Source organism: Ruminococcus flavefaciens AE3010 (genome assembly GCF_000526795.1).
Lineage (GTDB): Bacteria > Bacillota > Clostridia > Oscillospirales > Ruminococcaceae > Ruminococcus > Ruminococcus flavefaciens_D.
This window is the reverse complement of the sequence record NZ_JAGT01000001.1, coordinates 1,663,775-2,017,500: the sequence shown is the minus strand read 5'-3', so window position 1 is coordinate 2,017,500 and position 353,726 is coordinate 1,663,775. Positions and strand designations below refer to the sequence as shown.

The following is a 353,726-nucleotide window of genomic DNA, read 5'->3' as shown; positions in this document are numbered from 1 at the left end:
TAATAGGGCGTCAAGTTGTATGTCATAGACCCGAAACCGGGTGACCTAGCCATGTCCAGGCTGAAGTGGAGGTAAAGCTCCATGGAGGGCCGAACCGACCCCCGTTGAAAAGGTGGCGGATGAGGTGTGGCTAGCGGAGAAATTCCAATCGAACCCGGATATAGCTGGTTCTCCCCGAAATAGCTTTAGGGCTAGCGTTGTATATGATTACCGGAGGTAAAGCACTGAATTGGCTAGGGGCCGAGAGGTTACTGAACCATATCAAACTAAGAATGCCGGATAATTAAGAGTACAGCAGTCAGACTACGTGAGATAAGTCTCGTGGTCAAAAGGGAAACAGCCCAGACCCACAGCTAAGGTCCCGAAATACGTTTAAGTGGAGAAGGATGTGGAGTTGCACAGACAACCAGGATGTTGGCTTAGAAGCAGCCACTCATTAAAAGAGTGCGTAATAGCTCACTGGTCGAGTGACTCTGCGCCGAAAATTCAACGGGGCTAAAACGTATACCGAAGCTTGGGCTGCAGTAGCAATACTGCGGGGTAGGGGAGCGTTGTGTAAGAGGCGAAGTCGTAGCGAAAGCGGCGGTGGATTTTACACAAGTGAGAATGCCGGAATGAGTAGCGAGAATTATGTGAGAATCATAATGGCCGAAAGTCTAAGGTTTCAGAAGGAAGGTTCGTCCGCTTCTGGTAAGCCGGGAGCTAAGGTGAGGCCGAAAGGCGTAACCGATGCACATACGGTAGAAATTCCGTAGCCTCCATTCATTTAAGCACAGGGACACTTTTGAAGGGTTTAGCCGAGCGTTGGTTGCCTCGGTCGTAAGGGACTGCGAATGAGCGGGAAGTAAACTTGGAAGAAGGCGAGAAAAGCTGTGTGTATAGAAGATGGAGCCCGTACCGCAAACCGACACAGGTAGACAGGAAGAAGATTCTAAGGCCAACGGGAGAAGGGTTGTTAAGGAACTCGGCAAGTTGACCCCGTAACTTAGGGAGAAGGGGTGCTCTTTAAGAGCCGCAGAGAATAGGCCCAAGCGACTGTTTAGCAAAAACACAGCTCTATGCTAAATCGAAAGATGACGTATATGGGGTGACACCTGCCCGGTGCCGGAAGGTTAAGAGGAGGAGTGCAAGCTCTGAATTGAAGCCCCGGTAAACGGCGGCCGTAACTATAACGGTCCTAAGGTAGCGAAATTCCTTGTCAGGTAAGTTCTGACCCGCACGAATGGTGTAACGATTTGGGCACTGTCTCAACAACCCGCCCGGCGAAATTGTAGTACCGGTGAAGATGCCGGTTACCCGCGACTAGACGGAAAGACCCCATGGAGCTTCACTGTAGCTTAATATTGAATTTCGGTATTTCATGTACAGGATAGGTGGGAGACTGGGAAGTAAGGGCGTCAGCCTTTATGGAGTCAACCTTGGGATACCACTCTTGAGGTGCTGGAATTCTAACCTGTGGCTCTGAATCGAGTCAGGGGACATTGTTAGGTGGGCAGTTTGACTGGGGCGGTCGCCTCCTAAAAGGTAACGGAGGCGCTCAAAGGTTCGCTCAGCATGGATGGAAACCATGCTTTTGAGTGCAAACGCAAAAGCGAGCCTAACTGCGAGACTGACGGGTCGAGCAGTAACGAAAGTTGGAGTTAGTGATCCGGCGGTATGTGAGTGGAAATGCCGTCGCTCAACGGATAAAAGCTACCCTGGGGATAACAGGCTGATCTCCCCCAAGAGTCCACATCGACGGGGAGGTTTGGCACCTCGATGTCGGCTCATCGCATCCTGGGGCTGAATTCGGTCCCAAGGGTTTGGCTGTTCGCCAATTAAAGCGGTACGCGAGCTGGGTTCAGAACGTCGTGAGACAGTTCGGTCCCTATCTGTCGTGGGCGTAGGATATTTGAAAGGAGCTGTCCCTAGTACGAGAGGACCGGGATGGACGCACCGCTGGTGCACCAGTTGTCATGCCAATGGCACAGCTGGGCAGCTAAGTGCGGAACGGATAAACGCTGAAGGCATCTAAGCGTGAAGCCGACCTTAAGATAAGATATCCCTTCGTAAGAGTAAGACCTCTCAAAGACTATGAGTTTGATAGGCTCAAAGTGTAAGCGTGGTGACACGTTCAGCTTGCGAGTACTAATCGGTCGAGGGCTTTTCCTTTTTACTTCATTCAGAGTGATCGCCTCGCATTACGCTTTATTCGTTTCAAAACTTCATATTAGTCGGTGCTTATGGCAATGAGGTCACACCCGTTCCCATTCCGAACACGGAAGTTAAGCTCATTCACGTTGACGATACTTGGCTGGTGACGGCCCGGGAAACTAAATCAGTGCCGACACAAAACAGGGACTACCTTTTGGTAGTCCCTTTAATTTTGCCCTTGTATCAATGATACAAGGGCTTTTTCATGGCTTTGAATGATAGATTATAGGCCGAAGCTGAACTCCGTTCAGAGCGGCTTCTATGGCTTGCGGGAGCATTGAGAACTCCGCCACAAGCGAAGCCGGCTTGTTTATCCAGTCGTCCTGTACCATTGGCACGAAATAGTAATTCTTTCTGTTGAAGAGCTCTCCGAGATTTTTGGCAGAGCCCATAAGGGAGTCGTTTGAGGCAATGGCAAGAACTACGGGCTTGCCGCGGCGTAGGTGTGATTTTACAGCCATTGTTACGGCGGTATCGGTAATTGAGGCGGCAAGCTTTGCGGCGGTATTGGACGTGCAGGGGGCTACTACCATTATATCTGTAAGCTCGCGGGGGCCGATTGGCTCAGCTGCCGAGACTGTTGTAATTACATCTTTTCCCGTTATGCTGCGTAGTTTTTCCATGTTTTCCTTTGCTGAGCCGAAGCGCGTGGATACAGACGCGGCGTTTTCCGACATTATGGGGAGAAGCTCTGCGCCGTATTCCATTAATATCTCAGCCTGGTCGAAGCTCTGCTGAAATGTGCAGAATGAACCTGTCATGGCGTAGCCGATACGAAGTCCTTTGAGGGTCTCACTCACTGTCATCACCCCTTTCGGCTATCATTGCGCTTATAGTTTCGGCTATTATCTCTCCAGAGGTCACGGGAGCAGTTTTACCCGGGAGCCCCTGCGCCCATATGGTTTTGATTCCCAGCTGCTGAGCTGCAGCGGGGTCTATTCCTCCCGGTTTTGAAGCAAGGTCTATGAACAGCGCAGAGGCTTCAAAACGGCTAAGCATTTCCTTGTCAAATATAAGCTTTGGTACGGTGTTGAATATCAGGTCGTATCCGCCGTTAAGCCGTTTTGTTGGTACGGAGCTGATACCGTGGAGCCGAGTCTTGGCAGCTCCCCGAGGATTATGCACAGCAGCTGTTATGTCTGCGCCGAAGCCCTTGAGTATCTCTGCAAGAGCGCAGCCTATCCTGCCCATTCCGACGATGAGTACCCTCAGACCATTGAGAGTAACAGGCAGCTCCTCAAGAGCAAGCTGTACAGCTCCCTCGGCAGTGGGGACAGCGTTTCTGAGACTGAGCTCCTCCCGGGTGAGATAGTCGTATATCTCACGGTGGGGAAGCATTCGGCGGAGCCTGTCATCGACCCTGCCAGCATAAATAACGCCGTCCTCTGTGAGAAAGCCGTCTATAGCTTCGACGGTGAGCTCAGATGAAAAGCATGGGGCATAAATATTGCCCTTTTGGTCAAGAGAGGGAACAGGCAGCACAGCAAGGTCAAAGCTGCCGCGGTCTGAGCTGTCTGCCACGGGCAGCTGCGGAACACTGTCATAGAAATAATTATCGAAGCCTGTGAGCTTTATATCGAATTCGCGGGAAAGACTTTCAGCGCAGTAGAGCTGGCGCGTGTCTCCGCCTGCAATAAGTATTTTAGGTCTTGTCATATATTACTCCAATCCGCCTGTCGGCATAAAGTGATTATCACTGATCCCTTTATTATATGTAAGAACGGGGAGAAGTGACAATATATCGATCTTGCCTAAAAAAAAGAGCAGATAATATTGTATTTTTATTAATAATATGTTATACTTGAAATGATCTATTATTTAGGAGGTATATATGAAAAAAACAAATCAGCGGTCGTATAAGATGTCAGGGGATAGATATATGCTTGTATTCCTTCTGGGATTTTTTATAATGATGATATCATTGATCCCATTTATTATAAGAGGAAAAGGTATTTTTGTCTACTATGGCGATTATAATGGACAGCAGATACCGTTTTATAATCTTGCCAATGATGCGATCAGAGACGGTCAGCTTGGCTGGAACTGGTATACAGACCTTGGAACGGATTTTATATCTTCTTATTCTTTTTATTTGTTAGGAAGTCCTTTTTTCTGGCTGACGGTTCTTTTGCCGCGTTGGGCAGTGACATATTCAATGTCTGTGCTTCTTGCGATAAAGCATGGTATAGCCACCCTTACTTCATATATATATATAAGGAGATTCGTGCGCGGTAAGACCATTGCTCTGACAGGAGCTGTATTATATGCTTTTTCGGGCTTTCAGATATTCAACATATTCTTTAATCATTTTCAGGACGTCACAGCATTCTTTCCGCTAATGCTTATAGCAATGGAGGAGAATATCAATAATCACCGAAAAGGTGTTTTTGCTCTGATCGTCGCTTTGATGGCGTTCATCAATTATTATTTCTTTTGCGGACAGATAGTTTTCCTTATCCTTTATTATCTGTTCAGAATGAAATGTCCTGATTTCCATACCTCATGGAAGAAGTTTTTCCTGCTCTGTTTTGAAGTTGTTATCGGTACAGCCATTGCAGGTGTGATATTAATGCCGTCTTTTCTTGCCGTAATAAATAATCCACGTGTTGATTCAAAGATGTATGGCACTGAGATATTGGTGTATGATGATCCTGTGACTATTCTGAGGATAATACAGGCTTTCTTTATGCCTTCTGAACCACCTGCATATCCGAATCTTTTTGATACTCAATATAAATGGGGATCTGTCGGAGGATATTTTCCACTGATCGGAATGCTTGGCATAATAACATTTATGCGTACTCACAGAAAGCACTGGGCGACCAGGTTATCATATTGTCTGATGATTTTTGCATGTGTTCCTATTTTGAACAGTTTATTTCAGGCAGCAAACAGTTATTATTATGCGCGCTGGTTCTATATGCCCATACTTATCTTTGCTATGATGAGTGCACGTACCATAGATGAAGAGGACGTGAAAATAAAGCCCGCAATAATATTTTCTTTGGTCGTGCTTGCAGCATTTATTGTTCAATCTCTTATGCCCGTCTATTTTATCGACGAAGAAACTATTCTATATTTCTCACTTCCTAATGATTTGGGTTATTTTGTTATTAGCATATGTATTGCTTTATTTAGCTTGCTTGTGGTAGGATATCTCTTTGATGTCAAGAAGCGAAGAAAGCCATATAAAAAGGCTATGCTTTGGACTACTGCTTTTTTTTGCGTAGGTGTTTTATGCAATACTATGTTTTATGGAACATTTAATAAAAATGGCTTTGATGATAATTACAAGGAATCTGTTATAGATGTAGCAGATGATGTTTATGAGAACGTTTCAGAGGATAATTTTTTTCGTATTGATATATCTAATGGCTGTGATAATTATCCTATGCTCTGGAAATTGCCGAATATAAGAGCATTTCATAGTATTGTTGAGCCATCGATTATTGAGTTTTACACATCACTTAATATTGAACGCGATGTTGCTTCAAGACCTCCTCTCAATGATTACTTTTTGAGAGAACTTCTTTCAGTAAAGTATTACTATCGTGAAAAGACTTCCAATATGCAGTATGCATCGGGAATTACAAGTAAAAATGAGCTTTCAGATAAAAAGATGGCTGAGCTTGGAACTAAGTTTGCAGATAAGTTTGGCCTTGATACTGCATATGAATTAGCTCCCAATGAAGTAAATATAACAGAGGTTCTTCCGGGATTTGAGTATGTTGGTGAAAATGCGTTCTATGAAATATATGAGAATAAGCTCTATATCCCAATGGGAATAGGCTATGATATGTACATTTCCGGGGATAAATCAGATGAAATGAAGCCTTTACAGCGTGAGGGAGTTCTTATTAAGGCTCTTGTGCTTTCTGACGATCAGATAGCCAAATATTCAGATATTCTTACTGAAATTGATACAACAGACACTGATGAGTTTGAAGGAGAGAAATATGTAGAGCTTTGCAAAGAAAAGCAGCAGAATTGCTCGGAATCCTTTAAATTTGATTCCTATGGCTTTGAATCAGAAATTGAACTTGATAAGCCACAACTTGTATTTTTCAGCGTACCGTACAGTAAGGGCTGGACAGCAGAAGTAAATGGCAAGGCAGCAGACATTGAAAGGGTAGATAATGGTCTTATGGCAGTAAGAGCTGAAAGCGGCAGAAATACTATAACATTCCATTATGAGACTCCCGGAATTAAAAATGGTATAATTATTTCTGTTTCCGCATTAGCAGTGCTTGTGCTTTATCTTCTCATATGCCGCCGTTTCCGAGGAAAGGAAAAGGAATATGGATTTGCGCACACCTATGACTATGTATCACAGGGAGACGCAAATTTCATAGATGATTACTATGATGCTGTGATTTCTGAGAGTGATAAAGCCTTTGACGTCGAAGAAGATAAAACAGAGAAAAAGAAATAAGTTTTGCATGGACGGTCAGTGGTCGTTTCTAAGTAATGCAAAAAGGCGCTTCCAATCGGAAGCGCCTTTGATATTTCTGTTATTGGATTATTCAACAGGAACGATCCAGTTGAATGTATCCTCAATCTTGCCCCACTGGATACCTGTCATTGTATCGTAGAGCATCTGTGAGATCTTACCAATCTTGTTGCCGTTGATCTCCATGACCTTGTCGTTCCACTTGAGGTGACCAACAGGTGAGATAACAGCAGCAGTACCTGTACCGAATACCTCGTCAAGCTTGCCTGCATCGTAAGCGTCAGCGATCTCCTGAATATCGATACGTCTTTCCTCAACAGGGATACCCTTGCTCTTGCAGACGTCGATAGCGGACTTTCTTGTGATACCGGGGAGGATAGAGCCCTGAAGCATAGGAGTTACTACCTTGCCGTCGATAACGAAGAAGATGTTCATAGCGCCGACTTCCTCGATGTACTTCTGCTCAACGCCGTCCAGCCAGAGGACCTGAGAGTAGTTCTGCTTGTGAGCCTCGTCCTGTCCGATAAGAGAAGCAGCGTAGTTGCCGCCTGTCTTAGCGAAGCCCATACCGCCTCTTACAGCGCGGACATACTTGCTCTCAACGTAGATGTTTACAGGGTTGAGACCGCTCTCATAGTAAGCACCTGATGGTGAGAGGATGATGATGAAGAGGTACTGAGCGCCGGGCTTAACGCCGAGGAAAGGATCAACAGCGATAATGAACGGACGGATATAGAGTGACTCGCCTTCCTTTGAAGGGACCCAGTCCTTTTCTACCTTGAGGAGCTCAAGGAGGCACTTCATAGCCAGATCCTCGGGAAGCTCAGGGATGACCAGTCTCTCATTGGACTGATTGAGTCTCTTGAAGTTTTCCTGTGGACGGAAGAGCTGTACCTTGCCGTCAGCAGTTCTGTAAGCCTTTAAGCCCTCGAATACTTCCTGACCGTAGTGGAGACACATAGCGGCAGGTGAGAGCTCGATAGGAGCATAGGGCTTGATCTCGGGATCGTGCCAGCCCTGTCCCTCATCGTAGGGCATAACGAGCATATAATCAGTAAAGATGTGACCGAAGCCGAGCTTATCGCCTGGCTGTGGCTTAGCCTTGAGGCTTGCAGCCTTTGTGAATTTGATTTCCATATTATTCAACCTTCTTTTTAATAATATTGACCTGTTAATCCGTGACCGAGAAATAATTCTTCTCGTAAATGCGCTTGCAGACGAAAATAGTCACCGCAGCGGCTGTGATAGCGAGAACTGAGGTAGATACTGAAGCTGCAAGTATGATCTTTCCTTTTTTACTCATAGAAATTACTCCTTATCTCAGATTAGAGAAATCTTTCAATAAATAATTATACCATATTTAAGTATGATTTTCCATAGGCGGAACGCAAAATCATGCACAAACTGAGCTGCTGAAATTTGTGCAGTATATCAGTCGTCAAACTCTCTTACGCGGAGCTTTGCGCCCAGCTTTTCAGCCAGCTCACGGGAAGCTTCTATCTGCTCGGGAGGGATAACGTTAACCACGGACATAATGACCTCAGCCTTGCCTGCCTTTACGCAGTCCCTTGTGAACTTCTGGAGAGCTTCAAAGGCATTGTCGAACTTAGGGCGGGTAACAGCCATGTAGTCCTTTTCTGTGGGAGCATTAAGGCTTATGGAGACGGTATCCAGTTCATAGCAGAGCTCCTTTGCGATGCTTCTGCCGTGGATAAGGTCGCCGAGACCGTTGGTGTTGATGCGCAGACGTGGGCAGTTCTCTCTGCTGCGGAGATAAGCGGCAGTTTCGAGAACGATGTCAAGGCGCTCTGTGGGCTCGCCGTAGCCGCAGAAAACTATCTCACGGTACTTTTTGAGCTTGCGTTTGTTAAGGTCTGAGATTATCTCATCGAGAGTCGGCTCATGCTCCAGCCAGAGGGGATCGGAGCCGTAAGCGCCGTCAGCGTGGTTGCGAATGCAGAATGTGCAGGCGCAGGGACATTTATTTGTAAGGTTGAGGTAGAGATTCTCGCCCACCTCATAGGAAATTGTCATTGCTTTTTTCATATTTATCCTCCTTTTGTAGGGGCGGATATTATCCGCCCAAGCTATCCTCCATTAGCCGTTAGCTTGTAGGGGCGGCGTTCCGCCGCCCACAGTAACACATTGGCTTTTGTAGGGGACGGTATCTCGACGTCCCATTAAGGGACGCCCTCACTTGCAGGGCGTCCCTCTTTTAAAAACAGTCCACTGGACTGTTTTTAAAATTCACCCTTGCGGAGCGCCTTCGGAATGTTTCGCTGTTCTCTGAAAGCTGGGAACAGCGACCAGAGGCGCTGCCTCTGGACTCCGCCAAAGGAACACAGTCCCTTTGGAATCCCGTTCATATTCTCAGCAAGTTATTGCGCAAAATTTTGATTTATCACTCAATATAAATACGTGGAACACGCTTTGAGATACCGCATACCACCTCGTATCCGATAGTACCGTACACCTGTGCAAGGTCGTCGGCTGTGATGCGGTCATTGCCGTCAGTGCCGATAAGCGTTACAATATCGCCAGACTTAGCCTCGGGGACGTCGGACACGTCCATCATGAGCTGATCCATGCAGACTCTGCCCACAATCTTACAGCGTTTGCCGTGAACCAGTATTTCGCCCTTTGAGCTGAGCAGACGTGAGTAGCCGTCGGCATAGCCTATAGTTACAGTAGCGATGCGCATTTCGCGGTCAGCAACGAATGTGCGTCCATAGCTTATGCAGTCGCCTTTCTTCACGGTCTTGACATGGGAAATGACCGCTTTCAGCTCCATAAGAGGCTCAAGTCCCTCGGGGATATCAAGGCTCACATCGGGGTGGAGACCGTAGAGTATGATACCTGCACGGGAGAGAGTACTGCGGGAGCTGTTTCTGTAGCATGTAGCCGCACTGTTCATGAAGTGGAGATGTTTCAGCTTTATGCCGCGGCTCACAAGTACGTCGTATGTATCGGTGATGAACTTCTCCTGCATATCCGTATAGGCGATATTGTCGGGAGAATCGCTGTCCGCAACGGCAAAGTGAGTGTATATGCCCTCAACGGAGAGCTTTTCTATCTTCATCATAGCTTCTATCTCAGCGGCGCAGGCTTCGGGAGTATCATGCTTCAGACCTATTCTTCCCATGCCTGTGTCTATTTTGATATGACAGCGGATAGGCTCATTGCTGTTTTTGACCAGTTCAAGAGCATATTCTGTTGACACAACGCCCTGTATGATATTGTACATGGCTATCTCATGGGCGTACTCGGGAGGAGTATATCCCAGTATGAGTATCTCCGACTTGGGAGCAAATTTCCTTACTGCGATAGCTTCGTCAAGATTGGATACAGCAAAGTAGTTGATACCGCACTGCTCGGCGAGACAGCGGACGATATGCTCGTCGCCGTGGCCGTAAGCGTCAGCCTTTACCACCGCCATTATCTCAGTCCCCGTGGAGTTGAGACCTCTTATGATATCAACATTTTTTCTGAGCTGCGGCAGAGATACCTCAGCCCATGCTCTTTTCAGATACGGCTTCATTCCGTTATCCTTCCTTTCTGTCATATGCAAAGTTAAAATTTAATTACAAGTCAAAAAACGTCTTGAAATAAAATATGATGTATGTTATAATTTTAATGTATGATATTTTTGCCGCTATGGGAAATGCTCCATGTATATCTGCGGCATCACATGTATATTTCGGGAAAGCGAGGTGTACTATGCTTTTCTCACTCGATTCTGGAGTTCCTGTGCTTCCTGCTGAGGGATTCAGCGGTGACACAGAGACTGCGGTATGCTTTACAGGACACCGCGAGACCGGTGTTATACCATACAAAAACGAGCCAATATACCAAAGTATAACTACCCGCGCTGTACAGCTCATGCTGTTTCGGTATATAGATATGGCTGTTGAGAGCGGCTACCGCAGCTTCATCAGCGGACTTGCCGTAGGTACAGACCTCTGGGCTGCAAAGTACATTCTTGCCAAGAAACGCTCCGACACAGACATAAAGCTCATAGGCGTAATGCCCTATCTTCGCCACGCCGAGCGTTTTTCCCCTTGGTACAAGGAGATACTTGCCGAGGTGGAGCGGGGTGCGGACGTGCTTCTCACTACCAATACTTCTCCTGCGGTCATTTACGGAAAAAAGGGAGCAGGCGAGAATACCTCCCCCGATGTTTACAGAGACCGTAATTACTTCATGGCAGACCATGCTTCGGCGGTCATTTCCTATTTTAACGAGGGCTCGTTCAAGTCGGGAACGTATCAGACGCTGAACTATGCCGCACGGCAGGGGAAAAAGATACGCCGCTTCGGTCTTGAGGACGTATACGCCCTTATAGATGAGTGCGGACCCGATCTGGAGAGCATACGCCGCAGGCTGGTATTCATGGAAAATGTCTTTGAAATGCCATACTAATAATTATATCACATATTCTTGGAAATGACAAGGCGCGGCGATAAATTTGCTGTGATTTTTTCTTGGACGCGAAAAAGGCAGCGGGGGCACCCCGCTTATATCACATATTCTTGGAAATGACAAGGCGCAAAGCAAATTTTATGTCTGAAGAAATGATTATTTCAACATAACGGGCATTGTTTCACACGCGTTTTTAAACATTGTTGAAAGTTGGCGATATACCGTCAGTGTTGAAATATCAGTCTGTGAAACAATGAGGACTGATATGCTGCAAATGCCTGTATTTCGCCAAATTCGGCTTGCAGAGCTGCCTGAGAAATGAACGCCTGTTCTATTTCAACAGCCTGTTGAATCCTGTGTTTAAACATGCACAGCGCATTCAGATATGTTGAAAATGTGGAAAACTCTGTGGATACACGAAGTTCCGCCAAGTATTTTTAAACTTGCATTTTTGAAAACATTTTTTATTCATTTTATGACGTATATTTTCGGGACGAGTATTATACGGTCAGTTTATATCAGTTCGGGATTTATAAAAAATAAGAGAACGATAAAATAATAACAAGTAAAAAACTGAAGGGAGTCAAACAAAATGGCTAATAAAAAAACAGGACATGTTGCATTACCGTTTCTTGCGACAATATTCATCGGACTTATCGTCGTCGGCGGTATCGCCTATGGTATTTACAGATATTTCGGCTTCGGCAAGGTGGAGCAGCCACCCGAGCCGGTACCGCGCACCAGCGGTCAGATAACTGCCGAGGACAATCATACCATGCTTCTGATACTGGACGTACCCGAGAAGCACAGTCCTCCCACATTTATGCTCATGCGTTCTCTCCCGCTGAAAAAGCGCCTGATATTCGTGGGTATCCCCTCAAACTCCATCGCTCTCGTTGACGGACAGCAGCTGAGCATACTGGACAACTACAGAAACGGCGGACCTGCTTCTGCTGAGGAATTCGTTGAAAAGGTGTTCGACATTGAAGTTGACAAGTACATGAAGTTCGATTCCGCTGCATTCCAGAAGGTCTGTGATATCTTCGGCGGCGTTACGTATTCCGTTAACGCTGACATAGCAGGCTTCAAGAATGACGGCAGCCAGCAATACCTTAACAGCGACCAGATCGAGACTTTCGTAAACTACCTTATGTTCAAGGGCGGAGAGTCCGAGCGTGCAGTTACCGCTTCTGCTGTACTTTCGGCTATGGTGAATCAGGCTGACGGAAAGCGTATCGCTGACAGCTTCGACAACAATTTCAGTATCGTCATAAATATGGTAGAGTCCGACGTTACTGCTGCCGATTATAAGGAGCGCAAGAACGGCATCAAGAACATGTTCGAGTACGGAGCAGCTATTGCAGTGCCCCTTTCACTTGACGGTACAGCCGCAGGTGAGGACTTTATCCCAAGCAGCTCCTTTATCGAGAATGTCAAGGAAAACTATTTCAAGGACTCAAAGGACAGCAAGTCCAAAAAGGGAAATAAGGAAGAGAAATGACGGGAATATTTGATACACACGCTCATTATGCGGACAGTGCCTTTGATGAGGACAGGGAGCAGGTGCTTGCGGAGCTTCCCGAAAAAGGCGTAAAGCTGGTGATGCTGGCAGCGTCGGGACTTGATGATTCTGCCGAGAATTCCCTGCTTTCTCAGAAATACGGCTATGTATACGCAGCCGCAGGAGTCCACCCCGAATCCGTGGACGAGACTACCGACGGTTATCTTGACAGCCTGCGCGAGATGATAGCAGCCAATAATAAGATAAAGGCGGTAGGTGAGATAGGTCTCGACTATCACTACGACGGCTATGACCGTGACCTGCAGATACGCTTTTTCCGCGAGCAGCTGGCATTTGCCAATGAACTGGATATGCCCGTTATTGTTCACAGCAGGGACGCCGTTGAGGACACCGTGGATATACTCAGTGAATACCGTCCCAAGGGCGTAGTTCACTGCTTCAGCGGCTCTGCGGAGACTGCAAAGGAGATACTGAAGCTGGGAATGTATATCGGCTTTACGGGAGTGCTTACCTTCAAAAATGCCAAAAAGGCGCTGAAAGCTCTGGCAGAGGTGCCTATGGACAAGCTTCTCATGGAGACAGACTGTCCCTATATGGCTCCCGAGCCCTTCAGAGGTCGGCGCTGCGACAGCTCAATGATAGCCTATACAGCAGCCAAGGCAGCCGAGATAAAAGGCGTTTCGGTGCAGGAGCTCATTGATATCACCTGCAAAAACGGTATGACCATGTACGGTATAAACTGACAGTGAAGCTGTTTTTGAATTAATAAAAGCGAAAGGAGGAAAACGAGTGTATTACTGCTGCGGAGTAACAGAAAAGGGCGTTATGCCCCATAACGAGGACGCCCTGCTCATTAAGGACAGCGTAATAGATTCGGGTTCTTCCGAGCATGAGCTTGAGGTGCCGTTCATAGCGGCGGTATCCGACGGAGTTTCGGGGGAGCGCTCAGGTGAGCTTGCTTCAAAGATGTGCCTTGAGTATATCCGCGATATGGGCTACAGCGGTGATATGAAGCTTGACGAGGAGCTCCTTGCCATACATAAAAAGCTTGCGGAATACAGCGAGTCCGATCCTGAAATGCACAATATGCAGGCTACTATCTGCGGCATTGCTGTGGACGAGGCGAATAATATACTTACATTCAATGTGGGAGATTCCCGTCTGTACCGTTACCGCGGCGGACGTATCAGGCAGATATCCCGCGACCAGTCACTGGTACAGCTCCTCATCGACGAGGGAGCTATAACCAGCGAGGAGAGAAGCACTCATGTTCACAGGAATATAATCTTCCCCGTACTGGGCAACGTCAAATCCGAACCTCAGATAGATACGGTAAAGCTTGAGGGCGGAATGGAGTACGGCGACCTGCTGCTGCTCTGCACCGACGGACTTTCGGATTATGTGTCGGTGCTGGATATTGAAGAGGTTCTGGAAATGCCCAAGCCTCTGAAAGCAAGGCTGGAGCTTCTGGTGAAAAAGGCTCTTGATAACGGCAGCAAGGATAATATAACAGTGATCGCGGCAGTCTATTATGAGTGATGACAGCTGTTACATAAATGAAAAGGGGAATGTACGTGAGCAAACTAAAAAGCTTATTTATCAGAAGAGCAGATGAGAAAAACAGCTTTAAATCCGATCTGCTGGTCTTGCTGATCTATACGGCAGGAATAATATTTGTGACCTGTTTTCATGAGCTGTGGTTCGACGAGACTCAGGCGTGGCAGATAGCAAAATGTGCTTCGTTCAAGGAGCTCTTCACATATATCCCCCATTATGAGGGACATCCGCCCATGTGGCATCTTTTTCTTTCCATATTTGCCAAAAACGGCGCTCCCGTTGACTTCACGCTGAAAGCCATAAATACTGTTTTTTGCGTCATAGCTATGGCGCTGCTGATATTCCGTTCACCGTTCCCTAAGATAGTACGGTATCTGCTTCCGTTCACGTTCTATTTCTTTTATCAGTACGGAGTGCTGAGCCGTCCCTATTCCATATCAATGATAGCTTTCTTCCTTATGGCTATTGCCTACAAGGATAGAAATGCTCACCCATGGCGGTATATTCTTGCTATGACGCTGCTTTCTCTTTCAACAGCCTTTGGATTGATGATAGCAGGAGGACTTTGCATAGTATGGACATTTGAGATAATCGCTGAGCTTATCCGTAACAAGAAGCTGAAGTTCTTCTGGAAGGATATGCGGTTCTGGTCGCTGTGCTTTATACTGGTCATAGCAGTTGCGGTCATGCTGATGATAATACCTGCGGATAATTGCTATTATATCGGTGCAGATGACGGCTTATCAGTTTTCGACAGAGTGATATTCCTGCCCTTCTATGAATACCTTGCTGCAATGCCCTTTGAGAGCTGGAGCGGCATATTATTGGGAAATTATGATATCAATTCCATTCCTGCCATTGGTATCGTGGAAATAATATGCGGACTTGCCATGTGGGTGGGACTGTCTGCCTTTGCTGTAAAGAATAAGAAGTTCTTCACATTTTTTCTTCCATATCTTATAGTTACAGTTGTCTGGGCATTTAAGTATGTTTCCATCCATCATCTTGGACTTGGAGCTCTTCTGCACATATTCTTGTTCTGGATAATGGCTGAACAGGAGGGGGGCATAGCTGTTCCCGAATTTATGAAGAAGCTGAATTCAAAGGTGACATCGCCGTCTATCAGAAAATTTGTTATCGTTGCAGGTTCTCTCATTTGTCTTGCTCCCGTAGCATACAGCGTTATTGCATCAGTACTTGACATGACCCATGAGGTCGGGCTGACCTGTGTTGCCGATATTATCAAGGAGAATCACCTTGAGGATACCAATATAATGGCAATGTGGGACGTTAAGTATGAGGGCGATGATGATGACGACGATGATGATGAGAAAATTGACAGGTATCTGTTTGCGACTCTTGAGATACCGTCGGCTCATCGTCCAATAAAAGAAAGCAGGACCTATCTTTCAGGTGCATCTGCTATGATACAGCCTTATTTTGATAAAAATATCATTATGAATTTTAATGCGGACTGTCCCGAGGATATGTATATGCACTATCAGTATAAGGAAGATTCCGAGAAGATATACAGTCTCTGGCGCGAAAAGGGACTTCCGGATTTTATAGTCGGCTACTGTCCCATAGACGATGTATATGATGAAAAAACACTTGAGGGCGTAAGGTATCTGCCTGTCAAGATGATAGACTACTGCACGGTCGGTAAGGTATGTGTAAATCATAGCTGTATTTATTTTTATATGCGTGATGACCTTTTTGATGAATATCCTCAGTTTGAATGGATAAACGATCAGACAGGCAATGTTTTTGAGAGAAAGCCGCAGAAAGCGGAATAACGGCTGATAATAAAAGGCTGCACAGATATTCTGTGCAGCCTTTTTTGCGTTCTGCGGGCGAACACTGTTCGTCCCTACAGTGGGTTCATGTTATTTGCGTTGTCAGGCATACACGGGACGTCGAGGACGCCGTCCCCTACGCTCTAAACTCTCAACTGAAAAAGGACAGCCGAAGCTGTCCCTTTTTCATCATGTGAAGTATTTAACGCCGCTTTCGAAGATCTTCTGGTCTTTTTCACCCTGAACGTTCTTGCAGATATAGCTGCCCTTACGCTCGGAGTGTCCCATTTTACCGAATACTCGTCCGTCGGGAGATGTGATTCCCTCGATAGCCTCGATAGAGGTATTGGGATTGTAGCGGATATCCATTGTGGGATTGCCGTCAAGGTCAACGTACTGAGTTGCTATCTGACCGTTGTTTGCAAGCTGCTGAATGAGACTTGCGGGAGCTACGAAGCGTCCCTCGCCGTGTGAGATAGGAACTGTATGGATATCGCCAACCTCGCAGCCATAGAGCCATGGGCTCTTGTTGGAAGCGATTCGTGTATTTACCATCATGGACTGGTGGCGGTTGATAGTATTGAATGTAAGTGTAGGAGCGTCATCAGCCATGTCGATTATCTCGCCGTATGGAACAAGTCCCAGCTTGATAAGTGCCTGGAAGCCGTTGCATATACCAAGCATAAGTCCGTCGCGGTTCTTTAAAAGGTCGTGAACTGCGTCCTTTATCTTGGGGTTGCGGAAGAATGCTGTGATGAACTTACCGCTTCCCTCGGGCTCGTCACCGCCGCTGAAGCCGCCCGGTATCATGATTATCTCGGAGCGTCTTACTGCGCTCTCAAAGTATCTTACGCTCTCCTCGATATCACCTGCGGACAGGTTGCGGATAACTACTACCTCAGCCTTAGCGCCTGCCTTCTCGAAGGCTCTTGCTGTATCATACTCGCAGTTAGTTCCGGGGAATACGGGGATAAGAACTCTCGGCTTAGCTATCTTGGTAGAAGCTGAAAGCTGTATGCGGTTTGGTGAAGAATAGGTCTGGGGAGTTGTATCCGTTGTCTTTATGCGGCAGGGGAATACAGGCTCCAGCTTGCCCTCCCATATCCTCTGGAGGTTGTCAAGGCTGATAGTATAGTCAAGGCAGAGTATCTTGTAATCGGAGATAGTCTTACCGATGATGTTCTCATCGTCCTTGGCGTCGCCCTTGAGCTCAATGATGAATGCGCCGTAGCAGGGCTTGAACAGCTCCTTGCCGCTGAGTCTTGTTGTGAACTCGAAGCCCAGCTTGTTACCGAAGCACATCTTTGCGATACCCTCGGCAAATCCGCCGTAGCCGTTTGTCCATATAGCATTTGCGCGGTCGTCCTTGATTATCTGCTCAACCTTGTCGAAGCAAGCCTTTATGCTGTCGAACTTGGGAAGTCCGTTTGCGTCGTACTCGGGAACTATGGAGATAACAGTGTTTCCTGAGCCCTTGAACTCTGTAGATACTATCTTGTCAGCCATAGCAGTTGATACCGCAAAGGAAACAAGTGTAGGCGGTACGTCGATATTCTCAAATGTACCCGACATGGAGTCCTTACCGCCGATAGAACCGCAGGCAAGCTCCAGCTGAGCCTTGAATGCGCCGAGAAGAGCTGCCATAGGCTTGCCCCAGCGTGCAGGGTCGTTCTGAGTTCTCTCAAAGTACTCCTGGAATGTGAGCCAGCACTTCTTATATGAGCCGCCTGCTGCGACTACCTTAGCGATAGACTCGATAACAGCAAGCATTGAGCCGTGGTAAGGCGACTTCTCGGAAATATCGGGGTTATAGCCCCAGCCCATGAGCGAGCAGGTGTTGGTCTCGCCTGTGAGTACAGGTATCTTGGCAGCCATAGCCTGTGAGGGAGTCATCTGGTATACTCCGCCGAATGGCATAAGTACTGTGCCTGCGCCGATCGTGGAGTCGAACTTCTCGATAAGTCCCTTCTGTGAGCATACATTGAGGTTTGACATGAGCTGAGTCCATGACTCTGCGCTGTCTGTTACGTTCTCGTCTTCAAGAAGCACAGGAGCTTCTACCTCGATGTCTGTATACTTTGGAGCACCGTTGGAGTTGAGGAACTCACGGGACAGGTCAACGATAGTGTTGCCGTTCCATACCATTTTTAGGCGGGGTTCTTCAACAACATCAGCAACGAGGGTAGCTTCAAGGTTCTCCTTGGAAGCCTCCTCCATGAATTTGTCAAGGTCTTCGGGCGCAATGACAACTGCCATTCTCTCCTGAGACTCGGAAATAGCTATCTCGGTACCGTCAAGTCCGTCGTACTTCTTGGGTACTGCATTGAGGTTGATAACGAGACCGTCAGTAAGCTCACCGATAGCAACTGAAACGCCGCCTGCACCGAAGTCGTTGCAGCGCTTTATCATCTTTGTTACCTCGGGATTGCGGAAGAGTCTCTGGAGCTTTCTCTCCTCGGGAGGATTACCCTTCTGTACCTCTGCACCGCAGTGTTCGAGAGATTCAAGTGTGTGTGACTTTGACGAGCCAGTAGCACCGCCGCAGCCGTCGCGTCCTGTCTTGCCGCCCAGAAGAATAACGATATCTCCGGGAACAGGTCTCTCTCTGCGGATATTCTCAGCAGGAGCAGCGCCCAGAACTGCGCCTATCTCCATACGCTTTGCAACGTAGCCCGGGTGGTATACCTCAGCAACATGACCTGTAGCAAGACCTATCTGGTTGCCGTATGAGCTGTAGCCGTTGGCAGCACCGAGAGTTATCTTTCTCTGTGGGAGCTTGCCTGCGATAGTGTCCTCAACTGGTACGAGAGGATTAGCCGCACCTGTTACACGCATAGCCTGATATACATATGAACGTCCAGAAAGGGGGTCTCTGATAGCGCCGCCGAGGCAGGTAGCCGCACCGCCGAAAGGCTCTATCTCTGTTGGGTGGTTGTGGGTCTCATTCTTGAACATGAGAATCCAGTCCTCGAGCTCACCGTCGATGTCCACCTTTATCTTTACGGAACAAGCATTTATCTCCTCGCTCTCGTCAAGGTCGGGGAGCTTTCCGTCTGCTTTCAGCTTCTTTGCTGCAAGGGTAGCAAGATCCATAAGGGTCATGGGCTTGTCCGTTCTGCCCAGCTCCTTGCGTACATTAACATACATATCGTATGTATCTTTTATATAAGGAGTATTTATCTTTACGTTTTCTATATTTGTGAGGAATGTGGTATGACGGCAGTGGTCAGACCAGTAGGTATCTATCATGCGGATCTCGGTGATAGTGGGGTTGCGCTTTTCCTCGTTGCGGAAATAGTCCTGACAGAACTTGATATCATCGTAGTCCATGGCAAGACCGAACTTGTCCACAAATGCGTGAAGTCCGAATGCATTGAGGTTGATGAAGCCCTCAAGCTCCTCAACAGTAGTTGGGATATCGTAATTTGTATCGAGAGTCTTTACAGTCTCCAGTGAAGCCTCGCGGCTCTCAACAGGGTTGATGATATAGGATTTCAGCTTAGCGAAGTCCTCATCACTGATGATACCCGAGATTATGTAAACTCTTGCGTTTCTCACGCGGCAGCGCTCTCCCTGACGGAGTATCTGGATACACTGCTCACAGCTGTCGGCTCTCTGGTCGAACTGTCCGGGGAGGTACTCAACAGCGAAAACGCGGTCTGTATCGCTTACCCGGGGAAGGTCGTCGTATACCACGTCAACGGCAGGCTCTGAGAAAACGGTGCTTACAGCAGCCTTGAAATCCTCCTCGCTGAGCTTATCTGCGTCGTATCTGTTGAGGATACGGACACCCGAAATGTTAAGTCTGAGTGCAGTTTTTATATCGCTGAGCACAGACTGAGCTTCTACTGCAAATTCAGGCTTTTTTTCAACGTAAATTCTGAATACGGACATAATTCAGTCTCCCTTCAAATAATTCATAGTGCGCATTGATAATTCATCATAGTAATTGAGAATTGAGAATTTAGAATTGAGAATGAATGTGTCCGCTATGCGGACTGATTTAAATAATATCGCGTAAGCGATACCATAATTCTACATTCTCCATTTTCAATTCTCCATTCAGCGAACCACCAAGCCGTTAAAATAATTACGCATTAATAAACGTCCCCGACAGGTCTGCCTAAACAGAAGTCGTGACCATACTCTTCTATTATAACACTAATTATCCGATTACGCAAACTTTTTTCTGGATTTTTTCGAGAAATTTTTATTAATGTATAGTCAGGTGCGTATCCGCGGTGAAATTCTGTAGAATTTTCACGTTCAAACAGCACTGGCACTGTCTTTCCCACCTGTGACCGCAGGTACTTTTCCCTTGTCTCGTCAGCTGCCGCGGTCATTTCGTTCCAGCGCTGTGTCTTGACGCTCTCGGGCACCTGTCCCGTCATTTTGTCCGCCCTTGTGCCCTTTCTCAGCGAATAGCGGAACACATGCACCTTTGCAAAGCCTATTTTGCGTATGAACTTAACTGACTCGGCGTGGTCTGCGTCGGTCTCCTGTGGGAATCCCACCATTACGTCCGTAGTAAAGGAGCAGTCGGGGAATATCCCGCGTATACGCTCCGTCAGAGCAAGGTACTCCGCGGCGGTGTACTTGCGGTTCATGGCTCTCAGCGTCCCCTCGCAGCCGCTTTGCAGTGACAAATGGAACTGTGGACAAAACTGGGGCAGGGCTTTCAGCCTTTGCAGCAGCTCCGCCGACATCATCTCGGGCTCTAAGGAGCCAAGCCTTATGCGCTCTATGCCTGTGGTCTCCGCGCATATCTCGGCGGCGTCAGCAAGGTCAAGCCCCCACTCTCTGCCGTAGAATGCAAGGTTTATGCCTGACAGAACTATCTCCTTGACGCCGTTTTCGGCGATAGCTCTTATCTCCTCACGAAGCACGTCCATAGGCTTGGAACGGCAGCGTCCTCTCGCAAATGGTATCATACAGTATGAACAGAACTGGTCACAGCCGTCCTGTATCTTCACGAAAGCACGAGTGTTGCTGTCAAAACGGGTGCACTGCAGGGGCTCAAACTTGTCCTCGGAGCTGTAGTCCGACAGCTCCACCACACGGGAGCGATTCTCAAGGCAGTTCCCCACAAGCTCAACAATGCGTGCACGTGACTTTGTGCCTGCGATTATATCCGCTTCGGGGAGCTTAGCCGCTTCATCGCGGTTAGCCTGCGGATAGCAGCCTGTCAGCGCTATGACGGCATCGGGCAGAGCCGCCCTTGATTTTCTCAGAGCCGTCAGTGCACGGCTGTCTCCCGAGGAAGTCACGGTGCAGGAATTGATGACCACAGCGTCAGCTTCCGATAATTCTTCGGTTATTTCATAGCCTGCCTCACGGAAAAGGGACTTCATGCACTCGGTCTCATAGTGGTTGACTTTACAGCCAAACGTTATAAAATTTATTTTATACATAATTCGTCCTCAAACTCATATATCTTGCAGTATTCATCATGTAAGATGTGCACAATTTTACGCAAAGCATTTTATGCACACTAAATATAAATATCGCTATCAATAAAAAAAATCTCTGCTTACTCAATCAATTATACCAAATTGACGAAAATGTGTCAAACTCCTTGACACTGCCTGTTTTTAATGGTATTATGTATTTGCGGAAACGGAAAAGCCGCAGAAAAAGAAATAAACGAGCAAAAACACATCAAACAGGAGGTATTAAGCATGACAAAAACAACTGTTAATCTTCAGGCAATCAACGACGTAAAGGAATTCGTCAACATCGTTATGAAGTACGACTTCGATATTGACCTTGTTTCAGGCAGATACGCTATTGACGCCAAGTCTATCATGGGTATCTTCAGCCTTGACCTCTCTAAACCCATTCAGCTCAACGCACACACAGACAATGCAGACGCATTTCTCAAAGAGATCGACAAGTTCATCGTAAAGTAAGATTTAACATAACACACAAAGCAAAAGGGGATATGTTCCATACGGAATGTATCCCTTTTTTCTATTTCAATGCATAATTCATAATGCGTAATGCGTAATTGTAAGGGCGCACAATGTGCGCCCGCAAGTCATAATTGAAATATCATGGGCGCTCGGAAAACGCCCCTACAAGCTAACGGCTAAAGGCTCGGGCGGATAATATCCGCCCCTACACTACTGTCTATCATAGTAGCTCTTGCCGCCGTTGGGGCGGAAGTAGGTCCTGATATAGCCGTCCTTGGAAAGTATGACGAACTCGTTGGTATCCTCGATATAGTACACTCCGTCGCCGTCCTCGGCTTCGGTCTTGTGGAGAGCTTCCTTATTGTTTATGACATCGCTGGCGCCCTTTTCATAGTCTGCCGCGGAGCTATAATCGAAATCGTCCTTGAACTCCGAACCGTGCTTCTCAAAGTGCTCGTTAAGGAGCTTTTTGCTGCGGAAACGGTACTCCACATATGTGCCGTCGTCAAGGTCGAATACCGCAGTTGTGGTAGTCTCGGCAGCAGCTTCGGTGGTGGTGGTCTTTTTCTGAGATTTATTCTTTTTTGTTGTAGTCTTTGTGGTCTTTGCTTTTTTAGCAGTTGTAGCTGGAGCAGTGGTGGTCTGCGTCTTTATGGTCCAGTCCTGTATCTCCACAGCAGTAGTCACGGGTTCGCTGCGGCGGCTTTCAATATAGCTTTCGTTATGGTCGGTACAGCCCATGAGCATTGAAGCTCCCAGCATAACTGCCGATACTGCGGCAAATATTCTTCTTTTTTTCATGTGAATTCTCCTTTCGCGCGGAGCCCGCGCTGCTTTGCCACGTTGGCGCTCATAAACTCGCTCACTTTTATAAAAAACGTTTATTGTACATCGCTTACAGCACAATACAGATAAATATCCTTCTACATCACATTATACAGCAACATTTTACAAATATCAAGTTACGAATAATTACAAAACAGCAAAGATCCCGAGGAATCGCTCCTCGGGATCTATTTAACTCGATGTACGAACTTCTCTTATATCATAGCTGAGTTCGTAGCTGTCGTCAGCACACTTGCTGTAAAAGCTGCTGACGATACGGCTCGCAACAAGATGTCCGCCCTCGTCATCTGCTCCGATGAGAAGAATAACTACGCGGTCGTCTCCGCAAACCGACGACATATCGCCTCGTCTCAGGCATTTGCGCACCGACTCGGCAAGTATGCCTATTGTCTGCCTGTTTTCGGCAGCTGTTTTATCACCGATGTGATCGAGCTTCATTACAAGCATCTGTGCATTCTTCTGTGTACGCTCAAGGACTCTCAGTACAAAGCGGAATATATTGGTGAAATCAACGGAGCGGACGCAGTACGCACCCGAATCGCCGTCATTTATCTCCATTATACTGTCAATATTCATCATGTGCTCGGAGTTCTCACGCAGAGAGACTGCGGAAATACCGCGAAGTCTGCGAATGAGGAGCTGACCGCTTATGGGCAGTCTTATCACATCGTCAAAGCCCATTCCCAGAAGTATCTCCTGATTCTCGCAGCTGCACTCGGAGGTCACAGCTGCCACGGGGACGTCTCTGAAGCGTTCATATGTCTGAATATCGGCGATGACCGTGCCTATGGCTCCGCCGCAGTACTCCTCGGACACAAGAAAGATATCACATTGTTTCAGTTCATTCACATCGGAAGCTATGGTGTATTCAAATTCCTCGCCTATGGTTTTTTCCCAGAATCCACACTTATTAGCGCTGTCGATGATTCCAGCCTTCATAGCTTCGCCTCCTTGTTCAAAAAAAGTTCATATCTATTATATCATACAGGGAGGAAAGTATCAAGTATTTTTTACAACAAATTTTCAGCAGAATTTTTGGCATTTAAATCATAATTTACGTTTGTAGGGGCGGATATTATCCGCCCGAAATGTAGGGGACGGCGTCTCGACGTCCCGTTTGGTAGGGACGTTTTCCGAAAAACATTAAGGGACGCCCTCTCTTGCAGGGCCCCCTAATCGGGTCCGTCCCCTCTGTCGCGCTGCGACATCTCCCCACCCCGTGGGGAGTCACCCTCTCCCGAAAACAATTCACTGGATTGTTTTCGGGATTCACCCTTGCGGTGACTCCCTGTAGTACAGGGAGATGCCCGAAGGGCAGAGGGTCGTCGCTCCTGTTAGGAGCGCCTTCGTAAAGTTTCGCTGTTCTTTAAAAGCTGGGAACAGCGACCAGAGGCGCTGCCTCTGACCTTACTGGTACGTCCCCTCTGTCGCTACGCGACATCTCCCCATCTTATGGGGAGTCACTCTGCCAAAGGAACACAGTCCCTTTGGAATCCCGTTCATATCCTCAGGAAGTTATTACGTTAAATTATTATTTATCATCATCGATAAATTCCAGTATATCTCCCGGCTGACAGCCCAGAGCCTTACAGATAGCATTCAGCGTGGAAAAGCGTATGGCGCTTACTTTTCCCGTTTTCAGCTTGGACAGATTAACGTTGCTGACTCCCACACGGTCGCTGAGCTCGTTAAGGCTCATCTTCCTGTCCGCCATTACGCGGTCAAGTCTTAAAATTATTGACATACAGGCTCACCTCATAACGTCTCGTCGGATTCTGTCTGGAGAAGCCTGCCGTAGCGCATTATCTCCGCAAAGAACAGGAAAAGAACTGCTATGAATATGGAACCTGTGCCCATAACTCCTGTTTTCAGTATCCCGAGCTCACTGAGCTGAAAAAACGTAGGGAGCATGGCTTTTACGAAAAAAACGCCTGCTATACCTCTGACAGCCCATACATTACCGCGTGTAAAAGGTCTGCCGCTTCTGAATATCCTGAAGAAAATCAGTGCAGCGAGAATAAGTATTGCGGCATATAAACAATATGATACTATATTCTTTGCGAGGATATTTTTCATGTTTTCGCAGGATTTTGTGTTATTATAATACCATACTCCTGCCGATACGCTTGAAATTGCTCCCAAAACCGATAATATCATTATCACAAGACTGCTGTTTTTTATTATTGATATATTTTTATTTATCATATTTATCTCTCCTTTGTTCTTATAAGGTCTCGTCGGACTGCTGCTGTAAGTCCTTTCCGTAGCGGAATACCAGTGAAAAGCTGTACATGATAAGGCCTGCCAGCCAGAACAGGTCTAAGCTTATCCTGCCGTTGGCAAGGTATATGAACAGTATTTTCGATATTTCTGTTGCTATGAAGTATATGCCCAGATTTCTCACGTAGTCTGCCGTTTTATTTGTGAACGGCGTCCTGTTTCTGCTCAGGGTGTACATTACCTGCAATGCCGAGACAAAGGCGCCTATTACTGACGCTATAAGGACAGCGATCGCGATCAGTCCCAGTGCTGCTTTCCAGAACGGCTGCTCCTTTGCCTGCATGATTATCTGTGTGTTTGAACCGCTGTCAGGCAGGAGGTTCAGAACATTCAGCAGCAGATATACTGCCATTGCGCATACGATAACCTTGCTTACTCTTTTTATTTTCTTGGTCAGCTTCTCGTTCTCCATAAACATTCTCCTTTGCTGTATTATTTTTCGGAGCTGTTCTCCGTCTGTGAGTACATAATACCACAGAGATTAATGTTTGTCAATGTATTTTTAACGTTTATCGTTAAATATTGTATGTTTGAACATAAACAGGCACAGCTTTGAAACTTCATCTTGTACAGTTTACACGATAAAAATTTATCGTTAAACATTAAAACACAAATGCGTCGCACATGAATTTCTGGCATTTTTCACAGTTATATTATAGACATCAGCGCCGAAATGTGATATAATAATAGTAAGATAAATCATAATTTACGTTTGTAGGGGCGGTGACTCCCTGTAGTACAGGGAGATGTCAGCGTAGCTGACAGAGGGTCGCGGCTCCTGTTGGGAGATTATCCGCCCGAAATGTAGGGGACGGCGTCTCGACGTCCCGTTTGGTAGGGACGTTTTCCGAAAAACATTAAGGGACGCCCTCTCTTGCAGGGCCCCCTAATCGGGTCCGTCCCCTCTGTCGCGCTGCGACATCTCCCCATCTTATGGGGAGTCACTCTGCCAAAGGAACACAGTCCCTTTGGAATCCCGTTCATATCCTCAGGAAGTTATTACGTTAAATTATGATTTACAAAAGGAGGAAATTCAATGAAAATGACTTTTATCGGCGCTACCCATGAAGTTACGGGCAGCTGTACTTATATAGAAGCCTGCGGCAAAAAGTTCCTCGTGGACTTCGGTATGCAGCAGGGCGAGGACATATTCGAGAACGTTCAGATACCTGTGTCTCCATCAAATATCGACTTCGTTCTCCTTACTCACGCACATATCGACCACTCTGGACTTCTTCCGCTGCTGTATTCGGGAGGCTTTCAGGGCGAGATTCACGCTACGGAGGCTACTTCAAACCTCTGCTCCGTAATGCTCCGCGACAGTGCCCACATTCAGGAATTTGAAGCGGAATGGCGAAGCCGTAAGGCTGCAAGACGAGGCGAGCCCGACTATGAGCCCCTTTACACAATGGACGACGCTATCGGAGCTATCGAGCTCTTCGTGCCTCACCATTACGAACAGGAATTTGAGGTATGTGAGGGAGTTAAGGTGCTATTCCGCGACGCAGGTCATCTTCTGGGCTCGTCAAGTATACTCCTCACCATTACCGAGGACGGCGTTACCAAGACTATTGCATTTTCAGGCGATATCGGCAACACCTATCAGCCCCTTATCCGCGACCCTCAGTACATCGAAGCTGCCGACTACGTGGTTATGGAGTCCACCTACGGAAACCGTATCCACGATCGTCCCACGGACTACACTTCATCTCTTGCAAAGGTATTGCAGGAGACCTTTGACCGCGGCGGCAGCGTTATTATCCCGTCCTTTGCAGTGGGCAGAACTCAGGAAATGCTCTACTTTATCCGCCATATCAAGTCCGAGGGACTTGTGAAAAGGCACGACGGCTTTCCTGTTTACGTGGACAGCCCCCTTGCCAACGAGGCTACGAATATATTCATCAGCAACCGCGAAAGCTGCTACGATGAGGAGGCTCTCTCCTTTGTGCGTCAGGGCATAAACCCTATCAGCTTCGATGACCTTATCAGAACTGTCAGCAGCGACGACTCCCGTGCTATCAACGATGACCCACGTCCAAAGGTCATTATCTCTGCCAGCGGTATGTGCGAGGCAGGCCGTATCAAGCACCACCTCAAGCACAACCTGTGGCGAAAAGAGAATACCATTCTCTTTGTCGGCTATCAGGCAGGAAATACTCTCGGACGTGCCCTTGTTGACGGCGCTAAGCGCGTAAAGCTCTTCGGCGAAACAGTAAAGGTAGCCGCCAAGATAACACAGCTTCCCGGTATCAGCGGTCACGCCGACCTTAACGGTCTTCTTGCGTGGGCTAAGTCAGTCTCGGGAGTACAGCGCTTCTTCATCAACCATGGTGAAGCCAGCTCCGCAGAGAGCTTCGCCCAGAGGCTCCGTGATGAGCTGGGGGCTGAGGTATACGTTCCATACAGCGGTGCGGAGTTCGATATTGCCGAGAATACTGTCACTATCGATGCCGAGCCTATCCCGATACCCAAGAAGCGCAACAGCGCAAACTTCAACATCACCTACAGCGACCTCGTTGCCGCTTCCGACCGCCTTGCAGCTCTTATCAGGGACTCCGACGGCAGGACGAATGCGGATATGCGCCAGCTCACAGAAGCTATCCACAAGCTCTGTGACGAGTGGAAATTACCGTAAATATGAAAAAAGGACAGCTTCGGCTGTCTTTTTTCTGAAATGTGCTTTTTTTGATTGATCTGAGGAGCTTTTAACAAATTTTGGCTTGTCACATTTTGAGCAGCGGTGATATAATAAATATATCATCATAATTTAAGGAGGATATTTTATGAGAATGACTAAGCTTTTAGCCGCTGCTATGGCTATAATACTTGTCGGCGGCTCGATGAATTATACACCGGATAACTCCGCAGGCAGTTTTTTTGCGGCTAACGCAGCAGCAGCTACAACCGCCGCGGACTTGAACCTTAAAGGAATTTTTTCAAAAAACGATTACTACGAATTTAAACAGGGAAGCGACAATAACTCCTTCATTTTCAGCATTGAACTGTACGATGACCGCGGAACATCTGCAAAGCTCCTTAAATTCCGTGAACAGATCAAGGAATTTGAATACGACTTCGTATTTGATGATAAAAATGTTGTCGTACAGAAGAAAGAACTCTGCAATTTAGGAGACTTCTATTCTGTTCAGGCAAAGCTGAAATTCCCCGAAAACACTCCTTTGCGCGAATACGGCTTTAAGATCGTTGTAACAAAAGCTATTGATAAAAACGGCAAAGACGTTACGTCTAAATTCGTTACATATAACGGCAAATATTCCATACTGGACAAAAACGGTAATGATACGGGAAGACCCGATCCCGAAGTTGAAATAGTAAACATGACCATGATGAGTATAAGCAGAGGAGGCGGCACCACCGCAGGCCTTGCATATAACGAAAGACTGCTGACCGACAAAGGATATTATGTAACAGGCAATATCAACGGCAAAGATCATTATTTCAAGGAATTTGACTATGACGTGGAGCTTGATGACCCCAAAGCTGTGATACTTGAAAAGAAATTGTCAGCTGAGCCGCAGAGTCAAGGCGGTTATTTCTTCTATCCGACAGTTAAGATAAAGATACCCGATGATTCAGCTGTTGGAAATCACGAATGTAAGATAACCATAAAAAAAGCCATTGATCTCAACGGCAAAGATGTTACAAATAAACTCCTCTCCAACACATTATTTTATTATTATACAGTAAAAAGCAATGAAGGCACAACGCCCGCAACAACAGGCAAGCCTTCAAAGGGCGATCCCAACAGCGACGGCAAGATTAACGCTATCGATGCTTCAGACGTCCTTAATGTCTATGCAAAGCTCGCTACAAACAAAACTCAGCCTACAAAAGACGAGCTTGCTTGCTGCGACGTTAATAACGACGGAAAGGTAAACGCTGTTGACGCTTCATATGTTCTCTCTTACTATGCGTACACACAGACAGGCAGAACAGATTCCTTTGCAGATTATATGAAAAATCATTAACATATTATCAGGGACGGCTATATGCCGTCCTTTTTTTGCAAAAATCCGCCATAATCTACTAAAAATGAATTTGTCCTACCTATTTTTATGGCTTTTGACGAATATTTCACAAACCTTAAAAATTTCGCTTTTATATATTGACTTATTTTGTCCAAAGGAGTATAATTTATATTGTATTGCAAATACTACTTATTTTATAATATATTAACTTGGAGGTTTTTAACATGAGCAGAGTTTATAACTTCAGTGCAGGTCCTGCTGTTCTTCCCGAGGAAGTTCTCAAGGAATGCGCAGAGGAAATGATGGACTACAAGGGCTGCGGTATGTCCGTAATGGAGATGTCTCACCGTTCAAAGGTTTATGATGAGATAATCAAGGAAGCAGAGAAGGATCTCCGCGACCTTATGAATATCCCCGACAACTACAAGGTCATCTTCGTACAGGGCGGCGCTTCTCTTGTTTTCGCAGGCGTTCCCATGAACCTTATGAAGAAGGGCAAGGCTGCTTATATCATCACAGGTCAGTGGGCTAAGAAGGCTGCACAGGAAGCTGAGAAGTACGGCGAGGTAGTTAAGGTAGCTTCTTCTGCTGACAAGACCTTCTCTTATATCCCTGATTGCTCAGACCTTGATATTCCCGACGATGTTGACTACGTTTACATCTGCGAGAACAACACTATCTACGGTACAAAGTTCTGGGAGCTCCCCAACACAAAGGGTCACGAGCTTGTTGCTGACGTAAGCTCATGCTTCCTCTCAGAGCCTGTTGACGTAACTAAGTACGGCGTTATCTACGGCGGCGTTCAGAAGAACGTTGGTCCTTCAGGCGTTCAGATCATCATCGTTCGTGAGGACCTCATCGCTGACGGTCCCGCACTCAAGTGCACTCCTACAATGATGGACTGGAAGATCCAGTCTGATAACGAGTCTCTCTACAACACACCTCCATGCTACGGCATCTATGTTTGCGGCAAGGTATTCAAGTGGATCAAGAAGATGGGCGGTCTCGAGGCTATGAAGGCTCACAACGAGAAGAAGGCTAAGATCCTCTATGATTTCCTCGACAGCAGCAAGATGTTCAAAGGCACAGTTGAGAAGAAGGACCGCTCACTCATGAACGTTCCTTTCATCACAGGCAATGAGGAGCTTGACAAGAAGTTCGTTGCCGAGTCAAAGGCAGCAGGCTTTGAGAACCTCAAGGGCCACAGAACTGTTGGCGGTATGAGAGCTTCTATCTACAACGCTATGCCTATCGAGGGCGTTGAGAAGCTGGTTGCTTTCATGAAGAAGTTCGAGGAAGAAAACTCCTGACATTTCAAATTCTGAATTCGGAATTGTTTCAAAGCTTTAAGCTCTAATAAATAGGAAAGAGGTTTACTGAAATGTACAAGATCCAGACATTAAACAAGATATCAGCTATCGGCACAGATATTTTTGACAAGAGCAAGTACTCAGTAGCAGACGAGGTAGCTAATCCCGACGCTATCATGGTTCGTTCGGCTAAGATGCACGACATGCAGTTCGGCGACAATCTCCTCGCTATCGCTCGTGCAGGCGCAGGCGTAAACAATATCCCTGTTGAGCGCTGCGCACAGGAGGGTATCTGCGTATTCAATACTCCGGGCGCTAACTCAAACGCTGTTAAGGAGCTTGCTATCTGCGCACTTCTCCTTGCTTCAAGAAAGATCGTTGAGGCTGCTTCATGGGCTGCTTCACTGAAGGGCACACCTGATGCTCCCAAGACTGTTGAGGGCGGCAAGTCCAAGTTCGCAGGTCCTGAGATCGCAGGCAAGACTCTCGGTATCATCGGTCTCGGCGCTATCGGCGGCAAGATCGCTAACGCTGCTGAGTCTCTCGGCATGAAGGTAATCGGCTATGACCCATTCCTTTCAGTCGGCGCTGCTCTCCACCTTGAGCCTTCTGTAAAGATCGTTACAGATATCAACGATATCTACGCTAACAGCGACTACATAACGATTCATATGCCTTACACTCCTCAGACAAAGAACACTATCGATGCTGAGCAGATCGCTATGATGAAGGACGGCGTTCGTCTTATCAACTTAGCAAGAGGCGAGCTCATCAACAGCGAGGCTGTTGTAAAGGCTATCGCTGAGGGCAAGGTAGCTAAGTACGTTACAGACTTTGCTGACGATGTAGTTCTCGGCGTTGAGGACGTTATCGTTCTCCCTCACCTCGGAGCTTCTACTCCCGAGAGCGAGGACAACTGTGCTGTTATGGCTGCCGAGGAGCTTATCGAGTACCTCGAGAACGGCAACATCAAGAACAGTGTAAACCTTCCTAACGCTTCAATGAACGCAGTAGGCACAAAGGTTTGCATTATCCACAAGAACGTTCCTACAACTATTGCTTCTATCACATCAGTAGTAGGCAACGAGGGCATCAACATCGAGAACATGGTAAACGCTTCCAAGAAGGATTTTGCTTACACAATGCTCGACGTTACAAGCGATGTACCTCCTGCAGTTGAGGGCAAGATCAACGCAGTTGACGGCGTTATCAGAGTAAGAGTTATCAGATAAGATACAATCATAAATAATTACGGCGCTTCCGTTGTTTCGGGAGCGCCGTTTCTCTTTTAAGTGAGTAGTGCGTAGTGAGTAGAAAGTAGAAAGTAGAATTGTAGGGGCGAACAGTGTTCGCCCGTGTCATGATTGATGTTATGCATTTGCGGGCGCACAGTGTGCGCCCCTACAAGCTAACAGCTAATGGCTAAAGGCTAACAGCTCGGGCGGATAATCTCCTAACAGGGGCTGATGCCCACATCAGCCCGACATAATAAGCACAAACCGCGGGGCGATGCAGGCATCGCCCCTACTACTCTCTACTTTCTACTCACTACTTACTAAAAACAAAAGCCATAATATCAGCTGAATGTGCTCAGAGATATTATGGCTTATATTTTTATATCGGTTTATGCTTACTTAACTCTTGTAAGAGTCTCTGTAGACTTTGCGTCCTTGAGTTCAAGTGTGTCGCCGTCTACCTTGAATTCAGCCTTTGCCTCTTTGCCGTCACCGCCGTCGAGGAAGCCTGAGAAGCCTGAAACTGTAAGCTTCTTGCCGCTTGTTGTGTAAGTAAAGAGATCGTTGAATACGACCTCGCTCTTAGAACCGTCAAAGTCGATAGTGATGTCAAGGTCGTCCTTATTGAAGGAAGAACCGCCCTGATTCTCCATACCCTGAACGATGCTGTCGTAGAGGATACCGCTCTTCAGAGAATACTTTCCGTCGTAGCCTGTTTTGCTCTCAAGCTTTGTGAGACCGATCATTTCATTTCCCATAACGTCAACTGTAAGAGTATCTCCGCTCTCCTTGATATAGTCCTTTGAGAGAGTAGTCTCGCTTACGACAAGTCCGTCATCGCTGAAATGGAGCAGACTTGATGTATCAAGATATACAGAGCCCTTGCCGTTGTCTGAGAAAATGATGCCGCCGCCCTCAACACCTGCGCCTGCATTGCTGAGATCGCTCATAGCCCATTTGCCTATGATCTTTTCGCCGCTCTTTGCGGAGCTTCCGCATGAAGCGAGTGCACATACTGCCAGTGAGCATACTGTTATAGATGTAATAACCTTTTTCATAAAAACCTCCATGAAAGTGAGTGCTGTACACACAAGGTGAACAGCGATATATGATGTATACGATTATCCTTCACCCCTGTCAGAGCTTTCCAAGCACTGACATTACACATTATATCACGTATGTTCCCATATTGCAAGCAATTCGGTGAAAAGTTATCGAAATGTAATCATTTCCTGCTACAATACAAGCAAAAGTAGTTCATTTGCACAGAAAAAAGCCTGCTTTTCCTTGACACAGCCGTTTATTAATGTTAGAATTAAGGCATGATAACAGGAAAGGTCGGTATATCAATGAATAAGATATGTTCTTTTGCGGCAGCTGCTGTGCTGCTGCTTTCGATACCCGCGTCTGTATATGCAGACAGCAGCATAGATATGGACTACAACAGCGACGGTGCTGTGAATATATTCGACATGGTAGAGGCTCGCAAAGGCGGAGCTTCCGCCGCAGAGCTGAAAAGACTCGGCGATTTTATTCTCGGCAAAGGTGATGCACGGCCTGCTGAGGAGGGCTATACTCTCCTGTGGAGCGATGAATTTGACGGCACTGCCCTTGATATGGAGAAGTGGTCATACGAGCTGGGCAACTGGAAGCTGGACGACAGCGGCAACTATGTCACAGGGGGCTGGGGCAACAACGAGCAGGAGTTCTACACCTCACAGAATACCACAGTCAATGACGGCGTTCTCACTATAGCCGCAAAGAAAGAGAACTGGACAGACGAGAAGCAGGGCAGCTACGAGTATACCTCCGCAAGACTCAGCACTCAGCACAAGTTCTCGGTATGCGGCGGAAAAATAGAAGTAAAGGCTCGCTGCGACTCGGGCAAGTCCCTGTGGCCTGCAATATGGATGCTCCCCGAGGACAGCGCCTACGGCGGCTGGGCTTCATCGGGTGAAATAGACATTATGGAGGGCTGGGGCAGCACCCCCGAAAAGATATGCGGTACTGTACATTTCGGCGGGGCATGGCCCAATAACAAGTACCTCACCAAGGACTACTTTTTCGCAGACGGCGACGGCACTCAGAACTGGCATACCTACAGCATAGAGTGGGAAAGCGGCGAGATACGCTGGTACGTGGACGGTAAGCTCTACAGCACTCAGACAGACTGGTATTCCGAGGGCTTTGAGTACCCTGCGCCCTTTGACCAGAACTTCTATATCATACTCAACCTTGCAGTTGGCGGAGCCTTTGACGGCATCGACGGAGTTCACGCAGACCCCAGCATTTTCGCAGACGGCAGCAAGAACTTCGATATAGACTACGTCCGCGTATACAAAAAGGACGGCAGCGATTTTGCTCCCACGGAGATGAGCTCCCTCACTCTGGATAATTACATCGAGGGCGCAGAAGCCACAGTCAGCAATAAATCTGGCTGCACCACTGTCAATATAACAAATGCGGGAGAGCTGGAATACGCAGTAATGGGACTGCTCCGCGGCAGAGAGGTCAAAGCAGGGGAAAAGCACACCCTTGAATTCGACGTGAGCTCCACAGCCGAGAGAAGCATGGTGGTCACAGTGGAGGACAGCTCCTATACTCGCTATCTTGATGAAAAGCTGACGGTTACACCCGAGAAGAAGCACTACAGCTTCGATGTGACATTCGGGCAGGATATGTCGGCGGATATAAAGTTCCAGCTTGGAAACATCGACGGAGCTTCCGCCCTCGGCGCCCATGAGGTAACACTGTACGATATAAAATGGTCATAGCAGTGTAGGGGCGGATATTATCTGCCCGCGAGTGATCAGTTATTAGTGCATAGTGATTAGATCTGCAGGGCGCCGTTTCGGCGCCCGTAGGTCACGATGAAAACTGGATTTTCCGTTTGTAGGGGATCCATTTTTGCGTTAAGTCTGGTAAAAAAACTTGAATCTTAAAATAGCTTTTCTTGTGATTGCTGTTGGATTTTGTCACAAAGTAAGGTGCGCAGCGTTATTGTTTTTTGGCTATACTTGACATTTTGACTGAAATGATTTAAAATAATTATGACAGTAAACAAATTTTTAATAAATCCATGCTGTTTTTGCTTGTGTACAATTTGTCAGTCTCATAATAGGCATTTGAGAATAAGATAAAGAAATAATCTGTTCTTTTAACGGGAGGAAAACTTATGCAGATTGATTATAAGTCAGGAAAAAATATATATGTTTATGCTGTAACTGCTTTTTTTACGGTAGTTATCATTTTTATATACAGTATGTTATGTCCATACATTTCAGATGATTGGCACTTTTTTTTCGTTTGGGATGCTTTTTACCCTCACAATAATACGCAACGTGTCCGTTCATTAGGGGATATTATTACTTCTATGCAAAACTATTATAATCTCAGCGGTGGAAGAGTGATCCCACATTTTCTTACCTATTGCTTTTTGACTGTTAACAAGAATATCTATAATGTATGCAATTCACTGATGTATCCTTTTTTATGCTGGTTTTTATATCGAATTACAAGAGAACTTTCGGGTTCAAAAAACAAATGGCTGTATCCAATCATTACATTGATGACATTTTTTTTCTGTTTCGCATTTGGCGATAATGTTCTGTGGTTATCGGGTTCGATAAACTATATGTGGATGGCAGTCCCGTTTCTTGGCTGCATAAGCTGGCTTATTTGCAGATACGATAAAGCTTCATTTTTGGAGAAAATATGTATTATTCCATTGTTCATGTTTTCGGCAGCAACAAATGAAACAACAGGTGGTATGCTTGCTGTTGCTATTATCTTGTTTATGCCTTTCTTACCCAAAAAACAATATTTCTTTTTATTTATATATTTGCTGGTATTGATCCCAGGGATCTGTTTTGTCGTTCTTGCACCGGGAAATCGTGTTCGGAGTGAGGAGATAGAACAGATCAAAATAAGTGTTCAATTTATCTTTTCAGTGTCGGAAATAAATGTATTGTATTTGAGCAAAAAGTGTATTATATTAAATTTGCTGATTTTCTTCGATATGCTGGCTTGTTACTTTGGTGATAAGACAATTTCATGGAAAAATAAGCTGCGTATATATATACCGTATCTTGTAGGATTGAGCAATGTAATTGCACTAAGTTTGGCTGGTATTTGTTCGGAAAGAGCACTCTATTTTACAGAGCTCCTCATAATTTCAACTGCAATTTGCTCCTGCGTAAGTATTTATAAACGTTTCAGCTTACTATTTCCGATCTTGCTTCACATATGTGTTATTGCCATTATGGTAGAAGGTGTTGCTTTCATATTTTTTCCGTCTTTCTCTGCTCCGCTCAGTATAGCTATCGGCGTTCTGATGATCTTAGGCTCTGCAATAGTGCTTCTTCTCATGAAAAAGAATAATGATAAGCTGAATGAAAAGATAGAGACAGTCAAGGAAAAAACAAATAAAATCTATGGAAAGTTACTGCCGACGACGATAATGGTACTTTGTGTTCTTCTTTGTTCTGATCTGTATAAATACAAAAAGTGGAGTGACGATTATCGGGTATATGAGCAGCAGCATATCAGTCTTATAAGATCAAATAAAATTGAGCTAGCATATTTACATTATCCTGATATAAACCCAAACAGGTTCGTTCCGGGAGAATCATACCTCGTTTCATCATCTTATCGCACAGACTGGATGGCAGCTTATTATGGAACAGATGCTGAAGAATCGGTAGAGGATCAATAAAGCAACTATCCGATGTTTTCAGAAATAAAGGTGGAGAAATGAAAGTCTGAACATTCTCTGTCTTTGTCATGTTGTAAAGTCCTGTTTTTTCTATGTTTACAACTCCTTTCACCCATAGGGCGGAAAGGAGCTTTTTTCAATGTGAATACGTTGAATTTCATAAAATGTTTACAATTAACGGACTAAACGTACAAATTCGGAATAATACTATTGTTAATAGCGCGGTGTCCGCGCCGCCTGACCACGTTGTCGCTCGCAAGCTTGCTGACTCTGTACGATAACGTTGATCTGCTTTCGCTTACGGCACAACATTCTCGATTCAATACTTCCTATTTTTTCTGCTCTTAGTGCAATGTTCATATTTTTGTATTGACTAATCATTGAAATTAGTATATAATAGTAAGTGAGGTTACAGGTAAGGGCTGTAACAAATAACTGATAAGGAGATATGCTATGAATAATATACTGTTCGCCGCTTCAGAGTGCGTACCTTTTATAAAAACAGGCGGTCTTGCTGATGTAGTTGGCGCACTTCCGCAGTACATCGATAAAAAGAATTACGACGTAAGAGTTATTATGCCTTACTATACCTGCATACCCGAAAAGTACAGGAGCGAGTTCAAGTACGTTCACCATTTCTATATGGATTACGGCATGAGAAGCGAGGGGGTCCATGTCGGCATAATGGAGTATGAGTACAACGGCATCACGTTCTATTTCGTGGACAACGAGTATTACTTCAAGTGCGACACTCCATATTCATCTGACCTAAAATGGGACATCGAGAGATTCACATTCTTCTGCAAGGCTGTACTGGCTATCATGCCTGTTATAGGCTTCCGTCCCGACATCATACACTGCCACGACTGGCAGGCGTCACTTATCCCAGTGTTCCTGCACACGGCTTTTGCCACAAATCCGTTTTACAGTGCCACAAAGACTGTAATGACTATACACAACCTGAAATTCCAGGGCGTATGGGATATAGAAACTTTCAGATTCAACACGGCTCTGCCCGATTATATGTTCACATCGGATAAGCTGGAGTTCCACAAGGACGCAAATATGCTAAAGGGCGGTCTGGTCTATGCGGACTACATCACTACCGTGTCCGAGACCTACGCCGAGGAGATAAAGTACCCGTTCTACGGCGAACAGCTTGACGGACTTCTCCGTGCAAGATCGGCTTCACTGAGAGGTATCCTCAACGGCATAGACTATAAGGTGTTCGACCCGTCAAACGACGATAAGATATTCGCAAGCTTCAACGCCAAGAACTTCAAGAGCAAAAAAGCCGAGAACAAGACGAAGCTCCAGGAGCAGCTGGGTCTGCCCGTGGATAAGGACAAGTACATGATATGCATAATATCACGTCTTACCGACCAGAAGGGACTTGACCTTGTGAATTACGCTATGGAGCGTATTTGCGACGAGAATACCCAGTTCGTAATAATCGGAACGGGCGACCCAAAGTACGAGAATATGTTCAGGCACTATCAGTGGAAGTACCCCGAGAGAGTTTCCGCGAATATACTCTACAACGACGACCTTGCCCATAAGCTCTATGCGGCAGCGGATACAGTTCTCATGCCGTCGCTGTTTGAGCCCTGCGGACTTACTCAGCTCATCGCGCTCCGCTACGGAACTCTGCCTATAGTACGCGAAACAGGCGGCTTAAAGGACACAGTTACTCCATATAACGAGTTCGACGGAACAGGCAACGGCTTCTCGTTCGCAAACTTCAACGGCGACGAGATGCTAAATGCGATAAACTACTCCAAGAGGGTATACTACGACTACCGCAAACAGTGGGACGCTATGGTACAGCGTGCTATGGAGCAGGACTTCTCATGGAACAGCTCCGCCCGTCAGTATGAGGGCATGTACAGCTGGATGATAAACTGGTAATAATTCTAAAACATATAGGGTGTGAGGGCGGAACTCTTTCCGCCCTTGCTTTCTTACTCAATGCATAATGCATAATTCATAATAAATGTGTCCTCCTGCGCGGACGAATTATAAATGACAAACTGTAGCGGCGCATTCCGTGCGCCCGTTAATTAACACAAAACCATAAATGACCCATTGTAGGGGCGGGCGTCCCCGACCGCCCATTGGTGAATATTTATTTTCGGGACGTCGAGGACGCCGTCCCCTACACTACTCTCTAATTTCTACTCACTACTCACTTGCGGAACGCCGAGGGCGGCTCCCCTACAAATTAAAAAGGAAGATTTGATGAATAAACTCAAAGGCGCAATATTCGATATGGACGGTCTTATGATAGACACCGAGAAGCTCTATCTCAAATTCTGGATACTGTCGGCTAAGGACTTCGGCTACGACATGAAGCCCGAGCACGTCTACGCTATCCGCAGTATGGCGAGAAAATACTCCATACCCAAGATTAAGAGCTTTCTGGGCGAGGACTGTCCTACCGAGGATATAAGGGCTCACCGAACCGAGCTTATGCGTGATTACATAAACGAACACGGTCTTGAAGTAAAAAAAGGTCTGTTTGAGCTTCTGGACTATCTAAGGGACAATGGCATAAAAATGGCTGTGGCTACGGCTACTCCGCGGAACAGAACAACGGAATATCTGCAAAAGATAGGTGCTGCTGAGTACTTCTCGGCGGTCATATGCGGAGATATGGTGGAGACAGGAAAGCCTGCTCCCGATATATACCTGACAGCTGCAAGGGAGCTTGGTATCCCGCCGCAGGAGTGCGCCGCATTCGAGGATTCGCCAAACGGTATAAAGGCGGCATACGCAGCAGGCTGCCACCCCATAATGATACCCGATATGACGCCTCCCGACGAGGAGATAAAGCCCATGCTGGCGGCGGTCTATGACAGCCTTGACATGGCGGTGGAGTATTTTGAGAGGAGCAGGGAAGTATGAGCGTTTCCGAGATATTTGAGATACCAAAGTATTATTACTTCGAGAGCGGCAATGATTTTTCGGGCAGCAAGGACGATTTTTCCTATAAGATATGCAACGGCGAGAAGCTGAAATGCATGACATGGCACGGCAGACTGTGCTCCATGAAGGCTGAGATAGAACACGAAGCGGAGTTCGACAATACACAGGAGGGCTTCGACGCCATGATAAAATGGCTGGAGGATACTTTTAGAGAGTAGAAAGTAGAGAGTAGTGAGTAGTGTAGGGGCTGCCTTTGGCAGTCCGTGCCTTATGCAATAAATATGATGAATCCATGTAGGGGCGAACATTGTTCGCCCACGTGCTTAAGGTTTCATATACGGGCGCACACTGTGCGCCCCTACAACAGGCTAACGGCTAAAAGCTAAAAGCTAAAGGCTAATGGCTAAATAAATATTGACAAAAGTATATAGTAGGATTATAATTATATTGAATAATTATATCTGCATATAACAGCATTTTAACCTATATATTTTACGGAGGAGTTATGGATATTATAATCGTAGGCTGCGGCAAGGTGGGAAGCGCTCTCGCCGAGGTCCTCAGCGATGAACACAATGTTACCATAATCGACAAAAAAGAATCTCTTGTTGAGGCTGCTTCAAACGACTTCGACGTAATGGGCATTGTAGGCAACTGCCTGCAGACTGAGGTGCTTGAGGAGGCTAATGTGGCTAAGGCGAATATCATCATTGCCGTTACAGCTTCCGACGAGGTAAACATTTTGTCATGCCTTATTGCCAAGAGAATGGGCGCACGTCACTGTATCGCCCGTGTCCGCAGTCCCGAATTTGACAAGCAGCTGGTATTCATGCGTGAGGAGCTTGGCATCAGCATGATGGTAAACCCCGACTATAACGCTGCCAATGAGATAGCAAAGGTGCTTCGCTATCCCGAGGCTATCAATATCGAGTCCTTTGCCAAGGGCAGAGTTGACCTTGCGGAGATACGTATAACCAGCGGCAGTATTCTTGACGGCGTGGCTCTCAGCCAGCTTTCAAGGCGTATGAGACTGGACGTGCTCATCTGCGCAGTTCAGCGCGGCGAGGAGCTCACTATCCCCAACGGTAATTTCGTGCTCCGTGCAGGAGATAAGATACACATGACCGCTTCTCACAGCAATATGGTCAAGTTCTTCAAGAGCATAAGTGCTGCTTACCGCGAAAAGCGCGTAAAATCCGCAGTTCTTATAGGCGGCGGACGAGTTGCCTATCATCTGGCACAGCAGCTCATCGAAATGGGCGTAAAGGTCAAGATCATCGAGATAGACCGTGACCGCTGTCTGGAGCTCTCCGACAGGCTCAACAAGGTGGATATCTCATGCGCTGACGGTACAGACCATGATATACTCGAGGAGGAGCGCGTTTACGACGCAGACGCCGTAGTCACTCTGACAGGTATCGACGAGGAGAATATACTTCTCTCACTTCTTGCCAAGAACAACGGCGTGGACAAGGTGGTCACCAAGGTAAACAGAATGTCCCTCATGCAGCTTTCGGACACTCTCGACCTTGACAGTATCATCTCGCCAAAGACTATAACAGTAAGCCAGATACTCCAGTATGTCCGTGCAAAACAGAACTCACTGGGAAACAACGTAACTACACTGTACCGACTTGTGAATGACAGACTGGAAGCTATAGAATTCGTTGTCCGCGACAAAAAGGACTACGTTGACGTTCCGCTGAAAAAGCTGAAGCTCAGGAGCGGTATCCTTATCGCAAGTATCGTAAGGGGCAACGAGCTCATTATCCCCAAGGGCGATGACTGCTTACAGGTAAACGACAGCGTTGTGGTAATAACCACTACTAAGGGTATGCACGACCTTAGCAATATCTTTGATTAAGGAGTGCACTCAGGCTAAATATGAATTACAGAATGATATCATACATTATGGGTCAGATACTGAAGGTCGTGGGACTTTTCATGCTGCTTCCCATAATTGTGGGCTTTATTTACGGGGAAGACCACGTTGTTGCTTCTTTCGGCATACCTTTCCTTATAACTATGGCGATAGGAGTTGGCTTTACTATCATAAAGCCGAAAAACAATCAGGTCTATTCTATGGAGGGCTTTGTCAGCGTTGCGGCTTCATGGATAACCATGTCCTGCATAGGCGCTCTGCCTTTCGTTATATCGGGGGAGATACCCGACTACCCAAGCGCTCTGTTCGAGACGGTTTCGGGCTTTACCACTACAGGTGCGACTATACTGGATGACGTTGAGGTAATGACGCGCTCATGCCTTTTCTGGAGAGCATTTACCCACTGGCTGGGCGGTATGGGAGTCCTCATGTTCGTGCTTGCCATAATGTCCAGCAACGATGCCCGTACAATGCACATGATGCGTGCGGAGTGCGCGGGACCCAAGGTGGGACGTCTGGTGTCGAAATCCAGCTTTTCTGCACGTATACTCTACGGAATATACATCACACTTACAGTTTCGGAGGCTATACTGCTGCTCTGCGGCGGCATGCCGCTGTATGACGCTGTTATACATGCCTGCTCTTCCGCAGGTACGGGCGGCTTCTCCATATGGGGAGACAGCATCGGTCACTACGACAGCGTATACATCGAAATGGTAGTGGCGACCTTTATCATACTCTTCGGCGTAAACTTCAACCTTTACTATTACCTCATAATAAAGAAGTTCTCAATGGCTTACAAGAATGAGGAGGTAAGGACCTATTTCGGAGTTATCATAGCTGCAACGGCTATTATCGCAATAAATGTCCACAAGCTCTATGACGGCGTGGGCGATACACTGAGGCATACCTTCTTTATGGTGGCTTCCACCATAACCTCGGCAGGCTTCTCCACTACGGATACGGCGAAATGGCCCGTATTCTCACAGACCCTGCTGCTGATGCTCATGTTCGTTGGCTCGTGTGCAGGCTCTACGGGCGGCGGCATGAAGGTATCCCGTATAATGATACTTATCAAGACAGGCATCAAGGAACTGAAATACATCACAAATCCCCGTGCGGTATCCACTGTCAAAATGGACGGCAAGCCCGTTGAAAAGGACGTGGTGCGCGGAGTAAGCAATTACTTTATACTGTTTATCATGCTCATGTGTATATCAGTCCTGCTGGTAACGCTCAACGGTTTCACCATTGAAGAATCTGCGTCTGCGGTAATAACATGTATGAACAATATCGGCTTCGGTGTGGGAAGATTCGGTCCTGCGGGAAATCTGGGCGGTCTCAACGCCTTCTCAAAGGTAGTTCTCTGCTTTGATATGCTTCTGGGACGTCTGGAGATATACCCACTTATAATGCTTTTCGTTCCGAGAAGAAGATGACGGTGATAATGCAGCGGAGCGTGGGGACGCTCCGCTGCTTATTAATATAGTGAACGTCAAAGGATATTGCCGTTTGCTGTAAAATAGTTAAAATGGGAGGAATTTAACATGAAAAAATTTGTTGCTGCGGCTGTATCGGCTGCAATATGTGTGGGAGCTGTTTCTGCTGCAAATGTGTGCGCGGTCACAGTGGATATGGGCGGTATATCTGCCTATGACAGTATAGTGGCTGCGTCGGGCAGCTGCGGAGATAACGCAACATGGAACTATACGGACGGCAAGCTCACTATCTCTGGCTCGGGAGATATGGATAACTGGGAAATGAGCCATAATACGCCGTGGTCAGGTATGAAGAAGAAGATAACCTCTGTGGAGATAAGTGACGGCATAACAAGGATAGGTGCCTGCGCATTTGCCGATATCCCGCAGCTTACGTCCATAAAGCTGCCAAACAGCTTAAAGGAGATATCAAGAGGAGCTTTTGATTCCTGTTCTCAGCTTGTAAGCATTGACGTGCCTGCATCATGCACGAAAATAGGCATGGGCGCTTTCAGGAACTGTTCTTCCCTGCAAAAGATAACCATACGCAATAGCAGCTGCGATATCAATCTCGATAAGGAGACCATAAGCAATGTGGCAGGAAACGGCACTGCAAGCTACAGCGGCGTTGTCGAGTGCGCAAGCGGCTCTACAGCAGAGGAGTTTGCCAATAAGTACGGCTACAGGACAGCTCCTATCGGCAGTGCACCTGCTGTAGATACAACAACTACCACCACTACTACAACTACAACGACAACAACAACTACTACCACAACGACCACTACAACAGCTGTGACGACTACCACTGTTACTACCACAACTCATGATCCGCAGATAGTCTACAGTATGGGCGATGTTGACAATAACGGAGCTGTAAACGCTGTTGACGCCAGCTATGTCCTAACAGAGTATGCCAATACCTCTACAGGCAAGGCAGCAAGCTTTAACGGACCTATTTTCACTATAGCAGACGTTGACAAAAACAAGGCTATAAATGCGGTAGACGCAAGCTATATCCTCTCTTATTACGCATATACTTCAACAGGCACAGGTGTGAAGAAATCCTTTGAGGACTTCATGAAGCAGAGCTGAGCCCTGAGACGAACGAAACGGAGAGGTTCAGATGAAGAGAATATTAGCCGCTGTTATGGCGGCAGTCATAAGTTTGTCGGCAGGTGTTTCCGCTCCTTGTACTGTATCTGCGGCAGTTGCTCCTCAGATGACGGTAATTGACGGCAGCAGGGTAGGAGAGTCGGGAAAATGCGGCGACAACGCTGAATGGAAATACGAAAACGGAAAGCTCACCATAACAGGCTACGGCAATATGGATAACTGGGAAATGAGCGATGATACGCCGTGGAGCAAGTTCAAAAAGCAGATAAGCTCCGCGGAGATAGACGGCAGGATAACCTCTGTCGGAGCCTGTGCCTTTGCGGATACTCCCAATCTCAGGTCCATAACTATCCCGTCGGGAGTGACGAAGATAGGAAGAGGCGCATTCGATACCTGTCCGGGACTTGGCAGCGTTGATGTGCCTGCGGCTTGTACAAGCATAGGTATGGGCGCTTTCAGGAACTGCTCGTCCCTGCAAAAGGTGACCATACGCAATAAGGACTGCGATATCAATCTTGATAAGGAGACTATCAGCAGCCGCGCAGGCAACGGCACCGCGTCCTATAACGGCGTTATAGAGGGCTACAGCGGTTCTACGGCTGAGTCCTACGCCAAAAAGTACGGTTACAGGTTCAATTCTCTGGGCAATGCTCCCTCCACGCCTGTAACGTCTGCTATGACGACTGCACCAAAGACCACCACAACTACCAAAAAGCCTACCACGACCACCACCACCACAACAACTACTACTACGACTACTAAAAAGCCTACCACCACTACCACCACAACGACCACGACCACTACATCGACAACAACGACAACTACCACGACAGCTCCTTATGTGGTAAGTGTCAGCGCAAAGCTTGATATCGGCAGCTATCCCACAAAGACTGTCTATACCGTAGGTGAGGAGCTTGACCTTGACGGCGGTATCCTCCTGCGCTCCTACAGGGAGTTCTACAGTGACGGAAGCTACAAGGATACTGTACTTGAGCCCCTAAGAATGGATCAGGCTTCGTACAGAAAAAACTTCGTGAATATCAGCAAATCGGACTTTGACAGCAGTACAGCGGGTACTAAGCCCATATCTGTATACTACTACGTGGCAGATTCCGTTGCCGATGCATATTTCAATGTGGAGGTCAAACAGCCTGTCACGACGACTACTACTACCACAACAACTACCACGACTACCACCACCTCCACTACAACTTCGACCACTACCACCACCGAGCCCTATGTTGTCAGCGTGAGCGCAAAGCTGGATATCGGCAACCTCCCATATAAGACCACCTATACCATAGGTGAGGAGCTCGACCTCGACGGCGGTACGCTCCTGCGTTCCTACAGGGAGTTCTACAGCGACGGCAGCTACAAGGACGTGGTGCTTGAGCCCCTCAGAATGGATCAGGCTTCATACAGAAGAAACCAGGTAAATATCAGCAGATCAGACTTTGACAGCAGCAAGGCAGGCTCAAAGCCGATCTCTGTAACCTACTATTATCAGGATTCTATTGCTTATGCCGAGTTCAATGTGGAGGTAAATCCACCTGTGATAACCACTTCCACTACTGTTGAGGAGATAATCACTACAACAACTACTGCCCGTGATGACAGATTCACCGCAAGAGTTGAGATAATGGAGCTCCCATACAAGGTGATATACACCGTGGGCGAGCAGCTCCAGCTGGCGGGAATGAGGGTAAATGTATATCATACCCACGGCGATGAAGAGACTCTCATAAACAAGAATGAAGAGATAATCGCTTTTCCCGAGAAGTATGAGGTAACGGATTACGACAGCACTGTAATAGGGCCTCAGCGTCTGAAGCTCCGGTATAAGGTGTATAACGAAGCTGTATCTGAGTGGGTAACGGCTTCTGCGGACTTTGATGTTATGGTCGAGGATACAACTGCTACGACTACAGTAACAACAACAACCATCACAACTACCACCACTGAGCCCCTTATTTACGAACTCGAAGTGAAAATTGTCGAGGAGCCCAAGAAGCTTGAGTACAACCAGTACGACGAAGTTATCGACCTGTACGGAATGAAGATAGACTTCTGGCGCGTCGATCAGTACGGCAACAGAGAGCAGCTCCTGGATGATTGTCTGATCGAACAGATGCCCTATGGCTATAGTTATTCTGTAATGGATCTTAATAAGGCAGACGTCGGTTTTCAGCGTATAACCGTGTTGGTCTATGCCGCTGATGCTGATAGTGTGAATTATAAAGATGTCGCCGGCTGGGATACATTCTATATCAGGTATGAGCCTGTGAGCACGACCACGACTACAACGACCAAGGTAACGACCACAGGTATTATCCCAAGAACAACGTCAACTACGGCAAAAACTGTCACAACGACTTCAAAGCCTAAAACAACCACCACAACAAAGGTGACAACGACAACGGCACCTGTTACTACCACTACCGCTCCCGTACAGCCTCCCAAGGTAAAGCTGGGCGACGTTGATAAGGACGGAAAGGTAAACGCTGTTGACGCAAGCTATATCCTCACCGAGTACGCAAGCACCTCCACAGGACATAAATCAAGCTTTGACCCTGAAAAACGGGAGGCGGCAGACGTCAACTCCGACGGAAAGGTCAATGCGGTGGACGCTTCTAACGTACTTGCCTATTATGCTTACCGCGGAAGCGGCGGCACTATCGCAGATATGAGGGAGTGGCTGAAATAATAGCTAAGTCTCAACTGAGAAATAAAGAACAATAATAGGAAAAATAACGAAAAAACAGTAAAACGGACGGCTTTTTAAGGTATCCCCTTGACAAGCCGTCCTTTTTTGGGTATAATATATCAGTGCGCAGATTCTATACCCTTTTAAGGGTGGATACGCACTATATTATATGAAAAGGAGGAAAAATATGCCTACATTTAACCAGCTCGTTCGTAAGGGCAGAAAGGACCTTGAGACAAAGTCTACAGCTCCTGCTCTCCAGAAGGGTTACAATGCAAAGAAGAAGACACAGATCGACCTCAGCTCACCTCAGAAGAGAGGCGTTTGCACAGCTGTAAGAACTGCTACACCTAAGAAGCCTAACTCAGCTATGAGAAAGATCGCCAGAGTTAAGCTCACAAACGGCTACGAAGTAACATCTTACATCCCGGGTATCGGTCACAATCTTCAGGAGCACAGCGTCGTTCTCATCAGAGGCGGACGTGTTAAGGATCTCCCCGGTGTGCGTTACCACATCATCAGAGGTACTCTCGATGCTCAGGGCGTTGCAAACCGTAATCAGGCTCGTTCCAAGTACGGTGCCAAGAAGCCTAAGCAGAAGTAAGAGACTTCTCATCAGTCAGCGGCTGACTGTATAAACAATGCCGTTCATTCATTAATATAGGATAACTACTACCGCAGGGTAATGCGGAGATCATATAGATTAGTTCGATTGATCCTCTGCATTGGCTCCTGACACACCTGTCGGCGAAGCAAAGCCCGTACAGGCAGTAACCGACAAGGTTTGAGTACCTATGAATTCATCAATCTATATGAAGGAGGGAAGCGAAAATGCCAAGAAGAGGTAAAATCGCAAAGCGTGATGTATTACAGGATCCTGTATACAATTCAAAGCTCGTTACACGTCTGATCAATAATATCATGTTAGACGGTAAGAAGGGCGTTGCGCAGAAAATAGTTTACGGTGCATTCGAGATCGTAGCTGAAAAGACAGGCAAGGATGCTCTTGAGGTGTTCGAGCAGGCTATGGAAAATATCATGCCTGAGCTCGAGGTAAAGGCTCGCCGTCTCGGTGGTGCTACTTATCAGGTTCCTATGGAGGTTCGTCCTGAGAGACGTCAGACTCTCGGTCTCCGCTGGATCACTAAGTACTCCAGAGAGAGAAACGAGAAGACTATGAAGGAAAGACTTGCCGGTGAGATACTCGACGCTCTTAACGGTACAGGCGGTGCCTGCAAGAAGCGCGACGATACACACAAGATGGCAGAGGCAAACAAGGCGTTTGCTCACTACCGCTGGTAAGCGTCTTTGTAAAAGGAGTAAATTATGTCAAGAGATTGTTCACTTGAAAATACAAGAAATATCGGCATAATGGCCCACATCGACGCAGGTAAGACCACTACCACAGAGCGTATCCTTTTCTACACAGGTGTTAACCACAAGATCGGTGAAACACACGAAGGTTCCGCTACTATGGACTGGATGGAGCAGGAGCAGGAGAGAGGTATCACAATTACTTCAGCTGCTACTACTTGCTACTGGGCAGGCCACAGACTTAACATCATCGACACCCCCGGCCACGTTGACTTTACAGTTGAGGTTGAGCGTTCACTCCGTGTACTCGACGGCTCTGTAACAGTTCTCTGCGCTAAGGGCGGCGTTGAGCCTCAGTCTGAAACCGTTTGGAGACAGGCTGATAACTATAAGGTACCCCGTATGGCTTATGTAAATAAGATGGATATTATGGGTGCCGATTTCTATCATGTTATCGACATGATGAAGGACAGACTCAAGTGTAATGCTGTTCCGATCCAACTCCCTATCGGTGCTGAGGACTCATTCAGAGGCATCATCGACCTCGTTGAGATGAAGGCTTACATTTATACAAACGATCTCGGTACAGATATCAAGGTTGAAGATATCCCTGATGATATGAAGGAGATTGCTCAGAAGTATCACGACGAAATGGTAGAGCACGTTGCCGAGCAGGACGAAGCACTCATGGAGAAATACTTTGAGGAAGGCGAGCTCTCTCAGGAAGAGATCAAGACCTGCATCAGAAAGGCTACTATTGCTAACCACATGGTACCTGTTACCTGCGGTACTTCATATAAGAACAAGGGTGTTCAGAAGCTCCTCGATGCTATCATCGACTACATGCCTTCTCCACTCGACGTTCCTGCTATCAAGGGCGTTAACCCTGATACAGATGAAGAAGAGGACAGACCTTCTTCTGACAGCGAGCCATTCTCAGCTCTCGCATTCAAGATCGCTACTGACCCATTCGTTGGTAAGCTTGCGTTCTTCCGTGTATACTCAGGTGTTGTTAATCAGGGTGATACAGTTCTCAACGCTACTAAGGACACTAAGGAGCGTTTCGGCCGTATCGTTCAGATGCACGCTAACCACAGAAAAGACCTCACTACTGTTTACTCAGGCGATATCGCTGCTGCAGTAGGTCTCAAGAATACAACCACAGGTGACACACTCTGTGATGAAAAGCATCCTATCATTCTCGAATCCATGGAATTCCCAGAGCCTGTTATCCAGCTCGCTATCGAGCCCAAGACAAAGGCAGGTCAGGAAAAGATGGGTATCGCTCTTGCAAAGCTTGCTGAAGAGGATCCTACCTTCAAGACATGGACTGACGAGGAAACAGGTCAGACTATCATCGCTGGTATGGGTGAGCTCCACCTCGACATTATCGTTGACCGTCTCCTCCGTGAGTTCAAGGTCGAGGCTAATGTAGGTGCTCCTCAGGTTGCTTACAAGGAAACTATCAAGGGCAAAGCAGACATCGACTACAAGTACAAGAAGCAGTCCGGTGGTTCAGGTCAGTACGGTCACGTTAAGATCCGTGTTGAGCCTAACGAGTCGGGTAAGGGCTACGAGTTCAAGAACGCTGTTGTCGGCGGTTCTATCCCCAAGGAGTATATCCCTGCTGTTGACGCAGGTATCCAGGGCGCTATGAAGGCAGGTATCCTTGCTGGCTATGAGGTAGTTGACGTTAAGGTAGAGCTTTACGATGGATCATACCACGAAGTTGACTCATCTGAAATGGCATTCAAGATCGCTGGTTCTATCGCGTTCAAGGAAGCTCTCAAGCAGGCTAACGCAGTTCTCATGGAGCCTGTTATGAAGGTTGCAGTCATCGTTCCTGACGATTATCTCGGAACAGTTATCGGTGACCTCAGCTCTCGCCGTGGACAGATCCAGGGACAGGAGTCAAGATCAGGTTCTATCCAGGTCGACGCTCTCGTACCTCTTTCAGAAATGTTCGGTTATACAAGCGACCTCCGTTCTAATACACAGGGTCGTGGTCAGTATACTATGGAGCCCCACAGCTATGAGGAAGTTCCAAAGAGCATCGCTGAAAAGATCATGGCTAACAGAGCTAAGAACTAATTGCATATTCCGCCCGTTTTATGCGGAATACAGTGTAAAACGGGCATAATTTACAAAATCATGTGATTCAGCTAATATTTTTTTACTGAAACACTTGAATTTACCAAAATAATCTGGTATAATAATATATACAGATTTCTGAAATCTATTCTAAGGAGGAATTTTCCAATGGCTAAGGCTAAATTTGAAAGAACTAAACCCCATGTAAACATTGGTACAATCGGACACGTTGACCACGGTAAGACAACTCTTACTGCTGCTATCACAAAGACTCTCGCTATGAAGGGTCAGGCTCAGTATGAGGCTTACGATATGATCGATAAGGCTCCAGAAGAGAGAGAGCGTGGTATCACAATCAATACAGCTCACGTTGAGTACGAGACAGACAAGCGTCACTATGCTCACGTTGACTGCCCCGGTCACGCTGACTACGTTAAGAACATGATCACAGGTGCTGCTCAGATGGACGGCGCTATCCTCGTTGTTGCTGCTTCTGATGGTCCTATGGCTCAGACAAGAGAGCACATCCTTCTCGCTCGTCAGGTTGGCGTTCCTGCAATCGTTGTATTCATGAACAAGGCTGATCAGGTTGACGACGAAGAGCTCCTCGAGCTCGTTGAGATGGACATCCGTGACCTTCTCTCAAGCTATGACTTCCCAGGCGATGATACACCTATCATCAAGGGTTCTGCTCTTAAGGCTCTCGAAGCTCCCGACGATCTTAGCGATCCTGCTTACAAGCCTATCCTCGACCTCATGGACGCTGTAGATGAGTTCATCCCAAGCCCTGAGAGAGACGATGCTAAGCCTTTCCTTATGCCTATCGAGGATACTATGACAATTTCAGGTCGTGGTACTGTTGTTACAGGTAGAGTAGAGCGTGGAAAGCTCAACGTAAACGAGCCTGTTGAGATCGTTGGTCTTTCTGACGAGAAGCTCAACACAGTTGTTACAGGTCTTGAAATGTTCAGAAAGACTCTTGACTTCTGTGAGGCTGGTGATAACGTTGGTGCTCTTCTCCGTGGTATCACAAGAGACCAGGTTGAGCGTGGACAGGTTCTTTGTAAGCCCGGCTCAATCCACCCACACACAAAGTTCAGCGGTCAGGTTTACGTACTGAAGAAGGAAGAGGGCGGCCGTCATACTCCTTTCTTCAACAACTACAGACCTCAGTTCTACTTCAGAACAACTGACGTTACTGGCGTTGTAACTCTTCCTGCTGACAAGGAAATGTGTATGCCTGGCGATAACGTTGCTATGGACGTTGAGCTCATCACTCCTATCGCTATCGAAGAGGGACTCCGTTTCGCTATCCGTGAGGGTGGTAGAACAGTTGGTTCAGGCGTTGTTACAAAGATCAACGAATAATTTCGTAATCATATAATAATAACGACTTTAGGCGGTCGTGCCACAAGGCATGGCCGCCTTTTTACATGATTTTCACTACAATATTGTAATAAGGCAGGGTAAAAGATATGGACTATATTCTTCAGACTCAGCAGCTTTGCAAGAAATACGGAAATTTTAAGGCGCTTACCGATTTTACCATCAATGTTCCAAAGGGTTCTATCTACGGTATGGTGGGAAGAAACGGCGCAGGCAAAACTACACTTATCCGTATACTTACGGGTCTAAATAATCCCACCTCGGGTGAGTTTTCACTCTTCGGAGTAAAAAATTCCGACGGAAAGATACTTGAAATGCGCAGAAAAATGGGAGCTGTTGTCGAAACTCCCTCACTTCACCCCGAAATGAGTGCTAAGGATAACCTTATCCAGCAGACAAAGGCTCTTGGTATTTCCGACGAAAAGCTTGACGGTATCCTAAAGCTTGTGGGTCTTGCAAATACAGGCAAGAAAAAAGCCAAAAACTTCTCACTGGGTATGCGTCAGAGACTGGGGATCGCATTTTCACTTGTTGGTGATCCCGAGTTCCTCGTTCTCGACGAGCCTATAAACGGACTTGACCCTCAGGGTATCATGGAGGTCCGTGAGATGATACTGAAGCTCAACCGCGAAAAGGGTATCACAATACTTATCTCCAGCCATATCCTCGACGAGCTCTCCCGTCTTGCCACACACTACGGCTTTATGGAGCAGGGACGTGTCATCAAGGAAATGAGCGCTGAGGAGCTTGAAAAGGTGAGCCGCCGTTCACTTCACGTTAATGTAAACGATACTCAGCTCCTTGCACAGGTGCTTGACGGCATGGGCGCCGAATACAGGATATATTCGCCAAATGAGGCTGATATATTCACTCCCATGCAGGTAACTCCTCTGGTTCTCGCACTTAACGAGAAAAATTGCTTTGTTAATTCCATGAACGAGCATCACGAAAGCCTCGAAAACTACTTCATGGGACTTGTAGGAGGTGTTCGTAATGGCTAATTTACTGGCTGAGGGCTACAGACGACTTTTCAAGGGCAAGAGATTTTATATCGTTCTTGCTGTTATTGTGGGCGTTGCCGCACTGATACTGACATTTGTAAAGATCTTCGATACTGAGCATACTGCAAGGGTGGACGGCATGATCTTTATGATGACGGGAACTATGCCACTTCTTATCAGTATCACTGCAGGACTTCTCATTGTACAGGATTTCCGAAACAACACCGTGAGAAACAAGATAATCATCGGTCATTCAAGAACAAAGATATATCTTGCAAATCTCATAGTATCATGTACTGTTGCGGTAATCTATCAGCTGGCATTCTGGCTTGTCACCATTGCACTTGGCGGAATATTGCTGCAATTTGAGTTTTTCCCCTCAGGTGAGATATTTGCCAATATGGGACTGGCTCTTGTTATCCAGCTGACCTTCACTGCTGTTATCGTTTTCCTGTGCAACTCCATGAGAAATATAGGCGGTTTTGTCATCTCTCTGATAATGCATGAGATAGTGCTGATGGCATCGGTCGTTATGCTTCTCATAAAAAGCGAAAAGGTGCAGAACTTTATCAGCGAGATCGTACCAAGCTTTCAGATAGAAATAGTTAAGTACGGCTATATGGAGTATCCTGAGAAGGTATACATCTCACTCATAGCCGACGCGGTCATATTCATCGCAGCTACTATCGGCGGTATACTTATCTTTAATAAGTCAGACCTTAAATAAGTATCAAAGCTCCCCTTGGGGAGCTTTTCTTTTTGACAAACTGCGGTAAAGGTGTAAAAAGCACTCGCAATCAGTAAAACAATACTATATTTCATTGCAAAATCTTGAAATATCATGTATAATGTTAATATAGAAGATTTCGGCTTTTTTCGGGAGGATATTAAAATGAACAGAACATTCAGACGAACTGCGGCTCTTGCCGTCAGTATTCTCACCGTTTTTTCAGGAGCTTCGGGCATTGCTCCCATAGGCAGACCAGCTATTAGCGCCTCTGCGGCAGGCAGTATCCCTGCATTTCCCGGAGCTGTTGGCGGCGGCAAGTATGCCACAGGCGGACGCGGCGGCGAGGTCTATCACGTTACCAATCTCAACGACAGCGGCGAGGGCTCTTTCCGTGACGCAGTTAGCAAGTCTGGGAGAATCGTAGTCTTTGATGTCAGCGGAACTATTGAATTAAAGGGCAATATCCTGTGTTCAAGCAATGTCACCGTGGCAGGTCAGACTGCTCCCGGAGGCTCGGGCATTACCCTGAAAAACTACAAAATGGGCATGTCGGGAGACAACATCATATGCCGCTATATCAGTTCACGCCCTGGACCTTATGCGTCTACTGATTCGGGCAACGACGCTTGGGGCGGCGCCAAGGGTTCAAACTCCATAATCGACCACTGCTCCATGGGCTGGACCACCGATGAACAGTGGGGACTTTACTCCAATAATACCAACTATACCGTGCAGTACTCCGTCATAGGTCCTGCGGATTCGTGGGGCGGTCATAAAAAGGGACTTCACGGCTTCGGAATAATGATGGGCAAGGGCGACCTGACCTTTGACCACAATCTCATTATCCACAATGTTTCCCGAAACTTCCGCGGCAAGGTGCCGGATCATTACACCGCAGACTTCACCAATAATATCATCTACGACTGGGGCTACCAGACCGCCTACGGAACTATCGGACACCTCAATTACGTGAATAATACGCTGAAAGCAGGCAACTCCACTACAGGGGGCTATCACTGGATGTACGTGGACAGCACCACTAAGCCCGAGAACTTCAAGGTGTACTGCTCGGGCAACCGCCTTATCAATAAGGACGGCTCGCTCCACAGCATAACAAATGACAACTGGTCGGGCGTCACCGTCAAGGACGGCATCGGCATCACCAAGAATAACCTGTACAGCGGTACATCATTTCCAATAAATATCAACGGCGAGAATGTGTCCACTGCAAATACTGCCGAGAGTGCGGCTGCGGCTTACGACCACGTTATCAGCTTTGCAGGCAACGGTATTTCTCCCGACAAGCGTACAGCCATAGACCAGCAGTGCGCTGCCGATACAAAGAACGGCACGGGACAGTGCAGCGGTACTGCCGCTTATGACAGCTCGGAGGCTAACCTCAGCAAGTACAATATCAAGTGCGGCGTGACATATACTTATCCCTCAGCCGTTACCAAAAAGGAGATAACCGACGCCGATAACGACGGTATGGACGACAGCTGGGAGCTTGCACGCGGTCTTGATCCCAATGATCCCGATGACTATGCAGGGGACTACTGCGGTCAGGGATACATGAACATCGAGTACTATATCAATGACCTTACGGTGGATTCTTTCCCCGAGGGCGTTGTGAAGCTGTCTCCCACAGACGGAAATTACACTCCTGTTCAGGTTGTATCAGCCTTTGAGAAGATAGAAGCCGATTCGTTCTCGGATAAGAAAGGCATGATCGTCGAGGAATATTCGGGAAGATCAAATAATTTAGCTCTTGTTTCTGACGGCGACTGGGTAAAGTATAGCAGAATAAACTTTGGAAGCGGAGCAAATTCTTTCAGCGGATGGATGAGCGGCTATCCTTCAAAGATCGAACTCTATCTTGACAGTATGGACGGAACTCCTGCCGCAGTCATAGATTACAGCGGCACAAAATCGCTGAATGATTATCATACATTTGAGACTGATATCAAGACAATAACAGGTACTCATGACCTGTATATGGTATTCAAGGGCGAAAGCGAATATCTTGTAAATCTGTGCTCATTCAAGTTCGGAAAAGACAGGCTGCCTCTCAACGGAAAGCTCTTCAAAAATGTTCAGGTAACGTCTCAGGCAAATCCCGATTCATGGCAGATAGGGGAAAATGCAGCTGTGGGCTCCCTCATATTCGGCGACAGGACCTTTAAGATAGCGGAGCTCCAGTCAAATCTTGAGGGAGCGGAGATACTCCTGACCTCCTGTGATGCAAAGGGCACAACGGGAGAGGCAGCAACATTCACCGCAGGCAGCGATATGTCCCTCTATGTGGGACTTGACAGTCGTGTTGAGAAAATGCCCGACTGGCTCAGCGATTACACGCTCATGAGGACGCTGTGCAAGTCCGACAACGACGTTACATTTATGATGTACAAAAAGGACGTCAAGGCGGGGGAGAAGATATCCCTCGGCAGCAACGGACAGACCTATCAGTGCGTGAATTACATCGTCATGGCGGTGGGAACTGTCGCTGAGCCGCCTGTGAGTTATGGTATCGGGGATATCAATACCGACGGCATGATAGGCGTTGCCGACCTTGTGATACTTCAGAAGCATATCCTCGGCAGGGAGATAATGACTAAGGAGCAGGCTGCACAGGCTGATATGAACGGCGACAGCACAGTGGATATATTCGATGTTGTGGAGCTGAGACGTGCTCTCGTTCTAAATCATAATTTACGTTTGTAGGGGCGGATATTATCCGCCCGAAATGTAGGGGACGGCGTCTCGACGTCCCGTTTGGTAGGGACGTTTTCCGAAAAACATTAAGGGACGCCCTCTCTTGCAGGACCCCCTAATCGGGTCCGTCCCCTCTGTCGCGCTGCGACATCTCCCCACCCCGTGGGGAGTCACCCTCTCCCGAAAACAATTCACTGGATTGTTTTCGGGATTCACCCATGCGGTGACTCCCTATAGTATAGGGAGATGCCCGAAGGGCAGAGGGTCGTCGCTCCTGTTAGGAGCGCCTTCGTAAAGTTTCGCTGTTCTTTAAAAGCTGGGAACAGCGACCAGAGGCGCTGCCTCTGGACTCTGCCAAAGGAACACAGTCCCTTTGGAATCCCGTTCATATCCTCAGGACGTTATTATGTTAAATTATGATTTATCTCGGCAAAAAGATAAAGCCCCGAAGTGCATGTGAACACTTCGGGGCAAAACTTATATATAGGTATTTGTCTTATGCTGTTATTCGCCGTTGTTTTCCGCAGGCTGCTGCTGTTCAGCAGGCGGCTCTGTCGGCTCGGGTGGATTGGTAATTGGCTCAGGCGGATTTGTGATGGGCTCGGGCGGATCTGTCGGAGCCTGTGTTGTAGGCTGCGGAGCCTGAGTTGTGACCGCTGCTGCGGTAGTTGTAGGTGCTTCCGTTGCCTGTGCAGCTGTTGTCTGCTGTACTGACGCACTTGAGGAAGCGTAATAAACCGTCAGCTTTTTGCCGCTCTTGTTATTGAATGTGGAGTTAGGTGTTACCACCTTGCCGTCCACCTGTAATTCAATGATAGTATTTGCCTTGCCGTAGTAGTTCTTGGACTCGACGAACTGGTAGTTATGGTCGTGGATACCTGCTGTATCAAGAGCGTTCTTGTACTGCTCTACGGTGAGTCCCTGATAATCGGGGATAGTAGCAGTCTCCTTGCCCTTGCTGACCTTTATCTTTATAACGTCGCCCTGAGCGATCTTCTCGCCTGCCTTAACGCTCTGTTCAAAGATAACGTCGTTATCGTAATCGTTGTTGTATTCAAAATCAGCATCGAGAACGAATTCGTCCTTGTACTTATCCTTGGACAAGGTATAGAACTGCTTGACAAGGTTCGGCATTTCCACGTTTTTGTCCTTTGAGGAATTCGTGGTGCTCTGGACGATGTTATCCGATATGGACGATGAGCGTCGGCTGCTCTGGACAGTTGTCTCATCCTCCGGGGGAACTATCAGCTTGTAGAAGATGACGCCCAGTATCATCATAATAGCTAAGAACAGGAGAGCAACGATTATTGGTACCTTTATCCTGTCAACTGTATTTACCTTTTCATAGCTGTAGCTGTCATCGCGGCGGGGCTTCTTGTATACGGGAGCGCTGCGCTCGTGAATGACGTTCTGGGGATTTTCCTGTTGATATACAGGCTGTGGAGCAGATTCATGCAGAGCGGAAGCTGCTGTATTATTGCCGATACCGCTGCCGAGAAGAACGGTGCTTGTATTGTCAAGCTCTTCCTCCTCGTCCTCAGCAGGCTGTTCAAAGAGCTTTGTAACAAGCTCGGTGATAGTCTGTATACGGTCTCTGCCGTTTAGATTCATGCCCTCCATGATGACTCTTGACACATGGCGTGGGATACGTGAATCAAGCATATGAGGCTCGTGAAGGTCGTCGTGGGTCTGTCGGCTCATTGAGTCAACGGGCATACAGCCTGTGAGAGCTCTGTAAAGGAGCGCACAGACGCCGTAAACGTCCGTCCATGAACCCTGACGGCTGCTGCTGCTTGCGGAATACTGCTCGGGAGCTGCGTAGCCCTTGAAGAGCTCGTATTCCAGACCTGCATTTGCAGTTCTGACAGCTGAAACGCAGAAGCCGAAGAGTTTCAGCTCGCCCTTGTCGTTGATATAGACTGTATCAGGGCTGATAGCGCGGTGGATTATGCCTGCGTTATGGAGAATGCCGATGGTAGTGAACAGAGGAGGGAATATCTTAGCGACCTGTTCCCAGCTGAGCTCACCTGCATTTTCCTTGAGGTAATCCAGCATCTTAACGCCTTCGATGTATTCAAAAATGGTATATGTGGTGTTGTTCTCGGCGAACATATCCAGCACAGGCGGTATATTCGGATTGCTGCGGAGTCTCGCAAGAGACTTGTTGAGCTCGGTATACTCAGCCATAAACGCCTTGTACTTGGCAAGGTTGTTGTAGTTTACGCTGATTATAGCCTTATTCTTGACACGGGTGCAGAGGTTTATAGGCATATACTCTCTTATGAGCACCTTTTTGCCTGTAGTTGTATCAGCGCCGATATAGGTCGCGCCCTCGCCGTTGTATTCCAGAAGAACACCGCAGAGGTATTTGCTATGGAGTATCGTACCTGGTGGGACATACATGGGGTTATGTTCATCTGTTTCCACGTATCCGCAGGACGGACAAACGTGCATAGAATCGTCATATTTTTCCATGCATCTGTTGCAAAACTTACTATCTCCCAAAGCAGTTCCTCCTCCTAAAAGTAGTCAATGCACAAAATAGGCATCATATCTATTTTAGCAAGAAAAACAGAAATTGTCAACTGTTTGTTGATGAATAATCTGAGATACTGTGAATTTGTATTTTTTTTGTAATAATTTCATGGGAGAATTTTCTTATTTGTAATAATTAGTGGTTAGTGAGTAGTGAATAGAAAGTAGTATGGTTTTTGTTGATATAGCTTGCTGAGAATATGAACGGGATTCCAAAGGGACTGTGTTCCTTTGGCGGAGTCCGGAGGCAGGCTTAACCAGCCCGTCCCCTCTGTCAGCTTTGCTGACATCTCCCCATTTTATGGGGAGTCACCTCTGGTCGTTGTTCACAGTTTTCAGAGAACAGCGAAATATTACGAAGGCGCTCCTAACAGGAGCGGCGCCTGTTGGGCGCCGTTCCCTACAGATAGTCATTCGTAATTCGTCCACGCAAGCGACAAAATAATTATGCATTATGAATTATGAATTAAAAAAGCCACAGTACAGTGTACCGTGGCTTTGATGTTATTAAAGATTACCGCTGTTTACCGAGAGAATCTTCATTGAGCTGTACTGGAATGTACCGTCGTCTTTTTCGATAAGCTTGTACTCAGCCTGCTTGGAAACGGTCTTTTCCATCCACTGGGGAAGCTCTGCGATATAGTCAACAGTGAGAGTATACTCGCTGCCGTTCTTGGTAATGGACTTTATCTCGGGAGCGTATGTGTGGGTGATAGTCTTTACCTTTACGTTATAAGCGCCGTCGGAGTAGTAGAATCTGGACTCCACAGGACCAACGGTAGCATGTTCAAATGCGGGGATATTTGAGCCGAAGAGCTCAACTGCGTACTTCTCCACGTCAACATCGGGGATACTTATAGTATCAAGGGTTGGATCGTACTTTGATACCTTGTTGTCGTCCATGATGACAGACCATATGGTAGCCGTGATTATCTGCTCCGATGTGAGCTGTGAGGGATCGCTGAATGGCTCTATATCCATGATAGCCGCAGGGTAGATCATCTGTGTGAAGCTGTCCTTCTTGACCTCGCCCGATGTGAAGCTCTTAGCGAAGCCTATGCCCTTTGCGATAGTAGCGATGATGCCGATCACGGCAAAGGCTGTGAGGACTACGCCAAGCAGGGTGTAAAGGCGCTTCTTCTTCGGCGTATCGGTAACCTCTGATACTGAGCTTTCAACGTGTTCGCTGCGCTGTGCAATGAGCTCAGCAGGATCCTCGTCCAGTATCTTTGCAAAGGTGGACTCGGACTTTCGTGGCTTTTCGGCAGGCGACTCAGCCTTTGGAGCTTCCTCGGCGGTCTCCTGAGCTGTTTCCTCGGCGGCTTCCTCAGCCTCGAACATGGTCTCGGCGTTGACAGCCTCCTCATATTCGTCAACTGCTGCGGGAGCTTCCTCAGCGGCGTTTATAGCCTCGTCCACAGCGTCGGGAGCTACAGCGCCCAGCTGTGATCTTCTCATGTCTATGACCTGTCTCTGCTTGTCTGGAGAGAGGGCGTCAAATCGCTCCTTCAGGTCGGGAGTAAGACCGTTGATGATGTCCTCGTCGGTGAGGACAAGCTTCTCGGCAGTCTTTGAAGTATTTATATCAGCAATAGCCTCGGCAGCGTCCTCGCGGATATTATCCAGCATATTGCCCACCGGATCGCTGTATTCCTCGGCAGTGACATTCTCGTCGGGATGATTTATGGCAGCAATAGCTGCGTCGATAAGGTCTGTAGCGGAAACTGCGCTGTCGTCGCTCTCAAAGAGCCCCTCCTCGGGAGCTGTCTCCGTTTCGTGCTCGGGCTTTTCTTCTTCCTTGCCCTTGTTTATAAGCTTCTTGAAGAAGCCCATCTTCTTGGGCTTTTCAGCTTCCTCAGCGGCTTCCTCGAGAATCTCTGCGGGAGCTTCTGCTGCTTCGCCCAGAGCTTCGATAGCTGAATCAACTTCGTTCTCGGCAGCGGAAGAGTTTGCGATTATCTCCTCAGCAAGAGAAACGGGCTCGGCTGTTCTGGTCTCGGCTTCTTCCGCAAGACGGCGCATTTCCTCGATCTGACGCTGCTTTTCAGCTTCCTCAGCCTGTTTGCGCTGCTCGGCTTCCTCTGCAAGACGTGCCTGCATTGCCATTTCCTCAGCCTTGCGCTGCTTTTCAGCCTCTATCTGAGCGATACGGCGCTGTCTTTCGGCTTCTTCCGCAAGACGTGCCTGTTCAGCAGCCTCCGCAATGCGGCGCTGGCGCTCGGCTTCCTCAGCCTCTTTTGCCAGACGTCTCTGCTCAGCCTCTTCCATAAGGCGCTGTCTCTCGGCGGCAGCCTCGGCAGCTCTTCTTGCTCTTTCAGCGGCGTGAGCCTCCTCAGCAGCGACCTCGGCAGTCCGTGCAGCCTGCTTTTCACGCTCCTGTTCTTCGCGGCGGAGCGCTTCGTAGTCGGGCAGTTCGCCTGTTATAACTATCTTCTTTTTCTTGACGGGCTTTGGCAGCTCATCCGGCATGGGAACTGTGTCAAACACCCTTGTTACCTCCGCAGAAGCTTCTGTATGCATTACCTCTGCGATAATATTAGGTACTTCCTCCTCCTCGGGCTGTGCTTCGGACACAGGCTCGGAAATGGGGATATCTCTGGACGGGGGAGCGAATTCCCATACAGCAGGCGGTGTGTCATCGTGGACAACAGGCTGTTCCTCTATATGGTGCTTTTCCTCCTCGAGAGCGTGGAGCAGGTCATCGACGGACATGTCGTCGAATTTGCTTTTTCTTGCAGCTCTCGGAGTATTATGGCTTCTTGCGGGAGTGCTTCCGCTGCTTCCGCCGCCGTCCATAAGGCTGTTGAGCATATCGTCAAGATCTTTTCTAATAGCCATTTCGACCTCCAAAAATCAAATAAAATGCTGTATTTATCTTATCTGACCGTTACCGTTTATCAGATATTTTACTGTGGTAAGTTCTGTAAGCCCCATAGGACCTCTTGCGTGGAGCTTCTGTGTAGAAATGCCTATTTCTGCTCCGAAGCCGAATTCACCGCCGTCGGTGAAGCGAGTGGAAGCGTTTACGTATACTGCTGCTGCGTCCACCTGTCTCTGGAATTTCTGAGCGTTTTCAAGGGAGCTTGTAACGATGCACTCTGAATGCTTGGTGCTGTATTTTCTGATGTGAGCGATAGCTTCGTCGATATCGTCCACAACCTTTATTGCGATGATGAAATCATTGAATTCCGTTGCGTACTCCGTTTCAGTAGCCTTTTCCACGGAATCACCGAGGATAGCTATAGTTCTGTCGCAGCCGTAGAGCTTTACATTGTGCTCCTTGAAGCGGTCTGCTATGAGGGGCAGGAACTTGTCCGCGATGTCCTTGTGTACAAGAAGGCTCTCGATAGCGTTGCATACGGAAGGGCGCTGTGTTTTGGCGTTGTCGGTTATCTCCACAGCCATATCAAGGTCTGCGGAAGCGTCAACGTAAACGTGGCAGTTGCCTGCGCCTGTTTCGATAACAGGAACTGTAGCGTTCTTGACTACAGCCTGTATGAGGTTTGCGCTTCCTCTGGGGATAATAACGTCAACGTAGCCGTTGAGGCGCATTATCTCGGTAGTTGTCTCACGGTCGGTCTTGTCAACCACCTGTATCATATCAGCAGGGAGACCTGCTTCCTCGATGGCTTTTCTCATTATGTTACCAAGGCAGATATTGGAGTTTATAGCCTCCTTGCCGCCTTTCAGTATAACAACGTTGCCTGCCTTTAAGCAAAGTGCAGCTGCGTCAACTGTAACATTGGGGCGTGACTCGAAGATAATGCCGATAACTCCGAGAGGTACTCTTGTCTTGATTATCTGTAAGCCGTTGGGACGGACGCCGCCGCCGATGACCTCGCCGATAGGGTCTGCCAGTGCGATGAGCTCGTCAACGCCCTTGGCTATACCCTCGATACGCTTCACGTCAAGCTTCAGTCTGTCCTGCTTTGCTTCGGTCATGCCGTTAGCCTTTGCAGCGGCGATATCCTTGGCATTCTCGGCGATTATAAGCTCCTTGTTTGCAAGGAGAGCTTTTGATATAGCTGCGAGAGCGTTATTTTTCTGTGAAGTTGAAGCGCCTGCCGCAGCTGCCTCGGCAGCCTTGGCTCTTTTTCCCAGTTCCTCTGTATAACTCATATTTACACCTCTTGTATGTATATTCTTGTAATGATCGAATTAGGAAAGTATTTTCTTCCCTATTTCAATTTACAGTATTATTCGGTCTTGAACCATTCCAGCTCTGCGGCAGGAATAACTGTATAGTCATCAGCCTTGTCGCTCTGACGGAGATAAACGTTCCTTATGCCTGCCTGTATGATATGCCTTGCACATATGGGACAGGGCTTTGCTCTGTGTATGGAGCCGTCCGCGGGATTAACTCCCGTCAGATACAGGTCAGCCCCCACGGTTTGCTCACGGGAGCAGTTCAGCAGGGCGTTTGCCTCTGCGTGTACAGCTCTGCACATTCCGTAGCCGTCTCCCTGATGCATATCGCGGGCTATCCTCGGACATTCGCCTCTGTCGCAGCAGTTCTCCGTTCCACGGGGAGAGCCGTTGTAGCCTGTAGAGATAACAGCGTCGTTCTTTACTATGACAGCGCCGTACTTCCTTTTGAGACAGGTGCTTCTGTAGGCGAAGACCTCGGCGCAGTTGAGATAAGTATCGACTTTTGAAACGCGCTCTGCGCCCTTTGATATGACCATGGCTGTATTCCTTACTGAGCCTTGAAAAGCGTACCTATCTCCTTGTCCTCAAAGAGATCGTAAAGCTTTTCGGGGTCTTTTCCGTTCATGATTATCATGTCGATGCCTGCATTTGTAGCTATTTTAGCGGCAGTTATCTTTGTGGACATGCCGCCTGTTCCCAGACTTGTTCCTGCGCCTCCTGCCATAGCCTCTATCTCGGGAGTTATCTTCTCAACCAGCGGTATTGGCTTGGCGTCGGGATTCGTGCGGGGGTCGTCGTCATAGAGAGAGTCGATGTCGGAGAGTATCAGCAGAAGGTCTGCACGGGACAGCTCCGCAACAAGAGCGGAAAGGGAGTCATTCTCGCCAATTTCAAGCTCCAGCTCATCTATAGCAATGGTATCGTTTTCGTTGACTATGGGGATAACGTCCATACCCACCAGCTTTTCCACGGTATTCATGAAGTTCTCGCAGTGGTTGGGGTTATTGATTATGGTCTTGGTGAGCAGAATCTGCGCCACGGTGACGCTGTATTTAGCAAACATATCGTCGTATACGTGCATGAGCTCACACTGACCGATAGCGGCAACAGCCTGCTTGGTCTTGGTGTCCTTGGGCTTTTCGGGAAGTCCAAGCTTACCTGCGCCCAGTCCAACAGCTCCCGAGGATACCATGATTATCTCACGGCCCGAGTTGTGCAGGTCGGATATAACGCGGACCAGATTGGTCATGCGGCGTATATTGAGCTTGCCCGTCTTGTGAGCCAGGGTAGAGGTACCCAGCTTTATGACGATACGCTGTTTTTCGGATATATTTCTCATAGTTCTGACTTCTTTCAGTTGACTTTGTTTCGGGGAGTGCCGCTCTGCCATGCCCTGATGTTATCGCAGACGATATCCACGAGGCGCTGTCTCGTTTCGAGAGGAGCCCATGCGGTATGTGGAGTGATAACGCAGTTTTTAGCGCCCTTTAACGGCGTGTCGGGAGACATTGGCTCCTTTACCAGTACGTCAAGGTACGCAGCGGCTATCTTTCCGTCGTTAAGTGCCTGTGCAAGGTCTGCTTCGCTGACAACTCCGCCGCGTGAGGTATTCACCAGCATAGCGGTAGGCTTCATGTGTGAGAGGAGCTCGCTGTTGATGATGCCTGCGGTCTTGTCCGTAAGAGGACAGTGGAATGTGAGCACGTCAGCCTTTTCTGCCGCTGTGAACAGGTCTGTGACCTCATAAGGGCAGTCCTTTGGCTGAGTTCTTGTGCTTATGACGATGTTCATGCCGAAAGCGGCGCCTATTTCAGCCACCTTGCGTCCGATAGAGCCGTAGCCCACGATAGCGAGAGTCTTGCCTGCAAGCTCCGAAGTGGGAACGGGGAAGTAAGAGAATGCAGGAGAGCGCTCCCATTCGCCGTTTTTTACGGCGTTATCGTAGTCTCTTACGCGGCTGAAGCGGTCGAGTATGTAAGCGAAGGTCTGCTGAGCCACGGCGTTGGTGGAGTACTGTCCCGCATTGCATACAGTTATGCCTTTCTTAGCGGCGTATTCTACGTCCACGTTATTGTAGCCCGTAGCAAAAAGACCGATATATTTTATATTGGGGCAGGCGTCCATTACCTCCTTGGTGATGAGCACCTTGTTGCAGAGCACTATGTCTGCGTCGCCGATATTAGCGGCAGTCTCCTCGGGCTTGGTGAGGGGGATTATCTTCACGTCTCCCAGCTCTTCAAGCTGAGCAGTGGGGATATCGCCGCTTATGTTTACGGTGTACCAGTCGAGAGCAGCTATTTTCACGGCTTATTTCTCCTCGCTTTTCTTGCTGTCGGAAGCAGCGGCTTCCTCAGTCTTTTTCGGCTTGCACACAAAGGTGGAGATAAGTGCTGCCAAAATGAGTATGAACTCGATCAGTCCAACTGTGTAGAAAAGAGTTTTGTTCTCGGATACCCACAGCAGCAGGGATATAGGAGGAGCGATAGCGAAAATAAGCTGAAAGGGCTTCTTCTGTACAGCAAATCTGTAAGCAAAGAAAATTATCGAGATGATAACCAGTGAAAGGTGCATTGTAAAGCCGAATGGGAATATGGAAGGATGCTCCGCATCGGAGATCTGTGCTATAGTGGAAATCATATTCAAAAGGTTCATAATTACTCCGATCTTCCGTCCGAAAAGGCGCACTGCGCAGGGGACGGATATATTAAAAGTTGCATAAGTCTGCACATTACAGTATAACACAAACAGTGGGAAATTTCAACTATTCTTTTAAAAAATACACAAAAAATTTATGGCGCATAGGTTCAGATTTTCGGCTGTTTTTAACAGAGGGGTTGAATTTGCCGCCGCTATAACGTATAATATATTAGAGTAACAAAAATGCGTTTTTACTGATTAATGATAAAGTTAAGAGTTGAGAGTTAATGTGTTTGCTTCGCTCACGCTATTTAGATAATGTCGCCGCAGGCGACACCGCAACTGTCAACTCTAAACTCTCAACTCTCAACTTAAGAAAGGTGCATTTTATGATATATATGCTTGAAGATGAGCAGGGTATCCGCGATTTCGTGCTGTATGCCCTGAGAAACAGCGGCATGGAGGCCGAGGGCTTCGAGACGCCGAGCGCTCTCCGCGAGGCAATGGCAAAGGAGCTTCCCGAGCTGCTGCTGCTGGACAGAATGCTTCCCGAGGAGGACGGACTGACCGTGCTGAAAAAGCTCCGCAGCGCTCCCGAAACACGGAAGCTCCCCGTGATAATGCTGACCGCCAAGGACACCGAGCTCGACAAGGTCGAGGGGCTGGACAGCGGCGCTGATGATTACATTGCAAAGCCCTTCGGCATGATGGAGCTCATGTCGCGCATAAAGGCGCTTCTGCGCCGTACTTCTGATATTCCGGCAGAGGCGGAAAAACTGGAGCTTTCGGGGCTTTCCATTTATCCCTCGAAGCATGAGGTCTTTGCGGACGGCGAAAAGGTAACTCTGACTCTTAAAGAGTACGACCTGCTGCTTTTCCTTGTGAAGAACAGGGGGGAGGTATTCTCCCGTGACAGGCTGCTCCGTGAGATATGGGGCTATGACTTCTCGGGCGAGAGCCGTACAGTTGACGTTCACGTCAGGACTCTCCGCTCAAAGCTGGGAGGCTGCGGAGAGCTTATACAGACTATCCGCGGCGTAGGCTACAAGGCAGGTGATGAGCCCGATGACTAAGAAAATATTCCTGAGTATCGTGACTATCTGCGGTATTTCCGTCATAGCGGTAATGCTGCTCATTACGGCACTCATAAACGACAGGACTGCGGACAGTGCTTCGGAGCAGGCAAGGAGTGAAGCGCGGCTCATAGCCTCCGCTGTGGAAAAGGGCGGCAGCGATTACCTCTTTGATACGGACTTCGGCGATGATATCCGCGTGACGTGGATAGACAGCGGCGGAAAGGTGCGATTCGACTCCGCGCAGGACGCGGATTCCCTTGAAAACCACGCCGACCGCGAGGAGATATCACAGGCTTTGCAAACAGGGGAGGGCAGCTCCTCACGCTATTCCGAGACCATAATGAAAAAGACTGTGAACCATGCGGTAAGGCTCAGTGACGGCTCTGTAATAAGAGTTTCGGGAGCTCACAGCTCCTTTGCCGCACAGCTTCTGAAGCTGATAAATCCCATACTGCTCATACTTGCGGCAGCTGCGCTGTTTTCGGCACTTTCCGCAAGCGCCGTATCACGCAATATAGTCAAGCCCATCAACGACATTGACCTTGAACACCCCGACGCGCAGAAGAACTACAAGGAGCTTGCGCCCCTGCTGGAAAAGCTGCGCACCCAGAACAGCAAGGTAAGCCGACAAATGGACGAGATACAGAGCAGGCGCGAGCAGTTCAGCCTTATGACCGAGAGCATGACCGAGGGACTTATTATCGCAGACCCCAAGCTCATGGTGCTTGCCTGCAATACTGCGGCGCTGAAGCTTCTCGGCACGGGCAGCTTCACCATGGGACAGAGCATATACGCTCTCAATAATTCCGATGTTTTCCGCCGCTGTATGCTCAACGCTCTTGGAGGCAGGCGCTCCGAGTGCATACTCCGTACAGGGGGCGGTCAGCGCGAGGTCATCGCCAGTCCTGCCAACAGCATTGATATGGTCTGCGGACTGGTGGTGTTCATCATGGACGTTACCGAAAAACAGGAGCTTGAGACCATGCGCCGCGAATTTACGTCAAATGTGTCCCATGAGCTGAAAACTCCACTGACCACTATTTATGGTACGGCGGATATGCTTGCAGGCGGTATGGTACAGCCCGAGGACGTTGCGCAGTTCGGCGGCAATATCCGCAGCGAAGCCGAAAGGCTCATAAACCTTATCAACGATATCATATCCCTTTCCAAGCTGGACGAGGATACAGCTCCTCATGAAAGCGAGAATGTGGAGCTCTACGGGCTTGCTGAGGAGATACTTGACCGCCTGAAGCTCAGTGCCGAGGAAAAGGGCGTTACAGTGTCTCTTGCAGGCGAAAGGGTGTCCCTGCTGGGCAGCAGGACCATTCTCAGCGAGGTGCTGTACAATCTCTGCGATAACGGCATAAAGTACAATGTCAGCGGCGGAAAGCTTGAAGTGAAGATATCTCACGCTCCTCAGCGCGCTATAATAACCGTCAGCGATACGGGAATAGGCATACCAAAGCAGCATATAGGGCGTATTTTCGAGCGCTTTTACCGTGTTGACAAGAGCCGCTCCCGCAAGATAAAGGGTACGGGTCTGGGACTTTCCATTGTCAAGCACGGAGTTATGTACCACAACGGAACTGTCCATGTGGACAGCGAATCGGGCAGGGGAACGGTATTTACCGTGGAGCTGCCCATTGAAAAGAAAAACAACGAGCAAGGAGATAATATATGAGCAGGACTATTACTGCTGAGGAGATAAAAGACCTTGAAGGCGCTGTGCTTGTGGATATAAGAGACAGCTCCGCCTTTGAGTACGGACATATCAGCGGAGCTGTGAATATGCCGCAGGAGCAGGTCCTCACGGCGGAGCTCCCCTGTGACAAAAAGATAGTGATATACTGCAAGAGCGGTATCATCAGCGGAGATATAGCCGACAGGCTCTGCGATAAGGGCTATGACGCATACGACCTTGCAGGAGGCTATGTGGACTGGCTTCGCAGGAAAATGGAGCAGCGTGACGTCACGGAAGCGGTAGAGCTGAGCCTGCGGAAGAAGTTCAAGAAATCCATATGGTGCAAGTTCACCAAGGCGATAAACGAGTATGAGCTGGTGCAGCCAAATGACAGGATAGCTGTCTGTATATCGGGCGGCAAGGACTCCATGCTCATGGCGAAGCTTTTTCAGGAGCTGAAACGCCACGACAAATTCCCATTTGAGGTGGTATTTCTTGTTATGGACCCGGGGTACAGTCCCGAAAACCGCAGGGTTATCGAGGAAAATGCCCGTTCAATGTCCATACCCGTCCATATTTTTGAGTCGGATATATTCGATTCTGTGTACAATATTGAGAAGAACCCCTGTTACATATGTGCGAGAATGCGCCGCGGCTATCTCTACAGCCACGCAAAGGCGCTGGGCTGCAACAAAATAGCTCTGGGACACCATTTTGACGACGTCATCGAGACGATCCTCATGGGTATGCTCTACGGCGGACAGGTGCAGACCATGATGCCCAAGCTACACAGCACCAACTTTGAGGGCATGGAGCTCATAAGGCCCCTGTATCTGGTGCGTGAAGCCGAGATAAAGCACTGGCGGGACTACAACGATCTGCACTTTATACAGTGCGCCTGTAAATTCACCGATACCTGCACTACCTGTGCGCCCGACAGCCGTTCCGTGTCAAAGCGTCTGGAGATAAAGAACCTCATTGCGGAGCTGAAAAAGGTGAATCCGCAGGTGGAGAAGAATATCTTCCGCAGCGTGGAGAACGTCAACGTGAACACTGTCATCGCCTATAAGGACAACGAGGGAGTTCACCGTTTCACCGATAATTACAGCCGTAATCTGTAGGGGCGGATATTATCCGCCCGAGCTTTTAGCCGTTAGCTATTAGCTTTAGGTTGGCGGCACCTATGAATTGGATTCTGTATGTAGGGGACGGCGGCTTCGACGTCCCTTAACGTGCGGATAGTATTCACCCCTAATGATCACTGATCACTTGAAACTAAAAATCCCGAAAGCGTAGTGCTTTCGGGATTTTTTGCTATATTAGGCTTATTACTGCCAGAATATGATGAGGTCTTCAGCTCTGTCAAGAACAGCAGGACAGTGCTGTATCATGGAGCTGCCGTTTATATCCAGACAGAGTGCCAGCGTGAACACTATGGTCGCAGCCATTGAAACGCCTGCGAGGATATATCTGCCCTTGTTTTCATGGGGCTTGCTGCAGCCGCGGAAGATTCCCAGCATTGCCACGATGAACAGCAGAGGTGTGAAGTCGAAGAGATAATGGGTAACTATTCCGCCCAGTGACATATCCAGCCATGCTGTTATGAATGAAACCGCAAGGCATATCCATATCAGCTGTCGTCTGCTGCGGTCGGGAAGCTCCTTTGACTTCTTTCCGAAAGCATAGGGCAGCATGAATGCTCCGAACATCAGAACAGGGAACATGAGAGCTCCGCAGCCTGACGAGATATAGGTATATGCAGGGTAATTCTCAAGATATACGGGAGCTGTCTCAATGAACGGGAATGAGCTCCTCAGCTTCGGCGGATGAATGAAATAGTGAATGACAGCGTCGGGGATACGGGCGAGTGAGAGCTTGTTTGCACCTGCGTTGCTGACTGTGAGCTGATATATAGCTCCGAACTGGAAAGGTGAATCAAAACGTGCGGCATTGTACTTCATGATAAGTACAGCACCTGTCATAAGCGGTATCAAAAAGCTTGCCGCAAGGGCGATGCGCCACGGTAGCTTTTCTTTTTTATCGAAAAGGATCCTCCAGAAATACGGTACGAGGATAGCTGCACAAAGAGCTATGGTCGGGCGTGAAGCCACGCACAGTGCCAGAGCAGCGCCGCTGAAGAACAGCAGCAGGGGCTTCAGCTTTTTGTTCTTGGTGGTTATGGCGGTCATTCCTGCTGAAAGGCACAGCATTATGTAGCACAGACCTGTTGCCGACGGTACTGTGTACCTGTCTATGCAGTTGGCTGTGAACCATATTCCGATAGTTGCAGCTGCCGTTGGCATTATCAGCAGGAGCAGAAGCAGGTTCGGTTTCAGCTTTAACAGCTTTATTGCTGCAAGTACAGTCAGGCACATGAACATGAGTCCCATTATGATAAAGAAGTTATTTGCCATTGCCATGGTGGGCACATAACCTGTTACCTTGTAATAGGGATAATAAAAGGTAATAACGGGAGCAGCTCCGAAATAGCAGTAATAGTGTCCTTTGTAATAGGCGTAATCCCAGAGGAAATCCACACCCTTATCGGATCTTTCACTGTCATCGTAGACGTTGTCGAGATTTTCAAGCTCGGGGGCGACCTTGGCGTTAAGATAGACCTGACCATTTAGGAATGCCTGTAAAGTTGAAGCATAGGGATCGTCCAAGTAGTCGGCATCGGAGGCGTATTCTCTCGGAGTCTGGTCGGGAGCGCTGAAAAAGTAGCCTGTGAATATGACGAGCAGCATCATTGCCGCAACAGCGATTATATGGGAATTCTTCCTGTTGTCGTAGGTCACTTCGCAGAAGCGGTATATCTTTATGGCGGCAAGGAGCATCACCAGTGTCAGCAGTGAGAAGAATCTTATATCCGAGAAAGCGTAGGCAGGCTTGCTGAGTACTCTTATATTGCGGATAGTCATTTTGCCGCCGACGCCGTCGATATTTATTCTGAGGCTTCTCAGAGTTTTATAGGGCTTGAAGCTCATGGAGAGCTTTGTATCCTGTCCGCTGATACGCTTATGCTGGAGGGTATATTCACGCAGCGAGAGATTATCGTCGGTAATGCTGAGCTTAACGTCGAAGGGCGGGATAGGTTCTTCGGCGTCGAATTCCATTTCGATATCGTTTATATCGTCGGGGAGATCATTGATCGTAAGCTTGGAATTGCCGCATTCCACAGTTATCTCCTCGTCTGCTGTTGCGCCTGCGGAGCCTGTTATTTCCATATTGCTGGGCAATAACTCTTCGTTTACGTAGACAGTGCCGAAGCTTTTGCCGTTGAATATGAACACCTCGGCTGTGAGCAGTATCAAAGCACATAATGCGCCTGTGTTGAGGAGCTTGCCAAGTTTTTCATCTGAATATCTGCCTGCAAGAAGCGCTCCGAAAGCGAGCAGGCTCGAAACAGTCATGGCAGCGGCAGAAAGACCGCTTTCGCCGTTTATCATGTTTGACGCGGTGATCGCATGCAGCAGCAGAAATATACACAGGAGCAGACAGGCTGCACCTATGAGTTTTTTTCGGAATTTTCCCGCAGTATCGGCGAATTTTTTATCGCTGCCGAATTTCTTTTCAAGTAAAGTGTCGGCTGCAAAGGCTGCACCGAAGCATATGACAGGTATAATAGCAGATAAAAGCATAAAGAGCTCTCCTTTTGACGATTTTTGAGGTATCTATTAATTAGACGTATATACACGCGAAATCTCTCACCTTTTTTGAAAAAAATCTTTATTTCAAATAAAAACAGTGACTTTATTATTATACGCTGACATGGAAGGTCAAATCAAGAGGAAATGCTGCCTGTCCGTATTTTTTTATGGAATTTCGGCAGTTTGTACATAATTTCTCAGTATAAGCTCTTTGCAGGTCTGTGCGTCTGAAAGAAAAATATACTGACCGGCCATAGTTTGTCAACAGCAGGTGTATTTAAAGCACATTATTTACCGCAATTGTTGACAAAAATAGTGTATTATGATAAACTGAAAGTATAAGGGGAGCTCTGCGTGCTCCTACGAAATGACAGGAGGTAAAAGGCAATGGACATAAAAAATCATATCAGGGCGCTTGTTACGGCAGCTGTTATGGCTGCGGCACCTATGGCTGTAAATATCTCATCGGCTTCGGCTGAGGATTATATAGTCGAGAATGCTCAGGTGCTCACCCTCTTCGGAGATGTAAACTTCGACGGCAATGTAGGTATCTCGGACGCTGTTCAGCTCAACCGCTATCTGCTGGGACGCATCAGCGAGCTTGGCAACATCAGGAACGCCGATCTTCTGGCTGACGGTGTTATCGACATTTATGACATGGTATACCTGCGAAAGCAGCTGGTGGCTGAGAACAAGCCTGCGGGCACAAAGCTCAGCATAAAGGTCGTGGATATGATGTCGGGCGAACCTCTTGATAATGCTGACATCTGGCTTAACGAGATGAACGGAGACTATCTGTATGACATCGGCGACACTATTTCTACCGGCGGCGAGGACGTGAATTATTACGGACTTCCCGATGATAAGGATTATAAGTATTTTCTTACCGTAGAGAATCTTCCTAAGGGCTACGGCGGCGGATACGGGATATGGGATCATGTAGTCATCTTCGATATCGAAGCAGGCACAGCCGAGAAAGAGCTTGTTGTAAGAGTTGCTGCCGATGATGCGGAAAAGAATGTCAAGTTCACCCATATGGACTGGTGTCAGGGAAGAGAAAATATTGGCTACGGCAACCTCTTTATCACTGACAAGGAGGGTAATTATTACTATCAGAGACAGTATACGGGAGAAATGGCGCTTCCTGACGGCGAATATCACGCTGATTTCAATTTCTTTGATTATCCCGTTGCTTTTGTTGAGCCTGACAGCGATTTCGCTAAAAGTCTCATGGAAAATTATCCCGATGCCAAGTTTGAGGATCTCTCAAAGGGCATAGACTTCTCGGTAGTGAATGGCAAGCCCGACAGAGAACTGTTCCTTAACTTCGGTCCTATGGAGGATTCGGGCAATACTATCAATGTAAGCTGCTATGACAGTCTTACAGGCAAGCCGCTTGAGGGCGTTGAGCTCTCGCTTGTTGAAGCTCCCTACAGCTACGCTAAGAAAACGACATGGACCTCCGACGGTACCACAAAGGTATTCAACGATCTCTACCGTACAGGCTACGACTGCTATAAGGTCGTGGTCGAAAGAGTTCCCGAGGGGTATATACAGAGTTCAAGAGATCAGGGTGTGGGCTTTGGTTATGTGTATAACTATTCCACTAATTTCGATTTCTATTTCACGCCCTATGACGGCGAGAAAAATCTTTCCTTCGACGTTCTGACATGGCCCGATAAGCAGCCGTATACAGGCAATTGCACATACACTGTTATGCAGGGCAATTCAGTAGTTCTTTCAGGCGTAAAGCCCGGTGAGAAGTTCGGTATCAAGGACGGAGAATATATGATCTATGCTGAATCATACGATGAAGACGAGCCCTTCCGCGGCGCATGGATCAATTCAGAGCTTGGTCAGGAGCTTGCGAAGGAAACAGATGTATTCGCTGACGGAGCTGCATTCAAGTCGGATATGGCAAAGTTCACAGTAAAGGACGGAAAGCTTGATAAGGTCATCACTCTCTATGTGGGCGCCAAGGAAAAAGGAATGTCCGATTTTGAAAGAGAAGAAATAGAAAATCAGAAACGTGAGGAAGAGGAGCGCCTACAGAAAGAAGAGGAATATCAGAAATTGCTTCTCGAGGAAGCTGAAAAAGAATAAAGCAGTTTGCGACCGCTTATAAGTACTGTTTTTCAATAACGCAGAAAAGCGCTTTCGTTTTTACGGAAGCGCTTTTTATATTCATTAGTTTGAACATTAATTTCCATGTAATAAAAAATCATTGCGGGGCTATACTACTATCACGGCATCAAATTAAATTCAAGGAGATAACAGAAATGAGCAATAACAGCAATAACAAGGGCGTAATGACTGAAAAGGGCAGAGAGGCTCTTGAAAGATTCAAGATGGAGTCTGCAAACGAGCTTGGTATCAATCTCAAGCAGGGCTACAACGGTGATCTTACTTCCCGTGAAGCAGGTTCGATCGGCGGCAGCATGGTCAATATGATGTGTCCGGAACAACAATGGAATTTTACGCGAAATGATATGAGATCAATGGGGCACAGGAGAGTGCTTACATATTCGATGCAGGTGGGAATATAGGCATATAAAAAGGAAGATGAAAACAGCTCCCGTCCGATCATGGACAGGAGCTGCTGCAATATCAATGAACTTATCTTAAAGCATCAGCTTTCAGATGCTTTCTGCTCTGACTCTTTTGTATCACTGTTATCATTTTTTTCGGAGACATTATCTATAACAGCTCCTAAAACAGTGGGCAGAACATTGGATATGATAGTGATCATGGTTGCGATCTTTTGCGCTTTTATTATACCCAGTGCATTGTTGATGAATGTATTGCTTATCACGGAAGAAGCCATTTCAAAGCTTTCTGCTGAAAGCATTACAGCAAACATAAGCCTCTGGTTTTTATTCACTGATTTTTCGTCAAAGCCTTTGCAGCCGTCAAGGAAAGTATCGGCTTCTAATATCTCAGCGGCAATTGCTTCGGGAGCTTCATCAATGCCGATCAGTGTCCCGAGGGCAGAAAAAGCGCATCCGCCCGTAATATCAGCCTTGTTGTCCTTCAGTATGTTATAAATGCTGATGACCTTATCACATTTTTCCCTGATATTTCCGTCTGTCAGTGCAAGTATCTCGCTGAGTCCCTGCACAGAATCAGGATCTGCTTTGATTTTGCAGGTTTTTCTCAGGTAATCAAAGCACTCATTCATGTCGCTGATCATCGTATCAACAGGTCTGTCTGAAAGAGCGAGGAGTATCACATAGGAAATATCCTCTGAGCCTGTGAGTATGGGGTGCTGCTTTTCCATTTGCTTCATGATCTCGTTATGCTTTTCAACGATCTCATCAGCGCTATCCTGTTTTCCCAGGTCACAAATAAGCATTGCAGCAAGGACCATGTAGGAATTGTCCCTGAACTTTCCCTTGTGCAGCTTCTTATAGACTGCCTTGACATCTTCTATGTACTGTTCGGGAGCTTCGGACAGTGCCATTTCACTGAGCAGAGCAAGCTTCACAGCATCTCTGTATTCGGAAAAAAATCCTGTATGCTTATTGAGCAGCTTGCGGCATTCAGTCAGCTTTTCAATATCAGCTTCTTTGTCGGCACCTGTAAATATCAGTCCTGCCGCTATGCTCATCATACCTTTTTCAAGCATGAACTTCTTTGAAACGGCATTGCGGTTCCTTAAAAAAAGATCACACTTATTCCTTAACCTTTCAGTCATATGCGCCTCCTTATTATTTTATCCATCTCTCAGTACTATCAATATAATAATACATATGAGACCCTGTTATGTAAAGACAGGATCATATTTACGCAGGATACGGATAAACAGTTTTATGGCAGCTCACAGCTTCATTGTACATGACCCGGGACAATCTATCACCTTATTAAGCAGCTTGGAGATTATTTCGTCCTTTTTATCTATCTGTTTTTCTCTGAATATCAGATGATCTTCAAGCATGCCGATCTGTTTCTGCAAATGGTTCAAGCGCTTTTCATAGTCAGCACGTATTTCCTCGTTCCTCACTACAAGAATGCTTATCATCTCATTTTTATCATGTATCAGTGCTTTAAGGGCAGATACATCATCAGAACTGCTGTCATCGCTGAACATATCCAGAAGTACATCTGCAAGCGGCGCAATAGTGCTCTGATACTTAAAGCTTCCGGGATCGTTGTTTTCCGAGAATATTTTCTTGATAGTTGCTTCGGAAATATAACAATTATTCTTTTCAAGCATATCCATGATCTGCGAATTGGTCAGACCATTGTCCTTTTTTACCTTGCGAAGCCTTTCGACTGTATCACGTTTCAGTTTGTTGATTTCCATTTAGTTTACTCCTTTGACGATACTGTAACTGTTATTGATACTTAGAGCCATTTTTTCTTTTTGAAGAATATCAGACTTATTATAACTATCAGGATACTTACTGCAATTACGATAGGATAGGCTGATCTATACTCCAGTTCGGGCATATATTTAAAGTTCATGCCGTACCAGCCTGCAATAAGGGTCAGCGGCATAAAAATAGAGGTTATGACTGTAAGCAGAGCCATAATGCGGTTCTGCTTTATATCAAGCTTTGACTGGTATATATCCCGTATCTGGATCGAATATTCACGGAGCGAGGCTGTAAAATCATGCAGTCTTGAAACGCGCTGTGTAAAAAGATGAAAATAGCGGGTATTATCCTCTTTAAAGAAATCGTTTTCATTTTCTTCAAGTTCCTGACTGAGCTCAAGAAGCTGTTCATAGTGAACTCTGAGGTCACGCAGATCACTTCTGATACGGCTGACTCTCAGTGAGGGATCCTTTTCTTCGCCTTCAAGAATATTGGATTCTATCGTATCAAGTTCCTTGTCAAGATTTTCGAGAGCTATCTGATCCTTAGTCACTATCTGTTCAAGGAAATCGAATATAAAGCGTTCAAGGCTGGGCATTATCCAGCGTTTGGTGCTGATGATATTGTTTATCAGCTTATTCACGAAGCCGCTGTCATCAATAAATACGATACCCTTTTCATCGAGGGCAAATGCGAAGTTTGTATTTGGCGCTGAGATGTTTTCTATGTCGGGCACAGAAAAAGTTCCTGTCAGCGAGTCGTAGTTTACCTCGGCTTTAGTAGAATGGACAGCGGAAAGATCAATATCCATTTCGATACCCATATCAAATTTATTCCTGTTTTCCAGCCATTCGGCTGATGTCAGCACAGCAACGAATTTATCGTTTTTATTTTTGAAGTCCAGCTTCTTGACTTTTTCAAGCGTGTTTTTTATATAGTAATACATAGCCACCACATATATAAGTTAGTCCCGAGCGATCTTTGTATCGCTTCGCGTGTGTATTTGATCATCATATCCTGCATTTACCATTGCCAATACAGGTTTACATTAGTAATTATGATACCATAAATAAGGGGAAATGTCAATTGAAAAGCCATAGGATCCCGAAATCAGGCTCAGGATCGCTATGGCTTTCGCTTTTTGTACGGACTGAAAAAACACGGAGTCTGCCTGATGTGACAGACAAAATCGTTATCTCTTAAAGCTCATAACGTATTGACTCGACCGCCATTGAAAGGACCTCGGAAATATACGGCTTGTCCACTTTATAATAAAAAACAGATCGGATACGCTGAGGATCGTACTCATAAGCGGATTCTATCGCTTTTCTCATATTGCGCTCGACAGCTCGGACATTCGTGCCGTGATCCTCTGCGATCCTGGGATAGAGCTCCTTTGTCAGGGATCTCAGGAGCTCGGGGGAATCCAAAGCCATAAGTATTGCTTTTATGAGAAGATGATAGCCGTTTAGATTAGGGCGTATCCCAAGCTTCTGAACAAATCTGATAACAGTTTTTTCCAGCTGAGCTGTATGCAGGTCTTTATTTTCCATAGACTGATCGGTGGGGAAAAGGTATTTCTCTTTTTCTTCTTTTTCATTGATGATAGTATTGGTCGATAGCATATTGATTCTCCTTTTTTGTTCTTTTTGCTGTGGCTTTTTCTGTTTATTATTTTTCGGTGCCCGATATCATAGATATTGACAGAAAATGCTATAAAACAGAAATTATCGTTTTTTTAAACCTATTTACTACATATGCATTATATCATAAAGGCTGTTTTTATGACAAGTTTTTTTCGGTATAATTTGAGTATATTTTGGGGCTATCCGATTATACCGAAAATATACCTCAAAAGACAAAATGCAGCATTGAATTTAAAAATATGAGCAGTTTCGATTGCAAATTTCCGTTCTTTGTATTCTATGAGAGAGACAAGTTTTTCAGCCGAAGTATCATAAAAAAACGACCGTAAGCAAAACATTTACTTACGGTCGGAGCTTTGTTATATATGATTTTATCAAGACATTATACCATTTCAGAGGTATATCCGTCATTCATATTTTTTGAAAATAAGAGTAGAGTTGTTTCCGCCGAAGCCGAATGAGTTTGAAGCCGCAGCTTTTATATCCTTCTTTATTGCTTCGTTGGGTATATAATTGAGATCAAGCTCGGGATCGGGTTCACCATAGTGTATGGTAGGCGGAAGTATGCCTGTTTCAATAGCCTTGATACAAGCAATGCCCTCAAGAGCACCGCCTGCTGCAAGAGTATGGCCTATTGCAGCCTTGATGGAAGAAACGGGGATATCGTATGCTCTCTTCCCGAATACCTTCTTTATAGCCATTGTCTCGTAAAGGTCATTGAGACTTGTTGATGTACCGTGCGCATTGATATATCCGATCTCGTCGGGTGACATTCCTGCGTCGCGGAGAGCTCGCTCCATAGCATCAGCCATGCCCTCGCCGTCTGTCTTGGGAGCTGTCATATTGTAAGCCTCACAGGTCATGCTCGCACCTGCAAGCTCACAGCGTATCCTTGCGCCTCTTGCCTTTGCGTGCTTCTCTGATTCGATAATTATGCAGCCGCTTCCCTCGCCCATGATGAAGCCGTCACGGTTCTTTGTGAAGGGGCGCGGAGTTTTTGTGGGATCACTGTCAACAGACATTGCAAGCACCTGATTGAAGCCGCTTATAACAATGTTTGAGACTGTATTTGAAAGTCCGCCTGTAATGACCATATCATACAAACCTGACTGTATGAGCTGCTTTCCGAGAGCAACAGCATAGCCTGATGAAGCGCAGGCTGTAGAGACATTGAATGTGGGACCCTGTATACCGTGCTTCATAGCAAGCATTGAAGGGATAGCGCTCGGCATACGCTTTAAAGTAGTGTTCGGCTTGATATCAAGCTCGCCGTCCTCGTAGGAGTTATCGGAAACACCGAAAATAATTGCTATCCTGTCTGCGTTGAGGGTGCTGAAATCAGCACCGCAGTCCTCGATCGCTTCGCCTGCGGCAGCAAGTCCCATTCTTGTTGCCTTTGTTGTTGCACTGAGCTGACGCTTTTTCCAGTATTTTGAAGCAACTGCCTCAAATGCGTCATCGACCTCTGCTGCTATGGTCGTATCGTGTTTATCGGTAGGGATACGTGTTATCTTTTTTACGCCGCTTTTTCCGCTTATAAGGGCGTCCCATAATTCATCGGTATTAAGACCCAGAGCACTTATGGAGCCAATACCTGTTACTACTATCTTTTCCATATTGATCCTTTCTTTACTGCGCGATGTCCGCAAGAGCATTATACAAGACGGCTCTGCTTGTACTGCTTTATGTATTCTCTGTATTTCTCGGGCTCGAATGTGCCGAAATTATCAGAAATATATTCTATGAGCGAAAGAGCCTCGGGAAGTCCCTGCTTTTTGCCAACGAAAACATCGGCATAGCCTATCTCGTAAGCCTGATCCGCAGGTATCATATCACCTGTCATAACAAGCTCATAGGCATTTTTCATGCCGCATATCTCGATATTTCTTGCAACTCCGCCAAGTGCGGGAAGTATGCCGAATGTGGATTCGGGCTGACCTATTCTCGCGCCTTTTTCAAGTATCCTGTAATGGCTGTTTACAGCGATCTCGCTGCCCGAACCGATACAGAATCCCGTTACCACGCTTACTACGGGGAAAGGCAGGCCGCGGAGAAATGTGAAATGGCTCTTCTGCAAAATATGACTTGCAGGAAGTTCATCGGAAGTATCATCGTAAGCTTCCTTTTCTGAGCGCTCGGCAAGTGCGCCTACATCTGCGCCTGAGCTGAAATGTCTGCCGCCGCCATAGATGATCATGCCCTTGATGCCGCCTTTTTCTGCTCTTTCTGCCACCTTTACCATGATCGCTTCAAAGGTGTTCAGAAAAGCAGTTGTCATCATGTTGTTGTTGGGCGCGTCCATAACGAGATGGAGTATGCCGTTTTCTTCGTTTAAACTGATATTGATGATATCACTCATTGCTGCCGCCTCCGTTCTTTACTGCCATAAGACGATAGAAAGCTCTTGACTCGCAGTCCAGCACCTCTGCCGCAGTTCCTGTTCTTGCCTTTACGAAGCAGGCAGTTATCTGATCGGCTGCCCATTTGCTCTTATCCTTGAAAAGTCTTGCTGTCCATTCGTCAATACCCTCGGCAGGGATCACCATATCGAAAAGCTCTGCAAGCTCCTCTGACGGCTCATCGTCTGCAAGGGCGGTGAGGAAGGGTGCTTTTGTGAAGAAAGCTCTGATATCATCATTGATATCACCTGATATCCTGCTGTTTTTTACGATAAGCAGACAGGGACTTCCAAGCTCGGCGTTCAAAAGCCCGCTGAGTGAGGTCATGCCGCTTACCTCCGTCGTATATTCCTTTATTTCTGTTTTTATATCATTCATGAAGATTCCCCCATACTTTTATTGATAATCTGTAACTGCTCTCATGATATAATATTTTTTCTATCCGAGAGCCTGCGCGCTTATACTCTTTTATAAAGTATATCTGCCGCCGATCACATCTTCAAGAGTATATATTTTGCACTTTCTGCTTACTCTTGAAAACTTCTTTATTGCACCATTGGCGCTTACATCAAAGAACTCCTTTACTCCCAGCTCCTCCAGCTTTTTCAGTGCAAGATCCCAGCGCATGGGTGTAAAGACGTTAAGCAGATTTTCCTTTCTGACCTCGTCCACTGTTTTCAGAACTGTCTGATCGAAGACCGAGATGAGTGGATATTCAGGTTCCTTGTAGTCAAGCCTGTTGCAGAGCGAGATGTATTCGGTCGAAAACTGCTCCATAAGAGGATGATGAAAGGCAGTGCCCGTATTCATTGTGAAAGCCTTGATAGCTCCCTCACTCAGACATAACGCGATAGCCTTTTCAACTGCCTCAGCCTTACCGCTTATCATAACGTGGAAGTCGGAATTTCCGCTTCCGATGACCAGTTCATCAGAAGTGAACTTATCGCATAAAAGCTCTTTCAGCTCATCGTAATTGAAACCGATAATGATACCCATATCGAGCTTGAAGCCTTTTTCCTGAAGTCCGCGAAACATCGAAAGATGCGACATAACGATATCATGAGCGTCCTCATGTCTTATTGAACCAAAGCATGCGCTTGCGCTTACTATGCCTGAGCTGTAGCCTGCACCGATATCGGGAATGATGCCTTTACCGATAAAATATTCATACACAACTCTGTCGCAGAGAAAAGGCACCATCCATTCGGCAGCCTTTTCGCTGTGACCCGTGTTCTTATCCATATCCATGTCAAGACCAAGTCTTGCAAAAGCTTCTTCTCTGTATGTCTCATATCTGTCCATCAGTTCGGGAGTGAACTGTGCCAGAAGTTTTTCGGGTTTTGAACCTATGCCGTTAAATAAAAATGCTCTGTTGTACATTATATCTATTGCTCCTCTTATATTTCGGGCACTGATGGGTAAATATAATGACAAAATACATGGATATTTTTGATAGCATATCGTGTCGGTCTCCCTGTATCGGGATATACACGTTCGATCAGTTCCGCCCTGTTTCTGTTTTTAAGAACCATGATCACAGATCTTTCCAATGATTTTGGAGATTTGGGAACATAAAGGTTTTATTGTCCTTATCCGTTTTGTGACCTCGGTACTACGCATGCAGCGTGCCGCGTATTTGTAAACAGTCCATATTCTATAATATCAGATATCTAAACTCTTGTCAATAACAAAAGTGCTGCGATCGATATAATACCATTGAAGCATGGAGCCGTGACGGATGTCAGGACAAATATCACGGTGATACATCTGAAATGTTTAAAAAGGGAATAATATTCCTTGTTCTATGCCATACTATATGTATGGGAGGGATCAGAATGAAGAAAGCGGACTCAACTGAGCTGACACTGAAAAAGCAAACATTGACGGCGTGGGCTAATATACTTTATAAAAAAGGCTTGATAGACGCCGCTCGTCTTGGAAGAATGACGTCAATGATCGAACGTATTGACAAAGGCAGGAAGCACTATACCATTAACAATGATCACTGATCATAGGGTGTGTCGTGAAGATACACTCTTTTTTGATATATGGACGAGGCTCGGCTTTTTGAGTTGACAGAGAGTAGTCGGTATGGTATAATAATATATAAATCAACAAGCCATAAAGGAGATACGGCATATGGATATTTATAGTGTGGCTAATCAGATGAAAATGGAACGTAAGACCATTTTTGATATGAAAATGCGCGTGACGTTCTATGCCCGAGTCTCTACGACCAGAGAGGAACAGGAAAATTCCATTGAAAACCAGATCGCATTTTTCACGGATATGATACAGAAAAATCCGAACTGGAAATATGTTGACGGATATGTTGACCGTGTACGCGGCGAGTCAGCCGAGAACCGCACAAACTTCATGTGTATGGTAGAGGACGGCAAGGCAGGTAAATTTGACCTTATCCTGACTAAAGAGGTCAGCCGTTTTGCAAGAAATACGATCGACAGTCTGACTTATACCCGTGATCTGCTCAGAGCAGGAGTCGGAGTATTCTTCCAGAATGATAACATCTGCACCATAGATACGGACAGTGAGCTCAGACTTACTATCATGTCAAGTATTGCTGCCGATGAAGTCAGGAAGCTTTCCGAGCGTGTACGCTGGGGACATAAGCGTGCCATCGAAAGCGGCAATGTTATGGGAAACAGCCGCATATTTGGCTACGACAAGCGTGACTGCAAGCTTGTTATAAACGAAGAAGAAGCAAAAATGGTAAGGCTGATCTTTGAGCTTTATTCAACAGGCGATTACAGCTCCCGTAAGCTTGAAAAAATCCTCTGGGAAAAAGGTTATCGCAGCCGAAACGGTACTCGAATCCATCATAATACCATTAACAGTATTATTCAGAATCCGAAATACAAGGGCTATTACTGCGGCAACAAGGTCAAGATAGTTGACTATCGGACCCGCGAACAGCGCTTTTTGCCTGAAGAAGAGTGGATAATGTATAAAGATGAAACAGGGGAGGTAGTTCCTGCCATCGTCAGCGAAGAGATATGGGAAAAGAGCAATGCTGTTTTCCGTGAACGCAGTACGGCTATAAAGTCGAGAGGACGTTCCTTTAAAGACAGAAGCGTGTTTACGGGCAAATTATGGTGTAAAGCACATGATAAGCCTTATTGGCGGACAAGCTACTCCAACAGTGTTTCGCAGGGAAAACCAATATATCAATGGGTATGCAGTGAGAAAAAGCGTTCGGGAGCAAAGACCTGCGCTTCGTTCTCAATAATGGAAAATGACCTGTATAAAATGCTGTCGGAGCATTTTCAGAAAATTGCAGACAATATAGATGAGTATGTTACGGATTTCATGCGTATCTATCGTGAAAGCGGACGAGATGTCAGTGTACAGCAGCAGATCAACGAAATGGCTGCTCTTTTGACAAAAGAAAAAGCCAAGCGCGAAAAGCTGCTTGACCTTTATACGGACAATTTAATTACCCGCGACGAATTTTGTGAGCGCAATGACAGTGTCAATGTCCTTATCTCACAGCTTGAGGAGGATATCCACACATTGGAGCTCAAGGCACGGGAAAAAGATGATTACGCAAAGGAAATGGAAAATATTGAAAAATATTTCCGTACAATGTACACTCACGGGCATCAGATGTCCCATGATGAGGTGGACGAAATGACGAAAGCGATCATTGACCGTATAGATGTTGTACCCATAAACGAAGATTCGATGAAGCTGGAGGTCAAGCTAAAGACCAATATATCGGCAGAGATCACCTATGAACGGAGCGAAGGACGGTTCGTTCGGCGTTCCGGACACATCAGTAAGAAGATGATCGACTCATACAAGATGCAGTAACAGCTGTATTGAGTAAAAAAGGGAACGCTGAAGCGTTCCCTTTTGCTGTATTATCTGAAAAGCAGATATGCACATATTGCAGCTGTGAAAAATCCGAATGCTGCACCGCATATAGCCTTTATAAGCGGACTGCTTATGCTGCTTTTGCGTTCTGCGGATATTTCGTCAAGGGGCTTGCCCTCCATGAAAGCCTTTATTTCCTTGTAGGTCTGGATATTGTTTGCCTTTTTCATTTTCTCGACCTTTACAGCCGTGAACATTGTTACGGCGAACAGGATACCCCATATTACTCCGCCCAGCCAGCCGAGATACTTTATCAGCGGAATAATAGAAACGGGTAATGCCAGAAACTCTGCCGCAAACAGCCATGACAATGCATTGAATTTCTTCACGTCATTTTTTTCGATTTCATTTTTCATAGATTCAACATCTCCTTTAACTAATTCGTCAAGAGAAATATTGAAAAGATTTCCAAGGATAAGAAGGCTGTGTATGTCGGGGTAGCTCTTGCCGTTTTCCCAGTTTGAAACTGTCTGGCGGCTGACGTATGCTTTTTCGGCAAGGGTCTCCTGTGACCAGTTCAGCTTTCCGCGGTACTTTTTGATCTGGTTTCCTATTTCCATTTTTTCCTCCTTGGGTTTTTTCTCTTGACTGACACCAGTATAGCATCAGCAGGGAGAAAGGTCTATAAATTTGTTTTTACATTGACCGAAAAAGCTGTCAAAAGACTTTTGCAAGCTATGTAAAAGCTCTTTTACATGGCGAAATACAGGCGTTTGCACTATATGCAAAAGGGCGGACCGCAGTCTGCCCTTTATGTTGAAAAACTTATTTATTCTTGCGTCTTACAACTACGGCTACAAGGTCGGGACCTATGTTAGATGTAACAACAGCACCTATTCTGCCGAACATCTCTGCCTTTTTGCCTGTCTTTTTGGCAAGCTCCTTCTCCACTTCCTTTGCCGCTGTGTCATCTCTGCCGTGGAGCATTATATAAGGAGTCTGAGGAGTCATATTCTTCTCGATTATCTCAACAAGCTTGGGAACGATATTCTTTTCGCCCCTTATCTTGTCAACGGTCTCGGTATTGCCGTCAGCGAACATGATAACGGGCTTCAGTCCCAGAAGCTCTCCCGCAAATGCCTTTGCTGCGGAGATACGTCCCGATTTCTTGGCGTATTTCAGAGTAAAGGGAACTGCGTATATAGCGCTTACGTTGAACCAGTCCTCCAGATATGCCACTATCTCCTCGGGCTCAGCGCCGCGGCGTACCTTCTTCGCGGCTTCCACTACGGGATAGCCGTAGAAAAGGGAATAGCACTTTGAGTCGATATTGTGGATTCGCATTTTTCCCTCGGCTTCGGGATTATTGTCAAAGAAGTCATTTTTGGCTATAACGGAGTTATTGAAGGTTCCCGAGCCCTTGGAATTGATAGATACGCTGATAATGTCTGTGTAGCCCTGCTCGAAGAGCTCCTTGTAGGTCTCCTCGAATACCGTTGGGTTTATCTGAGAATGCTTTGGTATCTCGTCTGTATGTTCAAGAAGCTCATAGAACTCCTGTGTGGACTTGTCGTATATCTCCTTGAAGCTCTCACCGTTAACGGTCAGAGTAAAGGGAATTACCTTTATGCCCAGCTCCTTTATAGTCTCTTTTGGAAGGTCGCAGCATGAATCGGTAAGTATAGCGATCTTATTCATAGTTTTGTCTCCTTTACCATTCGTATTTTGTAAGCTTTCCCTCACGGGAAAGGTCGGGGTAGTCCCACTGTCTAAGCACCTCGTATACCGCTATTGCCACGGAGTTTGAGAGGTTGAGACTGCGCAGCTCATTGCGCATGGGTATCCTTACGCAGCTGTCGGGATTATCGTGGAGAAGCTCCTCGGGAAGTCCTTTGTCCTCACGCCCGAATACAAGATAGGCGTTGTCGGGGTATTCCGCTTCACTGTGGACGTGAAGTCCCTTTGTGGTGAAGTAGAAGAAGTGACCGCCCTTATTTCTTGCGAAGAAGTCATCGAGGCTGTCATAATAGGTGATGTCCAGCTTGTCCCAGTAGTCCAGACCTGCACGTTTAAGATGCTTGTCGCTGACCTCGAAGCCCAGCGGACGGACGAGGTGGAGCCTTGCTCCCGTAACGGCGCAGGTTCGGGAGATATTCCCCGTATTCTGCGGTATCTGGGGTTCTACAAGGACGATATTCAGGTTTTGCATAAATATCCTTCTGTTTTTTTATTATTATTTCTATTCCGCCTGCGGCGGAGAAAATAGGCTTGTTTATTTGGCGTATATCGCCTTTATACAGCAGTTATTGGGAGAAAAGTCCGTTTTCAGTACTGTTTTTATATCGCTGTCGGTCATATCCTTCCAGTTATTATCAATATAAATGAAGGACCGATCTTTCTCGGATACAGTTTTGTATTTAATTTCGCCGTAGTCGGCGTCCTCTCCCTCCACAGGAGCTCCCTTGGTATAGGTGATGACTATTGCATAATCAGTAACATCTATGGGAGTATCAAGGTCTATGGTGTGATATCCGTGATAGTCAAGCTTTGCGTCCTGAGAATATAGAAGCTCCGTAAAGTCCTCGTTGTATATCTCTATCTTTATATCCTGCTCGTCAAAGTCATTATATGTACCTACTGCGGCAAGCTTTCCTGCCTTGTGGAAAACATTGGCAGTTTTCGTGCTGTCTCCTGTCTTGACATATCTGTCAGACTCATTGCCTGCGTCATAGCTGAGTACCTCGCCGTATTTATCGGTGGCGGAGTGGCTTATGGCGTATTCGAGGGGAGCACTGTAGGATATATAATAATAGCACGCTGAGCCTAAAGAACTGTTATAGGTTATCCATGCACCGTCCTCGGAAGCAGGCTCCTTGAAGTATTCCTTGGGAAAATGGTCATCGTAGCCTATAATAGTCACATCGTGGTCGAAATCGTCATCTTTTGTGTAGTTAATGGTGCGGTAGGTACCGAACCAGCCTTTTTTTCTGTCATCACTGTCAAGAATACCGATAGCGACTCCGCCTCTTTTGCGGATATTCTCCTTTATGGCTTCTCTGTCGTTTTTATCAAGAATGACAGAGCTGTCAAGAGCGAGGTCACCAAAGCCGTTTGACAGGCTTAATATCACTATCCACTGCGAACCGCCCAGTTCTTTTTCGTCTAATCCCTCTTTTACAAAGAAGCCCTCGTCTTTTTTATTTAAATAGGTGAAATCAAGAAGCTTCATGGGATCGATTGAGATATAGCTGCCGTTTTTCTTGAAATATGCAGTCTCCATACTTGCAGCCGCTGCATGGAGCCAGCAGGTGCCGTACTTCTGAGACTTCATCTCAAACTCAGTCATCTCGTCTGCGAGATTATAGTATCCGTCAGTTCCGTGAACGTAGTCGTAAACCTTTTTCGCCTTTGTTGTTGCTTCGGCAGTTGTTGTCACTTCTGTAGGAGCAGGGAGCTCTTCAAAGGGCTCGTTATTGTCGGAGCAGCTGAATACAGACAGCATACCTGCAAGTAAAAGGGATAACATAAGCAGCTTTTTCATTTTTTCTTCCTTTCATTGTATCGGAATAGTTCTGCGTTTTTTTCAGATAATAATATTGTCCGCGCTGCGGATAATAAACTATCGGAGCAACAGATATGAATATGAAGTCACTTGCTAAGGGTGCGGCTGCCGGAGCTGTGGCAGGCTTTGCCGTTTATGCCATGGCTAACGCCCGTCCCATGAAGAAAATGAGCATAAAGCGTGATGCGGGGAAGACACTAAAGGCTGCGGGAAATCTGCTTGACGACATCAAGTCGGTGATCATGTAGGCTCGCCCGAATTGCGCCTGAATCCCAGATAGCTCTCGAGGATAAGCACTGCCGCCACTGCGTCAACTACAGCCTTGCGCTTTTTGCCGCGGGTATTGGTGACATTCAGCGCATTATGGGCTGAAACTGTGGTACAGCGCTCGTCCCAGAGCTTGACGGGACAGCCTGTGAGCTTTTCCAGCTCCTCGGCGAAGAGCTTGCATTTTTCGGCTCTTTCGCCAACTGTACCGTTCATGTTCATGGGGTAGCCCACAACTATCTGTTCGGCACGCTGTTCTTTTGCGAGAGCAGCGGTTTTTTCTATACATTTTGTGAAGTCCTTTTCGGCGATGACGGTGACGGGAGAAGCTATCATTTCGCTTTTTCCGCAGACAGCGATACCCGTTCTTGCGTCGCCGAAATCAACTGACATTATTATCATTATATGTTCCTTTTTTATCTGTAGGGAACGCCGCCCTCAGCGTTCCGTTTGTTATGTAACGTGTTCCGCGGAACGGCGGGGCGCCGTTCCCTACATTTGGGCGGATAATATCCGCCCCTACTCTCTACTTTCTACTCACTACTTACTGAAATCAAAATTCAGCAAAGCTGAATTTTGATTTACCACGGCTTTACTGTGCCGATTATATCCTTGACGGAAGAAATTCCCTTGCTGTTCAGCCAGTCGTTCATTTCCTCCACTATGCGTACAGGTGCATACGGGTCTGTGAATATTGCAGCGCCGACCTGTACTGCGGAAGCTCCTGCCATCATGAGCTCTATGGCGTCACGTCCGGAGGACACGCCGCCCATGCCGATAACAGGGATATTGACTGCGTTGGCTACCTGCCATACCATGCGTACAGCAATAGGAAATACAGCAGGACCGCTCATGCCGCCTACGTTGTTGCGGAGTATGGGTCTGCCTGTGTTTATGTCTATCCTCATGCCGAGGAGGGTATTTATCAGCGATACTGCATCAGCTCCAGCGGCTTCAACAGACTTCGCTATATCAGCAATGCTTGTAACATTTGGGGAGAGCTTTACCACAAGGGGCTTCTTTGTAACTGCGCGAACTCTCTTTGTTACCTCGGCTGCCATTTCGCAGCTTGTACCGAATGCAGCTCCGCCCTGCTTTACGTTGGGGCAGGAGATATTCAGCTCTATCATATGTACATCGGTATCTTCAAGCTTTGCAGCTACCTCTGCGCACTCGTCGGGAGTTGAGCCTGCGATATTTGCAAGAACTACAAGGTCCTTTGTGAGCAGATAGGGCAGCTCGGTCTCGATGAAATGGTCGATACCCGGGTTCTGGAGTCCTACTGAGTTCAGCATACCCGAGGGAGTTTCAGCGATTCTCGGTGCAAGATTTCCTGTGCGGAGGTGAAGGGTAGTACCCTTTGTGGCGATTCCGCCCAGCTTGTCAAGAGGGAAAAGCTCCTCGTATTCGCGCCCGTAGCCGAATACTCCCGAAGCAGGGATTATAGGATTCTTGAAGTCTACGCCGCAGACCTTTACAGACATATCAGCCATTACCAGAGCACCTCCTCAGCCTTGAATACGGGACCGTCCTTGCAGACGTGAGCGAAATATTCCTCGTCATTGCGGACTGTGCGGCAGGCACAGCCAAGACAGGCTCCGATACCGCAAGCCATGCGCTCTTCGAGGGATATCTCGCAGTATATGTTTTTCTCCTTGCATATTGCCGCAATGCCTTTCAGCATGGGCATAGGACCGCAGGCATATACAGCGTCGATTCCGCCTTTTTCGGCAAGCTCGGTGAAAGGCTGAGTTACAAAGCCGTGAATACCTGCCGAGCCGTCATCGGTGCATAGAATGGTCTCAGCGCCTGTTTTGCGGAAGTCCTCCTGAAGTATAACTGCGGAAGCGTTTCTGAATCCGCTTATGGCAGCGGCTCTGTCGCCGTAAGCTTTTGCAAGGGGCAGCATGGGCGGTGTACCGATACCGCCGCCGATGAGAACGACCTTTTTGAAGTCAGGGTTAACTGTGAAGCCGTGACCGAGAGGCGCAAGAATATCGATAAGGTCGCCTGCATTTAGCTTTGCAATCTCGGCAGTACCCTCACCGCGTATCTCGAAAACGATACGGAGAGTGCCCTTTTCCTTGTCGATGCCGCAGATGGATATAGGTCTGCGGAGAGTGAAGCCCTTTGCTCTTATATGTACGAATTGTCCGGGACATGCAGCAGCAGCCACTTCCGGACATGAAATGGTGAAGCTGTATATCTCACGGGCAATAGCGGATTTTTCTTTTATAATGTATTGTCCCTGTGTGTATTTCATATTAACCTCCTTTTAAATCATAATTTACGTTTGTAGGGGCGGATATTATCCGCCCGAAATGTAGGGGACGGCGTCTCGACGTCCCGTTTGGTAGGGACGTTTTCCGAAAAACATTAAGGGACGCCCTCTCTTGCAGGGCCCCCTAATCGGGTCCGTCCCCTCTGTCGCGCTGCGACATCTCCCCATCTTATGGGGAGTCACTCTGTCAAAGTAACACAGTCCCTTTGGAATCCCGTTCATATCCTCAGGAAGTTATTACGTTAAATTATGATTTATACTATTATATCACATTGTCGGGGATTTATCAAGATATTGTTTTCGCAAAGCTTTTATTTCAAAAAGCGTGAAAAGCTGCAAAAAAGTTTGAAAATCAATAATAAAGTATGATAAATTCAAAAAAATCTCAAAAAACGATTAAAAACGTCCCAAGATTATACTTGCAGTTCATACGAACCTGTGATATAATCATATCATCACAGGAGAGGAGATAATGACTATGAGCAGACTTATCCCTGGCACTACAATGAAGTTTTCAGAGCAGGCAAGAGAATCGGCGTTTTCGCTTATTTCTCCCGTTCTTGAAGCTACAGGCGGTCTTACGCTTTCCCAGCTCTCAAAGCTCACAGGTCTGGAGGGCACTACCATTCAGAACTGGATAAAGCGCGGCTGGGTATCGGCTACCAAGGGCAAGAAATACTCCGAAAAGCAGATACTCCGCATACTGCTTATCAATATGCTCCGCAAGGCTATGAAGCTGGAGGACATTGCAAATCTTATGCGCTATATCAACGGCGACGTGGAGGATACCTCCGATGACATCATCGAGGATATACTCCTTTACGATATCCTTTGCAGGATAATCTTTACCGCAGAGGACGAGGGCGCCTTTGATACAGAGCGTATCAAGTCTCTGGTGGCAGGTGAGATCGCTGACAACAACAACGAGATCGCTGACGCGGAAAAGCTCAGAAAGGCTATGTACGTCATGGTAATGGGCTACAGAAGCGGCTGTCTCAGGACTGAAATGGAAAAGGGATTGGAAGTAATACTGGACGAGATGTAATTTTTAGGGGTAAACATTACACGATATAGGAATTATGGGAGGTTTTGGAAATGAATGTTGTAACTGCAATACTAATGAACAAGAAAAAGATCATCAAGCTTTTTGAAGTATCAAAGGCATATTCGGCAGACAGTGCCAAGTCTCTTGACGAGCTGGGTATCTTCAATCCCGATGCCACATTTGAGCTTCTGTACGACAATGTTATATCGGCAACAGAGGACGGTAAGTATTATCTTAACAGGAATTAAAGCAACAGACCTACTAAAGGAGTTGATAATATGGCAGTATTTGTCCCACCTGTATTCTTAATAAAGAAAAAGAGGATAATCAGAGCGCTGATGAAAGCCAATGCTTATTCGGAAGCCAACGCAAAGAGACTCGACGAGATAGGATTGTTCAATCCTTATAGTTTCCCGTTCGTTACTCTCAGAATGGTAAAACGCAACATCATATCAGTCACAGATGACGGAAGATATTACTTAAACAGATAATCGCATATCAAAGGAGAATCACTATGGGTGTTAATGTTAGGGAGATCAATGGAAATGCTCCCAGAAAAGCAAATTTAAAGGGCGTAAAGTGGATAGTTATAGGAGCTGTTGCTATTTTAGCAGCTGCAAATTCCTTTACTATAGTTCCCGCAGGTAATACGGGAGTCGTACTCACTCTCGGCGAGGTATCCAGTACTCCGCTGACAGAGGGCTTCCACCTGAAAGCTCCCTTTATCCAGACAGTTGAGGATATGTCAAACAAGATCCAGGTATATGAGACACCTGCTTCGGCAGTCTCAAAGGACCTCCAGACCGTTAGCAGCAGCATTGCTGTAAACTACAAGCTGGTATCGGACAAGTCGCCTGAGATGTACAAGACAGTCGGTGTTGACTATCAGACCATACTCATCACACCTGTAGTTCAGGAGTGCATGAAGTCGGCAACTGCCAAGTATAACGCAGAGCAGCTCATTACAGACCGTGAGTCTGTAAGCAACGAGGTAAAGACTGCCCTTGACAGCAAGCTCAATTCCTACGGTATCTATATAGAAAAGTTCAACATCGTGAACTTTGATTTCTCGGCTGAGTTCAACACAGCTATCGAGGCAAAGCAGGTGGCTGAGCAGAATCTGCTCAAGACCAAGACAGAGCAGGAGCAGGCTAAGGTGATCGCAAATACCGAGGCTGAAAAGAAGGTCATAGCTGCCAAGGCTGAGGCTGAGGCTATACTCAAGCAGGCACAGGCACAGGCTGACGCAAACAAGCTTCTTGAGGAGTCCCTTTCCGATAAGGTCATTGCTTACGAGCAGATCCAGAAGTGGGACGGCGTAATGCCAAAGGTAACAGGCAAGGACGGCGGACTTCTTATCGATGTCAATATTGACGACAGCGCTGCATCAAGCGCCAAGACCAACTAATCGATATTATCTTTCGGGGGGAATAAGCGCTGCTCTCGGAGCAGTAATATATGACTTCCTTCTCTGACAAAGGGTGGAGAGGGGAACTCATCTGACCAAGATAGGGATAGGAGCTCGGTCATAAAAGGAGCTCCGAAACAAAAAGTGCGGAGTCGGGGGACTGCCGCACGTTGGGGTAAACATTATTTCATATTGCGGAGCATTTCCGAAAGCTTATGTAGGGGTACATAAGCTTTTTCTTTTGAAAGGACGCGCTTTGCGCGTCCTTTCAAGTTGAGAGTTGAGAGTGTAGGGGCTGCCTTTGGGCGCACGTCCAAATAACTGTTAATTAAGGGACGTCGAGGACGCCGTCCCCTACAATGTTTTCATGTTGCTTGTACTGTTACTTGCGGGCTGCCAAAGGCAGCCCCTACAATTCCGAATTAAAAAGGACGCCCAGCGGGCGTCCTACTACTCTCTACTTTCTACTCACTACTCACTATTAAATGCCGAGGAGCTTTTCTGCGCTGCGGAAGAATATGAGCTCCTTTTCTTCATCGGTGAGGGGGAGCCTGTTTATCATGTCTATCTCATTGGCAGGCTCGTCCCACGGACAGTCACTGCCGAAGAGCACTCGCTCCGCGCCCTGCTTCTTTATTATGCGCAGAAGCTGCTCGTCACTGATAAAGCGTGATATAACGCTGACATCGAACCACAGGTTATGGAATCTTCCTGCGGTATACTTTTCAATATCGTCCCACAGATTCAGTCCGCCAAGATGTGCCGAGACTATTTTCAGCTTCGGGAACGTTCCTGCAACTGCGGCAAAGCTTTGCGGTGTGGCTTTTATTTCGTCCTTTGAGTAGGGATCCCAGCCGCCGTGGAATACGGCGATAAGTCCAAGCTCCGCTATTTTTTCGTATATGGGGAACATTCTCTCCTCATCGGGGCGGAAGTTCTGATACTCCGAGTGGAATTTTACTCCGTACAGTCCGAGAGCCTTTATGCGCTCAACTTCCGCAACAGTGTTCTCTGCGTCGGGGTGGACTGTTCCGCAGCAGTAAAGACCGTCTCCCATAACAGAAGCTGCCCAGTTGTTTATTGCCTCCTGCTGTGAGGGCTTTGTGGCTACGGGGAGCAGCATTGCACGGTCTATGCCGTTTTCTTCAAGCTTGCGGCGCAGTCCGCTGACAGTGCCGTCTGTGGCAGGCTCAATGCCGCTGGTAAGGGCAAGTCCCGCAACGGCACGTTTCGCAAGCTCATCGGTAAATGCATGGGTATGGAAATCAAAATACCTCATCGTACATCACTCCATTACGTGTTCCATAGCGTGATAGAAAATAGTTTTTACGTGGTCATCGCAAAGGGAGTAGAATATGGTCTTTCCGTCGCGGCGGGAGCTTACAAGCCGAGCCTGCTTCAGCACTCTCAGCTGGTGTGATATGGCGGACTGGGTCATACCTAAAAGCCTCGCTATATCACAGACGCACATCTCGCTCTGACAGAGCACGAAGATTATCCTAATCCTTGTGGAGTCGCCGAAGACCTTGAGAAGCTCCGCAGCTTCATAGAGCACGGCTTCATCGGGCATGACCCCTGCGACCTTTTCTACTATGTCCTTATGCACTCCGTGAGTGCCGCAAATGTGTTCGTCCATGTCGTTCTCCTTATCTCATTATCATCAGTACTGCGGCAACTGTGGCTATCGTCAGCAAAAAGCCGATAGTGCAGGTGGCGCAGGCGAATTTATCGTAGACGTATTTTTTGTTTTTTGTCAGAAATACCGTGGAGCTTCTGTCGCTGCGGTAGAGCTTGCTGCGCAGAAGACCCTCTTCGGGGAAAACATTGGGGTATTCTGTTCCGTCAATGGTGTAATATGCTACCTTGAAGCTGCCGCGGGGGCTTTTATCTATGTGTGAAAACACAGCCTTGTGCTTTTTTGTGAAGAAAAGCCGCACAAAAAAGAAGCACAGCAGCATCAGTGAGACGGTGTATATGAGTCCGAGAAGCGCCGCTCCTGCCGCAAGGAGATAAATGGTTTTAACTCCCAGAATGATGCACAGGACTACTATTATCACGATAACAAGTATGAACTCCATAAAACGCCCGCCCCCTTTGTTTTACAGCGATTTACACATATTATTATACCACATAACACAGGATTCGTCAATTGCCGAAATAAGCGGAGCATTGCTCCGCTTAATCCATTTCTTCGTGTATTATTTCCTTTAACTCACTGCTGCTTGCGGTGAAGCTTTTCAGCTGCGCAAGGAGCTGCTCTGCACGGGCAAGGCAGTCAGCGGAGGTCTTGCCGCGGAAGTACTTGTTCTCGCGGCGTGAATCGGTGAGATACCTTGCGGCAAGCTCTCCCGTGAGCCACAAAATGCCGTAATACAGTGAATCGACCTCCTCGGCTGTGAGAAGTCCGTCCAGTCCCTGCGCAAAGCCGCCTGTCATTTCGCGGACTGCGCTGAGGTCGGGAGGACCTTTACGGCAGACCGAACGCACAAGGTCTCCGTAGTCAATAGCCGAATAGCCGTACATCACCGTGTCAAGGTCGATAATAACAGCGGGACTGTCCATGATAATGTTGTCCGGCTTTGCGTCGCCGTGTATCACACGTTTTTTCAGGGAGCCCGTGAATACCTGTCCAAGTTTGCTGCGGAGACGATCAAGTTCTCGCAATATTTCGGGGGCGATACCGTTCTGTGCGGAGAGCTCCGCAAAATACCTGTCGAAATCGTGGAAGCCCTCTATGGCAGGCGTGCTGTTGAGCTTGGTCCCGTCCATTATCCGCATAAATGTGCCAAAAGCCCGTCCCGCTGCCGCGGCATCAGCCGCGGCTTCTGCGGTCGCCGTGATATAGCTGTAGATACGCCATACTTCACCGTCGGCGACCGCATAGTTTTTATCGCCGCAGGCGATAAAATGCGGGACTGCTGTGTGGTAGCAGTCAGCCTTTGCAAAAGCCGCTTCAACGCGGCTGATGTTGTCCATAACAGCTTCGGGAGCACGGAATACAGACCTGTTCAGCGACTGGAGCACGTATTTTTCACTGCCGCAGACAGAAAGAAAGGTTCGGTTTATGTGACCTGCGTTCAGCTCCGTGAGCGTATCGGCTTCGGGAAGCCCGAAAAGCGTGGGTATATTGCGGATATCCAAAGTATCACCTCTTGATTAGTGAGTAGAGAGTAGTAGGGGCGGATATTATCCGCCCAAGCTTTTAGCCATTAGCCGTTAGCCTTTAGCTTGTAGGGATGCGCATTGCGCGTCCGTCAATTATATGAAAACTCTAAATGACACACTGTAGGGGCTGCCTTTGGCAGTCCGTAAATTAAAAATGGAGAATGTAGGGGCGGCGTTCCGCCGCCCGCAAGTTAATGGTAATTGAAAAGGGCGGATAATATCCGCCCCTACGATTTGATTTGTGTTGTTTTGCCGCGTAATGTGCTGTAAGCGAAAGCAGAATATCATTTTTTTATGATAGTGAGCGAGCTCGCGAGCGACAACGTGGCAAGGGTGCAGCGTCACGCTGCTAATTCTTCAGGCTCTGCATAGGTGCAGGGATACGTCCGCCGCGGTTGATGAACTTGGCTGAGGACTTCTCGCGGATAGGCATAACGGGTCCGCTGCCGAGGAGTCCGCCGAATTCGAGGGTGTCGCCCTCCTTTTTGCCGATAGCGGGGATAAGGCGTACAGCCGTGGTCTTGGAGTTCACCATGCCGATAGCAGCTTCGTCTGCGATGATAGCGGAAATGGTCTCGGGAGCTATCTCGCCCGGAACTACTATCATGTCAAGTCCAACGGAGCATACAGCTGTCATGGCTTCAAGCTTTTCAAGGCTGAGAACGCCTGCAACTGCCGCGTCTATCATGCCTGCGTCCTCGGATACGGGGATAAATGCGCCCGAAAGTCCGCCGACTGTTGATGAAGCCATTACGCCGCCCTTCTTTACTGCGTCGTTGAGCATTGCAAGGCAGGCTGTTGTGCCGTGAGTACCGCACATCTCAAGTCCCATTTCCTCAAGGATATGAGCAACGCTGTCGCCGATAGCAGGTGTGGGAGCAAGTGAAAGGTCAACGATACCGAAGGGTACGCCAAGGAGCTCGGAGGCTCTTGCACCTACAAGCTGTCCCATACGGGTTATCTTGAATGCGGTCTTTTTGATTATGTCCGCGATCTCATTTATTGAAGCGTCAGGGTACTTTGTAAGAGCTGCGCGTACAACTCCGGGACCCGAAACGCCGACGTGTATCTCGCAGTCAGGCTCGCCTACGCCGTGGAAAGCTCCTGCCATGAAGGGATTATCCTCAACGGCATTGCAGAATACCACAAGCTTTGCAGGTCCTATGCAGTCGCGGTCAGCAGTCTTTATTGCAGCTTCCTTGACTATCTGTCCCATGAGCTTTACAGCGTCCATGTTGATACCCGACTTTGTAGAGCCGATATTTACAGATGAGCAGATGTTCTGAGTAACGTCCAGAGCCTCGGGGATAGACTTTATGAGAGCCATATCTCCTGCGCTGAAGCCCTTATGCACCAGTGCGGAATATCCGCCGATGAAGTTTACTCCGCAGGTATCGGCTGCTCTCTGGAGCGCCTTTGCAAATTTAACGGGGTCAACGTCGGGACAGGCAGCTGCCAGCATAGCGATAGGAGTTACGGAAATACGCTTGTTTACGATAGGTATGCCGTACTCTTTCTCTATCTGCTGTCCGACAGGAACGAGGTTTCCTGCCTTGGTCACTATCTTGTTGTAGACCTTTTCGCAGGCTTTGTCTATATCCGTGTCGAAACAGTCAAGGAGAGAGATACCCATAGTGATAGTACGGATATCAAGGCACTCGTCCTGTATCATGCGGATAGTTTCAAGTATATTATATACGTTAAGCATTGAACGTACTTCCTTTCATCAGACGCTGTGCATGGAGTTGAATATATCTTCGTGCATTGTATGGATAGAGAGTCCAAGCTCAGTGCCGAGGGCTGTCATTCTGTCAACGAGCTCCGAGAAATCGCCCTTTATATCGGAAATGTCCACCAGCATTATCATAGCGAACATATCCTGGAGAACGCTCTGTGTTACTTCTATAACGTTTACGTTGTACTCAGCGCAGATACCGCTTACCTTGTGGAGAATACCTACAGTATCCTTACCTATAACAGTTACAACTGCTCTCATAGTAAAAACCTCCGTTTTATTGTTATATGGGGACTTTCCCCGTGATTGATATTATTATAACACACTGCTTGTAAAAAAGCAACAGCCGCAGGAAAAATTTTTCAGTGATTAGTGAGTAGAAAGTTGAGAGTTGAGAATTGAGAGTTGAGAATGTAGGGGCGCGTTCCGCGCGCCCGTCAATAAACGAAAAATACAAATGTCCAATTGTAGGGGCTGCCTTAGAAGTGCGCCAATAAAGAAGTGCTGTAAGCGATGTACGAGTAACGACATTGATGATCGTGAGCGAGTGAAACAAGCGTCAACGTGGCTAGGCGGCGCGGGCTCCGCGCTGTAGGGGCTGCCTTAGAAGTGCGCCAATAAAGAAGTGCTGTAAGCGATGTACGAGTAACGACATTGATGATCGTGAGCGAGTGAAACAAGCGTCAACGTGGCTAGGCGGCGCGGGCTCCGCGCTGTAGGGGCTGCCTTAGAAGTGCGCCAATAAAGAAGTGCTGTAAGCGATGTACGAGTAACGACATTGATGATTGTGAGCGAGTGAAACAAGCGTCAACGTGGCTAGGCGGCGCGGGCTCCGCGCTGTAGGGGCTGCCTTTGGCGGCCCGTGTATGCCTGACGATGCAATTATCATGTGTGGCAAATTAATCGGGCGGCGGAACGCCGCCCCTACACATGATTTCGGCATAATTGCATTGTGACCTGCGGACGAAAAATGTTCGCCTTTGCTTAGTTCTAAGTTCTAAGGAAGCTTTTTTCAAAAAACAGTGGAAATTTCAATTCCGATGTGTTATAATAATAGAATATAACAAAAGGGGCTGAGACTATGAAACTAATGGACTGCCATACACATACACAGTATTCGGTGGATTCCGAGGCTGATATAAATAAATGCATTGAGCGCGCCGCGGAGCTTGGACTTGCCGCCTATGCCATTACAGACCACTGTGAGTGCAACGGCTGGTATAAAGAGGAGCACTATCCCGAGAACGAAAGGTATCTGCGCGACAGCTTTGACTATGCCGCCGACTTTGAGGGCTCTGTTTCCGCAGTTACTGCCCTGAAAGAGAAGTGGGCGGGAAAGCTCAACCTTATCTGCGGTGTGGAGTTGGGACAGATACTCCATGATACGAACGCAGCAAAAATAGTCAATGCCGACAAGAGAGTTGATTTTATCATAGGCTCGGTACATCAGGTAATGGGCGAGCGTGATTTTTACTTCATAGAATACGAAAAGCTTACAATGGACGAGATATACGACCTGCTGGAGCGTTACTTCAAGGAGGTCTACGCTGTCAGCAGAACAGAGCTTTTCGACGTTATCGGACATATCACATACTGCCTGCGCTACATGAAGCAGAGACACGGCATAGAAGCCGATATAAGCCGATATGACGACATTATCGCGGAGACCTTCCGCAGCCTTGCTCAGAACGGCAAGGGCATGGAGATAAATTCATCGGGACTGAGACAGGGCTTCGGGGACAGCTTCCCGAACCTTAAATACGTCAAGCTGTTCCGTGATATGGGCGGCGAGATACTTACATTCGGCTCTGATTCACATACAGTTGAGGACATAGGCGCCGATATCGCCGACGCCATGAAAACAGCCCGAGCCGCGGGCTTCACCCGTGGAGCTTATTTCAAAAAGAGAAAACCGTATTTCATTGATATCGAGTGACAGGAGGGAATTTTATGCTGAAAAAAAGAGCTTTTTCCTTTGCAGCGGCACTGCTTATGACTGTATCGGCGTGGAGCTGCGGAAATACTCAGCCCAAGGCTGAGCCCGAAGAGAAAACAACAGCTGCCGAGACCACCGAGCCTGCCACCGAAGCCGAGAAGGAGACCTCGGGAAAGTCTGGCGACAAAGACGGCGGCATCGACCTTACATTCGGTATGCTGGGCTATGTGAAGAAAAGCAAGAGATCCTCAGCCAATGCCAATGCGTCTACTCTTTTCAAGGCGGTAAATACCGTTCTTGTGGAAGAGGAGAAGAAATTTGCGGACAATATCATCTACTCCGTAACAGATGAGGATAACGAGCTGAACAAGGGAGTGAACAAGTATTTCACGCCCATTGAGCCTCTTGAATACATCATAGTGCCTGACGAGTATGGTCAGCCGAAGCTGATACTTTGCAGCAAGAATACCAAAAAAGACGACTATGTGGGAGCTTTCGGTGATTCAGCGGTCATAAACGATCTCAGAGAGAAGACGTGGTCGGAGGTGCTTAAAATATACGGCTTTGAAGAGGGCGGATATACCGATACAAAGCTTGAAGAGGACGATTTCGGCAATAACGGCAGCGAGAGCAGTAACTTCACAGGCTCGGTGCTTCCTGTATGGGTGAACGGCAACGGCGATGAGATCGACTATGAGAATATGAGCCGCCTTGACCTGCTGGCTCTGTCTATCGGTATGGAATATATATTGGGCGAGTCTGACAAGCCCTTCTTTTACTACGGAAGATGGGACGCAGAAGAGCCCTTTACCGCAGATGTGCCGTGGGAAGTCCCCGAGCACGGCGATATGGAGTTCACCATAGAGCTTCAGGGCTTTGAGACAGGCAGAGTGATGTGCTGGGAGATCGGCACAGCCAAGTCCCTTGTTGGAAGATATAATTTCAAGGGAGAGAGAAAATTCCTCTCCGACAGCGACTGGGACGAGATACTTGAATATATGGGATATACTCAGGGCGAATACCTTGAATACGATACTCAGGACGAAAGGGAATGATATTATGAATGACATTATCAAAATATTACAGCAGAATGCTCGTATATCAGATGCGGCGCTTGGCGAAATGCTGGGCATATCGGCGGAGGAAGCTGCCGCTCGCATCGAACAGCTGGAAAAAGACGGCATTATCAAGGGCTACAGCGTTATCGTCAACGACGACCTCTATGACAAGTCCACTGTTTACGCTACTATAGAGCTTAAAGTAACTCCACAGCGCGACTGCGGCTTTGACGACATTGCCAAGACTATCATGATGTATGACGAGGTGGAAAGCGTCAGCCTTATGTCCTCGGGAGCTTACGACCTTGCAGTTGAGGTCAAGGGCAATGACCTCAAGGACGTTGCGTTCTTTGTTTCCGAGCGCCTTGCAACTATCGACGGGATACTCTCTACTTCGACTCACTTTATACTGAAAAAATACAAGGAAAAAGGCATTTTCATCGACGGTGAAGAGCCCGACGAAAGGGGACTCGGCTGATCGTGATAGATTATGATAAAGTCCTTTCGGACAAGATCAAGAGCATAAAGCCATCGGGGATTCGTAAATTCTTCGATATCGCAGGCACTATGGACGATGTTATCTCCCTGGGTGTTGGTGAGCCTGATTTCAATACTCCGTGGGCTATCAGAAAGGCTGCTATACAGGTACTTGAGCGCAAGCACATCATCTACGGACCAAATAAGGGCCTTGCGCCCCTGAGAGGTGCTATATCTCATACTATCGAGAAAAAGCACGGCATAAAGTACGATCCCGACAGTGAGGTCATCGTTACTGTAGGCGGCTCTGAGGCTATAGACCTTGCACTGAGAGGTCTCCTTGACAACGGTGACGAGGTACTGGTGGTGGAGCCCTGCTTCGTCTGTTATGCGCCCCTTGTGGAGCTTGCAGGCGGCGTGCCTGTCTCTGTGCCCACAAGGCTTGAAAACAACTTCAAGCTCACACTCGATGACTTCAAGGACAAGGTCACAGACCGCACAAAGCTCATAATACTGCCTTTCCCCAATAATCCTACTGGAGCTGTTATGACTAAGGAGGACTTGGAGCCTATTGCAGAGTTCCTCCGCGACACCAATATAATGGTGCTCAGCGACGAGATATACTCCGAGCTGACCTACGGCATGAAGCACTTCTCAATTATCGAGCTGGAGGACATGAGAGAGCGCACTATCTATGTAAACGGCTTCTCAAAGGCTTATGCCATGACGGGCTGGAGACTGGGCTATGTGACCGCTCCCGAGCCTATAATCAGCCAGATATCCAAGATACATCAGTACGGCATCATGTGCAGCCCCTTTATCAGCCAGAATGCGGCGATAGAGGCTCTTAACTCATGCGATGCCGAGGTGGCTAAAATGGTTGATGAGTACAATGTGCGCCGCCGCTATCTGGTGGGCGAGTTCAACCGTCTGGGACTGACCTGCTTCAACCCCGAGGGCGCATTCTACGTGTTCCCATGTATCAAGAGCACAGGTCTCACCAGCGAGGAATTCTGCGAGAGACTGCTCTTCGAGGGCAAGGTGGCAGCTGTTCCCGGAAGCGCTTTCGGAGACAGCGGCGAGGGCTATATGCGTATATCCTACGCTTATTCCCTTAAACACCTTATGGAGGCTATCTCACGTATCGAGAAGTTCCTGAAAAAACTGGAGGCTGAAAAGAATGAGGGTAAAAACTGCGGCTAAGATAAATCTTGCTCTGGACGTCACGGGAAAGCTCCCCAACGGCTATCACAGCCTTGAAAGCGTGTTCCAGACCGTGGGACTTTACGATGAGGTGGATATTGAGCTGACAAACAGCGGCATTGAGCTTACATGTGAAGTCCCCGAGGAGTTCGCAAGCTCCGACCCCATACCCTGTGATGAACGCAATATTGCTTATAAAGCGGCTAAGTTCTTCTTTGAGCAGAACGGTATGGACTGCGGCTGCCGTATACATATAAAAAAGGGTATACCCTCACAGGCAGGCATGGGCGGCGGAAGCACCGACGCTGCGGCTGTGCTGTACTGTCTCGGCAGAATGACGGGCAAAAACGTCAGCAATTCCGAAAAACTTGGGGCTGACGTTCCTTTCTTCCTTACGGGAGGAACTGCCTACGTTGAGGGCATCGGTGAGAGGATAACTCCCATTGCCGATTATTCGGGACGAATACTGGTCATAGCCAAGGGAAAAGAGGGCGTTTCCACGGCTGAAGCCTACGGGAATATCAACAGCCTTGAAGCACCTCAGCACCCCGAGACAAAGAAACTGACGGAGACTATAATCTCAGCTCCCGAAACGGCTTATGAATACTTCGGCAACCTCTTCGAGCAGGCTGTTAAGCTTCCCGAGGTTGACGACATCAAGGAAATAATGACTAAAGAAGGCGCAGTGAGAGCTGTTATGACGGGCAGCGGCTCGGCGGTGTTCGGACTTTTCACTGACTGCGGTACTGCTGATAAATGCGCGGAGAAGCTGAAAGAGCAGGGCTATTTCGCCTGCGTCTGCGAGACTGTCCCCGAGAGCTTTATCGTTATCTGAACTTTGGAGGATAAGCCTTTTCTTGCAGAGTTTGCCAAGTTAGATATATAAACTGATAATAAGAAGCGAAGTTGATTCGCTTCTTTTGTTTTATTTCCATATACTCCGTCAGATCAGGTGGCTCTTAGCTGCTTCTCACTATCATCAATGAGTTTTGAAAGCGTATACAAATTTGTCAATTTGATGAAAATTCACAAAAACTATTGACAAGTCAGCAGTATTCAGTTATAATTATGATATAAATCAGAGATGTTCTCGGTTTAATTTATACTTTTGCTGAAAGGTGTTGAAAAAATCATGGGTAAATTTATCATCAAGGCTACTAAGACAGGCTTCACATTCAGCCTGAAGGCAGGCAATGGAGAGGTCATCGCTACAGGCGGAGAGGTTTACAACACTCTCGCAAGTGTCAAGAATGGTATCGCTAGCGTTGCGAAGAATGCTCCCGAGGCTAATCTCGAGGATCAGACCATAGAAGGCTTCCAGACAGTGAATAACCCTAAGTTCGAGATATATAAGGACAAGTCGGGCGAATTCAGATTCCGCCTTAAAGCAAAAAACGGCGAGATTATCGCCGCCAGCGAGGGCTATGTCAAGAAGGACAGTTGTAAGAAGGGTATCGCAAGCGTCCGCAAGAACGCTGTTGACGCTCCTGTTATAGAGCCCGAGCCTGAAAAGAAATGAAAACTGAGAATGGACTGTCGCTTCGGCGGCAGTCTTTTTATATATTGAGAATATGCAGTATTATGAAGTGCATACAAACACCCTTTAATTTTTTTGCTTCCATTGGTCTTTAATTCACAAAAATCTATTGACAGAACGGCTGAAATATTATATAATAATTATGTTGTATTTATTTGCATAATATTACTATGGCAGTATATGCAGCTTTGTTTTAAATCATTATCCGCAGCGACGATAAATAAAGATGTCACCGCGGTTTAAATATGATAACGGAACAAATTTTGGACGGGGATATAACGTCCGTCTATCTTTTGCGAGCTGTGCATCAGCTCTTCATCTATATATTTATAAATGAATAAAATAATGCGGCATTTACCGCCTTTAAGTAATAATTAAAATTATGATACAAACTTTTGATTATTTTTTACGAAAAGGAGGTAATGCACTGTATGGATCTGATAATCGCTATTGTCCTTATAATTGCTGCCCTTGCAGCAGGCGTTGGAGTGGGTTATGCTCTGTTCTACAAAAAGGGCGTCGAGGCAGGCGTTGAAAAGCGCAAGCGCGATGCAGAAGCAATCGTAGGTTCTGCTGAACAGCAGGCAGAGCGCATCGTCGAGGATGCTGAAAAGGACGCTGACAATAAGAAAAAAAGCGCCCTCATCGAAGCTAAGGACGAAATACATAAGCTCCGCACCGAGGCGGATAAGGAGATCAAGGATCGCAGAGCAGAGCTGTCACGTCAGGAAAGACGTATGCAGCAGAAAGAAGAGAATTTAGACAAGAAAACCGATAATCTCGAAAAGAAGGAGGAGACTCTCAATCAGAAGATAAAGTCAGCTGACGAAAAACTCAAGGAAGCTGATTCTATCAAGAAGAGCCAGATGGATATTCTGGAGAGGATCTCCGAATTTACAAAGGATCAGGCTAAGGAGTACATCATTTCAAAGCTGGAGGACGACCTCGTTCACGAAAAGGCTGTGAAAGTACAGGCTTACGAGCAGATCATCAAGGACGAATGTCAGGAGAAGGCAAGAAGCTATATCTCCCTCGCTATCGCCAAGGTGGCTGCGGATCAGGTCTCAGAGGCGGCTGTATCAGTCGTTCCGCTTCCAAATGACGAAATGAAGGGCCGTATCATCGGCCGTGAGGGTCGTAACATAAGAACTCTCGAAACACTGACAGGCGTCGATCTTATCATCGACGATACTCCCGAGGCTATTACGATCTCCTGCTTTGACCAGATCAGACGTGAGGTCGCAAGGATCGCCCTGGAAAAGCTTATTTCCGACGGTCGTATCCACCCCACACGTATCGAGGAAATGGTCGAGAAGGCTCGCCGCGAGGTAGAGTACCGCATCAAGCAGGAGGGTGAACGCGCTGTCATCGAGACTAACGTTCACGGCCTTAACCACGAGCTTATCAAGCTTATCGGACGTCTTAAATTCCGTACAAGCTACAGACAGAACGTGCTCGATCATTCCATTGAGGTCGCTAAGCTCTGCGGAGTTCTCGCTTCCGAGCTTGGTGTTGACGCAAATATGGCAAGACGTGCAGGACTTCTCCACGATATCGGTAAGGCTCTTACCTCCGAGATCGAGGGTTCACACGTTCAGATCGGTGTCGATGTTTGTAAAAAATACAACGAAAATCCTGTTATTATACACGCTGTCGAAGCTCACCACAACGATGTTGAGCCGAAAACAGTTATTGCCTGCATAGTTCAGGCAGCCGACGCTATCTCCGCTGCAAGACCTGCCGCAAGAAGCGAAAACTACGAAAGCTATATCAAGCGCCTCCAGAAGCTTGAGGAGATATGCACCTCATACGACGGCGTTGAGAAATGCTTTGCTGTACAGGCAGGACGTGAAGTCAGGATCATGGTCACACCCGAAGTCATCAATGATGAGAAAATGGTTCTCGTCGCAAGACAGATCGCTCAGCAGATCGAGTCTGAGATGGATTATCCGGGACAGATCAAGGTCAATCTCATTCGTGAGAGCAGAGTTACTGACTACGCAAAATAATGCACTCTGCTGCGGTAGCTTTACCGCAGAACGTCTGGCTGTCGGGCATATTATGCTCGACAGCCGCTTTTTATTTCACTGTGGAGACCTGAGAAAACTTTTCCCATGTCTTCAGAATGAAATGAGGATCAGAAGAGATGATAAATACAGAGGGAGGTAAAAATCATGAAAAAGACAAAGATCTGGGGGCTTATTACATCTGCTGCGGCTGCGGCAGTGCTTGCACTTGCGTCTGTTCCGTGGTCGGCTTCGGCTGCATGGGAGCAGATCGACAGCATGGGCGAGCTCAACGGCGATAAACAAGTAAATGTATCGGACATGGTAACGCTTTGCAGACACCTGCACGGCAGGGAGGCTCTCGGCGACAAGAGTATCTGTAACCTTGGGAGCGGCAAATATGCCATAAAGATGACTCCCGAGCAGGTGATAAATGTCAGCGGCGGGACCTCTGTCCAGAAAGCCGACCTTAACAGGGACGGCGTCATAGATATCTTCGACCTTGTGGAGATGCGGAAAAAGCTCATCTCCAAGGAAAAGTGCGGAGAGATATTCCGGTGGAATGAGGAGACTACCACCACGACCAAGGTCACTACAACAACGACTACAACTACTACAACAACGACTACGACAACTGCTCCGCCGACTGCCACAACGACAACTACGGCTCCTGCCAAGAAAAACTTTATCTCGGCGCCTATCCACGATATGTACGGAAGTCTGCCGTCACAGGGCAAGGCTAAGCTCATAATCTTTTATGTGGATTTCCCTGACTGCAAATTCGACTATGAGCCTACCACGGACAGGATAGAGGAGATCGCTTTCGGTCCCGAGAACGAAAGCTCGCCTCTGTACCCCTATGAGAGCTGTGCGGCGTTCTATTCAAGAGCTTCAAAGGGAACTATGAAGCTTCAGGGCAAGGCTTACAGGTATACCTGCAAGAAGAATATATCTTCCTATGAGGGAGACGTTTTCAAGGCTGACTTTACTACAGAGGTAGTAAAGAATATGAACAGCGTGGTGGACTATTCACAGTTCGACGCTGACCATGACGGCACAGTCGATGCTATACTGTTCTGCGTTCCGCGCTCCTCTGACGAGAATGAGTGGTGGCCATGCGCAGGCGAGTTCGGCGGAGACTACTGGCTCAAGCTGGACGGCATGACTATGGGACACGTTATCACAGGCAATGCGGATATAATTTCCGATACCGACTATTCGGACTTTACCTCCACATATCTCCACGAAATGGGTCACTGTATGGGACTTCCCGACTATTACCTTTACGGAGCGGAGGACTTTGAGGGACTTCACGGCTCGGCAGGCTATGACCTTATGGACGAGGCGCATTCGGATTTCAGCGCCATATCAAAGCTGATGCTGGGCTGGTACAGAGAGGATCAGATACAGGTCTACGACAGCTCAAAGGGCACTCAGACCTTTACGCTCACAAACGGTCAGAGCGATGAGGGCAACTGCCTTATCATACCGCGGGGTACTCTCGACAGCGAATACAAGTCGGAATACTTTATTCTCGAATATACCACTCTCGATAAGAACAACAGCGATGTCAAGAAGAACTTCTGGTGGCGTCCTACGGGAACAGGCGTAAGGCTGCTCCATATAGAGGCGACCAAGTACAACGACGGCTGGCGCGAGGTGTTCAAGTATGAGAGCGGCAACGACGACTTCACAAATAAGGACGCAGGCAGACGCTTTGTAAGACTTGTCAATGACGGCGACAAGGATAATCTGCTGAGAACGGGAAGCGTGGTCGATAATAAGGTCAGCGGTTTTGCATGGTATGACAGCAGCGGCGGTCAGACCATAGATCCCAATATCATTATCACTGTTGGTGAGAAAAACGGCGACAGCTATACAGTTACCGTTTCAAATAAATAATTCTGCTTGAATTGCAGAAAGGAATTTTTTAGAATGGCAAAAACTATCTTTAACACATCGGAAAAATCGAACTTCATACTCAACATGACAGAGGAGCAGTATTCAAAGCTGGCTTCCCGCGGACTCATAGCTGCAATGCTTCTGGTGCCGCTGTTTACCATTATCCCTGAGGTAACGGATAAGGCTTCATATGCGTTCTCGGCAGGTGGACTTGCTGTGGGCGGCGTAATATGCATGATACTGGCACTCATCGGCATGATGAAAAAATATATCGGCAAAGGTGCGGTGATCCCCGTTATTGCTATGGGCGCACTTGTGCTATGGGGAGTTATATCCCTCATAAACGGCTATGATCTGAACATATCTATGTACGGATACCATAACAGAGGCGAGGGGCTCCTTGCGATACTGTTCTACTTCGGTTTCTTCACAACGGCTGCGGCTGTTAAGCGCGAAACAGCTGTAAAAACTCTGATAAACGGCATAGTCGCAGTGGGAATACTCAACAGCGCTGTGTCCTTGATACAGATATTCATTACGAACAAGCATTATCAGTTCGTTTCTGTAGATGATGAGGCCATGGCAGCTTCGGGACTTTCAATGTCTCCCGTATTCCTTGCAATGGTGCTCACCCTTGCACTGGCAGCTGCGCTCATAGGCTTTGTAACATCTGAAAGCAAAAAACGCAGGATACTATTTATCTGTGCAGCGGCGCTCTTCTCATTCGTTATCATGTTCACATACACCATTGTTGGTATCTGCGGACTTGTATTCTCTGCGGCAGCAGCGATCGCGGCTGTATTTGCACTGAAAGCTCCCAAGAGCCGCCTTGTATCTGTTCTTGCAGCAGCTGTTTCCGCAGTTCTTGCAGTGGTACTTGTCTATGCAGGAGCTATCGGAAATATTACAAGCTACAGAACATACGACGGCAGGATAGCATGGTGGGCTGATGCATACATGAGGGCGTCTGCTTCGGGCAACTTCAACTCTGATATCATCAATATCGATGATCCTGTTGACGTTTATACCTATATGAACGAAAAGACCGTGGACATAATCCAGAAGAATCCGCTGACAGGTACGGGACCCGAGCAGCTTGCTTTCCCGCAGGTCCGCAAGGTAAATGACCTTACCGAGATAGAGGACATCATGACTGCCAATGACGGCATCTTCGACAAGGACTATAATGAGTACCTCTATACTGCGGCTACAAGAGGAATACCGTCCCTTATCGCTCTTGTTCTTGCACTTGTACCTGCACTGCTCATCGGCTATAAGTCCATGCGCAAAAGAAAGAGTGCCGAGGCGTTCACAGCCTTTGTGCTTACACTGGGCGGCGTGCTGATGTTCTTCATCAGCTGCAGCAGTATCGCATATGCTCCCATATTCTGGGCGGCAGCAGGAACAGCCTGTGCTGCTGTAGAAAAGCCCGAGAAAAAGGAAGCTCCCGAGAAGTCTGCAAAGAAGAATGCCAAGGCTGAAAAGGAAGCCGCCGAGAAACCTGCAAAGAAAAATACCAAAGCTGAAAAGAAAGCATGACCGTAAAGCCCTGAGAGTCCGACTCTCAGGACTTTTTTGCGGATATACAGCGATTTTTGTCAAAATTGTAAGTATCTGCTAACAAAAAACTATTGATTTTTCACGCAGATATGGTACAATAAAATCACGGGGAGCAGAAGCTCCGCGAATAACACGGAGGTGTATGTAAATGGCATATATTATTTCTGACGATTGTGTAATGTGTGGTGCTTGTGCAGGCGAGTGTCCTGTAGGCGCTATCTCTGAAGGTGACGGAAAATACGTTATCGACGCAGACGCTTGCGTAGAGTGCGGTGCTTGTGCAGGCGCATGTCCTGTAGGTGCTCCTAACGCTGAGTAATCACGAAAAGAAATGATAAGCAGTTCCGATAAGGGAACTGCTTATTTTTTTTTGCCTGCTTATTCGCAGCAGCCGGAACGGACTACAAAGGAATTGCAGTCTGTACACTCGGGGACGGTGGGGTTATCCTCATGTGTGCCCACTGAAATGCAGTCGAGAGAGCAGTAGTTCTCGGTCACGAGATTGTGGCGGCACTGGGATACGTCGCACTTTATGCTCTTGTTCTTTTTCTGTTCGTCCATGGTAACATCTCCATTCACATTTTTAGCTCCCTTTTTCAGGAACATAAATAGTATTAACAGTATTTTAAGAATTATTACAGCATGAATACAAATTTGCTGAAATATTGACTTTTGGAATGGTTTGTGATAATATTATCATATGGGGCTATAAGGCTTCTCAATAACATGATATTTATCAGGAGGGGATCAGTATGTTTGAAAATGATCACAATGAAAACGGCATGGAAAACACACAGTTCGACAGCCAGCCCGTTAATGACGACCTCAGCGTTTCAGGCGTTGACAATGTCACTAAGAAGGGCAAGGGCAAGAAGGCTGCTCTGATAGGGGGAATATCGGCAGCTGTAGTTGTAGGCGGTTCGGCTACTGCATATGCAGCATCTGATACTGTCAAGAATCAGGTAAAGCTCAGACTGAGCAGTCCTGAAAATTATTATGCATGGGTGACTGAGAACAACTCAAAGAATCTCGGTCAGATACTCAGCGAGAATTACAAGAAGACTATCGATAATATGGAGAAGGGCACTGACGCTAAGTTCAAGCTCTCCTTTGAACCGACTCAGGAAACCAAGGATATACTCATTGATGAGTTATTCAGCGGCAGCTCCAATGATGAGACAAAGCAGTTCGAGGACATCATAAAGAATAACGATTCCATCGGCATCACTGCCGGCTGGTCTGCAAAGAAGGGCAAGACAAACGGCAGCTTCGGACTTGAACTCAGCGACAAGCATATCGTAGGCGTGGATACTGCCATTGATGCAGACACTATGGATTACTTTGTCCGTATCCCCGAGCTCAAGGAGCAGTGGATAGGCGTATCTATGGGCGAGACAATGGACGAGCTCATGAGCGACGAAGAGGCAAATGCTGTTATTCAGACATATAAGGACATCATGAACGATCCTGCTTCATTCCTTTCACCTGACGAGCTGGAGACTGAGGTCAACAGATATGTGGGCGTATGGAGCAAGTTTGCAGACGATGTAAAGCTGGAAAAGAAAGAGGCTGTTGATATCTGCGATATAACAGTCAACTATACAGTTGCTTCTGTAGAGCTCAAGGAAAAGGACGCTGTAAAGCTTGGACTTAAATACCTCGAGGAGCTCAAGGACGACGATATCATCAAGGGCATCGTTGTTGACAAGGTAAAGGCTGTTGACGACGACGAATACATGGAGGATATCGACGACGCTATCGACGATCTGAAGGATCAGCTTGAAGATGACGACTTCGATGAGGACACTACATTAACTATCGATACATATATCGACGCTACAGGTACTATCCGCGGTTTCGGCTTCTCTGCTGATGAAGATGAATTCTCAATGATACTCGGCAAGGACGGTGACGACGTCAGAGGCGAAATGAGATTCGTTGAAGAGGGCGAAGAGGAATTCTCCGTAAAGCTTTCAGCTGAGGAACAGGGCAAGGACAAGTACACAGGCAGCCTTACTTTCGCTTATCCCAGCTATTCATACGACGACGATTACAACAGAGTATCAGAGACTAAGGAAGCTGTTGTCAAGTTCGACGATTTTGAGATCGTTGAAAAGGAAAAAGGCTACTTCAACGGCGATTTCGTTATAGAGATCCCGGACGTTGATCCTATCGGCATCTCATTTAGCTCAGACGGCAAGAAGCAGGAAGTAAGCTATGAGGTAGAAATTAAGGGTAAAGACTACGGCAAGCTCAAGCTGGCTTACTCTGTTGATTACGGCACAGACACTGATGTTCCCAGCAAGGACAGCGCATTCATGGTAGACGTTAAGAATGCTGACAACTTCCAGCTCGATGAGTACGTTTCACAGGACGAGTTCAGCAAGTTCGCAAAGGGCATCATGAATGATGTAGGCATTGACGACAAGACTGCCGAGGAGCTTGCAAAGTATGCTACAGAAGAGCTTTTTGGCAGCATGGACAGCGGTTTTGACATTGATGATGATTTTGACTGGGACGACGATGATCTCGACTTCGACTTCGATGATGACGAGGACGTACCAAGAACCACATCTGCTTTCGATGATGATGATTACGACTTCGACTTCAGCTTTGATCCCAGCCAGTTCAAGTATGAGGACTACAAGGACTTCATGACAGAAGAGCAGTTCAATGAGTTCGTTGAAGAGATGCAGAAGTACGCTGACGAGTATTCAAGCACCGCTTCAAAGACAACAACAAAGAAGGCTTCATAAACGAACCTGTAGGGAACGGCGCCCTCGCCGTTCCGATATAAATAAAATTAAGACCTCCGTTTATCGGAGGTCTTTTTTGTTGTTCATTAGTAGTAAAAGTTTTCCTGCTCTCTCTTGTTAACGCGGTACAAGATCGTCATGGCAGATCCCACTGCAAGAAATAAAATACCCATTATAGGCAGGAAATTGAACGCTTCTGCCTCGCCATCTAGGTAATATATACTCGGATCATTCGGATCATAGTGTATGGTCACTTTGGTGCCCTTACTCAATGAACTGTTTCGTCTGGCGATGGCGCTTTGCCTGAAAACATCGTCTGTTTCAACCAATATGTAAGCGGTAGTAGTGGTTTCGGAGTATCTGACCTTTTTGCCGTCCTGATATCTCCATTTGTGCTCTGTCTTTACTTCGGTGTGTGAGACTGTACCATAGACTTTAGCGGTGCATCTTTCTATTTTTGCCAGCGAAGTACGGTAACTGCAAAATGATAATGATAACAACAGCGCCGATATTATAAATACCGCTGCGATATGGTATATTTTTATCTTTTTGATAAGCTCATAGAACTCACTGAAAATGCTGTCTTCCCTCATTTATTTCTCTGATATGGCTTTAAGCTTGGTGAGTATGATGTTTGCTGCGTCGAATTTGCTCATGAGCTCCATTTCCTCAGTGTCCTCGGGAGTTATCATGGTTATGATATTGGTGTCTGTGCCGAAGCCCGAGCCTGCTTTTCTCAGGGAGTTTGCGCATATCATGTCGCAGTTCTTCTTTGTCAGCTTTGCACGGGAGTTCTCGATAACGTTGTCGGTCTCCATAGAGAAGCCGCATATTACCTGTCCTGCTCGGCGGTTCTCGCCGATATATTTGAGGATATCCGTGGTACGCTTCAGCGGTATGCTCATATCGCCGTCGGACTTTTTTATCTTGCTGTCGGCAGTAGTCACGGGAGTATAATCCGCAACGGCAGCTGCCTTTATAACGATGTCTGTGCTGTCAAGGCGCTCCTTGACGGCATTGAACATATCCTCGGCAGACTTTACGGGAACTACATTCACGAACATAGGGGGCTCAACATCGGTATGAGCTGCAACCACGGTAACATCAGCTCCGCGGAGCATTGCTGCTCTTGCAAGGGCAAAGCCCATTTTGCCGCTGGAATGGTTGGAGATAAAGCGGACGGGGTCTATGCTCTCGCGGGTAGCTCCTGCGGTAACGAGTATGCGTTTGCCTGCAAGGTCTTTCTCAAAGGCAGCCTCGCGGACTATGTACTCCAGCAGAGTTTCCTCGTCGGGGAGCTTTCCGTCGCCGATATCGCGGTTTGCAAGCATTCCGCGGACAGGCTCCACTATCTCATAGCCGAACTTTTTCAGCTTTTCTATGTTGTCCTGAACGATAGGATTGTGGAACATATTATGGTTCATGGCAGGTGCGATTATCTTCTTGCAGGTGCAAGCCATGACTGTAGTTGTCAGCATATCGTCCGCAATGCCGTTTGCTATCTTGCCGATAACGTTTGCGGAAGCAGGAGCTATCATAACTACGTCAGCCTTTTTTGCAATGGAAACGTGCTCCACGCTGTATTCAAAATTGCGGTCAAAGGTGTCGATAAGGCACTTGTGCTGAGTAAGAGTCTCGAAAGTAAGGGGGTGAACGAAGTTAAGTGAATTTGGTGTCATTGCAACGTGTACGTCAGCTCCCAGCTTTGTGAGCATACGCGCTAAGTTGCATATCTTGTATACTGCGATAGAGCCTGTGACTCCCAGTAATACGGTCTTTCCTGTAAGCATTTCATTCACCTCATATATGGAGTTCGTTGGGACAATCCTCGCCCTTTACACAGGCGAGAATGTTGCTGACTGTGGTCTCTGCGATGTTGTGGAGAGCCTCCTCCGTAAGGAATGCCTGATGTGAAGTAACGATAACATTAGGCATGGAGATAAGTCTCGCAAGGGTATCGTCGGCAATGATGTGTCCCGAGAAGTCCTGGAAGAACACGTCGGCTTCTTCCTCGTATACGTCAAGGCAGGCAGCTCCTATCTTACGGGCTTTAATGCCCTCAAGTAGGGCTTCTGCGTCGATGAGGGCACCTCTTGAAGTATTGACGATGACCACGCCCTTTTTCAGCTTGTCAATTGATTTGCTGTCTATCATATGATATGTTTCCTCGGTGAGAGGGCAGTGGAAGGAGATTATGTCGCTGCGGCTGAAAAGCTCGTCCAGCTCAACATAGTCTATGCCGCTGTCCTTTGCGGGGAACTTGTCATAAGCGATAACGTTCATGCCGAAGCCGCGGCAGATGTTGATGAAGATGCGTCCTATCTTACCTGTACCCACAACGCCCACGGTCTTGCCGTGGAGGTCAAAGCCTGTGAGCCCGTTCAGTGAGAAGTTGTGGTCTCTTGTGCGGATAAACGCCTTGTGAACGCGGCGTATAGATGTGAGGAGGAGCGCCATTGCGTGCTCGGCAACTGCGTAAGGGGAGTAAGCGGGGACGCTGACAACCTTTATCTTGTCCTTTGCGTACTTGATGTCAACATTGTTGTAGCCTGCGCAGCGGAGTGCAAGGACTTTGACGCCCAGCTCGCAGAGCCTGTCGATAACTGCTGCGTTGACGGTATCGTTTACGAAAACGCAGGCCGCGTCACAGCCCTTTGCAAGAGCAACTGTGTCCTCGTTGAGCTTGGTCTCGTAGAACTTGAACTTGATATTGTTCTCCTTGCCCAGCTTTTCAAAGGACGGCATATCGTATTGCTTTGTATCGTAAAATGCTACTTTCATGGCGATCCACCCTTCGTTTTAAGATGTATTATGTGTTTACTGCGGATTATTATACTATTTCAGCGAAAATCCCTGCAAGTGATGCTATGTAGGTCTTCTGGACTGTCTCGGCAGGGATCACCTCACCGTTTATCTCAATGTCCTTGGTAGCGCAGGCGTCAGCCACAAGAGTTACCTCATAGCCGTAGTCCATGGCAGCGCGGACTGTGGTGTCAACGCACATATGTGTCATCATGCCGCAGACGATGAGCTTTTCAACGCCCAGACTGCGGAGGCAGTCGTTGAGCTCTGTGCCGAGAAAGCTGTTGGGGCAGTACTTGTTGATAACGATATCATCGGGGTGGGGCTTGATGCGCTCGGATATCTCGCAGCCGTAGGTGCCCTCATTGAAGAAGTCCTCGCTGTCGGGATTGATGTGCTTGATGTATATCACATGGCGTCCCATACGGCGGCTCTCTTCGATGAGCTTCACGATCTTTGCCTCAGCTTTCTGAGGCTCGTGGAGCTGGCAGGCTCCGCCCTCGAAGTAGTCGTTCTGGACGTCGATGATGAGTAAAGCTTCTTTCATAATCATATCTCCCTAAGTGTTTTTGCTGTGCCGTTTGTCAGACGGCTTTTTACAGTCTGGCTATATATTTTTGACCATTCCTGTAAAAATAAACTAATAAAAATAGTATACCATATTGGAGCGGCTGTGTCAATCGTCGCTGCTATGGTCAATATCACGAAATATCACGCCATTTGGACATAAAAAATGTAAGGAGCACATTGGGGAGGCGGATTTGGCAAATTCTTGCAAAAAAGGCGGCGGAAAGCACATGCAAAAGGAGCTGAGACTGCGGTTTGAAACAAGTGGTCTAATATAGCTGAAATATACCGCCTGTAAATGTACTTTTTTTGAGAAAATTATTCCGTGTCAATTGTTGAAACAACGTAAAATAGCGGTATTTGTTAAAGTGTATAAAGTGAAGCAGGCAAATATAGTAAATTTAACTATTGACTTTTTATAGGTTTTGATGTACAATATGTATATAGAAAAGAGATAAAAAGATCGCCCCCTAACATGGTATTTTGAATACCGAAAAAGACTTGCAAAGCTCAGATTCCGCGGTGAATTCCGAGCCATAGTGTAAGTCAAAAAGAAGTTATTGAGAGCTTCACCCCCCTTTTATCAGAGACACGGAACCTGCCTTTACAAGAGAAAAGCGCAGAAAATCATGCAAAATGCTGATGATCGCGCTATTTCTTGCAAGGGCAGGTTTCTGTGCTGACGAATACGCAAAAAACGGGCAGAGCCGCCGACATTACGCCGACGGCTCTGCCCCTTAGACTATGGAATGAACAACATCAATAGGAGCTGAAGTCAGGGATCTCGTCGTCTGACATATCACAGAAGATGTCGTCATACTTCTCATATTCGGGTACCAGCTCGTTCTCGTCCACGGGTCTTTCGATGCCCATAAGATCACGTCTTGTGTTCTCGGAAATGTCCATGGGAGAGCACTGTCCGAGAAGGATCTTTCTTACGGATTCAAAAAACAGCTTGTCGATGTCCGAGAACTTGTCCCAGGCAAGTGCTTCGTCGCAGTACCTGAGCATATTCATCGTGCTCATTCTGGTGTTCAACATAGCGATCCCTCCTTGATCTTAATTAATTCCCCTTTATATATTTATCTTTGGAATAAGAGTGAGTCGGATACGCGGCTGCCTTTTGACATGCACATATATCTCGGGGCAGTATCCGAAAAAACCGCAATTTATATTCCATCTTTATTATATCCATAATTTGGTCACAAAACAACCCACAATTTGCATGAAAAAGTGTAAAAAACGCGGATTTCAACAGTTGAGGTTGAAAAAATATGTGTATAATATATATGAACGTACATTTATAATTGTATATTTTGCCCACATCGTTTAAGACTATTTTAAGGTGTGAATTAACGAAATATGAATTAGATTAATAAAATATTTTATGCGTGGTTTTTTATCGCAAAACTTGATAGTTTCCTGAAATATAGCTGAAAAGCTCAATCCATTAAACAAACATTGACAAGTTTGTGAGCAATTTTTGGGCATAATGAATAATTTCAGCAACAAATGACTTGTTTTTGAAATAGTTAAGATTTATACTTGAGTATAGACAAATAAAGAGTTCACAACTCATGGGGATTACTGAAATCATAAATTTGCTTTTCATAAAACAAAGGAGTGATTGAAGTGAAACTATCAAGAATGAAAAGGATCCTCAGCGGCACCGTTTCTGCGCTGATGATTGCAACGAGCATCCCGACAGTCGCATCTGCTGCCGATCAGCAGACAAGAGGCAACATAGGCGGCTACGACTACGAGATGTGGAACCAGAACGGACAGGGTCAGGCTTCGATGAACCCGTCAGCAGGTTCTTTCACCTGCTCATGGAGCAACATTGAGAACTTCCTTGCTCGTATGGGCAAAAACTACGACAGCCAGAAGATCAACTACAAACAGCTGAATGGCATCACACTTACTTACGATGTAGAGTATACACCAAGAGGAAACTCTTATATGTGTGTATACGGCTGGACAAGAAATCCTCTTATGGAGTATTACATCGTAGAAGGCTGGGGCGACTGGAGACCACCGGGAAATGACGGTGAGAACAAGGGCTCGGTTACCCTCAACGGAAACACATATGACATTCGTAAGTCAATGCGTTACAATCAGCCATCTCTCGACGGTACAGCTACATTCCCACAGTACTGGAGCGTTCGTCAGACAAGTGGTTCTGCAAATAATCAGCAGAACAACATGAAGGGCACTATCGATGTAAGCGGTCACTTTGACGCATGGTCAAAGGCAGGTCTGGATATGTCGGGAACTCTTTATGAGGTATCCCTTAATATCGAGGGCTACAGATCCAACGGATCAGCTAATGTAAAGAGCGTTACAGTAAAGACAGGCTCAGGTCAGTCTGATGTAACAGTTGAAACAGGAAATAACGGCGGCAATGTTGGCGGCGGCCAGCAGGGCGGCTTCGATATGAGCCAGTTCGGCGGCCAGCAGGGCGGTTTCGACATGAGCCAGTTCGGCGGTCAGCAGGGCGGCTTCGATATGAGTCAGTTCGGCGGTCAGCAGGGCGGCTTTGATATGAGTCAGTTCGGCGGTCAGCAGGGCGGCTTTGATATGAGCCAGTTCGGCGGACAGCAGGGCGGTTTCGATATGAGCCAGTTCGGCGGTCAGCAGGGCGGCTTCGATATGAGTCAGTTCGGCGGCCAGCAGGGTGGCTTTGATATGAGCATGTTCGGCGGCCAGCAGGGCGGCAACCAGGGCAATATTGACTGGAGCGGCATGGCTGGCGGCTTCAATAACGGCAATTCCAATATCGGTTCAGACGCAGGCAACGGCGGCAACGCTAAGTCAGGTCTGAATGCTAAAATAAAGGGCGATATGCCTACAACTGTACCGGGCGGCAACGAGAAGACCGGCGGCTGCAAGGTAGAGAAGAAGACATATAACTGTAAATTCACAGGCGGACAGAAGAGCTGTAATGTTGTTCTTCCTCCTAACTATGACCCAAGCAAGAAATACCCTGTAATGTACGTTCTCCACGGCATCGGCGGTGACGAGAACAGCATGGTAAGCGGTATGGGCGTTCAGGAGCTCCTTGCAGGTCTTATCGGCAACGGCAAGGCTGAGGAAATGATCATCGTTCTCCCAAGCCAGTTCACAAGCAAGAACGGCGGTCAGGGCGGCGGCTTCGGTATCAATCAGGAGACATGCGCTGCTTATGATAACTTCCTCTATGATATCTCTGACAGCCTTATCCCTTACATTGAGGCTAACTACCCCGTAAAGACAGGCAGAGAGAACAGAGCTATCACAGGATTCTCAATGGGAGGACGAGAGGCTATCTACATTGGTCTTATGCGTCCTGACCTCTTTGCATACGTTGGCGGCGCTTGCCCTGCACCCGGTATCACACCCGGTAAGGATATGTTCATGGAGCATCCCGGTTGCATGCAGGAGAGCGAAATGAAGTTCAGAAACGTAGGTCCCGAGCCTGAGGTATTCATGATCACAGGCGGTACTAATGACTCAGTTGTTGGTACATTCCCATCACAGTACAGCGAGATCCTTACAAGAAACGGCGTAGAGCATGTTTACCAGTCCATCCCCGGCGGCGGACACGGTGCAGACTCTGTTAAGCCACATCTCTACACATTCATGAGATATGCTTTCAAGGCTAATGCAAGCGAAGGCTCATCTTCAAATACTAATACAAATACTAATACAAACACTAACACTAACACTAATACTAACACAAATACAAACAACAATAACAACACAAATAATAACAACAACAATAACAATAACAATTTCGGCGGCAATGGCGCAGGCAGCTCCAACAATCTCGCTTCAAAGGTTACTAAGTGGGGCGACGCCAACAACGACGGTACAGTAGATATGGGCGACGTTGTAGCAGTTATGCAGGCTCTTGCAGCTCCTAACAAGTATAAGCTTGACGAGCAGGGACAGCGCAATGCTGACTGCTACGAAGCAGGCAGCGGTCTTACCGCAAATGATGCTCTTTCTATCCAGAAGTATCTCTTAGGTACTATCACATCTCTCCCCGAGAGCTATGCAAAGAGCGCAGCAAGCAATAACACAGTTACAACTACTGCAAAGCCTGTTGTAGTTACAACAACTACAGCTGCTCCCGTACAGCAGAACAACGGCGGTCAGCAGGGCGGCTTTGATATGAGCCAGTTCGGCGGACAGCAGGGCGGTTTCGACATGAGCCAGTTCGGCAACATGGACTGGAGCCAGTTTGGTCAGCAGAACGGCGGACAGCAGGGCGGTTTTGATATGAGCCAGTTCGGCGGCCAGCAGGGCGGCTTCGACATGAGCATGTTCGGCGGCCAGCAGGGCGGCTTCGATATGAGCCAGTTCGGCGGCCAGCAGGGCGGCTTCGATATGAGCCAGTTTGGCGGTCAGCAGGGCGGCTTCGATATGAGCCAGTTTGGCGGTCAGCAGGGCGGCTTTGACCAGGGTGGTCAGCAGAACGCAGGTCAGCAGTCGGCTGGCAACGGCGGTGCTGCAGTACAGTCAGGCAAGAAGCTTTGCGCTATCTCATTCGATGACGGCGCTTCAGCTACAAGCAAGTCTGACCCAGGCTACAGAATCATTGATGCTCTTATCAAGAACAACATGACAGCTACATTCTTCATCGTAGGCGACTGGATCAAGACAAACGACCAGATCAAGTACGAGTACCAGAATGGCATGGAAGTTGCTAACCATACACAGTCTCACCCACATCTCGGTCAGCTTGGTGCATCTCAGGTCCGCAGCGAGTGGGAGAACTGCAATACAAAGCTCAAGAACATCATCGGTGCTGAGCCATCACACCTCATGAGACTTCCTTACCTCGAGAGCAACGGAACAGTTCAGTCAGCTCTTAACGATGTACCGCTTATCTCATGCGCTATCGATACTCAGGACTGGAACGGTGCTTCAAAGGATCAGATCGTTAATACTATCAAGCAGGCTGCACAGAACGGCTCGCTTGAGGGTGCTATCGTACTCTGCCACGAGAACTACGCTACAACAGCAGCAGCTATGGAAGAGGTTCTTCCTTGGCTTGCACAGAATGGTTATCAGAACGTAAACATCTCTGATATGGCTAAGGCTCACGGCAAGACACTTGCAGGCGGTCAGGTTCACACACGCGCTTAATTAATTGTTATTATTTCGTGCCGATCACAGTATCGATGGTCGGCACACCTGATTAAGATTTCTCCAAATTTTAATATCCCCTGAAAGGCAGTCGGTGTATATCGGCTGTCTTTTCATTTGTCGCAGGATCAGCGGCAGCAGGGGATAAAGCTTTGTTCAAGCTGAATAAATACCTTCGGGATACGGCGGTATTTTTGTTTTATTCACAGGAAATTCAAAAAATCTATACTGATAGCAATATTTGGTTAGCATTTTACAATTTGATGATTTATAATGTAATATGGTTTAAAATCGTATCTTTTTTATGGAGGTTTTTTTATGAGATCATCAAAAGTTTTAGCGGCAGTTCTGTCGCTGACCTTAGCTGCAGGTGCAGCTATGCCGATCAACAGCTATGTTCCGAGCGTTGCGCTGACCGCAAGCGCAGAGGAGAGCAGCACTGTTGAGACTGACGAACTGGTATTTGAAATTTTTGCAGACCATGCGGAGGTCATCAGAGTAAACGACGAGAAGATGACCAAGTGTACTGTTCCCGCTGCTGTAAACAAGCTCCCCGTTACAAGAATTGCGCAAAACGCTTTCTTTTTTTCACCTGATCTTCAGGAGGTAACTCTCCCTGCTTCGGTCACTGCTATCGGTGATCAGGCTTTTTCATGGTGCACAAAGCTCAAGTCCATAAAGGTTGACGCTGCAAGCAAGGATTTCACAGAGGTAGACGGCATATTATTCAGCAAGTCAAAGGATACGCTGGTCTCCTATCCTGCGGGAAAAGAGGGCAAGAGCTATACAGTTCCCGACAGTGTCAAGAAGCTCGCAAGCTTTGCATTTATGCGTTCACAGAATCTTGAAGCTGTAACAGTTCCCGAATCTGTTACTTATATCGGACAGGAGGCTTTCTGTACAAACATCAAGCTCAGATCAGTGACTATCCTCAATCCCGATTGTGAATTTGAGATAACAAGCTTTATCTGCAACGGTATGGATGAAAATTTCATTTCTCATTACTACGGTACTGTTACAGGATATGAGGGCTCAACAACAGAGCTGATGGCTGCTGAAAACAACTATGAGTTCATAGGTATCCCTAATCCTTATACAACTACAACCACCACTACTATGACTACAACTACAACAACTACGACTACCACAGCAACAGCCGCTGCTTCAACTACAGGCAAAACAACTGCCTCCACAGCACCTTCTGCCTCAACTACAGGTAAAACTACAGCTTCCACAACAGCAACAGGCACTCCTGTAACTACTACAACAACTGCGCCTGCTGCACAGTACAAGCTTGGTGATGTTAACAGCGACGGCAAGATAAATGCTTCCGATGCTACAGCAGTACTCCAGTACTATGCGAGGACAGCTACAGGCAAGGACGGCGGTCTGAACAAGGAGCAGCAGACTGCGGCAGACGTTAACAAGGACGGCAAGATAAATTCAGTTGATGCAACCATTATACTCTCATATTATGCTTACTGCGGAACAGAAAAGGATAAGGCAATGCCCTTTGAAGAGTACCTGAAAGCAGCAAAATAATTAAAGCTCATAAGGACTGAAAATGCTTTCGGAGCAGCTATAAATAGAAATTACCGGGTCTTGAATATGGATCCGGTATTTTTTTATGTGAAAAAAAGTGCTGTGCGGCAATGATAAATATTGACTTTGTGCTGAAAAAATCGTATAATTAATATTAAATCTGCAAAAAAACGCTACACTGAACAAGATGTTACAAGGAGAACTCTATGAAACGAAGATATATCGCTGCTGCACTTTGTAATATAATATTTCTTTCACTTGCGGCCACTTCCTGCGCGGAGAAGAAAACCGACCTGCTGCCCTCTGCAATATCAGGACCTGAGGAGAATGAGGTCGCGGAAGTTCCGTATGAGGCTGAAGGCATGCGTTTTTCAATGAAAAGCGGCTTTTATGACAGCGGATTCTCCCTTTCTATATCCGCTGACGATGACCACCAGATATTCTATACCCTTGACGGTAGTGTGCCTACTGCTCACAGCAGCTGCTATACCAAGCCCATACAGATCACAGACCGTTCTGACGAGGATAATGTGCTGAGCGCTCACACCGATATCGCACAGCCTGTGGAGCTCGCCGACGATTTTCAGCCACGTTCTGCTGTGGACAAGGCGACTGTAGTCAGGGCTATAACCATAGATAAGGACGGCAACAAAAGTCCTGTTGTGTCCAATACCTACTTTATCGGCTTTGGTGAAAAGGCGGAGTATTACAAGGACTTCAGGATAGTATCCATTATGACAGACGAGGCTAACCTCTTTGATAATGAAAAGGGAATATACGTCCTCGGAAAGACCTACGACGACTGGAAAAATAACGAATATGACCCGTCTGTTCCCGACTGGTTCATTCCCGCAAATTATACTCAAAAGGGAAAGGAATGGGAGCGCGATGCGGCGATACAATTTTTTGAGAACGGAGAGCTTGCGGTGTCTCAGGATGTGGGTATACGCATACACGGAGGAGCTACCCGCTCTTACGCGCAGAAAAGCTTCAATATCTACGCAAGGAGCTCCTACGGTACGCCTAAGCTGGAATACGACCTGTTCTCGGGAAATGTAAAGAGCAAAACAAGCGGTGAGCCTGTAACTGTATTCGATACGTTTATACTGCGAAACGGCGGCAACGACGCACAGCTCACACGTTTCAGCGATAAGCTGGCTCAGTCACTGGTCTCCGACCGTCAGTTCCTCACCCAGGGCATGGAGCCCTGCATAGTTTTCATAGACGGCGAGTACTGGGGGCATTATGAGATAACGGAAAAACTGGACGATGATTTTATAAGCTCACATTACGGCGTCCCCGCAAGGGATATATGCATTATCAAAAAAGAGCAGCTTTATGACGGCAATGAGGAGACCTTTGCGGAATGGGAAGAGCTCCGTGAATGGATAAAAAATACTGATTTTTCATCAGATTGGGCTTATGAAAAGCTTTGCGATAGGATCGATATGCAGGGCTTTATGGACTATATAAGTGCTGAGATATACATAAATAATGCCAACTGGGGCAGAAGCAACATGGCAATGTGGAAGTCTGAAATTGTTGACGAAACCAATCCCTACGCTGACGGCAAATGGCGCTTTGTGATGTTCGATACAGAGTACAGCTCGGGCATCTACGGCGAGGCTCAGCCCTCCGAGGACAGCTTTGAGAAGCTCATGGAAAGCGACTGCTTCCTTGCCGACCTCTTTAACGGAGCCATGGAAAACGCTGGATTCAGGCAGCAGTTTTCGGATACCTTTACGGAAATTGCCGATAAGAACTTCGGAAGCGACCGTGTTAAGGCAGAGATCGACAGGCTGTCGGAGCAGTACCATGATATAACCATTGCGGCCTATGACCGCTTCTGGAGCGGACTTACAGGCGGCTACGGCGCTGAGGCTAACTACAACAGCGCAGTTGATTCGCTGAGAAGCTTTTACAATAAGAGGTATGATTACATAACCAATCATCTGAAAAAATATATCTCATAAAGCAACAAGGGCGTGATTTTTTATCACGCCCTTGTGTTGTATTCGGTTATTCAGCAGCTTCAAATGAAGTTATCTTGTGTAGGAGATACTCCTGAATACGGAGTGCGTCACCTGAGGTCACGCCCTTGCTGCTTGTGTCTACGTCAGCATTTGCAAGTCCCTTTTCTGTTATTGACTTGGGGTCTGTGCCGCCGAGAGCATACTTGTCAGGGTTGGCAAGTGACTGCATTATCAGTACAACGTCCGACATATCTATCTGTCCGTCGCAGTTTGCGTCGCCGAGCTTGTCAGCCTTTGGCGCAGGTGCAGTAGTGGTCGTTGTAGTTGTGGTGGTAGTTGTTGTCGTAGTCGTTGTTGTTGTGGCAATGGTGGTTGTTGCTATTGGGAGGGGCTCCTGCTCAAGAGTACGGATAATGATGTAGTTGATGTTGATAGCCTTGTCAGCAGAGCGCATATTTACTGTGAGCTTGCCGTTCTTGACAGTGACCTCGCCCTTGGATACTGTTGAACCGTTGGTTGCACAGTTCTCAGCGATTATCTTCTGGTCGTCCGTGCCATAGTTTGCGTAAACTGTGGGAGATGTTGAGCAGCTCCACGGGTCGCTGAAGCACATCTCCACGGAGTACTTTCCGTTGGGGAGAGTAAAGCCGTAGTCCAGATGACGGTCGATGTTGTTTTCGTACTGGTTCTTTGTGTAGCGGAATGATGCGGTCTTGTCTCTGCCGTCGCCAGTGTTGCGCTCGTCGCACCATGTATTGGCAGTATAGATGCCTGCGCTGTTCTTGCTGCCGTCGTACTGGTCGGTGGCGTCGTCGATAAGTCCCCACTCAGCGCCTGTTACTTCGTCGGGACCGTAAAGCTGCTCGGTAACGCTGTTGTAGTAGCCAAGCTTGTCCTTGCCCGAGAGTGTGTAGGTGTTGTGGTCGCCGCAGTCCACGAAGTAGGCAATGCTGCTGTCGTATTCGTAGAGGGGCTTAACGGCTGTCATGTATATGAAGTCGCATACCTTTGCGGACTCCTTATCGTCGTTGGAGGAGAATGTAACTGTGAGAACGTCATAGTCTGTGCCGTCGGCAGTTATTGCCTTGACGTTTTTGTCGATGACCTCCTGCGGAACGATGAGCTTTACGTCGTAAACGTCGCTGCTGCCCTTATAATCGAGAGTTCCTGCATAGAGCACTGTATCGCCCACAACTATCCTTATGGACTTGCCGTTGTCAGCCTTGCGGAACTTAACGGTAAGCATAGTGTAGGGAGCTTCCTTGTCGATAGCCATGCGGTAGCTGAACGAACCGCCGCTCTTAGCGTAGCGGTAGGTGCTGTCGTCGGTGATGCCCTGAGTGTTAGTCTCCTGCATATCGTGGAGGTTGTCGTTCTCATACTGTCCGTAGCCGGGCTGTACCGTATCGGTAACAGTGGACTTTGAACGTGCAGGACGGTCAACAGCGGTGCTGCTGCTCTGGAAGTTCCAGTAGATGCCGTAGCGCTGCTGGTACTGCTGATAATGAGGTGAGAATGTAAGGTCGTGGTCAGTGCCTGTGAGCTTGAAGTTCAGGGAGCTGCCGTCTCTTACAAGGTGTTCGTTGATGTCTGTCATAAAGGTATTGACAGTTGTGCTGTTGTCGGAGATACGGATATTCTCTGAGGGAGTCACCTTATCCTTGGGGATAGTTACCCACATACCTGTTGAGCCTGTAGCCATGTTCTGCTTGCCCAGCTCTGCGCTGAGTACCACAGGACCGTACTTGAAGCCGTATACCGTGTTCTTGTCTGGGAGTGAGTAAGCCTTGACCTCCTCGGGTATAGTCAGCTCGATAACGTCGCCGCTCTTGAAGTCGCCTGTTACCTGAGCATAGCCGTCAACTGTCTTGTAGGAGTACTTTTCGCCGTCAACCTTGACAGTCATATTGCCTGCCTTCCAGTCAGGGATACGGAAGCGGAAGTCAACTGCGCCGCTGCCGTCGATAGTGAAGGACGTTGTATCGCTGTTGGGGATATTGCTCTTCTGGGTTATCTTCATATTCTTGTCAGCCCAGTTGAGTATAGAGCTCTGATACATATTTACATAGAGAGTATCGTCGCCGTGCATATAGATAGTGTCGCCCAGCTTGCTGAAGTTTTCCATACCGCTTCCTGTACAGCACCAGAAGTGGTCAAAGCGTGAGCTGTATACCTTGAAGTAGCCTGTAGCCATAGGCTGGAAGTAGGTAGTCATACCTGTTTCTGGATTCTGTGATGAGAGAATCGAGTTATAGTAGGTGTTCTCATAGAAATCCATATATTTGCTGTCGCCTGTTATCTTGAACAGCTCGCGGCTGAGCTTGAGCATATTGTATGAGTTACAGGTCTCGCAGTTGCAGTTTGTACGCTCCTTGTCAAGAATATCGTCCATGCCGAAGTGCTCCCACTCACTGTTTCCGCCTGTGATATAGGTGTGGTGGTTTACTACCATATCCCAGAAAGCTTCTGCGTACTGAAGCTGGCGTGTAGCGTCAACCTTTTCGCCGTTTATGGTCTTGCCGTGAGCTACGGTATAGCGCTTTAGAGCTCCGAGGAACTTAGGGATAGTGGTGTTGGCGTGTTTGCCGTTGAGCACGTTAGCTCCGCCCTTTAGGATCTGCTCATGGAGATTTGTGTCATCGAAATAATGAGCTGCAACAGCGTGATTGTCCTTGCCTGTTATGCGGTACAGCTCGTACATACAGTCGTTCATTCCGCCGTACTCGATAGAGAGTACAGTGCGGTGCTTCTGGTCGTTCCATGTTTTACAGCGGTTGTATACCCAGTCGCCCAGGTCAGAGCCTAAGTCCTTTGCGGTAGCATAGCCTGTTGCGTCGTAGATATCGACTATACCTGCGATGAGCTTGTGCATGGTGTACCATGGCACCCAGGCTTCGCTGATGATGTTGGACTTGCCTGCTTCAACGTTGTCAAACTGTACCTCAACGCCTGTGCCGTTGGGGTGGGAGGCAGCCCAGATAAGACCCGGTTTGCCCTTTGAGCTCTTCTGGCACTGTCTGAGACCGTCGATAAGGGTGGTCATTCTCTTGTACAGAGCCGAGCGCTGTTCCTCGGTAATGGAAGGATTCTGATATGCCTGCGCGATGGCAGTCATATAGTGACCTACCGAGTGACCTGCAATGTTGGTGTTTTCCCAGCCGCCGTAGCGCTTTGCGCCGTTGGTGTTGAGACCTGCGTTTTCGCGGAAGCCTGCGAGGAGCCTGTTGGTGTCGAATGCAAGGAGATAATCAAGCTCCTTGTTGAAAGCGTTGACGCTGTATGCGTCAGTCATGGTCACGTCTGAGATGCTGAAATTGCGGATGTTTGCGTCCTCAGCCGCCGAGATGCTTGGTATTGGCAAGTTGGTGAAAGAACACATCATAGCGGCAGCAATTCCAAATGAAGTCAGACGAGAGGGAAGTTTTGATAACATAAGAAATTCCTCCTTTAAATTTTAATATCCACCAATATTGTAACTCATATTTTCCTGCGAGACAACCCACAAAATTACAGAAAAGGTTGAAAATATTTTGTTTGAATTCATGATTTATTCGTAAGTATATATAATCTGCATGATATGTTGTATTGTAAATGTGTAAATCAATAAAAGCTCCCTGACAAATAAGTGTCAGGGAGCTTTGCTCAATATGTTAGTTTTGCGCGGACAGTTATCCTGCTTCTGCCGCTGAGGGTACAGGTAAAAAGTGTCATGTCCCACGGGTCATCGTCCTTGCCCAGCATGGCATCAACATCATCGCCGCGGATCTCTTCGATGCTTATAATGTTATAGTGGAAAGCTCTTCCGCTGCAGTCGGTAAAGACTATTTCAGCTCCGTCGGAAAGGCTGCCCAGCCGTCCGAAATGGCTGCTGAAGTTATGGGCTGCTATGATAAGGTCGCCGCTTTCGGTGCAGCCGCTGTACCTGCATGGAGCAGTATTCAGTGCGCCGTAGCTGAAATCGTTTATCACGGGCAGCTCCAGTCCAAGCTCCGATATGGTAAGATAGCCGCAGTAGCCCGTATCGCCAATGCTGACGGTGGGCATTTCCGCAGGAGCAGGCTCCTCGTACTGAACGAAGAGGTCGTCCTCCGTGTCGTCGGTATTGGGCTGTGCGGTGGACTCTGTGACCTTTTCAATTGCTGTTCTCAGCTCGGTAAGAGCGGACTGTGAGCGCTTAGCCGCCGTTCTGCTCTCATTGATATTGAAAACACACAGACAAAGGGCGATAAATATCAGGGAAGCACCTGTGATGATACATGATCGGCGGAATTTAGCTCTCATCGTTTTTATTCTTCTTTCCCGAAAGCAAGCCTATGCATATCAGCGTCATGCCGCCAAGTGCAAGGGGCAGCACAGGCCACCAGAGCTGTCCCGTTTGTGGAAGTGACGAGCCTGATGCTGTAGTAACTGTGGCAGTTGCAGTAGTCGCGGCCGATGTGGAGGAGGTACTGCCTGACGTCACAGTGACAGGTGCAGTGGTCGTCGTTGCTGTCTGGCTTCCGCCCTCGATAAGCATTTCGGGAGCATAGGAGTTCTTTATAAGGAACTGCTTGGAGTTATAATCCACAAGAACTGCGTATTTTACAGGGATATTGCGCTCCAGCACGCGCCATTCCGAATCGAGCTCGAGAGTGTTCCAGCGGTGCTGCCAGTTTGAGGACTCGTCGAGAACTACCGTATCATAAAGCTCTCCGTCCTTGAACAGGTCTACCGTTACGTTTACTGGGCGTGCCTCATAGGAGTCGTCGTTGTCCACCCATACCTTTTTTACGGTATAGCTGCCCACTGAGCCTTCAAGGGTAATGGTGCTGTATATCTTGGGGAAGGCTTTCTCAGCCGAGCCGTCCTCCTTTATCTCGAACAGCAGGGGAGTTGCCATGTATGACGTTTCGCCTTTTTTTACTTTTTTGGCTACAGCAAGATAGAGTCCGCTGTCAAGACCGCTGAATACGACTGTTCCGTCAGAGTTGGTCAGTCCCGTTGAATGAGCTTCTATGCTGTCGCCTATGATGAAGCTCTCCAGAGCCTGAGCGATACCGCGGACGGTATCTGTATCAAGGTCGTTCATATCAACGGGGTATCCAGCAAATTTTCCTGTGAGTACGAATCTGCCGTCACGGCGTTCACCGACCTTGTATATCTTCCAGTACATAGATGAGACCTTTACGCTGTCCTGTGCACATACAAGAGTGACAGAGGAATTTGTCTCTGCTGCGCGGCTGTCAGGCATGACAGAAGCCAGAAGCATGAATATGCAAAGCAGACTCAGCAGCACTGAAAATATTCTGTTTTTCTTTTCTGACATCTTATCACCCTGCTAACTGTTCGGTATAGATCATTTCTTTGTCTTTTTCCTTTGACGCTTATCGCTGATGAATATCAGCGTGAATGTTATAATGAGCAGCGGTATGGCTGCGATAGGAGCTACTATCAGCGGATCGATCCTGAATGCTTCGTTCTTAACGAATACTCCCACCTTTTTCTCCTCGATGTTTTCTATGCGAACTCCTCTGACGAGAAGCCTGTGGGAATTGATGCCGTATGGAGTACAGGTCAGGAGAGTGCAGTAGTCCTTGCCGTCAACAATGCGGAGATCGTCATACTCCTCGGGGAGAACTACCTTTATCCGGTCTATCTGATAGGTAAAGCACCTGTTGAGTATAGTCACAGTGAATACATCACCGATCTCAAGCTCGTCCAGATCTGTGAAGAGCTTTGCGCTGGGAAGTCCTCTGTGTCCGGAGAGTACACTGTGAGTGGAGCTTCCGCCGACGGGGAGGCTCGTTCCCGACAGGTGTCCTGCGCCGATCTGAAGAACTTCCTTTCCGACTCCGTGGTATATGGGAAGCTCCACATTGATCTTGTCGATGTCGATATAGCCCATGATACCTGTTCCCGTAATATCGAGAGTATCCTCGTACCCGCTAACCAGAGAGGGATCGAAGAACGCAGAGGGATTGGCGTTAAGTCTTTTGTTGTAATCCTCAGCCTTTGCGAAGACAGCCTCAAGCTCTTCCTCCGAGGAATCGCTGAGCTTCTCGTTGTATGCGGATATTACACGGGAAGCGTGCTTGGAGTTGATATATTCGCTGATTGCTGGATATAGCAGCACGGACAATCCGACGATAAACATTATGAAAATTGCAATGCTGAAAAAATGTTTTTTCATCGGCTCCTCCCTGCCGCAATATCTGCGGCGGAGGGACAAGCCTTACCGCCGCAATACTGCAAATTTAGGAAATTACTTTTCCTTGATATTCATTCTCTTCTTTACGATAAGAAGTACCAGTGCGCCTGCTACAAGCAGTCCACCGACGATGTAGAATACTGTTGTACCCATGCCGCCTGTGCCCGGAAGGATTACGCCCTGACTATTGACAACGTCACCTGTTAATGAACCTGCTGTATCATCAGCTGTAAGTGAAAGATTTGTTACTGAAACATCATCTAAATCACCGTCAGCAGTAGGTGTTATATCAAACTCAATATCATCTATTGAGTTATATCCTGGAGGTGTTGCAGTCTCCACAAGCTTGTAGTGACCATCGTCAATACCGCTGAATGTGAATACTGAATTAACTACTGAGCCAGAAGCTGTTTTTGCTTTAGTAGGTTTATCCGTACCGGAATTTAATGCTGTAACATTTGTCCATGTACCGTTATATGTTGTTCCGCCTGATGTATATGAATCTGTTCCTGTTGTATCAACCACAAACTTGTAAAGTTCAAAATCTGCACCAGTAAGTGCATTGGTTCCATCTGTTTTATTAAGAACTACCTTGTATGTATAAACTTTGTTTTCTTTGGGAGGTGTATTACCGGTTGGCGGATTATCAGGCTGTGGTCCAGTGCCGTCATCATACCAGTTCGGATCGTTAGCAAATGTTACATTGTACTTGTTGGGGTTACCTGCACTGCCGACAACAGCATTTGAATTAAGCTTTGCAGTATATTCGATCTTTATTACATCACCTGCACCAAGAGTAGCTAAATTAGTGCCAGCAGTAGCAGATGCCTGTGTAGCTTTCAAGTCGGCAATTGTATAAGTATATCTTTTTCCACCATTGTATGCATCTGATGATGATATATCCGTTGATGTGAAAGAAGCACCGAGTGCGGTACCGTCATCATACGTAATGGTACCCCCTGAGTTTTTTCCATAGTATATCTTAGCGTCACCATTATATGTAAGACCTGCGCACATATCATCGGTGAATGTTATCGGATACTTGGAATACTCAGCATACTTTGTTGGAAGAGTAAATGTCAGTACATAGGGAACATCATCGCCGATGTCATAGTCAGCGGTAGTCTGGTTTCCCACCGTCGCGCCTGTGGAGTCGTTTTTGTCAGTCACTTTCTTTTCTGATGTAACGGTTTCATCCTTTGCAGCAACTGTAACATCAGAAACAACCTCGAGTATAAAATCAGAATATGTTCCTCCATTTGGCATTGATGTAGTTGTATCCTTGATAAGATAGTAACCTGCATTAGCTGCACCAATACTGATAGATCCTGTTCCGCTTACCCCGGCTGTTGTATTGAGATTTGCAGCTGCAAGCTTTGCAAAAGCCTTTATTTTAGATGCATCTGTAGTATCATTCCACCCATCAATTATACTTGCAACTTGTGCAGCTGTTGTTTTTCCTGTAAAAGGATTTGTAGCGCCAAAATCTGATGAACCTTGAAGAGCAGTCAGAAATGCAGCACCGTTTATGTTTGCACCCCATGTAACATTTGAAAGTGTTTTTGTACCGCCTGATTCATGAAGATCACCATCGAATATCTGATATGCAGTGTATGTATGATTTTCAGTTGAGGACATAGTGATCGTATAATCCGCAAAAGCGGGCATAGCCATTGAACCTGCTGAAACAGCAAGTACGGAAGTCATTAATATCGCTGATAAGCTTTTAAAATTTTTTCTCATAATATCACCTTTCATAATTAAATTTTGTTTGGTTTCTGCGTAAGGAGAGATCATTTATCCTCCTTTCTTTTTCGCTGCAAAAGTGCCGCGAAAGAGAGTATGATAATGGCTGAGCCTGTTATCATATATGGAACTACACCGCCGCCGCCTGTTGAGGGGAGGGTGTAGGTCTGATAGTTTGTAAATTTCGGTACTCCATCTGGATATTCTATTTCTGCTAAAAGAATCGGAATATCATTAATCTGTTTTTCAGTAACATTTACGATTATCCGATACTCTTTGCTATCATATAATGTTTCTGTATCATTTGAATTATTGACTTCATGTGCAATGTATTCAAATCGACCAGGAGAAGAATATGTGTGATTAAACAGTTCAATATTACCATCTGCTTTATTTTTTGATGTCCAGATAACATTTCCATTATTACTGTCAATGAGTTCATATTGAAATTCATTTTCTTGCATAGTTCTTCCTATAAGTTCTTTTTGGGCATTCAGCTGAACAAGAGCACCTGTTGAGCGTGTCGTAAAGTCCAAACCTGTGTGATTCGGACATTTATTAAATGCATCTATCATGTCTTGTTCACCTAAGTCGTATTGAACACTGTCAATAGTTATAGTTGAGTCCGACCAAGACTCAGAAGTCCAATCAGTATCCACGATCCAATTGTTACTTTCATCCAGATGTTCAACCAAAATTTTTTTGCTATTCGGAGTTAAATCAAGCTTAACATCAAATACAACATGAGAAACTTTGCTGTAATCAAAAGTTTTATCCCAGTGTCCAGAAAAGCTTGGCTCTGATGTCCATTCATATTGTGTAGAACCTGCTACGCCTATGTTGGTATAGTCATTGTTTGCACTACTATAATTCTGTATAACTTGATCTGATTTATCATATATGAAACAATCATTTACACCACTGATTATAGCATCATACTCCCAAAGCGTAGTTGTTTTTATTCCTGTAGAAGCGTCCGTTTCAACCTCGGTAATGGTATACTTACCTCCGTCTGAAATCTCTATATCTGAATGTGTCATATCTTTAAAATTACTGTCAACAACATAGATATAAAAATCACGTAGTGTCGAATCATTATCTTTAAGAGTAACACGATACAAACCACTTGATTTCGCCTCGATATTTACAGCGCCATCACCTGTTTTTGTTATAATAAAATCATCATCTGTTACCTCTGCTGCGCTGCTTGAAACATTACCAAGTATTACCTTAAAAGAATCATTTTCAGTTGTACCGACAATAGGAAGCTTCACAGCTTTATATTCCATAGTAGATGTTGGTGAATCTTTTACATAAAAAATTGCAGATTGTCCGACAGAAAGTAGATAAGGATATAATTTTGTTTTTCCGTCGTAGGTCGAAATTTGATTATAAACATATCCATCATCTGAATGCGGAAAACCGAATAACTCAAGAAATTCATTTACTTTATCAATATCACGATCATCAAGAGCAGTTTTTACATAAATATCTTTAAGCTTATTTGAATAATTAACATCCGATGGAAGAACCTCGATCCAGAAACTTCTATAATTATTATTACCATCAACATCCAGCACAATATCTTGTACGCCCGGGGACTGACCAGTTACAGTCATTACCGTACGATTTACGCCATCTGTATCATAGGATAACGTACGAGATGTACTCCCGTCTTGCCTTAAAACGATATTACCAGGCATATATAGCCACGCATTAACACTTGAATAACCTGCAAGTGTTAAAGTTTCTCCAACATTGATGTGATAAGGGGTACTTTGCGAATTAGTAACATACGTGGCACCATCTTTGGTATAAAGCTGATCTTTATCAATTTCTTCATTCCAGCGAACAACGTAAATATCCCTTTCTGAAGGAACTTGAACAGAAACGTATAAATTTGCATAATTACCATTTCCAAGATCCAAGCTTACTTTTGTATTGCCAGGTTTGTTCGCCTTAAATCTTATTTCACGACGATAGTAGCCGTTAGAGTCAGCAGAAGCAGCATTATTAGCATCTCCCCAACGAGAGATGATTTCTGGATTCCAACCATATAAAAAACCTTGATCATAATTATCGCCAGGGGGAACGGTTGTATAGCCTACAACTGTAAACATTGAACCAAGCGTCACAACATAGGGATTATCCGAGGAGTTATTTACGTAATTATTGTTTCCATCTATAATAAGCCTATCCTTTTCAATTTCACCATTCGATGTAATAACATAAATCGAAAACCTCTCCGCGTCAAACTCCGCGCCGTTCTCGGATACCTCGGCGTTTTCGATTATTTCCGTACCGCCGCTGTCGGAAATGTGAATAAGATTGAACTCATCGCCGCTGAGTTTCTGCTCTTCGGGGAGAGTTATCTCCACATGGACCGCAGAGCTGTCCGTTGGTTCAAGCTCGACGCCGTCGGGAGAGAGGAACGAGATATCAACGGCAACTGCCTCTATCTCATCTGTTCCTGTGCCGAGAGCATCGGCAGCTTTTCCCAGAGCCTCGTCACGGGGTATATCTGTCGCAAGCATTTCAGTGCCGTCGGGGAATACGCCCAATTCGGCAGAAGCTGCTACCTTTATTCCCGACTCGCTTTCCGCCGAGAACTCAATAAGGGATACATTTTCATTCTCAGGCGTTTCAACAGGCACATAGCCTATGATATGCTCATCATCGGGGGAGTGCCTGCATTCCGCTACAGCTCCGTCTACCTGTCCCTCTATAGTGATGAAGCAGGTCTCGGCAACATCGAAAATGATTCCCGAGCGGTCTGCCTTACCGTCAAGGTCGGTATCAAACAGCAGCACATCTCCGCGTTTTGGAGAGCCTCTGTTCAAAGGGGAGAGAACTCCTTTTTCATTCAGCTTCAGCGACCATGCCCAGCAGCCCGAGCTTAACGGTATATCTGCTTCATTTACGCCTGCATAATGCAGACAGAAACAGGTGAACATGTTGTTCCAGTCACCGTACGGATTTCCGAACCATGCGCCGTAACGGCTGTAATTCTTATGTGTACAGCCATCGTCGCCCAAGGTATAATTTTGTTCGTTTTCGGTATAGCCTAATTGAGAAGCTGCTATCAAAGCAGCGTTTTCCGCGAGCGTGTCGGTCAGCTCGGGAAGTGTGGATTCCCATATCTCATTGGTTTCGCACAGAGAACCGCTTGGAGCTGACAGCGCAGCTGCCGTATCGGTCCCGTTTAAGGAAGGCGTTTCATCTGTCATAGCAGTGCCTATACCGCGCAGCTGCCAGAAAACGCCTGTTGAAACAAACACGGACATGGCAGTTATAAATGAAGCCAGCCGTCGTTTTTGTTTCTTTTCCATGCGAAGCTCGTGAAGATATTTCTTCAAGGAGTTATTCAAATGCACCCCCCCTTCTTAATTAAACTAAATATAAGTTTAGTCAGCGGACCATATCCTGAAAAGGTATCTGCCCACCATCTGATCGTAGTCTATACAGCCTACAGCTGAACTGCGGCTGTCCACCGAGGTCTCACGCTGATCGCCCATAACAAAGAGCTTGTCCTCGGGAACGGTATACGGAAGATCTATATCACATTCACCGAGGGACTTGTCTGTTACGTAGGGCTCGTCGAGAAGCTCTCCGTTAAGAAAAACATTTCCTTTTTCATCTATATTTATATTATCCCCCGGAAGTCCTATGACGCGTTTGAGCAGAAGCTTGTTCTGCCATGAGACGCAGCATAGTTCACCTGTAGAAAAATGCTTTGTTTTTACAAGTAGTATAATATCTCCGCTGTTAAGTGTGGGCTGCATGCTGTCTCCCGATACTTGTATGACGGGAAGAAAGAGCATTGATATCAATACTGCTGTGGCAGCTACCACAAGAAGTGCGGAAACGGTACTTTTCAGTATTCGTCGGAATTTAGCCTTGTTATCAAGCTTTACACGTTCTGCTGCGACTTGCTCAACAGGCGGAAGCTCCGAACTTTTTTCTTCGTCGGCATTCATCATTGTATAAACGAGGTCAACGAGCTCTCGTTTATTCAGATCGCCGAATTCTTTTTTTGACATTTTTTATACCGCCTTTGTCAAAAATGAATTACAATCTGTAATAATTATAACACAAGTTATATTTTATATCAAGAAATATCAAAAAAAATATAAACAAAATTTTATAGGTCGATTTGTAAGTTTTTACAGTGCAAAACGTCAGAATATACAATCAGCAGTTCCTTTTTCAGTGAGCTCTTTCATTATAATAGTGGAGAGCAGGAAAGCAGAGGGTCTGCCCTTGCTTTGGGATAAAAGAAATGCTATAATAGATAAAAAAGCACCGAGGTGGAAAAATGTCCAATATTCTTATAATAGATGACGATGAACATATCAGCGGGATGCTTTCGGAAGCCCTTACGGCAGAGGGCTATACCGTGTCTGCGGCGTATTCGGGGACGGAAGCTCTCATGCTCCTGTCAAAGGAAAAGCCCGATCTCATACTCCTTGATCTTATGCTCCCGGGGATAACTGGAGAAAAGCTCCTTCCGCAGATAAAGGATATCCCTGTTATAATAGTGAGCGCAAAGGCTGATATCACCGATAAAGTGGAGCTTCTCCTCGGCGGCGCGGCTGACTATATCACCAAGCCCTTTGATATGCAGGAGCTCCTTGCCCGTATCGCGGTCCAGCTCAGGAAGGGCAGCGCAAATGGCGGCAAGTCTTTGCTGAGCTTTGGTGAGATAGCTCTGGACACCGATACTCACACCGCAGAGGTGAATGGCGCTGAGATAAAGCTCACAAGAACGGAATATGCCATATTGAAGCTTCTCATGCAGAATCCCGAGCAGGTGGTGGCAAAGCTTACCATACTGGAGCGCATCAGCGATGATACCCCCGACTGCACCGAGGACTCTCTGAAAATACATATACATAACCTAAGACGAAAGCTGAAAGCCGTTATCGGCAGGGACTACATATCATCGGTGTGGGGCATAGGCTTTATGCTGACGGAAAAATCTTAACCGTATCTTAACTCTTTTCTTAACCGATTTCTTAACTATTATGTGATATACTGTTTTCAGAAACAAAAAGGAGGTCATTATATGGACTATGTTCTGAAAACGAATGGGCTTTGCAAGCAGTACAAGGACTTCAAAGCGCTGAACGGGATAACCATGAGTGTGCCAAAGGGCTCTATCTACGGATTTGTGGGCAGGAACGGCGCGGGCAAGACCACGCTGATACGCCTTGTCTGCGGTATGCAGTTCCCAACGGAGGGCGAGATCGAGATATACGGCGTGAAAAGCAGTGACGCGGAAATTGCCGACTCGCGGAAGCGTATCGGCGCAGTTGTGGAAACTCCGTCCCTGTTTCCCGAGATGACGGCGCAGGATAACCTGAAGTATCAGTACAGACTGCTTGGTATGCCCAGCTTTGACGGTATACCTGAGCTCCTGAAGCTGGTGGGACTTGAAAACACAGGCAGCAAAAGGGCTAAGGACTTCTCTCTCGGTATGCGCCAGAGACTGGGTATCGCAGTAGCCATGTGCGGCAACCCCGATTTCCTCATACTGGACGAGCCTATAAACGGTCTTGACCCACAGGGCATAATCGAGATGCGCGAGCTCATACTAAAGCTGAACAAGGAGAGGGGCATAACTGTTCTTATCTCGTCCCATATCCTTGACGAGCTTTCAAGGCTGGCAACCCATTACGGCTTTATCGACAAGGGCAGTATCGTCCGCGAGATGAGCGCTGAGGAGCTTGAAGCTGCCTGCCGCAAGTGTGTAAGGATAACCGTTACCGACACTTCCGCGGCGGTAAGGGCTCTTGATGAGATGGAGCTTGAATACAAGGTAATAAACGATGACAGGATAGACATTTACGCCAAGCCCAATATCACAAGGCTTGCGGCTGCTCTTGAAAAGGAGGGCAGCGAGATACTGAGCTGCACGGAGCATGATGAAAATCTTGAGGGCTTCTTTATTTCACTTGTAGGAGGCGGCAGCGATGAATAAACTTCTTAATGCAGATATATCGAGGATATTCAAGGCAAAGTCACTGTATTACGGAATGGCAGCCCTGTCTCTGCTTGCATTGCTGTTCGTATTCCTCAACAGGGAGGAGAATGTCTTCACGTCTATCCCCGAAAGCGGAGCACTTGTAATACTGCCGTTTTTCATAGGAGCTGTACTTGCTCTGAACATATCAACCGAATTCACAAGCGGAGCTATCCGCAACAAGCTCATTATCGGTCACAGCAGGCTTAATATACTGCTTTCGTGGTCGGTATGCTTTACTCTTGTGACAGTGCTGTTCTTTGCAGTATATGAGGGAGCGGCATTTGCTTCTGCTTTTCTGATGTCATACGACCTGTCAGCGCTGAAAGCAGGCATAGTCGCAGAGAACCTGCTGCTGGTGCTGGTGCTTGTATTCACGAATATGTTCCTGAGTCTGTTCATATGTGTTGTCATTGAGGACGTCCGCAGTGTGGCGGTAATGTTCATATTGCAGTTCTCCATGATGATGATCTCCACTCTTGGCAGCGAAGCTCTTGATGACAGCAAGGCTGCGGATATGATATTCCGCTTTTTCCCGCAGGGACAGCTGTCGGCGCTCAGTGTACTGACTGCTCCCGACAGACCGTGGCTGACTGTGCTGTGCGCGTTGTCCGCAGGAGCGGTAATGCTCATGCTTTCCATAGTATATTTCAGAAAACACGATATGAAATGAGGTAATCGATTTGATGTATGCGGTCTTTTTTGTAATGGCTTGTGCTATAATATTCCTTACGGTCAAGGTCTGCCTTATGAAAAAGTCCGCAAAGGAGATATCAGCGGAGCTGCACAGGATAATAAACGGAGACACCAACGGAATGATAGGCATCTCCAGCCGCGACAAGGATATGAGGTCGCTTGCTGACGATATCAATAAACGGCTGAAGGAGGTCCGTGACGAGCAGCTTCGTTATGAGCTGGGCAATACGGAGCTGAAAACTGCCATAACCAATATCTCTCACGACCTTCGGACTCCGCTGACGGCAATATGCGGCTATCTTGACATTATGCAGAAAAACAGCGCTCCCGAAAAGCAGGAGCGCTATCTTGCCATAATAAGGGAGCGTGCCGACATGATGAAGCAGCTCACAGAGGAGCTGTTCAGCTACTCGGTCATAGCCACAGGCGATACTGATATGGAGCGTGAGGAGGTCTTTGTGAATCAGCTCCTTGCGGAGAGTATCAGCAGCTTTTATCCTGCTCTAAAAAGCCGCGGCATTGAGCCGAGGATAGAACTGACCGAGCAGCGTATCCTTCGCAGCGTCAACAAAGCGTCACTGTCAAGGGTGTTCTCCAATCTGCTGAACAACGCTGTGAAGTACAGCGACGGCGATCTTCATATAACTCTGTCCGATTCGGGTATAATAACATTTGCAAACAGAGCTGAGGAGCTGTCCGCAATAGATGTGGAGCAGCTCTTTGACCGTTTCTATACCGTTGAAGCCGCTCACCATTCCACAGGTCTGGGACTGTCCATAGCGAGGACTCTGGTGGAGCGCATGGGTGGGAAAATAAACGCGGAATACAGCGGTGGACAGCTCATAATAAGTATCGGATTATGAAAAAAGGCAGATGCTCCCTCAAGCGGACATATGCTTTTTTGCTGTGATAGCCCGTATGAACAAAAACATCTGCCGAAAAAATGCTTATCTTCTTGCAATACACAGCCTGTCATGATATAATATGCTTGACAGACATTATCTGAAAAAGGAGTGAAACAATGTTTAAAACAGGATTATTAAAACGTGCTGCCGCTGTGATGTGCAGCGGTGCAATGATACTCACCGCAGGCAGCTTCGGCAGAGTAAGACCAGCCTTTGCAGTATCGGCTTCAAGTGTTGTGTCCGATGATGTGGGACTTGTGGGAAATCTTTTCTGTGTTGCCGACGGGAAAAGCGCAGATCACGCCGCACTTCAATGGGCGACTACGCTCTCTGCGGACAGCTATACTCTCTACCGCTCAACATCGCCTGAGGACGGCTTTGTGCCCGTTTATGAGGGAAGCGGTACTTCCTATGAGGACGACGACATGAAGTCGGGAACCACCTACTATTATCAGCTAAAGGTCATATCACAGGGCAGGGAAAGCTTCTCGTCGGTGAAGTCCCTGACACCCTGTGAACTGCCCTCGGGACTGAGCAACTATGATAATCAGAAGGGCAGCAATCTCGTTTATGAAACAAGCGGCTACAAGGTGGGGAATACCTACTACAGCTACTCTCTGAAAAAGCATACAGGCAAGGACGATATCTACCTTGCGGAAACTGCTTCAAGCGACGGTGTACACTTCGGCAATGAGAAAAATGTAGCCGACAGCAACCAGAATTCCGCACTTGCAAGCTGCAAAATAGAGTCGGTGCATATAGACTATATCCCCGAGAAGAATAAGGTCGTAGTGTGGGCGCACTGGGAGAAGCCCAGCGGCTACAGCGACGGAAAGGCACTTGTGATCACGGGTACTCCCGGAGGACAGTTCACGGTGCATCATGTGTACAATCCCCTTGGGATACAGGTTCGTGATATGGCCATATTCTTCGATGACGACGGAGCAGGCTATCTCATCGCCGCCGCAAACAAGGAGGGGCAGGGGGCTAATGCCACCATGTATATCTTCCGAATGAACGATGACTACAGCGATGTCACCGAGGTAGTCACGACCCTTTTTGAGGACCAGTACCGCGAGTTTCCCAACCTTGTCAAAAAGGACGGCTACTACTTCCTGTTCACGTCGCAGGCGGCAGGCTGGTACCCCAGCAGCGGCGCGTACAGCGTTACCAAGGATATTGCAGGCAAATGGAGCGACCTCCGCAGTATCGGCAACAGCTCCACATTCTCGTCACAGTCGGGCTGGATAGTGAATATGCAGGACAAGAACTACCTCATGCACGCATACCGCTGGCTGAGAGCCTCGTCCACCAGCGGAACTACACTGTGTCCGCTGTATTTCGACAAGGGCTTTGCGTTCTACGACTACTATCCCTATTTCAAATATAACACCTCTACGGGAGACCTGTTCCCCGTTCAGCAGGGAGAGCTTCTGTCTCAGGACAGACCTGCTTCTTCATCGCTGGCAGCAAAGGGCGGAAACTCATCTGCCAAAGCCGTTGACGGCTCATATCAGAGCTCCTTTGCAGCCATAGGCGACTACAAGAAATGGCCCTTCTATTTGCAGGTAGACCTTGAAAGGGTATGCGAGCTCGCAAATATCCAGACCTCGTGGTATATATGCAAGGGTTCTGAGGGCTACTACACCTATACCGTCGAGGGAAGCCTTGACGGCGTGAACTGGACGAAGCTCCTTGACCATACAGACAAGAACAGCGAAGCGGTCACCAAGACCTACGGCTTCAACAGTGATATGCTGTCGGGAAAGGCTCGGTATGTAAGGCTCAATGTTCAGAATGCAACTCTCCAGAACAATCCCAACAATAACTGGTACACTCCTACAGTGTACGAGATGAAAATATTCGGAACTCCCGTAAGCAGCTGCGAGAAGCCCAAGCCCTATGTGGATATAGACTTTGAGGGCGGCACAGGCAATCTCAGCCTTAACGGCGGAGCTTCCGTAAAGCAGGACAGCGAAAAGGGCAATGTACTTTATCTTGACGGCAGCGACGATACCTACGGAGAATTCCCCACGGGTATGCTTGACGGGCTGCGGGACTATACCATAAGCATGGATATAAAGTCGGAATCCGAGGGCAATTTCTTCACCTTTGCCGCAGGAAAGAACGATGAGAAGTATGTGTTCTTCCGAGTTGCAAAGGATATTTTCAGATTTGCTGCCACTACGGATTCATGGCGCGATGAGACCGAGCTGGTCCTGGACATTGACGGCACAAAATGGCACAACTACACACTTGTTGTAAACGGAGCTGATACCAAGGTCTATATCGACGGCATTGAGACTATGTATACCACCGAAACTCACGGTCAGATAGCTGATATGGGCTCGGGGACCAGCTGCTATATCGGCAAGTCCTACTATGCTGACGATACCTGCTTCAAGGGAAGCATCGACAACATAAAGATATACAAATGTGCACTTACGGAGTCGGAGATAAGCGGCACAGCTGCTCCCAAGACTGAGGTAAAGGGCGATGTGAACGGCGACGGGGAGCTCTCCGTGGCAGACCTTGTTGTCATGCAGCAATTCATACTCGGAAAGGGCGAGCTTGCCGACTGGGAAAAGGGCGACCTCTGCAAGGACAACAGGATAGACTCCTTTGACCTGTGTCTCATGCGCAGGCTCGTTATATCGAAATAAAAACAGTCACAGGATTAACCGTGATAACTATACAGAAACTTTATATGGGATCATCGGGAAAACCTTTCTGATGTAAGATGTTCTTAACGCAGAAAGGCTTAAAACGATCGAATAGGATAACGAATCCCGATACATTTGTATCGGGATTCTCTCTTTATTATGATCTGAGTTCGCAGGTTTGAGTCCCGTCACAAGCTCCATATCTATGTTACAATATAGATCCCCAGCCAAAAGCTCCCGAATTTTCGGGAGCTTTTGCGTTAAAAAGGGAGAATATTTTTTTAGTGTTACCATAGATCCCAAAACGTAAAAATACGACTCGAACGCGACAAAAGGCGTTTTGAGAGCTGCTACAAAGGCAGCTAGGAATAAAAGTACGGAAAATCCCCGAAAACAGCAAAAACCGAATATAGAATTTTCAACCGATTTCAAAGCCGATTTTGTTGGTTCCTCACAGAGAGCTATACAAGGTCGGCTTTTTTGCATATATAGATACTTTTTTTAGTGATTGGAGGTCGATAATACGGCATGGAAGAAAAAGCTCACGCCGCAGCAGAGAGCTGAATATAAGGTTGAGAAGCGTGAGGAAGTGCAGAACTTATTTCAAAAGATCGATGACGGCGTTAAGGCTGTTTTCGAGTCGGACAGCTACAAAAAATGCCTGCGATATATGAGTAAGTTTACAAATTACTCCGCAGGCAATTGTATTCTCATTATCGTGTTGATATGGCTAATTATCTCATATATTTGCGCAGTTGTCCAATTCAAATAATTGATGATCTGTTATAGATTATTCTGATAAAAAGCGCCCGAACCAAATAAATACGATTATTATATCATTATTATTTTTTCAAGCTTTTCGTATATACGTTTTTCCTATTAACGCTAATGCATTTCATGTATTGGACAACCCGACTTCCGTATGATATGATAAATGCAGAGAAAAGACAAGAGGTGATGATAATGAGAGATACACTATTCATTTTAAGCACAATGCGAATGCGATGTTGTGCCTGACAATAATGAGATGATGAAAAAATAATAAAAAGAAAGAAAAGGTTAAAAGGTGACGAAAATGAAAAATAACAGATTAAAGTTTATATCCGTAATTGCCGCTGCGGCACTGTTTACAGGCTGCTCGGGACTCAACCAGTTCAGCTCCTCGGAAAAGAGCGAACCCACTACAGCAAGCACCACAACAGCTGAGAATACAACTGACGGTGCAGCAGAAGAAGGAACTTCGGAAGCTTCAACAGAAGCAGCTAAGGTCGAAATAGGAGCTCCCGAAAAGACCGACATCAACATCGGCTATCTGAACTCAACAGCACATCTCCTCGCATTCGTTGCAGCAGAAGAGGGCTACTTCAAGGAAGAGGGACTTAGTGTTACTCTCACACAGTTTTCAAGCGCTTCCGAGCTCATAAACGGTATCGAATCCGATAAGCTCGATGTTGCTTTCATTGGCTCAGTTCCTACACTTACTTTCCAGAGTCAGGGACATGAGGTATCTATCTTCGGCGGCGCAATGACAAATGGTCACGGCTATGTTATCAAGTCTGAATATACTGACAAGGACGAGGCAGGCGTGGAAGTCCTCAAGGGCAGAAATGTCGCTTCAGTCAAGAACAGCGTTCAGGACGCAGAGCTCCAGATACTGCTGAAAAATGCACATATCGAGATCGGTGAGGGCGATGACAAGGTGAACATCGTTTACTTCGACAGCCAGAAGGACGCTTATGCAGCTCTACTCAACAGTGGTATCGACGCGGCTTCCGTTTACTCGCCATATGCTTCGCTGGCTAAGTCACAGGGCTACAAGGTAGTATACTACTGCGCACACGAAAAGGCTCTGGAGAACCAGCCATGCTGCCGTCAGGTCGCAAAGACTGCCGCTCTCAGCAGCACTCCCAATACATTCATAGCAATTGAACGCGCATTCATCAAGGCATACCACTTTACACAGTCCGACCACGACAAAACTATCAAGGACGTCAAGAAGTACATCGATATCGACGAGGACTTCATCAACACTGAGGTATACGGCGGATACAGCGTGTCCAGTCCCGATCCTGACAAGAAGGGTACACTCACACTTAAAGATACTATCGTTGATCTCGGCTACACGAATGACTACGACATCGAACCACATTACAATACCGACATATACAAAAAGGCTCTCGACAGCATTTTAGCCGAGGGTTCAGATGACATTTACAAATCACTGGAAGATCATTTCAACGAATTTGAATAACACTCTTTGTTGGACAGCACCGCAGGCATATCGCTTGCGGTGCTGTTCTGTTTATTTAAGAGGATAAAACAGGGCTTCAAATACAAATAACAGCATAAGAAAAGACAGATACATCTTGCGGAAGTATCTGTCTTTCTTCGTTATAGGCTCTTTTATAACTCTGAATAATAGCTGATAAACTCCTCAATGCAGACTTTTTTCGGCTGCGGTGCGGACTGCCACACAAGCTCGCCCTCACATTCAAGGCAGAGTACATAGCCGTCACACTGATCCCAGCCGTAGACCAAATAATCATTTCCCTTATGTGAAAAAGTAATTTCGTTTTCGGTGATAACAGCCTGTTTAAGTTCATTTGCGCTCATGTTTTTTCTCCAATAATTTTATAAGCTCAGCTTTGAGGTACTCATACCGCTCACGCTTTTCGGTCTTTGCGAAATGCACCTCACGAAGCTGCTCGGGGTTATCGGTATAGTCCAGCTTTTCATCGCCGAACTGCTCACTTGTAAGGTCAAATACCACATCACCGATAACGTTGTAGCAGTGGTAATTTCCATTTGGACGAAGAACACCATAGACCTTTCCGCCGAAGATGTCCTGGGCTAAAAAGGCGGTTATGGAGCACTGTCCCAGAGTGATATTATCCTTGCTCCATTTCTCACGAAGTCTCGGAGCACAGGTATATTCGCACCATATTTCCGTAAGAGCGTCATAGAGCTTCTGCGGAGAAGCTATGCCCTTGAAATCACTGTTTATTGGCGAAACTGTGGCTTTTTCCCAGCCGTAAAAATTATATCCCATATTATCTCCTTAAATATACATTGCGTCCATAGCTGTAATGTATTCCAGCGTCGGCACGAAAGTGCCCTTGTGGCGGTCGCCGCGGTGGACCTCCTGACCGTGCTTGTAGGCTATTACCTGCGCCATGGGAAAAGGTATCCATACTCCGTCATCAAGGGGCTTGGTAGAGAAAATAATGCCGTCTTCAAGCCTTTTGAAGCAGAGTGTGTTTTTCAGATTCTTGTGGACGTAGAGAAGCTCTCCGTCGTATATCATCAGGTTCAGCTTGTTTCTGGGAGCATTTTCAACGATGAATTTATTCACTATCTCGAAGCGCTCTCGCTTGTTGGGAACACTTCTTGCGATGTGTTCATTCATATTGTCAAGGAGCGACAGAAAAAAGCGCTCGGAGTCCGTATCTCCCGTTTGTACAGCAGCATAGCGGTGATTATGCCTGCTGTTGAAGATGGTTCCGTTATGTATGAGAGTCCATTCCCTGCCGGAAATATCCGTACCCGTGAATGGGTGGCAGTTGCGTTCATTGATAGTTCCCACGGTGGCAAATCTTATATGTGCGAGAGTCGCTTTCTGCGGCGGCATATAGTCGATGATGTCAGACAGATATGAGCTTTTTTCCGCGCTGACGGCTTCCTTGAGTATTTCACGCCTGTCAGTTTCGTACATCATTCCCCAGCCGTGAGGATTCTTGTCACTGTGGGAAAAGAATGTCCGCAGATAGTCTGATATATCCGTATTTCTTGCCGAAGTGAAGCCGAGAAGCTCGCACATTTATGTCACCGCCTTACTTATAGAGTTTAGTGCTGTCAGAGCAATTACAGACCTTGCGTCCGCTTATTTTTCCTTTTTCAAAGCCGATTATTTCAAGAGCCTTTTTATTGTCACTGAAATGTCTATCCATTTCCTCAAGCACCTTTTCGGCACGTTCTAAAAGCTCAGCGTCGGGATTGAGCAGTGCTGCATTTTTATGGTCACTGACTGCCTTCTCCTGCAATTCGGGAGTGAAGTCAAGATCGGGCTGTGAGAGCAGATACAGTATGAGCAGATGTGCAAATTCAAGGTCTCTGCTGTCTATGCCGAGAGGTGCGGAGGGGTTAAGGTCGAACATTCTCAGCTCGATGTGGTCGACGCCGTTTGCCGCAAGGTTTTCAAGGCTGTTCACGCCCTTTGGTTTAAGACGTATGGGCAGATACAGCTCGCTTGCGGAATACAGGGAGCCTGTTACGATATGCTTCTTGATACTGCCTGTGAATGTTTTTAAGCTCCTGTGGTCAAGTATAGGCAGGAACTTGTTCCAGTAGCCGCGGACGCTGTTCCTCAGCGAGGAATATTCACTCATAATTATACCGCTTTTTCCGTCTTTGTCAAGTGAAGCGTCATAGTAGGGACTTGCCGCTGTAAGAAGCACAAGCAGATAGCTGTATACCATGAGCTGCTTGTAAAGTCGGAGATAAAGCTCGTCTTTGAAGGTGCGGAAGTCCTCTCCCTCAGTATTCAGCTCGTTGATGAGCTCCTCGGCAAAGGAAAAATTAAAGTGTATCCCCGAAAAGAGCATGAGCTTTTTGCCGTATTTCTGTTTGAGGACTTCACGGTATGCACGCTTTGAAGAATGGTCGCCTGTGAAGTCGGCAATGGGGATATCGTCCTCGCTGTCAAAGTGGGGAGGATTGCTGTAGAGCCATATGCTCTCGCCGTATTCCGCAAGCTTTTTTCTTGTAATGTCATCAAGCACTTTAAGATAGCCGAGAGCCTCTTCGATACTGCCTGCCACAGGAGTTACGAGCTCCACCTGATTTTCGCAGAAGTCGCGGGTGATATGCTCGTCATTGCCGAATGGGTGAGGAGTCCGAGCAATTCTGCCGTGGCTGTCAATTCTCAGTGTTTCACGCTCTATTCCGAATTTTCCGCTGTAATAATATTCACTCATATTTTTCACCTCATACATCTGTTATTCGTACTTGCCTGACATTCTTTATTTTTCTGAGCCTTCTTGCAAGAGTTTCGCTGTCGGTTTTTATGTCAAGTTCAACATCTGCACGAAAATGAGATATATTAATGCCGCTGCTGTCGGGAGCAACATTTGCCGAATGAGCGATAATATTGCCGTTAACACGGCTTAATATCTTAGAGATCTCGCCAACAAGACCTATTCTGTCGATGGAAATAACTTCGATCTTTTTCATTTCATACCTCCGATAATAAAAATAGAGACATTTCTGTCTCTCCTGCTAAAATATTCATAGGCATGGAAAAAGACTATGATCCAGCAAGCATGGAGAGAACTGTCATACATTTACACATATTGATTCTGTTGATCATGTCAAAACGATATAGCATAACAAATACCTCCAATAATACATACTGAATTACTACGTATAGTATATCATGTTATACATATTTTGTCAATAGGATTTATATGAATTTGTTATTGACAAAAGCTTGCAGCCGTTATATAATCGATTTATATAAGGCTGCATACCTGCTGTTCCTCGTCAAATAGCTCCGTTATCGTGGGAATATCACCGCAGACAGGACAAGCCGCCACTCTTTTCGGCAGCCTGACCTTTCGCCATTCCATTTTCAAGCCATCGAATATAAGCATACTTCCTGTGAGCAGTTCCCCCTGCCCTGTGATATACTTTACAGCTTCAAGAGCCTGCATGGAGCCGATTATTCCTGCCATTGCACCGATGACTCCTGCTTCGCGGCAGCTGGGCACAGCGTCCTTCGGCGGCGGAGCCTCAAATATACAGCGATAGCACGGACCCTTATCGGGGACGTAGGTCATGAGCTGTCCCTCGAAGCGAAGTATGCCTGCATGACAGAAAGGCTTGCGGCCGAGAACGCAGGCGTCGTTTATAAGGAATTTAGTCGGAAAATTGTCCGCGCCGTCAATGACAAAGTCGTAATCCTTGATAATATCGGCGATGTTTTTGCTGTTGATATACGTCTCGTATGTGATAACATGAACGTCGGGGTTCAATGCGTTTATAGTTTCGGCAGCAGACTGAACTTTTGATTTGCCCACATCATTTGTGGTGTGGATTATCTGCCTTTGCAGGTTTGACAGCTCGACTTTATCGCTGTCGGCAATGCCTATAGTTCCCACACCTGCGGCTGCAAGATACATTGCAGCAGGGGCTCCGAGTCCGCCTGCACCTATAATGAGAACTTTTGCGGCAAGGAGTTTTTTCTGCCCCCTGACTCCGATCTCTTTGAGAGTGATATGTCTTGAATAGCGTGAGAGCTGTTCATCGGTAAGCGCCATTTTTAACCTCCCGAAAGGAAATAATGATATGAAAAGTATAGAAGCGGCAGAGATAGCCGCACTTGATACAAATAAGGTAACTCTGCTCGATATACGCAGTAAAGAAGAATATGAGCTCAATAGTTTCAGCGGTTCTGTGAATGTGCCCTTTGATGAGATATCAACTGGGCTCTCAAAGCTGCCCAAGGACAAGCCTGTATATGTTCTGTGCAGAACGGGCGACCTGAGCGCAGAAGTAGCCGAAATACTTGAAGACAGAGGCTATGATGTATACAACATCGAGGGCGGATATGCTGCATATACCGTATATCTTGCAGGTAAAACCGTGTAGGTTGTATTCCTACATGTTTAATAAGTATAGCATCATTTGTTGGTTTTTTCAAGCCCTGAGGATATAGCTTTTTTCTATAATTTGCAATTGCTTTTGCGGATCGGACAACATGATATCCTATGTGCTTGGTATGCTCCGCTCTATCGTCATGGGGACAGACCGAATGTGCAGCACAGGACGATGTTATATAAGAAATATGATTTTAGCTGAAAACCATTAATGTATATCCAATTCTTTCAGCCATATATTAGCAGAAGCATCGCTTGGCATACGCCAGTCGCCGCGGGGAGACAGAGTAACAGTTCCGACCTTGGGACCGTCGGGCAGGCAGGAGCGTTTGAACTGCTGTGCAAAGAAACGCCTGTAGAATGTTTTCAGCCATTTCATTATGACTTCCTTAGAATATGTTTCTGAAAATGCAAGACTGGCGATACGGAATATCTTTGACGGTGAGAAACCGTATCTCAGCATATAGTACATGAAGAAGTCGTGAAGCTCGTATGGCCCGACGATATCCTCTGTCTTCTGTGATATAGTGCCGTTTTTCTCAGGGGGCAGCAGCTCTGGGCTGACAGGCGTATCCAGTATATCGAACAGGACTTTTTTCAGCTCGCCCTCCGTGATCTCGGCTTCATAGTTGACAAGCCAGCGCACAAGTGTTTTGGGTATGGAGGAATTTACAGCGTACATGGACATATGGTCGCCGTTGTAGGTAGCCCAGCCGAGAGCAAGCTCCGACAGGTCGCCTGTGCCGATGACGATACCGCCCAGCTGATTAGCTTTGTCCATGAGCACCTGAGTGCGTTCCCTTGCCTGTGAGTTCTCGTATGTAACATCATGCACCTCGGGAGACTGTCCTATATCGGCAAAGTGCTGAATTACGCTGCTGCAAATATTAATCTCGGTGAGCGTCACGCCGTAAGCCTTTGCCAGCAAGCAGGCGTTATTGTAGGTCCTGTCGGTAGTCCCGAAGCAGGGCATGGTTATAGCGTGGATACCGCTCCTGTCAAGTCCCAGCATATCAAATGCGTGAACAGTAACAATGAGCGCAAGAGTTGAATCAAGTCCTCCCGAAAGCCCGAGCACAGCTGTTTTGCAGCCGATATGCCGCAGACGAGTCATAAGTCCCACAGCCTGCATGGTGAGTATTTCCTCGCATCTGCTGTCAAGAGCCTTTTTATCGGAGGGCACGAAAGGAGTTCTCGGAAATGTCCTGTCGAGAGCGTTTTCAGTTATATCAAGAGAAAAACACGCAGTATCAATAATCGGCGAAGCCGAAAAAGAGTTCATTCTTCTGCGCTCATAGTTCAGCTTTTTTATGTCAATATCAGCAATAGTAAGTCCGCTTGAAAAAGCTTTTGACTCAGCCAGTACAGAGCCGTTTTCGGCGATGATATCATGACCTGCGAATACCATATCCTGTGTGGATTCGCCTATGCCCGAATCGGCATAAACATAGGCACAGGCAAGAGAGCCCGAATGTGCTTTGACAAGTGTTCTGCGGTAGTCCGCCTTGCCTATTACCTCATCGCTTGCGGACAGATTGAATATAATAACAGCTCCCGAGGCAGCAAGGCGCTCCGATGGCGGAGAGCTTACCCACATATCCTCGCATATCTCAACTCCGAAGGTAAGCTCGGTCAGCTCCCTGCAAGTGAAAACAGCATCTTCAAGATGAACGGAATACTCGTCATCAAGCTGAATATCCGCACAGAGGCTGTCATGGGCTGCGGTAAAATGTCTGACTTCATAAAACTCGCTGTAATTGGGGATATTCTTCTTTGCAACAGCACCGACAGCTTTGCCCCTGTTCACGATAACGGCGCAGTTGTACAGCTTTCCGCAGACTGCAAGGGGCACACCGATAAGGGAAACTATATCCAGTTTTTCGGTCGCTTTTATTATCCTGACCAGTTCTTTTTTTGCCGAGCTCAGCAGCGCGTCCTGTAAAAACAGGTCGCCGCAGGTATAGCCTGTAACGGAAAGCTCAGGGAAGCATATTATTTTTACTCCCTTGCTGTGAGCTTCGGTGATCAGCTCGATTATCCTGTCGGCATTGTACTGACAGTCTGCGACCTTTACCGCAGGCGTTGCACAGGCAATTTTTATAAATCCGTCCTTCATAAAATATACCTCCCGAAAGAAAAAAGGACGCCGCGAAAAAAACGCAGCGTCCTTGCTTGTCTGAGATAATTATATATCAGTTACGGGAAATTGTCAAGAAAAATCTTGACAGAAGAATCCAACTGTGCTATAATGCAGGTAAAGAGCAACGGTGCTGAGTATTCAGCACCGTTTTTGCGTTTTGGAGGTGATATGATGGGCAGCTTTTTCCGCGTTACCTGTCCTTTACTGTTCATACTTGATACAGTTGCGTTTTTCCCTATGATCAGAGGGAAACACTCTGTCCATGTCATAGCCGCTGCAAGTGCGAGCTCTTCAACGACATCAAGAACGAACTCTGCTGATAACTATTTGAGCAAAGGCGCTTATCTGCAATGGATAAGCGCTTTTTTACCGGAGTGAGTACTTTGAAACTGACATTTCCGCCCATTGGGGCAAGAATAGTAAAATCGTCAATAGCAGTCGGACTGTGTATGGCGGTGTACTTCATAGACGTAAATATGTTCAAGGCTATAAACAATCAGCTTATAAACGACGGCTGCGGACTGTTCAGAGGTCGGCAGATCCTGCCTTTCGAGCACTTATCACGTTTCCAGAATGACCTTATAGACTAACAGCCATTGTAATGAGATCAAAAATGTGGTAAAATAGAAGTATAGTATTTAAAATTGAAAATGGAGGCATTAAAATGTGGGCATATGAAAGTGTATTCTATCAGATATATCCCCTCGGCTTCTGCGGAGCACCCTTTGAGAATGACGGTATCCCGCAGTCGAGGATACTGAAAGTCATCGACTGGGCAGACCATATCAGGGAACTCAACTGCAATGCGGTATATTTTTCTCCGATATTTGAGTCGGACTCTCACGGCTATGACACAAGGGACTATACAAAAATAGACTGCCGTCTCGGCAGCAACGAGGACTTCGCAAAGGTCTGCAAGGAGCTTCACAGCAGAGGGATAAAGGTAGTTCTGGACGGCGTATTCAACCACGTCGGCAGAGGCTTCCGGGCGTTTCAGGACGTTCTGCAAAACCGTGAAAACTCCCGCTATAAGGACTGGTTCCATATCGATTTCGGCGGAAACTCAAACTATAATGACGGTCTCTGGTATGAGGGCTGGGAAGGTCACTACGAGCTTGTAAAGCTCAACCTTTGGAACAATGAAGTCGTTGAGCATATCTTCTCCTGCATCAAAGGCTGGGTAGAGGAATTTGACATAGACGGTCTGAGACTTGATGTGGCGTACTGCCTTGACAAGGAATTCCTGAAAAGACTTCGCGGCTTTACAAACGGACTGAAAGATGATTTCGTGCTTATCGGTGAGCTTCTCCACGGCGACTATTCGCAGTTTGTAAACAACGATATGTTACACTCCGCAACCAATTACCAGTGCTACAAGGGTCTGTATTCAAGCTTCAACAGTATGAATATGTTTGAGATATGCCATTCCCTCAAAAATCAGTTCGGACCAGAGCCGTGGTGTCAGTACAGAGGTATGCACCTTTTGAGCTTTGTTGATAATCACGATGTATCAAGAATCGCCACGATACTCACAAACAAAAATCACATTCCGCTTGTTTATGCGATAATGTTCGGAATGCCCGGTATCCCGTGTATCTACTATGGAAGCGAATGGGGCGCGGAAGCAGACAAAAAAGACGGTGATCCTGCGCTGCGCGTTTCCTTTGACAAGCCAATAGACAACGAGCTTTCGGCTTATATCTCAAAGCTCGCAAAGATACACCGTGAGAGCAAGGCTCTTTGCTACGGCGATATTAGCGTTCCTGTGCTCACCAACAAGCAGTGCATCATTCAGCGAAGATGTGATGACGAGAGGATACTTATTGCAATAAACGCCGATTGTCAGCCCTTTACAGCCCACTTTGACGCAGGCTGCGGCATGGCTGATGAGCTTATAACAGGCACAAAGCATGATTTCGGCGGTGGAAGTGAATTGCCGCCTTATTCTGCACAGATATGGAAAATGGAACGGTAAACTTTTATCGGCAGTTTCTGACAAATTCTCTGAATATAAGGCGGCTGTTTTCATCTTTGAGATAGGAGAATTCGGGGTGCCATTGTACTGCCCAAAGGAACTTCTGCTTCGGAGCATAAACAGCTTCAATAAGTCCGTCGGGAGCTTCTGCCATAGGTAAAAGCTCATGTGAGAGAGTCCGTACTCCCTGATGATGATAGCTGTTTACGGGAATTGTATCCGTTTTCAGAAGATCATACAGCGGCGAATCCGCTCTTATATTCACTTCATGTATCGGAACATCATACGGCGGCTTCTGACAATGCAGTATTGTATCGGAAAACTGGGAGGGTATATCCTGCCAGAGCGTTCCGTCAAGTGCGGCGTTTATGAACTGTATGCCGCGGCATATGCCGAGTATGGGTTTATCAGCTTCCATTGCGCGTTTGAGAAGCAGCTCTTCCATAGTATCCCGTTCGGGGCTGCACTCGCCGCAGACACCTGTTTTTCTTGCGTAGTACAGCTTGGGATCAACATCCTGACCTCCTGTGAACAGAAAGCCGTCACACATAGATGTTAACTGTTCGATATCTGCACTGTCACTCGTAAGCGGCAGCATAACAGGCATACCTCCTGCCTCAATTATCCCGCCGAAATACCCCGGCAGCATCCAATAGCTGTTTTTATTGTAGTCCATAAGCGGTATAACTCCGATAACAGGTTTATTGCTCATATTTTTTCCTCCAATACAAAAAAGGTGCATACGGTAAATACCGCAGCACCTTTGCTTTATGATAATTATATTATACCTGTACGGAAAAGTCAAGTAATTCTTTATTGCTTCATGTTTCGAGCCGCATCATTTTATTTTTCATTACAGTTTATTATATGAAGCCTGAGTTTTGAGTGAAAAACAGTAAAAATCCGATAATTGCTTTTTAGGTAAATATCGGCTTACTTCCTATTCGATTTGATTTGCCTTTGTCTTTACTGCGATAAGAATATGCTCTACCCTTTCCAAAGACTTTTAGCTGATTTTTTCTATAACAAAGCCCCTTTGTAACATTTACAAAGGGGCTAATTTGCTTTTTTGCTTTATTATAGAAAAATGAAATAACGGTCATGAAAGAGATACGAGAAAAAGCTCCTTCAAAATGGTTCCTCGATATCTCATGTAGAACTTCTGTATAAGTATCTCAGTCATCCTGTGACTGTTTTTCATTCTGTGGATACGCTGTCTTTGAGAAGCTTTCTTGCAATATGGACGCTGAAAAAATCTATGAGGGGGCCCATAAAGAAAGCCGTGATAATGGTGCCGATACCTGCAATAGTGGGTATGGCTCTGAGCTGTCCGCCGCCTGCAAGGAACATGACTGCTCCCAGCACAACACAGCACACATCTGTGCAGATGCGAATGAACTTGAATTTGCCTATCTTCCATTTGTTTGCCATTATCAGCGCTACAGCGTCGTATGTGGAGACGCCGAGGTCTGCGGTTATGTACAGCGAAGCGCCGATACATATAATGACTATGCCCACTATGAGGAAGATAATGCGGAGGGGCATTGACGGCTCGGGAACGAGCCATTGCAGGAGCTTGTAGGAGTACTCAGTTACATAGCCAAGCAGGAAAAGGTTGATAAAGGTAGCGATGCCGATGTAATGCCTGTCGAAGATAAGGCTGAACGTGAGCAGTACTGCATTGACTATGACGTACAGAGTGCCGAAGCTTATGGGTATGAGCTTGCTGATGCCGCTCATAAATGACTGGAACGGGTCCACACCGAAAGCAGCCGTTTTGAATATGGCGACGCTGACAGCTCCCGCCATGACGCCGAGTATGGACATAATGATCCTTCTTTTCATGTTTTCTCTCTTTTCTGTTTGTATTTCTGAATAATAATATCACAGCTGTGCTGTTATGTCAACACGAATATTGCGGAGCTCAGGTCAGCTTTTGCTGTTCTCTGCAGTCCGCAAAACACAGCCCTCAGAGCATTGCGGCAGTCAGAACTGATATTATACGGTGAGGATATCTTACAGCATTTTCTACAGAAAAATGGTAAAAAATGGCTGAAAGATAGTCTGACATTATAATTTATTCAAAAATTTATAAAATTTATGTGTACAATGCTTGAAATAGCCTTTTGCTTATGCTATAATATTTAAGTTGTGGTCAATCGGAGCATAAACTGACACAGAAACATATATAGTCAGAGCACGATCATAACGTATTATTTTAAAGAGAGTATTTATATAAGCCGGAGGAAAAAATGAAAAACACGTCAAAAAAACGGACCATTGCCGGAGTACTGTGTCTCGGAATGCTGCTGCAGACTGCTGTATATCTGCCTGCAAACGCAGATAACGGCACGCAGGTGACCATTAATGAAGTCTGCTCGAAAAACACTACCTACAAGGCTGCTGACGGCAGCTGCTATGACTGGATCGAACTTTACAACAATGGAAAGACAGAAGCCGACATCTCGGGCTGGGGACTTTCGGACAAGGCTGAAAAGCCCTATAAGTACGCATTCCCCGACGGCACACATATTGCGTCAGGGGGCAGACTTATCGTTTTCTGCGACAGCGACGCCGCTAAAAATGACACTAAGATAGCTCCTTTCGGGCTGTCTGCATCGGGTGAGATACTCACACTGACAGACAAGTCGGGCGCTAACGCACAGACCATTACATTTGAAACTATCCCTGCCGACAGCTCCTACGGACAGTATCCCGACGGCAGCGGAGATTTCTATATACTCAAAGGCACACCCGAAAAGGCTAACATAGCTCCCGAGGGCAGCGCATCTGTACATAAGCCGTCTTTTTCCCATGACAGCGGATTTTACGACAGCGAATTCAAGCTTACTCTCACAGCCGATGAGGGCTGCGATATATACTATACAACAGACGGCAGCGACCCTGTATGGGGCTCGAAAAAGTATACCGAGCCTCTTACTATCAAGGATATGACTGAGACCGAGAACCGTCTCAGCGCACGTACCGATATAGTTCCCGACGGAGCAGAGGCTCCTCACGGAAATGTGGACAAAGCAGTTATAATCCGTGCAGTTGCGGTGGACAGCGAAAACAACGCCAGCGAGTATGTCACAAGGACATACATGATAGGCAAGACAGCTTCAGGCTATTATAAGAACATGAAGGTGGTCTCCATCGTTACCGATCCTGCTAATCTCTTTGACAGGGAAAAGGGCATATACTGTCTCGGCAAGGTCTACGACGAGAACAAGGAAGCTGACAGAGAAAAGTGGGCTTGGGAGAAGAAAGCCAACTATTCCATGAAGGGCAGAGAGTGGGAGCGTCCCGCTATATTCACCATGTTCGACAACGGTGAAAAGGTCATCGACCAGAACGTTGGTATCCGCATCAAGGGCGCATTCTCAAGAGCTCTCGCACAGAAGAGCTTCAACATCTATACCCGCAAGGATTACGGAGTTTCCGAGTTTGATTACGACTTCTTCTCGGGTAAGGCTGCAAAGGCTAAGAACGGCAAGGCTATCAAGAAATATGACGGCATCGTAGTCCGCAACGGCGGCAACGACAATACGGGAGCATTCTTCCGCGACACCATAAACCAGACACTTGTGGCTGACAAGACCTTTGCAAAGCAGACCTGCACAGAATGTATCGTATTCATCGACGGCGAGTTCTGGGGGCTCTACCAGATGCAGGAAAAGATCAACGAGAGCTTCTTCAGCAGCCATTACGGTGTTGATAAGAATAATATCGCAATGATAGAGAACGGCGACCTTGAAGCAGGTTCGGACAGCGACCTGAGAGACTGGCGGGAGCTTTGCGACGGAGTTGCAAACGGCAGCATCTCCTTTGAGCAGTTCTGCGAAAAAGTGGATCTCCAGGGCTTTATGGACTACTTTGCAGCACAGATATACTGGTCCAATGCAGACTGGCCCCAGAATAATTTCAGCGCATGGCGTTCAAATGTCATAGATGAGAGCAATCCCTATGCTGACGGCAAATGGCGAATGATACTTTTTGATACCGAGTCGGGACAGGGACTCTACGGCACCGATGACAAGTCCTATCACGCTGACGGCTTTGAGCGCATACGCAATAACAACAGCCAGCTTGCAAGAATGTTCAACGGGCTCCTTAACAATGATTCATTCAGAATGAAATTTGCAAGGACGATGATGGACCTTGCCAATTATAACTTTGCTCCCGAAAAGACAAAGGCACTTATCGAAAGCTACAAGAACAATTACAGACAGCAGATCGCCGATACATATCAGCGCTTCCATTGGGGCAGCTTATCGGGAGATAATGCTGTAAAACGCTTTGAGGGCGAGATAGCAACGCTCACCGAATTCTACGACAAGCGCTATCCCTATGCAGAGCGTACTACACGAAACGCAATGAAGCTTTCGGCAGAGCCCCACAAGTTCACGGTAGTGAATAATTCCGCAAAGGGAAGCATAAAGCTCAATTCCCTTGAGCTGGGACAGATAAGCAGCTGGAGCGGCAATTACCACGCCGATTACGATCTCCACCTGACGGCAACTCCTGTGGAGGGCTGCACATTCTCACACTGGAACCTGAACGGTGCAAAGCTCAGCAGCGGAGAGCTGACAGACCCATATATCAAGGTAAGGATCGAGAATGACGCTTCTGTAGAGGCTGTCTATGTGGGCGATGCAAATGAGAAAGTGACCACTGCAGCTCAGACGACCGCAAAAGTCACAACTACAACAGTGAAAACTACAGCAACTACAGCTAAGACCACTGCCAAGACAACTGCGACAACAAAGGCTGTTACGACAACTGCAAACGGTTCGCTGTCCTTGTCGGGGCTGAAGTCCCTCAGCAAGGTGGTACAGGCTGAGACCTATGACTACAAGCAGGGAATAGACACGGAGAACTGCTCGGAGGGCGGACTTGACGTTGCGTATATCGAGAACGGCGAGTACATCGGCTTCAAGGACATTGACCTGACGGGCGTGAAGAATATCGACTTCCGCATCGGTTCAAACGGCGCAAGAGCAGTGCTTGAAGTGCGCGTTGACAAGCCCGACGGTCAGGTGATAGGCAGAATGGATATCAAGAGCACCAACGGCTGGCAGACATGGGGAACACAGAGATGTGCCATTTCTGAGACAAACGGCAAGCGCGATCTGTATTTTGTATTCACAGGCGGAGAGGGCTACCTCTACAATGTGAACTGGTGGAGGACTGACAAGCAGGTGGATAAATACGCTATCGGAGACCTTAACGGCGACGGAAAGATCGACAGCTTTGACCTTTGCAAGATGAAAAAGGCGGCTCTTACAGGAGAAGCAGATAACTTCGGCGCGGCAGATATAAACGGCGACGACGTTATAAATGCTGACGATCTGAAGCTGCTGAAAAAATTCATACTGGGTGAGATAAAGTCTTTCTGACGATACCAGTTTTGAGATCTAATAAAATAAGCGTAATGCACAATTCTGCTATAGATAATATAGCGGAGTTGTGCATTTTTATTAGTGCATGTTTATATTGTACCCTCGGCGGTTTACAAAACCTGTAGTTTTCGGGAAGCAATTAATGACTAAAGCAGCGCAATAAATGAACAGATATTGATAATATGTTGCTCTTTTTGCAGGAAATGTATCAATATTCTTACGATCCGGAGCTGATAACACATAATTTCATGCTGAGAACTGCTCCAAAGTTCAGATTAAACGCAGAGTAGAAATGATTATAAATTATCCTTAAATGTTAAGGCGTATTTAATATGTCAGAATAGTATTCTACGGTAAAGCGTTGATTCGGTAACTTAAATAAAGCTGAAAAACACAAAAAATAATGACGGTTCACGACATCAAAACAGTTTAGTTAAACGATAATACTAACCAAAAATTGCTGAGGCTGTATCTGGCAAGCATTGATATGTGTCACATCTGGCTAATTTTAGCCATGTGTGATCATACACGATTCGCAATATCTGGTCAAAAAATGTGATAATCACAAATTTCGGCTTGAATTTTAATTGGTTAATACATTATAATTGTAGTATAAACAGATAAATATGCGCATAGGGGAAAACTTGATCCATGAGAATCGGCTGAAGCGTAAAGTCAGACGTGACTGCAAAGTCAGATCCTCAAAACAAAAACTCAAAGGAGTGATCAAAAGTGAAGCTTAAAGGAATCCAGAGGCTTATCAGCGGAGCAGTTTCAGCTCTGATGATCGCCTCGAGCATACCCACTGTGGCTTCTGCTGCGGATCAGCAGACGAGAGGAAATGTGGGCGGCTACGACTACGAGATGTGGAATCAGAATGGACAGGGACAGGTATCCATGCAGCCAGGTGCAGGCTCATTCACTTGTTCTTGGAGCAACATTGAGAACTTCCTCGCTCGTATGGGAAAGAACTACGACAGTCAGGGTAAGAACTACAAGGACATCGGAAATATCGTCCTCACTTATGATGTAGAGTACACACCAAGAGGAAACTCATACATGTGTGTATACGGCTGGACAAAGAGTCCTCTCGTTGAGTACTACATCGTAGAAGGCTGGGGCGACTGGCGTCCACCGGGAAATGACGGCGAAAATAAGGGCTCAGTAACTCTTAACGGCAATACCTACGATATCCGCAAGTCAATGCGTTACAATCAGCCGTCACTTGAGGGAACATCTACATTCCCACAGTACTGGAGCGTTCGTCAGACAAGCGGCTCTGCAAACAATCAGACCAATTACATGAAGGGCACTATCGACGTATCCAAGCACTTTGACGCATGGTCACAGGCAGGACTTGATATGTCAGGTAAGCTTTATGAGGTATCTCTCAACATCGAGGGCTACAGATCAAACGGTTCAGCAAATGTCAAGAGCGTAACTGTTTCTACAGACGGCTCAGGCGCAGGTGCTTCAAATACAGCTCCTGCAAACAATAACAATCAGCAGCAGGCTCAGAACAATGACTGGAACAATGGCTGGAACTGGAACAATCAGCAGCAGAACCAGCAGCCTCAGAACAACGACTGGAACAACGGCTGGAACTGGAACCAGAATAACGACTGGAACAATCAGCAGCAGAATCAGAATAACGACTGGAACAATGGCTGGAACTGGAATCAGAACAACGACTGGAACAACCAGCAGCAGAATCAGCAGCCGCAGCAGAACAACAACAATAATACTCCCGCTGCAAGCACATCACAGGGCTCAGGACTCAAGGACATCTTCGCTCCTTGGTTCAAGATCGGTACTTCCGTAAGCCCTCATGAGCTCAGCTCAGGCGCTGACTTCATCAAGAAGAACTACAATTCAATTACTCCCGAGAATGAGCTGAAGCCTGATTCAATACTGGATCAGTCGGCTTGTCAGCAGAGAGGAAATAATGTCAATACTCAGATCACACTCAGCAGAGCAGCGCAGACTCTGAAGTTCTGTGAGAGCAACGGCATTTCTCTCCGCGGTCATACATTCGTTTGGTACAGCCAGACTCCTGACTGGTTCTTCCGTGAGAACTTCTCGAACAACGGCGCTTACGTATCAAAGGATATCATGGATCAGCGTCTCGAGAGCATGATCAAGAATACATTCGCAGCTCTCAAGTCTGAGTATCCTAACCTTGATGTTTACGCATACGACGTTTGCAACGAGCTCTTCGTAAACGACGGCGGCGGAATGAGACCTGCAGGCAACTCAGGCTCAGGCGGTTCAACATGGGTACAGATCTACGGTGATGATTCATTCGTTCTCAACGCATTCAAGTATGCAAGAAAGTATGCTCCCGCAGGCTGCAAGCTCTACCTGAATGACTACAACGAGTACATCAGCGCTAAGACAAACGACATCTACAATATGGCAATGAAGATCAAGCAGCAGGGCAATATCGACGGTATCGGCATGCAGGCTCATCTTGCTACAAATTATCCTGATGCAAAGACCTTTGAGACAGCTCTTAACAAGTTCCTCAGCACAGGTCTTGACGTTCAGATCACAGAGCTTGATATCACCTGCTCAGACCTTAACGCACAGGCTAACCTCTATGAGGACATCTTCAAGATCGCAATGGCTAACTCTGACAGGATACCTGCTCTTACTATCTGGGGAACATCAGATAACGTAAGCTGGAGATCTTCACAGAATCCGCTCCTGTTCTCACAGGGCTATCAGCCAAAGCCTGCTTATGATAAGGTAGTTGCTCTTGCAAAGAGCGGCAGCGTTCCTGCAGCTTCAAACAATAATAATAATACTCAGCAGCAGAACAATAACCAGCAGCAGAATCAGCAGCCACAGAACAATGACTGGAATAACCAGTGGAACAACCAGAACAACAACCAGCAGCAGAACTGGAACCAGAACAATGACTGGAATAACCAGTGGAACAACCAGAACAACAACCAGCAGCAGAACTGGAATCAGAACAATGACTGGAGCAATCAGGACTGGTTCACCAACGTTTCAAAGTGGGGCGACGCAAACAACGACAGCACTGTAGATATGGCTGACACTGTATCTATCATGCAGTCACTTGCAAACCCTGACAAGTACAACCTTAATCAGCAGGGAGCTTACAACGGTGACGTATTCAATCCGGGAAGCGGCATCACAAACAGCGACGCACAGTCACTTCAGATGTGGTTCCTCGGTTCGATCCCGAATCTTCCTTATGGTGACAATAACTGGAACAACCAGTGGAACTGGAACAACGACTGGAACAACCAGAACAACAATCAGCAGCAGAACTGGAACCAGAACAACCAGTGGAACAATCAGCAGCAGAATCAGCAGCCACAGAACAACGATTGGAACAATGGCTGGAACTGGAACCAGAATAACGACTGGAACAACCAGTGGAACAATCAGCAGCAGAATCAGCAGCCACAGAACAATGACTGGAACAATCAGTGGAACCAGAATCAGCAGCCTCAGCAGCAGAACAACAGCTCCAACTTCACAGCAAGCGGCCAGAAGTTCAGCGTCGGCAGCGGTCAGACTCAGCACAAGGGCGACAATGTTGACGGCTACAGCTATGAGATATGGCTCGACAACACAGGCGGAAGCGGTTCAATGACTCTCGGCAGCGGCGGTTCATTCAGCACAGAGTGGAGCGCTACAGTCAATGCAGGTAACTTCCTCGCTCGCCGCGGAAGAAACTACGACGCTTCAAAGAAGGCTACACAGTACGGTCCTATCGTTATGGACTATGCAGCAGACTATTCGGCAAGCTCACAGGGTAACTCACGTCTTTGCGTATACGGCTGGATGAAGGATCCCCTTGTAGAGTACTACATCATCGAGGACTGGGTAAACTGGTGCCCATCAGCTCAGGGCGGCAGCAAGACTGTTACTATCGACGGAGCTGAGTACGAGATATTCCAGCTCGACCACACAGGTCCTACTATCCTCGGCAATACACAGACATTCAAGCAGTATTTCAGCGTTCGTAAGTCCAAGAGAACATCAGGTACTATCACAGTATCAGACCACTTCAAGGCTTGGGAGAATGCAGGCTGGAACATCGGTAACCTCACAGAGGTAGCACTCAACGTTGAGGGCTGGGAGAGCAGCGGTAAGGCTAACGTAACTAAGCTCACTATCGGTACAAGCGGCGGAAGCAATAACAATACTCAGCAGAACAATAACCAGCAGCAGAACAACCAGTGGAATCAGCAGCAGAATAACAATCAGCAGCAGAATCAGTGGAACTGGAATCAGCAGCAGAATAATCAGCAGCCACAGCAGCAGAACAATACAGCTGTACAGAGCGGCAAGAAGCTCTGCGCTATCTCATTCGATGACGGCGCTTCAGCTACAAGCAAGTCGGATCCCGGCTACAGAATAATCGACGCACTCATCAAGAACAACATGACAGCTACATTCTTCAATGTTGGTAACTGGATCAAGACAAACGACCAGATCAAGTATGAGTACCAGAACGGCATGGAAGTAGCTAACCATACACAGTCACACCCACACCTCGGTCAGATGGGCGCATCTCAGATCAGAAGCGAGTGGGAGCAGTGCAACAGCAAGCTCAAGAGCATCATAGGCGCAGATCCTTCAAAGCTTATGAGACTTCCTTACCTTGAGAGCAATGCTACAGTACAGTCAGCACTCAACGATGTACCGCTTATCAGCTGTGCTATCGACACTCAGGACTGGAACGGCGCTTCAAAGGATCAGATCGTAAACACTATCAAGCAGGCTGCACAGAACGGCTCACTTGAGGGTGCGATCGTACTCTGCCACGAGAACTACGCTGCAACAGCAGCAGCTATGGAAGAAGTACTCCCATGGCTTGCACAGAATGGTTACCAGAACGTAAACATTTCTGATATGGCAAAGGCTCACGGCAAGACACTTGCAGGCGGTCAGGTTCATACACGCGCTTAATAAACACCTGCCATTTGTTTATATCTTTCAGACTCCCGTACATTAGTACGGGAGTTTTTTTGTTGCACATATGGCGTATTTAATATTTTATCTATTGATTTATGCAATGATTTAAGTTATAATATCAGTATATAGAAAGATTTGTAAAAGAAAAAGTTTTATTTTATAGCTTGTGTGCTTAATAATATCAGCAATATGGGAGAATTTTTTGTAATAGAGGCTTGCAGTAATTGCTGCTGAGGAAAGGAATGTCTTATGGGAATATCAAGAAAAAGGCTTGCCTTGTTTGTGGGACAGGCTGATGAAGCATATCAGAGCCGATTTATAAGCGGCTTCAATAAAAAAGCTCTTGCTGCCGATTTTGATGTGTGCGTGTTCTCAATGTACCGCAAATATCAGGATACTCCCGAAAATGAGCTGGGAGAATCCAACATCTTTTCGCTGATGAATCCCGAAAAGTTTTCAGGTGCTGTTATACTGAAAGACAGTATCCAGACGGAAAACGCAGCAGATAGCCTTGAAAAACGGCTTGAAGCAGAATTCCGCAAGCCAACAGTGGTCATAGAAAAGGAAAGTGACCTGTTCCCGAGTATTTATATGGACGGCTATTCGGCAGTATTCGATATAATCACACACCTCATAGAGGTGCACGGCTGCCGCGATATAGCTTTTATTTCGGGAAAAAAGGGACATAAGCATTCCAAGGAGCGCTTACAGGCTTACCGTGACGCTATGGAAAAGGCAGGGCTGCCAGTCTCGGAAAAGCGTATCAGCTACGGCGATTACTGGTACCAGAGCGGCGAGGTGTATGCAGACCAGCTCCTTTCACAGGGCGGAGCTCTGCCCGATGCTATCGCCTGCGCAAACGACCAGATGGCTATAGGACTTTGCAAGGCTCTTACCGCACGGGGCATAAATATCCCCGAGGATATCGCAGTCGTGGGATATGATTCCACCTATGAGGGACAGACCAGTCCCTGCACTGTAACATCTGCACTTATCCCTGCAAAGGATTTCGGCGAGTACGCCTTTGACTTTCTTATGAAGAAAATGAACGGGCTCATACCCGACGACTTTTCTCTCAAGCCCGAGATGGTGCTTGGCGAGAGCTGCGGCTGTCATAACGAGACCATGCCCCAGTACCAGATAAAGCGTAAAAAGTGGGAGACCGTTACCTCAGAGGAGGGCTACAACTCCGTTTTCAATACAATAGAGGCAAATCTAATCTCTCAGGTATCCCTGCCCGAGTACCTCAATACGGTCTATTCCTATATCTATCAGCTGGGAGACATTAGCGAGCTGCATCTGTGCCTTGACAGCAGATGGGAGAATATGGGGACAGGTATACAGGTAAAGAACGAGGGCTACAGCGAGGAGATGCTCCACGCGGTAAGGTATTACAGCGACCACAAAAACAATATGACAGGACTTGAAAGCAGGTTCATAACATCCGATATGCTGCCCGATCTTGAAGGTGAGGATTATGCTCCTGCGGCATATATATTCACTCCTCTGTTTTTCGGTGAGGACTGCTTCGGCTACGCGGCGGTCAGGTATAAGGATCAGCTATGCTCCTATGACGAGGTCTACAGGCGCTGGATAGATTCGGTAAACAGAGGCTTTGAGGTGCTGAAACGGAATATCTGGCTCAAAGAAGCACAGAAGCGCCTTGAACGTATCCGCAACAGCAAGTTCGCCATATATTCGTATGCCTATGACAGCCTTGACGAAAAGGAAAAGGAGGACTACAGCCTTGTAACGAAGATACTGGACGAGAACCTTTTCGATTATCATTTCCAGCCTATCATCAACGTGAAAAACGGTGAGGTCTTCGCCTATGAGGCTCTTATGCGTGCAAGGAACGATACCAAAGTCTCACCCCTTTCCATAATAAAGTATGCCACCATGCAGGAAAGGCTCTTTGATGTGGAGCGCTCAACTTTTCTGAACGTTCTGCGCATCGTCAGTGAGAACAAGGCCGATTTCGGCGATGCAAAGGTGTTCATAAACAGTATCCCCGGAGTAATGGTCGGCGACGGCGACCTTTCGGATATAAGCGAGCATCTGGCAAAGATCTCGGACAAGGTTGTTATAGAGCTCACGGAAGAAGCGGAGCTTAACGACGATGATCTTATGAAGCTGAAACAGTTCTATAATAAGCTCAACATCGATATCGCTGTTGACGACTACGGCACAGGCTACTCAAATGTCAGCAATCTGCTCAGGTATATGCCTAACTACGTAAAAATAGACCATTCTCTCATAAGCGACATCAATAATCAGTCCAGAAAGCAGCATTTTGTCCGCGAGATAATAGATTTCTGTCACGATAACAATATACTTGCTCTTGCAGAGGGCGTTGAGACCACCGAGGAAATGCGCATCGCCGTTAATCTTGGAGCAGATCTGATACAGGGCTATTATATGGGAGTACCCTCTCCAAAGGTAGTCCGTCAGATCGACGAGAAGCGCCGAAGCGAGCTGAGGCAGTACTACCAGGAGCGCATTGACGGCGAGATGAAAAAGGTATACTACGCAGGCAAGACCCAGCGTATACCTCTTGCACAGCTGCTCAGGGACGGCTACAGCGATATAGTCGTGGGCGCTGAGGGAATGGTATATAAGGATATATCCATTATCGGTATCCCGCACATGAAAACCAATATCCATCTTCGTGTGGAGTCAGGCTACAGCGGAAGGATAAACCTTGAGGACGTATACTTCTCGAATATCAAGAGACGTCCATGTATCGAGCTGGAAGACAATACTGACGTTGTACTGGTACTGCTCGGTACCAATACCCTGTTCGGCTCGGGAATACAGGTGCCTGAGTCCTCAAGGCTGACTCTGGAGGGCAAGGGAGACCTTGAGATCGTGCTCAATGCTGCCGAGTTCTATGGCATAGGCAGCGATCATTACAGCCGCCACGGCGAGCTCATATTCGATCAGGACGGCGCAGTGAATATAGATTGTCACGGTCAGAGAGGAGTTGCCATAGGCTCGGGACTGGGCGGCAAGATATGTATAAACCGCGGCGAATACCATATCAAGTCCAATGATGAGGCTTGTGTGGGAATAGGCACTCTTACAGGCAAGGCTGAGATCACTATTAATATGTGTCTAATAAAAGGAGATTTCATCGTTACCACAGGTGTGCTGATAGGCTCGCTGGAAAACGATGCATCTGTAAGGGTAGTGCACAGCTCGGTCTATTATTACGGCTTTGGCGGAAGCCTTTCCGTGATCGGCTCTGTAAAGGGCAGGGAAGTCTGTATAGATACATATATGATGGGTGCGGAGTTAAACGTAACGGCAGATGAATCCACTCTGCTGGGAGCTCTTAACGGAAGCTCCGTCATAAAGCTCAGCGATTCCGCACTGAAGCTTGAAAGCACGGGAAAGCAGGCACTCCTTTTCGGCGGATACGTTCCCGATACCGAGATAGAGCTGCTTGGCTGTGACACACAGGCGGTAGTTTATTCTGCCATAGGCAGGGACACGCTTGCTCCCGATGAAAAGATACATATCATAAACGGCAGAAGAAGAATAACTATCAACGGCAAAGAGATTGAAAGACCTATCACCTATGATTATACATGACAAGTCATTCAGATGCCGTGAGACAAGTCCATAACAGCAATGACCGCCGAAAGGCGGTTTTTGCATATATATTGATTACAAATTTGTAATTCTATAGACAAAGCCGCAGGAATGTGTTATAATACGAAAGGCGTTTGACCAAAAACAAATCTATAGATCGAGGTATGTGTTATGAAAAAAATGATTTCTGTTCTCACGGCGTTTTCTCTTCTCGCATGTGTACCGACCGCTGCGGTATTTGCAGCCGATACATCTGCAGCATCAGCTTCTGAAACAGCAGCTGATCTGAACAGCACAGCTGTTTCAAAGATGAAGAATATGAATGTCATAATCAAATTGACAGCAGGTGCGCTAAGTGATTCCAAAGAGTTTACCAAGGTAAGTGATACACGCTTCAAGACAGTTGAAAGCGTCAAGGCATTTATCTCCGAGACCTGCACAGGCAGCCTGAAAGATACGCTTCTCCAATACTGCGACAGCAGTCTTACTGTAAAGGAGGATGGCCTTTACGCAAAAACTATGCCAAACTTCTACTATACATTCCTTATGGATAACGGCGTAGTCATCACTGACAGCAGTGCATCTTCCTTCAATGCTATAACGCAGAAAAACGATGAGATGAATGGCTACGGCAAGGCAGTATTTGCTCTTGAGGACGGCAAATGGAAGATAAGCGGCTATGACTTCGGTTTCTTTACAGCAAATAAAAAGACAGAAGACCTTGCAAATGCCGCATATGTAAGGATTTTCCACCTGCAGACCATTCTGGATCTGCTGGCATACGGCGCTCCCGCTGATTCAAAGGACAAGATAACTGTTGACGGCAAAACATACGGCAAGGTAAAAGATGACCTGCAGGTATGGAAGATCTATTCCATGAAGGAGTATATCACCGAACACTGCACAGGTGCGCTCCGCGATGATCTCATCAAGCAGGTCGAGGATCGCTATGTTGAAAAGGACGATGTTTTATATGCAGTCATCGGTGCAAGAGGAGCTCTTGATTTCAATCTTGATGGCAGCGTAACTGTTTCAAATGTAAGTGCAAACGGCTTCACAGCAACTACAGTTGAAAAGAGCGACAAGGACGGCTACGGCAGAGTTGTTCTTGCTGCTGACGGCGACAAATGGCTTGTAAAGAGCTATGAGTTCGTTGATTCAAACGATGCGCCTGCATATACTCTGGGCGATGTGGATAACGACGGTAAAATAAACGCAGTTGATGCTTCGACTGTTCTCACATATTACGCTAACGTTTCCACCAATAAGGACGGCGGCTTCACCGAGGATCAGAAGATGTCAGCAAATGTTAACAGCGACAATGCGATAAATGCTGTAGATGCGTCCTGTATCCTTTCTTACTATGCATATGTTTCGACTGCTAAGGACGAGATCGTAAGCATTGAGGAATTCCTGAAAAAATAATGGCTCTTGCAGCATACAGCAAAAAAGCTCCGACCATATGGTCGGAGCTTTTGATCTTGATTTGCCTTTATCAAGCGCGTGTGTGTACCTGACCGCCTGCAAGTGTCTTGCCGTGAGCCTTAGCCATGTCAGAGATGTTTACGTTCTGGTAGCCATTCTGTGCCAGCCATGGGAGTACCTCTTCCATAGCAGCTGCTGTTGTAGCGTAGTTCTCGTGGCAGAGCACGATAGCGCCTTCAAGGGTACCGTTCTGTGCTGCTGTCTTGATCTTGCTTACGATCTGATCCTTGGAAGCATTGTTCCAGTCGCCTGTGTCGATCGCACAGCTGATAAGCGGTACATCGTTGAGTGTGGACTGAACTGTAGCGCTGCTCTCAAGGTAAGGAAGTCTCATAAGGTGTGAGGGCTCAGTGCCGATGATGCTCTTGAGCTTGCTGTTGCACTGCTCCCACTCGCTTCTGATCTGAGATGAGCCAAGTGAGCCGAGGTGAGGATGAGTGTTGGTGTGGTTAGCGACCTCCATGCCTTTCTCATACTCATACTTGATCTGCTCGTTTGTCTTGATCCAGTTGCCTACATTGAAGAATGTAGCTGTCATGCCGTTCTTTGAAAGAGCATTGATTATTCTGTAAGCAGGGTCTGATGTGCTTGTAGCTGATGCACCGTCGTCGAATGAGATAGCGCAGAGCTTCTTGGAAGTGTCAACTTTACCGGGCTCGGGAGTCTTAACTTCGCCAACGTGCCCCTGACCTGTTACTACTGAAGACTTTGTGCCTGCTGATGCTGCAAGTACTTCGTCAAGATAGAAGTCCATAGTATCACCTGATCCGTCCATAGTTTCAACATAGAGTATCATATCGCCTGAGTTATCGGGAATAGTGAATTCTGTGTTTTCCAGCTTTGTCCATTCGCCGTTCTTACATGTTTCTGATGCGATAGCAGTGTAAGTAACGGAGTCGCCTGAGCCCTGCTGGAGTGAGAGCTGGAACTTAACGTCCTTGCCTGACTGCTGGAGTATAGCAGCGCTGAAGCTGTATGTCTCGCCTGCCTTGAAGTCAGAGCCGAGAGTATAAGCTGCGCCGTTCCATGCAGCTGATCTGCCTGAAACGTAGAGTGACTTGCCTGAGTAGTAGCTGTCATCGCTTGCAGCAACGGAAGCATTTCCTCTGCCTGTCCAGCTGTCTGTGCTTGAATCGAATGAGCTCTTGAAGTATGTCTTTGCAACGGGAGCAACTGTAGTTGTAGCTGCCTCTGTTGTAGTTGCCTTGGTAGTTGGAGCCTGTGTTGTAGGCTGAGTTGCAGGAGTTACGTTTATATTGCCTGCATAGCTCTCAGGGAGCTTTGTTATAGTGCCTAAGAGGAACTTCTGGATAACGAGGGCGTCATTTGATGTGATACCGCCGCCTGCCTCGCTTACGTCTGCGTTATAAACGCCTGGCTCTGTGAGCTTGTACTTGTTTGGGTTAGCCAGTGACTGCATGATAAGAACTACGTCAGCCATGTCCACGCCGCCGTCGTTGTTAGCGTCGCCCCACTTGGAGACCTTTGCGTCAAGTGCAGCCTTTGGATCGGCAGTTGTTGTAACGATCGGTGCAGCTGTAGTAGTGGTCGTGGTCGTTGTGGTGGTTGTAGTAGTTGTTGTTGTAACAGCCTTTGGACCGTCGATAACTGTGCCAGCCTTAGCAACGATTGCTTCGTCGATAGCAAAGTCATCTGTGCCTTCCTCAGTCTCAACATAGAGCTTGATGTTGGAAGCTCCCGTTGGGATAGTGTAGTTTGGATTTGCAAGCTGTACGTACTCGCCGTTGGAAACTCCGTCTGCAATGTGACCGTACTTGGTCTCGCCGTCGGCAGTATACTCGATGGAGAGCATCATGTTGCCTGAGCCCTTTGCTGCAACGCTGAAGCTGTAGGACTCGCCTGCCTTGAATGTAAGGTAGTCGAGGGTCTTCATTGCGCCGTGCCATGCACTGGTTCTGCCAGATACTGTGAGAGCCTTGCTGCCTGCGTATGCTGAACCGCCTGTGGAAACTGTAGCACCGCCTCTGCCTTCCCAGCCGTTGCTGTCGTCCTCGAATGTGTCGTGGTAGTAATAACCGTTTGCATCAGGCTCGATAGGCTCGGGAGGTGTGGGATCCTTGCCGCCCACGAAGCCCTTGCCATCGCTTTCAAGAGCCACAACGAATGTGGAAACGCTGTTTGCGGGGAGCTGTGCTGTGAACGATGAACCGCTTGCTGAAACTCCGTTTATGCTTGCGATATTCTCGCTGCCCGATGTTCTGTAGGTCTCAACGCCTGTAACGTTTCTGCCGCTGAGGGTGAACTGCTGACTTACTGCACCGCTGCCCTTATTGATTGCGACTACTGTAGCCTGTGTGTCGCTGTGCTTATATGCTGATACAAGAATGTTTGTATTTGGCTGCTCTGTTGCGTCGATACGAACGTCGCCCGGGCGAACCCACTTGGAGAACTGTGCCATAGCGTAACCACGCTTGGAAATCTTACCGGTATCCCACATCGGGCTGTACTGACGGCGGATATACCACCATACGTAAGCATTCATGTTACCAACAACTAAAGCATTGTGGATATTTTCAGCTACCTTAACGCCCTCGGGCCAGCGGTCAGCGGAGTTGTTATCACTATTTGGAACGTAAACCTCGGTCATCCAAATTTCCTTGCCGCACTGTTCAAGGGCAGGGAAATCCATCTGGCTGCGCTGTGTTCCGTAGAAGTGTGTACCGAACATGTCGCAGTTTGCCATTGCCTTGGAGTTGTTGAGGATAGCGTTGTAGAAGCTCTTATTGTAGCTGAAGCTTTCAGGTGACATGAGCTTTGTTGTTGTGCCTGCTGTTACGGACTTACCGTAGTTTGCAATGAAGTTTGCCGCACGGTCAGCTGTCCATGCTGTCCACTCGCCCGACCAGTCAGGCTCGTTCTGAACAGAGATAGAATTGAGCTGAACGCCTTGATTGTTGCAGTACTTGATGAAGTCATTGAGGTGCTGAGCGTACTGAGCTTCTGCGCCCTGTTTAAGCACATACTGACCGCCTGTAGGACCGCCTGTGCCGTTTGTTCTCATTGAAGCTGGCGGATTCCAAGGTGTAGCAAATACTGTAGCGCCGAGCTTCTGAGCTCTCTGAGCTGTTGGAATAGCGTTCTTCCATGCATTCTTGTCATCGCTGACGAAGATACGCAGAATTGTAAGTCCCAGCTCGTCGGCGCCGTTTCCGAATGCCTTCTGCACCTGAGCCTCGGTCATGTCTCCGGGAGCGCCGTTCTGAGCATTATAGCTCTGCCACTCTGGGTGGTTCATACCGCCGAAGCCGCGTATCGTCTGGTACTCCTTGTTTGTGTTGATGGTGCACGCACCTGCTGCCTCTGCACTGAGAGGTGCCGCTGACGGAAGCGGAAGTGACGAAGCTGTACTTGCCAGCATTGCTCCCGCCATAACTGCCGAAACAGCAGTCTTGAATTTGCGAGTAATGTTCATTTTAATATCCTCCTCAAATACGGATTTGTTTCGTACATAATATCCCCATAATAAAGGAACTAATTATATTGTAAAGCCTATTTAATGGATTGTCAACGCAAAAAATCAATAAAAGGTGGACAAAATGAGATATTTTGAAACAAAATATATATATGTCAAAGAATATAACTGCCGCTTACTGTAAGATTTGATAGTTTGCAATGGCGGAGCTGTCAGCGCAATGGTCATTGCCGATGAGAAAGCCGACTCTTATCGTGCACAGGTGTATGAGATACAGGATAGCGTATCTGCATTTGCGGATAGGCTGTTATTTTTTGGCATGAAACACTTGAAAAAGACAATTTTTGTATTGACAATCAATTACATCTGTGTTATAATGCTAAATGCCTTTAAGTATATAAATACTGATGATTAACAAAAAGTATAATTATCTGAAAGAGGCTTAAAAACTTCTGTACAAACGTAATATGTTCTCACTCTCAATTCTGCTCTGTCTTTTTATTCGATCAGTACAACAAAGGCTTCTTTAATAAGACATTTATTAAAACTGAGGAGGACATAATAATGAAAAGATCAGGCAGTCGGAAAAAAATGACAGCTATCTTAGTGACAGCTGCTCTTGCAGCAGGTGCAGTGGCTGTGGATACAGGAGCATTATCAGTGTTCAGCAGCGGTATCGCTGCTCATGCAGCATCAGAGGAAAAGGCACCTGCATTAGGTACTTTTTATAAGGTGGGAGATACTATCGCTGTAACAGGTGCAACGTGGTTTGTTATCGATGATGATCCCGCATCAGGTAATCCTGTAGTAAAGCTCGAGAGCAATTTAAAAATTACAGCATACGAAAGCTCCGATACTGATAATCAGTACATATGGAAAACAGGCGATACCATGTTTACAGAAGTACACAATGGCTTTTACATAACACGCAGGGACTCTGCCGCTGTTCCCGAGGGCTTCTATATAACAGGCGGCAAGGGGACGGAAAGCGCTCCTTTCACTGTGGGGCTCGGTGTCCCTAAGTTCAGCAGCAAGAATATAACTCTTAATGACGGTATCGGTATGAACTTTATTGTGGATGAAGCTTATGAAAGCAACGCAGCTGATCTTAAAGTCAAGTTATCAGGCAAATGCGATGAGGCAGGCGATGAGCTCCATGAGCTTGAGCTCAGAACTGTCGGCGGCAAGGAAGTTTACTGCGTTACTGCCAATGTTACCGCAGACAATATGAACAGCAAGATCACTGCTCAGCTTTATTACGGTGACAATAAAACACCTATAGATACACTGGCATTTTCAGTAAATGAGTACCTTGATTCTCTTGACACCAAGACTGATAAAAAGCTTGATGCTCTTGTAAAAGCAACAAGACAGTACGGAAAGGTCTCGGAAGCCTATTTCGGCAGCAGCACCCTGCCCAAGGTAAAGGATCATTCAGATGAGATAGTCAATTCAAAAACTGTATTCGGCGAATACTCTTTCAATAAGTATCAGCCCATGTTTGATCCGGATACAGCCCTTATCTCGCTTGTTCTGAACTCAAAGCTCTCAGTTCGTCTGTATACAGCCAAGTACGAGGAGACACACCATGATGTGGCTGCATACGATATCTGGACCTTTGACGAAAACAATAAGCTTAATATCTCGCCCTTTGAGGTTATATATGCATTTGAGGGCGCAAACGGAAAGGTCTGCTTTGAGATCCCAAATATTATGCCTACACAGCTTGGCACAACATTCAATGTAAACTATCAGGGTACTGATTACCTATTCACACCTATGGCATGGGCTTACCGAATTATGAGCAGCGAAAAGCCTCTTGACAAGGACGTTGCAATGGCTAATGCGCTCTATGAGTATTTTATCGCTGCAGCAGATTATGCCGATTAAGCAAAGGCATATTATCTGAACGCTGAAGAAAGGAACGATACAGGGATAATTATGAAAAAAACGATATTTATTTTTCTTGCTGCATCTCTGCTCCTTACAGGGTGTAACGGCGGAGACAGCAGCAGCGGCATGAGCAAGCAGCCTTCTGATGTGAAAGTTACAACAGCTGCGATCACAGAAGAAAAAAACGATACAACCAATACAACAGAAGGTATCACTTCTGAAATTGTGACGGAGACCAATGAAAAGCCGTCCGAGAGCTCAGAGCCTGAGACTGTGCCGATAACAACAGAAAAACAACAGCAGGAAACTGTAACTGAGAACGCAGAACCGACCGAAGAAGCTGTAACAGCCCCGGACAGCGGCGTAAAGGTTAATGCAGACGGTTCAATAGATCTTCCCATAATCCCTGTTGATTAAAAAGCAGTATCCCATGGAGCTTTATTGTCATTCGCTATGACAGCACATGGAATAGGGGCAGATACTGCCTGACCTGAGCACATAATAAAATAACAGCCTTGTTCCCCGAGTTTGGGAGAGCAAGGCTGTTTTTTGTTATCCGTTATGCGTTTTGGCAGATGTAATTGATATAATCAAATAATCGCCGCACAAGTTTAAAAATTGCATTTTTTCTACATACAATTCCGCTATTTAAAGCCTTTTACCGGTCGAGTTTAAGACTATTTTAAGATTGGCACGTTATTATTTAAATACATTTATTGTTTTTATATTTTTTAGGAGGATGAAAAAAATGAAAAAGAAAAACATTCTTGCAGGCATATTATCTGCCTGCGTCGTCGGTTCTGCGGCAGTCCTGACTCTCACAGGCTCAGCAGCCGACAAGCTGTACGGCGACGCCAACTTAGACGGCTCGGTTGATATGTCGGACTGCGTTCTCGTTATGCAGTCTCTGGCTAACCCCTCAAAGTTCGGCACTACAGGTACAGACGCAAAACACCTTACCCTTGACGGTGCAGACCTTGCTGACGTTTCGGAGCGCGGCAACGGTATCACCGCCAATGACGCCCTCTCTATCCAGCGTTACCTTCTCGGCATTATAAAGAGCCTGCCCGAGAGCGTCGCAGAAGGAAATAACGGCGACAGCTCCTCAAAGGACGAGGAAAGCACAAAGATACACCTCAAGGACAATGCCATAACTGTTGACGGACAGTACGCTGTGGCAGACGGCTCCAAGGTCACTATCTCTCATTCGGGAAGCTACACCATTGACGGTACTCTTTCAGACGGTCAGATCTACGTTGAAGTTCCCGATGCTGAAGCTGACAAGGGCACTGTAAAGCTCATATTCAGCGGCGTGAATATCACAGGCAAGAGCGCTCCTGCCGTATTTGTAAAGAATGCGGACAAGACCTCCATCACTATCGCTGACGGAACCGAGAATACTATCTCGGACGGCACTGCCGCTTATACGGGCGATAACGAGAAAAACGCCGTTATCGAAGCCAAGGACGACCTTACAATAAAGGGCGGAGACAAGGGCACAGGTACACTTACCATAACCGCTAACATTCAGCCTGCTATCGAGTGCAACAACGATATAAAGTTCACAGGCGGCACCACAAGCATTGATACTCTCAATGAAACAGAGCCCAACGATGCAGTAAAGGGCAAGTCCTCTGTTACAGTCAAGGACGGCAAGCTCTATATCAAGTCCGAGGGCGACGGTATCAAATCAACAAAGGGCAATGTTGACCTCTCGGGCGGCGAAGTCGTTATCAAGTGCGGCAACGACGCTGTACAGGCTGAGACAGCTATCAACATCAGCGGCGGTGATATCTCCGCATTCGGCGACAAGGGACTTACAAGTGCAGGCACTATCAGTATCACAGGCGGCGAGCTCATAGCAACAGCTACCGACTGCCAGTGCGAGAACCTGACCTCGACAGAGCAGAACACCCTTATGTTCGACTTCGTAAAGGAATGGTCAAAGAACAATCCTATCGCTCTTACAGATTCCTCAAATAAGGAGCTCTTTGATAAGAATACGGGCAAGAAGTTCAGATATGCAATAGTTTCATCATCAAGTATCGGCAGCGACGAGTATAAGCTCTTCACAGGCGGTATCAAGATGAAGCACAGCACAGGCAGCACCTTCAAGGCTGGCAAGCCTGCTTCATACAAGGAAGTAAACAATGACATGGAGAACGAGGAGCAGCTCTACAGCGAGCTCTTCAGTCAGAAAATGATCCACAAGATCGACGTCAAAATGGACGAAGCCAAGTGGGAGGAGCTCCTCAAAAACGCAAGCAAGGAGGAGTGGAATCCCTGCGACGTTATTATCGACGGCGAGGAATACAAGAACGTGGGCATCAGAACCAAGGGCAACAGCTCCCTTATGATGGCTCAGAACGGCAAGTACAGCTTCCGCATCAAAATGGACAAGTACGATAAGGAGACAAACTACCACGGTCTTACTGAGCTCTGCATGAACAATATGCTCATGGACGCTTCCTGCCTCAGAGATATTATCTGCTACAACGCAATGTATGAGATAGACGGCGTTGCTCCTCATGCTGCACATACAGATATGTACCTTAACGGACAGCTTTACAGCTTCTATCTGCTGGCTGAGCAGCCGGGTACTACAGTTGCAGAGCGCTATGCCGTAGATGATGATTCGGTACTCTACAAGGCTACCGAAAGAGCAGGCAACGGCGGCGGCTGGGGCTTCGGCGGCGACAGCTACTGCTCATTCACAGAGAACATGACTCCCGACAGATTTGACGTCAAGTTCGGCAAAGACGATAATTACCAGCATATCGTCGATATACAGACAGCTATCAACAAGCTGACTCCTACAGACTACAAGTTCATCGAGGACGTTATCGACGTACCAAGCTTCCTCAAGGGCTTTGCAGTAAACTCTATTTTCTGCAACTACGACAGCTACAACGGCTCACTTGCCCATAACTACTACCTCATGTACTCGGGCGGCAAGGCATATTTCGTAGGCTGGGACTACAACCTCTGTCTCGGCAACTTCACAGGCGGCGCAAGCTCCGTAACATCTGATATCACCACAAGTCTCTATCAGTCAACTGTTGAAGACCGTCCGCTGGCAAAGCTTCTTCAGGTGCCCGAATACTATGATATGTATGTGGATATCGTAAACGATATCATGGATTACTACAGTGATCCCGAATCATATGTTGCTGATTATGCAAAGAAGATACGCTCACACGTAGCAGCTGATCCCCGTGCTTCATTCACTATTGATGAATTTGATGTAAACACTTCAAAGAGCGCTGAGGGACTCCAGTACAGCGAAGAGGATACAGGCATGAGCTGGGGCAACTGGAACGGCAACGGCGGAGATGCTAACGGAGAAGGCGGTGCATGGCCGGGCTTTGGCGGAGATGCCAACGGAGAAGGCGGTGCATGGCCGGGCTTTGGCGGTGACGCCAACGGAGAAGGCGGTGCATGGCCGGGCTTTGGCGGCGACGCTAACGGTGCAGGCGGCTGGCAGGGCTTCGGTGACGCAAGCTTCGACTGGGCTAATGTTGATTGGAGCAACATGGACTGGGGCGACATGGACTTCGGCGATATGGACTGGGGCAACATGGACTTCGGCGGCGGAATGTTCGGCGGCGGTCAGACCTCAGTTGTTGACTTCCTTATCAAGAGATTTGAGATAATCCGCGAAGCACTCAAAAAATGATAAGCATATTGCTGTAAGGCAGTAATACCGATAAAAAGTATAAAACGGCTAATGAAGGCTTTAATGCTGACATTAGCCGTTTTTAATTATAGACCGTATACAGTATACTCTTGATTAGAACGTAATACTGTGGTATACTGTTGATAGGGAAAGCTGAATTTTCAGGGAGGTTTTTATGCGGAAGGAGATCAGACGATGCCTTGATAATCTTGTCAGCATCGGAACAGGAGTTGCATTGTTCGGCATATGGACAGTAATTCGTATCATCATGACTATCATATTGGAACGCGATATGCTGATAAGTCAGATAAAAAACACTGTCGAGCTGAGCACAGGACAGATAATGATCATATTAGGGATCATCATAGTATTTTTTTTCGCTTGTGATACTCAGCATTCATTTGTACATCGGGCTTTCAGCCCGTAAAGAGGGGCTTGGCGGGAAAAAGCGGACCGGCTACCTTATCGCAAACGGTCTTTACATAATCGTATACTGCATTGGTATCACAGCGGAGATAATAAACTTCACATGGGCTTTTCGCACCATTACCGAGGGCATCGCTACTATTTTCATTGATATCACCATGCTCGTCACACTGGGGGAGCTTATGTTCAACGCCGTCCGCGTCAGAAAACTGACGGGGCAGCTCACAGAAACGGAGACGAGATAATGCAGGCTGATTTTCATTACTATGCGACCTACTGCGCAGCTTTTCTTGCAGGGTATTCCCATGAGGAATGTCTGTCTGCTACAGCTCTCAGTTTGTGGACTTGTGTTCACGGACCTATCTGTCAAGGCTGAAAGCTCCTTTATCGGCGGCTACCACACAGCTTCAGCTTGAACTTATGGACGCAAGCACCGATCCGATAGGATTGCATGACATCACACGCATATGGGCGTCCTTTCATTTCCTGCTACGAGATCTTTATGCCGAGCGCAAGAAATGCTCAAAGCGCTATCGCAGCAAATACCGTCTTATCTGCGGACCTAACGGCGACCTTGCTGCAATGACCGTAGAGCTTGCCAAGGGTAAGAGCTTACAGGCAGTCGGCGTTGCAATGCACGTCATTGCTGACACATGGGCTCATCAGTATTTCGCAGGTACGCCCTCTCTCGTCATAAACAATACTGACCGATATTTTTTTGAGATACTTCCCGACGGAGAGCACAGGATACAGTTCAGGCACAGTGCCTCCGCACCTGACGACATCGAGCAGAGTATTTACACCTCCTCACTCTTTCAGAGCAATGAAAATACCATTATGAACCTCGGTCACGGACGTGCAGGACATCTGCCCGATTACAGCTTCATGCGCTACAAATATCTCCCTGCATGGGGAGATTACGAGGAGGTAATAAAGGACAATCCCTCAGACTACTATCACGCATTCTGTCAGCTCATATTTGCTATGCAGTATCTGCGCGGTGAACGCTCTGCCTTTGAGTTGGATAAATACGCATGGGATACAGCTGCTCCCTATGAGAAAACTATCAAAGACATTCTTGAAAAACGGCAGCTTGATTCCTGCGCTGACTGGGCAGGATTTGCAAGGTCGCTCTCGGGACAGGACGTGCCCGATTTCGATAAAAACCGATACGAACAGGAATACTTAAAGACTGACAAAAAAGCCAAAGACGATACCTTCCTCGGTAAATTCATTCTTGCGGCACTTGCGCAGAAAAGTATGGTCACAAATCAGATATTCCGCTCAGGCAATATGCTTGCAGGCTTCTCAGTTGACTTTGCAGCTAAGGGCTTTCGCGGCATTCGCGATTTCAAGAGGCTCGTTAAGCAGTCGGAAAGGGGGCGCGATAATGGGTAAGCTCGGACGTATACGCAATGTTTTTGTCGGTATCCTCATGCTGCTGCTGAGTCTTATTATGCTCCTGCTCAAACCTGAGGACGCTTTTCTGATCGCGGCGGTAATACTCTCGCTGGCTCTGCTTATCACAGGAATACGCCTGCTCGTATACTATTTCACAATGGCGCGCCATATGGTAGGCGGAAAGAAACAGCTGTATGTGGGGCTGATAGTTCTTGATTTCGGTATCTTCACTATGACGCTGACCAAGATACCACACCTGTATCTGATACTCTATCTGCTGGGCACACACGCTTTCGGCGGTGGGATAAACATTCTCCGCGCACTGGAAGCAAAGCGCAACGGTGCGCCATGGAAGCTGAAATTAAGTCAGGGCATCGTGAATATCATTGTTGCAGTACTGTGTCTGTTCTCGCTGGAATCCACAAAGCTGCTGGTAATTACTGTACTGTCTTGGACTTATCTACTCGGCTCTGGTTCGCATTATCTCCGCATTCAGACGAACCTCGATCGTGTATATACAGTGAGGAAACAATAAAAATCAGAGGACGGCATGAGCCGTCCTCTTCAGTTTTATTCATTTATTTCTGTAAGGATCTCCTGCGACAGCCATTATTTCTTTTTCATATATTCTTCGATAGGTATGATCTCTTCCTTGGTGGTAGAAGTATATGCATAGTATGAAAGGATATATGAGGCATCTACAGCGTTGATATCACCGTTGTTATCAATATCGGCTGCCTTCTTCTGAGCTTCGGTTAAGCCGCCGTCCTTATTTGTGGAGATGTTTGCGTAGTATGTAAGGACTGTAGAAGCGTCTACAGCATTGATCTTGCCGTCGTTGTTTACATCGCCTAATTTGTACTCAACAGGTTTTGTTGTACCTGTTGTAACAGTTGTTGTTACGATCGTTGTTGTACTTGTAACAGGCTTAGCCGATGTTGTAGTGGAAGTCTTGGCAGGAGCCGCTGTTGTGCTTGTAACAGGCTTAGCAGTAGTTGTAGTTGATGTAGTTACAGCAGTTGTTGTGGTAGTCACTGCCGGTGTCTCACTGCTGACAAGCTTTATATCAGCCATAGCATATTCAGAACCGCCTTCACGGTCAAGGTAGAAACGAACATACTCTGCGTCACTTGTATCAATAGTATAGTCTTTTACGAGCATATCAGATGTAAGCGGTATGCTCTCGGTCTCAAGTCCGTTTTTATATACTATAAGCTTGGCATCGCTTTTACCGGTTTCATCTACATGACCGATCTTGAAGTTAATGCTCTTGACATTTTCTGTGTTGAAGCTTACAGCCGAGTCATATGAACCATACTCGCCGTAGTATCTTATTCCCTGAGTATATTCATCGCCGCTCATAAAGAACTTGTTTATCTTCGGACTCTCGCCGTTATAGATAGTGACTCTGTTGGAGTTATATCCTGATTTAAGGAAATCCTTGACCGTATCGTACTTTGGAACGACATGAGGATTTGAAGTCTTTCTGTCATCGGCTGCGATATCTGCAAGTGCAAACTTTGTTCCGCCCTCACGGTCAAGGTATACACGCAGAACATTACCCTTTGAAACATCGATGCTGTAATCCTGTAATTTCATCCACCATTCCAGATCCACCTTGTCAATAAGCTCCTCATCAAGATAAACGTACATCATACCGTCATAGTATCCTGAATCATCAACATGTCCCATAGTCCATGATATTTTATTGACATCTTCAACATTCAGGCATACATTGGAATCATAGGCGCCGTAATCACCTGTGAGCACGATACCCTCATAGTATGTTCTGCCGTTCATGTTATAATAGTCTGCCTTGGTGCTTCCGTTATACCAACTGATATAATTAGTATTGAACACGCTGTCAATAAACTTGCTCACCTTATCATATTTAGGTGTGGTATAATCTATCTCGGGTGCAAGAGCATCTGCATGGATATTCATAAGTGCATAGGTACACTGGCTGTCTGCCTTCAATACAAAGCGCAGGTTCTTTGTGCCCTTTAAGTCTACCTCACATTCGCTTATGGGCATATAGGCTTTAAGGGGTATCGCATCGTATTCTTCGTTGTCACGGTAAATGTAAAGGACTCCGTTCTGAGCGCCGCTGTTATCGACTCTTCCTATGTTGAAGGACAGCTTGTCGATATTCTCAACATTATATGTCAGAGTCGGGATATCTGTGCTGTATTGGTATTTGAATGTGAGTCCCTGATAATATGTACGACCGTTTACATTATAGCTGTTTGCCTTGCTGGAGCCTGTGTACTTTGTAACATTTGTATTATTGAAGCCGCTGTCAATAAAAGCACTTGCCTTTGAGAACGTCGGTATACTGCATTCAATGCCTGCATCAAGAGAATCGGCTTTTATGTCTGCTATCGCATACTGGTTATCGTTCTGCTCAAGCTCTATACGGATCACCTTAGCTCCCTTCGGCAGATCAAGCTCAAATTTTTCAAGCTCCATGTTCCATGTAAGATTACTGCTTTCGGTAAGCTCGTCATCTACATATACATTGAGCTTTCCTGCGTATCTGTAGGCATTGTCGATGTGACCTATGGTCCAGCTGAGCTTTGAGATGCCCTCAACATTCATTGAAACAGTAGTGTACTCATTGCTGTATGAACCTGTAAAAACTATACCCTGATGGTATGTTCTGCCGTTCATATTGAAGCCGGCTGTTTTATCGTTTCCCTGATATATCTTGACATGATTGCTGTCAAAGCAGCCTGTAAGTATATCGCCGACCTTGCTGTACTCGCGAGCCTTTGCAGTGACAGACGGGGATTCCTTATCAGATGTGACATCTCCCATAGCGTAGCTGCCGTAGCTTGAACCCTCCATTACGATCTTGATCTTTGAAGCCTTGGAAACGTCAATATCATAATCCATGGCGAGCATATACCATGAAATTGGTACGCTGTCTGCAAGCTCATCATCAAGATACACTTTCATGGTCATATTGTATCTGTCTGTATTGTCAACGTGTCCCAGCTTCCACGAAAGCTTATTGATATTTTCAACATTGAAGGTTATACTTGACTTTCCCGTAAGAACTACGCCCTGATAATAGATCCTTCCGTCCATTTGAAAAGCAGCCTTATCCGAATTTGAATGGCACACAGCGTTGCTTTTATCTGTTGCTTTGAGAGAGGGAAGTACATTTACCTGTTCAGTAGATGCAGCACTGACTGTTATGGCATTGTCATTAACGAAATTGTTCATAAAAGGAACGGTACTGAATGACATTGACATTGCCAGAACAGCAGCAAAGAGTTTTTTGTGGTTCATTTGATCATCCTCCGATATATAAAAATCTTATACAATTATATCATTGATTTATAAAGCTGTCAATAATGGTAACGCACTCGGGAACTACTTAACAGCCATGGCAGAGTGGGAAAGCTTATGCATATAACATGAGTTTTTCTAATATAATCCAGTGACCAATTATCGAAAAAAGGAGAAACTGAAATGAGAAAAACACACAGAAAAATAGTCAGCGGAGCACTTTTATGCGGCTGTGCGCTGTTCACACTATACGGAGCTTCACGTATCGCCGAGAGAGCAGAAAATGGAGCGCTTCCTGTGACACTCACAGACCTTGACAATGAGAAGCCTGTCATAATCATCGATGCCGGACATGGCGAATCAACTTAAATATAGTTCATCCCCGAGGGGAACTTTTCTGTTATTTATAGTTTTCCCAGCTGGTGTCGAACCAGCTCATATCCTTTTCGGGAACAGGTTCTGCCTTGTCATTTAACTTTACATCGAAGTACATACCAATTGAGTCTATATCTCCGTTTTTAAGGTACGAAATATCTAACATTGGTATTCCTGTTTCCTTGTCGATGTAGAGTAAATATCTATCTCTTTCATATTCATCATAATCCTTTTCGGGACGCTTTCCTTCAATAATATAGCAGTCTCTGCCCTCAAAGTTTATGTCTCCCGTGATATTCCATGTACTGAAGTCGTAGAGATAATTAGTCACAAGTCCTATTCCGTCAGGGCAAAGAGTATTCTTAATCATGTGAGAATCATAGAAGGACTCATGTCCGGAATTTAATCTGATCGCTTCAAAGCCTTTGTATTTATCGGCGTCGCTGTCACGATAAAAACGATTATTCCAGTGGTACCAGCTGTATTCTTTTCCGTTGGATTCGTCTCTGTCAAGGTCCATTGGATTATGCCAGTAATAAAGTTTTTCGCCGTCACAATAGTCTTCATTTTCTCTTTCATGGTCTGGATTTATAGTCTTTTTTGCGTATTCAGCCAAGCCTGAGATATCGTCACTTCCGTTGTATCCGTCGCCGTAATATCCAAAGTCATATGATCTTGCTGCTCTGTTATCTGCACATAAAATACGGTAGCTTACGGAATAATCCATATCTTCATCAGAAGAATCCTCTGGAATTTTTTCGAAATGAGCATTTTTTGCGCTTATCTTGTCATAAAGGTCAACGCTGTTCATCATCTTGTCTACAATATTAAGCTTCTGAACATCAAGCTCAGGACCAGTAGGCTCTAAGTGGAATCGGGATCGCCAAGCTCTTTTATCTTGCCGAGAATAATACGGGACTGCTCCTTGAGCTCTGTTTTTTCGGCGATGTCATCGTCATCGCGGAGCTCGTTGATAGTGTTTTGCAGAATGCCGCAATAAAGGACTTGTATAAACCATCTGGAATAGCTATAATAAATATATATTTGTTTTTAAGTTTAGGGAGGGTGTGACAATGTACAAAATAAAAAAGCATCTTTTGTCAGCTTTGACTGCCTTCGCTGTAACAGCGGCAGCTATGACTGTTTTTCCTGTAAATGCTGTGGGAGAGACGGGGGCTTCAGAGGTGACAAAAAGTGTCGAGGCAAGTCTGACTTATTATGACGAGGAATTCAAGGCTCCTTATTCATGCAATGACCTCATGGCATGGAAGGCGGATGACGATGATGGCGAGGCAACAATCGTTCGTAATTCTGTGGGCGGTTATTACGTTTGTAACTGGGACAGTACAAGACTTGCGGAGTTCCTTGTTGGTGAGGGAAAGGTACAGTCTATAGACGAGGTCAAGGATTGCTTCGTAAAATATGAGGCAGCCCTTAAAGGCACAGAAAGCTATGCTATTGGAGCTGTGGCGGAATGCTACGATGCTGAGAATAAAAAAGCAGCAGAAATAAGAGTTCTTGACTCATATACAGAGGACGCTTTCAGTGCAGATACCGATAATGCAAAAAAAATAAGCATAAACGGCGCTGATTACTATGTAAGCATCACTGAAGAGGAGAACGTTCCTGTTGAGATCATATATATTGTCCGCTGCGAGAGCCTTGAGGGTGACAGCATAAGCGAAAAGATAGACTTTAAGGCGATAGACGCCGAGTTAAAGGATAATGGCTTTAAAATAGAAATAGGTAAGCAGCCTAAGCTTTATATCCGCGGAACAGGCGAAAAGGGAAAGATATTCGTGAATGATGTTACTTTGGCCAATGTTCCTCACAAGGAGAGTATAAAAGTTGAGAACCATTATGACTCACGCAACCCTGTCTGGCTTAATGGACAGTATTACTCCTATTCGTCGCTGGATAAAGGCTTACGCAACGGAATGACGGTCTCTGATGACGGAACAGCTCACTGTATGTATGAAAATTGTAATACCAATTCGGACAGTGCGTTTTTCAGAGGTATTCTTGACGAAAAGGCAGTGTCTTTTGATGAATATGAAAAGATGAACGTTCACTATGAGACGACAATAAAGGCTAAGGACAAATATGCAGTGGGAGTTGAGCTCTTTGATCGTGACAGTATAACGTCGATAAATATTGTTCAGTTCAGTAATACAAAGGACTTTGTGGACGACGGTCATGACAGGGCTGATGTTGAACATCTTGACTGTGTTGAGGTAGACGGTATCAAGTATGATATTTATTCAAGGACATTTAACTATGAGTCCTGTATGAGCTTGCCTGCACCGCAGATATGGTGCATATCACAGGTCAGCTTTGAACAGGAGGGCTACGGAGCAGTTGGCGATATTGATCTCAAGAAACATTACGATGTTTGGCTAAAGAACTATTTGGAAAAGACAAACAAGATAAGCGAAATACTAATGTTTGCTGAATCATTTGGTACCGGAAGAGGTGAATTTGACCTTGAAAATGCTGAATTTGATCTTGTAAAGAAAGATGACATATATAACAGAGTGATTGACAATACATCGATAAACGCTCCTGCCGAGCCTATTATTGAGGGCGGCAGCATGGTTTTCTGTACAGAGAACGGAAAGTGTACCCTCAAAAAGAACGGCACTATCGTCGGTGACTGTTTCCAGAATTATGATGACAGCGTTTTCAAGTTTGGAAAGAGCATGAACTTTGAAATGGCAGACGAGCAGATAGACAATGATAAGGGCGACTTTATCAATATGAATTTCAAGGCTAATATAAGCACAGATGGTAATTACAGCATAGGTGCTGAGGGCCGAATGTGTGATGAGCACGGCGAGGAATACATAGATTTTTATATGTATCCTGTGCTGAATTATGATGCTGTTCCAAAAGAAGCCAAGTATCTCGGTACGGAGGAGTTTACCGACAGGGAATACGATATCTATGTGTACTATAACAATCATGTTGTCACTGCCGGTGGCAAAAAGAATGTGAAATATTATTGTATAGCTAAAACCAAGACTCCTAATGATACAATTGCATCAGGAACTATCTATCTTCTTGACGCTGTTATAGCATGGAAAAATGCTGGACTTGAAGTAGGTCCTATCACAAATGTAGCTCTTAATGCCAATATATGCGGCATTGGTAGCGGAGAGATAGAGCTTGTCCGTAATGATATTATAGTTGAGAGAGTTAACAGGGAAAAGTTTACATCAGATGATATATGTCTTTTCCAGAAATATCTCCTTGGCGAGAAATGCGACCTTAATGGAAAGAATTTCGACCTCAATTATGACGGAGTATTTGATAATTTCGATATGATAGAACTGAGAAGACAGGTTCTTGACAAATATTGATTAAATAACAAAGGGGACGATAAACTTACCGTCCCCTATTTTCTCGTCTTTCTTCTTGTAAAATAGCTGTTTTTTGAACTTCCTATATGCGCTTGCAAGAGTTTTCATATCTGAAGTATTCAAGAATAATATCAGTCCATCGTTATATTCTTTTACAAGGTCAATGAACTCATCATTATCGTCATTAAGGAGCTAATTCGCCTATAGCGCATAGTGTTATTCAATAGAAGTTTGAAAACGAATGATTCCTTGACTTTATATGCTATAGAAGTGTATATTATAAAAGAAACAGTAGTATGTCTTCTTACATTAAACATACTACTGTTTCTTTTTCTTTGTATTCTCAGCTTAATGACCTTACCGTAATGGCTTCCTTATTATGTATTATAAGCTGAATGGCGCTTCATTCGGACGAGCACCATTGCTCTGATTAATAATCATCAGTAAGCTTATGTGCAGCTTATTCGATAGATGTAGAATCAGTCTCAGTTGTTGTGGAATTATCTTGGTATTCATATTCAACATCCTTCTGCTCAATTCTCCAATCCTGAGCATCTTCATCGAATGCTATTCTGAATGTTACTTCGCCCTTTGATGGCTCATATACCTCATTTCCATCATTTTTAAATTTTCTATTCAATGTAAAGGAGCCTTCTGTAACATCAGATATATCTATCTGCTCATCTGTCCAATAATAACCGTCAAAATAGCCTTTACCCGGACAATACTGGTATAATTCACCCTCATACATGATGTAGGTATATGCACGATCCAATTTGCCGTCAGCAGGAAGAGTATCTGCTGTAAATGAAGGTCCGAATAATTCATTGTTATTGGTATATTCAGCATTTACAGAATAGAATGGATCGTAGTTTTTGCTGAAATAAGTATTGTATATCTTCTTCAGACCGTCCATAGTTTTCTCTGTAAGTCTTTCATCAATAGTTTTGTAATATATTAGCTCAATATCAGGTGTATATCCAGCATACTGCATAGTGTAATTGAACTTTAAGCTTTCAGCATCATAATCAGCCTTTGTATGTGCAACACTATCAAAGAAGCACTCATAATCCCAATAACTATCTGTAAGCTTATGCGCTGCCTCTTCAGGAGTCAGTCTCTTTGACTCAGTTGTCGCTGTAGTTGTCTCAGCAACTGCTGTAGTTGTGGTAACATTTGTTGTTACAGAAGATGTAGTATTAACTTCTGTCTCTGATGATGAGCTTACAGCCGGAACCGGCTTCTTCATATTGCGGAGCAGATATCCTCCGCCACCGATGCCACCTGCGATTATAGCAAATGTCGCTGCCATACTTGCAAATTTTATCCATCTTGGACGATTGTATCTTTCCACACCATATACGCTGTTATTGTTTCCCTCATCAGTATAATTTGATATATTCATTTTTTCCTTAGTCATATTAAACATCCTCTCTCTGGCTGAATCTGACAGGGACGGGTACTCTTTCGCAATTCTGTTTGCAGTTTCAAGATCAATGTCGAATTCATTGAACATTTCGTCTTTCTTATTCATACATATCCCTCCTTAATAATTTATGCCGACTTCACAAAGCATCGTTTTCAGCTTTTGTCTTGCCCGAACGCTTCGTTTCTGTACTGCGGCTGATGTCATTGAAATTGCTTTCCCTATTTCAGCTACTGTCATATTGTAGTAGTACTGCTTTATTATGATCGTCGTGTCAGGTTCGCCTAATTCTTTTATTTTATTAAGTAAGATGGAATTACGTTCTGACATCTCAGTAGATTCTATTATGTTTTCTCCGGACGATATTTCTATGAATCCTTCATCATCGGTTGATATGGTCCTATCAGCTTTTACACTAAGTTTTCTGTACATATCTATTGCTTTGCGTTTGGCGATAACTCCGATAAATCCTTTCAGGTCGCCATCGCGCTCACCAATATAATTTATCCTTTTGAATACCTCAGTAAAAACATCACTCACACATTCCTCTATATCTTCCGTAGTACCGCAGTTTTTTAGTTTAGTTGCAGCTATTACGTATACATAATTGCAGTATTCATCAAAAACTACTCTCATGCACTCTTCCGGAGATCGTTCCATGTATTTCTTGAACTCCTGATCTGTCATATGTATTCCTCCTATTCAGTTCAGCGATCGCTTTCATTATATACACTCGTACTTGTGATATCAAGTAGGACATTTTTTCCAAAAAAATATTTTATCACATTTATGGGGGACTTTCAATAGTATGATAAGGCAAAAAAACATTTAAATAATCACAAATGTATTTTTTCATAGAAAGGACGGCGTAAAGCCGTCCTAATAATTTTTATTTCATTGAAGCTTGTCTCCATAATGGCGCAGGTCAAAGGTTATATGATACTCCTTGACTGCATAAAATTCAAGGAAGGAGGGAGTACCATGAAGGAAACCATACATATGAAAAACAGCTTCAGATCGGCAGATGTTGAACATTTGCGGAAAGCTGTCACAGAGAAGATAGAGAAACTCGTAAACCGTCAGGTGAAGAGAAAAAACTATTGAAACAAGGAGGTGAGGTCAATGCCAAAGGTGGCTATAAAGTGATGACGGACAGTTTGATATGTCAGATGTTGTGCTTATAATGCAGGCACTTGCAAATCCCAATAAGTACGGAGTAAACGGAACTAATCAAAGTCATATAACTTCAGAAGGGGGTGAATATGCAGATACAGGCGGAAATGGACTGACAGTAAGCGATGCGCTTCGTATACAGCAGTATCTTTTAGGACTTATTCCATCATTGACTTAATATTATAAACTCCGACCGTATGGTCGGAGTTTTTGCATATATTCTCAGAATTCCTCATATAATTCACTGACCAAATATCGAAAAAAGGAGAAAAGATATGAGAAAAACACACAGAAAAATAGTCATCGGAGCACTTTTGTGCGGCTGTGCGCTGTTCACTCTGTACGGAGCTTCACGTATCGCCGAGAGAGCAGAAAATGGAGCGCTTCCCGTGACACTCACAAATCTTGACAATGAGAAGCCCGTAATTGTACTTGACGCAGGGCACGGCGGCATAGACGGCGGCTGCACGTCGGCGGAGGGCGTACCCGAGAAGGGCATAAACCTCGATATACTGCTTCGGCTGAGAGACCTGCTGGAGATAAACGGCTACGAGGTCAAGGTGACCCGCGACACCGACAGGTCTATCCACGACGAGGGTATAACAGGCATTGCGGAGCAGAAGAGCTCCGATATTGACAACAGACTGGGAATATTCAACGGAACGGACAACGCTGTGTGCCTGTCCATACATCAGAACCAGTTCACGGACGCTAAATACAGCGGCGCCCAGATGTTCTATTCCAACAATAACAAGAACAGCGAGGCGCTGGCGCGGGCTCTGCAAAGCCGTTTCAGGGAGCTCCTACAGCCCGATAATTCCCGTGAGATAAAGCTTTGCGGCAAGGAGCTCTTCCTGTGCTATTACAGCGATAATCCCACAGTAATGGCGGAGTGCGGCTTCCTGTCCAATCCCGAGGAGGCGGCACTTCTCGGTACTGAGGACTACCGCGAAAAAGTAGCCTTTACGCTTTACTCGGGCATAAGTGATTTTGTGAATCGGAAGAAATAAGAAAAGGGCAGATTCGTCTGCCCTTTTAATGTATATTCATAATTTAAGTGCCTGCTGATGCGGATAGATTTAAATATGTAGGAGTGTTGTTTATCCAAAAAAGAAACGAATAATGCGTTCACATAAGCTTGGGCGTTTCTGAGGCTGCTTTTCTTCTTTGAATCGAACTTGCTCGAAGTTTGAATCGGTATGCCATTTGTAATCGTATCTTGTTTCTGTTTGTTGATAGACCTGCTGGTTGAAGTTTGGCTTTGGAAGCTGTGTGTTCTGTTGAACTGGTTTGCGTTGTGCTGGTTTGGGAACTTTACGTATCTTTGCCATTGGATCATCAGCTGCAAACAAGCGGTTATAGAAATACTCAAGCCAATTGTAATCTGCTTCTTCAACTTCAAAAATATCATCGTGAACAAGTTGGTTTCTGAGTCTGCGCACACGTTTCAGTTCGTTGTAGTCAGTTTGCCATGATTGAACATAAGTATATCCTTTTCCGCAGTTGATCTCCATTTGTCGGATGTACTCCGATACGCCCTCGTTTGATGAATAAGCGTCCTTTATGAATTTATCAACTTTTATATAAAGGCTTAAAAAATCACTTTCACGCATATATTCACCAGCTTTCGATTTGAGTTTATGTCGGTTAAGCTTAACATTTTGTCGCAGGCAGTTAACTACAAACTAACATCTTATTTCTGTGACTCATAAGCCTCGCGGACAGCCACGCAGAGCTGATCAGCGCATGATGTAGGTCTCTGACCGCAGGTGTTGCCCTTGAGCTTTGCCTCTATCTGCTCAACGGTCCAGCCGTCAAGGACCTTGGACAGCGCCTTCAGGTTGCCGTTGCAGCCGCCCATGAACCTGATATTGGTGATAACGTCGCCGTCGATATTGAAGCTTATTTCCTGTGAACAGACCATTTTTGTCTTGTATTTGTATTCCATGATCATCTCTCCTGTAATAATATTTGCCTTGCATTAATAATTTTATACTATAAGGCAGGGCTTGTCAATGGAAATAAGATGAATTTTCAGTGAAAAGCCTTACAGTGACGAAATTGTAAGAATTTTGAGGTTTACAAAATGCGAAAAATGTGATATTATATACTTAAAGACAAATAAAAGCTGTAAAGGAGTTAATAATGGCAGACAACAAAAGACGTATTCGCTTCAAGAGCATTGCTCTGCTTGAAGCTGTAATAATACTGATACTTATAGTGCTGCTGGTGTGGGCGGCATTTATCCGCGGCAGAAACGAGGCTGTCCCTGCCAATGCAGGCTCGCAGAAAGCGGAGGTTCGCAGGAGAGCGGTCATAGAAAAAGAGGAGACCTTCTACCAGCTTGACGGCAAGAAGATACTCATGAACGACAGTACATACGGCGAGGTATTCGTCCCTGTTTACGAGGACGTTCCCGCCAGCACCATAGATCTTGACGAGATCACCATGCGCAACGGCTACGCTTACTACAAGGAGAACGGCGAGGTGACCTCCACTACGGGAGTTGACGTTTCCGAGTTTCAGGGCGAGATCGACTGGGAGCAGGTAAAGCAGGCAGGCATTGATTTTGCGTTCATACGTGTGGGATACCGTACATACGGCGACGGAATAGTTACATATGATTCGGCATTTCAGCACAATATCGAGGGAGCTCTCGACGCAGGCATAAAGGTGGGAGCTTACTTTTACTCACAGGCGACCACTGCGGACGAGGCTGTGGAAGAAGCTGACGCGGTCATCGACGCCCTTGCTGATTATAAGATCACATATCCCGTAGTCTACGACTGGGAGATAGTCCACGACGCCGCACGTACCGATAATGTAAGCGTCGAAGCTCTTGCGGACTGCTGTGTGGCATTCTGCGAAAGAGTAAAGGACTCGGGATACACTCCCATGATATACCAGAACACGGGAACAGCTATGCGCAAGCTTGATCTTCCCAGAATAAAGGACTACGACTTCTGGCTTGCGGAGTATGCTGATAAGCCGTCATTCTACTATGATTTCAAGATATGGCAGTACTCCAATACGGGAAGAGTTCCGGGTATCGAGGGCGATGTAGACCTTAACATCTGCTTCAGACCATACGACGGCAAGGTCAAGGAATCAACGACAAAGGCTGATTAAAACTACAGGAGTTTTTGGCAGAACTAAGAGGGGCGGATATTATCCGCCCCTGAATTATGCATTAAAAAAGGACGGTCAGTGACCGTCCTTTATTTTATGCATTGAGATAAGACCTTACCAGAACCTGCAAAAGCTCATCACGGTCGATGTGACGGATAAGACTTCTTGCGTTGTTGTAGGTCGTAATGTATGTAGGATCTTCCGAGAGGATATAGCCTACTATCTGATTTACGGGGTTATAGCCCTTTTCAGTGAGCGCATCGTAGATGATAGTCAGGTTCTTTTTGAGTTCAGCTTCCTTGTCCTCATTTACGGAAAAAGTCATGGTTTTATCAAACATAATATCAGCCTCCCGCTGTATGGAATACTATTATATTTAATATTATACCCTAAAATCAGCGGCAATGCAAGGGCAGGGAAGAATTTTTCCCGATTTGAACGAAATTCACCGTGGATTTTAGGGATTTTGCACAGCCTGAGCACTGCGAAAGAAGTCATATCTCCCCGATGTTCCACAAACAGACTGAAAAATCAGGTGGCGGTATTTTCGATTTCGCATATGGAGACCACGTATCTGCCGTCTTTCAGGATATGCTGACGGAAGCGGCAGTCCTTTATGTGGGTAATGATGTTTTCGCCCTCAAAGCTGAATTCGGCAGTATCCATGGGATAGGATATACCTATGCCCAGAGCCTTGACGTATGCCTCTTTCAGAGTCCACAGGCGGAAAAACAGCAGGTTCCTCTCACTTTCTGGAGCACTTTCCACCATTTCCCGTTCCTTTTCGGAAAAAGCCCGCTTCATAACATTTGGTCGGAAATCCCGCACGTTTTCGCAGTCTATGCCGCATTCGCAGTCCGAGACCATACAGGCGGCTATACCCTCTGCATGGGAGAGGTTATAGTGTATATTTGGGTGCTCCGAGAGGGAGGGCTTGCCCAGCTTTCCTTTGACAACAGGCGTATTTTCGCCGTATTCAATGCCTTTTCTGCGGAGACATTCCCTGAGAATTTTGTGTGCATGGTCGTGAAATGCACGTTTATCCATATCTATGATCGATATCATAAGCATAATTATCACCACTGTTATTATAGCATTTTGCGCGCAGGATTACAATATACAGTGACAATTGTCACCGAAGAAATGACAAATGACATCTTGTGAAAGCCTGCGGGAAATGGTATTATCATATCAACATCAGATCTGAGCAATTATATCGTGTTTAAAAAGAGGTGCTTAATATGGGACCATTGATAGTTTTACTGGGATTTATGGTGTTTACGGTAATATTGTGGATAATAATTGCAGAAACGGACAGAAAAAGCAAAACAAAAAATCTGATCTTTATGATAATAGCAGCAGTGATCCTATTAGTCGTTGTTTTTGCCATGAGTGAGGTGTTTGCATTTCTGACTTTTCTTGAATCATGTAATAACTGTGTAACAGAGGTCGGCGGAATGGGATAAGGTGAAAGGAGCAGATAATATGCTGTTTATCGTAATAACCCTTGTGATAATCGGGATATGGGTGGCTTTGGCATTTATTGATCCCTCCAAAACAGCAGAAGAGGACAAGGAGACGATCAAAAAGGCGGTCAAAATAGTGCTTATCATTCTTGCAGTGCTGATAGTGGGGACATTGCTTATCCTGAATTCCTTAGCAAATGCTGTGGGAGATATGTTCACTTCCTGCTGTGAGACTGCGGAGGGTGTGGGAAGAATTGGCTGACCAAAACAGGAGCTATCAGTAAGTTATTGCATAAAAACAGCCCCTCCTCGATGTGATGAATGTTAACTTTTGGTAAAATAGCGGACTTTGTCCGCTATTTCAATTATGGGTATTGACAAACAATGTCGTTTGATGTAAAATATATTATGTCTACTTATATGATTTATCAGACTTACACTATAATAAAGTAAAGGCGGAAAGCAAAATGGGTTTATTCAAGAACATTTTCGGTCCGAACGCTTACTCAAACCGCGAGCTCAAGCGTATCGAACCTATTAAAAATAAAGTCCTCGAACTGGACGAGGAGTATCAGGCGCTCTCCGACGCAGAGCTCAAGGGCAAGACCGCTGAATTCAAGGAGAGACTTGAGGACGGCGAGACTCTTGACGATATCCTCCCCGAGGCTCTTGCTACCGTAAGAGAAGCAGCATGGCGTGTTCTGGAGAAAAAGCCTTATCCCGTACAGATCATCGGTGCTATCGTTCTTCATCAGGGACGTATCGCCGAGATGAAAACAGGTGAAGGTAAAACTCTCGTTGCCTGCGTAGCTTCATACCTCAATGCGCTTTCAGGTCTGGGCGTCCACGTCGTTACCGTTAACGACTACCTCGCCAAGACACAGGCTGAGGAAATGGGCAAGGTTCTCCGCTGGCTGGGACTTACAGTAGGCTGTATCCTCCACGGTCTCAACAATGATCAGCGCCGTGCCGCATACAACTGTGATGTAACCTATGCTACCAATAACGAGCTGGGCTTCGATTACCTCCGTGACAACATGGTAACTCATAAGGAAGAGCGCGTTCAGCGTGCTCCCAACTTTGCTATCGTGGACGAGGTAGACTCTATCCTCATCGACGAGGCTCGTACTCCGCTTATCATTTCGGGACGCGGCGACAAGTCCACAGACCTCTATGCTATCGTTGACCGCTTTGCAAAGACCCTTACCGCTACTACTGTCGTTGAAATGGACGACAAGGTGGATCAGGAGTCGATCAACGATACTGCTGACTATATCATCGACGAAAAGGCTAAGACAGCTACTATCACCCAGCGCGGTGTCAAGAAGGCAGAGCAGGCGTTCAGAGTCGAGAACCTTATGGATTCCGAGAATATGACCCTTCTCCACCACATCAATCAGGCTATCAAGGCTAACGGCGTTATGAAGAACGACATCGACTACGTTGTCAAGGACGGCGAGATCATCATCGTTGATGAGTTCACAGGACGTCTTATGATGGGACGTCGTTTCAATGACGGTCTCCACCAGGCTATCGAGGCTAAGGAGGGCGTTAAGATCAAGAGCGAGTCAAAGACCCTTGCTACTATCACCTTCCAGAACTTCTTCCGTCTTTACACAAAGCTCTCGGGTATGACAGGTACTGCCATGACCGAAGAGGACGAGTTCAAGGAGATATACAAGCTTGACGTTATCGCTATCCCAACAAACAAGCCTGTTATCCGTATCGATCACAACGATCAGGTATATACAACAGAAAAGGGCAAGTATGCCGCTATCATCGAGAAGATCAAGGAGTGTCACGACAAGGGACAGCCTATCCTCGTTGGTACTGTTTCTATCGAGAAGTCAGAGCTCCTCTCAGCTATGCTGAAGAGAAAGGGCATCAAGCACGAGGTGCTCAACGCCAAGCAGCACGCTAAGGAAGCTGAGATCGTTGCTCAGGCAGGTAAGTACGGCGCTGTTACCATTGCTACCAACATGGCAGGACGTGGTACCGATATCATGCTGGGCGGTAACGCAGAGTTCCTTGCAAGAGCAGAGCTGAGAAAGCGCGAGATACCCGAGGAGATAATCTCTGAGGCTATCGGCTTCGCTGATACAGATGTTCAGGAAGTAATCGACGCAAGAAAGCTCTACCGTGAGCTTTACGATAAATACAACGCAGAGGTAAAGGAAAAGGCTGTTGCAGTCAAGGAAGCAGGCGGACTTTATATCCTCGGTACAGAGCGTCACGAATCACGCCGTATCGATAACCAGCTCCGCGGACGTTCAGGACGTCAGGGCGACGAGGGCGAGAGCTGCTTCTTCCTCTCGGTAGAGGATAACCTCATGCGTATATTCGCAGGTGACCGCCTCGAAAACCTTATGAGAACTCTCAACGTTGACGAGAATACTCCTATCGAGAGCAAGATGCTCACAAGGATCATCGAGTCCTCACAGAAGAAGGTCGAGGGTCAGAACTTCAGCATAAGAAAGAACGTCCTCAACTACGACGACGTTATGAATACACAGCGTGAGATCATCTACAAGCAGAGAGCACAGGTGCTCGACGGCGAAGATCTCCACGAGAGCATACTCAAGATGATGGAAGACCTTATCAGTTCTACAGTTGACACCTACCTTGTTGACGACGAGGTAAAGGACGACTGGAACGTTGTGGGACTCAAGGAGCACTTCCTCGGCTGGCTCATCGGTCCTGAGGACCTTACATTCACAGACGAGGAGCTTCAGGAGGTATCCAAGGAAGACATCATCAATGCTCTCAGCACCAAGGCAGGAGAGATCTATCAGGCTAAGGAAGAGGAATACGGCTCAGAGATCATGCGTGAGCTCGAAAGAGTTATCCTCCTCAAGGTCGTTGATACAAAGTGGATGGCTCACATCGACGATATGGAAGAGCTCAAGAAGGGTATCGGACTCCGTTCATACGGTCAGAAGAACCCTGTTATCGAGTACCGTTACGAGGGCTTTGAGATGTTCGACGCTATGGTAGAGGCTATCCGTGAGGATACTATCCGTATGCTCCTTACAGTAAAGCTCCAGAGAAACGAGGCTCCCGAGCGTGAGCAGGTAGCTCAGCCCGATGCTCCCAATGCAGGAGCAGGCGACGGAAGCTTCTCCGAAGAGCCTGTACGCGCAAAGAAGATAGGCGATAATGATCCGTGTCCATGTGGAAGCGGTAAGAAGTATAAAAAATGCTGCAAGGCCAAGGATATGGCAAGCAAGTGATACCAGTACCGAGAGGGGGCGTCAGTCGCCCCTTTCGGCATGAAAGGCTTTTTTGAAAGAGAAAGAAAGGTTTTATGAGGTGACATTATGAAAAAGTATATTCTTCCCGTTGTTCTTCTCGCATTGCTGTCAGGCTGCGGTAAGGTCAAGGATGTTTCCGAAGTGAGCAGTCAGATCGAGATCGTTTCGGGTACAGCTGCTGCAACTACAAGTGAGACATCTTCTACAGAGGCCGAGACTACCACTGATGATGACGATAAGAAAACCACCACTACCCAAAAGGCAGGCGATAAGATCTCGGGAACGACTACTTCTGTAAAGTCAACAGGACGAGTAGTTACCAGAGCCTCGGGCGGCAGCGTAGTACACGGAACTACAAGAGTAGTACCTACAGCTCCGAGAACGACTTCCAAAACTACTACATCTTCAACTTCAACTCAGCAGCCCACTACACAGCCTGCTACATACGATCCCAAGGATTACAGCTCAATAACCTTTGAACTCAAGGATGACAAGCTTGAAGTGATACGTCCGTACAGCGACGGCAAGAGCCGTTCGCCTCAGACGCTTACCGTTGATACCTCTGAGATAAAGGAAAAGCTTGAAGAGAGCCCGTCAAAGACCATCAACGACTTTATCGAGAGCGTGGACTATGACTTCGACGGCTATCCCGACCTCTTTGTAGCAGAGAAAAGCGACGATCTCAACAAGACAGGCAAGTATTTCAGATATGACCCCGAAAAGGGTGCCTATGTCTCATGGAGCGAGCTCAACAGCCTTAAATTTGAGACAAAGATACAGGAGAGCACCAACAGACTCAAGGTCCTTGAAAACATCAACGGTGTTGACTGGAACCAGAAGTTCTATGAGTGGAACAGCCAGAATCAGCTTGTTCTCAGGGAGTATATCCACCAGTATACTGTTGACGGAGATATAATCGTTGAGACTATAACCTATGATGAGAACGGTTTCCAGTTATCAAGAACTGTTGAACACGATAACGGTGAACCTTATGAGGAAGGTACCACAACACCGATCGAGGAAGAATGATAAGATCATTTCTGAATTTCGGCTTTGCTGAATAACAGAAGCGGGCTGCGCCGAAAATGGTGCAGCCCTTTGTTTAAGTCATACGTTTCCCTGACAGATGCTCTTGCGGAGAGAATGCTTTGAGTCAGGAAAAGCTTTATAAAAGGGGAGGATCACATGAGCGGATACAGTGCCTTTGCACGTTACTATGACCAGCTTACCGCAAATATCGATTATAAAAAGCGGGGAGAATACTTTCACAGTATCATAAAGCGCTTCAAGACTACAGAGGGGAATCTCCTGCTTGACCTTGCCTGCGGTACGGGAAGCATCTCGGAGGTAATGGCGAGGCTTGGCTATGATGTCATAGGCGTGGACTATTCAGAGGAAATGCTGGGCATAGCTATGGACAAGAAGTTCGACAGCGGTCTGAATATACAGTATATCTGTCAGGATATGCGCAGGCTTGATCTGTTCGGTACCGTAGATGTGACCATATGCGCTCTTGACAGCATCAATCACCTTGCAGATATCGACGATGTGAAAAAGGTCTTTGAGGGCGTGGCATTGTTCTCCGAGCAGGACGGGCTTTTCCTCTTTGACGTGAACACTCCCTATAAGCACAGAGCAGTGCTTGCCAATAACACATTTACCTATGAGACAGAAGATGTGTACTGCGTCTGGGAGAACACTCTTGACCCCGACACCCTTGAGGTCAGAATGAACCTTGAATTCTTCGAGCACGAGGAAAACGGAATGTACTCCAGAAGCTCCGACGTCTTTTCCGAGAGAGCTTTCAGCGAGGGCGATATTGAAAGGCTTCTGACCGAGTGCGGCTTTGAGCTGCTGGGCAAGTACGGGGACGATACATTTGAACTGCCGAGGTCTGATTCACAGCGCATAGTCTATGCCGCAAGGTGTATCAGAAGCGGTCAGAAATATTGAAAGGATAAGTAAAATGGGTAATTTATACAGGGCGATATCAGCGGACGGTTCTGCATTTGCGGCAGTTCTTGACGCTAAGGATATAGTTTCGGAGATAGAGCGCATACACAAGACCTCAGCTGTTATCACAGCAGGTCTGGGCAGGCTTACTATAGCTGCTTCACTTATGGGCTATATGCTGAAAGGCGAGGAGGACAGCGTTACTCTCCGTGTGGACGGCGGCGGACCCTCGGGACAGCTTGTGGCAGTTGCAGACAGCCGCGGCAATGTAAAGAGCTGCGTTAACAATCCCGTTGTGGAGCTTCCCCTCAATGCGCAGGGCAAGCTTGACGTAGGCGGCGCAGTGGGCAGGGACGGTACTCTGTCCGTTGTAAAGGATATGGGACTGAAGGAGCCCTATGTAGGCGTTATCCCCCTTGTTTCGGGAGAGATAGCCGAGGATATCGCAAGCTATTACGCTACCAGCGAGCAGATACCTACAGTGTGCAGTCTGGGAGTCCTTGTAAATCCCGACCTTACTGTAAAAGCAGCAGGGGGCTTTCTTGTGCAGCTCCTGCCCTTTGCGGACGAGAAGTGCATAGACATTATCGAGAAGAATGTGGCTAAGATACGTCCCGTATCGGCAATGCTGGACGAGGGCATAACTCCCGAGGAGATAGCAAATATGCTCCTTGACGGACTTGAACCCAATGTGCTTGACACCGCCGAGCCTGTATACAAGTGCGATTGCAGCCGTGAGCGCACCGAGCGCGTGCTTATCAGTATTGGAAAGGACGAGCTGAAAGCCATAGCCGACGAGGGCGTTGATACTGCGGTAAGCTGTCATTTCTGCGGCAAGGAATACGTGTTCACTGCCGATGAGATAAGAAAGCTCATGGGTGAATAAGCTATGATAACGGCAATATTCGACCTTGACGGCACTCTTGCAAATACCATATACGACCTTGGCGACGCGGTGAACTACGGGCTTGAAAAGCTTGGCTGTCCCACTCATGATTATGAGAGCTATAAGAAAATGGTGGGCAACGGAGTGAAAAAGCTCTGCGAGCGTGCTCTTCCCGAGGGAAAAAAGGACAGGGCGGCGGAGCTCCACAGCTTGTTCAAGGAGTATTATGATGTGCATTATCTTGACAAGACCGTGCTCTACGACGGAATGAAAGAGACTCTTGAAAAGCTCAGCGATAACGGAGTTGTTCTCGCTGTTGCCACAAACAAGCCACAGGACGTGGCGCGGGAGATAGTATGGGAGCTTCTTCCTGATATTGATTTCATCAAGGTGCTTGGAGGCGTGGACTACAGACCCACCAAGCCCGACAGTGCCATACTTATTGAGATATTCGCGGCTCTGCCAGATGTTGAGAACCGCGTGTACATGATAGGGGACAGCAATGTTGATGTTCAGACTGCAAAGAATGCAGGCATCGGAAGTATCGGCTGTGCGTGGGGCTTCCGCGGACGCGCTGAGCTTGAAAGCGAGGGCGCGGACTATATTGCGGAGAAGTCGTCTGACATTATAAATATTATATTAAAATAAGAATGGGATTCCAAAGGGAGTATACTCACTTTGGCAGAGTCCAGAGGCAGCTCCTCTGGTGGGGTGTGGGGCAAAGCTCCACAGTTACAAAGCGCTCAGCAAGGGTGAATTAAAAAAAACAGTCCAGTGGACTGTTTTTTTTAGAGGGTGACTCCCCACGGGGTGGGGAGATGTCGCAACGCGACAGAGGGGACGGACCCGATTAGGGGGCCCTGCAAGAGAGGGCGTCCCTTGAACGAGAAAACAAAAGTTAAGCCGCTGCAATTGCAGCGGCTTTAGTTTTTTATGCAGGATCAAGTGTTGTTATCTTATGGAGCAGATACTCCTGAATACACAGGGCGTCATTTGAAGTAACTCCCTTGCTGGAGGTATCAACGTCGGCGTTGTCTGCGCCTTTTGCTGTCAGATGTTTGCTGTCGGAGCCCTCCAAGCCGTACTTGTTGGGATTGGCAAGTGACTGCATGATAAGCACAACATCGGACATATCAACTGCACCGTCGCAGTTTGCATCGCCGTATACTATGTCCTTTTTGTCTGTGCTTGTTGAAGTTGTTTCAGTAGTAGTCGTGGCAGATGATGTTGCTGTGGAAGTTGAAGTGGTAGTGGTGGAAGTAGTTGTTGTGGTGGTAGTGGTCACAGGCTTATCCTCAATGGGAGCCATGCTTGGAACACCGTCGCCCCACCAGTCCCAGCGGTCGGGAGTACGGTATTTATTGATCTTTTCTCCGTTTGCCGAGGTCCATGTAAATACGTTATCGTAGAGGTGTCCCTCATAGTAATAGAACTGCGCCATTGCGCATATCTCATCAGCGTAGGTTGCGTAAGCACCGTCGTCCTCAGCCTTGGTACACCAGCCTGTGTTGAAGCCTTTAAGGCTGTTCCTTATTACCTGATAGTCGTTCATTCCCTGCTCGTTTATGCATATCTCCGCAAAGTGGAGTATCTTTCTGATGCCCATGTGATTGGAGATTATGCAGTCATAGAAGTTTGACTCGGTAAATGAATACTGGAACATTTCGGGGACGTTGTCCTCGGGCATGAATTTTGGGTCGCAGTCCTTGAAAGCAGTAACGGCGGTCTGCAATGTGCCGTAGGCGTGGGCGGAGTTTACTCCCCAGCCGTCCTCGTAGGCTGTTTCGTGGTCTGAGCCTATCTTGCCCTCGCCGAGAGTGGACTCTCTTGAACCCAGTCCGAGGAAAAGGGCGTACATCTTTTCACGGTCAGTCTGTCCCAGACGTGTGGAGATAAGGTCCCAGTGCTCGTCTATTTCCTTGTAGAGAGCGTACTTGACCTCCTGAACGGTCATTTTGTGGTTGATAGCGCGTATCTCCGCTGTGGAAGCGTCGGCAGGAGTATTTCTCTCCCCGAAGTTCAGCGGATTTCCAACACCCTCTTCCTGAATATTGCGTGAAGTATCGTGAAGCGGCTCGCAGGTCTCTCCTGCGTAGCACCATTCATCGGCAGAAGCACGGAAGCCCTTGTCGCCAATGCTTGTAACGGTCATTGATGACGCGCAAAATACTGCTGCTGTAAGAAGTCCGCAGAATTTATAAAGTTTCATATTTATCACCTCAGAAGTTAGAGCCGTTCCAGCCCCAGTCGCTGGTACTTGTGTACTTGACGTACACACGGTCTGAAGGTATACCGATGTTGTCGGTGAGTATGCCTGTGATGTGGCTTGTGAGAGTTACAAGAGCGTTTGAAGAAGCGCTGCCGAAAATGGAGACCTCCACCATAGCAGCAGGAGCGCTCTCGCCCTTGAACCAGAGGTCATATTCAGGCTGTATACCCACCATGAGCCAGCCCTCGGACTTGCCGGGGATAGCTGTGATAGCGCGTCCCATAGCGGACTTGATGGATGTTTTCTGCTCCTCGGATACGGATACGTTTGTTTTGATGTCGATAAATGGCATAATAAATCCTCCTCATTGTTTTTTAGCCGTTAGCCATTAGCTTGTAGGGGCGGCGAAGCCGCTTCCTAATGGCTAAAAGCTAAAGGCTAAGGGCTTTAAGCTTTAACGGCAAAGCTGTTAAAGCTTAATAAGATTTTCTGAAAGCATTTCCTGTGCCGCAAGCATTACTCCCAGCTTGCCGCTTGTGTAGGTGATACCGCCCTGCATCCATACTGCATAGGGTTCGCGGAGCGGAGCGTCTGCGGACAGCTCTATGGAAGCTCCGTTGGTAAAAGCTCCTGCCGCCATGATGACCTGACTTGAATAGCCGGGCATGTCCCACGGCTCGGGAGTAACAAATGAGTCCACGGGTGCGCCTTTCTGTATGCCGCGGCAGAATGCGCAGAGATGCTCCTCGTCGCCCAGCTTGACGGCAGTGATTATGTCACCGCGGGGCTCGTCCTTGCGTGGAGAGCACTCAAAGCCGAGAAGTGTGAACAGTTCGCTTGCAAAAGTGCAGGTCTTTATGGCGTTTGCCACAACGTCGGGAGCAAAGAATATACCCATGAGCATTTCGCGGTTCATACCGAGGGTACAGCCCACCTCCTTGCCCATGCCAACGCATGTGAGACGGTATGAGCAGAGCTCCACAAGGTCTGCACGGCCTGCGATATATCCGCCTGTACGTGCAATACCGCCGCCTGCATTCTTGATAAGGGAACCGATGATAACGTCAGCGCCTACAGCAGTAGGCTCTCTGTCCTCCACGAACTCACCGTAGCAGTTGTCCACCATGATGATAACGTCGGGGTTGCCCTTTTTAGCGGCGTTTATCATCTTCTCGATGTCGGCAATGGTAAAAGCTCCGCGGAGAGAATAGCCGCGGGAGCGCTGTATGTAAGCCACCTTTGCGCCCTTGACGGCTTCTGTTATCTCGTCAAGCTTGGGAGTGCCGTCCGTATTGAGGTCTACCTGTCCGTACTCCACGCCGAAGTCCATGAGGGAGCCGTTGCCCTTGTCACCGCTTATGCCGATGACCTCTTCGAGAGTGTCGTAGGGCTTGCCTGTAATGGAAACTATCTTGTCGCCTGCGCGGAGAACTCCGAAGAGCGCTACAGACAGGGCGTGAGTGCCCGACACGAAGTTGAAGCGCACAAGAGCGTCCTCAGCGCCGAGAGCCTGAGCGAACACCTTGTCGATGACCTCACGTCCCATATCTCCGTAACCGTAGCCGGTAGAGCCGTAGAAGCATGGCTCGCTGACCTTGTTATCGGAGAAAGCCTTCAGCACTTTAGCTCCGCAGTATTCGGCGGTGGCGTCTATTTTTGCAAAGGCTTCTGCGCAGTTTTTTTCTGCCTGAGCGGCAAGCTCGGCAAGCTTGCTGTCGAAGCCGTATAATTCGTTTATCTTATTATTCATTATTTATCCTTTCGTTTTATCAAAAATTATCCTGCTTAAATAATCTGTAATAACAGATAGCGGAGTATTCATTGAGGATATCTTTGTATTCATCGTTATCTTGATGTCCGCTCTGAAATTCAGCGTTTGAGTACCATTTGCCGTTGCTGCCCTTATATCCCCAGCCTGTTATTACGGGGATATCTGCTCTTATATGTTCAAGTTCCTGCTGTACCGGAGTTAATGGGATGCCGGCGGCATTCATGACTTCGTTTGAAAGATAATTAAGACTTATGTCTTCGATCTCCTTTTCTTCTATATCTTGATTGCACCATATGAAAAACGGTGTCTGATGAGTCAGTCTTTCCCTTTCAAGTTCATCTGCTTCGGGATGCGAGCAAAGCAGTGCATCGTCGAAATCACGGAGGTTCGGAAAATGGTCGCCGAACATCACTATTATTACCTTTTCATCATAATCCTTGTAGTGGTCTATAAGTTCAAGAGTAGCTTTATCGCTCAGATAAAGGGAGTTTAGGTAAACTTCCGCCTCCTGATAATAAGGGCTTTTCAGCTTTATATCGGTGGAACGGTATTCTTCATACGGGGCGTGGTTCTGCATAGTTGAAGCCATTATAAAAAGTCCCTTGCTCTTGTCACGGTTATCTGTTATCCTGTAGATCTCCTTATAGAAGTTGCTGTCCATATCATCCGGAGGACTAATGGCATCAGGCCCGTCAAGGAAGTATGTACGGTCAAATCCAAGATGATCGTATACTTCGCCGACATTCCACAGTTTCCTTTGAACAGGTGATATGCCCACGGTATCAAAACCGTATGCATTGAATGTATCTACAATGCTTGCTTTATGGCTCTTTATATATTCCGGGTAAACTCCGAGGCAGTCCGGAAGGAACAGCATTGAATTGCCTGTAAGGAATTCATATTCTGCATTGCAGGTGCCGTTGCCATAGGGAGTTACTGCAACATATCCTTTTATAGTGTTTTCCTTTAATGCCCTCCATGTCGGGAGAACGTCTTGATTTACAGAATAATCAGCTATAATTTTATGATCGGCAGCACTTTCGTTCAGTACTGCCAATATTATCGGCGTTCCGATATCTTTTTCCTCGGTCTGGTATTTATCGAGTATAGCCGTGACCTGCTCGTCGGAATAGTTCTGGGCTTTGTAAACATGGTTGTTTAAAACATCATAGTATACCAATGTCAGACTGCCTACATCGGAAACTGTTTTTTTCGGGGTGCCACATTCCGAGGCCGTATACCGAACTGAAGAAGCTTTTAGACGAAAAAGTGACAATAATAGTAGAGGCGGCAGCTGCTGTAATGGTAATTGCTCTCTTGGACAGGCGGCTCTTTTTGAAACGCAGGGTGCACAGCCAGACCATTGATACTGTCAGAACGACCAGCGTAAAAATAACCTTGGAAGACAATTCAAAGCTGTACTGATCCTTGATAGCCATTCCGCTTTTTATGTTGTGGATATCAGCGGCTCTGACCGGTGAGCCTCGCAGCAGGAGCAGATAATACTGTAAAATACAGAAAGCGCTCATCAGTATCTGAAAAATACAGAACCATATTTTCGGATTTCTGAATAATACAACTCCCAGAATGAAAGGCAGTATATTCAGAAAAATGCCTATTAACGTAAAAACATAATACTCCTTAAGAACAGAAAAGCTGTTTACAGTCTCGCATACCCAGTAATTGAGGACACCGAATATTATTGCGATAATAATAGGCTCATATTCCGTTTCTTTTTTGATTCTGAGGTTGTGCCTTAAAAGGATTATCAGTGTGGCCAGCAGAACTATGCCTGCAATGCTCAGTGTGATAATATCAAGGGTGTTTATAACTATTACATCGTCGTAATAATAATAGGCATAATTTATAGTAAGTATCATGAAAAGAAACAACAGATATGGCAAGAGTTTTCTGATACAGCTTTTAAATTTTGAATTATTCTCAGTATCCTTCTTGGAAAAGATACTTCTGATCCTGTTGACCATGTTCGTCTGAACTCCTTTGGCAATTATAAAACTGCTTCCTGCAAGATAAAGCTATACATAATAAGTGTACAATAAGATATGGGGCAATGTAAACAGCTCTGAACAAATGTTACGATGAGTTAATAATTTTTAGCTTTTTGCCTAATCATTTCCATTTAGAATTGTGCATAATGCAAAAGCGTAATAAAAAACATTACGCTGAAAAGACATCACACCTTGTAGCTTTCCGCTTCCTTGATGAGCTTCACGTCCACAAGTGCGTCGATAAGAGTGCCGTTCTCGGCGTATTCCTCGGAGAATATCTTGCCGTCCTGCCTTATCCTGCCGAGAAAAGCTCCCTTGTCGTAGGGGATAAGCAGCTTCATGCGCTTGGCGGTCTCGGGGAGGTTCTTCATTATACATTCAAGGAGCTTATCAAAGCCTGTGTGCTCCTTGGCGCTTATCATAACAGTGTTGTCGTCCTCAAAGACAGTATCCGTGAACGGTGCGGCGTCAGCCTTGTTCATGACGTATATCTGGGGTATGCCCTCACAGCCCAGCTCATTCAGAAGACTTGCCGTTACCTCAGCCTGTTCCTTTATCTCAGGGGAGGAAAGGTCCTGCACATTGAGTATGATATCCGCAGCCGCCGCTTCTTCAAGTGTGGACTTGAACGCCTCTACCAGATTATGTGGCAGACGCCTGATAAGTCCGACCGTGTCAATGAGCATGACGCTTCTGCCGTCGGGGAGCTCTATGGAACGGGAGGTGATATCAAGTGTAGCAAAGAGCTTGTTTTCGGCGAGAACGCCTGCATCGGTGAGAGCGTTCAGCAGCGTGGACTTGCCCACATTTGTGTAGCCGACGATAGCAGCACAGAGCACACCGTCTTTTTTGCGGCGTGACCGCGAGAAGTTACGGTGCTTTTTAAGCTCTTCAAGCTCCGCTTCAAGGTAGCTGATGCGCTTGCGGATATGGCGCTTGTCGGTCTCCAGCTTGGTCTCGCCCGGACCTCTTGTGCCGATACCGCCGCCCAGTCTCGAAAGGGCAGTACCCATACCCGTCAGACGGGGAAGACGGTACTTTTGCTGAGCCAGCTCTACCTGCAATTTACCCTCTTTTGTGCGGGCACGCTGAGCGAAGATGTCAAGTATGAGCGTGGTGCGGTCGATAACGCGGACGTCCAGTATATCCTCGATATTTCGCACCTGAACTCCCGTGAGCTCGTGGTCGAAGATGACCAGCTCGGCTTTGAGGGCTTCAAGCTGCTCTTTAAGCTCCTCCAGTCTGCCTGCGCCCATACAGGTGGCAGGGTCATATGTGGGGCGCTTCTGTATGACAGAGCCCACCACCTCTGCGTTTGCGGTGGTCGCCAGCTCTTCAAGCTCGTTTATTGAGACCTCGGCGTCGAATTCACCTGTATCAACGCAGGCAAGGACGGCTTTTACGGGAAGGTCGTCGGTTTTGTTTTCGTACATATGATACTCCTTGTCAGATGATCTCTCGGCAGTAGAGTTCTGTATTTTCAGTGCCAAACAGCTCCGAAAAGCAGGCGTTGTCTGCAATAAGGCGGAGCTTTTGTGCTTTTGTAAGCTGTTTTATGCGGTATTCCAGCTTTGATGCGAGACTTCTGTCGCCGCAGCTCCACAGAGCTTCAAGGGAGAGCGCCTTGTGTGAACGCGTGAACTTTGCACATTTGGTCGTTCTGCCGAAGTGCTCGTCCATTCTGCGGTCAACGTCGGTGGTTATGCCCGTATAGAGCAGGTCTCCCTCGCATTTTATGATGTAGATGTAGTACATCGGAAGCTTTTTAAGCCTTGCACATGAGAGCTACAGCGTGAGCGGACATGCCCAGCTTTTCGCCTGTGAAGCCCAGGTGTTCCTCGGTGGTAGCCTTAACGCTTATCTGCGAAACGTCGCAGCCGCAGACCTTGGCGATATTCTCCCGCATAGCCATGATATGTGGAGCGAGCTTGGGAGCCTGTGCGATTATAGTAGCGTCTATATTGCCTATTTCCCAGCCCTCGGCTCTTATCCTGCGGCATACCTCAGCCATGAGCTTCATGCTGTCGGCGTCCTTGAAGCTGTCGTCGTTGTCGGGGAAGAGGTGACCGATGTCACCCATGGCAAGAGCCCCCAGCATAGCGTCCATGATAGCGTGAACGAGGACGTCCGCGTCGGAGTGACCGAGAAGCCCCGTAACGTGAGGTATCTCGATACCGCCGAGAATGAGCTTTCTGCCCTCCACCAGCTTGTGAACGTCGTAACCGTGACCTATTCTGAACATATTTTTCTCCTTTCGATAAGTAAGTAGAAGAATTACAGTAATTTTTTGCTTAGCGCATGAATGGGATTCCAAAGGGACTTTGTCCCTTTGGCGGAGTGACTCCCCATAAAATGGGGAGATGTCGCGAAGCGACAGAGGGGACGTACCTGTTAGGTCAGAGGCAGCGCCTCTGGTGGGGGTGGGCAAAGCCCCACAGTTACAAAGCGCCTCGCAAAGGGTGAATTTCCAAACAGTCCAGTGGACTGTTTGGAAAGAGGGAACGCCTTGCAAGAGAAGGCGTTCCCTTAAAGGGACGTCGAGGACGCCGTCCCCTACAAATGCGTGTTATGATGTGGCTTTTGTTTCAACAGCCGTTTCTGCTTCATCATGGGATTTTCCGAAAAGCAGCTTTAAAATTATAGGCGTAACGATACTTGATACGATTATGAGCAGTATAACTGCCGTAAAATATGACGAGTCGATGATACCAAGACCAAGTCCCTTGTTTGTGATGATGAGGGCTACCTCGCCGCGTGTCATCATGCCTGCGCCTATCTTCAGGCAGTCGAGCCAGCTGTACTTAAAGCACTTTGAAACCAGTCCGCAGCCGATGACCTTGCTGAGCATAGCTACCAGAACAAAGCCTATTGAGAACACTATCATGCTGGAGTCAACGGTTTTAAGGTCGGTTTCAAGACCGATACCTACAAAAAACATAGGTGCAAAGAACATATATCCGTTGATATTTACGCGGCGGTCTATGTACTCGGCGTCGCGGACGTTGCAGAGGATTATTCCTGCGATATAAGCGCCTGTGATATCGGCGATACCGAAGTATTTCTCGGCAATATACGCCATTATGAAACAAAGGGTTATAGCGATGATAGGTATACGTCTTGTGTGAGCGTGTCTGTCATCGTAGAACTTGAACACCTTGTAGATGATGAAGCCGATGACCAGCGACAGCACAAGGAAAAGCAGTATCTTTCCCGTAACGAGGAGAGTATTGCTGTCGGGATCCTTGAAGCCGAGTACAAAGGTGAGGACGATGATACCGATAACGTCGTCTATGATAGCGGCACTGAGTATGGTCTGTCCCACGCGGCTTTTCAGCTTGCCCATTTCTTTCAGTACCTCGACTGTTATGCCGACTGAGGTCGCCGTCATTATACAGCCGATGAACACCGCCTTGAAGAACTCGTCGGAGCCAAACTCCGAGAAGCCGTAAACGCACATATAAAGCAGACTTCCGCCCACCAGCGGTACTAAAACTCCCACGCAGGCGATAAGGAACGCCGCAAATCCCGATTTTTTCATTTCCTGAAGGTTCGTTTCAAGTCCTGCCGAGAACATAATAAGAATAACGCCTATCTCAGCCATCTGCTTGATAAACGGGGTAGGCTCCACCCAGCCCAGCAGACACGGTCCGATAAGCAGTCCCGCGACTATTTCTCCCACGACCATAGGCGCCTTCAGTCTTCTTGCAAGAAGTCCGGCAGCCTTTGCGCAGATAAAGATTATCGCAAGGTCTTTGAGTATCTCATAGGTTGCCATTCATATTCATATCCTTTCGTAAATAAAGGGAGCAAAAATGCTCCCATATACATTTATTATACTATGAAACCTTGCAAATGTCAACTTTTTTGCGGTTCTGCCCGAAAAACAGCAGTTTAAGTAAAAAAAGCGCAAAAAATGAGTTGCAAATATGAAACTTATGTGATATAATAGTTTTAATTAATCAATTCACATAAACCACAAAATCCAAATGAGGAACGGTCGATACTATGAAAAAACTGATCTTATCAATCACAGCACTTTCCATGCTTTACGGCTGTGCATCTTTTGACAGGGATTATTCCGAGCCGAGCGCTCAGGAGGTCTTTGCAGCTTCAGACAGCACGGCAACAGAGGCTGACATCATGAGTTCTGCGCAAAACACCGAAGCTGCCACCGAGACAGGTCCCATAGGAGAAAACGGTATATGGCTTGAAAGAGGCGTATATGAGGTCAAGGAGACAGAGGAACAGAATCCCGAGCTCGACTATGACAACAGGTTCAAAGGTGAATTCTATGTCTTTTTCGATGATAACAGCGGAGAGATATGCAGCGTATACGACGGAAAAATGATCTCCTTCACCTGCGAGCAGAGAAAGAACAGCATAACCTTCCACAAAACGAATCTGTGGGAGCGCAGCGGAATGCCTGTTGGACAGGAATTCGATACGGTCTATTCCCTGAGCTCCGATAACAGCTTTGAGCTCGACGAGGACGGAAATGTGGTGTTCAGGTCTTACGGCAGGTTCATGAGCTCGCTGGTAAAGCGGCCCGATCTTGACCCCGACACCTTTGACGCAAGAAATTATAAGGAGGATTATGTCCTTTCCGAGCACGGCTGGCTCAAGTCCGACAGCTATGTCTATAAGGGCAAAAAGCTGGAAAAATAGCACATCGGCGATTTTTATGAAAAAGTGCTTGACAAGCAGCCAATGAAATGATATAATATTTGAGTATCGTGTGTAAACAGGTACTATTATTATCCTTGCCCGCAGTGAGTTGTCGGGCATGATCCCAGAAGGAGGTGTGCTAAATGGCAAAGGTATCCGCTAAGTATGAAGTAATGGTTGTTTTCAGCCTCAAGAACGGCGAGGAGCCTATGAAGGCTCTCGTAGCTAAGTTCAAGGAGAGAATCGAGCGTCACGCCGAAGCTGTTGAAGTCAACGAGGATTGGGGTAAGCGTAAGCTTGCATATCCTATCGAGGACGAGACAGAGGGCTACTATGTGATCTACACATTCCAGTCACAGCCCGATTATCCTGCTGAGCTTTCAAGACGTCTCAACATCACAGACGGCGTTCTTCGTTCACTCGTAACAGTTGTTGAATAATTCTACTTCATTATTTAGGAGGCGCTCAGATGAATAAGGTTATTTTAGTTGGAAGGCTCACTGCCGACCCTGAACTGAGACAGACTCAGAGCGGTATCGCATCATGCAGATTTACCGTGGCTGTGGACAGAAGGTTCGCAGACAAGTCTACAGGCGAAAGACAGGCTGATTTCATTACCTGCGTAGCTTGGAGACAGACAGCAGAGTTCGTTTCGCGTTATTTCAGCAAGGGCAAGCTCATTGCAATAGAGGGCTCACTCAGAAATAACAACTATCAGGACAGAAACCACCCCGAGGTAACACACTACACTATGGATGTGTTCGTGGATAATGTTGAATTCGTGGGCGGTAAGGGCGAAAGCGGCGGCAACGGCGGCGGTTATCAGAATAACGGCGGCTACGGCGCTCCACAGAACAATTACAATAACAATTATTCCGCTCCTCCGCAGGCAGCTCCACAGCAGCCCGCACCAAGTAATGACAGTATGTCTTACGGCAACCTCAGCGATTTTGAGGAAATACTCAGCGACGGGGACGTTCCGTTCTGAGTGAATTAACTATACTTTATTACGATAGGAGGAAAAGTCATGGAAAAGGAAAGAAATACTCGTCCTGCAAAGAAGCCTCGCAAGAAGGTTTGCATGTTCTGTGCTGACAGAATCGAGAAGATCGATTATAAGGATCTCGCTAAGCTCAGAAAGTGCATGACTGAGAGAGCTAAGATTCTTCCCAGACGTGTAACAGGCACTTGCGCTTACCACCAGCGTGAGCTCACAGTTGCTATCAAGAGAGCAAGACACATCGCTCTGCTTCCTTATATCAGCGACTAATTCATAAATCCAAGGGAGGCATTAAGCCTCCCTTTTTGCATATTCATATCTTTTGACGTTCCTGTCATATGTATCCGCTCCTTACGGCATCGGTTAAGGAGCGCATTCAGGTCTATCGGTCGATATTCTGCACGGCGAGCTCCTCGTCCTTTCGGAAAAGGAGAGAGATACACCATACTGCCGAGATAGCAACGAGAATGTAGACCGCACGGCTGATGACGCTTGCAGCGCCGCCGAAAAGCCATGCTACCATATCAAACTCGAATATACCGACCAATCCCCAGTTTATTCCTCCGATTATCAGAAGAATAAGAGCAATTTTGTCCCACATATTGAGAACACCTCTTTGTTCGGGATTTACGGCGCTCATGCGCCGACGACCACTGACTTCGGCAGATCCGAGTTTCAGCGGTACAAAGCTATTATCGCCGCATATCCCGTGATTATTCATTTTGGAAGGAGAAAATTATGGCTTTTGAAAATATTGCATTATTTGATTTCGACAAAAAAACATGGATACTCATTGCAGCTGCTGCAATTGCGGTACTGCTGCTGGTTCTCTACATCTGCGTCCATTTCAGCAAGGGAAAGCGCAAGGGCAGAGCGGCTGAGCGCAGGGTGGCAAAATTCATTAAAAAGCTCGGCAAAAAAGACCATATCAGGATCATAAACAACGCTTACCTGCCTCTTTACAACAAAGCCTGCGAGGTCGATCACCTTGTTTTCGGACGCTTCGGAGTCCTTGTTGTGGAGACTAAGGGTATCTCGGGCAAGGTCACGGGCAGCGGCAAGAACCTTACCCATACCATAGGCAGCAAGACCCATAAGTTCTATAACCCACAGATGCAGAACAAGACCCATATCGACAATGTTGTACATCATCTGAAAAAAGGCGGCTTTGAGAAGACTCCCGTAACAGGAGCGGTGGTCTTTGCGGCAAAGGACATCGATTTCCCGTCGGAGATAGGCACCGACCTCAAAGGACTTGAAAAGCTCTACGGTTCTCTTCAGGACGCAGGCTGCAATCAGGACGTGCTGTATAACTATTTCAGCGATATGCAGGTAAAGAATCCCCTCAAAAAGGCATGGATAAAAACACGCAAGAAAAATGACTGACATTACATGATGAAAGGAGTTTACTATGAAGATCAAACGGTTCATCGTACTTGCAGTGGCAGCACTCATAGCTTTTCCCTCAGCGTTCCGCACAGACATGGCACCCTCAAAGACAGCAGAGGCAGCTGACATAAGCTCGGTAACGTTCAATAATTTCGACAGCCGCATCAACGGCGGCGAGCCTATCCGCGGTGTGGATATATCCTCAATAATCTCCCTTGAAGAGGCAGGAGTGAAGTTCTACAACGACAACGGCGCTGAGCAGGACATCTTCCAGACCCTTGCGGAGCACGGTGTCAACTATATCCGCGTAAGGATTTGGAACGAGCCCCACGACGATAACGGCAACACCTACGGCGGCGGTCACAATGACCTTGAAACTGCCGCAAAGATAGGCAAGCGTGCCGCAGACCACGGTATGAAGCTCCTTGCGGATATTCAGTATTCCGACTTCTGGGCAGATCCTGCAAAGCAGACTCGTCCCAAATACTGGCAGCCACACAGCCATGATAAGCTCAAGGGCGAGATCTACAACTGGACATCGTGGGTAGTGAAGTACCTCACCGAAAACGGCAGCGATATCGGCATGGTGCAGATAGGCAACGAGACCGAGTGCTTCTTCTGCGGTGAAAAGGATATGTACGAGATATGCGACCTCTTTTCCAGCGGCGAAAAGGCTGTCCGCGACTATAACAAGGATATCCTCATTGCTCATCATTTCGCCAACGCAGGCAACGGACACTTCGGTTGGTATGCTCAGGTAATGAACGAATGTAAACTTGATTACGATATTTTTGCCTGCTCATACTATTCATACTGGCACGGCTCCCTGGACAACCTGCAAAAGACTCTCACTGACATCGGCAATAAGTACAACAAGTACGTCATGGTAGTTGAGACTGCTTATCCCTACACCAGCGATGACGGCGATAACTTCGGCAACAGTGTTTCAAAGTATTCCACAGGTGTTGACCTTAGATACGATATCTCCGTTGACGGACAGGCTAAGGCTGTAACTGACGTTTTCCGGACAATTGCAAACTGCAACGGACACGGTATCGGCGTATTCTACTGGGAGCCTGCATGGCTGGGAGTTCCTGATATTTCCAAGAGCGAGCAGCAGAAGCTCTGGGACAAGTACGGAACAGGCTGGGCTACAAAATATGCTCAGGGCTACGACAAGGACGTTACTGAGTCAGGCGGCTCTTCCTTTGATAATCAGGCGCTTTTCGATTTTCACGGCAAGCCTCTGGAGTCTCTGGACTTGTTCCTGAACATCTATCCTCAGAAAAAGCCTGTTGTTACGACAACGACGACAACTACTACGACAACAACGACTACAACAAGCACGACAACTACAACCACAACGACCACAAGCACCACTACAACGACAACTACGACTACTACTGTTACGACCACAGAGCCTGTTACCACTAAAGAACCCATAGAGACTGTTATTGTATATTACGTAGGTGATATCAATGATGATGATACAGTGGATATTTTTGATATGGTAGCCTTACGTAAATTGCTTGTTGCGAATGGTGAAGAACCGATAAAAGTTACATTGAATAATGATCTGAATAATGACGGAGAATGCAATGTAGCAGATCTGATAATACTTCAGCGTTATATTCTCGGGTATCCAGTAGAAGGACTGGGACACAGAACGATCACAACAAGGGAATTTTAGTGAGTTACAGATAAAAAATCCCCCTCATATGAGGGGGATAACTTTTTATCATACCATTTGTGACATATCGTAGAGACCTGCGGGCTGATCCTTGAGGAACATTGCTGCATTAACAGCGCCCTCCGCAAATACAGCCTTTGAAGCTGCCGAATGGGAAAGGGTGATGACCTCGTCGTGACCTGCAAAGATAACATCGTGCTCGCCTACAATAGTGCCGCCGCGGATAGCGTGCATGCCGATCTCGTTCTTCTCGCGCTTCTGACGGCGTGAGTGGCGGTCGTAGACATAGTGCTTGGAGTTATCAAGTGTCTCATTGATAGCGTTTGCAAGCATAATCGCAGTACCGCTTGGAGCGTCTATCTTCTGGTTGTGGTGCTTCTCAACTATTTCGATATCGAACTGGTCGCCCAGTACGGAAGCAGCCTTCTTTGCCAGCTCTACAAGGAGATTGATACCCAGTGACATATTGAATGTGAAGAATATGGGTATCTGATGTGCAGCGGACTTTATCTTGTTTATCTGAGCGTCGCTGTAGCCTGTAGAACCGATAACAAGGGGAGTTCCGTTGGACAGGCAGTATTCAAGGAGTCCGTCAAGCAGAGCAGGATTTGAGAAGTCTATGATAACATCGGGCTTTACGGGAAGCTGTGCAGGAGTTTCAACGATAGGGAAGTCAGCGTACTGCTCGGTGTAGATATCGATACCTGCAACGACTTCGCAGTCCTCGCGCTCCTTTACGCAGCCGTAGATGTTCTTGCCCATTTTTCCGTTAGCGCCGCCAATAGCAATATTAGTCATTTTTACCGTCCCTTTCCTTTTAATTGAGAATGGAGAATTGAAAATTGAGAATTACGGTGTCCCCTTACGGGGACGGATATGAAAAATTTTTGGATCTGTGAGCGAAGCGAACACATTCATTCTCAATTCTTCATTCTTAATTCTCAATTTTTATTACGCATTACTTAATGAGTCCGTGCTTTGCAAGAGTAGCTCTGAGCTTAGCAGTGTGTTCCTCTGTCATCTCGCAGAGAGGCAGACGGCATGGACCTGCATTCCAGCCCAGCATATTCATAGCTTCCTTTACGGGGATGGGATTAACCTCGATGAACAGGTCGTTGATGATGTCGAGGTACTTTATCTGGAGCTTCATAGCCTCTGCGAAGTTGTTATCAAGGCAGAGCTGCACCATATCGTGCATTTCCTTTGGGATAACGTGAGAAGCTACGGAGATAACGCCCTTGCCGCCCAGTGACATGATAGGAACTACCATATCGTCGTTGCCGCTGTAGATGTCGATATCATCGCCGCAGGCAGCTGCCAGCTTAGCAACATAGCTGATGTTGCCGCTTGCTTCCTTGATAGCAGCGATATTTCTGTGCTTTGCAAGCTCCTTAACAGTAGCTACGTCGAAGCCGCAGCCAGTTCTGCTTGGAACATTGTAGAGTATGATCGGGATATTTACAGCGTCTGCAATAGCTGTGAAATGAGCAATAAGTCCCTTCTGAGTAGCCTTGTTGTAGTAAGGAGTAACATGGAGCAGAGCGTCAGCACCCGCTGCCTCAGCCTCCTTGGAGAGCTCAACAGCGTAGTGTGTATCGTTGCTGCCTGCACCTGCAATAACAGGAACTCTGCCTGCGGTGTGCTTTACAGCGAACTTGATGCAGTCGCGGTGCTCGTCGTCTGTCATAGTAGCGGACTCGCCTGTAGTGCCGCAGATAACGATAGCGTCAGTGCCCTTAGCGATCTGGTCGTCGATAACGCGTCCAAGCTCGTCGTAATTGATAGAACCGTCAGCGTTCATTGGTGTAATTATTGCAATGGCAGCGCCGGTGAAAATTGTGTTCTTCATGGTTTATTCTCCTTTCGGAAGTGTAGGGAACGCCGCCCTCGGCGTTCCGCGTATATTTGTAATTGTTGTTACGGGCGGATAATATCCGCCCCTACATTTGTGCCGAGGGATTCCCTGATCAGTCAAAGTAGCCCTTTGCTGCAAGGAGTTCAGCAAGGAGAACGCCGCCGCCTGCTGCACCTCTTAATGTATTGTGTGAAAGGCATACGAACTTGTAGTCGTACTGTGTATCCTCGCGGAGACGACCTGTTGAAACAGCCATACCGCCTTCAAGGTTTCTGTCAAGCTTAGCCTGTGGGCGATTGTCCTCCTCAAAGTAGTGGATAAACTGCTTGGGAGCACTTGGGAGCTGGAGTTCCTGAGGAACGCCCTTGAAATCAGCCCACAGTTTGAGTATCTCTTCCTTGGAGGGCTTGTTCTCAAATGTTACGAATACAGCAGCTGTGTGTCCGTCAGATACTGGAACACGGAGACACTGTGTTGTGATATTGGGAGCTGTAGCCTTTACGATCTCATTGCCCTTGATCTCGCCCCATACCTTGAGTGGCTCCTGCTCGGACTTTTCTTCCTCGCCGCCGATGAATGGGATAAGGTTATCGACCATTTCAGGCCATGTCTCGAAGTTCTTGCCTGCGCCTGAGATAGCCTGATAAGTACAAGCCAGAACGTTCTTCAGACCGAACTTTCTCAGTGGGTGGAGTGCGGGAACGTAGCTCTGGATCGAGCAGTTGGACTTAACTGCGATGAATCCTCTCTTTGTGCCGAGTCTCTCGCGCTGAGCCTTGATGATCTCGAGGTGCTCGGGGTTTATCTCAGGCACTACCATAGGAACGTCGGGTGTGAATCTGTGTGCGGAGTTATTGGAAACGATAGGGCACTCAGCCTTAGCGTAAGCCTCTTCCAGAGCCTTTATCTCGTCCTTTTTCATATCAACGGCACAGAAGCAGAAATCCACCATGCCTGCGATCTTCTCGATATCGTTTGTAGCGTCGAGAAGAACCATGTCCTTCATAGCTGCGGGCATTGGAACAGCCATCTTCCAGCGGCTGCCTGCTGCCTGCTCATATGTCTGACCTGCGCTTCTCGGTGAAGCTGCCAGCACCTTTACATTGAACCACGGGTGGTTCTCCAGCAGAGTTGCAAATCTCTGTCCTACCATGCCCGTTGCGCCTATAATACCTACGTTGTACTGTTTCATACTTACCTCTCCTTAAAAAATTTTTTCCATAAAATAACAAAAACCGGTTGCAAACCGGCTCATCATGCGTTATAATAGAAATGTTGACATATCATATATAAAATATGCCGATAGCTCTCCATCAAAAGCATGATGACAGCTGCAAACCTGTTGAGTGTGCAGCCAGAGCTGAATTTACCAAAGACAGCTCTTCGGCGGCATTGCCTTTCGCTGAACACCATAGGATCGGTTATCCCGTGTACAGGTACTATTCGCAGCCGCGCCTCTACCTTGTAACTATAATAGCACGTAAATCAGCTATTGTCAATACATTCTTGAAAATTTTATTTCAGCCGTTAGCTATTAGCCATTAGCTTGTAGGAGGCGATGCCTACATCGCCCCGCGTTTCTGCTTAATTTTGTAGGTGCTGATGTAGAAATCAGCACCTACAAGGGACGTCGAGGACGCCGTCCCCTACATTTCGGGCGGATAATATCCGCCCCTACAATGGGCTAAAGGCTAAACAAAAGGAGATATTAATGGAACTTCTGAAATCCGATTTTTACTATGAGCTTCCCGAGGAGCTCATTGCTCAGACTCCCATAGAACCGCGAAACGCCTCACGCATGATGTGCGTTGACCGTAAAACGGGGGAGATAACTCATGACCACTTCTATAATCTATGCGAGCATCTCAAAGAGGGTGACCTGCTGGTAATGAACGACTCCCGAGTTATCCCTGCAAGGCTCTACGGCGAGAAAATAGGCAACCGGACCTTTATTGAGTTCCTGCTGCTGGAGCAGAAAGGGGACAAGCGCTGGGAGATAATCTGCCGTCCCGGCAAAAAAGCCAAGGTTGGCACACGCTTCTCATTCGGCGGCGGCAGGCTGGTAGCTGAGGTAGTGGAGGTCAAGGACGACGGCAACCGTATCGTACAGTTCGAGTGCGAGGGCAACTTCTTCACGGCTCTTGAAGACGTGGGACAGATGCCGCTGCCGCCTTACATAAAGGAAAAGCTTGAGAACCGCGAGCGCTATCAGACGGTATACTCCCGTGAACTGGGCTCTGCGGCAGCTCCTACAGCAGGACTGCATTTCACTCCCGAGATGCTGGACGACCTGCGCGCACGGGGCATAAAGACGGCGTTTGTGACGCTTCACGTGGGACTTGGAACGTTCCGCCCCGTAAAGGAGGACAACGTCCTCGACCACAAAATGCACAGCGAGCACTACTATCTCCCCAAGGAGACAGCCGATCTGATAAACGAGACAAAGAAAAACGGCGGCAGAGTGATCGCTGTAGGCACGACCACATGCCGTACTCTTGAAAGTGTAGCCACTTTTTACGGAGATATTTCCGAGCACGACGGCTACACCGACATATTTATATATCCGTCCTATGAGTTCAAGTGCATAGATGGACTTATCACAAACTTCCATCTTCCCGAGAGCACCCTCATTATGCTGGTTTCCGCATTCATGGGCTACGACAACACTATGAACGCATACAAGACGGCTGTTGCGGAGCGCTACCGCTTTTTCAGCTTCGGCGACAGTATGTGCATATTATAATTTTTTTAAGGAGATAAAAATGACTGAAATAGAACTTTTTGACTTTTTCAAGGGAATAATCGATTCCGAGGAGGGACCGATAGTCCTTTGTAATCTTGATTACAGGATAATATACGAAAATCCTGCGGCGCTCAGCTATTATTCTTCCATATCACCCATAACGGGAAGGCTTCTTTCCACAATTATGGACGAGGAAATGATGAGCAAGGTGGTCATGAGCGTTGAGTGGTTCAAGGAGGATACAAAGAACAACAAGGTGTTCGCGCTCCATGACAAGAAGAACAATATGGATATGTATATCCTCGCCATAAGAAATACAAACGGCGAGCTTATCGGCTTTTACGGACGCCGTGAGGACAGAAATCCCGACAGCGGCAAGGAATTCGACCTTGACTGATATGTTATCCCGAATTGATTTTATGTAAAAGGAGAAGCTATGTTCAAACTTCTTAAAACCGACAATAAAGCCAGACGAGGTACTTTCGAGACCGTCCACGGCACATTCCAGACCCCATGCTTCATGAATGTGGGTACTGCTGCGGCTATCAAGGGCGGCATTTCCTCCGTTGACCTGAAAGGGCTGAAAACACAGGTGGAGCTCTGCAACACCTATCATCTTCACCTGCGCCCCGGCGACCATGTTGTGAAGCAGATGGGGGGGCTCCACAAGTTCATGAACTGGGACAAGCCCATACTCACTGACAGCGGCGGATTTCAGGTGTTCTCGCTGGCGCAGCTCCGCAAGATAAAGGAGGAGGGCGTTTACTTCGCCTCCCATATCGACGGACACCGAATATTCATGGGACCCGAGGAGAGCATGCAGATACAGTCCAACCTTGGCTCCACAATCGCCATGGCCTTCGACGAATGTATCGAGAACCCGTCCCCCTATAAATATGTGGCGGCTTCCATAGAGCGCACCACACGCTGGCTCATACGCTGCAAGGAGGAAATGGAACGGCTCAACAGCCTGCCCGATACCATAAACAAGCACCAGATGCTCTTCGGCATCAATCAGGGCTCCACATTTGACGACCTGCGCATAAAGCACATGGAGGACATTGCAAAGCTCGACCTTGACGGCTACGCAATAGGCGGACTTGCCGTAGGAGAGGCTACCGAGGAAATGTACCGCATAATCGACGTGGTAGAGCCTTACATGCCCGTGCACAAGCCCCGCTACCTCATGGGCGTTGGAACTCCCTCAAACATCATCGAAGCCGTTGCAAGGGGAGTGGATATGTTTGACTGCGTAATGCCCAGCCGAAATGCCCGTCACGCCACAGTATTCACATGGAGCGGCATAATGCACCTGAACAATAAGTGCTACGAGACCGACCCGCGTCCCGTGGACGAGCAGTGCGACTGTCCCACCTGCCGTAATTTCAGCCGAGCTTATATCAGACATCTTTTCAAAGCAAATGAGCAGCTTGCAGGCAGACTTGCCGTACAGCACAACCTTTATTTCTACAATACTCTTACCGAGAAGATCAGGGAAGCCATTGACGAGGACAGATTTGAGCAGTTCCGCGGCAAATACTCGCAGCTTCTCGCAACAAGAATATAAGAGCCCTGCTCTGAAAAAATGGAGATAATATGGAAACATTTCTTTTTATTTTAATGTTTGCGGTCTCTGTCGCTGTGACCGCGGTCTTTTTGCAGGAAACAAAGAGCGACCTGACAGGAAAGGAGCCTGTGAGCAAAAGGCTTGCAGCCATACGCAGAATGTCGCTGTGCGCGGCAGTTCTTCTGGCGTTCATAGCAGCTGCCGAGTTCCTTCACATAATCAATATGGGAGCATATTCGGGAGCTTTCATGGTTCTCGGCTGTGCAGCGGGCATATCCGCACTTGTCTGTACCATGAACAAAAAGCGCAGATACCATTCGGCAGTGTGGCTGATAAAGGCAGTGCTCATAGCGGCAGTCCTTGAGACCACTTTATTCAATATCCCCACATTCCGTATGTGGTTCGGCAGCTATAAGAGCGTTTACTTCTCCGCCGATGAGTGCGCAGACAGCAAGGATACCAATTTCCATGCCGATACAGGCGAGCTTGCCGTCCGCGGTGACAGGACCTCGGTGTTCACTCTTGAGAATATAAACTTCGAGGTAGCAGATGTTTTCGTTGACCTTGACTTTGACACCCAGACCAAGGCGGCAGACGTTTCCATAGACGCTATGGACGAGACCTGCGGAGTGGATTACAGACCTGTCATAGCAGAGGGCAGACCGGTTATCAAGCGTCCTCACTCACAGTACGTACAGCTGCATCTCTCGGGAGATGTGAGCAAGCTGAAAGTATCCGTGTCTCCCTTTAACAGCGGAGCTATACTGGTAAAGGGCATTGGTCTTAACCATCAGATACCCATGGACATATCATGGGCAAGACTGTTGCTCATTATCTTCGGCATAGTTTTCTGGCAGCTTATGATGAACAGCCGCAGCATGCAGCAGAGCATTTCCAAGAACAAGCGCATTTTCCGAATCGCAGCTGTTCTCATAACCGATGCAGCCTGTCTTGCTGCAGTAGTCACTACTTTCGTTAAGCTGGACAACTACTCCATAACCGACATAATGAAGCGCACCTCGGGAAATCAGATGACTCAGGAGCTTGTTGACGCCTTTGAGGCAGGCAGCACCAGCCTGCTCAAAAAGCCAAGCGAAAAGTTCAACGAGTTTGAGACTCCCTATACAGGCGACGCCCGTGACAGCTCTGGTATCGAGTATCAGTGGGACCACGTTTACTATGACGGTCAGTACTACAGCTACTACGGCATAGCGCCTGTAGTGCTGGTTTTTATGCCGTATCATAAGCTGACGGGATATTATTTCCCTGATTCCATGGCGGTGCTTCTGTTCGCGCTCATCGGTATCATCGGACTTACCAAGCTCTACAGGGAGTTCCTGAAAAAGCTGTTCCCGAAAACTCCCACAGGCATAGCCATAGCGGGGCTTATAATAATACAGGTGGTCAGCGGCATATGGTTCAGCATAGGCAGACCCATGTTCTATGAGATAGCCATGTCGGCAGGCTTTGCGACGCTGACGTGGGCGGTATATTTCATGCTGTCCGCCAACATAATCGGCGGGGAACGCCCTGTGCTGTCACGCACGGCTGTTTCGTCGCTGCTCTTTGCCATAGCGGTACTGTGCAGACCTACACTGGTGCTGTATTGTATCACAGCAGGCGCGTTCATGCTCCTTGCAGTCCCGAGAGCGGCAGGCACAAATAAAAAGGGCGAGAAGCCCGAGGCAGGCTCGCGGAAGTTCAGCTATCTGCTCTGCGCACTTCTTCCCATGGTATGTATAGGCTGTGTGCAGATGTGGTACAACTACGATCGTTTCGGCTCGCCCTTTGAATTCGGCATACAGTATTCACTGACCATAAACGACTTCACAAGGACACAGTTCCACCCGAGACTTTCCCTTGTGCCCATATATAACTATATGTTCAATCCCCCCGTATTCTCCATGACATATCCGAATATAAGCACGGAATTCCAGTTCCTCAACGCAGGCGGCTTCTTCTATGCAGACCTCGCGTCAACACGCAATACCTCGGGACTTTTCTTCCTTGCGCTGCCTATGTTTGCCTACTTCCTGTCATACAGGGCGCTGAAGCAGCTCCGCGGCAGAAGAAAGAAGCTTCTGACGGCTGTATATATCGGAGTACCCTGTCTGCTGATACCCTTCGGCATAATCGCTTCCGTCTGGGAGAGCGGCTACGCAGTGCGCTACATGGTGGATTTTGCATGGCAGTCTCTTCTCGGAGCGTTTGCAATAATATTCTTCCTCTATGACCGACTTTCCGATAAGACCAAAAAGCGGCTGGTATTCGGCTTCATGTGGTTTGCGACTATGTGGGCTTTGATAGTGGGAGGAGTACAGGCGTTCAATCAGATGTTCCGCTTTGATGCGTTTGATCTGGGCTATCCCGAAATGGCTTACAGCGTACAGCGCATATTTGCATTCTGGTCTTGAGCCGTTAGCTATTAGCCATTAGCCTTTAGCTTGTAGGGGCGGCGTTCCGCCGCCCGCAGGTACGCAGTTATATTGTAGGAGGCGATGCCCACATCGCCCCGCATTTTTTGTTGTATCATGGGCGGATATTATCCGCCCCTACAAACATAATTTTTGATTTTCAAAAGGAGAATGATATGATAACAAATGAAGAACTTGAAAAAGTGCGCGAATTATTCCGCGGCGACAGGTATGCTACGGAAACAGGCGCAGTTATAGATGAACTTGGCGACCACTACTCAAAGTGCAGCCTTGTTATCAACGAACACCACAAAAACGCCATGGGCGGCGTAATGGGCGGAGTATACTTCACTCTTGCGGATTTCGCCTTTGCCGTTGCCTCCAACTGGCAGCAGCCCGGCGTAGTCGGACTCAACTGCGACGCATCCTTTATCGGAGTGCCCAAGACCGAGCGCATTATCGCAGAAGCTAAGCTCATAAAGGACGGCAGGACTATCTGCTGCTACAATGTGGACATAAAGGACGAGCTTGGAAATCCTGTTGCCGCTGTTCAGTGCGTGGGGTTCAGAAAAGCGTGACAAGTCATACAGAAAAAAGCCATGAAGCACCTGATGCTCCATGGCTTTTCTTATTTTTCTGATAGCTTTTCGGATTTTCTTGCAGCCTTTTTCTCTTTTTTGATCTCATACATCTTGTCGTCAGCCATTTTAATGATGCTGAAAAGAGTGTCATCTTTTTTTGCAACAGTGATAACGCTTCCGATACTTGCGGAAATGACGTATGGCTTCTGTACCAGCTTATTGAGACTTTCAAGAGACTTGGTTATCCTTTTGGTGAATGCAACTGCGTCGCCCCTGCTTGCGTTGGGATTGAAGTATACGAACTCGTCACCGCCGAAGCGTGCGCATATACAGTTTGGATCACAGCAGCTGCTGATAGTGTTGGCAAGCCGCTGTATAGCAAAATCGCCCTCGTTGTGGCCGTAGTTGTCGTTGATGAACTTCAGACCGTCCATGTCGATGAAGCTTATCATTATCTGTCTGCCCTCGGCAGCACACTCCCTGAATACATCGTCTGCCAGATTATAGAAGCCGTTTCTGTTATAGATATTGCACAGCGGATCGATGACATACAGGCGGTTGAGCTCGTCATTTGCCTTGTTAAGGTGGAAGAGCTTGCGGATATTTTCAAGTGAGTTGCTGAGTATCATAGTGAGGGTATGGCAGAGCAGACTGTAGGTGGGGAACTCACTGTTGGTGAATATGTAATATCCAAGGCAGCGGTCGCTGTAATGCAGTGGCAGGAAGTAGTTCACACAGCCCCGCTCCTCAAAGCCCTCGGGGAACATCTCATCGCTCTGGAAATAGCCTATTTTTCTGCGTTCGCCCTTATCCCAGATGAGGGGAGCGCTCATGTATTCCGAGTAATAATCGGGATCCTCGGGAGCACTTACTGATGCGTAATCGTCCTGCCAGTCCTCGCTTAGACAGAGAGTGAATTTCTCACAGTCAAGCTCGCCGATAAGACTGGCTATAACATTGAAATATTCATCGGAGGTCATAGCTTCCGCAAGACCTGCCGTAAGACGGTTTATCATGTGGATATTATTGTTTGTATCCTCGGTCTTGCGGTATGTGAGCTTTTTGTACTCTACAAGCTCGTCGGTGCTTGAGCTCTTGCAGCCGCAGCTCTCCGTGAGAACGGGCTCGGCGTCGAGGATAGTGCTCTTTGGCTGGGGAATTCCGTCAATTACATTGGAAAGTATCTCGGCGGCAGTGCGTCCAACTTCGTAAAGAGGGCATTTTACCGATGTGATAGCGGGACTTGAATTACGTGCGCTGAAAGTATTATCGAAGCCTGTGACCATGATATCGTCGGGCACCTTATGTCCCAGCTTTTCCAGCGACGAAGCAACGGTAAGAGCCATACTGTCGTTTGCGCATATAAATGCGTCAGGGAGAGAAAGCCCCGATTCCACAAAGGCGTCCACAGCCATTTTGCCGTCGTAGCTTTTGAAATCACCGTAGAATACGCGCTTTGGGTCAACGGTGAGACCGTTCTCCTCCATAGTGCTGACAAATGCTTCGTAGCGGGACTTGCCGTCGGGGTTGCCGAGAGGCCCCGAAACGTAGTTTATCACTTTGGCGCCGTGGTCGCGGATAATATGGCTGACCAGCTTCTTCATAACGCCGAAATTGTCTATGCTTATATCGTAGAAATCCGAATTTTCGTGGTTCTCAAAAACAACTGCGGGGATATTTGCGGCGACGACTTTTCTGAAAATGCTGTTTCGCATATTGGTGTCGCCGAAGGTGTTGGTCATAAGTATTGCACCGTCGAATTTAGTGTAATCGATGAGGTTATAGATACTGCTCTCACCGATGTCAAAGGTGGCGCTTCCCACCATTCCGCCGAAGCCTGCAACATAGGAGATATTCAGATTATTGGCATAAGCGTAGGTATTGATGCCTTTAAAAACATTGTGCTGATATTCCTCGTCGAGACCGGAAACAACAACAACGATCTTTTTGGTCTTGTGTTTATCCATTATATCCCCCTCTTTTGCATAATATAGTTTAATTATATTATACCATTTTGAAAGTGTAAAAAGAGAACAAAGTATGAAATTTATGTGTAAAAAAGAATTTTTGTATAAACTCACATGAAACGATGCAAATGTTTGTGCATAAAGTCAAAATCTTTATATATTATCTTCTTATTAATATAAGCACAATAGGTCATGCCAATCGGCTCCAAGACAATATTAATACACAGCGACACAAAAGTGATATTTAGCGTGGGATTTAGCGAGTTTGCGTTTGCCAATATTTTGCGGTAAAACAATAGTGTATAAAAAACCTGGAAATGTGTGACTGAAAATGTACAAAAAAAGCAAAAAATGAGCAAGCACAAAAATTGTTAGCAAGAATTGACTTGAATAGTTCACAGAAATGTAATAAAATGATAACAGAAGCTGAGGAAAAGGAGGGACGTGGGACTGAAGAGAGTCTCAGCGCTTTTCCTGAGCGAGAAAAGGGAAAAATCTTTACTATGTTTACAAATTTAGAAAGTGAGGAATGATCAACATGAAAAAAGGCGCATTCAAGAAGATCGTCAGCGCAGGCTTAACTGCAATGATGGTTGCTTCAAGTGTACCTTCGATCCCCGCAGCAGTTGTTCACGGTGCTGATCAGCAGACACGCGGCAACATCGGCGGTTTCGATTACGAAATGTGGAATCAGAACGGTCAGGGTCAGGTTTCAATGAATCCCGGCGCAGGCTCATTCACATGCTCATGGAGCAACATCGAAAACTTCCTGGCTCGTATGGGCAAAAACTACGACAGCAAGAAGCAGAGATACGGTCAGATAGGCTCTGACATCACTCTTACTTATGATGTTGAGTACACACCAAGAGGAAATTCGTATATGTGCGTATACGGCTGGACAAGAAATCCTCTTATGGAGTACTACATCGTTGAAGGCTGGGGCGACTGGCGTCCACCCGGAAACGGCGCTGAGAGAAAAGGCACAGTAACTCTCGACGGAAATACATACGACATTGCAAAGACAATGCGTTACAATCAGCCATCTCTTGACGGTACTGCAACATTCCCTCAGTACTGGAGCATCCGTCAGACAAGCGGATCAAGAAACAACACACAGAACAACATGAAGGGTACTATCCACGTAGGCAAGCACTTTGACGCTTGGTCAAAGGCAGGTCTCGATATGTCAGGTACACTTTATGAGGTTTCACTTAATATCGAAGGCTACAGATCCAACGGATCTGCTAATGTAAAGAGCCTCGCTGTTTATGAGAACGGACTTCCCGGCGGCGGCGGATCAACTACCGGCGGCAGCACAACAACACCTACTCAGACAGTAAAGGCTGACTCAGACGGCAATTACTTCACAAGCACATTCGAGAGCGGCTCAGACAGCTGGGACGGCAGAGGAAGTGCTTCTGTTACTACAAATTCTTCCAACTACTATGATGGAAGCAAGTCACTCTATGTATCAGGCAGAGAGAATGAGTGGAACGGCTGCGCTATCGCTCTTGATTCAAACGCATTCGTACCCGGCAATACATACAGCTTCAGCGCTGCAGTTCTTCAGAACTCAGGAAGCCCAGCTACCATCCAGATGTCACTCCAGCAGGGCGACGGCAACAGCGCATCTTACACACAGATCGCTGAGGCAAGCACAAAGAGCGGCGAGTGGACAAAGCTCGAGAATACAGAGTTTACAATCCCTTCAAACTCAGGCGATATGCTCCTTTATATCGAGACTCCTGAGGGCTCGGGTGACCTCTTCGACTTCTATGTAGACGCAGTTCAGGTTTCCGAGAAAGGCAAGAAGTCCTCTGTTGTAACAGGACAGGGCAAGGTAGGCGATACAGGCAGCTCAACAGGCGGCGGTTCAACTACAGGCGGTCAGACAACAACAGGCGGCGGCACTACAACAGGCGGCACAGGAGTTCGCGCACATCAGAATCTTGATTATACATACGAAAAGGGCGGTAATGGCTTCAAGGATATCATGGGACCATACTTCCGTCTCGGTACATCAGTAAGCGGTAATGAGATCGGCAATCAGCAGGCTCAGCAGTTCATCAAGAAGAACTACAACTCAGTAACTTGTGAGAACGAAATGAAGCCTGATTCCATCGTTAAGGGAGTTAACGGCGATAACGTAAACATCAGCCTTTCATCAGCAGATGCTATACTGAGGTTTGCACAGCAGAACGGCATCGGCGTTCGTGGCCATACATTCGTTTGGTACAGCCAGACTCCAAGCTCACTGTTCCAGGAGAACGGCAGCTATGTTTCAAAGGACAGAATGAACAAGAGACTTGAGAGCATGATCAAGAATACATTCTCTCAGCTCAAGACCAACTATCCTAACCTTAAACTCCATTCTTACGACGTATGTAACGAGCTCTTCGTTAACGACGGCGGCGGAATGAGACCTGCAAGCAACTCCAACTGGGTAAGAGTATACGGCGAAGGCAACTCAGAGTTCGTTGTAAATGCATTCAAGTATGCAAGACAGTATGCTCCAAGCGATTGTAAGCTCTACCTCAACGACTATAACGAGTACATGAGCGCTAAGACAAAGGATCTTGTAAACATGGCTAAGACAGTCATGAAGGAAGGCGACTATATCGACGGTATCGGTATGCAGGCTCACCTTGATTCAAGATATCCTTCAGCAAGCGAGTTTGAGACAGCTATAAAGCAGTTCGAATCACTCGGTCTTGACGTTCAGATCACAGAGCTGGATATCACAAACAGCACAGGTACAAATGATAAGCTTTATCCTCAGATCTTTGAGGTTGCTATGAAGCATGCAGCTAACATCTCAACTGTAACTCTCTGGGGTACAACAGATGAGAGAAGCTGGAGATACCGTGAGAACGGTGGTTCACCACTTCCATTCAGCAATTATCAGCCTAAGTCATTCTACAATGACATCGTAGCTCTTGCAAGCAAGATAGATCCACCTTCATTAACAACAACAGCACCTCCTACTACAACAAAGGCAACAACTACTACAACTGTTGCTACAACAACTGTTCCTCCTGTTACACAGGATCTCAAGGAAGTTCTTAACTCCAAGGTTTCCAAGTGGGGCGATGCTAACAAGGACGGCGGCGTAGATATGGCAGACGTTGTATTCATCATGCAGTGTCTCGCTAACCCCAACAAGTATTCACTCAGCGAGGTAGGCGCATATAATGCTGACGTAAGCGAAGCCGGCGGCGGTATTACTGCTAACGATGCTCTCGCTATCCAGAAGTACCTCTTAGGTACAGTTTCAAAGCTTCCTGAGAGCTATTCAGACAACATCAAGACAGTTGTTACAGAGGCTCCCAAGACAACAACAACTACAAAGGCTACAACAACAACAGCTAAGCCTACTACAACTAAGCCCACAACAACTAAGGGCTCAACAGCAAACGGACAGAAGTTCAGCGTCGGCAACGGCAAGAACCAGTACAAGGGCACCAGCGATGGCTACAGCTATGAGATCTGGCTCGACAATACCGGCGGAAGCGGTTCAATGACACTCGGCGAAGGCGGTACATTCAACACAGAGTGGAGCGCACAGGTTTCCAAGGGTAACTTCCTCGCTCGCCGCGGTATGGATTTTGACCGTACAAAGAAGGCTACAGACTGCGGTAAGATCGTACTTGATTACGCAGCTGACTATTCAGCAAGCTCACAGGGTAACTCAAGACTCTGCGTATACGGCTGGATGACAGATCCTCTCGTAGAGTACTACATCATTGAGGACTGGGTAAACTGGCGTCCAACAGCTCAGGGCGGCAGCAAGACCGTTACAATTGACGGTGCTGAGTATGAGATATTCACACTCGACCACTATGGTCCTACAATCCTTGACAACCAGTCAAGAAACTTCAAGCAGTACTTCAGCGTTCGTAAGTCCAAGAGAACATCAGGTACTATCACAGTATCAGACCACTTCAAGGCTTGGGCAGATGCAGGCTGGGATATCGGTAACCTGACAGAAGTTGCACTCAACGTAGAAGGTTGGGAGAGCAGCGGTAAGGCAAACGTATCAAAGCTTTCACTTGAAGTAACAGGCGGCGGAAGCAGCAATAACAACAACAATAACAATAACAATAACAACAATAATAATAACAATAACAACAACAATAACGACAAGCCAAAGGTTGATACAAGCAAGAAGCTCTGCGCTATCTCATTCGACGACGGCGCTTCAGCTACAAGCACAAACGATCCCGGTTACAGAATCATAAATGCTCTTGCTAAGAACAACATGACAGCTACTTTCTTCAACGTAGGCAGCTGGATCAAGACAGAGCAGCAGATCAAGTATGAGTATGAGAAAGGCATGGAAGTTGCTAACCACACTCAGACACATCCACACCTCGGTCAGCTCGGTTCACAGCAGATCAGAAGCGAGTGGGAGCAGTGCAACAGCAAGCTCAAGAGCATCATCGGCGCAGATCCTTCAAAGCTTATGAGACTTCCATATCTCGAGAGCAACGGCACAGTTCAGTCAGCTCTTAACGATGTACCGCTTATCAGCTGTGCAATCGACACTCAGGACTGGAACAATGCTTCTAAGGATCAGATCGTAAACACAATCAAGCAGGCTGCACAGAACGGCTCACTTGAGGGTGCTATAGTACTCTGCCACGAGAACTACCAGACAACAGCAGCAGCTATGGAAGAGGTTCTTCCTTGGCTGGCACAGAATGGTTACCAGAACGTAAACATCTCTGACATGGCAAAGGCTCACGGCAAGACACTTGCAGGCGGTCAGGTTCATACACGTGCTTAATCACTAAGCAAAGTCAAAACTAATGTGCCGATCACAGAATCGGTGGTCGGCACACCTAATTAAGATTTCTCCAAATTTTAATATCCCCTGAAAGGCAGTCGGTGCAAATCGACTGTCTTTTCATTTTTTCTGAAAAATGTTATACTAATATGTGACCATAATATACTCCCATGCGTGTGTATAGTGAAAGGAGCTGATGAAGATGCAAAAATGCGGCAGCGCTCGCGAGGCGGTCGAGAGATACGGCGATATGCTGTACAGGATCTGTCTGCTTACGCTGAGGAACTCTGCCGACGCAGAGGACGCCGTTCAGGAGACCTTTATAAAATACATACAGAAGTCTCCCGAATTCAATGACGGCGATCACGAAAAAGCATGGCTCATCACTGTAGCCACAAACAAATGCCGTGATATGCTGAGATATCGTTCAAGACATCAGACAGAAAGTGAGGAGCTTCTTCTCACCTATGCTATAGAAAAAGAGGAAAGCGGGATACTGGACGCTCTTATGGAGCTTTCCGAGAAATATAAGACACCTCTGATGCTCTTTTACATTGACGGATACAAGATCGACGAGATAGCAGATATCATGGGAATAAGCGTCTCCGCAGCGAAAATGCGCCTGTCAAGAGGCAGGAAGCTGCTGGAGGAAAAATACAGAAAGGAGTATATGTAATATGGATAAAAAGCTTAAAAAAGCGGCAGATAAGATAACAATGCCGAGCGATATGAAAGAGCGTATAATAAATGCCTGCGAGAACGCGGAGAGAAACAGGTCGAATAGTGACAATAATGACGGATATATCGACGTTGTAAGCTCCGCAGAACGTGTTGACCCGAGAAGCCGTATAATCAGGACTATCAGTGCTGTTGCAGCCTGTGCGGTACTTGTGAGCGGACTTGGTGCTACGGGAGTATTCCTTCACAGACAGCATGGCAGTCATATGTCAGGCAGCGAAGTTTCCGAGTGCAGAAGCTGTCCCTTCGGAGATTTCAGCACATTTGAGTACACTTTTGACGCAGAGGACGGTATGTACGGCAATTACTCCATCGAGACATACGCAAAGCTTTCCGACTTCCTTAATAAGTTCAACTGGGGCAGCGAGCTTGAAGAGTATGAGACAAGAACTCCCGATCAGGACATTGAGGGTCAGATCTATAATATCAAATGGACAAAGGGCGATACACCTCCTATCGAGTGCAATATCAACATTTTCGACGGCGGCTTTGTAACATATCAGGAGAGCATGATGGACTTCGAGACAGGAGCACAGAAGACTATCACTGAGAACAGCAGATGCTACAAGATAGACTTTGACGCCTTTGACAGCGGAATTATGGAGATACTGTCTAAGGCAGACGAAGCTCCTACACCGTTCGGAGATTTCACTACATTCGATTATACCCTTAACGCAAACGACGGCAAATACAACGATCTTTCAGACGATAAGCGCGCAAAGCTCTCCGACTTCCTTAACAAGTTTGCTTGGGGCGAGGAGATCTCTGCCGACGAGCTTACCGAGGAAGAAAAGAGTGAGAGCGAGGTCAAGCTTCATTATCTTGAGTGGAGGATTGAGAACAAAGTATATGGTCTTGTTGTTAATGACTTGGGACTTGCAGTTTATAATGTATCAAAAGTTAATAAAGTGGCAGGAAACAGGGAAGAACTTAAACAAGAATCCGTAAAGCTTTACCGCGTAGATTATGAAGCCTTTGACAGAGACTTTATGGCGATATTAAAGGGCGAAACGACAGAAAAAGAGCTTACTCTCTGCAATGATTCGCCATTTGCGGAGATACTTGCCAAGGCTTACGACGTTGCTCCGTTTTCTATCTACAATACCGAAGCTACAGCAGAGCAGCGTGAGAAGATCGCCGATATATTCAATTCACAGACATGGTATGAGTTTGACGGCGCAGGGGAGTATTTCGGCTGGATAATAACTCCCAACAGGAACGACTTTACTGTAACTTGCACTGAGGGTAAGAGCGTTGATGTTATCTCTGTGGGATATCCAAATATTGCCTGCATTTACAGCAGGACCTATGATGACAGCGGTAATATCACCGACAGCGACTGGAGGTTCTTCAAGTGTGACAATAAGAATATCTACAGTGATCTTGCGGAAGTATTCGGAATAAAGCTGGAGTTCGGAGAAGATAATACAAATGAGGAATGGGTTGATCAGAATCTCGGCACAGAAAGGAATATCCTTGATGTTGTACACGACGAGAGAAACGATTTCAGGCTCTACCTGTCAGACGGTAATGACTTTACAGATACAGATCTGACAGCAGAACAGAAAGAGCAGCTTGTAAGCTTCTTTGAGAATTATGAGCTCAAAGACGAAGACCTTGTACCCGATATGTGGAAGGGCTACGGCTCCGATGAGTTTGAAGAGTATTTCGGCGAATCCTTTATTATGATCTCAAATGAAGAACGCGTTGAAAAGGATATATCCGTTTCCAAGGACAGGCAGTATATCGCTCTCTATTCAGCGGGAAGCTACAATGAGCACGGTTTTGATACGAGAGTATACAGACTGCATGATGCAGATGAGCTTATCAAGGGCGTATACTATATGCTCTATGGTATAGATTGAGAGGGAAAAAGAACGCACATCGTAAGATGTGCGTTCTGCTTTTATCTGAGTGCGTATAATTTTTTGAAGTCTGTTGGGGTGCAGTGCTTTATCTCCTTGAAGATACGGTTGAATGTGGTCAGGCTCTTGAAGCCCGAGCGCATAGCAACTTCCGTAATAGGTATGCTCGGGTCGAGCAGGAGAAGCTCTGCCGCTTTGGTACGCCTTGCGTTTATATACTGTAAGTACGACATGGAGTTGTACTGCTTGAATATACGTGAGAAATGGTATTTGCTGTAGCCTGCAACATCTGCAAGCTGCTCCAACGTGATATCGTACATGTAGTTGTTGTCGATATACTTGAGGACAGTACCGAATTTCTCGCTGTACTCGTCTATCTTTTCGTCGTCGCAGTCCATAACTATCTTCTGCTGTTCCAGCTGGAACTCGCGGAGCGCCATAAACAGCTCGATGACCTTGACGTATATCTTTACATCAGCCAGCTCGGACTTTGAGTTATACAGTGAAAGTATATCCAGCATAGTTTTTTTAGCCAGCACATGAAGCTCCTTGTCCATATCCCCATTGATGAGGACAGGCATATTCAATGAGCGCATTACAGGCTCGAGAGCTGATATCTCGCCGAGGATGCTGTTATCGCACTGGAAAATGATTCGTCTTCCGGGGATAGCGGGCATACCGTGAAGCTCGCCGGGCGGAATAATGAGAACGTCATTCTCGGGCACGAGGTAATCAACAGCGTTTACAGTAACAGTATATTCATTTTTGATAGGCATAATGAGTTCAACGGCGTTATGCCAGTGAACAGGGTATTCTTCATTCTGGACGTTGTCGTAGAGCATGGCGTATTTTTGTGTATCATACTCAACGGTCTCAAAGTCACCCGAAAGATGTTTTATCATTTGTTTCGCCCCCCTCTGAGGCTTGCTCAGCAACTGTTTTGACCAAATATTGCTGTTTTTTTCATGCGTTTATTTTTTGTGCTAATACCATTATAATCTATATGCCGTATTTTGTAAATGCTTTTTGTATAACTTTGTGAAAACTATACAAAGTGACCAACCAAATTTTGCGCAATATGGAAAGACAAAATGTCAGTTTTATACTGCCATATTACAGCCATATTACCGCAATACGACAAAAACCCCCGATGACCGCATATCATCGGGGGAAAAGTCAGTTTTTTAGATCTCGGGCATATTGTCGTCAGAGTTGTTGTCGGTATAGTACTGTGTATCTTCGTCGGGATAATCCTGAGCGTCTCTGTTTTCATCGTAGCTGTATACGTACTCGCCGTTATCAGTGCTGTCCTGTGCAGCTGCGGGAGCAGCCTTCGGAGCAGCCATCTTGCCGCCGAGGAAGCCTGCAAGTAGTGATCTGATGTCAACGCCTGTAGCTTCTGTAAGACCGTCTGTGATCTTTGTAGTAGAGCCGATGATGTCGCCGACCAGTCTGCTGGAGTTGCCTTCGCCGTACATTGTGATCTTGTCGACCTGTGACAGAGGAGTAGCGGCGTTCTTAACGACCTCGGGAAGAGCCTTGAAGTACATTTCAAGCACAGCAGCCTCGCCGTACTTCTTCATAGCCTCAGCCTTAGCGTTGATACCCTCAGCCTCAGCAAGACCCTTAGCGCGGATAGCGTCCGCCTCAGCCTTACCTACAGCAGCGATACCTTCAGCCTCCTGCATCTTGGCGTACTTCTGAGCTTCAGCTTCAGCCTTCTGAGCCTCAGCCTCCTGCTCACGCTGGAAACGATCTGCTTCAGCCTCTTTCTTCAGCTGATAGAGCTTAGCGTCGGCTTCCTGCTGAGCCTTGTAGCGGTCAGCCTCAGCCTTCTTCTTGATCTGAGCTTCGAGAGCCTTTTCTGTTACTTCTGCCTCGCGAGCCTTGAGCTCAACGTCCTTTTCGGATGCAGCGATATTAGCGTTAGCCTTTGAAACCTCGATGGACTTACGCTGCTCTTCCTTCTGGATCTCGTAAGCAGCGTCAGCGATAGCAAGCTGTGTATCAGCTTCCTTTTTGAGTTCAGCCTGACGGATAGCAAGTTCGTTGTTCTTCTGAGCGATCTCGGTCTCAGCAAGTATCTTAGCGTCGTTGGCTTCTTTCTTAGCCTGAGCCTTGGCGATCTCGATCTCCTTTTCGGACTCAGCGCGTGCGATAGCAGCCTTCTTCTGGATCTTTGTGGTGTTGTCGATACCGAGATTCTCGATAAGGTTCTGGTCGTCGGTAAAGTTCTGAACGTTGAAGGATACGATCTCCAGACCCATTCTGTTGAGGTCGGGAGCTGCGTTTTCCTGGACCTTTTCAGCGAAAGCCTTACGGTCATTGACCATAGCCTCAAGAGACATCTGACCAACGATCTCACGCATGTTACCTTCAAGTACCTCTCTTGCTACCTTAGCAACATAAGCTGTGTCCTTGTTAAGGAAGTTCTCAGCGCCCAGCTTGATGAGCTGAGGATCGCTACTGACCTTAACGTTTACGTTAGCGTCAACGTTGATGTTGATGTAGTCCGCAGTAGGAACAGCGCTTGAAGTCTTTACGTCAACGGCGATAAGCTGTAATTTCAGCTTATCCACACGCTCGAAGAAGGGTATGCGGATGCTTGCCTTACCGATTATGATCTTCTTCCTCAGACCTGATATAATGTATGCAGTGTCCGGGGGAGCCTTTATGTATCCTGTGAATATGATCACAAGAAGTAAAATGATACCAATTGCAGCGGGGATAACTACGCCCCAGTTCATGTTGTCGAACATATAAACCTCCATATCATAGAAAGATGTGCTTATGCGGAGCACTTGTTTTACAGCGATCGACTTATCTCGACCGCATGATAGTATTATATATTATTTTTATAGCTTTGTCAATATCCCACAATTGTTTACAGCCTGTATAGAGATAAACTTGCATTTATGCATAATGCACAGAAGCTGATATCACAAAAATAAGTTCACATGAACCTTTTAAATAGTTTTGAGAACTCAGTAAAGCAACTCAGGTTCAGTTTTATCCTCTTTGGCTAATTATTACAGTTTGGTTACAGTTTTTGAACAGGCATACTCCGCGAAAAATTGCACTTTACGGATTTTCAGGCAGTGATTGACATAAAGCTGACAAAGTGGTAAAATAGTATAGTACATCTGCGGCAATAATGTATAAATTAATGCCGCAGTTTTTGTGCAGGCGTACAAAGATAAGGCTGAACGGAAAAAAGTTTGCTCTTTTGTGGCATTTATATTACGAGAAGCTTATCGGCGGAAGGAAGTGAAGCTGTTGATAGAGCCCGAACATTGCACGCTGATCATAGAAAAATACTACCGTGAAATATTCAGCTACTGCTTCGCAAAGCTCGGATACAGTTATCATTCCGCAGAGGACTGCACACAGGAGGTCTTTGTGGTATTCTTCTCAAAGCATGAAAGGCTTGAGGATACCGATAATATAAGACTGTGGCTTTACAGGACGGCGGACAATGTGATAAAAACATTTCTGCGCAAGAGCCCGCCTGCGGTCAGTCTTGAGGAAAGCACCGAGGCAATGAATATCGCAGACAGCGGTGGATTTGAAGATACCGATGAAAGCCTGCTGGACGTTCTTGAGCCCGATGAGCGAAAGCTTGTAGAGCTCTACTACGACAGCGACTACGGACAACGAAACCAAGCGGCAAAACGGCTGGGATTATCCCTGCCCGCACTTTACAGAAAGATACACAAGATTAAAAAGAAGCTTCGCGCCGCCGAGAAAAAGTCTGCGGACGCTATCATGGATAAGGAGTGATACCGTTGAAGAAAAAAGCTACCACAGATAAGCTTTCGGATAAGAATATGCTTGATGATCTGCAAGCCCTTCTTAATGAGGAGCTTGCCAAACCCTTAGAGGAGCGTGATCTTGATGCCATTGAGAAAATCACCTGCGCTATGGTCGATATTAATGACAAAGAAGTTCCGCAGCCTGTTTCTGCGGAAGAAGTCCTCGCAGAAGCCGCAGCAAGGAAAAGACGACACAGGATCGTACTGCTGCGCAAGTGGGCAGCCACACTCAGTGCCTGCTTCGCCCTCTGCGTCGCCCTCAACTTCTACACACTCAGGACCTACGGATCAAACGTCTTTGAAACAATGATAAATATGGCAAAGTCAGGTTTCAGCATAGACACCAATCAGCTCAGAGACCTTGAACCTGCTGCTCCTCCCGAGGGCATGACGACTACAACAACTACTGCACCTGCGGGAGTATATACAACTCAGGTAACAGGGGCAATGGCTACTACTGCGGCTACTTATACAGCTGTTACAGGTAATTTGACGACTACAGCTGCATCTGCTTACACAACGGCTGCGATCCCGGGGATAAGCGAAACTCCAATGGAGACAATTGTGAACAGGTGTGATGTCTCGGCACGTTCAATGGCGCTGGATATACTCACCAATGCAGATAAAGCAGGCGTTTATCCCTGCTATCCAACGCAGCTCCCTGATACTCTCAGTGATCTGGAATGCACGGATTTCCATAACGAGAAGCTGAAGGACTCAAACGACTGCTATTTCACCTTTGAAAACGGTTCGGTAAAGCTGGATATAAACATAGAAGCTTACTACTCTGAGGAGCTCATGCCAAATGTGCTCATACCCAGCGACAATGATTCCTACGATATATTCAAGGGCAGAGAGATAAGCGGATTCATCATGGGCGATGATAATAGCTGCACCGCGGTGTTCGTTTACGAAAATACGGTCTATACTCTCCACGGCTCGGGAGTAAGTTATAATGAGCTTGAGGTAATAGCCGAAAGCTTTATTCCGTATCCCTCGGAATACATAAAAAAGTGAGGGCAGCGGAATGAAGAAGAAATACATTACAGCTGCCTTTTTAGGTCTGCTGATGTTGGGCGCACCTGTACAGATGAACGCTGTATCGGTGGACAACAGCTACTACGAGCAGTATCAGAAGGCTATCGGACTAATAGAAAAATGTTCTGTAAGATGTTCCTCATCGGCTAAGGGAGTTCTTGAGATAACTGCGAAAACTCAGGTATCGGGCAAGATGAACGAGGTCGGCTTCAGGAATATAGTAGTACAGCGAAGCAGTGACGGAAGGAACTGGCAGGACGAAGTGACTGTCGGAGACAAGACAGCAAAGAATACAAAGTATTACAATCTGGACGGCTATACAGTCAATGTTCAGGGAGGATACTATTACAGAGCCGTATGTGTTCATTATGCCAACGGAGCTCTCCGCGGCAAATCGGAAACATACACTCAGACGGCGGAGAATATTTCGTCGGAAGTGTGGGTAGAGGCAAAGCCTGTTACAACAACACCTACTACAACCACGACAACAAGAATAACCACCACAAAGCTTACTACCACTACTACAAGGCTGACCACTACAACAAAGGTGACAACTACCCTGAAAGCAACAGATGCAGGTATTAACGGTAATACAACAAAGAACACAACGTCAGCTCCTTCGACTACGGTCAAGAGAGCGACGGAGACCAAGAGCGCAGCTTATGCTCAGACCACAACATCGACGAGCACAAATGCCGCGTCAGCAACAAAGACTGTAGGAGCCGAAAGCACACCAAATACAGGTGATAAGCCGCCTGTACTGATGTTTACGGCGCTTTGCAGTGCAGGAGCAGTTGCATTGTTCCTGCATAATAAAAGACCCAAAAGGAGCTGAAACAAGGGGGACAAACAAGACGATCGACTGCGTTAGCTGAGAAGCCTTTCTGCACAGGCGGCAGATATACGCAGAAGATAACAGCTTCAGCAATTGGGAAATATTATATGTTATCCCTGTCCGCAGCACTCGGACGGGGATATTTTTTGTCTGAACTGCGTTGACAATGCCACATAAACTCTATATAATAAATGTAAGGTAAATCATAATTTTGCGGAGCAAAATTATGATTTAAAGGAGGGTATGTATGAAGCTTATTCATTTGTCAGATCTTCATCTCGGCAAGAGACTCAACGAATTCTCTCTCATTGAGGATCAGGAGTTCATTCTCCGCGAGATATACAGTATAATTTCAGAGGAGCACCCTGATATGATAGTTATAGCAGGGGATATTTACGATAAGCCAGTTCCCTCCGCGGAAGCTGTCAGGCTTTTCGATGACTTCCTCACCAAAGCGGCAGAGCAGACTGAGCATATCTTTGTCATAAGCGGAAACCATGACTCTGCGGAGCGCATAGCCTTCGGCTCCCATATCATGGAGAAAAGCGGCATACATATGTCTCCTGTTTACGACGGGAATATAGTACCTACCATACTCAGCGATGAATACGGTGAGTTGGGAGTTTACATGCTGCCCTTTATCAAGCCCGTCAGTGTTCGCAGGTTCTTTCCCGATGCGGAGATAGTCAGCTACACCGACGCCGTGAATACCGCTGTTGACGCTATGGACGCAGATTTCACAAGGCGAAATATCATTATAACTCATCAGTTCGTTACGGGAGCTCAGAAAAGCGACTCCGAGGAGGTATCCGTAGGCGGCACGGACAACGTTGACAGCTCTGCCTTTGACGGCTTCGACTATGTTGCACTGGGACATATCCACAGTCCCCAGAACGTAGGCAGCGAGAGGATACGCTACTGCGGAACGCCGCTGAAATATTCATTTTCCGAGGCTTCCCAGCAGAAGTCGGTGACAGTGGTGGAGCTCCGCAAAAAGGGCGATATGACCGTAAGAACAGTGCCCGTCGAGCCACTGCACGATATGCGCATAGTAAAGGGGAGATTTGAGTACATCTGCTCAATGGAATGCAGCTCGGCAGGGAATACCAATGACTATATCCACGCAGTTCTCACTGATGAGGAGGATATCCCCGAGGCTATGGGACGGCTTCGCAGCGTATATCCCAATATTATGAGCCTTGAATACGACAACCGCCGCACAAGGAGCTCACATGGCAGTATTGAGACTGCCGACGCTGACAACAGGCAGCCTATCGAGCTTTTTGAGGAGTTCTACAAGCTCAGCAACGGCGGCGAGATGTCACCGCAGCAGCGTGAGCTTGCGCAGTCGCTGATAGAAAAGATATGGGAGGGCGAGGTATGAGACCCATAAAACTTGAAATGTCAGGCTTCGGCCCCTATGCCGAAAAGGCTGTCCTTGACCTTGAAGCTCTCGGAAACAGCGGACTTTACCTTATTACAGGCGATACGGGAGCAGGAAAGACTACCATATTCGATGCCATTACTTACGCACTTTACGGAAGCGCCAGCGGTGTGAACCGCGACGACGACAGTATGCTGCGGTCGAAGTATGCCTCGCTGGATACTCCCACCTATGTGGAGCTGGTTTTCGACTACGCAGGCAAGCGCTACACCATAAACCGCAACCCTGCCTACACCAGACAGGCTAAGCGCGGCGGCGGATATGCTCAGCAGCCTGCCAATGCGGTGTTCACCTATCCCGACGGCAGAGCTGTTTCTGGAAAAAGGGACGTTGACGGGGCAGTTGCCGAGGTAATAGGGCTTACGGAAAAGCAGTTCAAGCAGATAGCCATGATAGCTCAGGGCGACTTCATGAAGCTCATAACCGAGGATACTACTCAGCGCCGCGAGATACTGCGCCACATCTTCAAGACCAAGAACTACCAGACCTTGCAGGAGGCTCTCAAAAGCGAGTGCAGCACGCTGAAAAGCGGCTGCGACAGGCTTCGCGAGGGCGTAAAGCAGTACATCGAGGGCATAGTATGCGGTGAAGAGGACGAGTTTGCTCCCGAGGTCGAAAAGCTGCGTGAGGAGCTGCCGCCGCTGGAGTACATCACCGATGTGATGAACAGGCTCATAAGCCGTGACAAGGCACAGTCAGAGGTTTACGAGCGTGAGAGCGAGGAGCTGGACAAGAGCCTTGAAGCCGTGAGTGCAAGACTTGCAAAGGCTGAGGAAAAGGCTCGTATAGAAGCTGACCGCGACCGCACATCAAAGGAGCTTCAGGAGGCTCAGCAGCGGCAAAAGCTCCTTGCGGACAAATATGAGACCGAAAAGGCACGTCAGCCCAAGGTGACTGAGATCATGTCGGAGCTGGCGGCAGTAGAGGCTGAGAAGCCCGAATATGAACGTGCGGCTGAGCAGGAGCGCCTGCTTGCCGAGGAGAAAAAGGTGCTTGAAAAGGCGGCGTCCGACCTTGACAGAGCAGCCGCCGAGAAAGCCGCTTCGGAGAAGCGGCTGGAGGAGCTGAAAGCAGAGCTTTCAGCTCTCGGCGGCATCGGCGAGAACAAGGCGAAGCTGGACGCGGAGCGTGAAAGGCTGAGCCGCCGCGGCCAGGAGCTGTACAAGCTGGCAGAGCTGCTGACGGGATACGAAACAAGCAGCGCAGAGCTGAAAAAAGCTGCCGCAGACTTAAAGGAGCAGACCTCAGAGCACGACCGCCTGATGAAGCAGTGTGAGCTGCTGGCAGAAGAGATAACGGTGATGAAAAAGCGCCGCAGCGAGCTTGAGAACTGCAGTGCGGAAAAGGAGAAGCTTCTCCGCAGCGAGGAGGGCTTGAAGAGCAGAAGCACTCAGCTGCGGAGGCTGTCCGCCGATATAACCGAGAGCGAGAAGCGGTTCAGTGAGCATGAGGAAGCGGCGGAGCTTTACAGCGAAGCCGCAGAAGAGGTGAGCCGCCTTGCTGCAAAATACGAGCAGGGCTACAGGGCGTTTCTCGATGACCGTGCAGGCGTTCTTGCGGAGCAGCTCCGCGACGGCGAGCCCTGTCCCGTATGCGGCTCACGGGAGCACCCTGTCCCCGCACAAAAATGCACCAATGCACCCACTGAGGCGGACCTTGAAAAGCTGAAAAAGAAGCTTGAACAGGCGCGGAGCTTCGCTGAGAAGCGCAGCGCAGAAGCCTCAGCCGCAAAGGTCAAGGCTGACGAGCTGGAAAAGACTCTGACGGCGGAAGTCGGGGAGCTTCTCGGCTGTGATATGGCAGACGCGGCGGAGCGCTGCGCAGAGGAGCTGCAAAGCACCATTGAGCAGCTGGATCAGCTGGAAAAGAAGCTGACCGAGGCAGAGAAACTCATAGCCGAGTACGACAGACTGGGGCGTGAGACAGAGTCCAAGGAAACTCAGGAAAAAGGCGTTATGGCGGCTGTTGCCGAGACCGACAGGAAGATAACGGAGCTCCGCAGCCGCAGGGATACTCTTGATGGCAAGGTGAAGCAGCTTCTTGCGGACGCTGAAAAGCGGGCGGCAGAAGTAATGGACGGTGCTGCCTTTGATGAGGTCCGTGAAAGGATTATCACGGAAAGAACACTGCTGAAGGCACAAATTTCCGATATATCTTCAAAAATAGCAGAGGAAGCCGAAAAGGCTGCCCATAAGGCGGAGCTTGACAAGCTCATACCACGGTCGGAGCAGCTGATAAATCAGCTTAGCAGCGATATCACGGCGCTTAACGGGAAAAAGGTAGCTTCCGATACAAGGCTTGCGGAGCTTGGGCGTCAGCTTGCGGAGCTCCGCGGCAGACTTCGCTTTGAAAACGGCAAAAATGCCGAGATATATGCGGCTTCGCTTAGGAAGAAGTGCGCGGATATCAAGGCGGCTTACGATGCTGCGGAAAGCGCTGTAAACGACGGCGAGAAGCTCTGCTCGGGCATTGCGGGCAGGCTGAAGCAGCTGACGGAGCAGCTTGCAGGCTTCGGCGACCTTGACGCTGACAAGGAAAGCAGCGAAAGGTCACGTCTCACAGCCGAAAAAACTGCTATTGCGGCAAAGCTGAGACAGCTCCACACAAGACTTGCAATAAATAACACTGCGCTTTCAAACATTACCGACGGCTCCGCGGAGCTCTCTGAGCTTGAAAAACGCTATATATGGGTGAAAAATCTCTCGGATACCGCTAACGGAAAGCTGTCCGACCAGAGCAAGCTCATGCTGGAGACCTATATACAGACCGCATATTTCGACAGGATAATTCGCCGCGCAAATCTCCGTCTCAAGGTCATGTCCGATGGGCAGTACACCCTTAAAAGGCGTGAGGAATTCGAGGACAAGCGCACTCAGGTGGGACTTGACCTTGATGTGGTGGATCACTATAACGGCTCTGTGAGAAGCGTCAAGACCCTGTCCGGCGGCGAGTCCTTTAAGGCTTCACTCTCGCTGGCACTGGGACTTTCCGACGAGATACAGTGCTCGGCAGGGGGCATACAGCTTGATACCATGTTCGTGGACGAGGGCTTCGGCTCGCTGGACGACAACTCCATAGAGCAGGCTGTACGCGCTCTTGCAGGACTGTCCGAGGGCAGCCGCCTTGTGGGGATAATCTCTCATGTACAGGCGCTCAAGCAGCGTATAGATAAGCAGATCGTTGTCCGCAAGGACAAAAACGGCGGAAGCACCGCTGAGATCATAGTTTGATCTTAGCCGCAGCTCCATATGGAGCTGCGGCTTTACCAATATTTTTACTTTGTGCATTTTATCCAAATTGCTCCAATCACATAAGCGGAAAATCCGCGTTTGCAGACTGTATGGGCGGGAAAACTTGTAATTATTTACAAATTTTTCGGGCAGACTATCCGCTTTGTTGATTTTTGTTCGTTGAAATGCTATAATTATATTGTTGAATTCATTTTTTCTTAAAAAACAACGCATAGAATTAGCCTATGGAGTGATAGCAAAATGAAAATGACAAAATGTCCCGAAAAGCATCTCTACGATGCTGATAAATATGACAGCTGTCCTGTTTGTGCTGAAAAAAACAGCGCTGTCGGGAGCGTGAAAGCTCCTAAAAAGGCAAAAGTTGTCAGGGTCAGAGCGGTAAAGGCACGCCAGTCGGAGCAGAAGCCAGCTGAGACTAAGCCTGCACCCAAGGCAGAGCAGAAGCCTGCCGAGACTAAGCCTGCACCCAAGGCAGAGCAGAAGTCTGCCGAGACCAAGCCAGAGCCCAAGGCAGAGCAGAAGCCTGCTGATACCAAGTCAGCTGTTCATGCAGGTCAGAAGCCTGCTGAGACCAAGCCCGAGCCTAAAAAAGAAGCGACAGGCGACAAAAAACAGGGCAAAACTGTACGCACTGATGACGGCGATGAGCTTGCGCAGAAAATAATGGACTCCATTCCCGAGTCTGAGAAGGAGAAGTTCAAGGCTGATAAAATGCCTGATATTCTTCACGATAAAAAGCGGATAGATACTTCTCCCGAGCCTGTAAAGCTTGATAAACTGAATGATAAAAAGTCCGAAGCCTCTAAAAAGGACATTAAGGCTGAGGAAAAGAAGTCCGAAGCTCCCAAAAAGGACGCAAAGGCTGAGGAAAAGAAGTCCGAAGCTCCCAAAAAGGATGCAAAGGCTGAGGAAAAGAAGCCAGAGGCTCCCAAGAAGGACGCAAAGGCTGAGGAAAAGAAGCCAGAGACTCACAAAAAGGACGCAAAGGCTGAGGAAAAGATGCCAGAGGCTCCCAAGAAGGACGCAAAGGCTGAGGAAAAGAAGCCCGAAGCTCCGCAAAAGGACGAAAAGTCCGAGGATTATGAGAAGTACGGCGACCTTATAAATGACGAGAACATCGAGATAGACGACGTCAACAACATGGCTATCGACAAGAACGGCACACTCGTTAAGTACGTGGGAACTACCGAGTCTATCGTTATTCCCGAAAAGGTAAAGGTCGTGGGCAAGTACGCTTTCCGCGGCAACGAGACCGTGAAAAGGATCGTCATGTCCGACAGTATCCGCGTGGTGGATAAGTTCGCGTTCTGTCACTGCTTTAACCTTGAAGAGGTGGTTTTCTCAAAGAATCTCGAGTCCATCGGCGAAAATGCTTTCCTCAAATGCCTGAGACTCAAAGAGCTGAATCTGCCCGAGTCGGTCAAGAAGATAGGCAAGGGCGCTTTCGGACGCTGCAACAGTCTTGAAAATGTGGTACTGCCTGCATATCTCCAGAGGATAAGCGACCTCATGTTCTTCTCCTGCAAGAGACTGAGAAGAATAGTTATCTCGGGCTCTGTTGAAGAAATAGGCAGTGCGGCTTTCTCAGAGTGCTACAGCCTTAAAAAGGTCATAATCTCCAATTCTGTAACTGTCATAGGCGAGAGCGCTTTCTCATGGTGCAGATCGCTGGAGTCCATAATCATACCGACAACTATCAAGAGTATCGGAAACTGGGCGTTCTATGGCTGCCAGAATCTTATGGATCTTAGAATAAGTATGTATACAAAGGACATCAGGGAGGACGCGTTCTGCGGCTGCGAGAGTCTGTGCAATATCCAGATAGCGGAGTTCGAGGACGAGAATATCCCACTTGAAAGCATAAAGAAAGGTCACAAGCAGACCATAAGGATACTTAAACAGGTCAACCGCAAAAAGGCTGAGCGCTATGCCAAGGAGCACGGCTTCAGCACACTGTTTATCTGATATGAAAAGCAAAAACCGAGAGCATTGCTCTCGGTTTTTTATATAAATTTGGAGGGGAAAAATGAAGCTTAAATAAACCGGGGACTGTTCGTTGAAATCCCATTCTTGATCTCGGCATAATTATTGTGCTGTAAGCGATGTACAATCAGCAAATCTGATGATAGTGAGCGAGTTTACGAGCGCCAACGTGGCAAGGGTACAGCGTCACGCTGCTTCTATAATTATAATATACACCACTTTTTTGTAAATTGTCGTATTGAAAAGTGAAAATAACAGAAAAGCTTTGTGTGAGAAATAATGCTCAATGTGGAATCAAGGGCTTTAATATGACAGGAATGTGAAAAAAATCATTTTTTTGCTTTCAGACACTTGACAATCAAATTTGAAAGTGATATAATACAAACATCAAAGAAATGCGATGACGGAGAGAAGTAACGCAGAATTTCGTTCCCAGAGAGTGCGGGCATGGTGAGAGCCGCATATCAGAGTCTGTGTGAATAACACTCCCGAGCATCAAACCCAAAGGGTGCCGATTTAAGTGGGGCAGCGTCCTGAAAAGGAGCTGTTTTTGAAGATATTTTCACTATTACGGTGCTTCGAGTAGGGGCGACGTATTCCGCACGTTACAGCGGCTCAAAAGTGATCGCTTTTGCGGTAATTCAGGTGGCACCACGGGTATTATGCCCCGTCCTGTAGTTTCAGGACGGGGCTTTTTGTATTTCTGCTCGTCCTGCATAATATACTTTATATATTGAAAGGAAGATCATTTATGAAGCACATTGATGTCAAGGAGATAATCTCCACCAAGGACTATGTAGGCAAGCAGGTAACTGTATGCGGCTGGGTACGTACCTCACGCAACTCCAAGAGCGTAGCATTCGTTGAGGTAAACGACGGTACCTCACTTAAAAACGTTCAGGTCGTAGTTGACAAGGGCGACAGCGACTACAAGGAGCCAAGAGTCGGCATGTCCGTAAAGGTAACAGGTACTGCTGTTGAGGGCAGAAACGAGACTGTTGAGATAAATGCAGCTCCCGACGGTATCACTGTACTGGGCGATGCTCCCACAGATTATCCTCTCCAGAAAAAGGGACACACCCTTGAATTCCTCCGTACTATCCCTCACCTCAGAGGCAGAACGAATACATTCAATGCAGTATGGCGCGTCCGTTCAGTGCTTGCTGCTGCTATACATGAGTACTTCCAGAAGAACAACTACGTTTATGTAAATACTCCCCTTATCACAGGCAGCGACTGTGAGGGCGCAGGCGAGATGTTCCAGGTAACAACTATCGGCTACAGCAAGGACTACAAGAACGAGGAGGAGTACTACGCTAACGACTTCTTCGGCAGAAAGGCAGGCCTTTCCGTATCAGGTCAGCTGGAGGGCGAAATGGCTGCAATGGCTATGGGTAAGATCTACACATTCGGTCCCTCATTCAGAGCCGAGAACTCCAATACTCCAAAGCACCTTGCAGAATTCTGGCATGTTGAGCCCGAGGTAGCTTTCGCAGAGCTGGACGACGTTATCGAGATAGCTGAGAATATGCTGAAATACGTTATCCGCAAGCTCCTTGATACATGTCCCGATGACATGAAGTTCTTCGACGCTCACTTTGAAAAAGGTCTTATCGAGCGCCTTGAGGAGCTTATCTCCCACGACTTTGCAAGAGTTACCTACACAGAGGCTATCGACCTCCTCAAAAAGTCAGGTGAGAACTTCGTATACCCTGTAGAGTGGGGCTGCGACCTCCAGACAGAGCATGAGAGATACCTCTCCGAGAAGGTGTTCAAGAAGGCTGTATTCGTAACAGACTACCCCAAGGAGATAAAGTCCTTCTACATGAAGCAGAACCCCGACGGCAAGACCGTTGCGGCTGTTGACCTCCTTGTCCCCGGTGTCGGCGAGATAATTGGCGGCAGCGAGCGTGAGGCTGACTATGAGAAGCTCATCGCTGCTATGAACGAGAGACAGATGAACCTCGACCTCTACAGCGACTACCTCGACCTGAGAAAGTTCGGCTCAGTACCTCACGGCGGCTTTGGTCTGGGCTTCGAGAGACTTATCATGTATACAACAGGCATGGCAAATATCCGCGACGTTATACTCTTCCCGAGAACAGTCGGATCTATCAGATGATTTAACGGCAAAGCCGTTAAAAGATGAGAGTTGAAAGTGTAGAGTAGAGAGTTAATGTGTTCACTTCGCTCACATTATTTAAATAATGTCGCCGCAGGCGACACCATAACTTTCAACTCTCAATTCTAAACTCTAAACTTCAAAAAGTACAGCACGGCTTTCGTCAATGGCGCCGATAGCCGTAAAAATATCAAGTAAAGGAAAGTGATTGATCATGTCAAGATCGCTGTATATCCCCAAGGACTATAAATCAAGTCTAACGCTGAGAGAAACTCAGCACGCTATCAAGTACATCAAGGACGTATTTCAGACGGCTCTCTCTTTTGCACTTACACTTGACCGTGTATCAGCTCCCCTGATCGTTAAAAAGGGCAGCGGTATCAACGATGACCTCAACGGCGTTGAGCGCAAGGTGGATTTCGACATCAAGGAGATCGACGCAGAAGCAGAGGTAGTTCAGTCGCTGGCTAAATGGAAGCGTATGGCTCTCTATCGCTACGGCTACAATGCAGGCGAGGGCATCTACACTGATATGAACGCTATCCGCCGTGATGACGATACAGATAATACACACTCCATCTTCGTTGACCAGTGGGACTGGGAAAAGGTCATTACCCGCGATCAGAGAAATATCCAGTTCCTCAAAGAGACAGTAAAGTCCTTGGTCAAGGCTATCGCTTATACAAAGCGTAAGGTAAGTCTCCGCTATCCTCAGCTGGATGCAAAGATCTGTGAGGAGCCTTACTTCATCACTACTCAGGAGCTTGAGGATATGTATCCCGACAAGACAGGTCACGAGCGTGAGCGCCTTATCACAAAGGAGCACAAGACCGTATTCCTTATGGGTATCGGCGGAAAGCTCTCCAGCGGTGAGAAGCACGACGGAAGAGCTCCCGACTACGACGACTGGTCACTGAACGGCGATATCCTCTTCTGGGACGAGGTTCTCGATGATTCTCTGGAGATATCCTCAATGGGTATCCGTGTTGACGAAGAATCCCTTAAAAAGCAGCTTGCCGAGTGCGGCGCTGAGGACAGAATGCAGTACAAGTACCACCAGATGATAGCTGACGGCACACTTCCTCTCACTATCGGCGGCGGTATCGGTCAGTCAAGACTTTGCATGTTTATGCTTGAAAAGGCACATATCGGCGAGGTACAGTCCTCAATATGGCCTGACGATATGATAGAGAAGTGCGCTGAGAACGGTATCACTCTGCTCTGATAAAAAACATATAACGTAATAACTTGCTGAGCGTATGAACGGGATTCCAAAGGGACTGTGTTCCTTTGGCGGAGTCCAGAGGCAGGCTTAACCAGCCCGTCCCCTTCTGTCAGCTTCGCTGACAGAGGGGACGGACCCGATTAGGGGGCCCTGCAAGAGAGGGCGTCCTTTAACGGGCGCTCGGAAATCGCCCCTACACATGATAAAAAGCCCGAAAGCTATGCTTTCGGGCTTCGTTTGTTATATTCGTATTTGCGGGCGACCACTGTTCGCCCCTACAAGCTAATGGCTGCTTAACCTCTTAATTCTGCTCCGATAGCGCTGAGTGCTTTCAGTACGCGCTTCATAGCGCCGTCTGCCTGCTCGTCTGTGAGAGTACCCTCGTGTGAACGCATTGAAATAGAGTAAGCAATACTCTTCTTGCCGTTCTTCTTCATGTCGTCGCTGCGGTATACATCGAAGAGAGTTACCTTTTCAAGTATCTTTCCTACAGCGCCCTTGATAGCCTTTTCAAGCTCTGCAACAGGCATATCCTCGTCCACAAGGAGACTGAGGTCACGGGTAGTTGCAGGGAATTTGGGCAGTGGCTGATAGGTTATCTTGTCAGCGGCAGCTGCCATGAGCTCGGGGATATTGAGCTTTGCAACGTAGGTCTTTACGCCTATCTCATATGTCTCCTGTACCTCGGGGTGAACCTCGCCCATGATACCGAGAGGAGAGCCGTCCTTGAGGATAACTGCGCTTCTGCCGGGGTGGAGAGCGTACTTCTCGTCGAATACATCGCTGTCATTTGCGCGGATATACTCAACGTCGTCGATTTTCAGCTCTGCGAGGAGCTGCTCTACCATGCCCTTGAGGGTGTAGAAGTCAGCGTCGCCGCCGTACATACCGATAGTGAGCTTCTGTGGCTCGTCGGGGAGTGAGTAGCTGTACTTGTGCTTCTGCTTGCCGCTGTTAGCAAGTGTATCGCCGTTGATGAAAGGCTTTTCCTGCTCGGCAGGGAGGTACTCCTTAGCTATCTCAAAGAGACAAGCCTTGTCGTTGCGGTTGTTGTAGTTGAAGGAGAGAACGTCCAGCATTGAGGGGATAGTAGATGTTCTCATAACGCTGGTGTCCTCGCCCAGAGGATTAACGATCCTTACTACCTTGCGGAGCTTGCTGTCCTGTGGGAGGCGTATCTTATCGAAGTACTTGGGAGATACGAAAGAGTATGTAGCTATCTCATAGCCGCCGAGAGCAACAGCTGCATTTCTCAGTGTGCGTGTGAACTTCTGCTCCTCTGTGAACTCAGCTCTTGCAACGCCGCGGAAGTCTGTTGAGGGGATATTGTTGTAGCCGTAGATACGTGCAACTTCCTCTGCGATATCAGCCTTGCAGCCGATGTCTATACGGAATGAGGGAGCTATTACCCTGCCGTTCTCTACCTTGAATTCAAGTCTTTCGAGGTACTTTATCATGTCAGCCTCGGATATATCAGTGCCGAGGAAATTGTTTATCCACTCTGCGCTGAACTCAACGGAAGCGGGTGTCTTGTCTGTGTAGTCGCAGTCGATGACAGTATTGAGAACTTCACCTGCGCCCAGCTCCTCAACGAGCTGGAAAGCTCTCTTCAAGCAGGTCATGGAGATAAGTCTGTCAACGCCCTTTTCGTAGCGTGCGGAAGCGTCGGACTTTAAGCGGAGCTTCTTTGAGGTCTGTCTTACCTGAGTTGGCTCAAAGTATGCGGACTCGAATACAACAGTTGTTGTGTCGTCCATGATACCGCTGTACTCGCCGCCCATGATACCTGCAACAGCAACGGGCTTCTTCTCGTCAGCGATGACCAGCATATCGTCTGTGAGCTCACGCTCTACGCCGTCGAGTGTCATTATCTTTTCGCCGTTCTTAGCGTTGCGGACATTGATGTGAGCTCCCTCAACGTAGCGGAGGTCGAAAGCGTGCATAGGCTGACCGTATTCCAGCATTACGTAGTTTGTGATATCAACGAAATTGTTGATAGGACGGACGCCGCTTGCACGGAGACGCTCTCTCATCCAGCGGGGAGAAGGTCCTATCTTTACGTTCTTTACGATACCTGCGCAGTATCTCTGGCACTTCTCTGTGTTGTGGATATCGACTTTCAGCATTGAGTTGATATCGCCGTCAACGCCCTTGAACTCGGGAGCGTTTACCTTCAGCTCTGTGCCGTAGGTAGCGGCAGTCTCTCTTGCAAGACCGATAACGCTGAGACAGTCGGGGCGATTCGAGGTTATCTCGAACTCAACTGAGGTATCGTCCAGACCTATAGCAGTGTGGATATCCTCACCAAGCTTGCAGTCTTCCTCGATAACGAATACGCCCTCGGGGTCTGCGTATGGGAAATCGTGAGCTGTGAGACCGAGAGTTTCAAGTCCGCAGAACATACCGAAGCTCTCAACGCCGCGCATCTTGCACTTCTTTATCTTGCCCTCGGGGAGAACAGCTCCGTCAAGAGCAACGGGAACAAGGTCGCCCTCTTTTACGTTCTTAGCGTTTGTAACTATCTGTATGGGAGCTTCTGCGCCGATGTCCACCTGACATACGAACAGCGCATCGGCGTTTTCGTGAGGTCCCTTTGAGAGTATCTTACCAACTACTACATTGGAGATATTGCTGCCCTCTTTTTCGTAGCATTCTACCTTTGAGCCGCTCATTGTGAGGGCATGGCAGAAATCCTTTATAGGCATATCGGCTTTCACGTAGTCGCCGAGCCATTTCATAGATAAATTCATATCTTTTTTCCTTTCGATTTATTGAGCCGTTAGCCGTCAGCTGTCAGCCTTTAGCTAATGGTATCGCCCGTGGGCGATGATATTGAAAAATTAATTTTATCCGTCCGGCAAAATCGGACACCATAAGCTAAAGGCTTATGGCTTAATCAGAAATTAGTTTAGAACTGTTCTAAGAATCTTGTATCGTTCTCGTAAAGGAGACGGAGATCGTTGATATCGAAGCGTCCCATTACCATACGCTCAAGTCCGAGACCGAATGCAAAGCCCGAATACTCCTCAGGGTCGATGCCGCAGTTCTCAAGAACCTTTGGGTGTACCATGCCTGCGCCCAGAAGCTCGATATAGCCCTCGTCCTTACACATTGAGCAGCCCTTGCCGCCGCAGTTGAAGCAGCTGATATCTACCTCACAGCTTGGCTCTGTGAACGGGAAGTGGTGAGGACGGAAGCGGAGCTTGCAGTCATTGCCGTAGAGCTTCTTCATAAGCATTTCAAGAGTGCCCTTGAGGTCGCTCATTGTGATGCCCTTGTCAACTACGAGACCCTCGATCTGGTGGAAGAGAGGGGAGTGAGTAGCGTCAACGGCGTCGGAACGGAAAACTCGTCCGGGAGAGATGATACGGATAGGGGGCTTCTGGTTCTCCATAACGTGTACCTGTACGGAAGATGTCTGTGTACGGAGAAGAACTGTCTCGTTAGTACCCTCGATGTAGAAAGTATCCTGAGTATCTCTTGCAGGGTGATCGGGAGGGAGATTGAGAGCCTCGAAAACGTGGTAATCGTCGTCGATCTCGGGACCGTCAGCGATATTGAAGCCCATACCGATGAAGATCTCTCTGATCTCGTTCTCCACCTTAGTGAGAGGGTGGAGCTTGCCGAAAGGAGCGTGCTTGCCGGGGAGAGTAATGTCGATCTTCTCCTCTGCCAGCTTTGCAGCCTGTGCGTTTGCCTTCAGTGAAGAAAGCTTAGTGTTCAGAGCCTCTTCGATGTCTGCTCTTACCTTGTTGGCAAGCTGACCTATAACAGGTCTTTCTTCTGCGGAGAGCTGTCCCATCTGCTTTAAGATAGCTGTGAGCTCACCCTTTTTGCCGAGGAATTTTATCCTCAGGTCGTCCAGCGCCTTGATCTCTGTACAGGAGCTGAGTTCCTGCTTAGCCAGCGCTTCGATTTTTTCAAGCTGTTCTTTCATTGTTTCACCTCAAAATTTTTTAGTTGAGAATTGAGAGTTGAGAGTTGAGAATGATTGTGTGCCCTGACGGGCATTGATTATAATTATCATCGCCGCAGGCGATACCAAAATTTTCAATTCTCAATTCTACATTCTCAATTCTTTTTGTGTCGTGACTAAATAAAAAAGCCCTGTCCAACAGGACAAGACTTAAAACCTTGCTTTTATACCACCCATTGTCAGGAGAGCCGACACTCTCTTGTCTCTAACGCAGACCTACGTCGCAGCCTACTACGCCGCATCGCCGCAGCGCTTCCGCCTTGCCCCTCGTGAGTGAACTTCGGTACGGACGGTCACAGAGCGCTCACACCTCACCGCTCCTCTCTGAGGAGACCTCCACATACTTACTCTCTCAGTCATCGGGTTATACATCAATTATAAAGCCCAAATCCAAAAAAATCAAGTCTTTTTCAAAAAAAATCCTCCCTTGACGCAAACTTGTGAAAAAAAGATGAAGCATTTGAAAAAAATGATATGATTTATTGCATTCTGACTAAAAATGTGTTATTATTAATATGCATCACTTTATATATACCGAATGGAGATAATAAAATGGATAATTTTGCAGAACAGCTTGTAAAAAAGAACGAAACGTCTTCGGATAAAACAAGGCGCGTAATGGTCATGGTAGTGGGAGCGCTCCTTACGCTGACCCTTGCGGCTCTTGCCATATTGCAGCTGAGAAATCCCATACTGTCACTTCTTGGCTTGGCTCTTGCAGCGGCAGCAGGCTACGGCACTTATCATTACGTGCAGAACACCTACGTTGAGTACGAGTACACCTTTACCAACGGCGAGCTTGACGTGGACAAGATAATCGCAAAGAAGAAGCGCCGTGAGATGCTTTCCACCAATATCCGCCAGTTTACCGACTTCGGAAAATATGACGACGGCATGGAGGAGTCCGACGATATGACAGTCATAATGGCTACGGACAATATAGCTTCACATGAGTATTATGCGGATTTTACCGATGAGACAGTGGGCTCGGCGAGACTTATATTTGCTCCCGACGAGAGGATGCTGGAGAATATCAAAAAAGCTCTTCCTGCAAGGCTGAGAACAAAGCAGCAGTAACAGGATAGTAATATAATTTCGGCGTGAAAACGCTAAAAAGGGAGGTCATTTATATGCAGATAGTTACACCAAAGCAAATGAGCAGACTTGAAGAACGCTCCGAGAAGCTGGGCGTGTCCAAGAGACAGCTCATGGAGAACGCAGGCGGAAAGCTTGCGGAGCTCATAGAGGGCTATTGCCGAAACGAGGCAAAGCTGGCTCCCGAGGACTGCTCGGTGGTATTCCTTGCAGGTACGGGAAACAACGGCGGCGACTGCTTCGCGGCGGCTGATATACTGGTTTATAAGGGATACAAGATAACTGTTATCCATATAGGCGGACTTCCCAAGACGCCCCTTGCTCAGGAGATGCTGAGCAGACTTCCCCGTGAGAGGATAACCTTTATAGAGGGCTTCCGCAGCGGCAATGTTGAAGCTGCCATTGAAGCGGCGGAGCTTGATTATATGACCATACAGCCAAAAAATGCAGGCAGCTCCGACGATAAGAAGGAGCACAATCCCCTTGATGATATACTCCTTGCGGAGAAGAACCGCATGGGACTTATCAAGGGTGCTATAGTGGGAGCACAGGTCCTTGTGGACGGCGTTTTCGGAACAGGCTTCCACGGACAGCTTGACAAGGATACTATGGGTATCTTTGGCATAGGCTCGGGAGCTTACCGCATCGCGGTGGACGTTCCAAGCGGCGGAAACAGCTCCTCGGGTACGGCAGCCGTGGGGATATTCAAGGCTGACGAGACTATCACATTCGGCTTTATAAAGTCGGGTATGTCCCAGTTCCCAATGAAGAAATACTGCGGAAAGGTGACAGTTGCAGATATCGGTATCCCTCATGAGGCTATGAAAATACTGGAGGGCGAGAGGAAGTACTACCGTATCGAGAGAAACTTCCTTGCATCGTATCCGCCCAAGCGCGACAGAGACGCTCACAAGGGGGACTTCGGAACCGTCCTCGTTATCGCAGGAAGCTCCTCCATGCGCGGAGCTGCGGCGTTTGCCGCACTGGGAGCTCTCAGGAGCGGCGTGGGACTTGTCCGTCTGGCTTCCGTTGAAAAGTGCATAGACACCGTTTCCGTACTTGCTCCCGAGGCTACGTTCTTGGAGCTTGAAAGCGACGATTACGGCTTTATGCTCTATGATACCAGCCGCCAACTCCTTGAAGAAGCAATGAAAAAAGCCGACGCTGTGGTCATGGGCTGCGGTATGGGAGTAACTCCCGACACTATAGAGCTTACTAAATTTGTGGCGCAGAATGCTCCCTGTCCCGTAATTATCGACGCAGATGGCATAAACTGCATAGCAAAGGACATAGATATTTTAATGAAGAAGCGCACGGACATAATCATCACACCTCATATGGGGGAGATGGCAAGGCTTCTCAGCTGCGACACGGAGATGATAGCCGAGAACAGGCTCATTGCCGCCGAGAAGTACGCAGAGCAGTACGGCATAACCGTTGTCCTCAAAGGCGCAGGCACTGTGGTGGCTGACAGCCACTCCACAGCCGCTAACCATACAGGCAACGCAGGTATGAGCGTGGGCGGCAGCGGCGATGTGCTGGCAGGCATGATAGGTGCTGCTGTGGCACAGGGCTGCGGCGTGTTCGACGGAGCCTGCGCAGGCGTTTATATGCACGGACTTGCAGGCGATACGGCAGCTCGGAAGCTGGGTATGGAGGCTATGCTGCCGAGGGATATCATCGGCAATATCTCCGACGCTTTCGGCATTTTAAAGGAAAAGAAGAGAAATATGACTGTTTGAGGGAAGCCCCCTCTGGCGGAACGCAGGTTACATTTACAAGAATGTAATTTCAGGCTCGGTGCCCCGACTTTTCGGTTGAGGTAAGCGTATTAAGAACGGTCGGATGTGAAAATATATTTTCATTGCTTGATAGGAGCTGGTATTATGAAAAGGATATTCACATTCGTACTGACTATGGCGGCGGTGCTGTGCCTTGCAGCCTGCGCTGTACCCGAGGTGGGCAGCACCTCACGCAGAAACGGTCTGGGAACTGCTTTTTCGGCAGCAGTCAGCATTAATCTTGACCGACTTGAAGCCGAGGGCGAGATAAAGCGCTTCGGCGAGGGCGTGTGGCAGATAGAGTTCTCCGAGCCCAATACTCTCAGTGGCGTGAAGCTGGAATTCAGCGAGGGGAACGTTATTGCGTCCTACAAGGGGCTGAACTTTTCCGTGCCCCAGTCGGCAGTGCCCGTAAAGGCGATGATGCTGAATCTCATCAGGGCTGTGGACGACAACGCAAAGCTTGAAGAGCTCAGCGGCGAGGACAGCGACGGCATGCTGAAAGTCAGCGGCAGCCTTGACGGCGGCGATTATACTCTCACCGTTGATAAGGACGGATTGCTCAGCGGCTTTGATATGCCCAACAATAAGCTGACTATGAAGTTCACGGATATGAAAACTGCTGAGATAACCGTGGAGCAGGCAGCTTCGGAGCCTGTGACGGAAGTGACAGAAGCCGAGACTTCGACCGCTGAAACGACAACCGAACAGTAAAGCAAGAACCACAGGCATCACCTGTGGTTCTTTTGGTATTCAGTTAACTTATGTTTAAACATCAGCGGCATCGTAGCCATATTCCGAATTTGTACGAGGTAAAATGTATCGTGATACCTTTTCAAGGGAGAATTCCTCAAATTCGGCAGCAGTTATATAAATTACCAGATCGTTATTTGTTTCAGTGTATTCGTATCTGATGTTCTTCTGTTCAAGCTGCTTGATAGATTGCTGAACCATATATCTGTCGTATTCATCAAGGGCTTCATGGAATATGCGATAAGCGTTTCCTGCGTCCTTATTATTTATGAACGCCTCATAATCGGCTTCCATTTTATCACGAAGGAATTCGCCGTCAACGATATACCTTGCAAGGAATTCTTCACCGTAATACTTTACTCTTAGCTCGTACCAATCCTTATCCCACTTCTCGCCGTCGGGCTTGCCTGTCGTATACAATGCTTCGCTGTATTTCAGCGAATCGCCCTCCTTGCGCAGCTGTGCGTATTTTTCGTAAAGGCTGGTCTGATAATCCCAGTCATCACGGTATTCGATAAGTGTTTTGCCGTTATATTCATAATTGTAATCAGTACTGAACTCAAGTGAAACAGAGATCACGTTATTCGGATCGGTGATATTTTGTAATGTTCTGTACAGATCGGCAGAAATGGTCTTTCCGTTGTAGGCAACATAACCCCAGCTTGCGTCCTGAGCTGTTGCGGGAGCTTGCGGCTGAGGAACAGAAATGACGCCAAGGAGAAGGGATTGTATCATCTGAGCGTCACCTACAGTAAGACCGTCGCCGTCCATATCTGCATTTGATATGCCCTGTGGGGTGAGATGAACTTCAGCTGTGCCGTTTTCACCGTACTTATCGGGATTTGCAAGCGCCTGCATGACAAGTACCGCGTCCGCCATATCAACTGTGCCGTCACAGTTTGCATCGCCTTTGGCGGAATTAATGTCATCAGCCAAAGCAGTCGTGGGAACAGCCGCAAAAGCTGTCAATGTGAGTGCTGCTGCAAGAACAGCTGATAATAACCTTTTTTTCATAAGATGACCTCCTTTTTATGTGAAGTATTATTCGTTTTTCAATAAGCGCTGCTTGCGCTTTCACTTATTAGACGTTTCAGACTGCTGTTTCTCTCACATTTTTTGAAAAATGTCCGAGATTTGTATGCCTGCACAAAAAACACTGTTATATATTTGTGCAGTTATACAGGGGTGGGGAAATATTGCCATGCATGAGTTCTCCTGCAAACCTTGCCATTCTCAGGCTTTTGTGATATAATCTAATTAATGTTACTTTTCGGGAGGTCAGCCATGAAGAAACGATACAGCGTTCCGCTCATACTTATAGGACTGATGATAATCATAAACATCATAGCGCGTTTCTGCCGTCCCTTTGCGGACTTTTACGTTACAAAGATATTTCCGAGGATATCCGACTGCGTATCCTTTATCAGCGGACTTTTCCCGTTCTCGCTGGGAGAAATGCTGACCGTTGCCGCAGTTGCGCTGGTGATATTCGGCATCCCCCTGTTTCTGCTGCTGCTCATTTTCAGAAAGGGCAAACGCCGCAGGACAGTCGCTTTTGCAGGGACTCTCGCCCTGTGGATAATATGCTACGTGACTGTTACCGAGACCATGAACTGCTTCATCATGTATCAGTGCACGCCCTTTTCCGAGAAGTATTTCCCCAATGCGCATGAGCATACCGACGAGGAGATAACGGAGCTCTATGGGGCTCTTATCATGAAGTGCAACGAGCTTGCCAAGCAGGTCCCCCGCGACGATGAGGGCTGCTTCACTCTTACCTGCGACTTCAAAAGCGAAGCACGCACCGCCATGAAGCGCACAGGGGAGAAGTATTCACAGCTCCGCGGCTATTATCCCGCTCCCAAGCCAATACAGTTCTCATATTTCATGAGTCAGTCCAATCTGACGGGAATATACCTGCCATACACCATCGAAGCCAACTACAACGATGATATGGTCAGGGCGAATCTGCCGTCAACGGTCTGCCATGAGCTTGCCCATTTAAAGGGCTTCATACAGGAGGACGAGGCGAATTTCATATCTTTTGTGGCAGCTACGGGCAGCGACAATGTGGAGTTTCAGTATTCGGGCTATCTTGACGCGCTGGAGTACGTACATAATGCTGTCTGGGAGAACGAGATAGAGGAAGCAATGCCCCTTTCCGAGGGCATTTCCGACGAGGTTCTGCGGGACTGGTTCAGGTTCATGCCCGAGAATTATTGGGAGGAGAACGCAGATAAGGAGGTCATTTCAACCGAGACAGTCAGCGAAGCTTCTACTGCTGCCATAGATACCAATATCCGCATGAACGGCAGAGAGGACGGTATCCGTGCATATTCTATGGTGGTGAATCTGCTGCTGGACTACTATTACCCATAATTATCAAAAAAAGACAGGAGAATAAAAATGAAAAAAGCAATTGCAGGAATCATCGCATTAACAGTAATATTCGGTACATTAACAGGCTGCGGGAAAAAAAGCTGCCAAGGACGCTTCGGATAATACAGCGACAACAAAGGCTTCACAGGAAGCGACAACAGCTGAGGCTGTGGAGGAGACTACAGCTGAGACTGCGGCTGAAACTGTTGAAGAAGGCTCATATGAGAGACTTATCAGGGATTTTATTGACGCATATGTTGGAAATGAACGCAAAAAGACTCTTCTGATGCAGTATCCCGAGGGCTATATGGATATAGTCAAAGTGACTATGAATGGCGATGATGATGACGAAATGACAGTAAATGACAGTATGACCGAGGAAGAAGCGGTCACTTATTTACAGCATGATCTGTATATGAACTTCAATGAGGATGAAAAGCTGAGATTCAAGGGTGTTATCAGCGCTGAGCCGATTTTGGGAGCAGAAGCGGATAAAATAAAGCAGGTATGGGGACTTGCAAAAGGTCTCGAAGCGTGGATAAAGGAAAACGGCGGACCTGATAAGATCGACCGTTATGAGCTTGACGAAATAGAGTCCGATCTTATGGGCGAGGACCTTACAGACACCTGCGAGCTTGAAGAGTGCTATCATGTGACATTTGCGGTGGAATACGCAAAAACAGGCGAGGTCTCAGAGGCGACCATAGATGTTTTCCGCATGGCCGGTGAAGGCTGGAAGGTAAATGTTGATCGCACTAAAGGCGATGTCAGAAAGGAGAAGAGCAATTCGGAAATTGCTGATTCCGCATACAGTGCAATGAATACAGCCATTATCAGACTTGAAGAGGAGACGATGAGTTCGGCAGGCATGGATAAGCCCTTTATCGTAGGCTCTGATGACAATATGGATACTGATCTTTCCGAGGGCTTTGATGCAAATGCGTTCAGGAAAGAAACTGCACTCTACATGGACGATATAAACGATATGAAGTGGTTTGCTGTGGTATATAAGGATTTTATCATATACGTTGCTGCTGATCTGTCTGAGGGCAGTGAGCCTGCGGGTACTTATCCTGCCGACAGTGTTCTCAGCGGCTTCGGCGAAGGCGGCGGCGGAGAATTTGAGGAAAATTCAGAGCCGAAGACCCTGAAAGAGCTGTACGGCATATGTGCCGATCTTGTTGAGAAATATTGATCCTGTCTGCATATAACGCTTTGCCTCCGAATATACTTCAAGTATCAAATACCGGAGGTAAGACCATGCAGGACAAGACTGTTAAACAAAATCACAATATGATACTGGAGAACCGCAAAAGCCTGAGTATTTCTGGCATAACCGACGTGGACAGCTTCGATGAGAGGGAGATAATACTCTACACTCAGTTGGGGGAACTGACCGTTCAGGGGCGGGAGCTGCATATCGACGCCATGAGCGTTGAAACAGGCGATATGACCATAACAGGCGACATATGGGCGCTGATATATGGAGACAAGGACAAGAAAGGTCCTATCTCAGCTCTCGGGAAGCTGTTCAGATGACAGTCCCCGAGACATTTTTCACTGTCAGCGAGGAGCTGCGGCTTTTCGGGCTTTTCTGCCTTATGGGAGCAGCTGTTGGAGCTGCTTACGACGTGCTCCGCGTCATGAGAATGATGCTGCCCCATAACAGCGTCCTTGTGGCAGCTGAGGACATCGGCTTTCTGGGACTTTACGCCGTGGTGCTGACGGCTTTTTCAAACGCTGCGGCAAGAGGGGAGATGCGGCTTTATTTCGCTGTCGGCAGTGTTCTTGGCTTTACGCTGTATTTCTTTACCCTCGGAAGAGTAGTGACTGCCACTCTGCGGAAGCTTTTTTCGGTCATGGGAGCTGTTTTTAAGCTGATTTTCAGACCTGTAAGGGCAGTTTTTGCACCTCTATGTAAAAAAGCAACGGTTGAATTTGTAGAAAGTCTCCAAATTATTGTTAAACCACTTAAAAAAATAAAAATAGTATTGCTAAACAGGCGGCTTCTGTTGTATAATAAAATGGCAAATAAAAAGAGAAAGAACGTGAAAAACGTTGCGCAAAAAAATGAAACACGAAAAACAGAAGAAAAAAGGTCTGTTCAACGGCGCTCTCGTTAAATTAGCCGCTGTTGCCGTTTTTATCGGATGTCTGGTGCTTATCGTGACGACCAATAAGGACTGCGACGCTAAGGAAGAGCAGATGGCGAGGATACAGACTAAAATAGATGCTTATGAGACCGAAAATGCCGAGCTGCAGCGTGTCCTTGACAGTGATGACCTGAAGGAATATATGGAAAAGGTCGCACTTGAGGAGAGAGGCTATGCCTATCCCGACGAGCGCAGATTTTACGACACTACAAGGGATTAATAGGATCGGAACGATCCATAAAAAGGAGTTATAAATATTTATGCAGCTGGAAATAGGTAAGGTTTACAACGGAAAGGTCAAGGGAATCACTCAGTACGGAGCTTTCGTCGATATTGAGGGCGGAGGCACAGGTATGGTGCATATTTCCGAGATCGCCAATACATATGTAAGCGATATCCGCGAGCATCTTACCGAGGATCAGGACGTAAAGGTCAAGGTCATCGGTATCAACGAGCAGGGAAAGGTCAGCCTGTCCATTAAAAAGGCTTCGGAAAACGGTGATGCTCAGCCCCGTCAGCGCCGCTTTGACAAGGGTCAGGGCAAGTTCGACAAGAACGATAAGGGCGGAGATAAGTCCGAGAAGTTCGACAAGGGCGAAAAGAACAGTGAGCGCCCACAGCGCAGCAAGCCTGTGATATGGGAGCCTAAGAAGCAGATACCACCGTCTGAAATGACATTTGAGGATATGATGTCACGCTTCAAGCAGACCAGTGAGGAGCGCATGTGTGACCTCAAGCGCAGTACCGACAGAAAGAACGGTACAAGAAGAAAGTAAACCATAGCCGTCCCGTGAGGGCGGCTTTTTTGCACTTGCTATTTTTTTTGTTTTATGATATAATACTTATGAATCAGCATAAAGTTGAGAGTTGAGAATTGAGAGTTATGGTGTCGCCTTTGGCGACATTATTTGAATAATGTGAGCGTTGCGAACACATTAACTCTCAACTCTTCACTCTCAACTTTCAACTAACCCGATAGGTGGTTTTATGGACGAATATATGAATGAAGATCTGCGTGAAAAGCCAAATCACGCTCATTATCCGATCTGCCGCGGCAGAATGGGAGATATTGAGAGCAACAGCCATAAGATATTCTTTTTTACCCTCTTTGCCTGCCTTATCATGGCTTTTTTGTCGATACTCTGCATACCTATGCATGTTGTCGGCTGGATACCCATGATATTCAACAGCGAAGAGATAAGCAAGGGCGCTTTTCATGTCAGCATCGGCTTCGGCTTTGCACAGGTACTCAGCTGTGCGGCAATAGGCGTTATCGCAGCGCTGAATATGGGAAAACGCAAGGTGTGCGGCGTTATCCTGCTGATAATTTACTTTATGCTGCTTTTGAGCTCTCTTCTGGCATCGCTTACGGGCTTTGATGTTGTCACAGCCATGATAAGCTTTATGGGACTGTATTACTGCCGCGAAGCTATCAAGGATAAGAGGGACTACGAGCAGCTCTCAAAGACAGAGGGCTTTCCGCTGTTCAACGTTATTCTTGCCGAATATGACGATAATAAGAATTACCAGCCATACCTTAAAACAAAATATGGCACGGATTACTTCAATAAGATGACTCAGAATAACAGTGCGCCTGCCGCTCCTTTGCATGAACCGCCGAAGAATTTTTACGATCCCGATAACGGGCTCGGCGATATGCCCGAGCTGGACACAGTAAGCGTATCGGGTACGAATGCTGCAAGAGGCAGATTCAGTCCGCGTTCGGGAAAAGAGGGAGCTATTTCTTTCAGTCCGTTAAAACTCAAATAAGGGGGACATACTATGTTTGCAAAGGTTTCAAGTCTTGGACTTTTCGGGCTCAATGCCTTTCCTGTAGATGTAGAGATAGACATCAGCCGCGGCAATCCGATGTTTGAGATAGTCGGGCTGCCCGATACTGTAGTCAAGGAGAGCCGCGAGCGTATCCGCGCTGCACTGCGCTCATGCAGTATCAGCTTTCCTGTGGCTTCTGTCATGATAAATCTTGCTCCCGCAGACACCAAAAAGAGCGGCTCAGTTCACGATATGGCTATATTTATGGCTTTGCTCCGCGGTATGAGAATGATAACCGAGGAGACTGACGGCTGCGCGTTCATAGGAGAGATATCTCTCAACGGCGATATCCGCCGTATAAACGGAGCTCTTCCCATGGTAATGCTTGCCCGTGAGATAGGCATAAAGTCCGTATTCGTGCCTGCCGACAACGCCAAGGAAGCCTCTGTCATCGACGGTGTGGACATATATGCAGTCCGCAACGCCGAGGAGCTTATCCGTCATTTCCGAAACGAGGAGCTCCTCACGCCCTGCGAGCACTATATACCGCCTGAGGCTGCGTACAACGATCCGCTGGACTTTGCCGACGTAAGAGGTCAGCAGTCTGCGAAAAAGGCTCTGGAAATAGCTGCGGCAGGCGGACACAATGCCTTGCTCATAGGCTCACCCGGAAGCGGAAAGAGCATGCTTGCAAAGCGCATGCCGTCCATACTTCCGCCCCTTACCTTTGAGGAAGCGCTGGAAACAACGAAAATACACTCCATTTCGGGATTACTTACTCCCGAAATGCCCATAATAACCAAAAGGCCATTCCGCTCGCCCCACCATACCATATCTTCGGCAGGTCTTGCAGGCGGCGGAACTGTTCCGCACCCGGGAGAGGTGTCCCTTGCTCATAACGGACTGCTCTTTCTGGACGAGCTTGCGGAATTTGACCGCAAAACGCTGGAGATACTCCGCCAGCCCTTGGAGGACAGAAAGGTGACTATCGCCCGTGCATCGGGAACTGTGACCTATCCCTGTACAATTATGCTCATAGGAGCTATGAATCCCTGTCCATGCGGCTATTACGGACACCCCAAGCGCAAATGCATATGTCCGAAAAACAAGGTAACGGGCTATCTTTCAAAGATATCGGGACCGCTTCTTGACCGCTTTGACCTCCATATCGAGGTGGCTCCCGTGGAGTTCGGCGACCTTTCCTCAAAGGTAAAGGAGGAGAGCTCCGCGGACATCAGAAAGCGCGTTGTGGCTGCAAGAAAGTTACAGGAGGAGCGCTTCAGAGATACGGGTATAACCTGCAACGCCCTGATAACTCCCGATAAATTACAGGAATTTTGTCCTATGGACGAGGCTGCGGAAACACTGATGAAGAACGTGTTCGACAGACTTGGACTCAGCGCGAGAGCCTACGACAGGATACTCAAGGTGGCGCGTACCATAGCGGATATTGACGGCTCTGAGGTCATACGCAAGCAGCACGTTGCGGCGGCTGCCCAGTTCAGAAGCCTTGACCGCAAGTACTGGAATGAATAACAGTTGATAATGTAGGGGACGGCGTCCTCGACGTCCCGATTTAGGGAACGCCTTCTCTTGCAAGGCGGCACTAATCGTGCCCGTCCCCTCTGTCGCTACGCGACATCTCCCCACACCGTGGGGAGTCACCCTCTCAAAAACAGTCCACTGGACTGTTTTTGAATTCACCCTTTGCGAGGCGCTTTGTTTTTGATGGGGCTTTGCCCCATACCCCACAAGGGCTGTCCCCCTAATCGGGTCCGTCCCCTCTGTCGCGTTGCGACATCTCCCCACCCTGTGGGGAGTCACCCTTGACCTGACCAAAGGGGTGTGAACCCTTTGGAGTCCCATTCATGCGCGTTTGCAATTTTTATATAAAGAAATAAGGAGAAACAATGAAATCGGCATTTAAAAAATTACCCTCGGGTAAGCACAGCATCGACGGAGGTCTGCTTTTTGCGGTAACGCTTTGTGCGGCTCTCAGTACGCTGCTGATCTATTCCATAACCTATAACAAGGTCCTCGAAAAGGTGGGGGCAAGCTACTGGAAAACACAGGCTTTTTCTATGGTGGCAGGAGTTGTGGCTGCGGTAGTTATATCATTCATCGACTACCGTAAGCTTGTAAAGCTGTGGGTGATATTCGTCCCCGTGGCTCTCGGACTTACAGCCCTGACCTTTACCTCCCTGGGCTACAGGCGTGAGGGCGCCGACGACCAGGCGTGGCTCAATCTTGGCTTTATCCAGTTCCAGCCCTCGGAGGTGCTGAAGCTGGCGTTCATACTCACCTTTGGCTATCATCTCTCCCGTGACGAGGAGGAGATGAACAAGCCCCTGCATATGCTGCTCATAGTCATACACGGCATGATACCTATCGGTATCGTCGGCCTGCAGGGCGACTACGGAACGGCTATCGTATTTGCTGGAATATTTGCATTCATGATATGCTCCGCGAAGATATCGTGGAAATACCTTGTTGCAGCTCCCTTTGTGGTTGCGGCGGGAGTTGCGGGCATGTGGTTCTTTGCACTGAGCGAGTTCCACAAAAAGCGTATACTCATACTCTTCCACCCCGGAACAGACCCCGAGTATATCGAGTATCAGCAGGATCTGGGCCTTGCGGCTCTGAAATCGGGGGGCGTTTTCGGAAAGGGACTTTTCGGAAAGCCTGATGATTACATCACCGTTCCCGAGATACACAACGACTTTATCTTTACCTACGCAGGACAGGTCTTTGGCTTCATCGGCACTGTGGGACTTGTTATTATCCTTGCCTACATCTGCCTGAAAATATTCGGTGACAGCCGCGTGTGCCGCGACCATCTGGGAAAATTCATATGCATGGGCGCTTTCGGACTTATCCTTACCCACTGTATCATGAACATCGGCATGGTTCTCAAGGTAGCTCCTGTTATCGGTGTACCGCTGCCATTCCTCAGCGCAGGCGGTACGGCTATGATAAGTATGTACGCCATCATCGGACTTGTGCTCAGCACTTACAGCCACCGCGCTGTCAATTACAACGTCTTTTACGACGAGGACGAAGACGATTAATGAGTATCGCTCCCGCAGAAATGCGGGAGCTTTTTTATGTATAAGAATCGGGTGTTAATAAAGTAAAAATTATATTCGTTATATCCGACAAGTTTTGTTGCCCCAGCTTGTAAAAAATGCTGCAAAGCACGCTGTATTGCACAGTTATTTGCTGCTCCTCATTGACAAAATGTTATATTTGGAGTACAATAAAAGTAATTAGATTTTTTTGCGGAGGCGAGGGCATGAAAAAGAATAAGAAGACTGCTCTTATGGCTGCGGTGCTTACGGGAGCTGCTATGCTCACAGGCTGCGATGTGGGGCATGACGACCTTACTACAGTATACGGTCTGCCTGTTACGGAAGCTGTTACAACGACCAAGCCTGTGACAGTTCCTGCGCTTTATGGACCTCCCGAAACGGAAACTTTTACTACCGACGCTGTTACAACTACCTACGACCCGTCAAAGGACGAGATACAGGATGTCTACGGACCGCCTGCCGCAGAAAGTACAGATATAGAAGAGGGAACCGAGCTGTACTCTCCCGAAAAAGATGGGATACAGCTGGTTTATGGGCCGCCCGAAAGCTTCACAGAGTAGAAATGCACAATAAAGTGGGCGCTTATTTGTGCACGCCTACAAAGTTTGAAGCGAAAGAAAAAAACTTATATGTTTCAGTGCATTTATTATATGTCACTGGGTTTTTGAAGGATGTGTTTTTATGAAAAAGACTTTGCGCACAGTGCTCACAGCGGCTATGTTCGCGGCAGCAAATATGTCCGCTCTTCCCACATCGGCAGAGGAGCTCAATACCGAGACCGTGGAGTCCCAACAGTACAACTGGTCAGAATGGGGCAATTACACTGGTAGTTCTGGGTGGGATGATTTAGAGCGTATAACAGGACAGGCCGGACAGTTATTTTACGGTTCCTTTCCTATAGACGACCTCAACGACCATTCCCACGACTGGAAGATACCCGATGATGAGGAGAAGACTGTCACCACAACGACTGCTCCTATGACAACGCTGTTACGTACAACAACAACTACAGTTTATCCGCTTTATGGTCCCGGTCCTAATTGGAAAACGACTACAGGTACTGTTCCGCCCCTGACTACTACAACAACTACCGTGCCTCAGCCGCTTTACGGACCTGTAATGAGTATGAGGGATTTCGGTGACCTCAATCTTGATCAGCGGATAGATATATTCGACGAGATAGCTCTGAGAAGAATGCTTGTAAGCGGTATGGAGTTCTCGTCATACGACAATTTCCGCAGTATACACAATGCCGACATAAATCAAGACGACAAGGTCAATATGGCAGACCTTATCCTTTTAAAGCGCTTCCTGCTGGGCAAGATAGATTCCTTTGAGATCGACAGAAGTAAAATGATGATGACAGGCAAAACCGTTGAGACCATAGGTGCTCCCGATGAGGAAAAGCCTGTTGTTACCACAGAGACCACTGCCTACGATCCGAGAGAGGATATAGTTGTCAGTCTTTACGGCATAAAGCCTGCAAAGGATATAATAGATGAGGCTGTTTTTGAGACCAAGGAAAATATAGAGATAAAGCTTTCATCTGAAGATGAATGAGAATATAAAACTGAAAAATATTGAGAGGAGTGTTCAAACATGAAAAAAACAATTCACACGTTACTTACCGCGGCAATGTTCGCAGTATCAAACGCTATGGCTATGCCTGCAGTGGCAGAGGATGGCAATGCAGGACGTCCTGTGGTGGACCCTGTTGAGACAATAAGATTAGAGGATCCCAACTGGAACAGCGGACAGCAGGAAAATGATCCACAGGTAACAACTACCACAAAGCTCATTGAGGCTACAAAAACTACTACAGTGACTCTTTACGGTGTATGTCCTTCAACAACTACTATCAGAGACATCAATCAGCTCACTACAACAGTAGTAGAGCCTGTTTACGGAACCAAGCCGACTACCTCCCTTACTGCAACAACTACAAGTATTCCCGATGATGTCATTACCCTTACCACTACAACAGTACAGCCTGTTTACGGACCGCCGCTTCAGAATTTTGTGGGAGATGTAAATTTTGACGGCTACGTTGACAGCTTCGATATCCTTGCGGTAAGAAAGATGCTGGTAAAGGGAACTGAAAGGTATTCCGACCAGTTCATGGAAGCATATTACGCTGATATGAACAATGACGGAAAGCTGTCTATCTCCGATCTTATCCTGCTCCAGCAGTATGTTCTCGGCAAGGTGACAAAGCAGGAGCTTCAGGAAAGGTTCAATTACTGGTATGGAAGCCATAATATCGAGATAGAGCAGATCACAACAGCTCCCGAGAATACTACCACGACAGGAACTTCCACTACTACCACAACTACATATGAGCCTATAAAGGATACTGTAGTAACTCTGTATGGCATCATGCCGTCAAGAGATGCAAAGGCTCAGATGATAAATCCGAATCAGACTACCGAAACTACTGCACAGCAAATAACACCCGAGGAGAAGTAATATATGCTCGACGAAAAAATGAAGCTTGAACACCTCAGACAGATGAGGGACTACCGACAGAAGCTTATGAAGGACCCACAGATCCGCAACCTTTTCCTCGAGCTAACTGTCCGCTGCAACGAGAGATGTCTCCACTGCGGAAGCCGCTGCGGCGATGTTGCCTCCGATGAGCTCACCGTTGAGCAGTACAGGACCTTCCTTGAACAGGTAAAGGAGGATATGACCACAAAGGGCAAGATGCTTGATATCACAGGCGGAGAGCCCCTGCTGAGAAAGGACTTCTTCGATATTCTGGGAGCTGCCCACGAGCTTGGCTTCCAGTGGGGCATGACAAGCAACGCTACCCTTATCGATGACAGCGTTGCCCGTGACCTTAAAAGAACAGGTATGGCTACCATCTCTGTAAGTATCGACGGTCTGGAGGCTACTCACGACGAGTTCAGAAGAACTCCCAAGGGCTATGAGAGAGCTATGAACGGTATCGAGAGCCTTATCCGTGTGGGCGGCTTTGAGCATATACAGGTAACTACTGTTGTTACTCACAAGAGTATCAAGGAGCTTGACGAGATGTTCAAGATATTCAACGAAATGGATATCGACTCATGGCGAGTTGTCAATATGGAGCCTATGGGACGTGCAAAACAGCACCCCGAGCTTATCCTTACTCCCGATGACTACAAGTATCTCTTTGAGTTTATCAGAAACAAGCGTATAGCAGGCGAGCCTGTATGCTACGGCTGCAGCCACTATCTCGGTCTGGAGTACGAGCGCGAGGTGCGCGACTGGTACTACCTCTGCACAGCAGGTCTGTACACTGCAAGTATCGCTGCAAACGGTGATATCATGGCTTGTCTCGATATAGAGCGCCGTCCCGAGTTCATACAGGGCAATATCCTCACTGACAGATTCAGCGAGGTATGGAAGAACAAATTCCAGATATTCCGCCGTGACCTTGCAGATGATAACGAGGTCTGTTCAAAGTGTGACCAGAAGGAATTCTGCCACGGCGACGCATATCACAGCTGGGACTTCGACAATAACAAGCCTCAGGTCTGCTTCAAGGATATCCTTTTCTGATGATATCTGTCATGATATATTAGGTATAGAACAAAAAAAGTACGGAAACATTCGGTTTCCGTACTTTTTCGTTATTGTGGTCTTATTAAAGCATTGAAGCTCTCAGCTCTTCGCCGCTGAGCTTTGAAAGATATGCAGGTGCGATGTCGAATGCAGTCCTGCAGCCTGTAGCTCCCTCAGCCTTGAGTCTTGCAAGTGCTCTTGCGTAGCAGATGAGCACGCTTGCTGTGAACTCGGGGTTGGACTCAAGCTTCAGTGAGTACTCTATCATCTGATGAGTCTTTTCACCGTCGCCTGTGAGACCGCTTCTCATTACGAAGCCGCCGTGAGGCATCTTGTTGTGCTTAGCGTCGAACTCCTCTTCGCTGATGAAGTTTACGGTTGTATCGTACTCGTCGAAGTAGTTCTTCATTGTCTTGATGTCGTTCTCGATCTTTGCAAGGTCAGCGCCCTCCTCAGCAACTATCCAGCACTCTCTCTTGTGCTTCTGGCGTGTTGTGAGCTCAGGCTGGCTGCCGCTGCGGACAGCTTCCATAGCTGACTCTATAGGAACAGTGTACTGAATACCGCGCTTAACGCCCTCAACGCGGCGGATAGCGTCTGAGTGACCCTGGCTTACGCCCTTGCCCCAGAATGTGTAGCTCTTGCCGTTGGGGAGTATTGACTCGGCGTAAAGTCTGTTCAGTGAGAAGAGACCCGGGTCCCAGCCAAGTGAGATGAATGCGAGGTGACCGCTCTCCTTGGCTGCCTTGTCAACGTTTGCGAAGTGCTCGGGGATTCTTGCGTGAGTGTCAAAGCTGTCGATAACGTTGAAGAGCTTTGCCATTTCGGGAGTCTGCTTGGGAAGGTCTGTAGCGCTTCCTCCGCAGATTATCATAACGTCTATGTCGTTTGCCATTTTTTCAGCGTCGGCTATGCTGTATACCTTAGCTCCTGCTGTAAGGGGCTTAACTGTTGAAGGATCGCGGCGGGTGAAGATGCCTGCCAGCTCCATATCGTCGTTCTGGCGGATAGCCAGCTCAACGCCTCTTCCGAGGTTGCCGTAGCCTGAAATACCTATTCTTACTTTTCCCATTTGGAAATTCCTCCTTTATGATTACTGCGCTCGCCATTGAACGCAGCTTATAAACATTATATCACCTTTTTCTAGAGTTGTAAAGCTTTAAATCATAATTTAACGTAATAACTTCCTGAGGATATGAACGGGATTCCAAAGGGACTGTGTTCCTTTGGCAGAGTGACTCCCCATAAGATGGGGAGATGTCGCGTAGCGACAGAGGGGACGTACCAGTAAGGTCAGAGGCAGCGCTTCTGGTCGCTGTTCCCAGCTTTTAAAGAACAGCGAAACTTTACGAAGGCGCTCCTAACAGGAGCGACGACCCTCTGCCCTTCGGGCATCTCCCTATACTATAGGGAGTCACCGCAAGGGTGAATCCCGAAAACAATCCAGTGAATTGTTTTCTGGAGAGGGTGACTCCCCACGGGGTGGGGAGATGTCGCAGCGCGACAGAGGGGACGGACCCGATTAGGGGGTCCTGCAAGAGAGGGCGTCCCTTAATGTTTTTCGGAAAACGTCCCTACCAAACGGGACGTCGAGACGCCGTCCCCTACATTTCGGGCGGATAATATCCGCCCCTACAAACGTAAATTATGATTTACGCTTCTTTGCTTTGTGTTTGAGCAGGACAAGCCCTGTGAGGGCTGCTGCCTTTGCGGCGGTCTTTGCCACAGTCTTGGGATCGATCTTTGTGCGGATATTCTGCGGCACGTCCTCTGTGACCGAAAGATTTCCCTTGCCTGCGGTCTTTATGGAGCCGCCCTCAATGTGTATTCCGTGGAAGTCTTTTTTGAAATCCATTACTTTTCCTCCCTTATGGGCTCTGCTATGAGAAACTTTATCTTCTTGCCCTCGTCTGAGAACATCTTCTCATGCTCCGTCACGAAGTTCTCATAGGGACTTTCGGCATGAAGGTCGTATGTCTTGTATTTGATTTTGAAGCCCGCTTCCTCGAAGTACTCGAAGCTTTCCTCAAAAAGCTCGTCGTCGTCGGTCTTGAACCACAGCTCGCCGCGGAGGAACTTCTTGTAGTTCACCAGCTGACGGGTATGGGTAAGGCGGCGCTTCTTGTGCTTTGCCTTAGGCCACGGATTGCAGAAGTTTATGTAGATACGGTCTGCGCTGTCATTTTCGTCCCATGCCAGTTCAAGGCGCTCGATGTTCTGGATAGCAATGCGCACGTTATCCTCGGGAGAAGCCCCCTTGGCTTCATAGGCAGCTTCAAGCTTGCGCTTGGCAAGTACCAGCATTTCGTTCTTGATATCCATTGCTATGAAGTTCACCTCGGGGTGTGCTGGAGCAGCCTGGGATATGAAGCCGCCCTTGCCGCAGCCGAGCTCCACATACAGAGGCTTTTGGGGCTCTGAGAAGAGCTCGCGCCAGTGACCGATCTGCTTCTGGGGCTCTGGTATATAAAAGGGACAAGCCTCAAGCTCGGGCTTTGCCCATGGTTTGTGTCGAATCCTCATATTATTCCTCCAATATCAGATTGTTTTTATTATAACACACGGTACATCAAATTGCAACTAAGAATACGTGATGGGACATAAAAAATCCCCGCGAAATTTTTTCGGGGGATATCTCGGCAGCTCATACTGCTACAAGCTTCTTCTTGCCTTTCTTATTGCGTGGATATTCCTGTATACGGCTGATATAGTCTGCGTTCAGCAGCTGCTTCTGACCGTTTTTGTTCTCCACTTCTATCCAGTTATCCTCGATCTTTGTTACAACGCCTGAAACTCCTGAGGTCGAAACATAGATGACAACTTCCTTGCCAATATAGTTCTTTATAAGCTCATTCATGGTAAAAACTCCTTTTTTTCTTTTATCTCGGTTCTTTTTTGCGATCCTGATACGTCTGAGCTGTCTTGCTCTCTGCGCAGGCAGAACAAACAGCACCAGAAATAATATAAACCACATCCACCAGTATTGCATCGTATACCTCCTTTTTACATAAAACGGAAGTTTTTGTATAATATACTTAATATTATATCAGATATCAATTAATTTGTCAATTGATAATAATAATATTAAAATCACTGGACAAGAGTTTTTCAATGTGGTATAATAGATGTGTTGATTGTAAGCTACCCTTTAATTCGATCCCGTGAGGTCGGCAAGGCGCGTTCGTAAATACTGTAACTATAACTATAACCATAGCTATAACTGTAAGTATGCTCCCTGCCGCGGCGGGGAGCATTTTTTGTTGAATGGAGTGCTGCCTATGGAGCAGAAGCGCATAATTATGGACGATAAGGCGATTGCCCGTGCTATCGCCCGTATCTCCTATGAGATAATCGAGAGGAACAAAGGCACCGATGACCTCTGCGTCGTGGGTATCTTTTCAAGGGGAGTCCCCCTGGGAAAGCGTATTGCAGATAAGCTCTCGGAGCTTGAAAAGAATCAGGTGCCATTCGGTGCGCTGGACATAACCCCATACCGCGACGACAGCAAGCACGGCGACGTTGCCGAAAAGACTGATATCCCCTTTGATATCACGGATAAGGATGTGGTCATAGTGGACGACGTTATCTTTACGGGCAGAAGCTCACGTGCGGCTATAGACGCTCTTATCAAGCGGGGAAGACCCCGCTCCATACAGCTTGCGGTGCTGGTGGACAGGGGACACAGGGAGCTCCCCATACGTCCCGACTATGTGGGAAAGAATCTCCCCACCTCTCACAGCGAGGTAGTAAAGGTCTCGGCAATGGAAATAGACGGCAGCGACGGAGTTGCCATATACTGAAAATACTGACTAACGAAAGCGAGGTCAATATGTCATCTATCCTTATCAAGAATATCCGCGCAGTTGATACTGTTACGGATACCACAACAGACGTACTCATAAAGGACGGCGTTATCGCAGAGCTTGGCGCGGGCATAACAGCTGATGCCGAGCAGGTCATTGACGGTACGGGGCTTGTACTCATGCCCTCAATATTCGATATGCACGTTCATCTCCGCGACCCGGGGTTCACTTATAAGGAGGACGTGCTCACAGGCTGCGGAGCTGCTCTTGCAGGCGGAGTCACAGGCGTTCTTGCAATGCCCAACACAAAGCCCCCCTGCGATGATCCCGAGACTATCCGCTACATCATCGACAAGGCAAAGGGTACGGGAGTTGACGTTTACCCCGTGGGCTGCATTACAGGCGGAATGAGCGGCAACGGTCTCTGCGACTATGATGCGCTCAAAGCCGCAGGCTGCATATGTATCTCCGATGATGGCAGACCTGTTGAGAATGCAGAGAATATGCGAAAGGCACTGGAGCTCTCAAATGAGAACGGACTGCTGGTGGCTTCACACTGCGAGGATCTGAGCATAATAAACGGCGGTATCATCAACAAGGGCGAGACCTCCGAAAAGCTGGGCGTCAAGGGCATGGACAGAGCTTCCGAGGACTATATAACCGCAAGAGAGATGATACTTGCTTCATCAGTTGATGCAAGGATACATATATGCCACGTTTCCACCGAGGGCAGCGCTGCGATGATACGCTTCGCAAAGTCAAGGGGCGTAAAAGTCACCTGCGAGACTGCTCCCCATTATTTCATGCTGACGGATAAGCTTTTAGAGAAGCGCGACGCGGACTACCGCATGAATCCGCCCCTGAGAACTCCCGAGGACGTTAAGGCTATAATCGAGGCTGTCAAGGACGGCACTATAGACTGCATAATCACAGACCATGCGCCCCATGCTGCCGAGGAAAAGGCTGATTTCGAGAAGGCTCCCAACGGAGTTGTGGGACTGGAAACTTCACTGGCAGCAACGCTGACGGCTCTTTACCACACAGGTGAGATAGACCTGCACAGAGTTGTGGAGCTTATGTGCGTAAATCCACGTAAGATACTGGGACTTGACATACCCAGCATAAAGGTGGGCAGTACTGCTGACCTGCTCATTGCCGACATAAACAGAAAATGGACAGTAGAGCCAGAAAAGCTCCACTCAAAGTCACATAACACAGTTTTCAAGGGCATGGAGCTCACAGGAAAGCCTCTCGTCACCATATCAAAGGGCGAGATAAGATATAATGAAATGTAATTACAGGAGGAGAAAATATGTCATTTGACAGACTTATCGAAAAGATCATCGAACTGAAAAATCCTACGGTGGTAGGTCTTGACCCTAAGCTGGAGTACGTTCCCGAGTTCATTCAGCGCCGTTACCTCGACAGCGACGGCTGGACATTAAAGGCTGCTGCAAAGGCAATATTCGACTTCAATCAGGCTATCATCGACGAGATACATGACATAGTTCCTGCTATCAAGCCCCAGGCTGCATACTATGAGATGTACGGTCACTACGGCATAAGAACTCTTGAAAAGACTATCCGCTACGCAAAGCTCAACGGCATGTTCGTTATGACAGACGGCAAGCGCAACGACATCGGCGCTACCATGGAAGCTTACACAAATGCTCATCTCGGTACAGTTACTATCGGCGGCAGCGATATCGAGCCATTCGGTGCTGACGCTCTTACAGTAAACGGCTACCTCGGCACAGACGGCATAGCTCCTCTCCTCAAAGTCTGCAAGGAGCGCGACAAGGGTATCTACGTACTTGTCAAGACTTCAAATCCCTCATCGGGCGAGCTTCAGGACATGAAAATGGCTGACGGACGCACAGTTTACGAATGTATGGGCGATATGTGCGAGAAGTGGGGCGAGGACAGCCGCGGAAAGTACGGCTACTCCGCAGTAGGCGCAGTTGTAGGCGCTACATATCCCGAAATGCTCACTGAGCTGAGAAAGAGACTTCCCCACACTATGTTCCTTGTTCCCGGCTACGGCGCACAGGGCGGCGGAGCTGAGGGCTTAAAGGGCGGCTTCGACGAGAACGGTCTGGGAGCTATCGTAAACTCCTCACGCGCAGTAATGTGTGCGTACAAGAAAGAGGGCTGCGACGAGCATGAGTTCGCAAAGGCTGCACGCCGCGAAGTGATCCGCATGAGAGAGGATATCTGCCAGTATATCAACCTTAAGTAAGTACAACGCAGTAGGGGACGGCGTCCTCGACGTCCCGTTTCCTTGTATATAAATTATTATGAAAAAGATTTTTTTGGTATCTTTGATAACTATGATCTGCATGAATAGTTGTGGAAAGATAAATGCTGAAACTGATAATGTCAAGGACTTAATTGCTGAAACTACTATTACGACCGAAGTATCAAGCAAGGAGAAGAACATGTTTATATTCAGAAATGCAACAAAAGACGAAGAAAATGAAATGAGAAAACTTCAGTACAGCGGAGAGTGGATATATGAGACAGGAAAAGCAGGCGAAAAGGAATATGCGCTTTTTTTAGGAAAGGTAATGGCACGTTTTGGCAGGAATGATTCGCTTAGTGAAGACTGGGAATGTATGTATTCTTACCCTATAGCTGCTGAGGACGAAAACGGAAATAAATACATAATTGAAATATACCACGGGTCGGGCGGTCCTTCATATTCATTACCTGTTGAAAACAGCGGAGTTGATCTTGCACCATATGAGAGTGCTAAAGATGAGCTTGTAAAGTACATTGAAGATGCGGAACCTGTGGATTATGAATGGGAAAGCATATATGCAGATATTCCGGCAAGAATAAAGTACATTATTAAAGACGGAAAAGTTACTGTTGAGGACGAGATAATGGATTTTGATGATCTTGAGTTCTGAAACGTCAGCTTTTGGAACTCAGGGCTTATTTAAGACAGCAGGAACACCGCGAGGCGTTCCGCAAAAATCATTGTTACCTTTTTTGCTGTACAATGGCGTTCAGCAAAAGATAATACACCACAAACATAAGCTGCTGTAAGTATCTGAGCGGCAGCATGGATAGGGTGCGCAGGCTCTGCGCAAGGAGGAATTTACAATGTCATTATTCAACATGGGCGAAAAAGCTTACCTTATGCTTGCCGACGGACAGGTGTTCGAGGGCAGGAGCTTCGGTGCAAAAGGCACTGTCATAGGTGAAGTCGTATTCACTACGGGAGTCACAGGCTATCAGGAAACTCTCACAGACCCCAGCTACTATGGACAGATAGTCACACAGACCTTTCCCCTTATCGGAAACTACGGTGTGAACTCCGAGGACAATGAGTCCGCAAAGTCCTACGTAACTGGATATATCGTAAGGGAGTGGTGCAACGCGCCGTCGAATTTCCGCTGTGAGGGCAACATCAACGACTTCTTAAAGGAGCACAACATCGTCGGTATCAATAACATCGACACACGCCGCCTTACAAGAACTATCCGTGAGGTGGGCGTTATGAACGGTGTTATCACCACCGAGGACGTCTACGCAAAGAAGGATGAGCTCCTTGAAAAGATACGTGCGTTTACGGTAAAGGACGCTGTCAAGGCTGTTACCAATACCGAGACTCTTACCTATGAGCCCGAGGAAAAGAAGCTTAAAGTTGCGCTGTTTGATTTCGGTTACAAGCGCAATATCAGACAGGAGCTTTTAAAGCGCGGCTGCGAGGTAGTTGTTGTTCCTGCGTACACCACAGCAGCTGAGATAAAGGAGCTTGCTCCCGACGGCATAATGTTCTCCAACGGCCCCGGAGACCCTGCCGAGAATGTTGAGATAATCGAGAATATCAAGGAGATACAGAAGCTTGGCATACCCATATTCGGTATCTGTCTCGGTCATCAGCTCATGGCTCTTGCCAACGGCGGAAAGACCGAGAAGCTCAAATACGGTCACAGAGGCGCTAATCAGCCTGTTATCGACTTGGAGAGCGGTCTTACTTACGTTACCAGCCAGAACCACGGCTATGCAGTAGTAGGGGACAGCATTGATCCGTCGGTAGGTCATGTATCTCATATAAACGCAAACGACAAGACCTGCGAGGGCATACACTATACCTCAGTCAACGCAAGAACGGTCCAGTTCCACCCAGAAGCACACGGCGGTCCGCTGGATACAGCTTACTTGTTTGACGAATTCGTTAAATCAATGGAGAATTGAGAATGGAGAATGTAGAATTAAATAGGTCAGCGTAGCTGACACAATAATTCTAAATTTTCAATTCTAAATTCTCAATTCTAAATATTTGGAGGTAATAGAAATGCCACTCAGAAGTGATATAAAAAAGGTACTGGTTATCGGCTCAGGTCCTATCGTTATCGGACAGGCTGCCGAATTTGACTACGCAGGCACACAGGCTTGCCGCGCACTTAAACAGGAGGGACTGGAAGTAGTCCTGGTAAACTCAAACCCTGCTACCATTATGACCGACAAGGCTATGGCAGACAAGGTCTACATCGAACCCCTTACACTTGACGTTATCAAGCGTATCATTGAAATAGAAAAGCCCGACAGTCTTCTCTCCACCCTCGGCGGACAGACAGGTCTTACACTGTCCATGCAGCTTGCCGAGGAGGGCTTCCTTGACAGCCACAATGTAAAGCTTCTCGGCGCAGACCCCGAGACTATCCACAAGGCTGAGGACAGACAGGCTTTCAAGGACACCATGGAGAAGATAGGCGAGCCCTGTATCCCTTCAAAGGTGGTCGAGAACGTTGAGGACGCCGTTGACTTCGCACAGGTTATACACTATCCCGTTATTGTTCGCCCTGCATTCACACTTGGCGGAACAGGCGGCGGTATCGCTCAGAACGAAGCAGAGCTCCGCGACATCGCTACAAACGGACTTCGCCTTTCACCTATCACACAGATACTGGTGGAGAAGTGTATCAGCGGCTGGAAGGAGATAGAGTTTGAGGTCATACGTGACGCAAAGGGCAATGTAATCACCGTATGCTCTATGGAGAACTTCGACCCTGTAGGCGTTCACACAGGCGACAGTATCGTTATCGCGCCAGCTGTAACTCTCAGCGACAGAGAGTACCAGATGCTCCGTACAGCGGCTATCAATATCATCAAGGAGCTTAAAGTCGAGGGCGGCTGCAACTGTCAGTTCGCACTTCACCCAACAAGCTTCAAGTACGCTGTTATCGAGGTAAACCCCAGAGTTTCACGTTCTTCCGCACTTGCTTCAAAGGCTACCGGCTATCCTATCGCAAAGACTGCCGCTAAGATAGCTATCGGCTATACTCTCGACGAGATCATCAATCAGGTAACAGGCAAGACCTACGCCTGCTTTGAACCTGCACTGGACTATGTTGTAATCAAGTTCCCAAAGTGGGCTTTCGATAAGTTCGTTTACGCAAAGCGTACCCTCGGTACTCAGATGAAGGCTACAGGCGAGGTAATGGCTATAGGTACAAGTTTCGAGCAGGCTATGATGAAGGCTGTCCGCTCTATCGAGCTTGGTCTTGACACCATGAACCTGAAAAAGCTTGCAAAGCTCTCCACAGAGGAGATACGTGAGAAGCTCCACGTTATCGACGATGAGCGCTCATTCTGTGTATTCGAGGCATTAAAGCGCGGTATCACTCCCGAGGAGATACACGAGATAACCATGATAGACAACTGGTTCCTCTATAAGCTGCTGAACCTTGTAGAGCTTGAAAAATGGCTTGCAGAGGGCGAGCTCACCGAGGAAAAGTACGATATCGCAAAGCAGTACGGCTACCTTGACAGCACTATCGAGCGCATTTCGGGACAGAAGTGCCCCAAGCACAAGAGCGCCGTATACAAAATGGTAGATACCTGCGCAGGCGAGTTCAAGGCTGAGACTCCCTACTTCTACTCCACCTTTGACGAGGAGAACGAGGCAAAGCAGTTCATCGAGCGCACCGACAAGGGCAAGAAAAAGGTCATCGTATTCGGCTCGGGACCTATCCGTATCGGTCAGGGCATCGAGTTCGACTACTGCTCGGTACACTGCGTATGGACGCTGAAAGAGCTTGGCTACGAGGCTGTTATCTGCAACAACAACCCAGAGACCGTTTCCACCGACTTCGATACAGGCGACAGACTTTACTTCGACCCGCTTACCAAGGAGGACGTTCAGTCAATTATCGAGACCGAGCAGCCCTACGGCGTTGTGGTACAGTTCGGCGGACAGACCGCTATCAAGCTGACACGTTACCTGTCTGATATGGGCGTTCGTATTCTCGGTACCTCCGCTGACATGATAGACGCTGCAGAGGACAGAGAGCGCTTCGACGAGGTACTTGAAAAGTGCGGTATACCACGTCCTGCGGGACATACAGTAATGAACACCGAGGAAGCTCTCAAAGCAGCCAATGACTTGGGCTATCCCGTGCTTCTCCGTCCGTCCTACGTTCTCGGCGGCCAGAACATGATAATCGCTCACTCCGACGCTGACGTCAAGGAGTATATGGGCATCATCATGAGCCATAATATAGAGAACCCCGTCCTTATCGACAAGTATATGATGGGTACTGAGGTTGAAGTTGACGCTATCTGCGACGGCGAGGACTTCCTTATCCCCGGTATCATGGAGCATATCGAGCGCGCAGGCGTTCATTCGGGCGACTCCATATCTATCTACCCTGCACAGCATCTTTCCGAGCGTATCAAGCGTATAATCGTTGAGTACACAAGGCTTCTCTCCAAGGAGCTCAACGTTATCGGTCTTGTGAATATACAGTACGTTGTGTACAACCATGAGGTATTCGTTATCGAGGTAAACCCACGTTCATCGAGAACTGTTCCTTATATCAGCAAGGTTACGGGTATCCCAATGGTCGATATCGCAACAAAGATAATGTTCGGCGCAAAGCTGAAAGATATGGGCTACGAGAGCGGACTTTATCCCGCAGGTGACTATGTTGCAGTAAAGGTTCCCGTATTCTCGTTCGAGAAGCTCACTGACGTTGACACAATGCTCGGTCCTGAGATGAAGTCCACAGGTGAGTGTCTCGGTATCGGCAGAAATCTTGAGGACGCGCTCCTCAAGGGACTTATCGCCGCAGGCTTTGACCTCAAGCGCGAGGGCGGAGTTCTTATCTCGGTACGTGACAGCGACAAGAGGGAGATACTTCCCATTGCGGATAAGTTCGAGCAGATGGGCTTTGAGCTCTACGCCACATCGGGTACACAGAGCGTTCTCCACAGGAACATGATAGCGGCAAATCTTGTCCGCAAGATATCCGACGGCGAGCCAAACGTGGAGACTCTTCTTGACAGCGGCAAGATCCACTATGTAATATCCACATCCGCAAAGGGCAGACTTCCCGAGCGTGACAGCGTTAAGATGAGAAGAAAGTCCATTGAGCGTTCTATATGCAGTCTGACTGCCATAGATACGGCAAAATCGTTGGTCAAGGTGCTCGAATCGGGCAGAACTATCAACGACGTTGAATTAGTTGACATCACCAAGATATAAACCTGTAGGGGCTGGCGTCCTCGACAGCCCACAGCAGGGGCGGATATTATCCGCCCGATAGTCCTTAGCCTTGAAAGGAAACAATATGTACGATGTTGTTATAGTAATTTTGATAGGAATTGTTTCTGCTCTTCTTCTGGCAAAGCGTATAATAAATGACCGTAATAAATCACAGATAAAGAAAAAAAGATTCTTTTATTATAAAGAAGAAGGATTTTTTTCAAGAATCTATGAAATAAGAGTTGTCTATGGGATTTTGATAAGTCTGATACTCGGCTGTGCGGTATATGTCTATTTCAGGCTAAGCGGCAAGCTGGAAAATATTTTTCCTGACTTTCTTGATTACTTCGGCTTAAAATAAAGCCATTAAGGGACGCCCTCACTTGCAGGGCGTCCCTCTTTCAAAAACAGTCCACCGGACTGTTTTTGAAATTCACCCTTGCGGAGCGCCTTCGGAATATTTCGCTGTTCTTTAAAAGCTGTGAACAGCGACCAGAGGCGCTGCCTCTGGACTCCGCCAAAGGAACACAGTCCCTTTGGAATCCCTTTCATACGTTCAACCACTTTTTTCAGAAAGGTAATTATATGGATCACTTCAAGCTATGTTCAAACTACGCTCCCGCAGGCGATCAGCCGCAGGCTATCGACAAGCTCGTAAACGGCATAAACTCGGGCAAAAAGGAGCAGATACTTCTCGGCGTTACTGGCTCGGGCAAGACCTTCACCATGGCGAACGTCATCGCCCGTGTGAACAAGCCTACCCTCGTACTTGCTCACAACAAGATACTTGCAGCTCAGCTCTGCTCGGAGTTCCGCGAATTCTTCCCCGATAATGCCGTGGAGTACTTCGTGTCCTATTACGACTACTATCAGCCCGAAGCCTATGTGCCAAGCACCGACAGCTACATCGAAAAGGACTCCTCCATAAACGACGAGATAGATAAGCTCCGCCACTCCGCCACCACGGCTCTTGCGGAGCGCCGCGATGTTATTATAGTTGCAAGTGTGTCCTGCATCTACTCCCTCGGAAGCCCCGAGGAGTACCGTTCCATGTGCGTTTCCATTCGTCAGGGCGCCGAAAAGCCCCGCGATCAGCTCATAAACGAGCTTGTGAAGATTCGCTACGAGCGCAATGACATAGCCTTTGAGCGTAACAGGTTCCGCGTCCGCGGCGATGTTGTGGAGATATTCCCTGCAATGTCCAGTGATACTGCTGTACGCGTTGAGTACTTCGGCGACGAGATAGACCGTATCTCCGAGGTGAACGTTGTGACAGGCGAGGTCAAGGCAGTAGTCTCTCATGCGGCTATTTTCCCCGCTTCTCACTATGTTGTGGGCGACGAAAAGCTTGAATCGGCACTTACCGAGATAGACCGCGAGCTTGCGGAGCGCATAGACTACTTCCGGCAGAATAACAAGCTCATAGAAGCTCAGCGTATCGAGCAGCGCACCCACTACGACATGGAAATGCTACGTGAGGTGGGCTATTGCAGCGGCGTGGAGAACTACTCCCGTGTACTGGCAGGACGTCCCGCGGGGAGCACTCCGCTGACGCTCATGGATCATTTTCCCGAGGACTTCCTCCTCATTGTTGACGAGAGCCATGTCACACTGCCCCAAGTCCGCGCCATGTATGCAGGCGACCGCGCCAGAAAGACCACCCTTGTGGACTTCGGCTTCCGTCTGCCCAGCGCTATGGACAACCGTCCGCTGAATTTTGACGAGTTCAACGCTCATATACATCAGGCGATATACGTCAGCGCAACTCCCGGACAGATAGAGCGTGAAAAGACCGATACCATAGTTGAGCAGGTCATTCGTCCTACGGGACTTGTTGACCCTGAGATAATCGTAAAGCCCACCCACGGACAGGTGGACGACCTGCTTTCCGAGATAAACGAGCGTGTTGCACGTAAGGAGCGTGTACTGGTCACTACACTCACCAAGAAAATGGCTGAGGACTTAACGTCCTACTATGAGAAGCTGGGTGTAAAGGTGCGCTATCTTCACCACGACATCGACACTATCGAGCGTATGGAGATAATCAAGGATCTCCGCGAGGGCGTGTTTGATGTTCTTGTGGGAATAAACCTGCTCCGTGAGGGACTTGATATCCCCGAGGTAAGCCTTATCGCCATACTTGACGCCGACAAGGAGGGCTTCCTGAGAAGCGAGACATCACTGATACAGACTATTGGTCGTGCGGCGAGAAATGCAGGCGGACAGGTAATAATGTACGCCGACAGCGTTACGGGCTCTATGGAGCGTGCTATAACGGAGACCGAGCGCCGCCGCTCATTGCAGATGAAGTTCAACGAGGAGCACGGCATCGTTCCGAAGACTATCATCAAGGACGTCCGCGACGTTCTGGAGATAACCTCCAAGAACAAAGTGGAGGAAAAGACAAAAAAGAAGAAGCTGTCCGCTGCGGAGAAGCAGCGCCTTATCGACAAGCTCACGGTGGAGATGAAAAATGCGGCGAAGCTGCTTGAATTCGAGCATGCAGCATATCTCCGCGACAAGATCAAAGAGCTTCAGGAAAAATAATAATTTTGCTTTGCAAAATTATTATTGAGCCGTTAGCTATTAGGGGCGCCCTTTGGGCGCCCGATTTCTTGCGGGCGGCGAAACGCCGCCTCTACAAGATAGTGAGCGCAGCGAACACATAAACTCTCAACTCTACACTCTCAACTCTTAACTCAGAATTTAAGTGTAGGGGCGAATATTATCCGCCCGCCTATCAAGTAACGCTAAACGCATAGTTGTCATATAATACCATTGAGGGAGGGGACTCCCTCCCTTAGTACGGCGGAGCTTCCGCCATATGGAGGATATTATATGGCAACTTTTTTTAATCAGGCTACACTGTCCTATAACGGTACAGTTACAAGTTCTAATATAACCGCAGGCGAGATAATCGACGTGCTTTCTGTTACAAAGAACGCTGTCTCAGACACCTATATCGCAGACAGCGAGAACGTCTATATCATCAGCATAGTGAATACAGGCTCTTCATGCTACAGAGACCTTACAGTTACCGATGATCTCGGCGAATACAGCTTCGGGGAAAGTGGTACTGCTGTGCCGCTTACCTACAGTGAGGGTTCTCTCACTTACTATGTAAACGGCGTTGCACAGGCTGACCCTGTTGTGGTCTCCACATCGCCCCTTACTGTCACAGGTATCAACGTACCCGCAGGCGGCAATGCAATGCTAATTTATTCAGCCGATACAAACAGCTTTGCTCCCCTCGGTGACGAGGCGGAGATAGTCAATACAGCAACTGTCAGCGGCGAGGGATTTACTCCCATAACAGCGTCAGAGACAATTGCCTATGCTGAGGGAGTAGACCTTGCTATCAGCAAGTCCCTGAGCCCTGCTGCTGTTGAGGAGAACGGCGAGGTGACATACACCTTTGTTATCCAGAACTTCGGCGCAGTTCCCGTGGAAGCAGACAGTAATGTGGTGTTCAGCGATACCTTTACACCTGCGCTCACAGAGCTCACAGCCGAGTTCAACGGTGAGGCTTGGGCATCGGGTACTAATTATGCTTATGATCCGGATACTGGCGTATTCACAAGTATTGACGGTCAGATAACCGTGCCTGCTGCTCAGTTTATCCAGAACGAGGATACAGGTGAGTGGACTGCACAGGCAGGGGTAAGCACTATCATCATCAAGGGCAGATTAGCTTAAAATACCATTATTGGGGGCGATATTATATATCGCCCCATTCTGTTTGTCGTCTAAGTCTGTTTTAACTAATAATGGGATTCCAAAGGGAGTATACTCCCTTTGGTCAGGTCAAGGGTGACTCCCCACAGGGTGGGGAGATGTCGCAACGCGACAGAGGGGACGGACCCGATTAGGGGGACAGCCCTTGCGGGGACGCGGGGCAGAGCCCCGATTACGTCAGGCGCTTCGCAAGGGGTGAATAAAAAAACAGTCCAGTGGACTGTTTTTTTTAGAGGGGACGCCTTGCAAGTGAAGGCGTCCCTTATAAATTTTTTTATACCTTAAAGCCCTTTGCACGGAAAGCGTCTATCAGGTCGCCCAGTATCTCTGCATTTGTTGCAGAGACAGAGTGGAGAAGAAGTATCTCTCCGCCGTGTGCTGTGTCGGTAAGCTTTTTAAGTCCCTCTGCAGGTGACGGCTGGCAGTCGGTATTCCAGTCCACATAGGCGCTGCTCCAGAACAAGGTCTTGTAGCCGCAGCTCTGTACGGTCTCAAGTGCTCTTTCGGAGTACTCTCCGCATGGACAGCGGAAGTACTGCATCTCATAGCCGTAGTTGTCTGTGACATAGTCGTGGAGCGACATTATCTCTTTCTTTGCGTCCTCATCGCAGAGCGTCGGCAGACTTGCGTGTGTCATACCGTGATTTCCGAGGATATGTCCCTCGTCTATCATACGCTTTACAAGTGCCTGCTCTGTTTTGGCATAAGGACCTGTCAGAAAGAATATCGCCTGAACGTCCTTTTCTTTCAGTGTATCCAGTATCTTGGCGGTATAGCCGTTTTCATAGCCCTGATCAAAGGTGATGATTATTCTTTTGTCGTCCTCCGACAGGGCGAAGGCATCAAGGTCGCCGAATCGGCTGTTGAACTGCACTGCGTCTACGGGACGGTTGTTCTCATCGACAGCCGTGCCCTGACCGTAGCCTATCTTTGTGCTGTCGGCAGCATATACTGCCGTACAAGGCATGACAGCCGCAGTCAGCAGCGCAGCGGAAGCGTTTATTTTCATAAGCATTTACCTCTGATTTGAAGTGCGGAATAGCTCCGCAACAGTATTATGAGCCGACAGCGGCGAAAAAAACATGGATTTTTCTGCATTTTTCGATTTTTTTCGCATATTGTTTTACAGAGGTGATAGTATGGAAAACGAGGAAATGCATGAAGAGACAGGAGAGGACACCACAGAGGCTCTCATGGAGTCCTACGACAGAAAACGCCGCAATCGTGCCGATGATATAATCGCAACACAGGCAGTCATATGCATACTCATAGGAGTGCTGTTCTTCGCAGGGAATATGCTCTATCCCGATATTACGGGAGCAATCTTTCAGAAGCTCCGAGGACTTGTTACCGAGGATAAAAATATCATACCCAATCCCATAGACCATATACTGAACTATATTGATAAGCTTTAAACTTGGAAGGACTGCGGTCCGTATGGATTTTTCGTTTTTTGTGTTCAATGCCCTGATATTTCTGCTTCGTGACAGCAGGCTTGTGCTGGCGTTCTATACGGTCTGCACAGTTCATGAAGCGGGACACACAGCGGCACTTGCACTTGTGGGCGGTCATATACGCTCAGTGGAGCTCAGCGGCTTCGGTGTCCGCATGGACAGGCAGAAAAGCAGCGTAATATCCGTGGGGCGGAGCGTTTTTGTGCTTGCTGCAGGACCTGCTGCTAACATTATAATGTATATCGTTATGAAAGGAGCAGGCTGCGGCGGAGACTTTCCGCTGCTGAATCTCATGGCGGCGGTTTATAATATGCTGCCCTACAGAAGTCTGGACGGCGGTGCCATAATAGCGGAGTTTACCGCAGGGACGGTCTGTGAGCATGGTGCGGAGCTTGTACTGACAGTGATAAAGCTTACCTTTATCGGACTTGCTACCGCAGCTGCGGCGGTATGGGGCAGGAGTTTCGTTCCCGTGCTGATAGCCGCAATAGCGCTGTACATAGGTGATGTAAGAGCTAAGAACTAAGCGTGTAGGGGCGCACAGTGTGCGCCCGACAATTGAGAATTGAGAATGTAGGGGCGGATATTATCCGCCCTAAGTTATTATTGCAATAAAATCAAAAAAATGCTAAAATAGTGTTACACTTTTCTACAGGCTTGCGTTACTATAAGTGAAGACGGATCCGATCTTAAAATACAGCAAAGGAGAATGCATATGACCGATAACGATATACTGAGCCTTATGCGGGAAGCTCCGCCTCAGGGACAAAAAGCTTTTTTCGATAAATACTACAGATACGTATATACTATTGTACAGAGAATACTGAGAGGTTTCGGAAGTCCCGATGACTGCGACGAATGTACTATAGATGTGTTTGCTTCACTTATGATGAAGCTGAAAAACATTGAAATAGACTCCCTCAGCTCTTACGTGGGAGCTGCAGCACGAAATGCTGCTATAAGCATGCGGAGAAAGCTTGCTTCCAAAACAGGACTTAACGTTTCAATTGATGATGAGAATATGGCTGAGATATCCGAGGATACGGATATTGAGACCGAGGCAGAAGAGAATGAGCTTTCAGAGCAGCTCCTCAGATGTGTATCCGATCTGGGCTATCCCGATTCGGTCATTATCATTCAGAAGTACTATTACAACAGGAGCTCAAAGGAGATAGCAGAAATGACGGGCATGAATGCTGCAAGCGTGAGAGTCCGCTGCGGACGAGCTATGAAGCGGCTGAAAAAGCTCCTTGTCGAAAACGGCATCACCCTGTAAAGGAGGATAAGTATGAACAGCAAAAAGAATATAATAGATACACTGCGCGGCGCGGACAAGGCTTCCGTTGAGAAGCTCATGGCGGAGGAAGCAAAGAAGAACGAGATATTTGCAAAGGCAATGGAACGTGTCTCGGAAGTCAACGAAAACGGCTTTTCCGATACGGTAAGCGGCGTTGAGCACTACGACAGAAAGATAAGCATGAAGCGCATGGCTTCCATAGCGGCTGCGGCAGTGCTGTGTACAGGCGGAGTTCTCGGCGGCATTAAGCTTATGAAGGACAATAAGTTCAAAAACAACAATAACAGCAGCAATACCGAAAGCACCACGGATATTACAGAAACTACAAGAGAAGAAGTACCATACGAAATAACCAAGAATGCGGTACAGCACTTAGTAGATGGGAATTTTGAGCATTTCCGTAAATTCTCATGTGATTATGAGGTGACCTGCACAGAGTATGATACTTACAATAAGTCTGAGCCCTATACTATCAAAGGCTCATTAAAATTGGACAATAAAAACTATATAGGCTGGAACAGCATGGAGAAGACATATGCTCAGCCCGATCACGAGGAATATGTCAATGCCCGCGTTTTTGAGTATTCTTACAACGGATACAGAATATCCACAAATGAGACCTACGAGGGCGATATAAAAAATAAAAGGTATGATGTCAGCTTCGGCGGAGACAGCGAGTATATAGATCTTGTTTATCTCCCTTATATTTACAGTTCAGTGTGGGAAAAGCTTAAAGATACGAGTACATGGGACATCTCGGGTGAAAAGAATGAAAACGGCAGAAGAATAGTTACTGTTGAGGGCGAGTACGGTAACGACCTTGTGACCAGTGGTCCCAGTGAATTTTATACTGCTGACATCGACGCAGAAACAGGTGTTGTTCTTTACGAGAGTATTACCAATGTCAGGGGAGAAGTAACATTTGAGTCGAAGTATACTAACTACAAATTCGATGATGAAGCGGAAGCTCCTATGTCTCCTGCGGAATTCAAGCAGTTTATGCTTGACGGCGGATATGAGAAGTACGCTCATTCAAGGTATGATCTGGACGTTCTTGACGGCGTATCGCCTGCGACCACAACTGTTGCCTACGAGCCCGTAAATACTGTCGTAACTACCGAGGCACACCCTGTTCCCGAGGAGCTCACAGGCGATTTCCTCCGCGAGAGAAGCCTTAACGCCACACATTACTATGATAAGTTCTCGGCGGAATGGACCACATCACGCAAAACGAACTACGGCGATGAAAACGGACCTTTCTATGATGATTGTCAGGGTACCATAAAAATTGATAATACCACCATGACAGGTGAATATAATCGAACGGAATTTGGAACAGACGGAACCCCATATGACTATACGCATTTTTACTTCCTTAACAATATCTATATAACAGCTGACGACTACATCGGAACTGAATATACAGCATCTCATAAGGGCGCTGAATACAAAAGTATCGACAACGAATTTTTGTGGTGGTGGACTAAGCCAGACAGAGTATTCTTTGAATATTACGGCGGCTTTAGATATATCTGTATGGATAACGGAAGAAAAAGAAAGAATGGCAATGTAGATGATATTATCAACGAGTCGGAATGGACGATAAACGGCGAAAGGTATGAAAACGGCAGACGTATAGCAAGCGTAAGCTTCAGCTATGAGCAGCTCCATGAAGGTCAGTACGAACCCATGATAATTACAGCCGATGTTGATGTTGAAACAGGAATCTGGCTTGCAAATGAGCTTTACTACATGACTGACTCAGGCGAAAAGGGTATGCTTCATAGCAGCTTCAAGGCGACTAATTATAAGTTCGACGGCGAGGCGGAAGCTCCCATGACCGCAGACGAAGTGATGACCTATCTTGATGAGAACGACTACGGACTGGCACAAAGCCCAGTTTACTGAGTATTAACAAAGGCTCCCCTCGGGGATAATGTCATTAAGCTAATCAAATACGAAAAAGAACAGGAGTATGTTTGGAATATGACCAGACATACTCCTGCTGTTACATTCGCAAAAAATGCATGACGAAAAGACAGATCCGAGATCTGCCTGAAAAAAGATTGACATAATCGAAGAATTATGATAGTCTGTAGTTGAAGGGAATAGCAGAATGATATCGAGTTTTCCTATCAGCAATACGATCAGGTCTGACAGGGCACTTGTTTCTTGCTATCAGCTCTTCCAAAAGAAAAGGATTTGCGTGTGCAGAGCGAAAGAATTTGATGCAGATATGTATAGCAAAAGCATAATTGATTTTATAGCGGTAATCATTATGCTTATCGTCATCTATGGTGATATTTTCGGTAATCAGCATAGATAAGTTATACATGATAAGACTTGCAAAGATTTCCTGTATCACGCAGTCCTTTTTCTTTGAATGGAAAGCAATAAGACCAACCTGGTACTTCAGTTCTCTGAATGAAGTCTCGATCCCCCAGCGCATTTTGTATATCATCTTTATATCTTCGGCAGAGAACTCATCATCACAGAGATTGGTAACAATGGTTTCATAGTTATCTTCAGATATCTTGAGCCTTATTATCCTGAATTTAAGAGGATATGTATCTTTCGATTCTTTCGGAAGGAAGTCGAAATTTGAAGAGTGCGGAAGATAACGATAAAGTTCAGGATTAGCCTTAACTTCATTAGTTTGTCTTCTTGTAATAATAATATTTGCAGCAAAATCAGCTTCCTCATTATGGGGAATGTTGAATTTATGAGCAATTCCACCGCTTGTCTTGATGCGCATCACATATTTCAAGCCGTTATTTTCAAGATGAGCGATCGTGTTGTAGGATTCATATCCTCTATCCGCAACGATAATGGACTCATGTCCGATATTTTCAAGCATACTTATGAGAGCAGAATGCTCATTTTCATTGCGACTGTCCTGTAATACAGCATCGATATATCTACGGTTCATAATGTCATACAAAGCATTCAGATGCATGAGGTTATAGCCTTTTACATCATTATTTGCACGATAAAAAGTATCCTTATCATCAGGATCAGTAGGAATATGTATATCAGAACCGTCCACAGCATAAAGCCTGTAGCCGTGAAAGAAATTGGTTTGAGAAAATGTTTCATTGAATTTATGGAACAGATACTGAAAAGCAGCAGGAAGTATTTTAGCTCTTCTCTGAACGATAGCAGACACAGATACCATTTTTGAATCATAATCATAGAATTCTACAAGCTCCTTGCCAAGTGTCTGGCTGCCCATTCCGAGAATGAATCTCAATGTTTTTGAGAAAGATAGCTCACTTTTACGAACAAAATCTCTCTTAGGATCAACTACGAAATCAGAGTTATTTTTCTCCATGTTGCTGATAAGAGTATTAAGCTTGTTTTTGACGATATTACAGTATTTTTGCACGGTAAAACCTCCAATCAGATGTGTATATCTGATTAGCTGCGCCGCACATTTTTGGCTTTTTGTCAATACCTTTTTGCAAAAATTTACATTATATACATAAAAAATAATCACAGGATCTTTGATTCCTGTGATTATTTTACTTTTCCTTAGCTTAATGACATTACCCTCGGGGAGCCTTTTCTCATACATCATCATAGTCAATTCCGTACTGGTCGGCGTAGTAGCGGGCTTTTGCCTCGTTCGCCGCAAGGTACTCGCCGCCGTATTTGTAGCAGGCGACCTGTACCTCTGCCGCTTCCTTGTCGCCGCTTGCAGCGGCTTTTCCGAAGTAATCGGCAGCTACGGCGTAGTTCTTGGCTGTGCCCCAGCCGTTGGTATAGCAGTAGCCCAGCGCTTTTTGTGCGGCGGTGTGGCGCTGACCTGCGGCAAGCTCGAACATCACCTTGGCTGTCACAGGGTCTTTTGCCGTTCCAACGCCGTTGCACAGACACCAGCCGTAGGAGTACTGACCGTTGGGGTCGTTCTGGTTAGCGGACTCCTTGTACCACTTTACAGCTGCGGTGGTATCCTTTGATACTCCCCAGCCGTTGTAGAAGCATTCACCGTAATTGTACTGGGCTCTTGGGAGACCTCCCTCGGCAGCTCTTCTGTAGTATTCGGCAGCCTTTTGCTGGTCCTTGGCAGTTCCGCTGCCGTACAAAAAGCAGCCTGCAAGGTTGTTCATAGCGTCAAGGTCACCTTTTTCCGCAGCCTCCCTGAACATATTGGCGGCAGTTATCTTGTCCTCGGGGACGCCCATGCCTGAAAAATAGCAGCAGGCAATATTGTGCTGAGCGGCGGCATGTCCTTTCTGTGCAGCCTGCTTCAGCCAGTATATAGCCTTTTCGTAGTCCTGCTCGATACCTGTGCCGCGGAGGTACATATTGCCGAGAGTGAACTGCGCCTCGGGGTCGCCGTTCTGGGCGTTTTTCATAAGTCCGCCGGATGTGCCGTCCTCAGCGGCGATGCCGTAGCGCTTGGAGTAGTATTCCGCTCTTTTGCGGTCTGGCATAAGACCGTTTCCGCCTATGGTATAGCAGCGGATAAGGGCTTTCTGTGAGTCGTAGTCGCCCTGCTCGGCAGCCTGCTCGTAGCGGAAAGCAGCCTTTGCAAGGTTTCTGTCGGTGCCCTGTCCCAGATAGTAGCAGTCCGCCAGCTTTTTCTGTGAGCTGCAGTCGCCGCGGTCCGAGGACTGTATGTACCAGTGTATAGCCTTGGCGTAGTCCTGACTGACTCCGCGGCCGTAGAAGAAGCATTCGCCCAAATTGAAGCAGGCGTCGTTGTCACCGCTCTGAGCACGTCGGAACAGATCCTCGATAAGAGTCGAGCCGCCAACGAAGCTGCTGCTCTGATAGTCCGAGGCGTCAGTTAGTACCTCGCCTGCCTGCCAGCCAAGAGCCGCAGCGATGCTCCGCGCTATGAGCTCTGCCTTTTCTTCGTTGAGGTATTCGCAGATCTCTGCCATTGCGCGCTGTATAACTTCCTCTGCATTTTTGCTGCCGTTTGTAACGGCGTGGTTCTCATTTATGAATATCTCGCCTATATCCTCACTGAGAGCTACAAAAAAAGCCTTGTTCTCCTTGGAAAGCCTTGGGGCAAAGTCGGAGAAAGCCGAGCAGAATCGCTTATGGTCAGTTAGTATATTTACGCCGAAGCGCTCTGTGACTTGTCTGACAGCGTCAGTGGTCTCAGCGAAAAGTTTGCCGTCCATTAAAGATGTTCCTCCATTACAATCGGATATCGGTTTTGAATTTAGCCTTGATGATCTGTGTGTTGAGCTGTGTGAGCAGGGAGCGCTCAAGGATCCTTTCGGCGTTGCTGAGATTGCCTGATTCTATGGCAGCAAAGCCCTCTGTGACCAGCTCCTCGGCACGTTCAAGGTCGTGCTCATGTGCAAAGGTATAGCAGGCGAGGACGCGCCTGCCGTTTGCAAGTTTATCGTCGTATATAATATTTCCGAGCTTCTCCATGAGAATGTCCGCATTTGCCTTGTTGGGGCTGACCACCGAGAAATAGTATATCAGCCAGTAATATACAAGAGCCTCATAGACGGTGAACTCCTTGTCTCTGAGGTGCTCCATCATTTCGCCCGAGGGCTGGTGCATATCCCATGTTTTGCCTGTTTCCGCAAGATAGCTCATATAGATAGGGTAGTACAGCTTCTTGTCGATGATAGTGATGTTTTTGTAGCCCAGCTGATCTATGGGGTTGAGGTCAAGCTGAGTAAAGGTCTCGCCGCTTCTTATGCGGTCGAGGAGGGAGTCTATATATCCGCCCATTTTCTTCATAAAGACAAGGTGAGTACATACTATTACGTGGATCCGCCAAAGCACCTGAAATACCATGCCGCAGGCAAAAGCAACTGCCAGATATTCGGGTACGGACTTTCCGCGTTTGAAGAACAGACCTCTGAAAACAAAGCATACTGCCGCAGCGGCAATGATTATGACAGTCAGCTGCACAAGATTCAGGTGCAGACAGCGGTTCCCGTCCGAGCCCTCTATGTGCTTGCGGGTATCCCGTTTTACATCATGCTGTATCAGGAGTTCGGGCTTCAAAAAAGATATTTTCCATTTTTCTTCCTCCATGAAAAATGTAAGTCCGAAAAGCGATACCATTTTCACTTTCAGTTTGAAAAGTGGTGCAAATATGATGTCGGTCACAAGCAACAGTATATCCTTGGCATAGAACGTGAGCCAGAATGCGAGCAGGAAAGCGCCTGCTATTGCACATAATGACATAGCTTCTCCTTTCTTACGGAAAGAGACGTCAATAAATATCCATATAGGTTATCAGTTCTGCGTTCATGACGGAGCTGTATGACAGGTACCAGCGGCCGCCCAGCTCAACGAATGCACAGCCGTTTCCTACGAATCTGTGCTCCTCAGCTCCGTCCTCGTAGTAAACATGTCTGCAGTCAGAGCCTGCTGTGAACTCGGTGCTGAGGGTCTTGTTGAAGTCCTTCAGCTCATTCTCGCCTGTAGCCCTGAGAGTATCCTCAGCCAGTGAGGTAGTCCATTGTTCGGGCGGCAAGTCGGACTTTTCAGCCATTATGCCGCGGATAGCCGCCATGGACTGTTTTATGGCGTCAATGACTGCCGAGCGCTTGAAAACCACCTGCGGATTCTTGCCGTCAAGGAGGTCGGTAGTGCCGATATAGGAGTGATAGGCTTCTATTTCCTCGGGGCAGAACATATCATAGACTGCGTCGGCATTGTTGGTGATGTAGGCGTTATAGTAAGCCTTGGCTGCTTCAAAGCTGCTGCCGAAGCCGCCTGTTCTTGCCTCAGCAGTTGTGGGCTCGGCAGGCTTTTCTGCGGCCTTTTCTGCGGCAGTCGTTGTGGTAGTAGTTTCGGCAGCTTTCCCCGATGTAGTGCTCACTGCTGTTGTTGTGGAAGCAGAGCTGTCCGTGGAGGTCTTTGTGTCGGAGGAGGTAACGGCTTCGTCTGTAGAAGCTGATGTGGTGCTCTCCGTGACAGAGGATACTGACGAATCATTCTTGTTATTGCAGCCGTAAGCTGCGGCAGACAGTATGACAGCTGTGACAGCCGCCATAATGCGTGAACTGATATTCATATTTATCTCCTTACAAGTTATATATGACTATTATAGCTCTAAAACGCCAAAACGTCAATAGCTGACCCATATATAACGGAAAAGGCGGACATTAAGTCCGCCTTTTATCAATAATCCTTTTTCTTGCCGCAGTTCTTGCATACCTTTGAAAGGAGCTTGAAGTCTCCGCCGCAGTATACGCATTTTCCTGCATTCTTGCGGCTTGCGACTACTGTCTCGTAGTAAGCGGGGAAGTTCACCGCATTTTCCGCAAGGTGGCTCCATGAAATGTTCAGCAGGCTGGGGCAGTCCGTAAAACCGCCGCTTATCTTCTTTACAGAAGCAGGTATGCTTATCTGTTCAAGGTTGGTGCAGCCGCTGAAATCTCCGATAGATGTGGTGCCCTGTGGTACTGTGAATGCTCTGAGACCCGTACAGCCGCGGAAGCCGTCCACACTGAGGGTGCCAACAGGTATCTCCACATTTTTCAGTGATACGCAGTTCTGGAAAGCCGACGCGCATATGGACTTGAGACCCCTTGAAAATCCCACAGCAGAAAGCGCCGTGCAGTTTGCAAAGGTACATTCCTCGATAATTGAAACGCCCTCGGGAATAATGACTTTTTCGAGCTTTTCACAACCCGAAAAGGCGTATTTTCCAATAATCGACACGCATTTCGGTATGTCAAGCTCTGCAAGATTCTTGCAGCCAGAGAACGCAAATGCGCCTATCTCGCCGATAGCTTCGTGGAATTCAACCGATTCCAGATTTGTACAGTCCGCGAAGAGACAGTCTGCGATACGGTATACATGGGGCGAGATAACAATGCTTTTCAGAGCTGTACAGCCTCGGAAAGCCCAGCCCTCTATTTCCTTTAAGTCATCGGGGAACTTTATATCTTCCAGAGCGGTACAGCCGCGGAAAGCATATCCGCCTATTATCTCCACCTTGTCGTGGAGTATCACACGCTTGACGGAAGTGTTGTTTTCAAAGGAGTTTTCACCTATTTTGCGCACCTCGGCAGGGATAGCAACTTCTTCGGCGCTGCCCTTGTAGGCAACGAGAACGCCGTCCTTTACTTCAAAGTCGGCGCTGTTTTTCTTTACAGCCTTTACCTTTTTGGCAACGTTCTTATGCTGAGTTTTGTACTTGTTTACCGCCTTTGAAACTATGAAAGGCGTACTGCAGTGAGGACATACCCAGGCGTCCTTTTTATTATCGACCTCAACGGTCTTGCCGCAGCTCGTGCAGATAGCGTTTACGTTAGCCACATCCATACCCCCCTGATTTGTCATTTATTATATTATAATTGTATCATTTCGGACGGGGAAAGTCAATAAATACAGCACAAAACTCACAGATTATACATAACAAACTGTATTTATTTGGTAAAAATGACTGCGCAAAAATGAACGAATTGTTGTGCTTGGTAAACTTTTCTTGCATAAACTGTCATAAAATGGTATAATATTTTCATATCTGAAAAGGAGGTTCACCATGAAAGTGAATGATAAGATACACGGCTTTGCCGTTACAAGAACAGCTCCCGCACCGAACAGCGGCTCGGAGCTCATAGAAATGCGCCACGAAAGGACGGGAGCACAGCTTGTATGGCTGAAAAACAGCGGCGAGAACAAGCTTTTCTCCATAGCTTTCAGGACTCCGCCCAGCGATGATACGGGAATTTTCCATATCTTAGAGCACTCCGTCCTCGGCGGCTCAAAGAAGTACCCCGTAAAGGAGCCCTTTCTGGAGCTGATGAAGGGTACCATGAATACCTTCCTCAACGCCATGACCTATCCCGACAAGACGGTATTTCCCGTTTCGAGCCGCAACGACGCGGATTTCATGAACCTTACAAGAGTGTATCTCGACGCGGTCTTTGACCCTGCCATATACTACAATCCCAATATCTTCCGTCAGGAGGGCTGGCATATCGAAATGCGCAGCGAGTCCGACGAGCCTGTTTACAAGGGCGTGGTGTTCAACGAGATGAAAGGAGCTCTTTCCTCGGTATACAGCCGAATGGAGACCGAGATGATGGCAGTCCTCTTCCCCGATACCTGCTATCGCTTTGAGGCAGGCGGACTTCCCGAGTATATAACCGACCTTACAAATGAGCAGTTCGTCAATGGACACCGCACCTACTATCACCCCTCCAACGCTTACATATACCTTGACGGACCTGTGGATATCGACGCTGTGCTGGAGCTCATTGACAGCGAGTACCTCAGCCGCTTCGACAAGCGTGAGGTCAGCAGCGAAGTACCTGCTCAGAAGCCCGTCGCCCCTGCGGTGAAGAAGTGCTTTTATGAGATAACTCCCGACGAGGAAGAGGCGGGTCATACATACCTTGTTATGGGCAAGGTTCTGGGCGACTGGCAGGAGCGCGAGAAGATAACTGCGGCGTCAGTCCTTGGGGAAGCTCTCACGGGCAGCAATGACGCTCCTCTGAAACGCGCTCTCCTTGACACGGGGCTGTGTCTTGATGTGTCCCTTGACGTCAGCGACGGTATATTACAGCCCTTTGGCTGCCTCTATATAAACAACACCGACGAGGAAAACTGCGAAAAGCTGAAAGAGACTGTAAAGACGGCAGTTTCGGAGCTCTGTGACAAGGGCATTGACCGTGAGCTGCTGACAGCTGCCCTCAACCGTCTTGAATTCCGTTTCCGTGCAGGGGGCGAGCCCAGAGGTCTTACCCGTAATATTTCCGCACTCTCAGCGTGGCTCTACGGCGGCGACCCTCTTCATTACCTTGAACTTGGGGAGGTCTACGATTCTCTCCGCAGCAAGGTGGACAGCGGCTATTTTGAGGAGCTCCTGAGAGAATGGCTCCTTGATGACAGCGCCAGGGCAGAGGTCTATCTGCTGCCGTCCCGCACCTACGGCGAGGAGCAGAAGACTGCCGAGAAAAAGCGCCTTGCGGCTATAGTTGACGGACTTTCCTGCGAGGAGCGCTCCGTCATAGTCGAGCAGAACAGGCAGCTCGATGAGTGGCAGCAGTCCGTGGATACTCCCGAGCAGCTTGCTACAATGCCTCATCTTGCCCTTTCAGAGGTAAGTCCCGAGCCCCTGCGCTATGACACAGAGGTGACCGAGATGAACGGCGTTACCGTTCTGAAGCATACTGCTCAGGACAGCGGGATTTCGGTACTGAACCTGTATTTCTCCCTTGCAGACTGCAATGAGACACAGCTCTCGGCAGCAGCGGCGGCTTCCGAGCTGTTCGGCGAGCTCCCCACAAAAAGAAGCTCCGCAGCCGACTTACAGCGCAGGATAACAGGACTGCTGGGCAGCATAAACTACGGTGTCGATGTGTTCTCAAAGAGCGGAGAGCCCGAAAAATGCAGTTCCTACTTTTCAGTAAAGGCGCGTTTCCTCGAAAAGAATACCGATGAAGCTCTTGCACTTATTGCAGAGATACTCATGGAGACTGATTTCAGCGATATATCAGCAGTTACGGAGCTTTTGAAGCAGACCGACGAGAACTACAAGCAGAGCATAATCGCCAACGGTCACACTTACTCAATGATGCGTGTCCGCGGAGCTCTTTCTGCGGAGTCCGCAGTGAACGAGCTTGTGTCGGGCTATGAGGGCTATAAACGGCTCCACGAAGCAATAAAGGCTCCCGAGAAGCTTGCGGAGGAGATAAAGGCTCTCAGCAGCAGGATAATATGTACAGCACGTCTGATCGCAAGTGTTACGGGAAATGCTGACATAAAGCTGCTGCTTGAGACTCTTCCCGAGGGTACTGCGGCAGCCCGGAGCGATATGAGCTTCAAGCTGGAAATTCCCGAAAAGCAGGGGATAATCATACCATCTGGAGTGTCCTATTCCGCTATGGCATTCCCTGATAATTCCGCAGATACGGCAGTACGAAAGGTGCTTTTCCGTGCTCTGTCCCTTGAATACCTCTGGAACGAGGTCCGCATCAAGGGCGGCGCCTACGGTACGGGAGCAGTCATAACCGCATCTGAGGAGCAGGCTTTCTTCTCATACCGTGACCCGTCTCCTGCGGCAAGTATAGAGACATACAGGAAGTCAGCTGACTTCATTGCGGATTACTGCGGCGGAGCTCCCGATATCACACAGTATATCATCAGCACTATCGCCAAGGAGGAGCCCCTGATGTCCGACGGCAACAGGAGCGCAAAGGCTGACGGACTGTGGTTCAGAGGTATCACAGACGAGGAGCGAGGAGCTGAGAAAAAGCGTATGCTTGCCGTTACCGCAGAGCAGCTCCGCGAGGCAGCAGAGACACTGAGGAGCTACGGAAACGTGTGTGTAATGGGAACAGAAGCAGCAATGGAGGGACTTGACCTTACATTGGACACACTTGCGTGATGGCGTTCCGCCAGTGAGTAGTGAGTAGAGAGTAGAAAGTAGAATAATTGTAGGGGCGCCGTTTCGGCGCCCGTGCCTTATGAATGAACTATAAATGACCCATGTAGGGGCGGTTGGATTAATTCGTAATTCGGAATGCGGAATTAGGAATTGTAGGGGCTGCCTTTGGCAGTCCGCAAGTCACATTGAATACTAAAAGAAAATCCCGAAGTCGTTTTGGCTTCGGGAAATTTTTATATTATGATACCGCTGAAATGGTCTATCTCGTGCTGTATTATCTCAGCCTCAAAATCGCGGAATATATCGCGGCGTCGTTTGAACTTCTTATCCATGTACTCCACGGTGATTATGCGGTGGCGTGTGACGGGACGGACTCCGCTGAGAGACAGGCAGCCCTCCTCGGTGTCGTAGGTCTCCTTGGACTTGTCCACTATCTTGGGATTTATCATGGCGATGTACTCGTCCCGGATAAGGGCAACAAGTATGGTCTTGTGGACTCCTATCATATTGGCGGCCATGCCCACGCAGCGCTCCTCGTTGGCTTTTACGGTGTCCAGAAGGTCGCGCACCACCTGCATATCGGCTTTTGTGGCAGGCTCGGACTTTATACTGAGAACGGCTTCGTCCTTTACTATGTCTTTTACCATAATAGATTCCTTTCTGATAAATGATTATTTAGCTTTGATATAATGAGCACGGGCGCCGAAACGGCGCCCCTACAATTATGCATTATACATTATGAATTGACTCAAAGCCCAAGAAACTCCTTGAAGTTCGTGGCAAGCATCTTCTGATTCTCTTCCTCGGTAAAGCCCAGCGCCAGGAAGCGTGTCAGCTCGTCCTCGTGGCTCCACATGGGGAAGTCCGAGCCGAAGAAGCAGTTCTCGATACCGTACCTGCGTATGATATGTGCGGCTCTTTCGGGAGTGAGGAATGCAAGGGAACTGCTGAAATCGAATCTTACATTGTCAAGACCTGCCAGTAATTCCTCTGCCGATTCCCACTGCTGATAGCCGCCCAGATGTGCTGCCATGAGCTGTAGCTTGGGGAAGTTATCGTGGATATTCTTTATGCGCTGAGGCGCAGAGTAATCGTATCTTGCGTCGCCGCAGTGTATGAGCAGGGGCAGCTGTCCCTCTATCTGCTCGTATATCTTGAACGCCTCGGGTGAATCCGCGTTGAACTTCTGGAAATCGGGGTGGAGCTTTACTCCGTGGAGCCCGAATCTCTTTATCTGCTCAATGTCGGCTTCGATATTTTCGGAATCCGCATGGGTAGTTCCGAAGCCGTAGAAGCATTCGTGCTGATCGCACTTCTTTGCGATAAATGTATTTATAGCGTCTATCTGTCGGGGAGTAGTGGCAGTGGAGCACACAAGGTACTTTGATACTCCTATCTTGCTGCCTGCTTCCAGAAGCTTGTCTGTCAGACCGCAGTTGTTCATGGGCATCTCATAGAAATGACCGATGCTTTCTGTAGCCGTTTCGGCTATCTTGTGAGGGAAGATATGGGCATGAGCGTCGATTATCTCATATTTTCCATAGACCTCGGGGTTCATATATACATCTCCTAATTACAAATTCAATGAACATTATACCCTATCTGCCAATAAAAGTCAAGGCGCTGTTTACTGACTGTAACAGAGCTTTTTCGGTGAATTTCCGCCTTTTTATGTGTAATAAGAAATTTATATAATCGGGCATGGAGCTGTCCGCGCTCGGTTATTTTTCTTCAAGGCGTCCCTTTGCAGCACTGTCCTTCTTGACGTCGATACGTTCAAGGACTATCTCACGTCCTGCGATACGGAAGCCTATCTCCTGATAGAAGCTCACGCGGACGTCCAGAGCAAGGAGGTACGCCCGTTTTCCCAGTCCGTTGAAGAACTTGGCAAGCCATTTCAGGAACTCCCTTGCGTAGCCCCGACCGCGGGCAGCCTTATTGGTAGCCACCTGTCCGATGAGGACTGTGCTGCCGATATCGAATACAGCCGAAGCCGTTGTGGAGTTGCGGTAGGTGAACACGCGGCTTATGCCGTGGCGGCAGCGGTGTGAGGTGTCGGTGTACCACAGTGAGAAATCCGCGATATTGGGGAAGCCCTCGCTGAGTATCTTGTATACGTCGGGGAGATTGGGGTTGAACTCAACATGCTCCTCGATAGCCTCAAGGGGCGTATCATCGGGGATAAGCTCGAATATGGTACGGTTCAGCACCTGATAGCGCTCGGGTATCTTTATGCCCTCCAGTATCTTTTGGTCGCCCTCGATACGGAAGGGGACGTTCATGCTGACGAAGAGGTCTATCTCCTCGTTGGGCTCTAAATCACCGTCTCCGCATATGATAAGGGTGGAGTTTATGATGAACATGAAGCCTATGCCTGTTTCGTCGGTTATCTTGTAGAAGCGGCAGAATTCATAGTTGGGTCCGTAGGCTCGCATATACGCCAGCATCTTCTTGCCCGACAGGGTCTTGTTGAGCAGTACGCGGTCAAGCTCGTGCTCGTGTTCGATAAGTGTTATCATATCTCATGTATCCTTCCGATGAGAGTTCTTACCAGTTTGTATGAGTTCTCCATGTCGGCGTATTCTATCACCGACGAGGGAGAGTGCAGATACCTGCATGGCAGGGAAACGGCTATGGTGCGGACTCCCTTGCCGCTGATATGGATAGCTCCCGCGTCGTTGCCTCCTGCTATCATGGTCTTGGTCTGACAGGGGAAGCCCTGTTCCTTTGCGATATCAAAGGCAAGGCTGTAGAGCTCCTTGTCGTAGATGGTATGCCTGTCCATAAAGGATACCACGGGACCGCCTCCCAGCTCACATACGCGCTTTGCACCGCATGCGCCGTCGATATCGGCTGCTGTTGTGGATTCAAGGACTATGGCATAGTCGGGAGCAACTGCAAATGCGGAGGCTGTTGAGCCGCGGAGACCTATTTCCTCCTGTACGTTGAACACAAAGTATGTATCGTATTCAAGCTCCTCATGGAGAAGCTCTATCATCATGGCACAGCCTGCACGGTCGTCGATAGCTTTAGACTTTATGCGCTTATCGCCCAGCTCTGTGAACTCCGAGTCAAAATATGCGCAGTCCCCGAGAGATACGTACTTCTCGGCTTCTGCCTTGTCGGCAGCTCCGATGTCTATGTAAAGGCTGTCGTTCTTGGGAGCCTTCTCTCGCTGCTCCTTGGTGAGGTTATGGACGGCTGTAGAGCCTACAACGCCGCTGATACGGCTCTTTCCCACGCGCACCTGTCTGCCGATGACTACGGACGGATCGATGCCCCCTACATTTCCGAAGCTGAGAGTGCCGTCGCCGCGGATATAAGTCACCATGAAGCCCACCTCGTCCATGTGAGCGCATATCATCAGCTTTTTCTCTGGGGTTTTTCTGCCCTTTTTGAAGCAGATAATGCTTCCTAAGTTGTCTACATAGTATTCGCAGACGTCCTTTATCTTACTTATTATAAGCTCACGGACAGCATTTTCGTCGCCCGAAACGCTATCGGTGAGACACAGTTCTTTGAGCAGTTCTTTCATTACTTGTCCCCCCTTATGTATGCAGCTAAAAGCTTTGCGGTGAGCTCCACATCGTTAAGGTCTATGACCTCAACGGGAGTGTGCATATTGCGCAGGGGAATGGACACGGTACAGGTCTTAGCGCCGCAGCGGTTCACGGAGTATCTGTCTGCATTTGTGCCTGTCATGCCTGTCATTACCTCTGTCTGACAGGGGATATCAGACTTTTGGGCAGCTGCAAAAAGCCCGTCGCTTATCTCGCGGGAAAGTGAGGGTGAAATGCCTATCATGGGACCCTTTCCCAGATAGCCGCACTTGCTCTCCTCCTCGCCTATAGCGTATGCAAAGCTTACGTCCACAGCCAGAGCTATATCGGGGTCAACGGCGAAAGCGCCAATCTTAGCGCCGCGCTCGCCAACTTCTTCCTGAGTGGAGAAGATAACGGTGACGTTATAGGCAGGGGCGCTGTCTCTGAGAAGCTCCAGAGCATAGAGAATGGAAGCTACTCCGCAGCGGTCGTCGAGAGCTCCGCATGTTATACGGCTGCCTATGAGGTCGCGGCAGGTCACGTCAAAGGTCACGGAGTCTCCCAGAGCCACAAGGGGTTCGAGCTCAGCCTTTGTAAGTCCCGTATCAATGGCAACATCGTCCATTTCAAGGACTTCGCTGCCGCCGTTGGTAAGGTGGGGCGGTACAGAGCATATCACGCCCTTTATGTCGCGGCTGCCGTGTACCACTACGGGCTGTGCGGGGAGAAGTCTGCGGTCAATGCCGCCTACATTGCCCACCTTGATGAAGCCCTCGTCGGTGATGTATGTGACAGCAAAGCCTATCTGGTCTATATGTGCGTCGAGCACCAGCGAGGGGAGTCCCTCTTTGTGAGTGCCGAATTTACCAATAACATTGCCGTTTATTATCTCAGCGTCGGGACAGTATCCGCGAAGCATTGACAGTGCAAGCTGTGCAGCCTTTGATTCGCTGCCCGAAGCTCCCGAGACCTCTGAGAGAGAAACGACGGTCGATCTGATATCCATATGGAAGTTCCTTTCATAAAAGCGTCACATTATATTATAACAGATATCAGAGCGTATTTCAAGAGCTAAGAGCTAAGTAGGGGCAGATATTATCCGCCCGCCAATAACCGTAAAACTCTAAATGCCATACTGTAGGGGACGGCGTCCTCGACGTCCCGCCAATAACCGTAAAATTCCAAATGACACACTGTAGGAGCAGCCTTTGGCAGTTCGTCTTAATTTCATTGGAACCTGCGGACGCCCAAAGGGCGCCCCTACATGGCTGCATTGATATATCGTAATTGTGTGAAACGGCATACACAGGCGGCGGAACGCCGTCCCTACATTTTCAATTCTTCATTCTCAATTCTCAATTGGCGGACTGCCAAAGGCAGCCCCTACAAACCTGCTTTCTAATCACTAAAAACTCACAAAATCATATAATGAAGTGTACCGCATATTGCTGACTGCGCAGACTGATGCAGTCAGGGGGGATACTTTTGACGAACTGTATATTCGATATGCCGTCCTACACATACGCTGTCAAGGGACAGCGGCTGCTGAGACAGCGCGGTTATCCAAGTGTTATAAAGCGCCGCGGCAGGGACTCCGAGAACGGCTGCGGCTTCTCGCTGCATGTGGGAGACCGCTGCGGCAGGGCAGCCGAGATACTTGACAGCTATTCCGTACCCTATACCATAAGAATGGACGGTGCTGCCGATGATGATAAACTTTGACAACGCCGCCACCACCTATCCCAAGCCGCTGAGCGTCCGCAGGGCGGCTGCCGATGCAATAATGAACTTCGGCGGGAATGCAGGCAGAGGCGGGCATCAGCTTGCCATGCGCACTTCCGAGGCGTATTACAGCGCCCGTGAAACAGCGGCGGACTTTTTCGGTGCAGAGCCTGAGAATACTGTGTTCACGCTGAACTGCACCCATGCGCTGAATATGGCGATACAGGGCGTCATGGCAGATGGCGGGCATATTATAATAAGCAGTATGGAGCATAACTCCGCCGCCCGACCTGCTGTGGCTCTTGCGCTGAAAAAACAGGTGACTATGTCTGTAGCAGAGGTATTCGCGGATAAGGAGCGTACCGTGGAGAGCTTCCGCAGGCTGATACGCAGCGACACAAGGGCGGTGGTATGCACTCTTGCAAGCAACGTCACGGGACAGCTCCTGCCATACCGCGAGATAGGGGAGCTCTGCCGCGTGCATGATATATGTTTTATCGCAGACGGAGCTCAGGTCTGCGGCATTTATGATATAAAGCTGTCCCACGGCATAAATATACTCTGTACCGCAGGGCACAAGGGGCTTTACGGCATAACGGGCACGGGACTTCTCGTCACTGACGGGAAATATACCATAGCTCCCATAATACAGGGTGGAACAGGCAGTGCTTCTCTCAGCCTTTTTCAGCCCGAGCTTCTTCCCGACAGCCTTGAAAGCGGTACTCCCAATATAATCGGAGCCGTTACAGTGGGAGAGGGCATACGCTTCATAAAAAGCCGCGGTATGGACAATATCCGCGCCCATGAGGAGAGGCTCTGCCGCAGATTCATTTCGGAGCTTGCCGCCATAGACGGCGTTAAGGTCTGCCGTGACTGTGATGGGGAGTATGCTCCCATAGTGTCCTTCAACGTGGGAGATATAAGCTCCGAGGACGCTGCGGCGTATCTGAGCGAAAACGGCTTCTGCCTCCGTGCGGGGTATCACTGTGCTGCTCTTGCTCACGCAGCACTGGGCACCAAAGGCGGCACGGTACGTTTTGCTCCCTCAGCATTCAATACCGAGGCGGAGGTAATGAAACTTGTATATTTTGTTAAGATATTGAAAAATTTACAAAATTCTTAAAAAACTATTGAAATTATCAGAATTTGTGGTACAATAATAGTATGCAGTATTGTGCAGTCAGCTATGAGGACACCCTGTCCTCATACTTACATAGATAACTAACAGATAATAAATATGTGTAATTCCCCAAGGGGGTGTTTATTTGTTCATTTCTACTCCGCATAAGTTGTTCGACTCCTCTCCACAGGAGATACTGGACGCTTTTCTCAGTGTCATCAGTACCTTCAAGTTTACGGACGTCATCGACGTTGTTATTCTTACATATGTTATCTACCTGCTCCTGAAGCTTATCCGCGAGACCCGTGCAGGTCAGCTTGTAAAGGGTATCATTCTTCTTGTTGCAGGCTATTTCATCAGTAAATACCTTGAACTGAAGGTGGTCAGCTATCTGCTGGAAAAGACCCTGAGCATGGGCGTTCTGGCAATGATAGTACTCTTCCAGCCCGAGCTGAGAAGAGCTCTTGAAAAAGCAGGACGTACCAAGTTCGGTATACACCTTTTCGGTCTGGGACAGGATAACGACGAGGTCAAGCAGCGCTGGAACCCCGCTATCGAGGCTATATGTGATTCCTGCGTGGAGCTGTCGGCGACCTTTACAGGCGCTCTCATAGTAGTTGAGCGTCAGGTAAGACTGGGTGAGCAGATCGAGACAGGTACTATCCTTAACGCTACGCCGAGCAAAGAGGTGTTCGGCAATATATTCTATCCGAAAACACCGCTCCATGACGGAGCTGTTATAATGCGTGACGGCATCATCCTTGCGGCTGCCTGCTTCCTGCCCAAGCCTGCAAAGGACGCCCTCATCAATAAGAAGCTGGGCTCACGTCACAGAGCTGCCATAGGAATGAGCGAAAACTCCGACGCTATAGTTATAGTCGTATCAGAGGAAACAGGACAGATCTCGGTTGCGCTGAACGGCACTCTCACAAGAGACTATACCCGTGATAAGCTGAAAGCTCTTCTTGAAGAACAGCTCTTCAAAGATAAGACTGAAATATCTATCGGCAGAAAGAAGCTTTTTTCTTCCCGCTCCGAAAGGAGGAAGAAAAAATGAATACATTCAATGATAACAAAAAACACGGCATCACAGAGACCAAAAACAATGCGACACTGCTGCTCATAGCTATAATATGCGCTGTTGCGGCATGGTTCATAGTTGCAATGACTCTGTATCCGTCGGAATCCAAGACTATAAACAATATCCCCCTCAAAGTGGATATAGCAGGCTCGTCTGCGGCAGAAAGCGGACTTTCCGTCACAAACTGCAACGTGGATAAGGTAAGCGTCAGCTTTGACTGCAGCCGTACCGATTACAGCCGCATAAACGCCGAGACCCTTGAAGCCTATGTTGACTTTGACAACATTACTACCGAGGGCAAAAAGACTCTTACCATTAAGGTCGAGTCTACCAACGGCGCGGAGCTGTCCAACAAAAAGGTATATCCCGAGACTGTTGAGGTGGAGCTCAATAAGTTTGAGTTCAAGACCATAACCGTAAAGCCGAGGGTAGATAATGTCACACTTGCAGAGGGCAAGACATTCGGCGATATAAAGTGCGAGCCCGAGGAGATCACCCTCAAGGGTCCGTCTGCAAAGCTTGCTACCATAGCCGAGTGCTATGCGGTCTCCGACAAGGTGCTCAAAAACCTTGAGACCAGCTATACAGGTCTTAACAGTGAAAGACTGGAGTTCGTTGATGCTGACGGAAATATCGTCGATTCCACGTTTATCACCTCGGATCCTGCTACCGTTAATATCAGCATACCCGTGCTTACGCAGAAAACCGTACCTTTCAAGGTAGTCCTGACTCTGCCGTCGAACTCCAACTTTGATAAGGACAGCCTTGATTTCAGTATCACCCCGTCTGAGCTTACGATCGCTTCGGGTTCTCCTAATGTAAGTCTCTCAGATGATCCGCTGTCCATACCTATAGCACTGAGTACTCTTGATATAGGCTTCTCAAAGGATTTCAGCATAGATAATATGCTGTCGGCAAAGAACGTCATAAATGTTTCGGGCAACGAGACTGTTAACGTTACCCTCAATGATGCGGGACTTGCGTCCAAGGAGGTTACTCTGCTTGGTGCAAACGTGGGACTGCTCCATGTGCCAAGCGACGGATATTCGTATTCAATAGTCACCGAGAAGCTTACGGTCAAGCTGGTTGGTCCTGCCGATGTTATAAATGACATCACTGCGGCAGACCTTGACGCGGAAGTCAACCTGCTTGGTGAGGACACCTCCAGAAATCCCGACCAGTTCAGATATGATGTCTTTGTATCGTGCAAGACCCATAAAAACGTATGGTGTACGGACGCTCCAAAGGTAAATATAGTGAAAACTCTCAAGGACAGCGCTGCAAAGCAGTCGACCACCTCGAGCAGTTCGTCATCAGGTACAAATTAAATATATATCCGCTGTGCAGATTGTACAGCGGATTTTTTTATGTACAGATACAGGTCGTTGCACGCCCGAAACAACGTATTTAGGTCAAAAACTTGCACAATGTCTAAGATGTGTCCCTGTCCGAAAGACTCTTTTTTATGTAAAACTACGAAAATACGACAAATTACTGTATTTTTTTTCTGAATGTCTTTTATTTTTGGATAGTTTATGATATAATTATATCTATGATTTTATAGCTGTATTGTTAATAATTTGTGCGAAAAAGCTACATAAATAACCGCTTTCAGCCGCAATGCAGCCGATTATGCTTTCCGCTCCGACCGTTGAAGAGGAATGTGAGGACGGAAGCAAATAAAGAAGGAGAAAAAAATGAAAGCAAAGAGAATCATAGCATCTGTGCTGTCATTTGCCCTTTGTGCGGGAGCGTTCACCTCTGTGAACGCCAGTGGGGAAGGCATTTTGTCAGCGAGAAGCACCACTGTCTCCGCCAACGACAATACTGCAACTGCTCCTGCTGAAACTCCGTCTGAATCTGTTGTAACGATAAAGCTCGGAGACCTTAACGGCGACGAGAGCATCGACGCCACCGACGCGTCCACAGTGCTGACTGCCTATGCCAATCTCTCGTCAGGCAAGGAAAGCGGACTTTCGGCAGCTCAGATCGTTGCAGCCGATGTTGATAAGAATGAAAAGGTTAATGCAGTTGATGCTTCAAACATCTTATCATACTATGCTTATCGGGCGATAAAGGGCAGGCGTTCCCTTGAGGACTATCTGAAAGAGCCTGACAAGGCTATGGAAGAGCTGAAGATCCATGGAGGCACATCGACCGCTACCACAACAGCAGCCTTGACAACAACATCGGTAACTGCAACTTCAACAGCTACAACTACAAAGATGATCCCTATCACCTATTCATCGACCACCACGGCAGTAACTACTACAAAGCCTATTCCCATAACCAATCCTATTACAACTACCACAACAGTAGCACCTACAACGACTACAACAACAGCTGCTCCCACAACGACCACCACAACAGCTGCTCCCACAACGACTACTACAACAGCTGCTCCCACAACGACTACTACAACAGCTGCTCCTACGACAACTACCACAACAGCTGCTCCCATAACGACTACTACAACGGTTGCTCCTACAACAACTACCACAACTGTGACCGTTACTTCCACAACCACCACTGAACCCGCCGACCCCAAAAAGGTGTCAGAGATAAAGCTGAGCAAGTCAGAGATAGAGCTCAAGGTGGGCGGCGACGGAGACATCTCCATGGTAACTATGCTCCCTGCAACAGCAACGGATAAAAGGGAGATATGGACAAGCTCAGATGAGAACGTGGCTACAGTAAACTATGAGGGATGGATAAGCCCTGTGGGTGAGGGAACCTGCATAGTAAAGGTGCAGAGCGTAAACAATCCTCTGGTAAGCGGCGAAATAAAGATAACTGTAATTGACCCCAACAAGGTCAGGGAGATAAAGCTCAGTAAGACGGAATTGTCCATGCCTGTAGGCGGCGAGGGCATATCAATGGTAAGCATGGTGCCTGCCAATGCTCCCAATAAGGGAGAGGTTTGGATAAGCTCTGATGAGAGTATCGCTACAGTTGACGAAGAGGGTCTGATAAAGGGCATTGCTCCCGGAACCTGCACCGTGACTGTATACAGCCGCTCAAATCCCGATGTTCATGCTTCCGTAAAAGTAACTGTCACTGACCCAAATCAGGTACAGAGAATAGAGCTTACCGATTATGAGCTTGATCTTCTTGTAGGTACTCTCGGTATTTCCTATGTAACAATGTACCCCGAGACAGCACCTGACAAGTCCGAGCTGTGGATAAGCTCTGACAACACCATTGCCAAGGTGGATAAGTTCGGAAATATTTACGCTGTATCGGCAGGCAAGTGTACCATAACGGTCTACAGCCAGTCCAATACAAACGTAAAAGCTGAGGTAAAGGTAACTGTTCACAATAAGCCTGTTGCCACATCGACAACTACTACATTAACAACGACCACTACAACTACCACAACGACTACAACAACGTCAACAACAACTACTACTACGACTGCAACGACAACACCACAGCCTCCTGTTACCACAACCACATCGGCTGAGCACCTTATGATGACCCGTAACGGCGCTACATATGTAGACGGTATCCTTGTGGTAAACAAGACCTACAGCGTCCCCAAGGAGTTCAATGCAGGGGGAGGGCTCAATGAAAACGCCATGGCGATGTTCAAGAAGCTCTCTGAAGACGCCGCTCTCCACGGACTGAGCATAGTTTGCTCGTCGGGCTACCGCTCATACGAGAATCAGGAGACCATATACAACAATTATGTTGCTATAGACGGTATACTGAGAGCTGATACCTATTCCGCAAGACCGGGACACTCCGAGCACCAGACAGGACTTGCCATCGACGTAAATTCTATCAGTGCCGAGTTTGCAAATACTCCCGAGTGTGCATGGCTTGAGAAGAACGCCCACAAGTACGGCTTCATAATCCGCTACCCCAAGGGCAAGGAAGCTATCACAGGCTTCCAGTACGAGCCCTGGCATATCAGATACTTAGGCGTTGAGACTGCCACAGCAGTTTACAACAGCGGTCTGTGCCTTGAGGAATACCTTGGGATAACATCATACTACAATTAACAGCGAAGCTGCCGAATAAAGTCATTCGGCAGCTTTTTTATATCAAAGCAGCCGTCAGCAGCTCCGTCATGTGTCGGGAAGCTGCTCACGGGATCAACTCCACTTCCTGACGACGCAGCGCATATGCCGCTTACATTATATTATGCAGAAAAGCAAAAAAGGTACAAAGAAAAATATTACAGTAATCATTGTCAGAATTGTGTAACCGCTCTGATACTATCCGTAAGCATTTCATATCCAAACTGTATTCAAACCGAAATCGCTCTGTTATTGCAAATCCTGTCGTAAGGGGGTATAATATAGTCAGAAAAGGGAAAAGGAAATAAACAAGAAAAAACCTTCATTGTTTCTCATTCAGCGTCGAAATACCTCCCGACGCGAATCAAAAAGCGGTGCCGCACACCACCGCTTCATGAACACACCTTTCGGAAAAAGAAAGACCGCCGGCGCAAAAGTGTCGGCGGTCCTCTTCTTTTTATAGTCAGCTTCGCTCACTGAGGTACAGCCCCACCTTATTATTTAAGTTCTGCACACACTCGTCGGAGCTTATATTGCCGCGCATGACCTCAGCCCATTCGTTAGATATCATGCTGTCCAGCTCGTCGCCGTAGTTAAGGTCAATTTTCACGTTCCTTGAATAGTCAAGGAGTTTTTCAACTGCTTCGTCACTTATCTGCATAGACTCTTCACCACCTAACCATTGGGCTAAGTTTCCGCGGACTGACATACCTATAACACTTGGCGTATCGTAGGCAAGCGCCTGCAAGCCGCTTTCTGTGACAGGTACGCCCGAAACGTATTCAATTGACATCTTCTTCTGTTCGCTTTGGCGGAAGTAGTTTTCCAGCAGCCTCCATGCCGCGTCTTTATTTACGCTGTATTCGGGGATAGCCCACAGGTGCGGTATATTGACATAAGCTCCGTTATTATCCGCTGAGGGATAGCCCACGTATGTCATGGGAGCTCCGTTAAACCGTCCATAGATATCAGAAGCGGCAAACTTATTTATACCGTTTATGCCAGTTATATTCAGCGAGTTCATATAGTCTGTCCCTTCCGATTTATAGTCAATGTCGTTTTTCAGGTCGATAGGGAATTGCAGGAGAAAATCCAATGTTTTCTTGAAATCACCGTCGAAATCGCATGAGCTTTTTTCAAAGTCAATGGCATTATAGCCTGCCTTCCTGAGAAAATAATGCCACATATCCGCGCTTTGCGGAAAGTTCTTTTTATCCTCTAAGCTCTCGTAAAAAGCCATAGCCCTGTCAAAACTCCAGTTTTCGTTATCTCCGCTGATAAAGTCGGCGCTTGCGGTATATGTAGTGTAGTTAAAGCATGGGAAAAGATACGGGATAGCGCCATTGCACTCCACAGCTTCGCGGACATTAGGCAGCAGGTCGGTTATATTCAGCGTATCCGAGCTATTGATAAATGGCGTAAGGTCGGCGAGATAACCGCTTTTCTGCAAGTTCACTGTGCCCTCGCAGGGGGCTATGATAACATCAGGACTTTCACCTGACAGCATTTCCCTTGAAAGCTGATTAAAGGCTTCTGAGTAATTCGTGTCCGTATTCTCATAATGAGTGATATTCAGAGTTATATCTTTATTGGCAGTGTCGAATTCAGCCAGAGAGGGTTCTAATTTTCCTGTGCCTCCGTCTATGAGCGCGACTTTCAGCTCAGTCTCAGTCAGCATATCCTGCTGAGTATCCCCGTCGGGCTCAGAACTGCTGTCCTTGTTCTTACCGCAGGAAAAGGGAGCCATAAGGCTGAAAGCAAGCGTAAAAGCGATGATTTTTTTCATAAAAATACTCCTTTCGTATATAAAAGTCCAACTGCTTTTATAAGTAAGTGATTTCATAAGGCAAAAAAGACGAAAAAGCATACAGATTTGTAGAGTTCCACAAATTTGTATGCTTTATTTTGTGCAAAAAAATCGGCACGGATCGACCGTGCCGATATATTTTTATTTGGAAGCCTTTGTGTCAAGCTTTCCGAGAAGGAAGAGCTGTATCTGGAGAGCGTCCTCTGTAGTAACGCTGTTGTTTTTATTGACAACAGAAGCATTGCTGAGGCCCTGTGCTGTTATGTGGTTCTTGTCAGAGCCGTTGAGACCGTACTTATTGGGGTTAGCAAGGCTCTGCATTATGAGAACAACGTCTGCCATATCAACACCGCCGTCGTTGTTAGCGTCGCCCCATACAGCTGCATCAGTATGAGCATTGGGAAGTGTTGTTGTGGTAGTAGTTTTATTTCCCTCATTCGGAGCAGTTGTTACAGTGCTGCCAGCCTTGATCGTCACCTTGAAGGATATCTTTACATTGTAGCAGAGGTTATAGGAGTAGTAATTACCTGCATTGCTGTCTATATTTACAGTGTATTCGCCTGCGGGAAGCTTGATGAACTCCTTTTCGGGAACGCTCTTGCCGCTTCCGTCGGTGATAGTCACAGGCTCCTTATCACTGCTGACGGCGCTGATGCTCTTATCGGTGTATTCCATATTTGGGTGAGATGCGTCGATCTTTGAAACACCGTCGAATTTCAGACCTGAAAGATCAAGAGCCTCGCCCTGCCTGTAATTTGTCTTTGTAGGATATGAGATGACCTTGTTGAACTCATAGGTCTCATGTGTTGTAGGGATAGGAGCAGTGACCTTTACAGTAGTGGTAGCTGTAGTAGTTGTGGTAGTCGTTGTTGTTGTTGTCGGGAAAGGAGCAGATGTGCCGATGTAAACGCCGTTATCGTAGCATTCCTGACACACAGGGAAGCCGAGAGGTCCGTAGATAGCCTCTGATTCGGGTATCTCCTTGCCGCAGTGCTCGCACTTGACAGTCTTTACGGGAGCAGTAGTTGTAACTGTTGTGGTAGTTGCTGTAGGCTTTGTTGTAGTAGTTGTAGTTACAGGCTTTGTGGTAGTTGCAGTAGTCTTGTCAACTACAACGGGAGTGCCGCCGCCTGCCTTGCCGCCGTCAAGGTTGCTCTTTGCGCCTGATGAATAGAACTCATTCAGTGAAAGACCGTTCTTGCCGAGGGCTGTCTGGTGGTCGAGACCGATGTACTTGCCTGCATCTGTCTGCCAGAGAGACTTCTCAAAGAGGCTGTACTTGTTGTCGTCCCAGTTCATGAATGTCGGGTCGAGAAGTCCGCCTGTATCGCCTGAGTTGGGGTTGATGCACCAGAAGGTGTGGTTGATGTGGTTGTCGATCATGTAATCGCGGAGGAGCTCCATCCATTTCTGGTTAGCGCCCTTGTCCATATGTCCGCCCCACTCGCCGATAAGCAGGGGGGCGATGTCCTCTTTATTGATGTAAGCCCATGTATCGTACCAGTAGTCGTCAAGGAGAGTCTGTGTTGTGAAGTCCTTGTCGAACCATGTCTGAGCGTATACTGACGGACCGTAATCGTGAGGTGAATATACTATCTGGCTTGTGCCGCTTTCGGGAACTACAGGGTAGTCCTTTACGCCGCGGAGGTTTCCGCCCCACCAAGCGCCGTGCCATTTCTTGTCTTCCTCAGACTTTGGCTCCCATACATCGGGAGTATCGTATGTATAGCCCTTTTCGGTCATTGGGTACTGCTCAACGCCCTCGATGAAGATAAGAGCGTGGGGATTTACTGCAAGGATAGAGTCAGCGCACTTCTTTGCTGCATAAGCCCAGTTGTTCTCGTCTGTGGAGCCGTCCCACTTTGCGATATCGGAAGGACAGGTATCGCCCTTGTAGCCGCGCTTGCCGTGAGGCTCGTTCTTGAGGTCGTAGCCGATGAGAGTATCATCGTTTGCGTACTTCTTGGCAAGCCATGTGAGCGAATCGATCCATACCTTTGTGGAAACGCCTGCCTTGCCGTACCAGAGCTCATAGTTATGACCCGAGTTGTTTGCATCGGGGCTGTGAACGTCGATGAAAGCCTTGATACCGTACTTCTTGCACTTCTGCATGATGATATCGAAGATCTCCATGGAGTTCTTTACAGTCTTTCCGTCAGACTCAACGAAGTCCTTGTTGATATTGGTGTAGTAGCCCGCAGGAGTTACCTTGCCGTCCTCACCCACCTCGTCAACGGGAGGTGTGTAGGAAGCCTGTACGGAGCTTACGGGATTTGGTGAGCCCTCCATCCACGATACGAGGAGCTCTGATGATATTGGCAGACGGAGAGTATTGATACCGTGGTCTGCGATGCTCTGGAGCATGTCGTCAACGTCTCGTGCGTAAAGACCGTGAGCGCAGTTCTCTGAGCAGTTGAAGCCGAACCAGTTAGCGCCTGTGATCCAGACTTCGTTTCCGTTCATGTCGTAGAGACGGCTGCCCTTGGCGTGGAGCCAGTCATCGTTGCCGCCGTCGGCTGCCATGGCCTTGCTGAGTGTGTCTGCGGAAGGCATTGCAGGATAGTAAGCAGCGCCTGAGACAGTCAGTGCTGCTGCGGCAGCAACAGCTGCCACTGAGCGTAAGATCTTGTTCATTTTATTTCCCTCTCATAAAATTTATTTTTGCTGCGCAGCACCCTGAAGCTGCGCAGTCAAATACGTTGGTTCACATCACTCTACGGGGAGCTTTGTATATTTTCCAAGCAGATAGAGCTGTATAGTCAGTGCGTCGTCTGTAGTAACGCCGTCCTTGCCGATAACATCGGCATTCTTCTGACCCTCATCGGTCATGTGCTTTGCGTCGCTGCCCTTGATGCCGTACTTGTTTGGGTTAGCCAGAGACTGCATTATGAGAACAACGTCTGACATATCAACTGCACCGTCGCAGTTAGCATCGCCGAAAGTGCGATTACTGACCTCGGGAGTAGTTGTTACTGTTGTTGTGGAAGTGCTTGAAGATGTTGATGTTGAGCCTGAAGTCGTAGTTGTTGTAACTACGGGCTTTGTTGTGGTAGTTGTCTTGGAAGGATCGGCGTTGACGATCTTGCCGCTGGAGGTCTTTCCGCCGTCAAGGTTGCTTCCCTCGGAAGCCGCATAATTTGCATAGAAGTCGTTCAGTGAGATACCGTTCTTGCCCAGTGCTACCTGATGATCGAGACCGATATACTTACCGCTTTTGGTCTGCCAGAGAGCTTCCTCGAACATCTTGTACTTCTCCTCGTTCCATACGATAGAGGTACCTGTAGCTGCTGTGAAGCCGAGGCTGTCCCAGAGTCCGCCTGTATCACCTGAGTTGGTGTTGAGGCACCAGAAGGTGTGGTTGATGTGGTGATCTATCATGTAGTCGCGGAGGAGAGTCATCCATTTGAGGTTTGCGGCGTTGTTCATATGACCGCCCCACTCACCGATGAGCTCGGGACCGATCTCCTCAGCGTTGATATATGCCCATGTATCGTACCAGTATTCATCGAGGAGAGACTGTGTGTCGAAAGCAGCGCCTGTTGCGCTCTTATCGAGGTGGAACCATGTCTGCTCGTATACTGACGGACCGTAGTCATGAGGTGAATATACTATCTGTGAAGTACCCTGCTTTGGCTTGATGGGGTATTCTCTTGCGCCGCGGAAGTTACCGCCCCACCATGCGCCGATGTATGGAGAATTTTCCTTTCTGTCTGGCATGCCCCAGTAGTCGCCTGCCTGAGCACCGCTGAGTGACTGCTCAACGCCCTCGACCAGTATAAGTGCGTGGGGATTTACGTCAAGGATAGCTTCTGCACACTGTGTAGCTGCATAAGCCCAGTTGTTCTCGTCCTTGGAGCCGTCCCACTTGGCAGCCTCGTCGCCCTCCTGACCCTTGCCGTGAGGCTCGTTCTTGAGGTCGTAGCCGATGAGAGTATCATCGTCCTTGTACTTGTCGGCAAGCCATACCAGCGAGTCTATCCATACCTTTGTGGTAACTCCTGCCTTGCCGTACCAGAGATTGTAGTTATGACCCGAGTTGTCGGTGTGTGGGCTGTGGATATCGATGAATGCCTTGATGCCGTGCTCCTTGCACTTCTTCATCATGATGTCGAATACCTGCATACTGTCAACGGGAGTCTTTCCGTCAGCCTCGCAGAAGTCGGCGTTTATCTTGTAGGCAGGGTCTGCATTGGCAGAGAAGCTGCTTACAGGATTTGGAGTGCCTTCCATCCATGAGACAATGAGCTCTGTAGCGATAGGGAAGCGGATAATGTTGATTCCGCGGTCTGCTATCTCTGTGAGACAGTCGTCTGCATCGGCGCTCCAGAGGTAGTGTGGGCAGTTTTCGGAACAGTTGAAGCCGAACCAGTTAGCGCCCGTGAGCCATACCTCATTGCCGTTCATGTCGTATAGACGGCTTCCCTCTGCGTGGAGCCAGTCATCGTTGTTAGTGTCGACAGCCTGTGCTGTCAGTTTTTTTGTCTGACCAATGGAAGGTGCTGCTCCCGTAACGGTCAGTGCGGCAGCGCAGATAAGCGCCGCAGCGGTGCGTGTGAATTTTTTCATGTTATAATACCCCTCTCGTATTTTTCTCCGCAGATTTGTTTTTTTCGGCGGAGTCATAGTATACAGTTATCCAGTATACTATAATCAGTTATATTGTAGCATTTCGACATAAAAAAGTCAAGAGTTTCGGCTCATTTTACAGCTGTTTATGCAGAAAATGAAATATGTTTTGCAGTAAAGTTAAAAATAAAAAATAATCAACACATACTTGACAACCTGCCTGTGCAGTGCTATAATTGAAAAAAACCAAACCGATGACGCGGAGATAAAGCTAATTATGCTTGCACAGAGAGCCCATGGTGCTGAGAATGGGGCGAAAAACAGGTTAGCAAATGGACCGCCGAGGGTGCAGTCAAATGGGTGATAGGTGGCAGCCAAGAGGACAGTCGAATGGAGCGCTGCGTGGTGAATATTGAATTTGCCGTGTTTCCCAGAGTATTCTGCAACGTCAGGACGTGCGTTAACCGTCAGGGATATGATAGTATCCTGTAAAGTGCACGGCAGATGCCGTGAATCAAGGTGGTACCGCGGATAAGTATATTCGTCCTTGACAGACTAATATGGTCTGTCAGGGACTTTTTTGTTGCCCTGCAGACCGACGGAGGTGCTTTTTTATGAATTTTATGCCCGATCTTGAAACAGTCGGCAAGCTGGCTGAGAGCGGAAAATACGACATTGTCCCCGTAAGCTGTGAGATACTGTCGGATATCTGCACTCCAATCGAAGCAATCATGAAGCTGAAGAATGTCTCCCACCACTGCTACATGCTTGAATCTGTAGCAGATAAGGAGAAGTGGGGAAGATATACATTCCTCGGCTATGACCCCAAAATGCAGATAACAGCTGTGGGAAGCGAGCTCACTATCGGCGATGTGAAGATCACTACCGATGATCCCTCTGTACAGATACGCGAGATACTCTCCAAGTACAGAAGCCCAAGGTTCGATTATCTCCCCACATTCACAGGCGGTCTCGCAGGATATTTCTCCTACGACTTCCTCGCCTATACCGAAAAGACCCTGCGTATCGGAGTAAACGACACCGAGAGCTTCAAGGATGTTGACCTGATGCTCTTCGATAAGGTCATTGCCTTTGACAACTTCCGCCAGAAGCTCATACTCATTGCAAATATGAGACTTGAAGAGGGCGAGGCAGGCTACAACAAGGCTAAAATGGAGCTCATGCACATGGCTGATCTCCTGAGAAACGGAGATATGGTCAGGGAGCAGGCAGGCAGACTCACTACCGATGTTACGGCTCTTTTCAGCAAGGAAGAGTACTGCAATATGGTTGAGAAAGCAAAGACGCATATCCACGAGGGCGATATCTTCCAGATAGTTCTTTCAAACCGCCTCAGCGCAGGCTTTGAGGGCAGTCTCCTCAATACCTACAGAGTCCTCAGAACTATCAATCCGTCCCCTTATATGTTCTACTTCTCGGGCACCGATGTTGAGATAGCAGGCGCTTCTCCCGAGACACTGGTAAAGCTTGAGGACGGCGTTCTCCACACCTTCCCCCTTGCAGGCACACGCCCAAGAGGAAAGACAGAGAAGGAGGACAAGGAGCTTGAAGAGGGACTTCTCAAGGACGAAAAGGAGCTTGCAGAGCATAATATGCTGGTAGACCTTGGCAGAAACGATCTCGGAAAGATAAGCAAGTTCGGTTCTGTTCAGGTGGAAAAGCTCCACAGCATCGAGCGCTACTCACATGTTATGCATATCGGCTCAACTGTCCGCGGCGAGATACGTCAGGAGTTTGACGGGCTTGACGCTGTGAGCGCTGTGCTTCCTGCGGGTACTCTTTCGGGAGCTCCAAAGATAAGAGCCTGCCAGCTCATAGCAGAGCTTGAAAACAACAAGCGCGGCATCTACGGCGGCGCTATCGGCTACATCGACTTCACAGGCAACCTTGATACCTGTATCGCTATACGTATCGCCTACAAGAAGAACGGCAAGGTATTCGTAAGAAGCGGCGCAGGGATCGTTGCAGACTCGGTTCCCGAAAAGGAATATCAGGAGTGCATAAACAAGGCGGCTGCTGTAGTCAACGCCCTTAAACTTGCAGGGGAGGAAGAATTATGATACTTCTCATTGATAATTACGACAGCTTTTCATATAACCTGTATCAGCTTATCGGAGAGCTTTGCCCCGATATCAAGGTGATACGAAACGACGAGATGACAGTTTCCGAGATAGAGAAGCTCGCTCCCGACAGGATAATCCTTTCACCCGGTCCCGGACGTCCCGAGGACGCAGGCATAATCATAGAAGCTGCAAAGACAGTGTGTCAGAAGATACCTACACTGGGCGTTTGTCTCGGCCATCAGGCGATATGCGCAGCCTACGGTGCTACTGTCACCTACGCAAAGGAGCTCATGCACGGCAAGCAGTCCGTTATAAGCTTCGTGAAGGACAGTCCGCTTTTCAAGGGTATAGACGAGAATTCACCCGTTGCAAGATATCATTCTCTTGCAGCTGACGCAAATACCCTTCCCGATTGCCTCGAAGTCACAGCCTTAGCCGACGACGGCGAGGTAATGGCAGTTCAGCACAAGGAGTACCCCATATACGGCGTTCAGTTCCACCCAGAGTCAATTATGACTCCCGACGGAAGGATAATGCTGAAGAACTTCATAGAGCTTTGAACTTAGAACTAAGAACTAAGAGCTAAGAACTTTATATGGACGGCGTTTCACCGCCCGAAAAGTGGAGGTGAGAGCCATGAGTTACCTTGAAGATTTTTACAATGCCTACGACGAGGACGGGCGGCTGCTTTCGCGGTGCGGTCAGGTGGAGTACCTCACCACTATGAAGTATATCCGCCAATGTCTCAGCGAACATCAGCAGGCGAGAATACTTGAAGTCGGAGCAGGCACAGGACGCTACAGCGTGGCTCTTGCGAAAGAGGGCTATGACGTCACGGCTGTGGAGCTGGTCAAGCATAATCTTGAAAAGCTGAGAGCAAAGCTTGACGGCACTGAGAAAATAACGGCAATGCAGGGCAATGCTCTTGACTTGTCAGCCCTTGACGATAACAGCTTCGATATCACGCTTGTTCTCGGTCCAATGTATCATCTGTATACCCGAGAGGATATGCTGAGGGCGCTGTCCGAAGCGGTGAGAGTTACGAAAAAGGGCGGTCACATACTGGTCGCCTACTGCATGAACGAAGCCGCTGTTATCCAGCACGCTTTTCTTCACGGCAATCTTAAAAAGGTACTGGATAACGATATGCTCACTCCCGAATGGCACTGCAAAAGTGAGCCCAAGGAGCTCTTTGAGCTGGTGCGGACGGAGGATATAAACTCACTCAACTCGGAGCTTCCTGTTGAAAGGATAAAGCTCATAGCTGCCGACGGAGCGGTGAACTACATCAGCGAATGTATCGACGCTATGGACGGCTTCACATTTGAAAAATTCATGGAGTACCATTTAGCCACCTGTGAGCGGCAGGACTTGATCGGTGCTTCAAACCATACGCTGGATATTCTGCGTAAACTATAAATATAATTTGAAAGGAAAGATACCATGTCACAGTCAAAAGGAAGATTTGGCGTTCACGGCGGTCAGTATATCCCCGAAACGCTTATGAATGCGGTCATAGAGCTTGAACAGGCTTACGACCACTATAAGAACGATCCCGAGTTCAACCGCGAACTCACAGAGCTCCTCAACAACTACGCAGGCAGACCCTCGCTGCTCTACCGCGCAGATAAGCTCACAAGAGAGCTTGGAGGCGCTAAGATATACTTAAAGCGCGAGGATCTCAACCACACAGGCTCACACAAGATAAACAATGTTCTCGGTCAGGCTCTCCTTGCAAAGAAAATGGGCAAGACCAGACTTATCGCAGAGACAGGTGCAGGTCAGCACGGTGTTGCTACTGCAACTGCTGCGGCTCTCCTTGATATGGAGTGCGTAGTGTTCATGGGCGAGGAGGACACAAAGAGACAGGCTCTCAACGTTTACCGCATGAAGCTCCTCGGTTCTGAGGTTATCCCCGTAAAGAGCGGTACAGCTACTCTTAAAGACGCTGTTTCCGAGGCTATGCGTGAGTGGACTTCACGTATTTCCGATACTCATTACTGTCTCGGTTCTGTTATGGGCCCCCACCCGTTCCCGACTATAGTTCGTGATTTTCAGGCTGTTATCTCCCGTGAGGCAAGAGCTCAGATACTTGAAGCTGAGGGCAGACTTCCCGACGCTGTTATTGCCTGCGTAGGCGGCGGTTCAAACGCTATCGGAAGCTTCTACCACTTCATTCCCGACGAGGGCGTTCGCCTTATCGGCTGTGAGGCAGCAGGCAGAGGTATCGACACATTCGAGACAGCTGCTACAGTAAACACAGGAAGGATCGGTATCTTCCACGGTATGAAGTCCTACTTCTGTCAGGACGAGTACGGTCAGATAGCTCCTGTTTATTCTATCTCCGCAGGTCTTGACTACCCCGGCGTGGGTCCCGAGCATGCAAATCTCCACGATATGGGCAGAGCTGAGTACGTTCCTATAACAGACGACGAAGCAGTTAACGCTTTCGAGTACCTTTCACGCACAGAGGGCATAATCCCTGCTATCGAGTCTGCTCACGCAGTTGCTTACGCTATGAAGCTTGCTCCTACAATGGACAAGGACAAGATAATAATAGTTACAGTTTCGGGACGCGGCGATAAGGACTGCGCTGCTATAGCTCGTTACAGAGGGGAGAATATCTATGAGTAATATTAAAGCTGCATTTGCCAACGGCAAGGCATTCATACCATTTATAACCTGCGGTGATCCCGACCTTGAAACTACTGCAAAGGTAGTTCGCGCTGCTGCCGAGAACGGCGCAGACCTCATCGAGCTGGGCATACCTTTCTCAGACCCTACTGCTGAGGGACCTGTTATACAGGGCGCTAATATCCGCGCTCTTGCAGGGGGCGTTACCACAGACAAGGTTTTCGAGCTTGTTAAGGAGCTCCGCAAGGACGTAAAGGTACCCTTCGTATTTATGACATACGCAAACGTTGTATTCTCATATGACGCTGAGAGATTCATGGCTCGCTGCTGTGAGACAGGTGTTGATGGTATCATTCTTCCCGATCTTCCCTTTGAGGAAAAGGAGGAGTTCTCCGCAGTTGCAAAGCAGTACGGAGTTGACCTTATCTCCCTTATCGCTCCCACATCCGAGAACCGTATCGCTATGATAGCAAAGGAAGCAGAGGGCTTCATCTACATAGTATCAAGTCTTGGAGTTACAGGCGTTAGAAGTGAGATAAATACCAATATCGGTGATATAGTAAAGGTTATCCGTGAGAATACCAATGTGCCATGCGCAGTAGGCTTCGGTATCTCAAAGCCCGAGCAGGCACAGGCTATGGCAGCAGTATCCGACGGAGCTATCGTTGGTTCGGCTATCATACGCATACTTGAAAAGTACGGCAAGGACGCAGCGCCTTATGTCGGCGAATACGTCAAGGAAATGAAAGAAGCAGTAGCTAAAGCATAATTCAGCTTTGCTGAATTATGCTTTGAGTAAGTGGTGAGTAGATAGTAGAGAGTAGAAGCAGCTTCGCTGCATAATACTACTTACTACTCACTACTCTCTACTCACTCAAATGAAAAAACAGGAGGTTTTTATTATGATCAAAGAAGCAATCGCTAAGGTCGTTGACAAGCAGGATCTTACTTATGATGAGGCATACAAGGTAATCGCAGAAATTATGGCAGGAGAGACCACTCCTACTCAGAATGCGGCTTTCCTCTCCGCTCTTTCCACTAAGAGCACAAAGGCTGAAACTATCGACGAGATAACAGGCTGCGCAGCTGCTATGCGTGACGCTGCTACCAAGTTCGAGCACAACATGGATCTTCTGGAGATCGTTGGTACAGGCGGTGACAACGCTCACAGCTTCAATATCTCCACAACTTCCGCTTTCGTTATCGCAGCTTCGGGTATAAAGGTATCCAAGCACGGCAACCGTGCAGCTTCCTCACTTTCTGGTACTGCTGATTGTCTTGAAGCTCTCGGCGCTAACATCGACCTTGACCCCGAGAAGTGCAGAAAGCTTCTTGACAGTGTTGGTTTCTGCTTCTTCTTCGCTCAGAAGTACCACACTTCCATGAAGTACGTTGGTCCTATCCGTAAGGAGCTGGGTTTCCGTACAGTATTCAATATCCTCGGACCTCTCACCAACCCTGCATGCCCTAACCACCACCTCCTCGGAGTATACGACAGCGTTCTTCTCGAGCCTGTTGCAGAAGTCCTCATGAAGCTGGGCTCAAAGAACGGTATGGTAGTATTCGGCGAGGATAAGCTTGACGAGATCTCACTCAGCGCTCCTACAGCTGTTTGCGAGTACAGAGACGGCTGGATGAAGAATTATGAGATCACTCCCGAGGACTTCGGCTTCGAGCGCTGCACTAAGGACGACCTCAAGGGTGGTACTCCCGAGGAGAACGCTGCTATCACAAGAGGTATTCTCGACGGCAGCATAAAGGGTCACAAGCGCAATGCTGTTCTGCTCAATGCAGGTGCTGCTATATATATCGGCGGCAAGGCTGAGTCCATGGCTGAGGGCGTAAAGAAGGCTGCCGAGCTTATCGACAGCGGCGCTGCTCTGGCAACTATGGATAAGTTCATTGCAGAGTCCAAGAACTGAGGTGCAGTATGACTATTCTCGATCAGCTTGCAGACTACGCCCGTGAGCGTGTAGCTGCGGCTAAGAAAAAGCTTCCCCTTGAAGAGGTGAAGCGCCGTGCACTGGAGCTTCCCAAGGGTAACTTTGAGTTTGAAAAGGCGCTGAAAAAGGACGACATCGCTTTTATCTGCGAGTGCAAAAAGGCTTCGCCCTCAAAGGGCGTTATCGCTGAGGAGTTCCCCTATCTTCAGATAGCAAAGGACTACGAGGCAGCAGGTGCGGACTGCATTTCCGTTCTCACAGAGCCCAAGTGGTTCCTCGGCAGCGACGAATATCTCCGCGAGATTGCTTCAAATGTGAGTATCCCATGCATACGCAAGGACTTCACTGTTGACGAATACATGATATATGAAGCAAAGCTTCTGGGCGCAAAGGCTGTTCTGCTCATATGCTCCATTCTCTCTCAGGAGAAGATAAAGGAGTACATCGGTATCTGCGACGAGCTGGGACTTTCTGCTCTGGTAGAAGCTCACGACGAAGCGGAGCTTCGGGCGGCTGTTGCCGCAGGAGCACGCATTATCGGCGTGAACAACCGCAATCTGAAAGACTTCTCCGTAGACACAGGCAACAGCCGCCGTCTGCGTGAGCTCGCTCCCGCAGACGTGAGCTTCGTATCCGAAAGCGGCGTTCAGTCCGCAGAGGATATAAGGCTTCTCCGTGAAGCAGGAGTGAACGCAGTGCTCATCGGTGAGACACTGATGCGTGCCGCTGACAAAAAGGCAAAGCTTGCGGAGCTGAAAGGATAATATGACTAAGATAAAAATGTGCGGACTTCGCCGCGCTGAGGATATTGAGTATGCAAACATACTCAGACCCGATTATATCGGCTATGTTTTTGCAAAAAAAAGCAGGCGTTATGTGACGCCCGAGAAAGCACAGGAGCTTACAAAGCTTCTGCGTGAAGATATTACTCCCGTAGGAGTTTTTGTTGACGAACCTATTGAAAATGTTATCGCTCTCGTTGAGAGCGGTGCAATAAGAATGGTGCAGCTCCACGGCAGTGAGTCCGAGGACTACGCCGCAGAGCTTAAAGAGCGCGGCATACCTGTGATACGCGCTTTCAAGGTCAGCTCCGAAGCTGATATAGCCGCCGCAAGAAGTACCTGTGCGGACTATGTGCTTCTCGATTCGGGAAGCGGCTCAGGTGAGACCTTTGACTGGTCCCTTATCAAAAATGTGGGCAGAGACTTCTTCCTTGCAGGCGGTCTTACCGCAGACAATGCGGCAGAAGCAGTTGAAAAGCTCCGCCCCTACGGTGTGGACGCAAGCTCCTGCCTTGAGACCGACGACTTCAAGGACTTTGAGAAAATGAAAGCCTTTGCGGAGGCTGTCCGCTGACTTATGATACGCTCTCTATTTTGATACGGAGCTTCTTAATAATTTTCTTTTCAAGACGCGAAATGTAGGACTGCGAAATTCCGATGCAGTCGGCTACCTCTTTCTGCGTCTTTTCTTTTCCGTCGATAAGCCCGAATCGCATCTCCATTATCTCGCGCTCGCGGTCGCAGAGCTCCGATACTGCGCTTCGGAGTATCTCACGCTCTGCTTCGGTCTCAATGCCCTTGTTTACTATGTCGTCATCGGTGCCCAGTATGTCCGACAGGAGCAGCTCGTTGCCGTCGTAGTCGATGTTCAGCGGCTCGTCTATGGACAGGTCGTTGCGGTACTGTGAGGACTTGCGCAGAAACATGAGTATCTCGTTCTCGATACAGCGTGAAGCATAGGTGGCGAGCTTGATATTTTTCGTGGGACAGAATGTGTTCACTGCCTTGATAAGTCCGATAGTGCCAATGGACACAAGGTCCTCTATGCCAATGCCCGTGGACTCGAACTTCTTGGCTATGTATACCACAAGGCGGAGATTATGCTCGATGAGGATATTTCGCGCCTCGGGGTCATGCTCGGTGAGCCGCGCAAAGACCTCCGCTTCCTCTGTTCGTGTCAGGGGCGGCGGCAGAGTGTCCGAGCCGTTGACGTAGAATACCTCTCCTGTGAAATGCTTTTTAAGCAACGCTTTTACTTTTTCGATGATGTTCATTGTCCTTCTCCTTTATCTATATTTTCAGCAGCTTCGGGTTGAATACAGCCTTGCCGCCGCATTCTCCGAAGCCTATCATGGCATCTACTGCCTTGCGCTCACCGTTTTCGTCACTGCATATCAGTACCTCGTCGGGACGGAATACGGGTATGAGTCCGCTGCCCGAAACAGCCCTGCATGGCAGCAGCCGAAAGCCCTTGGGCAGCAGGGAAATGTCAAGCTTTTTCCCCGTAAGCTCACAGAAGCTCTCCTCGGAGCAGATTATGACAGGAGCGCCCGTGAAATAGTCCACCAGTATGTTGCCTGTGTCGGCAAGTCCGTTTATATTGATTACCCTTTTCCCTGCGCGTATATATACACGGTAGCTGCCCGTGGGAGCTTTGTCCGTAATTATCCTTATGAGCCGCAGTGCGAAGTAAAGCACTGCCGTAGTGACTACAAGCACCAGCAGTGAAAAATCTATGTAGAAGCTTGCGTTGCGGAAGTGCATGGAGCTTGGCTTCAGCAGGGAATATACTCCGTAGACCGCTCCTGCAAGGACGAAATTTGCGGCGAAAAAGGCTGCGGTGTTTATGAAAAGCCGTTTTCGGCTCTTTATGCCGAATGAAATGGCGACTATGCCAACTGCCGCCCCAAGCTTTATCAGCAGGGGTATCACCGTTCCCAGCTCGGGAAGGAGTATGGTCAGAGAAAAAAGACTGCCAAAGACTGCTCCCCATATGCAGCGCCCCGTTCTCAGGGGAGAGTGGGTGAGCCCTGCCGTTATCCGCAGCAGGAAGTAGTTCACATAGATGTTCAGCACTATAAGCACGTCGATATATATGGTCTCCACGGAACACCCCCTTTACACTAATATTATAATGCAGACAGGCTGCGAAATATGTCATTTTGTGTCATGGGCGGAAAACAAAAAAGCTGAGACTTCAATGGAAGTCTCAGCCATGTTGATCAGAATTTTGGAAGGTATATCACTATGGCACCAACTATCATTATCAGTGCCAGTATGAACATGATAACTCTCATTGCTGTTTTTTTCTGTTTCATTCATATCACCTCTCAGTGTCTTTTCTTCATGCGCTTTTTGCGGTTTGGTATGTAGTCGGAGTATATCTCCGATTTTTTCTTGTTTCCGTATGCGGACTTTTTGCGGTCGAAACGGGGCTTGTCGTCGGGACGGCGGTTTCTGCGGACACCTAAGTCTCCGCCCTTGTAGAGCTTAACTTCAACCTTATTGCCGTTTATCTTTATGGAGTCCGTGCTGTCGATTATATATTCTGACTCGGCTTCGGGAACCTCCACGGTGGTGTGCTCGTCGAATATGTCTATCTTGCCGAAGTCCTTGCCCGTCATGCCTGTTGCGTCAACAAGTGCGCCCAGTATGAAGTTTGGAGCGATACGGCGGTTCCTGCCGATGTTAATTACTATCTTGACTGTCTTTGCGCCGCTGTTCCTGCCCTTTTTGAGTGGTCTTGCACTTTCAAAGTCGGGGAGCGCTTCAGTCTCGGCACGGAGCTGCTTCTCCAGCACTCTTGCGGCAGCCTCGCGGTAGTCTATGCCCTGTGAAGCAAGTCTGTCAAGTATATCGTATGCGTTATGACCTGCCTGCGCTTCGGATATCTCCTTGACGAGGGACTCCTTTTTCATGGCGATGATGTCTGACTTTTCGGGCAGGGGCATTTCCCGTATCTCAGCGTGGGTGTACTTCTCGATAGCGCGGAGGTCGAAAAGCTGACGTCTGCCGCTTATGAGTGTGTAGGCTGTACCTGTTCTGCCTGCGCGGCCTGTTCTGCCGATACGGTGAATGTAGTACTCGTTGTCCTGTGGAAGGTCGTAGTTGAACACCGCGTCAACGCCGCTGACGTCGATACCTCTTGCGGCTACATCTGTGGCTACAAGTATTTCCGCAGCCTTGTTCTTGAAGCTGTTCATCACCTGCGTGCGCTGTATCTGCTTCATGTCGCCGTGAAGCCCTGCTGCGCGGAAGCCGCTCTTTACAAGCTCCTCGGTGAGCTGGTCAACCATGACCTTGGTATTGCAGAATACCATTGCGGAGGACGGCTTGTATGCCGCAAGAAGAAGCTTCAATGCGTCGGTCTTGCGTCCCATAGCAACCTCAAAGTAGAACTGCTCGATGAGCTCCACGGTCTTCTGTGCGGACTTTATTTTGATATGCACGGGATCATGCTGATACTTCTCGGTAAGAGCCATTATCTCCTTTGGCATGGTGGCGGAGAAGAGCACGGTCTGTCTGTCCTCGGGTACATCTGCCAGTATGGACTCTATGTCCTCGCGGAATCCCATGTTCAGCATTTCGTCAGCCTCGTCCAGTATGACTGTGCGGATACTGTCAAGCTTCAGTGTTCTCCTGCGGATATGATCCATGACACGTCCGGGAGTTCCTATTATAATATTTGCGCCGCGTTTCAGCTCGTGTATCTGCTTTTCCATGCTTGCGCCGCCGTATACTGCGGAGGTCTTAACGCCCTCCTTGAACTTGGCGAACTTGCGAAGCTCCTCGGCTGCCTGCATGGCAAGCTCACGGGTGGGGCAGAGTATAAGTACAACTGCGGACCTGCGGTCAGCTTCGGTGATGCTCTCAACGGCAGGTATGCCGAATGCGGCGGTCTTTCCCGTACCTGTGTTGGAGCGTCCCACAACGTCTCTGCCTTCAAGGAGCAGGGGGATACTCTGCTGCTGTATCTCCGTCATCTCCGTATATCCCAGCTCGTCAACGGCACGGAGAAGCTCCTGCGATAAATTCAGTTCATTAAAATGCATTTCGTTACCTTTCTTTCTTCCTCATAATTCCAATACACATTATAATAGCACAAAAACGCGAAAAGGTCAAGTAAAAAATGACGACCCTTGGTCGTCATTTTTGATCTGTTAGCATTGTAAATGCAGGGACGCCCTCACTTGCAGGGCGTCCCTCTTTCAAAAACAGTCCACTGGACTGTTTTTGAAATTCACCCTTGCGGTGACTCCCTGTAGTACAGGGAGATGTCAGCTGAGCTGACAGAGGGTACTCGCTCCTGTTAGGAGCGCCTACCGTTTTCGGGGCGCTGCCCCGAACCCTGCCAAAGGGTTGTGACCCCTTTGGAATCCCTTTCATATGCCCTTTGATATACTATTCCGCCATTGGCGGGCTTTTGCCAGTATATCGCTGATAAAAGCGCTTTTCATTTCGGTATATTTATTCCTGTCGTCGGGATACTGCTCTGCGAGCTTTTCCTTTAGCTGTGAGTAAGCCTGTGCATCGTCCCTGTGGCAGTTCAGATAATCACGCATATTTATGTAGTTGTTCCACACTTCCGAGCCATAGATGACCGCGTGGATATGGTGAGTTCTTGTGTCAGCATCTCCGCATACATAAAGGTACTGTTCGGGAACGTCCTGACCGCGGAAGATAAAGCCGTTCTTTTCAAGGACGTCGTTCATGCCGAGAATGTCATTAAAGTCGGCAGCTCCCACAACGATGTCGATTATGGGCTTTGCGCAGATACCCTTAATGGAAGTGCTGCCGATATGCTGAGCGTCCATAACTATGCTTCCGAGTATGCTGCGAAGCTGTGCAATGGTCTGCTGTGCGGCTGTCTCCCACTCTGCATTATGGGGCTCAACAGCTACTGTGCCGCGGCGGAGTCCAAGTTCCATACGGGACTTATTCCGCGTCAGCCAGCCAGTCAGTGCCGAAGCGCTGTGAGAGCTGGTCGCAGAGCACAAGTGCGGTTATGCTGTCCGCAACTACTCTTGCACGGTGTACGATAGCAGGGTCGTGACGGCCCTTTATCTGCAATGTGGTGTTGTCCATGGTGCGCATGTCTATGGTCTGCTGCTCCTTGTATATGGAGGGAGTAGGCTTTATGGCAGTCCTGAACAGTATTGGCATACCTGTGGTTATTCCGCCGATTATGCCGCCATTGTTGTTGGTGGGAGCAGTAACAGCTCCGTTATCTGCGGAGAAGTTGTCGTTGCACTCACTTCCGCGCATATCAGCAACAGCAAAGCCTGCGCCGAACTCCACACCCTTGACTGCGGGGATACCAAACAGTGCGTGGGAGAGTACGCTCTCAATGGTGTCGAACCATGGCTCGCCGACCCCTGCGGGAACTCCTGTGACAACAGTTTCAAGGCGTCCGCCGACGCTGTCGCCCTCTTCCTTTGCAGCTGTAATAGCAGCCTGCATAGCCTGTGCCTTTTCGTCGTCAAGGACGGCGAACTCCATAGTATTGAGCCTGTCGATGTCTGCGTTTATATCATCGAATGTGCGGTCGTAAATTCCGCCGCATGACAGTATATGAGTCGCTATCTTTATGCCCTTTTTGCGGAGAGCGCTGATAGCTACCGCACCTGCCGCAACAACGCCTGCGGTTATTCTGCCTGAGAAGTGTCCGCCGCCGCGGAAGTCCTGAAAGCCGTGGTACTTCATCTGTGCGGAGTAATCAGCGTGTCCAGGACGAGCCTTGTATGCAAGCTCGCCGTAGTCCTTGCTGCGTGTATCCTCATTTTCTATGATAAAGGTTATGGGCGTACCTGTGGTTTTTCCGTTGAAAACGCCGCTGACTATCCTTACCTTGTCGCCCTCGCGGCGAGGTGTGGAAAGAGCTCCAACGGACTGGCGAAGCTTCATCTGAGCCGCGATGAACTCCTCATCTACCTCAATTCCCGAAGCCAAGCCGTCCAGTACAGCTCCGATAGCTGTGCCGTGGCTCTCGCCGAATAATGTTATGGAAACGCTTGAACCAAATGTATTTTTCATGCTTTTCATCTCCCTGAAACGTGTAAAATGCCTGATATTTATACAATAAAATTATACCACTTCGCAGAGAATGTGTCAACACGGCGTTTTAACGATTTGCAGACGCAAAGTGCTAAAGTAAATAGTCATTTTGTATAGCGCGCATTGTCCTATTTTGCTGAAATAGTGTGGGAATAATTAATTGAGAATTGAGAATTCAGAATTGAGAATGAATGTGTCCGCTTGCGCGGACAGATTAAAAAAATACTGTATCAGCGATATCGTGACTTTCATTCTGCATTCTTCATTTTCAATTATCAATTCTGATTGACTTTGCCTGTATATCGTGATATAATCAACAAAAGAAGTTTTGGACTTTCGGAGTTGATGTTATGGACATTAGGAAATTTTATGATGGCAATGAGTTTGAGGCGTATGAATACCTCGGCGCACATATGAGGGAAAACGGTACGGTGTTCCGCACCTATGCGCCCAATGCTTCAAAGGTGTCGGTCATAGGCGATTTCAGCCATTGGGAGGATATGCCCATGAAGCCTGTGGAGGACGGCAGGTTCTTTGAGCTTTTGGTCTCGGAAGCTGAGGAGGGCATGCGGTACAAATACCGTATCTACGACAAAAAAGGCAATTTCATCGACCACTGCGACCCATACGGCTTCGGCATGGAGCTTCGCCCCGGGACCTGCTCTGTCATACGTGATATTTCGGACTATGAGTTCAGCGATGGAGACTGGCTGGAGAAGCGCTCGGTCTGCTTTGACAGGGCTCTGAATATATACGAGGTTCATCTCGGTTCGTGGAAAAGGCGCTCCGATGAGGACGAGGAGGGCTGGTACAGCTACAGCGAGATAGCTGACGAGTTGGTGGACTACGTCTGCGAAATGGGCTACAATTATATCGAGCTCATGCCACTCAGCGAGCACCCCTGCGACGAGTCATGGGGCTATCAGAGCACGGGATTTTTTGCTCCTACCTCACGTTATGGAACTCCCAAGGAGCTTATGGAGCTTGTTGACAAGTGCCATAAGAAAGGTATCGGTGTTATCGTGGATTTCGTGCCTGTTCACTTTGCAGTTGACCACTACGGACTCACGGAATATGACGGTACTAAGCTCTATGAGTACCCCAGCGATGATATCGGCTATAACGAGTGGGGAAGCAGAAACTTCAATCACTCCAAGGGCGAGGTGCGGTCCTTTATACAATCTGCCGCAAATTACTGGCTCAGCATTTATCACTTCGACGGCCTGCGCATGGACGCGGTCCGCAATATGATATACTGGAACGGCGATGAGCGCCGCGGCGAAAACAAGAACGCTATAGAGTTCCTGAAATCAATGAACAGAGGTCTTAAAGCAAGACATTCTACGGCTATCATTGCTGCCGAGGATTCGTCGTCCTATCCAAAGGTAACTGCTCCCGTTTTTGCAGGCGGTCTGGGCTTCGATTATAAGTGGGACTTGGGCTGGATGCATGATACGCTGGAGTACTTTCAGAGCGCTCCCATGTACCGTTCAAGAGACTACCACAAGCTGACTTTTTCTATGCTGTATTTCTATAATGAGAGGTTCATTATGCCGCTGTCCCACGACGAGGTTGTCCACGGCAAGGCTACGGTGGCTCAGAAAATGAACGGTCAGTACGTGGAGAAGTTCCCGCAGGCGAGAGCGCTGTATATGTACATGATAGCTCACCCGGGAAAGAAGCTGAACTTCATGGGAAGCGAGTTCGCGCAGCTCCGCGAGTGGGACGAAAAGCGGCAGCAGGACTGGGATATGCTGAAATACCCGCTGCACGATTCGTTCAGAGAGTACATAAAGAAGCTTAATGAGATATACTTGATGCATAGTGCGCTTCATTACGATCATGACTCCACAAATTTTGAGTGGGTTGACTGCAATGCCGTTGAAAGTTGCGTTTACGCTATCCGCAGGAAGTCCGCAGATGGTGATATACTGGCAGTGTTCAACTTTTCTGACTGGTTCCAGTTCGGCTATTCTGTCCATGTGGGTGAGTACAAGGCGGAGCTCCTTATTGACTCCGATGACCAGCTCTACAGCGGCACTACGCCTCACGGCATGACTAAATTTTCGTGTGATAAAGGCAGGCTTGATATGGATATCCCGCCGTTCAGCGGCAGAATGTTTCTGTTGACAAAATAGTATACGGAGCAGGGGGGCGTTCGGTTCCTCTGCTTTTGTTATAATATTAATTTTTTACAATTCTCTTGATTTCGCTTAAACAGTGTGATATAATATTATAGTGATTTTATGCAGTGGTATCGAAGTGGTCATAACGGACATGACTCGAAACATAGTCGGTTTTGAGCTTGCCGCACTTTGATTTATCCCTGTTCTGCGTGGTTTCGGCGGTGTCTGTGATTGCGTTTGCAATTGGCTTTCTCGCAGTTTTCTCGCAGTTTTATAGTTAAATTAATATGCAGTGGTATCGAAGTGGTCATAACGGACATGACTCGAAATCATGATGCCCCTTGAGGGACGTGGGTTCGAATCCCACCCACTGCGCCAAAATGGTGAATCAATTTAGATTCCAAGCAAAAAACTCCCGATTTTTCGGGGGTTTTTTTGTTCCGATAGAGAAAATTTTTCAAGGTGAAGCAGTAGATCCCAAACCATAAATTTTGGATTCGAACCCTTCCAAAGAGTCTTTTCAGAGTTGCTTTGGAGGTCATCAGGAGCAAAAAACGGATAATTCACCCCAAAAAGAGAATAATTGAATAGAGAATTTTCAAGCGGTTTTAAAGCCGATTTTGTTTGTTTCTTACAGAAACCATACAAAGTTGGCTTTATTATAGAACGACGTAATTCGAATATTTAATTAATTAATTATAGAATACTGTCAAAGTAAATGCAGTAATATAATCCTTAGTAAAGACGAATGTCTGTAACGTTTAAGCCAGGGAGAATGTAAGAAAAAAATTAGATTATATGTAAAAATAATATGTTTATTCAATGTTTGCTTATTCAGGCATCTTTTAATTCTTAATACAATTAAATTTGATATGAATATTTAAAAAATTAAATACTAATTTAATACATTTGAAATAATTATGTGCGAGTTAGGAAAATAAAGTGCAAGATAGGAAATATTATTGAAAAGCATAATATAGGATGATATAATTAATATGACAAATTATAAATTTCTGTATTCAAAAAGGAGGTCATATTATGAAAAAAATAATAATAATTATGTTGATATCTACAATGTTGTTAAGTGGTGTGATTGTACCGATAACTGCTAATGCAGGTATCATAGAAGAGTCAAAATCACAGGAAATGACAACGAATTTAGACGAAGAAGAGCTTATCCCGTATATACATGATGATACCCAGAATTTTACTTATGATTGTGTATTAGTATGCCTAAAGAGAACGTTTGGTAGTCTTAATAAAGAATGGAAAATAAGTGATTTCACTGTAAGCAATCTTACAAATGTTGAAGATCTTACTCATATGGAAATGACTCCAGAAAGGCAGGCTAAATATCTTGAAGAGGTGGATTTTCATCAGATATTAAAATTTACATTAAAAGAACAGTCATATGATGCGGTTATGAAGGCGATTGAAGAATTTGAAAAGTGTGAAGGAATACTATCTGTTGGACCAAATTATATCCCTAATAGAAACGGTATACTTCAAGGCGATACAAACTGCGACGGTATAGTTGATATGGCAGATGTTGTTCTAATTATGCAGGCACTTGCAAATCCAAATAAATACGGTGAAAATGGTACGGCAGAAGTTCATCTTACAGCTCAGGGCAAAACTAACGCAGACATGGACTGCAACGGTCTTACAGTCGGCGATGCCCAGACGATACAGAATAAGCTGCTTGGTTTGTATGATACTGCTGATGTACAGATTGAAAAAACTATAGATTGGTATCATGGAAATCTTCCGTCAGGTGTATTTGAAAAATGCAGAGGAATTGGTAAAAACGCTGTTATTACAAATAAAGATGAATTGAAAGTATATATTGAACAGGTTGTTCCTGAAGAAGCGATTATAACTTATCTTGAAAAATATAATGATATTTTTTTCAAAGATAATGTCCTGCTTATTGATTCTGTAAACCAAACTCGAGGTGCAGTTATCGGTTACGCGTTTGATAGTGTTGAGATATCAGATGATGAAATAAATATCACAATAAAAAATATGTTAAGTTATGAAAAACCAGCAGCTGATTTGATGTCATTATGTATAGTTCAGGTGAATGTTCCAAAAACAACATATAATAATCAAACCGTCAACTGGAAAGTTTCAACGTAAAAGAGAGGACCTTTAGTGTATAACTCAAAAAACGTTAAGATTAGGTATAAAATAGTACAGTAGAAGATTATTTTACAGTACAGGGCAAAACTAACGCAAACATGGACGGCAATGGTCTTACAGTCGACGATGCTCAGGCAATACAGAAAATGCTCCTTGAACTTAATGAGTATAGGCATAGTTTAGCAGAAAAGCTCCGCAATTGCGGAGCTTTTCTGTTTTGACAAAAAACTAATTAGGAAAATTAGTTGCAAGTTAGGAAAATCTATTGATTTTAAACTTGAAAAATGCTACTATTACTTATAGAAAGTCATATAAGATTGGTTATGAGTAATTTCTATGATTGTAAAAAATAGAGTATTATTTAAATGAAAAATTGTTCGTGATAATATTTACGAAACAGGTGATATGCAGCAGTATATTAACACATCTAATTAGCTAAGAGAACAACAACGCCATTTCTTCAAGAGAAAAAAAGGAGTTGATTCTATGAAAAAAACAAAAATAATCGCAAATGTTCTTTCTTTTGTATTAGGTGTAACTTCATTGACAGGCATAAATATGACAGCATTCTCAGCTAATGATATAAATGAAATAATTTATTCAGGCGGAAATTGTGAAGACGGAGAAATGATAGTACCTGAAACTGAAGATGGTAAAACTGTCACGGAAGTATTTATTCAGTTCAATGATAATGTAAAGACATTAAAGATTCCTGCAACTGTAAATAAGGTGGACATCATCAAATGCCTGAATCTTGTAAAAATTGAGGTTTCCGAAGATAATCCGTATTTATGTACTGTAGACGGAGTTATATATAGCAAAGATATGAAAAAACTTGTATTTTATCCGTCATCAAAATCAGGAACAGAGTTTATCGTTCCTGATACAGTAGAAGTTATAGGTGAAGGCGCTTTCAACTATGCACAAAACCTTAAAACTGTAAAACTTCCTGATGGAGTGAAAATAATCAAAGATTCAGCATTCTTTGGTACTAAAATCACAGATTTTGAACTTCCTGAAACATTAACAGATATAGAACAATATGCTTTTTCAGAGAATAATTCTCTTACAAGCATTACTCTTCCTGCAAGTCTGAAACACGCTGAGTCACCATTTTTAGAGTGTGAAGCTTTGACTGAGATAGTAATACTTCATGAAATGCGTGATGAACATTTTGAATCATCAGGACCTCGTAACCCTGACGATGATTATTATATATGGCGGTCAGCGCACATCTTGCAGGTGTCAGCGTCTTCAAGAACCTGTTCTGGACAGGATATATAGAAATGATGTTTGTGAATGCAGGAGATTTCTTTTTTCTGGATGTTCTTGCGAGAATATATGTCATGGATAAAGGATTTATAAAAGGAGCAGAGGGGCATCCCGATTGGAAATGGAGCGGTTGGTGTAAGCTGGCAGTGCCTGAACACGGTCTTGTGTGGCCGCTGCTGTTCTGTCCGTTGGCAGGAATTATAGTTGCAGGTATCGGTGCTTATCATTGATGTGTGGAATTGAGTCAGTGATCTCAGGACTGCCTATTTGCAGGCATTTCTCTTTCTGGAAGTCATGAATATCTATGACGGTATTATAATTGATAAACTGTGGGTTGGACACAGCAAATTCCGGATCTTGAAAGGCACGGAGGATATCCCGTTCGTGCAGACTTGGACTCAAGTATTGAAAAAGCGTTCATTCCTTGCGTTGGTATGGGTGATCGGTGCGGCTATCGCCGCAGGAATTATGATTCTGCTTGCGAGAGTAATATAGCGAAATCAAAAAGTAAAAGGAGGTCAAAAGCATGAGATTTGATGAACATGATAAAGTAGTAAAAGCACCGAATGGACTGAACAATCCGCTTTACAAGCTGACAAAGGCTGTTGTAAAAGCAGCAAAAATAAAAAACAGTCTTATCGGTGCGAAAGAAGAAGTCCTTGAAAAAGCGGCTAAAATGAATGCCAAGAACCGCCATTTTATAATGCCGACCGATAACAAGGCACACTATACCGATCATCTGATACAGGGGCAGTATAACTGCGTTGAAATTAATATTGAGAAGACACGGCGCAAAAATGCGATACTCTTTGTGTTCGGTGGCGGAATGATACTCGGCTCTGATAAGGGCGATATCGGACTATCAAGAAAAATTGCAGAGAAAACAGGTTCAGATGTGTGGTTTCCCTATTATCCTCTTTGCCATGAGCATGATATGCTTGAAAATGTGCAGATGATATTTGAATGCTATGAGAAAATGCTTACATTCTACAAGCCCGAAAACATCGTATTTCTCGGCTTTTCATCGGGCGGTGCGCTGATACTCGACCTGATCACTTACATCAACGAGCTTAACGACAGCGGCAGAAATATTCCCATGCCCGGGTTATTGATACCCATATCGCCCGGAAGCGTTCCTGTTACCGAAGCGGAAAAAACAGCGATAAAGGCACTTGACAAAAGAGACATCATGATACCTGCGGAGTACATGTACACTGCCCGTGAGATCATGTGTCACGGCAGGGATATTCCCGAAATATACCTTGCGACCGCACACGGCGACTTCCGCAATGCTCCAATAACGCATTTTTATTACGGCAGTGCTGAAACGCTGTACGCCTTTGCGCCGAGTTATGCGGAGAGTTTCAGGAATGCAGGTGCAAAGTGCGTTATCCATGTGGGAAAAGGAATGCATCACTGTTATGCGCTTCAATACTTTATACCCGGCTGTAAGCCTGCATTTGACGAGATCATGGGACTGATAGATCATTATTTTAAGCATAAAAAAAGGAGTGTAATCAATGAGTGCAAATTATAAGAATTGGGTGCCGAATGGAATGATAACTGCGCTTACTGCCGGAACAGCGGTTCTCGGTGCAGGAACGGCAGCACTGATGTGTGCAAAAATTGATCCGAAAATGAAAAAGGCACTTGTCGCAACAGCAGGTGCAGGTACACTTGTGTGCGGTGCAATGACGGCTTGGAGCATATACGCTCACAGCAAATTCTCTTATGACGGTAAGCGTCAGCTTTCAAAAGAGATCGTTGAGGGTACTGCGGAATACATCACACTACCCGAAGGCGGGATAGGTCTTGACGTGGGCTGCGGAAGCGGTGCACTGACTATCGCTTGTGCAAAGCGTAATCCGCAGGGGCGAATGATCGGTATTGACCGCTGGGGCATGGAGTATGCTTCATTCAGTCAGCAGCTATGCGAGGACAACTCCGATGCAGAGGGCGTTCATAATATCGAGTTTCATCAGGGCGACGCCTGCAGGCTGGATTATCCTGATGAATATTTTGACGCAGTTACAAGCAACTATGTCTATCATAACATCACAGGTGTGAATAAACAGGAGCTTCTTCGTGAGACTCTGCGTGTACTGAAAAAAGGCGGTACATTTGCTATCCATGATATTATGTCAAAGGCTCGTTACGGCGATATGCAGCAGTTCATCAATGAGCTGTATGATGAAGGCTATGAAGTAGCAGAGCTTATCGACACAACAGACGGTATGTTTATGACAAAGGGCGAAGCTAAAGTTCTTGGCCTGAGCGGTTCGGCACTTCTTATTGGCAGAAAATGAACAGACAGATCATTACGGGACTTCTGATACCGTTTTTAGGAACATCACTTGGTTCTGCCTGTGTATTCTTCATGAGACACAGTCTGAGCAAACAGGTACAGCGTGCACTGACGGGATTTGCAGCAGGCGTGATGACAGCCGCCTCGATCTGGAGCCTTATCATACCTGCAATGGATATGGCGGAAGATAAAGGAAAACTCGCATTTCTTCCTGCGGTCATCGGGTTCTGGTGCGGAATATTATTTTTGCTTCTGCTCGATACCCTGATACCACACCTGCACATGAATGCAGAAAAGGCAGAGGGCGTTCCGTCAAGACTTGCACGAACAACAATGATGGTGCTTGCAGTCACGCTGCATAATATCCCCGAGGGAATGGCAGTCGGTATCGTATATGCAGGCTTTTTATCGGGTTCAGCCAAAATGTCAGCAGGAGGCGCATTTGCGCTTGCACTTGGCATTGCGATACAGAATTTCCCCGAAGGTGCTATAATATCCATGCCGCTGCATGCAGAGGGCAAAAGCAAAGGAAAAGCATTTGCGGACGGCGTACTTTCGGGAGCAGTTGAGCCGATCGGTGCAGCACTGACAATACTGTTTGCAGGGCTGTTCCTGCCTGCAATGCCGTATTTACTGAGCTTTGCGGCAGGCGCTATGATCTATGTTGTAGTGGAGGAACTGATACCCGAAATGTCGGAGGGAGAGCACTCCAATATCGGCGTGATCATGCTTTCGGTAGGGTTTACTCTGATGATGATACTTGATGTTGCGCTTGGGTAGGCGGAGCTGTGAAGAATGTCTGCCTGCACAGGAGTGATTCTGATTATTGGAGTATCCTTTGCTTCAAAGGCAGTATTACCACGCGGTTCAGGAAAGAATAAGTACAAAAAAACAGGGCAGGGAATAAATATCCCTGCCCTGTTTCTGTATGTTTGGGAGTATTAAATCGGAGTTATCTTTTTTATAAGCGGTATCATAATACCGCCTGCTGCATTGCCTGCCGCGACTGTCAGTATGTACGGTATATCCTCAGGAAAAGTTCCTGCCGAGAACATATAGAATGCGTCAGCAATTGAATGATTGAAGCCGCAGATTATGAATATCATCACAGGTATGGAAATTCCGAAAACCAAGGATATATCAGAATTCCTTTTTCTGCATTCCTTAGCGTTGTCCACTGCAAGATACATGAGCATTCCGCAGAATGCTCCGAGGATAAGCTGACTGACGATAAGAAATCACGAGATAGGCTTCATATTCCAGAACTATCACCTGATACCGACTTATAATGTAATGCAGAATATAATAATGCCGCTCCTTATGCGCGGACAGGACAGGAAGTCGGCTGAAAGGGACTGTCGTGATATCATAGATATGCTGGGACTTTCAGAGCGTATCCACCACAAGCCATCGGAGCTCTCGGGCGGTCAGCGTCAGAGAGTTGCCATAGCCCGTGCTCTGTGCAGCAAGCCGTCACTTCTCCTTGCAGATGAGCCAACAGGTGCTCTTGACCAGAGCAGCGGCACGGAGGTGCTGCGCTTGTTTACCAAGCTCCACGAAATGGGAAATACTATCGTTATGATAACTCATGACCTGAATGTAGCTAAATGGGCACAGAGAACTGTCCGTATCGTTGACGGAAAGATGTTTGAGGATGCGGCAAATTGAATTGCACCGAAAAATAGAAAAGCTGCGCAGACTATTCTGCGCAGCCTTATCTTATGATCTTCTTATTTATCGGTTCTTTCTGAATACAGGCGGACATTGTTATGGAATATCCGCGGATATGATCATTTTTTTACGTTGAATGCACCCATTTGCGGATAGCATGCAGAAGCGCCCAGCTGCTCCTCGATGCGGAGAAGCTGATTGTATTTTGCAACACGCTCCGAACGTGAGGGAGCTCCTGTCTTTATCTGGCAGGTGTTAAGTGCAACTGCAAGGTCTGCGATAGTGGTATCGGCGGTCTCACCCGAGCGGTGTGACGAGATAGCTGTATATCCGGCCTTGTGAGCCATTTTGATAGCTTCGAGAGTCTCTGAAACAGAGCCTATCTGATTGAGCTTGATGAGGATAGAATTTCCTGCGCCCAGAGAGATACCCTTTGCAAGACGCTCCGTATTTGTAACAAAAAGATCGTCGCCAACAAGCTGTACCTTATGACCTATCTTAGCTGTCATGCGCTGCCAGCCTTCCCAGTCCTCCTCGTCAAGACCGTCCTCGATAGAGATAATGGGGTACTTGTCAACAAGTGCTTCCCAGTGAGCGATAAGCTCATCGGAGGTGAACTCCTTGCCCGACTTTGGCTGCTTGTAGAAGCCCTTGCCCTTTTCGCTCTTCCACTCTGAGGAAGCAGCGTCCATAGCTATCATGAAGTCCTTGCCCGGCTCAAAGCCTGCTGCCTTTACAGCTTCCAGTATCTTCTCGATAGCTTCTTCATCGCTTGTGAGCTTGTTGGGAGCAAAGCCGCCCTCGTCGCCTACAGCTGTAACGTCGCCCATATCCTTGAGCAGCTTTTTCAGCGCGTGGAACACCTCAGCGCACCAGCGGAGAGCTTCCTTGAAGGTGGGAGCTCCAACAGGCATTATCATGAATTCCTGAGTGTCAACAGCGCTGTCAGCGTGAGCTCCGCCGTTGAGGATATTCATCATTGGTACAGGGAGCTTAGTGCCCTGGATTCCGCCGAGAAAACGGTAAAGGGGAATATCAAGTGATGCTGCAGCTGCTCTTGCACAGGCGATAGATACAGCAAGGATAGCGTTTGCACCCAGCTTTGACTTGTCCTTTGTGCCGTCAGCCTTTATCATAGCTGCATCAATGGCGTAAATGTCGGAGGCATCCATGCCTGTGATAGTCTCGGCAATAACAGTATTGATGTTATTGACAGCCTTTGTTACGCCCTTTCCAAGATAGCGTTCACCGCCGTCACGGAGCTCCAGTGCTTCAAATTCACCTGTTGAAGCACCGCTGGGAGCGGTTCCTCTTGCAACTGTGCCGTCAGCGAGAGTTATCTCGGCTTCAACGGTAGGGTTTCCGCGAGAGTCCAGTATCTCACGTCCGACAACCTTTTCGATTTCTAAATAGTCCATAGTATTCTCCTGTTATAATATATTTAATGTGACTGCTCACATTATTGACGGTGCAGGCTCAGATATACAGAATATCGCACTTATTCTGAAACCGAAAGGAGCCTGCTGTAATGATTTATTCTGTTAGAACTAACTAACAATATGATTATAGCATCACGCAGGAATGATGTCAATTATTTTAATGACTATTTGTATCTACTAACAATTTATTTGTTAGCAAGTGATAATATTATGTTATTGTATACAAACTTTGATGGCACCTGTTTTTAAATCATTGACAAATCATAGCAGAGGTGATATCATTTAATCGTTATAAAGCACTAACGTATTAAATTGATTTCGCATTACTATATTATAATAAAAAATATGGATCGGAAGGGTGAGAAAATGATGCCGCTAAGTTTAGCAGAACCTGAAAAGGAGCTGACTATCAAGAAGCTGGGAGGAAGTCCCGAAGTACGTCAGCACCTTGAAAATCTTGGATTTACCGTGGGCGGAACAGTCAAGCTCATAAATGTGCTTGGCGAAAATGTCATTGTCAAGGTCAAGGAGTCGCGTATTGCGATCGGTGCGGATATGGCACGTAGAATAATGGTCTGATAGGAGTGAGTATAATGAAAACGCTTAGAGAAACGGCTGTTGGTTCGACTGCAAAGGTAAGGAAGCTTCACGGAGAGGGAGCCATAAAGCGCCGCATAATGGATATGGGACTTACAAAGGGCACAGAGGTATTTGTCCGTAAGGTAGCACCTCTCGGCGATCCCATTGAAATAAAGGTGCGCGGATATGAGCTTTCACTGCGCAAGGCTGATGCTGAACTTATTGAGGTCGAATAAGAGAGCAGGGAACGCTTCGGCGTTCCGTATATTTTGAAAAACTGTTAGTTTTAAATAACTTGAAAGGAAGAGAAAAATGGAACTGCGAATAGCACTTGCAGGCAACCCAAATGCCGGCAAGACCACCCTGTTCAATGCGTTAACAGGCTCTAACCAGTTCGTAGGAAACTGGCCCGGAGTTACTGTTGAAAAGAAGGAGGGCAAGCTGAAAAAGCACAGTGATGTCATCATCACCGACCTGCCCGGAATTTATTCACTGTCACCCTATACTCTTGAAGAAGTCGTTGCAAGAAACTACCTTATCGAAACCAGACCCGACGCTATACTCAATATCATAGACGGCACAAACCTTGAAAGAAACCTTTACCTCACAACTCAGCTTGTGGAGCTCGGAATACCCGTGGTCCTTGTCATAAATATGATGGACGTTGTAAAGAAAAACGGGGACAAGATCAAGCTCGACGAGCTTTCAAAGCGTCTGGGATGTAAGATAGTTGAGATATCCGCGCTGAAAGGCACGGGAGTTGACGAAGCAGCGGAGGCGGCTATAAACGCTGCAAAAAACAGCAAAACTATCCCGCAGCACACATTCAGCGGTCCTGTTGAACACGCTATCGCTCATATCGAGGAGGCTGTTCTTCACGATATGCCCGAGGAGCAGCAGCGCTGGTATGCTATCAAGGTTTTCGAGCGCGATGAAAAGGTGCTTGAAAAGCTGAATATCCCCGAGAGCACACTGAAGCACATCGAAGAGGACATAGCTGCTGCGGAAAAGGAGCTTGACGACGACGCTGAGAGCATCATCACAAACGAGCGCTACATCTACATAGCTGATGTCATCAAGGCTTCATACAGAAAGAAAAACGCAGGAAGTCTTACAGCTTCCGATAAGATAGACAAGATTGTTACAAACCGCTGGCTGGGACTTCCTATCTTTGCGGTCATTATGACGCTGGTTTATCTCATCGCAATGAAAGGTCCGGGTGCTTGGGCTACTGACTGGACCAATGATAACCTCTTCAGCGACGGCTTCCACCTCTTTGGTATCGGTTCGTCGGACTACAGCGAGATCGCTGATGAATACGCAGGCGCACAGCAGATAATCGACGGCTATGACGCTTACGTTGAGGAAAACGGTGAAGCTCCCGAGGGCGAGTTCACTTACTCTGTTGAGGACGAGGAAACTCTTGAAACAACAGACGAAACAGCTACTATCGAGGATTACAATGAAGCTCTTGCAACTGTTGAGCGTATCGGCGAAGAGCCCGATCCTGCTGACTATGGCGTGTTCGTACCCAGTGTCCCTGCGCTTGCAGAGAGCGGTCTTGACAAGATAGGCGCATCCGACTGGCTGAAAGGTCTCATCATTGACGGTATCATCGCAGGTGTGGGAGCAGTTCTCGGATTCGTTCCCCAGATGTTAGTGCTGTTCTTCCTGCTTGCTTTCCTTGAAGCCTGCGGCTATATGGCACGTATCGCATTTGTACTCGACCGTGTGTTCAGAAAGTTCGGCCTCTCGGGCAAGTCCTTCATTCCTATGCTCGTAGGCGTAGGCTGTGGAGTTCCCGGTATCATGGCTTCCAGAACTATCGAAAACGAGCGCGACAGACGTATGACCATAATCACTACCACCTTCATTCCATGCGGCGCTAAGGTACCTTTTATCGCTATGATCGCAGGTGCTATCTTCGGCGGTTCGTGGATAATATCTGTATCGGCTTACTTCATCGGTATGGCTGCTATCATCGTATCGGGAATCATGCTGAAAAAGACAGCAATGTTCTCGGGCGAGCCTGCACCGTTCGTTATGGAGCTCCCTGCATATCATATGCCTACACTCAGCAATGTGCTCCGCTCAATGTGGGAGCGCGGCTGGTCGTTCATCAAAAAGGCAGGCTCTATCATACTTATCTCAACTATCATCATCTGGTTCCTGTCACGCTTCGGAACAGTGGACGGCAGCTTCACAATGCTTGAGGAGGATCAGCTTGACAGCTCTCTCCTTGCAGGCTTCGGCTCACTTATCGCGTGGATATTCTCGCCTCTTGGCTGGGGCAACTGGCAGGCAGCCGTTGCTTCTATCACAGGACTTGTGGCAAAGGAGAACATCGTTGGAACTATGGGTGTTCTTTACGGCGGCGGAGACGGCACTGTATGGCAGACCCTTGCTTCAAAGTTCACTGGCATCACAGGCTTCTCGTTCCTTGTGTTCAATCTCCTCTGCGCACCTTGCTTCGCAGCTATCGGTGCTATCAAGCGTGAGATGAACAACGCCAAGTGGACAGCATTTGCTATAACCTATCAGTGCTGCTTTGCTTATGCTATCGCACTTATGATAACACAGTTCGGCGGACTTTTCACAGGTGAGTCAAACGTTATCGGCGTTATCGCAGCAGCTCTGATACTTGCATTCATGTGCTATATGCTCTTTGTGAAGAAGTATCACGAGGCTTCAAAGCTCAAGGGCAACGTAAAGGTAAAAGCATAAAGGAGTGGTAATATGCTCGCATGGCTGGCTGAAAATCTGGGAACAATAATCGTATCGCTGATACTTATTGCAGTTGTATCCCTTATCGTTGTAAAAATGATAAAGGATAAGAAAAGCGGCAAGGGTTCTTGCGGCTGCGGCTGCGAGCACTGTGCAATGCACGGAAAATGCCATAACAAATAAACATCAACATACATAATAACGGGGCGGTGGATCCATCGCCCCATACAAAAGCACACCAATTAGCACAAACTAACAATAAGGAGGAATTATGAGCATAGTTATCGTTGGCGGCAATGACCGCATGGCAACACGTTATCAGGATATCTGCAAATCTTTCAATCACAAGTCCAAGGTCTTCACTCAAATGCCTGCGGACTTCGAGAACAAGCTTGGTACTCCTGATCTTATGGTAGTTTTCACAGGGACCTGTTCCCATAAAATGCTTGGAGCTGTAAAGAAAAGCTCCGAGAAAAACGGCGTGCCTGTTGAGCATGTTCACAGCTCCAGCGTGAGTGCGCTGAAGCAGCTTCTTACTGATATCAAGGGGAAAAAATATGTCCGAAGTTGAGCGCAGAAGTATTGACAGTGATCTTGCCTTTCACAGTGCTCCCACTCTTCTGGGAGTAAAATGCGCAAACCTTATTTCCTTTGATATGTGCGAGGGAACTATTGCGGAATATCTGCACGAATTTGCTGATAAGCTGTCCGAGAACGGACTTGCGGCAATACAGCTGTGCGAGTGCCGCAAGCGCACACTTGTCTATATCTACAACGTTAAAATGCTGACTGCATGGCTCAGTATGCCAAAGGTCAGGCAATTCCTTTCAGAGTACGGCTATACCTGCGATATGAGCCTTGAACAAAAGCTCCGCAGGCTATCCTGCCGTATAAGCTGCGGCAGCTTTCCCCATGAGATAGGGGCGTTTCTCGGCTATCCCGTTGAGGATATCCGCGGCTTTATCAGTAACGGCGGAAAGAACTGTCTGCTGTGCGGCTACTGGAAGGTCTACGAAAATGCCGAAAAAGCACGGCAGACATTTAAAACCTACGATCGCTGCAGGAGTATCCTGTTCGATAGATTAAAAATCGGTCTGGACTTGTTTCAGGCTATTTCCAAGGAGGAAAATATATGAAAACAGCAGTAATTTATTGGAGCGGCACAGGCAACACCGAGGCTTTGGCCAAGGCAGCTGCCGAGGGCGCAAACGCAGAGCTTTTTGAGGTATCGGATTTCAAGGGCAATGCAGCAGACTATGAGGCATTTGCATTCGGCTGCCCTGCAATGGGAGCAGAGGTCCTTGAGGAAGACACATTCGAGCCTTTCTTCACAGATATCGAGGGCTCCCTCAGCGGCAAAAAGGTGCTTCTCTTCGGCTCATACGGCTGGGGCGACGGCGAGTGGATGCGCAACTGGTATGACCGTACAAAGGCAGCAGGTGCAGAGCTTATCGGCGACGAGGGCTTCATCGTTAACGAAGCTCCTTCCGATGACGACCTTGCTAAGCTGAAAGAGCTTGCTTCACAGCTTGCATAAGGAGATACCGAAATGAAGAAGATAACATCATTTTTATGCGCCGCAGCCTGCTTTGCAGCTGCTGCAGTTCCGTTTTCGGCAAACGCTGCCGACGGGGACAAGGTATACGGCACAATGAATATCCCATACGCTGATTTCTACGCAGCAGAGCTTAATAACAGCGTACCTGTTGACGCCGTTTCTTCTGCGACCACAAACAAGTGGAAGGGCAACTCTACAGGAAGCATGGGCGATGACGGAAAGTGGCAGAACGGCGGTCTTGCAGCAGGGACCTTCAATGCTGAGACCGAAAACGGCGGCGGAAAGATTCTGGGCGTTACATACCCCGTTGAGATAGCAAAGGCTGACATTGACAAGCTCAGCGACAAGATGAACTTTACGGAGCTCTCCGAGAAGCCAAAGGCATACAAGCCTGTTACAGTTGACGACGGCAAGGCAACATTCGGAAAACTTGTTGACACCGACGGTGAGGAAGCTCTCAGCGGTGAGATGACAGTGTCCAGCCTTACAAGCTGGGGCGACTATCAGATAAATGTCAAGGGCTATCCCACAAACTGCGATATCTACGGCGTTATCGTCAAGACCAAGGAGGGTACGGACTACGGTATGCGTGCTCTCGAGAATATCTGGCGCAACGGACAGATAGCATGGGGCGCAGGCGTCAAGGAAAAGGAGCCTCACGGCAATACCCTCTCCTCAGAGCACTATAAGACCTCTGCGGGACAGACTGTTACTGAGGTAACATTCATTACTCTTAACGGCTACAGCACACTTTCGGGACAGAACGGATATCTGCCCATAAAGTTTGCTGACAGTATCACAGTTGAGAACGGCAAGTCGGGCAAGGGCTCTGTTACATTTGATAATTCATCATTCCCTGCTGATTACAAGGCAAAAGGCGAGGTAGCAGACGGCTTTACCGTATCGGGAAATACTGTAAGCTACAATAACGCACAGCCGGGTAATTACACACTTACTGTTTCCGATGAGGGCGGCAAATATTCCGACGTAAGAGGAAGCTTTACACTTACTACAGACACTATCCCTGTAAAGTATTCCGACGGAAAGCTTGTGGCAGCTGACGGAACTTCTCTCACAGACGCTGCAAACTATCTCAAGAACATCTCCGCAGTAACAGTGGGCGACAAGAGATATGCTACAGGCAGACGAGGAGTTACAGTAATCGACTCCCAGACAGGCGAGATAAAGCTTGACGCCAAGTCCGGTGAGGAAAATGTATTCGACGGCTCGGGCAAGTACAAGCTCACAGTTGAAGCTACGGGATATGAGAAAAATTATGAGTTCGAGATAAACGATCAGGCTGCTGTTACAACTACAACAGGCACAGCTACCACCACAAAAAGCTCAGCAACAACGACTAAAACTGCAACTACGACAAAGAAAGCAACTACAGCTGCAAAGTCAGACAGTCCTAAGACTGGCGTAAACGGCGCAGCTCTGCCGGTTACATTCCTTGCACTTGCAGGAGCTTCTGCATTTGCATTCAGAAAAAAGAGATCCTGATAAACTCTCCAATAAATTATGACCTCTGCGGCTTACCTGCTGCACTCATATAGAAACATGTATTTATTTATGGGTGGAAACCTTTCTGAGGAAAGGTCCTCTCAAAAATAAGTATAAAATTCTATATAAGTACAGCGGCTATAATGCAGAGGTCAGATACTGTAAAGAGGTATATTTATGTTATTTTTGATCGCAATTTCAATAGCGGTTCTTATTGCTTTTTGCCTTGACAAGCCGCTGAAAAAATGTCCTGCGGCATTCTATATCACGGCAGCTGTGCTGACTGTGGCTTCAATAATGGCAACAAAGTCTGATATGACAATTTCAAGCAGATTTGTCCGCGATTATGTATTGGGGATATTTTCCCGCGGAGCTCTCGGAACCGCGTTCTGGGCAGTTGTCATGTGGGCAGGAGCTCTGCCCAACGGTTCGGCTCCCATAAAGAAGCTCATGCCCATACGCGGTGAGCTGTCCATAACAGCGGCTATACTTACGTTTTCGCATATCATCACATACGGTATGACGTACATAACCAATCTCATCAAGGGCAGAACGGGCTCGGATTTTGTCATCACAAGCATCGTATGTCTTGCAATGGTGCTCATCATGACGCCGCTGACCGTAATGTCATTCAAGAAGATACGCAAAAAGATGAATGCCAAAACATGGAAGAAGATACAGCGGCTCGCATATATTTTCTACGCTCTTATCTACGTCCATATCCTTGTACTGTTCGTGCCGAAGGCTCAGAAGGGCAGGGAGGGCTATTTCCTCAGTATACTTGTATACAGCGCAGTTTTTGTCGGCTATGCGGTAATGCGTATCAGGAAGTACTACATTGCAAGTAAAAAGCCTGAAAATAAGCTCGTTCCCAACACTGTATGTGTCTGTGCTTTTGCTCTGCCTGTTGCTCTTGCAGGAGCTGTCTCCCGCGGTACAGCTTCACAGTCTGCGAAGCCTTCGGGCGTTGTGGAGGAAAAGGCTGCCACCTTTACTTTTTCTGCTGAAACTACAGCAGTCACGGAAGCTGCTGCAACTACTGCCAGGGACGGCAAAAAGTCCTCCGAGACCACAGCTGTCACGACCTCGGAAACTACTGCCACAGAGGCTGTAACTTCCAATAAAAAGGACGAAAAGAAATCTTCAGATGATGAGGAAAAGCAGGAAGAACAGGAGCATAACGACGAGCCCGAACAGGAAAACCATGAGGATACTCCTGCTGCCGAGCCTCAGCCGACATATAAGTACCGCAGCGGTGAATATGAGGGAGAAGCTGAGGGCTACGCAGGAAAGGTCCACGTAAAGCTTACCATAGAAAACGACGCCATAACAAGTATTTCAGCGTGGGCTGACGATGACGATCCCGAGTACTTCGGAGACGCCATGAACACTGTTATCCCGCAGATAGGCGCAAAGGTCAGCGCCGACGGCATAGATGCCTGCTCGGGAGCTACCTACAGCTCCAACGGTATAATCGAAGCCGCACGCAGGGCTCTGGAACAGGCGATGAACTGACATGAAACGAGAGATACAGCTATTTCCCGATATAAGGCTTATTTACGGTGCGATTCCTGATATTGCAGACGAAGATATTCTTGAGATAAGCTGCTGCATGAAAGGTGTCTGTGAGTATAGGAAAGGCAGTGACTACTATTACCTGACAAGTAAGAGCTGCATGATACTGCGGCATGATGCAGGATCGGAATGTCGTACTTCTTATTCGCCGAACTATTGCGGAATTTCAATTCTTATAGACTCGCGCTGCAGGAGCACAGGCTTTGCGGATATACTGGATATGTCGTCGGTAATGAAAAGCATAGGCTCAAATGAGCAGTGCGTACTGACATCGTCGGAAAAAATACAAAAGCTTTTTTCTGAGATCTGCAGCGAGATCAGTGAGCCAAAGACTTCAATGCTGAGAATAAAAACACTTGAACTGCTTATGCTGCTCAGTGAGCAAAAAACAGTCAGCCGCGACCAGCAGGCGCTTATAAAACAGGTTGGTGCTTTTATATGCCGCAATGCAGCGGATCACTATACTATCTCAGAGCTTTCGGAGATGTTCAGGCTCAATCAGACCACGCTGAAAGAGCAGTTCAGACAGACCTTTGGCTGCCCTGTGTATTCCTATGCAAAAAGCAGAAAGATGTTCCGCGCAGCCGAGCTTATCAGCACTTCCCATATGCGGATAATAGATATTGCCGAGGAAGTGGGCTACTGCAATGCAAGCAAGTTTTCAAGCGCATTCCGTGAAGTAATGGGAGTCAATCCAAAATATTACCAAACGGAGCATAACAAGCTCCGCACTCAGAAAAGCTGCTTTATATCGGAGAATTTCACCTATTAGTACCGTATACCAACTTTTTCTGTTCGGAGCGGAAAGGGCGTATTATATATGGTATCATATTTATAACGAAACAAAACCTTTCGACTTTTTTACTGAGGTGATCTTATGAAATTCAATGATATCCCATGGAAAAAAATAGGCCTTTTTGCAGGCGGAGTTCTTTTCGGTACAGCAGGTATCAGAGTGCTGTCCAGCAAGGACGCAAAGAAGTGCTATACACAGGCAACTGCGGCTGTACTTCGAGCTAAGACAGACGTTATGGCTACTGCTTCAAAGGTGCGTGAGAACTGCGACGATATACTCGCTGACGCAAAGGAAATAAACGAGCAGAGAGCAATAGAGGAAGAAGCTGCCGTTATCGCAGATGAGTGCGAGGAAATAGCAGATACAAGTGAAAACTAAGCAAAAACAGACCGATAAGTTGGCTTCTGTTGGCAAAAAGCGGGTTACCGAGTCTAAAAAATGGGCTCGGTAATTTTATGCCGCGAGCCGCCGGAGGAGGCTCCTCTCCGACCTGTTTTTGTAGGAGGATACAATATGAAATGTAAAATAATGCATGAATCAAAGGGGCGTATGCGAGTACGCTTCTGCATAAAGCGAATGACCGTAAGACAGGCAGACATCGCTGAATATGCACTTTCTGCGGTAATAGGAGTAACGAGGGTCCAGGTGTTTGACCGCACCTGCGATGTGGTCATTTCATATACCTGTCCGAGAGCTGAGATAGTGAAGAAGCTCTCATGTTTCTCTTTCGATGACGAGAAGAACATTTCTCTTGTGCCCGAGCAGACAGGCAGACAACTGAGCAAGCATTATGAGGAAAAGCTGGCAGCTGTTGTAATAAGAAGATGCATCAACAAGCTCATACTGCCCCAGCCAATACGCAGGATAATGGCTGTCATCAAAGCCGCAAGGTACATATTTCGCGGACTGAAATGTCTGCTTAAAGGCAGGCTCGAAGTATCAGTCCTTGATGCAACTGCTATCGGAGTATCACTTCTCCGCGGCGATTTCAAGACCGCAGGCTCGGTGATGTTCCTGCTGAATGTGGGAGATATCCTTGACGAGTGGACACACAGAAAGTCTATTGACGACCTTGCAAGGACTATGTCTCTCGGAGTTGAACAGGTGTGGACGAAAACTGCCGACGGACAGGAGCTCCTCATGCCCGTGAACGATGTCCGAAAAGGCGATATGATAGTTGTCAGAACAGGCTCCATGATACCCCTTGACGGCAAGGTGATCTCGGGCGACGCAATGGTAAATCAGGCTTCCATGACAGGCGAATCCGTACCTGTACACAAGAGCGAGGGAGCTTACGTCTACGCAGGTACCGTCGTTGAGGACGGCGAGTGTACTGTCTGTGTCGAGAATACCGCAGGCGGCGGACGTTATGACCGTATAGTCAAGATGATAGAGGAGTCCGAAAAGCTGAAATCCTCCGCAGAGGATAAGGCTTCACACCTCGCCGACAAGCTTGTTCCGTGGAGCCTTGGCGGCACACTGCTCACATGGCTGCTGACAAGAAATGCCACAAAGGCACTGTCTATCCTTATGGTGGACTTCTCCTGCGCTCTTAAACTTGCAATGCCTATATCAGTGCTGTCAGCCATGCGTGACTGCAGCCGCGCAGGGATAACCGTCAAGGGCGGCCGCTTCCTTGAAGCCGTTGCGGAAGCCGATACTATCGTTTTCGACAAGACGGGAACTCTCACTCATTCAAGTCCGAGAGTTGCACAGGTAATAACCTTCGGCGGACGTGACGAGGACGAAATGCTGCGTCTGGCAGCCTGCCTTGAAGAGCACTATCCTCATTCTATCGCTAACGCTGTTGTAGCTGCGGCAGCTGAAAAAGGTCTTGAGCATGAGGAGTTCCACTCAAAGGTTGAGTATGTGGTGGCACACGGTATCTCAAGCATGGTTGAGAATGAGCGTGTACTTATCGGAAGTCATCATTTCATCATCGAGGACGAGGGCTGCACTCCGCCTGATGAGCGTATTTTCAGGCATCTGCCCAAAGAGTATTCCCACCTTTATCTTGCCATCGGCGGCGAGGTGGCAGCTGTTATCTGCATAGAGGATCCCCTCCGCGAGGAAGCTGCCGACGTGGTGAAGAAGCTCCACGAATACGGTATATCACGTGTTGTCATGATGACAGGTGATAATGAGCGCACAGCGAAAGCAGTTGCTGAAAAAGTCGGCGTTGACGAGTATCACGCTGAGGTGCTCCCCGAGGATAAGGCTGCATTCATACGCGCCGAGCATGAGGCAGGGGGAAAGGTAATAATGATAGGCGACGGCGTGAACGATTCTCCTGCACTGAGCGAAGCCGATGCAGGCATCGCCATAAGCACGGGAGCTGCCATTGCCCGTGAAATAGCGGATATCACTATCTCTGCCGACGACCTTTATGCAATTGTGGAGCTGAAACGCATGAGCAATGCGCTGATGAAGCGTATCGGTTGGAACTACAGGACTATAATCGGCTTCAACGGCGGACTTATCGGACTTGGCGTTCTGGGAGTACTGCCTCCTGCAACTTCTGCGCTCCTGCATAATGCTTCCACGCTGGCAATAGGACTTCGCAGCATGACGGAACTGAAGTAAGGCAGAAAAGACTGCGCAATTCTCAAATCAAACTAAAAAAAACAGGGGACGAGTGACCGTCCCCTGTTTTGTAACATAATTAAATACTGATGAGCTATAAGCTTGTTATAGCTCAAAATTCTTGTGGATAAACTCCCATTTCTTGTCGCGGGAAGCTGTTATTATCTGTATATCCTCATCTGTGAGGTGCTTGAAGCGCCCCTGTTTTTTCAGGTAAGCCGCTACGTCAGTGAACTCCTTGGGCTTGTGGTTAAGCTTAAAGGAGCCGTTTTCGTACTCGGCAAGATACCACAGTCCGCAGTCAACCACTTCCTTTGCAATGTCGACCGTAGCGTCGGGAGCAACTCCCCAGCCTGTGGGACATGGCGCGATAACGTGGATGTACTTTGTACCCTGTATCTGCGAAGCCTTCTGCACCTTTTTGATAAAGTCGGCAAGATAGCCAACGCTTGCAGTTGCTGCGTATGGTATATCGTGTGCAGCGGCTATCTCGAACATATTCTTCTTGGGACGGATATTTCCGTGGATATTTGAGCCTGCGGGAGTAGTTGTGGTCTTAGCGCCAAATGGCGTGAGACCGCTTTTTTGTATGCCTGTGTTCATGTAGGCTTCGTTGTCGTAGCAGATGTAGATGATGTTGTCGTTGCGGTCGATAGCTCCCGAAAGAGCCTGTATTCCGATATCGGCAGTACCGCCGTCACCTGCAAAGCCCACAGCTGTGAAGTCCTTATAGCCCCTTGCGCGGAGACCTGCCTCAACGCCTGTGAGCATGGAAGCCGTACCTGCAAATGTGGAGATTATGGAATTGTTGGAGAAGCAAAGCTGGGGGAAGTTAAAGCCGACCGCCGACATACAGCCTGCGGGAAGCACCGATACAGCGTTTGGTCCGAGGACTTTAAGTGCAGCTCTTACTGCAAGGCTTCCGCCGCAGCCTGCACATGCCTTGTGTCCGTAGAAAAACTCCTCACGGGATATGCTTTCTGCAGCCTTATTTGCCATTGTCCTCGCCTCCTATTCCTATAAAATTGACACTCTCCGTGCCCTTTGCAATGCTTGTGCAGATATTTTCAATGTCACCTGCGGAGATGTTTCTGCCGCCCAGACCGCCGATGAAGTTGTAGCCCTTTACGTCCACTCCTGCCTTTTTCAGTGCGGAGTTGACGTTGGTGAAGACTGTTCCCTCGTTGCCGAAGCTGATATCCTTTTCAAGTACTGCGTAAGCCTTGACATTTTTCAGTACATCTGCAATTTCCTTGTTGGGAAAAGGTCTCATGTAGCGTATGCGGACAACGCCTGCCTTTACGCCCTGCTCGCGGAGCTTATCCGCAGTTTCACGGCAGAGACCTGCGATACTGCCGAGAGTAACGATGATGTATTCGGCGTCCTCGGTGCGGTAATTCTCGGTCAGACCTGTGTAGTGTCTGCCGAATATCTCAGCGAATTCCTTTTCGGTCTCGGTGATTACCTCAGCCGCCGCAAGGATCCCCTTGTGCTCTTTGTATTTGAAGATGTAGTTGGTGTCGGGACCTGCTGAGAAAGCCATATTTTTCGGGCTCTCGAAGTCTATGCGGTTATCTGTCTCATAGGGCGGCAGGAATTTGTCTGCCTGCTCATGAGTCGGGATCTCAACTGTCTCGTAAGTATGAGTGAGAACAAAGCCGTCCAGATTTGCCATATAGGGAGTCTGTACGCGCTTATCCTCGGCTATCTTGTAGCTCATCAGCGCAAGGTCAAGAGCCTCCTGTGCATTCTCGGCGTAGGACTGTATCCAGCCGCTGTCGAGCTGTGAAAGACTGTCGCGCTGGTCGCCGTAGATGTTCCACGGAAGAGCTGTTGAACGGTCTGCGTTCATCATAACTATTGGGAAGCGTCCGCCTGCTGCGTAGTAGAGACATTCCGCCATGTAGAGAAGTCCCTGTGATGATGTGGCTGTGAAAGCTCTTGCGCCTGCGGCACTTGCTCCGATAGCACATGACAGTGCGGAATGCTCAGACTCAACGTGAACGTACTCTGCGCTGAGACTGCCGTCCTCAACCATTTCCGAAAGACGCTCAACGACAATGGTCTGGGGTGTTATAGGGTAGGCTGAAATAACCTGGGGACGGGCAAGGCGAATGCCCTCGGCAAATGCCTCATTGCCTGATAAGAATTTTCTGCTCATTTGCGCTCCGCCTCCATTTCTATTGCCTTTATCTTGCATATTTTTGCGCATATCCCGCAGCCCTTGCAGAAGTCGTAATCAATGGCTGCCTTGCTGTCTTTTATTGAAATAACGCCGTCGGGACAGTAGAGGTAACACTGCTCGCAGCCCACGCATTTTGCTGTATCGATAACAGGTCTGATACTGCGCCAGCCGCTGTTGACAGTGGTGAGATAGCCTGCCTCAAATGACGTATTCTCGGGGACTTCCGCAAATGTGAAGTCCTTTTTCTCTCTGATGTGCGGTCTCATTCTCCCACCTCCTGTACAGCTTTAAGGAGTGCGTTTATATTGCGCTCCTGAATTTTCTGCGGCATATAG

At 47.5% G+C, this 353,726-nt stretch carries 289 protein-coding genes, 1 tRNA gene, 2 rRNA genes, 3 pseudogenes, 1 riboswitch and 1 other annotated feature (2 of these 297 running past the window's edge); of the genes and pseudogenes, 173 read left to right on the top strand and 122 right to left on the bottom strand.

Annotated elements, in window-relative coordinates; all coding sequences use genetic code 11:
- Together N774_RS0108665 and rrf are read left to right on the top strand one after the other, a co-directional pair.
- Positions 1-2,151, top strand: a 23S ribosomal RNA gene (locus N774_RS0108665); it begins 679 nt to the left of the window's first position.
- Between the two features lie 61 nt (positions 2,152-2,212).
- Positions 2,213-2,329: ribosomal RNA gene (rrf, locus tag N774_RS0108660) — 5S ribosomal RNA — on the top strand.
- 67 nt (positions 2,330-2,396) lie between these two features.
- Here rrf and N774_RS0108655 read toward each other — a convergent pair.
- Positions 2,397-2,999, bottom strand: a complete 603-nt coding sequence (locus N774_RS0108655) for a dipicolinate synthase subunit B (RefSeq protein WP_037280207.1) — start codon at positions 2,997-2,999, stop codon at positions 2,397-2,399.
- Positions 2,986-3,849, bottom strand: a complete 864-nt coding sequence (locus N774_RS0108650) for a dipicolinate synthase subunit DpsA (RefSeq protein ID WP_024860866.1) — start codon at positions 3,847-3,849, stop codon at positions 2,986-2,988. The genes N774_RS0108655 and N774_RS0108650 overlap by 14 nt, the downstream gene beginning before the upstream one ends.
- A 175-nt stretch (positions 3,850-4,024) precedes the next feature.
- Here N774_RS0108650 and N774_RS0108645 point away from each other — a divergent pair, with 175 nt between their 5' ends.
- Positions 4,025-6,625, top strand: coding sequence for a YfhO family protein (locus tag N774_RS0108645; protein WP_024860865.1), 2,601 nt, complete (start codon positions 4,025-4,027; stop codon positions 6,623-6,625).
- 87 nt (positions 6,626-6,712) lie between these two features.
- On the opposite strand, the gene N774_RS0108640 is transcribed toward N774_RS0108645, so the two are convergent.
- From N774_RS0108640 to alr, 4 genes are all read right to left on the bottom strand, one after another.
- Positions 6,713-7,780: a branched-chain amino acid aminotransferase gene (locus N774_RS0108640; protein ID WP_024860864.1), complete on the bottom strand. Its 1,068-nt coding sequence runs from the start codon at positions 7,778-7,780 to the stop codon at positions 6,713-6,715.
- A 34-nt stretch (positions 7,781-7,814) separates the two neighbouring features.
- The gene (locus N774_RS19960; protein WP_278244736.1) at positions 7,815-7,946 is read right to left on the bottom strand and encodes a hypothetical protein; all 132 of its coding nucleotides are present in this window, start codon (positions 7,944-7,946) and stop codon (positions 7,815-7,817) included.
- A 128-nt stretch (positions 7,947-8,074) separates the two neighbouring features.
- Positions 8,075-8,689, bottom strand: a complete 615-nt coding sequence (locus N774_RS0108630; RefSeq protein ID WP_024860863.1) for a TIGR04100 family radical SAM protein — start codon at positions 8,687-8,689, stop codon at positions 8,075-8,077.
- A gap of 355 nt (positions 8,690-9,044) precedes the next feature.
- Entirely contained in the window at positions 9,045-10,205 is a 1,161-nt protein-coding gene (gene alr / locus N774_RS0108625; protein ID WP_242836595.1) for an alanine racemase, read from the bottom strand.
- A 155-nt stretch (positions 10,206-10,360) separates the two neighbouring features.
- On the opposite strand from alr, the gene N774_RS0108620 reads away from it, so the two are divergent.
- From N774_RS0108620 to N774_RS0108600, 5 genes are all read left to right on the top strand, one after another.
- Entirely contained in the window at positions 10,361-11,062 is a 702-nt protein-coding gene (locus N774_RS0108620; protein ID WP_024860861.1) for an SLOG family protein, read from the top strand.
- Between the two features lie 592 nt (positions 11,063-11,654).
- On the top strand, positions 11,655-12,563 hold the full coding sequence (locus N774_RS0108615) for an LCP family protein (protein WP_024860860.1): 909 nt from the start codon (positions 11,655-11,657) through the stop codon (positions 12,561-12,563).
- The gene (locus N774_RS0108610; RefSeq protein WP_024860859.1) at positions 12,560-13,327 is read left to right on the top strand and encodes a TatD family hydrolase; all 768 of its coding nucleotides are present in this window, start codon (positions 12,560-12,562) and stop codon (positions 13,325-13,327) included. Before N774_RS0108615 ends, N774_RS0108610 begins: the two co-directional genes overlap by 4 nt.
- A gap of 46 nt (positions 13,328-13,373) precedes the next feature.
- Positions 13,374-14,123 (top strand): PP2C family protein-serine/threonine phosphatase, encoded by a 750-nt coding sequence (locus N774_RS0108605; protein WP_024860858.1) that lies wholly within the window; start codon positions 13,374-13,376, stop codon positions 14,121-14,123.
- A gap of 35 nt (positions 14,124-14,158) precedes the next feature.
- Positions 14,159-15,937: a hypothetical protein gene (locus N774_RS0108600; protein ID WP_024860857.1), complete on the top strand. Its 1,779-nt coding sequence runs from the start codon at positions 14,159-14,161 to the stop codon at positions 15,935-15,937.
- Between the two features lie 189 nt (positions 15,938-16,126).
- On the opposite strand, the gene N774_RS0108595 is transcribed toward N774_RS0108600, so the two are convergent.
- On the bottom strand, positions 16,127-19,831 hold the full coding sequence (locus tag N774_RS0108595) for a phosphoribosylformylglycinamidine synthase (protein WP_024860856.1): 3,705 nt from the start codon (positions 19,829-19,831) through the stop codon (positions 16,127-16,129).
- Positions 19,832-20,034: 203 nt separating this feature from the next.
- Entirely contained in the window at positions 20,035-21,348 is a 1,314-nt protein-coding gene (gene mtaB, locus N774_RS0108590; protein WP_024860855.1) for a tRNA (N(6)-L-threonylcarbamoyladenosine(37)-C(2))-methylthiotransferase MtaB, read from the bottom strand.
- A 267-nt stretch (positions 21,349-21,615) separates the two neighbouring features.
- On the opposite strand from mtaB, the gene N774_RS0108585 reads away from it, so the two are divergent.
- The gene (locus N774_RS0108585; RefSeq protein ID WP_024860854.1) at positions 21,616-21,846 is read left to right on the top strand and encodes an HPr family phosphocarrier protein; all 231 of its coding nucleotides are present in this window, start codon (positions 21,616-21,618) and stop codon (positions 21,844-21,846) included.
- A gap of 213 nt (positions 21,847-22,059) precedes the next feature.
- Here the strand turns inward: N774_RS0108585 and N774_RS18240 are convergent, their stop codons facing one another.
- The 5 genes from N774_RS18240 to N774_RS0108560 all read right to left on the bottom strand — a co-directional run bounded on the left by N774_RS18240 (position 22,060) and on the right by N774_RS0108560 (position 25,387).
- Positions 22,060-22,650: a hypothetical protein gene (locus N774_RS18240; protein WP_024860853.1), complete on the bottom strand. Its 591-nt coding sequence runs from the start codon at positions 22,648-22,650 to the stop codon at positions 22,060-22,062.
- 216 nt (positions 22,651-22,866) lie between these two features.
- Positions 22,867-23,634: a hypothetical protein gene (locus N774_RS0108575; protein ID WP_024860852.1), complete on the bottom strand. Its 768-nt coding sequence runs from the start codon at positions 23,632-23,634 to the stop codon at positions 22,867-22,869.
- A gap of 592 nt (positions 23,635-24,226) precedes the next feature.
- Positions 24,227-24,439 carry a helix-turn-helix domain-containing protein gene (locus N774_RS0108570; protein WP_024860851.1) on the bottom strand — a complete coding sequence of 71 codons (213 nt, stop codon included), beginning with the start codon at positions 24,437-24,439 and terminating at the stop codon, positions 24,227-24,229.
- A gap of 11 nt (positions 24,440-24,450) precedes the next feature.
- A complete protein-coding gene (locus tag N774_RS0108565) occupies positions 24,451-24,900 on the bottom strand; it encodes a DUF2975 domain-containing protein (protein ID WP_024860850.1) in 450 nt (149 codons plus the stop codon).
- A gap of 19 nt (positions 24,901-24,919) precedes the next feature.
- Entirely contained in the window at positions 24,920-25,387 is a 468-nt protein-coding gene (locus N774_RS0108560) for a hypothetical protein (RefSeq protein ID WP_024860849.1), read from the bottom strand.
- 624 nt (positions 25,388-26,011) lie between these two features.
- On the opposite strand from N774_RS0108560, the gene N774_RS0108555 reads away from it, so the two are divergent.
- From N774_RS0108555 to N774_RS0108540, 4 genes are all read left to right on the top strand, one after another.
- Complete coding sequence (locus N774_RS0108555) at positions 26,012-27,610, top strand: MBL fold metallo-hydrolase RNA specificity domain-containing protein (RefSeq protein WP_024860848.1); 1,599 nt, start codon at positions 26,012-26,014, stop codon at positions 27,608-27,610.
- Positions 27,611-27,758: 148 nt separating this feature from the next.
- A complete protein-coding gene (locus tag N774_RS0108550; RefSeq protein WP_024860847.1) occupies positions 27,759-28,964 on the top strand; it encodes a dockerin type I domain-containing protein in 1,206 nt (401 codons plus the stop codon).
- Positions 28,965-29,188: 224 nt separating this feature from the next.
- A complete protein-coding gene (gene serC / locus N774_RS0108545; protein WP_024860846.1) occupies positions 29,189-30,274 on the top strand; it encodes a 3-phosphoserine/phosphohydroxythreonine transaminase in 1,086 nt (361 codons plus the stop codon).
- Positions 30,275-30,345: 71 nt separating this feature from the next.
- Positions 30,346-31,506 (top strand): phosphoglycerate dehydrogenase, encoded by a 1,161-nt coding sequence (locus N774_RS0108540; protein ID WP_024860845.1) that lies wholly within the window; start codon positions 30,346-30,348, stop codon positions 31,504-31,506.
- Positions 31,507-31,904: 398 nt separating this feature from the next.
- Here the strand turns inward: N774_RS0108540 and N774_RS0108535 are convergent, their stop codons facing one another.
- Entirely contained in the window at positions 31,905-32,567 is a 663-nt protein-coding gene (locus N774_RS0108535; protein ID WP_024860844.1) for a hypothetical protein, read from the bottom strand.
- Between the two features lie 291 nt (positions 32,568-32,858).
- Between N774_RS0108535 and N774_RS18235 the strand changes: the two genes are divergently transcribed.
- From N774_RS18235 to N774_RS0108455, 16 genes are all read left to right on the top strand, one after another.
- Positions 32,859-34,283 (top strand): glycoside hydrolase family 16 protein, encoded by a 1,425-nt coding sequence (locus N774_RS18235; protein ID WP_196231542.1) that lies wholly within the window; start codon positions 32,859-32,861, stop codon positions 34,281-34,283.
- A gap of 401 nt (positions 34,284-34,684) precedes the next feature.
- Positions 34,685-36,223: a DUF6056 family protein gene (locus N774_RS0108525; protein WP_024860842.1), complete on the top strand. Its 1,539-nt coding sequence runs from the start codon at positions 34,685-34,687 to the stop codon at positions 36,221-36,223.
- 453 nt (positions 36,224-36,676) lie between these two features.
- Complete coding sequence (glgA, locus tag N774_RS0108520; RefSeq protein ID WP_024860841.1) at positions 36,677-38,131, top strand: glycogen synthase GlgA; 1,455 nt, start codon at positions 36,677-36,679, stop codon at positions 38,129-38,131.
- A gap of 330 nt (positions 38,132-38,461) precedes the next feature.
- Positions 38,462-39,127, top strand: coding sequence for an HAD family hydrolase (locus tag N774_RS0108515; RefSeq protein ID WP_024860840.1), 666 nt, complete (start codon positions 38,462-38,464; stop codon positions 39,125-39,127).
- Positions 39,124-39,366, top strand: a complete 243-nt coding sequence (locus N774_RS0108510; protein ID WP_024860839.1) for a hypothetical protein — start codon at positions 39,124-39,126, stop codon at positions 39,364-39,366. Before N774_RS0108515 ends, N774_RS0108510 begins: the two co-directional genes overlap by 4 nt.
- A gap of 287 nt (positions 39,367-39,653) precedes the next feature.
- Entirely contained in the window at positions 39,654-41,012 is a 1,359-nt protein-coding gene (trkA, locus tag N774_RS0108505) for a Trk system potassium transporter TrkA (protein WP_024860838.1), read from the top strand.
- Positions 41,013-41,032: 20 nt separating this feature from the next.
- Positions 41,033-42,469 (top strand): TrkH family potassium uptake protein, encoded by a 1,437-nt coding sequence (locus N774_RS0108500; protein ID WP_024860837.1) that lies wholly within the window; start codon positions 41,033-41,035, stop codon positions 42,467-42,469.
- A 108-nt stretch (positions 42,470-42,577) separates the two neighbouring features.
- Positions 42,578-43,600: a leucine-rich repeat protein gene (locus tag N774_RS18230; RefSeq protein WP_024860836.1), complete on the top strand. Its 1,023-nt coding sequence runs from the start codon at positions 42,578-42,580 to the stop codon at positions 43,598-43,600.
- A gap of 31 nt (positions 43,601-43,631) precedes the next feature.
- Entirely contained in the window at positions 43,632-46,325 is a 2,694-nt protein-coding gene (locus N774_RS0108490; protein WP_024860835.1) for a leucine-rich repeat protein, read from the top strand.
- A 187-nt stretch (positions 46,326-46,512) separates the two neighbouring features.
- On the top strand, positions 46,513-46,929 hold the full coding sequence (gene rpsL / locus N774_RS0108485) for a 30S ribosomal protein S12 (RefSeq protein ID WP_019680939.1): 417 nt from the start codon (positions 46,513-46,515) through the stop codon (positions 46,927-46,929).
- A gap of 227 nt (positions 46,930-47,156) precedes the next feature.
- On the top strand, positions 47,157-47,627 hold the full coding sequence (gene rpsG / locus N774_RS0108480) for a 30S ribosomal protein S7 (RefSeq protein ID WP_009983569.1): 471 nt from the start codon (positions 47,157-47,159) through the stop codon (positions 47,625-47,627).
- Positions 47,628-47,651: 24 nt separating this feature from the next.
- Entirely contained in the window at positions 47,652-49,730 is a 2,079-nt protein-coding gene (gene fusA / locus N774_RS0108475; protein ID WP_024860834.1) for an elongation factor G, read from the top strand.
- 168 nt (positions 49,731-49,898) lie between these two features.
- Entirely contained in the window at positions 49,899-51,098 is a 1,200-nt protein-coding gene (gene tuf / locus N774_RS0108470) for an elongation factor Tu (RefSeq protein ID WP_024860833.1), read from the top strand.
- A 107-nt stretch (positions 51,099-51,205) separates the two neighbouring features.
- Positions 51,206-52,117, top strand: a complete 912-nt coding sequence (locus tag N774_RS0108465) for an ATP-binding cassette domain-containing protein (protein ID WP_024860832.1) — start codon at positions 51,206-51,208, stop codon at positions 52,115-52,117.
- Positions 52,110-52,844 (top strand): ABC transporter permease, encoded by a 735-nt coding sequence (locus tag N774_RS0108460; RefSeq protein ID WP_024860831.1) that lies wholly within the window; start codon positions 52,110-52,112, stop codon positions 52,842-52,844. Before N774_RS0108465 ends, N774_RS0108460 begins: the two co-directional genes overlap by 8 nt.
- A gap of 165 nt (positions 52,845-53,009) precedes the next feature.
- Entirely contained in the window at positions 53,010-55,568 is a 2,559-nt protein-coding gene (locus tag N774_RS0108455) for a carbohydrate-binding protein (RefSeq protein WP_024860830.1), read from the top strand.
- A 495-nt stretch (positions 55,569-56,063) separates the two neighbouring features.
- Here the strand turns inward: N774_RS0108455 and N774_RS17225 are convergent, their stop codons facing one another.
- The 7 genes from N774_RS17225 to N774_RS0108420 form a co-directional block, all read right to left on the bottom strand.
- The gene (locus N774_RS17225; protein WP_024860829.1) at positions 56,064-58,064 is read right to left on the bottom strand and encodes a protein kinase domain-containing protein; all 2,001 of its coding nucleotides are present in this window, start codon (positions 58,062-58,064) and stop codon (positions 56,064-56,066) included.
- 537 nt (positions 58,065-58,601) lie between these two features.
- Positions 58,602-60,932, bottom strand: coding sequence for a hypothetical protein (locus N774_RS18225; RefSeq protein ID WP_024860828.1), 2,331 nt, complete (start codon positions 60,930-60,932; stop codon positions 58,602-58,604).
- Between the two features lie 33 nt (positions 60,933-60,965).
- On the bottom strand, positions 60,966-62,213 hold the full coding sequence (locus tag N774_RS0108440; RefSeq protein ID WP_024860827.1) for a glutamate-5-semialdehyde dehydrogenase: 1,248 nt from the start codon (positions 62,211-62,213) through the stop codon (positions 60,966-60,968).
- A gap of 77 nt (positions 62,214-62,290) precedes the next feature.
- Positions 62,291-62,779: a deoxycytidylate deaminase gene (locus N774_RS0108435; RefSeq protein ID WP_024860826.1), complete on the bottom strand. Its 489-nt coding sequence runs from the start codon at positions 62,777-62,779 to the stop codon at positions 62,291-62,293.
- Positions 62,780-62,790: 11 nt separating this feature from the next.
- Entirely contained in the window at positions 62,791-63,582 is a 792-nt protein-coding gene (gene proB / locus N774_RS0108430; RefSeq protein WP_024860825.1) for a glutamate 5-kinase, read from the bottom strand.
- Positions 63,583-63,596: 14 nt separating this feature from the next.
- Positions 63,597-64,547 carry a D-2-hydroxyacid dehydrogenase gene (locus N774_RS0108425; protein ID WP_024860824.1) on the bottom strand — a complete coding sequence of 317 codons (951 nt, stop codon included), beginning with the start codon at positions 64,545-64,547 and terminating at the stop codon, positions 63,597-63,599.
- A gap of 3 nt (positions 64,548-64,550) precedes the next feature.
- Positions 64,551-64,895 (bottom strand): hypothetical protein, encoded by a 345-nt coding sequence (locus N774_RS0108420; protein WP_024860823.1) that lies wholly within the window; start codon positions 64,893-64,895, stop codon positions 64,551-64,553.
- Positions 64,896-65,269: 374 nt separating this feature from the next.
- Between N774_RS0108420 and N774_RS0108415 the strand changes: the two genes are divergently transcribed.
- From N774_RS0108415 to N774_RS0108405, 3 genes are read left to right on the top strand one after another with little or no spacing between them, the layout of a single operon-like run.
- Positions 65,270-65,953 (top strand): response regulator transcription factor, encoded by a 684-nt coding sequence (locus N774_RS0108415; RefSeq protein WP_024860822.1) that lies wholly within the window; start codon positions 65,270-65,272, stop codon positions 65,951-65,953.
- Complete coding sequence (locus tag N774_RS0108410) at positions 65,946-67,637, top strand: ATP-binding protein (RefSeq protein WP_024860821.1); 1,692 nt, start codon at positions 65,946-65,948, stop codon at positions 67,635-67,637. The genes N774_RS0108415 and N774_RS0108410 overlap by 8 nt, the downstream gene beginning before the upstream one ends.
- A complete protein-coding gene (locus N774_RS0108405) occupies positions 67,634-68,758 on the top strand; it encodes an ATP-binding protein (protein WP_024860820.1) in 1,125 nt (374 codons plus the stop codon). The genes N774_RS0108410 and N774_RS0108405 overlap by 4 nt, the downstream gene beginning before the upstream one ends.
- A 207-nt stretch (positions 68,759-68,965) precedes the next feature.
- On the opposite strand, the gene N774_RS0108400 is transcribed toward N774_RS0108405, so the two are convergent.
- Positions 68,966-71,278, bottom strand: coding sequence for a hypothetical protein (locus N774_RS0108400; RefSeq protein WP_024860819.1), 2,313 nt, complete (start codon positions 71,276-71,278; stop codon positions 68,966-68,968).
- Between the two features lie 396 nt (positions 71,279-71,674).
- On the opposite strand from N774_RS0108400, the gene N774_RS0108395 reads away from it, so the two are divergent.
- Complete coding sequence (locus N774_RS0108395) at positions 71,675-73,390, top strand: dockerin type I repeat-containing protein (protein ID WP_024860818.1); 1,716 nt, start codon at positions 71,675-71,677, stop codon at positions 73,388-73,390.
- Between the two features lie 176 nt (positions 73,391-73,566).
- Positions 73,567-73,833: an alpha/beta-type small acid-soluble spore protein gene (locus N774_RS20130; protein ID WP_024860817.1), complete on the top strand. Its 267-nt coding sequence runs from the start codon at positions 73,567-73,569 to the stop codon at positions 73,831-73,833.
- A gap of 83 nt (positions 73,834-73,916) precedes the next feature.
- Here N774_RS20130 and N774_RS0108385 read toward each other — a convergent pair whose 3' ends face one another.
- The 8 genes from N774_RS0108385 to N774_RS0108350 form a co-directional block, all read right to left on the bottom strand.
- Positions 73,917-74,981, bottom strand: coding sequence for a DUF4003 family protein (locus N774_RS0108385; protein WP_024860816.1), 1,065 nt, complete (start codon positions 74,979-74,981; stop codon positions 73,917-73,919).
- 123 nt (positions 74,982-75,104) lie between these two features.
- Positions 75,105-75,590: a hypothetical protein gene (locus N774_RS0108380; RefSeq protein ID WP_024860815.1), complete on the bottom strand. Its 486-nt coding sequence runs from the start codon at positions 75,588-75,590 to the stop codon at positions 75,105-75,107.
- A 41-nt stretch (positions 75,591-75,631) separates the two neighbouring features.
- Positions 75,632-76,549 carry a magnesium transporter CorA family protein gene (locus N774_RS0108375; protein ID WP_024860814.1) on the bottom strand — a complete coding sequence of 306 codons (918 nt, stop codon included), beginning with the start codon at positions 76,547-76,549 and terminating at the stop codon, positions 75,632-75,634.
- A gap of 253 nt (positions 76,550-76,802) precedes the next feature.
- Entirely contained in the window at positions 76,803-77,228 is a 426-nt protein-coding gene (locus tag N774_RS0108370; protein ID WP_024860813.1) for a sporulation initiation factor Spo0A C-terminal domain-containing protein, read from the bottom strand.
- Positions 77,229-77,656: 428 nt separating this feature from the next.
- A complete protein-coding gene (locus N774_RS0108365) occupies positions 77,657-78,865 on the bottom strand; it encodes a beta-ketoacyl-[acyl-carrier-protein] synthase family protein (RefSeq protein WP_024860812.1) in 1,209 nt (402 codons plus the stop codon).
- 38 nt (positions 78,866-78,903) lie between these two features.
- Entirely contained in the window at positions 78,904-79,608 is a 705-nt protein-coding gene (locus N774_RS0108360) for an enoyl-CoA hydratase/isomerase family protein (RefSeq protein WP_024860811.1), read from the bottom strand.
- Positions 79,601-80,026: a hypothetical protein gene (locus N774_RS0108355; protein ID WP_024860810.1), complete on the bottom strand. Its 426-nt coding sequence runs from the start codon at positions 80,024-80,026 to the stop codon at positions 79,601-79,603. Before N774_RS0108355 ends, N774_RS0108360 begins: the two co-directional genes overlap by 8 nt.
- Before the next feature lie 90 nt (positions 80,027-80,116).
- Positions 80,117-81,028 (bottom strand): ACP S-malonyltransferase, encoded by a 912-nt coding sequence (locus N774_RS0108350; protein ID WP_024860809.1) that lies wholly within the window; start codon positions 81,026-81,028, stop codon positions 80,117-80,119.
- 455 nt (positions 81,029-81,483) lie between these two features.
- Here N774_RS0108350 and N774_RS19180 point away from each other — a divergent pair, with 455 nt between their 5' ends.
- Positions 81,484-81,657 carry a hypothetical protein gene (locus N774_RS19180; protein ID WP_155250380.1) on the top strand — a complete coding sequence of 58 codons (174 nt, stop codon included), beginning with the start codon at positions 81,484-81,486 and terminating at the stop codon, positions 81,655-81,657.
- A gap of 130 nt (positions 81,658-81,787) precedes the next feature.
- Entirely contained in the window at positions 81,788-83,479 is a 1,692-nt protein-coding gene (locus N774_RS0108340; RefSeq protein WP_024860808.1) for a recombinase family protein, read from the top strand.
- A 50-nt stretch (positions 83,480-83,529) separates the two neighbouring features.
- Here the strand turns inward: N774_RS0108340 and N774_RS0108335 are convergent, their stop codons facing one another.
- The 4 genes from N774_RS0108335 to N774_RS0108320 form a co-directional block, all read right to left on the bottom strand.
- Positions 83,530-84,102: a helix-turn-helix domain-containing protein gene (locus N774_RS0108335; protein WP_024860807.1), complete on the bottom strand. Its 573-nt coding sequence runs from the start codon at positions 84,100-84,102 to the stop codon at positions 83,530-83,532.
- 205 nt (positions 84,103-84,307) lie between these two features.
- Entirely contained in the window at positions 84,308-85,180 is an 873-nt protein-coding gene (locus N774_RS0108330; RefSeq protein ID WP_024860806.1) for a DegV family protein, read from the bottom strand.
- A 13-nt stretch (positions 85,181-85,193) separates the two neighbouring features.
- On the bottom strand, positions 85,194-85,691 hold the full coding sequence (gene trmL / locus N774_RS0108325; RefSeq protein ID WP_024860805.1) for a tRNA (uridine(34)/cytosine(34)/5-carboxymethylaminomethyluridine(34)-2'-O)-methyltransferase TrmL: 498 nt from the start codon (positions 85,689-85,691) through the stop codon (positions 85,194-85,196).
- 63 nt (positions 85,692-85,754) lie between these two features.
- Positions 85,755-87,023 (bottom strand): lectin like domain-containing protein, encoded by a 1,269-nt coding sequence (locus tag N774_RS0108320; RefSeq protein WP_024860804.1) that lies wholly within the window; start codon positions 87,021-87,023, stop codon positions 85,755-85,757.
- 95 nt (positions 87,024-87,118) lie between these two features.
- Between N774_RS0108320 and N774_RS19460 the strand changes: the two genes are divergently transcribed.
- Positions 87,119-87,292 carry a hypothetical protein gene (locus N774_RS19460; protein ID WP_196231541.1) on the top strand — a complete coding sequence of 58 codons (174 nt, stop codon included), beginning with the start codon at positions 87,119-87,121 and terminating at the stop codon, positions 87,290-87,292.
- Here the strand turns inward: N774_RS19460 and ruvX are convergent.
- The 3 genes from ruvX to N774_RS0108300 form a co-directional block, all read right to left on the bottom strand.
- A complete protein-coding gene (ruvX, locus tag N774_RS0108310; RefSeq protein WP_024860803.1) occupies positions 87,285-87,713 on the bottom strand; it encodes a Holliday junction resolvase RuvX in 429 nt (142 codons plus the stop codon). The two genes, N774_RS19460 and ruvX, sit on opposite strands and share 8 nt — an antisense overlap.
- Before the next feature lie 179 nt (positions 87,714-87,892).
- Complete coding sequence (locus tag N774_RS0108305) at positions 87,893-88,804, bottom strand: dihydroorotate dehydrogenase (RefSeq protein ID WP_024860802.1); 912 nt, start codon at positions 88,802-88,804, stop codon at positions 87,893-87,895.
- Positions 88,804-89,574, bottom strand: coding sequence for a dihydroorotate dehydrogenase electron transfer subunit (locus N774_RS0108300; RefSeq protein WP_024860801.1), 771 nt, complete (start codon positions 89,572-89,574; stop codon positions 88,804-88,806). The genes N774_RS0108305 and N774_RS0108300 overlap by 1 nt, the downstream gene beginning before the upstream one ends.
- A gap of 496 nt (positions 89,575-90,070) precedes the next feature.
- Between N774_RS0108300 and N774_RS0108295 the strand changes: the two genes are divergently transcribed.
- Genes N774_RS0108295 through N774_RS0108280 form a run of 4 tightly spaced genes read left to right on the top strand, consistent with a single transcriptional unit; the run spans position 90,071 to position 92,045 of the window.
- The gene (locus N774_RS0108295) at positions 90,071-90,637 is read left to right on the top strand and encodes a DUF1836 domain-containing protein (protein WP_024860800.1); all 567 of its coding nucleotides are present in this window, start codon (positions 90,071-90,073) and stop codon (positions 90,635-90,637) included.
- Positions 90,638-90,687: 50 nt separating this feature from the next.
- On the top strand, positions 90,688-90,885 hold the full coding sequence (locus tag N774_RS0108290) for a hypothetical protein (protein ID WP_024860799.1): 198 nt from the start codon (positions 90,688-90,690) through the stop codon (positions 90,883-90,885).
- Positions 90,886-90,915: 30 nt separating this feature from the next.
- A complete protein-coding gene (locus N774_RS0108285) occupies positions 90,916-91,128 on the top strand; it encodes a hypothetical protein (RefSeq protein ID WP_024860798.1) in 213 nt (70 codons plus the stop codon).
- A gap of 23 nt (positions 91,129-91,151) precedes the next feature.
- Positions 91,152-92,045, top strand: a complete 894-nt coding sequence (locus N774_RS0108280; RefSeq protein ID WP_024860797.1) for a prohibitin family protein — start codon at positions 91,152-91,154, stop codon at positions 92,043-92,045.
- 481 nt (positions 92,046-92,526) lie between these two features.
- Here the strand turns inward: N774_RS0108280 and N774_RS0108275 are convergent, their stop codons facing one another.
- From N774_RS0108275 to N774_RS0108250, 6 genes are all read right to left on the bottom strand, one after another.
- A complete protein-coding gene (locus N774_RS0108275) occupies positions 92,527-93,324 on the bottom strand; it encodes an amidohydrolase family protein (RefSeq protein WP_024860796.1) in 798 nt (265 codons plus the stop codon).
- A gap of 6 nt (positions 93,325-93,330) precedes the next feature.
- On the bottom strand, positions 93,331-93,681 hold the full coding sequence (locus tag N774_RS0108270) for an ArsR/SmtB family transcription factor (RefSeq protein ID WP_024860795.1): 351 nt from the start codon (positions 93,679-93,681) through the stop codon (positions 93,331-93,333).
- Positions 93,682-93,691: 10 nt separating this feature from the next.
- Positions 93,692-94,123 (bottom strand): hypothetical protein, encoded by a 432-nt coding sequence (locus N774_RS0108265; protein WP_024860794.1) that lies wholly within the window; start codon positions 94,121-94,123, stop codon positions 93,692-93,694.
- A 100-nt stretch (positions 94,124-94,223) separates the two neighbouring features.
- Complete coding sequence (locus N774_RS0108260) at positions 94,224-95,186, bottom strand: phosphotransferase enzyme family protein (protein ID WP_024860793.1); 963 nt, start codon at positions 95,184-95,186, stop codon at positions 94,224-94,226.
- 373 nt (positions 95,187-95,559) lie between these two features.
- A complete protein-coding gene (locus N774_RS0108255; RefSeq protein WP_024860792.1) occupies positions 95,560-96,918 on the bottom strand; it encodes a PFL family protein in 1,359 nt (452 codons plus the stop codon).
- Positions 96,919-96,936: 18 nt separating this feature from the next.
- Positions 96,937-97,206 (bottom strand): ACT domain-containing protein, encoded by a 270-nt coding sequence (locus tag N774_RS0108250; protein WP_024860791.1) that lies wholly within the window; start codon positions 97,204-97,206, stop codon positions 96,937-96,939.
- Between the two features lie 820 nt (positions 97,207-98,026).
- Here N774_RS0108250 and N774_RS0108245 point away from each other — a divergent pair.
- The 10 genes from N774_RS0108245 to N774_RS0108200 all read left to right on the top strand — a co-directional run bounded on the left by N774_RS0108245 (position 98,027) and on the right by N774_RS0108200 (position 108,943).
- Complete coding sequence (locus tag N774_RS0108245; RefSeq protein ID WP_024860790.1) at positions 98,027-98,881, top strand: histidinol-phosphatase HisJ family protein; 855 nt, start codon at positions 98,027-98,029, stop codon at positions 98,879-98,881.
- A 14-nt stretch (positions 98,882-98,895) separates the two neighbouring features.
- Positions 98,896-99,936 (top strand): hypothetical protein, encoded by a 1,041-nt coding sequence (locus N774_RS0108240; RefSeq protein ID WP_024860789.1) that lies wholly within the window; start codon positions 98,896-98,898, stop codon positions 99,934-99,936.
- 4 nt (positions 99,937-99,940) lie between these two features.
- A complete protein-coding gene (locus tag N774_RS0108235) occupies positions 99,941-100,417 on the top strand; it encodes an Lrp/AsnC family transcriptional regulator (RefSeq protein ID WP_024860788.1) in 477 nt (158 codons plus the stop codon).
- 2 nt (positions 100,418-100,419) lie between these two features.
- Entirely contained in the window at positions 100,420-101,619 is a 1,200-nt protein-coding gene (locus N774_RS0108230; RefSeq protein WP_024860787.1) for an aminotransferase class I/II-fold pyridoxal phosphate-dependent enzyme, read from the top strand.
- Positions 101,597-102,454, top strand: a complete 858-nt coding sequence (gene ispE, locus N774_RS0108225) for a 4-(cytidine 5'-diphospho)-2-C-methyl-D-erythritol kinase (RefSeq protein ID WP_024860786.1) — start codon at positions 101,597-101,599, stop codon at positions 102,452-102,454. The genes N774_RS0108230 and ispE overlap by 23 nt, the downstream gene beginning before the upstream one ends.
- A gap of 297 nt (positions 102,455-102,751) precedes the next feature.
- On the top strand, positions 102,752-103,138 hold the full coding sequence (locus N774_RS0108220) for a YegP family protein (RefSeq protein WP_024860785.1): 387 nt from the start codon (positions 102,752-102,754) through the stop codon (positions 103,136-103,138).
- A gap of 449 nt (positions 103,139-103,587) precedes the next feature.
- Entirely contained in the window at positions 103,588-105,165 is a 1,578-nt protein-coding gene (gene rny / locus N774_RS0108215) for a ribonuclease Y (protein ID WP_024860784.1), read from the top strand.
- A gap of 165 nt (positions 105,166-105,330) precedes the next feature.
- A complete protein-coding gene (locus N774_RS0108210) occupies positions 105,331-107,064 on the top strand; it encodes a dockerin type I domain-containing protein (protein WP_024860783.1) in 1,734 nt (577 codons plus the stop codon).
- 33 nt (positions 107,065-107,097) lie between these two features.
- The gene (locus N774_RS0108205; RefSeq protein WP_024860782.1) at positions 107,098-108,603 is read left to right on the top strand and encodes an O-antigen ligase family protein; all 1,506 of its coding nucleotides are present in this window, start codon (positions 107,098-107,100) and stop codon (positions 108,601-108,603) included.
- A 169-nt stretch (positions 108,604-108,772) separates the two neighbouring features.
- The gene (locus N774_RS0108200; RefSeq protein WP_024860781.1) at positions 108,773-108,943 is read left to right on the top strand and encodes a DUF362 domain-containing protein; all 171 of its coding nucleotides are present in this window, start codon (positions 108,773-108,775) and stop codon (positions 108,941-108,943) included.
- Positions 108,944-109,002: 59 nt separating this feature from the next.
- Here the strand turns inward: N774_RS0108200 and N774_RS0108195 are convergent, their stop codons facing one another.
- Positions 109,003-109,230: a DUF1540 domain-containing protein gene (locus N774_RS0108195; protein ID WP_431767932.1), complete on the bottom strand. Its 228-nt coding sequence runs from the start codon at positions 109,228-109,230 to the stop codon at positions 109,003-109,005.
- A 146-nt stretch (positions 109,231-109,376) separates the two neighbouring features.
- On the opposite strand from N774_RS0108195, the gene N774_RS18220 reads away from it, so the two are divergent.
- On the top strand, positions 109,377-111,380 hold the full coding sequence (locus N774_RS18220) for a DUF6583 family protein (RefSeq protein ID WP_024860779.1): 2,004 nt from the start codon (positions 109,377-109,379) through the stop codon (positions 111,378-111,380).
- A gap of 86 nt (positions 111,381-111,466) precedes the next feature.
- On the opposite strand, the gene N774_RS0108185 is transcribed toward N774_RS18220, so the two are convergent.
- The 5 genes from N774_RS0108185 to N774_RS0108165 all read right to left on the bottom strand — a co-directional run bounded on the left by N774_RS0108185 (position 111,467) and on the right by N774_RS0108165 (position 115,790).
- On the bottom strand, positions 111,467-111,973 hold the full coding sequence (locus N774_RS0108185; RefSeq protein WP_024860778.1) for a DUF3592 domain-containing protein: 507 nt from the start codon (positions 111,971-111,973) through the stop codon (positions 111,467-111,469).
- On the bottom strand, positions 111,974-113,170 hold the full coding sequence (gene coaBC, locus N774_RS0108180) for a bifunctional phosphopantothenoylcysteine decarboxylase/phosphopantothenate--cysteine ligase CoaBC (RefSeq protein ID WP_024860777.1): 1,197 nt from the start codon (positions 113,168-113,170) through the stop codon (positions 111,974-111,976).
- A gap of 10 nt (positions 113,171-113,180) precedes the next feature.
- On the bottom strand, positions 113,181-114,161 hold the full coding sequence (locus tag N774_RS0108175; protein ID WP_196231540.1) for a 2-hydroxyacid dehydrogenase: 981 nt from the start codon (positions 114,159-114,161) through the stop codon (positions 113,181-113,183).
- A gap of 49 nt (positions 114,162-114,210) precedes the next feature.
- Positions 114,211-114,729, bottom strand: coding sequence for a cysteine hydrolase family protein (locus N774_RS17210; protein ID WP_037280198.1), 519 nt, complete (start codon positions 114,727-114,729; stop codon positions 114,211-114,213).
- A gap of 779 nt (positions 114,730-115,508) precedes the next feature.
- Positions 115,509-115,790: a hypothetical protein gene (locus N774_RS0108165; RefSeq protein WP_024860775.1), complete on the bottom strand. Its 282-nt coding sequence runs from the start codon at positions 115,788-115,790 to the stop codon at positions 115,509-115,511.
- Between the two features lie 591 nt (positions 115,791-116,381).
- On the opposite strand from N774_RS0108165, the gene N774_RS18215 reads away from it, so the two are divergent.
- The 3 genes from N774_RS18215 (at position 116,382) to N774_RS0108150 (ending at position 123,394) form a co-directional block, all read left to right on the top strand.
- Entirely contained in the window at positions 116,382-119,879 is a 3,498-nt protein-coding gene (locus N774_RS18215) for a glycoside hydrolase family 11 protein (protein ID WP_024860774.1), read from the top strand.
- 318 nt (positions 119,880-120,197) lie between these two features.
- Positions 120,198-121,421 (top strand): leucine-rich repeat protein, encoded by a 1,224-nt coding sequence (locus tag N774_RS18210; protein ID WP_024860773.1) that lies wholly within the window; start codon positions 120,198-120,200, stop codon positions 121,419-121,421.
- A 206-nt stretch (positions 121,422-121,627) separates the two neighbouring features.
- Positions 121,628-123,394: a CotH kinase family protein gene (locus N774_RS0108150; RefSeq protein ID WP_024860772.1), complete on the top strand. Its 1,767-nt coding sequence runs from the start codon at positions 121,628-121,630 to the stop codon at positions 123,392-123,394.
- A 46-nt stretch (positions 123,395-123,440) separates the two neighbouring features.
- Here N774_RS0108150 and N774_RS17190 read toward each other — a convergent pair whose 3' ends face one another.
- From N774_RS17190 to lepB, 7 genes are all read right to left on the bottom strand, one after another.
- Positions 123,441-126,827: a beta-L-arabinofuranosidase domain-containing protein gene (locus N774_RS17190; RefSeq protein WP_080770463.1), complete on the bottom strand. Its 3,387-nt coding sequence runs from the start codon at positions 126,825-126,827 to the stop codon at positions 123,441-123,443.
- 209 nt (positions 126,828-127,036) lie between these two features.
- Positions 127,037-127,675: a sortase gene (locus N774_RS0108140; RefSeq protein WP_024860770.1), complete on the bottom strand. Its 639-nt coding sequence runs from the start codon at positions 127,673-127,675 to the stop codon at positions 127,037-127,039.
- The gene (locus N774_RS0108135) at positions 127,665-128,699 is read right to left on the bottom strand and encodes a Cna B-type domain-containing protein (protein WP_024860769.1); all 1,035 of its coding nucleotides are present in this window, start codon (positions 128,697-128,699) and stop codon (positions 127,665-127,667) included. Before N774_RS0108135 ends, N774_RS0108140 begins: the two co-directional genes overlap by 11 nt.
- A 30-nt stretch (positions 128,700-128,729) precedes the next feature.
- Complete coding sequence (locus tag N774_RS0108130) at positions 128,730-129,563, bottom strand: class C sortase (RefSeq protein WP_024860768.1); 834 nt, start codon at positions 129,561-129,563, stop codon at positions 128,730-128,732.
- Positions 129,564-129,635: 72 nt separating this feature from the next.
- Positions 129,636-131,324, bottom strand: a complete 1,689-nt coding sequence (locus N774_RS0108125; protein ID WP_196231539.1) for an isopeptide-forming domain-containing fimbrial protein — start codon at positions 131,322-131,324, stop codon at positions 129,636-129,638.
- A 50-nt stretch (positions 131,325-131,374) separates the two neighbouring features.
- The gene (locus N774_RS0108120) at positions 131,375-134,695 is read right to left on the bottom strand and encodes a Spy0128 family protein (protein WP_024860766.1); all 3,321 of its coding nucleotides are present in this window, start codon (positions 134,693-134,695) and stop codon (positions 131,375-131,377) included.
- 36 nt (positions 134,696-134,731) lie between these two features.
- A complete protein-coding gene (gene lepB / locus N774_RS0108115) occupies positions 134,732-135,367 on the bottom strand; it encodes a signal peptidase I (protein WP_242836593.1) in 636 nt (211 codons plus the stop codon).
- Positions 135,368-135,642: 275 nt separating this feature from the next.
- On the opposite strand from lepB, the gene N774_RS0108110 reads away from it, so the two are divergent.
- From N774_RS0108110 to N774_RS0108080, 6 genes are all read left to right on the top strand, one after another.
- Complete coding sequence (locus N774_RS0108110; protein WP_024860764.1) at positions 135,643-136,311, top strand: response regulator transcription factor; 669 nt, start codon at positions 135,643-135,645, stop codon at positions 136,309-136,311.
- Between the two features lie 81 nt (positions 136,312-136,392).
- The gene (locus N774_RS0108105; RefSeq protein ID WP_024860763.1) at positions 136,393-137,307 is read left to right on the top strand and encodes an ABC transporter ATP-binding protein; all 915 of its coding nucleotides are present in this window, start codon (positions 136,393-136,395) and stop codon (positions 137,305-137,307) included.
- Complete coding sequence (locus N774_RS0108100) at positions 137,300-138,022, top strand: hypothetical protein (RefSeq protein ID WP_024860762.1); 723 nt, start codon at positions 137,300-137,302, stop codon at positions 138,020-138,022. The genes N774_RS0108105 and N774_RS0108100 overlap by 8 nt, the downstream gene beginning before the upstream one ends.
- Positions 138,023-138,056: 34 nt before the next feature.
- Positions 138,057-138,908, top strand: coding sequence for a sensor histidine kinase (locus N774_RS0108095; RefSeq protein ID WP_242836592.1), 852 nt, complete (start codon positions 138,057-138,059; stop codon positions 138,906-138,908).
- 158 nt (positions 138,909-139,066) lie between these two features.
- Positions 139,067-141,613 carry a LamG-like jellyroll fold domain-containing protein gene (locus N774_RS0108090; protein ID WP_024860760.1) on the top strand — a complete coding sequence of 849 codons (2,547 nt, stop codon included), beginning with the start codon at positions 139,067-139,069 and terminating at the stop codon, positions 141,611-141,613.
- Between the two features lie 1,075 nt (positions 141,614-142,688).
- Positions 142,689-143,864 (top strand): ABC transporter substrate-binding protein, encoded by a 1,176-nt coding sequence (locus tag N774_RS0108080; RefSeq protein WP_024860758.1) that lies wholly within the window; start codon positions 142,689-142,691, stop codon positions 143,862-143,864.
- Positions 143,865-144,016: 152 nt separating this feature from the next.
- Here the strand turns inward: N774_RS0108080 and N774_RS0108075 are convergent, their stop codons facing one another.
- From N774_RS0108075 to N774_RS0108050, 6 genes are all read right to left on the bottom strand, one after another.
- Positions 144,017-144,226, bottom strand: a complete 210-nt coding sequence (locus N774_RS0108075; RefSeq protein WP_024860757.1) for a hypothetical protein — start codon at positions 144,224-144,226, stop codon at positions 144,017-144,019.
- Complete coding sequence (locus N774_RS0108070) at positions 144,213-144,662, bottom strand: YunG family protein (protein ID WP_024860756.1); 450 nt, start codon at positions 144,660-144,662, stop codon at positions 144,213-144,215. Before N774_RS0108070 ends, N774_RS0108075 begins: the two co-directional genes overlap by 14 nt.
- Positions 144,663-144,671: 9 nt before the next feature.
- On the bottom strand, positions 144,672-145,430 hold the full coding sequence (locus tag N774_RS0108065; protein ID WP_024860755.1) for a class II glutamine amidotransferase: 759 nt from the start codon (positions 145,428-145,430) through the stop codon (positions 144,672-144,674).
- A gap of 13 nt (positions 145,431-145,443) precedes the next feature.
- Positions 145,444-146,586: a glutathione synthase gene (locus N774_RS0108060; protein ID WP_024860754.1), complete on the bottom strand. Its 1,143-nt coding sequence runs from the start codon at positions 146,584-146,586 to the stop codon at positions 145,444-145,446.
- A gap of 10 nt (positions 146,587-146,596) precedes the next feature.
- Positions 146,597-146,842: an ACT domain-containing protein gene (locus tag N774_RS0108055; RefSeq protein WP_024860753.1), complete on the bottom strand. Its 246-nt coding sequence runs from the start codon at positions 146,840-146,842 to the stop codon at positions 146,597-146,599.
- A 278-nt stretch (positions 146,843-147,120) separates the two neighbouring features.
- Positions 147,121-147,927 (bottom strand): HesA/MoeB/ThiF family protein, encoded by an 807-nt coding sequence (locus N774_RS0108050; RefSeq protein ID WP_024860752.1) that lies wholly within the window; start codon positions 147,925-147,927, stop codon positions 147,121-147,123.
- Positions 147,928-147,955: 28 nt separating this feature from the next.
- On the opposite strand from N774_RS0108050, the gene N774_RS0108045 reads away from it, so the two are divergent.
- Positions 147,956-148,258: a rhodanese-like domain-containing protein gene (locus N774_RS0108045; RefSeq protein WP_024860751.1), complete on the top strand. Its 303-nt coding sequence runs from the start codon at positions 147,956-147,958 to the stop codon at positions 148,256-148,258.
- Positions 148,259-148,474: 216 nt separating this feature from the next.
- Here the strand turns inward: N774_RS0108045 and N774_RS0108040 are convergent, their stop codons facing one another.
- Positions 148,475-150,382 (bottom strand): NAD(+) synthase, encoded by a 1,908-nt coding sequence (locus tag N774_RS0108040; protein WP_024860750.1) that lies wholly within the window; start codon positions 150,380-150,382, stop codon positions 148,475-148,477.
- A 488-nt stretch (positions 150,383-150,870) separates the two neighbouring features.
- Between N774_RS0108040 and N774_RS19455 the strand changes: the two are divergent.
- A pseudogene (locus N774_RS19455) lies at positions 150,871-150,996 on the top strand (guanosine polyphosphate pyrophosphohydrolase); the annotation flags it as partial.
- A gap of 74 nt (positions 150,997-151,070) precedes the next feature.
- Positions 151,071-152,381, top strand: coding sequence for an alpha-amylase family glycosyl hydrolase (locus tag N774_RS0108025; protein WP_024860748.1), 1,311 nt, complete (start codon positions 151,071-151,073; stop codon positions 152,379-152,381).
- Between the two features lie 4 nt (positions 152,382-152,385).
- Here N774_RS0108025 and N774_RS0108020 read toward each other — a convergent pair whose 3' ends face one another.
- Both N774_RS0108020 and N774_RS0108015 read right to left on the bottom strand, forming a co-directional pair.
- Positions 152,386-153,093 carry a gamma-glutamyl-gamma-aminobutyrate hydrolase family protein gene (locus tag N774_RS0108020; RefSeq protein ID WP_024860747.1) on the bottom strand — a complete coding sequence of 236 codons (708 nt, stop codon included), beginning with the start codon at positions 153,091-153,093 and terminating at the stop codon, positions 152,386-152,388.
- Between the two features lie 485 nt (positions 153,094-153,578).
- The gene (locus tag N774_RS0108015; RefSeq protein ID WP_024860746.1) at positions 153,579-154,226 is read right to left on the bottom strand and encodes a YczE/YyaS/YitT family protein; all 648 of its coding nucleotides are present in this window, start codon (positions 154,224-154,226) and stop codon (positions 153,579-153,581) included.
- Positions 154,227-154,633: 407 nt separating this feature from the next.
- On the opposite strand from N774_RS0108015, the gene N774_RS17185 reads away from it, so the two are divergent.
- The 4 genes from N774_RS17185 (at position 154,634) to N774_RS0107995 (ending at position 167,758) form a co-directional block, all read left to right on the top strand.
- Positions 154,634-157,780 carry a CotH kinase family protein gene (locus tag N774_RS17185; RefSeq protein ID WP_024860745.1) on the top strand — a complete coding sequence of 1,049 codons (3,147 nt, stop codon included), beginning with the start codon at positions 154,634-154,636 and terminating at the stop codon, positions 157,778-157,780.
- A gap of 735 nt (positions 157,781-158,515) precedes the next feature.
- On the top strand, positions 158,516-162,733 hold the full coding sequence (locus tag N774_RS18205) for a glycoside hydrolase family 11 protein (protein WP_024860744.1): 4,218 nt from the start codon (positions 158,516-158,518) through the stop codon (positions 162,731-162,733).
- 255 nt (positions 162,734-162,988) lie between these two features.
- Positions 162,989-166,333: an EAL domain-containing protein gene (locus tag N774_RS18200; RefSeq protein ID WP_024860743.1), complete on the top strand. Its 3,345-nt coding sequence runs from the start codon at positions 162,989-162,991 to the stop codon at positions 166,331-166,333.
- Between the two features lie 171 nt (positions 166,334-166,504).
- Complete coding sequence (locus tag N774_RS0107995) at positions 166,505-167,758, top strand: dockerin type I domain-containing protein (RefSeq protein WP_024860742.1); 1,254 nt, start codon at positions 166,505-166,507, stop codon at positions 167,756-167,758.
- A 70-nt stretch (positions 167,759-167,828) separates the two neighbouring features.
- Here the strand turns inward: N774_RS0107995 and N774_RS19795 are convergent, their stop codons facing one another.
- Positions 167,829-171,251 carry a carbohydrate binding domain-containing protein gene (locus tag N774_RS19795; RefSeq protein ID WP_024860741.1) on the bottom strand — a complete coding sequence of 1,141 codons (3,423 nt, stop codon included), beginning with the start codon at positions 171,249-171,251 and terminating at the stop codon, positions 167,829-167,831.
- A gap of 564 nt (positions 171,252-171,815) precedes the next feature.
- On the opposite strand from N774_RS19795, the gene N774_RS0107980 reads away from it, so the two are divergent.
- The 6 genes and pseudogenes from N774_RS0107980 to N774_RS0107950 all read left to right on the top strand — a co-directional run bounded on the left by N774_RS0107980 (position 171,816) and on the right by N774_RS0107950 (position 179,182).
- Positions 171,816-173,141: a hypothetical protein gene (locus N774_RS0107980; RefSeq protein WP_024860739.1), complete on the top strand. Its 1,326-nt coding sequence runs from the start codon at positions 171,816-171,818 to the stop codon at positions 173,139-173,141.
- 51 nt (positions 173,142-173,192) lie between these two features.
- Positions 173,193-173,561 (top strand): hypothetical protein, encoded by a 369-nt coding sequence (locus N774_RS0107975; RefSeq protein WP_024860738.1) that lies wholly within the window; start codon positions 173,193-173,195, stop codon positions 173,559-173,561.
- A 331-nt stretch (positions 173,562-173,892) separates the two neighbouring features.
- Complete coding sequence (locus N774_RS0107970; RefSeq protein WP_024860737.1) at positions 173,893-176,820, top strand: carbohydrate-binding domain-containing protein; 2,928 nt, start codon at positions 173,893-173,895, stop codon at positions 176,818-176,820.
- 383 nt (positions 176,821-177,203) lie between these two features.
- The gene (locus N774_RS0107960) at positions 177,204-177,491 is read left to right on the top strand and encodes a hypothetical protein (protein WP_155250379.1); all 288 of its coding nucleotides are present in this window, start codon (positions 177,204-177,206) and stop codon (positions 177,489-177,491) included.
- Positions 177,491-178,644, top strand: a pseudogene (locus tag N774_RS0107955) (DUF6765 family protein). Before N774_RS0107960 ends, N774_RS0107955 begins: the two are co-directional and overlap by 1 nt.
- Positions 178,637-179,182, top strand: a complete 546-nt coding sequence (locus N774_RS0107950; RefSeq protein ID WP_024860733.1) for a DUF308 domain-containing protein — start codon at positions 178,637-178,639, stop codon at positions 179,180-179,182. The pseudogene N774_RS0107955 and the gene N774_RS0107950 overlap by 8 nt, the downstream one beginning before the upstream one ends.
- A 74-nt stretch (positions 179,183-179,256) precedes the next feature.
- Here N774_RS0107950 and N774_RS18195 read toward each other — a convergent pair whose 3' ends face one another.
- Positions 179,257-181,941 carry an NPCBM/NEW2 domain-containing protein gene (locus tag N774_RS18195; protein ID WP_024860732.1) on the bottom strand — a complete coding sequence of 895 codons (2,685 nt, stop codon included), beginning with the start codon at positions 181,939-181,941 and terminating at the stop codon, positions 179,257-179,259.
- A 183-nt stretch (positions 181,942-182,124) separates the two neighbouring features.
- Between N774_RS18195 and N774_RS0107940 the strand changes: the two genes are divergently transcribed.
- Positions 182,125-182,310, top strand: coding sequence for a hypothetical protein (locus N774_RS0107940; protein WP_024860731.1), 186 nt, complete (start codon positions 182,125-182,127; stop codon positions 182,308-182,310).
- 31 nt (positions 182,311-182,341) lie between these two features.
- Here the strand turns inward: N774_RS0107940 and N774_RS0107935 are convergent, their stop codons facing one another.
- Positions 182,342-183,043: a hypothetical protein gene (locus N774_RS0107935; RefSeq protein ID WP_207640551.1), complete on the bottom strand. Its 702-nt coding sequence runs from the start codon at positions 183,041-183,043 to the stop codon at positions 182,342-182,344.
- Between the two features lie 346 nt (positions 183,044-183,389).
- Between N774_RS0107935 and N774_RS0107930 the strand changes: the two genes are divergently transcribed.
- Entirely contained in the window at positions 183,390-185,675 is a 2,286-nt protein-coding gene (locus N774_RS0107930; RefSeq protein ID WP_024860729.1) for a glycoside hydrolase family 11 protein, read from the top strand.
- 460 nt (positions 185,676-186,135) lie between these two features.
- Here N774_RS0107930 and N774_RS0107925 read toward each other — a convergent pair whose 3' ends face one another.
- Both N774_RS0107925 and N774_RS0107920 read right to left on the bottom strand, forming a co-directional pair.
- Positions 186,136-187,209, bottom strand: a complete 1,074-nt coding sequence (locus N774_RS0107925; protein WP_024860728.1) for a hypothetical protein — start codon at positions 187,207-187,209, stop codon at positions 186,136-186,138.
- Between the two features lie 12 nt (positions 187,210-187,221).
- Positions 187,222-187,788, bottom strand: coding sequence for a sigma-70 family RNA polymerase sigma factor (locus tag N774_RS0107920; protein ID WP_024860727.1), 567 nt, complete (start codon positions 187,786-187,788; stop codon positions 187,222-187,224).
- Positions 187,789-188,082: 294 nt separating this feature from the next.
- Here N774_RS0107920 and N774_RS19955 point away from each other — a divergent pair, with 294 nt between their 5' ends.
- From N774_RS19955 to N774_RS0107905, 3 genes are all read left to right on the top strand, one after another.
- Complete coding sequence (locus tag N774_RS19955) at positions 188,083-188,205, top strand: hypothetical protein (RefSeq protein WP_278245156.1); 123 nt, start codon at positions 188,083-188,085, stop codon at positions 188,203-188,205.
- A 58-nt stretch (positions 188,206-188,263) separates the two neighbouring features.
- Positions 188,264-188,452 (top strand): hypothetical protein, encoded by a 189-nt coding sequence (locus N774_RS0107910; RefSeq protein ID WP_024860726.1) that lies wholly within the window; start codon positions 188,264-188,266, stop codon positions 188,450-188,452.
- A 97-nt stretch (positions 188,453-188,549) separates the two neighbouring features.
- The gene (locus tag N774_RS0107905) at positions 188,550-189,284 is read left to right on the top strand and encodes an N-acetylmuramoyl-L-alanine amidase (RefSeq protein ID WP_024860725.1); all 735 of its coding nucleotides are present in this window, start codon (positions 188,550-188,552) and stop codon (positions 189,282-189,284) included.
- Between the two features lie 90 nt (positions 189,285-189,374).
- Here N774_RS0107905 and N774_RS0107900 read toward each other — a convergent pair whose 3' ends face one another.
- Entirely contained in the window at positions 189,375-189,887 is a 513-nt protein-coding gene (locus N774_RS0107900) for a DUF6548 family protein (protein ID WP_024860724.1), read from the bottom strand.
- An 80-nt stretch (positions 189,888-189,967) separates the two neighbouring features.
- Positions 189,968-190,222, bottom strand: a complete 255-nt coding sequence (locus N774_RS0107895; RefSeq protein WP_024860723.1) for a TIGR03905 family TSCPD domain-containing protein — start codon at positions 190,220-190,222, stop codon at positions 189,968-189,970.
- A 197-nt stretch (positions 190,223-190,419) separates the two neighbouring features.
- Here N774_RS0107895 and N774_RS0107890 point away from each other — a divergent pair, with 197 nt between their 5' ends.
- A complete protein-coding gene (locus N774_RS0107890) occupies positions 190,420-191,403 on the top strand; it encodes a glycoside hydrolase family 25 protein (protein WP_024860722.1) in 984 nt (327 codons plus the stop codon).
- 94 nt (positions 191,404-191,497) lie between these two features.
- On the opposite strand, the gene N774_RS0107885 is transcribed toward N774_RS0107890, so the two are convergent.
- Together N774_RS0107885 and N774_RS0107880 are read right to left on the bottom strand one after the other, a co-directional pair.
- Entirely contained in the window at positions 191,498-191,743 is a 246-nt protein-coding gene (locus tag N774_RS0107885) for an IreB family regulatory phosphoprotein (RefSeq protein ID WP_024860721.1), read from the bottom strand.
- Positions 191,744-191,934: 191 nt separating this feature from the next.
- Positions 191,935-192,450 carry a 4'-phosphopantetheinyl transferase family protein gene (locus N774_RS0107880; RefSeq protein ID WP_242836591.1) on the bottom strand — a complete coding sequence of 172 codons (516 nt, stop codon included), beginning with the start codon at positions 192,448-192,450 and terminating at the stop codon, positions 191,935-191,937.
- Positions 192,451-192,644: 194 nt separating this feature from the next.
- Here N774_RS0107880 and N774_RS0107875 point away from each other — a divergent pair, with 194 nt between their 5' ends.
- The 7 genes from N774_RS0107875 (at position 192,645) to N774_RS0107845 (ending at position 199,607) form a co-directional block, all read left to right on the top strand.
- A complete protein-coding gene (locus tag N774_RS0107875) occupies positions 192,645-192,869 on the top strand; it encodes a hypothetical protein (protein ID WP_024860719.1) in 225 nt (74 codons plus the stop codon).
- A 19-nt stretch (positions 192,870-192,888) separates the two neighbouring features.
- Positions 192,889-193,131: a hypothetical protein gene (locus tag N774_RS0107870; RefSeq protein ID WP_024860718.1), complete on the top strand. Its 243-nt coding sequence runs from the start codon at positions 192,889-192,891 to the stop codon at positions 193,129-193,131.
- Positions 193,132-193,336: 205 nt separating this feature from the next.
- Positions 193,337-196,099, top strand: coding sequence for a preprotein translocase subunit SecA (gene secA, locus N774_RS0107865; RefSeq protein WP_024860717.1), 2,763 nt, complete (start codon positions 193,337-193,339; stop codon positions 196,097-196,099).
- A gap of 87 nt (positions 196,100-196,186) precedes the next feature.
- Entirely contained in the window at positions 196,187-197,149 is a 963-nt protein-coding gene (locus N774_RS0107860) for a hypothetical protein (RefSeq protein WP_024860716.1), read from the top strand.
- Between the two features lie 156 nt (positions 197,150-197,305).
- Positions 197,306-198,073: a class I SAM-dependent DNA methyltransferase gene (locus N774_RS0107855; RefSeq protein WP_024860715.1), complete on the top strand. Its 768-nt coding sequence runs from the start codon at positions 197,306-197,308 to the stop codon at positions 198,071-198,073.
- A gap of 13 nt (positions 198,074-198,086) precedes the next feature.
- Positions 198,087-198,959, top strand: coding sequence for an Hsp33 family molecular chaperone HslO (hslO, locus tag N774_RS0107850; protein WP_024860714.1), 873 nt, complete (start codon positions 198,087-198,089; stop codon positions 198,957-198,959).
- Between the two features lie 3 nt (positions 198,960-198,962).
- The gene (locus N774_RS0107845; RefSeq protein ID WP_024860713.1) at positions 198,963-199,607 is read left to right on the top strand and encodes an HAD family hydrolase; all 645 of its coding nucleotides are present in this window, start codon (positions 198,963-198,965) and stop codon (positions 199,605-199,607) included.
- Positions 199,608-199,890: 283 nt separating this feature from the next.
- Here N774_RS0107845 and N774_RS0107840 read toward each other — a convergent pair whose 3' ends face one another.
- The 9 genes from N774_RS0107840 to N774_RS0107800 form a co-directional block, all read right to left on the bottom strand.
- A complete protein-coding gene (locus tag N774_RS0107840; protein ID WP_024860712.1) occupies positions 199,891-201,168 on the bottom strand; it encodes a dockerin type I repeat-containing protein in 1,278 nt (425 codons plus the stop codon).
- A 10-nt stretch (positions 201,169-201,178) separates the two neighbouring features.
- Positions 201,179-201,520 (bottom strand): phenylpyruvate tautomerase MIF-related protein, encoded by a 342-nt coding sequence (locus N774_RS0107835; protein WP_024860711.1) that lies wholly within the window; start codon positions 201,518-201,520, stop codon positions 201,179-201,181.
- A gap of 117 nt (positions 201,521-201,637) precedes the next feature.
- Entirely contained in the window at positions 201,638-202,918 is a 1,281-nt protein-coding gene (locus N774_RS0107830) for an aminotransferase class I/II-fold pyridoxal phosphate-dependent enzyme (protein ID WP_037280182.1), read from the bottom strand.
- Between the two features lie 19 nt (positions 202,919-202,937).
- The gene (locus N774_RS0107825) at positions 202,938-204,119 is read right to left on the bottom strand and encodes an LTA synthase family protein (protein ID WP_024860709.1); all 1,182 of its coding nucleotides are present in this window, start codon (positions 204,117-204,119) and stop codon (positions 202,938-202,940) included.
- The gene (locus tag N774_RS19450; RefSeq protein ID WP_196231538.1) at positions 204,106-204,819 is read right to left on the bottom strand and encodes a hypothetical protein; all 714 of its coding nucleotides are present in this window, start codon (positions 204,817-204,819) and stop codon (positions 204,106-204,108) included. Before N774_RS19450 ends, N774_RS0107825 begins: the two co-directional genes overlap by 14 nt.
- A 314-nt stretch (positions 204,820-205,133) precedes the next feature.
- The gene (hflX, locus tag N774_RS0107815; protein ID WP_024860707.1) at positions 205,134-206,381 is read right to left on the bottom strand and encodes a GTPase HflX; all 1,248 of its coding nucleotides are present in this window, start codon (positions 206,379-206,381) and stop codon (positions 205,134-205,136) included.
- 13 nt (positions 206,382-206,394) lie between these two features.
- Positions 206,395-206,703: a GIY-YIG nuclease family protein gene (locus N774_RS0107810; RefSeq protein ID WP_024860706.1), complete on the bottom strand. Its 309-nt coding sequence runs from the start codon at positions 206,701-206,703 to the stop codon at positions 206,395-206,397.
- A gap of 10 nt (positions 206,704-206,713) precedes the next feature.
- Positions 206,714-207,190, bottom strand: coding sequence for a 2-C-methyl-D-erythritol 2,4-cyclodiphosphate synthase (gene ispF, locus N774_RS0107805; RefSeq protein WP_024860705.1), 477 nt, complete (start codon positions 207,188-207,190; stop codon positions 206,714-206,716).
- A gap of 324 nt (positions 207,191-207,514) precedes the next feature.
- Positions 207,515-208,723, bottom strand: coding sequence for a cation:proton antiporter (locus tag N774_RS0107800; protein WP_024860704.1), 1,209 nt, complete (start codon positions 208,721-208,723; stop codon positions 207,515-207,517).
- A gap of 230 nt (positions 208,724-208,953) precedes the next feature.
- Between N774_RS0107800 and N774_RS0107795 the strand changes: the two genes are divergently transcribed.
- The 4 genes from N774_RS0107795 (at position 208,954) to rpsR (ending at position 210,883) form a co-directional block, all read left to right on the top strand.
- Positions 208,954-209,613 (top strand): hypothetical protein, encoded by a 660-nt coding sequence (locus tag N774_RS0107795; RefSeq protein WP_024860703.1) that lies wholly within the window; start codon positions 208,954-208,956, stop codon positions 209,611-209,613.
- A 143-nt stretch (positions 209,614-209,756) separates the two neighbouring features.
- On the top strand, positions 209,757-210,053 hold the full coding sequence (gene rpsF, locus N774_RS0107790) for a 30S ribosomal protein S6 (RefSeq protein ID WP_024860702.1): 297 nt from the start codon (positions 209,757-209,759) through the stop codon (positions 210,051-210,053).
- Positions 210,054-210,082: 29 nt separating this feature from the next.
- Positions 210,083-210,601 carry a single-stranded DNA-binding protein gene (locus N774_RS0107785; RefSeq protein WP_024860701.1) on the top strand — a complete coding sequence of 173 codons (519 nt, stop codon included), beginning with the start codon at positions 210,083-210,085 and terminating at the stop codon, positions 210,599-210,601.
- A 39-nt stretch (positions 210,602-210,640) separates the two neighbouring features.
- Entirely contained in the window at positions 210,641-210,883 is a 243-nt protein-coding gene (gene rpsR, locus N774_RS0107780) for a 30S ribosomal protein S18 (RefSeq protein WP_024860700.1), read from the top strand.
- A gap of 112 nt (positions 210,884-210,995) precedes the next feature.
- Here rpsR and N774_RS0107775 read toward each other — a convergent pair whose 3' ends face one another.
- Positions 210,996-211,214: a DUF378 domain-containing protein gene (locus N774_RS0107775; RefSeq protein WP_024860699.1), complete on the bottom strand. Its 219-nt coding sequence runs from the start codon at positions 211,212-211,214 to the stop codon at positions 210,996-210,998.
- A 137-nt stretch (positions 211,215-211,351) separates the two neighbouring features.
- On the opposite strand from N774_RS0107775, the gene N774_RS0107770 reads away from it, so the two are divergent.
- Both N774_RS0107770 and N774_RS0107765 read left to right on the top strand, forming a co-directional pair.
- The gene (locus N774_RS0107770) at positions 211,352-211,999 is read left to right on the top strand and encodes a nuclease-related domain-containing protein (protein WP_024860698.1); all 648 of its coding nucleotides are present in this window, start codon (positions 211,352-211,354) and stop codon (positions 211,997-211,999) included.
- A gap of 25 nt (positions 212,000-212,024) precedes the next feature.
- Positions 212,025-213,692: a glycosyl hydrolase 53 family protein gene (locus N774_RS0107765; protein ID WP_024860697.1), complete on the top strand. Its 1,668-nt coding sequence runs from the start codon at positions 212,025-212,027 to the stop codon at positions 213,690-213,692.
- Between the two features lie 48 nt (positions 213,693-213,740).
- Here the strand turns inward: N774_RS0107765 and dapB are convergent, their stop codons facing one another.
- The 3 genes from dapB to asd all read right to left on the bottom strand — a co-directional run bounded on the left by dapB (position 213,741) and on the right by asd (position 216,739).
- Positions 213,741-214,490 carry a 4-hydroxy-tetrahydrodipicolinate reductase gene (gene dapB / locus N774_RS0107760; RefSeq protein WP_024860696.1) on the bottom strand — a complete coding sequence of 250 codons (750 nt, stop codon included), beginning with the start codon at positions 214,488-214,490 and terminating at the stop codon, positions 213,741-213,743.
- 160 nt (positions 214,491-214,650) lie between these two features.
- Positions 214,651-215,541, bottom strand: a complete 891-nt coding sequence (dapA, locus tag N774_RS0107755; RefSeq protein ID WP_024860695.1) for a 4-hydroxy-tetrahydrodipicolinate synthase — start codon at positions 215,539-215,541, stop codon at positions 214,651-214,653.
- A 118-nt stretch (positions 215,542-215,659) separates the two neighbouring features.
- Positions 215,660-216,739 carry an aspartate-semialdehyde dehydrogenase gene (gene asd, locus N774_RS0107750; RefSeq protein ID WP_024860694.1) on the bottom strand — a complete coding sequence of 360 codons (1,080 nt, stop codon included), beginning with the start codon at positions 216,737-216,739 and terminating at the stop codon, positions 215,660-215,662.
- A 103-nt stretch (positions 216,740-216,842) separates the two neighbouring features.
- Positions 216,843-217,015, bottom strand: a riboswitch (Lysine riboswitch).
- A gap of 243 nt (positions 217,016-217,258) precedes the next feature.
- Here asd and queA point away from each other — a divergent pair.
- From queA to N774_RS0107725, 5 genes are all read left to right on the top strand, one after another.
- On the top strand, positions 217,259-218,290 hold the full coding sequence (queA, locus tag N774_RS0107745; RefSeq protein WP_024860693.1) for a tRNA preQ1(34) S-adenosylmethionine ribosyltransferase-isomerase QueA: 1,032 nt from the start codon (positions 217,259-217,261) through the stop codon (positions 218,288-218,290).
- Between the two features lie 19 nt (positions 218,291-218,309).
- Entirely contained in the window at positions 218,310-218,687 is a 378-nt protein-coding gene (locus tag N774_RS0107740; protein WP_024860692.1) for a hypothetical protein, read from the top strand.
- 39 nt (positions 218,688-218,726) lie between these two features.
- Positions 218,727-219,857 carry a tRNA guanosine(34) transglycosylase Tgt gene (gene tgt / locus N774_RS0107735; protein WP_024860691.1) on the top strand — a complete coding sequence of 377 codons (1,131 nt, stop codon included), beginning with the start codon at positions 218,727-218,729 and terminating at the stop codon, positions 219,855-219,857.
- 29 nt (positions 219,858-219,886) lie between these two features.
- Positions 219,887-222,271 (top strand): hypothetical protein, encoded by a 2,385-nt coding sequence (locus N774_RS0107730; RefSeq protein ID WP_024860690.1) that lies wholly within the window; start codon positions 219,887-219,889, stop codon positions 222,269-222,271.
- Between the two features lie 176 nt (positions 222,272-222,447).
- Complete coding sequence (locus tag N774_RS0107725; protein WP_024860689.1) at positions 222,448-222,849, top strand: PaaI family thioesterase; 402 nt, start codon at positions 222,448-222,450, stop codon at positions 222,847-222,849.
- Positions 222,850-222,899: 50 nt separating this feature from the next.
- Here the strand turns inward: N774_RS0107725 and N774_RS0107720 are convergent, their stop codons facing one another.
- Positions 222,900-224,819 carry a GGDEF domain-containing protein gene (locus tag N774_RS0107720; RefSeq protein ID WP_024860688.1) on the bottom strand — a complete coding sequence of 640 codons (1,920 nt, stop codon included), beginning with the start codon at positions 224,817-224,819 and terminating at the stop codon, positions 222,900-222,902.
- Positions 224,820-225,357: 538 nt separating this feature from the next.
- Here N774_RS0107720 and N774_RS19600 point away from each other — a divergent pair.
- The 3 genes from N774_RS19600 to N774_RS0107700 all read left to right on the top strand — a co-directional run bounded on the left by N774_RS19600 (position 225,358) and on the right by N774_RS0107700 (position 232,208).
- The gene (locus N774_RS19600; protein WP_024860687.1) at positions 225,358-229,605 is read left to right on the top strand and encodes a glycoside hydrolase family 11 protein; all 4,248 of its coding nucleotides are present in this window, start codon (positions 225,358-225,360) and stop codon (positions 229,603-229,605) included.
- 196 nt (positions 229,606-229,801) lie between these two features.
- Complete coding sequence (locus tag N774_RS0107705) at positions 229,802-230,281, top strand: RNA polymerase sigma factor (RefSeq protein ID WP_024860686.1); 480 nt, start codon at positions 229,802-229,804, stop codon at positions 230,279-230,281.
- 1 nt (position 230,282) lies between these two features.
- Positions 230,283-232,208, top strand: a complete 1,926-nt coding sequence (locus N774_RS0107700) for a hypothetical protein (RefSeq protein WP_024860685.1) — start codon at positions 230,283-230,285, stop codon at positions 232,206-232,208.
- Between the two features lie 41 nt (positions 232,209-232,249).
- On the opposite strand, the gene N774_RS0107695 is transcribed toward N774_RS0107700, so the two are convergent.
- Both N774_RS0107695 and N774_RS0107690 read right to left on the bottom strand, forming a co-directional pair.
- Positions 232,250-233,110 (bottom strand): AraC family transcriptional regulator, encoded by an 861-nt coding sequence (locus N774_RS0107695; RefSeq protein ID WP_024860684.1) that lies wholly within the window; start codon positions 233,108-233,110, stop codon positions 232,250-232,252.
- 282 nt (positions 233,111-233,392) lie between these two features.
- Positions 233,393-234,967, bottom strand: a complete 1,575-nt coding sequence (locus N774_RS0107690) for a flotillin family protein (RefSeq protein WP_024860683.1) — start codon at positions 234,965-234,967, stop codon at positions 233,393-233,395.
- A gap of 508 nt (positions 234,968-235,475) precedes the next feature.
- Between N774_RS0107690 and N774_RS18185 the strand changes: the two genes are divergently transcribed.
- From N774_RS18185 to asnA, 8 genes are all read left to right on the top strand, one after another.
- Positions 235,476-235,988, top strand: coding sequence for an RNA polymerase sigma factor (locus N774_RS18185; RefSeq protein WP_196231537.1), 513 nt, complete (start codon positions 235,476-235,478; stop codon positions 235,986-235,988).
- 5 nt (positions 235,989-235,993) lie between these two features.
- Positions 235,994-237,037 carry a hypothetical protein gene (locus tag N774_RS0107680; protein ID WP_024860681.1) on the top strand — a complete coding sequence of 348 codons (1,044 nt, stop codon included), beginning with the start codon at positions 235,994-235,996 and terminating at the stop codon, positions 237,035-237,037.
- A gap of 10 nt (positions 237,038-237,047) precedes the next feature.
- Entirely contained in the window at positions 237,048-237,893 is an 846-nt protein-coding gene (locus N774_RS18180) for a hypothetical protein (RefSeq protein WP_024860680.1), read from the top strand.
- A gap of 247 nt (positions 237,894-238,140) precedes the next feature.
- Positions 238,141-239,277 (top strand): exonuclease SbcCD subunit D, encoded by a 1,137-nt coding sequence (locus tag N774_RS0107670; RefSeq protein ID WP_024860679.1) that lies wholly within the window; start codon positions 238,141-238,143, stop codon positions 239,275-239,277.
- On the top strand, positions 239,274-242,567 hold the full coding sequence (locus N774_RS0107665) for an SbcC/MukB-like Walker B domain-containing protein (protein WP_024860678.1): 3,294 nt from the start codon (positions 239,274-239,276) through the stop codon (positions 242,565-242,567). Before N774_RS0107670 ends, N774_RS0107665 begins: the two co-directional genes overlap by 4 nt.
- Before the next feature lie 261 nt (positions 242,568-242,828).
- A complete protein-coding gene (locus N774_RS0107660; protein WP_024860677.1) occupies positions 242,829-244,553 on the top strand; it encodes a leucine-rich repeat domain-containing protein in 1,725 nt (574 codons plus the stop codon).
- Positions 244,554-244,962: 409 nt separating this feature from the next.
- Positions 244,963-245,249, top strand: a binding site (T-box leader).
- A gap of 73 nt (positions 245,250-245,322) precedes the next feature.
- Positions 245,323-246,693: an asparagine--tRNA ligase gene (gene asnS / locus N774_RS0107655; protein ID WP_024860676.1), complete on the top strand. Its 1,371-nt coding sequence runs from the start codon at positions 245,323-245,325 to the stop codon at positions 246,691-246,693.
- A 214-nt stretch (positions 246,694-246,907) separates the two neighbouring features.
- Positions 246,908-247,918 (top strand): aspartate--ammonia ligase, encoded by a 1,011-nt coding sequence (asnA, locus tag N774_RS0107650; protein WP_024860675.1) that lies wholly within the window; start codon positions 246,908-246,910, stop codon positions 247,916-247,918.
- Between the two features lie 293 nt (positions 247,919-248,211).
- On the opposite strand, the gene pheT is transcribed toward asnA, so the two are convergent.
- A complete protein-coding gene (pheT, locus tag N774_RS0107645) occupies positions 248,212-250,668 on the bottom strand; it encodes a phenylalanine--tRNA ligase subunit beta (protein WP_024860674.1) in 2,457 nt (818 codons plus the stop codon).
- 158 nt (positions 250,669-250,826) lie between these two features.
- Complete coding sequence (gene pheS / locus N774_RS0107640) at positions 250,827-251,855, bottom strand: phenylalanine--tRNA ligase subunit alpha (protein WP_024860673.1); 1,029 nt, start codon at positions 251,853-251,855, stop codon at positions 250,827-250,829.
- Between the two features lie 591 nt (positions 251,856-252,446).
- Here pheS and N774_RS0107635 point away from each other — a divergent pair.
- The 3 genes from N774_RS0107635 to N774_RS0107625 all read left to right on the top strand — a co-directional run bounded on the left by N774_RS0107635 (position 252,447) and on the right by N774_RS0107625 (position 255,484).
- Positions 252,447-252,971 carry a hypothetical protein gene (locus N774_RS0107635; RefSeq protein WP_024860672.1) on the top strand — a complete coding sequence of 175 codons (525 nt, stop codon included), beginning with the start codon at positions 252,447-252,449 and terminating at the stop codon, positions 252,969-252,971.
- Between the two features lie 53 nt (positions 252,972-253,024).
- Positions 253,025-254,731 carry an NAD(P)H-hydrate dehydratase gene (locus tag N774_RS0107630; protein ID WP_024860671.1) on the top strand — a complete coding sequence of 569 codons (1,707 nt, stop codon included), beginning with the start codon at positions 253,025-253,027 and terminating at the stop codon, positions 254,729-254,731.
- A gap of 144 nt (positions 254,732-254,875) precedes the next feature.
- Positions 254,876-255,484 (top strand): hypothetical protein, encoded by a 609-nt coding sequence (locus N774_RS0107625; protein WP_024860670.1) that lies wholly within the window; start codon positions 254,876-254,878, stop codon positions 255,482-255,484.
- 54 nt (positions 255,485-255,538) lie between these two features.
- Here the strand turns inward: N774_RS0107625 and N774_RS0107620 are convergent, their stop codons facing one another.
- On the bottom strand, positions 255,539-256,537 hold the full coding sequence (locus tag N774_RS0107620; protein ID WP_024860669.1) for a dockerin type I repeat-containing protein: 999 nt from the start codon (positions 256,535-256,537) through the stop codon (positions 255,539-255,541).
- Positions 256,538-256,807: 270 nt separating this feature from the next.
- Between N774_RS0107620 and N774_RS0107615 the strand changes: the two genes are divergently transcribed.
- From N774_RS0107615 to N774_RS0107550, 13 genes are all read left to right on the top strand, one after another.
- Positions 256,808-257,902 carry a DUF3810 domain-containing protein gene (locus N774_RS0107615; RefSeq protein WP_024860668.1) on the top strand — a complete coding sequence of 365 codons (1,095 nt, stop codon included), beginning with the start codon at positions 256,808-256,810 and terminating at the stop codon, positions 257,900-257,902.
- A 169-nt stretch (positions 257,903-258,071) separates the two neighbouring features.
- Entirely contained in the window at positions 258,072-259,097 is a 1,026-nt protein-coding gene (locus tag N774_RS0107605; RefSeq protein ID WP_024860667.1) for a hypothetical protein, read from the top strand.
- Positions 259,098-259,162: 65 nt separating this feature from the next.
- Positions 259,163-259,441 (top strand): sporulation protein YabP, encoded by a 279-nt coding sequence (gene yabP / locus N774_RS0107600; RefSeq protein ID WP_024860666.1) that lies wholly within the window; start codon positions 259,163-259,165, stop codon positions 259,439-259,441.
- Positions 259,438-260,025, top strand: coding sequence for a spore cortex biosynthesis protein YabQ (gene yabQ, locus N774_RS0107595; RefSeq protein WP_024860665.1), 588 nt, complete (start codon positions 259,438-259,440; stop codon positions 260,023-260,025). The genes yabP and yabQ overlap by 4 nt, the downstream gene beginning before the upstream one ends.
- Positions 259,973-260,275, top strand: a complete 303-nt coding sequence (locus N774_RS0107590) for a hypothetical protein (RefSeq protein WP_024860664.1) — start codon at positions 259,973-259,975, stop codon at positions 260,273-260,275. The genes yabQ and N774_RS0107590 overlap by 53 nt, the downstream gene beginning before the upstream one ends.
- Positions 260,276-260,315: 40 nt before the next feature.
- A complete protein-coding gene (locus N774_RS0107585; protein WP_024860663.1) occupies positions 260,316-260,831 on the top strand; it encodes a S1 RNA-binding domain-containing protein in 516 nt (171 codons plus the stop codon).
- Positions 260,832-261,042: 211 nt separating this feature from the next.
- Complete coding sequence (locus tag N774_RS0107580) at positions 261,043-261,825, top strand: hypothetical protein (protein WP_024860662.1); 783 nt, start codon at positions 261,043-261,045, stop codon at positions 261,823-261,825.
- A gap of 12 nt (positions 261,826-261,837) precedes the next feature.
- Positions 261,838-263,364: a YifB family Mg chelatase-like AAA ATPase gene (locus N774_RS0107575; RefSeq protein WP_024860661.1), complete on the top strand. Its 1,527-nt coding sequence runs from the start codon at positions 261,838-261,840 to the stop codon at positions 263,362-263,364.
- Positions 263,365-263,738: 374 nt separating this feature from the next.
- On the top strand, positions 263,739-264,896 hold the full coding sequence (locus N774_RS0107570; RefSeq protein WP_024860660.1) for an FtsW/RodA/SpoVE family cell cycle protein: 1,158 nt from the start codon (positions 263,739-263,741) through the stop codon (positions 264,894-264,896).
- 224 nt (positions 264,897-265,120) lie between these two features.
- Positions 265,121-265,477, top strand: coding sequence for a hypothetical protein (locus N774_RS0107565; protein WP_024860659.1), 357 nt, complete (start codon positions 265,121-265,123; stop codon positions 265,475-265,477).
- A gap of 121 nt (positions 265,478-265,598) precedes the next feature.
- On the top strand, positions 265,599-266,477 hold the full coding sequence (locus N774_RS0107560; protein WP_024860658.1) for a dockerin type I repeat-containing protein: 879 nt from the start codon (positions 265,599-265,601) through the stop codon (positions 266,475-266,477).
- 39 nt (positions 266,478-266,516) lie between these two features.
- Positions 266,517-267,383 (top strand): dockerin type I repeat-containing protein, encoded by an 867-nt coding sequence (locus tag N774_RS0107555; protein WP_024860657.1) that lies wholly within the window; start codon positions 266,517-266,519, stop codon positions 267,381-267,383.
- Positions 267,384-267,386: 3 nt separating this feature from the next.
- Entirely contained in the window at positions 267,387-268,460 is a 1,074-nt protein-coding gene (locus N774_RS0107550) for a radical SAM/SPASM domain-containing protein (RefSeq protein ID WP_024860656.1), read from the top strand.
- Positions 268,461-268,545: 85 nt separating this feature from the next.
- On the opposite strand, the gene N774_RS0107545 is transcribed toward N774_RS0107550, so the two are convergent.
- The 4 genes from N774_RS0107545 to N774_RS0107530 form a co-directional block, all read right to left on the bottom strand.
- Positions 268,546-269,535, bottom strand: coding sequence for a diaminopimelate dehydrogenase (locus N774_RS0107545; RefSeq protein ID WP_024860655.1), 990 nt, complete (start codon positions 269,533-269,535; stop codon positions 268,546-268,548).
- A gap of 573 nt (positions 269,536-270,108) precedes the next feature.
- On the bottom strand, positions 270,109-270,318 hold the full coding sequence (locus N774_RS0107540) for a hypothetical protein (protein WP_024860654.1): 210 nt from the start codon (positions 270,316-270,318) through the stop codon (positions 270,109-270,111).
- Positions 270,318-270,986, bottom strand: coding sequence for a tRNA (guanosine(46)-N7)-methyltransferase TrmB (gene trmB / locus N774_RS0107535; protein WP_024860653.1), 669 nt, complete (start codon positions 270,984-270,986; stop codon positions 270,318-270,320). Before trmB ends, N774_RS0107540 begins: the two co-directional genes overlap by 1 nt.
- A 121-nt stretch (positions 270,987-271,107) precedes the next feature.
- The gene (locus tag N774_RS0107530) at positions 271,108-271,452 is read right to left on the bottom strand and encodes a DUF6897 domain-containing protein (protein WP_024860652.1); all 345 of its coding nucleotides are present in this window, start codon (positions 271,450-271,452) and stop codon (positions 271,108-271,110) included.
- A 289-nt stretch (positions 271,453-271,741) separates the two neighbouring features.
- On the opposite strand from N774_RS0107530, the gene pyrR reads away from it, so the two are divergent.
- From pyrR to N774_RS0107480, 9 genes are all read left to right on the top strand, one after another.
- A complete protein-coding gene (gene pyrR, locus N774_RS0107525; protein WP_024860651.1) occupies positions 271,742-272,263 on the top strand; it encodes a bifunctional pyr operon transcriptional regulator/uracil phosphoribosyltransferase PyrR in 522 nt (173 codons plus the stop codon).
- Between the two features lie 29 nt (positions 272,264-272,292).
- Positions 272,293-273,561: a dihydroorotase gene (locus tag N774_RS0107520; RefSeq protein WP_024860650.1), complete on the top strand. Its 1,269-nt coding sequence runs from the start codon at positions 272,293-272,295 to the stop codon at positions 273,559-273,561.
- 17 nt (positions 273,562-273,578) lie between these two features.
- Complete coding sequence (pyrF, locus tag N774_RS0107515) at positions 273,579-274,505, top strand: orotidine-5'-phosphate decarboxylase (protein ID WP_024860649.1); 927 nt, start codon at positions 273,579-273,581, stop codon at positions 274,503-274,505.
- Between the two features lie 58 nt (positions 274,506-274,563).
- Positions 274,564-275,178, top strand: coding sequence for a hypothetical protein (locus tag N774_RS0107510; protein ID WP_155250377.1), 615 nt, complete (start codon positions 274,564-274,566; stop codon positions 275,176-275,178).
- A gap of 196 nt (positions 275,179-275,374) precedes the next feature.
- The gene (locus N774_RS0107505) at positions 275,375-276,472 is read left to right on the top strand and encodes a carbamoyl phosphate synthase small subunit (RefSeq protein WP_024860647.1); all 1,098 of its coding nucleotides are present in this window, start codon (positions 275,375-275,377) and stop codon (positions 276,470-276,472) included.
- 100 nt (positions 276,473-276,572) lie between these two features.
- Positions 276,573-279,764 carry a carbamoyl-phosphate synthase large subunit gene (gene carB, locus N774_RS0107500; protein ID WP_024860646.1) on the top strand — a complete coding sequence of 1,064 codons (3,192 nt, stop codon included), beginning with the start codon at positions 276,573-276,575 and terminating at the stop codon, positions 279,762-279,764.
- 85 nt (positions 279,765-279,849) lie between these two features.
- A complete protein-coding gene (locus N774_RS0107495; protein ID WP_024860645.1) occupies positions 279,850-280,125 on the top strand; it encodes a hypothetical protein in 276 nt (91 codons plus the stop codon).
- A 224-nt stretch (positions 280,126-280,349) separates the two neighbouring features.
- Positions 280,350-282,311 (top strand): excinuclease ABC subunit UvrB, encoded by a 1,962-nt coding sequence (gene uvrB, locus N774_RS0107485; RefSeq protein ID WP_024860643.1) that lies wholly within the window; start codon positions 280,350-280,352, stop codon positions 282,309-282,311.
- A 291-nt stretch (positions 282,312-282,602) separates the two neighbouring features.
- Positions 282,603-283,460 (top strand): hypothetical protein, encoded by an 858-nt coding sequence (locus N774_RS0107480; protein ID WP_024860642.1) that lies wholly within the window; start codon positions 282,603-282,605, stop codon positions 283,458-283,460.
- 313 nt (positions 283,461-283,773) lie between these two features.
- Here N774_RS0107480 and N774_RS0107475 read toward each other — a convergent pair whose 3' ends face one another.
- The gene (locus tag N774_RS0107475; protein WP_024860641.1) at positions 283,774-284,508 is read right to left on the bottom strand and encodes a polysaccharide deacetylase family protein; all 735 of its coding nucleotides are present in this window, start codon (positions 284,506-284,508) and stop codon (positions 283,774-283,776) included.
- Positions 284,509-284,638: 130 nt separating this feature from the next.
- On the opposite strand from N774_RS0107475, the gene N774_RS0107470 reads away from it, so the two are divergent.
- The 4 genes from N774_RS0107470 to N774_RS0107455 all read left to right on the top strand — a co-directional run bounded on the left by N774_RS0107470 (position 284,639) and on the right by N774_RS0107455 (position 288,158).
- Positions 284,639-284,914, top strand: a complete 276-nt coding sequence (locus N774_RS0107470) for a hypothetical protein (protein ID WP_024860640.1) — start codon at positions 284,639-284,641, stop codon at positions 284,912-284,914.
- 22 nt (positions 284,915-284,936) lie between these two features.
- Positions 284,937-285,479 carry a hypothetical protein gene (locus N774_RS0107465; protein ID WP_024860639.1) on the top strand — a complete coding sequence of 181 codons (543 nt, stop codon included), beginning with the start codon at positions 284,937-284,939 and terminating at the stop codon, positions 285,477-285,479.
- Between the two features lie 189 nt (positions 285,480-285,668).
- Complete coding sequence (locus N774_RS0107460; RefSeq protein ID WP_024860638.1) at positions 285,669-286,229, top strand: RNA polymerase sigma factor; 561 nt, start codon at positions 285,669-285,671, stop codon at positions 286,227-286,229.
- 12 nt (positions 286,230-286,241) lie between these two features.
- Positions 286,242-288,158 carry a hypothetical protein gene (locus N774_RS0107455; protein WP_024860637.1) on the top strand — a complete coding sequence of 639 codons (1,917 nt, stop codon included), beginning with the start codon at positions 286,242-286,244 and terminating at the stop codon, positions 288,156-288,158.
- A 175-nt stretch (positions 288,159-288,333) separates the two neighbouring features.
- On the opposite strand, the gene N774_RS0107450 is transcribed toward N774_RS0107455, so the two are convergent.
- The 5 genes from N774_RS0107450 to N774_RS0107430 all read right to left on the bottom strand — a co-directional run bounded on the left by N774_RS0107450 (position 288,334) and on the right by N774_RS0107430 (position 294,500).
- Complete coding sequence (locus N774_RS0107450) at positions 288,334-289,581, bottom strand: IS4 family transposase (RefSeq protein ID WP_155250330.1); 1,248 nt, start codon at positions 289,579-289,581, stop codon at positions 288,334-288,336.
- Between the two features lie 235 nt (positions 289,582-289,816).
- Positions 289,817-291,385, bottom strand: a complete 1,569-nt coding sequence (locus tag N774_RS0107445) for an SEL1-like repeat protein (protein WP_024860636.1) — start codon at positions 291,383-291,385, stop codon at positions 289,817-289,819.
- Positions 291,386-291,401: 16 nt separating this feature from the next.
- A complete protein-coding gene (locus N774_RS0107440; RefSeq protein WP_024860635.1) occupies positions 291,402-292,415 on the bottom strand; it encodes a hypothetical protein in 1,014 nt (337 codons plus the stop codon).
- Positions 292,416-292,443: 28 nt separating this feature from the next.
- Positions 292,444-293,250, bottom strand: a complete 807-nt coding sequence (locus N774_RS0107435) for a hypothetical protein (RefSeq protein ID WP_024860634.1) — start codon at positions 293,248-293,250, stop codon at positions 292,444-292,446.
- Between the two features lie 107 nt (positions 293,251-293,357).
- Positions 293,358-294,500 carry a leucine-rich repeat domain-containing protein gene (locus N774_RS0107430; RefSeq protein WP_024860633.1) on the bottom strand — a complete coding sequence of 381 codons (1,143 nt, stop codon included), beginning with the start codon at positions 294,498-294,500 and terminating at the stop codon, positions 293,358-293,360.
- 226 nt (positions 294,501-294,726) lie between these two features.
- On the opposite strand from N774_RS0107430, the gene N774_RS0107425 reads away from it, so the two are divergent.
- Complete coding sequence (locus tag N774_RS0107425) at positions 294,727-297,576, top strand: insulinase family protein (RefSeq protein WP_024860632.1); 2,850 nt, start codon at positions 294,727-294,729, stop codon at positions 297,574-297,576.
- A gap of 233 nt (positions 297,577-297,809) precedes the next feature.
- Here N774_RS0107425 and N774_RS0107420 read toward each other — a convergent pair whose 3' ends face one another.
- The 5 genes from N774_RS0107420 to N774_RS0107400 form a co-directional block, all read right to left on the bottom strand.
- Positions 297,810-298,223 carry a peptide deformylase gene (locus tag N774_RS0107420; RefSeq protein WP_024860631.1) on the bottom strand — a complete coding sequence of 138 codons (414 nt, stop codon included), beginning with the start codon at positions 298,221-298,223 and terminating at the stop codon, positions 297,810-297,812.
- Between the two features lie 101 nt (positions 298,224-298,324).
- A complete protein-coding gene (locus N774_RS0107415; protein WP_024860630.1) occupies positions 298,325-299,134 on the bottom strand; it encodes an amidohydrolase family protein in 810 nt (269 codons plus the stop codon).
- Positions 299,135-299,297: 163 nt separating this feature from the next.
- The gene (locus N774_RS0107410; RefSeq protein ID WP_024860629.1) at positions 299,298-300,095 is read right to left on the bottom strand and encodes a GNAT family N-acetyltransferase; all 798 of its coding nucleotides are present in this window, start codon (positions 300,093-300,095) and stop codon (positions 299,298-299,300) included.
- Positions 300,092-301,111, bottom strand: a complete 1,020-nt coding sequence (locus N774_RS0107405) for a M42 family metallopeptidase (RefSeq protein ID WP_024860628.1) — start codon at positions 301,109-301,111, stop codon at positions 300,092-300,094. The genes N774_RS0107410 and N774_RS0107405 overlap by 4 nt, the downstream gene beginning before the upstream one ends.
- Positions 301,111-302,124, bottom strand: a complete 1,014-nt coding sequence (locus N774_RS0107400; RefSeq protein ID WP_024860627.1) for a M20/M25/M40 family metallo-hydrolase — start codon at positions 302,122-302,124, stop codon at positions 301,111-301,113. The genes N774_RS0107405 and N774_RS0107400 overlap by 1 nt, the downstream gene beginning before the upstream one ends.
- Before the next feature lie 479 nt (positions 302,125-302,603).
- On the opposite strand from N774_RS0107400, the gene N774_RS0107395 reads away from it, so the two are divergent.
- From N774_RS0107395 to N774_RS18175, 5 genes are all read left to right on the top strand, one after another.
- Positions 302,604-302,840, top strand: a complete 237-nt coding sequence (locus N774_RS0107395) for a putative Se/S carrier-like protein (RefSeq protein WP_024860626.1) — start codon at positions 302,604-302,606, stop codon at positions 302,838-302,840.
- A complete protein-coding gene (locus tag N774_RS0107390; protein ID WP_242836590.1) occupies positions 302,824-303,963 on the top strand; it encodes an aminotransferase class V-fold PLP-dependent enzyme in 1,140 nt (379 codons plus the stop codon). The genes N774_RS0107395 and N774_RS0107390 overlap by 17 nt, the downstream gene beginning before the upstream one ends.
- A 142-nt stretch (positions 303,964-304,105) precedes the next feature.
- Positions 304,106-305,017, top strand: a complete 912-nt coding sequence (cdaA, locus tag N774_RS0107385) for a diadenylate cyclase CdaA (protein WP_347496152.1) — start codon at positions 304,106-304,108, stop codon at positions 305,015-305,017.
- Entirely contained in the window at positions 305,014-306,369 is a 1,356-nt protein-coding gene (locus N774_RS0107380; protein ID WP_024860623.1) for a CdaR family protein, read from the top strand. The genes cdaA and N774_RS0107380 overlap by 4 nt, the downstream gene beginning before the upstream one ends.
- A 369-nt stretch (positions 306,370-306,738) precedes the next feature.
- Complete coding sequence (locus N774_RS18175; protein WP_024860622.1) at positions 306,739-309,045, top strand: D-alanyl-D-alanine carboxypeptidase family protein; 2,307 nt, start codon at positions 306,739-306,741, stop codon at positions 309,043-309,045.
- A 481-nt stretch (positions 309,046-309,526) separates the two neighbouring features.
- Here N774_RS18175 and N774_RS0107365 read toward each other — a convergent pair whose 3' ends face one another.
- The 3 genes and pseudogenes from N774_RS0107365 to N774_RS0107355 all read right to left on the bottom strand — a co-directional run bounded on the left by N774_RS0107365 (position 309,527) and on the right by N774_RS0107355 (position 315,436).
- A complete protein-coding gene (locus tag N774_RS0107365) occupies positions 309,527-310,849 on the bottom strand; it encodes an ABC transporter substrate-binding protein (protein WP_024860621.1) in 1,323 nt (440 codons plus the stop codon).
- A 1,083-nt stretch (positions 310,850-311,932) separates the two neighbouring features.
- Positions 311,933-313,495 (bottom strand): annotated as a pseudogene (locus N774_RS19790) (glycoside hydrolase family 5 protein); the annotation flags it as partial.
- 84 nt (positions 313,496-313,579) lie between these two features.
- Positions 313,580-315,436 carry a cellulase family glycosylhydrolase gene (locus N774_RS0107355; protein WP_024860619.1) on the bottom strand — a complete coding sequence of 619 codons (1,857 nt, stop codon included), beginning with the start codon at positions 315,434-315,436 and terminating at the stop codon, positions 313,580-313,582.
- 614 nt (positions 315,437-316,050) lie between these two features.
- On the opposite strand from N774_RS0107355, the gene trpE reads away from it, so the two are divergent.
- From trpE to N774_RS17125, 8 genes are all read left to right on the top strand, one after another.
- Positions 316,051-317,517 carry an anthranilate synthase component I gene (gene trpE / locus N774_RS0107350; RefSeq protein ID WP_024860618.1) on the top strand — a complete coding sequence of 489 codons (1,467 nt, stop codon included), beginning with the start codon at positions 316,051-316,053 and terminating at the stop codon, positions 317,515-317,517.
- Positions 317,514-318,080 carry an anthranilate synthase component II gene (locus N774_RS0107345; RefSeq protein ID WP_024860617.1) on the top strand — a complete coding sequence of 189 codons (567 nt, stop codon included), beginning with the start codon at positions 317,514-317,516 and terminating at the stop codon, positions 318,078-318,080. The genes trpE and N774_RS0107345 overlap by 4 nt, the downstream gene beginning before the upstream one ends.
- Before the next feature lie 76 nt (positions 318,081-318,156).
- Positions 318,157-318,939 carry a class I SAM-dependent methyltransferase gene (locus tag N774_RS0107340; protein ID WP_024860616.1) on the top strand — a complete coding sequence of 261 codons (783 nt, stop codon included), beginning with the start codon at positions 318,157-318,159 and terminating at the stop codon, positions 318,937-318,939.
- 24 nt (positions 318,940-318,963) lie between these two features.
- A complete protein-coding gene (gene trpB / locus N774_RS0107335; protein WP_024860615.1) occupies positions 318,964-320,154 on the top strand; it encodes a tryptophan synthase subunit beta in 1,191 nt (396 codons plus the stop codon).
- Positions 320,147-320,923: a tryptophan synthase subunit alpha gene (gene trpA, locus N774_RS0107330; RefSeq protein WP_024860614.1), complete on the top strand. Its 777-nt coding sequence runs from the start codon at positions 320,147-320,149 to the stop codon at positions 320,921-320,923. The genes trpB and trpA overlap by 8 nt, the downstream gene beginning before the upstream one ends.
- Before the next feature lie 133 nt (positions 320,924-321,056).
- Positions 321,057-322,076 (top strand): anthranilate phosphoribosyltransferase, encoded by a 1,020-nt coding sequence (gene trpD / locus N774_RS0107325; RefSeq protein ID WP_024860613.1) that lies wholly within the window; start codon positions 321,057-321,059, stop codon positions 322,074-322,076.
- An 8-nt stretch (positions 322,077-322,084) separates the two neighbouring features.
- Positions 322,085-322,861 (top strand): indole-3-glycerol phosphate synthase TrpC, encoded by a 777-nt coding sequence (gene trpC / locus N774_RS0107320; RefSeq protein ID WP_024860612.1) that lies wholly within the window; start codon positions 322,085-322,087, stop codon positions 322,859-322,861.
- Between the two features lies 1 nt (position 322,862).
- The gene (locus N774_RS17125) at positions 322,863-323,453 is read left to right on the top strand and encodes a phosphoribosylanthranilate isomerase (protein ID WP_037280172.1); all 591 of its coding nucleotides are present in this window, start codon (positions 322,863-322,865) and stop codon (positions 323,451-323,453) included.
- 1 nt (position 323,454) lies between these two features.
- Here N774_RS17125 and sigE read toward each other — a convergent pair whose 3' ends face one another.
- The 5 genes from sigE to aroC form a co-directional block, all read right to left on the bottom strand.
- Complete coding sequence (gene sigE, locus N774_RS0107310) at positions 323,455-324,153, bottom strand: RNA polymerase sporulation sigma factor SigE (RefSeq protein ID WP_024860611.1); 699 nt, start codon at positions 324,151-324,153, stop codon at positions 323,455-323,457.
- A gap of 16 nt (positions 324,154-324,169) precedes the next feature.
- Positions 324,170-324,985, bottom strand: coding sequence for a sigma-E processing peptidase SpoIIGA (locus N774_RS0107305; protein WP_024860610.1), 816 nt, complete (start codon positions 324,983-324,985; stop codon positions 324,170-324,172).
- Between the two features lie 224 nt (positions 324,986-325,209).
- Positions 325,210-326,931, bottom strand: a complete 1,722-nt coding sequence (locus N774_RS0107295; protein WP_024860609.1) for a DEAD/DEAH box helicase — start codon at positions 326,929-326,931, stop codon at positions 325,210-325,212.
- Between the two features lie 330 nt (positions 326,932-327,261).
- Entirely contained in the window at positions 327,262-327,807 is a 546-nt protein-coding gene (locus N774_RS0107290) for a GrpB family protein (protein ID WP_024860608.1), read from the bottom strand.
- 7 nt (positions 327,808-327,814) lie between these two features.
- Positions 327,815-328,912: a chorismate synthase gene (aroC, locus tag N774_RS0107285; RefSeq protein WP_024860607.1), complete on the bottom strand. Its 1,098-nt coding sequence runs from the start codon at positions 328,910-328,912 to the stop codon at positions 327,815-327,817.
- A 371-nt stretch (positions 328,913-329,283) separates the two neighbouring features.
- Here aroC and glgB point away from each other — a divergent pair, with 371 nt between their 5' ends.
- The 8 genes from glgB (at position 329,284) to N774_RS0107240 (ending at position 337,558) form a co-directional block, all read left to right on the top strand.
- Positions 329,284-331,071, top strand: a complete 1,788-nt coding sequence (gene glgB, locus N774_RS0107280; RefSeq protein WP_024860606.1) for a 1,4-alpha-glucan branching protein GlgB — start codon at positions 329,284-329,286, stop codon at positions 331,069-331,071.
- Between the two features lie 277 nt (positions 331,072-331,348).
- Positions 331,349-331,437, top strand: a tRNA-Ser gene (locus N774_RS0107275).
- Positions 331,438-332,097: 660 nt separating this feature from the next.
- Positions 332,098-333,198 (top strand): dockerin type I repeat-containing protein, encoded by a 1,101-nt coding sequence (locus tag N774_RS0107270; RefSeq protein ID WP_024860605.1) that lies wholly within the window; start codon positions 332,098-332,100, stop codon positions 333,196-333,198.
- Positions 333,199-333,687: 489 nt separating this feature from the next.
- On the top strand, positions 333,688-334,485 hold the full coding sequence (locus N774_RS0107265; protein WP_024860604.1) for a leucine-rich repeat domain-containing protein: 798 nt from the start codon (positions 333,688-333,690) through the stop codon (positions 334,483-334,485).
- A gap of 2 nt (positions 334,486-334,487) precedes the next feature.
- Positions 334,488-334,703, top strand: coding sequence for a hypothetical protein (locus N774_RS0107260; protein ID WP_242836589.1), 216 nt, complete (start codon positions 334,488-334,490; stop codon positions 334,701-334,703).
- Positions 334,704-334,999: 296 nt separating this feature from the next.
- Entirely contained in the window at positions 335,000-336,010 is a 1,011-nt protein-coding gene (locus N774_RS0107250) for an alpha/beta hydrolase (protein WP_024860602.1), read from the top strand.
- The gene (locus N774_RS0107245) at positions 335,994-336,779 is read left to right on the top strand and encodes a class I SAM-dependent methyltransferase (protein ID WP_024860601.1); all 786 of its coding nucleotides are present in this window, start codon (positions 335,994-335,996) and stop codon (positions 336,777-336,779) included. The genes N774_RS0107250 and N774_RS0107245 overlap by 17 nt, the downstream gene beginning before the upstream one ends.
- Entirely contained in the window at positions 336,776-337,558 is a 783-nt protein-coding gene (locus N774_RS0107240) for a ZIP family metal transporter (protein WP_024860600.1), read from the top strand. The genes N774_RS0107245 and N774_RS0107240 overlap by 4 nt, the downstream gene beginning before the upstream one ends.
- 161 nt (positions 337,559-337,719) lie before the next feature.
- Here N774_RS0107240 and N774_RS0107230 read toward each other — a convergent pair whose 3' ends face one another.
- The gene (locus tag N774_RS0107230) at positions 337,720-337,995 is read right to left on the bottom strand and encodes a formate/nitrite transporter family protein (protein ID WP_347496231.1); all 276 of its coding nucleotides are present in this window, start codon (positions 337,993-337,995) and stop codon (positions 337,720-337,722) included.
- Positions 337,996-338,002: 7 nt separating this feature from the next.
- Between N774_RS0107230 and N774_RS0107225 the strand changes: the two genes are divergently transcribed.
- A complete protein-coding gene (locus tag N774_RS0107225; protein ID WP_080770453.1) occupies positions 338,003-338,446 on the top strand; it encodes an ATP-binding cassette domain-containing protein in 444 nt (147 codons plus the stop codon).
- Positions 338,447-338,568: 122 nt separating this feature from the next.
- On the opposite strand, the gene eno is transcribed toward N774_RS0107225, so the two are convergent.
- Positions 338,569-339,867 (bottom strand): phosphopyruvate hydratase, encoded by a 1,299-nt coding sequence (gene eno / locus N774_RS0107220; protein WP_024860597.1) that lies wholly within the window; start codon positions 339,865-339,867, stop codon positions 338,569-338,571.
- A 390-nt stretch (positions 339,868-340,257) separates the two neighbouring features.
- On the opposite strand from eno, the gene N774_RS0107215 reads away from it, so the two are divergent.
- From N774_RS0107215 to N774_RS0107160, 12 genes are all read left to right on the top strand, one after another.
- A complete protein-coding gene (locus N774_RS0107215; protein WP_431767931.1) occupies positions 340,258-340,467 on the top strand; it encodes a FeoA family protein in 210 nt (69 codons plus the stop codon).
- A 14-nt stretch (positions 340,468-340,481) separates the two neighbouring features.
- Positions 340,482-340,703 (top strand): FeoA family protein, encoded by a 222-nt coding sequence (locus tag N774_RS0107210; protein ID WP_024860595.1) that lies wholly within the window; start codon positions 340,482-340,484, stop codon positions 340,701-340,703.
- Positions 340,704-340,779: 76 nt separating this feature from the next.
- Positions 340,780-343,191 carry a ferrous iron transport protein B gene (gene feoB / locus N774_RS0107205; RefSeq protein WP_024860594.1) on the top strand — a complete coding sequence of 804 codons (2,412 nt, stop codon included), beginning with the start codon at positions 340,780-340,782 and terminating at the stop codon, positions 343,189-343,191.
- Positions 343,192-343,203: 12 nt separating this feature from the next.
- The gene (locus N774_RS18765) at positions 343,204-343,374 is read left to right on the top strand and encodes a FeoB-associated Cys-rich membrane protein (RefSeq protein WP_080770452.1); all 171 of its coding nucleotides are present in this window, start codon (positions 343,204-343,206) and stop codon (positions 343,372-343,374) included.
- An 88-nt stretch (positions 343,375-343,462) separates the two neighbouring features.
- The gene (locus N774_RS0107195; RefSeq protein WP_024860593.1) at positions 343,463-343,762 is read left to right on the top strand and encodes a DUF2325 domain-containing protein; all 300 of its coding nucleotides are present in this window, start codon (positions 343,463-343,465) and stop codon (positions 343,760-343,762) included.
- Positions 343,749-344,327, top strand: a complete 579-nt coding sequence (locus N774_RS0107190) for a DUF3793 family protein (RefSeq protein ID WP_024860592.1) — start codon at positions 343,749-343,751, stop codon at positions 344,325-344,327. Before N774_RS0107195 ends, N774_RS0107190 begins: the two co-directional genes overlap by 14 nt.
- Positions 344,324-344,728 (top strand): flavodoxin, encoded by a 405-nt coding sequence (locus N774_RS0107185; RefSeq protein ID WP_024860591.1) that lies wholly within the window; start codon positions 344,324-344,326, stop codon positions 344,726-344,728. The genes N774_RS0107190 and N774_RS0107185 overlap by 4 nt, the downstream gene beginning before the upstream one ends.
- A gap of 12 nt (positions 344,729-344,740) precedes the next feature.
- Entirely contained in the window at positions 344,741-346,252 is a 1,512-nt protein-coding gene (locus tag N774_RS0107180) for a hemoblobin-interacting domain-containing protein (RefSeq protein WP_024860590.1), read from the top strand.
- A 177-nt stretch (positions 346,253-346,429) separates the two neighbouring features.
- Positions 346,430-347,767, top strand: coding sequence for an FMN-binding protein (locus N774_RS0107175; RefSeq protein ID WP_024860589.1), 1,338 nt, complete (start codon positions 346,430-346,432; stop codon positions 347,765-347,767).
- Between the two features lies 1 nt (position 347,768).
- On the top strand, positions 347,769-348,599 hold the full coding sequence (locus N774_RS0107170) for a helix-turn-helix domain-containing protein (protein ID WP_024860588.1): 831 nt from the start codon (positions 347,769-347,771) through the stop codon (positions 348,597-348,599).
- 105 nt (positions 348,600-348,704) lie between these two features.
- Positions 348,705-349,001 (top strand): DUF6110 family protein, encoded by a 297-nt coding sequence (locus N774_RS0107165; RefSeq protein WP_024860587.1) that lies wholly within the window; start codon positions 348,705-348,707, stop codon positions 348,999-349,001.
- A 135-nt stretch (positions 349,002-349,136) separates the two neighbouring features.
- Positions 349,137-351,206: a heavy metal translocating P-type ATPase gene (locus N774_RS0107160; RefSeq protein WP_024860586.1), complete on the top strand. Its 2,070-nt coding sequence runs from the start codon at positions 349,137-349,139 to the stop codon at positions 351,204-351,206.
- A 105-nt stretch (positions 351,207-351,311) separates the two neighbouring features.
- On the opposite strand, the gene N774_RS0107155 is transcribed toward N774_RS0107160, so the two are convergent.
- The 4 genes in view from N774_RS0107155 to N774_RS0107140 are tightly spaced (each overlapping or abutting the next) and all read right to left on the bottom strand, a layout consistent with a single transcriptional unit that may run on beyond the window.
- Positions 351,312-352,205, bottom strand: a complete 894-nt coding sequence (locus tag N774_RS0107155) for a thiamine pyrophosphate-dependent enzyme (protein WP_024860585.1) — start codon at positions 352,203-352,205, stop codon at positions 351,312-351,314.
- Positions 352,195-353,367: a transketolase C-terminal domain-containing protein gene (locus N774_RS0107150; RefSeq protein ID WP_024860584.1), complete on the bottom strand. Its 1,173-nt coding sequence runs from the start codon at positions 353,365-353,367 to the stop codon at positions 352,195-352,197. The genes N774_RS0107155 and N774_RS0107150 overlap by 11 nt, the downstream gene beginning before the upstream one ends.
- Positions 353,364-353,657, bottom strand: coding sequence for a 4Fe-4S binding protein (locus tag N774_RS0107145; RefSeq protein WP_024860583.1), 294 nt, complete (start codon positions 353,655-353,657; stop codon positions 353,364-353,366). The genes N774_RS0107150 and N774_RS0107145 overlap by 4 nt, the downstream gene beginning before the upstream one ends.
- Positions 353,654-353,726, bottom strand: the 3' portion of a protein-coding gene (locus N774_RS0107140; protein WP_024860582.1) for a 2-oxoacid:acceptor oxidoreductase family protein. The gene runs 443 nt beyond the window's last position; only the last 73 of its 516 coding nucleotides appear in the window; its start codon lies beyond the right edge, outside the window; its stop codon occupies positions 353,654-353,656. Before N774_RS0107140 ends, N774_RS0107145 begins: the two co-directional genes overlap by 4 nt.

Coding starts and splice junctions, on each gene's coding strand:
- N774_RS0108655 (WP_037280207.1), bottom strand. CDS start 2,999: ATGACAGTGAGTGAGACCCTCAAAGGACTTCGTATCGGCTACGCCATG.
- N774_RS0108650 (WP_024860866.1), bottom strand. CDS start 3,849: ATGACAAGACCTAAAATACTTATTGCAGGCGGAGACACGCGCCAGCTC.
- N774_RS0108645 (WP_024860865.1), top strand. CDS start 4,025: ATGAAAAAAACAAATCAGCGGTCGTATAAGATGTCAGGGGATAGATAT.
- N774_RS0108640 (WP_024860864.1), bottom strand. CDS start 7,780: ATGGAAATCAAATTCACAAAGGCTGCAAGCCTCAAGGCTAAGCCACAG.
- N774_RS19960 (WP_278244736.1), bottom strand. CDS start 7,946: ATGAGTAAAAAAGGAAAGATCATACTTGCAGCTTCAGTATCTACCTCA.
- N774_RS0108630 (WP_024860863.1), bottom strand. CDS start 8,689: ATGAAAAAAGCAATGACAATTTCCTATGAGGTGGGCGAGAATCTCTAC.
- alr (WP_242836595.1), bottom strand. CDS start 10,205: ATGACAGAAAGGAAGGATAACGGAATGAAGCCGTATCTGAAAAGAGCA.
- N774_RS0108620 (WP_024860861.1), top strand. CDS start 10,361: ATGCTTTTCTCACTCGATTCTGGAGTTCCTGTGCTTCCTGCTGAGGGA.
- N774_RS0108615 (WP_024860860.1), top strand. CDS start 11,655: ATGGCTAATAAAAAAACAGGACATGTTGCATTACCGTTTCTTGCGACA.
- N774_RS0108610 (WP_024860859.1), top strand. CDS start 12,560: ATGACGGGAATATTTGATACACACGCTCATTATGCGGACAGTGCCTTT.
- N774_RS0108595 (WP_024860856.1), bottom strand. CDS start 19,831: ATGTCCGTATTCAGAATTTACGTTGAAAAAAAGCCTGAATTTGCAGTA.
- mtaB (WP_024860855.1), bottom strand. CDS start 21,348: ATGTATAAAATAAATTTTATAACGTTTGGCTGTAAAGTCAACCACTAT.
- N774_RS0108585 (WP_024860854.1), top strand. CDS start 21,616: ATGACAAAAACAACTGTTAATCTTCAGGCAATCAACGACGTAAAGGAA.
- N774_RS18240 (WP_024860853.1), bottom strand. CDS start 22,650: ATGAAAAAAAGAAGAATATTTGCCGCAGTATCGGCAGTTATGCTGGGA.
- N774_RS0108575 (WP_024860852.1), bottom strand. CDS start 23,634: ATGAAGGCTGGAATCATCGACAGCGCTAATAAGTGTGGATTCTGGGAA.
- N774_RS0108570 (WP_024860851.1), bottom strand. CDS start 24,439: ATGTCAATAATTTTAAGACTTGACCGCGTAATGGCGGACAGGAAGATG.
- N774_RS0108565 (WP_024860850.1), bottom strand. CDS start 24,900: ATGATAAATAAAAATATATCAATAATAAAAAACAGCAGTCTTGTGATA.
- N774_RS0108560 (WP_024860849.1), bottom strand. CDS start 25,387: ATGGAGAACGAGAAGCTGACCAAGAAAATAAAAAGAGTAAGCAAGGTT.
- N774_RS0108555 (WP_024860848.1), top strand. CDS start 26,012: ATGAAAATGACTTTTATCGGCGCTACCCATGAAGTTACGGGCAGCTGT.
- N774_RS0108550 (WP_024860847.1), top strand. CDS start 27,759: ATGAGAATGACTAAGCTTTTAGCCGCTGCTATGGCTATAATACTTGTC.
- serC (WP_024860846.1), top strand. CDS start 29,189: ATGAGCAGAGTTTATAACTTCAGTGCAGGTCCTGCTGTTCTTCCCGAG.
- N774_RS0108540 (WP_024860845.1), top strand. CDS start 30,346: ATGTACAAGATCCAGACATTAAACAAGATATCAGCTATCGGCACAGAT.
- N774_RS0108535 (WP_024860844.1), bottom strand. CDS start 32,567: ATGAAAAAGGTTATTACATCTATAACAGTATGCTCACTGGCAGTATGT.
- N774_RS18235 (WP_196231542.1), top strand. CDS start 32,859: ATGAATAAGATATGTTCTTTTGCGGCAGCTGCTGTGCTGCTGCTTTCG.
- N774_RS0108525 (WP_024860842.1), top strand. CDS start 34,685: ATGCAGATTGATTATAAGTCAGGAAAAAATATATATGTTTATGCTGTA.
- glgA (WP_024860841.1), top strand. CDS start 36,677: ATGAATAATATACTGTTCGCCGCTTCAGAGTGCGTACCTTTTATAAAA.
- N774_RS0108515 (WP_024860840.1), top strand. CDS start 38,462: ATGAATAAACTCAAAGGCGCAATATTCGATATGGACGGTCTTATGATA.
- N774_RS0108510 (WP_024860839.1), top strand. CDS start 39,124: ATGAGCGTTTCCGAGATATTTGAGATACCAAAGTATTATTACTTCGAG.
- trkA (WP_024860838.1), top strand. CDS start 39,654: ATGGATATTATAATCGTAGGCTGCGGCAAGGTGGGAAGCGCTCTCGCC.
- N774_RS0108500 (WP_024860837.1), top strand. CDS start 41,033: ATGAATTACAGAATGATATCATACATTATGGGTCAGATACTGAAGGTC.
- N774_RS18230 (WP_024860836.1), top strand. CDS start 42,578: ATGAAAAAATTTGTTGCTGCGGCTGTATCGGCTGCAATATGTGTGGGA.
- N774_RS0108490 (WP_024860835.1), top strand. CDS start 43,632: ATGAAGAGAATATTAGCCGCTGTTATGGCGGCAGTCATAAGTTTGTCG.
- rpsL (WP_019680939.1), top strand. CDS start 46,513: ATGCCTACATTTAACCAGCTCGTTCGTAAGGGCAGAAAGGACCTTGAG.
- rpsG (WP_009983569.1), top strand. CDS start 47,157: ATGCCAAGAAGAGGTAAAATCGCAAAGCGTGATGTATTACAGGATCCT.
- fusA (WP_024860834.1), top strand. CDS start 47,652: ATGTCAAGAGATTGTTCACTTGAAAATACAAGAAATATCGGCATAATG.
- tuf (WP_024860833.1), top strand. CDS start 49,899: ATGGCTAAGGCTAAATTTGAAAGAACTAAACCCCATGTAAACATTGGT.
- N774_RS0108465 (WP_024860832.1), top strand. CDS start 51,206: ATGGACTATATTCTTCAGACTCAGCAGCTTTGCAAGAAATACGGAAAT.
- N774_RS0108460 (WP_024860831.1), top strand. CDS start 52,110: ATGGCTAATTTACTGGCTGAGGGCTACAGACGACTTTTCAAGGGCAAG.
- N774_RS0108455 (WP_024860830.1), top strand. CDS start 53,010: ATGAACAGAACATTCAGACGAACTGCGGCTCTTGCCGTCAGTATTCTC.
- N774_RS18225 (WP_024860828.1), bottom strand. CDS start 60,932: ATGGCTATTAGAAAAGATCTTGACGATATGCTCAACAGCCTTATGGAC.
- N774_RS0108440 (WP_024860827.1), bottom strand. CDS start 62,213: ATGAGTTATACAGAGGAACTGGGAAAAAGAGCCAAGGCTGCCGAGGCA.
- N774_RS0108435 (WP_024860826.1), bottom strand. CDS start 62,779: ATGGTCATATCAAAGGGCGCAGAGCGCGTTTCAAAAGTCGATACTTAT.
- proB (WP_024860825.1), bottom strand. CDS start 63,582: ATGAGAAATATATCCGAAAAACAGCGTATCGTCATAAAGCTGGGTACC.
- N774_RS0108420 (WP_024860823.1), bottom strand. CDS start 64,895: ATGAACCTTTTGAATATGATTTCCACTATAGCACAGATCTCCGATGCG.
- N774_RS0108415 (WP_024860822.1), top strand. CDS start 65,270: ATGATATATATGCTTGAAGATGAGCAGGGTATCCGCGATTTCGTGCTG.
- N774_RS0108410 (WP_024860821.1), top strand. CDS start 65,946: ATGACTAAGAAAATATTCCTGAGTATCGTGACTATCTGCGGTATTTCC.
- N774_RS0108405 (WP_024860820.1), top strand. CDS start 67,634: ATGAGCAGGACTATTACTGCTGAGGAGATAAAAGACCTTGAAGGCGCT.
- N774_RS0108400 (WP_024860819.1), bottom strand. CDS start 71,278: ATGCTTTTATCTGCTATTATACCTGTCATATGCTTCGGTGCAGCCTTT.
- N774_RS0108395 (WP_024860818.1), top strand. CDS start 71,675: ATGGACATAAAAAATCATATCAGGGCGCTTGTTACGGCAGCTGTTATG.
- N774_RS20130 (WP_024860817.1), top strand. CDS start 73,567: ATGAGCAATAACAGCAATAACAAGGGCGTAATGACTGAAAAGGGCAGA.
- N774_RS0108385 (WP_024860816.1), bottom strand. CDS start 74,981: ATGACTGAAAGGTTAAGGAATAAGTGTGATCTTTTTTTAAGGAACCGC.
- N774_RS0108380 (WP_024860815.1), bottom strand. CDS start 75,590: ATGGAAATCAACAAACTGAAACGTGATACAGTCGAAAGGCTTCGCAAG.
- N774_RS0108375 (WP_024860814.1), bottom strand. CDS start 76,549: ATGTATTACTATATAAAAAACACGCTTGAAAAAGTCAAGAAGCTGGAC.
- N774_RS0108370 (WP_024860813.1), bottom strand. CDS start 77,228: ATGCTATCGACCAATACTATCATCAATGAAAAAGAAGAAAAAGAGAAA.
- N774_RS0108365 (WP_024860812.1), bottom strand. CDS start 78,865: ATGGAAAAGATAGTAGTAACAGGTATTGGCTCCATAAGTGCTCTGGGT.
- N774_RS0108360 (WP_024860811.1), bottom strand. CDS start 79,608: ATGAGTGATATCATCAATATCAGTTTAAACGAAGAAAACGGCATACTC.
- N774_RS0108355 (WP_024860810.1), bottom strand. CDS start 80,026: ATGAATGATATAAAAACAGAAATAAAGGAATATACGACGGAGGTAAGC.
- N774_RS0108350 (WP_024860809.1), bottom strand. CDS start 81,028: ATGTACAACAGAGCATTTTTATTTAACGGCATAGGTTCAAAACCCGAA.
- N774_RS19180 (WP_155250380.1), top strand. CDS start 81,484: ATGAAGAAAGCGGACTCAACTGAGCTGACACTGAAAAAGCAAACATTG.
- N774_RS0108340 (WP_024860808.1), top strand. CDS start 81,788: ATGGATATTTATAGTGTGGCTAATCAGATGAAAATGGAACGTAAGACC.
- N774_RS0108335 (WP_024860807.1), bottom strand. CDS start 84,102: ATGGAAATAGGAAACCAGATCAAAAAGTACCGCGGAAAGCTGAACTGG.
- N774_RS0108330 (WP_024860806.1), bottom strand. CDS start 85,180: ATGAATAAGATCGCTATACTTACCGATTCATGCTGCGACCTTCCAAAA.
- trmL (WP_024860805.1), bottom strand. CDS start 85,691: ATGCAAAACCTGAATATCGTCCTTGTAGAACCCCAGATACCGCAGAAT.
- N774_RS0108320 (WP_024860804.1), bottom strand. CDS start 87,023: ATGAAAAAGCTGCTTATGTTATCCCTTTTACTTGCAGGTATGCTGTCT.
- N774_RS19460 (WP_196231541.1), top strand. CDS start 87,119: ATGAATATGAAGTCACTTGCTAAGGGTGCGGCTGCCGGAGCTGTGGCA.
- ruvX (WP_024860803.1), bottom strand. CDS start 87,713: ATGATAATAATGTCAGTTGATTTCGGCGACGCAAGAACGGGTATCGCT.
- N774_RS0108305 (WP_024860802.1), bottom strand. CDS start 88,804: ATGGCTGATATGTCTGTAAAGGTCTGCGGCGTAGACTTCAAGAATCCT.
- N774_RS0108300 (WP_024860801.1), bottom strand. CDS start 89,574: ATGAAATACACACAGGGACAATACATTATAAAAGAAAAATCCGCTATT.
- N774_RS0108295 (WP_024860800.1), top strand. CDS start 90,071: ATGAGCAGACTTATCCCTGGCACTACAATGAAGTTTTCAGAGCAGGCA.
- N774_RS0108290 (WP_024860799.1), top strand. CDS start 90,688: ATGAATGTTGTAACTGCAATACTAATGAACAAGAAAAAGATCATCAAG.
- N774_RS0108285 (WP_024860798.1), top strand. CDS start 90,916: ATGGCAGTATTTGTCCCACCTGTATTCTTAATAAAGAAAAAGAGGATA.
- N774_RS0108280 (WP_024860797.1), top strand. CDS start 91,152: ATGGGTGTTAATGTTAGGGAGATCAATGGAAATGCTCCCAGAAAAGCA.
- N774_RS0108275 (WP_024860796.1), bottom strand. CDS start 93,324: ATGAGGTATTTTGATTTCCATACCCATGCATTTACCGATGAGCTTGCG.
- N774_RS0108270 (WP_024860795.1), bottom strand. CDS start 93,681: ATGGACGAACACATTTGCGGCACTCACGGAGTGCATAAGGACATAGTA.
- N774_RS0108265 (WP_024860794.1), bottom strand. CDS start 94,123: ATGGAGTTCATACTTGTTATCGTGATAATAGTAGTCCTGTGCATCATT.
- N774_RS0108255 (WP_024860792.1), bottom strand. CDS start 96,918: ATGCTTAACGTATATAATATACTTGAAACTATCCGCATGATACAGGAC.
- N774_RS0108250 (WP_024860791.1), bottom strand. CDS start 97,206: ATGAGAGCAGTTGTAACTGTTATAGGTAAGGATACTGTAGGTATTCTC.
- N774_RS0108245 (WP_024860790.1), top strand. CDS start 98,027: ATGAAACTAATGGACTGCCATACACATACACAGTATTCGGTGGATTCC.
- N774_RS0108240 (WP_024860789.1), top strand. CDS start 98,896: ATGCTGAAAAAAAGAGCTTTTTCCTTTGCAGCGGCACTGCTTATGACT.
- N774_RS0108235 (WP_024860788.1), top strand. CDS start 99,941: ATGAATGACATTATCAAAATATTACAGCAGAATGCTCGTATATCAGAT.
- ispE (WP_024860786.1), top strand. CDS start 101,597: ATGAGGGTAAAAACTGCGGCTAAGATAAATCTTGCTCTGGACGTCACG.
- N774_RS0108220 (WP_024860785.1), top strand. CDS start 102,752: ATGGGTAAATTTATCATCAAGGCTACTAAGACAGGCTTCACATTCAGC.
- rny (WP_024860784.1), top strand. CDS start 103,588: ATGGATCTGATAATCGCTATTGTCCTTATAATTGCTGCCCTTGCAGCA.
- N774_RS0108210 (WP_024860783.1), top strand. CDS start 105,331: ATGAAAAAGACAAAGATCTGGGGGCTTATTACATCTGCTGCGGCTGCG.
- N774_RS0108205 (WP_024860782.1), top strand. CDS start 107,098: ATGGCAAAAACTATCTTTAACACATCGGAAAAATCGAACTTCATACTC.
- N774_RS0108200 (WP_024860781.1), top strand. CDS start 108,773: ATGGCATATATTATTTCTGACGATTGTGTAATGTGTGGTGCTTGTGCA.
- N774_RS0108195 (WP_431767932.1), bottom strand. CDS start 109,230: ATGTTCCTGAAAAAGGGAGCTAAAAATGTGAATGGAGATGTTACCATG.
- N774_RS18220 (WP_024860779.1), top strand. CDS start 109,377: ATGTTTGAAAATGATCACAATGAAAACGGCATGGAAAACACACAGTTC.
- N774_RS0108185 (WP_024860778.1), bottom strand. CDS start 111,973: ATGAGGGAAGACAGCATTTTCAGTGAGTTCTATGAGCTTATCAAAAAG.
- coaBC (WP_024860777.1), bottom strand. CDS start 113,170: ATGCTTACAGGAAAGACCGTATTACTGGGAGTCACAGGCTCTATCGCA.
- N774_RS0108175 (WP_196231540.1), bottom strand. CDS start 114,161: ATGAAAGTAGCATTTTACGATACAAAGCAATACGATATGCCGTCCTTT.
- N774_RS17210 (WP_037280198.1), bottom strand. CDS start 114,729: ATGAAAGAAGCTTTACTCATCATCGACGTCCAGAACGACTACTTCGAG.
- N774_RS0108165 (WP_024860775.1), bottom strand. CDS start 115,790: ATGTTGAACACCAGAATGAGCACGATGAATATGCTCAGGTACTGCGAC.
- N774_RS18210 (WP_024860773.1), top strand. CDS start 120,198: ATGAGATCATCAAAAGTTTTAGCGGCAGTTCTGTCGCTGACCTTAGCT.
- N774_RS0108150 (WP_024860772.1), top strand. CDS start 121,628: ATGAAACGAAGATATATCGCTGCTGCACTTTGTAATATAATATTTCTT.
- N774_RS17190 (WP_080770463.1), bottom strand. CDS start 126,827: ATGTTATCAAAACTTCCCTCTCGTCTGACTTCATTTGGAATTGCTGCC.
- N774_RS0108140 (WP_024860770.1), bottom strand. CDS start 127,675: ATGAGAGCTAAATTCCGCCGATCATGTATCATCACAGGTGCTTCCCTG.
- N774_RS0108135 (WP_024860769.1), bottom strand. CDS start 128,699: ATGTCAGAAAAGAAAAACAGAATATTTTCAGTGCTGCTGAGTCTGCTT.
- N774_RS0108130 (WP_024860768.1), bottom strand. CDS start 129,563: ATGAAAAAACATTTTTTCAGCATTGCAATTTTCATAATGTTTATCGTC.
- N774_RS0108125 (WP_196231539.1), bottom strand. CDS start 131,324: ATGAGAAAAAATTTTAAAAGCTTATCAGCGATATTAATGACTTCCGTA.
- lepB (WP_242836593.1), bottom strand. CDS start 135,367: ATGTCAAAAAAAGAATTCGGCGATCTGAATAAACGAGAGCTCGTTGAC.
- N774_RS0108110 (WP_024860764.1), top strand. CDS start 135,643: ATGTCCAATATTCTTATAATAGATGACGATGAACATATCAGCGGGATG.
- N774_RS0108105 (WP_024860763.1), top strand. CDS start 136,393: ATGGACTATGTTCTGAAAACGAATGGGCTTTGCAAGCAGTACAAGGAC.
- N774_RS0108100 (WP_024860762.1), top strand. CDS start 137,300: ATGAATAAACTTCTTAATGCAGATATATCGAGGATATTCAAGGCAAAG.
- N774_RS0108095 (WP_242836592.1), top strand. CDS start 138,057: ATGGCTTGTGCTATAATATTCCTTACGGTCAAGGTCTGCCTTATGAAA.
- N774_RS0108090 (WP_024860760.1), top strand. CDS start 139,067: ATGTTTAAAACAGGATTATTAAAACGTGCTGCCGCTGTGATGTGCAGC.
- N774_RS0108080 (WP_024860758.1), top strand. CDS start 142,689: ATGAAAAATAACAGATTAAAGTTTATATCCGTAATTGCCGCTGCGGCA.
- N774_RS0108075 (WP_024860757.1), bottom strand. CDS start 144,226: ATGAGCGCAAATGAACTTAAACAGGCTGTTATCACCGAAAACGAAATT.
- N774_RS0108070 (WP_024860756.1), bottom strand. CDS start 144,662: ATGGGATATAATTTTTACGGCTGGGAAAAAGCCACAGTTTCGCCAATA.
- N774_RS0108065 (WP_024860755.1), bottom strand. CDS start 145,430: ATGTGCGAGCTTCTCGGCTTCACTTCGGCAAGAAATACGGATATATCA.
- N774_RS0108060 (WP_024860754.1), bottom strand. CDS start 146,586: ATGAGTGAATATTATTACAGCGGAAAATTCGGAATAGAGCGTGAAACA.
- N774_RS0108055 (WP_024860753.1), bottom strand. CDS start 146,842: ATGAAAAAGATCGAAGTTATTTCCATCGACAGAATAGGTCTTGTTGGC.
- N774_RS0108050 (WP_024860752.1), bottom strand. CDS start 147,927: ATGGCGCTTACCGATGAACAGCTCTCACGCTATTCAAGACATATCACT.
- N774_RS0108045 (WP_024860751.1), top strand. CDS start 147,956: ATGAAAAGTATAGAAGCGGCAGAGATAGCCGCACTTGATACAAATAAG.
- N774_RS0108040 (WP_024860750.1), bottom strand. CDS start 150,382: ATGAAGGACGGATTTATAAAAATTGCCTGTGCAACGCCTGCGGTAAAG.
- N774_RS0108025 (WP_024860748.1), top strand. CDS start 151,071: ATGTGGGCATATGAAAGTGTATTCTATCAGATATATCCCCTCGGCTTC.
- N774_RS0108020 (WP_024860747.1), bottom strand. CDS start 153,093: ATGAGCAATAAACCTGTTATCGGAGTTATACCGCTTATGGACTACAAT.
- N774_RS0108015 (WP_024860746.1), bottom strand. CDS start 154,226: ATGAAAAGAAGGATCATTATGTCCATACTCGGCGTCATGGCGGGAGCT.
- N774_RS17185 (WP_024860745.1), top strand. CDS start 154,634: ATGAAAAACACGTCAAAAAAACGGACCATTGCCGGAGTACTGTGTCTC.
- N774_RS18200 (WP_024860743.1), top strand. CDS start 162,989: ATGGGAATATCAAGAAAAAGGCTTGCCTTGTTTGTGGGACAGGCTGAT.
- N774_RS0107995 (WP_024860742.1), top strand. CDS start 166,505: ATGAAAAAAATGATTTCTGTTCTCACGGCGTTTTCTCTTCTCGCATGT.
- N774_RS19795 (WP_024860741.1), bottom strand. CDS start 171,251: ATGAACATTACTCGCAAATTCAAGACTGCTGTTTCGGCAGTTATGGCG.
- N774_RS0107980 (WP_024860739.1), top strand. CDS start 171,816: ATGAAAAGATCAGGCAGTCGGAAAAAAATGACAGCTATCTTAGTGACA.
- N774_RS0107975 (WP_024860738.1), top strand. CDS start 173,193: ATGAAAAAAACGATATTTATTTTTCTTGCTGCATCTCTGCTCCTTACA.
- N774_RS0107970 (WP_024860737.1), top strand. CDS start 173,893: ATGAAAAAGAAAAACATTCTTGCAGGCATATTATCTGCCTGCGTCGTC.
- N774_RS0107950 (WP_024860733.1), top strand. CDS start 178,637: ATGGGTAAGCTCGGACGTATACGCAATGTTTTTGTCGGTATCCTCATG.
- N774_RS18195 (WP_024860732.1), bottom strand. CDS start 181,941: ATGAACCACAAAAAACTCTTTGCTGCTGTTCTGGCAATGTCAATGTCA.
- N774_RS0107940 (WP_024860731.1), top strand. CDS start 182,125: ATGAGAAAAACACACAGAAAAATAGTCAGCGGAGCACTTTTATGCGGC.
- N774_RS0107935 (WP_207640551.1), bottom strand. CDS start 183,043: ATGGATTATTCCGTAAGCTACCGTATTTTATGTGCAGATAACAGAGCA.
- N774_RS0107930 (WP_024860729.1), top strand. CDS start 183,390: ATGTACAAAATAAAAAAGCATCTTTTGTCAGCTTTGACTGCCTTCGCT.
- N774_RS0107925 (WP_024860728.1), bottom strand. CDS start 187,209: ATGAATAAGAAAGACGAAATGTTCAATGAATTCGACATTGATCTTGAA.
- N774_RS0107920 (WP_024860727.1), bottom strand. CDS start 187,788: ATGACAGATCAGGAGTTCAAGAAATACATGGAACGATCTCCGGAAGAG.
- N774_RS19955 (WP_278245156.1), top strand. CDS start 188,083: ATGAAGGAAACCATACATATGAAAAACAGCTTCAGATCGGCAGATGTT.
- N774_RS0107910 (WP_024860726.1), top strand. CDS start 188,264: ATGTCAGATGTTGTGCTTATAATGCAGGCACTTGCAAATCCCAATAAG.
- N774_RS0107905 (WP_024860725.1), top strand. CDS start 188,550: ATGAGAAAAACACACAGAAAAATAGTCATCGGAGCACTTTTGTGCGGC.
- N774_RS0107900 (WP_024860724.1), bottom strand. CDS start 189,887: ATGCGTGAAAGTGATTTTTTAAGCCTTTATATAAAAGTTGATAAATTC.
- N774_RS0107895 (WP_024860723.1), bottom strand. CDS start 190,222: ATGGAATACAAATACAAGACAAAAATGGTCTGTTCACAGGAAATAAGC.
- N774_RS0107890 (WP_024860722.1), top strand. CDS start 190,420: ATGGCAGACAACAAAAGACGTATTCGCTTCAAGAGCATTGCTCTGCTT.
- N774_RS0107885 (WP_024860721.1), bottom strand. CDS start 191,743: ATGTTTGATAAAACCATGACTTTTTCCGTAAATGAGGACAAGGAAGCT.
- N774_RS0107880 (WP_242836591.1), bottom strand. CDS start 192,450: ATGGATAAACGTGCATTTCACGACCATGCACACAAAATTCTCAGGGAA.
- N774_RS0107875 (WP_024860719.1), top strand. CDS start 192,645: ATGGGACCATTGATAGTTTTACTGGGATTTATGGTGTTTACGGTAATA.
- N774_RS0107870 (WP_024860718.1), top strand. CDS start 192,889: ATGCTGTTTATCGTAATAACCCTTGTGATAATCGGGATATGGGTGGCT.
- secA (WP_024860717.1), top strand. CDS start 193,337: ATGGGTTTATTCAAGAACATTTTCGGTCCGAACGCTTACTCAAACCGC.
- N774_RS0107860 (WP_024860716.1), top strand. CDS start 196,187: ATGAAAAAGTATATTCTTCCCGTTGTTCTTCTCGCATTGCTGTCAGGC.
- N774_RS0107855 (WP_024860715.1), top strand. CDS start 197,306: ATGAGCGGATACAGTGCCTTTGCACGTTACTATGACCAGCTTACCGCA.
- hslO (WP_024860714.1), top strand. CDS start 198,087: ATGGGTAATTTATACAGGGCGATATCAGCGGACGGTTCTGCATTTGCG.
- N774_RS0107845 (WP_024860713.1), top strand. CDS start 198,963: ATGATAACGGCAATATTCGACCTTGACGGCACTCTTGCAAATACCATA.
- N774_RS0107840 (WP_024860712.1), bottom strand. CDS start 201,168: ATGAAACTTTATAAATTCTGCGGACTTCTTACAGCAGCAGTATTTTGC.
- N774_RS0107835 (WP_024860711.1), bottom strand. CDS start 201,520: ATGCCATTTATCGACATCAAAACAAACGTATCCGTATCCGAGGAGCAG.
- N774_RS0107830 (WP_037280182.1), bottom strand. CDS start 202,918: ATGAATAATAAGATAAACGAATTATACGGCTTCGACAGCAAGCTTGCC.
- N774_RS19450 (WP_196231538.1), bottom strand. CDS start 204,819: ATGATACTTACTATAAATTATGCCTATTATTATTACGACGATGTAATA.
- hflX (WP_024860707.1), bottom strand. CDS start 206,381: ATGTACGAAAACAAAACCGACGACCTTCCCGTAAAAGCCGTCCTTGCC.
- N774_RS0107810 (WP_024860706.1), bottom strand. CDS start 206,703: ATGTACTACATCTACATCATAAAATGCGAGGGAGACCTGCTCTATACG.
- ispF (WP_024860705.1), bottom strand. CDS start 207,190: ATGTTCAGAATAGGTCACGGTTACGACGTTCACAAGCTGGTGGAGGGC.
- N774_RS0107800 (WP_024860704.1), bottom strand. CDS start 208,723: ATGGCAACCTATGAGATACTCAAAGACCTTGCGATAATCTTTATCTGC.
- N774_RS0107795 (WP_024860703.1), top strand. CDS start 208,954: ATGAAAAAACTGATCTTATCAATCACAGCACTTTCCATGCTTTACGGC.
- rpsF (WP_024860702.1), top strand. CDS start 209,757: ATGGCAAAGGTATCCGCTAAGTATGAAGTAATGGTTGTTTTCAGCCTC.
- N774_RS0107785 (WP_024860701.1), top strand. CDS start 210,083: ATGAATAAGGTTATTTTAGTTGGAAGGCTCACTGCCGACCCTGAACTG.
- rpsR (WP_024860700.1), top strand. CDS start 210,641: ATGGAAAAGGAAAGAAATACTCGTCCTGCAAAGAAGCCTCGCAAGAAG.
- N774_RS0107775 (WP_024860699.1), bottom strand. CDS start 211,214: ATGTGGGACAAAATTGCTCTTATTCTTCTGATAATCGGAGGAATAAAC.
- N774_RS0107770 (WP_024860698.1), top strand. CDS start 211,352: ATGGCTTTTGAAAATATTGCATTATTTGATTTCGACAAAAAAACATGG.
- N774_RS0107765 (WP_024860697.1), top strand. CDS start 212,025: ATGAAGATCAAACGGTTCATCGTACTTGCAGTGGCAGCACTCATAGCT.
- dapB (WP_024860696.1), bottom strand. CDS start 214,490: ATGACTAATATTGCTATTGGCGGCGCTAACGGAAAAATGGGCAAGAAC.
- dapA (WP_024860695.1), bottom strand. CDS start 215,541: ATGAAGAACACAATTTTCACCGGCGCTGCCATTGCAATAATTACACCA.
- asd (WP_024860694.1), bottom strand. CDS start 216,739: ATGAAACAGTACAACGTAGGTATTATAGGCGCAACGGGCATGGTAGGA.
- queA (WP_024860693.1), top strand. CDS start 217,259: ATGGAACTTCTGAAATCCGATTTTTACTATGAGCTTCCCGAGGAGCTC.
- N774_RS0107740 (WP_024860692.1), top strand. CDS start 218,310: ATGACTGAAATAGAACTTTTTGACTTTTTCAAGGGAATAATCGATTCC.
- tgt (WP_024860691.1), top strand. CDS start 218,727: ATGTTCAAACTTCTTAAAACCGACAATAAAGCCAGACGAGGTACTTTC.
- N774_RS0107730 (WP_024860690.1), top strand. CDS start 219,887: ATGGAAACATTTCTTTTTATTTTAATGTTTGCGGTCTCTGTCGCTGTG.
- N774_RS0107725 (WP_024860689.1), top strand. CDS start 222,448: ATGATAACAAATGAAGAACTTGAAAAAGTGCGCGAATTATTCCGCGGC.
- N774_RS0107720 (WP_024860688.1), bottom strand. CDS start 224,819: ATGGATAAACACAAGACCAAAAAGATCGTTGTTGTTGTTTCCGGTCTC.
- N774_RS19600 (WP_024860687.1), top strand. CDS start 225,358: ATGAAAAAAGGCGCATTCAAGAAGATCGTCAGCGCAGGCTTAACTGCA.
- N774_RS0107705 (WP_024860686.1), top strand. CDS start 229,802: ATGAAGATGCAAAAATGCGGCAGCGCTCGCGAGGCGGTCGAGAGATAC.
- N774_RS0107700 (WP_024860685.1), top strand. CDS start 230,283: ATGGATAAAAAGCTTAAAAAAGCGGCAGATAAGATAACAATGCCGAGC.
- N774_RS0107695 (WP_024860684.1), bottom strand. CDS start 233,110: ATGATAAAACATCTTTCGGGTGACTTTGAGACCGTTGAGTATGATACA.
- N774_RS0107690 (WP_024860683.1), bottom strand. CDS start 234,967: ATGTTCGACAACATGAACTGGGGCGTAGTTATCCCCGCTGCAATTGGT.
- N774_RS18180 (WP_024860680.1), top strand. CDS start 237,048: ATGAAGAAGAAATACATTACAGCTGCCTTTTTAGGTCTGCTGATGTTG.
- N774_RS0107670 (WP_024860679.1), top strand. CDS start 238,141: ATGAAGCTTATTCATTTGTCAGATCTTCATCTCGGCAAGAGACTCAAC.
- N774_RS0107665 (WP_024860678.1), top strand. CDS start 239,274: ATGAGACCCATAAAACTTGAAATGTCAGGCTTCGGCCCCTATGCCGAA.
- N774_RS0107660 (WP_024860677.1), top strand. CDS start 242,829: ATGAAAATGACAAAATGTCCCGAAAAGCATCTCTACGATGCTGATAAA.
- asnS (WP_024860676.1), top strand. CDS start 245,323: ATGAAGCACATTGATGTCAAGGAGATAATCTCCACCAAGGACTATGTA.
- asnA (WP_024860675.1), top strand. CDS start 246,908: ATGTCAAGATCGCTGTATATCCCCAAGGACTATAAATCAAGTCTAACG.
- pheT (WP_024860674.1), bottom strand. CDS start 250,668: ATGAATTTATCTATGAAATGGCTCGGCGACTACGTGAAAGCCGATATG.
- pheS (WP_024860673.1), bottom strand. CDS start 251,855: ATGAAAGAACAGCTTGAAAAAATCGAAGCGCTGGCTAAGCAGGAACTC.
- N774_RS0107635 (WP_024860672.1), top strand. CDS start 252,447: ATGGATAATTTTGCAGAACAGCTTGTAAAAAAGAACGAAACGTCTTCG.
- N774_RS0107630 (WP_024860671.1), top strand. CDS start 253,025: ATGCAGATAGTTACACCAAAGCAAATGAGCAGACTTGAAGAACGCTCC.
- N774_RS0107625 (WP_024860670.1), top strand. CDS start 254,876: ATGAAAAGGATATTCACATTCGTACTGACTATGGCGGCGGTGCTGTGC.
- N774_RS0107620 (WP_024860669.1), bottom strand. CDS start 256,537: ATGAAAAAAAGGTTATTATCAGCTGTTCTTGCAGCAGCACTCACATTG.
- N774_RS0107615 (WP_024860668.1), top strand. CDS start 256,808: ATGAAGAAACGATACAGCGTTCCGCTCATACTTATAGGACTGATGATA.
- yabP (WP_024860666.1), top strand. CDS start 259,163: ATGCAGGACAAGACTGTTAAACAAAATCACAATATGATACTGGAGAAC.
- yabQ (WP_024860665.1), top strand. CDS start 259,438: ATGACAGTCCCCGAGACATTTTTCACTGTCAGCGAGGAGCTGCGGCTT.
- N774_RS0107590 (WP_024860664.1), top strand. CDS start 259,973: ATGAAACACGAAAAACAGAAGAAAAAAGGTCTGTTCAACGGCGCTCTC.
- N774_RS0107585 (WP_024860663.1), top strand. CDS start 260,316: ATGCAGCTGGAAATAGGTAAGGTTTACAACGGAAAGGTCAAGGGAATC.
- N774_RS0107580 (WP_024860662.1), top strand. CDS start 261,043: ATGGACGAATATATGAATGAAGATCTGCGTGAAAAGCCAAATCACGCT.
- N774_RS0107575 (WP_024860661.1), top strand. CDS start 261,838: ATGTTTGCAAAGGTTTCAAGTCTTGGACTTTTCGGGCTCAATGCCTTT.
- N774_RS0107570 (WP_024860660.1), top strand. CDS start 263,739: ATGAAATCGGCATTTAAAAAATTACCCTCGGGTAAGCACAGCATCGAC.
- N774_RS0107565 (WP_024860659.1), top strand. CDS start 265,121: ATGAAAAAGAATAAGAAGACTGCTCTTATGGCTGCGGTGCTTACGGGA.
- N774_RS0107560 (WP_024860658.1), top strand. CDS start 265,599: ATGAAAAAGACTTTGCGCACAGTGCTCACAGCGGCTATGTTCGCGGCA.
- N774_RS0107555 (WP_024860657.1), top strand. CDS start 266,517: ATGAAAAAAACAATTCACACGTTACTTACCGCGGCAATGTTCGCAGTA.
- N774_RS0107550 (WP_024860656.1), top strand. CDS start 267,387: ATGCTCGACGAAAAAATGAAGCTTGAACACCTCAGACAGATGAGGGAC.
- N774_RS0107545 (WP_024860655.1), bottom strand. CDS start 269,535: ATGGGAAAAGTAAGAATAGGTATTTCAGGCTACGGCAACCTCGGAAGA.
- N774_RS0107540 (WP_024860654.1), bottom strand. CDS start 270,318: ATGGATTTCAAAAAAGACTTCCACGGAATACACATTGAGGGCGGCTCC.
- trmB (WP_024860653.1), bottom strand. CDS start 270,986: ATGAGGATTCGACACAAACCATGGGCAAAGCCCGAGCTTGAGGCTTGT.
- N774_RS0107530 (WP_024860652.1), bottom strand. CDS start 271,452: ATGCAATACTGGTGGATGTGGTTTATATTATTTCTGGTGCTGTTTGTT.
- pyrR (WP_024860651.1), top strand. CDS start 271,742: ATGGAGCAGAAGCGCATAATTATGGACGATAAGGCGATTGCCCGTGCT.
- N774_RS0107520 (WP_024860650.1), top strand. CDS start 272,293: ATGTCATCTATCCTTATCAAGAATATCCGCGCAGTTGATACTGTTACG.
- pyrF (WP_024860649.1), top strand. CDS start 273,579: ATGTCATTTGACAGACTTATCGAAAAGATCATCGAACTGAAAAATCCT.
- N774_RS0107510 (WP_155250377.1), top strand. CDS start 274,564: ATGAAAAAGATTTTTTTGGTATCTTTGATAACTATGATCTGCATGAAT.
- N774_RS0107505 (WP_024860647.1), top strand. CDS start 275,375: ATGTCATTATTCAACATGGGCGAAAAAGCTTACCTTATGCTTGCCGAC.
- carB (WP_024860646.1), top strand. CDS start 276,573: ATGCCACTCAGAAGTGATATAAAAAAGGTACTGGTTATCGGCTCAGGT.
- N774_RS0107495 (WP_024860645.1), top strand. CDS start 279,850: ATGTACGATGTTGTTATAGTAATTTTGATAGGAATTGTTTCTGCTCTT.
- uvrB (WP_024860643.1), top strand. CDS start 280,350: ATGGATCACTTCAAGCTATGTTCAAACTACGCTCCCGCAGGCGATCAG.
- N774_RS0107480 (WP_024860642.1), top strand. CDS start 282,603: ATGGCAACTTTTTTTAATCAGGCTACACTGTCCTATAACGGTACAGTT.
- N774_RS0107475 (WP_024860641.1), bottom strand. CDS start 284,508: ATGAAAATAAACGCTTCCGCTGCGCTGCTGACTGCGGCTGTCATGCCT.
- N774_RS0107470 (WP_024860640.1), top strand. CDS start 284,639: ATGGAAAACGAGGAAATGCATGAAGAGACAGGAGAGGACACCACAGAG.
- N774_RS0107465 (WP_024860639.1), top strand. CDS start 284,937: ATGGATTTTTCGTTTTTTGTGTTCAATGCCCTGATATTTCTGCTTCGT.
- N774_RS0107460 (WP_024860638.1), top strand. CDS start 285,669: ATGACCGATAACGATATACTGAGCCTTATGCGGGAAGCTCCGCCTCAG.
- N774_RS0107455 (WP_024860637.1), top strand. CDS start 286,242: ATGAACAGCAAAAAGAATATAATAGATACACTGCGCGGCGCGGACAAG.
- N774_RS0107450 (WP_155250330.1), bottom strand. CDS start 289,581: ATGGAGAAAAATAACTCTGATTTCGTAGTTGATCCTAAGAGAGATTTT.
- N774_RS0107445 (WP_024860636.1), bottom strand. CDS start 291,385: ATGGACGGCAAACTTTTCGCTGAGACCACTGACGCTGTCAGACAAGTC.
- N774_RS0107440 (WP_024860635.1), bottom strand. CDS start 292,415: ATGTCATTATGTGCAATAGCAGGCGCTTTCCTGCTCGCATTCTGGCTC.
- N774_RS0107435 (WP_024860634.1), bottom strand. CDS start 293,250: ATGAATATCAGTTCACGCATTATGGCGGCTGTCACAGCTGTCATACTG.
- N774_RS0107425 (WP_024860632.1), top strand. CDS start 294,727: ATGAAAGTGAATGATAAGATACACGGCTTTGCCGTTACAAGAACAGCT.
- N774_RS0107420 (WP_024860631.1), bottom strand. CDS start 298,223: ATGGTAAAAGACATAGTAAAGGACGAAGCCGTTCTCAGTATAAAGTCC.
- N774_RS0107415 (WP_024860630.1), bottom strand. CDS start 299,134: ATGAACCCCGAGGTCTATGGAAAATATGAGATAATCGACGCTCATGCC.
- N774_RS0107410 (WP_024860629.1), bottom strand. CDS start 300,095: ATGATAACACTTATCGAACACGAGCACGAGCTTGACCGCGTACTGCTC.
- N774_RS0107405 (WP_024860628.1), bottom strand. CDS start 301,111: ATGAAAGAACTGCTCAAAGAACTGTGTCTCACCGATAGCGTTTCGGGC.
- N774_RS0107400 (WP_024860627.1), bottom strand. CDS start 302,124: ATGGATATCAGATCGACCGTCGTTTCTCTCTCAGAGGTCTCGGGAGCT.
- N774_RS0107390 (WP_242836590.1), top strand. CDS start 302,824: ATGATGATAAACTTTGACAACGCCGCCACCACCTATCCCAAGCCGCTG.
- N774_RS0107380 (WP_024860623.1), top strand. CDS start 305,014: ATGAATACATTCAATGATAACAAAAAACACGGCATCACAGAGACCAAA.
- N774_RS18175 (WP_024860622.1), top strand. CDS start 306,739: ATGAAAGCAAAGAGAATCATAGCATCTGTGCTGTCATTTGCCCTTTGT.
- N774_RS0107365 (WP_024860621.1), bottom strand. CDS start 310,849: ATGAAAAAAATCATCGCTTTTACGCTTGCTTTCAGCCTTATGGCTCCC.
- N774_RS0107355 (WP_024860619.1), bottom strand. CDS start 315,436: ATGAAAAAATTCACACGCACCGCTGCGGCGCTTATCTGCGCTGCCGCA.
- trpE (WP_024860618.1), top strand. CDS start 316,051: ATGAATTTTATGCCCGATCTTGAAACAGTCGGCAAGCTGGCTGAGAGC.
- N774_RS0107345 (WP_024860617.1), top strand. CDS start 317,514: ATGATACTTCTCATTGATAATTACGACAGCTTTTCATATAACCTGTAT.
- N774_RS0107340 (WP_024860616.1), top strand. CDS start 318,157: ATGAGTTACCTTGAAGATTTTTACAATGCCTACGACGAGGACGGGCGG.
- trpB (WP_024860615.1), top strand. CDS start 318,964: ATGTCACAGTCAAAAGGAAGATTTGGCGTTCACGGCGGTCAGTATATC.
- trpA (WP_024860614.1), top strand. CDS start 320,147: ATGAGTAATATTAAAGCTGCATTTGCCAACGGCAAGGCATTCATACCA.
- trpD (WP_024860613.1), top strand. CDS start 321,057: ATGATCAAAGAAGCAATCGCTAAGGTCGTTGACAAGCAGGATCTTACT.
- trpC (WP_024860612.1), top strand. CDS start 322,085: ATGACTATTCTCGATCAGCTTGCAGACTACGCCCGTGAGCGTGTAGCT.
- N774_RS17125 (WP_037280172.1), top strand. CDS start 322,863: ATGACTAAGATAAAAATGTGCGGACTTCGCCGCGCTGAGGATATTGAG.
- sigE (WP_024860611.1), bottom strand. CDS start 324,153: ATGAACATCATCGAAAAAGTAAAAGCGTTGCTTAAAAAGCATTTCACA.
- N774_RS0107295 (WP_024860609.1), bottom strand. CDS start 326,931: ATGCATTTTAATGAACTGAATTTATCGCAGGAGCTTCTCCGTGCCGTT.
- N774_RS0107290 (WP_024860608.1), bottom strand. CDS start 327,807: ATGGAACTTGGACTCCGCCGCGGCACAGTAGCTGTTGAGCCCCATAAT.
- aroC (WP_024860607.1), bottom strand. CDS start 328,912: ATGAAAAATACATTTGGTTCAAGCGTTTCCATAACATTATTCGGCGAG.
- glgB (WP_024860606.1), top strand. CDS start 329,284: ATGGACATTAGGAAATTTTATGATGGCAATGAGTTTGAGGCGTATGAA.
- N774_RS0107270 (WP_024860605.1), top strand. CDS start 332,098: ATGAAAAAAATAATAATAATTATGTTGATATCTACAATGTTGTTAAGT.
- N774_RS0107265 (WP_024860604.1), top strand. CDS start 333,688: ATGAAAAAAACAAAAATAATCGCAAATGTTCTTTCTTTTGTATTAGGT.
- N774_RS0107260 (WP_242836589.1), top strand. CDS start 334,488: ATGATGTTTGTGAATGCAGGAGATTTCTTTTTTCTGGATGTTCTTGCG.
- N774_RS0107250 (WP_024860602.1), top strand. CDS start 335,000: ATGAGATTTGATGAACATGATAAAGTAGTAAAAGCACCGAATGGACTG.
- N774_RS0107245 (WP_024860601.1), top strand. CDS start 335,994: ATGAGTGCAAATTATAAGAATTGGGTGCCGAATGGAATGATAACTGCG.
- N774_RS0107240 (WP_024860600.1), top strand. CDS start 336,776: ATGAACAGACAGATCATTACGGGACTTCTGATACCGTTTTTAGGAACA.
- eno (WP_024860597.1), bottom strand. CDS start 339,867: ATGGACTATTTAGAAATCGAAAAGGTTGTCGGACGTGAGATACTGGAC.
- N774_RS0107215 (WP_431767931.1), top strand. CDS start 340,258: ATGCCGCTAAGTTTAGCAGAACCTGAAAAGGAGCTGACTATCAAGAAG.
- N774_RS0107210 (WP_024860595.1), top strand. CDS start 340,482: ATGAAAACGCTTAGAGAAACGGCTGTTGGTTCGACTGCAAAGGTAAGG.
- feoB (WP_024860594.1), top strand. CDS start 340,780: ATGGAACTGCGAATAGCACTTGCAGGCAACCCAAATGCCGGCAAGACC.
- N774_RS18765 (WP_080770452.1), top strand. CDS start 343,204: ATGCTCGCATGGCTGGCTGAAAATCTGGGAACAATAATCGTATCGCTG.
- N774_RS0107195 (WP_024860593.1), top strand. CDS start 343,463: ATGAGCATAGTTATCGTTGGCGGCAATGACCGCATGGCAACACGTTAT.
- N774_RS0107190 (WP_024860592.1), top strand. CDS start 343,749: ATGTCCGAAGTTGAGCGCAGAAGTATTGACAGTGATCTTGCCTTTCAC.
- N774_RS0107185 (WP_024860591.1), top strand. CDS start 344,324: ATGAAAACAGCAGTAATTTATTGGAGCGGCACAGGCAACACCGAGGCT.
- N774_RS0107180 (WP_024860590.1), top strand. CDS start 344,741: ATGAAGAAGATAACATCATTTTTATGCGCCGCAGCCTGCTTTGCAGCT.
- N774_RS0107175 (WP_024860589.1), top strand. CDS start 346,430: ATGTTATTTTTGATCGCAATTTCAATAGCGGTTCTTATTGCTTTTTGC.
- N774_RS0107170 (WP_024860588.1), top strand. CDS start 347,769: ATGAAACGAGAGATACAGCTATTTCCCGATATAAGGCTTATTTACGGT.
- N774_RS0107165 (WP_024860587.1), top strand. CDS start 348,705: ATGAAATTCAATGATATCCCATGGAAAAAAATAGGCCTTTTTGCAGGC.
- N774_RS0107160 (WP_024860586.1), top strand. CDS start 349,137: ATGAAATGTAAAATAATGCATGAATCAAAGGGGCGTATGCGAGTACGC.
- N774_RS0107155 (WP_024860585.1), bottom strand. CDS start 352,205: ATGGCAAATAAGGCTGCAGAAAGCATATCCCGTGAGGAGTTTTTCTAC.
- N774_RS0107150 (WP_024860584.1), bottom strand. CDS start 353,367: ATGAGCAGAAAATTCTTATCAGGCAATGAGGCATTTGCCGAGGGCATT.
- N774_RS0107145 (WP_024860583.1), bottom strand. CDS start 353,657: ATGAGACCGCACATCAGAGAGAAAAAGGACTTCACATTTGCGGAAGTC.